Source organism: Pseudazoarcus sp. NS34 (genome assembly GCF_059703725.1).
This window is the reverse complement of record NZ_BAAKIZ010000003.1, coordinates 55,647-511,287: the sequence shown is the minus strand read 5'-3', so window position 1 is coordinate 511,287 and position 455,641 is coordinate 55,647. Positions and strand designations below refer to the sequence as shown.

Genomic DNA, 455,641 nt, shown 5'->3' with positions numbered 1-455,641 from the left:
AGCGTCGCAGCCCCTTCCGCTCCCAGTGCCGGGATCAGACGGGTCTTGACGCGGCCTGGCACGGGCGCCTTGGCGAACACGATGATGCGCGTGTTCACCGGTATCGCTCCGCCAGGCGCTCAGCGGATACGCCGCGCCAGTAGTCCCAGCGCAGCCGCCACATCAGCACGATGGTGCGCCATACGCCACGCTGCTCCCAGCGTCGGCCGGAGGTGCGTACCTGCGCCCGCAGGCAGGCCGGGCGTGATTGGCGCAGCAGGCGCCGCGACAGTTCGATGTCTTCCATCAGCGGCTGGTCGGGGAAGCCGCCTGCTGCATCGAAGGCGGCACGCGATATGAAGATGGCCTGGTCGCCGGTGGCGATGCCGCTCAGGCGCGAACGCAGGTTCATCAGCGCGGCGACCACGCGCAGCATGGCGGGACGGCCTTCGATGACGACGTCGAAGCGGCCCCACACGTGCTTGCCGGACAGCGCATCGAGAACCAGCCGCCCGGCCTGCGGTGGCGGTTGCGTGTCGGCGTGCAGGAACAGCAGCACCTCGCCGGTGGCCGCCGCTGCGCCGGCGTTCATCTGGCGGGCACGGCCTGGCGCGGATGTGAGCACGGTGACGCCGCACTGGCGGGCCACGTCGGCCGAACCGTCCGTGCTGCCGCCGTCGACGACGATGATCTGTGCGTCCATATCGCGCAGCGCGTCGAGCAGGGCGGGCAGACGTTCCGCCTCGTTCAGCACCGGGATGACGATAGACAGGCGCATCGTTCAGCTACGCGGTTCGATGCGCTGCTCCACATGCGGCGCGGCTTCGGCCGGGCCGAGGCGCCAGTGGTGGTAGCGCGCCAGCCAGCCCAGCACCCGCTGCGGGGCGTTGGCCCGCTTCCATTCGCCGGCCACATACTTGTTGGCTTCGGCCATGGTCGGGTAGGAGTGGATGGTGCCGAGGATCTTGTTCAGGCCGAGGCGGTGTTTCATCGCCAGCACGTACTCGGCGAGCAGTTCGCCGGCGTGCTCGCCGACGATGGTGACACCGAGGATGCGGTCCGAGCCCGGCGGGGTCAGCACCTTGATGAAGCCGTGGTCGGCGCCGTCGGTAATGGCGCGGTCGAGGTTATCGAGACCGAAGCGCGTGACTTCGAAGGCGAGGCCGCGCTCCTGCGCTTCCGCTTCGTTGAGGCCGACGCGTGCCACCTCGGGGTCGACAAAGGTCACGTGCGGCACTACCGACCAGTCCACCGCAAAGCGTTTGAACTGCCCGAAGAGGCCGTTGACCGCGGCATACCAGGCCATGTGCGCGGCAGTGTGCGTGAACTGGTAGGGGCCGGCCACGTCGCCGACGGCGTAGATGTTGGGGTACAGCGTTTCCAGATACTCGTTGGTGTGGATCGTGCGCTCTGCCGGAATGCCCAGCGCTTCCAGCCCGTAGCCCGACAGCCTGGCCTTGCGGCCGACGGCGATCAGCAGCGCGTCGAAGGCAATGTGCCGCACGCCGGCCTCGCCCTGCACGACGAGCACCCGTCGGCCGGCTTCGCGCTCGATGCGCAGCGTCTCGCGGCCGGTCAGCACCTCGACGCCGTCGGCTTCAAGCGAGGCACGCACGGCGGCGGCCACGTCTTCGTCCTCGCGCGGCAGCAGGCGCGGCCCGTGCTGAACCTGAACCACTTGCGAACCGAGCCGCGCGAAGGCTTGCGCCAGCTCGCAGCCGATCGGCCCGCCGCCGAGCACCACCAGCCGCTCGGGCACTTCGTCGAGCTGCGCGAAGCGCTCCCACAGCGTATCGCTGGTGACATAGCCCGAATCCTCGATGCCGGGGATGTCCGGCACGACCGGTGAGGCGCCGGTGGCGAGCACGATGGAGCGCGCGGTCAGGCGCTGACGCGTGCCGTCGTTGAGTCTGATTTCGACCGTCCACGGGTCGACCAGCTTCGCGTAGCCCTGCAACACCTCGACGCCCAGGGCGGTATAGCGCTCGATGCTGTCGTGCGGTTCAATGGCGCGGATCTTGTCGTGTACGCGCGCCATCACCGCGCGGAAGCTGAACCTTGGCTCGGCCGCCTGCAGCCCGTAGTGCTCGGCCTGACGCATCTGGTGGGCCGCCTTGGCGCTGCGGATCAGTGCCTTGCTTGGCACGCAGCCGGTGTTGAGGCAATCGCCACCCATGCGGTGGGCTTCGATCAGCGTGACCTTGGCTTTCACGGCGGCAGCAATGTAGGCCGACACCAGCCCGCCGGCACCGGCGCCGATCACGATCAGGTTGCGGTCAAAACGCGCAGGTTGCGTCCATTTTGCATACACGCGCTTGCGGCGAATCCGCTCGATCACGAAACGCGCGATCAGCGGGAACACGCCGAGCAGCGCGAACGATGCGAGCAGGCCGGGCGAGACGATGTCGCTCAGGCGCTCGATCTGGCCGATCTGCGTGCCGGCGTTCACATACACGGCCGTGCCGGCCAGCATGCCGAGCTGGCTGACCCAGTAGAAGGTGCGCGCCTTGAGCGGCGTGAGCCCCATCAGCAGGTTGATCAGGAAGAACGGAAACACCGGCACCAGTCGCAGCGTGAACAGGTAGAAGGCGCCGTCGCGCTCGACGCCACGGTTGATCGCACCGAGCCGGTCGCCGAAACGGTTCTGCACCGTATCGCGCAGCAGAAAGCGCGACACCAGAAAGGCCAGCGTCGCGCCGATGCTCGATGCGAAGGACACCAGCACCAGGCCCGTGAGCAGGCCGAACAGCGTGCCGGCAGCGATGGTCATGATCGCTGCGCCGGGCAGCGACAGCGCGGCCATCACCACGTAGGCCGCGAAATAGGCGCCCAGCACTTCCCACGGGTGGGCAGCGTACAGTTCGGCGAAGCCGGCCTGCCCCTGCTTGAGTGCGTCGAGCGTGAGGTGGCGGTCGAGGTCGAGCGCGAAGAAGGCGATGACGACGGCCAGGATCACGCCGACGAGGACAAGTTTTTTCATGATCGCGCGCTCACAGTGCGCCGCCGCAACTACTGCCCTGACCGGCTGTACAGCCGTAGCAATGGTCGGCAACGCGGATGGGGTGGCCTTCCAGCTCGGTGCGCAGCAGGTCGCGCAGATGCGGCCGGCCGGTACCGGGCAGCGCCAGGCCAAGCTGCTGGTTGAAGTCGCAGTCGTACAGATAGCCCTGCCAGTCGACGCTGACCAGATCGCGGCACATCACGTCGTCGAGGTTCTCGGCCGCGTAGTTGTCCTTGAGCAGACGCATGTAGTCGTTGAACTGGCCCCTGGAAATCAGCGTGCTGCCAAAGCGCTGGATCGGCATGTTGGTGATCGCGTAGAGCAGGTCGAACTCGATGCCGAAGTGGTCGAAGAGTTCGCGCTTGTAGTCGGCCTGCAGCTTCACCTGGTTTGGCGGCAGGCTGGCGCCCTGCGGGTTGTACACCAGGTTCAGTACGCGTTTTCCGTCGCGCCCGTAACCCAGTGCGTTGAGCCGCTGCAGGCCGGCGATGCTGCGCTCGAACACGCCGTCGCCGCGCTGTTTATCGACGTTCGCGGCGGAGTAACAGGGCAGCGAGGCAGTGACTTCCACCTCGTGCTCGGCGAGAAATTCCGCCAGATCCTCGTGGCCGGGTTCGGACAGGATGGTCAGGTTGCAGCGGTCGATCACGCGTACGCCGAGACTGCGCGCGGCGACCACCAGATCGCGGAAGCCTTCGTTCAGCTCCGGCGCGCCGCCGGTCAGGTCCAGCGTGGTCAGCCCGCGCGCGGCCAGCACTTCGGGAATCAGCGCCAGCGTCTCCGCATCCATCATCTCGCGCCGGTTGGGGCCGGCGTTGACGTGGCAGTGCAGGCAGGTCTGGTTGCACTTGTAGCCGAGGTTCACCTGCAGTGTGGTCAGCGTGCGCCGCCGGATGGCCGGGAATTCGGTGGCCTGGAGCAGGGGAAGGGTGGCGTGCATGCGGGACTCCGTGTGGTCTTGTGCGGCTTGGTCGTGCGGACGTGTGCAATCCTTACACATCGCGCCGCGAATGAATCATCCCGATTGAGAGTGCGTAAGGACTGCGACGTTCGTGCGACCAAGGCTTATTCCCCGACGGAGTTCGATCATGTCTGCAGTGTGTTGCCGCGTCACCATGTTGTTGCTTGCGCTGTTGGGCACGCAGACCTTCGCGGCGGGCATCACGCCGTTCTCCGGGGCGGTCGCTGGTCTGGAGCCGCCTGCGCCGTGGGCGCACCAGACGCTGCCCAAGGTTGAGCGCAGCAACCACTTTGCACTGGTCGAGGACGCGGGCGCGACGGTGCTGCGCATCGAATCCGACGCCGCAGCTTCGACCTGGCTGCATGCTTTTGCAGCGCCCGTGGAAGCCACGCGTTTGAGTTGGCGCTGGAAAGTGTCCAACGCCGTGCCCGGCTCCGACTTCACGCGCAAGGCCGGCGACGACTACGCCGCCAGGGTTTATGTGCTGTTCGATTATCCGGTCGACAAGCTCGGATTCGGTGACCGCTTCAAGATTTCGCTGGCCCGCACCCTGCACGACGTCGAACTGCCGGCCGCTGCGATTGCCTATGTGTGGGGCACGGCGCAAGGTGTAGATGACATCGGGCCCAACCCCTACACCGACCGTGTGCGCATGATCGTGGTGGATAGTGGCGACGTGCGCGCCGGGCAGTGGCAGAGTGTGGAACGCGATGTCGCCGCTGATTTCGAGCGCGTTTTCGGCGAACCCGCGCCGCGTATCGCCGGCGTCGTGGTCGGCGCCGATACCGACAACACCGGCGGGCGCGTCACCACGTGGTTCGGCGATCTGTCACTAGGCCGCTGAGGGTGTAAGGACGCAGCCGCAGCGGCGACAAAGCCCGACAATTTCATCTTCTACGGAACAACGAACATGGCTGGTGTGGATATTGCGGCGTTGAGCGCCGCCTTGCTGGTGCTGGCGGTGATCAGCGTGCTGATCTCGCCGCGCGTCACGGCGGCCGACGGCTTCTATCGCGGCGCCAGCGCCAGCGGGGCGGCGCCCGGCGTGTGGACGCTGACGCTGTCGCAGGTCACGACCTGGATCTTTGCGCGTTCGCTGCTCAACGCCGCCATCCTCGGCTTCTTTTTCGGCATCGCCGGTGTGCTGGCCTATGCGATGTACTACGGCTCATTCCTCACCGGCTGGCTGATCGTCGATCGTCTGCGCTTTCGCCACGGCGTGGGCAACATGCAGTCTTTCCTGGTCGCGCGCTACGGGCGGCTCGGCAACGCCTGCTTCAATTTCCTGCTGGCCATGCGCCTGCTCACCGAGGTCTTCGCCAATTTGCTGGTGGTCGGCATCGTCTTCGGCGTGGCCGGCACCTCGGCCTACACCTGGGCCATCCTGGCGGTGGCTGGCGTGACGCTGTTCTATTCGATGAACGGAGGTCTGCGCGCCTCGCTGCGCACCGACGTGTTGCAGATGGCCATCCTCGCCGTGCTGTTGGTGCTGCTGTTCGCGATGATGCTGCTGCATCCTGCTTTTGACGCTACGGCCGCGCTGGCCAGCAGCCCGGACTTCACCTCGCCCGGCTGGGTGCTGCTGGTGGTCGCTGCGCTGCAGGTGCTGAGCTATCCGATGCACGACCCGGTGATGATGGACCGCGGTTTCATCGCCGACCGCGACACCACGCGGCGCAGCTTTTTGCACGCGTTCTGGATTTCGGTGCTGTGCATCCTGGCCTTCGGCGCGCTGGGCGTGTTCGCGGGGCTCAACCGCGTCGGTGACGAAGTGCTGCTGGTCACGCTGGCGCGCCTGATGGGCGACACCGCCATGCTGGTGCTGGCCGCAGCGCTGGTGATCTCGGCCGCTTCGACGATGGATTCGACCTTCTCCAGCGCCGCCAAGCTGGCGGTGGTGGACATGGGCTTCGGCGGCGGGCGTACCAACGCCGGCCGCGTCGCCATGTTGTTGTTCGCGCTGGGCGGTCTGGCACTGGTGTTCGTCGGCAGCAACGATCTGTTCGCGGCGGTGGCGGTGAGCGGCACGGCCTCCTTGTTCCTCACGCCGGTCATCGTGCATTCAGTGCTGCTCGACCGCGAGGTCAAACCGTGGGCCTTCCAGCTCGCCTTTGTTGCGGCGATTGCCGGCGCCATCGTGTATTTCCTCGAAAACTCCAAGCGCATCACGCTGATCGGCGATCTGACGGGCGTCGAGCACAGCTACAGCAAGCTGCTGGTGGTCACCGTGGTCATTCTGGTCATCGGCTTCGTCGCCTTCGCGCTGGCGAGCCGGCCGACGCAGCGCGCATGAACGAAGCCGGGCGGGTCTGTCCGCTGCGCTACCGCTATGGCGCAGCAGCCCTGGCGACGGCGCCCGAGCAGGTGGCCGAAACGCTGTATGTAGTCGGTGGCGTTTACGGCAACGTCCAGGCGCTGGATGCGCTCGACGCGCTGATTGCCGCCGAGGCGGGGCCGGTGCAGGTAGTGTTCAACGGCGACTTCCACTGGTTTGACGTCGATGACGCGGCCTTTCTCGAAGTCGATCGACGCGTTGCCAAACACCACGCCATTCTCGGCAACGTTGAGGCCGAGTTGGGTGAGGACAGCGACGCCGCCGGTTGCGGCTGCGCCTATCCGGAGTCGGTGGATGCGGACACGGTCGAGCGCTCGAACCGCATTCACGCCCGCCTGAAGACCACGGCCAATCGTCATCCCGAAGTGCTGGCGAGGCTCGCGCACTTGCCGATGTTCGCGCGCTGGCGCGTCGGGTCGCTGGCGGTCGGCGTGGTGCATGGCGACGCCGATTCGCTGGCCGGCTGGCGTTTCGACCCGGCCGAGCTCGATGACCCGGCAAACCAGCCGTGGCTCGACCGCTGCTTTGCGCAGGCGCGGGTCGATGTGTTCGCGGGCAGTCATACCTGCGCGGCCGGGCTGCACGAGTTCGCTGGCGGCATTGTCATCAACAACGGCGCCGCCGGCATGGCCAACCCGCCTGTTGCCAGCGGGCTGGTGACGCGCATCTCGATCCGGCCCGCGCCGCATCCGGCGGTAGCCAGCGCACTTCGCGACGGCGTGTTCGTCGAGGCGCTGCCGCTGGTGTTTGACGCTTCGGCCTGGCAACAGGCCTTTGTCGCGCAGTGGCCGCCCGGATCGGACGCGCATTGCTCCTACTGGCCGCGCATCGCGGCTAGGTGATGCTACGGACTGTCGGCGATAGCCCGGCTTCCTATACTGCGGAGCGTCGCAGACCCCGCAAGGATTCCCGTATGAGCCAGCTCGCCCCCTTTCATCTTGCCTTCCCGGTCACCGATCTTGCCGCCGCGCGCGCCTTCTACGGCGACGTGATGGGCTGCCCCGAAGGGCGCAGCAGCGACGAGTGGATCGACTTCGATTTCTTCGGCCACCAGATCGTCGCGCATCTCTCGCCAACGCATGGCGAAGAGCACCACAACCCGGTCGACGGCCACCACGTGCCGGTACCCCACTTCGGCATCGTGCTCGACTGGGAGGATTTCGAGAAGCTGGCCGAACGCGTGCGGCAGGCCGGCGTGACGTTCGAGATCGAGCCCTATCTGCGCTTCGAGGGCAAACCCGGTGAGCAGAAGACCATGTTCTTCAAGGACCCGAGCGGCAACGCGCTCGAATTCAAGGCCTTCCGCAACCGCGCGACGCAGCTGTTCGCGAAGTGACGGCGCTGCATCAATGATGTAGCGCCGCCCCTGCGGGTCAGGGCAGGGTAAAGCGCACGGCCATCGTGCGTTCGCCCAACGTCACACGCGCTACCACGCGCGCGCCGGCCGGCAGCGTGCTCGCGCCGGCGGAGGCAAAGTGATTGCCGGCCGGCTTCAATGCGATGTCCAGCTTGCCGTCTTTCGACACCACGGTCAGCTTCACTTCCCCGCCATCCGTCTTGACCGGCTCGCCGTGATCGCGCACGTAAAGGCGCACGCCACCGTCCGCTGAAACCAGTTCGAAATCCAGATCGTTTGCTTCGCTGACGACGCCTCCGTGCATCGGCGTGTGGTCGTGAGCGCCTTCCTGGGCATGGTTGTGTCCATGGTCATCAGCATGCGCATGGTCGTGCTTGTCTGCGGCCAATACGTTGCCGGCGGCCAGCAGGCTGAACAGCACAGTGAGGGTGATGCGTTTCATGAGTGACTCCTTGTGGATGGGTTGGGGGTGATCAGAAAGCTTCTTTCTCGTTCTGGTTCATCAGACGCTCGGTGTCGCGTCGGCCGAACAGCCAGAACAGGGCGGGTGTGAGGAAGGTGTCGAGCAGCGTCGAGCTGATCAGGCCGGAGAAGATCACCACGGCCACCGGATGCAGGATCTCGGTGCCGGGGCGTTCGGCCTCGAACAGCAAGGGCGCGAGCGCGAAGGCGGTGACCAGTGCGGTCATCAGCACCGGGCTGAGGCGTTCGAGCGAGCCGCGCAGGATCATCGCGTGGTCGAAATTCTCGTTCTCCGAGCGCATCAGGTTGATGTAGTGGCTGACCTTGAGGATGCCGTTGCGCACCGAGATGCCGGCCAGCGTGATGAAGCCGATCAGCGCCGCGATGGACAGCGGCTGCCCCGACAGCCACAGCCCGATCACCGCGCCGACCAGCGCCAGCGGGATGTTGGCCATGATCAGGGCAGCCAGGCGGTAGGAGCGGTAACGGCTGAACAGGACCACGAACATCAGCGCGGCCGACACCAGTGCGAGCAGGCCGACCAGCCTTGCGGCCTGTTCCTGCGCCTCGAACTGGCCGCCCAGCGTGATGAAGTAGCCCTCCGGCAGCGGGTGTTCGGCCACGCGAGCACGGATGTCCTCGACCACTTCGGACAGGGCGCGCTCCTGCACGTTGGCCGACAGCACGATGCGGCGGCGGCCGTCGTCGCGGCTGATCTGGTTCGGCCCGTCGCCGTCCTCAATGGTGGCCAGACGCGACAGCGGCACAAAGCCATTGGGCGTGTCGACCAGCATCTTCGCGAGGCCTTCGACGGTGCGCGCGGTATCGGGCAGGCGCACGACCAGATCGAAACGTCGCGAGCCCTCGACGATCTGCGCGAGCTCTTCGCCTTCGACCATGGCCTGCAGCATGGACAGCACCCGTGAGGCGGGCACGCCGTAACTCGCCGCGGCGGCATAGTCGAGACGCACCTTGATCTGCGGCGCCAGTACCTGCTTTTCGACCTCCAGGTCGGCCAGCCCGGGAATGTCGGCCAGCCGCCCACGCAGCGCGTCGGCCTGGCTGCGCAGCACGTCCAGATCCTCGCCGAAGATCTTGATCGCGATCTGCGAGCGCACGCCCGAGAGCATGTGGTCGATGCGGTGCGAGATCGGCTGGCCGATGGCCACCGCAGCCGGCAGGTTGGTCAGCCGGGCGCGGATGTCGGCGCGGATCTCGTCCATGCTGCGGGTGAGTTCGCCCGCGGGGATCAGGCCGATGTCGAGTTCGCTCACGTGCACGCCCTCGGCGTGTTCGTCGAGTTCGGCCCGCCCGCTGCGCCGGCCCACATGCGTGACCTCGGGTACGTCACGCACCAGGCGCTCCGCTTCGCTCGCCAGTGCCGACGATTCGGCCAGCGTCACGCCCGGGTTGAGGCGCAGGCCGACGAGCAGCGTGCCTTCGTTGAATGGCGGCAGGAAGGTCGTCGGAAAGGTCGGCACGGCCGCCGCGGCCAGCAGCACGGCGACGGCGCCCGCCGCGACGGCCGGGCGCGGGCGTTCGAGCACGCGCGCCAGCGATCTGGCGTAGCCGCGCTTGATCCAGGCCAGCAGCCGGGTGTCGCCGTGTTCGAGCGACTTCATGCCCGGCAACAGGTAGAAGGCGAGTACTGGTGTGAGCGTGACGGACACGATCAACGAGGCCAGCGTCGAGACGATGAAGGCGATGCCCAGCGGCACGAACAGCCGACCCTCGATGCCCGGCAGCGCAAACAGCGGCAGGAACACCAGCACGATGATCATCGTCGCGTAGACGATGCCCGAGCGTACTTCCAGCGAGGCGTTGCGCACGATCGACAGCAACGGCAGGCGAATGCCCGGATGCGCCGCCCGTGCAGTCTTGAGGCGACGGATGATGTTTTCGACATCGACCACCGCGTCATCGACCAGGCCGCCGATGGCAATCGCCAGCCCGCCCAGCGTCATGGTGTTGATGGACATGCCGAAGTAGTCGAACACCAGCACCGTGAGCAGGATAGAGATCGGGATGGCGGTGAGCGCGATCAACGTCGGGCGCAGGGTGCCCAGGAACAGCGCGAGGATCGCCGCGACGAAGGCCGAGGCGGCGATGAGCTTGCCGGTCAGCGTGTCGATCGAGGCCTCGATGAAGCTGGCCTGTCGGAAGGTGACGCGCGGCTCGGCCATGCCTTCAGGCAGCGAGGCCTTCATCTCGTCGAGCGCGGTTTCGATGGCGCGGGTCACCGCGATGGTGTCGGCCGTGGGCTGTTTCTGCACGCCCAGGATGACCGCCGGCTGTCCTTCGAAACCGGCATCACCGCGTTTGACCTTGGGCGCGAAACTGACGTCCGCAATCTGCTTGAGCAGCACCGGCTGGCCTGCGCGTGCGGTCAGCGCCAGCATGCGCAGGTCTTCGAGTCGCGAGGTGCGTCCGAGGTGGCGGATCAGGTACTCGCGTCCGTTCAGTTCCAGGAAGCCGCCCGAGGTGTTGGCCGCGAAGCCCTCCAGCGCGCCCGCCAGATCCTCATGTGTGATGCCCAGATCGCGCATGCGGGCGGTGTCGGGCTGGACCTGGAACTGGCGCACTTCGCCGCCAATCGGGATGACCTGCGCAACGCCTGGAACGGACATCAGGCGCAGGCGCAGCACCCAGTCGGCGTACTCACGCACGTCCATCGGCGAGATGCGCGCCGGATCGATCGGGATCGCGATCTGCATGATCTCGCCCATGATCGAGCTGACCGGCCCCATGTGCGCGACGATGCCCGGCGGCAGCGCCTGCTCCATCGCCCCGAGACGCTCCGACACCATCTGCCGCGCGCGGTAGATGTCGGTGCTCCAGTCGAAGGTGACGTAGATGAACGACAGGCCGGAGCTGGACACCGAGCGCACCGATTCGACGCCGGGCAGCCCGTTCATGGCCGTCTCCAGCGGGAAGGTGATGAGCTGCTCGACCTCTTCGGAGGCCATGCCGCCGGCTTCGGTCATCAGCGTCACCGTTGGCTTGTTCAGATCCGGGAAGACGTCGACCGGCGTCTGCGACAGCGTCAGCGCGCCCCATGCCATCGCCGCGAGGCTCGCAACGATGACCACCAGTCGGTTGGCGAGACTGGCATCGAGTAACCACTTGAACATGTGCCGTCTCCCGTCAGCGGATCTGGTTCAGGAGCGAGGCGGCGCGCGTGACGACGCGTTCTCCGTCGCTCAGACCCGAGGTGACGGCAACGTGCGCGCCATCCAGCGGTTCGACCACGATCACGCGCGGCTCGAAGCGCTCGGGCGCGCTCTTGACCCACGCGATGGTCTGGTTCGACGGGCTCTTCATCAGCGACGCTGCCGGCACGCGAAAGCCCTCGACGGTGTCAGCCAGCTGCACCTGCACACGCACGGTCTGGCCGAGTGCGAGGCTGTCCAGCCCCTCACCGGCAGCGGCAAAGCGGATCGGCAGCGCCTGTTCGCGCAGCGCGCTGGCCGTGCCGATGTGGCGCAAGGGCACGGCGCGCTCGCCGATGGCGAGGCTGCCGCCAGCGATGCGCGTGAGCCGCTCGGGCTCATAGGCCAGGGCCTCGATGCGCAGGCGCGTCGGGTCGACGATTGCGAACAGCGTCTCGCGCGCATCGACTACCTGGCCGGTCACCGCGTGCGCCTCGGCAATGACGCCGTCTACCGGCGCCACCAGCGGCTCACGGCCCTGCAGTCCTTCGCTTGTAGCGCGGATGCGCGCATCCAGGCTCGCCAGCGTGGTGGTGGCCTCCTCGATATCCTTGCGCGGCACGCTGTCGGCCAGTTCGCGCAGGCGTGCAACGCGGCGCTGCGCGTTGCTGCGCTCGGCGCGCAGTTCGGCCAGTTGTGCCTGTTGGCCGGCGCGTTCGATTGAGCCGGCAGCCGGCACCACCCACGCCAGCACCTGACCGCGTTTTACGGCGCGACCGAGCTCCGGCAGGCCCTCGGGGCCGGCCTCGATGCGACCGCCCTGCATTGGCTGGACCAGACCGCCGGCGTTCGGGTCCATCACCACGCGGCCGCTCAGTTCAAGCGTGCGCGGCAGCGAGGCGTGCTCAATCGCTTGCGTGCGTACGCCGATCTGGCGCTGTGCCGGCTTGGGCAGGAACACGCTGCCGTCGGGCAGGCGGCGCGGCGCATCGCCTGCCACGGCGATGCCGCCTTCGTCGCCATGGTCGTGACCGGGGCCAGCCCAGGCGGGCGATGTAGCCGCGATCATCACGGCCAGCAGGCAAAGCTTCAGTTGTGGGCTCGTCATGCCTGCACCTCCCGCGTTTTGCCACGGCGCAGCCCAACGACGAGCAGCGCCAGCACGGCCGCGCCGGCGATGCTCCACGGCAGCCACACGCTTGCGTGGGCATGTTCTTCTGCGACTGCCTCGTCCGCGTGATGTACGTCCAGCGTGCCGGCCAGGACGTCGGCCGCATCGGCCGTGATCACCGTGGCGACCACGGCGTATTCGCCTTCTTCCGGCTCGGCTGGCAGGTGAACGCTGAACGTGCCGGGCCCGGCTGCCTCCACGGGCAGGGTCTCGGTGCCCAGTTCAAACTCCAGCTCGGCGCCTTCGACCGGCGCATTGCTGTCGGTGTGGTCGAGGTACAGCGTCAGGACATCGCCCTCGAGCACGCCGACCAGCTCGAACAGATCGCTGGTCGCGGCAAAGCGCGGATGTGCCGGGCCGCCGGTTTGTGCCGGGGATTCTTCGCCGTGATCGTGGCCGGGGCCAGCCAGTGATGCAGGGGTGTGCAGGCACAACGCCAGCGCAAGCGCGGCGAGTCGTGTCAGGTGGATTCGCATGGGGTTTCCTCGTGTGCGGCGGTTCATTGCGGCAGCAGGCCCAGGGCCTGGCGCAACGTGGAGATGGCGGCTGCCTCATTGATGCGCGCATGCACCAGTGCCCGACGTGCTTCGGAAGCTTCGAGTTCGACGAGCAGGCGGTCGGGCAGGGCCGTCTCGCCCAGCCGGAAGGATTTGCCGATGGCCTGTTGGGTGGCGTCAGCCAGCGTGAAGCGCGTCTCGGCGGCACGGTGACTTGCCTGCGCGGCGCGCAGGTCGTCGCGGGCTGCCAGCAGTTCCGCGTCGAGCCGGTAGCGCTCCAGCCGGGCGCGCTCCTCCTGCTCGATGGCATCGGCCATCGCCATGCCGGCCTCGGAGCGATGTTGTGCGCCCGCGCCGAACGGGATTCGTATGCCGACATTGAGCGTCTGCTCGAAGCGTTCCCCCGCCTCGCCGCGTTCGCGTGTCACACCCAGCGTCAATTCAGGGTTGGCGCGCGAGCGTTTGCTTGCCAACGCGGCGGCGTTGCGCGCTGATGCACTTTCGTCGAGCAGCGCAGCCAGCAGGGGATGAGAGTCGTCGATGCTTGAAGTGTCGTCCGGCTGCGGTTCGGCACGAACGCGCGTGGGGTCCGGCGTCGCCACCTTGTGGCCGGTCAGGGCCTGCAGATTCAGGCGTGCGCGCGCCACCGTGGCATGCGCAGCCGCCAGTTCGCTTTCGGCATCGGCCACTACGCCTTCGGCGCGGTTGGCGTCGGTACGGGCAAGCTGGCCGGCACGCATGCGGCGCGCCACGTCTTCGCCCAAGGCTTGGGCAGCGTTGAGTCGGATCGTCGCCAGATCGAGGTCGGCGGCGGCTCGGTGCAAGGCCCACCAGGCCTCACGCAGCGCTTCGGCAGTTTCCAGTTGTGCCAGCCGCGCGCGGCTGCTGACGGCGCCGACCTGGGCGTCGGCGCTGCGCTGTACGAGTGCGCGTTCTCCCGGCAGCCACAGCGGGAAGGCCAGCCCGGCTTCGTATTCGCGGGCTCCGTCGTTGCGGTTCAGGCGATCGGTGCGCAGCGCGATCTCGGCCGATGGCGGTTCGGCGAACCAGCGCTCGGCCGCTTCACGGCCGGCCTCGGCGGCGTTGGTTCGAGTGCCCAGCGACAGGGCTTCGGGGCGCCGTTGCCAGGCGGCGGCGAACAGGGAGGCGAGATCTGCGTGATGCGTTTCGCTCGTCTGCCCTTGGGTGGTGGTTGTGTCCTGCGCGGTGGCGTGCTGCGTTGGCAGCGCGATGATCAAGGCGCACAGCAATAGCGGCACGGGCCGCAGTCGGTTGATGGGGTACATCCGATTCTCCGTACTTGAGTCGTGGGGAATCGGCGAAGCATGCGGACGTTCGTTTGCCGTTGGCCGGGTGCCGGCGTGGGCGATCTACGAGGGGGGAAGCGTCTCAGGCCTCGCCGTCAGGCGGCAAGGCCGGCCCACTTGGGCCTTTCGATACGGACGTAGGGTGTTTGCCCGACGGCCTGATGCGGCGCGGCGGCAGGCTGGGACGTGGTGGGCGCAGCGAGGAGGTCGAGCGTGATTGCTGCCAGCGTCTTTACATGCAGCTTGCATGCCGCGCAATCGGGGTGAGCTTTTGACGAAGGCGTTTTCGGCTCTTCATGATCGTTGGCCTTGTGGGCGTGGGCGTGGTGCCCGAAGTGCCCGGCGTCAGACCCCTGTTCGTGTTCGCAATAGCTGCCGACGGCAGTCCACGCGCTTTGGAGCGGAAGCAGTGCGAGCAGGAGGATTGCGATCCAGCGGAACATGGTGCAGATAGTAGAACCGTTCAACGGCGCGGACAACCGCGCCGCCGGAGGGGTTTCGGCGTGCGCCTTACTCGGCGTTGCCTTCGCGCACGGCCTTCGCCGCGCGGCGGATGAAGCTGATTTGCGCACCGTAGCGCCGGCAGCCGCGACACACCAGCGTGTGCAGGCGCAGTTCCATGCGTTCGCGTGGGGTCAATTCGCGCTCGTTGCGTTCGGAAAGCAGTCGGGTCGTGTCGCGGCAGGTCAGCATTTGGGCGCTTCTTCGTCGAACCAGTTGTGTTCCATGCAGCCGCGCAGGCGGGTGCGGGCGCGGTGCAGGATGACCCAGCAATTGTTGGTGGAAATGCCCAGTTCGGTGCAGATCTCGGGGGTGTCGAGGTCCAGCAGCTCGCGCATCATGAAAATGCGCGAGAGGTTCTCGGGCAGGCGGTGCACGCAGGCATCGAAGACGTCCCAGAACTGCTTCTGCTCCAGTGCGGCTTCAGGCTGCGGCCATTCCGAAGGGCGGTCTTCGTCGGTCCAGTGGGCGTCGCTCCACGGCGTCTTCTTGCCGAACATGGCGTCGAGGTTGGCGTCGGATTCGTGTTCGTCGGCGACGAATTCGCTCATCGGGCGTTCGCGGCTGCTCTTGCGGATGTGATCGATGATCTTGTGCCGCAGGATCGAGAACATCCAGGTCTTGAGCGAGGAGCGCCCATCAAAACCTTCGATGGCCTGAATCGCAGCGAGCAGCGCTTCCTGCACCATGTCTTCGGCGGCGCCTGAATCGCGCAGGCTGATGCGTGCAAAGCGCAGCATGGCCGCGCGCAGGGAAACGACCTCCGGGCCGTTCCAGTCGATGCTGGCGCTCATTCGGCGTCAGGCCGCGTCATGGCCAGCGCGTCGACCCAGCGCTCGAACTCCTCTGCGGATACGTGGCTCAGTGCCAGCGCTGCTTCCTTGAGTGTCATGCCTTCCTTGTGGGCCTTCTTGGCAATCTCGGCGGCGCGATCGTAGCCGATGTGGCGGTTGAGTGCGGTGACCAGCATCAGGTTGCGGGCCAGCAGTTCGGCAATGCGCGTGCGGTCCGGCTCTATCCCTTGCGCGCAGTGTGCGTCAAAACTCGCTGCGGCGTCGCCCAGCAGCTGCAGGCTTTCGATCACGCCGTGAGCCATGACCGGCTTGTACACGTTGAGCTGGAAGTTGCCCTGGGTGCCGGCGAAGGCCACCGTGGCGTCATTGCCGAAGACCCTTGCGCACACCATGGTCAGCGCCTCGGCCTGGGTCGGATTGACCTTGCCCGGCATGATCGAGCTGCCCGGTTCGTTCTCCGGAATGACGAGCTCGCCGATGCCGGTGCGCGGCCCGCTGGCGAGCCAGCGCACGTCGTTGGCCATCTTGAACAGCGCGCCGGCCAGGGTACGCAGCGCGGCGCTGACATTGACCAGCGCGTCGTGCGCGGCAAGCTGGGCGAAGCGGTTGTCGGCCGAACGGAAAGCGTGGCCGGTGAGGGCGCCCAGTTCTTCGGCGCAGCGCTCGCCGAAGCGCGGATGGGCGTTGAGTCCGGTGCCGACGGCCGTACCGCCGATGGCCAGATCAAGCAGGCCTTGTTCGGCGTGCCGCAGGTTCTCCAGAGCCGCGTCGATCTGCGCCACCCAGGCGTTGATTTCCTGCCCCAGGGTGATCGGAGTGGCGTCCATGAGGTGCGTGCGGCCGGTCTTGACGACGTCGTCGAATGCCTGGGCCTTGGCGGCCAGCGTGTCGCGCAAGCCGCGCATGGGCGGGTACAGGCGGGCGTGCAGTTGCAGCACGACGGCTACATGCATGGCCGTGGGGAAGGTGTCGTTCGACGACTGGCCGCGATTGACGTGGTCGTTCGGATGCACCGGGTGCTTGCCGCCGCGCGGTGCGCCGGCCAGCTCATTGGCGCGGTTGGCGATCACCTCGTTGGCGTTCATGTTGCTCTGCGTGCCGCTGCCGGTCTGGAATACGACCAGCGGGAAGTGGTCGTCGAGCCGGCCGTCGGCCACTTCGCGTGCGGCGGTTTCGATCAGGACGGCGAGCTCGCCGTCGAGTTCGCCAAGCTTGGCATTGGTACGTGCAGCGGCCAGCTTGAGCAGCCCGAAGGCGCGCACGATGGCGCGCGGCATGCGGTGGCGCTCGCGGCCAATCTCGAAGTGCGTGAGCGAGCGTTGTGTCTGGGCGCCCCAATAGCGGTCAGCGGGGACGGCGACCTCGCCCATGGAATCGGTTTCGGTGCGTGTATGCATGATGGCCAAATGGAGGGGGCGGGGAGGGAAAGGTTCAGTCGATGCTGACGACGACGCGATTGCGGCCGCTGCGCTTGGCCTCGTACAGGGCCGCATCGGCCGCCTTGAACAGGCTCTCGAAAGTGGCGCCAGTGGCCTCGCCGGTGGTCGAGATCATGCCGATGCTGACCGTGACGGGCACGCCGGCCGGATGCGAATCCTCGATGCGCTGGCGCATGCGCTCGGCAAAGCCGCAGGCGGTGTCGGCCGACATGTTGAGCAGCAGCATGACGAATTCTTCGCCGCCGGTGCGGGCGATCACGTCGCCCTGGCGGCAGCAGCTGCGGATGACCGCCGCGGTTTCGGCCAGCACCACATCGCCGGTTTCGTGGCCGTGCTCGTCATTGACCTGTTTGAAGTGGTCGATGTCCAGCGTCAACATGGTCAGCGGGATGCCGTGTCGCTCGGCCTCGCTGATGCGGCGCACGGCAATCTCGGTGAGGTAGTGGCGGTTATAGACGCCGGTGAGCTGGTCGGTCATTGCCAGGCGGCGCAGGTGGTCGCGCTGGCCGGCGGTCTGGTCGAGCAGGTGCTTGATGTGCACGATGTTCTGCACGCGCACTGCCAGCTCTTCCTCGAGCATGGGTTTGGCGAGAAAGTCGTTGGCACCTTCGCGCAGTAGTTCGATGCGCCGTGCGGAATCTTCCAGCCCCGACATGGCGAGGATCGGCACATCCGCGTTGGCCGAGTTGCCGCAGCGAATCTCGCGTACCAGGCCCAGCCCGGTCATCTTGCCTTCGAGCAGCACGTCGATCAGGGCGACTTCGTATTCGTGTTCTTCGAGGGCGGCCAACGCGGCTTCGCCCCTGGTGATGGTGTCGACGGTCAGCCCCTGCTCTTCGAGCACGCGCTTGATGAAGTTGGCGACTGGCACGCTGTCCTCGACCAGCAGGGCGCGCCCGCTCAGCTTCACCACCGCCGATTCGCGCCGCATGCGCTTCTCGACGTACTGCGCGAGCAGGTCGAGATGGACCTTGCTGAAGACTTCGGTGATGCCGGCCGACAGGCTGTCGGACATGACTCCCGGGTCGTCGGATGAGGTCAGCAGCACGACCGGGGTATTGCGGCTGGCCGGCTCGGCGCGCACCGCGCGGGCCAGATCGAGCGCCGTGCCGTCGGGCAGGTGGCGCTCGGTGCAGATCAGCGCGGGCGCCATCCCCAGTGCGCGTCGCGCATCGGCGATGGACTCTGCGAAGTGTAGCGGCTCGGGCAGAAAGCCCAGATGCCGCTCCAGCAGATGGCGAAAGAAGCTTGAGCCGGTTACTGCAAGTACCTTCATGTGCAAGCTGCCTGGTTTGAGGGGCGGGAGGGGAGGCCGGTTGGCTCAGTTCTCCTTGCCCGGTATGGCGTCGATCACTCGCAGGTTGGCGGGAGGCGCCTTGCCCTGCTTGTCCTCGCCAAAATACACCGTCATGTGCGGGAAGGGAATCTCGATGCCCGCGGCGTCAAAGTGGCGTTTGACCAGCCGGTTGTACGCGCGTCCGGTTGCGAACTGCGCGCCGGGCAGGGTCTTGATGCGCACGCGCACATTGACCGAGCTGTCGGCCAGCGCCGTGACGCCGTGCACTTCCAGTTCGCCGAGGATGTTCGGGCCGTGATCGGGGGAGCTGCGCAGCTCCTCGAAGGCGGCCTGAAGGTGGTCGATGACCTCGTCGGTGTCCTCACGGTAGGCCACGCCGTACTCGCCGACGTGATAGCCGAACTCGCGGTTGAAGTTCGACACCATGTCGACCGACGAGAACGGAATCAGGTGATACACGCCGGCCAGATCGCGGATGCCGAGCGAGCGGATGGTCAGCTTCTCCACCACGCCCGTGGTGCCGCCGGCGGTGACCACGTCGCCGACGTCGATGGCGTGTTCGAGCTGGATGAACAAACCGGTGATGACGTCCTGCACCAGTTTCTGCGAGCCGAAGCCGATGGCCAGGCCGAGCACGCCGGCGCCGGCGATCAGCGGGCCGATATTCACCCCCAGTTCGGCCAGCACCACCATCGTGGTCAGCACCACCAAGGCAATGGCAACGACGTTGCGGAAGATCGTCAGCAAGGTCTTGATGCGTGCCGACGGCACACGGCCCGCGTCGGGGTTCAGGCGATATTCGATCCAGCTTGCTGACATTAGCCAGGCCAGCAAGGCCAGGCCGAGGATGAAGAGCACGGTGACAACGCGCCCGAGAACCGTCATGCCGCCTTCGGAGGCAGCCCAGTCGCCGAGGTCGAAGGTCGTCCAGGCGTCGAGCACCACCGCCAGCACCACAACGAGGATGACGAAGCGTGCGACCTTCAACATGCCGGGAATGTAGGCGTTGAGCCGGTCTTCGAGCAGCGGGAAGCGCGCGCGCGTGTCGTCCGGCAGGTGGATGCGCCGCATGATCACCGTCGTCAGCACGTGTGCAATGACGACGCCGGCCAGCACCGCCAGCCCGCTTTGCAGCGTCGCGCCGAGCATGAAGCCCAGTGCCTGCTCGGGATAAAACAGCGCGACCACCAGCAGCGCGCCCAGATAGGCCAGCGCCGCCACATGCCACACGCGCGCCAGCATGTTGAGCGCTACGCGTGCGAAGCCGGTCTGCATGCGCTCACCCAGCGCTTCAAGCGCGGCGCGGCTGCGCGCTCGGTTCTGCAACACGATCACGGCGGCGTAGAGGAAGGCCATCAGCACGATCAGCAGGGTCAGCACGCGGCCGACTTCGGGCGCGATCAGCTGCCCCGCTGCGGGCGCTACCAGCAGCAGGCCATAGCCGACGAACAGGCTCATGCGCGAAGCCCAGGCCAGCCAGTAGGCGGTCTCCTCGCCGGAATCGACTGCGTGCCTACCGGCAAAGCGCGTCGATAGCAGGGTGGCGAGCGTGGCGCGCACCGCCTCGACCATCACGAAGGCGTTCAGGAACAGCGCTTCGAGCACCCGCAGGCTGCCCTCGGCGCCTGCGCCCGGCATCACCAAAGCAAGGCCATAGCCGGCAAGCCAGGCGACCATCACGGCCACAAGCTGCAGGCCGACAGCGGCGACCACGGCCAGTATGCGGCGCAGCACGGTGGTGTCGCCGCCAGCCTGCGTCCAGGCATCCAGGCGCTGGCCGGGGGACGCGGCCGCGCGGCGGAACACCTGGTACAGCACCAGCACCGCAAATGCGAACAACGCGAACAAGCCGGCGTCACGAGCCAGTGCCGCGGTGTCACTGCGCTCCAGCAGCACGCGCGCCGAGTTCAGCGCGGCTGCAGCCGCGCCGGCTTCGGCTACGGTGCGTTCAGCCACCGCGCGTGTCGTTGCGGCGACACGCTGCGGCAGCGATGGCGCGCTTGGCGCACTGACCTGCGGGATGGCCGCGCTTTCTTCAGCGCTGCGGCGCAACTGCTCGATCAGCGCCTTGCGGGATTCTTCGTTCTCGAGCAACTCGGCCAGTTGTGCGGCACTGGCGGATGCCTGGGGTTCGGCCGGCGGGTCTGCTGGCGCTGCGGCTGTGGCCGGACCGGCGAGCAACAGGACAAAGAGGGTGAGGGCTGTGATCAGGCCTGACCAGAGGCGGGGAAAGTACAAGGGGCGCTCCTTCTGGAAGTCGTCCGGATGCCACGCGCCGCGAGGCGGAGGCGGCTGCCGATTCTATCATCTGGTGAGCATGTGCCGCCCCGACGGGCGAGCTTCAGTCGGCCTCGAAGCCCGCGTAGCGCTTGCGAAAGCGGTCGTGTCCGGCGGCGAGGAAAGCGTCGAAATTCCACTCGCCGTCTTGTAGCAGGCCCGCGAAGGCGGGCTTGAAAACGTAGGTCCAGGCCGTCTGTGTGCGGCCGTCTTCGAGCGCGACGCGGACTTCTTCGCGTGCGTACTGCACGCCTTCAAACAGGTCCAGTCGCGCCAGTTGCTGTGGCGGTACGTCGAAATAGAGCAGGCCGGGCACAGAGTGGCCGGCGTTGCGCCGTATGCCGGGATAGTCTTCGCCGGCAACCGGATGGCGGCTGAAACCAGTCAGGCGGGCGGAGACCGAAACGGGCAGGCCGCCACTGGCGGCCTGCATGATGTCGGCACACATCAGCGTGCCGTAGGTGAATACGTGCGCCGACATCCGGCCCTGATCGATTACTTGACCAGTTGCGTGAGCTCGCCGGCCTTGTAGCGCGCGGCCATCTTGTCGAGCGTGACGGGTTTGATGCGGCTGGCCATGCCGGCGCTGCCAAAGGCCTCGAAGCGCGCTTTGACCACGAACTTGGCGGCTTCGCGGGCGGGCTTGTTGAACTCGCGCGGGTCAAACTTGGACGGGTTCTCGAACAGGAACTTGCGCACGGCAGCGGTCATTGCCAGGCGGATGTCGGTGTCGATGTTGATCTTGCGCACGCCGTGCTTGATGGCGGTCTGGATTTCCTCGACCGGCACGCCGTAGGTCTCCTTCATGTCGCCGCCGTACTGGCGGATGATCTCGAGCAGTTCCTGCGGCACGCTCGAAGAGCCGTGCATGACCAGGTGGGTGTTCGGGATGCGCGTGTGGATCTGCTTGATGCGCTCGATCGACAGGATGTCGCCGGTGGGCTTGCGCGTGAATTTGTAGGCGCCGTGGCTGGTGCCGATGGCAATCGCCAGCGCGTCGCAGTCAGTCTGCTTGACGAAGTCGGCGGCCTGCTCGGGGTCGGTCAGCAGGGCGCTGTGGTCGAGCTTGCCTTCGGCGCCGATGCCGTCTTCCTCGCCGGCCATGCCGGTTTCGAGCGAGCCGAGGCAGCCCAGTTCGGCTTCCACGGTGACCCCGATGGAGTGCGCGAACTTCACGACTTCACGCGAAACGGCAACGTTGTAGTCGTAGTCCGACGGCGTCTTGCCGTCTTCGAGCAGTGAGCCGTCCATCATCACGCTGGTGAAGCCGGAGCGGATCGCCGCCATGCACACCGCCGGGCTCTGGCCGTGGTCCTGGTGCATGACGACCGGGATGCCGGGGTAGGACTCGACCGCGGCGTCGATGAGGTGACGCAGAAAGGCTTCGCCGGCGTATTTGCGGGCGCCGGCCGAGGCTTGCATGATCACCGGGCTGTCGCATTCAGCCGCGGCCTCCATGATGGCCTGGACCTGTTCGAGGTTATTGACGTTGAAAGCGGGCAGGCCGTAGCCATGCTCTGCGGCATGGTCAAGGAGCTGTCGCATCGAAACGAGTGCCATGGTGCTTCTCCGTTGGGCGGCGCGTCGGGCGCGCACGCAAGATATTCAGGGAATTCTAGTCGTGCGGTCGCGGCGACGGCCAGCGAGCGCACAACTTGTTTCATTGCGGCTGGTAGCGTTCTTCCAGCGCGGCGATGGCCGGAAGCGTCTTGCCTTCGAGGAATTCCAGGAAGGCACCGCCGCCGGTCGAGATATAGCCGACGTCCTTGGCAATGCCGAACTTGGCAATTGCGGCCAGAGTGTCGCCGCCGCCGGCAATCGTGAAGGCTTCGGAGTGCGCAATGGCCGAAGCCATCATCTTGGTGCCGCCGGCGAACTGGTCGTACTCGAACACGCCGACCGGCCCGTTCCACACGATGGTGCCGGCGTGCGCAATGATATCGGCGAGGCGGGCCGAGCTCTTCGGGCCGACGTCGAGGATGCGGTCGTGCTTGCCGACGTCGCATACCGGAATGCGGTTGGCGCGTGCCAGCATCGACACTTCGTCCGCCACCACGACGTCTACCGGCAACGGCACTTCGGCGCCGCGGGCTTTCATCATGTCCATGATGGTCTGGGCTTCCTTGACCAGTTCCGGTTCGGCCAGAGATTCACCGATGCGCTTGCCCGATGCGAGCAAGAAGGTGTTGGCAATGCCGCCGCCGACGATGAGCTGATCGACCTTGCCGGCGAGCTTTTTCAGGATGGTCAGCTTGCTCGACACCTTGGCGCCGCCGACGATGGCCACCAGCGGGCGCTTGGGGTTGTCGGTGGCACGCGTCAGCGCCTCGATTTCGGCGCCCATCAGCAAGCCGGCGCAGGCCACCGGCGCGAAGCGTGCGATGCCGTGCGTGGTGGCTTCGGCGCGGTGAGCGGTGCCGAAGGCGTCATTCACATAGACCTCGCACAGCGCCGCCATCTTCTTGGCCAGCGTGCCGTCGTTCTGCTTTTCACCGACGTTGCAGCGGCAGTTTTCGAGCAGCACGATTTCGCCCGGGGCGACTTCGAAACCACCATCGATCCAGTCCGTGATGAGCTTGACCGGCTTGCCCAGAAGCTGGCCCAGGCGCACCGCAACCGGCATCAGCGTGTCTTCGCCGCGCACCACGCCTTCGCTCGGGCGGCCCAGGTGCGAGGTCACCATCACGGCAGCACCCGCGTCGAGGCAGTGCTGGATGGACGGGATGGAGGCGCGGATGCGCGTGTCTTCGACGATGTTGCCGGCTTCGTCCTGCGGAACGTTGAGGTCGGCGCGGATGAATACGCGCTTGCCGGAGAGTTCGATGTCGTTGAGCTGGTTGACCTTCATGTGCGGGCGTCCGTGTGCTGGATGAAAGCGCGCCCGCTCACGGCGGGCGCGTCGGGTCTGCTTACTTCGCCTGCGCGACTACACGCGCGGCGTCGAGCATGCGGCAGGAATAACCCCACTCGTTGTCGTACCACGCCAGCACCTTGACCAGGTTGCCGTCCATCACGCGCGTCTGCGTGGCATCGAACACCGAGGAATGAGTGTCGTGGTTGAAGTCCGACGACACCAGCAGGTCTTCGTTGTAGGCCAGGATGCCTTTGAGGGCGCCGCGCGAGGCGTCCTTCATCAGCGTGTTGATTTCCTCGGCCGAGGTCTCGCGGCTGGCGGTGAAGGTCAGGTCGACCAGCGACACGTTCATGGTCGGCACGCGCAGCGAGAAGCCGTCGAACTTGCCCTTCAGCGAGGGCAGCACGAGGCCGACGGCCTTGGCCGCGCCGGTCTTGGTCGGAATGATGTTGTGCGCGGCAGCGCGCGCGCGGCGCAGGTCCTTGTGACGCACGTCCACCAGCACCTGATCGTTGGTGAAGGAGTGGATGGTGGTCATCAGGCCCTTTTCGATGCCGATGTTGTCCTGCAGCACCTTGGCCACCGGGGCGAGGCAGTTGGTGGTGCACGAGGCGTTCGAGACCACGGTCATGGCGGCGGTGACGATGTCGTCGTTCACGCCGCACACGATGGTGGCGTCGACGTCGTCGCCGCCCGGCGCCGAGATCAGCACCTTCTTCGCGCCCTGTTCGAGCAGCACCTGCGCCTTGGCCTTGCTGGTATAGGCGCCGGTGCATTCGAGCAGCACGTCCACGCCCAGTGCGCCCCAGTTCACGCCCTTCGGATCCTTGGTGGAGAAGAAGGGGATGCGGTCGCCGTCGACGATCAGCATGTTGTCGCCCTCGGTCTCGACGGAGAAACCGAAGCGGCCATGGGTGGTGTCGAACTTGGTCAGATGCGCGTTGGTGGCGATGTCGCCCGAGGCATTGATGGCGACGATCTCGAACTCATGACGCAGACCGAGTTCGTATAGCGCGCGCAGGGTGCAGCGGCCGATGCGGCCATAGCCATTGATCGCGATCTTGATGCTCATGCGGTTACTCCATGTGGGTTGGTGCCCGGGCCGGCTTGTGGCCGACCCGGTCGTGCAATCAGGCGAGGCAGGCTTGCACTGCTTCGACCACGGCATCCGAGGTGATGCCGAAATACTTGAACAGTTCGCCGGCCGGGGCGGATTCGCCGAAGCGGTCCAGCCCGATCACCGCGCCTTCGAGGCCGACATACTTGCGCCAGCCGTCGGTGACACCGGCTTCCACGGCGACGCGCGGCAGGCCGGCCGGCAGCACGGCGGTTTTCCAGGCGGCGTCCTGGCGGTCGAAGACGTTGGTCGAGGGCATCGACACCACGCGCACCGCGATGCCGACGTCGGCCAGTTTCTTCTGCGCCTCTACTGCCAGACCGACTTCCGAGCCGGTGGCGATGATGACGGCCTGCGGCTTGCCGCCGGTTGCTTCCGACAACACGTAGCCACCGCGGCGGATGTCGGCGGTCTGCTGCGCGTTGCGCGTCTGGAAGGGCAGGTTCTGGCGCGAGAACAGCAGCGAGGACGGGCCGTCGGCGCGCTCGATGGCATGCGCCCAGGCCACGGCGGATTCGGTGGTGTCGCACGGGCGCCAGACGTCCATGTGCGGAATCAGGCGCAGCGTGGCGGTCTGCTCGACCGGCTGGTGGGTCGGGCCGTCTTCGCCCAGACCGATGGAATCGTGCGTGAACACGAAGATCTGGCGCAGCTTCATCAGCGATGCCATACGCAGCGCGTTGCGTGCGTATTCGCTGAACATCAGGAAGGTGGCGGTGTAGGGAGTCAGGCCACCGTGCAGGCTGATGCCGTTGGCCATCGCCGCCATGCCGAACTCGCGCACGCCGTAGTAGATGTAGTTGCCGCCGGTGTCCTTGCTGACACCCTTGGCGCCGGACCACAGCGTGAGGTTGGAGCCGGCCAGGTCGGCTGAGCCGCCGATCAGCTCGGGCAGTTTCGGCGCGAAAGCTTCGATGGCGTTCTGGCTGGCCTTGCGCGTGGCGATGGTCTCGGCCTTGTCGGCGAGCTGTTGCAGCACGCTTTCGACGTGGCTGTTCCAGTCGGCCGGCAGCTCGCCTGCCATGCGGCGCTCGAATTCGGCGGCCAGCTCGGGATGGGCGGCACGGTAGGCCTCGAACTGCGAATTCCACTGAGCTTCGCGTGCACTGCCTGCGGCGCGCGCATCCCAGGCGGCGTAGACCTCGGAGGGAATCTCGAACGGCGGGTAGTCCCAGCCGATGTGCGCGCGGACGGCGGCAATTTCGGCGTCACCCAGCGGGGCGCCGTGTACGTCGTGGCCGCCTTGCTTGTTGGGCGCGCCGGCGCCAATGATGGTCTTGCAGCAGATCAGCGTGGGTTGCGTGGTGTTGGCCAGCGCCGCGCGCATGGCTGCATCGACGGCGTCGCCGTCGTGGCCCTGCACGTCGCGGATGACTTGCCAGCCGTAGGCTTCGAAGCGCTTGGGGGTGTCGTCGGTGAACCAGCCTTCGACGTCACCGTCGATGGAAATGGCGTTGTCGTCGTAGAAGGCGATCAGCTTGCCCAGGCCCAGCGTGCCGGCCAGCGAGCAGGCTTCGTGCGAGATGCCTTCCATCAGGCAACCATCGCCGAGGAAGACGAAGCTGCGGTGATCGACGACGTCATGACCGGGGCGGTTGAACTCGGCGGCCAGCACTTTTTCGGCGATCGCCATGCCGACTGCGTTGGTGAGGCCCTGGCCGAGCGGGCCGGTGGTGGTCTCGACGCCCGGCGCGTAGCCGTATTCGGGGTGGCCGGGGGTTTTGCTGTGGAGCTGACGGAAGTTCTTCAGCTCTTCAATCGGCAGGTCGTAGCCGGTCAGGTGCAGCAGCGCGTACAGCAGCATCGAACCGTGACCGTTGGACAGCACGAAACGGTCGCGGTCGGCCCACTTGGGGTTGGCCGGGTTGTGACGCAGGTGGCGACGCCACACGACTTCGGCGATTTCGGCCATGCCCATGGGTGCGCCGGGGTGGCCGGACTTCGCCTTCTGCACCGCATCCATCGCGAGCGCACGCACCGCGCCGGTCACAGGGTTGAAGGAGGGCGGGGTGACATTGCGGGTCTGGGTCATGGCGCTGGGGGCAGGGCTCTGAAGGAAAAGGCGAAATTATCCCCGAATTTGCTGCCCTGCGGTAGGGCGACGGAGCGGAGTCAACAGTACAGGGCGCGAACCCGCTGGTACGGCGGCATTACAATGCTTTGCGTTTTTTCTCCATCAGTTTCCAGATCAGCGGCGTGAGGATCAGCTGCATCGCCAGATCAAGCTTGCCGCCCTCGATGACGATGGTGTTGGCGCGCGACATGAACGCACCCGTGATCATGTTGAGCAGGTAGGGGAAGTCGATGCCGCGCGGGTTGGAGAAGCGGATCACCACCATGGATTCGGCCAGCGACGGGACGTCGCGCGCGATGAACGGGTTGGAGGTGTCGACCACCGGCACGCGCTGGAAATTGATGTGGGTGCGGGCGAACTGCGGAACGATGTAATGCACGTAGTCGTGCATGCGGCGCAGGATGGTGTCCTGCACGGCTTCGGCCGAATAGCCGCGCACGTGGGTGTCGCGGTGCAGCTTCTGCAGCCATTCGAGGTTGATCGTCGGCGCCACGCCGATCAGCAGGTCGGCGTGCTTGGCGATGTTGATGCTGTCCGACATGAAGCCGCCGTGCAGGCCTTCGTAGAACAGGCAGTCGGTGCCGACCGGCAGGTCGTCCCAGTCGGTGAAGGTGCCCATCGGCAGGTTCCAGCGGACCGATTGCTCCTCGTTGTGGATATAGACGCGTTTGCGCCCTACGCCTGATTCGCCGTAACCGCGGAATAGCGCCTCGAGGTCTTCGAGCAGGTTGGCGTCCGGGCCGAAGTGGCTGATGCCACGTTCCCCGCGCGCTTCAGCTTGCTCGATCTGCTGCTTCATCTCGGCCCGCGTGAAGCGGTGAAAACTGTCGCCCTCGACGATGGCGGCGTTCACGTTCTCGCGATGAAAGATGCGCTCGAAGGTGTCCTTGACGGTGGTCGTGCCGGCGCCGGACGAGCCGGTGACGGCGATGATCGGGTGTTTCGCGGACATGTGGGCTTCCGTAGGTCAGGGGGTATGCGCGGCCACCCAGCCGCGCCATTGCGAGAACAGGCCGGGGCTGGCGGCAGCGATGACGCCGCGCTTGACGCCGGGGGGCGCCATCAATGGCTGACCATCGAGTGCCATGCCGACGCCGCCCGATTCGGACAGGATCAGGCTGCCGGCCGCGTAGTCCCACAGCATCTGGCCGCCGTGCAGGTACACGTCCAGCCGGCCGGCCGCAGTGAAACACCACTCCAGCGCGCTGGAGCCGAAATTGCGTTGCGAATAGAACGGCGGGTGGCGCGAGAGCTCGTTGCCGAGTTGGGGCTGCACGCGTTTGAAATCCACTCCGGCGACCGCCTCGCCCAGCCCTTCGGCCGTGCGGCGCAAGGGCAGACGGGTGCCGTTGAGCCACGCGCCCGAGCCCTTGGCGGCGTAGAAGGACTCGTCGGTGACCGGGTTGTACACCACGCCGAAGCGCGGCTCATGATCAACCAGATACGCGATCGACACCGCAAAGAACGGGATGCCGTTGAGGAAGTTGGTCGTGCCGTCGATCGGATCAATGCACCACAACCCCTTGCGCCCTTCTTCCCACAGCGCCTGCTGCTGGTCGAGTGTCATTTCTTCACCGAGCACGGGGCCTGAGAGCAGCCCGGGCAGTTCGCGTTCGAAGTGATGCTGGGATTCGAGATCGGCCTCGCTGAACAGCGTGCCGTCGGACTTGCAATTGCGTGCCGTGCGCAGATAGCGCGGCAGGATGACTTCGCGTGCGACGTCGCGCACGAGCGATTCGAGTGCCCGCGCGCGGGCCAGGCGATGCGAGGGGGTGGGCATGGGCTCCCCGCGGGGTGGCTGTCGAGCCCATATACTAGCAGGGCAATGCGCATCTACTGTGGCGGGCCTGTGCTCCGCCCGCCGCGCGCCTCGTATCCGGCGTGCGAAGCGCGGCTTCGTCAACGCCCGTGTGGGCTCTCGCAACGCTTTTTCATTACCCTGCTGAACTATGGTTTCCAGATTCTTCTCTCCTGAGCCGCTGCCACCGGGCGACTGCTTCGAACTGCCCGATGCGCTTGCGCATCACGCCGTGCGCGTGCTGCGCCTGTCCGCCGGTGAGCGCATCGTGTTGTTCGATGGTCGTGGCGGCGAAGTCGAGGCGGTGCTGGAAGGGCAGGGCAAACGCTGGTCGGCACGGCTGGGAGAACGCCGCAGCGCCGAGCGCGAATCTCCGCTTGAGCTCGTGTTGGTGCAGGCGCTGGCGAGCGCCGACAAGATGGACTGGGTGGTGCAGAAAGCCGTCGAGCTGGGCGTGGCAGGCGTAGTGCCGGTGCGCGCCTCGCGCAGTGTGCTGAAGCTTGCCGGCGAACGTGCCGACAAGCGTGTCGCGCACTGGCGTGAAGTGGCGGTTTCGGCCTGCGAGCAGAGCGGGCGCAACCGCGTGCCACAGGTGGCCGATATCGCTGATTTGCGCGACTACCTCGTGCAGCACCGCAACGGCCCGCAACGCCTGATTCTCGACCCGGTGGGTGGCTGCCGGCTGGCCGAGCTGGGCCGGCCGGCCGGCGCCTGTCACGTCTTGATCGGCCCCGAAGGCGGTTGGAGCGAGGACGAGTTGGCCGCCTGCCGCGCGGCCGGTTGCGTAGGTGTCACGCTGGGGCCGCGCGTGTTGCGCACCGAAACCGCGGGCTTGGCTGTCGTCGCCGCGCTGCAAGCCCTGTGGGGCGATTTCTGAACGGGGAAAGCCGAATGTTTGAATCTGCCGAAATCGGTCACAAGGTCAGCAAGAGCGACTTCCGCAAGGCCGAGGACAAGCTGCGCACCGCGCTGCTCGACGCGCAATACGAACTGCTCGAAACGCGCGCGTTCTCGGTGGTGGTGCTGATCAATGGTGTCGAAGGCGCCGGCAAGGGCGACACCGTCAACTTGCTCACCAAATGGATGGACCCGCGCCACATCGAGGTGCGCGGCTTCGACGAACCCTCCAGCGAGGAGGCCGAGCGGCCGTACATGTGGCGCTTCTGGCGGGTGCTGCCGCCGCGCGGCAAGCTCAGCGTGATGTTCGGCGACTGGTACGCCGACGCGCTGCGCGAGCGCGATGGTCCGGACGGCGGCAAGGCCGGTTTCGCCCATCGGCTCGACGAGATCAAACGCTTTGAGACCATGCTCACGCACGAGAACGTGCTGCTGGTAAAGCTGTGGTTCCATCTCTCGAAAGATGCGCAAAAGCGCCGTTTCGACATGCTTTCTGCCGACGACAAGACGAGCTGGCGCGTGACTGACGAGGACTGGACCGCACACAAGTGCTACGACCGGAATCGTGAGTTGGCCGAGTCCATGTTGCGCGCCACCGACAGCGCAGAAGCGCCGTGGGTCGTGATCGACAGCGAGAATGCCAATCATCGCGCACTGGCTGTCGGGCGCACTCTGCTCGATACGATCACGCGGAATCTGGCCCGTTTCCGCGGGGCTCCCGAACAGGTTGCACCGCGCCCCGAACTGCCTGCGTTACCGGATCGCCGCAGCTTTCTCGATACCCTTGCTTTGGCACAGAAGATGCCGCGCAAGGAGTACGACGAGCAGCTTGAATTGCTGCAGGGGCGCCTTGCCCTGCTGACGCGCGACAAGGCCTTTCGCAAGCATTCGCTGGTGCTGGTGTTCGAGGGGATGGATGCCGCCGGCAAGGGCGGCGCAATCCGCCGTGTCACCAGCGCGCTCGATGCGCGCCATTGCCGGGTGTTGCCGATTGCCGCACCCACCGACGAGGAAGCCGCGAGGCCCTACCTGTGGCGCTTCTGGCGCAATGTGCCGCGGCTCGGCAAAACCGTGATCTTCGACCGTTCCTGGTATGGCCGTGTGCTGGTCGAGCGCGTCGAGGGCTTCGCCGCAGAGAGCGACTGGATGCGTGCCTACGGCGAGATCAACGATTTCGAGCAGACACTGGAAGAGGCCGGCGCCGTGGTCATCAAGTTCTGGCTGGCGATCAGCAGCGACGAGCAGTTGAAGCGCTTCCGGGAGCGCGAGGCCGAGCCGCACAAGCGCTTCAAGATCACGCCGGACGACTGGCGCAACCGCCACAGTTGGGCCGCGTACGAGGAGGCGGTGTCGGAAATGATCGAGCGCACAGGCGGTGAGCGCCCGTGGATCGTCGTCGAGGCCGACAACAAGCACTACGCACGCATCAAGGTGCTACGCACGATTTGCGAGCGGCTGGAGCAGGCGCTTTCCGCTTAGTTCCTGCGCAGCTTCGTCATGGCGCGCCCAAAGCAGGCGCCGGGCGCTGTGGCGGCGCGCAGCTGCAGCATTCCGATAGAATCATCGCATTCCGATATAAAGGTGATGCCCGTGAGCCGTGATTCCCAGACCTCCGAAGCCCGCATCGTGGCTGCCGACGAGACGGCCGCGCAGTTTGTCGCCTGGGTGCGTGGGGCTGCGCCCTATGTGCATGCCTTCCGCAACAAGACCTTCGTCATCGCCTTTGGCGGCGAGGTCATGGCCGATCACGACCGCGCCCAGCGCTTCGCCTACGACTGCAACCTGCTCTCCGCGCTGGGGGTGCGGCTGGTGCTGGTGCATGGCGCACGCCCGCAGATCGATACCGAGATGGCGCGTCGCGGGCTGGAGCCGCAGTTCCACAACGGCCTGCGCGTGACCGACGCGCCGGCGCTCGAATGCGTCAAGGTGGCGATGGCGGTGACGCGTTTCGAGGTCGAGGCGCTGCTCTCGCAAGGCCTGCCGAACACGCCGATGGCCGGCAGCTACATTCGCGTGACCGGTGGCAACTTCATCACTGCCCGCCCGGTCGGCGTGGTTGATGGGGTCGATTACCAGTACACCGGCGCGGTGCGCAAGATTCTCGACGAAGAGATCCAGGCCGACCTCGACCAGCAGAACGTGGTGCTGATCACGCCGTTGGGCGTGTCGCCGGCCGGCGAGATATTCAACCTCAGCATGGAAGATGTAGCCGAAGCCGTGGCGGTCACGCTGAAAGCCGAAAAGCTGGTCTATCTGTGCGACGCGCCGGGGCTGCTCGACGAGGACGGCCAACTGATTGAATCGGTTACCGCCGACGAGGCGCAGCGCGCCTTCGACGCCAACCAGGGACTCACCGAAGATCTGCACTACTACTTGCCGGGCTCGATTCGCGCTGTGCGCAAAGGCGTCGGCCGGGTGCACCTGATTGACCATGACAAGGACGGTGGCCTGCTGCTGGAGTTCTTCACCCACGCCGGCGTCGGCACCGTCGTCACCCGCGACCCCTTGTTCCGCATGCGTGAGGCAACGGTCGAGGATATCGGTGCGCTGGTGTCGTTGATCCAGCCGCTCGAAGCCGACGGCTCGCTGGTGCGGCGCGGACGCGAACTGCTGGAGCAGGAGATTGAACGCTTCACGCTGGTCGAACACGACGGCGTGCTGGTCGGCTGCGCGGCGCTGTATCCGTTTGGTGACGAGGGCTCGGCCGAATTGGCCTGTCTGGCGGTGGCGCACGAATATCGTCGTGCCGGGCTGGGTGAGCAGATGCTCAAGCGGCTCGAAAAGCGCGCCCGTGCGATGGGGCTGGAGCGCTTGTTCATTCTCACCACGCGCACCGCGCATTGGTTCCGCGAGCGCGGCTTTGTCGAAACCGGGCCGGATGCCCTGCCCAAGAAGAAGCTTGAGCTGTACAACTACCAGCGCCGATCCAAGGTTTTCGTCAAACCGCTGTGACCGCCAGGGCGCGGGTGCATGCGGTCGGACAGCGCGCCCTAGCTAGCGCCTGCGGCTGGTAAAATCTTCGACACTATCGATTCGCAAGAGGTAAGCCATGACCCGTATGGTCAATTGCATCAAGCTCGGCCGTGAGGCTGAAGGGCTGGAGCGCCCGCCCGTGCCGGGCCCGCTCGGGCAGCGCATTTACGAGAACGTTTCGAAGGAAGCCTGGCAGCAGTGGGTGAAGTACCAGACCATGCTGATCAACGAGAACCGCCTGAATCTGATGGACGCCAAGGCGCGCAAGTACCTGTCCGAGCAGCTCGAACGCCATTTCTTCGGCGACGGGGCTGATCAGGTTGAAGGCTTCGTTCCGCCGTCGGCCTGATCGGGCCGGTGGTTTAACGCAAAAAGGCAGCGGCCAAAGCCGCTGCCTTTTTTTGTGCGCTTACCGCCGCTTCAGTCGGCCGGGCGCATGGCCTGTTCCATGGCCTCGGGAGTGGTGTGACGCACATCGCGTCCGCGCTCCATGAACACCACGTATTCGGCGACGTTGGTAGCGTGGTCGCCGACACGTTCGATGGCCTTGGCGATGGTCAGCAGGTCCAGCGAGCGGATGACGTGATCGGGCGTCTTCATCATCAGCGTGGCCAGGTCGCCCATGACGCCCTTGATGACGGCATCCACGTCCTTGTCTTCACGCGCGAGTTCCGGCGCCAGCGTTACGTCGCCGCGCACATAGGCGTCTAGCGCCCGCTCAAGCATGCCCACGGCGTGCTCGGAGACGGTCAGCAGGTTTACCTGCGGCACGCTGTCGGGGTTGGCGCCCACGATCTGGCGTGCGGCCTTGGCAATCTTCTTGGCCTCGTCACCGACGCGTTCGAGGTCGGTGATCATCTGCATGGTGGTCGTCAGCATGCGCAGGTCGGCCGCGGCCGGCGCGTGCTTGACGATGATCTGAACGCAGCGCTCGTCGAGGTCGACTTCCTCGCGGTTGATGCGCTTGTCGCGCAGGATGACCTGTTCGATCAGGGCCTTGTCGGACTCGCCCAGGCCGCGGATGGCGTCGCGTACCTGCTGGCAGACCTCCTGGCCCATCAGGACGACGCGCTGGCGCAACTCGTCGAGGTCGCGGTCGAATTGGGCGAAGGTGTGCTTGTTCATCTGTTCATGGACTCCAATATGAGTCCGCGCAGACTAGCATCGCCATGTGACGGTTTTGTTGCAGTTCACGCAGGTTTGCGGCTGAAGCTGCGCACGCCCGATGCAGTGGCCAGCAACAGTTCGTCGGCACCCCTGCGCGCAAACAGGCCGTTGGTGACGACACCGGCGATGTGGTCGATCTCGCTCTCCAGCGCACTCGGCTCCGAAATGGTCAGCCCATGCACGTCGAGAATGAGGTTGCCGTTGTCGGTGATGAAGCCGGTGCGCTCGACGACGTTGCCGCCCAGCTGAGCCAGCTGGCGGGCGACATGGGCGCGGGCCATGGGTACGACCTCGATCGGCAGCGGAAAGCGCCCCAGGCATTCGACTCGCTTGGTTTCGTCGCAGATGCAGATGAAGCGTTGCGCGACCGCGGAGACAATTTTCTCGCGCGTCAGTGCGCCCCCACCACCCTTGATCATCGCGAAGCCGTGGTCGATTTCGTCCGCGCCATCCACATATACCGGGATGGTGTCGACATCGTTCAGGTCGAACACGCGGATGCCGGCGGCGGACAGCCGGCGCGTGCTTGCGTCGGAGCTCGATACCGCGCCGATGATCTTCGAGCGCATCTCGGCCAGGCCGTCGATGAAGTGATTCACCGTGGAACCCGTGCCGACCCCGACGATGCTGCCGTGCGGAATGCGATCGAGCGCGGCCAGCGCGGCGGCCTTCTTGAGTGCGTCCTGATTCATTCAGTGGTTTCCGTAGAGGTCAGACAAGGCCATCGAAAGGCTGGACGATGACGCGGCCACCGGTCGGCACGTCGCCGCATTCTTCCGGCAGCACGATGAAGCAGTTCGCTTCGGACATGGATTTGAGCACGCCCGAGCCCTGGCTGCCGGCCACCCGCACCTGCGGTCCGTTGTTGCTCCAGTGGAAGCGCCCGCGCACGAATTCGCGGCGCCCCGGGCGCTTGCCGATGGCGTTGGCGCAGGTCGCCTCGAACAGCGCCGGTTCCGGTAGTGGCGAAACGCCGGAGAGCGTGAGCAGCGCATCACGCACGAATTGGTAGAAAGTCACCAGTACGGCCACCGGGTTGCCGGGCAGGCCGAACATCCAGGCGCCGTCGACGCGGCCAAAGGCCATGGGGCGACCGGGCTTGATGGCGAGTTGCCAGAACGAGACCTGGCCGAGCCGGCCGAGCATCTCGCGCGTGTAGTCGGCTTCGCCGACCGAGACTCCGCCGCTGGTCAGGATCACATCGGCGCTGGCGGCTGCACTGCGAAAGGCCTCTTCGATGGCCGACGGATCATCGGGGATCACACCCATGTCGATCAGCTCGCAGCCCAGCCGCGTGAGCGCGCCGAACAGGGTGTAGCGGTTGCTGTCGTAAATCTCGCCGGGCGAGAGCGGCTTGCCAATCGAGGCCAGCTCGTCGCCGGTGGAAAAGAAGGCTACGCGCAGACGGCGACGCACCGTTACTTCGGCAATGCCGAGCGAGGCAATCAGCCCGATTTCGGCCGGGCCGCACAAGGTGCCGGCGGGCAGGGCGACACTGCCCAGTTTCAGGTCCTCTCCCGCGCGGCGCAGGTTCTGGCCCTTGCGCACCCTGGACGGAATGAACACCGCCTTGTCTTCCGTGCGCGTGGCCTCCTGCGGCACGATGGTGTCGGCGCCTTCGGGGATGGGTGCGCCGGTCATGATGCGCACTGCCTGGCCAGCGCCGATCAGACCGCTGAAGGGGCGGCCGGCAAAGGCGCTGCCGACCACGGTAAGCCGCGTATCGGCGTCCGGCGCGAGATCGCCAAAGCGGAGCGCGTAACCGTCCATCGCAGAGTTGTCGTGCGCCGGGACGTTGCATGGCGCGATGACGTTCTCGGCCAGCACGCGATCGAGTGCGGCGCGCACGGCCACGCGTTCCCAGCCATCGACCGGCGTGAGCGGGCCGAGAATGGCCTCGCGGGCGTCGGCGACGGAAAGCATGTTCTTCGGTTGGGGGTTCATTGCGTTGCCTTGGGTGCGGACTGACCCGGCGCATTATCCCCTATCCGTCCCAACGCTGCAGTACGTGGGGCGCTAGAATCCGCCCATGCCGAATTCCCTGCATCAGGCCGCAGCTGACGCCTTGGCCGTTTGCGATCCGACCGACAAGTGCGCTGCTACCCAAGCCTTGCGCGCAGCACGGGCAGCCGGTCAGCTAATCGTGGTGGCCGGGCCGGACGACCCACTGCCACTCACCGTACCTGGTCGCCCCGCGCGGCCGGAGCTGGTCGCGCCGGATCGCCTGAAGCCGCGCAAGCCGGTTACGCCGGAAGGCCACGCCGCGCTGATCCACGCCATCGCCCACATCGAGTTCAACGCCATCAACCTGGCGCTCGACTGCATCGCGCGCTACCGCAGTTTCCCGGATGAATTTCACGACGGCTGGCTCACAGTGGCCGCCGAAGAGGCCGAGCATTTCTCGCTGCTGCGCGCCCGTCTGCGTGATCTGGGGCACGACTACGGGGACTTTCCCGCGCACAACGGGCTGTGGGACATGGCGTGCCGCACCGCACACGATCCGCTGGCCCGTATGGCACTGGTGCCACGCGTGCTCGAAGCGCGCGGGCTGGACGCGACACCGGTGATCATGAACAAGCTGCGCGGCATCGGCGACGAAGCAACGATGGCGATTCTGGACATCATCCTGCGCGACGAAATCGGGCACGTTGCCTTGGGAGACCGCTGGTTCCGGGCGCTGTGCGCCGAGCGCGGCGTAGAGCCGGAAGCCACCTATCTGGCCTTGATGGACGACTTCGAGGCGCCGTACCCGCAACCGCCGCTGCACGAAGCGGCACGGCTGCAGGCCGGCTTTTCGGCCGAAGAGATCGAGCGCCTGCGTGCAGGCCGACGGCGGTAAACGAAAAATGGCGGCCGAAGCCGCCATTCTTGTCGAAGCAGTGTGCGCTCAGCGCAGGCCGGCTGCGTAGTCGGCGACTGCCTGCATTTCCTTGTCGGTCATCTTCAGTGCGATGTCACGCATCATCTCGGCCGGGTCATTGGCGCGATCGCCATCACGGAAGGCCTTGAGCTGCGTGAAGGTGTACTTGGCGAACTGGCCGGACAGGCGCGGGTACTGCGCCGGCATGCCGGCGCCGCTCGGGCCGTGACAGGCAGCACAGGCCGGAACGCCCTTGGAGGCGATGCCAGCACGCCAGATTTCGCGACCCTGTTCGATGGTGTCGGCGTTCTGGGCCACTTCCGGTTGGAGCGTTTGCTGAGCGTAGTAGTGAGCCAGGGCACGCATGTCGTCTTCCGACAGCGCAGCGACCATCGAGCTCATGATCGGGTTGGGGCGGGCCGGCGGGGCACCGTTCACCGAAGAGAAGTTGCGCAGCTGCTTGAAGAGGTATTCGGGGACCTGACCCGCAAGCTTCGGGTTGTCCGCGATCGTGCTGTTGCCGTCAATCGCGTGACAGCCGACACAGATGGATTCGGCAAGCTGCTTGGCGCGGTCAAGATCCGGAGCCTGGGCATGCAGCCCGCCGGTAGCCAGAAGCAGCGAAAGCAGAAGGGAACGCTTGATCATGGGTGTCCTCTGAAAGCTGTGAGCAGATACACAAACGCGGTATTCTATATTAACTCTTCGCCTCTGCGCGAAGCCCCGAATTTTTCCCGATACCGGGCCTCGCGCGGTGTCTACCCAAGATGCCCATATTCCGTAACGCCCAGTTTGAAATCTCGATTGCCAAGACCTCAGGTCTGCCACCTCCGGTGGGGGCAGAGGTCGCCTTTGCCGGGCGGTCGAACGCCGGAAAATCCAGCGCAATCAATACCCTGGCCGGGCATGTTCGCCTGGCCTATGTCTCCAAGACGCCGGGCCGAACCCAGCTCATCAACTTCTTCCGCCTCAACTGCGGCGCAGCGTTGGTCGACCTGCCGGGCTATGGCTACGCCAAAGTCCCGCCCGAGATTCGCAAGCAATGGCAGGGGCTGCTCGAACGCTACCTGAGCAAGCGCGAGAACTTGGTCGGGATGGTGCTGATCATGGATTCGCGGCACCCGCTCACGCCGCTCGATCTGCAGATGATCGGCTGGTTCGCCCCGAGCCGCCGGCCCATCCACATTCTGCTCACCAAGTCCGACAAGCTGTCGAAAAACCAAGCTGCCGCCTCGCTTGCGCTGGTGCGCCGCGAGTTGGGTCATCTGGCCGGGCAGGTGAGCGTGCAGCTGTTCTCGAGCCTCAAGAAGACCGGCATCGAAGAAGTCGAACACGTCGTCGCGGGCTGGCTTGGCTTGCCTCAGGATGAGGCCGCCACAAAAGAAAAACCCCGGGCCGAAGAGACGTAAGCCCGGGGAAAACGCCTTAGCTCAAGGCTCCCGCTCAGGGAGGGAAGCGGGGGATGCCAGTTGCGCATCCGTGTGTTCTGAGTGCCCCAGCGCGGATCGGTTCCCTCGTGTCGTGAGATTTTCACATCACGTTGTTTCAAAAGGAGTTCCAGATGAGATCCGGTCCAGCATTCCCCGCCATCCGCATGCGCCGCATGCGTCGCGACGACTTCTCGCGACGCCTGATGTGTGAGCATCGTCTGACGGCGGACGACCTGATCTATCCGGTGTTCGTGCTCGACGGTGAGGACCGGGTCGAGGCCGTCCCGTCCATGCCCGGCGTCGAGCGTGTGAGCATCGACCGCCTGCTCAAGGTGGCCGGCGAAGCGGTGGAGCTGGGCGTGCCAGCGATCGCACTGTTCCCGGTCATCGACGCCTCTGGCAAAACGCCCGAAGCCGAAGAAGCGTGGAACCCCGACGGCCTCGTGCCGCGCACCGTGCGTGCCCTGAAGGCCGCGTACCCGGAACTCGGCGTCATCACCGACGTCGCGCTCGACCCCTACACCAGCCACGGCCAAGACGGCCTCATCGACCCGGCCGACCCGCGCGGTTACGTCATGAACGACGAGACGCTCGAAGCCTTGGCCAAACAGGCCTTGTGTCACGCCCGTGCCGGTGCCGATGTGGTCGCCCCGTCCGACATGATGGACGGCCGCGTTGCCCGCATCCGCTCCGCGCTCGATGCCGAACGCTTCATCCACACCCGCATCCTCGCCTATTCGGCCAAGTACGCGTCGAGCTTCTACGGCCCCTTCCGCGACGCCGTCGGCTCCGCCGGCAACCTCGGAAAAGGCGACAAACACACCTATCAGATGGACCCGGCCAACTCGGACGAAGCCGTGCGCGAAGTCGCGCTTGACATTAGCGAGGGCGCCGACATGTTCATGGTCAAACCCGGCATGCCGTATCTCGACATCGTGCGCCGCGTGAAGCACGAGCTGCAGGTGCCGACCTATGTCTATCAGGTCAGTGGCGAGTACGCCATGCTCAAGGCCGCTGCCGCCAACGGCTGGCTCAACGAGCGCGCTTGTGCCCTCGAAGCCCTGTTGGCTTTCAAGCGCGCGGGTGCCGACGGCATCCTCACCTATTTCGCGCTGGATGCCGCGCGGTGGCTGCGCGGCGAGGAATAGTCCGCGGGGCAGTGCAGTAGTACGGCAGAGCTGCGGAAGCCGAACGTGGAATGCAGAAGTGCGCGCCGAGTCCGGCCGAATGACCGACCCCCATGGGTTTCGCCGGTCGGGTAGAGCAGTAAGCAGAACCGGACATGGACTTCGGGTCAGCGCTCCCGCGCAGCCTCATGCCAGGCGTTAGAAACGGGCGACAACAGATACTCGGCGACGCTGCGATCACCCAGATGGATTTCGGCCACGGCGAGCATGCCGACCGATGCGACGAATTGCTTGCCGTGCATCTCCAGGTGCTGCGCGTCCAGATTGACCAATACTTTGTAGGCGGGCGGCGGGGCGTTCGCGACCGGTTGCGCGGTGTTGGCTGAGAGCCCGCTCGCGTTGCGCTCCGAGGTGTCTGCACCTACGCGCTCGACCTGCCCGGTGAGCATGCCGTATTTCTGGAACGGGAACGCGGCGAGCTTGATTTTGACGACCTGCCCCTCGCGTACGAAGCCGATATCATCGTTGTTGACCCAGACTTCGGCTTTCAGCAACTCATCCAGCGGAACGACCGTCGCCAGCACGGTGCCGGGTTGCACCACCGTGCCGGCAGTGTGCGTGGCCAGCTCCTTGACGATGCCGTCCTGCGGCGCTTTGAGTTCAAGGAGTGCGCGGCGGTGTGCGAGCTTCGCGCGTTCTTCGGTGAGCCTGTCCAGGTGCGTGAATACTTCCTGGCGCTCGGCGTGAAGTTGTCGGCGGTAGTCGGCTTCGATCTGTGTCATTCGACTCTGTGATTGCGCCACGCCGGCGCGGGCGGATTCGATGATGTGGGCCTGGGTCGCGATCTCCTGTTCCTTCTCGATGCGTTCTCGGCGCTTGTCGCTCGCCATCAACTCTCCCGAAAATCCTTGCTTGGTCAGGCGAATGAACGCCTCTTCCTGCAACTTGTAGTGGGGTAGCGTGGCTTCGAGTTTGCGAAGGGTCTGCTCGGCGGCGGCCTGTTCCTGCTTCGCCCTCGCCAACCGACTGTGCTCTTCGGCGAGCGCGGCAGCGAGCGCAGCCCGATTGGCCAGATGCTGCGCCATGGTCTCTTCCACCACCGGCGAGAGTGGCTCTGCGGAAAGATCGAGCACCTGTCCCGACAGCTCGGCTTCGATGCGGTGCAACGACAGCCGTTTGCGGCGGATTTCAGCTTCGAGGGCATTTCCGTCCGCTTCGCTCAGTACGGTGTCCATGCGCATCAATACCTGTCCGGCCTGTACGCGGTCGCCTTCGTGCACGTGCAGTTCCCGAACGATTCCCGCTTCGGCTGGCTGCAGAATTTTCAGATTGCTTTCCGGGATAAGCCGCCCTTCGGCCACGGAAACGATGTCCAGCCTCCCGAACAGGGACCAGATCAGTACAAAGGCCAGCAGCGCCGACAGCACCCAGACAATGCTGCGACCGAGGGGATTGGGCGCGGCCTGTTGAAGCCTCATCAGTGGGGGGTGGAAGTCGAGATAGTCGCGATCAGATGTGTTCATGGTGTGTGGTCGATGTCTGCGATCGGGTGAGGCCAGCGGGCGCAATACCTGTGAGGCGTTGCCGGATGTGGCGAACAGCATGGTCAATGCTCTGCTCACTTTGGTAGCCGGCATGTTCCCGGGCAAAGCGCTTGGCGTTCAGACGCAACGACGCGTCTTTCAGGCCGCGATCCAGCGAGGAAGCGATGGCCTTCCGACTGCGATCCCGCCCGATGACGTGCGCGGCGCCGTATTGCTGCAGGCAGCGCGAGGCCAGTACCTGTTCAACATGCTGCGGCATCAGCAGCAACGGAACGCCGGCCAGCAGTACCTCGCACATCGTGCCGCCGCCGCCATAGCCGATCATCAGGTCCATGTCCTGAACGAGATGGTCGAGCCTGACAGGCTCGGGGGACAGGCGCAGGCGAGGCCATCGCTGCGCCATTTCCGGCGCCAGGTCAGGGACCACGCACAGCACCTCGGCGTCGCTGGCCGCAAGAGCGTCGAGCAGAGTTGTGAAGCCCGGTATGCCCACACGCAGATAGGCGGCAATCCGTCTGGTCCCGCAGCCTTGCCACGCCAGCGGCGCTGCTTCACTGCCGAGGCCGAAGATCGGTCCGATGTAGTTTGCGTCCGGGCGTATGCCGTAGTGGTCCATCTCCGGAAAGGTGTCGAGCAGGTCGTGTTCCGGCCTGAACAGCGCCCGAATCTGCACGTCTTCGGGGTTGCGGTTGCCGCCTAGTGCAGCGCCCACGGCGTGATCAAGCTTGGCTTCGGCGTTGCGCAGACGCTCTGCCGAGCAACTCTCCCACGGGCGGATGCTTGGCCACGGAATGATGGCCGGTGGAATCGCAAAACCGTTGCCAATCGCCAGATGGGGCACGTTCATCAGCGCTGCCGCAAGCATCGCTGTGGGGGCGTGGTCCGCCAGCACCAGGTCGGCGCCACATAGGGCGATGGTGTCACTCCAACCGCGAATGCCGCCGCGCAGGGCCTCGCGGTCTGCATAGCCTACCGCCAGAAGGAGTTCGGCGTAGTTCGCCGGCGGCGTCTGGGGATCATGTTTCGCTGGGTTCAGGCGGGGGGCCTGAAGCATGCGGAAGGGGGCGGTGTCGGGCTCGCCGCGCAGGTCGCGCAGCGTCAGCACGGTTTCGATTCCGTGGGCTTGCAAGGCACGGGCAAGAGCGAGGCAGCGTGCGCGATGCCCCAGGTTGCTGCCCAGTTCCCAGGCGATCAGGACTCGGCTGGGCATGGCGCTTCCGCAGCACCGGGAACCCGTACCGTTACGACGGGCGTGCAGGCTTGCTGGTGTTTGCGATCAATCTCCAGCACGGATTCAACGATCTCGGCGACGATCTGACAGCGTGCTTCCGCGCAAGTGGGCTTGCCAATGTGCAGGGCGCGACCGTCGCAGGCAGGCAGCAGCGCGTCCATCACCCGATCCAATCCGGGGGCGGCAGCTGCTGTACCGGATATCTCTGCCCTGATGAGCAGATCCACTCGTGCGACCGGCAGCCCCGTCTGCAGCACTCCGTCGTCACTGATGGTCAGCACCATTGCGTCTGCCGTGCTCTCCAGCGACAGGATCTGGCCAGCATCGAACGGCGTGCGCCGACCTGGAGCAAGCGTTTGCCCGTCGATATGAACTCCGTGGGCATCGTGGTGGCCCGCGCGCATTCCGCGTGCGCGGAGGGCGTTAGCTACCGTTGCTGCCAACGTCGAGTCTTCGTCTGGAGTGACCAAGGCGACCACCGGGATGCGCCCGTTACCCTCGATCAGCCCGCGCAGGATCGGGGCGTAAAGATGCAGGGCGGTGACCTGTCCGATGTTCGGCTGGCCGTTGACCTCGCAAATTGCCGCACCGCTGGTTCTCCACGAAACGGCAATGTCGGGAATGATCAAGTCGATGCCGGCGACGTCGAGCTTGAGCGCTCGCGCAGCACGTACCGCAAGCAAGGCATTGTCAGGATGAACGTTGTCAAAAACCGCTACGGGCGAGCCTCCTGAGGCGATGTTGGCCGCGCGGCAAAGGCGCACGAACTGTCCCGCCGGCACGACCGAGGCCAAGCCCAGATTCTGGCTGCGCAATACATTCAGCGCAGCCACATCTGTTTTCAGGGGCTTTAGTGGCGCGCTTGTTCGCCCACTGCGCAGCGGGTTGGCATTTTCCTGTTCAATGAGTTCCTGCACTGAAGAGCGGCCGTTCCCCGTGACGCCCGCCGGGATGCGCTCAACGGCCCAGATCAACTGATCCTGAAACACGGTGAGCCGGTAGTCCCTGCCTTCGAAGTGCTTCTCGACGAGAACATTGCGAGACCTGCGGTGTGCCGCTGCAAAGGCTTCGGTCACCTCTTCGGCCGATGTCAGGCCGGCAGCCACGCCCACGCCGCCGTCCAGGTCGGCGGGCTTGACCACCACCGGGTAGCCAATCTTCTGCGCCAGTGCGGTGGCTGCTTGCGCAGAACGCGCCATGACGTGGGGCGGGACGGGCAGCCCCGCCATCCTGAGCACCGAGCCGGCTTCGTGTTTGTTGCGTGCCAGCCGCGCAGCAAGATTTGGCGTAGCGTCGGTGAATGAACCTTCCAGCCAGCGCCCTCGACTGCCCACGCCGAACAAGTGAATGCGTGCGGGCATTTCTCGCACGGGAATGCCCAACTGATGAGCCGTCTGCGCGAAGCAGAGCATGGTTGAGCTGACCGGGCCGTTCTCCTTCAACGCGCACTCCGGGGACAACAAGATTGTTTCAAACCCAGGAGAAGTACTCTCGCTGTCCGTGCAGGCGTTGAACAGAGCAAGAGCGCGTTCGAGCACGGCGGGCAGAGCTTGCAGGCCCAGGCGGGTGGTGGGAATGAGGCAATGCGCTGTCTCGTCCATCATCGAAAGCACCCTGCCATGTTCGAAAACGGGCAGGCCGGAGTTCAATTGCACCCTTTGCAGCGCGATGAAGAACAACTCCAGGGCGCTTTCGAAGCCATCTTCATGGAGCATCCCTGCGTTGCCGGAGGTGGGAAAGCGGCAATCTGCGTTCCATTGCTCCAGCCGGTCTCCCAAGGCTTGGTGATGCCGGGGCGCGAGTTTCCGGCCCGCAATGCTGAGGATGAGCGAAGGGTAACGACTACCGTACAGGTGCCCAGGAATTGCCTGAATGTGTCCTGCGATTCGCCAGGCGTGACGACTTTCCGGCATGGGGCTCGCCGGCTTCATGGCCGTGACCTTCGCGCGTCGGTGTGCGCCGCTAACGCGGGGTGGCGCGGCAGGATAGCGTTTCGCGCAGAGGGCGGCGGTGCCGCCCTCTGCGATTGGGTCTGGCCGTTGCCTGCATGAGGCCTTTTCCGGGGCATTACAGTCTGCCCATCTGACTGAAGCCTTCGTTGATGCCCGAGAAGCCCTGCAGCTTGGCGGCGGCTGAAGAGGCGGCGGCTATCGGGTCGTACCCGCTGGCGGAGTTTGAGTTCGCATTGGACGGCACGCCCCACAGGCCTGGCGGGCGGGCGCCTTTGAGTACGTCGTCCCACAATGCGCGGTTACCGTCCGAGGCGGCCAGTCGTTGCAGGGCTGCAGCGACTTCTGCCCACCCGGATTCGGCGCTCGCGCTTGCGGCCTCCGGCACGTCGGAGGATTTGTCTGAACTCCGGTGGCGGCGCCGGCGATCGTGATTTTCGCCACTCTCGTGATCTTCGTGGCTCTCATCACCCTCATCGCTGCTTGCGTTGGAAGAGGCTTGTACGCTGAACTCACTCAGGTTGGACGAAGGGCCCGACGGCATGAAACCTGCGCTGGCGAGATAGTAGGGGCCGTCATCATTATTGCTATTGGACATCGCGCCTGAAGCGTTGGGCTCATCCCCGTCCGTCAGCGAGATCACGAGTTGGGCGGTGCTGCTGTCGCCGTCCGGTTGGGTCAGCGTATAGCCGAAGATGTCCTGCGCGCCGACGTTGGCGACATCGGCCAATGGCGTGTAGGTCCATTCGCCGTTGGCGGAAATCTGGAGCGTGCCGAAGTCGCCGGCGATCAAGGTTCCGGCGGTCACCGCCTGGCCGTTGACGCCGCTTACAACCGCTCCTTCGTAGCCTTGGTCGTCGTTGGCGAGCACGTTGCCGCTGGCCGGCGTGACCTGTACTTCAGTGATTTCCGGCGCGTTGATGCTCGTGACCACACGGATGTTGTCGATGGCAACCGCGAAATCGTCTTCGTAATCGTCGCTGGACGAGCGATCGTTGACGTTGAACGCTACGCGATAGGTGCCGGGGCCGAGACCGCTGATGGCGATACCGGTGTGTCGACCGCGATCGTCTCTGCCCAGCAACTCTCCACCTGCGCCTTCGACCAGCGACCATTGACTCGTGCCGGCCTCATATCGGTAAAGGCTGTAAGTGAAGCGGTCGTTGTTGGTAGAGTCCCCACGATCGGGAATCTCGAACTCGTCGAGGTCGTCCCCTTCCTCAATCAGGCCGACGATCACGTCGAATACGAAGCTGGTAGTCTGGTTCGCAGCGACGGTGAATTGCGGCGTGGCGACCGAAACGCTGCTGTTGCTTGACGCGTTCGGGTCGCGGATCACCAGCCGCTTGCCGCTGAAGGCATCCTCGTCGTTGTCGCTGACATTTGCGTTGCTGTTTCCGCTGCTGCGCCCCCACACGTTGCCGGCGACCTGTACCGGGTTGGTGTTGGTAACGACAGTGGCGGTGGAGCCGGGCGTGCCCGAGGTGTCGAAAATCCAAGGGGTGTAATTCGACGAGCTGACCGAGCTTGACTCGAAAGTGGCCAGGATCGCGGTGGTGGTGCTTGTTTCGCCCGGTGTCGTCACACCCTTGATATGGGCTTGGGCGACGTCATCGTGAGCCACGGGCTTACTGTCCGTGGTTGTCAGGTGCAGCAACGCGCTGGCCGAATCGCCGTCGGCGTCCTCGATGATGTAGCGGATCGAATCGCTGACGTCGTCGGCAACACTGCCCAGCGGGGTAAAGGCGTACTCGCCGTTGGCATGGATTTCAATCACACCGGCCGCGGTCTCGACGGTGAAGAGCGTATTGCCCGCGTCGAAAACGTAGGTCCCACCGCCATACTCAACCGCGACAAGTCGTGGCCCGTTCGGCCCCCAGCCATCGCCGCCGATGTCGTCGTTGTCCAGCACATTGCCGGTAGCGGGTAGCTGGGTGTTTTCGATGGCGCTGGATTCGTCGGACTGTGCGAGTGGGGCGGCGTTAACCATGAGGGTGAAGATTTGCTCGGCGGTCAGACCAAAGTGGTCCGTAGCCTTAACGATCACGTTCCACTGTCCGGCGTCGCTATGGTTAGGCGTGCCGGAAAACCCCCCCGTCGCCCCATCAAAGCTTAACCACGCGGGGAGTGGTGCTCCATTGGCAAGCCGGGCGCTGAATCGCAGGTGGTCTGCCGCATCCGGATCGATGAATGCCCCTTCCGGGATGGCAAACGTAAAGAACTGCGAGCTGCGGGCTTCGGGCGCAATGATTTGCTGCGCGGCGTAAGGCGCCCGGTTGGTCTGCTCGGTCAACGACAGCACCGATCCGTCCTCGAAGACGATGGCGAGGATGACCGGGTTGGCGCCGTCCGTGCCGCGGTAGTTCTCGATGCGCACCGCGTCCCCTGCGCCGTAGTGCAGCACGAGGGTGGTTCCATCCCATTCCTGGCTCACGTCGTCAGCGGTGATGTCCGGCCCGAAGCGGATGTAGTTGAAGTCCTCGGCGCCGCTGTCGATGATGGTGTCGATGCCGTCGCCGCGGTTGAAGACATAGCCGTCGTCGCCTGCGCCGCCGATCAGCACGTCGTTGCCGAGGCCGCCGTACAACAGATCGCTGCCGGCGCCACCGTACAGGGTGTCGTCGCCGTCGTGCCCATGAATGCGGTCTTCCAGATCCGTGCCGGTGAGGACGTTGTCCGCGCCGTCGCCTTCGATGGTGAAGCCCCAGGAGGCGAGCGTGGCGTAGTCGACGGCCGTGCCGTCGTCGAAGACGAAGGTCTGCACCGCATGTCCGCCGCCGAGCACGTCCTGGGGATCGAAGCCGGACAGGCGCAGCACGTCGCCCTCGTTGCCATAGTGGATCAGCAGGAAGTGGCCGCCCTCGCCGTCGGGCGCGAAGGAGAGCTTGTCGTGTAGCGCCTCCATGACGATGCCGGGGCCGAAGCGCACGACGTTGCCGGCATCGGGTGTGGAGGAGTCGACAATGGTGACCACCCCGTCGCCGAGGTTCACCGCGTAGGCGTCATCGGTGTGCTCGCCGTAGCGGATGCCGCGTGTAAGGAGGTCGGTGAAGCTCAGAACGACTTCCTCGTCGTTGAACCAGAGCCATACCTCATCGACCGGCGCCGGCATGTGTGGATCACGTGGATCGAAACCGGCGAAGCGCACGCTGCCGCCATCCTCGGCCAGCCGCAGCGTGAGATCGCGGCCGTCGAACTCCAGGTACAGAGCCGCGGGGTCGATGTCGCCAGAGAGCTCCAGGCGGTTCGTGTCCTGAGGGCGCCAGGCTTCGACGATGGTCGTCTCCACCCGTGCCTGCGGGTCTTCGCGGTGGATGTAATAGGTGTCCGACCCGGCGCCGCCGACCAGCAGGTCTGAGCCGTCATCGCCGTTGAAGTAGTCGTTGCCCGTGCCGCCAACGAGGGTGTCAGCGTAGGGAGTTCCGTACAGCCAGGCATCGTGATCGCCGCCGTGCTGGACGACGCCACTGACCTCGATTCCGTCCGCAGCGATTTCGGTACCGTCCGCGAAGCGGAAAACATCGATCGAGCGGGTAAGGGTTGCGCGGTGCGCTGCATAGCCACGCAGGATCAGGCGGTCTTCCGGGTGGCCGGCGATCTCGATGACGAGGTCGCCATTGCGTTCAGAGAAACGCAGGTCTGCGACGTGAATGCCATCTCCGAAGACGATAATGTTCGGAGCATCGTCGAACAACGAAACCGAGCCTTCGTATCCGTCCCCGCCATACTCCCAGTCGTACGCTCTCCATTCTTCGCCGTAGCCGTTTTGATTGAAGGGACGGTGGTCGTCGTCGATGATCACCTGCTGGTCGCCGAGGTGATAGATGTAGGTATCGCCGTCCCATTGGCCATACAGTTGGTCGTGGCCCGCTCCCCCTCGCAGAGTGTCCGCGCCCCAGCCGCCGAACAACAGGTCGTCGCCCGCTCCGCCGTACAGCTCGTCGTCGCCGTCCAGACCCAGCAGGATGTCGTTGCCGTCCCCGCCATGGATGACGTCGTCCGAGCGTGTTCCGTACAACACGTCGTCTCCATTCGTGGGTGCCTCGGAGGGCAAAGCAGGCCTTGCGAATAGGTTGCCGGTTTGCGCGTAGGCAATGGCGTATTGCTCCCCTGCGGGGGCAACGGTGCTGGTAATTTCGAACGTGCCGCCGTCAAAGGCCAGCGGCTGTTCCGGCGTTGCCATGAGGATGGCAGCTTCGTTGGACGCAAGCCATGCGGTGAAGTCGAAAATGCGTGTATGACCTGCTGTATCGATGAATTGAATGCGTTCCAGGTCGCCGAGCATGTTTTCGGCATGGATGTCTTCCAGCGTGATCGAGCCGCCGGTTCCGCCATCTACCAGAATCACCAATTGGTTGTCCGCAAACGCTACGGACAGCATTGACGGCAGAATGTCGATGCCGAAGGACAGCGCATCGACCCCGTCGCCTGCCTCCACCCAATCATGGCCGTCGCCGTAGTTGAAGCAGAAAACGTCGTCCCCGTAGCCGCCCACCAGATGGTCATTGCCGGTTTCCCCGGCAATGATGTCGTCCCCGCCGCCACCATGCACATCGTCATTCCCACTGCCAGCGGAGACGATGTCGTGACCATTGCTGAGCTGAACATAGTCATTGTTGGCTCCGGCGCTGACTGCGAAGGAGCCTTTTGCATTCCAGCTGTAGGCGTAAATGTCGTCGTCGGCAGCGCTGCCGAACAGATGGATTGGAATGGTGCTTTGATTCTCGATGGAGATGGGCTGGTATCCCATGACGCCCTCGTCGGCAAGCGCAACCATGTCCGCCAGCGTCAGTTCCGTGCCGTCGTCGAAGACGAAGCGCCGGATCGAACTGCGGCCGAGATCGCCACTGGTCCATTGATCTAGCCGGATGACCAGCGCATCGTCACCGCCGATGCCGATGACCATCTCCTGGTGGCCGACATCGCCATCCTGAGGGGCGTAGTAGTTCGGGTCACCCATCTGCACGGTAACGTCGTCAAGGGTGATGCCGGGCGCGAACCGCACGGTGTCGTTCGCCGTCTCCGCGGATTTCAGATACACCGTATCCAGCCCGGTGCCGGGGGCGACGATGTAGGTGTTGTTGCCCGCGCCGCCGTATAGGCCGTCCCGGCCTGCGCCGCCGTCGAGCACGTCGTCACCGTCGCCACCGGATAAGTAGTCTTCGTCGGGGCCACCGATCAATGTGTCGTTTCCGGCCTCGCCATACAGCTCGTTGTACCCGCTTCCGCCGACCAGAATGTCATCACCCTCCCGGCCATGGATGGTGCTGTAGCTGGCCGAGCCCGTGAGGTGATCGTCGCCGGGCGAGCCGAACAGGACCTCCGAGTCGGGAGCGGTATTGAGCAATGTGTGTACGTCGCTGGCGTTCAGCACGGCACCATTGGCGAACTCGAAACTCCCGATCTGGGCTCCGCCCCAGCCGCCCCAGTCGTCCCAGTTCTTGAGCCGGATCGAATCTCCGCTGACCGTGATTGTGACGATCAGATCGTTTCCATCACGGAAAAACGTGACGCTGTTTTGATCGATGTTTTCCTTGAAGAGGATACGCCCCATGCCGCTAACGATGGTGTCGTTGCCATCGCCGATGCCGAAGAGCCAGGTGTTGTTGCCATAGTGAATGAAGCTGCTGAAACGGTCGTCGCCTGTGCCGCCATCGAGCGTCTCATCGTCATGGCCGGTGATGATTTTGTCGTCCCCGCCCGTTCCCATGACGGCGCGCGCCGCCATCGTCGCGGCATCCCAGATCGTGCCATCGGCAAACCGGATTTCCTCCAGACCAGAACTGCTATATCTCCAGTCCGTCTGATCAAGAACAAGCAGAGCGGTGCCATCATCCAAGGTCAATGCCATATGCCCTTGCATGGTCCAGCGGAGCGCGACATCGTCCGGTGCAATGCCTTCGCCAAGTTCAAGGGCATCAGTGCTGCCCGGATCGTAGTTCTCGATGATCACGTTCTGCTCATCACCCAGGCCCAGCCGATAGATATCCGAACCACGGCCGCCGATCAGCAGATCATTGCCTGCGCCGCCGATCAGCGTGTCGTTGCCGGTATTACCCTCCAGGGTGTCGTCCCCGGACCCACCGACAAGAAGATTGTCTTGCCCGGAAAAGCCACGCAGATGGCCGCCTTCGCCACTGGCAAGTACTTTGAAGCGAATGGTTTCGGCATCCCATACGGTGCCGTCGGCAAAAACGATTTCCTCGATGGCGCTGCCACTGCCCACATAGAAATGGAGCTTGACCGTGAGCGTCTCCCCGGTATCACGGATGCTCAGCACCAGATCGTCGGTACTCCACCAGTCTTGCGGGTTGCGTACACGTGACAGTTTCACGTCTTCGGGGAGAACTCCTGCCCGAAGCTCGATGCGGTCGATTTCTCCCGGGCCCCGGGAGTTCTCGATGATCGTGTCGTGACCGTATCCGCGCCCGAACACGTAGGTGTCGCTGCCGGTGCCGCCGATCACGATGTCATTGCCTGCGCCGCCGTCGAGCCGGTCGTTTCCTGCACCGCCGCGGAGTTCATCGTCGCCGTTGCGGCCGGCGATCGTATCGTGGCCTCCGAGGCCGTGGATGAAATCGTCGGCATCGGTGCCGTGAAGACGGTCCGCACCCGATGTCGGGCGGTTTGTCGTCCAGTCAGACAGTGCTGCATCGAAAACCGGGCCAACGTCTTCATCGGCTGGCAGCAGTGCGGCTTCGAACCCAGCCACGTCGACATGGCTGAGCCAGCCAAGGCCCTTGAGGGCTTGAACGAACTCTTCCAGTTCCGTCAGGCCCGCGTCGCGGTCTTCCTGAATCTTCAGGGTCAGGGTGGTTGCCACGTCAGACAAATCGCCGAGAAACTGCTCGGTTTCGTCGTCCCAGCTCAGCGTTACTTGCGAGAAGAGCCCCTGAAGGTGGCTTCCGGCCATCAATTCGCCGTGCACCATTGCCTTTAGCTTGTCCCAAGCGGCGAGCAGTACGGGTGCTGATCGTCCGTGCGGATTGGGGTCCGGCTCCCCCCAGCACCAGATGCCAACCCACTCCTCGCCGAGGAATTCCTCAAGGGCTTCGAGCTTGCGCGCGTCGCCGATGGGATTGTCGTAGAGCATTTTTGCGGCGCGGCTGAACGGGTCGACATCCTGAACGCCGGTCCAGTGGTAGATGATCAACGTCAGCAGCGCATCGCGTTCGGCGGCGCTTTCTGCGTGAGTAAAGGCGGTAACGAGTTCTGTCAGCTTGCCCGTCTCGTCCAGTGCCATGGCCTGATGCAGATCTGGCACTTTTCCGAAGCCGCGTACGTAGGGCAGCGAGGACACATTCGTGGGGACATCCATCCAATCGGTCGGGATGCTGTGCGTGGAGTCAGATCGGAACCAAGCGTCCGCCGCCACGCGCGTCTGGCCGTCCAGCGTGGTGAAGTTGCCGATCTGCCGGTGTGCGTTGCCGTGGGCATCGACGTGGTTGGAGTCGGAGTAGGCAACGTTGATGCTCTGCACCCCGGCCTGGTACAGCGTCAGCAGTTCTCCTTCGTCGGTGATGCCGTTGGCGTTGGTGTCGCGCCAGATGCGCAACTGGTTGAACGCCGCATCGCGTGCGTCGATCCGACCGTCGCCGTTGGCGTCCAGCTCGGCCAGGGCCTCAAAGCCATGACCTGCTTTCTGCCCGTTGGTGAGCAGGGTTTCGGAGCCGAACAACTCGCGCCCGGATTCGATCGTGCCGTTGCCGTCGAGGTCGCGAACGAGCAGGCCATCACCGTTGCCGACCCAGCCGCTGCGCTCGGCAAAGCCGTCGGCGGCGTGGTCGAAATGTACTCCGGCGGATAGCCCGACTGTCTGGATACCATTGCCGTCAAGGTCGAGGATGACGGGCGACGGAGTGGTCGAAGCGACGCCTGCCTGATCACGGATTTCGTTGATGACGGCTCCGCTGTAGTTGCCGTTACCGGAACCATTGCCTCCGCCGCCGGAGTTTCCGCCGCCACCACCGGAACTCCCGCTTCCGCCGCTGTCCGTTCCAAAAAGGTCGCCCAGGCGGATGCCCAGATCGCCGTTCTTGAAGTTGACGATGGCGATGCCGAAGTTGGTCTGCAAGGTGGTGCCGTCGAGCCGATAGCTGATCCCGTGCGGGCCGAAGAATTCGTTGGTGGTGCCGGGCAGGGCAATGCCACCTGTCAGTCGGAAGTTGCCGAGACCGGGTAGGTTAAGAATCACCTGCCCCTGTCCATCCTCATCATTGATAACGGCGTATCCCGACGCGCCCACGCGGTAGGTGTCGAACCCTTTGCCTCCATGCAGTCGGGCAATGTCTGGCTCGGGTATGTAATAGCTGCCGTCGTAGTAGGGGTCGCCGCTGACCAGAAGGTCGTCTCCGTCACCCCCGATCAGTGTGTCGTTGCCGCCGTTGCCGATCAGTGTGTCGTTGCCGCTACCCCCAACGAGAACGTTGCCGCTTTCATCGCCGGTCAGCGCCAATCCACCGCCAGCGCTGCCATTGTCGCCGCCATTGCCGCCTTCAGACGGCGGAGGCAGGGGGGGCGTTTCCATGGTGCCCTGCAGGAAGGTGTGCAGACCGAACTCTTCGCCCGTTGCCAGTCGGAAGGTCGAGACGGCGCCGCTTGCGCCGTTGGTGATATAGATACCTTCGGAACCGTATTGCAGCACCAGGTTGCTGCCCACGAGTTGCGTCCGGATCTGGCTCAGGCTGCTGACGGAGGCAAGTAGCAGCGTGTTGCTTCCACTGGCGTCGACAATGTTGTTGAACACTAGGCCACCGCCCTGCGCCGCGGGTATGCCGTCGCCGGCATTGAACACGTAGGTGTCGTCGCCTGCGCCGCCGTTCAGATGGTCCAGTCCGCCGCCGCCGATGAGCGTGTCGTTCCCCGCGCCGCCAAGCAAGGTGTCGTTGCCTGCACCACCCATGAGCAGGTCGTCGTCGTCACCGCCATCAAGGTAGTCGTCGCCGCTGCCGCCGTAGAGGGTGTCGTTGCCCTCACCGCCGAACAGGTTGTCGTGGTCCGCCGCGCCGTCGAGCCGGTCGTCGCCTTTGCCGCCGCCCAACTGATCGTCTCCGCTGTCGCCGATGAGTGTGTCGTCGCCGTCGCCACCGAGCAAGGTGTCATTGCCTGCTCCACCCTCAAGGGAGTCGTTGTCGTCCACGCCTTCGGCCGACGCGCCGTTTACGCCGCCGTCAAGGTAATCGTCGTCTTTGCCGCCGATCAGGGTGTCATTGCCGAAACCGCCGATCAGCGCATTGTTGCCGTCACCTCCGTGAAGGTAGTCGTTGCCATGCAGGTGTGCCTCGGTGTCGCTGTCGACGTCGCCGTACAAGGTGTCGTTGCCGTCCGCGCCGTACAGCGTGTCGTGCCCCATGCCGCCAATGAGTTGGTCGTTGCCGTCGCCGGCGTCCAGAAAGTCATTGCCATGGGTTTCGAGCGGTATCCAGGTCGCTGTCTCGGGGTCGATGGTTGCATCCCCCCAAAGACGGTCGTCATTGTCGCCACCAAACAGGAAGTCATCTCCCGCTTGGCCGATCAAGGTGTCGTTGCCAGCGCCGCCGATCAGGGTGTCATTGCCGTGGTGTTGTACAGGCGTGTACCCGTACTGGCTGGGCGCACGATGGCCGTCGCCGACCAGATAGTCGTGTCCGTCGTCGCCGAAGAGCAGATCGTGCGCCTGCATGCCATAGAGGGCATCATTGTCTGCGCCGCCATACAACGTGTCGTTGCCCGTGCCGCCGGTGATGAAGTCATTACCTCCGTCGCCATAGACACGTACGCCGGGGTTGTCGGCGGGCAGCGCAGACGAGATCGGATAGATGACCGGGGGAGCTTCTCCCGGGGGCTGCCCCACCCCCCAGGAGAAACCGCTGGTTACTACCGCATGGCTGGCATTTGGTCGCCAGACATAGCTGGTTTCTGTCGGCCGCTGGAACGAGGCTCCGTAGCCGCCAAGAAGGTAATCGTTGCCCATGCCTCCTTGCAGGGTATCGGTTCCGCCGCCGCCGTAAATCAGGTCATCCCCGTCTCCGCCTTCGATCAGGTCGTTGCCCGCGCCACCATTGATGCCATCGTTGCCGCCCAGGCCGAGGATGTGGTCGTTGCCCGAGGTGCCGAGCAGGATGTCGGCGGCGTTTCCTTCAGTGGGGTTTTCCTCGTCGGCCGCATAGCCGGTGGAGGAACGGACGTATTCGTCTTCACCATCAGAGTTGAGGACGATCTTCTTGTTGATGTCGCCGACAATCTGGTTGGAAGGTGGTGTTTCCTCTTCTTCCTCCAGCCCCAACGAGATGCCGAGCCGGCCCTCGGTCCAGTTGGAGATGATGATCGTGCCGGTATGACCGGGCATCAGGGAGGTGATGAACAGCCTCGTGCTGCCGGCGTCGTGGAAGGCGCGCACCTTGCCATCTGCGTCTTCATACAGCCCCGGCTGGCCCTCTTTGGCGCTCAGTTCGCGGACCGTGAACTCGCTGATCACCACCGAGCCGTTGCCGTCGGCGTCGTCGATGATGTTGGTGCCGAAGTCGCCGGAGAATACGTAGGTGTCGTGGTCCGTGCCGCCTATCAGCAGATCGTTGCCGTTGCCGCCGATGAGCACGTCGTCGCCCGCGCCGCCAAAGAGCGTGTCATTGCCTTCGCCGCCATCCAGGCGGTCGTTGCCTGCGCCGCCTTCGAGGTAGTCGTGGCCGGCATTGCCGGTCAGGGTGTCGTTGGCGGAGGCGCCATAGAGGCGATCATTCTTCTCACCGCCGGAAATTTCGTCGCTCTGCGATTTGGAGCCGAACCTAACGTGAGCCACCTTCGCTAGATCGATGCCGGATTCCTCCGGGTTGACCGCTGCTGAAAGCACGTCAATTTCGGAGTCGGCATCCACAAAGTAGGTGTCCCCCCCGGTTCGAGGCGACCAGGTTGGCCAGCCAAGCAATCCTGGTTGCAGATTCTCCTGTCGCGTCATGAGCGCAGCAGACATCAGACGAGTGCGATCCTGAAGCCACTCCTTGGTCAGCGAGCCGTTGCCTGTTTCGGCGTCATACAGGTCGAGTTCCTGATTTGCGAATCGTGCCCGATAGTCCACCCCCAATATTGCGAAAGGCATAAGCGCATGCAGGGCGTAGCGATAGGCCAGCGCCTCCGTGCCGGCTTCGTCGGCCTTCGCTGCAGCATCAACCGAAGAATCCAGAAGGCTGATGAGACGAAGGCTCGGATGGTCTGCGATGTGCTTCCGAAGTTGATCGAGTCGTGCGTGCAGTTGTTCGCGGTGGCTGACGTCGTGCCAGGTGTTGCTTTGGAGCAGGTCGGAGGTCTCGCGCAGTTTCGGATCGTTTCCGGTCAGCGCCGTGCTCAGCCAGTCGACCATCGTTTCCAGCGTGCGGCCCTCCGCCTGACCTTGGGTACCGACATTCTGTGCGGCGCGGTCGGCGGTCGTGGCCGAAAGCAGTGCCTCGAATTGCGCCATGGTCGCTGTCGGCGCCAGTCTGTGCAGCACATCGAGGACCGAAAGGGAATCTACGAGCAGCACGAGGCTGTGCGTGTCGGCGAAGTCGTTGTTTTCCGGATCGGGCACCAGCAGGCGGAAATCCAGGGTGGCGAGGTCACGCAGTGCGGTCTCGTCCCAGACCCCTCCGGTGACGTTGCCCCGATAAAGCGGCTGCCCTTCGATGAACACGGGCACATCCATGCCGTAATGAATCTGCGAATTGGCCACGGCCGAAGGATTTCCAAGCGGATTGGAAGTTTCACGCCCGTAAAGGTTGTACACCGGGCCTGCAAAAGGGCTTCCCTTGGTGTCGCGTTGGGTTTCGAATGGCGCGGCAGCGTTGGTGCTGGATGTGATCTGCTCGGCATAAAAAACACCGAGCCAGTAGTCGAGCCCCACTCCCTCGATCTGATCAAGGGTCTTGCGCCACTCTGGGTCAATGAAGCTGTTTACCCGCGCATTCTCATTCTGCAATTCGATTACGTTTGCGATCGCGCGGTGCAGCCCCACCGCTTGCTCGCGTCGGGTAGGGTCTGAGATCCAGCCGATGAGGTTGTGCGCGCGGGACTGGTCACTCGTGGTCAATAGGCCCGACTCGCCTCCGACGGTGTGTCGGGCAACGAGCTCTTCATACAGTGCTTTCACCTCCGGATGGTCGAACAGCGCGGCATTGCCCCCGACGTTGCGCCCCACACTCTCGAAACGGGCAATTGCGTCATGCAGTGATCCTTGTACGAGCCCTGTGCCTGCGCCGTTGAAGGTGTAGGTGGCCACCGCGCGTGCCGGATATAGCAGGTTGAACGCATTGGCCAGATGTCCGCCCAGGCTGTAGCCGGTCACCGCGATTGGGCTGACGCCCAAAGCCACCTGTACAGCATCGCTTTCGAACCATTCGCGCATGTCCGCGATCTGCGCGAATGCCCAGCCGTGCTCGAAAACTCCCCGGTTGGTCATGAAGCTGTCGCGCATCGCATCGCCGATGAATTCGGTGGAGCGGAAGGAGAGGACGAGTTCGCCGGAGTTGTCGTCGCCAATGCCGCGAAAAAGCGTCCCGGAGAACCCGGAAGTAGTGTTCGGCTGATGGGCGACGACTTCCCAATTGGCGATGAACTCCGCAGCGAGGGGCGGAGTGAATTTGCTGTTGAATCCATTGCCGAGCAGGAGGGCGCGCTCGTAGTCGTTTCCGGCGATCCCAGCTTGCAAGAATGCTTCCGCCGCCATTTGTACATGGGAGTACTTCAAGTACGTTTCGATGGGGTTGCTCATTGCCTGTGCTCCATGGGTTTAAGTACTTTCACCGTGAAACTGCGAGTCGGCGAGAATCCGGGCTTAATCCAGTCGCACATCCGTCCATAGGCCCGGATCGTCGTCCAGTTGCGTCTGCCCTCGCCAATCTCTGAGTCCATCAGGTAGGTAATGCGCTCGGCCATGACCTCACTGGTTTCGAGGTCGATGACGCGCAGCGAACTGCCGGCAATCCACCAGCGCGCGCGGTCTTCGTGTTCGTTGATGTCGTCGAAGGTCACGCCGTAGCGTGGCAAGGGCATGTCAGCGGTGACAGGCTCACGCTTGAGCTCGAACTTCCTATAGCTGCCGGTGTATTTCGGGTTGTTTATGAGGTGCTCCGGGACATAGGAGTAGCCGGTGTAGCGATATCGCACCCCGTCGGTCGGATCGATCAGGTCGACATAGACGTACCGCGGAGTGGGGTACTGCCTGGGGTCCTGCACGAACGCGCCGGATTCGTCACGCGGGTGAAGAAACGAGGAGACGTAGGAATTGGGCACCCGGTGGCGCGGTTTGCCAGTTATTTCGCCTAATTTTTCCGACCAAATCTCGTCTCCGTCGTATCCATACGGGTCCACCGCCCATTGATCTCTTTCGCTGTAATCCGTGGGCCGAAGCTTGATCAGGAACAGTCCTTCCACGCCTTCGGCGGTGCGGTGGATGAACTCACCGGCGTTCTTGCACAGCTCGTCCATGCGTGCGACCGCTTCTGCGCGGCGTTCGGTGAAGGCGCGGGCCTCAATCGTTCGGTGCACGGGCGGCCACAGGAACAGCGAGAGGATTGAGATTGGGACAAGAATCTTCAGCGGCCAGCCACGTAGCTTCCATGCCGCCAAGGCAGCCAGCGCGAAGCCGACGATGAGGTAGGCGTTGCCGACCCACCGGAAGATGTTGTCCAGGCCGATCAGTTCGAGCATTGCGGGCCCTCGGTGGCGTGTTTGGAGCGCGGCGTAGCGAGGTGGAATGGGGCGGGGGCAGCAGTCATCTGGGCAAGGTAGCTGCGCAAACCGGCCTCGACCCGATAGTTCTGCGTGACGTTTTGCTGCGCCCGGTGGCGTATTGCCCCCTGTTCACCACGGGCTTGTAGCGCTGCGCCAATGCGTGCCGTCAGCGCATCGCTATCAAAAAAGTCCGTCAGATACCCATTCACCCCGTGCTGAATGATTTCCCGCACCGGCGGCGTATCCGATCCCACCACCACGCAGCCGCAGGCCATGGCTTCGAGCACCGACCAAGACAGCACGAATGGGTAGGTGAGGTAGACGTGCGCGCTGGAGACCTGCAGCGCGCTGACGTAGCGGGCGTAGGGCAGCTTTCCGGTGAAGTGGGTGCGGGCGGGGTCGAGCGGCACCTCGCGCATCATCTTTTCGCGCCAGTTGGGGGCGTCCTTGGGGCGGCTGCCGTAGCTGACGTCGTCGCCGCCGACAATCAGTGCGTGGGTGTGCGGACGCTGTTGCTGCAGCTGCGACAGGGCGCGCATGAATTGGGGGAAGCCGCGATAGGGTTCGAGGTTGCGGGCGACGTAGGTGACGACCTCGTCGGCGCGGGTGAGGCGGCGGCCGTCGGGGAGTTCGAAGATTGCGTCGGAGTCGGGGAGCAGGCGCTCGGTGTCGATACCTTCGTGAATGACGTGCAGCTTGTGCTGGTATTCGGCCGGTTGCAGTGAGTGCTGCCAGCGGGTGGGGCAGATGCCGACGTCGCAGGCGTCCAGCGCGAGCAGATGCAGGGAGTTGCGGCTGCGGATGCGGGCGCGGTCTTCGAGGGTGACTTCGTCATTCGGGTCGAAGCCGGTGTCGGCGCCGTCGGCGCGGTAGAAGTATTCGCAGAAGTGGATCAGGCGCGTGTTGGGGAACACGTCCTTAACGAAGAGCGATTCTCCCCAGCCGGGGTGGGCAACGACTGCATCCGGCTGCCAGCCTTGTTCGCGCAGCCGGACCAGCAGGCGGGCGACGGCCTGGCCATGCAGTACGCCGGCTTCGAGGGGGCGGGCGTAAGGATGAACGCCCGCGGAATGTCCGCGGTGGGGCTGGTAACGAATGAGGGGAATGCCCGGTAGGCCGGGCGCGGCGCGCAGGCCGATGGCCTTGACATCGAACCCGGGCTGCGCCGCCAGGTGGCGGGCGATGTGGCGAAACTGGCCGGGGAAGTTCTGGTGGATGAACAGTACGCGCATGGGCTTCACGGTTGGCTCTCCCCGGCGGGAGGGCGTTTGGCCGATATGGCCGCCTGGCCCACGGGCACGATGGCATCCACCGCCAGCCCTTTGGGGATCTGGTGGGTGATGAAGATCATGGTGACCTTGCCCTTGAGGCGGTTGATGGTCTGGGCAAAGTGCTCGGCGGTGGCGTGGTCGAGGTTGGATACGGCTTCGTCAAAGAGCAGCACCTTGGGCTGCTTGAGCAACGCGCGGGCGATGGCGATGCGCTGGCGTTGACCGCCCGAGAGGCCCACGCCGTGCTCGCCCAGTTCGGTCTGGTAGCCCTTGGGCAGGGCCTCGATGACCTCGTGGATTTCGGCGGCGCGGCAGGCGGCAACCACTTCGTCGAAACCCGCGTGCGGGTGGGCCATGATGAGGTTGTCGTAGACGGTGCCCGAGAACAGCACGGTCTCCTGCGGCACCACGCCGAAGGCGGCGCGCAGCTCGTTGGCGGCAAGGGTGCGTACGTCCTTGCCGTCTAGCGATACGCGGCCTTCCTGGGCGAGGCGGAAGCCGAGCATGAGCTTGGCGAGCGTGCTCTTGCCGGCGCCCGAAGGGCCGGTGACGATGGTCAGCCGGCCGGGCTCGAAGGCAATGTTGAGACCGCGGTAGAGCCACGGTGCCTCGTCGGCATAGCGGAAGCCGACATCCTCGAAAGCAATGCGGCCGGCTGCGGTGGCGGTGCGTTGCGGCACCAGCGAGTGCGGTTCTTGCGGCATGTCGAGGATGTCGCCGAGGCGTTTGACGGCGATGCTGGCCTGCTGAAATTCCTGCCACAGGCCCACGAGGCGCATCAGCGGCTGCGACAGCCGCGAGGCGAACATCTGGAAGGCCACCAGCATGCCGACCGTGAAACCTTCGTTCTGCATGACGATGAGTGCGCCGAAGATGAGGATCGACAGCGTCATCATCTGTTCAAGCGTGTTGGACGCCACCCCATAGGTGTTGCCCAACTGACGGGTGCGAAAGCCCGCCGCCAGATATTGCGCAAGGTATTCGCCGAAGCGCTTGTCGACCACCGGCTCCATCTGCAGGCTTTTGACCGTGCTCATGCCCGAGATGTATTCGGTGAGAAAGGACTGGTTGCGTGCGCCGAGCAGGAACTGCAGGTTGAGGCGCTGGCGGAACACGGGCACGACGAGCAGACTGATGACGCAGATGGCGAGCAGGATGCCGACCGCGATCAGCGACAGCTGCCAGCTGTAGAAGAACATCACCGCAAGGAAGATGAACAGAAAGGGGATGTCGAGCAGCAGCGTGACGGCAGCGCCGGAGACGAACTCGCGCAGGGTTTCGACGCCTTGCATGCGGGCGACCAGCGTGCCGGTAGGGCGCTGCTCGAACCAGGCTTGCGGCAGGTGCAGCAGGTGGCGGAATACCTGACTGCCCAGAACACCGTCGATGCGGTTGCCGGTGTGCAGCACGAGGTATTGGCGCAGCCAGGTCATGCCGGCCGAGAACATCATGAAAGCAAACAGCGCCACGCCGAGCACGATCAGCGTGCTGTGGGTCTGGTGGGCGATGACCTTGTCGATGATGACCTGGGTGAACAGCGGCGTGGCCAAGCCGACCACCTGGATGGTCAGGCTGGCGATCAGTACGTCGCGCCAGATCGACTTGTGCTTGAGCAACTCAGGGATGAACCACTTGAAGCCGAAGGCGGCCGGCTGGCGGCTGGCCTTGTCGGGTTCGAGGGCGGCCTCCGTCTCAGGAGCATCGGCTGCCGCCACCAGCAGCAGCCAGGGCGTGCAGCGTGCGCGAAGCTGCTCAACCGAGAGGGTGACGGGAGCTTTCTGACCGGGCTCGACAACGGCCAGCGTGTGGCCGTCGCTCTTCACTACGAGCGCGGGGGCGGGGGCGGCAGGTTCGTTGCCCCCGCCCGCCGGCTGCATGAACACCACCGCGGGCATTGGCAGGCCGTGCCACTCGCCATCGGGCCAGGCCACGGCCCGCGCCTTGAGGTCGTGATCTTCGAGGGCTTCGATGAGGGTCGGGAGGTCGAACGGCGGGGCGCAGCGCTTGCGGATCAGCGTGGCATCGAACGGGCGCCGGAACAGCCCCGCAAGGCTGCCGACCACCCATACCAGCGCATCCGCTTCGATGGAGTGTTCAGGTGCGTGAGGCTGGGCCGGCTGGGCGCTGCGCATGCTTTATGCACCTCAGATTTTAAGAGAGGTGCTGAGTATGCGTATGAATTAGTTTAATGTCATTTAAATACTGTGCACTATTCATCGGCGGACAGAACATCAGCCGATTCTGAAGTGATGTCTGCTACTGCAGCGTCAAAAGGTCAGAGGCGAGATCAGCCGGCCGTAGGCGCGGCGCAGTTCCAGTACGGAAGCGATTTTGACGTCGGCGTAGGCCGGCTGCTTCAACCCGCGGCTTACCAGAACCGTCTTCATTCCCAGCCGCTTGGCGGTACGCAGGTTGGCTGGGGAATCCTCAACCAGAATGCAGCGTTCGGCCCGCAAGCGGTGCTCGCGCAGCACATGGCGGAAGGCGCGCACGCCGGGTTTGGGCTCGAAGCGCATGTGTTCGACGGCGAAGACGTCGTCGAAATGGCGGCGGATGCCCATGGCGCGGACGATGGCCTCGACGTATTCGACGGGGCCGTTGGAGAACACGATCTTGCGGCCGGGCAGGCGGCGCAGCATGGCCGAGAGCGCGCGATCGAACACCATCATCTCGTGCAGGCGCTCGAAGCGGTGGGTTTCGCGCAGGAAGTGGCGCGGGTCGGTGCCGTGGTGGCGCATCAGGCCGGTGAGCGTGGCGCCGTAGCGCTGCCAGTAGGCCAGGCGCAAGGCGTTGGCTTCGTCTTCGGGCACGCCGAGATGTTCGGCCAGATAGGCCGTCATGCTGCGGTTGATGTGCGGGAAGATGTGGGCGCTGGCGTTGTGCAGCGTGTTGTCGAGGTCGAACAGCCAGACGGGGTGCATGCGGGTGAGCGCGGGCCGTGTGGCCCGCGCGAGACCGGTCAGATGGCCTGCAGGCCGAGTCGCTGGAACAGTTGCTCGTCGTGGTTGGCTTCGGGGTTGTCGGTGGTGAGCAGACGGTCGCCGTAGAAGATGGAGTTGGCGCCGGCCATGAAGCTCAGGGCCTGCATCTCGTCGCTCATCTGCTGGCGGCCGGCCGACAGGCGCACGACGCTGCCGGGCATGGTGATGCGGGCCACGGCGATGGTGCGCACAAACTCGAAGGGGTCGATGTATTCATTGCCGGCCATCGGCGTGCCGGGAATCGGCACGAGGTTGTTGATGGGCACGGAATCGGGCGCCGGGTTCATGTTGGCGAGCTGGGCGATCATGCTGGCGCGCCCGCGGCGACCTTCGCCCATGCCGACGATGCCGCCGCAGCACACGTTGATGCCGGCATCGCGCACCTTGTCGAGGGTGTCGAGACGGTCGGACATCTTGTGCGTGGTGATCACGTTGCCGTAGAACTCGGGCGCGGTGTCGATGTTGTGGTTGTAGTAATCGAGTCCGGCGTCGGCGAGCTTCTCGGCCTGGCCGTCGCGCAGCATGCCCAGCGTGACGCAGGTTTCAAGCCCGAGCTTCTTGACCTCGCGCACCATGTCGAGCACCGGCTCCAGGTCACGGTCTTTCGGGCCGCGCCAGGCTGCACCCATGCAGAAGCGCGAGGCACCCTTGGCCTTGGCGGCGCGGGCGTGTTCGAGCACTTCGTCCAGCGGCATGAGGCTCTCTTTTTCGAGGCCGGTGTCGTAGCGCGAGGACTGTGAGCAATAGCCGCAATCCTCGGAGCAACCACCGGTCTTGATCGACAGCAGGGTTGAGCGCTGCACGGCATTGGCCGGGAAGTGCTGGCGGTGCACGCTCTGTGCTTCGAAGACGAGATCGAGGAAGGGGCGCTCGAACAGCGCGGCGACGTCAGCGGTGCTCCAGCGGCGGGCCGGTGCCATCTGAGCTGCGGAGGCGCTTGCCTCGGTCTGTTCTGCCAATCCCGTTGTCATTTCAGTATCCTTTGCCAATTCTGCGCGAGTGGCGCATGTTCCGGTCAGGGGGTTCGCTTGTCAAACAGGTCGCGATTCCTGCAGTCCCTTTCCGCACTTGTCTTGCCACAAGCCTGCGAGGTGTGTGGCGTGCGTGGTGCTCACGAGCCGGTTTGCGCTGATTGTGTGAGCGATCTGCCGGGCGCCGCCCAACCGGCCTGTGTGGTGTGCGCCTTGCCCTTGCCGACCGCCGGTGTGTGCGGGCGCTGCCTGCGGCGCCCGCCGAGCTTCGACGCCAGTCGTGCGGTGCTTGCCTACGACTTCCCGGTGGATCGCCTGGTGCAGGCGCTGAAGTATCGTCACCGGCTGGGGCTCGCAGCGTATTTTAGCGGGCTTCTGCTGAACGCAGGCCGGCCGGACGCAGTGGATTGTGTCGTGCCGTTGCCGATGCATCGGCGCGGGCTTTGCGAGCGCGGCTTCAATCAGGCCGTTGAACTGGCGCGGCCGCTGGCGCGAGCCTGGCGGTTGCCGCTGTGGCTGGATGCGGTGCAGCGCACACGGGACGGCCCACCGCAGGCTTCACTGAACGGGCTGGCGCGGCGGCGCAATGTACGCGGTGCCTTCGCCGCCGACCCGCAACGCTTCGGAGGGATGTCCGTGCTGGTGGTCGACGATGTGATGACGACCGGCGCAACGCTGGAGGCGCTGGCGCGTGAACTCAAGCGCGCGGGGGCTGTTCGCGTGGAAAATATCGTCGTCGCGCGCACCTTTGCAGCGCGCTGAGTTACGAGAGAGCCAGATGTTTGATGTTGTTCTGTACCAGCCTGAAATTCCCCCCAACACCGGCAACCTGATCCGCCTCGCGGCGAATACGGGCATCCGCCTGCATCTGGTCGAGCCTTTGGGCTTTGATCTTTCCGACAAGCAGTTGCAGCGCGCAGGGTTGGACTATCACGATCTGGCGCGTGTGACCGTGCATCGCGACTGGGCGGCCTGCTGCGCAGCGTTGGCCGGGCGGCGCATGTTTGCCCTGAGTGTGCGTGGAACACGCAGCTACGCCGAGGTGGCGTTCGCGCCGGACGACGTGTTCGTGTTCGGGCCGGAAACGCGCGGACTGCCGCAGGAACTGCTGGACGAGCTGGGGCCGGATGCGGTGTTGCGCGTTCCGATGATGCCGTCGAACCGCAGCATGAATCTGGCCAATACGGCGGCGGTGCTGGTGTTCGAGGCGTGGCGTCAGCAGGGGTTTGCCGGCGCAGGCTAGGGCGCTTGGCTCAGTCGTGCTCGTGCTTGGGTTCGCGTCCGAGCAGGCGTTCGACGGCTTCGCGCGGGCCGATGTGATCGGTGTGAAGCAGTGCGTCGATAGCCTCGGTGATCGGCAATTCGATGTCCATGCGCTTGGCCAGGCTGGCGGCCGAGCGGGCCGTGGGCACGCCTTCGGCGACGTGCCCCAGATTTTTCAGGATGTCGGGCAGGCTTTCGCCGCGCGCCAGCGCAAGCCCTACGCGGCGGTTGCGCGACAGGTCGCCGGTGCAGGTCAGGATCAGGTCACCCATGCCGGCCAGGCCGGTGAGGGTTTCGGGGCGGGCGCCCAGCGCGACGCCGAGGCGGGTGATCTCGGCCAGGCCGCGTGTGATCAGCGCGGCGCGTGCGTTCAGCCCGAAGCCCATGCCGTCGGAGACTCCGGCGGCGATGGCGATGACGTTCTTCAGCCCGCCGCCGATTTCGGCGCCGATCAGGTCGGAGCCGGCGTAGATGCGGAAGCGCGGCTGGTGCAGCGCACGCACCCAGAAGTCAGCGAAGTCGCGGTTGGCGGAGGCCAGCGTCACAGCGGTGGGCAGGCCGGCGCCGACTTCGGCGGCGAAGCTGGGGCCGGTGAGCACGCCGCACGGGGCGTCCGCGCCGATTTCCTCGAAGACGATTTCATGCGGCATGCGGCCGCTGTCGGCCTCCAGGCCTTTGCAGGCCCAGATCATCGGGATGTCAGGGTGGCCGGCACGCAAAGCCCGCGCGGTGCTGCGCAGGCCGGCCAGCGGCGTGGCGATGAGGTGCAGATCGGCGTGACGAGCGGCGACGTCGAAATCCGGCGTGACCTGCAGGCGCTCGGGGAAGTCGACGCCGGGCAGGTAGGCTTCGTTGCGGCGCGCCCGGCCCATCTCCTCGATCTGGTCGGCTTCACGCGACCACATGATGACGTCGTGGGCGCGGGCAAAGGCCACGGCCAGCGCCGTGCCCCACGAGCCGGCGCCAAATACGCCGATACGCATCAGATCAAAGCCCCCAGACTTCGGTGACTCTGAGATAGCCGACGGTGCCGGATTTGTGTCGAACCTGAATCCAGCCGTCGCTCGGCTCGCCGACCAGATCGAGGACCACATTGCGGACAGCCTCGAAGCTGATGCCCGCGCTGGTTTCCGGCGACTGTCGGGCTACGGCCTTTTCGGTATTGACCATCACCGTGCGCTCGTTGCGCAGTGCGCTGCGCTGAATCCAGTTGATCGAGCCGCTCGGGTCGCGCACCTTGACCCATTGTTCGAGCTCGACGACGACTTCCACCGGCGTGCCCGGGGAGACGATGAACAGCTTGCGGCCCTGTGCCGAGGGCGTTTCGTAGAGCACCGCCGACTCGGCGACGGAGCTGAACTTGAGGGCCGCCTGCGCGCCCGCTGCAGACAGAGCCAGCACGGAGGCGAGGACCAGACTGCGGAGGGTGCGATTGTTCATGATCACTGATCCTGTTCGTCGTTGGAGGCGGCGCCTTGCTGCTTTTGCGACTGGTACAGCGCCTCGAAGTTCACCGGCTGCAGCAGCACCGGCTGGAAGCCGGCGCGGGTCAGGGTGTCGGACACGGTTTCACGCGCATACGGGAAGAGCACGTTGGCGCAGCCGATCATCATCACCGGCTCGAGTTCGGCTTCGGGGATGTTGCGCAGCTGGAAGATGCCGGCCTGGGCGACTTCGACGAGGAACACCGTGCGACCGTCGGGCACGCTGGCAGAGACATTGACCACCAGAACGACCTCGTAGATGCCGTCCTCGACGTTCTTGCCGGTGGTGCTGAACTCGATGTTGAGCTTGGTGTTGTCGAGTTGCAGGTAGATCTGCGGCGCGTGCGGGATCTCCAGCGAGAGATCCTTGACGTAGATTTTTTCGATCGAGAAGACGGGTTGGGCTTGTTCGGTCATTGTCCTGGTCTTGAAGGGTGAGGGTGTCAGTCGGCCGCGCGGGCCAGCAGGGTGTCGAGGCGTCCGGAGCGATCAAGATCGATCAGGTCATCACAGCCGCCCACATGGTAATCGCCAATGAAGATCTGCGGAACCGTGCGCCGGCCGGTGATTTTCATCATCTCGTCGCGCAGCGAAGGATCGAGGTCGACGCGGATCTTCTCCAGCGCGGTAACACCACGGCTGTTGAGCAGTTGTTCGGCGCGGACACAGTAGGGGCACACCGCGCTGGTGTACATGCGAATGTGCGCCGTCATGCCTTCTTGCCTTTGCTGGGTTTGCGTCCGGTGGTCAGCGGGTTGCCGGCCTTTTCCCATTCCATCAGGCCGCCCTTGAGGTTGAAGACCTGGTCGAAGCCGGCCTTCTGCAGCTTGGTGGTGGCGCTGCGCGAACGCGAGCCGCTGGCGCAGCACAGGATGATCGGCGCGGGCTTGAGCTTCTCGATCTCGGGCAAGCGGCGATCAAGTTCGCCGACCGGAATGTGACGTGCGTTCGGGATGTGGCCCTGGGCGTATTCGCCCTGCTCGCGGATGTCGATCACGATGGCGTCATCGCGGTTGATCTTCAGCGTCGCTTCCAGCGGAGAGATGATCGACTTGTTGCCCAGCGTACGAACGGTGTCGACGATGATGAAGGTGAAGGCGGCCAAGGCCAGCGCTACCCACGGGAAATTGCTTTGCAGAAATTCGGCTTCCAATTGGAGAGACTCCGTTGCGGGTGTGAGATGTCAGTCGTCGCGACTGCAGAAGACTTCGCGCATCAGCCCGATCAGCTGTAGCGTGCGCTGGTCGACGACGCGGTAATAGACGCGGTTTGCATCCTTGCGGGTCTGCAGCACGCCCTTGTCTCGCAAGATGGCAAGATGTTGGGAAATGTTGCTTTGCGATGTACCGACCGCGTCAACGATATCCTGTACGCAGACTTCTCCCTCGCCGAGCACGCAAAGGATTTTCAGGCGCAAGGGATGTGCGATGGCCTTTAGGGCGCGCGCAGCAGTCTCGATGTGCTCGTGCTTGTCGATCAACTCGAATATGGATGGGTTGTTCACGGTTGGCATGGCATGTCAGCGTCGAGACAGGGAGACTAGTATAAAATACCGCACCGGACTCAGGCAGCTTGTTCTCGCCGGAGCGCCCGGGATTTTTGCAATTCACTGTCCCGAGACTTCATGTACAAGATCGTTCTGCTGCGCCACGGCGAATCCCTCTGGAACAAGGAAAACCGGTTTACCGGTTGGACCGACGTGGATCTCAGCGAAAAGGGGCTGGCCGAGGCCCATTCAGCCGGCCAGCTGCTCCGCAGGGAAGGCTACTCCTTCGACCGTGCCTATACGTCGGTGCTCAAGCGCGCCATCAAGACCCTCAACGTGGTGCTCGAGGAGCTTGATCAGTTGTGGCTGCCGGTCAAGCATTCCTGGCGCCTCAACGAACGTCACTACGGTGCGCTGCAAGGCCTCAACAAGGCCGAGACGGCTGCGCGTTTCGGCGATGACCAGGTATTGGTGTGGCGCCGTTCCTATGGAACTTCGCCGCCGCCGCTCGAAGACGGTGATGAGCGTCTGAACTGCGACGACCAGCGTTACGCCTCGATGCCGCGCGCCCGCTTCCCGCGGGCGGAGTGTCTGAAAGACACCGTTGCGCGCTTCGTGCCGTACTGGGAAACCACCATCATTCCCGAGATCCTGTCCGGCCAGCGGGTGCTGATCGTGGCCCACGGCAACAGCCTGCGCGCGCTGATCAAGCATCTCGACAGCATTTCCGACAGTGACATCGTCAAGCTCAACATCCCTACCGGTCAGCCGCTGGTGTATGAGCTCGACGCCGATCTGCGTCCGATCCGCAGCTATTACCTTGCCGACGAGGAAACCATCCGCAAGGCCGAGGCTGAGGTGGCGCGTCACGGCGGCCCGCAGGGCTGACCGACGGCCGTGATGGCCCGTCGCCGGTCGCTGTTGCGGTGTGTTGCCCTGGCAGTCGGCCTGATGCTGATGGGCGGCTCGCTTGCGGCTGAACCTTCGATCGATCAGCGGCGCGCCGAGCTGGAAGAGGTGCAGTCGCGCATCCGCAGCCTGGAAGCTGAGATTGTCCGCACCCGTGCATCCCACGGCAAGGAAGCTGAGGCCATGGCCGAGGCCGAGCGGGCGGTATCGGCTTCACGCCGCAAGCTGCGGAGCCTCAGACAGCAACGCAGTACCGCCGAGCGCGAGTTGAGCGCTGCCGAGTCCGAGCGTGAGAAGGTCACGCAGCGGATTGAGGCGCGGCGCGAGGAGCTGGCCTCGCTGCTGCGTCGTCACTACATGCATGGCGGCAGCGACGTTGCTCCATTCCTTTCTGGCGGCGACCCCAATCAAATCGCGCGTGACGCGCACTATCTGGAGCACCTTGGCCGCGCGCGCCTGGAGCTGCTGGATGGTTTGCGAGCCGATCTGCGCGAGCAGGAGCGGCTCGCTACCGAAGCTTCGCTGCGCCGCGACCGGATGGTTGAACTGGAAGGTGCGCAGCGGCAGGAACAGGCACAACTGGAAAAAGTACTGGCGCGCCGGGCGGCGGTCGTGGCCGAGCTTTCCGGTGAATTGCGTGGACAAGAAGGGCAGATCGGCGCCTTGCGCGAAGACCGCCTTCAGCTCGGTCGCGTCATCGATCTGCTGAAGATGCAGGCTGAACGGCGCGCGGCCCCACGGCCGGAGTCTGCGCCGGTCACCAACGTCGACACCGGCCCGCTGGCCGAGGCTGCGCCTGCCGCGCCCTTCGGCAAACTGCGCGGGCGGCTGGGTTTTCCCGTACAGGGCGAACTGGCCGGCCGCTTCGGTGCTCAAAGAGGCGATGGAGGTACCCGCTGGCGGGGCCTGTTCATTCGCGCCAACGACGGCGACGAAGTGCGCGCGGTGGCCGGGGGCGAAGTGGTGTTCTCGGACTGGCTGCGTGGTTATGGCAACCTCATCATTGTCGATCATGGCGATGACTACCTGACGATCTATGGCTACAACGATGCCGTGCTGCGTGTCGTCGGAGAACGCGTCGCGGGCGGTGATGCCATTGCTTACGTTGGTGCAAGCGGAGGGGTGCCGGATTCGGGCTTATACTTCGAGCTCAGGCACAAGGGAGAACCGATCGATCCGCTGGGCTGGATGCGGCGTCGCTGATCCGGGTGCAATCTGAATTCATGGAGTTTTCATGCGTAGCAAGCTACAGAAACTGGGGCTGATCTTTACCGGTCTGGTGGCCGGTGTGTTGATCAGTCTGAACTTTTCGGCAGTGGCCGACCGTACCTCGCCGGCGCCCTTGCCGGTCGAGGAATTACGCGCTTTTGCAGACGTCTTCAATGCCATCAAGCAGGGCTATGTGGAGCCTGTGGAAGACAAGACGCTGATCAATCACGCGATCAGCGGCATGCTCAGCAACCTTGATCCGCATTCCGCCTATCTCGATGCGGAGGCCTTCAAGGAGTTGCGCGAGGGCACGCAAGGCGAATTCGGTGGCCTCGGTATCGAGGTCGGCATGGAAGACGGCTTCGTCAAGGTCGTTTCCCCGATCGAAGATACGCCGGCCTTCCGCGCCGGGGTGCAGGCGGGCGATCTGATCGTCAAGCTTGATGAAACGCCGGTGAAAGGCATGACGCTGAGCGATGCGGTCAAGCGCATGCGCGGCAAGCCCAATACCAGCATTACCCTGACCATCATGCGCAAGGGCGACACGGCTCCGCTCGTCGTGAAGATCACGCGTGAAGTCATCCGCGTGCAGAGCGTGCGTTCCAAGGTGCTTGAGCCGGGCTTCGGTTACCTGCGTGTCGCTCAGTTCCAGGAGAACACGGCTGAATCGGTGGTGGAGCACCTCAATCGCATCGCCAAGGAAGGCCCGCTTACGGGCCTGGTGCTCGACCTGCGCAATGACCCGGGCGGCCTTTTGCATGGCGCGATCGGTGTGTCGGCGGCTTTCCTGCCGCGTGACACTCTGGTGGTGTCGACCGACGGCCGCGCGCCGGACGCGCGTCGTGAGTACCTCGCTACGCCGGAAGACTATCTGCGCGGACGTCGCGATGATTTCCTGCGCCAGCTGCCCGATTACGCCCGCAACGTGCCGATGGTCGTGCTGGTCAACGCCGGTTCGGCTTCGGCGAGCGAGATCGTGGCCGGTGCTCTGCAGGATCACGGTCGGGCCCGCGTGGTCGGTACCCAGACGTTCGGCAAGGGCTCGGTGCAGACCATTCTTCCGCTCAACAGCCAGTCGGCCATCAAACTGACGACTGCGCGCTACTACACGCCCAACGGCCGTTCGATTCAGGCCAAGGGTATCGAGCCGGACATCGTGATCGAGGAAACCGAAAACGGTTCTGCGCGCCGCGTGCGTGAGGCTGATCTGCTCGGTCACTTGATTGGCGCCGACGAGAAGCCGATGGTTGAGGGTGAGGCCGACGGGGTCGTCGCACAGCCCGAGGAGGAGACGCCTTCGCCGCGCTTTGAACTGGGCGGGGCCGACGACTATCAGCTGGGCCAGGCCGTCAAGCTTCTCAAGGGTGAGCAGATCGTCCAGAATAAAAACTGATCGGGCGCACGGGGGCAGGAGCGATGCGGCGGGAAACGGCATACAAGCTGGCGGGCAGGAAGCACGACCATCCGTCGCCCGGGGCAGGGCTGGTCAAAGAGCGCGAGCTGCGCTTTGCCGCATCGCCAGCTGGCCAGCTTGAGCGCGCGCGCGAAGCCCTGCTCACGCTCAAAGGGGTGTATGTCCTGGACGGCCCTGCAGCCTGTTCCTTGTGTGTCCAGTATTCGATCCTCGATTACTCGTTGGAGATGCTTGAGGATGCGCTGCGCGACGCCGGCTACCATCTCGACAACAGCCTGTACGCCAAGCTCGTGCGCGCCATCGTGTATTTCTGCGAGGAAACCCAGCGTCACAACCTGCTCTCGCCCGAGCGTCTGATCAAGAAATCCAACGAGGTCTACATCAAGGTCTACGACCAGCATCCACACGGCGATCATGACGATACGCCGGTGGAGCTGCGCGACTACAAGTAGGCTTTTGCCGTCGCTCCGGCGCGTCCTCTGCATTGCTCCTCAGCCCATGAACGACGATCAACTCCTGCGTTACAGCCGCCACATCCTGCTGCCTGAAATTGGTGTGGAGGGGCAGGAAGCGCTGCTCGCCGCACGCGTGCTGGTGCTTGGCGCCGGTGGGCTGGGCTCGCCGGCGTCGATGTATCTGGTCAGCGCGGGGGTCGGTACGCTGGTGTTGGCCGACGATGACACGGTCGATCTGACCAACCTGCAGCGCCAGATTCTGCATACCGCCGAGAGTGTGGGTGACTTCAAGGTTGCCTCGGGCGAGCGTACGCTGCACCGCATGAACCCCGAGGCGCGCGTTGAGACCTTGGCGATGCGGCTTGAGGGCAGCGCGCTCGACGAGCAGGTGGCGATGGCCGATGTGGTGCTCGACTGCAGCGACAATTTTGCCACCCGCCACGCCGTCAATCGTGCCTGTGTGCGCCACCGCGTGCCACTGGTGTCGGGCGCGGCAATCCGTTTCGATGGGCAGATTTCGGTTTTCGATCTGCGCAATGACGGGCCGTGCTACCACTGCCTGTTCCCGGAAGGGGAGGACGTCGAGGAAGTGCGTTGCGCGGTAATGGGTGTGTTCGCGCCGCTCACCGGCATCGTCGGGGCGACGCAGGCGGCTGAGGCGCTCAAGCTCATCATCGGCTGTGGCACATCGCTCGCTGGGCGGCTGCTGCTGCTCGACGGGCTGCGCATGGAGTGGCGCAGCATCGGTGTGGTGCGCGACCCCGATTGCGCAGTGTGCGCGGCCGCGCACGCGGCCGTTTGACTTGATCTAGACCAGAATCTCGCGCGGAGCCGGATGCCCGAGGAAGGCCTGCGGGCTGGCCGTGGCACCGTAGGCGCCGGACTGGAATACCACCACGAAGTCGCCCGGCATGGCCTCTGGCAGCAGCATGCGGTCGGCCAGCAGGTCCAGCGGCGTGCACAGCGGCCCGACCACATTTACCGGATCGCCAGCGGCCTCGTTCATGCGGGTGCCGATGGCTACCGGGAAGTTCTTGCGCAGTACCTGACCGAAATTGCCCGATGCGGCGAGGTGATGGTTCAACCCGCCGTCGCAGATCAGGAAAGTCTGGCCACGGGACACCTTGCGATCGACCACCCGACACACGTAGATGCCGGCCTCGCCAACCAGATAGCGGCCGAGTTCCAGCGCGAGCCGCGCGCCTGGCATGCGATGGGCAGCTTCAGCCGAGAGTGTGGCGAGGTTGTCGCCGACCGGCGCGAGGTCAAGTCGCGTGTCGCCCGGGAAGTAGGGGATGCCGAAACCGCCGCCGAGGTTGATGATGCGAGGCGATGCCGGAGCCTCGTCACTCAGGCGCAGCGCGAGCTCGAAGGACAGGCGCTGGGCTTCGATGATGGCTTCGGCGCGCAGGTTCTGCGAACCAGCGAAGATGTGGAAGCCCTCAAAAGCCAGCCCCAGCGTGGCGATTTCTCCGAGCAGAGCGGGTACGTCTTCGGCGTCCACGCCGAACTGCTTGGCGCCACCGCCCATGCGCATGCCGGAGCTTTTCAGCTCGAAATCCGGATTGACGCGCACTGCCACGCGCGCTGGCCAACCCGTGCTTGCCGAGATGTCCGACAGTTCATGCGCCTCGCGTAGCGACTCGATATTCAGCAACACGCCCGCAGCAACTGCCTGCTGCAGCTCCTCGCGCGATTTCCCCGGCCCTGCAAAACTGATGTTGTGGGGGGCGCAGCCGGCGTTCAACGCCACGTCGAGCTCGCCTGCCGAGGCCACGTCCAACCCGTCGACCTGCGTAGCCAGGTGTTGCACCAGTGCAGGCATCGGGTTGGATTTGATGGCGTAGTGCAGTTCTACGGTGCCGGGCAGGGCCGTGCGCAACTCTGCTACGCGAACGTCGAGGAGGGCTCGGTCGTAGGCGAAGAAGGGCGTGCCGCCGGCCCGCGCAGCCAGCCGTGAAAGCGCAATGCCGCCGACCAGCAGTTCGTTGCCAGAGCAGGCAAACTGATTCATCGGTGCGTGTACGGGCACCGGGCGTGGTTCGTTCATCAGGATTCCTCTCCGGCCGCGGCGGTCAAGGCCTTGCGGTCGATCTTGCCATTGGGGTTGCGCGGCAGTGGGCCTTTGCGCACTTCGACGCGGCTCGGCACCATGTAGGCCGGCATGCGCGTGCGGCATTCGGCAAGCAAAGCATCGCAGTCTACCGGCTCATCGCCGGCGGGCGTAACAACCGCCTGGATGACCTGACCCAGCGTCGGGTCAGGGATGCCGAAGGCCACGCATTCGCCCACCATGCGCGTGGCGTACAGCACTTCTTCGATTTCAGTGGGGCTGACGCGGTAGCCGGACGTCTTGATCATCTCGTCTCGGCGCCCGATGAAGTAGAAGTAGCCATCGTCGTCGCGCCGCACGGTGTCGCCCGAGAACACGGCAATTTCCGGCAGCACCAGGCCATCGCAACGACACGACAGATGCGTGGGCAGCGGGCGGAAGCGTTCGGCTGTCTTCTCGGTATCGTTCCAGTACCCCATGGCGACCAGCGGCCCGCGTTGTACGAGTTCGCCAGGCTCGTGCGGCGCGCACTCCGAGCCGTCCTCGCGCAGCACCAGTACCTCGGCATTGGGGATGGCCTTGCCGATGGAGTGTGGGCGCAGGTCGGCTTGCTCGGGAGGCAGATAGGTGGCGCGAAACGCCTCGGTCAGGCCGTACATCAGAAACGGGCGCGTGCGCGGCAGCTTGCTGCGCAACGCGCGCAAGGCATCAAGCGGCATGCGCCCGCCGGTGGTGGCGAAGTAGCGCAGGTGTTCGTCCGTGCCGTCCGGCCAGTCCAGCCGCGCGAGCTGGATCCACAGTGGGGGAACGGCCGTCAGGCCGGTGACGCGCTCGCGTGTCACCGTCTTGAGCACGTCGCGCGGCAGCAGGTAGTTGAGCAGCACTACGCGCGCGCCGACATGGAATGCCGTGGTGAGCTGCGAAAAACCGGCGTCAAAGGACAGCGGCAATGCCGCCAGCAGTACGTCGTCCGGCTGGTTGTCGAGGTATTGGGCAACGCTCTGCGCCCCCGCAATCAGGTTGCGATGCGATAGCACTACGCCCTTGGGCCGTCCGGTGCTGCCGGACGTGTACAGAATGGCCGCCATGTCGCTGTCGATGATGCGGCTGGCCGGTCGGCGGGGCGGGGCGTCGAGCAGTTCCTGCCAGCGGTGCGTACTCACGCCCTCGAAGCGGGGCAGCTGCTCGATCGAGCCGGTGACCACCACCTGCCGCAAGTCATGACAGCCGGCGAGCGTCGCTTCGAGTAGCGGCAGCCGTTCGGCGCTGGTGATGAGCACACGCACGTTGCAGTCGCGCAGGATGTAGCCGACCTGCTCGGGCTTGAGCAGTGGGTTGAGTGGTACGAAGGTGCCGCTTGCTGCGGTGGCGCCGAAGGCCGCTGCGACGAACTCCGGCCGCTTGTCGAGATAGATCGCAATACGCTCTCCGCGCGCCAGCCCGAACGCGGTCAAGCCGCTGGCAACGCTCTCGCACAATGTGGCAAGTTCGGCGTATTGCAGCGTGTGCGCGCTAGTCGTGAGGGCGGCATCGTCGCCCGCGCGCATGGCTGCGGTAAGCAGGAGTTCGTGCAGCAGGGTCGTGCTGTTCATGCGGTTCCGTCGGGCTGGTCTGGGCGCGGAGCCGGCCGCGCACGAACTTGCAAGTATAATGCGCGATTTGCCGTCGCCTGGGCGCCGCGTCCGGCAGCCCGCGAATGAGTAATGAGGTCCAAGACTTGAACACCCTGCAGAACGTGTTGCAATTGCTTGATGAAGTGCTGGCGCTCGATGGGCGCGGCTTGCGCTTCACGTCCGACACGCCGTTGCTGGGCAGCGTGCCGGAGCTCGATTCGATGGCTGTGCTGGCCGTGATTCAGGAAATCGAAATCCGCTTCGGCATCGAAGTCCCCGATGACGAGGTCGACGGCAGCTCCTTTGAAACGGTCGGCACCGTAGTCGAATTCGTCGACCGCCTCTCCCCCGTCTGAATCACGCTCAGCCCGCGAACGGAAACACCTGCGGCACCAGCAGCAGTACGCCGGCCGAATACAGCACGCTGATCGGCAGGCCGGCCCGTAAAAAATCCGTCAGTCGATAGCGCCCCGGCGAATACACCATCAGATGTGTCTGATAGCCAGACGGCATCAGGAAGCACGCGCTTGCGCCGTAAGCCACGACCATCACGAAGGGCAAAGCGTCCGCTCCGAAGGCCTGTGCTGTCGACAGCGCTACGGGAAAGGCCAGCGCAGCCGCGGCATTGTTGGTGACCAGCTCGGTCAGGATCAACGTGATCAGGTACACGCCGACCAGTGCCCCCCACACGCCAAAACCATCGAAGCCGGCACGCATGGCCTGGGCGATCAACGCGCCCGCGCCGCTGCCTTCGATGACCTGCGCAATCGCCAGGGCCGAGCCGATCACCATCAGCAGCTCGAACGGAAAGCGGCGGCGCAATTCGGCCAGCGTCGTGAGCTTGCGAGCCAGCAGCATGGCGAGCAACACCAGCAAACCGTCAAACAGGGGCAACCAGCCGAGGGCTGATCCAGTCAGCACGGCGGCAAAGCCACCCAACGCGAGGCGGCCCTGTGCGTTTGTGAGAGGGGGGCGCAATGGCGGGCCAGCGACGACGCGAAAGTTGCGGTCGAGGTTGCGGTGTTGCGTGAAGTCGTTCCCGACGGCCAGCAGCAGCGAGTCACCGGCCCGCAGCGGGATGCGCCCGAGCTGGCCTTCCAGCCGCTTCTCGCCGCGACGGATGCCGACTACGCCAGCGTCGAACATGCTGCGGAAGTCCACGTCGCGCAAAGTCTTGCCGCCGAGTTCGGATTCGTGTGACACGACGACCTCGACCAGATTCGAACCAAGCACGTCATCAGCATGGTGGCCGAACAGTTCAAGCCCCGGAAAGCCCTGCAATGTCTGAATGTTGGAGATGGCGCCGGTAAATACCAGCACATCGCCGTCGCGCAGGATTTCGTTCGGGCCGACCGGTGAGATGAGCCGTTCGTCGCGTGCGATCTCGAGCAGGAACAAGCCGTCGAGGTTGCGCAGTCGGTTGCCTTCGATGGTGCCGCCGGACAGGGGGGAGCCGGGTGTTACGCGGGCTTCCAGAAAATACGACTGGCGGTTTTCGTCGGCCTGCGGATGGCGTTCCGGCAACAGCCGGGCGGACAGCGGCAGGGCGAGCAGGCAAAGCAGGGCGACCGGGACGCCGACCGCTGCGAACGAGAACATGCCCAGTGCGGGCATGCCGGCCCCGATGACGAAGGAATTGATCACCAGGTTGGTCGAGGTTCCGACCAACGTCGTGATGCCGCCCAGAATCGACGCGTAGGACAGCGGCAGCAGCAGCCGGGAGGCGGGAATCCGCCGCTGTTTCGAGACCGCACCGAGCAGGGCGCTGACGACCGCGGTGTTGTTGAGAAAGGCCGAGCACAGCGCGGCAAAGCCACCCAGGCGCCAGGTCGCAACGCTTGGACGACCGGTGAGCAGCGCGTCGGACAGGCGCTGAACCCAGGGTGAGCGCTCCAGCACCTGAGAGACGGACAGCAGCAGAATCAGCGTCGCCAGCGCGGGATTGGTGTAGCTCGCAAGCAGTGTTCGTTGGTCTACCAGACCTGCCAGGTAGTACGCCCCGGCAAAGCCTGTGAACAGCACCGCCGGAGCAATGCGGCCACTGGCCAGCAGGGCGATGAGCAGACCGATTGATGCGAGGACGAGATGGGCAGCGTCCACGACCGGTCGCGCGGGTCAGGCCGTCAGGCCGCTGGCGACAAAGTGCGGATTTTCAAAGCCGGGCTTGCCGTAGGTCAGCGGCGGGCCATCAACGCAGTTCACGCTGCCGCCTGCGGCAGCGAGGACGGCGTGGCCTGCAGCGATATCCCATTCCATGGTGCGACCAAGACGGGGGTAAAGATCAGCTTCCCCCGCCGCAACCAGACATAGCTTCAGTGACGAACCGGCATTTTTTAGCTCGGCGATGGGGCGCCCTTGCAGGAAGTCGGACAGCGCTGCAGGGTCGCCGTGCGAGCGGCTGGCGACCACCGTGAGGCCGTCTTGTGGCGGTTGGCGCGCGCAGATGCTGCGTCGTTGGCTCGCTTCCTCGATGAAGGCGCCAACGCCTGCTGCGCCTGCGAACAGGCGATCGAGGGCGGGCGCCAGCACGACGCCAAGCGTGGGTATGCCGTTTTCGACGAGCGCGATATTGACGGTGAATTCGCCATTGCGCGAAATGAACTCTTTCGTGCCGTCGAGTGGGTCGACCAGCCAGAATCGGGCGCTGACCGTCGGGATGTTGCCTGCTGAGGCGGCTTCCTCCGCAACCACCGGGAAGTCCGGAGCGATCCGTGCGAGTGCTCGCAGGATGACCTGTTCGGCACGTTCGTCCGCTTCCGTTACGGGTGAGGCATCGTCCTTGCCGCGGACTTCGAAATCAGTGTCGTAAATGTCGAGAATGACCTGGCCAGCTTCGCGTGCGACCGGGATCAGGTGTTCAAGCAGCGCTGCGCGTTCGTTGGGAAGCAGTGTCATCGGTATCCTTTGCTCACAAGAGGCAGTCCAGAAGTCGCATATTATAGGTGCTCGCCGGTGACCGTCCGCCGGCGCCTTTGCAACCGGAATTGCTGATGACGCTGACCCATCTTCAACGCCTCGAAGCCGAGAGCATCCATATCCTCCGCGAGGTTGTGGCCGAGGCTGACAACCCCGTAATGCTGTACTCCATCGGCAAGGACAGCGCAGTAATGCTGCACCTGGCGATGAAGGCCTTCTACCCCGCTGTACCGCCGTTTCCCTTGTTGCATGTTGATACGCGCTGGAAATTTCGTGACATGTACGCGTTTCGGGAACGTATGGCGCGTGAGACGGGGATGGAGTTGATCGTGCACATCAACCCCGAGGGCGTCGCGAAGGACATCAACCCCTTCACGCACGGTTCGGCCATCCACACCGACATCATGAAGACCGAGGGCCTCAAGCAGGCGCTTGATAAATACGGCTTCGATGCCGCCTTCGGTGGTGCCCGTCGCGACGAGGAAAAGAGCCGTGCCAAGGAGCGCATCTTTTCTTTCCGTAGCGCCCAGCACCGATGGGACCCGAAAGCGCAGCGCCCCGAGCTGTGGAAGCTCTACAACGCCCGTAAGCACAAGGGCGAGTCGATGCGTGTATTCCCGATCTCGAACTGGACCGAACTCGATATCTGGCAATACATCCACCTGGAGAACATTCCCATCGTGCCGCTGTACTACGCGGCCGAGCGGCCGGTCGTCGAGCGCGACGGCACGTTGATCATGGTCGATGACGATCGTATGCCTCTGCGCGCCGGCGAGAAGCCGATGATGAAGAAGGTGCGTTTCCGCACGCTGGGCTGCTATCCCCTGACGGGAGCGGTGGAGTCCGAGGCCGATACGCTGCCGGCAATCATCCAGGAAATGCTGCTGACGCGAACTTCCGAGCGGCAGGGGCGAGCCATCGACCACGATTCGGCCGGCTCGATGGAGAAGAAGAAGCAAGAGGGGTACTTCTGATGGCCCACGTATCCGACCTCATCGCCACCGACATCGAGCAATATCTCGAGACGCATCAGCACAAGAGCCTGCTGCGCTTCATCACCTGCGGCAGCGTGGACGACGGTAAGAGCACGCTGATCGGACGGTTGTTGTTCGAGTCCAAGATGTTGTTCGAGGACCAGCTCGCGGCGGTCGAAGCTGACTCGAAGAAGTGGGGAACGCAGGGCGACTCCATCGATTTCGCACTGCTCGTGGACGGGCTGGCCGCTGAGCGCGAACAGGGCATCACCATCGATGTCGCCTATCGCTTCTTCTCTACGGACAAACGCAAATTCATCGTCGCCGACACGCCGGGCCACGAGCAGTACACCCGCAACATGGTCACTGGCGCGTCGACGGCCGATGCCGCGGTGCTGATGGTCGATGCGCGCAAGGGCATTCTGACGCAGACGCGGCGCCACAGCTTTCTGGTGAATTTGCTCGGCATTCGCCACATCGTCGTGGCGATCAACAAGATGGACCTCGTGGATTATTCCGAGAAGACCTTCCGCGCCATCGTGGATGACTACCGCGCCTTTGCCGCCCAGCTTGGCCTGAATGAGGTCACCTTCATTCCGTTGTCCGCCTACAAGGGCGACAACATTCTCGAGCCCTCGCAGGCGATGTCCTGGTATCACGGCACGACGCTGATGGGCTATCTCGAAACCGTCGAGGTCGACGACGAGCGCGCGCAGCGCAGCCCGTTCCGCATGCCGGTGCAGTGGGTGAACCGGCCTGATCTGGATTTCCGCGGCTTTGCCGGCACCATCGCCGGCGGCGTGCTGCGCCCTGGCGATCGCATCCGCGTACAACCATCGGGCAAGGAGAGCACGGTGGCGCGCATCGTCACGCGCGACGGCGACTTGCAGCAGGCCGTGGCCGGCCAATCAGTGACGCTGACGCTGACTGAAGAAATCGACATCTCGCGTGGTGACATGCTGTCGGGCGCGGACGCTCCTGCCGAGGTTGCCGATCAGTTTGAATGCACGCTGGTGTGGATGTCCGACGAGCCGATGCTGCCCGGACGTCCCTATCTGATGAAGATCGGCGCGCGTACGGTGACGGCGACCGTGACCGCGATCAAGCATCAGGTCAACGTCAACACGCTTGAGCGCATCGCTGCGCGCAAGCTCGAACTCAACGGCATTGCGGAATGCAATCTGGGTCTCGATCGCGCAATTGCCTTCGATGCCTATGCGAGCAACCGTGACAGCGGTGGTTTCATCCTGATTGACCGGCTCAGCAACGCGACGGTTGGCGCTGGCATGCTCAATTTCGCGCTGCGACGTGCGCACAACATCCACCTGCAACACGTCGATGTCGACAAGTCAGCCCGTGCCGCGAGCAAGGGCCAGAAGCCTTGCGTGCTGTGGCTCACCGGGCTTTCAGGAGCAGGCAAGTCCACGATTGCCAATCTGGTCGAGAAACGCCTGCACGCGCAGGGCCACCACACCTATCTGCTCGACGGCGACAACGTGCGCCACGGCTTGAACAAGGATCTGGGCTTCACCGACGCAGATCGCGTCGAGAACATCCGCCGTGTCGCGGAAGTGGCACGGCTCATGGCTGACGCGGGCCTGATCGTGATCACCGCCTTCATCTCGCCGTTCCGCTCGGAGCGGCGCATGGCGCGCGGGCTGCTGCCCGATGGTGAGTTTCTTGAAGTGTTTGTCGATACGCCGCTGGAGGTCGCCGAGGCTCGCGATGTGAAAGGGCTGTATCGCAAAGCTCGGAGGGGCGAACTGAAGAACTTCACTGGCATCGATTCACCCTACGAAGTGCCTGAAACACCCGAGATACGGCTAGATGCGGCCAACATGACGCCGGAAGAGGCTGCCGACCAGGTGATCGAAGTGATGCGCAGGATGGAACTGCTGCGGGCCTGAGGCCCGCAGCCTTACTTGCTCTTGATCATCGTGCCGACGCCGTGGTCGGTCAGGATCTCGAGCAGCAGGCAGTGTTCGACGCGGCCGTCGATGACGTGTACCGACTTGACGCCGCTGCGGGCGGCATCAAGTGCTGAGCCGATCTTCGGCAGCATGCCGCCGGAGAGCGTGCCGTTGTCGACCAGTTCGTCGATTTCACGCGGCGTCAGACCAGTGAGCAGCTTGCCGTTTTCGTCGAGCACGCCCGGCGTGTTGGTCAGCAGCACCAGCTTCTCCGCATGCAGGATTTCGGCGAGCTTGCCGGCGACCACGTCGGCATTGATGTTGTAGGTTTCACCGTCTGCGCCAACGCCGATCGGCGCGATCACCGGAATGAAATCGCCCTTGTCGAGAAACGAGATCAGGCTGGGATCAATGCCAGTGATCTCGCCGACCTGGCCGACGTCGATGACGTCGCCCGGCGGGGCGTCCTTCTTCTGCATCAGCAGCTTCTTGGCGCGAATGAAGCCGGCGTCCTTGCCAGTCAGCCCGACGGCCTTGCCGCCGTGCTGGTTGATCAGATTGACGATTTCCTTGTTGACCTGACCGCCCAGCACCATTTCAACAAGATCCATGGTCTCGGAATCGGTTACCCGCATTCCCTGGATGAACTCGCCCTTCTTGCCGACGCGGTTGAGCAGACTTTCGATCTGTGGCCCGCCGCCATGCACGACCACCGGGTTCATGCCGACCAGCTTGAGCAGCACGACGTCGCGTGCGAAGCAATCCTTCAGCTTGGGATCGGTCATGGCGTTGCCGCCATATTTGATGACGATGGTCTTGTCGAAGAAGCGCTGGATGTAGGGCAGCGCTTCGGCCAGGATCTCGGCCTTGAGCGCGGGTGCGACGCGGGGAGGAGTGGTTTCGTTCATCATCGGTTCGCCGGAAAGTTGGCCGATTGTAGGGGATCGGAGTGCGCTGCGTCGAATGGGCAACGTGAGCGGTCGCAAAATCGGCCAAAATATGCGCCGAGCGAGGTGGCCGGTATGCAGGGCCTGCCGCATCTGCGCAGCGATTCATTGATGAGAGGACTTTACCCATGCGGATTGCGGTTTTCGGGACGGGTTACGTCGGGCTGGTGAGTGGTGCTTGTCTGGCCGATGTCGGCCACGAAGTGGTCTGCGTCGATGTGGACGAAGCCAAGATTCGTGGTCTCCATGAAGGACGCATTCCGATCTACGAGCCGGGCCTCGAATCCATCGTGCGCAGCAATTACGCCGAGGGGCGGCTGGATTTCACGACCGATGCGGCTCGTGCGGTCGAGTTCGGACAGCTGATCTTCATCGCGGTCGGCACGCCGCCCGACGAAGATGGCTCTGCGGACCTGCAGTATGTGCTTTCCGTGGCGAGCACCGTCGGGCAATACATGACGGATTACAAGGTCGTCATCGACAAATCCACGGTTCCGGTCGGTACCGCGGACAAGGTGCGTGCAGCGATTGCGGCGGAGCTGTCAGCGCGTGCGGCGGACATCGCTTTCGACGTCTGTTCGAACCCCGAATTCCTCAAGGAAGGCGCGGCCATTGATGACTTCACCAAGAGTGCGCGCATCGTTGTCGGGACCGATTCCGAGCGGGTGCGCGGCCTGATGCGCGAGTGCTACGCGCCGTACAGCCGCAACCACGACAAGATCATGTTCATGGACGTGCGCGCGGCCGAGCTGACCAAGTACGCCGCCAATGCCATGCTGGCGACCAAGATCAGTTTCATGAACGAAATCGCCAACCTTGCCGAGCGGCTCGGGGCGGACGTGGAACAGGTGCGCCTCGGGATCGGATCTGACCCACGCATCGGCTACCACTTCATCTACCCGGGCTGCGGATACGGCGGCTCGTGTTTTCCGAAGGACGTGCAGGCGCTGGCACGCACGGCGCGCGACGTCGGCTACGAGGCGGAGTTGCTCGACGCCGTTGAAGCCGTCAACCTGCGCCAGAAGCGGGTGTTGTTCGACAAGCTGATGCAGGCCTTCGACGGCGACCTGAAGGGCCGCACGATCGCGCTGTGGGGCCTGTCCTTCAAGCCGGATACCGACGACATGCGCGAGGCGCCCAGCCGCGTGCTGATGGAAGCGCTATGGGAAGTCGGCGCCCGGGTGCGCGCCTATGATCCGCAGGCCATGGAAGAGACTGCGCGCATTTACGGCGAGCGGGACGACCTGGTGTTCGTGAGGCATCAGGACGAAGCCATAGCCGGTGCCGATGCGCTGGTGATCTGCACCGAGTGGAAGCAGTTCCGTACCGTCGATTTCCGCCGCCTGAAATCGCAGCTGGTCACGCCGGTGCTGGTCGATGGCCGCAACCTGTTCGATCCGCGACAGGTCAAGAATGCTGGCTTGATGTACTTCGCCGTCGGGCGTGCGGACTCGCTGCGTCCGGCGTGAGGACGATCAACCTGCGCTGGCGATCTGCAGGCTGATTTCCGGCAGACGCAAGATCGCATCGCGGTTGGACCATGAGAAGGCCGTTTCGGCCGCGTCGCGCCAGGGCAGCCATTGCTGGGCCGTATGTTCGCCCGGTGCGAGCCTTACCGCGACGGCTGCCGGCAAGCACAGGCTGAACACGTGCTCGACGTTGTGTGTGACCTCCGGCGCATACATTGGACGCCACGGCCCGCGAATGCGGAAGCGATTGGTGTGGTTCCAGTCGTGGAAGCCTGCAGCGTCATGACGCAGGCCGGTTTCTTCCTCGACTTCGCGTATGGCCGCAAGCAGCGGGGTTTCGCCGTGCTCCAAACTGCCGGTGACGGACTGCCATTGGCCGGGCGGGCGCACGCGCTCGATCAGCAACACCTGCAGGTCGGGCGTGTGAATGACCACCAGTACTGAAGTCGGCAGCTTGAAGGTGCCGCTGCTCATGTGTCTGTCCTCATGAGCTTGAAAACACAGATGGTCACCGCCCCTCGTTCGCGCCAGTCACTGCAGGCCTGTTGCAGTATTTCGATCAGCACGGGCAGCGCGTCTTCGCGCCCGCTACAACCTTCAAACAGCAAGAGGCGCGTGGATTTCGGCGGCAACCAGTTGAGGTCTGACAGGCAGTCCGCAAGTGCGTCCCAGTTGTGCCCGAACCAGTCCGGGAATTCCAGTGCCTGGGCGATGCGCGTGAGTATGTCGGCCTTGTCGCGACATGCGTGCAGATCGATGCGACGAACATCGAGGCCGGCCTGACCGGCCGCAGCGGCGATCTCCGCTGCGTCGGAAGGCAGAACGCCGAACACGCCTGGCACAAGCACGTCCGGGAAGGTGCCGGGCAGAGCGGGTAGCCTTGGGGTCATTGCCGTGGTTCCATGCGACGAAAGCTGCGGTAATGGTCGGCCGTGTAGAAAAACACCTCCGGCGGAGCGCCGCCGCTGACGATACGCCGTGCACCTCGATCGTGCGCACCGGGTGTCGGCACCGTGTATTCCCGATAGTAGCCGCGCGTTTTCTGAGGCAACAGCCCCTCCCGATTGAAGAAGGTCGAGCCGTCCTTGCGGTAGGGGAAGGGGCCGCCGCGCTGGATGGCTTCCAGTGTGTGCCAGGCCTCCGGGGGAAAACCGTCTGCACCACTGTCTGGCACGCAGGCCGCAAGCAGTGGCAGCGCCAGCGCTGCAAGCAGCGCAAAGCGGTTGACCAGACGGCGCATCACTTGGCGCGCGGCGCCGCAGCGCCTCCCGCGGCCTTCGGCGCTGTAGCGGGCATGTGAGGCTGCATGCCGTACTTGCGCTCGAGGCCCGCCATGAAGGTGCCCAGGGCTTCGAGTTTGGGGTTGGCGGGGTCGACCTTGCGGGTGCGGGCGATCAGCGCGCGAGCCTGCTCGGCCATCGCGTCATTCCAGCCGGTGTGTTCAATGTGGCGCAGTACTGCGAGGGCGGCATTGAACAGCGCGAGCGGGTTGCCGGGCATTTTTCGCACCGCGCCCATCATTGCGCTTACGGCGCCTTCGTGGTCGCCCGCCTGTGCCTTCTGTGCGCCGTCGGCGATGTAGCTGCGAACCTCGACCTGCAGCTTTTCGTCGACCTGCTGGGACAGATCGCTGCGTCCCTGCTCGGCAAGCAGTCCGCGCGTCTCCAGAATCGTCTGTTCGTCGGGGGCATGACGCAGAATCTCGCTGACAATCTGGCCGCCTTCGACATCGAGACCATTGGCGAGGCAGGCGCGAACGATCTCGTGCTTGATGGACAGCGGTAGTTCATCGGCCTCGGACAGGGCAGAGGCCGCGCTGGCGGCCGAGGCGCGTGCAGCCGCTTCGTTACCAGTCTGACGGAACAGCAGGGCCTTGCCCAATGCTGCACACGCTTTGCCGGCGGGCAAGGTGCCCATGCTGCGTTCCAGATCCTGCACGGTGGCAGCGGCATCCTCGACGTGCTGTTGCAGGATCTGCACCCGCGCGAGCTCGACATGATCGGCCGGATCACGGAACTCCGAGCGCTTGCCCAAGTGCACAACCTGACGCAAGGCCTGCTCGGCTTGCGGGTAGTCGCCATTGCGGGTAGCCAGCGTGCTGAGCTGGCGCAGCCGGCCCAAACGGCGTGGAGAGCGGCGCACGGCCTCGTTCAGCGTCTCACAGGCTTCCTGCGCGTCTCCGGCGCGCTCGCGGCACTGCGCCAACAGATCGTAGGCTTCCAGATAGTGTTCGCTCTCGCTGATGAGCTGGGCAAGCAGCGGCTCGGCCTGGTCGTGCAGACCGGTGGCAATCAGCACGCGAGCGTGGCCGAGGCGGGCCCAGGGCGCGTCGCCGGCTTCAAGCACCTGGCGAAAGATCGCGTCGGCGATATTCAGCTCGCCGCGCTCCATTGCGGTGTCGGCACGCAGCCGCCGGAAGTCGTTACGCCAGACGGGATGGCGGGCCTCAGCCTGCTCGCAGGTCTTCATCGCTTCGTCGATACGCCCTTCTTCGAGCAGCCGGAAAACCGGCTGGAAGGCGTCGCGACGGTTGATTGCGCGCTCGATACGCGCCTGCAAGATGCCCGGAGTGAATGGCTTGAGTACGTAGTCGTCGGGCGCCAGTTCAGCCGTGCCGACAACGCGTTCGTAACTGCGCTCGCCCGAGATCATGATGAACACGGTGGCGCGCGGGATGATGCCGCGCGTGCGCAGGTCTTCGAGCAGGTGCTGGCCGTCCTGGGCGTCGTCTCCGAGATCGTGCTCGCTCAGGATGAGGTCGTAACGCGCCTCACGCAGCTTGCGGAGGGCCGTCGCTGCGGAAGGGGCGAACTGCACGTCGTGCATGCCGAAATTGTCGAGCATGGTGCGCAGATGTGCCCGCATGCTCTGATTGGCCGCGACGACCATGACGGCGAGTTGTTCGAGCTTTGCCATGAGTCTCGGCGGGGCGGACCCCGCAGGAAGAATGTCGGCCGGATAAAGGCAGCTTACGACACGCGGGCCCCGAACTTGAACCGCGTGTCGTGTAACAGAGCGTTAGCTCTTGGCGACCTCGACCTGGGTTTCGACCTTCTGGCGCAGGCGGATGTGGAGTTCGCGCAGCTGCTTTTCATCGACATCGCTTGGGGCGTCGGTGAGCAGGCACTGGGCGCGCTGGGTCTTCGGGAAGGCGATGACGTCGCGGATGGATTCGGCGCCGCTCATCAACGTCACGATGCGATCGAGGCCGAAGGCCAGGCCACCGTGCGGCGGCGCACCGTAGCGCAGCGCATCGAGCAGGAAGCCGAACTTCAGGCGCGCTTCCTCGTCGTCGATGTTGAGTGCGCGGAAGACCTTGCTCTGCATGTCTGCGCGGTGGATACGCACCGAACCCCCGCCGATTTCCCAGCCATTCAGCGCCAGGTCATAGGCTTTGGCGAGGCATGCGCCCGGATCCGTTTCGAGCAGATCGACGTGCTCGTCCTTCGGCGCCGTGAATGGGTGGTGGCAGGCGGTCCAGCGCTTGTCTTCGTCGTCGTACTCGAACATCGGGAAATCGACGACCCACACCGGCGTCCAAGCCTGGCCATTGAGGTAGCCCTTCTCGTGGCCCAGCTTGACGCGCAGGGCGCCGAGCGCGTCATTGACCACCTTGGACTTGTCGGCGCCGAAGAAGATCAGATCGCCCGACTCGGCACCGGTGCGCTCGATGATGGTCCTGAGTGCCTGTTCGTGCAGGTTCTTGACGATCGGCGACTGCAGGCCCTGCTCATTGGGCTGTGCAGCGTCGTTGACCTTGATGTAGGCAAGGCCGCGGGCGCCATAGATGCCGACAAATTTGGTGTATTCGTCAATCTCGCCGCGGGTGAGCTGGCCGCCGCCGGGTACCCGCAGCGCGGCAACGCGACCACCGCTGGTGGCCGGGCCGGAGAACACCTTGAACGCAACGTCGGAAACGGCGTCGGTGACATCCACGAGTTCCAGCGTCACGCGCAGGTCGGGCTTGTCGGAGCCGTAGCGGTGCATCGCCTCGGCGTAACTCATGCGCGGGAACGGCGAGGGCAACTCGACATCCATCGCATCCTTGAATACGTAGCGGATGAGTTGCTCGATCAGGCCGGTGATCGCAGTCTCGTCCATGAACGAGGTCTCGATATCGACCTGAGTGAATTCGGGCTGACGGTCGGCACGCAGGTCTTCGTCGCGAAAGCACTTGGTGATCTGGTAGTAGCGGTCGAAACCGGCCACCATCAGCATCTGCTTGAACAGCTGCGGGGACTGCGGCAGCGCGAAGAACTGGCCCGGATGCACGCGCGAGGGCACGAGGTAGTCGCGTGCGCCCTCCGGCGTGCTCTTGGTCAGCATCGGCGTTTCGATGTCGACGAAACCGCTGTCGTCGAGGAAGCGGCGGAAGGCGCGCGCGACGCGATAGCGCAGCATCAGGTTGTTCTGCATCTGCGGGCGGCGTAGGTCGACCACGCGGTGGGTCAGGCGCACGTTCTCCGAGAGGTTGTCCTCGTCGAGCTGGAACGGCGGGGTGACGGCGCTGTTGAGCACTTCGATGTCATGGCTCAGCACTTCGATCTCGCCCGAGGTCAGGGCGCTGTTCTCGGTGCCGGCCGGACGGCGGCGCACCTTGCCAGTGATCTTCAGCACGAACTCGCTGCGTACCGACTCGGCAATGCCAAAGGTCTCCGCACGATCCGGATCGCACACGACCTGAACCAGGCCTTCGCGATCGCGCAGGTCGATGAAGATGACCCCGCCATGGTCGCGGCGGCGATGCACCCAGCCGCACAGCGTGACATTCTGGTCAAGATCGGCAGCCGTAACCTGGCCGCAGTAGTGAGTACGCATGATGTGTTCCGAGGGTTGAAAGCCGCCGTCGGCCCCTCAGCGAGCCGGTGGCGGGTGCTGTATCAGGTGGGTTAGTGGCAGCCGCAGCCGCCCGTGCTGCAGGCCGATGCCGCTGGCGCCGCCGACGCCGACGACTCGGTAGCTGGTTTAGACGGTGCGCTGCCGCTGTTCTTGAAGTCGGTCGCGTACCAGCCATTGCCTTTCAGCTGGAAGCCCGCTGCAGAAATCTGCTTGGCGTAACCATCGGCCCCGCAGGCGGGGCAGGTTGTGAGCGGCGCGTCGCTCATTTTCTGGATGTGTTCCTTGAGCGCGCCGCAGGCAGTGCAACGATATTCGTAGATCGGCATGGCAACCTCCGCAATCAAGCCGCGAATTTTAACAGATAGCCGTGCCGGGAATGAGGGCGTTTCCCCGGATTTCAAGCCGTCAGAGCGTGCCGAGCCAGACGTCGATGATGCTGGTTCCCCAGAACAGCGCAATCACGCCGGCCGCTGCAAGATAGGGGCCAAATGGGATCGGGGTGTTGCGGCCGTGCTGGCGCAGCACGATGAGCGCGATTCCGACCACTGCTCCGACTAACGACGACAGGAGAATGACGATGGGCAAGATCTGCCAGCCAAGCCACGCCCCGATTGCGGCGAGCAGCTTGAAATCGCCGTACCCCATGCCTTCCTTGCCGGTCGCCAGCTTGAACAGCCAGAACACAGACCAAAGCGCCAGGTAGCCTGCGACTGCGCCGATAACGGCGTCGTTCAGCGTGACATAGGTGCCATTGAGATTGATCAGCAGCCCGAGCCACAGCAGCGGCAGGGTGATCTGGTCTGGCAGGAGTTGGGTGTCCAGGTCAATGCCAACGAGCGCGATCATGGCCCAGAGAAAAATCAGAGCTCCGATCAGCTGCATTCCGAAGCCGAAATGCACGGCCGCATAGGTGGCGGCGACGGCGGACAGCGCTTCGATGAGTGGATAGCGTTTGCTGATCGGCGCAGAGCAGTGAGCACAGCGCCCGCGCAGGGCGATGTAACTGACCAGCGGGATGTTCTCGAGTGCAGTGATGCGGTGGCCGCAGTGCGGGCAGCCCGATGGGGGGGTGGCGAGGTTGTAGCGCTCGCCTTCGATAGCCTCCTCGCCACGCAACTCCGCCGCCTGGGCGTGCCAGTCGCGTTCCATCATGCGAGGCAGGCGATGGATGACCACGTTGAGGAAACTGCCAACGAACAGCCCGAGCAGAGCGAAGACTGCAGCGGCAAAGAAAGGGTCTTGCAACAGGGAGATCATGGCGGTGAGGGCTCCGCGATACGGTGCATCGCGGAGCGAAAGGGAATCAGACCACGCCGCCGAGCTTGAATATGGGCAGATACATCGCAATGATCATCCCGCCGATGACGACGCCCAAGAACACCATGATGATAGGCTCGAGAAGCTGGGATAGGCCGTGAACCGCGTCGTCTACTTCCTGTTCGTAGAAGCTCGCAACTTTGCTGAGCATTGAGTCAAGTTCGCCGGACTCCTCCCCGATGGAAACCATCTGTACCACCATTACAGGGAATACGTCGGTGTTTTGCATTGCGACCGTAAGGCTGGTACCCGTAGAAACTTCCGTTTGAATTTCCTTGGTGGCGGTCAAGAACACGTGATTGCCGGCCGCGCCGCCAACCGAATCAAGGGATTCAACTAACGGAACACCTGCGGCAAACATCGTGGACAGTGTTCTAGTCCAACGGGCGACGGTGGCTTTGAGAATGATGTCACCAATGACCGGGAGCTTCAAAATTACGCGGTCAAGCATATTCTGCATTTTTGATGAGCGCTTGTAGAGATACGCTATGCCCACGACGGTGCCTATCGCTGCGGCGAAAATCAGATACCACCATTCTGTGAAGAAGTCCGACATCGCGATGACCACTAGCGTCGGAGCGGGAAGGTCTGCACCGAATCCTTCAAACACGTTTTTGAACTCGGGAATGACGAAGGCCATCATGACCGAGATCACTAACGTTGCGACGACGATCACGGCCGTGGGATAGAACAACGCCGACTTTATCTTGCTCTTGATGGCAAGAATCTTTTCTTGGTAGAGGGCTAGGCGCTCCAACAGGTCATCGAGAATGCCGGCCTGTTCTCCGGCGGCGACCAGGTTGCAATAGAGCTTGTCGAAATGCATCGGGTGCTTGGAGAACGCAACCGATAGGTTTGAGCCGCTGGCTACTTCAGAGCGGATGTCGTTGACCATACGACCGAAACTAGGGTTGGTTGCTCCCTTGATGCTGATGTCGAAGGCCTGTAGCAATGGCACGCCCGAGCGCATCATGGTCGCGAGCTGGCGTGTGAACAGTGCGACGTCCTTGGGCGAAATTCGCCGTCCTCTTGAGAGCTTGTGCTTGCGTACTTTGGTAACCACGACACCTTGCCTGCGCATCGTGACGTAGACAACGTTTTCACCACTGGCGCGAATTTCTCCCCGGACGACCTTGCCGCCTTTGTCTTTGCCTTCCCAGTGGAATAGATCGTCCTTGGGACGGGCAATTGCAGCGCGCCGTTTAGAGGTCGTGGTGGCCATTGAGAGGTGTCCGTTCAGTCGTTGGTGTTGGCGAGGATTTCCTCGAGCGACGTCATACCCTGCTTGACCTTCAGCAGGCCGGAGCCCCGCAGGTCACGCACGCCCTCGGCGCGGGCTTGTTCGGCGATGTCGATCGAGTTGCCGTTGGTCATGATGATGCGCGCCATTTCGTCGGAAATCGGCATCACCTGATAGATGCCGACGCGCCCCTTGTAGCCGGAGCCGCCGCATTTTTCGCATCCGACCGGGCCATACGGTTGCCAGCTGCCGTCAATCTCTTCGGCAGAGAAGCCTGCCTGGAGCAGCGCTTCCACCGGGATGTCCATCGGCTTCTTGCATGAGCACAGGCGGCGGGCGAGGCGCTGGGCGGTGATCATGATCACCGACGACGCGATGTTGAACGGTGCGACGCCCATGTTGCGCAGACGCTCCAGCGTCGTCGGGGCGTCATTGGTATGCAATGTCGACAGCATCAGGTGGCCGGTTTGGGCGGCCTTGATGGAAATTTCGGCGGTTTCCAGGTCGCGGATCTCGCCCACCATGATGATGTCCGGATCCTGGCGCAGGAACGCGCGCAGGGCACCGGCAAAGGTCAATCCGGCCTTCTCGTTGATGTTGACCTGGTTAATGCCGGCAAGGTTGATTTCGGCGGGGTCTTCTGCGGTCGAGATATTGGTGCCGGCCGTGTTCAGGATATTCAGACAGGTGTACAGCGACACCGTCTTGCCTGAGCCGGTAGGGCCGGTGACGAGAATCATGCCGTAGGGGCGCTGAATGGCTTCCATTAGCGCTGCCTTCTGGTCCGGCTCGTAGCCTAGGGCTTCGATGCCGAGCATCGCCGACGACGAGTCAAGGATACGCATGACGATTTTCTCGCCATGAATTGTCGGCAACGACGAGACGCGGAAATCGATGGACTTGTTCTTCGACAGCACAAGCTTCATGCGGCCGTCCTGCGGGACACGCTTCTCTGAGATGTCGAGCCGGGAAATGACCTTGATGCGTGCGGCGATCTTGTCTTTCAGTACCAGTGGAGGCTGCGCGACTTCGCGCAGCATGCCGTCGGTACGCACCCGGATGCGGTACGTTTTTTCGTAGGGTTCGAAGTGGATGTCCGACGCGCCTTCGTTGATGGCGTCGATCAGGATCTTCTGGATATAGCGGACGACCGGAGCGTCATCGATTTCCTGATTGGCGTCGTCGCCTTCGAGTTCTGCAGGGGCTCCGACGCCTTCGAGCAGGTCTACATCAAGGCCGTCGCCAGTCAGGTCGCGCAGGGTCTGTTCGGTGGACTCGGCCAGCTTCTCTACGACTTTGGCCAGCTTTGCCGCCTCGGTGACCACCAGGTCGACCTGCATGCCACTCTGGAAGCGGATCTCGTCCAGGGCGCGCATGTTTGATGGATCTGCGGTGGCAATGATCAGGCGGTTCTGACGCTTGGCCAGCGGAATGACCTGGTGCTTGGCCAGCAGCTTGCGGTCGACCCCTTCACGCTGGATCGACGTGGTGTCGAGCGCAGAGATATCCAGCAGTGGGTAACCAAAGGTTTCGGCAGCGAAGCGGGCGGTGTCGAGGCCGCTTAAAAGGCCGCGCTTGTCGAGTTCGAGGATGAATCCGTTGGGCGCGCCTTTCCCGGCTTCCGCACAGGAAACTGCGTCTGTCTCGGAGACCCGTCCCTGCTGGATCAGTGCTCGTGCGAGACCACTGAGAGGAGTCTGGGGATTCGCTGCCATGGGTGCTCGATTCATGCTGACGTCCGATCTTGCCCGCCGTCATTGGTGTTGTAAAGCCTGCTCCTGCTATTCCATCCGAATGTGTGGCGTCCTAGCCATCACCGTCCGCCTCGCTCGGGGGCGTTGGACGGAAAATGCGGGCCATGCGCACCATGCGGTCTTCGGCTTGCACGACCTCGATCGCTACGCCGTTGATGCGCAGCGAGAGGTCAGATTCGGGAATGTCCTGAAGGTGCTCGATGATGAGTCCGTTGAGTGTCTTCGGGCCGTCCAGCGGGAGTTCGATTCCCAGTCTGCGGTTGAGCTCGCGCAAGTTCTGGCTGCCGTCTACGAGCGCGCTTCCGGCGTCGTCCCATTCGATCCGGGCGTGGGTTTCGGGTTGACCGGTGGTGAACTTGCCGATGATTTCTTCAATGATGTCGTCAACCGTCACCAAGCCGAGCAGTTCTCCGTATTCGTCCACAACGAGCGCCATGCGTTGGCGGTTTTCCTGGAAGAACTGCAGCTGTGTGTAGACGTGGGTGTCGGCGGGAATGAAATAGGGCTTTGCCACCAGATCCCGGATTTCGGCTGCATCAAAGCCGGATTCGAGTGCGCGCGAGGCAACGCGGCGCATGTGCAGAACGCCGACAACGCGCTCGTTGTCGCCTTCGAGCACTGGCAGGCGCGTGTGATAACTGGTGGCAATCTGTCCGCGCAACACATCGGCTGCTTGTCGCAAGTCGAGGCATTCAATCATCCCGCGTGGCGTCATCACGTCTTCGACTGTGATGTGCTCGAGGTCGAAGAGGTTGATCAGCATGTCGCGGTTCTTCTGCGGGATGTACTGACCGGATTCGAGCACCATCGAGCGCAATTCCTCGACCGACAGCTTGCTGCCGGCTGCCTCGCCTGCCGGTTGGAGTCGCAGCAGCTTGAGCAGCCCGGCGACGAACAGGTTCACGAACCACACAGCCGGGTAGGAGAATTTCAGCAGGAACGTCAGCGGATAGCTCACGACCAACGCCAGTCGGTCGGCATGGTGGGCGCCGATGACCTTTGGCGTTATTTCCGCAAAGACCAGGATGAAGAAGGTCAGCAACAGCGTGCCGGTTGCCAGCGCCCAGCTCTCCTCGCCGAACAAATGAATGGTGATCACGCTGGAGAGCGTTGCTGCCGCGACGTTGACCAGGTTGTTGAACAGCAGGATCACACCCAGCAGGCGGTCTGTCTTATTCAGCAGGTCAATCGCGAGGTTGGCGCCGCGGTGTCCGGCACTGGCAAGTGAGCGCAGGCGGTAGCGGTTCGACGCCATCATGACGGTTTCGGTCATCGAACACATTGCGGACAGGACGAGCAGGAATGCGAGCGCCGAGAACTGCACGCCGATGGGAAAGTTTTGCACGTGGCAGGAGTCGTGGAGAGGTCGCCTGAGTATTCAGGCAGCGCTTGAGGGTGTCAAGTTCGTGGGGCTTCAGGCCGACCGATTGAGCAAGACCTCGATCACGAAGCGGCTCCCCACGTAGGCCAGCACCAGCGCGACGAAACCGGCCAGCGTCCAACGCAGGGCCACCCGGCCGCGCCAGCCGCGCACTCGGCGGCCAATCAGCAGGATGCCGAACAGCCCCCAGGAGATGAAGGCGAACACGGTCTTGTGGTCAAGCCTCACGGCCTGGCCGAACAGCGACTCAGAGAACAGCACGCCTGAACCGAGAGTCAGCGTAAGCAGGATGAAGGCAATCCCGATCAGCCGGAATAGCAGGGCTTCCATCGTCATTAGCGGCGGCAGGCTTGCAATGCTGCGGCTGATACGTCCGCTGTGCAGCTGTCGCTCGGCCACAGCCATGAGAATGGCGTGGAGCGCGGCCAGCGTGAACAGGCTGTAGGCCAGCATGGCCACGATGAAGTGCGCCCGGAAAGCGGGCGAGTCGGCGTTGGTCAGGATCAGCTGCCCCGGCAGCACCAGCGGCATCAGGCAGGCAACCAGAGCAACAGGCAGCGCTAATGCCTGCAGGCCGTGCAGCGAGGCATAAAAGGTCTCGATCCAGTAGAAGCAGATGGCCAGCCATACCATCATCGACACCGCCGGCCCGAAGCCGAAACGCATGCTGCCATCGGCGAACATCGCGGCGTGAAGGGCCAAGCCATGGACGATGATTGCCAATAGCAGAAGGGCGCGCGCGAGCGGCGTCATCGGACGCTGCGCTGCGCCGCCGTCCGGTGCCTGGCGTAGCCACATCGCGAGGGCACCGTAAAGCGAGGCTGCGAACAGATGAAGTAGAATGATGGCCATTTCGGGCCGAGTTTACTCCATGGCGCAAGCCGCCGGATGACTTTGGCGGCCGCTTGCGCCGTGAGTCTTTCGTTCGCTCCTTTTTTGTCACTTCGTTCGGCCTTCTGCGGAGTTCTGTATTCATGCTGGATAACCTTACCCAACGCCTTTCCCGCGTCGTCAAGACGCTGCGCGGACAGGCCCGTCTGACCGAAGAGAACATCCAGGAGGCGATGCGCGAGGTGCGCATGGCCTTGCTCGAGGCAGATGTGGCCTTGCCGGTCGTGAAGGATTTCATCGCGCGGGTGCGCGAGAAAGCGGTCGGGCAGGAAGTTGTCGGCTCGCTGACGCCGGGGCAGGCGCTGGTCGGTGTCGTGCACGACGAGTTGACGGCGTTGATGGGCGGGGCTCACGTGGGCCTCAACCTGGCAACGCAGCCGCCAGCAGTCGTTCTGATGGCCGGCCTGCAGGGCGCCGGTAAGACCACCACCACCGGCAAGCTCGGCAAGCTGCTTGTCGAGCGCATGAAGAAGAAGGTGCTGGCGGTTTCAGCCGACGTGTATCGCCCGGCGGCTATCGAGCAGCTCAAGACTGTTTCGGCGCAGGCCGGGATCGATTTCTTCCCGTCCTCGGCCGACCAGAAGCCTGTCGATATCGCGCTTGCCGCGCTGGATTACGCGCGTCGCCATTACTACGACGTGGTGCTGCTCGACACGGCCGGTCGTCTCGCCGTCGATGAAGCCATGATGGCCGAGATCCGCGCGCTACACGCTGCCGCAAAGCCGATCGAAACACTGTTCGTCGTTGATGCGATGCTCGGTCAGGACGCCGTGAACACCGCGCGCGCCTTCAACGACGCGCTGCCGCTGACCGGTGTCGTGCTGACCAAACTTGATGGTGACTCGCGCGGCGGTGCAGCGCTGTCTGTGCGTCACGTCACGGGCAAGCCGCTGAAGTTTGCCGGTGTCGGGGAAAAGCTCAGCGGTCTGGAGGAGTTCCATCCGCAGCGTATGGCCAGCCGCATCCTCGGTATGGGCGACATCCTCGGTCTGGTCGAAGACGCGCGCCGTGGCGTAGACGAAGATGAAGCGCGAGCCCTGGCGCAGAAGCTCAAGACCGGCAAGGGTTTTGACCTCGAGGATTTCAAGGCGCAGATCGGTCAGATGCGCAAGATGGGCGGCCTGAGTTCAATGATGGACAAGCTTCCCGCTCAGTTTGCCGCCGCTGCCGGCAAGATGCAGGGTGGGGCGGAAGAGAAGTCGATCGGCCGTATCGAGGGCATCATCAATTCCATGACCCCGCAGGAGCGCGCCAAACCCGAGCTCCTCAAGGCCAGCCGCAAGCGCCGTATTGCGGCGGGTGCCGGGGTGCCGGTGCAGGAGGTTAACCGCCTCCTCAAGCAGTTCGAGCAGACGCAGAAGATGATGAAGCAGTTCTCCAAAGGCGGCATGGCCAAGATGATGCGCAACATGAAAGGCATGCTGCCCGGTATGCGATGAGGCGATTCTGATGGGTGAAGTTTTGACTGCTTTCGGACGCGCTGTGCGCAGCCTGCGAGCCCCCGGCATGGTGTGGCACATGATCTGGCCAGCGCTGGTGGCGTTGGTGCTGTGGATCGTCGGTGCGATCTTCTCGTGGTCGGTGCTCGTTAGCGCTGCGATTGAATGGGTTGAGGGCTGGCCCCTCGCCGGCGAGTGGGTGCAGACTTCCGAGATTGCCGCCGCGACCGCGCTGGTGTTGGTCAAGATTGCGCTGATACTGGCCATGGTGCCCTTGATCTATCTGACGGCAGCGTTTCTGGTTGCGGTGTTTGCGTTGCCGATGATGATCGAGCGAGTGTCGCGTGACGAGTATGCGGGACTTGAATCGCGCCACGGGGGCAGCAACCTCGGCAGTCTTGCGAACACCGTGTGGGTGAGTGCGCTGTTTCTGCTTTGGCTGGTGCTGAGTTTGCCGTTGTGGTTGATCCCGGGGGCTGGCCTGTTGGTGTCGATCGGCCTCACTGCGTGGCTCAATGCGCGCTCCTTTGGTTACGACGCGCTGATGCAGCACGCAGATCGAGAAGAACTCAAGACGCTGCCGCGCGCGCGCCGCGAGCGCATGTTGCTGCTCGGCGGGGCTTGCGCGCTGTTGGCGCATGTGCCTTTCGTAAACCTCATCGCGCCGGCCTTCAGTGCGCTGGCTTTCGTGCATTTCATGCTGGGCGCGCTCTCGCGCGAACGTGAGGCAAACGGTGTCGTCGTTCTTGATGCGCCGCCGCCTGCGGCAGGTAGCTGAGGGCGGACATGGGGTTCGGCGCGCTCATCATTGGCGATGAAATCCTGTCCGGCCGACGTGCCGACAAGCATCTCGCCAAGCTCATCGAGTTGCTTGATGCGCGCGGCCTGCAGCTCTCTTGGGCTCGCTATGCGGGCGATGATGCCGGCCGGCTGGTGAGCACGCTGCGCGAGACATTTGCCACTGGAGACGTCGTCTTCAGCTTCGGCGGCATCGGCGCAACGCCCGACGACCGCACGCGGCAGTCCGCTGCTGCCGCGCTGGGCATTGATATCGGCTTGCATCCGCAGGCAGAGGCCGCCATCCGCGAACGTTTCGGTGACCAGATCACGCCCCACCGGCTGCAAATGGGGGTGTTCCCGGTTGGTGCCGAGATCATTCCGAATCCATTCAACAACATCCCCGGATTTTCGATCGCCGGCCACTTCTTCGTGCCGGGCTTTCCGGTCATGGCCTGGCCGATGATCGAATGGGTGCTCGATCACCGCTTCGCCCACCTGCACCATGTGGTGGATTACATCGAGCGGGCCATTTTGGTGCTCGACGCCCACGAGGGCGGGCTGATTGATCTGATGGAGCGCATCACCGCTGCTTATCCGCAGGCAAGCCTGTTCAGCCTGCCGACGGTGGCGCTGGCCGGCGAGCGCCGTTCGGTCGAGCTCGGCATGAAAGGGCCGGCGGCCGATGTGGTGGCAGCCATGCGCGAGATCGAGGCCGAGGTCAGCGCGCGCGGCTTTGAGTGGCAGGCCAAGGCGTGATCGGATTGCTGCGGCGTCTGCGCGCGCGTCTCCCGTTGTCAGAGCGTCGCGTCATCGAGCTGGATGGACGAGTGTTGCCCTACGAACTGCGCCGCTCTGCGCGGCGCACCTTGGGCATGCGTCTGGACGTCTCCGGCCTGCAGGTGTCGGTGCCGCTGTCCGCGTCAGTTGCGGAGACCGAGCGTTTTGTCGCGCAGCATCGCGAATGGCTGTCGAAACGGCTCGCAGAGCGAGAAGAGGCTCGCGTAGCGCAATCGTTCAACGTGGTTGACGGTGCGCGCTTCCCGCTATTTGGTAATGACTGCGTGCTTCGCATAGAGGGCGCTGCTGCTCGCAGCCGCTGGGTGGTGGAGGGCATAAGCGAGGTGTTGCACGTCGGGACGCGTGATCCGGCAGGCGCCGTGGTCCGCGCCGTGCGCAAACGGGCCTTGCCGCACTACACATCGCTGGTCGCGGAACACTGTCGTCGGCTGGGGGTCGCAGTACCTTCGGTGCGCCTGACTTCTGCGCGCACCCGTTGGGGAAGCTGCAGCGCCCGTAGCGGCATCCGCCTGCACTGGCGGCTGCTGCATCTACCGCATGAGCTGATCGACTACGTGGTGGCGCACGAAGTGGCGCATCTCTTGGAAATGAACCATTCGCCGCGGTTCTGGAGCGTGGTGGAAACACTGCATCCGGACTGGCGGGCATCGCGCCGCCAACTGCATGCGCTGGCCCGCACGCTGCCGATCATTCAACCCGGCTCGGGGGCTGCCCCGCAGGCCGAAGACTGACAGGAGCATCATTCATGCGACTTCTTCACACCATGTTGCGCGTCGGCGATCTGGATCGTTCCGTCGGCTTCTACACCAATGTGCTCGGCATGAAGTTGCTGCGTACTTCCGAGAACCCCGAGTACAAGTATTCGCTGGCCTTCGTCGGTTTCGGTGAGGGCAATCCGGAGCAGGCTGAAATCGAGCTGACCTACAACTGGGGTCAGAGCGAGTACGACCTGGGGACGGCCTATGGCCATATCGCGCTCGGCGTGGATGACATCCAAGCCACCTGTGAGCGCATTCGCACGGCCGGCGGCAACATCACGCGTGAGCCTGGCCCGGTGAAGGGCGGCACCACGGTGATTGCCTTCATCACCGATCCTGACGGCTACAAGATCGAGCTGATCGAGCGCAAGGACGACCGGCAGAGCGGGAAAGGGCTGCGCTGAGCGTTGGCTCAGGCGCTGGGGCGCGCGTTGGCTTCGGATGTTTGCTGTGTGGCGCTGGTGGCGGGTGTGGCGTTACGCCCCTCGGCCTTGCCCCATTTGATCCAGTGCAACGTTGCCATGCGGCAGTTGCCTTCATACGCGCTGGCGACGTCGGGGTAGCGTTCCAGATAAGTTTTGACGTCGAAGTCCGGCGCGCTCTGCCGGCATTCGTCCTGGTGCGTCAGCCAGTACTGCTCGATCAGCGCGGGATCTCCGCGCATCGCATCGAGCACATCCGGATTGCGGGCAACGAAAAACTCGGGGTCGAACACGCCGGACGTGAGCAGTTGCTGCTCGTCGAGCCCGTGGCGTGCCTCGACGTCCATCGCCAGTTGCGGAAACTGTTCGACGAACAGTTTGGGCTTGTTCATTGCCAGCCAGACCAGTTCTGCCCGCGCGATACGATTGGTCAGTGGCTTGCCCCACATGTCGGGCTTTTCGTCGATCAGGGTGTGATGGATGGTGACGGCGCCGACCAGCGCGGGCAGCAGCAGGATTCCGATCAGAAAGTTCTTCATGCAGGCATCAACCCCGGTTTGTGGATTGCGGCGATTGTAAGTGCGTCGGGCGGCGCAGTGCGGCCGAGTGGGGCAGAAATTCCGGGGGATGGTGGGCCGTGCAGGACTTGAACCTGCGACCAAGCGATTATGAGTCGCCTGCTCTGACCAACTGAGCTAACGGCCCCGGGTGAAAAAACGCCGCCCGGTCGGGCGGCGTCTGGATCAGCTGTCGCTGTCGAGGAAGCTACGCAGCCGCTCGGAACGGCTCGGATGACGCAGCTTGCGCAGGGCCTTGGCTTCGATCTGGCGGATGCGCTCGCGCGTGACGTCGAATTGCTTGCCAACCTCTTCCAGTGTGTGGTCGGTATTCATTTCGATGCCGAAGCGCATGCGCAGCACCTTGGCTTCGCGCACGGTGAGCGAGTCCAGGATGTCGGCCGTTGCTTCGCGCAGGCTCGACACCATGGCCGCGTCGGCCGGGGCCAGCGTGGCGGTGTCCTCGATGAAGTCGCCCAGATGCGAATCGTCGTCGTCACCGATCGGCGTTTCCATCGAGATCGGCTCCTTGGAGATCTTCATGATCTTGCGGATCTTCTCCTCGGGCATCTCCATCTTCTCGGCCAGCGTTGCCGGATCGGGCTCAAGGCCGGTTTCCTGCAGGATCTGGCGGCTGATGCGATTCATCTTGTTGATGGTCTCGATCATGTGCACCGGGATACGGATGGTCCGCGCCTGGTCGGCGATCGAGCGCGTGATGGCCTGACGGATCCACCACGTCGCATAGGTCGAGAATTTGTAGCCACGGCGGTATTCGAACTTGTCCACCGCCTTCATCAGGCCGATGTTGCCTTCCTGGATCAGGTCGAGGAACTGCAGGCCGCGGTTGGTGTATTTCTTGGCGATGGAGATCACCAGACGCAGGTTGGCCTCGGTCATTTCACGCTTGGCGCGACGCATCTTGGCTTCACCGGTAGACATCTGGCGGTTGATGTCCTTGATGTCCTTCAGCGTGATGCCGGTGTTGTCCTGCATGTCGATGAGCTTTTGCTGCTCTTCGAGCACGGCCGGGTGTACGCGCATGAGGCCGTCGGCATAAGCCTTGGCAATGCCGATCTCGCCCTTCAGCCAGTCCAGGTCGGTTTCGTGGCCGGGGAAGGACTTGATGAAGTGCTGGCGCGGCATGCCGGCACGATCGACGCACAGGCGCAGGATCTGACGTTCGTGCGTACGCACCTGGTCGACCATGCGACGCACCGAGTCGCACAGGCGCTCAATGGTCTTGGCTGTGAAGCGAATGGTCAGCAGGACGTCCGAAATCTGCTGCTGCAGTTCTTCGTACTCTTTGGTCTTGCCCTTGCCGGCAGCCAGGATCTTCTGCTGGCGCTCGTGAATTCCGCGAATGACCTCGAAGCGGACCAGCGAGTCGAGTTTGAGCTTGAGCAGATTTGCCGCATTGACGCTGGCTTCCTTCTCGGCGGCGGTTTCCTCGTCGTCCTCTTCGTCGGAGTCGCTGTCGTCGGAGTCGTTGTCGTCCGAGTCGTCGCTGTCGCTGTCGTCGGAGTCGTCGAGATCGCTGTCTTCCTCTTCGTCTGCGGAAGACTCGTCTTCGCCGGAGTGCGGTTCGATCAGCCCGTCGATGAGCTCTTCGATGCGCATCTCTTCCTTCTCGATGCGCGTGGCGGCGTCGAGCATTTCGACGATCGTGCTGGGGCTGGCGGAGATCGCCAGCACCATGTGCTTGAGGCCTTCCTCGATGCGCTTGGCGATTTCGATTTCGCCTTCACGCGTGAGCAGCTCGACCGTGCCCATCTCGCGCATGTACATGCGCACGGGATCGGTCGTGCGGCCGAACTCGGAGTCCACCGAGGACAGCGCCTGCTCGGCTTCTTCTTCAGCAGTGTCTTCGTCGACCGAGGTCGGCACGTTGTCGGACATCAGCAGGTCTTCGGCGGCCGGAGCCTCGTCGAACACCTGGATACCCATGTTGTTGAACGTGCCGATGATGCCTTCGATCTGCTCGGCGTCGGCGACGTCATCAGGAAGATGGTCGCTGATCTCCGCGTAGGTCAGATAGCCGCGCTCCTTGCCCAGGGCAATCAGCGCCTTGAGCTGCGTGCGGCGAACTTCCGGGTCGAGCGCGGCTACGGCCGCTGCATTGCTTTCGACCGTTGCCTCGACTTTCTTCCTGGCTCGGGGGGTGCGTCCCTTGGGGCTGTCCTTGCGAGAACCCTTGGAATTTTCGCGGGCCATGGCACTCCTTGAATCGCGGTTGGATGGTTTGAAGGAAACCGTTAATTATAGAACAAAAGTCGTCACTTGCCCGGACTGCGGCTTCGGTGTTTCTCTGCGATCAGTTCGGCGAGGCGTCTTCGCTCGCTTGCGTCGAGCTTGTGCTCCCGCTCGCGGGCCGTGAGCGAGAGAATTTCGTGCTCGATATTGCGGGTGGCCAGGCTGTCGAGGGTGTCCTCGAACATCTTCTCGATCACCGTTTCATCGTAGTCCGCGCCGACCAGTTCCGCGGCGCTCGCGGCCAGTACTTCGTAGTGCGGCATGTCGCGGAAATGTTCGACAACCTGGGCCAGGCCTCCACCGGTTTCCAGTTCGCCGATGCTCACCGCGTCGCACAGGGCGGCCAGAGCCTGCCCTTGCGGTTCGTCATGAGGCACCAGGTCCACCGGAATGCGGGCAATCCAGGCCGGGTGTTGCAGCACCAGCCGCAGCAGCGTCGCTGCCGGGGTGGTGGGTGCCCGCCGATTTCCGCGCGACGGGCGGGGATTGCGCGAGGGGCGCCGGTCCTGCCCGCTCCGTCCTGAACTGCTTCGCGCGGCCGGAATGCCCCAAGCCTGTTCGACTTCGTTCTGGTTCAGCCCTCCAGCCTCTGCTACGGCCTTAATCAGCTGCAACTTGAGGAGCGGGGCGGCGACTCGATTCACCAGCGGACCTGCCTCATGCACCAGGCGGGCTCGACCCTCTGCGGTTTCGAGGTCGCAGTCCGCAGTTAGTTCGTTCATCAGGAACGTCGCCAGCGGCATGGCGTTGCGGGCGGCGGTGCGCAGCGCATCCGGGCCGTGAGCGCGCACGAAAGAATCGGGGTCGTGCTCTTCGGGCAGGAACAGGAATGCCAGAGTCGCGTCGTCGCGCAAGGTCTCAAGCGAATTCTCCAGCGCGCGCCACGCTGCCTTGCGGCCGGCCTTGTCACCATCAAAACAGAACACGAGGCGATCTGCGTATCGCAGCAGCGACTGGATGTGATGCGGCGTGGTGGCCGTGCCGAGCGTGGCCACGGCGTTGCAGATGCCGAATTGCGCCAGCGCGACGACGTCCATGTAGCCCTCAACGGCCAGTGCGAAGCCGTCGTCGCGAATCGATTGCATGGCCTGGCGGATGCCATAGAGTTCGCGGCCTTTCTCGAAGAGCGGTGTTTCGGGCGAGTTCAGGTACTTCGGTTCGCCCGAATCCAGTACCCGGCCGCCGAATGCAATGACACGTCCGCGTCGATCCTGGATCGGAAACATGATGCGCTCGCGAAAGCGGTCGTAGCGGCGCCCCTGTTCATTGACGATGACCAGTCCGGCGTCAAGCAGCGTCTTGTCCTGGTAGTTCGGGAAGACCGCTTCGAGCGCTTGCCAGCCAGCGGGCGCGAAGCCGATGCCAAAGCGGGCGGCGACTTCGCCGGTCAGGCCGCGGCGCTTGAGATACTCGATTGCCTGCGGGCTGGCCTTGAGCTGGTCGCGGTAGAACTGGGTGGCTTTGTCCATCGCGGCCAGCAAGGCCTCGTGTTCGCCAGTGCGCTGCGGCTGCGTCGGGTCGGCTTGTTCCTGCGGCACTTCCATGCCGACCTGTTGCGCCAGATCGCGCACGGCCTCAACGAATGACAGACCGCTGTACTCCATCAGGAAGCCGATCGCGTTGCCATGAACACCGCAGCCAAAGCAGTGATAGAACTGCTTGCTGGGGCTGATCGAGAACGAGGGCGTCTTTTCGCCGTGGAAAGGGCAGCAGGCGAAGTAGTTGATGCCGCCTTTCTTGAGCGGAAGATAGCGCTCGATGACGTCGACGATGTCGACCCTGGCGAGCAGATCCTGGATGAAGGATCGCGGAATCATGCTGCGCGCGGGCGCCGGACGGCGTTAGCCGGCCAGTTGCGCGCGCACGCGGCGCGAGACTTCGGACATGTCGGCGCGGCCGGCCAGCTGTGTTTTCAGCAGGGCCATGACCTTGCCCATGTCGGCTGCACCGCTTGCGCCGGTTTCGGCGATCGCAGTCTGGATGGCGGCGCTGAGCTCGCTCTCGTCGAGCGCGGCAGGGAGGTAGGTCGACAGCACTTCGATCTCGAAGCGCTCTGCAGCGGCCAGTTCGGCGCGCGCAGCCTTGTCGTACTGTTCGGCGGCGTCGCGGCGCTGCTTCACCAGCTTTTCGACGACGCCCATCACGGCTGCGTCGTCGAGCTCGATGCGCTCGTCTACCTCGCGCTGCTTGATGGCTGCGAGCAGCAAACGAACAGCCGACAGGCGTGCCGCGTCGCGCGCGCGCATGGCGGCTTTCATGTCATCCTGGACTTGTGTCTTGAGCGACATGCTTGAAACTCCGTTGTCTTGAACGAAAAAAACCACGCCGGCGCGACCTGAGGGCCGCCCCGGCGTGGGTGTCTGTTCGAGAGGAAGCTTCGATCAGTACAGTTTCGGCGGCAGCATCTGGCTGCGCAGGCGCTTGTGATTGCGCTTCACCGCGGCGGCAAGCTTGCGCTTGCGCTCGGCAGTCGGCTTCTCGTAGAACTCGCGCGAACGCAGCTCGGTCAGCAAACCGGTCTTTTCGATGGTGCGCTTGAAGCGGCGAATGGCAACTTCAAACGGCTCGTTTTCCTTGACGCGAATACCCGGCATGAACGGACGTCCTTGTTTGTCTGGTGCAGAAAGGCGCGAATTATAACGGGGCAAATGACCAGAGCGCAAGGGCGTCGACACCTGTCGTGTGGAGCGAGTGCGCCATCCGCGCTAGACTGCGCACCTTTTCGCCAACGGCTTGATTCATGAACGTTCTCGGCATCGAAAGCTCCTGCGACGAAACCGGTGTGGCTGTGTACGACACGGCTGCCGGACTGCGTTCGCACCTGGTGCATAGCCAGGTTGATCTGCACGCAGCCTATGGCGGCGTGGTGCCAGAACTGGCCTCGCGTGATCACATCCGTCTGCTGCCCGTGCTGGTACGACAGGCTCTTGAGGCGGCCGGGTGTGCTGCGGGCGAACTGGATGCCGTGGCCTATACGGCCGGGCCCGGTCTGGCCGGGGCTCTGCTGGTCGGAGCTGGCTTTGCGCAATCGTATGCGATGACCCTCGGCATTCCGGCTTTGCCCATTCATCACCTGGAAGGGCATTTGCTGTCGCCGTTGCTGTCGGCAGACCCGCCCGAGTTTCCGTTCATCGCCTTGCTGGTGTCGGGTGGCCATACCCAATTGATGCATGTTGCCGGGGTGGGTGAGTACACCCTGCTGGGCGAAACGCTGGACGACGCGGCGGGGGAAGCCTTCGACAAAACGGCCAAGCTTATGGGGCTGGGATATCCAGGCGGCCCGCAGCTTGCGGCCCTGGCCGAGCGAGGTGCCCCCGGCCGGTTTGCGCTGCCGCGTCCGATGTTGCGCTCGGGTGATCTGGACTTCAGCTTCTCGGGCCTGAAGACGGCGGTGCTGAACGTGGTGTCGGCCCCGGCTTGGGATGTCGCCCATGCGGCCGATCTGGCGGCCGATTTTCAGGATGCAGTGACGGATGTGCTGTGCGCCAAGGCATTGCGTGCGTTGCAGCAGAGCGGCGTCGGCCGTCTGGTGGTCGCCGGCGGCGTCGGCGCAAACCGCAAACTGCGCGAAGTGCTCACGCAATCAGCGGCAAAGCGGGGCTGGCGGGTGTATTACCCGGAGCAGGCTTTGTGTACGGATAACGGCGCGATGATTGCGTTTGCCGGCGCGCTCCGTCTGGCGGGTGGTCAGCGTCCGCAGTCCGGCGTAGCGGTGGGGGTGCGTCCGCGCTGGCCGTTGTGGGAGCTGGGCCGGCCGGCGGCCTGAATTATTTCTTCGCGCCGATTCTCGACTCGGTGCCGTTCTTCAGGCGGCGGATGTTTTCGGCGTGTCGCCACACCAAAGTGGCCGTCATCGCCATCAGCACGCCGACCACCAGCGCATCTTCGATCAGCAAGAAGCCCATGAGCGGAGCCGAAGCCGCTGCAGCCAGCGCGGCTGCCGACGAATAGCGGCTGCCGCCTGCGACTGCGATCCACACCAACATGGCCACCCCGGCGATCGGCAGGCTGATGCCGGCCAGAACGCCCAGCGCGGTTGCCACGCCTTTGCCGCCCTTGAAGCGCAGGAATACGCTGAACACGTGGCCGATGAAGGCCGCGAGCCCGGCCAATGCTGCTGCGCCGGGGTCGAAGCCGAGTGCGCTTGCGCCCCATACGACGACCCAGCCCTTCAGGCAGTCGCCCAGCAGGGTGACGATCGCCGCAGCCTTGTTGCCGCTGCGCAATACATTGGTGGCGCCGGGGTTGCCCGATCCGTAACTGCGCGGGTCGGCAAGACCGAACAGTCGCGAGGCGACGACGGCGAACGGAATCGATCCGATCAGGTAGGCTGCGATGAGGAGGATGGGCAGGTTCATGTCTGGGCTGAGTCGGGCGGGCGGTGAAGCGCGGCATTCCGGGCTAGAATCGGCGCGATTCTAATCGGAAAAGAGCATGGACTTCATTTTCATCGAGGCGTTGCGGGTACAGGCGTGGGTCGGCATCTACCCGCGCGAGAAGGCTGCGCCGCAGATGCTCGAACTCAATCTGACTTTTGGCGTGCCCGATGCAGCGGCCGAACATGACGACATCAGCGACACCATCGATTACGCTGAAGTGGTCGCCCGCATACGCAGCGAATTGCAGCAGCGCCATTTCAACCTGATCGAAACGCTCGGGGAATTCGTCGTGAAGATGTTGTTTGACGAATTCGGCGCGCCTTGGGTCAAGCTGCGCATCGCCAAAATTGGCGTGATGAAGGACGTACGTCGAGTCGGCGTATTCATCCAGCGCGGCCGAAGCGGAAACCCGCTCCCGGAATAAGTCAGCGCCCCATGAACAAGAGGCCATTTTCGCATCTGCGGAAATGGCCTCTTTGGCTTGAGGGCAGCGCTCAGCCCTTTGCGAGGGTGTCGAGCGACTTGCCCGCGGCCAGCCAGTCCAGCACCCATTGCGGGCGGCGACCGTGACCGCTCCAGCCCTGATCCGGGTTGGCCGGATTGCGATACTTCACCGGCAGCTTGCCGCCAGTCTTCTTGGCCGCCCCGGTCTTCTTGTTGGGCCCGCGCTTGCGCGTCGGCGTGGCGCCGGCCTCTTTCATGATGTCGCCCAGAGAAACGCCTTTCTGGTCGGCGAGCTTCTTGATCTCTTTCAGCAGCTCACGTTTGGCAGAATCGTTGCGTTTGGCGATTTCCTTTGCAACCTGAGTCTGGAGTTTGTTCAATTCCGGCAGGGTCATCGACGACAGATTCATGGTTCATCCTTTTTAGGTGAATGCGAAAAACGTGGAAACCCGCCATTGCGGATTGTTGCATTGCGATTCTGCCACCAGTTAATTGAAATTCAAAGCCTATTCATTTTTTTGGCCGGCCTCCACGAGCTGCGGATTCAATGCCAGCAACACATCGTGTGGGTGAATGCCGACGAGAAATCCGCGCCGTCCTCCATTGATATAGATGAGTGGCAGATCAAGAATGCTCCTTTCCATGAATATCGGCATCGAGCGTTTCGTCGCAAACGGTGAGGTGCCGCCAACCAGGTAGCCGGAGTGCCGATTTGCGACGGCGGCGGGGCATATCTCTATGCGTTTGTGGCCGCTCTGGCGTGCCAGTTCCTTGGTGGACACCTGCATGTCGCCATGCATCAGCACAATCAGCGGATGGGCGTTTTCATCCTGCATGATCAGCGTCTTCACTACGGCGTGCTCGGCCACATTCAGTTCGCGTGCGGATACGGCTGTTCCTCCATGTTCCTCATATTCGTATACATGGGTGGAATGGGCGATGCGGTGCTGACGCAAATAGCGGGTGGCCGGAGTCTCGGGGGCGTTTCGGTCGTTTCTACTCATGAGGAATGGAATTGCGATCCGGTGTCATGCACGCGGATGGTGCACGGCGTGCAGTGATTTGAGGCGCTCCCGCGCGACATGGGTATAGATCTGGGTTGTCGAAATATCAGCATGTCCGAGCAGCATCTGCACTACCCGCAAATCCGCACCGTGATTGATCAGATGGGTGGCGAAAGCGTGGCGCAAGGTATGCGGAGAAAGCCGCTGAGCGGCGATTCCAGCGCTTTGCGCGTGCTGTTTTATGATGCGCCAGAACATCTGGCGTGTCATTCCTGCGCCAAGTCGTGTTACGAATATGTGGTCGCTGTGGCGTCCGTTGAGAATGGCCGGGCGGCCCTCTCGGATATAGCGTTCCAGCCAGTCAATGGCCGTTTCCCCAAGCGGCACCAGGCGTTCCTTGTCGCCTTTGCCGATTACTTTCACCAGCCCTTCGCGCAGTGCCACCGAAAATGGCTTGAGGTCGACCAACTCTGAAACCCGCAAGCCAGTCGCATACAGCACTTCGAGCATGCAGCGATCGCGCAGGCCCTGCGGTGTATCGCTGTCGGGGGCGTCGAGCAGGCGTTCGACCTCCGCTTCCGTGAGCGATTTCGGAAAGCGGGTCGAAGGCATCGGCGGGTCGATCAGCGTGGTCGGATCGCGCGTGATCTGCCCGCGCTCTGCGAGATGTCGATAGAAGCGTCGCCAACTCGATAGCAGCCGGCGCTGGCTGGCCGGGCGTGCGCGCTTGCTGAACTCGGCCAGATAGGCGGCCAGGTCGGCGTCGGTGGCCTCGATCGGCGTGCGATTGCGCTGCGCCAGCCAGCGCGCGAAGTGATCAAGATCGCTGCGATAGCCTGAAATGGTGTTGCGGGCGAGGCCGTGCTCCAGCCACAGAAAGTCGCCGAAGGCGTCGAGCGTGGCAATGGTATCTGCCGGAAGTGGCGGTACTTCGTTCACCTTGTCAGCCGGGCTTCGTGCGTGAGCAGCCATTGTTTGACGCGAATCAGGTGACCATCGGTGTCGCCGGCGAAGCCACCCAGCCCCTGACTGCTGACGACGCGGTGGCAGGGCACGATCAACGGAAAGGGGTTTGCCCCGCAGGCACCGCCGACAGGGCGCGCTGCGCTGTCTAGTTCGCGGGCGAGATCGCCGTAACGACGTGTTTGGCCGCAAGGAATGGCGGCGATGGCGGCCCATACGCGGCGCTGAAAGGGCGAGCCCTGTGCCAGCAAGGGCAGGCCGTGCGGCTGGTCCGGCGCGGAAAGCCAAGTGTGCAGGGATGTTACGGCCTGCTCGGCAAGCGCATTGTGCGGAGGGGTTTCGGGTGTGTCGGGTGGCAGGAAGACCAGCTCGTGCACCGCATGGGCGTCACACCGCACACCCATCGGGCCAAAAGGCAGATGGGTGATGGCGCTGTAACGATCAGTACCGGAGGCGACCATTCAGTCCTCCCGCGTGCGATGGTGGATCAGCGGCGGATTTCGCCGTTGCCGAACACGATCCATTTCTGACTGGTGAGCCCTTCGAGACCCACCGGGCCGCGAGCATGGATCTTGTCGGTCGAAATGCCGATCTCGGCGCCCAAGCCGTACTCAAAGCCATCGGCAAAGCGCGTCGAGGCGTTGATCATTACCGACGCCGAATCGACCTCGCGCAGGAAGCGCATGGCGCTGGTGTAGTTCTCGCTGACGATGGCTTCAGTGTGGCCGGAGCTGTAGCGGTTGATGTGCGCGATGGCTTCATCGAGCCCGACCACCACCTTCACGGCGATGATCGGCGCGAGGTATTCCTCGCCCCAATCGGATTCCTGTGCCGGCGTGAGCAGGGACGTGTCGATGCCGGCCTCCGTGAGGATCGCCAGCGATTCGGCGCAGCAGCGCATCTCGACGCGATGCGTCGCCAGCATGCGGCCGGTGTCGGGCAGAAAACGCTGCGCCACGCCGCGCGCGACCAGCAGCGATTCGGCCGTGTTGCAGGTGCCGTAGCGCTGGGTCTTGGCATTCTCGACGATGGGGACGACTTTGGCCGGATCCGCCGCGTCGTCTACGTACACGTGGCAATTGCCGTCCAGATGCTTGATGACCGGCACGCGCGCCTCGCGCGAAATGCGCTCGATCAGCCCCTTGCCGCCGCGCGGCACGATGACGTCTACGAACTCCGGCATGGTGATGAGCTGGCCCACGGCCTCGCGGTCGGTGGTTTCGACTACCTGCACGGCGGTTTCTGGCAGGCCGGCGGCGGCCAGTCCGGCACGCACGCAGGCGGCAATGGCCTGATTGCAGTGCAGGGCTTCCTTGCCGCCGCGTAGGATGGCGGCGTTGCCGGATTTGAGGCACAGCGCAGCCGCGTCTGCGGTGACGTTGGGGCGCGCTTCGTAGATGATGCCGACCACGCCCAGCGGCACGCGCATCTTGCCGACCTCGATACCGCTCGGGCGGCGGCGTACGTCGGCTATTTCGCCGACGGGGTCGGGCAGGGCGGCGACCTGTTCGATGCCGGCGGCCATGGCTTCTACACCTTTGGCGGTCAGCGTCAGGCGGTCGATCATGGCGGCTTCAAGGCCGGATGCGCGTGCGGCTTCAAGGTCGCGTGCGTTGGCGGCGAGCAGGGCGTCGCGCTGGGTGCGAATGGCTTCGGCCATGGCGGTCAGGGCAGCGTTCTTGGTGCCGGTCGAGGCGGCCGCGACGATGCGGGAAGCCGCGCGGGCCTGGCGGCCGAGGTCTTGCATGTATTGGGCGGTGTTCATGATTCGGTTCGAGCGTTCAATTCGAGGACATTAGCAGATCGGCAGGTGTTTGACGCGCTGCATCATCGCCGTGCCAGCCGCAGCACCAGTTGCAGGAATTCATCCCACACCGCGCCGTCGGCGATGCCTTTGACCATGCGGTCGATGCGCGCTGCCGCCAGCAGCGAGGTACGCAGCGTGGCCAGGCGCAGACGTGGCAGCGCGCGTTGCAGTGCGCCGCGACGGCGGTCGTCGAACACGCGTTCGGCCTTCATCGCCGCCGCCAGAGGCTGGCCGGCGTCCTGCGCAGCGCGCAGTGCGGCGAGCGTGCGGATCTCGGTGGTGATGGCCCACAGCACCAGCGGCGGTGCTGCACCTTCTGCGCGCAGGCCTTCGAGCAGGCGCACGCAGCGCGTGGGGTCACCTTCGAGCAAGGCTTCGCGCAGCGCGTCGAGGTCGTAGCGGGCAACCGACAGCACGGCGGCGCGCACGTCTTCCAGCGTCAGTTCGCCCGGCGGATGCAGCAGGCCGAGCTTGAGGATTTCCTGGTGGGCGGCGAGCAGGTTGCCTTCGACGTGCTCGGCGATGAAGTCGAGCGCGTCGCGGGTGGCCTTTTGCTGCTGGCGATCGAGCCGTGCGGCGATCCAGGCGGGCAGGCGTTCGCGTTCCGGTGCGTTGAGTTCGAGCACCACGCCCGGCGCTTCAAGCGCCTTGAACCAGGCCGTCTTGCGCGTGGCCCAATCGAGTTCGGGCAGGGTGACGAGGGTAACGGTGCCGCCGTCGAGTCCGGCAACATAACGCTGCAGCGCGTCACCGCCGTCGCGGCCCGGCTTGCCGGTGGGGATGCGCAGATCGATCAGCTTGCGACCGCCGAACAGCGACAGATTGCCGGCCGCCAGCGTGAGCTGATCCCACTTGAAGCCCTGGCCGACGACCAGCGTCTCGCGTTCATCGAAGCCCTGGGTGCGGGCTGCGGCGCGTATTGCGTCAGCCGCCTCGAGCACGAGCAGGGGCTCGTCGCCGTGCAGGACGTAGAGCGAGGCGAGTGGGCGTTCGAGGTGAGCGGGAAGCTGGTCCGGACGCAGGATCACGGACGGACGACGGCGAGCCGGCGCACGAGCTGGTTGATGATGTCGCGCTCCATGTCTTCGAACAGCAGCGTTTCCTCGCGGTTGGCCGACAACACGAGGGAGTCGTCGAAGCTGTATTCGCGGCGGGCGCGGATGATGCTGGGTGGCAGACGCTCGTTTCCGGCCGTGTCGAGTACGCGAAAGACCAGCGAGCGTTCGAGCTCGTATTCGCGCACGGCGCCGTCGGCATTCAGCGAGAGAATCTCGCGGTTGCGCTCGTTACGCAGAACGTCGAGGCGCACTTCGGCTTCCGCCGGGTTCTGTACCACCGTGGTCGTGCCGCTGTACTCGATCTGACGACGCAACTCGCCGCCCAGTACGTTGTTGAGCTCGCCCAGGTGGATGGTCTTGAACGGCAGCGGCTGCGGGCCACGCAACTTGAAGCCGCAGGCCGACAGCGTGAGCGCCGACAGGCCGGCCAGGATCAGACTGCGACGGGTGTTCGTTGCGGGCATGGACACGATCCTCACACGACGATATTGACCAGACGGCCTTTGACCACCACAACCTTGCGCGGTGGTTTGCCATCCATGAATTTCTGCGCAGCCTCTGAAGCCAGTGCCATCTGCTCGATGCTGGCTTGATCGGTTTCGGCGGCCACCTTGATGCTGCCACGCAGTTTGCCATTGACCTGCACCATCAGCTCGATTTCATCCTGAAGCAGCGCATTTTCGTCCGCTTCCGGCCACGCGGCATCCTGCAGCTTGCCCTCGAAGCCACATTCCGTCCACAGCGCATGAGCGAGGTGGGGGGTGATCGGCGCCAGTACGCGCAGCAGAACGGAGAAGCCTTCGGCCGCCACGGCCGCGTGCGCGGCGGCGTCGTTCTGCGGCGCCTTCTCCAGCGCGTTGAGCATCTTCATGGTGGCCGAGGCCACGGTGTTGAACTGATGCTTGCCGAAGTCGAAGTTGGCCTGCTTCAGGTTCAGGTGAATCTCGCGACGCGTATCAGCCAGCGGGCCGGAGGCCTCAGCCGCCTTGGCAGAGCGGTGCGCGCGATATTGCGTGGCGTAGGCATGGCCGAAATTCCACACCCTGCGAAGGAAGCGGAAAGCGCCTTCAACGCCGGAATCCGACCATTCAAGCTGTTGATCGGGCGGGGCGGCGAAGATGATGAAGAAGCGCGCGGTGTCGGCGCCGTAGCGGTCGATCAGCGCCTGCGGATCGACGCCGTTGTTCTTCGACTTCGACATCTTCTCGGTGCCGCCAACCACCACCGCTGCGCCGTCGGCTGCGCGGGCGGCGGTGACGCGGCCCTTTTCATCGCGCTCGACAGCGACGTCTGCAGGGTTGAACCACTGCTTGCGGCCCGCAGCGTCTTCCCGGTAATAGGTATCAGCCACCACCATGCCCTGCGTGAGCAGGCGCGTGAAGGGTTCGGACACGTTCACCAGGCCGCAGTCGCGCATCGCGCGCGTGAAGAAGCGCGAATACAGCAGGTGCAGGATGGCGTGCTCGATGCCGCCGATGTATTGGTCGACCGGCGCCCAGTAGTTCGCGCGCTCGTCGACCATGGCGTTGGCGTCCGGGCAGGCGTAGCGCAGGAAGTACCACGACGATTCGACAAAAGTGTCCATCGTGTCCGTTTCGCGGCGCGCAGGCTTGCCGCAGGACGGGCAGGCGCAGTCGTAGAACTCGGGCATCTTGGCCAGCGGCGAGCCGCGGCCGGTGATCTCGACGTTCTCCGGCAGCACCACCGGCAGGTCTTCGTCCGGCACCGGCACGTCGCCGCAGGATTCGCAGCGGATCATCGGAATCGGGCAACCCCAGTAGCGCTGGCGCGAGATGCCCCAGTCGCGCAGGCGGTACTGCACGCGCTTGTTGCCGAGGGCCTTGGCTTCGAGGTCCGTGGCGATGGCGTCGACCGCGCCCTGGAAATCCAGGCCGTCGTACTTGCCGGAATTCACGAGCGTGCCGTGTTCGTCATACCAAGGGCGCCATTCGGATGCGTCGAACTCGTACTTGGACTTGATGGCTTTGAGTGCGTCGGCACCCTCTTGCGTGTCAGTCCGCCCCTTCGCTTCGCTTTCTACGACGACGTAATCAACGACTTTTTTGATCGGCAGGGCGTATTTGCTTGCGAACGCGAAATCGCGCTCGTCGTGCGCCGGCACGGCCATCACCGCGCCTTCGCCGTAGCCCATCAGCACATAGTTGGCGACCCACACCGGCAGCAATTCGTCAGTCAGCGGATGGCGCACACGCAGCGGCGTGGCCATGCCCTTCTTCTCCATCGTCGCCATGTCGGCTTCGGACACGCCGCCGCGCTTGCATTCCTCGATGAAGGCGGCGAGTGCCGGGTCGTTGGCGGCGGCCTGCTCCGCCAGCGGGTGTTCGGCGGCCACGGCCACGTAGGTCGCGCCCATAAGCGTGTCGGCGCGGGTGGTGAAGACTTTCAGTGCGCCGGTTTTGCCGATGCTCGCTTGGTCGTACGGGAAGGAAATCTCCACGCCCTCGGAGCGGCCGATCCAGTTCTTCTGCATCGTGCGCACCTGCTCGGGCCATTCGCGCAGATCGCCGAGTCCATCCAGAAGCTCATCGGCGTAAGCCGTGATCTTCATGTAGTACATCGGGATCTCGCGCTTCTCCACCAGCGCGCCCGAGCGCCAGCCGCGCCCGTCGATGACCTGCTCGTTGGCCAGCACGGTGTCGTCCACCGGATCCCAGTTCACGGTGCCAAGGCGCTTGTAGATCAGGCCCTTCTCAAACAGGCGCTTGAACAGCCACTGCTCCCAGCGGTAGTACTCGGGCGTGCAGGTGGCGATCTCGCGCGACCAGTCGATGGCAAAGCCCAGGCGCTTCAACTGCGCCTTCATGTATTCGATGTTGGCGTAGGTCCACTTCGCCGGCGGCACGTTGTTCTGGATGGCCGCGTTCTCGGCCGGCATGCCGAAGGCGTCCCAGCCCATCGGCTGCAGCACGTTGAAGCCCTTCATGCGGTGCTGCCGCGCCAACACGTCGCCGATGGTGTAGTTGCGCACATGGCCCATGTGCAGCTTGCCCGACGGGTACGGAAACATGCTAAGGCAGTAGTACTTGGGCTTGTTCGCGTCTTCCGCGACGCGGAACGCATCGCTGGCCTCCCATTCGCTCTGGGCGGCGGTTTCGATCTCGGCGGGCGTGTATTTTTCCTGCATGGAATGCGTGGCCTGATGGGCTGAATCAAGCGGCGGATTATAGCCCGAAGGTGGGGGCTTCCGGCGTCAGCGGGGCGCCTCTCGGCGCTTGTTTCACCGGTGGCGGTTGTGTTGGCCTCGACCGGCCGGGACTCGCCCCGGCGGGCGACCTACTTTCTTGTCGCGCGACAAGAAAGTAGGCAAAGAAGCGCGCCCCGCCGTCTCGGCCCTTCGGGCTTCCCTCGCTTCGGGCGGTTTCGCCGGCCGGTCCTGAACTCGCTTCGCTCAGACAGCAGGACCGGACATCCCCGGCGAAACCACCCTGCGCTCGGCGAGCCAGAGGGGAGGCCCTCCAGAACGGTAGTGCGATTCTCGTACAGCGGGATAGGGCAGCGTAATCCGCCGGATGCCTGATCAATTCGGCGCAACGCCCTTCGGTTATTGCGGGCTACGACCTCTGTGAGCATTGGGGGTCAACATCCCAATAGGCCGAACTCTTAACCTAAAACGGAACATCATTTTCTAGAGTTCCACCGTGTCCGACAGGAAGCTCGCCCCCAGACTCCGCCCGCGCCAATTTTTCAAGCTCATCAATGGAACGACCCTTCATATTCGCTATTTGCGGGGCGATTTCCATCATCGAAATACTGATGAGAGGGGAGTTCAAACGGCCAAGCAACTCCCAATCTTCTTCAGTAATAGTTTGTGTTGTTACCAGAACGTGGAAGCATGAATATGCGATCTCCTGCCGATCGGGCCAAGCAGTCGAATTCTCTTCTATCGCATACAAGTATTGGTCGATCGTAGTTTCAGCATCAACAAACTGCTCTGCGGCTTCGTCCCCGTCTGAGTTCTTCAACTCTTCTTTAAGCCGGTTATAGAGGGAAATTTTTCCTTCGCTAATTAGTGCCTTTTCATTACTTTTTCTCATATCTACTCCGGACTACCCGAGCGAGCACAAAAGTAAAGTTCGAGGGGGGAGACCCGTTCCCCAGCGCATCTGCGACCACCGCTTGTACGCAGCGTAACCAGCCCATCACCTAATGACAAACGCCTCGCAGCTCGTGTACGGCGCAATCCGCGAAGCGGATTGCGCCGTATTTGGCCCCAAAGTGTATGCCACGGCGCTAATCGTAGCCACCCAAGTCCCCTCTGGCTCGCCGAGTGGAGGGTGGTTTCGCCGGGGAAGTCCGGCCCTGCTGTCTGAGCGAAGCGAGTTCAGGGCCGGCCGGTGAAATCGCCCGGAGCGAGGGAACCGGCGTAGCCGGCGAGACGGCGGGGCGCGTTTCTTTGCCTCCTTTCTTGTCGCGCGACAAGAAAGGAGGTCGCCCGCCGGGGCGAAATCCCGGCCGGTCGAGGCCAGCAAGACCGCAAACCGCAGAGCGGGCGCCGAGCGCCGGAGGGGTGGCCCTCCGCAGGTACAATACCGACAACCCACAGGTGCCCTGCATGTCCGATCTCCTCGCCAATCTCAATACCGAACAACTCCAGGCAGTTACGCTGCCGCCGCAGCACTCGCTGATCCTGGCCGGCGCCGGATCGGGCAAGACGCGCGTGCTGACCACCCGCATCGCGTGGTTGGTGCAGACCGGCCAAGTCGAGCCGGCTGGTTTGCTGGCGGTGACCTTCACCAACAAGGCGGCGCGCGAGATGCTGGCGCGGCTGGGCGGCATGCTGCCGATCAACACGCGCGGCATGTGGATCGGCACCTTCCACGGGCTCGCCAACCGGTTGCTGCGCGCGCACTGGCGCGACGCGAACCTGCCGCAGCTGTTCCAGATCCTCGATTCGGCCGACCAGCTGGCGGCGATCAAGCGCATGCTCAAGGTGCTCAACGTCGACGACGAGAAATTTCCGCCGCGCGAGTTGCAGCACTTCATCAACGGCCAGAAAGAGGCCGGTCTGCGTCCGCAGGCGGTCGAGGCGTGGGACGACTACACGCGCCGCCGGGTGGCGCTGTATCAGGAATACGAAACGCAGTGCCAGCGCGAAGGCGTGGTGGATTTTGCCGAGTTGCTGCTGCGCAGCTATGAGTTGCTGGAACGCAACGAGCCGCTGCGCAAGCATTATCAGCGGCGCTTCCGTCACATCCTCGTGGACGAGTTCCAGGACACCAACAGCCTGCAGTACCGCTGGCTCAAGCAGTTTGCGGATGAGGGGCGCGAGGGCGGAGGTGCGATGTTCTGCGTGGGGGATGATGATCAGTCGATCTACCGCTTTCGCGGGGCCGACGTCGGCAACATGCGCGACTTCGAGCGCGAGTTCCGCGTGGCCAACGTGATCCGGCTGGAGCAGAACTACCGCTCGCACGGCAACATTCTCGATGCGGCTAACGCCATCATCCGCAACAACTCCAATCGTCTGGGCAAAAACCTGTGGACCGAGCAGGGCGAGGGCGAGCCGATTCGCGTGTATGAGGGCTTTGCCGATCTGGACGAAGCGCGTTGGTTGGTGGAGGAAATCCAGCAACTGGTGCGCGAGGGCATGAGCCGTTCGGACATCGCGCTGCTGTACCGCTCGAATGCGCAGTCGCGCGTGCTGGAGCACCAGCTGTTCTCCAGCGGCATTGCCTACCGCGTGTATGGCGGCCTGCGCTTCTTCGAGCGGCAGGAGATCAAGCACGCGCTGGCCTATCTGCGTCTGATCGCCAATCCGGACGACGACACTTCGTTTTCGCGTGTGGTGAACTTCCCCACGCGCGGCATTGGCGCGCGCTCGATCGAGACGCTGACGGACGCCGCACGCACCTACAACGGCAGCCTCTACGCCACCGTGCCGCACCTGTCGGGCAAGCCCGGCACGGTGCTGGCGGGGTTCGTACGCATGATCGAAGACATGCGGCGCGACACCGCCAAGCTGACCTTGCCCGAGCTGGTCGACCACGTGCTTGACGCCTCCGGCCTGCGCAACCACTACCGCAACGAGAAGGAGGGGCAGGACCGGCTCGAGAACCTCGACGAGCTGATCAGCGCGGCTACCAACTTCCTGGCCGAATTCGGTGCGCCCGAAGAGCCGACCGACCACGCTTTGCTGGCGGATTTCCTGGCTCACGCCTCGCTTGAAGCGGGCGACCATCAGGCCGAGGCCGGCGCTGATGCGGTGCAGTTGATGACCGTGCATTCGGCCAAGGGTCTGGAGTTCGATGTGGTGTTCGTGACCGGACTTGAAGAAGGGCTCTTCCCGCACGAGAACAGCATTCTCGAAGCCGACGGGCTCGAAGAGGAGCGCCGACTGATGTACGTTGCCGTCACGCGCGCGCGCCAGCGGCTGTACCTGTCCTTCGCCCAGAGCCGCATGCTGCACGGTCAGTCACGTTACAACCTCAAATCGCGTTTCCTGGAGGAAATCCCCGAAACTCTGCTCAAGTGGCTCACGCCCAAGCGCATTCCACAGATGCCCGGGAACGCCTATTTCAAGCCATCGTCCACACCTGTGCGGGCGCCGGTGCCGCCGCGGCGCAGTGACGACGGCGGGCTGCGTGTGGGGCAGGTCGTCGAGCATGCCAAGTTCGGCCAAGGGGTGATCGTGGCCGCCGAGGGGTCTGGCTCGGATGCGCGCGTTCAGGTCAATTTCGGGGCGGCCGGGCTGAAGTGGTTGCTGCTGTCGGTAGCAAAGCTAGAGGCGTGCTGAGAACCGTCGCATTGACGGTTACGGGCGCGCGGAGGCGGTAATGGACGACGATCTCGGGCAACGACGGAGCTGGTTTTCCGGACACAGTCTGCGCTGGCGCTTTCATGCGCTGGTGGTGCTGTTTGTGGTGTTGTTCGGCGCCGTGGCCGTGGTCGAGGTGGTGCGTGAGCGCGTCGTGCTTGATCGCGAGTTGCGCGAGGTCACCCAGGCGCTGCGCGTTGGTCTGGTAACCACCCTGGATGCGACCGAGCGCGAGATGCAGCACATCGCCTCGTTGATGGCTGCCGACCCCGAGGTGCGCTATTTCATGCGGCGCGCTTCCGAGGTGGTCACGCTCGAAGGCGGCGGTGAGGGTGGCCCGATCTCCGAGAAGGTGCGCGAGAGCTTTGCCTTGCGCATGGATCAACGCCGCGAGACGCGCTGGTCGGACGAGCTTGCGTCGCGGCAGATCGAGTTTCATATCCAGCCTGGCTTCGTTAATTTTCTGCGTGTGCGCGACCCGCGTCGTTTTGGCGACCGCCTCGATGGCATGCGTCCCATGGTTGCGACCGTTCATGCGCTTGGCATTCCGGCTTCGGGTTTCGAGGTTGGCCGCATGTACGCAGGACTGCGCGCCGTTCACCCGGTGACCTCCCACGGCGAAGACGACCTGCCCGAACTGGTCGGCAGCGCCGAAGTCGGCGTTGCGATGCACGACCTTCTGGCGCAGGCGTCCAGCCGTCTGGGCGCGGAGCTTGCGTTGACCCTTCCCAAGGTGCTGGTGGATGGCGTGATGTGGGCCGACGATATTCGCGCCGGGCTCACCTGGGGAGCAGAGTGCGGGTGCTACATCGATTCGGCCTACGGCCTGCCGGGGGCTCGGCTGCTGGCCGCCTTGAGTGCGCCGGCGCAAACCCCGTTTGACGGCCATCGGCTGGAGAACATCGAAGGGCGTTGGTACGCGGTGACGCGCGTACCCCTGCGCGGCTACACCGATCTGTCCGCTGTCGGCGTGCCCAGAAAGCCTGATGCGGCGATTTTCATCTTTGCCGATCGCAGTGATCTGGTCGCCGATTACGCCGAGCAGCGGGTGCGCACGCTCGGCTCGCTGGCGGCACTCTTCCTGCTGGCGGTGTTTGCGTCGTGGGTAGTGCTGCGCCGCATCGGCGCGACCGAAGAAGCGCTGGAAGCAGCGCGGCGTTTTCGCAGTGCGCTGTTCATGCTGTCCCCCGATTCGGTGCTGGTTGCCGACAGCAAGGGCACCATCGTCGAGGTCAATCCGCATTTCTGTGCGGTGACTGGCTATCGGCCCGAGGAGGTCATCGGCAACAACGCGCGCATGCTGCAATCAGGCAATACGCCGGTCGAGGTGTATCGCGAGATGTGGGCTGCGCTGCAATCCGGCGAGGAATGGCGCGGCGACCTGCAGAACCGTCGCAAGGACGGCACGCTGTACTGGGAGGCGCATGCGGTTGTGCCAGTGAGGGGCCGTGACGGTGACATCACGCATTTCGTGTCCTTCCAGCGCGATATCACCGAGCGTCACGACATGGAGCGTGCCCTCAGTGCCAGTGAGCGGCTGTACCGCAGCATTCACGACAACGTTCAGGAGGCCATTTTCCTTTTGCGGGTCGAGGGTGACGACTTCATTTTCGTCGGCAACAACCCGCGTCACGAGCAAACGACCGGCCTTACCGCCGAGCGTCTGAAAGGCTCGCGGCCGCAGGAGATTCTGCCGCCCGACATGGCCGAGCAGGTGCTCGCCAACTACCGCCGTTGCGTGGCAGAGGGCCGCACCATCCGCTACGAGGAAGAGCTGGATCTGCCCATCGGCACGCGGAACCTGATGACTTCCCTCGCGCCGGTATTCGACGATCACGGGCAGGTCGAGATGATCGTCGGTCTGGCCGTTGACGTCACCGAGCAGAAGCGTGCCGAGGCCGAGTTGCGACGTCTCGCCACCACGGATGCACTGACTGCCCTGGCCAACCGCCGCCATTTCCTCGAGCGGGCGGAGCAGGAGCTCGGCCGCGTGCAGCGCTATGACACGCCGTCGGCCTTCATCATGCTCGACATCGACCACTTCAAGCGCATCAACGACACCTGGGGGCATGCCACCGGCGACGCCGTGCTGCGTCGCATGGCGCTGGTGCTCGGGGAGGCTGTTCGCTCCACCGATCTGGTCGGGCGCCTGGGCGGAGAGGAATTCGGCGTGTTGCTGCCCGAAACGGATCTGGAGGCGGCGCTCAACCTGGCCGAGCGTCTGCGCATTGCGGTCTCTGACGTCAGCATTCCGACCGACGGGGAGTCGTTGCGCTTCTCCGCGAGCTTTGGCGTGACGCTGCTGCATGCCGACGATGAAAATGTCGACATGCCGATGGCGCGGGCCGATGCAGCGCTCTACGCGTCCAAGTTTGCCGGCCGGAACCGGGTCAAGTGGCGGGTGCGCTGACGCCGGTTGTGAGGGTTTCGTAGAGGGCCTCGAATTCGCCGGTGAGTTTGTGCCGCGCATCGAGGTGGATCATCGGGCGCGCTTGTTCATGTGACTCACGGATCTTCACCGACGCTGACAGATACGGCGTCAGCAAAGGCAGGCCTTCGCCCAACAGCTCTGTCACGAGCTTGCGCGGCAGTGCCGCACGCGCCTGGAACTGATTGACGACGATGCCTTCGATTTGCAGCCCGGCGTTGTGGTCGGCACGAATCTCGCCGACGTTGTCGAGCAGCGCATACAGCGCGCGGCGCGAGAACTCGTCGCAATCGAACGGAATCAGGCACCCGTCGGCAGCGATCAGCGCTGAGCGCGTATAAAAATTCAGGGCGGGCGGCGTGTCGATCCAGATATCGTCGAATTGCTCGGACAGTTCATCCAGGGCTTCGCGCAGCTTGTAGATCTTGTAGCGCGATTCGAGTTTGCCGTGCAGGTCTTCCAGGGCAGGGTGTGACGGCATGACCGACAGCCGCGGAAACGGAGTTGGCAGCACGAAGGCCGCCGTGGGCCGCGCTTCGAGTTGGAAGCTGAGCGTCTGCTCGAAGAAATCCGCCACCGAGCCCTCGGTGCGTGAGTTGCCGCCGCCGAGCAGGTAATGCGTCGAATTGCCTTGGGCGTCGAGGTCGATCAGCAGCGTTTTCTTGCCGCGATGCGCGCCGATGGCCGCAAGATTGCAGGCAATCGTTGATTTTCCGACGCCACCTTTCTGGTTGAACACGACTCTGCGCATGGCCTGACGAAATACGAGTGGATATTGCGGTGCAGCATAGCACTCCGTTGCGTGCATTGCAGCCCGCTTGCGGACATTCCGCATTGGCACGAGCGAGCAGGCGTTCTAGCGTTGCCGCCATTCATTCGCGCTAACCGATCAGGAGAGCCTCATGTCGCACGCCATCCGCTTCCACCAAACCGGCGGCCCCGAAGTCCTGCGTTGGGACGAAGTCGAAGTGGCTTCGCCCGCAGCCGGCGAATTGCGTTTGCGCCAGCGCGCCGTGGGGCTCAACTACATTGACACCTATCACCGCGGCGGCCTGTATCCCGTGCCGAACCTGCCGTCGGGCATTGGCCTGGAGGGCGCCGGCGAGGTTGAGGCCATTGGCGAGGGCGTGACCGGATTCAGCGCCGGCGATCGCGTGGCCTACGCGCATGGTCCGCTCGGCGCCTATGCCGAGGTGCGCAATCTGCCCGCCGATCGTGCCGTCAAGCTGCCCGATGCACTGTCCTTCGAGCAGGGCGCGGCGATGATGCTGCAGGGGCTTACCGCACAGTATTTGTTGCGTCGCACCCACCGCGTTCAGGCCGGCGAGACCATTCTTGTGCACGCCGCAGCCGGCGGGGTGGGTTCCATCCTCGTGCAGTGGGGCAAGGCGCTCGGCGCCACCGTGATCGGCACCGTGGGTTCGGATGAAAAGGCCGAGCGCGTGAAGTCACTGGGCTGTGACCACGTCATCGTCTATTCGCGCGAGGATTTCGTCGCCCGCGTGAAGGAGATCACCGACGGGCGCGGCGTGCGCGTGGCCTACGATTCGGTCGGCAAGGACACTTTCCTGCGTACGCTTGACTGCGTGCAGCGCCTCGGCCTGGTGGCGCTGTTCGGCAACGCGTCAGGTGCGGTTGCGCCCTTTGATCCGTTGTTGCTGGCGCAGAAGGGCGGGCTGTTCCTGACCCGACCGATTCTTGCGCAGTACATCGCTACCCGCGCCGAGCTCGACGAGATGGCGGCCGATCTGTTCGATGCCGTGCTGTCGGGCAAGGTGCGCATCGACGTGAATCAGCGTTTTGCGCTGCGCGATGCGGCTGAGGCCCATCGGGCGCTGGAGGGACGGCGTACGACGGGGGCCAGCGTGCTGTTGCCGTAACCTGGCTGCCGCTGCCGCTGCCGTGATTGTGGTTGTGGTTGTCTGGCGGGAGTCGGGGATTCACGCCTTGACCGGCCGGGATTTCGCCCCGGCGGGCGACTTCCTTTCTTGTTGCACGACAAGAAAGGAAGCAAAGAAACGTGCCCCGCCGTCTCGGCCCTTCGGGCTTCCCTCGCTCCGGGCGGTTTCACCGGCCGGTCCTGAACTCGCTTCGCTCAGACAGCAGGACCGGACATCCCCGGCGAAACCGCCCTCCACTCGGCGAGCCAGAGGGGAAATTGGCACCAAGTGAACCGCCAAGGCTGTAACGGGTTCCTTGCGCCTGACGTGTTGGAGTTGGGCGTTTGCGATTGCGTCGAGGCCGATGTCAGGTGCGCGCCTGCGGCGCTTGCCTGACCTACAAGGGCAGGGCGCTGCGGATGGTTTTCAATCCCTTCTGAGCCGCTGAGCGAAGAGTGCTCACGGCGGGGCCTTCCGGCCTTGCTGTTTGAGCGAAGCGAGTTCGCAAGGCCGGCCGCCGGGAGTGCTCGCAGCGAAGGGAGCCCGAAGGGCCGGCGAGGAGGGTGCACTTCTTTGCCTTCTTTCTTGTTGCACTACAAGAAAGAAGGTCGCCCGCCGGGGCGAAATCCCGGCCGGTCGAGGCATGCGGCCCCTCATGCCGCAGAGCTTGCGCCCATACAGATTGGACGAACGCGGCGGTCCATCGAAGCGCTACAAATCCGTTTCGTGACACCGTCCGTCACCCGCTCCCGGATCGGGTAAACTCCTTCGCCATGGACGCCCGCACCCCCCGCTTCGTACACCTTCGCCTGCACTCCGAATACTCGATCCAGGACGGCATTGTCCAGACCGACAAGGCCATTGAGCGCGCCGCCGAAGAAGGCATGCCCGCGCTGGGCATTTCCGATCTGGCCAACCTCTTCGGCATGGTCAAGTTCTACAAGGGCGCGCGGGCGAAGGGCATCAAGCCGGTCATCGGCTGCGACGTGTGGATCACCAACGAGGCCGAGCGCGACAAGCCGCATCGCGTGCTGCTGATCTGCCGCGACCGCAGCGGCTACGGCCAGCTCTCCGAACTGCTGACCCGCGCCTATCTCGAGAACAAGCACCGCGGCCGCCCGGAGTTGCGCCGCGAGTGGTTCGACGAGCAGGCGGTGTCGGGCCTGCTGTGCCTGTCCGGCGCAATGTCGGGCGACATCGCCCAGGCGTTGATGAACGGCAACCGCGATACGGCCGACGTGCTCGCCAAGTGGTGGGCGGCGCGTTTTCCCGATGCGTTCTACATCGAGCTGCAGCGCGCTGGTCATGCCGGCACCGAAACCTACATCGCCGAGGCGGTGCTGCTCGCTGGCCGGCTCGATCTGCCGGTGGTGGCGACGCACCCGATCCAGTTCATTGCGCCGGATGACTACATGGCGCACGAGGCGCGCGTGTGCATCGCGCAGGGCTATGTGCTGGCCGACAAGCGCCGGCCGCGTGACTTCACACCCGAGCAGTACTTCAAGAGCCAGGACGAGATGTGCGCGCTGTTCGCGGATCTGCCCGAGGCGCTGGAGAACGCCGTCGAGATCGCGCGGCGCTGCTCGCTCAGCGTCGAACTGGGCAAGAACTATCTGCCGCAGTTCCCGACGCCCGCGGGCATGACGCTGGATGACTTCCTGGTGGCCGAGGCCAAGTCCGGGCTCGAAGTGCGGCTCAAGGAACTTTATCCCGACGAGGCGGAACGCGAGGCGCAGCGTGCGCGCTACGAGGCGCGACTGCAGATCGAGACCGACACCATCATCCAGATGGGCTTCCCCGGTTACTTCCTGATCGTGGCCGACTTCATCAACTGGGCCAAGGAAAACGGCGTACCGGTGGGCCCCGGGCGAGGTTCGGGCGCCGGCTCGCTGGTCGCTTACAGCTTGCGCATCACCGACCTCGATCCGCTCGCCTATGCGCTGCTGTTCGAGCGTTTCCTGAACCCGGAACGTGTGTCGATGCCCGACTTCGACATCGACTTCTGCCAGGACAACCGCTACCGCGTCATCGAATACGTGCGCGAGCGCTACGGCAAGGAGGCGGTCAGCCAGATCGCCACCTTCGGCACCATGGCCTCTAAGGCCGTGGTGCGCGACGTCGGCCGTGTGCTGGATCTGCCCTACGGCTTGTGCGACCGCCTCTCGAAGCTGATTCCGGTCGAGGCCAACAAGCCGGTTTCGCTGAACCGCGCTTACGAGATGGAGCCACAGATCGGCGAGATGATGGCCGACGGCAACGATGGCGAATCGGTCAAGGAGTTGTGGGAACTCGCGCTGCCGCTCGAAGGCCTGTCGCGCAACGTCGGCATGCACGCCGGCGGCGTGCTGATCGCGCCGGGCAAACTCACCGACTTTTGCCCGCTGTACATCGCCGACGGTGAAGACGCCACGCCGGTTTCGCAGTTCGACAAGGACGACGTCGAGGCCGTGGGCCTGGTGAAGTTCGACTTCCTCGGCCTGCGCAACCTCACCATCATCGATCTGGCAGTGAAGTACGTCGAGCGCCTCACCGGCGAGAAGCCCGACCTCAATTCGCTGCCCTTTACCGACCCGGCCGCCTACAAGATACTGAAAGACGCCAACACCACGGCGATCTTCCAGGTCGAATCGGACGGCATGAAGAAGCTCCTCAAGAAGCTCGGCCCCGACCGCTTCGAGGACATCATCGCCGTGCTGGCGCTGTACCGACCGGGCCCGCTGGGCTCGGGCATGGTGGATGACTTCATCCTGCGCAAGAAGGGCCAGCAGGCCATCGACTACTTCCACCCCGATCTGAAACCCTGCCTGGAGCCGACCTACGGCGTCATCGTGTACCAGGAACAGGTCATGCAGATCTCCCAGATCATCGGGGGCTACACGCTGGGCGGCGCCGACATGCTGCGCCGCGCGATGGGCAAGAAGAAGGCCGAGGAGATGGCCAAGCACCGCGAGACCATCGCGGATGGTGCCGCCACAAAGGGCTACGACCCGGCGCTGGCGGTTCAGCTCTTCGAGCTGATGACCAAATTCGCCGAATACGGCTTCAACAAGTCGCACACCGCTGCCTACGCGGTGGTCACCTACCACACGGCGTGGCTCAAGGCGCACCACTGCGCGGCCTTCATGGCGGCGACCATGTCGGCGGATCTGGACAACACCGACACCATCCGCATCTTCTTCGAAGACACGGTGGCCAACGGGGTGAAGGTGCTGCCGCCGGACGTGAACGAATCCGACTACCGCTTCGTGCCGACGGATTCCAAGACCATCCGCTACGGCCTCGGCGCCGTGAAAGGCTGCGGCGAACCGGCCGTGCGCTCCATCGTCGCGGCGCGCGAAGCGGCTGGGCCGTTCCGCGACCTGTTCGACTTCTGCGAACGTGTGGATCGTCGCATGGTGAACAAGCGCGTAGTCGAAGCGCTGATTCGCGCTGGCGCCATGGACACGCTGCCGGGCCACGCCGGCCGTGACCGCGCCGAACTCGTCGCCACGGTCAGTCTGGCCATGGATGCGGCTGACCAAGCCGCCGCCAACGCCATGCAGGGCGGCCTGTTCGACATGATGCCGGAGGCCGCGGGGGCTGCGCCGGCGTTCGTTTCGGTGCGCCCGTGGAGTGATCGCGAGCGCCTCAAGGAAGAGAAGACCGCCATCGGCTTCTTTCTGTCGGGCCATCCGTTCAACTGCTTCAAGCCGGAAGTGCGGCGCTTCATTCGCCGCACGCTGGCCGACATCGAGCCCTCACGCGATCTGGCACTGATGGTCGGGGTGGTGATGGAGGTGCGCACCAAGGTCGGCAACCGCGGCAAGATGGCCTTCGTTCAACTCGACGACGGCACCACGCCGCGTGAAGTGGCCGTGTATTCCGAAGTGCTCGACGCCAACCGCGGCAAAATCGTTACCGATGAAATCCTGATCGTCGAAGGCAAGGTCAGCCGCGATGATTTCAACGGCGAGGGTGGCCTGCGCATCATCGCCGACAAGCTGATGACACTGGGCGAGGCGCGCAGCCGCTTCGCCACGGCGTTACAGCTCAAGCTCAACGGCGAAGTGGGTGAAGCCGGCGGCGCCATTGCCGCCGTCGAACGCCTGCAATCGCTGCTCGGGCCTTTCCGTGATGGTGGTTGCCCGGTGCGGCTGCGTTATCGCAACGCGGTGGCCGAGGTCGACCTGCCGTTCGGCGAATCCTGGCGCATCCGCCCGGAGGACGCGCTGCTCGAGAACCTGCGGGAGTGGTTGCCGGGGGACGCGGTAGAACTGCTGTACCGGAGCTGAGGCGCCGGCATTCGCTGCCGGCGCAAAGCCGTTTCGACCGATGGCGTTACTGCGTCGGCAAGACCCTGAAGCCCTCGTCCGGCGGTTCCGTCGCCGTAATCTCGATGCGCGTCACTTCGGCTGAGGGCGGACCTTCGTGGGCCCAGTCGATAAAAGCTTCGACCTTCTCCTCGGGGCCGAATATCACGGCTTCCACTTCACCCGAAGACCGGTTGCGCACCCAGCCCGAAAGCCCCAGCAGCAGGGCTTCCTGCTCGGCGCTGGCACGGTAGTACACACCCTGCACCCTGCCGTGGATGAGCAGATGGCGGGCGACGGCTTGGCGCTGCGTGTCGGTCATGGTGAGGTTCCCCGGCGGGCATTCTGATAAAGATTTTTGCGCACCGCCGAGCTAAGTGGCGGTGGCGTCCGCTACCAGTGTGGCATCGAAATCTGTGCCTTGCAGCACGGCAACTATCCCTTGGCCGGGCTACGCGCTCAGGCAGCTTCCCGCCACAATTCGAACGGGAATGCGTTGAGCAGGGGGGCTGGGTCGTATCGCGGAGGAGGCATGCCCCCCATTTCCAGTCCTTCTTCGATCGAGTTGGCGAAGACGAACTCTGCTTCGGTTCTGCCACTGCCGAAGTAGTAGTCCTTGTACTTGAACAGATCCTCGGTTTGCGACAGGCGCACGTATCGGGCCGGTATGCCGAAGGCCTCAGCGATGATCAGCCCGTGCAACGAGCTCGCCAGCACCAGGCGCGCGTTGAGGATGGCCTTGATGACGACATTCCAGCCCCACAGTGGTGACACCACGTGAGGGTGAGCCTCCACCAGACGGATGTCGTGCAGATTGGGCACGAAAAGATAATCCTCGACAGGCTGGCGCTCGAATCGACCCTCGAAGAGTTGCGGGACCAGCAGCGCAGGGTCGCCGAACACGTCCGGTGCCGAAATGCCCCGTTTGCGCAGAAACTCGGCGGTGAGCGGGCCTCTGACTGCATGCACGGTGAGCTGCCGGGCTGTGAAGTGTTCTTCTCCGACCTTGCCGTTCCAGCCGGATCCCCAGACGTGGTTGTTGTCCTCGGCGAAATGCAGCACCGAGCCGATGGCCAGCAATCTGGAGCGGCGCTCCACCTGGTCGTCGAGGCTCAAATGACGTTCGGCCAGGATCTGTCGGCAGACAACTTCGGAGAGTCGGTCGCCGAAATTGATGCTTCCGTCACTTGGTGACCAATGGAACAGCTCCACATGTGGATACGGCAGCCGTGGAGCAACGGCTGGAGGGCTTTTCTGTTGTTTGAAGATTTTGCTCAGCACACTTCGAGATCCTATGCGGGGGGACGCCACCTTGACGCAGTTGCAGCCAAAAACCCGTAACAACCGGTGAGGCCGTCATGCATTCACCCTAGCCAGACAGCGTGAACGTGAGGTTACGGAGCGGCCGGATGGGCCTGCGTCAGATGCGTGGGGTAATCGGGAATGTCTTGCGCTGCGAGACCATTGGGGCCGACGGCCTGCGCCCCGGGATGTGCGCAGCGGGGCGAGATGAGCCTTGCGCGCGAGCGCAGGGATTTCAGTAGGCGTTGCGGTCCTTCACGACCAGCAGCGCAGTCTTGATGGTGATCCACAAGTCCAGACCGAGAGACCAGTTGCGCAGATACTCGAGGTCGTACTCGATGCGCTTTTCCATCTTGTCGATGGTTTCGGTTTCGCCCCGGTAGCCATTCACCTGCGCCCAGCCGGTGATGCCCGGCTTGACCTTGTGGCGGACCATGTAGCCCTTGATCAGCTTGCGATAAGTCTCGTTGTGGGCGACGGCATGCGGGCGTGGGCCAACGATGCTCATGCGCCCCTGGATGACGTTGAAGAACTGGGGGAGCTCGTCGAGAGAGGTGCGCCGGATGAAGGCGCCGAACTTCGTGATGCGCTGGTCGCCCTTGGTGGCCTGTTTGACTTCCGGGCCGTTGTCGGTGGTGGTCATCGAGCGGAACTTGTAGACGAGAATTTCTTTGCCATCAAGGCCATAGCGCTTCTGCTTGAACACGATCGGGCCGGGCGAAGAGAGCTTCACGCCGACGGCCACGGCGACCATGATCGGCGTCAGCATGATCAGGATCAGGATCGAAAGCACGATGTCAGACAGTCGCTTGATGACGCCGTTGAAGCCGGTGAACGGGGACTCGCAAACACCCACCACCGGCATGCCGCCAACCCCGCGCATGCGGCCCTGTATCAGGTCGGTTACGAAGATGTCGGGCACGAAGTAAATCGAGGCAGTGGTGTCCTTCAGGTCGTCGAGCAGCGTGAGGATGCGCGGCTGGCTCGCCATGGGCAGCGCGAGATAGATGGCGTCGATGTTCTTGGCCTTGACGTAGCGCGCCAGGTCCTGCATCTGCCCCAGTACGGGAAGCTTGTCGGTCTTGTCCAGGCGCTCGCTGCTGCGGTCGTCGAAGTAGCCCATGACCTGGGTGGCCAGATAGGGGTTGTCCTGGAACTGTTCGGCGAGCCGCAAGCCGATGTCGTTCACGCCCACCACCACTGCCGTCTTGCAATGCGCGCCGACGGCGATCAAGCGCGGCAAGGTGTATCGCGCCAAGGCATGTCCTGCCACCAGGGCGAAAGGCGTAAGCACACCCCATGCAATCAGGATGTTGGGAAGGAAGTGGCCCGTGTACCCGGTGGCATAGCCGAAGGCGCCGAGTGCCAGCGCGAACAGCAGCCAGTTGGTGAAGATCTTGCGCAGCATCCGGTTCGGCGGTTCGTGGAAGCCGATGTTGCCCGGAAAGGTCAGTGCGAAGGCCAGCAGCGCCAGGATCAGATACTGGGGTGCGAGTTGGCCGTTGATAGCAATGGTGCTGGCGAGCAGCACGGAGACCACAACAAGAGGGTCGAGAAATGCCTCGATCGCACCCGGCAGCGTGAAGCCGTTGCGCAGCAGATGGGTCGGTTTCTCCATGGCGAAAAGCATTTGCTCTTGCGGCTCCAATGAGTCGAACACGGGCGTCAGGCGGGAAGCGTGTGCTCGGAAGAGCGGGAGGCTTCCCGCCGGGTAGAGCGCCTGACAGGCGCGCCGGAGGGCCGGCAACGCGACGGGTCCGGCAAAAACTAACCTACGGGCTCGGGCAGGCGCTTCGCTTTGTGTAACGAATCACTTCTCACAATCTGCTACACCAGCGGCGGCAAAGCCTCGGTTATAGTTCTGCCGATGCCCCCCGCATGCAGAGTCATCCGGCATGTTCATCCGCGTTGGGCAGGCGCATCTCATGACTTTGGGCCAGGCTTTGAACGAATGAACTCACCGCCCGACACCTTCCGCCCCGTTCTCGGCCACGCCCTTGCTGTCGGCGTTCTGCTTGCCGGACAGGGGTTTGCTCAACCTGCCAGCGCCGAGCGCCTTGAGTCGCTCAGCGCAGACGTTGGTTATCGCCACTATTACGACAGCAACCTCTATCGTGTCGGCGAGGGGCGAACCGGTCCGAATGGCAAGCGTCACGACAACGTCACCAGCACCTTTGCGAAAGTGGGCTTCGACCAGACCTACAGCCGGCAGCGACTGAGTGCTGCTCTCGGAATGTCGCGCAACGAATATTCGGTCAACAAGAATCTCGACCATACGGCCCACGACATGCGTGCCGCATGGGATTGGGAGCTCGGCAAGCGCTGGAGCGGCCGTTTCAGCTACGACGAGATCGATCAGCTGGCCAGTTTCGACGACTTCGTCGATACCGAGCGCAGCATGAACACTTACCGACGCGCGGCCGGCGAGGCGCGTTTCACGTGGCATCCGAGCTGGTCGGCCGCGGTGGGCATGGATAGCGCGGGCAACCGCTTTACCGGAGAGACCCGCAGCGGGGCGGAGTTCGATGCCCGTACCGCGATCCTCAAGATGGACTGGCATCCGAGGAGTGGCAACAAGCTGGGTGTGTCGTACCACGACACCGATGGCACCTATATCAATCGCCCGAGCGCGCCCGGCTCCACGCGCGATTACCAGCAACGCGAACTGCGCCTGAACACCCGTTGGCAGATGACGGGCAAGTTTCGCATGAGCGGTTACGTCGGGCAGACCCGGCGCACCTACGATACGGCCCCGAACCGGGATTTCAGCGGCGCGACCGGACGGCTTGAGTTCGACTGGATGGCGACAGGGAAGCTGTCGGTCAACCTCGCCCTGCGTCGTGAAATCGGCTCGGAAGAAGACCTCCTCACGACCTTCGCCGTCACCCGTGCAGTGAAGATCAGCCCGTCCTGGGCGATTACCGACAAGATCACGCTGGGTGCCGAGTATCAGCGTTTGCGCCGGGATTTCCGTGGAGATACCGGGCTGGACGTGGCGCCAGAAGACCTCCCGTCGCGCGATGACGTCACGCATCGCTATGGGCTCAATCTGCGCTACAAGCCGATTGATGCGCTTACCTTGACCTTCATGCTCCGCCACCAGGAGCGTCAGGCCAACACCGCGTCGCGAGACTACGACTCCGATTCAGCCAGCCTGTCGGTGCGCTTTACCTTCTGAAATTTTCCCCTGTTTGGTGCCTGCCTGCTCCGTTCTGGTGCGGGTTAGCGCCGTTTCACTCTTCTGTCTGATACCCGCCGACGCACTTGCCCGGCGTCGTGCTGCTTCGCGCTCGTCCCGGAGTTGAGGTAACGCGCCCACGTGCGGCGCCCAACCTAATCCGGACACCTCTCCTGCGTCCGTTCAAATGTATAGAAATGCGACGCTAATGATGCGGCGCAGCATTCAGTCTGAAGCCTGCAATATTCCCGCACGAGCGTGGTTTGCTGACATCCGCCCGAGCCCGAAAAGCTAGGCGAGAAACATATCCGGATACATCTTCGGCAATCCACTCACTCACTTTGCTCACATTGAACGAGTGAAATGCAGCGCTGTGCTCGTATTGATATTTCAATGCGGCAATCTGAACTTCCTGCACAAAAAACATATTTATTTTCTGGCCTGAATGATGCTTGGCTTTATTCCGGGATATCTCGAAAACGACTTCAAGGAGTGATCCGTGAAACGGGCGATTTCAGATTTTTCTATAGCGCTTGCAGTTGCGTGTGCGATCGGGAGCGTCAGCGCTCCAGCGGTGGCGTCGCTCGATCAAGAGCGCTCCCAAAGCGGCGCGGCGCAGGCCCCCAGTGCCTTGCCCGCCGGCGTGCACCTGCTGCGTTCCTCGACCGTCGACGGTCTCGGCGAGCCTGCCTCTTTCCGCTCTGCATCAAGCGCTGGTCGCTGGTTCAGCGAGTTCTCGGGCGAGCCGTGGGACGGGCATGTCAACCTTTTCTTCGGCCTCAAATCGTCGGATTTCGTCTCCATGGCGCGCTACGCCTCGTCGGCTCCATTTGCGCTGGCGGGAGCGGAGCCAGCGGGTGCGGGAGAGGTAATTGCCTTGCGCCCTGCCGGACAGGCTTTCGCCGATGCGATGGCGTTGCCCGAGCGTTCTGCGGCACATCATCAGCCTGATCCGTATGCAATGCTTCTCGCCGGCCTTGTGCTGATCGGTCTCATGGCGCGCCAGAGAATGAACCTTGATTGATGGGGAGTCTGGATCATTTATTTTAGTCATTCATTCAAATTCGTAGCCTCTTCCTAATTCACGTTCCATTGCCTTCTGCTTTGCGTTTTCTTTCAATCAGCAACACGAATCAGGTTTAACCAGGTCCGTACGACTGATACCGTGCATTCGTCATTATTTGTGCGGTTGCACAACGCCATATTGCATTCAAGAGGTCGCCCCATGTTTTCGCTTCTCTGCCTGAAGCGTGCCCGAGTTTTCGCTGTGCTGTTTCTGCTCGCCGGGTGCAGTGGGGACGACGCAGGCCGGAATCCGGATGTCGCGGCAAAGGTCAATAACGCCGAAATCAGCGTTCACCAGGTGAGCCGCATGCTCGGTTCCGAAGGCTGGCCCGGCGAGTGGCGAGGCGTGCAGGAGGGAAGTGAGGCGCTTGAGTGGCTGATTGACCAGGAGCTGATCGTTCAGAAGGCCCGCCAGCGTCATCTGGAGCGCGATCCCGAGGTGGCGCGGGAGTTGGAGGCGTCAAGGCGCGAGATTCTGGTGCGTGCCTATCTGGATCGCGTCGTCGGGCCGGCGTCGCCGCCTTCGGAAGACGAGGTCCAGGCCTTCTACGAGGCCAACCCCGCGTTGTTCGAGAAGCGCCGGGTGTACGAGTTGCAGGAGATCGTCGTGCAGCTGGAGCAAGGGCAATTCGAGGCGCTGGAGGCAGTTCTCTCGGAGTCGCGCAGCCTTGAGGAAGTCCTGGTGTGGCTCGGTGCCAAGGGCATCGAGTTCCAGGCAGCAAAAGTCGTGCGCGCGGCCGAGCAGTTGCCGTTCGAGCGTCTCGGCGACTTTGCCGGGATGCGCAGTGGACAGATCGCCCTGGCCCGGACGGCCTCGGGCGCCCAGATGATCCATCTGGTGGGCGCTCGCAGCGAGCCGCTGAGCCTTGCGCAGGCGCAGCCACGCATCGAGGAATACCTGATGAACGACGAAATGATCAAGGTTGCGCGTGACGAGCTCGCCCGCCTGCGCGGCGCGGCGCGCATTCAGTACGGCAGGGATTTCATGCAGAAGGCGAGTGCGCAGGGCGCCGAAGCTGCTGCCGAAACCCCGACCGCAGCAGCCGACCGTGTCGCGAATGAGCCGATTCAGGCTGCGTTCGAGCGCGGTGTTGCGGGCTTGCGGTGAGTTGCGGTGCCGGCCTGTGGCCGGCTCTGTTCCGGTGGCGCGAGTCGCCGGATGGATCGATCAAACCTTATTTGAGGCTGGATAGCATGAATGCAAACATTTTCCGCCGGCCAGTGATGGCCCTGGTCTGGCTGCTGTTCGCGGCGTGCCTGTCGTCAACGGCTCTGGCGCAGAAGCAGGAATACGTCCTGAGCCCTGGCGACATCGTGCGCATCACCGTCTTCCAGAACCCGGATCTGACGACCGAGGCGCGGGTCTCCGAGGCCGGGACGCTGACCTTCCCGTTGCTCGGTTCGGTGCGGGTCGGCGGGCAGTCCATCTCGAACGCAGAGGCCACGATCGCCGGCCGGTTGCGCGAAGGCGGCTTCGTGATCAAGCCCCACGTCAACATCCTGCCGATGGAAATGCGCGGCAATCAGGTGGTGGTGCTCGGTGAGGTCGATCGGCCGGGGCGCTATCCGCTTGAGATCTTCAACCAGCGTCTGGCCGACATGGTGGCGACCGCCGGGGGGATTTCCGAGGAAGGCTCGGAGCAGGTCGTCCTCATCGGGGAGCGTAACGGCAAGCCCATGCGCATCGAGGTCGACATGGCCTCGCTGTTCAGTGATGACGGGCACGACCGCAACGTGCCGCTGGTCGGCGGCGACATGATTTACGTACAGCGTGCCCCGGTCTTCTACATCTACGGCGAAGTGCAAAGTCCCGGCGCCTTTCGTCTGGAACGCGACATGAGTGTCATCCAGGCCCTGGCGACCGGCGGCGGCCTGACGGCGCGCGGAACGATGCGGGGGCTGCGCGTCCATCGTCGTGACGAAGGCGGCAAGTTGCAGATCATCGAGCCGGGGCTCGACGACCTGCTGCTGCCGAACGACGTCGTGCATATCCGCGAAAGCCTGTTCTGATCGAGGAGGCGACCATGCCCATTTCTCAGCTGCTATTGATACTCCATGCCCGTATGTGGCTCATCGCGACGATCGTTGTTGTCGTGGTTGCAAGCGCACTCGTGGCCAGTCTGTTGCTGCCGCCCAAGTACTCGGCCGAAACGGCGGTGATCGTCGACATCAAGTCGGCCGACCCGGTGGGCGGCGCGTTCATGCCGACGCAGATGGCCCCTGGCTATCTGGCCACCCAGGTCGACATCATCCGTTCCGACCGGGTTGCCCGGCGCGTGGTCGAAATGACCGGCATGCACGAGCTGCCGGCCGTGCAGGATCAGTGGCTTGAGGCCACCAATGGCGAAGGCGCGATCGAGGTCTGGCTGGCGGCCGCCTTGAAGAGCAAGGTCGAGGTCCGGCCGTCGCGCGACAGCAGCGTGATCACCATTGCCTACTCGGGTCGGGATCCGGCGTTCGCCGCCCGCATCGCCAACGCTTTTGCCCAGGCCTACATTGCGACGACGCTTGAGCTCAAGGTCGAGCCGGCGCGGGAGTACGCCGCGTGGTTCGATGAGCGCACGCGCAGCTTGCGCAACGATCTCGAACAGGCGCAAAGACGCTTGTCGGAATATGAGCAGGAGCACGGCATCGTGGCGACGGCCGGGCGTCTGGACCTCGAGACGGCGCGGCTCGTCGAGTTGTCCACACAGCTCATCGCGGCACAGGGGCAGGGCGCCGACAGCCGTTCGCGGCAGAGCCAGGCGGCAGCCGGCGAGGCTTTGCCCGAAGTGATGCAGAACCCGCTGATTTCCAATCTCAAGGGTGAGCTCGCCAAGAAGGAAGCCGAGCGACGTCAGCTGGCCGGACGGGTCGGCCCGAATCACCCTGAACTGGGGCGCATCAATGCCGAAATCGCTTCCATGCGCGAGCGGCTGTCCGAAGAAATCCAGCGCATCGCGCGTTCCATCAACACCTCCAGCCTGATCAGCACCGCGAATGAAGCTGAGATTTCGGCTGCAGTGAAGGAGCAGCACGCCCGCGTCCTCGAACTGAAATCCCACCGCGATCAGATCGCCGTGCTGCAGCGCGACGTCGAGAGTGCGCAGCGCACCCACGATCTGGTTTCCCAGCGCCTTGCCCAGACCAGCCTCGAGAGCCAGAGCCAGCAGACCAATGTCTCGGTGCTCACCGAGGCATCGCCCCCGCTGTATGCCGCCGGGCCGCGCAAGCTTCTGATCCTGGCGCTCGCCGGCATCGTTGGCGGTCTGCTTGGCGTTGCCGCTGCATTGCTGCTCGAGTTTCGTGATCCGCGCCTGCGCCGTCCGGCCGAACTGGCCACGCTGTCCGGCGCACCTCTTCTTGGCGTAATCCCCGATTCCGACCGCCCCGGCGGTTCAGGTTCGCGGACTTCCTATCCGGTTCCAGCGTGAGGTCAACACCATGAATGCTCCCAATAACCCTCCTCTGGCCCGGCGTTCGATCGGGGCGATCCTGATCGATTCCGGCCGATTGCAGCCGGCGGATGCCGAACGCATCCTGCGGGTGCAGCGTCAGCAGAGCATGCGCTTTGGCGATGCCGCGATTCAGTTGGGCCTGCTGGCCGATACCGACATCAAGTTTGCCTTGTCGCGGCAGTTTGACTACCCCTATCTGCAGCCGGGCGAGAACCGCGTATCGCAGTCGGTGGTTGCCGCCTATGAACCCTTCTCGCCGAAAGTGGAGGCCCTGCGGGCGCTGCGCTGCCAGCTCATGCTGCGCTGGTTTCGCGAAGCGGCCACGCCCAACACCCTGGCGATCATCAGCCCCGAGGCGGGCGAGGGGCGGTCATGGCTGGCGGCCAACCTGGCAGTCGTCTTCTCGCAACTGGGCGAGCGCACCTTGCTGATCGACGCTGATCTGCGCAATCCCAGTCAGCACCTGCGCTTTGGGCTCGACGAACAATTCGGTTTGTCCTCCATCCTCGCCGGACGCGTCGAACGGGCCACCGTGCAGCGCATTCCGGAGTTCGTCGATCTGTCCGTGCTGCCCGCAGGAGCGGTCCCGCCCAACCCGCAGGAACTGCTGTCGCGACCGCTGTTGCAGCGTCTGCTCACCGAGCTCGCCGGCGCCTACGACGTGATCATCATCGACACCTCTCCGGCCTCCCAGTACGCCGACATGCAGGCGGTCGCCGCCGTGGCGCGCGGGGGCTTGATGGTTGCGCGGCAGAACGTCAGCCGGTCGAGCGCCTTGCGCGACTGCGCCGACGCGCTGCGTTGCGCCAACGCGAGCCTGGTCGGAACGGTGATGAATGCCCATTGACCGTGCCCCGCGCGCCGCTTCGGCTGCGCAGGGGTTCAACGAAATTCAGACGAGTGCAACATGCTGATCACTGTTTACATGCCTACCAAGAACCGGGCGGACATGGTGCAGGACGCCATCGAATCGGTGCTGCGGCAGACCTACGTCAATTTCGAGCTGATCGTGGTCGACGACGGTTCGGAAGACCACACGGCCAGTGTGCTGCGCAATGCCAGCGCGCGGGATGCACGCATCCGGGTCATCACCAATCGCACTTCGGTGGGCGGCGCAGCCGCGCGGAACCTGGCGATCCAGGATGCGCAGGGCGATTTCATCACCGGGCTCGACGACGACGATGTGTTCACCCCGAATCGCCTCGAGGCCTTTGTTGACGCCTGGCAGGCCCATGTCCTGATGTCCAGCGAACTGCCTTCCTGCCTGTACTCGCAGCTCAATGTTGTCGAGTACGGAAAGATCACCCATCGCACGCAGAAGCCGGACATGGCGAGCTTCGAAGACATGTTTGCCGGGAATGTCGTGGGCAATCAGATCTTTGCGCCGAGACGGCATTTCATCGAAGCAGGGCTGTTCAACCCGGCGCTGCCGGCGTGGCAGGACCTGGAGTTCTTCATGCGCGTCTTGAAGACTTTCGGCCCGGGTCGGCTGGTGGACAAGGCGACCTACAACTTCGAGAACTCGCCGCGGCAGGACCGCATCTCGCAGAAGAGCGAAGAGAAGATGCGCACGGCGTTCGAGATCGTGCGGGAGGCCCACGCCAGCGGCGATAGCCGTCTGACGCAGCAGCTCTACCTGCAGCTATTCGCCCGGCTGTATGGCATCCGCCCGACCGCCCGCGACTACGTGGACTTTGTCCGGCTCGGGGTGTGGCTGCCCGGTCTGCTGCGCATGACGCGCGCGAGTGTCGGTTGAGCGATGGCGGCGCGGCGCGCGGGAAAAGTCCCGCAGCCGCGCGTTCGCTCGATGACATGAAAGTTTGGGGCTTGCCCGTTCACGGCCTGCGTGGTCGTTTCGGGTTCCTGCGTATTTCAGCAAGTTCGTTAATGCAATCAGCGCGTCTGGTTCCAATCGGAGATGAAGCATGACCTCAGCGGTAGGTATCCGGCCGGATGTGCAGCCCCAGATCGTGGTGCTGCAATCGTTGCGGCCGCATACCCGCAACGACAATCCGTATCTCAAGCAACTGGTACGTGCCATCGAACCGCATGCCGAGGTCGAGTTCTTCTCGTGGAAAAAGGCGATCTTCGGTCGCTACGACGTGTTCCACGTGCATTGGCCGGAGTTTCTGCTGCGCGAGCAGGGCCGCAACCGGCTGCTTCAGTACCTGTTGTTTGCCGCGTTCATGCTGCGTTTGACGATCTCGGGCATCCCGGTGGCCCGAACCCTGCACAACCTGGAGCCGCATGAGGGTGCCAGTGCCATGGAGCGGCGTCTGCTGCGCATGCTGGACCGTCGCACCAAGATGTGGATCCGCATCAACGAGACAACGCCGGCGCTTCCGCCGCAAGCCACCACCATCCTGCACGGCCACTACCGTGACTGGTTTTCCGGTTTTGCCGTCCCCCCGAGCGTGCCGGGCCGATTGCTGTATTTCGGCCTGATCCGGCCCTACAAGGGCATTGAGGGGCTGCTTGAAGGATTCCGCTCGGTCGAAGCGTGGCGCTCGGCGGGCATGACGCTGCGCATCGTCGGCCACCCCTCCACGCCGAAGATGCGCGAGAAGATCGAGGCGGCCACGCAAGCCGACAAACGCATCGACGCCTTGCTCGACTACGTCGACGACGAAACCCTGGCTGAGGAAATCGGCAAGGCCGAAATCGTCGTTCTGCCCTTCCTCAAGATGCACAACTCCGGTTCCTTGTTGCTGGCGCTGTCGCTCAACCGACCCGTGCTGGTGCCGCGTAACGAGGCCAACGAGGCGCTGGCCGATGAAGTCGGGCCGGGCTGGATCTACATGTACGAGGGTGAGCTGTGCGAAAACTCGCTGCTGTCCACCCTCCAGCGGGTTGGCTGCGATCAGCGTGCGCCCACGCCGGATCTGTCGCGTCGCAACTGGGCCGAGGCCGGGGCGAATCATTGCCGCGCCTATCTCTCGGTGCTGCGCGGCTACGCGACGGAGGAAGCATGAGCAACCCTGCCGCCACCGACAAGGATGTCGTCATGCCGCCGAGCAGGCCCCTGGGCAAGCTGGCGGCGCGCGGCGCCCTGGTCACAATGGGCGGGCAGGGGCTCAAGATCCTGCTGCAGTTCGGCGGCATCATCATCCTGGCCCGACTGCTCTCTCCCGGCGACTACGGTCTGCTGGCCATGGTCGTTGCCGTGGTCGGTATCGGTGAGGTGCTGCGTGATTTCGGGCTCTCGTCGGCGGCCATTCAGGCCAGCAGCGTATCGCCCGCCCAGCGCAGCAACCTGTTCTGGATCAACAGCGGCATCGGTCTGGCGCTTTCGGCCACGGTCGTTGCCGGCGCGCCGTGGATCGCGCTCTTCTACGACCAGCCCTTGCTTGAGCCGATCGCCCAGGCGCTGGCGGTGACCTTTCTGCTCAACGGTCTGGCCACCCAGTTTCGCGCGCAGCTCAACCGCGACATGCGCTTCGGGCGCCTGGCCATCGTGGAGATCGCTGCGCAGGCCGTTGGTCTGGTGGCGGGCGTGGTGCTGGCGCTGGAGGGTTACGGCTACTGGGCGCTGGTTGCGCAGCAGGTCAGCCATGCGCTGGCGATGCTCATCCTGTTCGCAGTGCTCTCTGGCTGGTGGCCGGGTCTGCCGCGCCGCTGCGCCGGCATGGGCGCGTTCCTGCGCTATGGCTGGAACCTGATGCTGACGCAGCTCATCGGCTATGCGAGCCGCAACGTCGATGCGCTGGTCATCGGCCAGCGTTTCGGTGCGGAATCGCTCGGCCTGTACAACCGTGCGTATCAGGTCCTGATGCTGCCGCTGAATCAGATCAACGCCCCGGCAACCACCATTGCACTGCCGGTGCTGTCGCGTCTGCACGCCGAGCCGGCGCGCTACAACGCCTTTCTGCTGCACGGCCAGACGGCCCTGCTGCACGTCGTCATCGGCGTGTTTGCGTTCGCCTGCGCGCTGGCTGAGCCGCTGATTCTGCTTGTGCTTGGTCCGCAGTGGGCGGGGGCCGTGCCGATCTTCCAGATCCTTGCCGTGGGCGGCGCCTTTCAGGCCGCCAGCTACGCGACGTACTGGGTCTTTCTGTCGAAGGGGCTGACCGGTTCGCAGCTGCGCTACGTGATGGTGACGCGCGTGGTGATCATCGCGGCGATCCTGTTCGGTGCGCTGTGGGGCGTCTTCGGCGTGGCAGTGGCCTACGCCGCCGGCCTCGGCTTCAAATGGCTGCTGGGGCTGTACTGGATACGCGAATCGGGCGCGCCGGCCGGCGGCATGTTGCGCAACGGCCTGCTGCTGCTGGCTGCCTACACGCTGTGTGGCGCGGCCTCGGCGCTGGCGGTCGCGCAGTTCGAGGTGTCGATGCTGGCGAGCATTGCGCTCGGCGCGGTCACCATGCTCGCCACCTTTGGCCTGCTGTGTGTCGTCTGGCCAGCGTTTCGCGCAAGTGTGGCGGCGGTGATCCGCAGCCGCGCGCTGCTGCGCTAGGTGGGTGCATGCGGTGGAGACGCGAATCCAATGAGCGGAGAGTTTTGCATGAGCCAGCAGGTGGCTGGAGCCGACGTGACGAGCATTGCCTGTTCGGTGTTGCGCGGACGGGGGGCGGCGACGTGCGTGCGCGCTGCGGAAATCGAGCATGTCAGCGCACTCAAGGGCGTCACGCTGGTCAGCGGTTCGCTGAATCTCGTGTCGCTCCAGCCCACCTGGCTGAGGCTGGAGAGTGCCTTCTTCGCTGCCGGCGAGCATCACTACTGGGACGCCGAGATCAACGGCGTGCCGGTGATCCTCAACCGCTGGCGCGGCTGTCCGGCCCATGTGTACGAAGTGTTCTCGGCGGTACATCTGCGCAGCACGCTGGCGCTGGGCGACGACAGCCCCGTCACGCTGTCGCTGCCGCGCGAGCATGTGGACGCCACACGCAGCGGAGCGCTCGGCAACCTGCTGGTCTGGTACGCGCTGTGGCGCTGGCGGGAACGGCTGTATTACGCCGGCGAGCGGTACCTGGGGCTGCTGCGCCATCGCTACGTGCGCCGCTGCACATCGCGGGCGTTCCAATGAACGCCGCCCGATGCCTGCGCGCCAAAGCGCCGCGCCCAGAGGCCAGCCTTGTGGAGGCAGGCCGATGATCAACGCCTTGTCCGGATATGGCGAACGCCTCCGCGCCGGTGAGTGGCTGCCCCTGCTGACCTGCCTGGCCGTGGCGGTTCTGGTGGGCGCGGCGATTCCCGTGTACAGCCTGGCGATGGGCGAGAGCATCGCCAAGCTGCTGGTACTGCCCGCCGCGCTGGCGCTGCTGTTCCTGCTGATCTTCAACCGCTTCCTGCTGCTGACGCTGATCCTGCTGTTTCGCGCGTCGGGCGACGTGGTGTTTGAAACCACGCGCTTTGCGATCGGCGGCTACGCCATCGGGGTTGGCGGGCTGATCAATGCCTGCGTGTGCCTCATCGCGGTGTTGATCGTCATGCAGCACAAGGACCGCATCAACTGGCCGGGCGCCAAGATCTGGCTACCGTTCCTGTGCGTGTTCTACGCCGGCGTGCTGTATTCGCCGGTGCCGGGCGACGCGATCCGGCTGGCGCTGGCGATTTCTTCGTATTTCGCGGTGTTCATGTCGGCGTACTTCTACGTGCATTCGGTGGACGACCTGGGCAAGTGCTTCCGCATCGTGCTGTGGTCGTCGGTGATCCCGGTGCTGTATGCCTTTGTCGACTTCGCGATGAACCAGGGCGCGCTGGGCCTGCATGGCTTCCGCCTGCAGAGCACCTTCACGCACCCCAATATTCTGGCCTTCTACCTGACCCTGGTCATCGCGGTGGTGCTGTACGCGGTGAAGTCCGAGCGTTTCCAGCTCACGCCGGCCAGGCGCAACGCGCTGTGGGCCTACATGGTCCTGCTCGTCGGGCTGCTGCTGATGACCAAGACGCGCAGTGCCTGGGTGGCCTGCTTCGCGATGTTCGTGATGTACGCGCTGCTGTTCGAGCGGCGCTATCTGATCTACCTGACGCTGGCGGGGGTTGCCGCGCTGTTCGTGCCGGCGGTGCAGGAGCGCTTGCTCGACCTCGGCGCAAGCAACCCATTCGACCCCTATGCGCGACTCAACTCCTTCGCCTGGCGGCAGCTCATCTGGGAAGACGGGCTGAGCTGGATGGAACCGCTGCGATACGTCTTCGGCTACGGCGTGAGCGGCTTCCTGCACCACTCCACGAGCTTCTTCTCGATGTCGGGTGGCACCCGCTTCGGCGCACACAACGTGTACGTGCAGCTGTTCTTCGACCTGGGCGCCATCGGGCTGGGCGCCTACCTGGCGCTGTTGCTGGGGCTGTTTCGATCGATCTGCCGTGTGGCCGTGGAAGACCGCCTGGCGGCGTTTGTCGCGGCGGCGCTGATCGTGCAGTACGCCATCATTTCGGGCTCGGACAACATGCTCAGCTATCTCGCATACAACTGGTACGTGTGGTTCATCACCGGTGCGGCTGTCGCCGTGGTGGCCAAGCGAGCGCAGACCGCGCAAACAGACGCCGTGGGCGTCTCCAAGGAATCCATCGTCCAACAACCCTGAAGGAGATCGGAGGTCATATGTCTGTTTCAAAGGTGCAGCATTCCGGAGTCTTTCCCGGAGCCGTTTTCATGCGAGTTGCGGGGGCCCGCCTTGGGCTGACCCTCGCACTGGTCGTCGGCGCAGCGTCTGCCGCACAGGCGGTGGACGGCGAGTTCGGTAGCGTCGAGCGGCCGTTCTCGCCGAAATCTCCGTGGAACAGCAAGCCGGTCAATCCGCGTTTCGGGAGTTTCGTCATCCCGACCTCCGATTACGTCCCCGCCATTGCCCAGGGCAAATGGTCCACCGGGGTGTTCGAGGCCATGCCGGATGATCCGCCGGTAACCGTGCAGGGGCTGCCCAACTCCAAGGGGCTGTGGCAGCCGGACGCGGAGGTCTACGGCAATGTGCCCGTTCCGCGCTGGCCGGATGACGTCACGCCGGCTAGCGGCGCCGACGGCCATGCGGACATCGTTGATCCGCAGACGGGGATCATTCACTCGTTCTGGAAGCTCAGGCAGGTCGACGGTGCCTGGGTGGCCGCGCAGTACGCCTGGGCCGAGCTCGGCGGGCGCGGCTGGGGCGACCCCGCCCACTATTTCAAGGGTGCGCGGGCAGCGGCGGTGCCGACGATGGCCGGCCTGATCCGCAAGAACGAAATCAACGACGGCGAGAGCATGTATCACCACGCGCTCGCGATGTCGCTCACCTTCAACGGCCTTGCCGCCGATCCCGCCTACATCTTCCCGGCTACCTCGGCAGACAGCGACGCCGTGAAGAACACCGGCGCCATACCCGAGGGCGCGCTGTTGATGCTGCCGCCGTCGTTCGATACCCAGACCATCCGCAACCCGGCGGTGCGCAAGGTCGCCGAGACGCTGAAGACCTACGGCGCCTATGTGGTTGATCGCAATCACGGCACGCCCTACGTCATCTACGTGGAGAACGGATCGGACTTCAATCTGCATCGCGGTGGCTGGAACTCCGTTGCTGCGGCTGACCTCGAGCGCATCCGTGCAGGCCTGCGTCAGGTGGTCGAGACCGACGGCTGGATTGACGGCGAGGGCAACCAGTTCCAGCGGGACGAGCGTCTCAACCTGCTGTCGATGCGTGGCCCGTGGACGGTGCCCAAGGGAAGTCGCGCCGGCGTATTCAACAGCTGGCGGCAAGAAGTGGTGTTTCCGCCCGGCGCCAGCCGCGTGGCGCAGACCAATGCCAGCGGCCGCAGCATGCAACCCGTCAAGTGGGCCGTGCCCGTGCCCGGAGCCTCGTACCAGGTGCGTTCCCGCACCACCGGCGGCGGGCTCTTCCGCCTGCGTCTGGTGAATGTGAGCGGCGGCGCCACGGTGTTTGACAGCGGCCAGCTGGCCGACGGCCAAACGGCGAATTTCGTCTGGCCCCAAGGCACGGTCCGCCCGGTACTGCATGCCATCAGCGGCGACTCGGGCGTGTCGTCAGTGGCCGGGGAGCTGGTGCGTGTGGATTGAGGCGCCAGCCGGCGACATGGCAGCCGCGCAGCCCGATTGCGCGGCCAGCGAGCCCGCGCCGATCGGGCCGGAGCCGCGCAAGCGCGCTCGTCCGGCGGTCGGTCGGGCGCTGGCCTGGGCAGCATTGTCATGCGGGTGAACGCTATCTGGGGCTGCTGCGCCGTCGCAGTGTCCGGCGCTACACATGGAGGGCTTTTGTATGAGCTTCGTGCGCGTCCGATTCTTCCAGCCGAGAGCTCGGGGCGCCTGCGCTTCTGGCGGGGCCTGGTCAGACTGGGCCCAGCACAGCCGCTCGAGCGGCCTGCTGGCGGTGCTCAGCTGCCTCGCCGTGGCTGTGCTGGTGGGCGCTGCGATCCCTGCCTACAGCATTGCCATGGGGGACAGCGTGTCCCGGCTGCTGGTGCTGCCCGCCGCGCTGGCGCTGCTGTTCCTGCTGATCTTCAACCGCTTCCTGTTGCTGACACTGATCCTGCTGCTTCGCGCATCGGGCGACGTGGCATTCGAGACCACGCGTTTTGCCCTCGGTGGCTACGCCATCGGGGTCGGCGGGCTGGTCAATGCCTGCGTGTGCCTCATCGCGCTGCTCACCGTCGTCGAGAACAGGGACAGGATCAACTGGCCGGGAGTGAAGATCTGGCTGCCGTTTCTCTGCGTCTTCCTGGCGGGCGTCGCGTATGCGCCGGCGCCGGGCGAGGCCATCCGCGCGGCGCTGGCAATCTGCTCGTATTTCGCGGTGTTCATGGCGGCGTATTTCTACGTGCACTCGGTGGACGATCTGGGCAAGTGCTTCCGGCTCGTGCTGTGGTCGTCGGTCATTCCGGTGCTGTATGGCGTTGTCGAGTTCGCGCTGAATCAAGGCGCAACGGGCCTGCATGGCCTGCGCCTGCGCAGCACCTTCACGCACCCCAACATCTTCGCGTTCTATCTGATTCTGGTCATTGCGGTGGTGCTCTACGCGGTGAAGTCCGAGCGCTTCCGGGTGAGTCCGGCCACGCGCAGCGTGCTGTGGGCCTACATGATCACGCTCGCCGGCCTGCTGCTGATGACCAAGACGCGCAGTGCCTGGGTGGCCTGCTTTGCGATGTTCGTGCTGTACGGGCTGCTGTTCGAACGGCGCTACCTCGTCTATCTGACGCTGGCAGGGGTCGCCGCGCTGTTCGTGCCGGCAGTGCAGGAGCGCTTGCTCGATCTGGGTGGCGGCAACCCCTTCGACCCGTACGCGCGGCTCAATTCATTCGCCTGGCGGCAGCTCATCTGGGAAGACGGGCTGCACTGGATGGAGCCGCTGCGCTATGCCTTCGGCTACGGCGTGAGCGCCTTCCGGCACTACTCGCCGAGCTTCTTCTCGATGTCGGGCGGCAACCACTTCGATGCCCACAACGTGTACGTGCAGTTGTTCTTCGACCTGGGAATCGTCGGGCTGCTCGCGTATCTCGCGCTGCTGTTGGGGCTGTATCGCGCCATCCGTCGCATGGCTTCGGAAGACCGGCTGGGCGCGTTTGTCGCGGCGGCGCTGATCGTGCAGTACGCCATCATTTCGGGCGCCGACAACATGCTCAGTTACCTCGCATACAACTGGTACGTGTGGTTCATCACGGGCGCCGCGGTGGCGGTAGTGGCGCGGCGAGCAGCCGCGCAAGCGGATGCCGTGCCCGCTCCCGGCTACCCCGTTGTTCAACCTTGAAGGAGATCGAGACTTCCATGTTTGTTGCTGCAACAAAGCTTGCCGGATCCGTTGAAGCCGCTTACTCGCGCGGCCCGTTTGAGGGGGAAGCGCTGCGTGTCGACTAAGGCGCAGGCAAACGAGGCGCAAGCCGCCATGCCCGATCGTCCGGACGGCGAGTCCGACTGGCAGGCCGATCTGCGTCGCTACGGATTGCGCAGGCCCTTCCTCAAGGAGCAGTCGGTGTGGGCCGTCGCGGTGTACCGCTACGGACGTCACGTCGAGCGCCTGCCGCAGGGCTTGCGCCGCAGGCTGCAGACGCCGCTCTACTGGTTGGCCCAGCGCGTGGTGGAAACGGCCACCGGCATCGGCCTGCCCAAGTCGGCGGTGATCGGCCCGGGGCTGCGCATCTGGCACTTCGGCGGCATCTTTCTGCACCCGGATGTGGTGATCGGCGCGAACTGCACGCTCAGGCAAGGCGTGACCATCGGCAACCGCTACGAAGACGGCCCGGTGCCGGTAATTGGTGACAACGTCGAATTCGGCGCCTACGCGCAGGTGCTGGGCGGGGTGCGCATCGGCAACAACTGCCGGATCGGGGCAATGTCGGTGGTGTTGCGCGACGTGCCCGACGGCGCGACCGCAGTCGGCTCGCCGGCGCGAATCATTCAGGGTGAGCAGACATGAAGAACGAAAGAATCGAGCTTGCGCAGGCGCTGCCGGTGCGCGTTGCGTACCTGGTGAATCAGTATCCCAAGGTCAGCCACAGCTTCATCCGCCGCGAAATTCTTGCGGTGGAGGAGCAGGGCGTCGAGGTGCTGCGCTTTTCCGTGCGCGGATGGGACGCGGACGTGGTCGACCCTGAGGACGAGCGTGAGCAGGCCAAAACGCGATACGTGCTGAAAGACGGCATGCGCGGTCTCGCGTCGGCGGTGTTGGCGCGGCTGGTGCGCAGCCCGCGGCGCTTCGGGCAGGCCCTGAAGCAGGCCTTCGTCATGAGCCGGGGCGGCGACCGACCCTTGCCGTACCACATGATTTATCTGGCCGAAGCCTGCCGCATAGCGACCTGGCTGGAAGACGGCGAAGTGCAGCACCTGCACGCGCACTTCGGCACCAACTCGGCCGAGGTGGCGCAGCTGGCCAGCCTGCTGTCGGGCGTGCCGTTCAGTTTCACCGTGCACGGGTCGGAGGAGTTTGATCGGCCGCTGGCCTTGCACCTGGGCGACAAGGTGGCGCACGCGAGCTTCGTCGTTGCGATTACGTCGTATTGCAGAAGCCAGCTTTTCCGCTGGGCCGACATCTCGCACTGGCACAAGGTGACGGTGGTGCATTGCGGCCTTGAGCGCTCGTTTCATGAAGTGCCGGCAGTGCCGATGCCGACAGCGCCACGCCTGGTCTGCGTCGGCCGGTTGTGCGAGCAGAAGGGCCAGTTGATGTTGCTCGACGCGGCCGCAACGCTGGCGCGCGACGGGGTGGATTTCGAGCTGGTGCTGGCCGGCGACGGTGAAATGCGCCCGCAGCTCGAAGAGCGGATCGCGGCATTCGGCTTGCGTGACAGGGTCCGGATCACCGGCTGGATCAGCAGCGCTCAGGTGCGCGAGGAGCTGCTGGCGGCGCGGGCCCTGGTGCTTCCGAGCTTCGCCGAAGGCCTGCCGATCGTGATCATGGAAGCCATGGCGCTGCGCCGGCCGGTGATCACCACCTGGATTGCAGGCATCCCCGAACTGGTGCTCGACGGTGAGCATGGTTGGCTGCTTCCGGCTGGCAGTGAGGGCGATCTGGTGCGCGCCATGCGGGCGTGCCTTGAAGCGCCGGTCGCGCAGCTTGAAGAGATGGGCGAGCGCGGTCGTGAGCGGGTGCTCGCGCGTCATGACATCGAGCGCGAAGCCGTCAAGCTGGCGGCGCTGTTCCGCTCCCGCACGGCCGTCCCCGTTGCGGAGACCTACGCGTGATGCTGCTGCTCGAAGCCTTGCTGTATGTGGCGGCGACCGTGCTGCTGATCCCGGTGGCTGTGCTGCTGCTGCAGGTGGTTTGCGCGGTGCCGCGCCGGCCCTTGGGCGAGCCCGTGATGAGCCCGCGTCCGAGCCTGGCGGTGCTCATTCCGGCCCACGATGAAGCCGTGGGTCTGCCGCTCACCTTGCGCGCCCTCGCGCCGCAGCTGCAGGCCGGCGACCGCATCCTGGTGGTTGCCGACAACTGCACCGACGACACCGCTGCAGTGGCCCGCAGCGCTGGCGCCGAGGTGGTCGAGCGCCGCGACGCGGTGCTGCGCGGCAAGGGCTATGCGCTGGATTTCGGCGTGCGTCATCTTGCTGCAGATCCGCCCGACATCGTGGTGATCGTCGACGCCGACTGCATCGTGCTGCCCGGCGCGCTGGATCGCATTGCGCGCCTGAGCGGCGCCACCGGCCGGCCGGTACAGGCGCTGTATCTGATGAAGACTCCGCCGGGGGCCGGCCGCTTTGCGCGCATTGCCGAGTTCGCCTGGGTGGTGAGAAACCTCGCGCGGCCGCTCGGCTTTCTGCGCCTGGGGTTTCCGTGCCAGCTGACGGGCAGCGGCATGGCGTTTCCGTGGCAGCGCATCGCCAGCGCCCAGCTCGCCAGCGGCCACATCGTCGAAGACATGCAGATGGGCGTCGATCTGGCGCGCGCCGGCGCGGCTCCGCTGTTTTGCCCCGAAGCGGTGGTGGAGAGCTCTTTCCCTGTCAATCGCGCCGGCACCGACAGCCAGCGCAAGCGCTGGGAACACGGGCACCTCGGCATGATCACGGGCGCCGTGCCGCGCATGCTCGTCGAGGGCGTGAGCAAACGCCGGCCCGACGTGCTGGCGCTGGCGCTCGACCTGTGCGTGCCGCCGCTGGCGCTGCTGGTGATGCTGGTCGCAGCCACCTTTGTGGCGTCGGCGCTGGCGCTGCTGGCCGGAGCGGCTGCGGGGCCGTGGCTGCTGTCGAGCCTGATTCTGGCCATGCTGGTGCTGGCGGTCGGCATGGCCTGGGCGCGCTTCGGACGCGAGATCGTCGGTTTTTCAACGTTGCTGCTGGCCGTGGGCTATGCCCTACGCAAGGTGCCGCTGTATGTGGCGTTCATGGTGCGCCGTCAGGTCACCTGGGTCAGATCGAAAAGGGATGCCGAACATGCTGATTGAAACTCTTCCGGAACGTCCGCCGATGTCCCGCCAACTCGATCGGCCGGCGCAGTGGTTGCTCGGTCTGCCCTTCGACGCCGTGACGCTGGATGAGGCGGTGAAACGCATCGCCGTCGCGGTGAGGGAGCGCACGCCGCTTTTCCTGTCGACGCCCAACCTCAACTTCCTGATCGCCAGCCAGCGCGATCCGGCCTTCCAACGCTCGGTGCTCAACAGCGATCTGTCGGTGGCCGATGGCATGCCGATCCTGTGGATTGCGCGGCTGCTGGGCATTGCGCTGCCCGAGCGGGTGGCCGGCTCGGACATCTTCGAGGCGCTGATGCGCGGTGAGGCCGGCCCGATCAAGGTCTTTCTGTTCGGCGGTGAGGAGGGCGTGGCCGAGCAGGCCGCCGCCAACATCAACGAGGCCGGCGGGGCAGTGCACTGCGTGGGCCACCATTGCCCGGGTTTCGGCAGCCTCGACGACATGAGCGCGCCGGAGATCATCGAGCAGATCAACGCCTGCGAGCCGGACTTCGTGCTGGTCGCGCTCGGCGCCGCCAAGGGCCAGGCCTGGATCGAGCGCAACCGCGCGCAGCTGTCTGCGCCGGTCATCAGCCACCTCGGCGCGGTCATCAATTTCGCCGCCGGAACGGTCAGCCGGGCGCCGCGCTGGATGCAGAAGAGCGGTCTGGAATGGCTGTGGCGCATCAAGGAAGAGCCGAAGCTGGCACAGCGCTACCTGAAGGACGGCATTGCGCTGCTGCGGCTGGTTTTCGGCAATGTGTTGCCGCTGATGCTGCTGAACCGCCGCGCACGACGCGCTGCGCTGCATTCATGCTCGACCCTGGTCGAAGCCTCGGCCGGGCAGGTGACGGTGGATATCAGCGGGCACTGGGGCAGCTCTGCCCGGGCCGGCCTGATTCGCGCGCTGGGCGGCGTCGGTCGGCCCGACACCACGTGCCAGATCCGCATCGAGAAGCTGGATGGCGTGGATCCGTCCCTGCTCGGCCTGATCTATCTGATGACGCATGGAACGCCGGCGCCACGGGTGAAGGTCTGCGACACGGTGCGCAGATGGAACTGGTACCGGCTGAACAAGGCGGAAGCGCTGGTTGACGTGATCTAAGCCATGGCATTGCAGAGGAATACCGGTGCAGGGCAGGCACCGGATGGAAACGCACTGCGCTGCGTGGCAAAGGTCGTACTGCTCACGGTGCTGCTGCTCCTGACCATGGAGTTCGCACTCCAGGTCCGGTCGCACATTCGCCACGGCCAGAGCGTGTTCAATCTGTTCAACGATCAGACGCGCTATGTGTTCAACCCGACCATCGGCGTAAAGACCTTGCGACCCAGCAGCAATATGGCCGGCTCGAGCATCACCATCGACACCAACAGTGTGGGCCTGCGCAGCCCCGAGATCCCGTTCGAGCGGGCGCCGCACAGTTTCAGGATGGCGGTGGTCGGCGCGTCTTCGGTGATGGGCGAGATGGCGGCTTCGAACGATGCGACCTTTGCGTACATCCTCGAGCGCAAGCTGCGTTCGGACTATCCCGAGGCCCGCATCGACGTGATCAATGCCGGCATTGCGGGCCACCGGCTGGCCGACCAGCGGCGCATGATCGAATTCGCCGTGCTTGATTACGACCCGGACCTGATCGTCATGTACTCGGGCTTCAACGATTTCGCTGATTACTGCAGCCGCGATCCCGGCAGCACGAGGCAAGGCTTGCCGGCGCTGAAGATGCCCGACTGGGTGCTCAGCCTGGATGCCATCAAGCGTCACACGCGATTTCTCCGGCCCGCCGTGCAGAGCGTGGAAATCCTGCCGCCCGAGCAGGTGGATCTCGATCGATACCGCAACGAACTCGAACAGATTGCGGATCTGGCGCAAGCCCGGGGCGTGTCGCTGGTGCTGGTCACCAACGCCAAGGCCTATGGCCGTTCGCATACGCCCGAGGAGCAGCAACGCCTGGCCGGCGAACAGCTGCGCTTCACCCCGTGTTTCGATCTGGCCGGGATGCTGGAGCTGTACGACATCCACAACGAGGTGATCCGCGAGGCGGGCGAGCAGCACGGTTTCAGGGTGTTCGACCTCACCGAGGTGCTGCCGGCAGACCCGCGGTACTTCGTTGACGCTACGCATTTCAATCGCAAGGGCGAGGAGCAAGTGGCCCAGTACCTGCGCGACTTCCTGATCGCAAACGAGCTCGTGGTGTTCCGGGAGTAGCCGATGTCCTTTCAGTCCCTGCATTTCTTCGCGTTCCTGACCGTGGTGATTCTGCTCAATCATCGCCTGGCGGGGCATGCCGAAGCCCGCAAGAACATGCTGCTGCTGGCCAGTTACTACTTCTACATGTGCTGGGACTGGCGCTTTGCGCTGCTGGTGATGTTCGTCACGCTGGTGAATTTTGTCGCCGGGGCGGGCATCGGCGCGGCGCGCCACCAGGGCGAGCGCCGGGTGTGGCTGGGCGTCGCCCTGGTGGGTTCGCTGGGCGTGCTGGCGTATTTCAAGTACGCCAACTTCTTCATCGAGAGCGTGGCGGGCTTCGCACGATCACTCGGCTTCGAGGCCGACGTGCAGCTGCTGCAGATCGTGCTGCCGATCGGCATTTCGTTCTTCACCTTCCAGAGCCTGACCTACCCGCTCGACATCTACCGCGACAAGCAGCAGCCGACGCGCAGCCTGCGCGACTTCGCGCTGTTCGTGGCGTTTTTCCCGACGCTGCTGTCGGGGCCGATCACCCGCGCCAACCAGTTCCTGCCGCAGCTGACGCGCCCCTTCGTGCCGCGCGACGAGTCCTACCGCGAGGGCTTTCTGCTGATGATTCGCGGCTTCGTGAAGAAAATCGTGTTCGCCGATGTGCTGGCGGTGCAGTTGGTGAATCCGGCGTTTGGCGCTCCGGCCGAGCATTCGACGCTGTTTCTGATGATTGCCGTGTACGCCTACAGCTTTCAGATCTACATGGATCTGTCCGCCTACACGGATATCGCGCGCGGCGCCGCCAAGATGCTCGGCTTCGATCTCATCGAGAACTTCAATCGGCCGTATCTTGCAACCAGCGTGTCGAACTTCTGGCAACGCTGGCACATCTCGATGTCGAGCTTCTTTCGTGACTATCTGTATTTCGGGGTGGGGGGCTCGCGCCACGGCAATGTCTACCTGAACCTCTACATCACCTTCGTCGCCATCGGCTTCTGGCACGGCGCAGGCTGGAACTTCCTGCTCTACGGTTTCCTGCACGGTTCACTGGTGGCCTTCGAGCGCTGGCAGCGCACGCGAAAGGCGGCGGACGCCAGCGCGCCTGCGTCCACCCACGCGGTGTGGATGCACGTGTTGTTGATCGTGGCGGTGTTCCACTTCGTGGCTTTCTCGCGCGTGCTGTTCCGGGCGCCGGATCTGGAGCAGGCCGGTCAGTACATGCTGCAGATACTGACGTCGCCTCTGGCTGTGGAGGCGTTGCCGGTTCTCGGGCTGGCGGTGCTGGCCGCGGCAGTTGTCCTGCATTTGCTGCCACGAGGGCTTTATCTCGTGTGGGGACAGCGCTTCATGCAGTTGCCGGCGACGCTTCAGGCGGGTGCTCTGGCGGCCACTTTCTATGGGCTGGTTGCGGTGTCGCCGGGCGTTTCGGGTTTCATCTATTTTCAATTCTGAGGGCTCAGGTCATTCTGGCGTTGCACTCATTTCGTATGGTGTGTCGGGCGATGTCATTGATGCTTCATCGGGCGGCGTGCATTTGATTCCTGAATTACTTTTGGTGATGTGAAGCTATGAAAATTTCGGTCATTGGTACCGGTTATGTCGGCCTGGTTTCTGGAGCATGTCTGGCCGACATGGGCAATGATGTGCTGTGTGTGGACGTCGACCCGGAGAAGATCCGCATTCTCGAAGAAGGCGGCATTCCCATTCACGAGCCCGGGCTGCTCGAATTGGTGCGCAAGAATGTCGAGGCCGGGCGCTTGTCATTCACCACCGATGTGGCACAGGGCGCGCTTCACGGCACCATCCAGTTCATTGCAGTGGGTACGCCGCCCGACGAGGACGGCTCGGCCGATCTGCAGTACGTCGTGGCCGCCGCGCGCAATATCGGCAAGCACATGGACGGCTACCGGGTGATCGTCGACAAGTCGACGGTGCCGGTTGGTACGGCCGATCGCGTCAGGGCCGCGGTGACCGAGGAGCTCATGGCGCGCGGCCGCGAGCAGGTCTTCAGCGTGGTGTCGAACCCGGAGTTCCTGAAGGAAGGCGCGGCTGTCGAGGATTTCATGCGGCCGGACCGCATCGTCGTCGGCGCCGAGGAAGAGCGCGCCATCGAGCTGATGCGCCAGCTCTACGCACCGTTCCAGCGCAGCCACGAACGCGTGGTGTTCATGGACGTGCGCTCGGCCGAACTGACCAAATACGCGGCCAACGCGATGCTGGCCACGCGGATCAGTTTCATGAACGAACTGGCCAATCTTGCCGAGGTGCTGGGCGCCGACATCGAGCTGGTGCGTCAGGGCATCGGCAGCGATCCGCGCATCGGCCGGCATTTTCTGTATGCGGGCTGCGGCTATGGCGGCTCGTGCTTTCCGAAGGACGTGAAAGCCCTGATCAAGACCGCCGGCGAACACGGGCAGGATCTGCAGGTGCTGCAGGCGGTGGAGCGCGCCAATGAGCGGCAGAAATGCGTGCTCATCGACAAGATTGTGGCGCGCTTCGGCGAGGATCTTTCGGGCAAGCGCTTCGCGCTGTGGGGCCTGGCCTTCAAACCCGATACCGACGACATGCGTGACGCCCCGAGCCGCGTGCTCATTACCGAACTGTTCAAGCGCGGCGCCACGGTGGCTGCCTACGATCCCGTCGCCATGCAGGAGAGCGAGCGCATCTTCGGCGATGAGCCGGGCCTGAGCTACGGCGGACGGCCGAAAAGCGTGCTCGACGACGCCGACGCGCTGGTGATTGCCACAGAATGGAAGGAATTCCGCAGCCCTGATTTCGAAGCCATCCGGACGCGCCTGAAGCAAGCCGTGATCTTCGACGGCAGAAACATGTACGACCCGGCGCAACTGCGCGCGCTGGGCATCGAATATCACGCAATCGGCAGGGGCAAATCATGATCACCGTTCGCAGCGTCATTCTCTCGGGAGGATCGGGTACCCGGCTGTGGCCGGCCTCGCGGGAAGCCTACCCAAAGCAGTTGCTGCCTTTGACCGGCGAACGTTCGTTGCTGCAGGAGACGGCCTTGCGCCTGGTCGGCCTGCAAGGCGCGGTGGTCGATCCGCGCCCGCTGCTGGTGAGCAATGAGGAATGCCGTTTTCTCGTTGCCGAGCAACTGCGCGAAATCGGCATCCGTGCGCCGCAGATCGTGCTCGAACCCGAGGGCCGCAATACCGCGCCTGCGCTGACCCTGGCGGCGCTGGCGGCCATGGAGGACGGCGATGATCCGGTGTTGCTGGTGATGCCGGCCGACCACGTCGTCGGCGACCTGCCGGCGTTTCGCCAGGCGATCGAAGTCGGTGCGGGCCAGGCCAACGCGGGCCGGCTGGTGACCTTCGGCATCGTTCCCGATCGCCCCGAGACGGGCTACGGCTACATCCGGGCTGGCCAGGACGACACCGCAGAGGGCGCCAAGGATCTCGAAGAGTTCGTCGAGAAGCCCGACGCCGAGACGGCCGCACGCTATGTCGAGAGCGGCGCGTATTTCTGGAACAGCGGCATCTTCATGATGCGCGCCTCGGTGTGGCTCCAGGCGCTCACGCACTTCCGCCCGGATATCGCCAGCGCTTGCCGTGAAGCCTTCGAGCAGCGTCAGGTGGATGCCGATTTCCTGCGTGTGGGCGCGGCGGCATTTGCTGCCTGCCCGTCCGATTCGATCGACTACGCGGTGATGGAAAAGCTCAAGTCCGTGCCCGAGCTGGGGCAGGGCGTGGTCGTGCCGCTGGCGGCCGGCTGGTCCGATGTCGGCGCGTGGGATTCGCTGTGGGCAGTGTCCGACAAGGACGCCGACGGCAACGCCACGCAGGGCGAAGTCATGCTCGAAGCGAGCCGTAACACGCTGGTGCACGCCGGCCATCGGCTGGTGGCTGCGCTGGGTTGCGAAGACATGGTGATCGTCGAGACCGCCGACGCCGTGATGGTGGCGCGCAAGGACTGCACGCAGGACGTGAAGAAGCTCGTCGCGCGCCTCAAGGCGGAAGGCCGGCAACTCACGCAGACCCACCGCAAGGTCTATCGCCCCTGGGGTTCGTACGATTCCATCGACTACGGCGAGCGCTTCCAGGTCAAACGCATCGTCGTGAACCCCTGCGCTTCGCTGAGCCTGCAGATGCACCACCACCGCGCCGAACACTGGATCGTGGTGCGCGGCACCGCCGAGGTGACTTGCGGCGACAAGACCTTCCTGCTCGGCGAGAACGAGTCGACCTACATCCCGCTCGGGCAAACCCACCGCCTGGCCAACCCCGGCAAGGTTCCGCTGGAACTCATCGAGGTGCAGTCGGGCGCGTATCTGGGCGAGGACGACATTGTCCGTTTCGAGGATACCTACGGACGGGTCGCCGGCTGAATAGCTTGGGCAGGCGCCGCCGTGCGGTGAGCCGGCGGCGGCCGTCCAGCATGCGGGGCCGGTCGGGCTCCGCATGAGAATTCTGTTTTGAAACTGATGGCGCGCGAGCGCGAGGGAGATTGAATATGGCGAAGGCAATGATTCTGGCAGCGGGGCAGGGGACGCGCGTCAGACCGCTCACAAAGAACATGCCCAAGCCGATGGCGCCCATTCTCGGCAAGCCGGTGCTGGAGTATCTGATCGAGCACCTGGAGCGCTACGGCATCCGCGAGATCATGATCAACGTGGCCTACAACCACTACAAGATCGAGAACTACTTCGGCGACGGCCACCGCTGGGGCGTGGACATCGGCTACTCCTACGAAGGGGTGCGCGAGCACGGCGAAATCGTGCCGAAGCCCTTGGGGTCGGCCGGTGGCATGCGCAAGATCCAGGATTTTGGCGGCTTCTTCGACGAGACCACGCTGGTGATCTGCGGCGACGCCATCATCGATCTCGATATCCGCGCCGCGCTCGACGAACATCACATGAAGAAGGCCATGGCCAGCGTCGTGACGCTGGAGGTGCCGCGCGATCAGGTCAGCAACTACGGCATCGTCGTGACCGACGACAAGGGGCAGGTCCGCTCCTTCCAGGAAAAGCCCAAGCCCGAGGATGCCAAGTCCACGCTGGCGAGCACCGGCATCTACATTCTGGAGCCGGAAGTGATCGATCTGGTGCCGCCGGGCCAGCAGTTCGACATCGGCAGTGAGCTGTTTCCGCTGCTGGTCGAGAAGGAGCTGCCGTTCTACGCCCAGACGCGTTTCTTCAACTGGATCGACATCGGTCGCCTGTCGGACTACTGGGCGGTGCTGCAGCGCGTGTTGCGGGGTGAAGTGGCGCAGATGGACATGCCCGGAAAAGAGGTCAAGCCGGGCGTGCGGTTGGGGCTCAACACCTCAATCGACTGGGAGAGCGTGCAGGTGGTGGGGCCGGTGTATATCGGCTCCAACGTGCGCATCGAACCCGGCGTGTCGGTGATCGGCCCGACCTGGATCGGCCACGGCAGCCACCTGCGTGCGGGGGCCCGGGTGGAGCAGAGCATCCTGTTCGAACACACCCGCGTCGGCGAGGGGCAGGTCTTCAAGGAGAAGATCCTGTCGCCGCAGTATTGCGTCGACCGCTCCGGCAAGACGCTGTACGTAGGCGACGACAACACCGCCCTGCGCTGGGGCGACGCGCGCGGCTGAGTTCTCCGCGGATCGCGTGATAAGCATTCGGGCCGCTGGCGACAGCGGCCCGTTTTCGTGGGCGGTGCGGGCGCCGCCCGGTGGTCACACCTGCGCAGGGCGTGTTGTCGCTTGACGGATGCGTGACAGTGCTTCGTCAAGGTCGCGCGCAATGGCGTCGGCGCCGAGCGCGGTGTCGAAGCCCGCACGCCGGCACAATGCGGCCGGCTGGGCCTGCAGGCCGGCCAGCATCAGCCGGATGCCTCGGCCGGCCAGATCCCGCTGCAGGCTCTGCAGGATGTCGAGGCCGGTGGCATCGATGTGCACCATGTGATCGACGTCGAGCACGACGAACTGCGGCCGCCCGATGTCGGACAGCAAGGCGTCGAGCTTGTTGGTGGCGCCGAAGAACAGGCTGCCGGTGAGGCGGAACACGAGCACCCGTGGCGCGCCGTCGGCATGCAGACCAGGATCGTCCGGGACGTTCACCGGCTCCAGTCGCGTCAGGTCGGACATGCGGAAGATGAACACCAGCGCCGACATGACCAGGCCGACCTCGACCGCCAGGGTCAGGTCGAACAGCACGGTGACGACGAAGGTCGTCAGCAGCGTCGCAGCGTAAGGCCGGCTGTGGCGCCGCAGTTCGGCCGGGCGGAAGGCATGCCATTCGCCCATGTTGATCGCCACCATCACGACGATGGCCGACAAGGCGGCGAGCGGAATGTGGCTGGCCAGCGGGGCGAGGGCCAGCACCATCAACAGCAACACGCCGGCATGCGCGATGCCGGCCACCGGCGTGCGCCCGCCACTGCGGACGTTGGTGGCCGTGCGGGCAATCGCCCCGGTGGCCGCGAAGCCGCCGAACAGCGGGGCGGCGATGTTGGCCACGCCTTGCGCCATCAATTCCTGATTGGGGTCGTGACGATCATTGATGTGCTTGTCGGCCACCCGCGCGGAGAGCAGTGATTCGATGGCGCCGAGCAGGGCAATGGTCAGCGCCGGGGCGATGAGTTTGCCCAGCGTGCCCAGTTCGATCGCCGGCAGGCCGAACGCCGGCAGGCCTTGCGGGATGCCGCCAAAGCGGCTGCCGATGGTCTCGACCGGCAGCACCAGCCATGCGTTGGCCAGTGTCGCGAGCACCAGCACGGCCAGCGGCCCCGGTGCGCGGCGCATCCAGCGCACATGACGTGCGGCGCGGTTCCACGCCACCAGCACGGCGATCGAAGCCACGGACAACGCGATGGTGGGGAGGTGTGCGGTGTGCAGCGCGCTGGTCAGCGCCTCCATCTTGCCGAAGAACTCGCCCGGCATCTGCTCGATCTGCAGGCCGAGGAAGTCCTTGATCTGCGAGAGGAAAATGACCACGGCGATGCCGTTGGTGAAGCCGATCACGACCGAAATCGGGATGAAGCGGATCATCGTGCCGAGCTTGAACGCACCCATCGCGAACAGCATCACGCCCGACATCATCGTGGCGATGAGCAGGTTGGCCACGCCATGGTCGATGACGATGACGTAGACGATGGGGATGAAGGCGCCGGTCGGCCCGCCGATCTGCACGCGCGAGCCGCCCAGCAGGGATACGAGCAGGCCTGCGACGATGGCAGTCCAGATGCCCGCTGCCGGGCTCATGCCCGAGGCGATGGCAAAGGCCATGGCCAGCGGCAGCGCGAGCACGCCTACGGTGATGCCGGCGGCCAGGTCGCCGGTCAGCGTCTCCCGGCTATAGCCCGGAAGGGTGTCGAGCAGCTTGGGGTGGAAGTGGAACATGGTGCCTTCTCCAGCGGGGGTTCGAGGGCGCGACAAGGACGGCGGCCGGGCAGGCCGTTCGTCGTTGTCTGCGCTGTCGAACCATCCAGCGCTTGGAAGGCGTCAGCGGCATCTACTTGATGCGCATGCCGGGCTTGGCGCCGCTGTCCGGCGACAGGATGTACAGGCCGGAAGCCTTGTCGTTCTCGTCCGAGGCGGCCAGCACCATGCCCTCGCTCATGCCGAACTTCATCTTGCGCGGCGCGAGGTTGGCGACCATCACGGTCAGGCGCCCGATCAGCGTGGCCGGGTCGTAGGCCGACTTGATGCCGGCGAAGACCTGACGCGGCTTGGGGTTGCCTTCGGCGTCCACCTCCCCGATGTCGAGCGACAGGCGGATCAGCTTGTCCGCGCCTTCAACGTGTTCGGCTGAGGCGATGCGCGCGACGCGCAGGTCGACCTTGACGAAGTCGTCGATGGAGATGAAGGGCTCGGTCGTCTCGGCGGCCTGCGCCTGAGCTTGCTGGCGCTCGGCGTGGCGTTGCTCGGAGCTGGGCGCGCCGGTCGGGGCGGCGGCAGGCGCGAGGCTTTCGCGGTTGGCGTCGATCAGGGCGTCAATCTGTTTGCGTTCCACTCGGGTCATCATGTGTTGGTAGGGCGTGATGGAATGGCCGGCGGGCAGCGGCTGCCAGGCGGCGGCCCACGTGAGCGGCGCGATGGCGAGGAAGGTTTCGACCTTGTCGGCCATGGTCGGCAGCACTGGCTTGAGGTACAGCGACAGGTCGCGGAACATGGTCAGCGCGGTCGAGCACACTTCGTGCAGGCGCGCGTCCTGGCCTTCCTGCTTGGCCAGTTCCCACGGCTTGTGGTCGTTCACGTACTGGTTGGCGACGTCGGCCAGACGCATGATTTCGCGCATGGCGCGGCTGTAGTCGCGCTCTTCATAGGCGCGGGCGATGGCGCCGGTGTCGCAGGCGGCGCGGAACTCGGCGCAGGCGGCGTCCTCGGCGGCGGCGAGCTTGCCTTCAAAGCGCTTGGCGATGAAGCCGGCGCAGCGGCTGGCGATGTTCACGTACTTGCCGACCAGATCCGAATTGACCTTGGCGATCATGTCGTCGAGGCTCAGGTCGACGTCTTCCATGGTGCTGTTGGACTTGGTCGCGAAGTAGTAACGCAGCCACTCCGGGTTCAGACCCTGCGCCAGATACGACTGCGCGGTGATGAAGGTGCCGCGGCTCTTGCTCATCTTGGCGCCATCGACGGTCAGGAAGCCGTTCACCGCCAGTTGCGTGGGCGCGCGGTAGCCGGCGAAGTGCAGCATGGCCGGCCAGAACAGCGCGTGGAAGTAGAGGATGTCCTTGCCGATGAAGTGCACCATCTCGGTGCCCGCGGCTTCGGCTCTTGCGACGTCGGTGTAGTCCTCGACCGCGATGCCGTCGGTTTTCTCCGCGAAGTTGCGGAAGCTCGCCAGATAGCCGATTGGCGCATCCAGCCAGACGTAGAAATACTTGCCCGGCGCGTCGGGAATCTCGAAGCCGAAGTAGGGCGCGTCGCGTGAAATGTCCCAGTCGGAGAGCTTGTTCTCGCCTTCGTCGCCGAGCCATTCCTTCATCTTGTTAGCGGCCTCTTGCTGCAGGCGGCGCGTGCCGGCGGTGTTGCTGCCGCGCGTCCAGTCGCGCAGGAAGGCCACCGCGCGCGGGTCCGACAGACGGAAGAAGAAGTGCTCGGAACTGCGCAGTTCGGGCGTGGCGCCGGACACGGCCGAGCGCGGGTTCTTCAGTTCGGTCGGCGCATAGGCCGCGCCACAGGCTTCGCAGTTGTCGCCGTACTGGTCGGCGGCGCCGCACTTCGGGCACTCGCCCTTGATGAAGCGGTCGGGCAGGAACATCTCGCGCTTCGGGTCGTAGTACTGCTCGATCGAGCGCGTCTCGATGAAGCCGGCGGCCTTGAGCTTGCCGTAGATGTCTTCGGCGTAGGCGCGGTTCTCGGGCGAATGGGTGGTGTGGTAATTGTCGAAGGCGACGTTGAATCCGGTGAAGTCACGCAAGTGCTCGCCATGCACGCGGTCGATCAGCGCTTCCGGCGTAACGCCTTCCTTCTCGGCGCGCAGCATCACCGGCGTGCCGTGCGTGTCGTCGGCGCAGACGAAATGCACCGTGTTGCCGCGCATGCGCTGGTAACGCACCCAGACGTCAGCCTGGATGTAGCCCACGAGGTGGCCGAGGTGAATGTCGCCGTTGGCGTAGGGCAGGGCGTTGGTGACGAGAATGTTGCGCGGCATGTGGACTGGAATCCGGGATAAAGGCGTGATTCTAGCAAAGCGCAGGTAGGCGCCGAGTGCCGACTGGCGATTCCCGTACTCACGCCATGGGTGAGTCGCGTCAAGCGCTTGGGTATCATGCACACATTGCGCCCGCACGGGCGCCGATCCAGATACAAGGATGCAAACCATGAGCGTTACCCGCGAATCCGTCTCCGAAGCCCTCAAGTCTGTCATCGACCCGAACACCGGCAAGGATCTGGTCGCCGAACGCGCGGTGCGCGACGTGCAGGTGGCCGACGGCCGCGTGCGTGTAGTCGTCGAATTGGGCTATCCGGCCAACAGTCAGAAGGAAGTCATCGCAGCCCTGGTGCGCGAGGCCGTCGGCAAGCTCGACGGCGCGGCCAGCGTCGATGTTGAAGTGGGCTGGAAGATCGTTGCGCACGCAGTGCAGCAGGGCGTGCAGCTGCTGCCCAACGTCAAAAACATCATCGCCGTGGCCTCCGGCAAGGGTGGTGTCGGCAAGAGCACCACCGCCGCCAACCTGGCACTGGCGCTGGCCGCCGAAGGTGCGCGAGTCGGCGTGCTGGATGCCGATATCTACGGCCCGTCGCAGCCGCAGATGCTGGGTGTGGCCGGTCAGCGGCCGCAGTCGCAGGACGGCAAGCGCATGGAGCCGCTCGAGGCGCATGGCCTGCAGGTGATGTCCATCGGTTGCCTGATCGACACCGAAACGCCGATGGTGTGGCGCGGCCCGATGGCCACTCAGGCGCTGACCCAGCTGCTCAACGAGACCAACTGGCACGATCTGGACTACCTCATCGTAGACATGCCGCCGGGCACTGGCGACATCCAGCTCACGCTGTCGCAGAAAGTGCCGGTCACCGGCGCCGTGATCGTCACCACGCCGCAGGACATCGCGCTGATCGACGCGCGAAAGGGCCTCAAGATGTTCGAGAAGGTCGGCGTGCCCATCATCGGCATCGTCGAGAACATGAGCGTGCACATCTGCTCGAACTGCGGCCACGAAGAGCGCATTTTCGGCAGCGGCGGTGGCGAGAAGATGTGCGCCGACTACAACGTGGACTTCCTGGGTGCGCTGCCGCTCGACATGCAGATCTGCACCGAAGCCGATTCCGGCACGCCGACCGTTGCCGCTGAGCCGGACGGCCGCATCGCCACGATGTATGGCGAAATCGCGCGCAAGGTCGCGGTCAGCGTGGCCGAGAAGGCCAAGGACATGACGCACAAGTTTCCCAAGATCGTCATCCAGAACACCTGAGCCAGCAGATTTCGCGGAAACAGATTTGACGAACGACTGAACACCGTCTATAGTCTCGTTCTTCCAGACGCGGGGTGGAGCAGTCTGGCAGCTCGTCGGGCTCATAACCCGAAGGTCGCAGGTTCAAATCCTGCCCCCGCAACCAAGACGTAGAAACAGGCCGCTCGGCATTGCCGAGCGGCCTGTTTCGTTTTGTGCGCCTGTCGGGTGTCAAAGCCGCGCTTAGCTGCCGCATCATTCGGGCGGCTGCCCGTGGGCGAAAACAAATATGCCTGTCACTCCTCCACTTTCGGCGGGCGCAGTGCCCCCACCTCTTCGGGCGTGATCGACTTGCCGTGGGCATGGCTAAAGCGCTTGCGCACGTAGTTGGTGAGCTCCGCTACCTGCTTGTCCGACATCACGTTGCTGAAGCCCGGCATGCCGTGATATCCGGTCAGGATCACGCCGGCCAGGAAGTGTCTGGAGTTCAGTTTCGGGTTGTCGGCCAATGGCGGATACGCGCCCGCGCCCGTTGCACCCTGGCCGTCGTGCATGTGGCAGGCCTGACAGGTGGTGCGATACAGGGCTTCGCCGTCTGTCTGGGTGAATTGCTCAGGGTCGTCGGAAAAGCGTTCCAGCAAGCCGCCGCCAGCGTCGGCGCCGTGGCCTGTTTCTTCCGGGGCGCTTGCGCTCTCATTTTGGGCGCTGATGCTCAGCGGGACCAGCGCGACGAACGCCAGGATCAGTAGCTTGCTCATCTCATGCATTTTCGCGTTCATCCAGGCGCTTGATGGCGTCCAGGGCCGACAGCAACGAGCCCTCCTGCCACGCGGGAATGTGCGAGCAGTGTTCGCCGGCCAGCACCAGACGGTGGTCGATTTCGCACAGCGTGTCGTAGTGCGCGTCGCGCAGCTCTTCGGTCCATTGGCCGTAGCAGCCCAGCGACCAGTCCTGGCGATGCCATACCCACGAGGTGCCGGACATGAACTCGGCGTCGTACTGCGGGTGTATCCGGCGGCCCAGCGCAAATGCTGCGTCGACGCGTTCCTGCGGAGTCATGGTCGACCACGAATAGGTGAAATTGCGGCCGGCTGTCGAAGTGTCATAGGCGGCCTGCAGCACCGCCGGGCCGTCCGACAGGAAGCCGTGACTCGGGTAGGCGATCTGCACCAGCGGCAGATCGGTATAGGTGATTCCGCCCATGATCCATTCGTCCTGCTCCCAGAAGCGGCGTTTGAATTCCAGCGCCACCTTGAAGGCGGATGCGTAGGGCACGGCACCGATGGCCTTTCTCATGGCATCCGAGCAATCGACCTCGAGCTGCACCAGCACCGACAGGGGCAGCGTGCATATGCACCAGTCGGCGTGCTCCTGACGCACGGCGCCGTCGTTGCCGCCGTCCGCGTAGGTTACTGTGACGCCGTTTTCGCTCTGGGCGATGGAGGTCACGCGGGCGTTCAGCTGGATCAGGTCGGAGACTTCGCGCGCGAAGGCGTCGGCGATCTTGTCCATGCCGCCCACCGGCTCGAACATGGCCGGCTCATGCCGGTACTCGTGGAAGCTGAATGCCTGCTCCCACAAGCCTGACTGCAACAGCGGAGACATGCCGATCGGCTGCGTCGGTTCGGCGTCGGGCATCAAGCCGCCGCCGGGGCGGGGTTCCCACCCGCGGACGTCGCCGAGCTCCTCGCTGACCTTGAAGCGGTAGTTCTTGTCCAGCACACCCCACTCCTTGAGTCCCTCGAGCAGCTTCTCGCGGTCTTCAGGCGTGACCGACTCGTTCAAGGCGCCCTGGCGCAGGGATTTGGCGAGCAATTCGGAGACATGACCACGCATGTCCTTCTCGACATTGCCGATTCGCTGGGGCTTGCCGCCGAAGGCGTTTGCCGAATGCAGATACGCCTTTGAGTTCTTGTTGATGAAGGGTTCCACCCGGACGCCGAGCTTGCGGCAATAGTCGAACACGGCGCGGTGGTGCACCGGCAAGCGCCACGGGCCGGGGTTCAGATAGCCATCCCCCTCGAAGTCGCAGCGAACTTCGTGTCCGCCCATTTCGGGATAGCGGTCGCCGCCGCGCAGCGTCAGGCAGCGCCCGCCGGCGCGGTCTTGATATTCGAGGATCTTCACCTCGTAGCCGGCCTGGCGCAGTTCGTAGGCGGCCGCCATGCCGGCCAGACCAGCACCGAGGATGACGATACGCCGCCCATTGCGCGGGCCGCGCAATGCCATTTCGGGCGTGTAGCCGGATTCGCTCGCGAAGCCCAGGCTGGTCATGGCCTGATACATGGCACTGGCACCGGCGGTCTGGCCGATCATCATCAGCAGTTGGCGGCGGCTGGCGTTGAAGGGTTTGCTGCTCATGACTTGATCTCCCGCCGCTGGCGCTGCCGTCGCACTATCCACCAACCAAGCACGCCGCCGGCCACCAGTACTGCGATGAGGCCAGCCCACGCCAGAACCTGCAGCGCGCGCAAGGGCGTGGGCATTTCATCCTTGGTTGTAAGGACGCGCGCCACGTCGACTGCGGTAATGGCGCTGTCTGGCCGGCCGCCGAACGTGCTGCGGGTGTAGTTGGCGAGCTGGGCGATCTGCTCGTGGCTCAACTCGGCGGAAAAGCCAGGCATGGCCGGTGCGCGATGGATCTTCCCCGCCGGCACTCCGTGCAACAGCACTTTCAGCAGATTGCCTTCGTCGGCGCGACGCAAGGCGGCGTTCTGAATCAGCGACGGATACAGCGCCTGCGGCTGTCCCTGTCCGTCTGCGCCGTGACAGGCGGCGCAATGCTCCAGGTAAAGGCGCTCCGGCGCAGTGAGGTCGTCGCGGGCGAGTGCCGCGGACATTTGCTCGCGAATCTGTCCGTAGTCGTGCCGCGGCTCGGGGCGCTGTCCAGGAGGCAGCACGGCTGCCATGTCCTGCGCTTCGACGCCCGGTGAGGGAAGGGCTTTGAGGTAGGCCGCGATGGCCTGCAGATCATCTTCCTTGAGATGCCGCGTACCGTGCGAGACGAACTCCGCCATGGGCCCGGCGGCCTGCACCACGTTGTCGGCCTCGCCCAGGCGCAGGTAATCGACGATGTCCTGCTCGCTCCACGTGCCGAGGCCGTCAACCGGGTCGGGCGTCAGATTGGGTGCGAGCCACCCATCCATTTCCTCGCCGGTCAGATAGCGCGAGTCGTCCATGGCGAAAAAGTCGTTGCGGGGGGTGTGGCATTCGCCGCAGTGGCCGACATGATTGACGAGGTAAGCACCGCGCTGCGCCACGGCATCGTCGCCCGCCGGGGGTAGCTCGCGATCGCCGAGGAACAACCAGTTCCAAGCCAACACCCCGGTGCGGATGTTGAACGGGAAGGGCAGGTCCGTTTCGTGCTCGGGCGAATTGTCGACCGGCGGCTGATCCTGCAGCCATGCGAACAAGGCCTTGATGTCTGCGTCGCTCATGCCCCGGTATGAGGCATACGGCATGGCCGGGTACAGGCGGTGATCAGGGCTCACCCCGTGACGCATGGCATCGGCGAAATCCTCCAGTGAATATTCGCCGATGCCATATTCCGAGGAGGGGCTGATGTTGGTGGCCACGATCGTGCCCATCGGCGTTTTGACCTGGTAGCCACCCGCCAGGTCCTCCCCGTGGCATGACATACAGCCAGCGGCGCGGGCAATATATTTGCCCTGCTCGACCGGGCTTTTGGCGGCTTGCGCGGGCACGCCTTCGGACAGCATCAGCCCCGCAGCCATCACGGCTATAACGAGCCGGAGTCGATCATTTTGCAGGGGACGATTTGCAGCGAGCACAGCGAAATATTCCTCTTCTCCGTCGGTTTGGAGATTCGGGTCTGAACGCTTTTGATGCTAGCAGGATGAGCAATACGGTCTATCCGAAGGGGTAACTTGATTTTTCAGCAGGTCGCCCTGAATTCCATGAGCATTGGCGGTGTTCGTGCCCGCCAAACCGGTAAGCTTGCGCCCGCCAGCCTGGCGTCGCCCAAGGTAGGGGGGGGGCGGCTCTGCAGACTTGCTTACGGGTCCGTGGCCCTCGGCCCTGGACGGCACTTCCGGCATTCGCGCTCACAGTAGAATGACGGCTCTTACACATTCCTTCGGGCCTTCTTGCCTTGAACACAGATCTCCGGCCGGACGGCAAGCCAGCGGTGTTCCGTTTTTCCCTGGTCATTGCGACCTTGCATGACGACGGGGAGCTGGAAGACTGCCTGGCGAGTCTGGTGGCGCTCGATGCAGCGCCTTTGTTTGAGGTGATCATCGTCGATCAGAACGGTGATGACCGCCTGATTGATCTCGTCGGCCGTTACTCGGACAGGCTCGCCATCGTGCATCAGCAGGTGCCGTTCCGCGGGGCTTGCCGGGCGCGCAATCTCGGCGCCTCGGTGGCGCGTGGGGAGTGGCTCGGCTTTCCGGACGATGACTGCCAGTTGTTGCCGGATACGCTGTTTGAGGTTGAACGCCTGACTCGAGATCCGCGCGTCTGCGTGGTGACGGGCCAGACGGTGGATGCCGCAGGCGCGCCAAACCTGCTGCGCTGGAAACACAAGCCGGCCGAATTCACGCGCTGGACAATGTTTGGTCGGCTGACCGAGGCAACACTGTTTGTGCGGCGCGATGTCTTCCTCAAGGTCGGGGGCTTCGATGAGCAGTTCGGGCCGGGTGCGCTCTTTCCGGCCGCAGAGGGCTTTGACGTGATGACCCGGCTGTTTGCCTGCATTGGAGATGGCAAGGCCTGCTACAGCCCGCGGGTACGCATGCGGCACCCCACCAAAGTTCCGCCCTGGAATCGCTGGGTGGCGGCGCGTTTTCACAGCTACGCACGAGGTGCCGGCGCGCTGGTTGCGAAGAGCCCGTCGCCGCACCTGCTGTATTGGGGCGGGCGCATCATCATCGGCTCTGCGGTCCAGGCGCTGATTTTCCGGGGCTGGCGCGGTGCGGCGTTCGCGGCACGTTTCAGAGGCTTCTTCAACGGACTGGTGGAGGGGTTGCGGGTGTTCTGGCTGCGGCCGCGGCGGAGTTGAGATGCGCGGTCTGAAGTACGTCTCGTGGGGCGATACGACCGGCTACGCCATTGCCGGCAAGGCCTATGTCCGCGCGCTGATCGATGCAGGGGTGCCAATGACCTGGGCGCCGATGCTGGCCGGTCCGCGTGCTTATGAGCACTTCACCGCTTCGGACTGGCCCTGCCCGAAGCTGGCAACCGTGTGCAATCGACCCATCGATTACGACACCGTGGTGATCCACACCGTGCCGCGGTATTTCCCGGAGTGGATAGCGCGCGAGCGCAAGCCCGGTCGGCGCATTCTGGGTTGTACGGTGTGGGAACTCGAACACCTGCCCGAAGAATGGCCAGGCATCCTCAATCAGCTCGATGGCGTGATCGTGCCGTGCCGCTGGAATGCCGAGGTGTTCCGCAATTCCGGGGTGCGCGTTCCGATCTACGTGGTGCCGCATTTGTCGCAGTTCGAAGAGATCGCGCGGGCCAGCGACGCTGACCGCGATGCCGTCCGGCAGCGGCTGCGGCCGGAGTCTGAGGCGGCGGATTGCTTCACCTTCTACACCATCGGCTTCTGGTCGAATCGCAAGGCGCCGCATCTGGTGCTGGAGGCGTATTTGCGCGCCTTCACTGCGGATGATCCGGTGCATCTGGTGGTAAAGACCAGCGGCAAGGACATCACCCGCACCCATCGCCATTGGCGCAACTATTTCCGACGACATCACCCGCCGACCCGGCCGGCGGTGGAGCGCATGCTGTCGCGCCATCCGGCGCCGCCGTCCGTCAGTCTCATCGACGACGAATCCTTGTCAGACGGCCAGATGCTGGCCCTGCACGAAATGGGCGATTGCTTTGTTTCGCTGGCGCGCACGGAGGGCTGGGGTCTGGGTGCGTTCGAGGCGGCGCGGCTGGGTAAGCCGGTGGTGATGACCGGCTATGGCGGCCAGCTCGATTTTCTCGACCCCCAGCACGCCTATCTGGTCGACTACCACCTGATCCGGGCCCGGGAGCTGGGCTGGTCGGCCGTCTATCGACCGTCGGACAAATGGGCGGAGCCCTCGGTGGAGCATGCGGCGAAATTGATGCGCGAGGTGTTCGAGCGCCGCGACGAAGCCCAGGCCCGTGCCACCGGCCTCGCGCAGCGCATCGCCACCGATTTTTCGCGCGAGGCGGTCACCGCCGCGCTGTTGCGCGCCCTGCAAGCGGAGGCCTCGGCATGATCCCGCGGGTATTCCATTTCGTCTTCGGCCTGCGTGAGCAGACCGAGCCGTTCCACCTGATGTACTACCTGTGCCTGGCTTCGTGCATCAACGTGAACCGGCCCGACGCCGTGCATTTTCACTATCACAATGAACCGTGGGGCGAGTGGTGGGAGCGCATCAAGCCGCAGCTCACCCTGCGCCGCATCGAGCCGGAGCAGGCGATTGCCGACTACCGCTACGCCGACCCGACGCTGAATCAGTACCGCTACGCTCACCTCGCCGATTTCGCGCGCCTGCAGATCCTGCTGGAGGAGGGCGGCATTTATGCCGACATCGATACCCTCTTCCTGCGGCCGTTTCCGGACGAATGGCTGACGCGCGACTTCATTCTCGGACAGGAAAAGGCGCCGCCGGCCGCGGGCGGCGGCGGTTCCCTGTGCAATGCGTGGATTGCTTCTGCGCCCGGCGCGGAGTTCTGCCGGCGCTGGCTCGATGGCCTGCACGAGGCCTTCGATGGCACCTGGAGCAACCATTCCACGTTGCTGCCCTACCGCCTGTGGCAGCAGCATCCCGAGCTCATCGAGGTCGAGCCGGAGAGCGCCTTTTATGCGCTGGACTGGACGTCGCGTGGCATCAACGACCTGTTCCTGCGCAAGGTCCAGTTGCCGCAGCAGGCCTGCAGCCTGCATCTGTGGAACCACCTGTGGTTTGCGCCAGACCGGCTCGATTTCAGCCATTTTCATGCCGGGCTGCTGAACGTCGACTACGTGCGCCACGCCGACACCACCTACGCACACCACGCACGCTTGCATCTGCCCGACGATGCGGTCGGCAGCCGGGAAGCCTATCTGCGACAACGTGCGGCCAATGTGTTGCGCCATCCGCTGCGCAGTGCCCGCAGCTGGCTGAGGGTGTGATGGGCGGCGGATGGCGCGCACGGGTGTTGCTGCGTGAGCTACGCGATCTGGCCGCCGTGCTGGGTCGTTTTCTGTCGGCTGGCCAGAAGCGCCGGCTGGTCTTCGTGTCGGTCTGGGCGTGCGCGCTGTCGCTGCTGGAAATGGCGGTGGCCGGGGCGGTCATTCCATACGTGCAGTGCGTGGGCGGGCAATGTCCGGAGGCCGTGAGCGGGTTAGTGGGCGAATGGCCGGTTGTGCCAGTGCTGAGCGCCGGGCTGCTGCTGCTGATCACCGTGAAGCTGGCGGTGCAGGCCTCTTTCGCGTGGAGCTCGGCGGGGTTTCATCAGCAGGTTCAGCGCGACACCGTCAGCCGTCTGCTGGCGGGCTACCTGCATCTGGACTGGGGCAGCTTCCAGTCCGAGCACCGCGCGCACTATCTGCGGCGCTGCTTTACGACCACTGTGGACGCCGCCTTTGCCGTGCAGCAGTGCATCACCCTGATTTCGTCGACGCTGATGCTGGTGTTCCTGAGCGCGCTGATGCTGTGGCAGGACTGGCGCACCGCGCTCGCGCTGGGTGCCTGCTTTGCGCTGCTGGGCGTACTGACGCAGAGGCTGATCGGGCGCACTCAGCACCGTTTCGCCCACGAGCGCGAGGCCGCCATGCAGCGCTGGAATATCGGCATGGCCGAAGCGCTCGCGTCGTTTCGCGAAATCCGGGTGTATGGCCTGGAGCGCTTCTTTCTCGATCACCTCGACCGGTCCATCGACGGCGTGGCGCATGCCAACAAGCGTCTGAGCTTTCTGCCCGCCCTGCCACGCATGGTGCTCGACTTCGCCATCCTGACGATTCTGCTGGTGGTGGTTTCCCTGTGGGTGCTCATGGAGCGCCCGATTGCCGATCTGCTGCCGCAGCTGGTTTTCTACGCCGTGGTGGCGCGTGCACTGATGCCCGCCATGATCAACGTGTTGTCGACGCGAGCCATGCTGTCCGGTTCGATCCTCAATATCGATCTCGTGCTGCAGGAGCTTGCCTGGACGCAGTCGCGGCATGTCGAGCAGATCGGCATCCGTCCGCAGCCGGCCGACCAAGCCTGCTTTGCCTTGGAAGAGGTGAGCTTTCGGCACGCCGCGTCGCAGGCGCCGGTCATTGAGCAGGCCAGCGCGCGCATCGCCCACCCGTCGTGGGTTGCGCTGACGGGCGCCTCCGGCGCAGGCAAGAGCACCCTGATGGAGTTGTTGTGCGGCATCCACCTGCCGGAGGCGGGCCGGGTCGTGCACGCATGGCCCGGCCAGACGCTGCCGCGTCTGGCCTATCTGCCACAGCATGTTGCGCTGCTCGACGGTACGGTGGCCGAAAACGTGGTCTTCGGTTTTGACGCTGGCGATCCGGCGCGCATCGATGCGGCCCTGCAGCTGGCCTGCGTCGACGACGTGGTGGGCCGCTTGCCCGACGGGCATCGGGCGCGCATCGGAGCCGATGGCGTGCGCCTGTCGGGAGGCGAGCGTCAGCGTCTGGCGCTGGCGCGCGCACTGTATCGAAACCCCGACCTGCTGCTGCTCGACGAGGCCACATCCGGTCTCGACGAGGCAACCGAAACACGCTTGCTGTCGAACATCCGGCGCGAGCGGCCGGACATGAGCGTGGTGTTCATCACGCATCGCAGCGGCAGCCTGCGCTTTGCCGACCGGGTGCTGCATATCGGCACAGGCGGTCTCCTCGAGGAACGCCCCGCGCAGGGCGAGCGATGATGCCGCCGCGGCCGGTGGCCGTGCTCCTGACGCCCGTTCTGCCGATGGCTGGCGGATCCGGCCCGGCCATGCGGGCGTGGGACTGGCTGACCGAACTGGCGAGCACCCATCGCGTGCACGTGCTGGTGGCGGGGTGGGCGACGACGGCCGAGTTGCCGGCGGATTACCCGGCCGAGGCTGTCTGGCCGTTGCCGCGCACTGCCCGCCGGCCGTCACGTTGGCTGCGTGCGCTGGGCTGGCTGATGCCGCCGGTGTGTCTGTTGCAGCGTCGCACGGTGGAGGACTGGCGCCGCACGCGCGGCGGCGAGGTGCTTGCGCAGGCGCTGGAAGGCCTGGCGGCAGCGCCGGTCGAGCGCATCGTGGTGTTTCGTCTGTACCTGCACGATCTGGCCGAAGTCGTGGCGCGACGCTGCCCGCAGGCCCGGCTGGAACTCGATATGGATGATCTGGAGTCCCACACCCGCTGGAGCGTGGCGGGTGCGTTGTGGCGCATGGGCCGTCGCGGCGCGGCCATGCGCTGGGCTGCTGCGGCGCTGCAGTACGCCTTGCTCGAACGCACTCTGCAAGTGCGCTACCACACGCTCTGGCTGGCGGCTGCCGAGGACATGGAACGGCTACGTACCCGCCTCGCACCGCAACGTGGGCTGCGCCCCAACCGGGTGGCACTGCCGGATGAGGATGTACCGCCTCCGACCGGCGGCACCCTGCGCCTGCTCTTCGTCGGCACGCTCGGCTACGCACCCAACGAAGAGGCGGTACGCGATCTGGTGAGCAAGGTGCTGCCCGAACTCGAGCGGTGTCTGCGGCAGCCGTGGGTGCTGTGTGTGGTGGGGCGTCGTGCCGGGCCGGAACTGTCGGCCCTGTTGCACTCCACGCCGCGGGTCGAGTTTCTGTCCGACGTCGCGGCATTGTCACCGTGTTATGCCGCCGCGCAGGTCGTGCTGGTGCCGCTGCGCGCCGGCGGCGGTACCAAGCTGAAAACCCTTGAAGCCTTTGCCTTCCGGCGGCCGGTAGTGTCCACGGCGGAGGGTGTGCGCGGGCTCGAGGTGACGGCGGGAGAGCACTATCTGCCGGCCGAGACGCCTGCCGAGTTCGCGCGCGCCATCGCCCGCCTGGCCGATGATCCGGCGCTTGCCCGTCGCATTGCCGATGCCGGACATGCGCTGTGCGCGCGGCGCTACGCCCGCCGATGAAGAAACTGATCGTCCTCTCGATGGCCACGGGCTACGGCGGCGCCGAGCGCAGCATGGAGCTGATCCTGCGGCATCTCCCGGCGGGTGCCGTGCTGCGGGTGTATGCCGAAAGTGCCTACCATCTCGCTCAACTTGCCCGGCCTGAGGCCTTGCCGATTGGTGCGCGGCTGAGGCGTGTCGCGAGTACGCGCAGCGCATGGGGCCGGCGCCTGGCTGCGCTGCGCCTGGCCTTCGACTGCCTGCGACACCCCGATTCGGTGGTGCTGATCAATACCCACGCATCGGCGCTGGTGGCAGCGATGGCCGCGCGGCTGGTGCCTGGTCTGGGCGCGCGCTGCCACCTCTATGTGCGTGATTTTGAGTGGCACGACCTTGATTTCATTCTGGGTCGGCTGGCTGGGGCCCGGGTGCTGGTGCCGTCGTCGTCGGTGCTTGAGCGTAAGGGATATCTTGCCCCCTTCCATGTGCAGCCGAGCGGACCGGCTGCATGCAGCGTCGTCCCCGACATGGCCGAAATTCCTGGCGGACCGCTACGTTACGACGGACCCGTGCTGCATCTGGCCACGGTCAACCGTTTCAAGGGCCATGTCGAGTTGATGCTCGCGCTGCAGACGCTGCAGCGACAAGGGCGCGCTGTCTCCGCGTGTTCCCACGGCGTCGTCGGAAATGCTTCGCTGAACGCTCATTTGCACCGCTTCATCGACACGCTGGGTATCGCCGGCTGCTACAGCCTCAACGCGTATATGGCCGACCCGCATGCGCTGCTGCGCGACTGCCGGGCGGTGGTGGTGCCGTCGGTGTCGCATTCCGGAGGGCCCGAGACCTTTGGCCGTACGGTCATCGAGGCCTGGGCCTATCGCAAGCCGGTAGTGGCCTATGCCTGTGGCGCCGTTGCCGAGCTCATCGAAGACGGTGTGGATGGCCTGCTGGTGCCGGAGGGCGACGTGGATGCGCTGGCAGAGGCGTTGCATCGCCTGGACGGCTCACCGTATTTGGCTCGCCGGCTTGGCGAGGCAGGTCATCTCAAAGTGCTCAAGCACTATGAAGTGGGCGCCGTGACGCGGCGCTTGATGGACACGCTCGCTGTTCGCTGAACTTTCTCAGGGGTTAGCGATGCGGCAGCGGGCTGGCGCAAAAAAGCCCGGCCACTCTCGTGCCGGGCATGGCTTCTTGCGCAATGCCGTTCAGACGCGCAAGTACGTTCAGTTCTTGCGTTGCGCGAAGCGGATACGCTGCTCGGCGCCGGCTTCCGTTTCCATCAGTTCGGTTTCGATGAACTGGCCGGTGCGCTTGTGGATTTCCGACAGGGTCGGGTTCAGCACCTCGATTTCGAACAGCACGAACTCGTCGTGTTCCATGAACGAAAGCTCGCCGAACATCGCGTCGCGCAGGCGCGTCCATTCGAAGGTCTCGGTGACGCCGTCCTCCGCATTCTGCGTGAAGTAGTCGTAAATCATTGCCGAGTTGCGGCTCTTGAACAGGCCGACGCCTTCGACGTAGGCGTAATCGTTTTTCTGTTTTGCCATGATTTTTCCGTTCGCTGTTTCGGAGCCGGATTGCCCGGCCTTGATGCGCCGATGCTATCACGCAGGCGGGGCGGTGGCTGGCTTTGCGGCTAGAATGGAGGCGCAATCCGATTCACGTTTCGCTGGTTCTGCAGTGCACCGTACTTCGTTCTATACCTACCTGTTGTTGGCCCTGTGTGGCGTCATTCCGCTGATCGTGGCGTTCTCGCTGATGGTCGTGCATGACCTGTTCCAGAGCCCGGCGCTGACCGCGCTGGTGTGCGGCGCGGGGGTCGCCGGGGTGCTGGTGCAGATCGCGATTCGTTGGGGCGCCTATCAGCACATGCAGCAGCACGATCTGCGCTGGTACCGCACGCACTATCCCGGCTTCGTGCACGGGCGGCGGGTGCGCTGTATTTACTGCCGCAAGGAAGACGTCCGCCCGCGCGCCTTGCCGCACCCGACCCACATGCGCGAGCACTTCTGCGGGGAGTGCGGGCAGGTGCTGTACTACTCGCCGAGTCAGCAATTCTAGGGCGCGCCATGCCACGTACACCTTTGTCCATTCTCGATCTGGTCCGCATCACCGCAGGCGCGGACGCGCGCACGGCGCTGGACAACGCGCGCGATCTGGCCGGCCATGCAGAGGGCTGGGGCTATCGGCGCTTCTGGGTGGCCGAGCATCACAACTTTCCGAGCATCGCCAGTGCCGCAACCTCGCTGGTGGTCCAGCACATTGCGGCCGGCACGCGCACGATCCGCGTCGGCGCGGGCGGCATCATGCTGCCCAACCACTCGCCGCTCTTGATCGCCGAGCAGTTCGGCACACTCGATGCGCTGTTCCCCGGGCGCATCGATCTGGGCCTGGGGCGGGCGCCCGGTACCGATCAGGAAACGCTGCGGGCACTGCGGCGCACGCCCTCGGCGTCCGACCACTTTCCTCAGGATGTGCTGGACCTGCAGCATCTGTTGTCGCGCGAGGGCGCCAGCCGCAGCGTGCAGGCGGTGCCCGGCACCGGCAGCGAAGTGCCGCTGTGGATTCTCGGTTCCAGTCTGTTCGGCGCCATGCTGGCGGCCGAACTTGGCCTGCCGTATGCCTTTGCCTCGCACTTCGCGCCGCAGCAGTTGCTGCCGGCGCTGGACACCTATCGCGCGCGCTTCAAGCCCTCGCGTCAGCTTGAGCGACCGCACGCGATGATCGGCGTGAACATCATCGCCGCCGATACCGACGAGCAGGCGCGCCGGCTTGCCACCACACAGCAGATGTCCTTCACCGATCTGGTGCGCGGCACACGCGGGCTGAGCCGGCCGCCGATTGACGAAATCGATACCTACTGGAACGGGGCCGAGAAAATGCACGCCCAGCGCATGCTCGAACGCTCCATCGTCGGTTCGCCCGACACCGTGCGCGCCGGCATCGACGCCTTGCTGGCGGAGACCGGCGCCGATGAGCTGATCGTGGTGTCGGACATCTTCGAGCACGCCGCTCGCTTGCGCTCGTACGAACTCATCGCCACCGCCTGAGCCTCAGTCGTGCGCCGCGCGGACCACGCGATGCACGAAGCCGAGCTTGCTGATGGCTTCGGGCGACAGCACGAAAGGGTAGGCGTGCGGGTGGCCCATGCTGTTGTTGAGGCTGTTGAGCGCGAAGCTCAGCGGAAACCACAGGTGCAGCAGTACCTCGATATCCGCTTCGCGGAAGGGGTCGAAATCATGCGCGACGGCCTCATGCTCGCCCTGACCGGCGCGCGGGCGCGTCTGCAAGCCGAACTGCCAGGCGGTTTCCAGCGTTTCGGTGATGTGCAGGTAATGCGCCCAGGTCTCCGCCCAGTCTTCCCATGGGTGCACACTGGCGTACGCACTGACGAAGTGCGCTTGCCAATCCGGCGGCGGGCCGGCGCTGTAATGCCGTTCCAGCGCTTCGGCGTAATCGATTCGCTCGTCTCCGAACACGTTCCTGAAACCGTCTAGCCACGTCGTGTCGCGCACCAGCCGGTCCCAGTAGTAGTGGCCGGATTCGTGGCGGAAGTGGCCGAGTAGCGTGCGGTAGGGCTCGTCCATCTGATCGCGGATGCGCTCGCGCTCAGCGGCATCGGCCTCGGCGATGTTGATCGTGATGACGCCGTCCATGTGACCGGTGAGCACGCTTTCATGTGCGCCTGCCGGAGAAGCCGTGTCAGCCAGAAAGTCGAAGCCCAGCCCGCCGGGCTCGCTGTCATGTGACGACACCGGCAGACCCAGGCGCAGCAGTGAATACACCAGCCGCCGTTTTTCGCCCTCCAGCGTGCGCCACCGTTCCACGTTGCCGTCAACGCTCAGGTCGGGAATGACGCGGTTCAGGCGGCAAGACAGGCAGAAGCGCTCGTCGCTTTCGGCCGGCACCGCCCAGTTGCAGGCCATGTGGTCGGTGTAGTTGCCGCACAGACGGTAGCGGGAGGATTCCCCCACCGGCTGCCACGAGTCTTCGCGGTCGAATTCGAGCGCCAGCAACTGCGTGCGCTCGGGCAGAAAGGCCAGCGTGGCGCCGCAACGCGTGCAGGAAGTGTTGTCGAAATACAGGCGGTTGCCGCACTTGCCGCAGGCGAACAGTTTCATTGAAGTCTTCTCCGTTTCCGGTCGGGCGCGAGCCATCCGGCTGCCTCACGCTCGTCCTGTCAGGCCACTATGCCTGACCCGAGAGAGTGCAGGCGCGGAACTGTCCGCTTGTTTCAGTTCACTCCCGGGTGACTCCGAATACATAGGCCGACTGCGCGCTGCCGAGCACGTGGTCCGACAGCGCCTGCCTTCCGGCATCTTCACCGGCCGCCCCGGCCACCACATGCAGCGGTAGCAGATGTTCCTCTTCGGGGTGCGATGCCCGTGCCGAAGGAGCTTGCTCCCAATCCGTCAGTGCCTTTGAGCGCGCCGCAGCGGGCAGGGCGACGACCTGTGTCAGCCAGTCGTCGAAGGCCACCGAATCCTCATCCAGCCCGGTGTTGTCGCGGCGGAAGCGACGCATGTTGTGGAAGCTCATGCCGGTGCCGACGATCAGCACGCCCTCGTCGCGCAGTGGCGCGAGCGCGCGGCCGAGGGCCAGATGTTCGGCCGGGTCCAGCCCCGCGCGAAGTGACAACTGCACCACCGGAATCTCGGCTTGAGGGTTGATCAGCTTGAACGGGACGAACACGCCGTGATCCAGCCCGCGCGAGTCGTCGCGTGCCACGGGCAGATCGGCCTCCGTCAGCAGTGCTGTGACGCGTTCGGCCAGCGCAGCATCGCCGCGTGCCGGCCACTGCAGACGATAGGTGTGCTCGGGGAAGCCGTAGTAGTCGAACAGCAGCTCGTGCTGTTCGCGCGCATTGACGGTGAAGGCGTCGGCCTCCCAGTGCGCCGAAATCACCAGCACCGCACGTGGCTTCTGCCCGATCAGATCCGGCACGGCGCGCAGCCAGTCGCCCATGTGATCCCACGCGTCGGGTGGGTTCCAGTCCATGAAGAAGCAGGGCCCGCCGCCGTGCGGGATGAACAGGGTCGGCAGACGTTCGGTATTGCTCATGTTGTACTCCTTGAATGAAAAAGGCCCGGACTCGCCGGGCCTTTTGAGTGCTTGCAGGCGACTGTCAGAAGGGCAGGCCCAGCTTGCGATCGAGCGAGGCCTCACCGCCGCCGCGCAGGAAGATCGCCACGGCCAGCAGCAGCCACATCAGCGGGTACTCGTAACCGCCTGCGCTCCAGAAGAAGCCGTTGGGAATGTGCACCGTCAGCGCCACACCCAGCAGCACGGCCACGCCGAGGGCGGCGGGGCGGGTCAGCAGGCCCAGTACCAGCGCCAGACCACCGAAGAATTCGACAAAGCCGGCGAGGAAGGCGAACACGATGCCCGGCTCCAGGCCGAGGTTGCCGGCGAAGAACTGGCCGGTCGCTTCCAGCCCGTGGCCACCGAACCAGCCGAACAGCTTCTGTGCGCCGTGCGGCATCAACAGCAGGCCGGTGGTGATGCGGACAATCGGCCAGGCCAGCGGTGCCAGCCCATCGAGACTGCGGCCGATGCCGGCCAGTGCGGAATTGTTCGTGTTCATGTTGGTTGCTCCCGTGGGTTTGAAGTTTCTTGTGTGTTGCTGGAGTGCATGATGCAGTGGTTCTGAATCGGCGTGAAGACGGCTAATATGCAACTCATGGTTGATGAAACGGAAACCTTTGGCGGCGCACTCGACGACGTCCGCGCGTATTGCGCGGTAGTCGAGTTCGGGACGGTGTCGGCGGCTGCGCGGCTGCTCGGTGAAACCAAGGGCTCGATCAGCCGACGCGTGTCGCGGCTGGAGCGACGTCTTGGCGTCGGCTTGCTGGCGCGCACGCCGCGTGCGGTGTCGCCCACCGAAGAGGGCGAGGCCTTTTTTGCCAGTGCGCGTGAATCACTGCGGATGCTCGACGATGCGGTCGAAGCGGCGCACGCCTCGCGCGCCGAGCCGCGCGGCCATCTGCGTGTGACGGCGCCCATCGATTTCGGCATGGATGTGCTGCCCCCGTTGCTGGTGCGTTTTCGCGAACTGCATCCGCGCATCACGATCGAGATGTTGCTCAACGATGCCTCGCTGGATCTGGCTGCCAACCGCATCGACCTTGCGCTGCGCGCCACCGGCGGAGAGTTGCCGGACATGGGTTATCGCGCATCACCGCTGGTTGCGTTCAGCATAAACCTGTACGCCGCGCCGGGGTATCTGGCCGCACATGGCGAGGTGGCCGCGCCGGCCGATCTGGCGCGGCATGTGCTGGTCGCTTCGCGTGAATCCGGTACGGCCGTGAGCCTGCGTCTGCTCGATCGGCGAGACAAGGTCGAGGCAGTCACCCTGCCGGCGGCGGTGCGCAGCTCGGACTTTGCAAGCGCCCTGCGGCTGGCCGTGGCCGGTGCTGGCATTGCCTCGATTCCGGCACCGGTGGCGGCAGCCTGGGTGGCGGCCGGGGCCTTGCAGCGTGTGCTGCCGGAGTGGCGAGTGGCCGACGCCCGCCTGTTCGCGATCAGCCTTGGCGGGCGTGATGCGCCAGCACGGGTGCGGGTATTCCGTGATTTCCTGCGGGCAGAGCTCGAAGCGCAGCTTTCATCCGCGTGACATCGTTGCGCGGCACAATTGAGCGCACACGCTTCAGCGGCGCAGCGGGTCGAGCAGGGGGCTGAGGCCGTTGTGATCGAGTTCCTGCATCAGCGCCAGCAGACGGCCGATTTCGCCCTTGGGGAAGCCTTCGCGGGCGAACCAGTTCAGGTAGTTGCCCGGCAGGTCGGCGATGACCCGACCCTTGTACTTTCCGTAGGGCATCTGGCGGGTCAGCAGCAATTCAAGGTCTTCGGGATTCATCAGTTTCGGAAAATTGCGTAAAAGCTGTCGATTTCGGTCGCGGCTCTTCGACAAGCTTACGGGAACAGCCCCGATTCAGCGGAGAACAACATGAAATACCTGTGTCTGGTCTATGGCGAAGAAGCGCCGATGCGCGAACAGCGCGATCGCCATTGTATGGATTACGTCGAAAAACTCATCGCCAGCGGCCACTTTGTTGCCGGGCAGGCGCTGCAGCCGGTCGAGACGGCGACCACCGTGCGCGTGCGCAACGGCAAGGTGTCGGTCACCGACGGGCCGTTTGCCGAAACGCGTGAGCAACTGGCCGGCTTCTATCTGATCGAGGCGGCCGACCTGAATGCGGCGATCCAGGTCGCCGCCGGCATTCCGCCGGCGCAGATCGGCAGCATCGAAGTGCGTCCCATCCGCGAACTGCAGCCCGACTGACAAGGAGAGCATCTTATGAGCAGCAACGTACATTCCCTGATCGCCCACCTTTCGTGCCGCAAGGCTGCGGATGCGATCGATTTCTACGGCAAGGCCTTCGGCGCCGAGGCGCTGGCGGTGCACAAGCTGCCCGACGGCATGCTCATGCATGCCGCGCTGCGCCTGGGTGACGCGGTGTTCTACCTTGGCGAAGCCATGGCCGAGTGCGGCTGCCCCTCGCCGGCCGACCTGGGCGGCAGCGGCGTCACGCTGAATCTTCCGGTGGATGACTGCGACGCCTCGTTCAAGCGCGCACTCGATGCCGGATGCACGGCGCAGATGCCGCCCGAGGACATGTTCTGGGGTGATCGCTACGCGGTGGTGGTGGATCCCTTCGGTCATCGTTGGTCGCTGGCGCAGCATGTGCGCGACGTGTCGCACGAAGAGGTCGAGCGCGCCGGTGCCGAGTTCTGCTGCAAGCCGCAATGAGCGACGCCGTACGCGACGCGATCGAGTCTGCCTGGCGGGCTGACTCGCGTCGCGTGCTGGCCACGCTGATTCGCCTCCTCGGCGATTTCGATACCGCCGAGGAGGCCTTGCACGAGGCATTCCGCGCCGCGCTCGAACAATGGCCGCGCGACGGCGTGCCGGGCAATCCGGCGGCCTGGCTGGTGTCCACAGGGCGATTCCGCGCCATTGACGGCATCCGGCGCCAGCGCCGTTTCGAGCCGCTGGAAGAGCCCGACGCCGAGGTCGATCCGGCCAGTCTTGACCCCGCCGAACCGGAGCTGCTCGAAGACGACCAGTTGCGTCTGATCTTCACCTGTTGCCACCCCGCGATCGCGCCCGACGCGCAGATCGCGCTGACCCTGCGCGAAGTCTGCGGGCTTGCCACCGAGGAGGTCGCGCGCGCCTTTCTCGTTCCGGCGCCCACGCTGGCGCAGCGCATCGTGCGCGCCAAAGCCAAGATCCGCGACGCGCGCATTCCGTATGAGGTGCCGGGCGCGGCAGAGCTGGCCGAGCGCCTGGCGAGTGTGCTGCGCGTGATCTATCTGGTGTTCAACGAAGGCTATGCCGCGTCCGATGGCGAGGCGCTCACGCGGGCCGATCTGTGCGCCGAGGCCATCCGTCTGGCGCGTCTGTTGCTGCGTCTGTTGCCCGAACCGGAGGTGGCCGGGCTGCTGGCGCTGATGCTGCTGCACGAGTCGCGCCGCGCCGCGCGCACCGATGATGCCGGCGAGCTGGTGCTGCTCGACGCGCAGGACCGCAGTCTGTGGAATGCCGAGCTGATCGCCGAAGGATGTCTGCTGGTCGAAACCGCGCTGAGCTCGCGCCGCTTCGGCCCGTACTGCCTGCAGGCCGCCATTGCCGCCGTGCATGCTGAGGCGGCGCGTGCCCAAGACACCGACTGGCCGCAGATTGTCGGCCTGTACGACGTATTGCTGCGTGTTGAGCCGTCGCCGGTGGTGGAGTTGAACCGCGCCGTGGCGGTGGCCATGCGCGACGGGCCACAAGCCGGTCTGGCGCTGATTGAGGTCTTGCTCGAACGCGGCGAACTGGCGGACTACGCATTGGCGCACGCGGCCCGCGGCGAACTGTGCGGACGCCTCGGGCGGCGCGATGATGCGCTTGCCGCCTGGGGCAGGGCGCTGGCGCTGACGCGCCAGGGCGCAGAGCGACGACATATCGAACGGCGCATTGCAGAACTTGGCGGCTGAATGTCGATTTGCGCGTGAGCCGTTCGACTACTCATCGAAGGCGCTGCATGGGCCGCGCCACATCCCGCAGGAGACTCGCATGAACACCAACAACGACGAAGCCAGCATCCGTGCCCTGATCGATACCTGGATGGACGCCACGCTGCACCGCGATGTGCCGCGCGTGACAGCGTTGTATGTAGCCGACGTGGTGTCCTTCGACGCCATCGGCCCGCTGCAGGTGCGTGGCATCGACGCCTGGCGCGCGCATTGGCAGAGCTGCATGGAGCAGTGTCCGGGCGACATGCACTTTCGCATCGACGACATTCACATCGAGGTGGGCGGAGACGTGGCCTTCTCGCGCTTTCTGCTGCATTGCGGTGCCACTTTGCCCGATGGCACCACGCACTCCGGCTGGATGCGCGGCACGGCGTGCTACCGGCGCGTAAATGGCGAATGGAAGATTGCACACGACCACTGCTCGGTGCCGTTTGATCCCGAGTCCGGCAAGGCGCTGGTCGAGCTGCAGCCCTGAGAGCGTCAGCTGAAGCGGCCGTGGATGAACACCACCCCGCCGACATCGCTCGACAGCTCCTGCAACTCGGTTCCGGCCGGCAGCAGGTGGAAGTCCTGACGGCACAGCAGGATGTCGCCGCAGAACACTTCACCCGATACGAGCTGGATTTCGGTGTCGCGCGTGCAGGTCACGGCCGGCAGGCTCGCGCCGGGGGCGAGACGCAGAAAGCGTGAGACCAGCTCGTCGTCGTGCCACAGGGGCTTTTCCTCGACGCCCTCGGCGAGCGGCCGCCAGATGCCGTTCTCGATGGTGACGGTGACGGGCGCCGCGCCCTCGCCCGGCAACAGCCCGCCGAGCAGTTCGATCACTAGGCCGACCGTGCTGCCCAGCGAACTGCCGCGCAGATAGGTCAGGCAGCCATCGCGCGAGGTGATGGTGGCGTGGCGGCTGCCTGGCGCGGAGACGTGGTAATCGCCGGGGCCGAGATCCAGCTCGCCCATCTGCATCGAACCGCACAGCACGATGCCCTCTTCGAGGTGGCGGTGGCGGTGCGGCGGCAGGCTGGCCCCGGGCGCCAGTTCGATCAGCACCGAGCTGCCGTGTGCGCCGTCGTACAGGGTTTTGGTGCGTACGCCGGCCTTCAGGCTGCGCCACGCGCCAGCGTTGGTGCGCACGGTACGCTGGCCAGCGTGGGCCGCCGCGCTGGCCGCCACTCGGGCGAGCAGGCGGCTGCGTGTGGCCTCGTGTGCGGCGGCGGTGCGCGGCGTTTCGCCGAGCGCCGGGGCGAACAGGTCGAACAGTTCCTGTTGGTCGTCTTGGTCGTTCATGGTGCTTCCCTTGCGCCCGGCGCCGCGGGCTCCAGTTCCTTGCGCAGTTGCAGCAGCGTGCGTCGGATCAGCGACTTCACCGTGCCCAGCGGCAGGCCGGTGTGCTCGGCCATCTCGTCGTGCGTCATGCCGCGGAAAAACGCCAGCGCCAGCAACTGACGCGGCAGCGGCTCGACCGTTTGCAGCTGCGCGTGCAGGCGTGCGTGTTCGGTGACGGCGAGCAGCAGGTCGAGCGGGTCGCTGCCGCCGGCTTCGTCTGCCGCACGGTCGAGCGCCGCCTCGTCGCTGACCTCGGGTCGGGCGTTGCGGCGCAGCGTATCGAGGGCGCGTGAGCGGGTCATGGTCATGACCCAGGCCACCGCCAGGCCGCGCTCGGCATCGAAACGCGGCGCCTGACGCCAGACCTGCCAGAACACGTCTTCGGTGATTTCCTCGGCCAGTTCGCGCGAGCGCGCGATGCGCAGCGCCAGCCCATACACCTTGCCGTGCAGCGCCTCGTAAAGCTCACCGAGCGCGGCTTCGTCACGTTCGACGATGCGCTCGATCCAGCTGCGCAAGCGGGCGTCGTCGTCGCCAGACGTGACGGCACAGCCCGGCGCAGCGGCTGCGGGCCGTTGGGTGTCGTCGTTTCCGTCAGTGAGCAATCGGCGTGCCTCGTCATGCGCAAGTCCCGTCATTCTATGGCGGTCGCCGGGGTCTGGCGCCGCTCACTCACTGATACGCAGCAAATCCGCGGCCGGATGCAGCGATTTGCGAAAGATTTCCTTACATCTGTTGATGCATCCAGCCCGGCCTTGCTTGCGTAAAGCCAGCAGGTACCCCAAGCGGGACCGCCTGTTTTCAAACGACGTGTCCAGACTTCAAAGGAGAATCACATGTCCACACTTCGCTCTATCGTCGCAGCTTCGCTGATCGTCTCGGCCTCTTCGGCCATGGCCATGGTCGACAACGCCAAGCTGCCCGAACCCGTGCGCGTGCCGGCCGGCCAGGAAATGTCGCTGTGGTCCACCGGCATCGGCGACATCACCTACGCCTGCCGTGAAAAGGCTGACAAACCGGGCAGCTACGCATGGGCTTTCGTCGCGCCGGTCGCGACCTTGTTTGACAACGATCGCAAGGCCATCGGCAAGTATTACGGTGGCCCAACCTGGGAAGCGGCTGACGGCTCCAAGGTCACCGGCAAGCAAGTGGGTACGGCCTCCGGTGGCGACGGCAACATCGGGCTGCAATTGGTGCAGGCCGCTCCGGCCGAAGGCATGGGCGCCATGAAGGGCGTGACCTACATCCAGCGCCTCAACACCAAGGGCGGCGTGGCGCCGGCCGCGGGTTGCGACAAGTCCAGCGTGGGCAGCGAGCAGACCGTGCGCTATCAGGCCGATTACGTGTTCTACCGCGCGAAGTAATCGCGCGCTCCTCCTCGCTGCCCGCTCCGGGGCGGCGTTCGGGCCCGGCGGATTCGTCCGTCGGGCCTTTTTCATTTGCGCTCCGCGCGACTTAAGGTTTCCCTAAGAATCGGCTTCGACAATGGCTTCCGTGTTCAACGGAGTAAAGCCAATGAGTCCGTCCCGCGCTGTGCCTGATATCCGCCAGACAGATCCGGGTTGCTGGATCGTGTCGCGTCCAGGGTCGATGTTGCGCAAGCCGTTCGAGCGATTCGTCGCGCGCCAGTTTGCCGACCGCTTTGGCGCCCGCATTTCACGCTTCATGCCGGAACTGCACGGGGTCGTCGACGCTGATGCGAATCTGCGCGCGGTGGTCGGGCTGTGTCCGGCGGCATCCGGCGCACTGTTCCTCGAGCGCTACCTCGACCAGCCGGTCGAGCAGCTGTTGTCGGCCAGGCTGGGCCGCGAGGTCGCGCGCGGTCGCATTGTCGAAGTGGGCAACCTCGCGGTGGCCGGGCCGTCGGGCGTGCGTCTGCTGCTTGCGCCGCTGACGGCGCGGCTTGCCGAGGCCGGTTACGAATGGGTGGTGTTCACCGGCACCGAGTTGCTGCGCAATGCCTTTCATCGCAACGGCCTCGCTCCCATCTATCTGACCGATGCCGACCCGCATCGGCTCGGATCCGAGAGGGAAGATTGGGGCAGCTACTACGCGCACAAGCCGTGCGTGATGGCGGGCCGCATCGAGGAGGGCTGTGCTGCGCTCCTCGGCGAGGAGCATTCTCCGGGGCGACCCGGGCGGGAGGGAAATCATGTCCTCACGGCCTGATGACCTCTTTGCCGCGATTGCCGCCCGACGCAACCAGACGGTGCTGATCGAAGCCGACATGCGGCTTGATGGTGCCGAGGTGAGCGAGCTTGTGGCGGCGCGTTCGGCCCGCCTGCGCCGTCTGGGTTGCCGTCGCGTCGCGCTGTCACTCGACAACGGTCTGGACTGGGCCTTGTGGGATCTGGCGCTGCTGCACGCCGGGATCGTGGCGGTTCCGTTGCCGACGTTCTTCTCTCCGCAACAACGGCGTCATGTGCTGGATGCAGCCGGTGTCGATTGCGTGATCGGGCCTGAAACGCCTGCGCTGGAGCAGATCGGTTTCCGGCCGGAAGATGACCGCATCGCCCTGCGTGAGCCGCTCGACGCGCGGCGTCTGCACGCCGGCACCGCCAAGATCACCTTCACCTCGGGCACGACCGGACGCCCCAAGGGCGTGTGTCTGGACGCGGCAACACAGCTTGCCGTCGCCGACAGCCTGCGGCTGGCCACGGCGGATGCGGGGGTGGCCCGCCATCTGTCGGTACTGCCGCTGCCTTTGCTGCTCGAAAACATCGCCGGCCTGTATGCGCCGCTGCTGGCGGGAGTCGAGGTGGACCTCGCGCCGCTTGCCGAGGTGGGGCTGTGCGGTTCGAGCCGTCTTGACGCCGTGCGGCTATTGGCGCTGCTGCGCAGCCGTAGCCCCAACAGCATCATCCTCACCCCGCAAATGCTGCTGGAGGTCGTCGTCGCGCTCGAACGCGGCGCACGCGGCCCGGATTCCCTGCGCTTTGTTGCCCTGGGCGGCGCGTGCGCTGCGCCGGGTCTGTTGCAGCGCGCGGCGGACGTGGGGTTGCCGGTGTTCGAAGGCTACGGTCTGTCCGAGTGCGGCTCGGTCGTGTGCCTGGCTACGCCGGCGCAGCGACGGATCAGCTCGGTCGGCCGCCCCTTGCCGCACTGCGAGCTGCGCGTTGCCGCCGACGGCGAACTGCTGGTGCGCGGGCCACGCATGCTGGGCTATCTCGGCGAAGCGCCACCGTCCGGCGAATGGCTGCCCACGGGCGATCTGGGCGTCATCGACGCCGACGGCATGGTGAGCTTGAGCGGCCGCAAGAAGCACCTGTTCGTGACCGCCTGGGGGCGCAACGTGTCGCCCGAGTGGGTCGAGGCCGAGCTGGTCGGCCAGGCGCCGATTGCGCAGGCCTGGCTGTACGGCGAAGCCATGCCCGAGAACCTGGCGCTGCTCGTTCCGCGTCGCGCCGATGTGAGCGACGAGGTGCTGGCCGCCGCCGTGGCCGCCGTCAATCGCGAGCTACCCGATTACCTGCGCGTGCATCGCTGGCTGCGCGCGGATGAAGCCTTCACGCCAGCCAATGGCCTGGCGACCGATAACGGCCGCCTGCGTCGTGACGCCCTCGCAGAGCGCTATCGCGAAGTGATCGCGTCATTTCACTCCCCCGTACTGCAAGGAGAACCGACATGAATTTCCATGACAGCCTGATCGAGCGCACCGCCGCCGACCGCGAGTACCTGCTGGCGGCCCCGATCCTCGCGGATCTGGCCGAAGGCCGTGTTACGCGCGAGAGCTACATCGCCTTTCTCGCCAATGCCTACCACCACGTGCGCCACACCGTGCCGCTGCTGATGGCCTGCGGCGCACGCCTGTCCGAGCGCCTCGACTGGCTGGGCATGGCAGTGGTCGAGTATGTGCAGGAAGAGGCCGGCCACGAGCAGTGGATTCTGGACGACCTGCGCGCCTGCGGCGCCGACGTGCGCAAAGTGCGGGAAGGCCAGCCCTCGCTGCCCATTGAGCTGCTGGTGAGCTATGTGCATGACCGCATCGCCCGCATCAACCCGGTCAGCGTCTTTGGCATGGTGCTGGTGCTCGAAGGCACGAGCGTGCAGCTCGCGAGCTGCGCCGCAGACACGCTGCAGCAGCGCCTGGGGCTGCCGGACGAGGCGTTTACGTATCTGCGCTCGCACGGCGCGCTTGATGTCGGGCATCTGGAAGTGTTCCGCGGGCTGATGGAAAAGCTCTATCACCCCGAAGACCGTGAAGCCGTCGTGCACACCGCAAGCGTCGTGTATCGCCTGTACGGCGACATGCTGCGCGAGCTGCCGCGCGCCAAGATGGCGCTGGCGGCCTGAGAGGCGATGATGAACATCCACGACAAACGCATTGTCGTTACCGGCGCGAGCGGTGGCATCGGGCGTGAGCTGGTGCGGCGCCTGAGTGCAGATGGCGCAAGGCTGTTGCTGGTCGGGCGCCAGCAGGCTCCACTCGATGCACTGGCAGCGCAGGCGCCTGAGCGGGTGCGCACGGTATGTGCCGACCTCAATACGCCAGAGGGGCGCGATGCGGTGCTGGCGGCGGCGCGTGCATGGGGCGGTCTGGATGGTCTGGTGCAGTGTGCCGGGGCCGGCGGCTTCGGGCTGCTCGATGAGCAGGACGACGCCACGCTGACATCGCTGATCGACACCAATGTCACCACCGTACTGCAACTCACGCGGCGTCTGCTGCCACTGCTGCGCGAGGCAGACGAGGCCGTGATCCTCAACGTCGGCTCCACGCTGGGCTCCATCGGTCACCCGGGTTTTGTCGCGTATTGCGCCAGCAAGTTTGCCTTGCGCGGCATGTCCGAAGCGCTGCGCCGTGAGTTGGCCGATACGCGCATTCGCGTGCTGTACGTTGCGCCGCGCGCTACACAGACGGCCATGAATCCCGCCCGTCTGGTGGCCATGAACCGTGATCTCGATGTCGCCATGGATCCGCCGGAGCGTGTGGGTGCTGCGGTGTACGCAGCGCTGCGCAGCGGCCGTGACGAGACCTACATCGGTTGGCCGGAACGCCTGTTCGTGTGGCTCAACGGCTTGCTGCCGCGCTGCGTTGACCAGGCGTTGCGCCGCCGTCTGCCGACCATCCTGCGTTTTGCCCGTGACCCGTCAACCGAGAGAACCCCGCTATGAACAAGACCGTGCGCAACATCCTGCTCCTCACCGCCTGCCTGTGGAATCTGTCGGCTTTCGCGCTCGACGAACGCAGCACTCAGCGGCTGGAGTATCTGCAGCACAGTTGGGCTGCCATCAACTACCGCCTGCCGCCGGACGAGCGTGAAGCCGCCTTTGAGCGTCTCGACGCGGAAGCCCGCGCAGCATTGAGCGAGGCGCCGGCTGCGGCCGAACTGCTGATCTGGCATGCCATCATCCAGGCCAGTTGGGCACGTGAGAAGGGTGGCCTCGGGGCACTCGATCTGGTCAAGAAAGCGCGTGCCAACCTTGAAGCGGCTCTCACGCTCGACCCCACCGCGCTCGACGGTTCGGCCTATACCAGCCTGGGTTCGCTGTACTACCAGGTGCCGGGCTGGCCGGTGGGCTTCGGTGACGATACGCGCGCCGAGGAGCTGCTGAGGAAGGCGCTTGAGCTCAACCCTGAAGGCATCGACCCGAACTACTTCTATGGCGATTATCTGTTCCGCGAGAAACGCTATGATGAATCGCGCGTCGCCCTGCTCAAGGCGCATGCCGCCGCTGCGCGGCCAGGCCGTGAGGTGGCGGATGACGGGCGCCGTGCGGAAGTCAGCGCGTTGCTGGCGAAAGTGGACAAGAAGCTGAACTGACTCGACAGCCAGAGGAAGGGGAATGCGGGTACTGCTGGTCGAGGATGACGCGGATCTGGGCGAGGGAATTCGGGTGGCGCTCAAGCCCGAGCGCTACACCGTCGATTGGTTGCAGGATGGCCGCAGTGCGCTGCATGCCCTGTCCAACGAGAGCTTCGACATCGCCATCCTTGATCTCGGCCTGCCGCGCATGGACGGGCTTGAGGTGCTGCGCGCCTTGCGCGCGGCCGGCAATCCGCTGCCGGTGCTGGTGCTGACCGCCCGTGACGCCACGTCCGACCGCATTGCCGGGCTGGATGCCGGCGCTGACGACTACCTGATCAAGCCGTTTGACGTTGCCGAACTGAAAGCACGGCTGCGGGCCCTGTTGCGGCGCAGTTTCAACCGACCGCAACCGGAGCTGGCGTATCGCAACATCTCGCTCGATCCGGCCACGCAGACCGTCACACTCGACGACAAGCCGGTGTCGCTGACGCGCAAGGAATTCCTGCTGCTGCACGAGCTGCTAAGCCAGCCGGGGCGGGTGTTCACGCGCGACAAGCTGCAGCAGGTGCTGTACGGCTGGGACGAGGATGTCGAGAGCAATGCCCTCGAAGTGCATGTGCACCACCTGCGGCGAAAGTTCTTCCCGGAACTGATTCGCACCGTTCGCGGTGTGGGCTATCTGGCGGACAAGGCATGAGGCGTTCCATCCGGTCGAGGGTGATGTTCTCGGTGCTCGGCTTGCTCGCCGTGGCCATGACATTGCTGTCGGCCAAGGGTTACATCGACGCCCTGCATGAAACCGAAGAGTTGTTCGACGCCCAATTGGCGCGCAGCGCCCGCCTGATCCTCGGTATGGTCGACGCCGGACTCGATCCGCAGCGCCGCCAGGCCGTGCAGGGCGCACTCGACGCGGCGATCGCGCGCAGCGGCAGCGCCGAAGATGGACACCGCTACGAGACCAAACTTGCATTCCTGCTGCTCGACGGTACAGGTCAGGTGTTGCTCGAATCGGCCAGTACGCCTGCCGGCTTGGCCGGGCTGCTTCCGCCTGCAGATGGCGCGCAGCGGCTGCCCGGTTACCACAACGTGCGCGCGGCTGGCCATGGCTGGCGCGTATTCGTGCTCGGCGGAGACAGTGATGGCGCTGTGCGCTGGGTGGTCGTCGCCGAACGGGACGATGTGCGCGGCGAACTGATCGGCAGCATTACCTTGCGCAGCCTGTTGCCGGATGCGGTCGGCCTGCCGCTGATTGCCTTGCTGGTGTGGCTCGCGATCAGTTGGGGGCTTGCGCCGCTGCAGCGCATGGTTGCCACCATTCGCTCGCGCGACGCAGACAATCTGGCGCCGATGTCGATGGCGCCTCTGCCCGCCGAACTGGAACCCGTGATTGCCGCGCTCAACCGCTTGCTGGCGCAGGTCGATGCCGTGCTCGAGCGCGAGAAGCGCTTTCTCGCCGATGCCGCGCACGAGCTGCGTACGCCACTGGCCGTGCTGCGCATCCAGGCGCAGAACGCCGTCGAGGCGGCGGACCCGGCGGATCGTGAGCAGTCCCTGCGCGCGCTCGGCGGAGGCGTCGAGCGCGCTACGCGGGTGGTCGAACAGTTGCTGACCTTGGCCCGGCTGGAGCCAGGGGCGGTTGGCCTGGAGCGGGGATGGCACGATGTTGGCGCGCTGGTGCGCGAAGAGTTGGCAGAGCTGACGCCGCTGGCTCTGGCGCGCGGACAGGACATTGCCTATTCCGGCGGTGAAGTGCTCGATCTGCGCATGGAGTGCGATGCAGCCGGTATCGGCACGCTGCTGCGCAACCTCGTCGGCAACGCCATTCGCCATGCGCCTCAGGGCGGGCGGGTGCGTGTCGGTCTGGAGCGGGTGGATGGGGCATTGCGTTTGTGCGTTGAAGACGATGGTCCCGGTGTGCCGGAAGCGGACAGGGCGCGTCTTGCCGAGCGTTTCTGCCGACTGGATGACGATGGCGGCGCCGGCCTGGGGTTGTCGATCGCCCGGCGGGTCGTCGAATTGCACGGCGGCCGCCTTGCATTCGGTGCTTCGCCGCTGGGCGGACTATGCGTGACTGTGGAATTTCCGGTGCGCACCGTCGCGGACTGAGCGGCCGCGCTTCTCAGGCCTCCACCCGCCCGCTGCCATTGCAGGCGGGGCACACATCTCCCGTGTCGCTGAGCAGGCCGGAGCCGTCGCAGTTCGGGCAGGTCCGGCCTCTGGGCGCGGGCTTTCGTCCCAGATGCAGACGAAAGCGGCGCTCAAACGAGTTGAAGAACCAGTTCAGCAGTTTGACGACGACATTAATCATGCAGGTCGGAGGCGCATCGCTCCGTCCGGGTTCCGCGGCGTAGGAAGTGCTTACACCCAGTAGCGCGGATAACTGCCGCGCTTGCGTAGGTTGTTCACCACCAGAGCCACCGCAATGATCGCGAGCGAGCCGAGCAGCACCGGCGTGAGCAGGAAATCCGGCGTTGCGTGGCTGGCAATGACCACCATCGGGTTGGCGCCCGCCGGCGGGTGGACCACGCGCAGCGCCTGCATCGCGCCCAGCGAGAGCCCGGTGGCAAGCGCCATGCTGAGCCAGCCGTCACCGATCAGCCACAGGGCGAGCAGACCAAAGGCCGTGGCGACCAGATGACCGCCGAGGATGTGGCGCGGCTGTGCCAGCGGGCTGTCCGGCAGGCCGAAGGCGAGTACGCAGGTCGCGCCGAACGGCGCCATTTGCCACACGTAGCCGGAGGCCTCGGTAAGCCAGCCGGTGATGGCGATGGCGAGAATGGCGCCAAGGGTCGAGATGATGAGGAAGCGCACCGGTGGGGCGGGTGGCAGCGTGACGGTTGTGGAGGGCGTCGGGGCTGAGGTACGGGAGGCGTCGGACATGATGATCTCCAGAGGCGATGTGCCGGATAAGGGCCGAAGGTGGCCACGAGCGGAAGGTAGACTGATCGGTATACAAAGTAAACCGATCGGTGTACTTTTTTTGGTGCGCGCGCCATACTCGGCCCATGAAAAAACGCGAAGATCTCGTCCAGAGCGCCTTTGACTTGTTCTATCGACAGGGCTTTCACGCTACCGGCGTCGACCAGCTCAGTCGCGAGGGCAACGTCACCAAACGCACCCTGTACCGTTATTTCCCGACCAAGGAAGAGCTGGTGCAGGCCGCGCTGCGTCATCGCGACGAGCAGTTCCTGTTGAAGATGCGCACGCGCGTGGAGGCCGAGCCGGTGCCGGCCCGGCCGGCGGCGTACGTGGAGTTCGTCATCGAATGGACTCGCGAGCCCGGCTTTCACGGCTGCGCCTTCATCAATGCTGCCGCCGAGTTTCCGGCTGCATCGGATGCCGCGCATGGCATCGCCGCCGAGCACAAGCGCCTGCTGCGTGACTACCTCGTGGGTGTGTGCCGCGAGGCGGGGCTGGCCGCGCCGGAATCAACCGCCATGCAGATATTCCTGCTGGGGGAGGGGCTGACGGTGGCGGCGCAGGTGTCCGGCCCCGATGAAGCGCTGGAGCGTGAAGCCCGCGCACTGGCAGCGGCGCTCACTCAGTCGGGCAAATGAAAAGGGCGACGGTTTGCACCGTCGCCCTTTTCCATTTTCAGCCGTTCAGTTTCAAGCCGCCTTGGCTTCGCCCACGCTGTGGCCGCTGACGCGGTTCACGCCGCTGATCAGTGCCTTGATCGAGGCCGTGACGATGTTGGGGTCGATGCCCACACCGTAGCGGTCGCCGGCCACGCCGGGCGCCGTCACTTCGATGAAGGCGCAGGCCTGGGCGTGGCTGCCTTCGCCCACCGACGGCATCGAGCGCTCCTCGAAGCTGCGCACGTCAATCGCGAAGCCTTGCGCACGCAGCGCATGCACGGCGGCGTCGATGGGGCCGTTGCCCTCGCCGGTGAGCATGTGCGTGACGCCGTCCTTCTCCACCGTGATGCGAATGCCCTGCACCTTGCCCTGCTCGAACAGGTGGTGCTCGACGTAGCGCACGGGGCTGGCAGTGTCGATGTAGGTCTGGTTGAACAGCTTCCAGATCGACCCGGCCGTCATCTCGCCGCCTTCGGTGTCGGTCACGCGCTGCACTTCCGCCGAGAATTCCACCTGCAGACGGCGCGGCATGACCATGCCGTACTCGGCTTCGAGCAGGAAGGCGATGCCGCCCTTGCCGGACTGGCTGTTCACGCGGATCACCGAGTCGTAGCTGCGGCCCACGTCGGCCGGGTCCATCGGCATGTAGGGCACGTTCCACTTGGCGTCCGGCTTCTGCTTGGCGAAGCCCTTCTTGATGGCGTCCTGGTGCGAGCCGGAGAAAGCCGTGTAGACCAGATCACCCACCCACGGATGGCGCGGATGCACCGGCAACTGCGTGCAGTGCTCGGCCGTGCGCGCGATGGTGTTGATGTCGGAGAAATCCAGCCCCGGCCAGATGCCCTGGGTGTAGAGGTTCATCGACAAGGTGACGAGGTCGACGTTGCCGGTGCGCTCGCCGTTGCCGAAGAGGCAGCCTTCCACGCGGTCGGCGCCGGCCATGATGCCCAGCTCGGCCGCGGCCACGGCCGTGCCGCGGTCGTTGTGCGGGTGCAGGCTGAGGATCACGCTGTCGCGACGGGCGAGGTTGCGGTGCATCCACTCGACCTTGTCGGCGTAGATGTTGGGCGTGGCCACTTCCACCGAGGCGGGCAGGTTGATGATGACCTTGTTGTCCGGCGTGGCGCCCCAGGCCGCGGTAACCGCATCGACCACTTCCTTGGCGAACTCGAGTTCGGTGTCGCTGAAGGTCTCGGGGCTGTACTGCAACACCCACTCGGTTTCCGGGTGCTGCGCGGTGAGCTCCTTGATGAGCTTGACCGCGTCCACCGCCATGGCCTTGACCTCTTCGCGGCTGAAGCCGAACACGACTTCGCGGAACTGGTCCGACGTGGCGTTGTAGACGTGCACGATGGCGCGGCGCGCGCCGGCAAGCGAGTCGATGGTGCGGCGGATGAGCGGCTCGCGCGCCTGCGTGAGGCCTTCGATGGTCACGTCCTCGGGGATGTGGCCTTCGTCGATGAGCTTGCGCACGAAGTCGAACTCGGTCTGCGAGGCCGACGGGAAAGCGACCTCGATTTCCTTGAGGCCGATCTCGCACAGCATCTTGAACATGCGCAGCTTCTTCTCGCCGTTCATCGGCTCGAAGAGGGCCTGGTTGCCGTCGCGCAGATCGGTACTCATCCAGATCGGCGGATGGGTGATCGTCTTGGTCGGCCAGGTACGGTCGGGGAGATTGACCGGCGGGTAGGCGTGGTACTTGGTGGACGGGTCTCTCAACATGTTCGCGCTCGCTTTAGCTATGTAAGGAGAGTGCCGGGCAGCCGGGCAGGGGACGAAAACGCGTGTGGCGCTTCGCTCTGCCTGTCGCCCCTGGCTTGTGGCCGGGTGGCGGTGCGCGGTATGTCGGGTCTCGATCCGCCGCGGGCATGGCCGTCACTTCGATGGGAGAAGTCTACGCCTGCGCTGCCGGCATGAGCTTGCGAACTCGGTGGTGATTCGGGGGTTGATTGGCAGAATGTTGCGCGAAAGTAAAATGATGTCGTATAACGTGCTCATACAGCCCATTCAGGCCGCACAAACATGAATCTCGACCGCTACGACCGCGCCATTCTCGAAACCCTTCAGCAGGACGGCCGCATCAGCAACCAGGATCTGGCCGACCGCATCGGCCTGTCGCCCTCACCCTGCCTGCGCCGCGTGCGCGCGCTGGAAGAATCAGGCCTGATCACAGGCTACCGTGCCGTGCTCGACCCCAAGGCGCTGGGTCTGTCACTGATGGCGCTGATCCACATCAGCATGGACAAGCACACGCCCGAGCGCTTCGCCAATTTTGAAGCGCGCATCGCCGAAATCCCCAACATCGTTGAATGCCTGCTCATCACCGGGCAACAGGCCGATTACCAGTTGAAGGCGGTCGTCACCGACATGGACGACTACCAGAACCTGCTGCTCAACCGCGTCACCCGCATCGAGGGCGTGACGGGGGTGCATTCGAGCTTCGTGATGCGCAGGGTGGTGGATCGGGGGGCGTTGCCAGTGGGGTGAGGTTGGAGATACGTGCCCCGAGCATGCGACGTGATGAGCACTGCCCACGAGCGCCTTAGGGATTGGGGCCTGCGTGAGTTGCATCGTCCGGCAACTGTTCGTCCTCCGAATCGTGACAAATTCTGGTCAACTTTCCGATGACGTATGCAATAACAAGCTTGAGGGTTTTCTGGGGGTCGTATTTTGCATTTCTGTGATGTCGTGTGAAGTCACTCCCCAACGGACTGCCAATTCGGACGACATCGGCTTCAGAGATCGCACGACCGAGTTGATGCGCGCACTGATTTCTAACCTTGTTTAAGCCGCGAAGGCTTGACGCAATTGAATCTGGAAGTTGATCCAAAGCTTCAACCAATAGGAGCTTCTGAGCGTACGAAAGAGAACTTCCTTCAATAATCTTGTCGCCTCGTGGCAAGTTCAGTCGAATAAGGCGTTCCAACAGATTCTCGCTAAATAGATGAGCTCGCAGAATAAGCATCACAGGATCAGTTTCGGTGCCTACCGCTTCAACAAATTTTGCGAACTCCAATTCCCGAAGCTCTTCGTGGGCACTATTGTTTGCTTGTGTCGTCATATTGAAATCTGCGAATCCAAGAAATAGTCACGGAAACAAACTTTGCCAACGAGAGCTAATTTAAGGAGTTTCGGGAGGTCACTACTTCTGCTTCCTGCTTTCACTAATCCAGTCCGACACCGCAAACAACAACCCCGACACCACAAACGTCAGGTGAATCAGCACCTTCCACATCAGTTGGTCGCTGGTCAGCGTGGTGCTCACCAGGAAGGCTTTCAGCAATTCGACGGCCGAGATGGCGACGATGGCGCTGATGAGTTTCATCTTGAGGTCGGCGAAGCCGACCTTGCCCATCCAGGCCGGGCGGTCTTCGTGGTTGCCGATGGCCAGCTTCGACACGAAGTTCTCGTAACCGCTGAATACGATGATGAGCAACAAGACCGCGATGAGGGCGGTGTCGACCAGGGTGAGGATGGAAATCACCGTGTCGTGCTCGATGATGCCGAGTGCCCCGCCGAACAGCGCGATCAGTTCCTTGGCGAACTTGATCAGCAGCACGCCGATGGCCAGGATCAGGCCGATGAAAAACGGTGCGAGCAGCCAGCGGCTGGCGAAGATGGTGGATTCGAGGATACGTTCGAACTTGCCGGCGTTTGGCTGCATGGTCGCCTCCGAGGCTGGGAGCGCAAAGGATAGCGCCGTGATGTCCTCGCCGCTCCGGAAAGTGCGTTTTCGGAAACACGCGCGCGCTATGGTGTGAGTTGCTGTCTGCGTTGCCCACCGCGGGTCGGTGTTGTGCGCGCTTGGTCAAGGAGAAGTTTTCTGCTGCAGGTGAATCTGGTCCGGATGGGGCCCATCACGAGGTGACGACATGAAATCGCTGAAACTCGAATTCCCCGGCCACGACGGAAGCCTGTTGGCGGCGCGGCTGGACTTGCCGGCCGGGGTGCCGCGTGGGTGGGTGCTGTTTGCGCATTGCTTTACCTGCGGAAAGGACATCTTCGCGGCTTCGCGTATCAGCGCCGGTCTGGTGGAGAGCGGGCTGGCGGTGCTGCGCTTCGACTTCACCGGGTTGGGGGCGAGTGAAGGCGAGTTTGCCAACACCAGCTTCAGCTCGAACGTGGCCGATCTGGTTTGTGCCGCAGAGCATCTGCGCGAGCACTATCAGGCGCCGACGGTATTGGTGGGGCACAGCCTGGGCGGGGCGGCGGTGCTGGCGGCAGCTGAGCACATTGCTGAAGCGAAGGCGGTGGTGACCGTTGGTGCGCCGGCCGAGCCGGTGCATGTGAAGCATCTGTTCGACGGGCACGAAGAGGCGATCCGCGCGCAGGGTGCGCTGGAGGTCGATCTGGGCGGGCGGCCGTTTACGATTACCAGCGACTTCCTGGACGACCTGGAAGCCACGCGCATCCGCGACCGGGTGTCGCACCTGGGGCGGGCGCTACTGGTGATGCATTCCCCGCGCGACGAGATCGTGAACGTCGATCAGGCTCGCCGTATCTACGAGGCGGCGCTGCATCCGAAGAGTTTCGTATCGCTCGATACGGCCGATCACCTGCTGCGCAAGCATGCGGACGCGAGTTATGTGGCACGCGTGATTGCGGTGTGGGCCGAGCGCTATCTGCCTGCGGTGGCGGAGCAGGAGGCGCTGGAGGCGGGCGTGGTGTTGGTTTCGCAAGTCGATCCGGATGGCTTTACTTGCACGGTACGGGCAGGCAGCCACACGCAGACTGCCGATGAGCCGAAGGCCATGGGTGGGGCGGATCTGGGGCCGTCGCCCTATGACTACCTGTTGGCGGGGCTGGGTGCGTGCACGGCGATGACGCTGCGCATGTACGCACGCCGCAAGAAGTTGGCGCTGGATGACGTGACGGTGAATCTGCGCCAGCGCCGCGTACATGCGGCGGACTGCGAGGCGTGTGAAGACAAGAGCGGGCAGATCACCGAGATCACGCGCGAGATTCGTATCACGGGTGATCTTGACGATGAGCAGCGTCAGCGCCTGATGGAAATTGCCGACAAGTGCCCGGTGCATCGCACGCTGATTGAGCCGATTCGCATCGTGACCACGTCGACCGACGACTGGTCCGAAAAGTAGCAAGGGCGGCCGGGCGATGGCCGCGTTTCGGCGATTGGTTTCTTCCGCGGCGCGGGAGAGTTTCATTCCATGAAGTCGAATGCTATTTTGCAATGCAAAATAGTTCGAGCAACATCATGAAAATAAAAGAAAAGATAAATCTTATGTCTTATATAAGAGTTATTGTTGCGGCGCGGCATGATGCCTATACTGTTTCACACGCGCTGCCGGTTTGGATGCCGACGGCGGGGGCAGGAGGCAAGACCGTGCGAGCGTGACCAGGTCAGCGGCGCGGCGGCCTTCGTGATCCACAACCGGCCTGATGGAGTACGCCATGACCACGACCCGAGAGCAGCAGATCGCCGCCCTGAAGCATGACTGGGCAACCAACCCCCGCTGGAAGGGCATCAAGCGCCCGTATTCGGCCGAAGACGTCGTGCGCCTGCGCGGCTCGATCCAGCCTGAAAGCACCCTCGCGCGCGTTGGCGCCGAGAAGCTGTGGAAGCTCGTCACCGAGACGCCGTATGTGAACTGCCTCGGCTCGCTCACCGGCGGACAGGCCATGCAGCAGGTGAAGGCCGGTGTGAAGGCCATCTATCTGTCCGGCTGGCAGGTGGCGGCCGACAACAACACCTATGGCGCGATGTATCCGGATCAGTCGCTGTATCCGGTCAATTCCGTGCCGCAGGTGGTCGAGGCCATCAACAACACCTTCCAGCGGGCCGATCAGATCCAGTGGAGCAAGGGCTTGAATCCGGGCGATGCGGGCCATGTTGATTACTTCGCACCGATCGTGGCCGATGCTGAAGCCGGTTTCGGCGGTGTGCTCAACGCCTTCGAGCTGATGAAGGCCATGATCCGCGCCGGTGCGGCCGGGGTGCACTGGGAAGACCAGCTTTCATCCGTGAAGAAATGCGGCCACCTGGGCGGCAAGGTGCTGCTGCCGACCAATGAATCCAATCAGAAGCTGATTGCCGCGCGCCTGGCCGCCGACGTGATGGGTGTTCCGACTTTGGTGATTGCCCGCACCGACGCCGAAGCGGCGGATCTGGTGACGAGCGACCACGACGAGAACGACAAGCCCTTCATCACCGGTGAGCGCACGCCGGAAGGCTTCTACCGCACCTACAAGGGCTTTGATCAGGCCGTGTCGCGCGCCGTGGCCTACGCCGAGTACGCCGACATGGTGTGGTGCGAGACCGGTACGCCGGATCTCGACTTCGCCAAGCGCTTCGCCGAAGCCGTGCAGCGCGTGCATCCGGGCAAGATGCTGGCCTACAACTGCTCGCCGTCGTTCAACTGGAAGAAGAACCTCGACGACGCGACCATCGCCAAGTTCCAACGCGAACTGGGCGCGATGGGCTACAAGTACCAGTTCATCACGCTGGCCGGAATCCACTCGATGTGGTTCAACGCGTTCGACCTGGCACACGACTACGCCCGTCGTGGCATGACGGCCTACGTCGAGAAAGTGCAGGAGCCGGAATTCGCCGCGCGCGAACACGGCTACACTTTCGCGTCACACCAGCAGGAAGTCGGCACCGGGTACTTTGACGATGTGACGACGGTGATTCAGGGGGGCAAGTCCAGCGTGACGGCGCTGACGGGCTCGACTGAGGAGGAGCAGTTCCACTGAGTCTTGCTGAATGTTTGTGTTGCGGATACGGCCACCTGCGGGTGGCCGTATCCGTTCCATCTCAGAGGGGCGCTTCGCCTTCGGCGCCCTCGCGCCGGAACAACGTGGCGTAGGCACCGTCGGTCTGCAGCAATGCGTCGTGCGTGCCGCGTTCCACGATGCGGCCATCTTCGAGAACGAGGATCTGCTGCGCATCCATGACCGATGACAGTCGGTGCGAGATGATCATGGTCGTGCGTCCTTCACGCAGTTCATTCAGCGCTTGCTGGATGGCGCGTTCGGTAGTGTTGTCGAGCGCCGAAGTGGCTTCGTCGAGGATCAGGATGGGGGCATCCTTTAGGAAGGCGCGGGCGATGGCGATGCGTTGGCGCTGGCCGCCCGAGAGTTGCGTGCCGTGCGCGCCGATGACCGTCTGGTAGCCGTGCTCTAGGCTTTCGATGAACTCCGCGATATGTGCTGCCTGTGCTGCGGCTGCGACAGCCTCCGGCGTGGCGTCAGCCAGTTCGCCATACGCGATGTTGTTGTGGATGGTGTCGTTGAAGAGCTGGACCTCCTGGGACACCACTGCAATCTGGCGGCGCAGGTCTTTCAGGTTGTACTGGTTGATGTCGATGCCGTCGACGAAGATCTGGCTATCGGCGCAGCTGTAATAGCGCGGGAGCAGGGTCGCCAGAGTTGATTTGCCGCTACCGGAGCGACCTACCAGGGCGCACGTCTGGCCGGGAGGGATTTCAAACGATACGCCCTGTAGCACCGGCGACGTCGAGGTGGCGTAGGAGAAGTCGAGGTTGTCGACGCGGATCGATCCCGCGACCCGCTCGACGCGATGCGGTCCCCCTTCGCCCTCGGTGGCAACGTTGAAGAAGCCGAAAACATTCTCGGCCGCCGCCAGTCCGCGCTGCAGGTTCACGCTCAGTTCGGAGAGGTGGCGCATTGGTTTGGGCAGCAGCGCCGCGGCGGTGATGTAAGCGATCAGGTCGCCGGCGGTGGCGTCAGTGCGGAAATAGAGCACCAGAAACATCACGCCAGCGAGGGCGACTGCAGTGATGAGCTGAACGATGGGGGTGAACACCGCGCCGATCTTCACCAGCCGCAGCTGGCGCGCCATGTTTTCCTTGAGTGTCCGGCGGAAGCGTTGGTACTCCTGCTCCGAGGCGTCAAAGCTGCGCACCGTGCGATGCGCGCCCACCACTTCGGTCAGCACCTGGGTGACGTTGCCCATAGCCTTCTGGATGTCGCGGCTGATTGCGCGGAAGCGCTTTGCGCCGTGTCGTGACAGCACCAGCAGGAATGGGGCGGCGAGGAACAATGTCAGGGTCAGACGCCAGTCCTGCCACATCAGGAAGGCGAGCAGCGCGACGACGGTCAGACCGTCCCGGAACAAGATCTGCAGGGATTCGGTGACCGAACTGACGACTGTGCCGACGTTGGCAGTCACGCGCGTATGGATGTGCCCCTTCTTGTGCGAGTCGAAGTATTCCTCGGGCAGCGCCAACAGGTGCTGGAAAAGCTGTTTGCGCAAGCGGTGCCCGATCATCTGCGACACCCGCGTGAGCGTGTAGCTGCCGATGAACGAGCCGACCCCCTGGTAGACGGTGACCAGGATGAGGATCAGTGGGAAGCCGTAAAGCATCGGCATGCCGAGCACGAAGGCCTGCTCGGGGTTGTTGATGCCGTCCACGAAGCCCTTGAGGATCCACGCCATCGCCGGCTGGCCCGAGGCATACAGGCTGAAGCCGGCAATGCTGAGCACGAACAGCGGCCAGTAGGGCACCAGCAGCGAAGCTGAGCGCCGGAACAGGGCCATGTCCGAGGGGAGAGGTTTTGCTTCGCGTTGTCGTGTCATCAGGAGGTGAAGCAGTCCAGGTTGGGGCTCACTTTACCCGAGGGCTGGATGGGCGGCGGGCCCGAGCGAGCCTGCGTCCTGGTTGATGTGCTCGATCATGGCGCGGATGCTCTGCAGGCGAAGGTCATGAATCTTGCGCATGTCTTGTCGGCGAGGATGCTCGGCGCTGGGGATTGACGCGCCGCTGGCGAGTCGTGCGACCCATCCGGCGAACGCGAACTGTCCTTCTTCGGGCGACATCCGCCGGCGCGGCAAATCCCAGGGGTCATCGGTAAGTTGGAGCCAAGGTCCTGGTACGCGCAGGCGGGCAAACAGCTCGATCTTATTGCGGTTCCCGTACGGCAGTTCGGGGTCGAAGATTTCCCGGCTGTCGCGGCGGAAGATCATCTGAGGTTCGTCCCGGGGCGTCCGGTAGAAGTCCGTCTTGAGAAGCTGGCGGTTGTCTTCGACGCGCGTCAGCGGCACAAGAAAGTAGCGGAAATGTGGCCGCCCTTCGATCGTCTTCCGAATGTCATGCCACGCGTTGGGGGTGACAAAGGTCGCACCGTCCCACGGGAGTATCCACTTGAACGTGCGTTTGCCGTCGTCCAATGCGAGATTGCGCGCCGCATTGATGTTCATCGCATAGAGAACTCGAGGGCGCAGCAGGGCGAGTTCGAGCCGCAGGCGAGCACGTTCGTCGAGCCTGCGGTACTCCCAGCTGTCGAGGTAGTCCGCGTACGGAAGGCATGCAGTATCCGCTTCGGTTTTGCGGTACTCGTCGAGATCAAAAGGGATTAGCTCATAGCGCTGTCCGAAGCGTTCGAGTAACGCCACGACGGCTTCCTGCCGCCGCGGGTCGTAGATGCGGTTGATTATCCAGCGCTTCTCGCAACGCTCCAGCACGGGCTCGTGCTCAAGGATGAAGCGCAGGTTTTCCAGCGTCTGCCCGTCGTGGTGTCGCGGTGGCAGATCGTTGCCGAGGATGCGGTAGAGCCCGTAGGTGTCGGCTTGGTTGCTGATGTCCAGACTCCGGTATTCCTCGCGCAGTGAGGAATCCTGGCGGTGGCGGTGGCGGTACAGCGCCCGGAAGGGGGCGCCGGTGATATCTGACAGCCGCTTTCTGAAGTTGTAGGCCCAGGGCGCGCTCATCAACGGAACAGCCCGAGCAGTGAGCGCCGTTTGCGCTTGTACTTTTCCAGCCGGTGCGCAAGCTTGTCATGGATGCGTTTGATTGCGTGGGCGTGCAGCACGTCCTTCTTGTGCGGATCAAGGGGGCAGATGTCCGAAACGCGAGGGCTTTCGGGAAGTTTCGGCGCAGGTCGATCCGCGATGCGTGCGTAGTCCAGGTTGGGGAACGTCAGGCCGTAACGCTCACGTAGCCATAGCAACTCGGTACTCGAGTAGTCGATGTACTCCGCTATCTCGGGATGCAGCTCGGGCTTACCTGCCCGCACGACCGAAGTCTCCACTTCTGTCAGCGCGCGTCGCAGTGCGATACCGTCCTCGAAGCGCTCGTCGTCATCGTCGGGGTAAAGGGCGCGCCGATAGTCCTGAATGATCTCCATCGATTCCGCGCTGAGCGTCTCGTTGGCCGAGATGTGTGGAATATCGATACCTGCGTACTCCTCCGGCTCAAGGCATCTGGAGAGAAAGTCGGTCGTTATGTCGCCGTCGCGCAATGCGGCCCGATCGTAGCGCAGTGCGATGACGGAGTTGCCCATGCTGCGCTCCCAGTCCTCAATGCAGTGTCTGACACGCAGCGGGGCTGGGGGGCTGAAATTGGCTGCATCCTTGAGGTGTTGCTGGGTCACCGACAGATAGTGGCGGGATGGTTGGCGGAAGTAGGCAAACGTTACGACATCGTCGGACAGGCTGCGTAGCTTGTCACGCAGCAGGCCGCGGTCATCGAGCGAGAGCGCGTAGAAGAGCATCTCGCTGGACAGGATCAGCTTGCGGGGCTTGTATCGCTGCACGTCTGACAATATTGAAGCCCATGCTGCCGGGATCGTCTGCGTCAAATAGCCGGAATTCTGGCGCGCTTTGTAGCGGAACATCCCCGTCAGGTGTTCCGCGTTTTCGGTCAGCAGCCACAGGAAATTGTGATTGTTGAAGCCCGTCTTCGGCGTCGGAAACAGCACGCCGCGTTCGCGCAGGGCTGGACTCATCGCCGTCAGGGCGTTCTGCAGGGCGGTGGAGCCGGTCTTGGGCATCCCGATGTGGAGAATCAGTTGCATGGGTTCAGCCCTTGGCGAGATCGGCGTCGGCGAGTTCAATCATCGCGAGGATGGCCCGCTGACGGATGCGGAAGCGCTCGCTTTGCGCACGGGACGCGCTTTCGGGAGGGCGCTGTCCACTGACGAGTCGACACGTCCAGCCAGCTACTGAAAACGCTCCTTGGTCCGGTGAGATCCGGTTGCGACGCAGATCCCACGGGTCGTCGCGCAGATCCTGCCAGGTTCCGGGCACGCCCAAGCGCCAGAAAAGTTCGAGCTTATCGCGGCGGCCATAGGTGAACGCCGGATCGAACGTTTCCGAGCTGTCGCAGCGGAACGCTACTTGTGGCTCGTCGATGGGCAGCGAGTAGAAGCTGGCATCGAGCAATTGGCCGTTGCGCCCGACGCGACACATTGGCACCAGAAAATATGGATACCACGGGCGCTGCACAATGGCCTCGACCAACTCCGACCAGGCGGTGCGCGTGAAGAAGCATCCGCCATCGAGAGGCAGCACCCACTTGAAGTCCTTCTTGCCGAGGCGCAGCGCCAGATTTCGCGCCTCGTTCACGTTCATGATGTAGTTGGTCTTGAGGCGGTTGAGTGCAAGGGTCAGGCGTATGCGCTGATCCTCGGTCAAGCGGCGACAGGCTGGGCTTTCAAGATAGTTGGGGTAGGGCAAGCACGTCTGGTCCAAGCCGATCTGTTGATACTCCCCAGCGATGAACGGGACGTGCTCGTAGGCTTGGTCGAATTCCTCGAGCAGTCGCAGGATAGCTTCCTCGCGGGCCGGGTCGTGAATGCGGTTGACGATCCAGCGTTTCTCGCACCGATCCAGCGGAGGCTCGTTCTCGAGAATGAAACGGAGATTGGTCTCGCTTTGACCCGTCGTGTGCCGCGGTGGAAGATCGTTGCCGATGATGCGATACAGGCCAAAGGTGTCCGGCTCTTTGCTCGTCGGCAGCGCGTGATAGCCGGCACGCAGCTCGTCCTCGCGACGGAGCCGATGTCGCCGCAACTTGCGGAACGGGTCGGTGCGCAAGGCGGCCGCGTACTTTCGGAGTGCGTATCGGTTCAGCATCAATGGTGTGGTCGGGCCCGAAGGTAAAGGAGGCTGGACTGCCGGGACGCCGTGTCTTGTATGGGGTGAGTGGCAACGCCGGGCCACGCGCATTCTGCGTGAGCACACGTCGTATCGCCAGCCCGACGTGGTTTGGCCAACATTCGGGGCGCAAGCCCGAACAGGCAAGGCGCAAAGCAAGACGCCGCCCGGAGGCGGCGTCTTGCTTATTTTTGGCTCCTCGACCTGGGCTCGAACCAGGGACACACGGATTAACAGTCCGTTGCTCTACCAACTGAGCTATCGAGGAAAAAAGAGGTACTTCCGGGTGCTACGAGTGTCGCGCCAAGCGGCGTGACACGGTGTTTGGCTCCCCGACCTGGGCTCGAACCAGGGACACACGGATTAACAGTCCGTTGCTCTACCAACTGAGCTATCGGGGAACAGAGGCGCGCATTCTAGGCAACGCGCGCCTTGGGGTCAAGAAACGATGTCGCTTACTGAACTACTGCGGCGATCGCCTTGGCGACGTAGTCGATGTTGCGGCTGTTCAGCGCGGCCAGGCAGATGCGGCCGGTGCCGACGGCGTAGATGCCGAACTCTTCACGCAGACGCTCCACCTGGTCTTTGGTGAGGCCGGTGTAGGAGAACATGCCGCGCTGGGCGATGACGAAGGAGAAGTCCTGCTCGACGCCGGCGGCCTTGAGCTTCTCGACCAGGCTGGTGCGCATGTCGCGGATGCGATCACGCATGCCGGCGAGTTCTTCTTCCCACTGCTTGCGCAGTTCGGGGGAGTTGAGCACGGCGGCAGCGACGATGCCGCCGTGGGTCGGCGGGTTGGAGTAGTTGGTGCGGATCACGCGCTTGACCTGCGACAGCACGCGGCTGGCTTCTTCCTTGCTCTCGGTGACGATGGACAGCGCGCCGACGCGCTCGCCGTACAGCGAGAAGTTCTTCGAGAAGGAGCTGGCAACGACGAACTGCATGCCGCTGTCGGCAAACATGCGCACGGCAGCAGTGTCGGCCTCGGGGCCGTCACCGAAGCCTTGGTAGGCGATGTCGAGGAAGGGCACGAGTTGCTGCGCGCGGCAGGCCTCGACCACTTCGCCCCATTGGGCTTCGGTGATGTCGGCGCCGGTCGGGTTGTGGCAGCAGGCGTGCAGCAGCACGATGGAGCCGGCCGGCAGGCTGGCCAGCTTGGCCTTCATGGCGGGGAAGTTCGCGCCGCGGGTGGCGGCGTCGTAGTACGGATAGGTTTCGACCTTGAAGCCGATGGATTCAAACACCTGGCGGTGGTTTTCCCAGCTCGGATCGGAGATGTACATCGTGGCGTTCGGCAGCAGCTGCTTGAGGTAGTCACCGCCGACCTTCAGGGCGCCGGTGCCGCCCAGGGTCTCGAAGGTGGCCACACGGCCGGATTTGACCACTTCGGAGTCGGTGCCGAACAGCAGGCCCTGCACTGCGCCGTTGTAGGCGGCTGCGCCTTCGATGGGCTGGTAACCGCGCGGCAGGCCGGCTTCGACGCGGGCCTTCTCGGCGGCCTTGACGCAAGCGAGCAGCGGAATCTTGCCGTTGTCGTCCTGGTACACGCCAACACCGAGGTTAACTTTCTCGGTACGCGTATCGGCGTTGAAGGCCTCGGTCAGCCCCAGAATGGGGTCGCGCGGAGCCATTTCGACGTTGGCGAAGATCGATGCTGACATGTCCGTTCCCTTTGAGTTTTGTGCCGCAAGACGGGAACCCGTTGATGGTGCCGGGGTCGATGGAACCGTGCTTTGAACGGCAAATTGCGAAATAATCGGCGGTCTGGGCCGCTTGGCGATTCCTCCCGGAATTGCCGTTTTACGGCCTGCGCACAGGAGCAAGAGTCTACCATGACAAGCCCAACGGGCACGGACAGCGTCATCACCTTCGAGGGTAGCCCCTTCCGTCTGCACCAGCCGTTTGCGCCTGCTGGCGACCAGCCTGCGGCCATCGAAAAGCTGCTTGAAGGCATCGGGGACGGGCTGATGTTTCAGACCCTGCTCGGCGTCACCGGCTCGGGCAAGACCTACACCATGGCCAACGTGATCGCGCGCAGCGGCCGGCCGGCCTTGGTACTGGCGCCGAACAAGACGCTGGCGGCGCAGCTTTACGCGGAATTTCGCGAGTTCTTTCCCGAGAATGCCGTCGAGTATTTCGTCAGCTACTACGACTACTACCAGCCCGAGGCCTATGTGCCGTCGCGCGATCTGTTCATCGAGAAGGACTCGTCGATCAACGAGCACATCGAGCAGATGCGCTTGTCGGCTACCAAGAGTCTGCTTGAGCGGCGCGACGTGGTGATCGTGGCGACCGTGTCATGCATTTACGGTATCGGTGATCCGTCCGACTACCACGCCATGGTGCTGCACCTGCGCGAGGGCGAGCGCATGGCGCATCGCGACCTGATCGAGCGTCTGGTGGCCATGCAGTACACGCGCAATGACGTGGATTTTCAGCGCGGCTGCTTTCGCGTGCGCGGCGACGTGATCGACGTCTTTCCGGCCGAGAACGCCGAGCTGGCCGTGCGCATCGAGATGTTCGATGACGAGATCGAGCATCTGACGCTGTTTGACCCGCTGACCGGGCATCTCAAGCACAAGCTCGCGCGCTTCACGGTGTATCCGTCGAGCCACTATGTGACGCCGCGTGCGACGGTGCTCAAGGCGGTTGAGGGCATCAAGCAGGAGTTGAAGGAACGGCGTGAGCAGTTCCACCGCTCCGGCAAGCTGGTTGAGGCGCAGCGCATCGAGCAGCGCACGCTGTTCGATCTCGAGATGCTGGCTGAGATGGGTTTCTGCAAGGGCATCGAGAACTACTCCCGCCATCTCTCCGGCCGCGCCTCCGGAGACCCGCCGCCGACGCTGATCGACTACCTGGCCTCGGACGCACTGTTGTTCGTGGACGAATCGCACGTGGCCATTCCGCAGATCGGCGGCATGTACAAGGGCGACCGTTCGCGCAAGGAAAACCTGGTCGAGTACGGCTTTCGCCTGCCATCGGCAGTGGACAACCGGCCGCTCAAGTTCGACGAGTTTGAGCGACTGATGCCGCAGACAGTGTTCGTGTCCGCGACTCCGTCGGACTACGAGGCACAGCATCAGGGGCAGGTGGTCGAGCAGGTCGTGCGCCCGACCGGCTTGGTCGACCCGCTCATTGAGGTGCGCCCGGCGACTACCCAGGTCGACGACCTGCTCTCCGAGATCAAGCGCCGTGTGGCGGTGTCGGAGCGGGTGCTGGTCACCGTGCTGACCAAGCGCATCGCCGAGGATCTGACCGAGTACTTCCGCGAGAACGGCGTCCGCGTGCGCTACCTGCACTCGGACATCGACACCGTCGAGCGCGTCGAGATCATCCGCGACCTGCGTCTGGGCGAATTCGACGTGCTGGTCGGCATCAACCTGCTGCGCGAGGGCCTGGACATTCCCGAGGTGTCGCTGGTGGCGATTCTGGATGCCGACAAGGAAGGCTTTCTGCGGTCCGAGCGCTCGCTGATCCAGACCATCGGCCGCGCCGCGCGCCACCTGCACGGCACGGCCATCCTGTACGGCGACCGTGTCACGCGCTCAATGAAGGCCGCGATGGACGAGACCGAGCGGCGCCGCAACAAGCAGATTGCCTTCAATGAGGCCAATGGGGTGACGCCGCGCAGCGTCTCCAAGCGCATCAAGGACATCATCGACGGCGTGTATGCCGGCGAGGGTGATGACTTGAAGGCCAGCCGCGTCGCCGACAGCGCACGCATCGACTACGCGCTGCTCGACGAGAAGGCGCTGGCGAAAGAGATCAAGAAGCTCGAGAAGGCCATGCAGGTGCATGCGCGCAATCTCGAGTTCGAGCAGGCTGCAGCCATGCGCGACGAGCTGTTCCGCCTGCGTCAGCGCGCCTTCGGTGCCGACGTGCATGACGGAGGAGGGGACGCATGAGTGCCCCACGTCCCCTCCATGTGCTCTTTGTATGTACCGGCAACATCTGTCGGTCGCCGACGGCTGAGGGGATTGCGCGACGCATGCTCGACGACGCCGGATTGGCCGCTGAAGTGGTGCTCGATTCCGCGGGCACGCATGGCTACCACGTTGGCGAGGCGCCTGATGCGCGCACCCGGCAGGCGGCGCTGATGCGGGGCTACGATCTCTCAAGCCTGCGTGCCCGACGCCTGGAACTGGCGGATTTCGAGCGCTTTGACCTCCTGCTGGCGATGGACCACGGGCATCTTCAGCAGATGCACAGCATGTGCCCGCCTCATTTGCGGGAGCGTGTAGGGATGTTCATGGCATTCGCGCCGCAGGCTGTGACCGAAGAGGTCCCCGATCCCTACTATGGCGACGGCAATGGCTTCGAGCACGTGCTGGATCTGTGCGAAGCCGCTGTCAGTGGGCTGATCGAGCGAATCGCGACGGCCGGCCCGCCAGGTCCCATCGCGCGTTGACCGGCCTCTCGCCGCCGCGTATTTTCTCAGTCTCATTCCCTTGTCCTGCCGGCGCCCTGACCACCCTCATGTCCCGATCCAACCGTAACGATGTCGGAGCGCCTGTTCCCCGCGATTCCGAAACCCAGGCGCAGTATGCGTATCGTCAGATCGAGGAGATGATCGTCAAACTGTCGCTGCCTCCGGGTAGCCGCATCTCCGAGAAGTCGATCAGCGCGCAGCTCGGCATCGGCCGTACGCCGGTGCGAGAAGCCCTGCAGCGCCTGGCTTACGAACGGACGATCAAGGTCTTGCCGCGTTCGGGCGCAGTGGTGTCGGAGATCGATATCGCGGAACACTTCAAGCTCATTGAAGTGCGGCGTGAGCTGGAGCGGATTCTGGTGGGACGTGCCGCGCGTCTGGCCGAGCCGGCCACCTGCAAACGCTTTGCCGAGCTGGCCGAGCGTTTCTCCGAGGCCGCCGAGCATGATGATGAAGCCATCTTCCTGCCGGCCGACGCCGAGTTCAACGCATTGGTTGCCGAGACCGCACGCAACGATTACGCCGCCGCAGCCATGCGGCCCCTGCAGGCGCAGACGCGACGCTTCTGGTATCTCTACTTCCGTCAGGTCGGCGATCTGGCTCAGGTGTCGGGTCGGCATGCCGAGATCGCCGAGGCGATCGGGCATAAGGATGAAAAGCGCGCGCGCGAGGCTTCCGACCGCCTCGTCGACTATGTCGAGCAGTACACCTACCGCACCATGCGGGCGCTACTCTGACGCTCCGCGCGATTTCTGACATGGCAGTTTTGGCGCGGTAGATCGCTTCTCTGCGACCATTTCCAACTCGCTATTCCTGACGTGGCGTATTCACGCCACTTTTCTTGCAGTCTCTCGGCGCCCCAATCGAGTGCGTGCCTAGGCACTTTCGCACGCATTCAGTGCATTGATTGGCAACGAGTATTCATGCGAACAGCAAGCGTCGCAAACGTGCTGCCGCCTCATTCAGGGCGACACGCAGGCAGGTAAGCGGGGTGGCAGTGTGAGCGCGCCGGTTTGAGACCGGCTGCCACTGGCACAACAATTTGCTTGACTCAGTCCGCACGAATCCTAAACTTGCATGGCAATTGTCGTTCTGACATGTCAGTTGCGACGGGTTGTTATTTGGGCAAATTTCAAAATGAGCGTGGGCATCTGATGTGTCAGGATGCAGCGGGGCTGGAGAGGTACGCAAGCCGACATCGGTGCCCCGGGAATGTTTTTTGTCTGACTCAGAAAAGCTGGTACGGAGTTTGCAGTAGTCGCGAGCGGGGCGGTCGTGTTGTCCGCAGTGGTGCAGGCCAGCAAGGGTGCGCCGGACGTGGGCGGTCGATCCCGGATTTTCCTTTTCGGTAATGGAGAGTGATATGAATCGACGTGGCATGCTTAAAGGTACCCTTCTCGCGAGCGGCGCAGCCGCTACGGCGGGTTTTCCGCTCATCGCGAGTGCGCAGAAAAACTTCAACTGGAAGATGACCACCACCTGGCCGGCAGGTACGCCGTACTACCAGTCGGGTCCGGGCAGTGCAGAAGCCTTCGCCAAGCGGGTTGAGGCCATGTCCGGTGGGCGTATCAAGATCAAGGTGTACGCCGCTGGCGAACTGGTGCCGGCCTTCGAGGGCTTCGATGCCTGCTCGGCCGGCATCGTGGAAATGAACCACGGTGTGTCGTACTACTGGGCGGGCAAGACCTTTGCCGCGCAGTACTTCGCGACCGTGCCGTTCGGCATGAGCTTTGTCGGTCACCATTCGTGGCTCTATCACGGCGGCGGCATGGAGCTGTGGCGCGAGGTCTACAAGCCCTTCAACGTGGTTCCGATGGCGGCCGGTTGTACCGGTGTGCAGATGACCGGCTGGTTCAAGAAGCCGGTCGAGAGCGTGGCCGACTTCAAGGGTCTGAAGATGCGCATTCCGGGTCTGGCCGGCCGCATGTACGCCTCGCTGGGTGTGGACGTCAAACTGCTGCCCGGTGGCGAGATCTTCCCGGCGCTGGAGCGTGGCGTGATCGACGCCGCCGAGTGGGTTGGTCCCTTCCTCGACAAGCGTCTGGGTTTGCAGAACGCCGCCAAGTACTACTACACGACCGGCTGGCATGAGCCCGCAACGACCTCCGAAATCGTCATCAACGACAAGGCTTGGGCGAGCTTGCCGGACGACCTGAAGGCCATCGTGCAGGCCGCCGCCGACGCGACCAACCAGGAAGGCATGCTGTGGATCGAGGCGCAGAACGGCCCCGCCCTTGCCGACCTGGTCGACAACTCCGGCGTCAAGGTGGCCCGCCTGCCGGAAGACGTCATCAAGGCGCTGCGCGAATCGAGCCGCAGCATCCTGAGTGACGCCGCTGCCAAGGATCCGATGGTCAAGAAGGTGCACGACTCGTTCTTCGCGTTCAAGGCGAAGCACGACAAGTGGAACCAGATCAGCGAAACGACCTTCGCCACGACGGTTCGCTAAGCTGTTCCCCCGCCGTGGCGGCCGGTACGCGCAAGCGGTCGGCCGCCACGGTTTTTACGAATACCGAGAGAGTCCTCCCATGACAAAACTCGAAAGGACGGCCGACAAAATCGAGTCGTTCATCGACTGGAGCGGCCGGCTGACTTCCTGGCTGATCCTCGCTCTGGTGGTGCTGATTGCGGCCGAAGTACTGCTTCGCTACACCATCAGTTTCGGCGCCGTATGGGCGCAGGAGCTGGAATGGCACCTGCTCGCGGTCATCTCGCTGTGGGGCATCGCCTACACGCAGAAGCATGATGCGCATGTGCGTGTCGACATCGTCTATCAGACCTTCAGTCAGCGCACCAAGGACTGGATGGAGTTGTTCAGCGCCGCCTTTCTGATGGCGCCGATGTCTTTCTACTTCGCCTGGCTGGCCATACGTTTCGTCACCCAGTCCCACGACATGGGTGAGATTTCCCCCGATCCCGGCGGGCTGACGCACCGCTGGATCCTCAAATCCTTCGTGATTTCCGGCTTCACTCTGCTCGGCATACAGAGCATCGCCATGGCGCTGCGCAAGCTCGCGGCCGTGATGGGTCACCGCACTGGAGCGCGCAATGCCGACCAATGAAATCCTCGCCATTCTGATGTTGGTCAGCTTTGTCGTCATGCTCACGCTCGGCGTGAGGGTGGCGTACGCGATCGCGGTGTCCGGCATCGTCTTCGGCCTGATCGGCTTCGGGCCACTGCTGTTCAATCTGCTGCCCTCTCGTCTGTACGGCGCGGCCACCAACTACACGCTGCTGGCGGTGCCGCTGTTCGTGTTCATGGGGGTGATGCTGGAGAAGTCGCGCATCGCCGAGGACATGATCGACGTCATGGGACATCTGGCGGGGCGTCTGCGCGGCGGCATGGGCATGGCCATTGTGTTGGTCGGCGTGATGATGGGCGCGGCCACCGGCATTGTTGGTGCGACCATCGTCACCTTGGGGTTGATCGCGCTGCCGACGCTGCTCAAGCGCGGCTACGACCACGGCCTGGCCAGCGGGGCGATCTGCGCGTCCGGTACCTTGGGCCAGATCATTCCGCCAAGCCTGGTGCTGATCCTCCTGTCCGACCTGATGGGCGAGTCGGTCGGCACGCTGTTCGCGGCCGCGTTGATGCCAGGCCTGATGCTGGCGGCCCTTTACGTGCTCTACATTCTGTTCATTGCCTGGCTCAAGCCCGAACTCGCGCCGGCGCTGACCGAGGAAGAGCTCGGCACGATGTCGCGCATGGACTTGTTCAAGGCCTTCCTGCGCGGCGTGCTGCCGCCGATGGCGTTGGTCGGTGCGGTTCTCGGCTCGATCATCGGCGGCATTGCAGCGCCGACCGAGGCCGCGGCCATGGGCGCTTTCGGCGCCATCGTGCTGGTCATCGGCCTGGGCAAGATGAACATGGACGTGCTGCGCGATACCTTGCGCCAGACGCTGATCACGACGTCCATGATCATGTTCATCATCCTCGCCTCGCAGGCCTTCAGCCTGTCCTTCCGCGGACTGGGTGGCGAAGACCTGATTGCGGAGTTCATGGAGCTGGTGCCGGGCGGGTTGTGGGGCACGATCATCTTCATGATGGTGCTGCTGTTCATCCTCGGCTTCTTCCTGGAATGGATCGAAATCTCCTACATCGTCCTGCCGCTGCTGCTGCCGTTCTTCGTGGCGGCCGGGGTGGACATGGTGTGGCTGGGCATCCTGATCTGCATCAACCTGCAGACCTCGTTCCTGACGCCACCCTTCGGCTGGGCGCTGTTCTTCCTCAAGGGCTGCGCGCCACCCGAGGTGAAGGTGATGGAGATCTACAAGGGCGTCATTCCGTTCATCGGCTTGCAGATTCTCGGGTTGGGGCTGGTCATGGCCTTCCCCGACATCGCCACCTGGCTGCCCAAGGCCATCGGCTGGATGAAGTAGCACCACGCATTCACAAATAACAACGAGCAAGGAGAAGACGAGATGATCAATCCGGTCCGCGCAACGCGCGGGATCGCGGTGGCATCACACGCCATGGCCGCGCAGTCCGCCTCGGCGGTACTGCGCGACGGAGGCAATGCGCTGGAGGCAATGATTGCTGCAGCTGCAACGATCGCGGTGGTCTATCCGCACATGAACGGTATCGGCGGCGACAGCTTCTGGCTGTTCTCCGAGCCGGGCAAGGCGCCGCGTGCGATTGATTCCTGTGGCGCCGCGGCGGCCGGTGCGACGCGCGAGTTCTATGCGGGCAAAGGCATGGCGTCGATTCCGATGCGTGGCCCGTTGGCCGCAAATACGGTGGCCGGCACGATTTCGGGTTGGGATCTGGCTTTCCAGGTGAGCCGGGAGTGGGGCGGCACTTTGACGCTGCAGCGTCTGCTTGCCGACGCCATCGGCTACGCACGGGACGGGATCCCGGTAACCCGCAGCCAGGCGGCCAGCACCAGTGCCAAGTTTGGCGAGTTGCACAGGCAGCCGGGCTTTGCCGATACCTTTCTGGTGGATGGTTCGGCGCCGGCCGAAGGCAGTGTGTTCCGTCAGCCACGCATGGCGGCGACGCTGCAGCGTCTTGCTGACGCCGGTTTGCGCGACTTCTACGAGGGTGAGCTGGCGCGGCGCATCGCCGCCGATCTGCACAAGCTCGGCAGTCCGGTGCGCGCCGAGGATCTCGCGCGGCACCGCGCCGAGTTGCGCACCCCGGTTGAGCTGAAGCACTCGTGCGGCAAGGTCTACAACATGACGCCGCCGACGCAGGGCGTCATCTCGCTAGCCATTCTCGGCACGCTGGATCGCCTGGGCGTGGGCAAGGTCGATCCGATGTCGGCCGACTACATTCACCTCACCGTCGAGGCCACCAAGCAGGCCTTCCGGGTGCGCGACGAGCACGTCACCGACCCGGCCTACATGGCGATCGACGCGCAGTCGCTGCTCGATCCCGACAAGCTCGATGTCCTGGCCGGAAACGTCGACCGCAACCGCGCGCTGGCCTGGGGTGGAGCGACCGATCCGGGCGACACGATCTGGATGGGCGTGATCGACGGAGAAGGGCGTGCGGTGTCTTTCATTCAGAGCATCTATCACGAGTTCGGCAGCGGCGTTGTGCTGCCCGACACCGGCATCAACTGGCAGAACCGCGGCTGCAGCTTCTCGCTCGACCCCACGGCACTCAACACGCTGGAGCCCGGCCGCAAGCCTTTCCACACCCTCAACCCTGCGCTGGCCGTGCTCGACGATGGCCGAAGCATGGTCTACGGAACCATGGGGGGCGATGGCCAGCCGCAGACGCAGGCGGCGGTGTTCACGCGCTACGTGCAGATGGGCATGGGCCTGCAGCAAGCGGTCACGGCGCCACGTTGGCTGCTCGGGCGCACCTGGGGCAGCATGTCCGAGTCCCTCAAGATCGAGTCACGCTTTGCGCCGCGCGTCGCCGAAGAGTTGCGCCGCCGTCGTCACACCGTCGATGTCATCGATGCTTTCGACGAAACCGTGGGCCATGCCGGGGCGCTGGTGCGCCACCCCAGCGGGATGATGGAAGGCGCTTTTGATCCGCGCAGCGACGGGGCCGTGGCGGGTTTCTGAGGTTCGCTGCTGAACAGAGACGGGCGACCCGCGGGTCGCCCGTTTTCATTTCGCCACCTGATTTACCTCTGGTGCCGTCAAGCCCTTTGACACCGCGTGGCAAAAGAAAGGGCCACCCGCAGGTGGCCCTTTGTACGTATCCCGAAAGATCCGGCTTACTTGTCGCGCGTCTCGACCTGTTGGAGCGGCTCTTCCGCTACAGCCTTCTGGCGTCGCGGGGTACGGCCGAGCGGCATTGTCTGCTGCGGTTCAACCGCCGGGGCTGCGCCCGGCTTGGTTTCGACCAGCTCCAGCCCAGCCTGTGCCAGCGGCGCGGTCATCGAGATCGGATCGCTCGGACGGGACTTCGCGGCCGCAACAGGCTCTACCGGTTCGGCCGGCTCGGTCTGCACTTGTTCGACTTCCTCGGCGACAGTGACAGGCTCAGCGGCAACGACTGCTGCCTCGGGAGCCGTCGGTGCTGCGGCAACTTCAGTGGCCTCGGCAACCTCAGCAACTTCAGTCGTCGGTGCAGCCTCTTCAAATGCGGGAATGCGCTCTTCGATCGGAGCTTCCACCGGTTCGACCGGAGCGACTTCCAGTGCCGGAACCTCTGCCGCCGGGGTCGGTGCTGCCGGCTGCTGTTCCGCGACGGTAGTTACTTCAGCTGCGCTTTCCGCTGCGGGTGCCGCGACCACGGGCTGCTCCGCTTCGGCGGCTTCCGGGGTGCTTGCACTCACGGACTCTTCGGCGACGAAGGCGGCCTCGCCGTCGGAGGTGCCATCGTTCTCACCTGCATTGGCGGAATCCTGACGGTCCGCGCCACCACGGCCGCGACGGCCGCGACGACGACGACGACGTGCCGGAGCGGCTTCGTCACCGTTCTCGCCGGCGTCCGTGGCCTGTGCCTCGGTTGCGGCTTCGGCTACGACCACCGCGGCGGCAACTTCCGCCAGTTCGACAGCCTCGGCGACTTCCGTTTCCTTGCGCGGTTCGGCCCGCTGACCGCGACCACGGCGGTTGCGACCACCTTGCGATTCAGCACTCTCGCGAGCGGGAGCCTCGCGTTCGGCGGCTTCCGGCTTGCGTGCCTGACGGCCACGCGGATTCGCGTTTTCTTCCTGGCGCTCGGCGCGGTCGCTCTGACCCTCACCGCGGCGACCACTACGTCCGTTGCGACGGTTGTCGCCCCGTTCGCCTCGTTCGGCACGATCACCGCGTTCGCTGCGATCACCGCGCGACGGGGATTTCTCCTGGCGGCGCGGCTTCTCGGCGGCCTTGGCGGCGGGCTCGGCCGGAGCCGGTACCGGGGCGTTGCTACGACTCAGCCAGCCGAAGAAGCGGGAGATCAGTCCTTTGCCTTCGGCCTCGGCGGCCGCTGCAGGCGCGGGCGCCGCGGCGGCGGAGGTCGGTGCCGGCTGTCCGGGGGCAATGCCCTTGACGGCCGCTTCCGGGCGGGCCGGTTTGCCGCTGCCTTCAGCGTCCGGCAGGCGCATGTCGACGGCCGGCGGCTGGCTGGCCATCTGGTAGCTCGCCAGCGCGATGTCTTCGGCGTCGAGCTGGTCGTGACGCAGCCGCACGATTTCGTGGTGCGGCGTTTCCATGTGCCGGTTCGGCACGATGATGATCTGGATGCGGTGACGCAGTTCGATGCGCGCGATGTCCGAGCGCTTCTCGTTGAGCAGGAAGGTCGCAACGTCGACCGGCACCTGGATGTGCACGGCGCCGGTGTTCTCCTTCATGGCTTCTTCTTCGAGGATGCGCAGGATGTGCAAAGCGGAGGATTCGGTGCCGCGAATGTGGCCGGTGCCGTGGCAGCGCGGGCAGGGCACGTAGCTGGTCTCGGACAGGGCCGGGCGCAGGCGCTGGCGCGACAGTTCGAGCAGGCCGAAGCGACTGATCTTGCCGGTCTGCACGCGGGCGCGGTCGTGATGCAGGGCGTCGCGCAGGCGGTTCTCGACTTCGCGCTGAGCCTTCTGCGACTCCATGTCGATGAAGTCGATCACGATCAGACCGCCCAGGTCGCGCAGGCGCAACTGGCGGGCGATTTCGTCGGCGGCTTCGCAGTTGGTGCGCAGCGCCGTCTCTTCGATGTCGGCACCCTTGGTGGCGCGACCGGAGTTGACGTCGACCGACACCAGCGCTTCGGTGTGGTCGATGACCAGCGCGCCGCCCGAGGGCAGCGTGACCTGGCGTGCGTAGGCCGATTCGATCTGGTGCTCGATCTGGAAGCGCGAGAACAGCGGCACATCGTCGCTGTAGCGCTTCACCTTGTCGACGTTGTCGGGCATGACGTGGGCCATGAACTGGCGCGCCTGCTCGTAGACGTCGTCGGTGTCGATCAGCAGTTCGCCGATCTCGGGCTGGAAGTAGTCGCGGATCGCGCGGATCACGAGGCTGCCTTCCTGATAGATCAGGAAAGCGCCGTTCTGCGAGGTCGCCGCGCCGTCGATGGCCTGCCACAGTTGCAGCAGGTAGTTCAGATCCCACTGCAGCTCTTCGGCGGAGCGGCCGATTGCGGCGGTGCGCGCGATCAGGCTCATGCCAGCGGGAGCTTCGAGCTGGTCCATGACTTCGCGCAGTTCGGCGCGCTCATCACCCTCGACACGGCGCGATACGCCGCCGCCGCGCGGGTTGTTGGGCATCAGGACCAGATAGCGGCCGGCCAGAGAAATGTACGTGGTGAGCGCTGCGCCCTTGTTGCCGCGCTCGTCCTTCTCGACCTGAACGATGAGTTCCTGGCCAACGGACAGCACATCCTGGATGCGCGCCTTGCCGGCATCACCACCGCCGGAGAAATAGCTGCGCGAGATTTCCTTGAAGGGCAGGAAGCCATGACGCTCCGAGCCATAGTCGACGAAAGCTGCTTCGAGACTCGGTTCGATGCGGGTAATGACCGCCTTGTAGATGTTGCTCTTACGCTCTTCCTTCGATGCCGATTCGATGTCGAGGTCAATCAATTTCTGACCATCGACGATCGCGACGCGGAGTTCCTCGGCTTGCGTCGCATTGAAAAGCATGCGCTTCATGTATTTCGTACTCCCGCGTTGTCACACGGGCAGGACGAACGGCGCGCACCATCGCGCTTACGGGTTCAGGAGCCGATTGTTGAGACTGCTTTCATCCGGGATTCTGTGGCGTTGATGGGTCGGGCTGGTCGCTTTCCGGAGTTCCCGCGCCTTGGCCGGAACTCTTGATCCTGCATGTGCTTAACGCTTGTGGGTCCAAGGTCTCGATCCTGTGGATCGAGGTTCGTCGTCTGGGTTACCATCGCCGCTTTTGCCGCGCGCGAGGCAAGCCTTGTGAGGTTTGTCGGGAGCACGCTTGTGGGCTCATTTCCGGACCGGCTCCGGCACCTTCGGGTGCCAAAGAATCCGGTCATCACCGGCAAAACCAGCGCAGAGTATATTTCATCAGTGTGCTGCAACGCAAAGTTCTTATAAATAGCCGGCCGGTTTGGTGGATGCGATGCTGCGGTGCGAAATAAAATGACAGGGGGAAGTGTGGCTCAAGGCGCAGCGCCTGCGGTAGTGCGGGTGCGCATCGATGAAGGGGATGCGGGGCAGCGCATCGACAACTACTTGTTGCGGATGTGCAAGGGCGTGCCCAAGAGTCACGTCTATCGCATTCTGCGCAGTGGTGAAGTCCGGGTGAACGGCGGGCGTATCGGGCCGACCTACCGCCTGATGGATGGTGACGAGATTCGCATTCCGCCGGTACGTATCGCCCAGCGTGAAAGTACTGCGCCGGTGCCGGTCGGTACGCCGCTGCCCGTGGTGTTCGAGGATGACGCGCTGGTGGTGGTCAACAAGCCCGCCGGTACGGCCGTGCACGGTGGCAGTGGTGTCAGCTATGGCGTGATCGAGCAGTTGCGTGCGCAGCGCCCCGATGCCCGCATGCTGGAGCTGGCGCACCGCCTTGACCGCGAGACCTCGGGCTTGCTGATCATCGCCAAGAAGCGTTCCGCTCTGAAGGTGCTGCATGACATGCAGCGCAACGGCAGCATCGAGAAGCACTATTTCAGCTTGGTGGTCGGGCATTGGAAGAACCGCCTGCAGCACGTGAAGTTGCCGTTGTTCAAGTATCTGCAGGCCGACGGTGAGCGCCGGGTGCGGGTGTCCGACGAGGGCAAGCCCTCGCACTCCATCGTGCGGCTGGTCAAGAATTACAAGCGTTTCAGTCTGGTCGAGGTTGAGCTCAAGACAGGCCGTACACATCAGATCCGCGTGCACCTGACGCATCTGGGCTTTCCGCTGGCGGGCGACGACAAGTACGGCGATTTCCCGCTCAACAAGTCGCTGGAGCGCGAAGGGCTCAAGCGCATGTTTCTGCACGCGGCGCGATTGCGCCTTGCGCATCCGGTAAGTGGGGAGGTGCTTGATCTCGAGGCGCCGCTGCCGCCGGAGCTGCAGCAGTTCCTTGCGCGGCTGGATGCGGAGCAGGCATGAGCCAGCGATTCGGTTTGATCGTGTTTGACTGGGACGGGACGCTGCTGGACTCGGCCGGAGCCATTGCGCGCGCGATCCAGGCTTCTGCGCGCGACCTGGGTTTGCCGGAGCCGTGCGAAGAGCGTGCGCGGCACGTCATCGGGCTGGGTCTGCAGGAGGCGCTTGCGTATGCGGTGCCGGAGCTGGATCCGGTGGCCTACCCCAGCATGGTCGAGCGGTACCGTCACCATTATTTGTCGACCGATCATCAGCTGGAGTTGTTTGCTGGGTCCTTCGAGCTGGTTCAGGCGCTGGCCGGTTCCGGGCGCTTCCTTGGCGTTGCCACCGGCAAGAGCCGCAAAGGCCTGGACCGAGCCCTGAATCACAGCCGGCTTGGAGCGTTCTTCCATGCCACGCGCTGCGCGGACGAGTGCTTTTCGAAGCCGCATCCGCAGATGCTGGAGGAGGTCATGGCTGAATGCGGCGTATTGCCCGAGCGCACCCTGATGATCGGCGATACCACGCACGACTTGCTGATGGCGCGCAATGCCGGGGTTAGCGCAGTAGCCGTGGAGTTCGGAGCGCATCCGCGCCAGGCCTTGGTTGATGCTGCGCCGCTGGCGGTGATGGCGTCGACGGCGGCGCTTGCGGACTGGCTGGACGCGAACGCCTGAGCTCGTGGTTCAGGGTAGCTCGATGCCCTGGCTGCGCAAAATGCGCGACAGTGCGATGAGCGGCAGGCCGATGAGCGCGGTCGGGTCGTCACCGGAGAGCGCGTCGAGCAGCGTGATGCCGAGGCCTTCGGATTTGGCGCTGCCGGCGCAGTCGAGCGGCATCTCCTTGTCTACGTAGCGAACAATCTCGGCTTCGGTCAGTGCGCGAAAGCGCACCTGGGTCGGCACGCTGTCGATCAGTTGTTCTCCGCTGCGCGTGTTCACCAATGCCAGTGCTGTGTGAAAGATCACGGTCTGGCCGCTCATGCGGCGCAGTTGCGCGTGGGCGCGCTCGACGGTGCCCGGCTTGCCGAAGACTTCGCTGCCGATGTGGGCGACCTGATCGCTGCCGATGACCAGCGCGTCGTCGAAGCGTGCCGCGACGGCCAGCGCCTTTTCGAGCGCGAGGCGGTTGGCAGTGGCTTCGGGCGTTTCGCCGCTCAGCGGGGTTTCGTCGACCTCGGGTCGGGCGGTTTCGAACGGGATGTGCAGGCGTTCGAGCAGCATGCGGCGGTAGGCGGAAGTCGAGGCGAGGACGAGTCTCATCGGGCTGCGGAAATGCTCTTTGACAGGAAAGTCCGAAATGGTATCATCCCGCCCTTATGTCGCGACGCTGCGTCCTTTCCGATCCGATCCGCTTTGCTCTCGACGAGCGCAATCTGCAAGGGCGGGTGGCGCTGGCCGACATGGCGCGACTTTCCGACGTGCTGGTTGAGGCGGTCGGGGAAGCGGTCTGGACATTGACCGGAGAGCGCGATGTCGGTGGCAAGCCGTTTCTGCGGCTGGAAGTTCGGGCGCAACCGGTAGTTCGCTGCCAGCGTTGTCTGAACGGGCTGGAATGGGACTTCGATCACGTGTCGGTGCTGCGGCTGGTAAGGCCGGGGACGCCGATCGGTGATGAAGATCTTGAGAACGACGAATACGACACCATCGAGGCGCAGCCCGATCTGGACGTGATCGCGCTGCTCGAGGAAGAAATGCTGCTCGCGCTTCCGCTTGCCCCGGTGCATGAAAGTTGCGAGCCGCCGCGCCCGCATGGCGGGAATGACAAAAAATCGCCGTTTGATGTACTCGCTTCGCTGCGAGGCTCGAACAAGCTGCAATAAACGTATAGCCAGTTATCAGGAGCATTTCCATGGCCGTTCAACAGAACAAGAAGTCCCCGTCCAAGCGTGGCATGCACCGTGCGCACGATGCGCTGACCGCGCCCCCGCTGGCCGTTGAGTCGACCACGGGCGAGGTGCATCTGCGTCACCACATCAGCCCGAACGGTTTTTACCGCGGCCGCAAGGTCGTCAAGACCAAGGGCGAGTAAGCTGGCCCGACTCGAACGGCGCAGCGCATCGCGCGACTGCGCCGTTTTCTTGTCCACCTTCGGAAGGTCCAAGACACACGCATGGATGTCACCGTTGCAATAGATTGCATGGGTGGCGATCACGGGCCGGTTGTGACCGTGCCTGCCACCCGCGCGTTTCTTCGTAGTCATCCGGGCGCCAAGGCCATTCTGGTCGGCCGTCCAGAGGCGCTAGACGCGGCTGCTGCCGAGCTTGGCAATGAGTTTGCCGAGCGCTTTTCCACGCAAGTGGCGACCGAGGTCGTCGGCATGGATGAGTCTCCGGTCAGCGCGATGAAGAACAAGAAAGACTCGTCGATGCGGGTCGCGATCGAGCTCGTCAAGTCCGGTCGTGCCGACGCGGCTGTCTCCGCCGGCAACACCGGTGCGCTGATGGCGATTTCGCGCTTCGTCCTGAAAACCCTCCCCAATATTGATCGCCCCGCCATCGCCACGGCTTTGCCGACCATGAAAGGCAAGTGCTACGTGCTGGACCTGGGCGCCAACGTCGATTGCTCGGCTGCGCATCTGCTGCAGTTCGGTGTGATGGGCGCTTCGCTGGTGGCCGCCATCGAGCACATCGAGCGTCCGCGCGTTGGTCTGCTCAACATCGGCGAAGAAGTCATCAAGGGCAACGAAGTGGTCAAGCAGGCCGGCGAGTTGCTGCGCAACAGCGGCCTGAACTTCATCGGCAACGTTGAAGGGGACGACATCTACAAGGGCAAGAGCGACGTGGTTGTTTGCGACGGCTTCGTCGGCAACGTCGCGCTGAAGGCTTCCGAGGGTATCGCGCAGATGATGGCGAGCTTCCTGCGTGAAGAATTCGGGCGGGGTTTGCTCTCCAAACTTTCGGCGCTTGCGGCCATGCCGGTGTTGAAGCGCTTCAAGCGCCGCGTCGATCACCGCGTCTACAATGGCGCGGTGCTGCTCGGTTTGCGTGGCGTGGTAGTCAAGAGTCACGGTTCGGCAGATGTGTTCGCATACGAGCAGGCCATTTACCGTGCAGCGGAGGCGGCAGCGAATCGCCTCATCGAACGAATCAGCGACCGCATGGCCGCAGTGGAAGGGGTGAGTGAGGCATGACATTCGCGCGCATTGCGGGAACCGGCAGTTTTGTACCGGGCGAACCGGTCACCAATCAGAACCTGGTTGAGCAGGGCATCGAGACCTCGGACGAGTGGATCGTCGAGCGCACCGGTATCCGCGCACGCCATCTGGCCGCCAAGGGCGTGGTCACCAGTGATCTGGCCGCCGAGGCAAGTCGTCAGGCGCTGGAGGCAGCCGGCCTGCAGCCGAATGACATCGATCTGGTGATCGTGGCGACGTCCACCCCTGATTGCATCTTCCCGAGTACGGCTGCTCTGTTGCAGGCCAAGCTCGGCATCGACAACGGCTGTGCCGCCTTCGACGTGCAGGCGGTGTGCAGCGGTTTCGTCTACGGCATGACGATTGCCGAGAAATTCATCCGTTCCGGCAGCAACCGCCGTGCGCTGGTTGTCGGTGCCGAGGTGTTCTCGCGCATCATCGACTGGAAGGATCGCGGTACCTGCGTGCTGTTCGGCGATGGTGCCGGCGCTGTGGTGCTGGAGGCAGCCGACGAGCCGGGTATTCTGGCCTCGGCGCTGCATGCCGACGGCAGCCACTCTCCGATCCTGTGTGCGCCGGGTACGGTTGCAGCGGGTGGCGTGATCGGCGACCCTTTCCTGCGCATGGATGGTCAGGCCGTGTTCAAGCTGGCGGTCAAGGTGCTTGGCGAGGTTGCCCAGGAAGTCATCGACGCGGCGGACATGCAGCTCGAAGACATCGACTGGCTGATCCCGCACCAAGCCAACATCCGCATCATGCAGGCCACCGCCAAGCGTTTGAAGCTGACCATGGACAACGTGGTGGTGACCGTAGACCGTCATGGCAACACTTCGGCCGCTTCCATCCCGCTGGCGCTCGACGCCGCCGTGCGTGACGGCCGCATCCGTCGCGGTCAGCACGTGCTGCTCGAAGGCGTCGGTGGTGGTTTCACCTGGGGCGCGGTGCTGTTCCGCTTCTGAAGGGAGTTTCAAGAATGTCCGTAGCACTCGTTTTCCCGGGGCAGGGTTCGCAGTCGGTCGGCATGATGGCCGCCTATGGCGACTTGGCCGTGATCCGCGACACCTTTGCAGAGGCCTCCGATGCGCTCGGAGAAGATCTGTGGGCGATGGTCGAAGAAGGTCCGGCCGAGCGTCTGTCGCTGACCGTGAACACCCAGCCGCTGATGCTGACCGCCGGCGTGGCGGTGTATCGCGCCTGGTTGGCCGCCGGTGGTCCGGCGCCGTCGGTGGTTGCTGGCCACAGTCTTGGCGAGTACTCCGCCTTGGTGGCGGCGGGCGCGCTGTCGTTTGCTGACGCTGTGCCGCTCGTGCGCTTTCGCGCGCAGGCCATGCAGGAAGCCGTGCCGGCCGGTGAGGGCGCAATGGCTGCGCTGCTCGGCCTTGATCCGGCGATCATCAACGAAGTCTGTGCCGAAGTGGCGCAAGGTCAGGTGGTGTCTGCCGCCAACCTCAACGCGCCGGGTCAGGTTGTGATCGCCGGTGCGACCGCCGCGGTCGAGCGCGCCATGGCGCTGGCCAAGGAGCGCGGTGTCAAACGGGCTGTGCCGCTGCCGGTGAGCGCGCCGTTCCATTGCGCGATGATGCGTCCGGCTGCGGAACGTCTGGCTGAACGTCTGGCGTCCGTGACGATTTCCGCGCCTTCTATCGCCGTCGTGAACAACGTTGATGTCGGCATCGAGACCGATCCGGCGCGCATCCGCGACGCGCTGATCCGCCAGGCCTACTCGCCGGTGCGCTGGATCGAGACGATCGAGACGATCGCGGCGCGTGGCGTCTCCCATATCTTTGAATGCGGGCCGGGCAAGGTGCTGGCCGGCATGAGCAAGCGCAGCGCCGGCGATGTGCCGTGCGCGTCCATCCACGATGCGGCGAGCCTCGGCGAGGCCGTTGCAGCGGCGAGGTAAGGTCATGAGCAAATCACTGGAAGGGCGAGTCGCCCTCGTCACCGGCGCATCGCGCGGCATCGGCCGTGCGATCGCCCTTGAACTCGGTGCCATGGGCGCCACCGTGATCGGTACCGCCACCTCCGAAGCTGGCGCGGCCGATATTTCGGCCGGCCTGTCCGAAGCGGGCGTGACGGGCGCGGGGCGTATGCTCAACGTCACCGATGCGGCCGCCTGTGAGGCGCTGCTTGGGGCGATCGAAAAGGAATTCGGTACGGTTGCCATCCTCGTCAACAACGCCGGCATCACGCGCGACAACCTCGCGATGCGCATGAAGGACGACGAGTGGTCCGACGTCATCAGCACCAACCTCGACGCCGTCTACCGCATGTCGAAGCTGGTCATGCGCGGCATGATGAAAGCGCGCAGCGGGCGCATTGTAAACATCACTTCGGTGGTGGGTAGCGCAGGCAATCCGGGACAGGCCAACTATGCTGCGGCCAAGGCCGGTGTTGCGGGCATGAGTCGTGCCCTGGCGCGCGAGCTGGGCAGCCGCGGCATTACCGTCAACTGCGTTGCGCCCGGCTTCATCGACACCGATATGACCAAGGCACTGCCTGAGTCGGCGCGTGAAGGCCTGCTGGGCCAGATTGCTTTGGGTCGCCTCGGCGATCCGCAAGAGATTGCTGCGGCGGTCGGGTTCCTCGCGTCGCCGGCAGCAAGTTACGTCACGGGTACCACCTTGCACGTCAATGGTGGCATGTACATGGCCTGATCAGCGGTCACGATAGCGACAGCCAGTGTTTTTGGTAGAATGTCGCGGCTTTGGTTTCACTCATATTTCTACATATCAGGGAAGGAGTCTCTCCATGGAGAACATCGAACAGCGCGTCAAGAAGATCGTTGCCGAGCAGCTTGGCGTCAACGAGTCGGAGATCAAGAACGATTCGTCGTTTGTTGACGATCTCGGCGCAGATTCGCTCGACACGGTCGAGTTGGTGATGGCGCTGGAGGAGGAGTTCGAGTGCGAAATTCCCGACGAAGAAGCCGAGAAGATCACCAGCGTTCAGCAGGCGATTGACTACGTCAACGCCCATCTGAAGAAGTAATTTTTCACCCGGAGCGAACATTGACCCGTCGTAGAGTTGTCGTGACCGGCCTAGGGGCGATCTCCCCGGTCGGCAATACGGTTCCTGAAGCCTGGGAGAATCTCGTCAATGGTCGCTCCGGTATTGGCGCGATCACGCGCTTCGATGCCTCCGCCTTTCCGGTGCAGATCGCTGGTGAGGTCAAGGGCTTCGATGTGGCAGCCTATCTTTCTCCGAAAGAGGCCCGCCGCATGGATTCCTTTATCCATTACGGGCTTGCCGCCGGCGTCCAGGCTTTCCGCGATTCCGGCCTGGAAGTGACCGAGGCGAATACCCATCGGATCGGTGTCAACATCGGTTCCGGCATCGGCGGTCTGCCGATGATCGAGGATACGCACAGCGACTTCCTCAACGCCGGTCACCGCAAGATTTCCCCCTTCTTCATTCCCGGCACGATCATCAACATGATCTCCGGCAATCTGTCGATCATGCTCGGCCTGCGTGGCCCGAACATTGCTGTGGTCACGGCTTGCACCACCGGCCTGCACGCCATCGGGCTGTCCGCCCGCATGATCGAGTACGGCGACGCCGACGTGATGGTCTGCGGCGGCGCCGAATCCACTGTCACGCCGTTGGCGATTGGCGGCTTCGCATCGGCCAAGGCGCTGTCCACGCGCAATGACGACCCGGCCACCGCCAGCCGTCCGTGGGACAAGGATCGTGACGGCTTCGTGCTCGGCGAGGGTGCCGGTGTGCTGGTGCTCGAGGAGTACGAGCACGCCAAGGCACGCGGCGCCAGGATTTACGCTGAACTTTCAGGCTTCGGCATGAGCGGTGATGCGTATCACATGACCGCGCCGGACACGGACGGCCCGCGTCGCAGCATGGTCAACGCCATGAAGAACGCCGGCGTGAACCCGGATCAGGTGCATTACCTGAACGCTCACGGCACTTCCACGCCGCTGGGCGACAAGAACGAGACCGAGGCGGTCAAGCTGGCGGTGGGTGCCGATGTGGCCAAGGGCCTGGTGGTCAATTCCACCAAGTCCATGACCGGTCACCTGCTCGGTGGCGCTGGCGGCCTGGAATCGGTGTTCACGGTGCTGGCCGTGCATAACCAGGTGTCGCCGCCGACCATCAACATCTTCGAGCAGGACCCGGAGTGTGATCTGGACTACTGCGCAAATACTGCGCGGGACATGAAGATCGATGTCGCGCTGAAGAACAACTTCGGTTTCGGTGGCACCAACGGAACCCTGGTGTTCCGCAAGATGTAAGTGCCCGCGCCGGAGATGCGCTATCCGCGATTGATTGCCGTTCGCGCTTCTCCACGCAGCTTCATTCTGATCGCCGCGATCCATCTGGTCGCGGCGATTTCTTTTGCGTATGTGGTTTTTGATTCGATATTGGCGCTTTTTGGGCTGTCGCTGGTGTTCGTCTGCTTCGTGCTGTCTTGGCGGGCTCAGCGCCGCAAGGCGGTGTCCTGCATCGAACTGGGAGACGACGGTTTGTTGCGCTTCCCGGAGCATGACGGGGAAGGGCAGCCCTGCGGGAGGCGGGCCGATTTCGGTCTGGTTCGTTGGCTGGAGTGGCGTGACGGGCCACGCCGTCACGCCTTGATGCTATGGCGCGCGGAGTGTTCGCCGGAAGACTGGCGGGTGCTGGGCGTGTGGTTGCGCCACAAGGCAGCCCACGCCTTGCCGCTCAGCGACGCGGCGTAAGCACCGTCGGCCGGGCGCGCGCGCTGGTGGCGGGGAAGTCGCGTGAGAAGTGCAGGCCGCGGCTTTCCTTGCGGCGCAGCGCACAGCGCACGATGAGGTCGGCAGTGACTACCAGGTTGCGCAACTCGATGAGATCGTTGCTGACGCGAAAATTCGAGTAGTAGTCGTGAATTTCGCGTGAGAGCAGGCGGATGCGGTGTTGTGCGCGCTGCAGGCGCTTGGTGGTGCGCACGATGCCGACGTAGTCCCACATGAAGCGGCGCAGCTCGTCCCAGTTATGCGAGATCACCACCTCCTCGTCGGCGTCGGTAACGCGCGATTCGTCCCACACCGGCAGGCTGCCCGGCTCGGGGCGCGGATTGGCGAGGATGTCGCGCGCAGCCGCTTCGCCGAACACCACGCATTCGAGCAGCGAATTGCTGGCGAGTCGATTGGCGCCGTGCAAGCCGGTGTAGGCGCTTTCGCCGACGCAATACAGGCCGGGCAGGTCAGTGCGTGCGGCCAGATCGGTTACGACGCCGCCGCAGGTGTAGTGCGCCGCGGGCACCACCGGTATCGATTCCTTGGAGATGTCGATCCCCAGTTCGAGGCAGCGCGCAAAGATATTCGGGAAGTGTTCGCGCAGCCACTCGGCCGGTTTGTGCGAGATGTCGAGATAGACGCAGTCCAGACCACGCTTCTTCATCTCGAAGTCGATGGCACGCGCAACCACGTCGCGCGGCGCAAGCTCTGCGCGCTCGTCGTGCTCAGGCATGAAGCGCGTACCGTCGGGCAGGCGCAGGATGCCGCCTTCGCCGCGTACAGCTTCGGTGACCAGGAAGGATTTGGCCCGCGGGTGGTACAGGCAGGTCGGGTGAAACTGAATGAATTCCATGTTCGCCACGCGGCAGCCCGCGCGCCAGGCCATGGCAATGCCGTCACCGGTGGCTACGTCCGGATTGGTGGTGTACAGATACACCTTGCCCGCGCCGCCGGTGGCCAGCACGGTGTGGCGTGCGCCGATGGTGGCGACGCGGCCCGTGCGGATGTCGAGCACATACGCGCCGAGGCAACCGGCGGCGGGCCGGCCGACTTTGGCGCCGGTCACCAGATCAAGCCCGATATGATGTTCGAGCACGTCGATGCCCGGATGCTGGCGTACCTGCTCGGTCAGCGTCTGTTGCACGGCTGCGCCAGTTGCGTCGGCAGCATGGATGATGCGCCGCGCCGAGTGCCCGCCCTCACGCGTCAGGTGGTAGCCCAGTGCGGAGCCTTCTTCACGGGTGAAGGGCACGCCCCGTTCGATCAGCCATTCGATGGCGCTGCGGCCGTGCTCGACGACGAAGCGTGTTGCCGCGTCATCGCACAGGCCGGCACCGGCCACGAAGGTGTCCTCGACATGTGCCTCGGTGCTGTCGGTGGCGTCGAGCACGGCAGCGATGCCGCCCTGAGCCCAACCGCTGGCGCTGTCGGACAGCGCGCGTTTGGTGACCAGCGCAACGCGCATGCGGTCGGCAAGGCGCAGAGCCAGGGACTGGCCGGCGGTGCCGCTGCCAAGGATGAGTACGTCGTAGTTCTTGAGCACGTGGGAGCTTTCGCGAGTGGGCGAGAATGCGCGGCTAGCGTATCACGACGTGAGGTTGATGGGCGGGACGCAGCTTTTTTGCGAAACAAAACCACGCGCACGTATGAACTATTCGTGAGCCCCCCGGTCTGTTTGCCAAGCTTCGGTTTTGCCGTCCCCATGGCGCGTCGTTATACTGCCGGGGTTTTTTGCCCCGATTCCCGGATAACGACCCGCGCATGAGTGATCGCGAAATTGATCAGGTGCTTGTTGAACGCGTACAGCGCGGCGACAAGCAGGCATTCGGCCTACTGGTATCCAAATACCAGCGCAAGCTGCATAGGCTTTTGTCGCGCCTGATTCGCGATCCAGCCGAAGTGGAGGATGTCGCGCAGGAAACCTTCATCAAGGCTTACCGCGCGCTTGGGTCGTTTCGTGGCGAGAGTGCTTTTTACACGTGGCTGTACCGCATCGGAATCAATACCGCGAAGAACTTCCTGGTCTCTCAGGGGCGGCGTGCTCCGACTTCGACCAGCTTCGACTCGGCCGAAGCCGAGACTTTCGACGACGCCGACCAGTTGCGCGACGTCAACACGCCAGAGCGCTTGTTGATGACCAAGCAGATTGGCGAGACGGTCGAAGACGCCATGGCGGCCCTGCCCGAAGAACTCCGCACAGCGATCATGCTGCGCGAGCTCGAAGGGCTGAGCTACGAAGAAATCGCGGGCATGATGGATTGCCCGATCGGTACGGTGCGTTCGCGCATCTTCCGTGCGCGCGAGGCAATTGCCGAAAGGCTGCGGCCCCTGCTCGATACGGCTCCCGACAAACGTTGGTAGGTGGTGGTACTCATGAAGGAAAGACTCTCCTCACTGCTCGATGGTGACATCGACACCGCCCGTTCCGCGCAGCTCTTCGAGGCACTGCGCAAGGATCGGGATTTGCGCGGCCAGTGGGACGCGTATTGCGTGATCGGGGACGCCCTGCGCGGCGAAGCCGATCATCAGCCGGATTTCGTTTCGCGCGTGATGGCCGGTCTGGACGCTGAGCCGACGGTGCTTGCGCCACCGGCGCGAAGTTCACTGATGTCGTGGACCGGGCGCCCGGCGATGGCCATTGCCGCTTCGGTGATGGGCGTGGCCGCTGTCGGCCTGGTGGCGTTCTCGATGTTTCCGGCCACGCAGCCGGACAGCATTCCCGTGGCTGGCGTCGTGGCTTCGGCACCAGCCGAGCAGGGCGTGTTGAATGCGAGCGGCAATGTTCAGCTCGTCACGACGCTCGGTGAGGGCTCGCACCGCGAATACATGTTCGTGCATCAGGCCATGAGCGGTGGCGGTCCGATTCCAGGGGCTGCGCATTACGTTCGCACTGTCTCCGACGCTCGCGGAGAGCAGCGTTGATGAAGCTGTTTGCCGCTGCGCTGAGTATTGCGCTGACGGTCGCCCAGCCTGCGCTGGCCGGCAACGCCGGTGACCCGCTGGCGTGGCTGGGGCGCATCGCCTCGGCGGCCAGCGAACTGAATTATTCCGGCACCTTCATCTATCAGTCGGGGCCGATTGCCGAAACCTCACGAATCACCCATGTGGTCAACGCCAGCGGTGAGCACGAGCGCCTTGAGGTGCTCGATGGCAGCCCGCGTCAGGTAATCCGCAGCAACGACGAGGTGTGGTGCGTCTTTCCCGACAAGAAGACCGTTATTTCCGATAGCTCCCGCAGCCAGCGCTCGTTCCCGGCGCGTCTGCCAACCGCGTTGAACCGCGTGACGGAGAGCTATGAGGTCAGCAAGGGACGGGTCTCGCGGGTCGCAGGTGTCGACGCCCAGCTGGTAATTCTCAAGCCGCGTGACGATCTGCGTTACGGCCACATGTTGTGGGCAGACGTGAAATCCGGCCTGTTGCTCAAGGCACGCATGGTCGACGAGTCAGGTGCGACGATCGAGCAATTCATGTTCAGTGACGTGCGTATCGGTGAAGGCGTCACCGCCGACACCTCGCGCCCCTCGTTTGCCGGGGATGCTGGCTGGAACATCGTGTCGGCACACGGTTCGACCATCGAAGTGGGAGACAGCGGCTGGCGCCTGACGCGTCCGCTGCCGGGCTATGCGCTTGAATCGGTGATGCGCCGCCCGCTCGGGCGTGAGCAGCGTGACGTGCTGCACATGGTGTTCAGCGATGGCCTGGCCTCCATTTCCGTGTTCATCGAGCCGCTGGGCGAATCAGCCGCCGGCGCTACAGGGCCGATGGCCAGTGGCGCCATCAACATCTATCGGCGGGAAGTGTCGGGACATCTGCTGACCGCGCTCGGCGAGGTGCCGATGCGCGCCCTGCAGGGGCTGGGCGAGGCCATGGAGATGTCTTCCCGATGATCGAGGCGCGTGCGGTCGTGGTCGACGTGGCCAATGGCGTGGCGCGCGTTCGGGTGATCGACCGTCAGGAAGGTTGCGGGCGCTGTGACGAGCCGGGCGGATGCCGTTCGGTCAAGCTCGCGTACTCCATCCGTCCGCCGACCTCGGAGTTTTCCCTTCCCGACACGCTGGGCGTGGCCGTTGGCGACGAAGTGGCCTTGACCTTGCCGGACGGGGCTTCCTTGCGTGGTGCATTGATCAGCTACGGCCTCGGTGCCGTGGCCTTGATTGCCGGCGCAGGGCTGGGGCAGGCGCTTGGCGGTACGGACGGCTGGGCTTTGGGTGGTGCGCTGGTCGGACTGCTGTCTGCCTTCGTGCTCAATCGTGTGTTGCACCGCAGTCGTCGCTGGCGTGGCGGGCTGCGGGTGGAAATGTCCCGCCCGGGCGCCGTGTGCGCGCACGATTTCGGTAAAGCTTGATGAGCGTTCTGCGGATCTGCCTGCGTTCCTTTCTGGTCCTGTTGTGTTCTGCCTGTGTCGCCACCGCGACCGCTGCTGCGAATCTTCCTGATTTCTCTGCCATCGTCGACTCCCAGGGGGCGGCGGTGGTCAATATCAGCACCACCCAGGCGCCTGCCTCGGCGCTGTCGGCGCTGCCTGCCCCGCCGGCCCCGCCCGGATTGGAGGGCAGCGAGGAGTGGATGGAGCTGCTGCGCCGCTTCCTGCCGCAGCTTCCCGAGGTGCCTGAAGACGAAAGCCGCTCTCTTGGCTCCGGCTTCATCATCAGCCATGACGGCTACATCCTCACCAACGCCCACGTGGTGGCGGGTGCAGACGAGATCGTCGTGCGTCTGATCGACAAGCGTGAGTTCAGCGCCAGCGTGGTCGGCACCGATCCGCGCAGCGATGTGGCCGTGATCCGCATCGAGGCGCAGCAGCTTCCGGTGGTGCGCCTCGGTAATCCGGGGCGCCTCAAAGTTGGCGAATGGGTGCTGGCTATCGGTTCCCCGTTCGGCTTTGACCATACCGTTACGGCCGGCATCGTCAGCGCCAAGGGGCGTGCGCTGCCGGACGAGAATTTCGTGCCTTTCATCCAGACCGATGTGGCCATCAACCCGGGCAATTCGGGCGGGCCGCTGTTCAACCTGCGTGGTGAGGTCGTCGGCATCAACGCGCAGATCTACAGCGAGACGGGTGGTTTCATGGGCCTGTCCTTTGCCATTCCGATCGACGTGGCAATGAACGTCTATCAGCAGCTGCGCAAGGATGGCCGCGTGCGACGCGGCCGCATCGGCGTGGCAGTGCAGGAAGTCACCCGCGCATTGGCCGAGAGCTTCGGTCTGACTTCGGTGGATGGCGCGCTGGTCAGCGCGGTCGAGCCGGGGGGGCCGGCCGACCGGGCCGGCGTGAAGGTCGGCGATGTCATCACGCGTTTCGACGGGCGTTCCGTGCCCGGTTCTACCGCCTTGCCGTTGCTCGTTGCAGAGCGCCGTCCCGGCGTGCAAGCGATGCTGAGCCTGGTGCGAGAAGGCAAGCCGATGGAATTGCGCGTGAGCGTGGGTGAATGGAGTGATGCCGCATCTCCCGTTGTTCGCAAGCCTGTCGCGCCGGCGCCCGATCGTCTCGGACTTGCGTTGTCCGAACCCACCGCTGAACAGCGCCGCGAACGCGGGATTGCGCAGGGACTGCTGGTCGAAGGGGTGCAGGGGCCGGCGGCAAGGTCGGAGTTGCAGCCTGGCGATGTCGTCGTCGCCGCAGTGGCCGCAGGGCGCCAGACGTCGCTGGAGTCGGTGGCGCAGTTCGAGCAGATCGTCGCCAAGCTGGCCGATGGTCAGGCACTGACGCTGCTGGTCGAGCGCGGTTCGGGTACTTCCTTTGTCAGCCTGCGGATTGGCAGATGAGTGGCCGTGAGTTCACGGTGCTGAGCCGCGAGTGGTGTCATCTGTGTCACGAGCTGATCGATGCGCTTGCGCCGCTGGCGGCTGAACTGGGCTGGACGGTACGCGTGCTTGATGTCGATGAGGATCCCGTGCTCGAGGCGCGCTGGGACGAGCTGGTGCCGGTGGTGCTGGCTGGCGAGCGCGACCTCTGCCATTACCACCTCGATGAAGCGGCGATCCGTGCTCACGTGCGCGATTTCGGCTAGAATCCGGCGTCCGGTCGTCCAACCGCAACGGGTGTCGTTAGGCACCCTTTTTTATTGACCCATGCAGCATATTCGCAACTTTTCGATCATTGCCCACATCGATCACGGCAAGTCCACGCTGGCCGATCGCCTGATCCAGTTCTGCGGCGGCCTGTCCGACCGCGAAATGGAAGAGCAGGTGCTCGACTCCATGGATCTGGAACGTGAGCGTGGCATCACCATCAAGGCCCAGACCGCGGCGCTGCATTACAAGGCGCGCGACGGCAAGGTCTACAACCTGAACCTCATCGACACGCCGGGCCACGTCGACTTCTCCTACGAAGTCAGCCGTTCGCTCTCGGCCTGCGAGGGCGCGCTGCTGGTGGTCGACGCCTCGCAGGGTGTCGAGGCGCAGACCGTGGCGAACTGCTACACCGCCATCGATCTCGGCGTCGAAGTCGTGCCGGTCCTGAACAAGATCGACCTGCCTGCGGCCGACCCCGAGAACGCGCGCGGCGAGATCGAGGACGTCATCGGCGTCGATGCCTCCGAGGCCATCCTGTGCTCGGCCAAGACCGGCGTCGGCATCGAGGAAGTGCTGGAGGCGGTCATCGCGCGGGTGCCGACTCCAGTGGGCGATCCGGCCGCGCCGCTGAAAGCACTGATCATCGACTCGTGGTTCGACAACTACGTCGGCGTGGTCATGCTGGTGCGTGTCATCGACGGCGTGTTGCGTCCGAAAGACCGCATCCTGCTGATGTCCAACGGAGCGCAGTATCCGTGTGACCAGGTCGGCGTGTTCACGCCGCGTTCGGTCGCGCGCGAGCAGCTCTCGGCGGGCGAGGTGGGTTTCGTCATCGCCGGCATCAAGGAACTGGCGGTAGCCAAGGTCGGCGATACCATCACGCTGGCCAACCGCCCGGCACCGCAGCCCTTGCCCGGCTTCAAGGAAATCAAGCCGCAGGTGTTCGCCGGACTGTATCCGGTGGAATCCTCCGAGTACGACCAGCTGCGCGATTCGCTTGAGAAGCTGCGCCTGAACGACGCCGCGCTGCAGTACGAACCGGAAGTGTCACAGGCGCTGGGCTTCGGCTTCCGCTGCGGCTTCCTGGGCCTGCTGCACATGGACATCGTGCAGGAGCGCCTGGAGCGCGAGTTCGACATGGATCTCATCACCACGGCGCCGACCGTGGTGTACGAAGTGGTGCTCAACAGCGACGAGCTCATTTACGTCGAGAACCCCTCCAAGCTGCCGGAAGTCGGTAAATTTGCCGAGATTCGCGAGCCCCTGATCACGGCCACCATCTTCCTGCCGCAGGACTATGTCGGCCCGGTGATCACGCTGTGCAACCAGAAGCGCGGCGTGCAGATCGACATGCGCTACCACGGCCGTCAGGTGCAGCTGGTCTACGACATGCCGATGAACGAAGTGGTCATGGATTTCTTCGACCGGCTCAAGTCCGTGTCGCGGGGCTATGCCTCGCTGGACTACGAATTCAAGGAATACCGGCCGGCCGATCTGGTCAAGCTCGACCTGATGGTGGGTGGCGAGAAGGTCGATGCGCTGTCGGTCATCGTGCACCGTGCCAGCGCGCAGTATCGCGGTCGCGAACTGGCGACCAAGTTGCGCGGCCTGATCCCTCGCCAGATGTTCGATGTGGCGGTGCAGGCGGCGATCGGCTCCAACATCATCGCCCGCGAGACCATCAAGGCGTTGCGCAAGAACGTGCTGGCCAAGTGCTACGGCGGCGACATCACGCGCAAGAAGAAGCTTCTGGAGAAGCAGAAGGAAGGCAAGAAGCGCATGAAGCAGGTCGGCAACGTCGAGATTCCTCAGGAAGCCTTCCTTGCCGTGCTGCGTACCGACGAGGGCAAGTGAGGGTGCCGCGCGCACCCGCCCGTTTCACCTGCTGATGGAGTCGCCGTGAATTTCGCACTGATCCTGTTCGTGTTGCTCGTGGTGTCGGGCGCGTTGTGGGCTTTTGATCGTTTTCATGCGCGCAAGCAGCGCGCCCAGGGTGAGCCGAACCCCTGGTGGGTCGAATATGGGGCGAGCTTCTTTCCCGTCATTCTGATCGTCTTCTCGCTGCGCTCGTTCGTTGTCGAGCCATTCAAGATTCCGTCCGGGTCGATGATTCCGACCTTGCTGGTCGGCGATTTCATCCTGGTGAACAAATTCACCTATGGCATTCGTCTCCCGGTCATCAACAAGAAGATCGTGTCGCTGGGTGAGCCCAAGCGCGGCGACGTGATGGTGTTCCGTTATCCGCGCAACCCCTCGCTCGACTACATCAAGCGTGTGGTCGGCCTGCCGGGGGATCGCGTTGAGTACATCGACAAGCGCTTGACCATCAACGGCGAGGAAGTTCCGATGGCGCCGGCCGACGATTATCTGCATCCCGAGCGTATGTACTATTCCCCGATGTTTGAGGAGGCGCTGGGTGAGGAGCCGCACGCCGTTCTGATAGAGCGTGACGTGCCGCCGTATGTCAGCAGGGTGGCCGACTTCCCGTATCGCGACCACTGTACCTATACTACGGCCGGGGTGCGTTGCACGGTGCCCGAGGGGCACTACTTCATGATGGGCGACAACCGCGACGGAAGCAGCGACAGTCGCGAGTGGGGCTTCGTACCCGAGGAGAACATCGTCGGCCGTGCCTTCTTCATCTGGTTCAACTTCGGCGACATGAAGCGCATAGGAGGATTTCACTGATGGCGACGAACAGATCCGCTTCGCGACGCGCCCAGGGCGGTCTCTCCTTGATCGGCACGCTGATCGTCGGTTGTTTGCTGGCGTTTCTCCTGTTCATCGGGTTCCGCAGCATTCCTGTGTTCAATGAGTACTTCGCGCTCAAGCGCGTCGTGAACGTGCTTGCTACGCAGGGGACAGGCGGGGCGACACCGGCTGATCTGCGCCGCAGTTTCGAACGCTTCGCCTACACCGACGATATCTCCAGCGTGCGTGGTACCGATTTGCGCATCACCCGTGCCGGCGGGGCTACGGTGGTCGAGACCGCATATGAACGCACGGTGCCGATCGCCGGCAATGTCAGCCTGCTGTTCGAATTCTCTGTGTCATCGAGCCGCTGAGTGCGCCCGCAGCTTGGCCTGCTCCAGCGTAAGCTGGGGCACGATTTTTCCGACGTCGCGTTGCTCGAAGAAGCGTTGACCCATCGTAGCTTTGGCCTGCCCAACAACGAGCGGCTGGAATTTCTCGGTGACAGCGTCCTGAACTGCGTCATCTCGATTGCGCTGTGCGCGCGGTTTGGTGATCTGCGCGAGGGCGAACTGTCGCGTCTGCGTGCTTCGTTAGTGCGGCAGGAAGGCCTGCACCGCGTGGCCCTGGAACTGGACCTCGGCGAGGCGTTGCGGCTCGGCGAAGGCGAGATGAAGAGCGGCGGCTTCCGTCGCCCGTCAATTCTGGCTGATGCCCTCGAGGCCATCTTCGCTGCGGTCTATCTTGACGCCGGTTTTGAGGCTGCGCGCGCGGTGATCGACCGGCTGTATGCGTCAGCAATTGCCGAAATTGATCCGGCCATTGCGCTGAAAGACCCCAAGACCGCGTTGCAGGAATACCTGCAGGCGCGCAAGCTGGCATTGCCGGCGTATGAAACCGTGCGTGTACTGGGCGAAGCCCACTCGCAGGAATTCGAGGTGCGCTGCGCGGTTGATACGCTCGGCGTGTCTGCTACCGGGCGCGGCGCAAGCCGACGTGCGGCCGAACAACAGGCTGCAGAGCGTACTCTGGTGGCCCTGAGGGAACGATGAGCGAAGTACACGAAGATTCCACCCCCTTCCGCACTGGCTTTGTCGCCATTGTCGGTCGGCCCAACGTCGGCAAGTCCACGCTGTTGAATCAGCTGATCGGCCAGAAGATCAGCATTGTCTCGCGCAAGGCGCAGACCACCCGGCATCGCGTCACCGGCATCCGCAGTGACGAGCACGCGCAGTTCATTTTCGTCGACACGCCGGGCTTCCAGACGCGCCACCGCAACGCGCTCAACCGCACGATGAACCGCAGCGTTACGCAGGCGCTGGGCGATGTCGACGCGGTGTTCTTCGTGATCGAAGCCGGCCGCTTCGGTGATGACGATCGCAAAGTGCTCGGCCTGCTGCCGGACGACGCGAAGGTGCTGCTCGTCATCAACAAGATCGACCGCCTCAAGGACAAGAAGGCGTTGCTGCCCTTCATCCAGCAGATGAGCGAGTTGCGCGATTTTGCCGCCATCGTGCCGCTTTCGGCTGAGCGCGGAAACAACGTCGACAGTCTGGTGTCCGCCACCTTGCCCTTGCTGCCCGAAGGTGCGCCGGTGTTCGAGCAAGACGACATCACCGACCGCAGCGAGCGCTTTCTCGCATCGGAATTCCTGCGCGAAAAGCTCTTCCGCCTGCTGGGCGACGAATTGCCGTATGGCATCGCCGTCGAGATCGAGAAGTTCGAGACCGAAGGCAACCTGCGCCGCATCTTTGCCGCCGTCGTCGTCGATCGCGACAGCCACAAGGGCATGGTCATCGGCAAGAACGGTGAGCAGCTCAAGCGCATCTCCTCCGAGGCGCGCGTCGAACTGGAAAAACTCTTCGACGCCCGCGTCTATCTTGAAGTGTGGGTCAAGGTGAAGAGCGGCTGGGCCGATGACGAGCGCGCGCTCAAGAGCCTCGGCTACGAATAGCCTCCGGGTGTTCCCGTGAACCCCAAGCAACGCATCGATCAGCAACCCGCTTTCGTCCTGCATACGCGTCCGTGGCGCGAGACGAGCTTGGTCGTCGAGCTGCTCACGCGCGACTACGGCCGCGTGGCGGTCGTTGCGAAGGGCGCGAGGCGCCCGCATTCGGCTCTGCGCAGCGTGTTGATGGGCTTCCAGTCGCTGGCGGCGGACTGGTCCGGCGGCGGCGAGGTCAAGACCCTCATTCGCGCGGAGCGGGCCGGCTTCCAGCCCTTGCTCGGCGGTGAGGCTTTGCTGTGTGGTTATTACCTCAATGAACTCGTGGTGCACCTCTCGGCGCGCGAAGACCCGCATCCCGGACTGTTTGAAGCCTATGTCGCGGCCGTCACTGCGCTGGCCGACAAGGCCACTGCTGCGCCGGTGCTGCGCCGCTTCGAGTTGGCGCTGCTTCGCGAGCTGGGCTATGGCGTTGAGCTGGAGGGCGAAGCCGACGGCGGCCCGCCTATCGCGGCCGACCAGCGCTACGCCTATATAATCGAACGCGGTCCGGTGCGCGGCACGGCGCGTGGCGAGGGAGTGTCGGTGAGCGGGCAGACCCTGCTCGCGCTGGCGCAGGACGACTTCTCCGCGGCGCAGACCCTGAGCGAGAGCAAAGCGCTGCTGCGCATGCTGATCAACCACCATCTGGGCGGACGCGACCTGCAGTCGCGCCGCGTATTCAAGGAGTTGCAGGAGCTGTGATCGAACTCGGCGTCAACATTGACCACGTCGCGACCTTGCGTCAGGCGCGCCGTACCTGGGAGCCGGACCCGCAATGGGCCGCCGTCGACGCCCATCTGGGCGGGGCCGACGGCATCACCGTGCATCTGCGCGAAGACCGTCGCCACATCCAGGATGCCGACGTGCGGCGTCTGGCTGAACTCACGCAGATCAAGCTCAACCTCGAGATGGCTGCCACCGATGCGATGGTCGGCTTCGCCTGCGAACTCAAGCCGCAGATGGCGATGCTGGTGCCGGAAGGGCGGCAGGAAGTCACCACCGAAGGCGGGCTGGACGTGCTCGCCGACGAATCCCGCTTGCGTGATGTGGTGGCGCGGCTGACCGAAGCCGGCATCGTCACCAGCGTGTTCATCGACGCCATTCCCGAACAAATCGAGGCCGCTGCGCGTATAGGCGCGAAGGTGTGCGAGGTGCACACCGGCCCCTATGCCCATACCTTTCACGACGCTGGGCGCGATGCCGACTCGCCGGGTGTGCTGGCCGAACTCGCCAAGCTGCGGGTGGCGGGTGAAACCATCTGCGCGCTGGGCATGCGCTTCAACGCCGGTCACGCGCTGAACTACTACAACGTGCAGCCGGTGGCGCGCCTGGCTGGCGTGCGCGAACTGCACATCGGTCACGCCATCGTCAGCCGCTCGGTGTTCGTCGGCCTGCGCGAGGCGGTGCGTGAGATGAAGCGCCTCATGCGCGAGGCCGCCGCCCAGCCGAAAGGAGGCGCGCAATGATCCACGGAATCGGCGCCGATATCGTCCGCATCCCGCGCATGGGTACGGTGCTCACCAAATACGGCGAGCGCTTCGCCAATCGCATTCTTGCGCCCGACGAGCGCGCGGCGTTTGCTGCGCGCAACGATCCGGACCGCTTCCTCGCCAAGCGCTTCGCCGCCAAGGAGGCTTTCGGCAAGGCGCTCGGCACCGGCGTCGCGGCCCCGGCCACGCTGCATGCGGTGATCGTCGATCATGATCCGCTCGGCAAGCCGATCTTCCGCTTCGGTTCGGAACTGGCTGCGCACATGGCGCAGCAAGGCCTGCACGCCCACCTCACCCTGACCGACGAGACCGACTACGTCGTGGCCTTCGTCGTACTTGAGCGGCAGGGCTGAAGCATGGACGTCACGCATTTGCCGCGCGGCCCGGTGTTCGTCGATGTCGCCGGCTGTGAGCTGACGGACGCCGAGCGCGAGCGCCTGCGCCATCCGCTGGTGGGCGGCGTGATCCTGTTCGCGCGAAATTTTCGCGACGCTGAAACCCTCTCCGCACTGAACGCCGAAATTCACGCGCTGCGCGAGCCGGCGCTGATCATCGCGGTTGATCACGAGGGCGGGCGCGTGCAGCGTTTCCGCACCGATGGCTTCACGCATCTGCCGGCGATGCGGGTGCTTGGCAGGCTGTGGGACGAAGATCACGTCGCGGCGCTGGACGCCGCGCGCGCCGCCGGTTTCGTGCTGGCCGCCGAATTGCTTGCGCACGGCGTGGATCTTTCCTTCACGCCGGTGCTGGATCTGGATTACGGCGGCAGCCGGGTGATCGGTGAGCGCGCTTTCCACCGCGATCCGCAGGCCGTCGCCTCGCTCGCTTCGGCCTTGATCGCCGGCCTGCGCGAAGCCGGCATGGGTTGCGTGGGCAAGCATTTTCCTGGGCATGGCTTTGTCGAGGCCGATTCGCACGTCGAGATTCCGGTCGATGAGCGTGACTTCGAGGCAGTGTGGGCCGAGGATATTGCGCCGTATCGCCACCGTTTGGCGAAACAGCTGTCCGGCGTGATGCCGGCGCACGTGATCTTCGAACACATCGACCCCCAGCCGGCGGGCTTTTCGCCCTTCTGGCTGCAGGACGTACTGCGCGGCCGGCTGGGCTTTCAGGGCGTGATCTTCAGCGACGACCTGACCATGGAGGGGGCCACCGTGGTCGGCGACATCGTTGCGCGCGCCTCGGCCGCGTTCGAGGCCGGCTGCGACATGGTGTTGGTATGCAACCGCCCCGATCTGGCTGACGATCTGCTCGCGCGCTGGAGCCCGGCGGTCTCGGCCGAAACCATGGCGCGTATCGCTGCGCTGGCGGCTGAGCCGCGCTTTGCCGACCCGTTGGCGCTACAGCTGGCCGCGCCGTATCACGCTGCGCGGGAGCAGGTCACCGCGCTGCAGGCCTGATCGCGATGAGCGAAGTCACCCTGTTTGATGCGCGTGCATTCCTGAAGACGGTTCCCGAGGAGCCGGGCGTCTACCGCATGATTGGTGCCGACGACAAGGTGCTCTACGTCGGCAAAGCCAAGAATCTGAAGAAGCGCGTCGCCAACTATTTTCAGCGCACGCAGCCGAGCCCGCGCATCGCGATGATGGTGGCGCAGATCGTGCGCGTTGACATCACGCCCACGCGCTCCGAGGCCGAGGCGCTGATCCTCGAAAACAACCTCATCAAGAAGCTGGCGCCGCGCTACAACATCCTGTTCCGCGACGACAAGAGTTACCCCTACATCTGTCTCACCGGCGACGCGATTCCGCGCCTGGCCTATCACCGTGGCGGCTTTGCCAAGGGGGCACGCTACTTCGGCCCGTTCCCGAACGGCAGCGCGGCTCGCGAGAGTATCCACCTGCTGCAGAAGATCTTTCGGCTGCGCACCTGCGAAAACGCGGTGTTCCACAACCGCTCGCGCCCCTGCCTGCTGCACCAGATCAAGCGTTGCACGGCGCCGTGTGTCGGGCTGATCTCGGAAGCCGATTACGCCAAGGATGTGAAGCTCGCAGCACGCTTTCTTGATGGACGCACCAACGAAGTCATCGATGACCTCGGTGCGCGCATGAACGCTGCCGCCGAGCAGCTGGCCTTCGAGGAGGCGGCTGCCTGCCGCGACCAGATCCGCTCGCTGCAATCGGTGCTGCACCGTCAGTTCGTCGACAGTGGCCGCGACGAGGATGTTGATATTGTTGCGGCGGCCGAGGAGGGCGGGGTGGTGTGCGTCAATCTGGCGATGGTGCGCGGCGGGCGGCATCTCGGCGACCGACCGCTGTTCCCGAGCAATGCCGCGGGTTGCAGCCCCGACGATGTGCTGCTGGCGTTTGTCGAGCAGCACTACCGCGAGCATCCGATGCCGACGCGCATCGTTGTCGCGCAAGGCGTGGACGCCGTGCGCGCGACACTCGCCGAAGTCAGCGAAAGCCCCTCCGGAGTGGTCGCGCCGCGTTCGCCAGCCGAGAAGGCGTGGATGGAGATGGCGCGCGGCAACGCGCACACCGCAATTCGCGCGCGACTGCAGGACGCCGGGCGCATCGGCTCGCGGCTTGAAGCGTTGCGCGAGGCGCTTGATCTGCCCGAAGCACCGGCGCGCATCGAGTGCTTCGACATCAGTCACACCATGGGCGAGGCCACAGTGGCCTCGTGCGTGGTGTGTGTGGACGGCGCGATGAAGAATTCCGAGTACCGCCGCTACAACATCGCCGGCATCACCGGTGGCGACGACTTCGCGGCCATGCGCCAGGTGCTCGAACGCCGCTACGGCAAGCTGGTCGAGGGCGACGGTGTGCTGCCCGACCTGATCCTGATCGACGGCGGCAAGGGCCAGGTCAGTGCGGCCTTCGGGGTGTTGTCCGACATCGGGCTGGAGTCGGTCGCGATGCTCGGCGTGGCCAAGGGCGAGGGCCGCAAGCCTGGCCTTGAAACGTTGATCTTCGCCGATGGACGCGAGCCGCTCAATCTGGCGTCCGACGCCCAGGCCTTGCACCTGATCCAGGAGATTCGCGATGAAGCGCACCGCTTTGCCATTACCGGCCATCGTGCGCGGCGCGGCAAGGCGCGTATCGGCTCGAAGCTCGACGACATTCCGGGCGTCGGCCCAACGCGTCGGCGCAAGCTGATCGAGGCTTTCGGCGGGCTGGACGGGGTGCGTGCAGCCGGTGTCGAGGATCTGTGCCGTGTGGACGGCGTCAGTCGCAAGCTGGCTGAGCAGATATACTCGTCGCTGCGCTGAAGCCCCTCCGGAACTTACGTCAATGCACTTCAATATCCCGAACACGCTGACACTGATGCGGATCGCCGTGATCCCGCTGTTTGTCGGCGTGTTCTACCTGCCTTCGCACTGGCTTTCCGATGTGCAGATGAACCTCATCGCCACGGTGCTGTTCGTGCTGGCGGCGATCACCGACTGGCTGGATGGCTATCTCGCCCGCACGCTGGGCCAGACCTCGGCCTTCGGGGCCTTTCTCGACCCGGTGGCGGACAAGCTGATGGTGGCCGCCGCGCTGATCCTGCTGGTGCAGCTGGGGCGCGCCGACGCAGTGGTGGCGGTGATCATCATCGGCCGCGAGATCACCATCTCGGCACTGCGTGAGTGGATGGCGCGGATCGGCCAGTCGGCCAGCGTGGCGGTGGCCACGGTCGGAAAGTTCAAGACGGCCGCACAGATGACGGCGATCCCGCTGTTGCTCTATCACGAGAACCTGTTCGGATTGCCGGTGGCACTGCTCGGCGAGGTGTTGATCTACGTCGCGGCGGCGCTGACCTTGTGGTCGATGGGCTATTACCTGCACCGCGCCTTGCCGTTGCTCGCGCGGCATGACCGCGCCGGGCGAGACTGACGGCGCTGCTTGCGGTTATCACGGTTGTATTGAACTGTGCCGGGTCTTATAAACGACCACAGTAGGGTAATTGCGGCGGGCCCGTCCGGTGAATCTGAAAACCAAATCCTCGCTTGCCGTTGTAGGCCTGTTGCTGGTCGTATTCGGCGTCGGCATGGTGATCCAGGATTACCTCGTCCGCAATTCGCTGCAGAAGACCATTGCCGACCAGCAGTACGCGCTGGTGTCGCGTTTTGCAGCCGAGGTCTCGGGGCGGGTTGAAGTCAGTCTCGGCACGCTCAAGCGCGTGGCCTCCGGGATGGACTTCCGTCACACCAGCGATGCCGACCGCTTGCGCAACTACCTGCATGACAACCAGGGTGCGCTGGCGCTGTTTGAAGCGCTGATCATCGTCAGTCCGAACCTGACCGTGCTGGCTGACAATCCGACCCGGCAAGGGCGTGTCGGCGCGGACGTCTCTTCGCTGGCGCACCTGCGTCGCGTCATCGACACCGGCCTGCCGGTGGTGTCGCGTCCCTTTGTCGGGGTGGTCACGGGTCAGCCGCTGCTGGCCATGTCGGTGCCGGTGTATGACTCGGTCGGCAATCTCATCGCCATCGTTTCCGGCACGCTCGATATTCTCAGCCCCGCCTTCCTCGGTGGCATCAACCGCGGGCATTCCGAACAGCACGGCGAGTTCGTGCTGACCACCCGCGACCGCACCACCATCGTTGGCGACACGTCCCGTCTGATGCTGTCGAGCTATGCGGAGCCGGGTGTAATGCCTGTGTATGACCGCGCCGTGGACGGCTGGGAAGGCACCGATCAGGGGGTCGATCCGGCCGGGCGTCGCATGCTCATGAGTTTCCGTACGGTCGAGCAACTGGACTGGGTCGCCGGCGTGGTGTTGCCGGTCGAGGAGGCCTTTGCGCCGATCGTGCGCTCGCAGCGTGTCGCGATGCTGCTCCTGCTGGTGGCTTCGGTGCTGGTCGGCTTCCTGGTGTGGTTTGCGATGCGCGGCTTTCTGCGACCGCTGTTCGCCTTGCGTGACAACGTCGTGGCCTTGCGCAGCGACCCCAGTCGCGTGCATGAGCTGCCAGTCGGTGAGGGCGAGGTTGGCGAAGTGGCGGGAGATTTCTACCGCCTGTTCGAGGATCTGTCGCGCTCACGCGAAGAAAGCGTGGCGCGTGCCGAGGAACTGCAGTCGGTACTCGACGCGAGTCCGATCGCCATCGTGATGCTGCGCGAGCATCGCGTTCAATTGGCCAACCCGGCCTTCGAGCGCATGTTTGCCTGCGCCGCCGCAGACGCCATGGATCGAACGCTGGAGGCGTATTTCGAAGACCACCCGGCCTTCATCGAAATGAGCCGCCGCATCGAGAACGGGCTTGAGGAGGCGCGTGTACTGCGTTTCGAGCAGCGCTTCGTCGACAGCCGTGGCCAGTGGTTCTGGGCCAACGTCTATGTGCGCGCGCTGGATCCGACGCGGCCCGAGAAAGGCCCGGTGATGCTGATCGAGGATATCAGCGAGCAAAAGCTCAGCGAGGAGCGCATCCGCCATCTCGCCGAGCACGACCCGCTGACCGATCTCCCCAACCGCATGCTGTTCAACGACCGCGCCAACCAGGCTTTGACCCGTTGCCGTCGCGAGGGCCGCCGGTTCGCGCTGCTGTTCGTCGATCTGGATCGTTTCAAGAACATCAATGACACCCTAGGGCATCACATTGGCGATCAGTTGTTGCGGGTGGTGGCGGGGCGCATCGTCGCCTGCGTGCGTGAAAGCGATACGGTCAGCCGCCCCGGCGGGGACGAGTTCACGCTGCTGCTGTCGGAGATCGGTGATCCTGAAGACGCTGCGCGCGTCGCCGATAAGCTCATCAGCTCCTTGGCCGAGCCCTGCCACATCTCGGGGCGACAGCTGCTGGTGACAGCCAGTATCGGCATCAGTCTGTACCCCGAGGATGGCGACGACATTGCAACGCTGATGCGTAACGCAGATTCGGCGATGTACCACAGCAAGGATTCGGGCCGGAACACCTATCACTACTTCCACGTCGAGATGAACGAGCGGGTGTTCGAACGCATGCTGCTCGAAAGCGCCTTGCGCAATGCGCTCGATGCCGACGCCTTCGAGTTGTATTACCAGCCGCAGTTCGACGGCGTGACGCGGCGCATGATCGGCGCCGAAGCGCTGCTGCGCTGGCGTGATCAGGACGGCACGCTGGTGCCGCCGGCACGTTTCATTCCGGTCGCAGAAGAGGCGGGCTTGATTCTGCCGATCGGCCAGTGGGTGCTTGAACAGGTGTGTCGCCAGTTGCGTGAGTGGAGCGATGCCGGCCTGCCGGCACTGACCGTGGCCGTAAATATTTCCGCCCAGCAATTTCGTCAGCCGCGCTTTGTCGAGTCTCTGCGGCAAGCCATCGCCAGCAGCGGCGTGTCGGCCGAATGCCTGGAGCTTGAACTGACCGAACGCGTGATGCTGGAGGCGGCCGAGCGCAACATTGCAGTGCTCGACGAGGTTCGGCGCATGGGCGTGCGGGTGTCGATCGACGACTTCGGTACGGGCTATTCGTCGCTGTCCTACCTCAAGCGGTTGCCGATCGACGCCTTGAAGATCGACCAGACTTTTGTGCGTGATGTGGTTACCGACCCTGACGACGCGGCCATCGTCGATGCCATCATCGGGTTGGCGCGCAACCTGCGCTTGCAGGTCATCGCAGAAGGGGTCGAGAACGAAGAGCAACTCGATTTCCTGCAACGCGCGGGTTGTCGGCACATGCAGGGCTTTCTTTTTGCGCCGGCGCTGCCGGTGGGCGATTTCGAGCGTCTGTGGCGCGACAGCTTCGTCACGCCTTGAGTCGGTCAGCCGCCGGCCGGCCGAAGGTCGCAACAATGCAGCTCGAAGCGTCCCGCGCGCCGGTTTGCAAAGTAATGACGCAGGGTGACTTCGATGGTGCGAAAGGCCAGTGAATCCCAAGGGATCTCGTGTTCGGCGAACAGGCCGACCTCAAGTGACTCTTCGCCCGCCGCGAACTCCGGTACGGGTAGGCTGGCGCGATACATGAGGTGCACCTGGTCGATGTGCGGAATGCTGATGAGGGTGAGCAGATCGCCCACTTCGACCTTCGCACAGGCTTCCTCCAGGGTTTCGCGGGCAGCGCCCTCGGCGGTGCTTTCACCGTTTTCCATGAAGCCGGCGGGCAGCGTCCAGAAACCGTGGCGAGGTTCGATCGCCCGGCGACACAGCAGGATGCGTTCGTCGTATTCTGTGACGGTGCCAACGACCAGCTTGGGGTTCGAGTAATGGATGCTGCCGCAGTCACCGCAGATATGGCGCGGCAGACTGTCACCGGTCGGAATGCGCAGGCTCACGCCGGCGCCGCAATGTGAGCAGAAATTCATTTTGAATCTATAGGATACGGGCGTTCCCGATTTTAGCCCCTGACTGCGCCGATTTGAGCGTAGTGGGTGCAAGCTCAGGATAATCGGCTAGAGTCACTGCCAGAGTGTCCCGCGCAATACTCCGGAAATGGAAGGTATGGAGCCAGTAGATAAACTCATCGAAACCGGACGCGGAAAATCTGCGTTCGAGCTGCTGCATGCCTCCGGACGCCTGCCGTCACCACGCGGCGCAGCGACGCGGGTGATCCAGCTGACGCGCCAGGACGAGGTGTCCATTCCTGAACTGGCGCGCGCCATTGGTGGAGACCCCGCATTCGTCGGGCGTGTGCTCAAGGCGGCCAATGGCTTGCTGAACGGCACACGTCGGCCGGTCTTGTCGGTGGCGGAGGCCCTGATGGTGCTTGGCGTGCCGGCTGTGCGCGCGCTGGCGACGGGGTTTGCGCTGTTGTCGGATCATCGCAAGGGGCGTTGCCCGGCGTTCGATTACGAGCGCTACTGGGGTTCTTCGATTGCGTTGGCGCTGGGCATGCAGGCGGTTGTCGGGCATACGCGTGCTGCCGCCAGTGACGAGGCATTCAGTCTCGGCTTGTTGATGCGGGTCGGCGAGCTGGCTCTGGCGACCGTTTATCCGGACGAGTACGCGGGCTTGCTCGATCAGCCTTACGCGGACCGTGAGGTGCTGCTCGCAGCGGAGAAGGACGCTTTCGCCATTCATCACGGCGAACTCGGCGCCGAAATGGTCGAGCACTGGGGCGTGCCCTCAATCTTTAGCCAGGTTGTGCGTCATGCCGATTGCCCGGAACAGGCGGGTTTCGAGCCCGGCAGTCGGCGCGGTCGCCTGCTTGAGTCCGTTGCGCTGGCACGCATCTTTTCTGATTTCTGTCTTGCCGAGGACGTTCGCCGTCTCCAGCTGCTCGAAACCATGCAGGTTCGGGGTGAGGCGCTCGGCATCCTGCAAGACGAGATGCTCGCGGACGTTTCGCGCATGTTCGGCCTGTGGGTCGAATGGATGGATCTGCTGCAGCTTGATCCGCGTGTTTCGCGCAGCTTCCCCGAGATTTCCGTGCCGGACCCTGCTTCCGCATCCGGATCGCAAGTGCACGCGCTGTCGCAATCCGATCGAGGCCGCGAACGTCTGGCGGTTCCGGTGGCACCGGACAAGCCGCTGGTGCTGGTCGTCGATCGCGAGAGCGGGCGACGTCGCCAGGTTGTCGAGCTCTTGAGGGCAGAGGATTGTTCGGTGGTCGAGAGCGGCGACGTAAGTGACGCACTGGAATTCGCACTCGAGTTGCAGCCGCACATGATGGTGCTGGGGTGCGCCGACGCAAGCGCCGAGGTCAACGACCTTGTCGCGGCATTGCGCCGCACCAGCGCCGGGCGGGTGATGCACCTGCTGCTGAGGGTTGTCGAGCGCAGTGATGACGCACTGGTCATGTTGCTGGAGGCCGGGGGCGACGATGCCGTGCCGATGGATGCCGTGCCCCGGTTGCTGCAGGCACGCCTGCGCGCAGGGCTTCGTGAGGTGCGTCTGCAGCGTGAGTTGGAGCACGATCGGCAGGAGTTGCATGGTTTTGCCGCGCAACTGGCCATCACCAACCGGCGTTTGCAGGATATGGCGCTGACCGATCCGCTGACCGGATTTCGCAACCGTCGCTACGCGATGGACCGACTTGAGCAGGAGTGGGCGGTGGCCGAGCGCAGCGGTCGGCCGCTGTCATGTCTGGCGATCGACGTCGATTATCTTAAGGAAATCAACGACCGCTTTGGCCATGACGCCGGAGACGCTGCGTTGAGTCACGTGGCGAACACGCTGCGCAAGGCGTTGCGCGTACATGACGTGATCTGTCGCATCGGCGGGGATGAGTTTCTGGTCATCTGTCCGGGGGCTGACCTCGATGCGGTGCTGGCCGGCGCGGAGCGCGCGCGGCGTGCGGTACGCGAGGCGCCACTCGATTTTGCCGGGGTCGTGGCGCCTTTGAGCGTGAGTATCGGTGCCGCCGAGCTGCGTCCGGAGGTGGAGAACGCAGCCGCCTTGATCAAGCTCGCAGACCAGGGGGCCTACGTATCGAAGCAGGGCGGGCGCAATGCCATCCATGCGGTTCAGCGAGTCTGATCGGCGGCGCTCAACCCTGCAGTGCCTGTGGTTTTTTTGCCATCAGAAGATGTGTCTGGTTGTGTTCGGTGAGAAATCACTTTAAGTTCGAGGCGTACGCATTTCAAAGCGCCGACATAGTTGAAGCGAAGCGATTACCAAGACGATATCCGGGAACTCAATCTTGCGTATCTGATGCTTGCGCAAAAGATGCTGCGTGAGGATCGGGAAACCGCAATGTTCCGGCTTGGCATCGGTGATGCAGTAGCCGATCTGCTCATCACGATGTCGGCGGCACGCCTGGTGCGCATGGCCAGCAGCCAGATGGTGTTGCCGGCATTCCGCTTTGATGATGCATTGCTTGCGGGGCTGCTCGCAGGGGAAGGACGGGATGCCGCCAGTTCGAGCATCCATGCTGCCATCGTGGCGGCCAGCAAACCGACGGATGAATCGTCGTGAGGAATTGGAAATGAAGAACAAGAGCGTGATCGCGGATGCCGAAGACGTCCGTCGTGCCGTCGAGATGGTGAGCCTGGGAGCCCGCATGCAGATGCTCGAGGCCGAAACCGGTCTCAGCCGCGAGCGGCTGCTCAAGATCTACAAGGAAGTGCGCGGCATGTCGCCGCCCAAGGGCATGCTGCCGTTCTCCACTGACTGGTTCATGGCGTGGCAGCCGAATGTGCACGGTTCGCTGTTCATGGCTTTTCACGCTTATTTCCGCCAGCGTTCCAGCCTGAGTTCGCTCGATGCCGTGATCAAGGCCTATCACCTGTATCTCGATCATATTGATGCGGCTGCTCTGGAGCCGGTGTTGAGCATCACGCGGGCCTGGACGCTGGTGCGTTTCTTCGACGCCGACATGATGCAGCTCGCGCCATGCACCAGCTGCGGCGGCAAGTACGTCGCGCATGCTTACGATCCGGTGCACGATTACACCTGCGGTCTGTGCAACATGCCGTCGCGTGCCGGCAAGGGCAAAAAGCAGGGCAAGGTCAGTATCAATGCCCGCGCAGTGCGCGGCCGGGCCGCCGTAGTGGAGTGACCGGTCCATCGGTCCGTTAAAAAAGGCCGCCTGCGGGCGGCTTTTTTTCGGTCAAGTTTCCCTGGGTCGAACCGTTACTTTAAGATACCGTTCCCGGCTAGGCGTGCGCTCCGGGGTTTGTTTGTGCATGTAGCGGTCGAGGTGTCTGGGTGCTTCTACTCGTCGGATATGTAATCGTTCTGCTAGCCTCGATCGGCACCTACGCCGTGCACGGCAGCCTGATGGCGCTGTGGGTGCCGCTGGAGTACATCGCGATCTTCGGCCTCATGGTCGGCGGATTCATTGCCGGGAACTCCCCGCGCATCATGAAGGCGACATTGGGTGCATTGCCCAGCGTGCTCAAGGGGCAGCGCTACAACAAGGCGCTGTACATGAACCTGCTGGCGCTGATGTACGAAGTGCTGGCAAAGGTGCGCAAGGAAGGCCTCATGGCAATTGAGGCCGACATCGAGAACCCCGAAGCCAGCACGCTCTTCTCCAAGTATCCCGACGTCGTGGCCGACCACCACGCTGTCGAGTTCCTGACCGATTACCTGCGCATGATGGTTGGCGGCAACCTCAACGCCTTCGAGATCGAGGCCTTGATGGATGTCGAGATCGAGACCCACCACCACGAGGCACAAGGGCCGTCGGATGTCATGGCCAAGGTCGGTGATGCCCTGCCGGCGTTCGGTATCGTCGTGGCGGTGATGGGGGTGGTCAACGTCATGGGCTCGGTGGGTGAGCCGCCGGCAGTGCTGGGCAAGATGCTCGGTGGCGCGCTGGTGGGTACCTTCCTCGGCATTTTGCTGTCCTACGGATTCGTGCAGCCGATTTCGAGTCAGCTTGCGCAACGCGTCGAAGCCGAGGGCAAGATCTATCAATGCATCAAGGTCGTGCTGCTGGCCAGCATGAATGGCTATGCGCCGCAGGTGGCCGTGGAGTTTGGCCGCAAGGTGCTGTTTGCCTCCGACCGCCCGACCTTCCTCGAGCTTGAGGAAGACATCAAGAGCCGCAAGAAGTGAGCATGAGCGACGAGCGCCGGATTTCCAGTGCGACGTCGGCCTGAGCGATGAGCGACGATACCCAGCAGCCAATCGTTGTCCGCCGTGTGAACAAGGGCGGGCATGGGGGCCACCACGGCGGGGCGTGGAAGATCGCCTATGCCGACTTCGTGACCGCGATGATGGCCTTCTTCCTGCTGCTGTGGCTGCTCGGTTCGACGGCCGACGGCGACCTCAAGGGGATCGCCGACTTCTTTCAGAGCCCCTTGAAGGTAAGCCAGAGTGGTGGCAGCGGCGCGGGCGACAGCTCCAGCATCATTCCCGGTGGCGGCGAGGATCTTTCGCGGTCGGTCGGTCAGGTCAAGCGCGGAGACGTCGAGCCGCAACGTCGCATGATCAACCTGGAGGCAGCGCGTGCGCGCGAAGCCGTGCCGGTGGATGTCGAGGGACAGGATTCGCGCGAGCGCGCCCGTCTGGTGAGCATGAAGGGGCGCATCGAGGCTTTGATTGAGGCCAACCCCAATCTGCGTGCCTTCCGCGACCAGATCCTGATCGACATCACGCCTGAGGGACTGCGGGTACAGATCGTCGACGAGCAGAACCGGCCGATGTTCGACCTGTCGAGCGCCGAGCTGCGTCCCCATACGCGCGAGTTGCTGCGGGCCGTCGGCAGGGCGCTCAACGATCTGCCCAACCGCCTGAGCCTTTCCGGGCACACCGACGCCAAGCCGTTTGCGGGGGGCGATCGCGGCTTTTCCAACTGGGAATTGTCGGCCAACCGGGCCAACGCCTCGCGCCGCGAGTTGATCGCCGGCGGGCTGGATCCGGCCAAGGTCCTGCGCGTGGTCGGGCTCGCCGAAACGATCCCGTTCAACGTCGAGGACCCTCTCGACCCATCCAATCGACGTATCACCATCATCGTCATGAACAAGCGCACCGAGGATGCCGTGCTCGGTATTACGCCCGAGGCCACGGCCGAGCCCGCTGCGGCAGTGCAGGAACCCGACCCGGAGAGTCTGCTCGACTCGATTGAACGGGCCCAGTAGCCCCCGCCAGAACATCAAGGAAGCAAGCGCATGAGCATTCAGGATCGCAGGACCGGAGCGCCACAGGCCGGTACGCGGCCGCCATCGCCCGCGACAGGTTCGGCGCATGCCGCGGGGGGGCGCGAGTTCGCGTTCTCTTCGGAGGATTTCGAGCGCATTCGAAAACTGATCCACGATCACGTCGGCATCGCGTTGTCGCCGGCCAAGCAGGACATGGTCTACAGCCGGCTGACACGGCGCTTGCGCCAATGCGGCGAGACCACCTTTGCGGGCTATCTGGCGCGGTTGGAGCGGGATCGTCCGGAGTGGGAAGCCTTCGTGAACTCGCTCACGACCAACCTCACCTCGTTCTTTCGCGAGGCGCATCACTTCGACATCCTCATCGAACAGCTACGAACCATCGGTTCGGGTCGGCGCAGCACGATCTGGTGCTGTGCCGCGTCCACCGGAGAAGAGCCGTATTCGCTGGCGATCGCGGCCTGTGAGGCCTTCAAGACGCTCAATCCGCCGGTCACCATTCTGGCCAGCGACGTCAATACCGAAGTGCTCGTGACGGCGCGACGTGGCATCTACGAGCAGGATCGCGTGGCGCGCATGTCGCCGACACGACTGCAGCAGTACTTCACGCGCGAGGCCGACGGCTGCGTCAAGGTCAAACCGGAGTTGCAGCGCTTGATCACCTTTCGTCCAATCAACCTGCTGGAGTCCAACTGGGGGGTGCGCGGCCCGCTGGACGCGATCTTCTGCCGCAACGTCATGATCTATTTTGACAAGCCGACCCAGTACGCCATCCTGAAGCGTTTTGCGCCGCTGCTCGGTCGCGATGGTTCGCTGTACGCCGGGCACTCCGAAAGTTTCCAGCACGCAGCCGACCTGTTCCGTCTGGTGGGGCGCACCGTATATACCCCGGTGGCGTGAGATGAGTACCTCGCGTGCCAAAGTTCGTACCCACGTCTGCATCGGCGCGTCGACCGGTGGAACGGAGGCCGTCAAGGTGGTGCTGCAGGGCTTTTCTGCCGACATGCCGCCGGTGCTGATCGTGCAGCACATGCCCGAGATGTTCACCGGTACCTTCGCCAAGCGCCTGGACACGGTCTGCGCCATTCGCGTCAAGGAAGCGGAAGACGGCGAGCGTGTGCAGCGCGGCACCGCCTATATCGCGCCGGGCCACTCGCACCTGTCGGTGCGCAAAACGGGCGGTAATCTGGTGTGCAGGCTTGAGCGCAGCGACCCGGTCAACCGGCACCGTCCTTCGGTGGATGTCCTGTTCCGTTCGGCCGCGCGCGAGTTGGGTGATGCGGCAGTCGGCGTGCTGCTTACCGGCATGGGCAAGGATGGCGCCGACGGCTTGCTGCAGATGCACCGCGCGGGCGCCTGGACGATTGCCCAGGACGAGGGATCAAGCGTGGTCTACGGTATGCCTCGAGAGGCCGTGGCGCTGGGGGCCGCGCACGAGGTCTTGCCGCTCGACCAGATTGCTTCGCACGTCTTGCGGCACACCGGATTCATGTGGGGTGCACAATCGACTAAAGAAATCGGATCGATCGACCGATAAGTAGTCAGACACGGTGGTCGAAGCATGTCGCAGCGCGGCCTGTGAGGCATCCGACCCCTTGAAACAGACCGCTCAGTGCGGAGAGTGAAATGTCAAACCTGTTCAGCAACATCGAGGCGCGTACGCGTCTGGCCGGCACGAACAAACTGGAAATCCTGTTGTTCACGCTCGGACATGACTCGCGCACGGGGCGCAAGGAAACCTTTGGCATCAACGTGTTCAAGGTGCGCGAAGTGATGCGTACCCCGGAGATCACGTCTGCGCCCGAGATGCCCGACTGCGTCGAAGGCATGGTCAGCCTGCGTGGCACGCTGGTGCCGGTGGTTGATCTGGCCAAGTACGTCGGGATCAACGCCGACACCCCGCGCGGCATCATGATCGTCACCGAGTACAACGGCCACACCCAGGGCTTTCTGGTCGAGGCGGTCGATACCATCCTGCGACTGGACTGGGCCCAGATGCGTGTGCCGCCGGAAATGCTGACGGCCAAGATGGGCGGGCTGGTCACCGCGATCACCGAGCTCCCGGATAACCGTCTGGTGATGATGCTCGACGTCGAAAAGGTGCTGGCGGAAACGGCCAAGTACGACGAGGCCATGTTGTTCAGCGGCATCGAGCCGGTGGAGGACGAGCGCATGGTGGTCTTCGCCGATGACTCAGCGGTTGCACGCGGACAGATCGAGAAGACCCTCAACGTGCTCGAGATCAAGTACGTCAGCGCCATCAATGGTCGTCGTGCGGTCGAGGAGCTGCAGAAGATTGCTGCGCATGCGGTGGCCACTGGCCGCACTGTGCGTGAGCTGGTCAGCGTGATCCTGACCGACGTCGAGATGCCCGAGATGGACGGCTACATCCTGACCAAGACGATCAAGTCCGATTCCCGCTTTGCCGGCATCCCGATCGTCATGCATTCATCCTTGTCAGGCATGTCAAACCAGACGCTGGGGAAATCGGTCGGGGTGGACGAATACGTGTCCAAATTTGAACCTCAGCGGCTTGCCGCGACCCTGCGACGCATGATTGCCGAAAGCCGTCCGGATCGGAAATGAGGAGTGATCATGTCTGAAACCAAATCCACGCCCAGCGCGCTGTTTGATGCCGTCGATGCACGCGCCAGTCTCGCCGGTTCCAACCGGATGGAGATCCTGCTGTTCACGCTCGGCACGGGCGAGACCTTCGGCATCAACGTGTTCAAGGTGCGCGAGGTGTCGGCGACGCCCTTCATCACGCGCTCGCCCAACATGCCAACCGGTGTCGAAGGGCTGATCTCGCTGCGCGGCAACGTCATTCCGGTGTTGTCTCTGGCCAAGATCATGGGGCTCGCCGGGCCCGACAGCGACCTTGGCAGCTCGATGATGGTGACCGAATACAGCAAGCGCACCCTGGGCTTTCTGGTCAGCGAGGTGGATCGCATCGTGCGCGTCGAATGGGATCGTGTGCGGGCGCCGGACAACATGGGCGGTTCGGGCAACAGCTACATCACGGCCATCACGGAACTGCAAGACGGCACGCTGGTGTCCATCGTGGACGTCGAGACGGTGTTGGCCAACACGTTTGGCGAAGCCGTTGTCGGCGCCATTGCACCGATTCATGGCGGTCACGATCGCAACGTCTTCTTTGTCGACGACTCTGCCGTGGCGCGCCGCAAGATCACCGAGGTGCTCGACAAGCTCGGCGTCAAGCACAAGCATGCGGTCAATGGCCTCGAAGCCTGGAACCGCCTCGACAACATGGCGGCGCACGCGCAACAGGTCGGGCGTCATGTCGGCGACGAAGTCGACGTGATCCTGGTTGATGCGGAGATGCCCGAAATGGACGGCTATGTGCTTACCCGGCGCGTCAAGACCGACCACCGATTTGAAGGAATTCCCGTAGTCATGCACTCCTCGCTGTCGTCGCAGGCCAACCGCGCGATGGGCAAGCAGGTCGGGGTGGACAGCTACGTGGCAAAATTCGACGCTGACGCGCTGGCCGATACCTTGCGCCCCTTGTTGGTCAGGGGCCATTGAGCACTTGTGGCCGGCACGAGATAACGGAGAACTGAATGTCTGACCCCAAGATGAAATTCCTCGTCGTCGACGATTTTTCGACCATGCGCCGCATCGTGCGCAATCTGTTGAAGGAACTCGGCTACACCAACGTGGACGAGGCCGAAGACGGTCTGGTGGCCCTGCAGAAGCTTGAATCCGGCGGTTTCGACTTTGTCGTGACCGACTGGAACATGCCGAACATGGACGGCCTCACCCTGCTGCAGAACATCCGCAAGACCAATACCTTGAAGCATCTGCCGGTGTTGATGATCACGGCCGAAGCCAAGAAGGAAAACATCATCGCGGCCGCCCAGGCGGGTGCGAGCGGCTACATCGTCAAGCCCTTCACGGCCGCCACGATGGCCGAAAAACTGCAGAAGATCTTCGAGAAGATGGGCCAGTAAGCGCGCCCCGCGACGGGTGGTGAGCAAGGTAGGGGAGCCTCAGAATGACCAGAAAACAGAAAACAGACGAGATCGGTGACAACGACGACCTGCAGGCGCTGTTTGACAGCATCGCCTCGGACGTCTCGGAGCCCGAGCCCGAAGCCAAGGCCGCGCCTGTTGCGCCGGCGGCATCCGCCGGAAGTGACGACGACAGTCTGCAAGCGTTGTTCGACGAAGTTTCGGCGACCTTCGAAACCGTCGCTGTAGCCGAAACTGCTACGCCCGCCGCAGCCGCCGGGGACGAAGCCACCGAAGAAGGCGGTGAAGTCTTCAACCGCATCGGGCAGATGACCCGTCAGGTCCACGACACCTTGCGTGCCCTGGGGCTGGACAGCGAATCCCTGACCGATGCCGTGCAAGGCATTCCGGACGCGCGCCAGCGCCTGAGCTATATCGCCCACATGACCGAGCAGGCCGCCTCGCGCGTGCTCAACGCCACCGATCTGGTGCAGCCGCTGCAAGACAAGATGCTCAGCGATGCCGAGATGCTCGAGACGCGCTGGAACCGCCTGTTCAACAATGATCTGTCGGTCGAGGATTTCAAGCTGCTGGCAGGTGAGACGCGTGATTTCCTGGGTCAGGTGCGCTCGACCGGCGAGGCCACCAACGCGCAGTTGATGGAAATCATGATGGCGCAGGATTTCCAGGATCTGACCGGCCAGGTCATCAAGAAGGTGGTGGATCTGGCCCAGGCTCTGGAAACCGAACTGCTGCAACTGCTTATCGAGACCATGCCGGAAGAGAAGCGTCCGGCCACCAAGAATGACGGGCTGATGAACGGGCCGGTGATGGATTCCAGCCGCTCGGACGTCGTCAATACCCAGGAGCAGGTCGACGACCTGCTCGACAGCCTCGGATTCTGATCCGGACCGAGGCGACGCGTCCGCACCCGCAAGGGCCGGACGCCCAGATGAAGCGAGACGATCATGAGTGATTTCGCGGGAATGGAAGATCTGCTGCAGGACTTCCTGATCGAGGCGGGAGACCTGCTGTCGGGTGTCGACAACAAGCTGGTCGATCTCGAGCGCACGCCCGATGACAAGGGGCTGCTGAACGACATCTTCCGGGGCTTCCACACCATCAAGGGTGGGGCGGGCTTTCTCAACGCCACGCATCTGGTGGCGCTGTGTCACCTTACCGAGAACCTGTTCGACAAGCTGCGCACCGGCGAAATCACGCTCGATCCCGAGATCATGGACGGGATTCTCGAGGCCACCGGTACCATCCGCGACATGTTCGGTCAGCTCTCGCAGGGCGTGCAGCCGTCGGCAGCAGACCCCGGCCTGATGGAGCGCCTGGGCATGGCCATTGACGGCAAGCTCAGCTCCGGTGCTGCGCCTGCCGCTGCGCCCAAGAAAGCCGCCAAGGCCAAACCGGCCGAGGGGGAGGGCAGCGATCCCGATTGGGAATTGCTGCACTCTGCCGCCACCGGTGGTGAGCTTGCCGTTACGGTGTCCGAGGAGCAGCGGCCGCCCGAAGATGTCATCCAGCAGGCGCTGGGTCGTCGCGCCACTGACCGCCCCGGTGGCGGCGGCCCCGTCGGCCGACGCGAAACCGAGCGCCAGCGCGACACCTCCATTCGCGTCGATACCGCGCGGCTGGATCAAGTGCTGAACCTGTCGGGCGAAATCGGCCTGACCAAGAACCGCCTGAACGCACTGCGCAGCGACATCCTGTCCGGACGCACCGACAACGAGACCCTGCATGCGCTCGATCTGGCCGTGAGTCAGCTTGACCTACTGGTGTCCGACCTGCAGAACGCGGTCATGAAAACCCGCATGCAGCCGATCGGTCGTCTGTTCCAGAAGTACCCGCGCATTGCCCGCGATCTGGCGCGCAACCTCGGCAAGGATGTCGAGCTGGAGCTGGTCGGCGAGGAAACCGAGATCGACAAGACCATGATCGAGGATCTTGGCGACCCGATCATCCACCTCATCCGCAACGCGGTTGACCACGGTGTCGAAGACCCGGCCGAGCGCCGCGCCAACGGCAAGCCGGTCAAGTCGGTCGTGCGCCTCGAAGCACGTCAGGAAGGCGATCACATCGTCATCGTCGTGGCCGACGATGGCCGCGGCATGAGCGCCGAGCGTCTGCGTGCCAAAGCGCTGGAGAAGGGTCTCATCAACGATGAGGAAGCCAACTCCATGGATGAGCGCCAGAGCTACAACCTGGTGTTCCTGCCCGGCTTCTCGACCGCTTCGGCGCTGACCGACGTGTCCGGCCGCGGTGTCGGCATGGACGTCGTGCGCACCAACATCCAGAAGCTCAACGGCAGCATTGATATCACCTCGCAGCCGGCCAAGGGCACGACCTTCATCATCAGCCTGCCGCTGACCCTGGCCATCCTGCCGGTGCTGCTGGTGCGTCTGGGCGAGCAGCCCTTCGCGGTGCCGCTGTCGATGGTGCGCGAGATCCTGCCGATCAGCGGCGACGACATCCGTGAAGTCGGTGGCCGCGCCACCATGGTCATCCGCGGCGAAGTGCTGCCGGTGCTGACGCTGGCCGGCCTGCTCGGCTGGCCGCTGTCGAACCGCCCGCAGTACGGCGTGCTGATGCACACCGCCGAGCTGTCCTTCATCCTCGCCGTGGATACCTTTGCCGGTCGCGAGGATGCGGTGATCAAGTCGCTCGACGACTTCCGCCCGAAGGGCGTGGCCGGTGTCACCACCCTGGCCAACGGCCAGATCGTGCTGATTCTCGACATGAAGGAGCTGCTCGGCAGCGCCGGCGACCAGCGCGGCATCTCGCGCAAGTTGCTGGTGGCGCCGTCGGCCCCGGCCGCGCCCAAGCAGTTGCCGTCGCCGACAGCGAACTGAAGCTGCGCCAAGGCGTAAAAAAACGGGGCCCCGCGGGGCCCCGTTTTCATTGCAGCCGGAATGCTCAGGCAGTCAGCTTGAGCAGCTCGGCAAAGGCCACGTCGAACTGCCGCAGCCCTTCTTCCTGCAGTTCCTGGCCGACTTCGGTCAGATCGATGCCCAGCGCGGACTGCGCCCGCAGGCAGGCTTCGGCTTCATCCACGCCTTGTTCGAGCGTGTTGGCGGCGTGACCATGGTCGCGCATTGCCGCCAGCGTTGCATCGGGCAGGGTGTTGACCGTTTCGGGGCCGATCAAGGGTTCGACGTACAGCAGGTCGCTGTATTCCGGGTTCTTGGTGCTGGTGCTGGCCCACAGCATGTACTGCGGCCGCGCTCCGTGCGCTGTGCAGTCTGCAAAGCCGGCTCCGTAAAAACGTTCGCGATAGCGCTGGTAGGCCAGCTTGGCGAGCGAGACGGCGGTGCGCCCGCGTAGCTTCAAAGCTTCGCCACCGAGAATCTCAAGCCGTTTGTCTACCCGCGCGTCAATGCGCGACAGAAACAGGCTGGCTACCGACGTGACCAGACGCGGGTCGCCGCCGATGGCAATCCAGCGACGGATTCCGCGCTCGTAGGCGGCCGCGACTTCGTCGACATGCTCCAGCGAGAACATCAGCGTCACGTTGACGCTGATGCCGAGCGCGACGAGGTTCTCGATGGCTTCGAGGCCGGCTGAGGTGGCCGGAACCTTGATCAGCAGGTTGGGACGTGCCACGGCAGCGTGCAGGCGCTCACCGGCGGCTTGAGTGCCTTCGGCGTCATGCGCCAGCGTCGGCGATACTTCCAGGCTGACGTAGCCGGCATCCGCGTGGCTTTCACGCCAGGTCGGCAGCAGCAGGTCGCAGGCGTGCTGTACGTCCGAAATCACCAGCTGTTCGTAGCGCTCTTCGGCGGACAGGGGTTGCTCGCGCAAGCGCGCGAGGTCGTCTTCGTAGTAGCGCCCGTCGGCAATGGCCTTGTGGAAGATGGCCGGATTGGTGGTGATGCCGGAAAGGCCGTCCTCTTTCACCAGGCGGGCCAGGTGGCCGTCATTGAGCAGGGTGCGCGAGAGGTTGTCGAGCCAGGCTTGCTGGCCGTGTTGCTTCATCTGGAGCAGCGGATTCATGAATCGTCGGGTCTGCAGTGGAGCGGGAGTTCATTGTGCCGTGATTCTGTTACAGCCGAAAGCGGGTTTTCTGCAAGAAAACCGTTCAGAACCTGCATGAAATCAGACGACGGCGGGCAGTCGATGGCGACCTCGTGGCCGTCCGCGGGGTGCGCAAAGCGCAGGCCGGTACACGCCAGCAGCTGGCGGGCCACGCCGTAGCGTTCGGCCAGCATGCGGTTGTGGCGCCCCTTGCCCCAGGTGGTGTCGCCGATGATGGGGTGCGAGATGTGTTTGAGGTGGCGCCGGATCTGGTGGCGACGGCCGGTTTCGGGCTCGAGTTCGAGCAGCGCGTAGCGACTCGTCGGGTAGCGGTCCACGCATACCGGCAGTTCGAAACTCGCCAGCCTCCGGTAATGCGTGATGGCATCCTGCAGCGGCCCGTCGGAACGTGCTGCGCCGGCTTCCTCGTCGCGGCGGATGAGCGCGTGGTCGATGGTGCCCGATTCGGGCGGATGGCCACGCACGATGGCGCGATAACGTTTGCCGACTTCACGCCGCTCGAAGGCGCCCGCCAGCGTAGCCGCGATTTCGCGCTCGAAGGCGAACAGCAGCACCCCGGAGGTGCCCTTGTCGAGACGGTGCGCCGCATACACGTGGCGCCCGGTCTGGTCGCGCACCATCTGCAGCGCAAAGCGTGTCTCGTGCCGGTCGAGCATCGAGCGATGCACGAGCAGGCCGGAGGGCTTATGTACGGCGACGAGCAGATCGTCCTGGTACAGAACTTTGAGCATGGGCAAATAAAAATGGCCCCTTGCGGGGCCATTCGTCCTGATCGCTTTGAAAATCAGCTGGCGAAGTTCTGCGCAGCGAAGTCCCAGTTGGCGAGGTGGTTCAGGAAGGTCGCGACGAAGTCCGGGCGACGGTTGCGGTAGTCGATGTAGTAGGCGTGTTCCCACACGTCGATACAGAGCAGGGCCTTGTCGCCGGTGGTCAGCGGGGTGCCGGCGGCGCCCATGTTGCTGATGTCGACCGAACCGTCAGCCTTCTTCACCAGCCAGGTCCAGCCCGAGCCGAAGTTGCCGACGGCGGAGGCAGAGAAGGCCTTCTTGAAGTCTTCGAAGGAGCCCCACTTGGCCTTGATGACGTCAGCCAGCGCACCGGTCGGCTCGCCGCCGCCGTTGGGCTTCATGCTGTGCCAGAAGAAGGTGTGGTTCCAGATCTGCGCGGAGTTGTTGTAGACGCCGCCGGCGGGAGCCTTCTTGATGATGGCTTCGAGCTCGAGGTCGGCGTATTCCGTGCCCTCGATGAGTTTGTTCAGGTTGGTCACATAGGCTTGATGGTGCTTGCCGTAGTGAAACTCCAGCGTTTCTTCGGAGATGTGCGGAGCCAGAGCGTTCTTGGCGTACGGAAGGGGCGGAAGCGTGTGTTCCATGAGTCTCTCCTTGGTGGTTTGTGAAGGATTTCGTCAGCGCGAAAACCCGACCATTCTAGTGGGGAAAACCGCGTCAAGACAAATTCGTGGCTGGTGTGTCGTCGTTGCCGGTGGTGCGCACCTCGGCCTCGATGCGTCCGTGTGCGACTTCGATCGACAGCGCTGCGCCCGGCGACACTGCGCCCGCGTTGCGCACGATGGCGCCGCCGGCGTCGCGAGTGATGCTGAAGCCTCGTGCCAGCGTCGCGGCCGGGGAAAGGGCTTCGAGCCGCGCGGCCAGCGCCTCCAGCCGATCCTGGCGGGGCGGCGCAATGCGGCTTGCAGCCAGCTGCAGCCGCTCGGCGAGGCGTCGGTGCAGCAGCGCAGCGTCTGCTAGGCGCGGGCGGGCAGCGCGCAGACGCTGGTCGAGCGTGGCGGCGCGGCCGCGCTCGCGATCGATGAGTCGGCTTAAGCCCTGTGTCAGCGCTTGCCCGAGCCGTTCGGTGCGCTCTGCTGCATGTGCCAGCCGCTCGCGCGGATGCACCAGGCGCAACGCCGCGCGGTCGAGTCGCTGCGTCGCGGTGTTGAGGTGTTGTTCAAGGCTGCGCTGCAAGCTGCGCTGAAGCGTGTCCAGCTCGGCTGCGGCAGCGTGGTAGCCGGCGCTGGCCAGCTCGGCAGCCGCGGTCGGCGTCGGGGCGCGCAGGTCGGCAGCGAAATCGGCAATGGTGAAGTCCGTCTCGTGTCCGACGCCGCTGATCACCGGCACTTTGCAGCGGCGGATGGCGCGCGCCAAAGCTTCGTCGTTGAAGGCCCAAAGGTCTTCCAGACTGCCGCCGCCGCGCACGACCAGCAGCGTCTCGATGCCGTCGCGGGCGACACGCCGCGATGCGCTGTCGACGGCCTGTGCCAGCAGCGCGGGCGCGCTGTCACCTTGCACCGGGGCCGGATAAAGCACGATCTCGATGCCCGGTGCGCGGCGTGCAAGCGCCGCCAGCACGTCTTGCCAGGCGGCTGCGGCGGGCGAGGTGACGACGCCGATGCGACGCGGATAGCGTGGCAGCGCGCGCTTGTGCGCAGCGTCGAACAGGCCCTCCGTTTCGAGCTTGAGCTTGAGCTTGAGGAAGGCTTCAAACAGGTTGCCGGTGCCGTCCGCGCGCAGGCCGTCGATGGCCAGCTGGAAGTCACCGCGCGGTTCGTACAGTGTGACGCTGGCGCGCGCCTCGACGCGCATTCCGTTGTCCAGCCGGAAGGGCAGCGCCTGCGCGCGGTTGCGCCACATGGTGCAGCGGACCTGGGCGTTTTCGTCTTTCAGCGTGAAGTACAAATGGCCTGATGCCGGACGAGCGAGGTTGGATACCTCACCGACGACCCGCAGCAGCGGGAAGCCGCGTTCGAGCAGTTTGCGCGCCTGCTGGTTCAGGTCGCTGACGCTGAGCGCGGTGTCGGCGACGGGCGAATCGGGGATGTCATGCATCCGCGCATTCTAACGGGCTGCAAGCGCCGCATTTGTCGCCGGAAGTCCTTGGTAAACAACGGGGTTTTGCAAGCAATTGATTTTGCTGTGAATTCCAGTTTTGCGCAAAGATGAGGCGAGTCGGGCAAGGGCTTGATCGAACCGGGATTTTTGTCCTTGTGCCCGAATCTTCCACAAACTTGTCCACAGCTTTTGTGGATATCCCTGGCGTCGGCCGAAATGATCTGCGGATATCACGGATTTGATGCCTGCCTCCGTATGTTACGGTTGCCGCGTGCTCGCCAGCCCGCAAGGCGGTCCGGCGGGGCACGGGGGGATAAAAAAAACGCACCGGGCGCCTCCGCGTCCGCCGCAGACAGGAGAACCAAAATGAAGATCGGTCGCATTCTGTGCGCTTCGGCGCTGGCGCTGATGGCGCCGCTCGCCGTAGCGCAAAGTCAGCTGTCCATTGCCACGGGCGGCACGGGGGGTACTTATTACCCGCTCGGCGGCGGTATTGCTGAGCTGATCAACAAGCACATGCCGGGCTACAAGGCTGTGGCGGAAGTTACCGGTGCCTCGGTCGAGAACATGGGGCTGATCGCGCGCCGTGACTCTGACGTTGCTTTTGCGCTGGCCGATACGGTCTATCAGGCCTACAACGGCACGGGTCGTTTCGATGGGCGCAAGCTGCCGGTGCGTGCCATCGCGGCGGTGTATCCGAATGCCGTGCAGATCGTCACGCTGGGTGACTCGGACATCAAGTCGCTGCAGGACCTCAAAGGCAAGCGCGTGTCGGTTGGCGCGCCGGGTAGTGGCACCGAGGTCAACGCCAAGGCGCTGCTCGAAGCCAACGGCCTCAAGTACGAAGACATGACGGTGCAGCGTCTGAACTTCAACGAGACCGCCGACGCACTGCGTGACGGGCAGATCGATGCCGGGTTCTGGAGCGTTGGTCCCCCGACCAGCTCCATCCTCAACCTTGCCGCCACGCGCGACATCAAACTGCTGTCGCTGACGGCCGAAGAAGTCGCCAATGCGCGCAAGGCCGAGCCGGTGTTTGCCGCCTACACGCTGCGCAAGGGTACCTACGACAAGGTCGGCGACGTGGCTACCATCGGCATTCCCAACGTGCTGGTGGTCAGTGCCGAGATGTCCGACGAGGTGGCGCACGCCATCACCAAGCTGATCTTCGAGAGGACCGCGGATCTCGTCGCCATCCACCCGGCAGCCAATGACACCACGGTGGAATTCAGTCTCGGTTCTTCGCCGATTCCGCTGCACCCGGGCGCCATCCGCTACTACGAGGGCGCCGGCCACAAGGTGCCGGACAACCTCAAGCCCTGAGCCTGAAGGGGCGCCGCTCATGCTCAAGCGGTGCTGCGCCCTGTGGCTGCTGTGTTGGACGGGCTTCGCTCAGGCGGAGCCCGTCTTGCTTGAAGTGGCGGATTCATCGGGTATCGTGTCGCAGCGTTTTGCCTTGCAGGCGGAGCAGCGCTGGTGTCTGTTGTGGAACCATTCGGTGGCCGGCTTCACCGTGCGCGACTGTTTTGTCTGGCGACCGCCGCAGCTGCTGCTGACCGACAGTCACCAGCCCGATTTCGCTGCCGGCTTGGGCCATATCGAGGGACGCGGGGTACAGCGCAGTGACGGGGCGGGAGGCTATGTCATTGACGGCATCGACCAGCCGCTGGTCGGTAACCGCTTGCCCTTGCGCGTGGGCTCGCAGGCCGTGAATCACCGTATTGAAATCGACGGGCGCGTGCATTCGCTGAGTGCCGCGCACGCCGGTGAGCGAATTGAATTGAGGGTGGCCAGGCCGGCCGCCGCTGTGGAGTCAGCCCAATGAATGAAGAGCGAGCGTCGCCCGTCACGGAGTTCGCCGCAGGTCCGCCGCAGCCGCGTCCGATCCTGTGGCTGATCACGCTGGTGGCGGTCGCGCTGTCCTTGTTCCAGCTCTATACCGCCGGCTTCCAGACGCTGGGGCTGTTCTATCAGCGCAGCATCCATATCGCCGCGATCATGATGCTGGCCTTTCTGATGTTTCCGCTGTTCGGGCAGCGCGAATGGTCGGTCAAGGGCGTGGCCGGTGCGCTGATCGACGTGGTGTTCTTCGGCTGTGCCGTGCTGACCGGCGCCTATCTGAGCATCAACCTCGACGACATCATCAACCGCGCCGGTTTCTGGAACACCACCGATATCGTGGTTGGCAGTATCGCCATCGTCACGGTGCTGGAGGCCAGTCGCCGTGCCGTCGGTCTGGGGCTGACCGTGATCGGCATTGTTGCCGTGCTGTATGCCTTTGCCGGCCCGCGGGGCGAGCTGCCGTGGCTGGGCGAGTGGTTGCCGGGCATCCTGGCGCATCGTGGCTACACCTTCGACCGCGTGGTCGGACAGCTCTACCTCGGGCAGGAAGGCCTGTTCGGCTTGCCGCTGGGCGTCGCGGCGACCTTCATTTTCGTCTTCGTGCTATTCGGCGCCTTTCTGGAAGTGACCGGCGCCGGGCGTTTCTTCATCGATCTGGCCTATGCCGCCACCGGGCGCCAGCGCGGCGGGCCTGCCAAAGCGGCGGTCATCGCCTCGGCCGGCATGGGCTCGATCTCGGGCAGTTCGATCGCCAACGTCGTCACCACCGGCGCCTTCACCATTCCGCTGATGAAGCGGCTGGGCTACAGCCGTGAGCAGGCGGGTGGGGTGGAGGCCGCGGCCAGCACCGGCGGCCAGATCATGCCGCCGCTGATGGGTGCCGGCGCCTTCCTGATGGCCGAATACACGCGCGTGCCCTACATCGACATCGTCAAGGTCAGCATCCTGCCGGCGATCATGTACTTCGCCACGGTCTATCTGTTCGTGCATCTGATTGCGGTCAAGCAGGGCATGAAGGGCCTGCCGGCATCCGAGCTCCCGACGGTGCGTGAGGTGATGCGTTCGGGCTGGTACTACCTGATTCCGCTTGCCGTGCTGATCTATCTGTTGGCCTTGCACACCTCGCCGATGCGGGTGGGCTTTTACGCCGTGACCTCGGTTGCGGTGGTGGCCGCCATACGCCATCTGACGTGGGCCTTCTGGCAGGGGCCAAAAGAAGGCAAGCCGGTCAGCGGCGCGATGCTTGGCGGCTTGATGGTCAAGGCCGGGCAGGGCCTGATCCACGCATTGTCGCTGGGCGCGCGCAACGCCGTGGCGGTGAGCATGGCGTGCGCAGTGGCCGGCCTCATCGTCGGCGTAGTGGGGCTGACCGGGCTGGGTTTGAAGTTCTCGTCGATGATGATGGCCTTTTCGGGCGGCAACATCGTGCTGGCGCTGCTGATGGTCATTATTGCCAGTCTGATTCTGGGCATGGGGCTGCCGGTGACGGCGGCCTACATCGTGCTGATCGTGCTCGTCGGGCCCGCGCTGACCACCGAATTCGGCATTCCGCTGCTGATCGCCCACCTCGTGGTGTTCTGGTATTCGCAGGATTCCAACGTCACCCCGCCGGTGGCGCTGGCGGCCTTTGCCGGGGCGGCAATCGCCGGCGGCAAACCGATGGCCACCAGCGTGCAGGCCTGGAAGTTTGCCAAGGGGCTGTACCTCATCCCGTGTTTCATGGTGTTCAACCCCGAACTCATCATGGGCGGGCCGTGGCCGATCGTCTTGTGGACCGTGATCATCGCCTTTACCGCGCTGGCTGCTTTTGCCGCAGCGCTGGAGGGCTATCTGTTCGGGCCGATGGATGTCGTCTCGCGCCTGCTCATCGTGCCGGCCGTGATCGCCATCTTCTGGCCCAGCTTCACCGTTGAAGTCGCCGGTTTCGTCGGCATGGTGCTGGTGCTGGGCTTCAACTGGTGGCAGTCGCGTCGCCATCCGGTTGCGACATGACGCCGGCACCCTTGCCGTTCGGGGGTGCGGGCGCTAGAGTGGCCGCTTTCCGATTGGGGAGCATGCGCGCGTGATCGCGATCATCGAGGCATCCGGTTGGCCGATCTGGCCGCTGTTGTTCACGTCCATCATCGCTGTGGCGTTGATCATTGAGCGCTCCATCACCTTGCGCCGCGTCAAGGTGGTGCCGCCCGACCTGCTCGAAAAGGTGCTCGACGACCTTTCCCGCAACGGCGCCAGCCCCGGCATGGCCGACCGGGTGGCGGCGCATTCGCCGCTCGGCCGCGTGCTTGCCGCCGGCCTGCGCAACGTCAACAGCTCGCGCGAGATCATGAAGGAAGCCATTGAGGAAACGGGTCGCGCCGTGGCCCATGATCTGGGCCGCTACATGACCACGCTGGGCACCATCGCCGCGGTCAGTCCGCTGCTGGGCCTGTTCGGCACCATCATCGGCATGATCGACATCTTCGCCTCGCAGGGTGCTGGCGGCGCCAACCCGCAGCAGCTCGCGCAGGGCATCTCGATCGCACTCAATACCACCGGCTTCGGCCTCATCATCGCCATTCCCGCAACCATTTTCTGGCGCCACTTCCGCGCGCTGGTCGATACCTTCGTGATCGACATGGAGCAGCAGGCCATCCGTCTCGTGGAGGTAGTGCACGGCGAGCGGGCGCGATGAATTTCCAGCGCGGCGTTCAGCATGAGCAGCCCGAGGTCAGCCTGATTCCGCTGATCGACGTGGTGCTCGTGATCATCATTTTCCTGATGCTGACCACCACCTTCACGCGCATTTCCGGCCTGCAGATCAACCTGCCGACCGGCGATGGCGAACCCACCGAGATTCAGCCCAAGGAAATCTCCGTGGCGGTCACGCCCGACGGTGACATCCTCGTCAATGGCAGGGCCGTTGGCGGCCGCGACGTGGTATCGATTGCCAAGGCGCTGGGCCAGGCCGTGCCGACTGATGACGCCAACCCCATTGTCGTCATCAGCGCCGACGCCCGCGCCACGCACCAGAGCGTGATCGACGTCATGCAGGCTGCGCAGCGCGCCGGTCTGCCGCAGATCACCTTCGCGATCCAGACGCCGGAGCAGTGAGGCCGCGCGTGTCTCCGCATTTGGCATGAGCGCCCAACGCCCGCGTTACTGGAGTCGTAGCGGTGGCGTTGCGCTGCTGCTTGTGCCGTTCTCCCTGATCTTCATGCTGCTTGCTGCCGTGCGTCGCGCCCTGTATCGCGCCGGCGTGCTGCGCGTCGAGCGTTTGCCGGTGCCGGTCATCGTCGTCGGCAACATCGCCGTCGGCGGCAGTGGCAAGACGCCGGTCGTGGCGTGGCTGGTCGAGGCGCTGCGGGCAGCCGGCTTTCACCCGGGCATTATCAGTCGCGGCTACGGCGGCACGGTCGAATCGGTCGCGGTTGTGCCGGCCGATGGTGACGCTGCGCGTTTTGGTGATGAACCGGTGTTGCTGGCGCGGCTCACCGGCTGCCCGCTGGCGGTCGGCCGTGACCGTCCGGCGGCCGGGCGCGTCTTGCTGGCGGCCCATCCGCTGGTCGATGTACTCGTTTCGGACGACGGTCTGCAGCATTACGCGTTGGCGCGCGATGTCGAAATCATCGTGGTCGACGAGCAGGTCATGGGCAATGGCTGGCGCCTGCCGGCCGGGCCGCTGCGCGAAGGCCTGAGCCGTCTGGCGCAGGCGGATCTGGTAATTGCCCACGGCGAACTGTCCTCTGCTCTGCAGCAGGCAGCCGGCAAGGTGGCCGTTGCCCAGATGCAGCTCAGCGGCGAAACGTTGCAGCGCATCGACGGTTCGGAGCAGCGTCCGCTGACCGCATTTTCCGGCCGGCGCGTGCATGCTGTGGCCGGCATCGGACGCCCGCAGCGCTTCTTCGATCAGCTGGCGGCGGCCGGGCTGGAGGTCGTGCCGCACGCGTTTCCCGATCACCACGCCTATACCGCGGACGACCTGGTGTTCGACGAGGCGGCGCCGAAAGTCCTGACCGCCAAGGATGCGGTAAAATGCGCCGCATTCGCGCCATCGGACACGTGGGTCTTGCCGGTGGTCGCAAGCATCGACGCGACCGCGTCGCAACGCATCGTGGAGAAGCTGACGCATGGAATCCCGCCTGCTTGATATCCTCGTCTGCCCGCTGTGCAAGGGGCCGCTCGAAACCCTGCGCGAGGAGCAGGAACTTGTGTGCAAGGCCGACCGCCTGGCCTTTCCGATCCGTGATGGCATCCCCGTGATGCTCGAGGACGAAGCTCGCGCCATGACCGCCGAAGAAGTCGAGGCGGTGCGGAAACGCGGCGCATGACCGTGTTTCGCGTTGTCATCCCGGCGCGTTTCGCTTCCACGCGACTGCCCGGCAAGCCGCTTGCTGACATCTGCGGCAAGCCGATGATCGTGCGTGTAATGGAGCGTGGCATCGCCTCCGGCGCGGCCGAGGTGTTGGTCGCAACCGACAACGAGCAGGTACTGGCCAGCGTGCAGGCGGCGGGGGGCGCGGCAGTCATGACGCGCGCCGATCACGTCAGCGGCACCGACCGGCTGGCCGAGGTGGTCGAAGCGCGCGGCTGGAGTGACGACGACATCGTGGTGAACGTGCAGGGCGACGAGCCTTTGATCGACGTCGCGTTGATCCAACTGGTTGCCGAGACGCTGGCGGCCGACGCAGACGCCTCGATCTCGACCGCTGCGCACCCGATTCACGACGCCGAGAGCTTCTTCAACCCGAACGTGGTCAAGGTGGTATGCGACGCGCGCGGTCATGCGATGTATTTCTCGCGCGCGCCCATTCCCTGGGCGCGCGACGATCTGGCGCAGACGCGGGCCGAGTTGCCGGCCGGCTTGCCGGTGCTGCGCCATGTCGGCATCTATGCCTATCGCGCGGGCTTTCTGAAGCGCTACACCCGGCTCGCGCCGTCGCCGCTGGAGCAATGGGAAGCGCTGGAGCAGTTGCGGGCGATGTGGCACGGTCACCGCATTGCGGTGCGTGTGGTCGACGAGGCCCCGGCCGCCGGGGTGGATACCCCGGAAGATCTGGCGCGTGTACGCGCCGTTTTCGCACAGGAATAAGAACCGGTGGCCGCCTTGAGCGGCCGGCGGAAATACAACGTGGCCGCAAGAGGCGGACCGCGCAACAGGGAGGTTGTATGCGACTGATTCTTCTCGGACCGCCGGGCGCCGGCAAAGGCACGCAGGCCGGTTTCATCAAGGAGCGCTTCGGCATTCCGCAGATTTCCACCGGTGACATGCTGCGCGCCGCCGTGCGCGAAGGCACACCCTTGGGCCTCGAAGCCAAGAAAGTGATGGATTCCGGCGGTCTGGTGTCCGACGACATCATCATCGGGCTGGTCAAGGACCGTCTGACGCAGGACGACTGTGCCAACGGCTACATGTTCGACGGCTTCCCGCGCACGATCCCGCAGGCTGACGCGATGAAGGACGCCAAGGTTGCGCTCGACGTCGTGCTGGTCATCGAGGTGGATGATTCCGAGATCGTCGAGCGCATGAGCGGCCGCCGCGTGCACCCGGCCTCGGGCCGCACCTACCACGTCAAGTACAACCCGCCGAAAGTGGCCGGCAAGGACGATGTCACCGGCGAGGACCTGATCCAGCGCGACGACGACCGCGAAGATACGGTCAAGAAGCGCCTTGAGGTCTATCACGCCCAGACCAAACCGCTGGTCGAGTACTACACGCGCTGGTCCGAGTCGGGCGACGCCGCGGCGCCGAAGGTGCGCAAGATCGCTGGCGTCGGTGCCGTCGACGAGATCACCAAGCGTGCTTTCGATGCACTGAAGTAAAGGCGCGTTCCGCGGGCGTAGTCAGACCCGTGGGCAGCGTATGTGCCATTCGGCAGGGCGTTTCAGCCCTGCCGTTTTCTTGATGCGATGCGATGAAGAATCTGCTGTACGCCCAGTCCGGCGGCGTCACCGCCGTCATCAACGCCAGTGCCGCCGGGGTCATCGAGGCCGCCCGCGCCAGCGGGCAGATCGGCCGCGTGCTGGCCGGGCGGCATGGCCTGGTCGGCGTGCTGGACGAGGCCTTGTACGACACGACGAGCCTGAGCGCCGATGACGTCGCGCGGCTTGGTCGCACACCCGGCGGCGCCTTCGGCTCAAGCCGACTGGACCTGCCGGAGGCGCAGGACGATCCGGCCTCGTACGACCGGCTGTTCGCGGTGCTGACCGCGCACGACATAGGCTGGCTGCTCTATAACGGCGGCAACGGTTCGATGCATACCGTTGCGCAGATTGCGCGTGAGGCGCAGCGGCGCGGCTTCCCGCTGGTCACCGTGGGTGTGCCGAAAACCGTCGACAACGACATCGAAGGCACGGACTGCTGCCCCGGCTTTGGCTCGGCTGCGAAGTACGCCGCCACCTCGATGCTTGAAGCGGGAATGGACTTGCGTGCGATGGCGAGCCGGGTGGGGCGCGTGTTCGTGATGGAGGTCATGGGCCGCAACGCTGGCTGGCTGGCCGCTGCCACCGGGCTGGCACGGCGCAGCGAGGACGACCCGCCGCACATCATTCTGCTGCCCGAGGTGCCGGTGGATCGCTCGCGGCTGCTGGCCGAAGTCGAGCGGACGGTGGCGCGCATCGGCTATTGCGCCATCACGGTGTCCGAAGGCGTTTCGTGGGCAGACGGCATGCGCGTGATGGAACAGAGCATTGACGCCAAGGGCTATGTGCAGCTTGGCGGGGCAGGGCAGACCATCGCCCGGCTGATCAATGCCGAGCTGGGCTACAAGCACCACTGGGCGATTCCCGATTATCTGCAGCGCGCGGCCGGCCATCTGGTGTCCGCCACCGATGCGGCGCAGGCGCGCGCGCTGGGCGCGGCGGCGGTGGAGTATGCGCTGGCGGGGCGCGACGGCATGATGCCGGCCATCCGCCGACTTGCTGATATGCCGTACCGCTGGGACATCGTGCCGGTTTCTGCCGACCAGGTCGGTAACCGCGAGCGTCTGGTGCCCGCGCACTTCATTCGCGACGACGGCTTGCACATCACGCCGGCCGCGTTGGCGTACCTGCGTCCCTTGATTGAAGGCGAAGTGGCGGTGGCGTTCGACGGCGGCGTGCCGGATTGGCGCGGCTTCGATCTGCCGCAGCTTGCCCCGAAGCTTCAGAAGCCGTAACGCAGGCTCACGCCTGCATACCAGCTGCGTGTGGGGCCCGGCTCGTAATAGCGGCCCTGCGCCTGACCTACGATCACCGACGAGACGTACTCGCGGTCGAATACGTTGTCGAGCCGCAGCATCTGTTCGAACACCCACGGTCCGCGCTGGTGCTCCGCGACCACAGCCAGATTGAGCAGGGTGTACGCGGGTGCCTTGTGAGCGCTGTCGCGGTCATTCACCGTCATGTTGCCGCGACGCAGCGCCTCGGCTGAGAGCGTTACGCCGTGCGCGGCTTGCCAGGCCAGCTCCAGCGAGGCGTTGAGTCGTGGCACGCCGGGCAGGCGATTACCCGCCGGCACGGTCGTGCCGCCGCTGCTGAAGCTCGCCGCATATTCCGCTTCCATCCAGGTCAGGGTGCCGCGCAGGTTTAGCGTCGGTGTCAGGTCGGACTCCAAAGCCAGTTCCAGTCCGTGACGGCGTGTGCGCGCCGCGTTGGCGTAACTCGTGCGCCCGCCGGACGACTGAGCAACGACCAACTCGTTTTTGGTACGCACCGCGAAAAGCGCCGCATTGAAGCGTGTTGCGGTGCCAAGGAAGGCCTTCGCCCCGACTTCCAGCTGACGACTGGTGGCGGGCTGCAGATCGAAGTTGAAGCCGCCGCCCGCGCCGGAGTACGACAACTCGCCGAGCGTCGGGGTCTCGAAGCCGGTGCCGGCGCTGACATACAGATTCAGTGCCGGATGTGCCTTCCACAGCACGGCCAGCGCTGGCGTGGCACGGCGAAATGTGACGCCGCCAGAATCGTCGCCATTGCTGCCCGTGATGTAGTCGTCCTCCACCCGGAACTTCACCGTGCTGTGCCGCAGGCCGGCGGACCACTGCCAGTTGCCGCGCTCCCACACGGCCTGCACATACGGGTCGCTGCGAGTCACGGTATTGCGCTCGTCGCGGCGCAGCGCGCCACGCACGCCGAGCGTGGCGCCGACAAAGTTCTCGTAGCCGCGCCGGTCGTCCACCGAGCGCTCTAGATCCAGCCCGCTCGATATGGTCAGTTCGCCGCCGGCCAGCGCGGCGACGCGACTCCAGCGCAGGCCCGCACCGTGGAAGTTGCGATCGAAGTCGATCACGCCGCCGGCGCTGCGTTGGTCTGTCTGGGCCGCCGCCGGAATCGACAGAAACTGCACCACCGAGCGCTGCCCGGCCCAGGCTTGCAGGTTCACGGTATTGGCGCCGATGCGTTCTTCCAGGCGCAGGCTGGTCTGGCGGTGGGTGATGGATTTGCGGGTGCGAAAGTCGCGCGCCGGCGCCTCGACCGCGCGCGGATCACGCCGGAAGGTTTGCCAGCTGAGGCCCTGAGGGTCTTCGGTGAAGGGCTGGCGCAAGCCGCTGGCGAGCAAGGTAATGCGGCGCCCCGGCGTGCCGGTGAAATCGAGGCGGGCGAAAGCCTGATCGCGCTGCACCGCGCTGTGGCGACGAAAGCCGTCGGACTCGAAGCGCGAGGCGTTGGCGCGCCAGGCAAAGCCGTCGCGCACGCCGTCGGCGCCAATGCGCGTGCGGGTCGTGCCCCAACTGCCGGCCGTGAAGCCGCCGCCCAGAGTGGGCGGCCCGTCGCCCGGGGCGGAGAACAACTGCACGACGCCACCCGAGTGGTTGCCGTACAGCGTCGCGAACGGGCCGCGCAACACTTCAATGCGCTCGGCGCTGTCCAGGTCAAAGGTGGCCAGCTGTCCCTGGCCGTCAGGTGTGCCGGCCGGGACCCCGTCGGCGAGCAGCCGCAGGCCGCGCACGCCAAAGGCCGAACGCGCACCGAAACCGCGGATCGACAATTGCAGGTCCTGCGCGTAGTTGTGGCGATTGGCGACGTTCAGGCCGGGCACGCCCGAGAGCAGTTCGGAGGTGTCGATGCCGGCTCGGCTGCGTAGCTGCTGCGGCACGTCGATCCGGTCGATGGCTAGCGGAGTGTCGAAACTGTCCTGCGCCTCGGGCGTGCCGGTGACGACGACTTCGGGCAGGCGAGCCTCGTCGGCCAGCGCGAGGTGGCAGAAGAGCAGGGCCGGCGAGAGGATGTTGCGGCGAACGGGCATGGGCGGCGATTCATCAGCTTCGCCGATGGACCGTCGCCGCGTCTGTCAGTTCTCGTCCGGCAGACGATAGCGCTGTTCGCGATACAGCCACGAGGGCAGCAGCGCGTGTGCCAGAGCGCGCAAAGCGCGCGGGTCGTCTGCGCTGAGCGGGCGATCTGCGCCAAGCTGTTTGGTCACGGGGTCGTAGCGCGCCGCCACCGGCGACTGTTCGGCGCGCAGCACGGTCAGTTCATGACCTTCCATGAAGCCGTAGTTCTGCTCGTACTGCATCATCGCGCGGCCCGGGTGTCCGGCCGGTTCGGCAGACAGATCGCGGCCGATCATCGGCGTGTCGGTCGCCACCCCCATCAGCGACAGCACGGTCGGGCCAAGATCGATCTGGCTGGCCACCGTCTTGAGTCGGCGCGGCTGGATGTCGGCACCCAGAATCAGCCCCGGAATGTGAAAGCGCTCGACCGGGATCAGTGTGTCGCCGCGTACGCGGATGTCGTGGTCGGCGACGACCAGGAACAGGGTGTCCTTCCAGTAGGCGCTGGCCTTGGCCTGTGCGAAGAAGCGCCCCATCGCCCAGTCGGCGTATTTGACTGCGTTGTTGTCCGTGGCCTTGGTGGCGTCATGCAGATCGATGCGTCCGTCGGGGAACTCGAAGGGCGAATGGTTGGACGAGGTGAACACCAGCCCGAAGAAGGGCTTGCCGGATGCTTGGTGCTGGCTGAAGCGTTCGTGTGCCTTGTTGAACAGGTCTTCGTCCGAGACGCCCCAACTGCCCGTGAACACGGGGTTGTCATAATCCTTCTCGTCCACCACGGACTGGAAGCCGTTGCCGGTAAAGAAGCTGCGCATGTTGTCGAAGTGCGATTCGCCACCGTAGATGAACTCGGTATGGAAGCCGCGACGCTGGAGCGTTTCGGCCAGCGAATAGAAGTTCTGCTGGGCCAGCGACAACTTCACCGCGGCCTGCGCCGGGGTGGGCAGAAAGCCGCTGGTGACGGCTTCGATGCCGCGCACCGAACGCGTACCGGTGGCATACAGCTGCTCGAACCACCAGCCCTCGTGCTTGAGCTTCTCCAGCTCGGGCGTGACCGGCGCGCCGCCGAGCGATTCGACGAAGGTCGCTCCCAGGCTCTCCTGCAACACGATGACCAGATTCAGCGGCTTTTCGCGCTGGCGCGTCGGCGTCAGGGTGTTGAGTGTGGGAATGTCGTCGGACAGCCACTGGTGTGGCGCACCGCCAAAACGTCCGGCCATGTCGCGCACGTTGCGCGTGATCTCGTCGCTCGTCATCAAACCGTAGATTTCGCTTGAGCGCGCCTCGTCCCGCATGCGATAGGCCTCGTAGGTCACCGACCACGCGGAGTTCAGGATCAGGCTGTTGACCATGGTGTCCGGCGTAAGCGCGAACAGTGCCGGGTTGGCCGGGCGGTGGTCGAGCGTAGAACGCACGCCAAAGGCCACCAGCAGTACCGCCAGCGGCCAGCTCAGCAGTACGGCCCAGGACGGCCAGCTGGAGGCCTGCCGGCGCCACGGGCGGAGCAGATGGCTGGTGAGCCATGTCAGCGCTACGGTGGCCAGCAAGCCGCCGGCCACTTCCAGCTTGTAGCCGCCCCACAACATAGACATGACCTCGCGCGGGTACTTGAGGTACTCAAGCAGGAAGCGGTTGGGGCGCACGCCGTATTCCTGGATGAATGGCGGCGAGGCGACTTCGAGGAACACCAGCAGGGCCACGGCTGCGATGACCCACACGCGGGTGAACGCCTGCCAGAGCGGCCACACGCGGTGCACCGAGAATAGCGGCAGCACCACGACCGGCAGGAAGGCAAGCAGGCTCAGCTGGATGATGTCTACACGCGCGCCCTGGACCAGCATGGTCTCCCAGATGCCGGTCGCCGCAACGCGCTCGGACTGCCACAACATCAGCGCGATGCGCGAGGCGGACAGCAACACCAGCCCGATTGCGTAGAACGCCAGCAGCGGCGCGTAAGGCCCGGCCCACGCAAAGAACCGCCACGGGCCGGTGGTGGCCGGGCTGCCGGCTGCTCCGTGGAAGGTGCCGCTGAGGCTCATGACGCCTTCTTGCGCAGCACGTAGCTGCGCCACATCGCATAGCGCGGCAGGAAGTCGATGCGCGAGACGATGTCGAAGCCCGCGGCGGAGAACTCGGCTTCGGCGACTTCGGCCGGGATGATGAAGCGGTTCTGATAGCTACGTGCGCGGCGCCGCTGTTCGAGCAGCCGACGGCGCCACGCTTTGAGGTTGCCGTCTACCCACATCGACAGGATCAGGGTGTCGCGCGAGACGCGGTGCATTTCCCGCAGCATCCGCTGGCGGTGTTCGGCTTCTCCGACGTGGTGGATCAGGCGCATGCAGAACACGCTGTCGACCGAGGCGTCGGGCAGGTCGATGGCGAAGGCCGAGGTCTGCATGGTCTGTACCCGCTCGACCACTTCCGGCGCCTGCACGCTGCGCGCGACGGCGAGCATGTCGTGCGAATTGTCGGCGCCGATGATGACCCGCTCGGGGTGCTCGGCCAGCACCGGCCAGAAGCGGCCGGCGCCACAGGGGAGGTCGAGCACAAGTTGCGGCTCACCGGCCACGCGCAGCGCCTTGCGGGCGATCTGCATGTCACGCCAGTTCGACAAGCGGCGGAATGCGCCGGCCTGGTGCTTGCGAAAGTATTGGAGCGCATGCTCGCGGCTGTACTTGCCGGAGAACGGCAGATTGACGCTTGAAGTGCTGTCCGACATCAGGCTCTCGCTACATTTTTCAATGCGCCCAGCCTAGGCGGGGGTGCGTCAAACGCCTGTCGTACGAAGGTCAAGAATTCATGAAGTGTGGGTTGTTCACGAGGCCATCGCGTTTGGCCATGCGGGCTCCAGCGCTTACCATGGGTCGGGTTGCCAAGGGGGAAGGCCCCCGGAGAGGAGCATGGACACTCGGGAATCAGGTCGCACGGCGCTGGCGAAGTCGACTTTACTGGCGCCGGTTTTCGTACCGGCAGTGGTGGTCGCAGCGCTGTTGGTGATCGGCACCATGAGCAATCCGGAACTGGCCGGAGAAGCCTTCAGCGCCACGCTGTCGTGGATCACGCGCACCTTTGGCTGGTTCTACATGCTGGCGGTTGCACTGTTCCTGATCTTCATCGTCGGTGTGGCCATCTCGAAATGGGGCAGTACCCGTCTGGGACCGGACCACGGCGAACCGCAATACAGTTTCCCGGCCTGGTTTGCGATGCTGTTTTCGGCCGGCTACGGCATTGCGTTGCTGTTCTTCGGCGTCGCCGAGCCCGTGCTCCACTACGCCTCGCCGCCGGTGGGCGCCGCACAGACCGTGGATGCGGCAAAGCAGGCGATGCAGATTGCCTTCTTCCACTGGGGCTTCCACATCTGGGCCATCTACGGCTTGACTGGTCTGGTGCTGGCCTACTTTGCCTTCCGTCACGGCCTGCCGCTGTCGATGCGCTCAGCGCTGTATCCGCTGATCGGCGAGCGCATTCACGGTCCCATCGGCCACACGGTGGACGTCTTCGCAATACTCGGCACGCTGTTCGGCATCGCCACCACGCTGGGCTTGTCGGTGGCACAGATCAACGCCGGCATGAATTATCTGTGGCCGTCCATACCGGTCGACACGAGCGTGCAGGTGATCACCATCGCGGTCATTACCGGCCTGACCGTACTGTCGGTGGCGGCCGGGCTGGACAAGGGCGTCAAGCGCCTGTCCATCCTCAACATGGCGCTGGCCGGGCTGTTGATGCTGTTCGTGTTTCTGGTCGGGCCCAGCATCTTCATCCTCGAGACCTTTCTGCAGAACACCGGCAGCTACCTGTCCAACATCGTCGAGCGCACCTTCAACCTGCAGGCCTATTCGCGTAGCGACTGGATCGGCAACTGGACGCTGTTCATCTTCGGCTGGACGATTGCCTGGGCGCCCTTCGTGGGGTTGTTCATCGCCAAGATCAGCCGCGGCCGCACGATCCGCGAATTTGTCGTGGGCGTGATGCTGGTGCCGACGCTGTTTACCTTCCTGTGGTTCTCGATCTTCGGTGATACCGCGCTGCACCTGATCATGGTCGAGGGCTACACCACGCTGATCGACGATGTGCAGGCGGACACCGCCATTGCGCTGTTCAAGCTGTTCGAGTTGCTGCCGTGGACGGAGCTTGTGTCATTCGTGACGGTGCTGCTGATCGTCACCTTCTTCGTGACTTCGGCGGACTCGGGCTCGTTGGTGATCGATTCGCTGGCCTCTGGTGGCGCCGCGCGCACGCCGGTTTGGCAGCGCGTGTTCTGGGCCACGCTGCAGGGTGCCGTGGCGTCGGCGTTGTTGGTGGCCGGTGGCCTGTCCGCGTTGCAGACCATGAGCATCGCCAGTGCCTTGCCCTTTGCGGTGATCCTGTTGATCGCCGCGCTGGGCATGTGGCGTGCGCTGTCCATCGAGAGTCATCGCGAGTTCAGCCTGCAGGCTCACATGCAGGGCATTCGCCACGCCGAGCCAGGCGGCTGGAAGAAGCGCCTGTCCGAAATGATCGACTTCCCGTCGCGCGTCGACGTCGAGCGCTTCATCAACACCCGCGCCTTCGATGCGATGCAAACGGTGGGTGCTGCGCTGCGCGAGAAGGGCTGGCCGGCCGAGGTGTGCTTCGATGTTGCCAATCAGCGCAGTTACATCGAAATCGTGCGTGACGGCGACATCGACTTCATCTACGAGATCCGTCTGCGCGGCTATTCCCGCCCGAGCTTTGCCTACCCGCAGATGGCGCGCGACGAGGACGGCGACGAGCTGTACTACCGCGCCGAGGTGTTCCTGCGCAATGGCGGCCTGGCCTATGACATGTACGGCAGTTCGACGCAGGAGATCATTGACGACATCCTGGGGCAGTTCGGCAACTACCTGCACTTCCTGCACATTTCGCCAGGCGTGCTGCCGTGGAAAATGAACGAGCACGACGACATGATCGACACCGCGGGGGAGCCGGGCAATCTGGCGGGGGAGTTGCCTAAGGCCTGACGGCCGAGCGCTGGCTCAGAAGTCGTAGCGCAGCCCGGTCATGATGCCGCGACCGCTGCGGAGTCCGGATTCGGTGACCGTGCGCCGGCTGAGGTCCGTCAGTGCCACGCCACTGTCTTCATGGTGGAAGGCAGCGAAGAAGGTCAGGGCACGGCTGTAACGGTGATCCAGACCGAACTGCAGCATCGGTTCGTCTTCGCCCTCGAAGCGGCTCAGCGTCAAGCGCCAGGTGTTGCGACCTTCGGTGTAGCTGCCGAGCAGGTTCCAGTCGCGTGCACCGTTGCTGGCCCCGGACAAGGTCAGGCCGCCGCGGCGATAACTCACGGCTCCGTACATCCGGCCTTCTCTTGGCGTGTCGTACAGCCACGGGCGGTCGCCGTAGGCGTATGCCGCAGCGACGCTCCAGCCGGCATGGCTCGGACTGGTCCATGACAGGGTGTGGGCCGGCCGTGCCTGATGGAAGCGATTGTTCAGCGGGGCGTGGAGCGGCGCTGGCGTGGCCGCGTCGGGGCGGGACAACCACTGCTGTTCGACTGCCAAGGTGCCGAAACTGCCGCGCAAGCCGATGCGTGCGAGTCGCAGCTCATGTGCGTTGTTTGCGGCGACCCAGTGCCGACCAGCTTGCTCAATCTGCACGAAGGCGGCAACGCCGTTGCGTCTGCCCCCGCCCAGGTCCATGTCGCTGTGCCCGGGAATCCGCAGGCCCGACTGCAGGCCGCTGCGTGGCGCGGCGGCAACGCTATACACCGGACTTTGGGAAGTCGCGCCGAGCCCGTTTTCGGCATATCCCGACGGGATGAAGAGCGCGTAACTGCCCGCCGCCAGCAGGGCATGGCCGAACATGCTTGTGGCGCGGGAGGGGCGGACCGTCATTCTCATGGCTCGGCTGCGCATCAGCGGCTCGACAATGAAATCAATATGGATACGTGGAGTGTAGAACTGCCGGTCGGGTTCCGCGGCGTTCGTTGTCGGCCGTTACACCTCGTTTCAAGAGGCGCCGTCAGCGCCTTGTCAGAAGTCGTAGCGCAGGCCCACCGCAATCGCCCGACCGCCGCTGGTGGCCGCGTCGAAACGGCTCAGCCCCGCGCGACGCGCGGTAATGCCCGAGGTCGCGCCCTCACTATAAAACTCGGCAAACAGCGTCAGCTGATCGTTGTAGTGATGGTCTACCCCGGCGTGTACCGTTTGCTCGCCGTAGCCCTCGACGCGCGCGAGCATCAGCTTCCAGGTGTTGCGTCCGGCCGTGTACGCGCCGAGCAGGTTGAAGGCCTGCTGATCGTCTCCGTAGAAAGCGCCAGGGGCGTTGGTGTCGGTGCGCTCGTACTTGAAGGCGGCGTACCACGCGCCTTGCGTCCAGGTGGCGGTGGCACCGTACAGGCGGTCGCGGTAGCCATCGGGGTTGCCGCGGTCGTCCATGCCCAGCGCCAGCACCCAGGGGCCGCCGGCCCAGCTTGCCGTGGCCTGGATGCGACGGTCCTCGATGCGGGCAGTGGATTGCTTGTTGCCGTGTGCAGCCGACCATGAGGCGGCCACGCCAAAGCCGGCGACGCGCGGGCTGGCCCACGCCACGGTGTTGCGCACGCGTGGCGTGGTGTAGGTGGCAAAGCCGCTGTAGTAGCTGCTGAACCAGTCCACCGGCGCGGCAATCGCGTTGTAGTAGGGCATCCATTGCTGGCCCAGCGATAGCGTACCGAAACCGCCCTCGACGCCAATGCGCGCGATGCGCAGCGGCTCGGCCTCGTCGCGGCCGAAGCCGCCCTGATCGTAGGGGTCGCGCACGCGGAAGTTGGCCGAGTCGAATGGCGCTTCAAGCTGTGCGAAGACCCGTGCGCCACCGTCAAAGCGGTACGCCAGGTTTGCATCGAAGCGCGAATAGGCGTCGCGCAGGCCGGTGTAGCGGTCGATTACGTCGCGGTTGTCGGGCGCAACGTACTCGGCCTGGGTGCGCAGCGAGGCGTAAAAATCCCAGGACCAGCCCGGCTCCTCGGCCAGAGCGGGCAGGGCGGGCAGGGCGGTGACGCAGGCGGCGGCGAGCGCGGTTTGGGTGAGCTTGGTCATGGTGTCTCCTCCCGATTCAGCGCACGGCGTTGAGGAAGTGCATGTGGCGTTCGTACTGGTCGAGCACGTCGCCGATGATGTCCTCGCGGCTCCAGCCCATGATGTCGTAGTCCTGACCGCCCTCGCGCAGGTGCACCTCGGCGCGGAAGTAGCGCAGGCGGTCCTGCCGCTCGCGGCGGGTGTCGCGCATGACGAAGCTCGGCGGCTCGTAGGCCATGACGTGTACCGAGTAGAAGAAGTCGATCTCCTCACCGTGACGCACTTCGACCCAGGTGCGCGTGATGGGAGACTCTTCCTCGGCGAGGTGTGCGTCGATGCCGTGTTCGCGCAGTTCCTCGGCGACTTCGGCCAGCGCCGGGCGCACCACTTCGAGCATGAAGCGGCGCACCTCGTTGCGGCGCGGCTGGTGCACCAGGGTTTGCAGCCGGCGTTTCCAGTCAAGCGCAGCTTCACCGCCGACCGCGCGCACGCGCGCATCGCGCAGACTTAGGCGTTTGACGTTGTCGATGCGCAATGCGCGCAACAGCCCGACGCACATCAGCACCATGATGATGGCGAAGGGCAGGGCCGCGGCGATGGTTGCCGTCTGCAGTGCGCCCAGCCCGCCGGCCACCAGCAGCGCGGCGGCGACGATGCCCTCGACGACGGCCCAGAACACACGCTGCCACACCGGAGAGTCGTCGTGGCCGCCGTTGGTCAGCATGTCGACGACGAGCGAGCCAGAGTCCGACGAGGTCACGAAAAAGGTGATCACCAGCAACGTGGCGAGCAGCGACATGATCGACGAAAACGGCAGGTGCTCGAAGAACTGGAACAGCGCCACCGACGTGTCGGCTGCGACGGCGTCGGCGAGTGACTGGAGGCCCTGGATCATCACCATATGGATGGCGGTGTCGCCGAACACCGTCATCCACATGAAGGTGAAGCCGACCGGCACGAACAGCACGCCGACGACGAACTCGCGGATCGTGCGCCCGCGTGACACGCGTGCGATGAACATGCCGACAAAGGGCGACCAGGCAATCCACCACGCCCAATAGAACAGCGTCCAACCGCCGATCCAGCCGGTGGGCTCGTAGGCGTAGAGGTTGAAAGTCATGGAGAACAGGTTCGACAGATACATGCCGGTGTTCTGCACGAAGGTTTGCAGCAGGAACACCGTCGGCCCGGCGATCAGGACGAACAGCACCAGCACCGCGGCCAGCACCATGTTCAGCTCAGAGACGCGACGGATGCCGCCGTCCAGGCCCAGCGCCACCGACAGCGTGGCGATGGCCGTGATGACCGCGATCAGCACGATCTGGATCGTGGTGTTGACCGGTACGCCGAACAGGTAATCGAGGCCGGCGTTGACCTGCATGACCCCGAAGCCGAGAGAGGTGGCCACGCCGAAGATGGTGCCGAGCACGGCGAAGATGTCGACCGCGTGGCCGATCGGCCCATATATGCGCTCACCGATGAGCGGATACAGCGATGAGCGGATGGTCAGCGGCAGGTCGTGGCGGAAGGCGAAATAGGCCAGCGACAGCGCCACCACGGCGTAGATCGCCCAGGCATGCACGCCCCAGTGGAAAAAGGTGATGCGCAGCGCCTGGCGGGCGGCTGCAACCGTCTCCGCGTCGCCGACCGGCGGGCTGACGTAGTGCATGATCGGCTCGGCCACACCGAAGAACATCAGGCCGATGCCCATGCCGGCGGAGAACAGCATCGCGAACCACGAGGTGTAGCTGTAGTCCGGCGAGGTGTGGTCGCGGCCGAGTTTGATGGTGCCGAAGGATGACGCCGCCAACGCGACGACGAAGACCAGAAAGCCGGCAACCGCCAGCACATAGAACCAGCCGGCCGAGTGCATGGTCCAGTCGCGGATCGTGCCGAACAGCACGTCAGCCGTCTCGGGCATCGCGACTGCGAAACCGACGAACAGCAGGGTGAGGACGCCGGAAATGATGAAAACCGGCGGATTGATCAGGATGCGGGGCCGTGGGGCCGCGTCGCTGCTTCCGTTGTCGTCGTTCGGGTCCATGCTACCTCTCCCTCTGTCGTCATTGGTCCAGCAAGCCTGGACAGCCTAGACGCCAAGGGAGGGGATGTCACGCCCGCAAACTATGCAGCAGAGCCGCTGGCCGTCCAGTGACCGGACTTTCCGCCGAGCTTTTCGAGCAGGCGGATGCCGCTCATGGTCATGCCGCGATCGACGGCCTTGCACATGTCGTAGATGGTCAGCAGCGCGACGCTGGCGGCGGTCAGGGCTTCCATTTCGACGCCGGTGCGGCCGACGGTTTCGGCGGTGACACTGACGACGATGCGGCTGTCGGCATCTTCGAGACTGAAGTCGACGGCGACGCGCGTCAGCGGAATCGGATGGCACAGCGGGATCAGTTCGCTGGTGCGTTTGGAGGCCTGGATGGCGGCAATGCGCGCAATGCCGAGCACATCGCCCTTTTTGGCCGTGCCGTCGCGCACCATCGCAAAGGTTGCGGGTAGCATCGAGATGGCGCCGGTGGCGACCGCGACGCGGCGCGTCTCGTCCTTGGCGCCGACATCGACCATGTGGGCCTGGCCGTCGGCATCAAAATGGGTAAGTTGCTGGCTCATGCGCGTGACTTGCCGGAACGATCAATAGGGGGCGCTATCATAGCATCCGTGATGAAACGACTTTCCGCCCTGGCGCTGGCCACGACGCTGGCCGCAACGCCGCTGCACGCCTTCAATCTGCCCGATCTGGGCGATGTGGGCACCTCCGATCTGTCCTCGCTCGAAGAGCAGCGCATCGGTGAATCCATCATGCGCGACATTCGCTGGCAGGACCCGGCCTATCTGGACGATGTCGAGGTCGAGGACTACGTCAGCTCCATCGGTCGGCGCATGGTCGCAGTCGGTCCGCAGCCCGACCGCGAGTTCGAGTTTTTCGTCATCAACAACCCGCAGATCAACGCCTTCGCGTTGCCGGGCGGCTATATCGGCATTCACAGCGGGCTGCTGCTGACGGCCGAGACCGAGTCGGAGTTCGCGTCGGTCATGGGCCACGAAATCGCCCACGTCACGCAACGCCACATTGCCCAGTTGTTCGGCAAACAGGGTCAGTCGATGGCGATGCTGCTGGGCTCGCTGCTGGTCGGCGCGCTGGCGGCCAACAGCAATCCGCAGCTGGCAGAGGCGGCGATTGTGGCCGGTCAGGCCGGAGCCATCCAGCAGCAGTTGGGCTACTCCCGCGCGTTCGAGCGCGAGGCTGATCGCATTGGCCTGCAACTTCTTGAGCGCGCAGGTTTTGATCCGCGCGGCATGCCGGGCTTCTTCGCCCGCCTGCAGCGCGAAACGCGCATTTACGAGAGCGACCTTCCGGGCTATCTGCGCACCCACCCGATGACGCAGGAGCGCTTTGCCGACATGCAGAACCGCGTCGAGCAGATGCGCTATCGGCAGGTGCTCGATTCGTCCGACTTTGCCTTTGTGCGCGCCAAGTTGCGCGTGATTGCGCAGTCGCCGGTCGAGGCCGTGCGCGACTTCGAGGCGCGCGTTGCCGAGCAGCGTGATGATGTTTCCCGCTATGGTCTGGCGCGCGCGCAGATGCGTGCCAACCGTCTGGATGATGCGCGCGCCACACTGGCCACATTGAGTGAGGAAGCACGCAGTTCGGCCTTCGGCGCATTGCTTGAAGTCGAGTTGTTGCTTGCCGCAAGGAATGCCAAGGGCGCGCAGGACGTCGTCGAGCGCGCACAGCGCCGACATCCCGACAGTCGGGCGCTGCGCTATGCCCGAATCGATGTCGAATACGCGGCCGGAAACCCGCAGCGCGCGGCCGAACTGGCCGAAGCGGCGATACAGCGTGACCGCAACGATCCGCGGCTGTGGGAGCGGCTGGCGCGCGCCGAGGAACGGCGGGGCCGGCTCACCGCCTATCACCGTGCGCTGGCCGAGGTCTATGCGCTGCGCGGTGCGCTACCCGCGGCGATCGAACAACTCGAACTGGCACAGCGCGGGGGTAGCAAGGATTTCTACGAGTTGTCGGCGATCGACGCGCGCATGCGCGAGATCAAGCAGGAGTACGATGCCCGTAAGGCAGAGCAGCGCTGATGTTGCAGCGGGTTTTCGTAGCAAGGGCCTGCGTTTATACTGCGCCGTCCCGCACACAGGAGTACTAGCGAATGGAGTTTGACAAGGAGGTCGATGCGCGCGGCTTGAACTGCCCGCTGCCGATTCTGCGCGCGAAGAAGGCGCTTGCCGAAGTGACAAGCGGTCAGACCGTCAAGGTACTCGCCACGGATCCGGGTTCGGTCAAGGATTTTCAGGCGTTTGCGCGCCAGACCGGCAACGATCTGCTGGGGCAGAACGAAACTGCCGAGCGTGTGTTCGAGTTCTACCTGCGGCGCAAGTAAGACGCGACGCGACAAACAAAAAGGCCATCCCGCGGGATGGCCTTTTTTGTCGCCGGGCCGCCCCAAGACAAAACCGGCCCCCTCGGGGGGCAGCGAGCCGGCGAAGCCGACGAGCGTGGGGGGCATTTTGTGTGCTCTGCCGCACTTACACGGCAAAGCGGGCGACAGTGTGCTGCATGCTGCGCGCCATGTTCTCCAGCGTAACAACCGCCGATGATGTTTCGGTCAGGGCAGCCGCGTTTTCGTCGCTGGAGCGCGCGATGGCCTCGATCTGGCTGGCCAGCGTGTCGCTCGCCTGAGCCTGTTCGCGCAGCGCGTTGGCGATTTCCTGCGCCACACCCACGACCTGACGCGAGCCGCCCTGGATGCGTTCGATGGCTTCGCCTGCCGCACGCGCCAGTTCGGAGTCGCCGCCGACCTTGGTGACCACGCGATCCATGTCATCCACCGCCTCGACGGCTGAGTGCTGCATGGCGCCGATGTTGTCGGTGATCTCGCGCGCCGATTGGGCGGAACGCTCGGCAAGCTTGCGCACCTCGTCGGCCACGACCGCGAAGCCGCGGCCCTGCTCGCCGGCCCGCGCCGCCTCGATGGCGGCATTGAGTGCGAGCAGATTGGTCTGCTCGGCGACTTCCTGGATGACCTTCACAATGCTGCCGATGGAGGTCGATTGCTGGCCCAGGCGACGCACGGCTTCGGCCGCCGCGCGTACCGAGTCGGCTGTTTCCAGCATGCCGTCGGCGGTGCGCCGTACCACCTCGCCGCCTTCAGTGGCAGCGCGCGACGAATCTTCCGAAATGCGCAGCGTTTGATCGGCGTTGTCCCGCACCTGGTTGATGCTCACCGTCAGTTCCTCGACCGATGCCGCCGAAGTGGCGGTGGAGTCGTTCAGCGTGCCGACATGCTCGTTGATATGCGCGACTGCCGAGGCAACTTCGGCACTGGTCTGCTGCACTTGCGTGGCGTGATTGTTGATTTCGCGCACCAGGCTCTGGAACTGTTCGAGCATGGCGTTGAGGCCTTGCGCGATGGCGGCGATTTCATCGCCACCGCGCGCGTCGGCACGCAAGCGCAGATCCCAGTCGCGGCACACGGCGGCCATGGTGCCGGCGAAGTTGCTCAGCGCATGATCGATACGTCGGATGATCACCCACGCCAACAGGCCGACGATCAGCGCACCGGCCAGCAACGTCGCCAGAATGCCGTTGCGCGACGACAGGTAGGCGCTTGCCGACGAGACGACTTGAGCTTCCATGCGGGTCGCTTCGGCTTGCTGAATGGCGGCAACCAGTTCGTCCAGGCCCTTGCTGAAATCGCGGTCCATGCCGCGCACTGCGGTGTCGACCTTCTTGCCGGCTTCCGGGTCGGCGACGTCGAAATCGCGCAGCGCGTTGCGGTAACGCTCGCCCAGCAGCGCGTGGTCGTCGAGCAGCTTGGCGACGGTGGCCGATGCCGGGTCGTTGGCGCGCAGATAGGGCTCGACCTGCTGGAGGTTGTTGCGGACCACGCCTTCCTGCTTCTCGAAACCCTTCACGTAGCGCTCGAACAGGGCTGCATCATTGCCGCGGATGAGGATGTTCTTCCATTCCTGCACCTGGGTCTTGAAGGCCGAATCGGCACGGCCGACCGCGACCAGTGCCGCGACGCCGCTGCGTACCTGGCCCAGTCCGCTTTCCATGGTGTTGTTGAAGTTGCGCAATTGCATGACGCCCAACAGGCCGACCACGATCAGGCCGATACAGGCGACCACGGCCAGCGCGACGAGTCGCGTTCGCACGGACAGGGACATGACATTTCTCCACGTTGGGGTTGCATCCGGCCGTGATGCCCGGCCTTCATGGTGTTGACGGATCAATTCCGTGCAACTTCAGTAAAAGACAGGCTTTTTTGTCTAAGGCGATATGAAAGCCGATGAAGAACGCAAGAAAACGGCCCGGACGCACCGTAGCGGTGCAGCCGGGCCGCTTCTTTGGCCTGGATTCAGCGTGCGGCGAGTCGCTCGAGCTGGGGGCGCAGCTGCTCCAGCGTTGCCTCGAAGCCGGCAAGGCGCTCGCGTTCCTGCGCCACCACTGCGGCCGGAGCGCGTTCGACGAAGCTGGCGTTGCCGAGCTTGCCATGAGCCTTGGTGACCTCGCCTTCGATACGGGCAATTTCCTTGGCAAGGCGCTCGCGTTCCGCGGCAATGTCGATCTCGACCTTGAGCATCAGGCGGTGTTCGCCGACCACGGCCACAGGCGCCAGCGCGTCGGCCGGGATGTCGGTCACGAGTTCGACTTCAGCCAGGCGGGCGAGCGCCGACAGGTAGGGCACGAAGGGCTCGACCAAGTCGGCCTTGCCGGCAACCAGCAGCGGCAGGCGCAGGGCGGGTGAGACGTTCATCTCGCCGCGCAGGTTGCGGCAGGCGTTGATCATGGCCTTGAGCGCCGTCATGCGGGCCTCGGCCTGTTCGTCAATGCGCGCCGGGTCGGCGACCGGGTAGGCCGCCTGCATGATGCTGTCGGTGTTCTTGCGACCGGTCATCGGTGCGACGGTCTGCCACAGCTCTTCGGTGATGAACGGAATCAGCGGGTGAGCCAGGCGCAGCACGGTTTCGAGCACGCGCAGCAGGGTGCGGCGCGTGGCGCGCTGCTGGGCGGCATCGCCTTGCTGGATCTGCGCCTTGGCCAGCTCCACATACCAGTCGCAGTATTCGTCCCACACGAACTCGTAGATGGCCTTGGCGGCGAGGTCGAAGCGGTACTCGCCGAAATGCTTTTCGACTTCGGCCTCGGTGCGCTGCAGTCGCGACACGATCCAGCGGTCGACGAAGGAGAAGTCGAGATACCCGCCCGGCACGCACTGCTCGGCGGTGTGCGGATCAAAGCCGCAGTCCTGCCCCTCGCAGTTCATCAGCACGAAGCGTGTGGCGTTCCATAGCTTGTTGCAGAAGTTGCGGTAGCCCTCGCAGCGCGACAGGTCGAACTTGATGTCGCGTCCCGGGCTGGCGAGGCTGGCGTAGGTGAAGCGCAGCGCGTCGGTGCCGAAGGCAGGAATGCCTTCCGGGAATTCCTTGCGCGTCTTCTTCTCGATGCTCGCGGCCTGCTTGGGGTTCATCAGGCCGGTGGTGCGTTTGGCGACCAGCTCATCGACCGAGATGCCGTCGATGAGGTCGATCGGGTCGAGCACATTGCCCTTGGATTTCGACATCTTCTGGCCTTCGCCGTCGCGGATCAGGCCGTGCACATAGACGTGCTTGAACGGAATCTTGCCGGTGATGTGCGTGGTCATCATGACCATGCGTGCAACCCAGAAGAAGATGATGTCGAAGCCGGTGACCAGCACCGTGGAGGGCAGATAGAGATCCAGCGCGTCGTTGGACTTGGCCGGCCATTCGGGCGTCCAGTCCAGCGTGGAGAACGGCCACAGCGCGGACGAATACCAGGTGTCGAGTACGTCTTCGTCGCGCGCCAGCTCGCCTTGGTAGCCGTCTTTGGCGGCCAGTGCGGCGGCTTCATCCAGATCGTGCGCGACCCACACGCGGCGCGTGTCGCCTTCCAGCGCATACCAGGCCGGAATCTGGTGGCCCCACCACAGCTGACGCGAAATGCACCAGTCCTGGATGTTGTTGAGCCACTGGTTGTAGGTGTTGACCCAGTTCTCGGGGTAGAACTTGATCTCGCCCGAGGCAACGACGTCGAGCGCCTTTTGCGTGATGCTCTTGCCGTCCGCTGCCGGTTTGGTCATGGCGACGAACCACTGGTCGGTCAGCATCGGCTCGATGACCACGTTGGTGCGGTCACCGCGCGGCACCATCAGCTTGTGGGGCTTGACTTCGACCAGCACGCCGGCTGCTTCCAGATCAGCGACGACCTTGACGCGCGCAGGCACGCGATCCAGCCCGGCAATGCCTTCGGGCATGGCGAGCGTGCCCTTGCGCTGGCCCTGGGTATCGAACACATCGGCCTGCGCGGGAATCGCGGCGCCGAGGTTGAGGATCACGATCATGTCGAGCTTGTGACGCTGGCCCACTGCGTAGTCGTTGAAGTCATGCGCCGGGGTGACTTTGACGCAGCCGGTGCCGAATTCACGATCGACGTAGTCGTCGCCGATGATCGGGATGTCGCGATCGGCGATCGGCAGACGGACGGTCTTGCCGATGAGGTGGGCGTAGCGCTCGTCCTCCGGGTGCACCATCACGGCGACGTCACCCAGCATGGTTTCGGGACGCGTGGTGGCCACCGTCAGGCCCGCGAGGCCGTCGATGGGGCCATCCGTGAAGGGGTAGAGAATGTGGTACAGCTTGCCGTCCTCTTCCTCGGAGACCACTTCGAGGTCGGAGACGGCGGTGCCCAGCACCGGGTCCCAGTTGACGAGGCGCTTGCCGCGATAGATCAGGCCTTCGTTGTACAGACGCACGAAGGTTTCGGTGACGGTCTTCGACAGGCCTTCGTCCATCGTGAAGCGCTCGCGCGTCCAGTCCGGGCTGGTGCCCATGCGGCGCATCTGACGCGTGATGGTGTCACCCGAGTATTCCTTCCACTCCCACACCTTTTCGAGAAACTTCTCGCGGCCCAGGTCGTGACGCGAGATGCCCTGGGCGTCGAGCTGGCGCTCGACCACGATCTGCGTGGCGATGCCGGCGTGGTCGGTGCCCGGTTGCCACAGCGTGTTGTCGCCGCGCATGCGGTGGTAGCGCGTGAGGCTGTCCATCAGCGTCTGGTTGAAGCCGTGGCCCATGTGCAGCGTGCCGGTGACGTTGGGCGGCGGCAGCAGGATGCAGAAGGCCTCGGACTTCGATGTGTCGAGCCCGGCGTCGAAGTAGCCGCGCGACTCCCACTCGGGATACCAGCGGGATTCAATGGCGGCGGGTTCGAAGCTTTTGGCGAGTTCCATGGCGGCTTTTGTGTACGCGGGCAAAGACGCCAATTATAGCGGAACGATTACCGCTTTCCGGCCACATGGCGCCAGCATTGCGCTTGGAACTGCTAGCATCACGGCCTGTTTCGAAGGGGACGCGATGCCTGAACAGGATTTCGACTACTGGTGGAACGTGCCCGGCGAGTGGGTGGAAGAACCCAATCACCGGCGCAGTGGCTGGAGCGGCATGATGCGGGTCGTCATCGACGGGCGCACGTACTACGTCAAGCGCCAGCTCAATCACCGCTGCTACACCTTCGCTCATCCCTTCGGCTGGCCGACGGCGAGTCGCGAGTGGCAATACCTGAATCAGCTGAAGCAGTTAGGTATCGGTGTCCCCGTGGGGTTGTTTCACGGCGTGCACAAGACGGCCGAAGGCGTCCGGGCCGTGCTGGTGACCGAGGAGCTGGACGGTTTCGCCGATCTGGACGCACTGGTCGCGTTGGATGCCGAGCGCAAGGGCCAGCTCGCGCAGGCCGTGGGAGACCTGCTTGGGCGACTGCATCGCCAACGGCTGCAGCACACCAGCCTCTACAGCAAGCATGTAATGGCCAAGGCCGTGAGTGAGGGTTTCGAGGTCGCATTGATCGACCTGGAGAAAATGCGTCCGCGACCCACTGCGAGTATGGCCGCCCGCCGGGATATGGAGCAATTGCAGCGTCACCAGTGGACGTTCGACGAGGCGCAGTGGGCCGCCTTGCTGAGGGCCCATTCGCGCAGTCTCAGCGCCGTTTGACCGTACGGTCCGCGTTGGGCAGGCGCGAGGCGATTTCGTCCGAAAGGCGCGGCAGCAACGTAACCCGCATGTTGGCCATGACTTCTGCACGGATGCGACCGTGCAGCAGCTCCAGTTCGCGCTCGACGATCTCCGGCATTTCGCGCGTCAGCCAGGTCTCGATTTCGCGCTTGATCGCGGTGTCGAGATCAATGAGCTGTTCCATGACCTGCGTGTCGGGTTCGGCTTCTGCCTCGGGCGGCAGCCCAACCAGCGGAATGATTTCGGTGACCAGTGGTAAATCGTCGTCTTCAGCGCCCATCGCGCTGGCGGGTCTGCCGCGTGAAAGCAAGGCATCGGCCTTGCGCAGCAGCTCGTCGGCTTCACGCAGGTCGCTGTCTTCGTCGAAATTGTCCTTGCGCATCACATCGCCTTGCGCTGTTCGGAATCGAAGGCCTGTAATTCGTGGCCCAGCTGTTTGTAGTTCATCCAGCGACTGCGTGCCGGTGCGCGCTCGGCTTCGTCACGACCAATGATCTCGACCAGCATACGGAATCCGGCAAGATCCGGCGGTACGTCAGGCGCCAGGTTGAACAGCACGTCGGTATGAGGCCAGGGCGCAGCGCTCCCGGCCTCGGCCAGAACGATCGGCGTTTCGGCGGCCAGCGCATGGTCAGCCCGCACATGCGGCACGAACGAGTGCGGGTCGGTGGTCCACAGTAGTTGGTCGGCGCGACGTAGCGCCGCGCCGTCGGGCAGGCGCAGAGCGACCTTGCGGCCGCCTGCGTGTGCGCGTGAGATCAGTTCGCAGGCCAGCGCGAGCGGGTCTTCGGTGTTGTGATAGAACTGGACCCGCACGCTGGTTCAGCCTTGACTGCGGGAAATCAGGAACTCGGACAGCAACGGCACCGGCCGCCCCGTCGAGCCCTTGGCTTCACCCGACACCCAGGCGGTGCCGGCGATGTCCAGGTGAGCCCACTTGTAGCTCTTGGTGTACCGCGCCAGGAAGCAAGCAGCCGTAATGGAGCCTGCGCCGCGGCCGCCGATGTTGCCCATGTCGGCGAAATTGCTCTTCAACAGATCCTGGTAGTCGTCCCAGATCGGCAGGCGCCAGGCGCGGTCGCCGGAGCGTTGTCCGCAGGCAAGCAGTTCGTCTGCGAGATCGTCGTCGTTGGCCATCAGGCCGCTCGGAATCTTGCCCAGCGCGATGATGACGGCACCGGTCAGCGTGGCGATGTCGATCACGGCGGCCGGCTTGAAGCGCTCGGCATAGGTCAGCGCGTCGCACAGCACCAGACGGCCTTCGGCGTCGGTGTTGAGGATTTCGATGGTCTGGCCGCTCATCGAGGTGACCACGTCACCCGGCTTGGTGGCGCCGCCGCCCGGCATGTTCTCGGTGGTCGGGATGATGCCGACGACGTTGATCGGCAAAGCCATGCGAGCGAGTGCCTTGAAGGTGCCAAGCACGCTGGCGGCGCCGCACATGTCGTACTTCATCTCGTCCATTTCGGCCGCCGGCTTGAGCGAGATGCCGCCGGTGTCGAAGGTGATGCCCTTGCCGACCAGCACCACCGGCTTGTCCTTGGGCTTGCCGCCCTTGTAGTGCATGACGATGAACTTGGGCGGCTGGTGGGAGCCGCGCGCAACCGACAGCAGCGAGTTCATGCCGAGCTTTTCCATGTCCTTGCGCTCGAGCACATCGACCTTGAACTTGAAGTCGCGGCCCAGCGCTTGGGCCGTTTCGGCCAGGTGCGTCGGCGTGCAGATGTTGGCGGGCAGGTTGCCCAGTTCCTTGCTCAGCGCCATGCCTTCGGCGATAGCCGCACCACGTGCAGCAGCGCTCTTGAGTGCCGCGCTGACCTTGCCTGCGGTGAGCAGCGTGACGCTGCTGGCGCCACGAGGCTTGTCCGTGCCGCTCTTGCTGCGCGTGGTGTCATAGCGGTAGGTGGCGTCAGCGAGCAGCCGCGCGGCGTTGAGGAAGGTCCAGCTTGCATCGCGGCCTGCCGGCGGTTGGTCGGCAAGACACACCATTGCCGCGCGGGCAGGGCCGTTGGCCAGCCATTTCGCTGCGGCGGAAACAGCGTCCCGCCAGGGCTTGTCGCCAAAGTCCTCGTGTTTGCCGAGGCTGACCACCACGATGCGCTCGGCGGCGCATCCGTCCAGCCCGGGGATGACGAGCAGTGAGCCGGCGCGGTCCTCGAGGTCGCCGCGGGCGGCAATCGCTTCGAGCTTTCCGCCGGAAGCCTCGTCCAGAGCCACATAAGCCGAATCAGACGATTTCCGGTCGGCATACCGTCCAACCACGATCGCCGGTGTGGCGAGCTTGGCCGGGTTGCCGGTCTTTATGGTAAATTCCACCGCTGTTCTCCCAGAGCATTCCTCGTTGATGATGCGGTCGATTATCACCGTGCGTCGCGAGGCCGTCAAAACCGGTTTTTCCGCGCAGATCTCCGAAGGTTGGTGATGCCCTCACGCTCCGTCGCAACTTTCTGCACCCGCGGCACTACTTCAGCGAGCGTCCGGGCAAGATGATCTTCCGCAACGCCCTTCTGAAAGAGTTTCGCAACACCGCATTGGCGCTGTTCGTGGCTCTCTTCGCGATCCTCATCAGCGTCGTGCTGATCCGTATGCTCGGGCAGGCTGCTGGCGGCCGCGTGCCCGCGGACGCCGTCATGGCGCTGATCGGCTTCGGCGCGCTCGCCCAGTTGCCTGTCGTGCTGTCGCTGACCCTGTTCGTGGCCGTACTCGTGACGCTGAGCCGCTATTACCGCGACAGCGAGATGGTGGTGTGGTTCTCCTCCGGTTTGCCGCTCACGGCATTCATTTCCCCGGTCATGCGCTTTGCGGTCCCGATTGCGATTGTCATCGGCGCCCTGACACTCTTCATCACGCCGTGGGCCAACAATCAGAGCGAGGTGTTTCGCGCCGAGCTCGACAACCGGGACGACACCACGCGCGTCACGCCCGGCGTATTTCGCGAGTCGCCAGGTGGGCAGCGTGTGTTCTTCGTCGAGAGCGGTTCGGATGAGGACGGCAAGTTGCGCAATGTCTTTGTCAGCTCGATGCAGGGCGGCAGCGTCAGCGTGATTGCTTCCGAGGAAGGCACAATCGAGTCGGATGATCGGGGCGACCGGTTTCTTGTGCTGACCAATGGGCGCCGCTACGACGGAGAGCCCGGATCAGCCGACTATCGGGTGATGGAGTTTGACGCTTACCGCGTGCTCATCGACCAGCGACGTACCGCGAGTCCTTCTGTGCGCACGCGCACAACGTCCACGCCCGATCTCCTCCGTGAGCGCACGCCGCGCGGGCTTGGCGAACTGTCCTCACGTATAAACATGCCGCTGGCCGCCGTGCTGCTGGCGTTTCTGGCGATACCGCTGTCCTTCGTCAACCCGCGCGCAGGCCGCGGTACCAACCTGATCGTGGCGGTGCTGGCCTATTTGGTTTATAGCAACGCGATCAATATCGGTGATGCCTGGGTTGCGCAGCGCAAGATCGACTTCTGGCTGGCGACGATCCTGCCGCACCTGATCGTGCTTGGTTTGCTGGCCGGGCTGTTCTATCGCCGGCTCGCATTGTCACCGTTCTGGCGAGCACGTTCATGAAGCTGAGTATCGTTACGCGGCACCTGGCGCGCGAGATCCTCGCCGGCACCGGCATCCTGTTGGTGGCATTCCTGGGCTTGTTTGCCTTCTTCGATTTCGTCAACGAGCTTGAGGACATCGGGCGCGGCGGTTACGGCGTCGTCGACGCGGTCGTGTACGTCGCCTTGTTGCTGCCGGGGCGAATCTACGAACTGCTTCCGGTGGTGGTGCTGATCGGCTCGCTGTACGCCTTGACGACGCTGGCACGGCATTCCGAAATCACCGTCATGCGGGCTTCCGGCATGTCCACCCGGCGCATGCTGCAGACCCTCGCAGGTATCGGCTCGGTGTTTGTCGTAGCGACCTTTCTGGTGGGGGAGGTCGTGGCCCCTCCGGCTGAGCGGGCTGCGCAGCAATGGCGCCTGGCGGCGACGGGCGCAGCCATGTCGAATCAGCTCGAGTCGGGGCTGTGGGTCAAGGACGGCGATGATTTCGTAAACGTCGCCACAGTGTTCCCCGACGGGTCGATCTTCGGCGTGCGCATCTACGACTTCAATGACCGGCGCGTGCTGGAATCGGTGAGCGCGGCCCGCAGCGGCAGCTATGACGAATCCGCCGGCGTCTGGCGCTTGTCCGACGTGACCGAAACGCGTTTGCTGGAAGGGTCGGTGAGGCTTATTAAGCGTGAGGCTTATGACTGGGCTTCGCAGCTGACGCCGGAGGTGCTCAGTGTGCTGATGGTTTCGCCTGATCGCATGTCGGTGACCACGCTATTTACGTACATTGCCCACCTGCGTGACAACCGACAGGATACGCAGCGCTTCGAGATCGCCCTGTGGAAGAAGCTGACCTATCCGCTGGCAGTGCTGGTGATGATGGCGTTGGCCTTGCCGTTTGCGCTGGGGCATGACCGCATGGGCGCGGTCAGCGTGAAGGTCTTCCTCGGCGTGATGTTGGGTGTCGGCTTCCACATGCTCAACGGACTGTTCGGCAATCTCGGCGTGATCAACGCCTGGCCGCCGGCGCTCGCAGCAATTACCCCTTCAGCGCTGTTCCTGCTTGCAGCCACCGCCATGCTGTATCGCGTCGAGCGGCGTTAAGGCTGTCGCTGATGCGGCACCATGTAAAAAGGGCTTCCCCGCAGGGAAGCCCTTTTTTTCTGAACTGCGACTGCCGTGAGGCAGTTCGCAGGGGCGATCAGGCGCCCTTGTAGTTCAGCTTTTCCTTGATGCGTGCCGACTTGCCCGAACGCTGACGCAGGTAGTACAGCTTGGCGCGACGCACGTCGCCACGACGCTTGACCTCGATGCTGGCGACCAGCGGCGAGTACAGCTGGAAAGTACGCTCAACGCCTTCGCCGGACGAGATCTTGCGCACGATGAAGTTCGAGTTCAGACCACGGTTGCGCTTGGAAATGACGACGCCTTCGTAAGCCTGCAGACGCTCACGCGTGCCTTCGACGACCTTGACCTGCACGATCAAGGTGTCACCAGGACCGAAAGCGGGGATGGTCTTGCCTTCGGAAAGACGCGCGATTTCTTCCTGCTCGAGTTTCTGGATCAGATCCATTTGTTCAACTCCGTTTGTTGTATGGCCCATCGGGCTCTTACCTGCAGAGCAGCATGCTCCCTGATGCAGGCGCTTTGTACCGGGCCGTTTCAGGCCCTTCTCGGCGGGTGTCCGGGCTAGTGGCCCTCGCTCCCCAGTTCCTGCCTGAATTCCTCAAGCAGTTTCGATTCTTCCTTGCTCAGCTTGCGCGACTCCAGCAGATCGGGGCGCACAAGCCAGGTCCTGCCCAGCGACTGCTTCAGTCGCCAGCGGCGAATCGCCGCATGGTTGCCGGACAGCAATACGTCCGGCGTGGGCCGGCCGCGATGCACCTCCGGCCGGGTGTAGTGGGGGCAATCCAGCAGCCCGTCTACGAATGAATCCTGTTGCGCCGAGTCGCCGTCGTTCAACGCGCCCGGCAACTGTCGGATAATCGCGTCGAGCAACACCATTGCCGGTAACTCGCCACCCGAGAGCACGAAGTCTCCGAGCGAAATCTCTTCGTCGACACAGTCGTCGATGACGCGCTGGTCGATGCCTTCATAGCGGCCGCACAGCAAGATCAGGCCGCTCAGCCCGGACAGCTCCAAGACCTTCGCGTGGTCCAGTCTGCGGCCCTGAGGTGACAGATAGATCACCCGTCCGGCCGTGCCGTTGCTTTCAGCCTGTGCTGCCTGTGCTGCCGCAATGGCCTGTTCCAGCGGTTCGGCCATCATCACCATGCCAGGACCGCCCCCGAAGGGCCGGTCGTCGACCGTGCGATGCGCGCCTTGCCCGAAGTCACGCGGGCTGTGAAAGCCGACCGCGTACAAACCACGATCCAGCGCACGTCGCGTGATGCCGCTGGCGGTGAGTGCGGCGAACATCTCCGGAAACAGCGTTACGACGTCAAAACGTCGGGGCAGGGTGCCTTCTGCCACGCTGTTACCAGTCCTTCTGCCAATCGACCGTGATGCGGCGGGCTTCCAGATCCACCTTCAGCGCGTACGCCGCGACGAAGGGAATCAGGCGCTCGGTATCGCCTTCAATGACGCGCAGTACATCGTGCGCACCGGTACTCATCAACCCGGCAACTTCGCCGAGCAGTTCGCCGTCCTTGTTCTCGACGGCCAGGCCGACCAGATCGGCCCAGTAATATTCTTCGTCGCCGGGCTCCGGCAGGGCTTCACGTGGTGCGCCGACAAACCAGCCCTTCGCCGCTTCTGCGGCGTTGCGGTCGGCAACTTCCTTCAGTGTTACGACGAGGCCTGTGCCGTGCACGCGGCAGTCGGTCACTTCGACCGTCTGCCAGGCGTGATCCGGCGCCTTGTCATCGCGACTGATCCACCACTGCGGCATTTGACCCCAGCTTTCGGGGTCGTCACCGAAGGGTGCGACGCGCACCGAGCCCTTGATGCCGAAAGGGGCGACGATGCGCCCCAGGACAATCATGCGGGCGTGCTGCTTCAGGCAGCCTTCGCGGACTGCTTGACCAGGCGGGCGACCGTGTCGGAGACCTTGGCGCCGTTCTTCACCCAGTGCTCAAGGCGCTCGGCGTTGATCACGATGGCCTTTTCCTTGTCGGAAGCAACCGGGTTGAAGTAACCGACGCGCTCGATGAAGCGACCGTCACGACGGTCGCGCTTGTCGGCTGCGACGATGTTGAAAAAGGGGCGCTTCTTGGCGCCACCACGGGCAAGACGAATGACGACCATGGGTAGTTCCTGCAGGTGAATTCGGAAAACGCGTGAATATAGCTGAAACCCGCCGCACAAGCAAGGACGCGGCGCTGATTGGCCGAGGTGCCTCGCGTATAATCGGCGCCTCACGACGCACGGTGGAAGCATGAAAGAAATTCTGGTCCTGTACTACAGTCACCGCGGTTCGGTGCGCGCTCTGGCGGAGGAAGTCGCGCGCGGCGTGCACTCGGTGCCCGGCGCTGCGGCGCGCGTGCGCACGGTGCCCAGGGTCTCGACGGTCTGCGAAGCGGTCGAAGATGAGGTGCCGGCTGATGGGCCGCCCTATGTCGAACTGTGCGATCTGGAAGAGTGTGTCGGGCTGGTGCTGGGCAGTCCGACGCGCTTCGGCAACATGGCTGCGCCGATGAAATATTTCATCGATGGCCTGGCCGGTGCCTGGATCAACGGCACGCTGGCTGGCAAGCCGGCCGGAGTGTTCACTTCGTCCGGGAGTCTGCACGGCGGGCAGGAATCTACCTTGTTGACGATGATGTTGCCGTTGCTGCACCACGGCGCGCTGATCGTCGGCATTCCGTTTCTCGAGGCCGATCTCAATACCACCAGAAGCGGTGGCACGCCCTACGGGGCCAGCCACGTCGCGGGGGCCGACGGTAGCCCGCGCCTGACCGACGAGGAGCGCCGCCTGGCTGTGGCGCTCGGGCGTCGCGTTGCCGAACTTGCCATCAAACTGTCGACAGAGTTATGACCATTCGAAGCCTCAACCTTATTTCCAGCGCACTGCTGATTGCGCTGATCGTGCTGTGCATTGTCTGGGAGGCATGGCTGGCGCCGTTGCGGCCGGGCGGTTCGTGGATGATGCTGAAGGTTCTGCCGCTGCTGGCAGCAGTGTTCGGCGTGCTGAAAGGCCGCCGATACACGTATCAGTGGCTGTCGATGTTGATCCTGCTGTATTTCACCGAAGGCGTGATGCGGGCCTGGGATGCCGGAATCGGCGGCACGCTGGCGATCATTGAAGCGGTACTGTCGGCCGCCCTGTTCACCAGCGTGGTGCTGTTTGCGCGCAATACTGCGCCGTCGCGTCCGCGGGACTGATCAGTCCGCGTCGGGCGGCGAGGCTTCTTGCGCGGCCGCCTGGCGGCGCCGGCGCAGCCAACGCCAGCCAAGGATCGCGTAGCCCGATACGGCATAGGCCAGGAACAGTGCGAACAGCACGCCGGCCGGATAGGTCGATATCAGCGCAAAGCCCAGCACCACCGCGATCACGACGATGAACGGCACGCTTTTGCGCAGGTTGATGTCCTTGCCGCTCCAGAACAGCACGTTGCTGACCATCGACAGGCCGGCAAAGACGGTCAGCAGGGCGGCGAGCCACACCACGTCCGAGCCTGCAATGCCGTTGTCGTTGACCACCCAGACCAGGCCGGCAACCAGGGCAGCTGCGGCCGGACTCGGCAGGCCCTGAAAGAAGCGTTTGTCGACGGAGTCGATGGTGGTGTTGAAGCGGGCCAGCCGCAGAGCGGCGCCGGCGCAATAGATGAAGGCGGCGATCCAGCCAAAATTGCCGATATCCTGCAGTGCCCACACGTAGACGATGAGCGCCGGTGCCGCACCGAAGGACACCATGTCGGCGAGTGAGTCGTACTCGGCGCCAAACGCACTCTGAGTATTGGTCAGTCGCGCAACGCGACCATCCAGTCCGTCCAGCACCATCGCGATGAACACGGCGATGGCTGCATGGTCGAAGCGTCCCTGCATGGCCTGCACGATGGCGTAGAAGCCGGCAAACAGCGCCGCTGTCGTGAACAGGTTGGGCAGAATGTAGATGCCCCGGCGGCGGCTGGGCGGCGGCGGGGGCGGGCTGTAGTGGTCCTGCACGTTGTCGAGGTCTTCATTCATGACGGCAATTGTAGCGCAGGCGATTCGCCGAGCACGTGCCGGCGCGTAAACGGAAGCGGGGCGGGGTGCGCGGAAAACCGCGTCACGCCCGCCCCGACAGTCAGCTGGTGCCGATCAGTTCTTGGACTGGTCGACCAGCTTGTTCTTGCTGATCCACGGCATCATCGCGCGCAGTTGGCCGCCGACGATCTCGATCGGGTGGGCAGCGTTGAGGCGACGATAGGCCGTCATCGACGGGTAGTTGCTGCCGCCTTCGGCGATGAACTGCTTGGCGTACTCGCCGGTCTGGATGCGCTTGAGAGCCTTGCGCATGGCTGCACGGGACTCGTCGTTGATGACTTCCGGGCCGGTCACGTACTCGCCGTACTCGGCGTTGTTCGAGATCGAGTAGTTCATGTTGGCGATGCCGCCCTCGTACATCAGGTCGACGATCAGCTTGAGTTCGTGCAGGCACTCGAAGTAGGCCATTTCCGGCGCATAGCCAGCTTCGACCAGGGTCTCGAAACCAGCTTTCACCAGCTCGACAGCACCGCCGCACAGCACGGCCTGTTCGCCGAACAGGTCGGTTTCGGTCTCTTCGCGGAAGTTGGTCTCGATCACGCCGCCCTTGGTGCCGCCGTTGGCAGCAGCGTAGGACAGGGCGATGTCGTGGGCCTTGCCCGACTTGTCCTGGTGGATCGCGATCAGCGTCGGTACGCCGCCGCCCTTCAGGTACTCGGAGCGCACGGTGTGGCCCGGGCCCTTCGGCGCGATCATGATGACGTCGAGGTCAGCGCGCGGCACGACCTGGTTGTAATGCACGTTGAAGCCGTGGGCGAAAGCCAGCACGCCGCCGTTCTTGATGTTCGGCTCGACTTCGTTCTTGTAGACCTGCGGGATGTTCTCGTCGGGCAGCAGCATCATGACCAGGTCGGCGCCTTTAACGGCCTTGCCGATTTCTTCGACCTTCAGGCCGGCCGCTTTGGCCTTTTCCCACGAAGCGCCGTCCTTGCGCAGGGCCACAGTGACCTTGACGCCGGACTCGGACAGGTTCTGGGCATGCGCGTGGCCCTGGGAGCCGTAGCCGACGATGGTGACCTTCATCTTCTTGATGAGGGAGAGGTCAGCGTCCTTGTCGTAATAAACTTTCATCGTTTCCTCGCAATGGTTCGGTGCTTCAGCAGAAAGGGTGCGTTCCGCCACGCGCAAGGCGGGCGGACTGCGGTTCAAATCAGATCTTCAGGATGCGGTCGCCGCGGCCGACGCCGCACACGCCCGATCGCACGGTTTCCAGGATCAGGTCGGTATCAATGGCGGCTACGAAGGCGTCGAGCTTGCCCTGGTCGCCGGTCAGCTCGATGACGTAGGACGCTTCGGTTACGTCGATGACGCGCGCACGGAAGATGTCGGCAAGGCGCTTCATCTCTTCGCGGTCCTTGCCGGTGGCGCGCACCTTGACGAGCATCAGTTCGCGCTCGACGTGGGCCGACTCGGAAATGTCGACGACCTTGATGACCTCGACCAGCTTGTTCAGCTGCTTCGTGATCTGCTCGATGATGTCGTCCGAGCCGGTCGTGACGATGGTCATGCGCGACATCGACGGGTCTTCGGTCGGTGCCACGGTAAGCGATTCGATGTTGTAGCCGCGGGCCGAGAACAGGCCCGAGACGCGCGACAGGGCGCCGGCTTCGTTCTCGATCAGCAGGGAGATGACGTGTCTCATGTTCAATTCCCGGGGAGGGTCGGTTGGAGCCTTGCCGCCCGTCGCATCGGAACACCGCTGAGGGTGATCCGCGCCGGCGAAGCCTGGTGGGGCTTCGCCGGAAACCGCGGCAGGGGTGAGCCGCGGTTCGCCGGCGTGTTGGCGCTTAGAGGTCTTCGGCCGACAGGATCATCTCGGTGAGACCCTTGCCGCCCTGAACCATCGGATAGACGTTTTCGGTCGGATCCACGAGGAAGTCGAGGAAGACCAGTTCATCCTTGTGCTCAGTGAAAGCCTTGCGCAGCGCGCCCTCGACATCGGCCGGGTTCTTCACCTGGATGCCGACGTGGCCGTAGGACTCGGCCAGCTTGGCGAAGTCGGGCAGCGAATCCATGTACGACTCGGAGTAGCGGCCGCCGTGGAACAGCTGCTGCCACTGACGCACCATGCCGAGGTAACCGTTGTTCAGGTTCACGATCTTCAGCGGCAGGCGGAACTGCTTGCAGGTCGACAGTTCCTGAATGCACATCTGGATCGAGGCTTCACCGGTGACGCAGGCCACTTGCGCCTCGGGGTGCGCGAGCTGCGCGCCCATGGCGTAGGGCAGGCCGACACCCATGGTGCCGAGGCCGCCGGAGTTGAGCCAGCGACGCGGCTTGTCGAAGCGGTAGTACTGCGCCGCCCACATCTGATGCTGGCCGACGTCGGAGGTCACGAAGGCTTCGCCGTTGGTGACTTCCCACAGCTTCTGCACGACGAACTGCGGCTTGATGATCTCGTCCGAGTTCTTGTACTGCATGCAGTTGCGGCTCTGCCATTCGGCAACCTGCTTCCACCACGCAGCCAGCGCTTCCTTGTCGGGGTGGGCCTCGCCGGATTCGATCTGGCGAATCATCTCGTCGAGCACGTCGCGCACGTCGCCGACGATGGGCACGTCGACCTTCACGCGCTTGGAGATCGAAGACGGATCGACGTCGATGTGAATGATCTTGCGTGGCTCTTCGGCGAAGTGCGCCGGGTTGCCGATAACGCGGTCGTCAAAGCGCGAGCCCACGGCCAGCAGCACGTCCGAGAAATGCATGGACATGTTGGCTTCGTAGGTACCGTGCATGCCCGGCATGCCCAGATACTGCTTGTCGCTGGCCGGGTAGGCGCCAAGACCCATCAGGGTGTTGGTGATCGGCGCGCCGAGCAGGCGGGTCAGCTTGATGAGCTGTTCCGAGGCATTCGACAGGATCACGCCGCCGCCCGAGTAGATCATCGGGCGCTTGGCTTCGAGCAGCAGCTGCACAGCCTTGCGGATCTGGCCCTGATGGCCTTTCACCACGGGGTTGTACGAACGCATGGTGACTTCGGCCGGGTATTCGTATTCGCACTTGTGGGTCGACACATCCTTGGGGATGTCGACCAGCACCGGGCCGGGGCGGCCGGTGCGCGCCAGCATGAAAGCCTTCTTCATGGTGGTGGCGATGTCTTTCACGTCCTTGACCAGGAAGTTGTGCTTCACACAGGGGCGGGTGATGCCCACGGTGTCGACTTCCTGGAAGGCGTCCTGGCCAATCGCGGCGGTCGGCACCTGGCCGGTGACGATGACCATCGGGATTGAATCGCAGAAAGCGGTGGCAATGCCGGTCACGGCATTGGTTGCGCCCGGGCCGGAGGTTACCAGCGCAACGCCAACGGATTCGGTGCAACGGGCATAGCCGTCGGCAGCGTGTACCGCGGCCTGTTCATGCCGGGTCAATACGTGACGAACCTGCTCCTGGCGGAAAAGAGCATCGTAGATATAGAGAACAGCGCCGCCCGGATAGCCGAAGACATACTCGACCTTTTCTTCCTGCAGGCACCTGATTACAATTTCCGCACCGGTGAGTTCCATTTACACGACTCGCTTCGCACAAACCAGAAACGGCGAAGAGTAGCTTCAGAGCGCATTTCGGTCAAGGCTTGTTGCGGCGCGTCAGTGTGTTTCACGAATCCGGTTTTCCCTGAATCTCAAGGGCTTATAGCCCTTCCCCCAGCAAGGTCAGAATGAACAAGAAGCCCGTTGCCGAGGCGCTTCCGGCGACCGGCCGTCCCATTGCCGAATTGGCTGGTCTGCGTCGCCGCTTAGCCAGCATGCTCTACGAAGTGTTGTTGCTGCTCGGCGTACTGGGCTTGCTCTACATGCTGCCCAACGTCCTGATGGGCATGGCCCTCAACGTCATTCCAGGCCCCTTGCTCCAGTTGGCGTGGGTGTTTCTGGTATGCGGCGGGTATTTCGTCTGGTACTGGCAGCACCACGGCGCAACGCTGGCAATGCAGACCTGGCGACTGAAAGTCGTCGATGCCCGCGACGGACGTCCGCTCACCCTCGGGCGTGCTGCACTGCGCTATGCGGTGGCCTGGCCGTCGTTGTGGCTGTTCGGCGTCGGCATTCTGTGGATCATTTTCGACCGCGATCGTCAGTTCCTGCACGACCGTCTAGCCGGCACCTGCATCGTTCTGATGCCTCTCTCCCCGAAGGTCTGAGCAGGGCTGCCGCGGGGGCGTTGAGGCGCTGCGGTATGATCGGGCTCAAGGATTGCCTTGTCCGCTTCGGGCGCTTTCACCCCGGCGCAGCACGCCAGATCGGGCTGAATACTGGCTTCGAGCGGCCCGAGCACGCGTCGTCAAGTGCCCATCACGCGCAGCCAGTTGCCCCCTTGTCGTTCGGCTGCGCGTCGTAGGCGGGGCGGAAAGGCACTGCTGCGGCGTCGTGAAACCCGAAACTGAAACGGAAAACCATGGATAACTCGATGAGCACCCCCGTCACCATCCAACGCGCAGACTACCGTCCGCTGCCCTGGCGTATCGATTCGGTGGAGCTGCATTTCGATCTCGATGCCGAGGCCACGCTGGTCAGAAGCCGGCTCGCCTGCGTGCGCAAGCGCGGCGAAGACGGCCCGCTGGTGCTCAACGGTGAGGATCTCGAGCTGGTCTCGCTGCGCATCGATGGGCAGGACGCCGGCGACTTCATGTCGCGCACCGACGCCGGCATCGAACTCGACATCCCCGGCAGCGTGGCCATGGTCGAAGTGGTCACGCGTGTGAACCCCACCGCCAACACCACGCTGTCCGGCCTGTATGCGTCGAAGAGCGGCCTGTTCACGCAGTGCGAAGCCGAAGGCTTTCGCCGCATCACCTATTTCCCCGACCGTCCCGATGTGATGTCGCGCTTCTCCGTGCGCCTGGAGGCCGATCGCCAGCGCTTTCCGGTGCTGCTGTCCAACGGCAACCTCGTCGCCTCCGGCGAACTGCCGGGCGATCGCCATTACGCGGAGTGGGTCGATCCGTTTCCCAAGCCGTCCTACCTGTTCGCGCTGGTCGCCGCCGACCTCGAAGTGTGTGAGCGCACCGAGAAAACCGCCAGCGGCCGCGAGGTGCTGCTGCAGGTGTGGGTCGAACACGGCAACGTCGACCGCGCCGGTCACGCCATGGATTCGCTCGTGCATTCCATGCGCTGGGACGAAGAGACCTTCGGCCTGGAGCTGGATCTCGACCGCTTCATGATCGTTGCCGTGGGCGACTTCAACATGGGCGCGATGGAGAACAAGGGGCTCAACATCTTCAACGCCAAGTACGTGCTGGCGCGCCCCGATACGGCCACCGACGCCGACTACGAAGGCATCGAGAGCGTCGTCGCGCACGAGTACTTCCACAACTGGACCGGCAACCGCGTCACCTGCCGCGACTGGTTCCAGCTCACGCTCAAGGAAGGCCTCACCGTCTTCCGCGACCAGCAATTCTCCGCCGACATGCTCGGCCGCGCCGCCGGCCCCGAGAGCGAGGCCTCGGCCCGCGCGGTAAAACGTATCGACGACGTGCGCGTGCTGCGCGCCGCCCAGTTCACCGAAGATTCCGGCCCGATGGCCCACCCCATTCGCCCGGACAGCTATCAGGAAATCAACAACTTCTACACTGCTACGGTGTACGAGAAGGGCTCCGAGGTCATCCGCATGCAGCACACGCTGCTCGGCGCCGAGGGCTTCCGCAAGGGCATGGATCTGTACTTCAAGCGGCATGACGGCCAGGCCGTGACCTGCGACGATTTCGTCGCCGCCATGGCGGACGCCAACGGCCGCGACATGACGCAGTTCATGCGCTGGTATTCGCAGGCCGGCACGCCGCTGCTCAGCGCCTCCGGGCAGTGGGACGCGGCGAACAGCCGCTACACGCTGACGCTGGCCCAGCGCACGCCGCCCACGCCCGGCGAGCCCGACAAGCTGCCGTTGGTGATTCCGGTGGCGGTCGGCCTCATCGGCCCCGAAGGCGCCGACTTGCCGCTGCGTCTGGCAGGCGAATCTGCCGCTGGTGCCACCACCCGCGTGCTCGAACTTACCGAAGCCGAACAGAGCTTCGTCTTTGAGGACGTCGCCGTCGAACCCGTGCCGTCGCTGCTGCGCGGTTTCTCCGCGCCGGTGATGCTCGAAGTCGACGAGGACGACGAACGTCTGGCCTTCCGCATGGCGCACGACGCCGACCCCTGCAACCGCTGGGACGCCGCGCAGCGCTTCGGTGAGCGCGTCGTACTCGCGCTCGCGGCCGATCCGTCCGCGCCGGTGCCCGAGGTTTTCCTCGACGCCTGGGGCAAGCTCATCACCGACGAGCGGCTTGATCCGGCCTTCCTCGCTGTCACGGCCACCTTGCCGGGCGACGGCTGGTTGCTCGAACGCATGGGCGAGGCCGATCCGGCCCTGCTGCGCGCCGCGCTGATGCGCGTCATGCGCAGCATTGGCGAGCGGTTCGCCGACGACTGGCTGGCGCTCTACAAGCGCCTGGAAGTGAACGGCGCCTATCGCTATCACCCGGGTGACGCGGGCTGCCGCGCGCTGCGCAATCTGTCCCTGCGTTACCTCGCCGCCGCCGGCAACGAGGAAGGCGCCTCCCGCGCCGAGACCCAGTTCGATCACGCCGAGAACATGACCGAGCAGTTCGGCGCGCTGGTCGCCCTGGTGCACAGTGCCAGCCCCGCCGCGCAGGACGCGCTGCAGAATTTCCGCACCCGCTTCGATGGCGACGCGCTGGTGATGGACAAGTGGTTCGCGCTGCAGGCCGGCGCGTGGCGTTGGGACGCCGCTGGCACGCCGGTGTTGGAACGCGTGCGCGGCTTGATGGACGACCCGGCCTTCACCATCACTAATCCGAACAAGGTGTATTCGCTGCTCGGCACTTTCTTCCGCGGCAACCCGGCGGAATTTCACACGCCGGAGGGGCACGCCTTCTGGGCGGATCAGGTCATTGCGCTGGATCGGCGCAATCCGCAGGTGGCCTCGCGCATGGCGCGCTCGCTGGAGAACTGGCGGCGGTATACGCCGGCGCTGCAGGCGTCCATTCGTGCGCAGCTGGAGCGCGTGCGGGGTGCGAAGGGCTTGTCGCCCGATGTGGCGGAAATCGTCGGCAAGGCGCTGGCCGGCTGACGGCCACACGCCGTCGTAGGGCAGGTAAGCGCAGCGCACCTGCCGATCTGCCGTTGATGTGAAAGGGGGGAGCGGCTGCTCCCCCTTTCTGTTTGCGCTCAAACAGCAGGGCCGGACTGCCCCGGCGAAACCGGCCTCCACTCGGCGAGACAGAGGGGACTTGGGTGGCTACGGTCGGCTCTGTGGCATAAACTTTGGACCTATATCCGGCGCAATGCCCTTCGGTTATTGCGCCCTACATGAGCTGGACGATGCGATGAAGAAGGGCTTTGGAGAAATCCGCTGCAAGTTCTGCCAGACCTGGCAGCGGTCCGAGGTGCAGCACTACGACGAGGAAAGCTTCCTGGCGATCGCGCCGGGAACCGAGGGGCAGGAATGCATCAACCTCTGGTGCCAGCAGTGGATTCCGGCGGACAACGACAACTTTCGTTGGCGCACGGTAGAGGTGGTCGAGCCGAAGAAGCCCTGAGGCTCACCGCCTCAAGGTTTCGTGACGGCTTGGTATTTCGTGACGGTTTGGTAGGGCAGCTAAGCGCAGCGCACCTGCCAATCTGCCGTTGACGTGAAAGAGGGAGCAAACGCTCCCTCTTTCCATTCCGTATTTGGTTTATTAGTTGTTCCGCCGGTAGTCGATTTTGCTGGCCTCGACCGGCCGGGAGTTCGCCCCGGCGGGCGACCTACTTTCTTGTAGTGCAACAAGAAAGTAGGCAAAGAAGTGCACCCCGCCGCCTCGGCCCTTCGGGCTTCCCTCGCTCCAGTCGCTTTCACCGGCCGGTCCTGAACTCGCTTCGCTCGGACAGCAGGACCGGACTTCCCCGGCGAAACCGGCCTCCACTCGGCGAGACAGAGGGGACTTGGGTGGCTAAGATAGGCACCATGCCATAAGCTGCAGAACCGCGTGGGGCATACAGAGTTCTTTACTAACTAGGTGGTATGGGGCTTTGCGCTTAGCCAAAATTTCTATAGAAGGCTTTTCAATGAGAGAAACCCTGTTCTCCATCTTGAAGTTCAATGCAGTGATGGTTGCATTGTTGGTTGTCACTATCGCCGTGTGTGACGCATTGAGTATGCGAAGCCCTAACCGTGCTGTTGCTGTTCTTCTTTTTGGAGGGGTGGTATTTGCAGTATTCAAGAACTTGCAGATTATTTGGCTAGGGCGCCGAAAGATGCTTGCGTCGATGCATACCGGGGCAGTCGAGGTGGCGGCAGTCGCCATAGAATTCAAAGAGAAGGCTAATTCTCGAGCAAGAGAGCGTGCCAAAGAGAGGCTGCTGGATGCTGCGTTCAAGACGCCGGTTGCCTATGAAGTCGATGAAAAGCCCCATGCGTATGAGAACGAACGTTCTGATGCTATGTGTGAGAGAGCGCTTGATGTGGAAGATTCGAGGTTGCGCGATAAGCGCAGGCACCTTGAATTGTTCCTGCTTGCGCAGGAGGCACCATTGAAAGTTAATGGGGATAAACTTAATTTTGAAACCGAACGGGAGAAGCTGCTGTACTTGTATTTTGTAATGGGTGCGATTGACAAGCTTGGAGGGACTATACGTGACTCCTCGCTATCTGAGCAATGGTGGTCAACCGTTCCAATTGCATACGCTGTTCGATATTGGAACGTAGATACGGCATTGAGCTACCTCGAAAGTTATGGGTGCACGGGTGATGCAGAACTGGACGAGGCAGGTGTTAGGGGGGCTCAAGCAATGGGTCTTTCGATTATGGCAGCCCGCGGAAAAATCTCTGCGCAGTCATTTAACAGTTCATGCTTTGACCTTTATTCGATCGTGCAGTGCGAGAAATGGCCCGCGTAGGGTGCAATGGCTGAAAGGCATTACGCCGCATGCCGGCTTGAAATCGGCCGCGACACCCCGTCACCCACCACGCCCCTTCATCGGACAAACTCCCCTCAAACACTCCACCGCCCTTTGCGCCCGTGCCGTCAGCGGCCATTCCGCTCGATGTATCAACCACAAGGTATCGATCACCGGCGTGCCACACGGCACGATGTGGATGGCGTCTTGTCGCGGGAAGGCTTCGCAGGCGTGGCGGGGGAGGACGGTGAAGCCGAGGCCGCGGGCGACGGGTTCGAGCATGAGGCTGATCTGGTTGCTGAAGCCGCGCGACGGGATGCGACTGACGCCGGGGTTGCCGGGGTACCAGCGGGCGAGCAGGCGGGCGAGCATGGCGCGGCCGTCGGCGTGGTCGATGAAGCCGATGCGTTCCAGATCGTCCCAGCCGCGCACTTCCTCACCGGCGGGCACGACGAGTTCCAGTGGTTCTTCCGCAAAGTGGCTGGCGGTGAGGCGGGGGTCGTCGGGCTTGAGGGTGACGATGCCGAGTTCGAAGCGGTTGTCGAGCACGGCGTCGAGCACTTCGCGGTCGGGGGCGAAGCGGTAGCGGACGGACAGGCCGGGTACGGCCTGTTGCAGGTCGAGCAGGGCGGGGTAGAGCGACAGGCCGATGCTGCCGGGGGTGATGATGCTGATCTCGCCGGTGTCGGCTTCCGCCGAGGTGAGGCGTGTGTCGAGGCGGCGGGTGGCCTGTTCGAGTTCGGCGCAGTATTCGAGCAGCGCGCTGCCGGCGGGGGTCAGCTCGATCTGGCGCGGGCGGCGGATGAGCAGCGGGCCGAGCTGCTGTTCGAGGTGGCGCACATGCTGGCTGACGGCGGCCTGCGTGAGGTCCAGGCGTTCGGCGGCGCGGGTGAAGCTGCCGGCCTCGACGAGGGTGGTGAAGCTCTGCAGCCACTGCGGGTTTAGCATAACGATCTCTTATTCAAGTCATAAGGTAGGGTCGGTTTTCATTATATGCACGACTCCCTAGACTCCGCGGTGTTCGCTGTCACGGCGTGAGACCTGAGGAGTTGCATATGTCTGCCCTGTTTTCCCCGTTCCGTCTGAAAGACGTCACCCTGAAGAACCGTATCGTGGTGCCGCCGATGTGCCAGTACAGCGCCGTCGACGGCTTCACCAACGACTGGCATCTGGCCCATTACGCGGGGCTGGCGCGCGGTGGTGCGGGACTGGTCATCGTCGAGGCCACGGCGGTGTCGCCGGAAGGCCGCATCACGCCGGGCTGCACCGGGCTGTGGAATGACGCGCAGGCCGAGGGCATGGCGCGCATTGCGGCGGCCATCAAGACGCGCGGCGCGGTGCCGGGCATACAGATCGCGCACGCCGGCCGCAAGGCCAGTGCCAACCGGCCGTGGGAGGGCGATGACCACATTCCTGATGGCGATCCGCGCGGCTGCCAGACCGTTGCGCCGTCGGCGGTGGCATTCGGTGCCGACCTGCCCAAGGTGCCGGCGGCGATGACGCTGGACGACATCGAGCGGGTCAAGGCCGACTTCGTTGCCGCCGCCCGTCGTGCCCGCGACGCCGGCTTCGAGTGGCTGGAACTGCACTTCGCGCATGGCTACCTCGCGCAGAGCTTCTTCAACGTGGATTCCAACCAGCGCACCGACCAGTACGGCGGCGACCTCGCCGGCCGCAGCCGCTTCCTGCTCGAAACGCTGGCTGCCGTTCGCGAGGTGTGGCCCGCAAACCTGCCGCTGACCGCGCGCTTCGGCGTCATCGAGTACGACGGCCGCGACGAGCAGACGCTGGCCGAGTCCATCGAGCTCGTGCAGCAGATGAAGGCGGGCGGGCTGGACCTGCTCAACGTCAGCGTGGGCTTTTCGACGCCGACTGCAGCGATCCCCTGGGGGCCGGCCTTCCTCGCGCCGATCGCCGAACGCGTGCGCCGCGAAGCCGGTCTTCCGGTGGCTTCGTCGTGGGGTATCGACGTGGTTGCAGATGCCGAGCGCGTTGTCGCCAACGATCAGATGGACCTCGTCATGATCGGCCGCGCCCTGCTTGCCAACCCGCACTGGCCGATGCAGGCCGCGCGTGAGCTCAAGATCGACAAACCCACCTGGGTGTTGCCGGCACCGTACGCGCACTGGCTGGAGAAGTATTACCGCGCGGCCTGAGGCGGGAGAACGGACAGAAGACTGGTGGGCCGGGCTTGTCAGCCGCGTTATTGCAGCTGAGCCGGAACGCAATCCGGGCTGAGCGTGGCAAGGGGGCAGCTTGGGTGGAGGCTGCCATGGGACCCATCCCCACCCCAGCCCTCCCCTTGAAGGGGAGGGAGCAGGGGCGTGGCACTTGGCCACGGTCGGCGTTCAGGTCAGCTCCAGGTGCTCCCAGCAGGGGCAGGCGTGATGTGGACTCCTCCCCCTTCAAGGGGGGAGGCCGGGAGGGGGATGGGTCCTGGAGGGCGGCATGAGCCGGGCCTTCAACCAGGAGCGGATGTCCGCTCAGATCTCGAGGTCGTCGATGAGCCGCGCGGTGTCCAAGTTGGCCGCGGCGACGATGACCAGCGGATCACTGCAGCCCGCCGCCTCCCGTCAAATCAAAAGATCCCGACACGCGCTCGGTGCATCTGCACGAGGGCGAGGCGCTCGATGAGGAGCAGATCGCAGGCAGGATGCGTCGGGCGGCGAAGCGGCCGGACGCAAAATTATTTTGAGTGCGCGGCGCCTCTCCGACTGCCTGAAAAGAAAAGCCCGGCTCTGGCCGGGCTTTTTTTTGGCAATTGCGACGCACGATGGGTCGCTGGGCGCGTAGGTCTGAGACTGGCTCTTGAAGCTTGAACAGCGTGTGATTGAGCGGACTACATGCCTCGCAGGTGCTTGAGGGATGCGCTCAGGCGGTCGATGCGGCCCGAACTTTCGCTGATGAGCTGGGTAATCTGCTGCGCCGACACGGAAGATTGCTGCGCGAGCTTGCGCACCTCGTCGGCCACCACGGCGAAGCCGCGGCCGCTCTCGCCGGCGCGGGCGGCTTCGATGGCGGCGTTCAGTGCGAGCAGGTTGGTCTTCTCGGTGATCTCGTTGATGCTGCCGATGATGTCGGCCACTTTGCGGCTCGATTCCTGCACGCGGCTCATCTCACTGTCGGTTACCTGCGCGGCTTCGTGCTTGGCCTGTTCGTCGGTGCAATACACCACGATGAGCCGGATCTGGCCTTCGGAATCGGCGATGGGGCAGAACGTGCCCTTGAACTGATGGGGCTGGCCTTGTGCGTTGTTCATGCAGAACTCAGAAATGAGCTGATTGCCGGACAGCAGTGTCTGGAGCTTCTTGTCGCCGACGATGGTGGTGAGTTGGCTGGTCTGCTTGAGCAGCTGCTGTTCGTTCGCCATGCCAAGACGTTCGAGCATGTAGCTGTTGGCCTTGACGAGCTGACCGGTCGTTTCGAATTCGGCGATGCCGTTGCTGACGCTGATGGCGGCAAAGCGTCGCTCGGCTTCGAGCGACATTTCCTTGGTGCTGGTGATGTTGGCCTGGATCGAAATGAAGCGCTCAAGCTTGCCGCTCTTGCCGAACACCGGATTGATCGCCATGGAGATCCAGTACGGCGTGCCGTCCTTGTCGTAGTTGAGAATTTCGTCATAGAACGGCTGGCCGGACCGGATGCACTTGCTGATACGCGCGACCGTATCCGGATCGGTCGCCGGACCCTGCAGGATCGGGCCGGGTTTCTTGCCGCGAACTTCGTCGAGGGTGTAGCCGGTGAGCTTGATGAAGCCGTTGTTCACGTAGTCGATAAGGCCGTCGGCATCGGTGATGATGATAGCGTTGTCGGTCTCGTTGGCGACCAGCGAGAGCACTTCGAATTCCTTCTTGCTCTCGACCTGTGCCGTGATGTCGCTGGCGAACTTGACGACCTTCATGACCCGGCCTTCGGGATCGAGGATGGGGTTGTAGGTCGCGTGAATCCATACCGGGCGGCCGCCCTTGGCGAGCCGGCGGTATTCGGCGGTCTGGTACTCGCCGGCACGCAGGCGTTCCCAGAACTGGCTGTAGCCGGGCGAGCGCGCTTCCTGTTCCGACACGAACAGGCTGTGCTTGCGGCCCTGCACTTCCGCCAGCGTGTAGCCCATCAGGCCGAGGAAGTTGTCGTTGGCGCGCAGGATGGTGGCGTCCGGCGAGAACTCGATGACAGCCTGCGCCCGGTTGATGGCGGCAATCTGCGATTCGATGTTGGCACGCGCGACGACCTGCGCCGTGATGTCGGTGGCGAACTTGATGATGCGCGTGACTTTTCGGCCCTTGCGGATCGGCGTGTAGGTGGCCTGGATCCATACCGGTTCGCGGTTGCGGTTCAGCCGCCGGAATTCCGCGGTCTGCGATTTGCCCTCGCGCAGATCATTCCAGAAGTTCCGGTATTCGGCGCTGTTGGCTTCGCTGTCCGGCACGAACATGCGGTGGTGCTGGCCGCGGACTTCGTCCAGCGAGTAGCCCATCAGGGCGAGGAAATTGTCGTTTGCCCGGAGGATGGTTCCGTCGAGCTCGAATTCGATGACGCCTTGGGTTTGCTCGATGGCAGCGACGACATCCGCCGAAGCACTGCGATTGAAAAGACTGAACATGCATGTTCCCGCGGGGAAGGGGTTTGAGGCTGGCTGACATGTCTTACTACGGCACGCAGCGGCGTTTATTGAGGGCGAGATGCGAATCGGGGACAGGTCGCGACTGAAGTCCGTGTCGCGAACTGCCCCCGCTCGCTGAGCGTTTAGGAAAGCTGCGTTAGATCTCGAGATTGTCGATCAGTCGCGTCGAGCCCAGCTTGGCCGCGGCCAGCACCACCAGCGGGTCGGCCTCGCTGACCGGCGGCTGCAGGTCGGCCTGGCGGCGTACGGCGATGTAGTCGGGCTGCCAGCCGCGTTCGCGCAGGCAATCCATGGCCACGGTTTCGAGGTGCAGGAAGTCGTGATTGCCGGCGCGCACGGCGTCGCGGATGGCGGTGAGCTCGCGATACAGCGTGGGTGCTTCGGCGCGTTCGGCGTCAGAGAGATAGCCATTGCGCGACGACAGCGCGAGGCCGTCGGCGGCACGTACGGTGTCGCCGCGCACGATCTCGATGGGCAGGGCGAACTCGCGCACCATGTTCGAGATGACCATGAGCTGCTGGAAATCCTTCTTGCCGAACAGCGCGACGTCGGGCTGGACGATGGAGAAGAGCTTGAGCACAACGGTGGCGACGCCGCCGAAGTGACCTGCGCGGAATTCCCCTTCGAGGATGCTGACCTGCGCCGGCGCGGGCGCGACGAAGTAGTGCTGCGGCTCGGGGTACATCACCGATTCATCCGGCGCGAAGAGCAGGTCGACGCCGGCGGCTTCGAGCTTTTCGCAGTCGGCGGCGAAAGTGCGCGGGTAGCGGCCGAAGTCCTCGCCCTGACCAAACTGCAGGCGGTTCACGAAGATGCTGGCGACCACCGTGTCGGCGTGCTGGCGTGCTTCGCGCATCAGCGCGATGTGGCCTTCGTGCAGGTTGCCCATGGTCGGTACGAAGGCGATGCGTTCTGTCTTGCGGCGCGCGGCGCGGCAGGCTTCGATGCTCTCCAGAATCTGCATGTCAGTAGCCGTGCGCCGCGGTGGGGAAAGCGCCTTCGCGCACTTCGCGCACGTAGTTGGCGATGGCTTCCTCGATGCTGGCTGCGCCCGTCATGTAGTTCTTGACGAAGCGCGCCGGCTTACCGGGGAAGATGCCGAGCATGTCGTACAGCACCAGCACCTGACCGTCGCAATCCGGGCCGGCGCCGATGCCGATGGTGGCCATGGTGCTGAGGCTGGCGGTGATCTCTGCGGCGAGCGTGGAGGGCACCAACTCCAGCACGATCATGGCCGCGCCGGCTTGTTCGAGCGCCAGCGCGTCGGCCTTCATCTTCGCCGCGCCGGTTTCGTCCCGGCCCTGCACGCGGTAGCCGCCAAGCTGGTTGACCGACTGCGGCGTGAGGCCAACGTGGGCGCACACCGGGATGCCGCGCTCGACCAGGAAGTGCACGGTCTCGGCCATGTATTCGCCGCCTTCGAGCTTGACCATCTGCGCGCCGGCTTCCATCAGCTTGGCGGCGTTGCGCATGGCCTGCACCGGGCCTTCCTGAAAGCTGCCGAAGGGCATGTCTGCAATGATGAAGGCGCGCTTGGAGCCGCGTGCGACGCATTCGGTGTGGTAGGCCATCTGCTCGAGCGTGACGGGCAGCGTCGACTTGTGGCCCTGGATGACGTTGCCGAGCGAATCGCCGATGAGCACGGTGTCGACGCCGGTGCGATCCATCATCGCGGCGAAGCTCGCGTCGTAGGCGGTGAGCATGGTGATCTTGCGGCCTTCGGCGCGCATCTTGCCGAGCTCATGCAGCGTGATCGGCTTGTCGTTCTGCAGATAGGTCATGGCGTGCTATTCCTCCGAGGGCGCGAGTGTTTCGCAATTCGCCTCAGCAGACAAGGGAAATGGCGTTGCGGCTCAGGCAGCGTAATTGAAGAATTCGCGGAAGCTGCGCATGCCGCGCAGGCGTTCGATGAGCAGGTCGAAGTCGTCGTCGTGATCGACCGGGTTGAGCACTTCGGCGTCGACGATGAATACCGGGGCGGCATCGTACTGGTAGAAGAAGCGCGCATAGCGCTCGGCGACGCGTTCGAGGTAGCTCTCGGTGATGCGGCGCTCGGCATCGACACCACGCTGAAAAACGCGGCCGATCAGGGTTTCCGGTTTGGCCTGCAGGTAGATCACGAGATCGGGCTTGAGCCGCGACACCGGCGCCATTGAGTCGTGGATGCGCTGGTACAGCGCGTACTGGTCATCCGGCAGCGTCAGCTCGGCGAACAGCGGATCCTTGTCGAAGAGGAAGTCCGAGACGATGCGCTCGCTGGTGGCGCAGGCGCTCTCCAGCTCGTTGAGTTGTTCTACGCGTTGCAGCAGGAACGACAGCTGGGTCTGCAGCGCCCAGCGTTCCATGTTCTGGTAGAAGCGGCCGAGGAAGGGGTTGAGCTCGGGCTGCTCAAGCAGTGTCTGCGCCGACAGCCGCTCTGACAGGCGGCGCGCCAGCGAGGTTTTACCGGCCCCGATGGGGCCTTCGACGACGATGTAGCGGGCCTTGTCGAGCATGGCTTACTCCTGGATTCGGGCGATTTCCTGGTCGGCCACGCCGGGTAGCAGCGCGGCAACCGGGCCGTGGCCGGGTATGTGCGTGTCGGGCGCGATCTCGGCCAGCGGCAGCAGCACGAAGGCGCGTTGGTGCATGCGCGGGTGCGGCACTTCGAGGCCCGGTGCGTGGATCACGTGCTCATCATAAAGCAGCAGGTCGAGGTCGAGCGTGCGCGGTGCGCAGTGGCCCTCGCGCGTGCGGCCGGCTTCGTGTTCGATGTCGAGCAATTGTGCGAGCAGCGTCGGCGCATCGATGTGCGTGCGCAACTCGATGACGCCGTTGATGTAGTCGGGCTGGCCTTCGACGCCGACGGGTGCGCTGCGGTACAGCGACGAGCGGCGCTCGACGCTTGTGTCGGGCAGGGCGTCGAGCGCTGCGCAGGCATGTTCGAAACTCGCGGCCGGGTCGCCGAGGTTGGCCCCGAACGCGATGAAGGCTCGCGCTGGGGCGGGCACTACGCTCATGTTGCGTCGGCCGCCTCGGACGGCTTGGCGTTGGGCTTGCGACGGCGGCGGCGCTTGCGCGGGGCGGCTTCGCTGGAGGCGGGGGCCTCGCGGATCAGCGTTTCGCGCTTTTCATGGCTGCCACCGGCGAAGTCGTCCCACCAGTCGACCAGTTCCATGTCGATCTCGCCGGCCTGCGCGCGCAGGCGCAGGAAATCCCAGCCGGCGCGGTAGCGCGGTTGTTCGATGAGGCGGTAGGGAGCATGGCCGGCGCGCTTCTCGAAGCGCGGCTGGATGGACCAGATGTCCTTGATGTCGCCGGCGATCTTGCGCGTGATGGCGAGCTTGCGGGCCTGCACGTCGAGCACGTAGTCCATGGCGTCGAACAGCGCGGGCTGGGCCGGCGCACCGTCGGCCTTGCGCTTTTCCCAGGCGGCCAGCACCTCGTGCCACAGCAGGGTGGCGAACAGGAAACCGGGGGAGACGGATTTGCCGTCGCGCACGCGCTCGTCGGTGCTCTCCAGCGCGAGCCACACGAAGCGCTCGCCCATGGGCTGTTCGAGGATCACGTCGAGCAGCGGCAGCACGCCGTGGTGCAGGCCCTCTTCGCGCAACTGGCGCACGCACTTGACGGCGTAACCCGACAGCAAGAGCTTGAGGATTTCGTCGAACAGGCGGGCGGCCGGCACGTTCTCGAGCAAGGACGCCATCTCGCGAATCGGCGTGCGCGCGGCCGGGTCGATGATCAGCCCGAGCTTGGCGCCCAGACGTACCGCACGCAGCATGCGCACCGGGTCTTCGCGGTAGCGCGCACGCGGTTCGCCGATCATGCGCAGGGTTTTCTGCTGCAGGTCGGCCACGCCGTGGTGGTAATCGACGATGACGCCGGAAACCGGGTCGTAGTACAGCGCATTGACGGTGAAGTCGCGCCGTGTGGCGTCTTCGGCCTGGTTGCCGAACACGTTGTCGGCCAGCACGCGGCCATGTTCGTCGGTGGGGGTGGCGCCTTCTTCGTGCAATGCGCGGAAGGTGGACACCTCGGTGGTCTCGCGACCGTTCATCACGTGCACGATGCGAAAGCGCCGGCCGATGATGCGCGAGCGACGGAACAGCGCACGAACCTGCTCGGGCGTGGCGCTGGTGGCAACGTCGAAGTCTTTGGGCGGCAGGCCGGCCAGTGCGTCACGCACGGCGCCGCCGACGACGAAGGCCTTGTGGCCATTCTCCTGCAGCACGGAGCACACCTTGGCCGCCGCGGGCGAGATGTCGCTGCGGCGCATGCCGTGCTTTTCGGGCGCGATCAGGGCGGGTTCGTTGAGGGCGGGCTGGCCGGATCCGGCGCCACGAAATACCTTGCGCAGCAGCTTGCGGATCATCGGAGTCTGAATGTGGTTCGTGTCATAAGCGGTGAATCATAACCGAAGCAGGCTGCCGCGCATCGGCTGCTCATGCTGCACAGTTCAGGGCCAGCACCGGCCAGCCGGCCTTTTCGGCGTGCGCGCGCAGCGTGTCGTCGGGGTCTACGGCGACCGGATTGGTCACGATCTTGAGCAGCGGCAGGTCGTTGAGGGAGTCGCTGTAGAACCACGTCTTGTCGAAGCTTCCCCAGTGCATGCCGATGCTTTCCAGCCATTCTTCGACGCGGGTGATCTTGCCGGCCTTGAACGAGGGCATGCCGCGCGGCTTGCCGGTGAACTGGCCCTGTTCCTGCGCGGCGATGGTGCCGATCAGGTGCGCAATGCCGAACTCGCGCGCAATCGGGCCGGTGACGAAGCTGTTGGTGGCGGTGACGATGGCGACGACCGTGTTCGGAGTCAGGTGCTTTTTCGCCAGTGCACGGGCCTGCGGAGTGATCATCGGCAGGATGCGCTCGCGCATGTATTCGGCGTGCCAGGCGTCGAGTTGCTTGCGGTCGTGACGGGCGAGCGGGGCGAGCTGGAAGTCGAGGAACTCGAAGATGTCGAGCATGCCGGCCTTGTACTGCTCGTAGAAGACCTTGTTGCGTGCTTCATGCACCTCGGGGTCGAGCACGCCCTTGCTGATCAGGAACTGCGCCCACTCGAAGTCCGAGTCGCCGGCAAGCAGGGTGTTGTCGAGGTCGAAAAGCACCAGATCCACGAAATGTCCTTTGTTCGTTTCAGTTGTTCAGGTCCGGCTGCATCACCTCGCGCAGCAGGGCGAGGGTGACCGGACGTTTGCGTTCGAGCGAGGCCGCATCCAGGGCTTCGACGGTGCTGACCAGGCTGGGCAGGTCGCGTCGACCATGGCGCAGCAGAAAGGCCACGATTTCGTCGGGCAGCTTCATGCCGCGGCGCTCGGCCAGCGTGGCGAGAATGGCCGCGCGGGTTGCGTCGTCGAGCGGGCGCAGTTCGTACACCAGTGTCTGGCCGATGCGCGTGCGCAGGTCTTCACGTACTGACAGATTGCGCGGCGGCTGCGGGCCGGCCAGCAACAGGGTCTGATTGTACGTTGCCGAACGGTTGAAGGCGTTGAACAGTGCGATCTGGGCGTCGTCGTCGAGCTGTGTGACGTCGTCGATAGCGAGCAGCAGGCCGGGCGTGTCAGGCAGATGCGGGCCGACCGTTTTGGCGGCCAGATGCAGCGCCGGACGACCGACTTGGGTGGCGGCTTCAACGGTGGCGGCGAGCAGGTGACTGCGCCCGCTTCCGGCCGGGCCCCACAGATACAGATGGCCGGCGCCGAGCACGGTTTCATGCAGCGCACGCAGCAGTTCGTCGTTTTCGCCCGCAATGAAGTTGTCCAGCGTCGGCGGGGCGTCGGCGCGCAAGTCCAGCAACAGCTGTTTCATTCAGTACGATCCGCCTCGTCCTTGTCGCTCACGTACAGCGGAGGTGCTGCCGCGCCTTCGGCGCCGAGGTAGAGCGGGCTTTCCAGCCACGCGCCCCGCACTTCGCGCAGGCCGACCAGAATGGCGGCGCTGACCGGCAGCGCGACCAGCATGCCGACGAAGCCGAAGAGCTGGCCGAAAGCCATCAGCGCGAAGATGACGGCCAGCGGGTGCAGGCCGATGCGCTCGCCGACCAGATACGGCGTAAGTGCATAGCTTTCGATCAGTTGCCCGAGGCCGTACACCACGCCGACCCCGATCAACAGGGATACCCCGTCGCCCTGCAGCAGTGCAGTCAGGATGGCGAGGATCAGCCCGCCGCCGAAGCCGACGAACGGAATGAAGGACAGCAGCCCGGTAATGATGCCGACCGGCAGCGCAAAGCTCAGCCCCGCAATCCACAGGCCGATGCTGTAGAACGTGGCGAGGATCAGCATCACCGACAGTTGTCCGCGCAGGAATTCCGACAACACCTTGTCGATGTCGCGCGCAATGCGCGTCGTGCGATCCACTGCTGGGCGCGGAATGGCGTTGCGCAGGGACGGAATGATGCGCGGCCATTCCTGCAGCAGATAGAACATCACGACCGGGATCAGGATCAGGTTGGTTGCCAGGCCGACCAGAGCCATGCCGCCTTGCTTGACGTGGCCGAGCAGCGAGGGCATCAATTCGCCGGCCTGTTCCTTGTTCTCGCTGAACACCCTGCGCAGGGATTCGAGGTCCAGACTGAGATTGGTGCCGAGCTTGTCATTCAGGATCGGCAGCAGACGCGCATCGATGATGTCGAAAAACTCCGGCAGTCGCGCGATGAGCGCTGCCGCTTCGCGCCAGAACAGCGGCACGAGGATCAGGAACAGCAGTGTGATGGTCGAGCCGGCTGCGAGGATCACCAGCAGTACCGCGAGCGGGCGCGGCCAGCGCCGTGCCACCAGCCAGTTGACCGCCGGGTCGCACAGGTAGGCGAACACCGCGCCAACGACGAATGGCGTCAGGATCGGGCCGAGCAGCCACAGCAGCACCAGCAGCGCGATGCCGGCCGTGGCCCACAGGGCGGTGTGCAAGAGTTGGGGGCGGGGAATGGGCATTTCGAGTAAAATCTCGGGTTGAAGCGGCGGCCTGTCCAGGCCGCCGGGCCCCGTAATGTAGCCCCTGGTCGTTGCGCTCTCAAGCGCGACGCAGTCCGGGAGCATTTTCCGAAGCAAGAGGAACGATCGTGACCTCCCTGACCTATCGTGATGCCGGCGTAGACATTGATGCCGGCGACGCCCTTGTCGACCGAATCAAGCCCCTGGCCAAGGCCACCATGAGGCCCGAGGTGATGGGTGGGCTTGGTGGTTTCGGCGCGCTGTTCGAACTCTCCAAGAAGTATCGCGAACCGGTGCTGGTGTCGGGTACCGACGGCGTCGGAACCAAGCTGCGCCTTGCTTTCGACCTGAACCGTCATGACACCGTGGGCCAGGATCTTGTGGCGATGAGCGTCAATGACATTCTCGTGCAGGGCGCCGAGCCGCTGTTTTTCCTGGACTATTTCGCCTGCGGCAAGCTGCATGTGGATACCGCCGCCGAAGTCGTGGCGGGCGTCGCGAAAGGCTGCGAACTGGCCGGCTGCGCGCTGATCGGCGGAGAGACCGCCGAGATGCCCGGCATGTACCCGGAAGGCGAGTACGATCTGGCCGGTTTTGCGGTCGGTGCCGTCGAGAAGGCCGACATCATCGACGGCTCAAAAATTGTCGCTGGCGACGTGTTGCTCGGGCTGGCTTCCAGCGGCGCGCACTCCAACGGCTACTCGTTGATCCGCAAGGTGATCGAAGTGAGCAAGGCCGATCTGTCGGCCGATTTCCACGGTCAGCCGCTGGCCGACGCCGTGCTGGCGCCGACGCGCATCTACGTCAAGCCGCTGCTGGCGCTGATGCAGGCACATGCCGGCATCGTGCACGGCATGGCGCATATCACCGGCGGCGGCATTCTCGAGAATGTGCCGCGCGTCATCCCCGACGGGCTCACCGCACGCATCGACTCAACGAGCTGGACCCTGCCGCCGCTGTTCCAGTGGCTCAAGCAGGCCGGCAACATCGCCGCCGCCGAGATGTACCGCGTGTTCAATTGCGGCATTGGCATGGTCGTGCTGGTGTCGGCCGAAAATGCCGATACGGCCGAGGCCTTCCTGCGCGAACAGGGCGAGACGGTGTATCGCATCGGTCGCGTCGAGGGGCTTGAGGGCAACCAGCCGAAGACCATCGTCGAGTAAGCGCGTGTCCGCCGGCGCCTCGCGCAGCATTCTGATTACCGGCTGTTCCAGCGGTATCGGCGAGGCCGCCGCCCGGCGCCTGAAAGATCGCGGTTGGCGGATGTTTGCCACCGCGCGCAAGCAAGACGACGTGGCGCGCCTGGCCGCCGAAGGCTTCGAGGCGCTGCAGCTTGATCTGGCCGACAGCGCTTCAATCCGGAGCGCGGTCGATACGGTGTTCGAGCGCACCGGCGGCACGCTCGACGCGCTGTTCAATAATGGCGCTTATGGCCAGCCGGGTGCGGTCGAAGACCTCACGCGCGAAGTGTTGCGCGAACAGCTCGAAACCAATCTGCTGGGCACGCACGAACTGACCTGTCTGGTCTTGCCGGCCATGCGCGAGCAGGGCCATGGCCGCATCGTGCTTAACAGCTCCATCCTCGGCTTTGCCGCCTTGCCGTATCGCGGCGCCTACAACTGCTCGAAGTTCGCGCTCGAAGGGCTTGCCGACACGCTGCGGCTGGAACTCTCCGGCAGCGGCATTCACATCAGCCTGATCGAACCCGGCCCGATCGCCACGCGCTTTCGCGACAACGCTTACGCCGCTTACGAGCGTCGCATCGATCGCCACAACAGCGCTCACGCGGCAACCTATCGCGCGCTCGAACGCCGCCTGCGCGGTGAAGCCGGCAAGACGCCCTTTACGTTGCCGTCCGATGCGGTGGTCGACAAGCTCATTCACGCCATCGAGTCACCACGTCCGCGCGCCCGCTATTACGTGACCTTTCCGACGCATCTGTTTGGTTTTCTCAAGCGCATCCTGCCGACGCGCTGGATGGATTGGGTGCTGTTGCGTTCGACGGCTAGCGAACGGCAGGAGTGAGCTCAGGCGCCGACGCAGCGCCGCGCTCGTTCCACGACTTTCTCCACCAGTTCCGCATCCAGACAATCCAGCTCCTCCAGATCCGCCCAGTTCTCGCGGAACTGGCGCTGCCACGTGAGTTGCCGTTTGGCGAGCTGACGCGTGGCGGCAATGCCCTTGAAGCGCATCGTGGCCAGGTTGTCGTCGCCATCCAGGTGCGTCCAGGCCTGGCGGTAGCCGACGCAGCGCATGGAGGGCAGAGCGGGGTCGAGGCGGTATTTCGTGCGCAGGGCGCGCACTTCGTCGAGCAGGCCGGCTGCCAGCATGGCGTCGAAGCGCTGTTCGATGCGACGGTGTAATACCGAGCGATCGGATGGCGTCAGCGCGAGCGTCAGCGTGCGGTGGCGGATGGTGCCTTCTTCGCGTCGTGCGTAGCTTTCGGCCAGCGGTCGGCCGGTGAGCTCGACGATTTCCAGCGCGCGCTGGATACGTTGCGCGTCGTTCGGCTCCAGCGTCGCGGCGGCCTGCGGGTCGAGTGTTGCGAGACGGGCGTGCAGCGCCGGCCAGCCGAGGCGTTCGGCGTCGCGGTCGATTGCGGCGCGCAGTTCAGGGTCGGCCTGTGGCAGGTCCGAGATGCCGTCGCGCAGTGCCTTGAAATACAGCGAGGTGCCACCGGCCAGCAGCGGGATGTTGCCGCGTGCGCTGATCTCGTCCATCAGCCGCAGCGCGTCGCTGCGAAACTGGGCCGCCGAATAGCGTTCTTCGGGTGTGACGATGTCGATCAGGTGGTGCGGGCAGACGGCGCGCTCGGCGCTGGTGGGCTTGGCCGTGCCGATGTCCATGTCGCGATAGACCAGCGCGGAGTCGACGCTGATGATCTCCACAGGCAGCTGCTGCGCCAGCGCGAGCGCACACGCGGTCTTGCCGCTGGCCGTAGGGCCGAGAAGGAGGATTGCGGGAGGTGCGTCGGACATCAGGCTGGTTTTTCCAGAAGCGGCTTCAGCCGGGAATCCCGCGAAGTCACGGGCTGAAACCGACTGCGCAGGAGAATGTGAGCAGATTATAGCGACCCCGCCGCTCGCCTCCGCGGTTGGTATGATGCCGCGTCGCCCATCGTGCCGAGACCGCCTTGAAACTGTTTGCCCCGCTCTATATCCGCACCATGCAGTGGTCGCGCCATCCGCGTGCGCCCTGGTATCTGGGCGGGCTGAGTTTTGCCGAGTCTTCGTTCTTCCCGATTCCGCCGGATGTGATGCTGGCGCCGATGAGCCTGGCAAACCCGTCGAAGGCGTGGATGTTCGCGCTGATCACGACGCTGGCATCGGTGGCTGGCGGTGTGCTGGGTTACTTCATCGGTGTGTTCGCCTTCGATCTGATCGAGCCGTGGCTGGCCACGACCAAGTACTGGGCCAAGTATCTGGAGGCGGAAGCGTGGTTCGAGCGCTGGGGTTTCTGGGCGGTCTTTGTGGCGGGTTTCTCGCCAATTCCCTACAAGGTGTTCACGATTGCCGCAGGTGTGGCCTCGATGGCTTTGCTGCCGTTCATGGCGGCGTCCCTGATCGGGCGCGGCGCGCGCTTCTTCCTGGTGGCCGGGCTGATGAAGCTGGGCGGCGTGCGCATGGAGGCGGCGCTGCACCGCTACGTCGAATGGCTGGGCTGGCTGATGGTCGGTGTCGTGGTGGTGGCGATCATCGTCATGAATGGCCGGGCGGGCTAAGCGCCCCGACACTCACTGTCCGCGCATGAAGAAGCGGTCCATTTCGGCCAGCGAGAACTGAGTCCAGGTCGGTCGGCCGTGGTTGCACTGGTCGGCGCGCTCGGTGGCTTCCATATCGCGCAGCAGCGCGTTCATTTCCGGAATCGACAGTTGTCGGTTGGCGCGCACCGCGCCGTGGCAGGCCATGGTGCCGAGCAGTTCGTTGCGTCGCGCGGTGACGACTTCGGTGGCCGGGTATTCGCGCAATTCCGCGAGCAGATTGCGCACCAACTCGCCGACGTTGGCCTGCGCCAGCAGCGCCGGCACGCTGCGGATGGCGAGTTCTTCCGGCCCCGCCGGCGCCACTTCAAATCCCATTCCAGCGAGCACCTCGACATGCTCTTCGGCGGCCGCCATGTCGCGTACGCCGAGCGAGATCACGGCCGGCATGAGCAGGCGCTGGATGGCCGGGCGGCCGTCGAGCACCGTCTTGAGTTTTTCGTACAGGATGCGTTCGTGCGCGGCGTGCATGTCGACGATGACCATGCCCTTGGCGTTCTGCGCCAGCACATAGATGCCGTGCAATTGGGCGATGGCGTAGCCCAGCGGGGCTTCGTCACCGGGCGTTTGCTGCGCACCCGGAGGAGGGGCGGAGAAGGCTTCGCGGGTCGACGCCTCGCTGGTGGACCACGGCGCAGCCTCTGGTCGGGCTGCTGCAGCGAAGTCGAGGTAGCTGCGCGAGGCCGATTCCATCGCAAGCTGGCTCTGCACCGGCGGCGCCCAGCGCGCTTGCTGTGTATAGGGCGTGGATTCGACTGTCGGTGCTTCGCGCCCGGCCGCCAGCGCCGCGCCGGACTCGGCCAGGGCGCGGCTGATGGCGTGGAAGACGAACTGGTGCACGGCGCGCGATTCTCGGAAGCGCACCTCGATCTTGGCGGGGTGTACGTTCACGTCCACTCCGGCCGGATCAAGCTCTAGAAACAGCACGTAGGCCGGATGACGTTGGCCGTGCAACACGTCGGCGTAGGCCTGACGGGCGGCGTGCGAGAGGATCTTGTCGCGCACGAAACGGCCGTTCACGAAGAAGTACTGTGCGTCGCGGTTGGCGCGCGAGTAGGCCGGCACGCAGGCAAAACCGGTCAGACGCAGCGCGCCGGCGTCGGCCTCGACCGCGCGGGCGTGCTCAAGAAAATCGTCGCCCATGAGGGCCGCGATGCGGCGGGCCGGGTCGGTCGGTTGCAGGCGGTGCGAGACGCGGCCGTTGTGCGCGAACTGGAAGGCCACGTCTGGCCGGGCTAGCGCGGCGCGACGGAACATCTCGTCGCAGTGGGCGAATTCGGTGGCTTCGGTCTTGAGGAATTTCCGGCGCGCTGGCGTGTTGTAGTAGAGGTCTGCCACTTCGACTACGGTGCCGGCATTGAGCGCCGCCGGCACCACGCTGCGATCGACACCATCCACGCGCCAGGCATGCGGTGCGCCGGTGGCTCGGCTGGTGATGGTGGTGCGCGATACCGACGAAATGGCGGCCAGGGCTTCGCCACGGAAGCCCATGGTGGCGACGCGTTCGAGGTCGTCGAGGCTGGCGATCTTGCTGGTGGCGTGACGATCGAGCGCCAGTGCGAGCTCTTCCTTGGCAATGCCGCAGCCGTCATCCGTGATGCGGATGCGACGCACGCCGCCCTGTTCGAGCTGGATCTCGATGGCGCGCGAGCCGGCGTCGAGCGCGTTCTCCAGCACTTCCTTGACGACCGAGGCGGGGCGTTCGACGACCTCGCCGGCGGCGATCTGGTTGATCAGGATGTCCGGCAGTGGGCGAATCGTCGGCATTGCGGCTCCAGCCAAAACGCCGATTATACGTGCGCCGCCGCAGGCCCCGCAGGGGGCTCATTCCGGTATCATGCGTGGCGTTCGAACGAGCCCGAGTGCGCATGAAAACGACCTCCTCGCCGGCCCTGTCGCGGCGCGCCTTTCTCGCGATGCTCGCGGGTCTTGCGACTGCCGGAGCCGGCTGCAGCATTCCGGGCACCTCGCCGGGTGCGCCGTCGCGCAAGCCTTACTTCCACGAGCAGCTGTTCAAGACTGACGTCGATCATTACATCGAGGCCTGTCAGAGCCGCATCTTCGTGAGCCTGCGGCGGCTGGCCGAGAAGCTGTATCGCCGCAATCCTCGGGAATGGCGCAAGAGTGCGGATAGCCTGGAAGATGCGCTGACGCAGATTTTCGACGTCAACCACTCATGGCAGATCGAGGCGCTCAACGGGCGCCGCAACATCGACGTTCTGCAGCTGGCCTTCGACCCGGATTTCCGCGGAGATCGGGTGCAGGCGCTGATGGTCGGCATGGCCAGCATGATCCAGGCGGCGTTTGGCGACATGGTCGGCTTCTACGTGCTCAATGATCTGTCTCCGCAGGGTTTCTATAATGCGGCCCGCAACGTCGAGATCGCAGCCTGGAAGCTTGGCACCGCGCGGGACGAGGCTGGCGCTTTGTTGCTGCTGTCGAACGAGATGGGCGAGGTTGCCAATCTGAGCTTCGAACGCGAGATGGGGCGCATGATCGGCATTCTCGAAACCCTGACCGACCTGCTGGAGATCAAGACCGAACGCATGGTCATCCGCGTTGTCCAGGGCATTGCGACGGCGGTCTTCCTGCCAATTCCCTGAGGTGCGTGGATGACGTCCATCGTGGTACTGATTTCCGGTCGCGGGAGCAATCTCGAGGCCATTCTGCACGCGGGTATTCGGGGAGCGGATGTTTGCGCCGTGGTGTCCAGCCGGCCCGACGTGGCTGGCCTGGAGATCGCTCGTGTCCATGGCATCCCGACCGTAGTGGTGGATGCGGCGGGTTTTTCGTCGCGGGCCGCGTTTGACGCGGCGTTGGCTGCTGCGGTGGATGACTTCGAGCCTGATCTGGTGGTGCTGGCCGGTTTCATGCGTTTGCTGGCGGCAGATTTCGTGAGCCGCTACGCGGGGCGAATGCTCAATGTCCATCCGTCGCTGTTGCCGGCCTTGCCGGGTCTGCATACGCATCGGCGGGTGATTGAGGCCGGTGCGCGGGTGCATGGTGCGACGGTACATTTCGTCACGCCAGAGTTGGATGTCGGCCCCATCGTCATCCAGGCGGCCGTGCCGGTGCTGGACGATGACGACGAGCACAGCCTGGCCGAGCGGGTGCTGCGCGAGGAGCACCGCATCTACCCGCAAGCCATACGCTGGTTCATTGAGGGAAGATTGAAGATCAACGGGGAGCGTGTGATTGTGTCCGAAGCACACGTTTCCGCGGCGGCACTGGTGTCGCCTGCACTGGAGGAAAGCAAGTGGTGAAGCAGTTCTTGAGCGTACTGGCGATGTGCTGCGCGGTGGTCTCCATGCCGCTGTCGGCCGCCGGAGTGAAATGGCCCGCAGGCGGCGAAGTGGTGTTCGACGTCACCCAGGGGGAGGGCGGCATGGTAATCGGCAAGGGCATACACCGCTGGGATCACGACGGCCGCGGCTACCGCATGAGCACCTTCCTGGAGACCGTCGGCTTGGCGGCTTTGCTCAAGGATTTCGAGTACGCGCAGCGCAGTGAGGGGGATGTCACCTCGCAGGGCTTGGTGCCACGCCGCTTTGTCGTCGAACAGAAAGGGCGTGAAACCGAGACGGCGACCTTTGATTGGCGCACCAGCAGCGTGCTGGTCGAGCGAAGCAAGGGGCGCCGGGACACCGAGACGCTGGCCCGCGGCGATCAGGATGTGCTGAGCGTGTGGCACATGGTGGCTGTGCGCGGCGGACGCGACCTCCCGAACGAGATCACGCTGGTGAGCAATCGTGGCGCCGACCCTGCTTCGGTGCAGGTGGTGGGTATGCAGGACATCGATCTGCCGGTCGGCAAGTTGCGAACCATGCACGTGCTCATCAAGGCGCATTCGGGCAAGCTCGAGATCGGACTGTGGCTGTCGGAGAAGCACGCCTGGGCGCCGGTACGTGTGCGCCTGCAGGACCGTAAGGGCAAGGTGCTCGATCATCAGGCGGTCAGCGTCAAACTGACACCGGCTGCCGACCAACGTTGAATATTCGGCGCATTGCCGCGCCCTGAGTACATGCAGAATTCATCCCGTAGCAAGAAGCCATCACGACACTCTTCCAGCGGCAAGCCCGCGGCCTCCAACGTGCGTGGGCCGCTCACGCATGCTGCTGTAGTGCTGGGCGAGGTGCTGACATTCGCCCATCCGGCGGATGCCGTGCTGTCGCGCTATTTCCGCGAGAACCGGCAGCTCGGACATCGTGATCGCGGTGTTGTGGCCGAGAGCGTGTACGGCATCCTGCGTCGTCTGCGCTGGCTGCGTGGACTGTGCGGGGAGGGTGCGACGCCGCGCCAGTTGCTGCTGGCATGGCTGGCGCGTGGTGAGGGGTGGTCGGCCCGACAGTTCGAAGGAGTGGTTTCGCCCCACGAGGCAGACTGGATTGCGTCGATCAAGGCGAGTGAGCCCGGTCCGGGGTCTCTCGCCGAGCGGACCGATCTGCCCGACTGGCTGGCGGAACGCCTGGTGGCGGCGCATGGCGAGGACGGTGTGCTGGCGCTGGCTGCGGGGCTGAACCGGCCCGCGCCGCTGGATTTGCGCGTGAACATCGCCCGCATCTCGCGCGACGAGGTGCTTGCCGACCTGCGTTCGGACGGAATTCCTGCGACGGCCTGCCCGTTCTCGCCGCACGGTATCCGGCTTGAGGGCAAGCCGGCCTTGCAGTCGCATCGGCGTTTCCTCGATGGCAGCTTCGAGGTTCAGGACGAAGGCAGCCAGCTACTTGGCTTTCTGGTCCAGCCGCGGCGTGGCGAACTGGTTGTGGATTTCTGCGCCGGCGCCGGCGGCAAGACCCTTCACCTGGGGGCGATGATGCGCTCGACCGGGCGGCTGTACGCGTTCGATGTATCCGAGCGCAGGCTCGCCAACCTCAGGCCGCGCGCGGCGCGAGCCGGTTTGTCCAACGTACATCCTGCGCTGATCGCGCATGAGCGTGATGCGCGCGTGAAGCGCCTTGCTGGCAAGGCCGACCGCGTGCTGGTCGACGTGCCGTGCAGCGGGCTCGGTACGCTGCGTCGCAACCCCGACCTGAAGTGGCGTCAGAGCCCCGAATCCATCGAAGAGATGCGCACGCTGCAGGCCAATATCCTGACCTCGGCGGCCGCACTGGTGCGGCCCGGCGGGCGGCTTGTGTATGCCACCTGCAGTCTTCTGGCCGAGGAGAACGATGCCGTGGTCGATGCCTTTGTTGCAGCTAATCCTCAGTTTCGCGCGCTCGATGTCGGCGAACTGCTGCGCAAGCAGGGCATCAATATCGACATGGCCGAGCGGCTGCAGTTGCTGCCGCATGTCCACGACACCGATGGCTTCTTTGCTGCCGTGTTCGAGCGTGCGGATGGTGCGCAGGGCTGAAGCCTGGCTGCTCGTACTGGCGCTGGTCGTCACTCCGGTGGTGGCCAGTGAGGTGTTTGAGGCGCAAGGCTCGGTCGAGGTGGCCTTCCCGCCGGCCGACGACGGCGAGAAGCTGCTCATCGGCGTGATCGACGGCGCCCGCTCGAGCCTGCACGTGCAGGCGTATGTCTTCACCAGCAAGACGATTGCCGGTGCGCTGGTCGCGGCACATCGTCGAGGGGTGCGGGTGGAGGTGCTGGCCGACGCGAAGATGAATGCGCGCCCGACCGGCAATGCGATTCCGCTCTTGCTCGCAGCCGGTGTGCCGGTGGCCTTCGAGACTGCCTATGCGGCCGCACACAACAAGGTGATCGTGGCGGACGCTGACGGGCCCGGTTGCGCTGTCCTTACCGGCTCGTACAACTTCACTTGGTCTGCGGCGAACCGCAATGCCGAGAACCTGATCGTGCTGAGGAACAACTGCGCGGTCGCGCGGGTCTACCGAAGCAATTGGGAACGGCATCGCGCAGCAGCCACGCCCGTTCGCCAACTGCCCTTTGAATTCCCGTAAGCGTCCCCATTGTTGTCATGGCCGCCCTACATTTCCCGGCAATTTCCGGGTGATGGCGTAGAATTCCCTTATCGCAACCGCAGGAAATTTTCATCGCATGTTCAATGGTTTGATCGATCTTCCCTGGTGGGGCTACGTGCTTGTTGCACTCGCGCTGACCCATGTCACCATCGTCGCGGTAACGGTGTTTCTGCACCGTCACCAAGCCCATCGCGCGCTTGAACTGCACGCCATCCCGAGCCATTTCTTCCGCTTCTGGTTGTGGCTGACCACCGGCATGGTGACCAAGGAGTGGGCGGCCATCCACCGCAAGCACCACGCCAAGTGCGAGACCGCCGAAGACCCGCACAGTCCGCAGGTCAAGGGCATCCGCAAGGTGCTGTGGGAAGGTGCGGAGCTGTACCGCGAAGAGTCGAAGAATGCCGAGACGCTGGAACGCTATGGTCACGGCACGCCGGACGACTGGCTGGAGCGCAATATCTACAAGCACTCGGTGCTCGGTGTCAGCCTCATGTTGATCATCGACGTGCTGCTGTTCGGCGCCATAGGTCTTACGATCTGGGCCGTGCAGATGATCTGGATTCCGTTCTGGGCTGCCGGTGTCATCAACGGTCTTGGGCACTTCTGGGGCTACCGCAATTTCGATTGCGCGGACGCAGCGACCAACCTTGTGCCGTGGGGCATCATCGTCGGCGGGGAAGAGTTGCACAACAACCACCACAGCTTTGCCACCTCGGCCAAGCTTTCGGCCAAGTGGTACGAGTTCGACATCGGCTGGATGTATATCCGCCTGCTTGAGATCGTTGGGCTGGCCAAGGCGCGCAGGGTGATTCCGACGCCGCGTTTCACCGAAGCCAAGAGCGAGGCCGATCTGGAAACCCTGCAGGCCGTGATCACTCACCGCTACGACGTGATGACGCGCTACGTGCGTTCCCTGCGCCATACCTGCGCCGAAGAGCTGGAGCGAATCGCTGCGGCTGGTGGTCGGAGCTTCAACCCCAAGACGCTGCGTCGCCTGATCCTGTCCGACAGCGCCCGCAAGGTCTGCGACACGGAGCGTGCGCAACTTGAAGACGTGCTGCGTGACAGTCATGCGCTGGCCACGATCAAATCGATGCGCGAGGAACTGGCGGCCATCTGGGGGCGATCTACAGCGTCCAGCGAGCAGTTGCTCCATCAGCTTCAAGACTGGATCTCGCGTGCTGAACAGAGCGGAATCCAGCAGTTGCAGGACTTCTCCATGCGCTTGCGTCGCTACGCGCTTTAGTCGCGCTGCTTCAATAAAAAAGCCCGCGTTTGCGGGCTTTTTTATATGTGCTGCTCCGGCCTCTAGGGCGCGATTTCGTCGCGCAAGGCATCCGCCCAGCAGTTCGGTGTTTCGTAGAGCCGGACGCGCTCCAGGCGCAAATGATTTCCGTACACGTCGCGATACTGCGGGTCGAGTATGCGGAAGGCTTCCTCTGCGAGGTTTTCCGCGGTGGGCACCACGTCGAGCAGCACCGTCTTGTGGTCCGGCATCGAGGCAAGAAAGTCCGTGACGATGGTGTCGCCCCGCCAGGCCAGGAAGGCGTGGTCCCAGACCTCGACAACGTGGCGCATGGCAACGCGTTTGACGTCGGCAAAGTCCATCACCATGCCGTTTACCGCTTCGCCCTTGGCGCGGATGATCTCACCGCACAGCGTGATTTCGAGCACGTAGCGATGACCGTGCAGATGTCTGCACAGGCTGGCGTGGTCGGGAATGCGATGGCCAGCGTCGAATTCGAGTTTGCGGGTGATGCGCATGCGGCGCGAGTCCGGGCAAGGGGAGCCGAGTATAGCATTCGGCCGGCGGAGCGTTTGAGGCGGTGGTCAACGACAAACGGCCAGTTCCGACCGGGGTCGGAACTGGCCGTCGGGGCTGCCGCGGGTCAGCGGGCGCTCTTGTCCTTGCGGGCGGCGCGCGCTTCTTTCTTCAGCGACTTGTAGCCTTCCGGATCGTTGGACTTGAGGTACTCGGCGACTTCGACGTCTTCCTTGCGGATCTTGCTGATGTCGATCTGTTCGATGTGCACGAGGCGCAGCAGGGCCTGAACCGGGCGCGGAATGTTGCGACCGCTCTCGTAGCGCGAACCGCCGCTTTGCGTTACGCCGATCTTCGACCAGAACTGCGACTGGTTCATGCCGAGCTTGCGACGGATTTCCCGCACGTCGATCTTGTCGGTGGCTTTCATTTGAATATCCTTTGAAGGTCTCTGTGGTTGCGCTCATCCGCTTACGCGGACCTTACGTTGACGTATTACTAAGGTCGTAGTGACATGGCAGTATAGGGCGCATTCGTTTCACATACAAGCACTAACTGATATGGGTGCCCGGAATCAATATCGCGCTTCCCGACTTCCGGGTTCTGAGAGTCCCGGCGGCTCGAAATTGTTCCGAAAAGCCGCTAGAATTACGAACTTTTGCAACCCCGCAGGTTGATTCCGAATGGCACTGATAGTTCAGAAATACGGCGGCACTTCCGTTGGAACGCCCGAGCGGATCCGCAATGTGGCCAAGCGCGTGGCGAAGTTTCGCGCCCGTGGTGATCAGGTCGTGGTGGTGGTCTCGGCAATGAGCGGCGAGACCAATCGCCTCATCGCTCTGACCAAGGAAGTTTCTTCCAATCCGCTTCCGCGTGAGCTCGACGTGGTGGTGTCTACCGGTGAGCAGGTCACCATCGGCTTGCTGTGCATGGCGCTCGGCGAAGAAGGCGTGCCGGCGAAAAGCTACACCGGCGGACAGGTCCGCATCCTGACCGACTCGGCACATACCAAGGCGCGCATTCTCGAGATCAGCGACGCACCGATCCGCAAGGATCTGGATGACGGCAAGGTCGTGGTCGTGGCCGGTTTCCAGGGTGTGGACGAGTCGGGCAACATCACCACTTTGGGCCGCGGTGGGTCGGACACTACCGGTGTCGCGTTGGCAGCCGCGCTCAAGGCGGACGAATGCCAGATCTACACGGACGTGGACGGGGTTTACACCACCGATCCGCGAGTCGTGCCGAAAGCCCGCAAGCTCGACACCATCACCTTCGAGGAAATGCTTGAGCTGGCCAGTCAGGGTTCGAAGGTGCTGCAGATTCGTTCGGTCGAGTTCGCCGGCAAGTACAAGGTCAAGCTGCGTGTCCTCTCGAGCTTCGAGGAAGAGGGCGAGGGCACGCTCATCACCGTTGAGGAAGACAGCAAAATGGAACAACCCGTCATCACCGGTATCGCGTTCAGCCGCGACGAAGCCAAGATCACCCTGGTCGGCGCTCCCGATGTGCCGGGCATTGCGTACAAGATTCTGGGGCCGATTGCCGACGCCAATATCGACGTCGACATGATCGTGCAAAACGTCGGTCACGCTGGCGCTACCGACTTCTCGTTCACTGTTGCGCGAGGTGATCTGGATAAGGCCAGGAAGACGCTCGACGCCAACATGTCGCAGTTCAATGCGAAGGAAGTCGAGATCGACGACACCATGGCCAAGATCTCGGTGGTGGGTGTCGGTATGCGCTCGCACCCGGGCGTTGCGTCGAAGGTTTTCGAGACGCTGGCCAATGAGCGCATCAACATTCAGATGATCTCAACGTCCGAGATCAAGATCACGGTCGTGATCGAAGAGAAGTATCTCGAGCTGGCAGCCCGCGTCTTGCACAAGGCTTTTGGTCTCGATCAAGCCTGAAGCGCAATCCCGGTTTGACCGGGTGGCGCGGAGTCGCTATGATCGCGCCTCTTGTTTGAGGAGACGTGGCCGAGAGGTCGAAGGCACTCCCCTGCTAAGGGAGCAGACGGGCAAAACCTGTCTCAAGGGTTCGAATCCCTTCGTCTCCGCCAAGAATGCAAAAAGCCCGTGCATCTGCACGGGCTTTTTCATTTGTTTTTCAGCACAGGTAGTTGGCCGAGGTGGCGAGAGAATGATCGAGGCTTGTGTGGCGGGCGGCGAGACCGCCCGGCGCAGTAGGCCTTGGCGCCGCCTCGGCGAATATAGTTCTGGCGGATGGGCTATTGTTTGCATCTGTCGTCCGCCTCTCGCTCACGCTGGCGGGTTAGTGGCCAGAATTGTGATCCGCCAACACGCGGCGTGAATGTGATGGGGGCCGGAGGTTGTCCTCCGTGTCGTCGATTTGTTGCTTCATTCGAGCGAGGTCAGCAGTGTCAGAGCCGGATTGTTTTGAGGTTGCCGCACCAGAAGTGGTGGATGAAGATTTCGGTACCGAGATCGTGGTGCTCAACCTCGCAGATGGCCGATATTTCAGCCTGCGCGGAGTGGCTGCAACGCTTTGGCGGGATATGCGCACAGGCCACGGGCCGGCAGCGTTGACGGAGGCGGTTGCCCGAGTCGACGGAACCTTGTCAGACGCCGTGGCAACGTTTTTTGCGTCCCTGCTGGAAGCGCGACTGATTCGTCCGTGCGATGTTCGCGAGTCGTTATCGGCTGCCGAAGCTGCTTCCGCAATTGAACTTTCACGCGAAAAGCGGGCGCCGGTAATCGAGGCGTTCGATGACATGGCCGAGCTGATCCTGTCTGACCCGATTCACGACGTTGAAGAGGACATTGGCTGGCCGGTTCGCCGTGACGCGAGCTGAGCCTTCGGGCTTGCCCACCGCAGGTCTCTCGGCTGCGGATTACGGACACGCGCTGCTGCAGGCTGCGCGCCAACTCGATCGCGGGCGTCTGTTTGTTCGTCGCTTTGAATGCATGCGCATACGCGTGGACGCCTGGTTCAGTGATCCGGGCTATGCGGAACTCTGCGCCCGCAACCTTGCGCTCAGATCGCCAGCGAGTGACGGCCCAGCCGACGTAACGATATTCCTGCTCGACGCAGAGAGCCTTGGGTGGCCTCAGCCGCAGCCATGGCCAACATCCGTGTTTGATCGTCAGGCGATGATCCGCGCGCTTTCCGCTATTGGCTTGCGCGGCGCCTACTTGCATGATCCGCGTGTCTGGCAGTTCTTTGACGCCAGTGCCGGTCTTGGTGTGCAGTTGATCCGGCGACCCGGTGCTATGGCTGACTGGGAGAGCGGCGGGCCGTTGCGCGCCTTCTTGCATTGGGCGCATGCGGCTCGCGGCATGCAGCTTTGCCACGCGGGTACCGTTGGCCGAGGCGGTCGTGGCGTGCTGCTGGTCGGCGCCGGCGGGTCGGGCAAGTCGGGCACGACCCTGGCCGGAATCGCGGCCGGCCTGGATACCGTAGGGGATGACTATTGCGTTGTGGCGCGGTCCGGGGCCGAGGCCCGCGCATATCCGTTGTTCCGCATTCTCAAACAGGACCCGGGCGGGGTGCGCCGTGCAATGGGGGAAGCCGCTTTGGATGCGTTCGGGCCGTTGAACTGGCAGGGCAAATATGAGATTCACGCGGACATGCTGGAGCGCAGTCCGTTTGTTGATGTGCTGCGCATCAGTGCCATCGTCATCCCGCGCATCGCGGGGGCCGCTCAAAGCAGCTTTCAGCCCGTCTCGGCAGGGCAGGCCATGAGGGCTCTGGCGCCTTCGTCGTCGTTTCAGTTGCCGGATGGCGAGCGTGAAGGCATCGCCTTTGCAGCGTCGCTGTGTCGCAGCTTGCCTTGCGTGGAAATGGCCTTGTCGAGGGATGCCGCGGAGATCGCTGCGGCGCTGAATCGTTTTTTGATGGAGTCGGCTTGTGACGAGTGATGCGCAGCTCGGCGTGATCATGCCGGTGTTCAACGGAGAGCGCTATGTGGCGAATGGTCTGCGTTCGCTGTTGCGCGAGAGCGAGGTGGGGCTGGAGATCGTCGTTGTGGACGATGGCTCGGCCGATGCGTCGCGCGAGATCGTGCGTGCTATTGCGCGTGAGCACCCCTGCGTTCGGCTGCTGGAGGTGGACCACGGTGGCGTATCCAGGGCGCGCAATGCCGGCCTGGATGCACTGAGAGAGAGTGTCTCTCTGGTGAGCTACCTTGATTGTGATGACCTGAATCCCGCTGGACGACTCCAACGTCAGGTGGGGCTGTTGAATGCGCGCGCGGAGATCGATTGTGTCGTGGGGCTGTTGCAGATCTTCGAGGATGAGGATGCCGAACAGCTGCTTCCCCGCGCAGGGAGCCGGACGGTAACGGTAAGGGGGGTATCCCTGAGTGCCGGGGTGTTCAGGCGCACGCTGCTGACGAAACTGGGGTGTCTTGCCGAAGACATGCGTTACGGCGAGGACACTGATTTTTACCTACGCATGCTGGAGGCAGGTACGCCATACCTTGCAGAAGACGAAGTGGCGGTGTTCTATCGCCGGCATGGGGCCAACGCCACCAATGACGTGGCACGGACGAGATCCGGGTTCATCGACGCCATTCGACGTTCGTTGGCCCGGCGCAGATCAAGTGGCGTTGCGGTGGAGCTGGGGAATCTGTTCAAAGCGCGATCGGAAGCGGAGAGGTTGTTCTCGAATGAATGAGTACGCGGTTGTAATCCCAGCGTGGAATGCGCAGGACACGATCGGTGAGGCGCTCGACTCCTTGCTGGCGCAGACCGTTGCCCCCGCCGAGATCATCGTCGTAGACGACGGATCGAGTGATGGTACGGCGGGGGTCGTGCGTGGCTACGGTGCTCCTGTGCGCCTCCTGCAGCAGCCCAATCAGGGCTGCGGAACCGCGACGAATGCTGGTCTGGCAAGCGTAACAGCGCCGCTGACCGCCTTTCTGGATTCGGACGACGTCTGGTTGCCCGGCAAGGCAGCGGCGCAACTCGCGCGTCTGGCCGATTGCGCTGATCTTGCCGGAGTGTTCGGGCGGGTCCGGACTTTCCGTGGGCCTCTTGCTCAGCCCGAATACGGCTCGGAAGCGGACATGTGGGGACGGACCACGATGATGGTGCGCACCGCGGCTGCTCGCAGCGTTGGCCCGATGGTGGACCCGGTCGGAGGGCGGGGTGACACGGTGGACTGGCTGGCGCGTGCACGCGAGCTGGGCCTGCGCTTCGAAATGATGCCGGAGGTGTTGGCCCTGCGTCGCATCCGGCCTGGCAGCCTCTCCTACGGGCGCGATGCAGCCAAGGATCGGGGTTATATCGACGTAGTGAGGCGCGCGCTTGAGCGGCGACGTGCACTGGCTGCCGGTGAGGCCGGTGAGGCCGGTGAGGCCGGTGAGGCCGGCAATGAATGATCTGCAGGCGCGGCTCTGCGACCGCTTGATTCCCCGCGCCGAGGCGGCGTTGCTAATAGGCGCCGCGCTGCGGGACGACCTTGCGGCGGCCGCGTGCTGGCGCGAATGGACGCAGCGGCGAGATCTCGACGATGTGACCTGGGACGAGCACAAGATCCTTGCCTACGTTGCCCGACGACTGACAACGATTGCTCCGCAGTGTGCCTACCGGCCGCGCGTCGAAGGGCTCGCGCGGGCGGACTGGACGCGCTCGCAGATGGTGTTGCGCGGCTCCGCTTCGGCCGTGCAGGTGCTTGCCGATAGCGGTATCGAGGTGATGTTGCTGAAGGGCGGCGCGCTGCAGGCTGTGCTGGCCAAAGGGAGTGGCGCGCGTCTCAGCGGCGACCTGGACGTCATGATGCGCAGACGCGACTTTGCGGCTGCCGTGCGCGCGCTGCATGCCGCGGGCTGGCGCTCGAAGGACTCGATGGAGTACTCGTGCGTGCGCTGGCGCTTTGCCTCGGGCACGAATCTGCGCAAGCTGCCGTTCGGCGATATCGATGTGCACCATCAGCCGATTCACGGTCCGGCGTTGCCGGATGTGGTGCTGGATGAGCTTTGGAACCGTTCGGATGCTGCGGTGTTTCACGGTTCTCCGGTGCGGGTGCCTGCGTTGACCGACCTGGTGGCAATTGCCGCGGCACATGGCGTGCGGGCCCGGTCCGAAAGTGACTATGGTTTTTCCTGGCTGTTCGATCTGGATACCTTGCTGCGGGACGCCCGCTTTGATGCGCAGGCGCTGGTGAGTGCAGCACGCTCACTCAACGTTCTGCCCGCCACGCTTGCGGCCTTGCGTTCGCTGGATCGTATGGGCGACAACCCGCATGCCGCGGAGGGCGTCCGCGCACTCGCAGCCGAACGAGCCGTGCGTGGCGACTGGTTTCGCTTCTGGCTGGAAGCGTTGCCGGTGGCCCGGGCCAAGCCGTTGCAGAGCGTTGTCGGCTTCTTTTACCCGGCCATCCGGGCAGGGCGTGAACGTGACGTCGTCCCGCGTATCCGCCCGCTGCTGCTCGGCGGGCACGGTGTGCGGCGAATCGACCTGTCGCAGGAGTGCAGCGAGTTCGGCGTACGGCATGAAGTCGCGTTGCCGCAGTGCGCGGGCAAGGCGCTGATTGTCGAGCTGATGTGTCCGGTGGAGGGCGCTTCGCGTCGGCGCCTGGATGTCGCCCTTGATGGTCAGATCGTGGGTCGGATTTCCTTGCGGGTGCGGCGAGGGGCGACCGAGAAGGTGCAGGCTTTTCGATGTCGCGTGCCGCTGAGTGAAAGCCTGACAAGCTGCATTTCGATTGAATCGCTCGGGCAGTTCAGCGTGCTGGCCGGTGCGACGTCTGAAACGCTCGAGCGTGCTCGGCCGGCGCCGTTTGCGATTGCGGCTGTGTCTGTGGTGTAGGCACAGCGTCTTCAGTCAATCTGGTTTGCCGGGAGGCAGTGTCAGGACTGAGCTTGCGTTCGCGAGGAGCGCAGCAGATCTGCAAACGCAGCTGCCGGCAGCGCCGGACTGAAGTGATAGCCCTGGATTTCGTCGCATGATTCGCGGCGCAGGAATTCCAGCTGAGCCGCGTTCTCGACACCCTCAGCGACAACCCGCAGACCCATGCGGTGGGCCAGCGCGATCACCGAGCTGGCGATGGTGGCGGCACTCGGGTCGGATTCCAGGCGGCTGATGAAGCTGCGATCAATCTTGAGCAGATCCACCGGGAAACGGTTCAGGTAAGCCAGACTCGAGTAGCCGGTGCCGAAGTCGTCGATGGCGATGCGCAAGCCGATGGCTTTGAGCAGATGCAGCGCGATGGCGGCTTCTTCCGGGTTGTCCATGACCGCGCTCTCGGTCAACTCGACTTCCAGGTAATCGGCTTCAAGGCCGGTGCGTTTCAGCGCCGCCGCGATCTGCTCGGGCAGGTTGCGTTGCTGCAGTTGCAGCGCGGAGATGTTGACCGCCACAGGGATTTTCGGAAGCCCGTTGTCCTGCCATTGGCGGTTCTGCCGACAGGCTTCCTGCAGAGCCCATTCGCCGAGCGCGTGGATCAGACCGCTTTCTTCGGAGATCGGAATGAAGCGATCTGGCGGCACGTACTCCATGGTGTCCGGATGACGCCAGCGGGCCAAGGCTTCGGCGCCGATGATCTCGCCGCTGATCAGGTCGAGCTTGGGCTGGTAGTGCAGTTCGAGCTTGTTGCTGGCAAGCGCCAGCCGCAGTGCGGATTCGAGCGACAGGCGCGCCTGTGCTTCGGCGTTGAGCGCCTCGGTGTAGAACATGAAGGGCTCGCTGCCGTCGCGTTCGGCCTGGTGCAACGCCATGCTGGAACTGGTGAGCAATTGGTCGAGGGTTTCGCCGTCGTCGGGCAGCGTGGCAATGCCGGCGTGCAGGTTGGGTTGCAGCACGTGGTCTTCGATGTAGAGGGGCTTGCGCAAGGCTTCGAGTAGTGTGCGCGTGAGCACGATGACGTCGTCGGAGTCGGCAATGCCCGTAAGCAGGATCGCGAATTCGCTGCCGGACAGGCGAGAAACGGTGTCTTCCTCGCGCGTGGCATGCGTCAGACGCGTGGCGATCTCGCACAGGAAGTGATCGCCGATGTCGTGCCCGAGGCTGTCGTTGATGCGCTTGAAGTGCTGAATGCCGACGGTGAGCAGAGCCACCCGCGTGCCGTCGCGACGAGCATTGGCGCGTGCATCGGAGAAGCGCAGGTTGAGCAGAGCGCGGTTGGGCAGACGGGTAAGCGGGTCGTAGGACGACATGAAGTCGAGCCGCGCTTCGATGCGTTTGCGGTCCGAGATGTCGTGCTGGATGCTGATGAAGTGGATGACGTCTCCGCTGTCGTTGCAGATCGGGCTGATCGATACCGATTCCCAGTACAGCTCGCCATCCTTGCGGCGGTTCAGCAGGTCGCCTTTCCAGGCCTTGCCGTCCTGCAGCGTTTCCCACATGCCTTGATAGTGCGTGGGCGGCGTATAGCCTGATTTCAGAATGCTCACATGCCGCCCGACCACGTCTTCCGGGGCATAGCGGCTGGTGAGCGTGAACTGGGGATTGACGTACTCGATCACGCCGCGCTCGTCAGTGATGATGACGGAACTGACGCTGTGCTCGATGGCGGTATTGAGCTTGTGCATCTCCTGCATGGTCACTTCACGTTCCTGCTCGGCGGCAAGCAGAGACAGGCGCATGTGTTCGAAAGCGCCGGCCAGCCGCCCCAGCTCGTCCGCAGCGCTCACCGGCGTGACATGCATCAGATTGCCCGAAGAGATGGCGTTGGCGGATTGTTCCAGCGCCAGCAAGGGCTTGAGTACGCGTCGCTGCACGACCAGCCCGGCAATTGCGAAGGCCGCCAGGGCGAGCAGCAGGCTGACGACCGTCAGCATGAACTCGGCATTGGCCTCGGAGCGCAGGCGCGAAGCGCGCTGGTCGATCTCCGCGCCCAGTACTTCTGACAAGGCCAGCACGGCGTCGATGCCGCGTGTGGCGTTGTCGAACCACTCGCGGGCGCTCACGGGGTAGGGAAGGCCGTCGGCGTCGGCGCTGATGACGGCGCTGCGCATGTCTTCGTAGTGCACAAAGAGGTCGGTCCAGAACCGGTCAACCGCCTGTTCGATGGGCGCGCGATCGGCGAAGTGTTCAAGCAGGCTGTCAGCGCGCTTCCAGGTATGGAGGATGTTCGAGCGGAAGTGCTCGAGCTCGCGCTTGCGGATCGGCCCGATGGGCTCGTTGCGAGCCAGCGCCGAGGCGATGATGGAGCGCTCCTGGCCGAGCAGTTCGCTCAGGGTGAACAGCGCGTCCTTGATCAGCGGTTGCGCGGTGGTGCGCGGGCTGTTGTCGCCGACCGGGGCGATGCTGGTGCTGACCAGGTGATGCAGGAATTCGATGTGCCGCGTCACCAGATCCACCCAGCGCTGTGGGTCGATCTCCAGATCCATTGGCACGCCGTGCAAGGTGGCATCGACGGCGCCGCGATAGCTCTGCAGTTCGGAGTGCAGCGCGCGAACTTCGAGGAGGCCACTCACCAACGCGTGATCGGGTGCCAGCGCAGCGGTGGGTGCAGCCTGGGCCGACAGCGAGCCGAGCTGGGCGTCGGCGGCCTGACGGATGCGCGCAAGTTCTTGCAGCAGTTCCGGGTCGGCCTGGTTGGCCGACAGCATCATGGCCGTCAAGCCGCGTTCGCGGGCCAGCGCACCGCTGGCTTGCTGGGCCAGTCCGGAAATCCGGTTGCTGTTCTGCAACCAGTCGATGGCCTCGCTGCGGACGCGCATGTCCACGACCTCGCGGGCCGCAATGGCAACGGCCAACGTGGTGAGCAAGGCGATCAGGGACAGGAGCAGGTGGCGGATCGACATCCAGGAGCTAAGGCCTTACAGATTGCTGACACAGTCTGAGTTTAGACGCAAAGCCCAAAGCTAGAGGGGAAGGGAAAACCCTTTGTTGACCGGGGTCAAGGGAGGGCTGAATCAAGCCGCCGCCGCGCTTCTGGCGGCGGCTTTTCAGTCAGCTACGCAGGGCCGCTGCGTGATGCAGCAGATGTTCGCCGATGAAGCTGGCGATGAAGTAATAGCTGTGGTCGTAGCCGTCCTGCAGGCGCAGGGTCAGCGGGTGGCCGGCACGTTCGCAGGCCTGTTGCAGCAATTCCGGCTTGAGCTGGTCATGCAGGAACGGGTCGGCCGCGCCCTGATCCACGAGCAAGGGCAGACGCTCGGTGGCATCAGCGATGAGTTCGCAGGTATCCCAGGCTTTCCAGGCCTCGCGGTCCGGGCCAAGGTAACCGTTGAGGGCCTTCTCGCCCCATGGCACCCCAGCGGGATGAACGATGGGCGCGAAGGCCGACACCGCGAGGTAACGCCCCGGATTTTTCAGCGCGCACACCAGCGCCCCGTGGCCGCCCATCGAATGCCCGGCAATCGAGCGGCGGTCGTTCACCGGGAAGCTGGCCTCAACCAGCGCCGGCAGTTCGCTCACCACATAGTCGTACATGCGGTAGTGGCGATCGAACGGGGCTTGCGTGGCGTTGACGTAGAAGCCCGCGCCAAGACCGAAATCCCAGCCACCGGCCGGGTCGTCCGGCACGCCATCGCCGCGCGGGCTGGTGTCGGGGCAGACAATGGCAATGCCCAGTTCTGAGGCGACGCGCTGTGCGCCGGCCTTCTGCATGAAGTTCTCGTCGGTGCAGGTCAGGCCGGACAGCCAATACATCACCGGCACCGGCCCGGCTTCGGCCTGTGGCGGCAGATAGATCGCGAACACCATGTCGCAACCCAGTGTCGTGGAATGGTGGCGGATGCGCTTATGCCAGCCACCAAAGCTCTTGTTGGTGCCGACGGTTTCGAGTTGTGCGCTCATTGTCGTTATCAGAAGTGGATCACCGTGCGGATGCTCTTGCCCTCGTGCATCAGCTCAAAGGCGTGGTTGATGTCATCCAGCCCCATGGTGTGCGTGATGAAGGTGTCGAGCGGGATTTCGCCCTTCTGGGCCTGTTCGACGTAGCGCGGCAGTTCGGTGCGTCCGCGCACGCCGCCAAAGGCCGAGCCGCGCCACACGCGCCCGGTGACCAGCTGGAAGGGGCGGGTGGAGATTTCCTGCCCGGCGCCGGCCACGCCGATGATTACCGATTCGCCCCAGCCCTTGTGCGCGCATTCCAGCGCAGCGCGCATGAGTTGCACGTTGCCGACGCACTCGAAGGAGTAGTCCACGCCGCCGTCGGTGAGGTCGACGATGACCTGCTGGATCGGCTTGTCGTAGTCCTTGGGGTTCACGCAGTCGGTCGCGCCGAGCTGGCGGGCAATCTCGAATTTTTCGGGGTTGATGTCGATGGCGATGATGCGCGAGGCTTTGGCCATGGCCGCGCCGATGATTGCGGCCAGCCCGATACCGCCCAGTCCGAACACCGCTACGGTGGCCCCGGCTTCGACCTTGGCGGTGTTGAGCACCGCGCCGATGCCGGTGGTGACGCCGCAGCCGAGCAGGCACACCTTCTCCAGCGGCGCTTCCTTATTGATCTTGGCCAGCGCGATCTCGGGCAGCACGGTGTATTCCGAGAAGGTCGAGGTGCCCATGTAGTGGTAGATGGGCTTGCCGTCCTTCGAGAAGCGCGTCGTGCCGTCCGGCATCAGGCCCTTGCCCTGCGTCGAGCGGATGGCCTGACACAGGTTGGTCTTGCCCGAGGTGCAGAACTTGCAGCTGCGGCATTCCGGCGTGTACAGCGGAATGACGTGGTCGCCGACCTCCACCGAAGTCACGCCGGCGCCGACGGCCTCGACAATGCCGCCGCCTTCATGGCCCAGCACGGCTGGGAAGATGCCCTCGGGGTCATCGCCCGACAGCGTGAAAGCGTCGGTGTGGCACACGCCACTGGCGACGATGCGCACCAATACCTCGCCGGCTTGCGGCGGGGCGACGTCGATTTCGGTAATTTCCAGCGGTTGGCCGGGGCCCCAGGCGACTGCGGCACGGGATTTGATCATTGTTTGTTCTCCTGAAAGCGAAACGGGCGGCGCGGACGCCGCCCACCGTCTGAAACCTTACCGCGTCAGCCGTTGCTGGGGAAGGCGAACTGCGCCTTCTCGACGCCTCGCACCGCCCAGCGCTGGGTCATGGTCTTGCGGCGGGTGTAGAAGCGTACCGAGTCGGGGCCGTAAGCGTACAGGTCGCCGAACAGCGAGCGCTTCCAGCCGCCAAAGCTCTGGCACGCCACCGGCACCGGTAGCGGCACGTTGACGCCGACCATGCCGACCTGCACGGCATCGGTGAAATGGCGCGCGACGGCGCCGTCGCGCGTGAACACGCAGGTGCCGTTGCCGAATTCGTGCGCGTCGATCAGCGCAATGGCTTCGGCCAGGTTCTGCACGCGCACGATGGCCAGCACCGGGCCGAAGATCTCCTCCTGATAGACGCGCATGTGCGGCTTGACCTGATCGAACAGCGTGCCGCCGAGGAAGAAGCCGTCTGCATGGCCAGCCACCTTCAGCTTGCGCCCGTCGACGACCATGCTGACACCTTCCTCCGCGCCGAGGTCGATGTAGGCGCGCACCTTGTCGCGGTGCGCGCCGGTGACCAACGGGCCCATATCCAGCCCGCGTTCGACCCCGTTTCCGATGCGCAGTCCTTCGACCTTGGGCTTGAGGCGCTTGACCAGTTCGTCGCCCACCGCGTCGCCCACCGCGACGACCACCGAGATGGCCATGCAACGCTCGCCGCAGGAGCCGTAGGCTGCGCCCATGATGGCGTTCACGGCGTTGTCCAGATCGGCGTCGGGCATCACGACGGCGTGGTTCTTGGCGCCGCCGAGCGCCTGCACGCGCTTTCCGTGGGCGGTGCCGGTGCTGTAGATGTATTCGGCGACCGGCGTGGAGCCGACAAAGCTCACGGCCTTCACGCGCACATCGGTGAGCAGGATGTCGACCGCTTCCTTGTCGCCATTGACGACGTTGAACACGCCCGGCGGCAGCCCTGCCTCGGTCAGCAGTTCGGCGAGGATGCGCGCAGTGCTGGGCACCTTCTCGGACGGCTTGAGGATGAAGGTGTTGCCGCAGGCCAGCGCCATCGGGAACATCCACATCGGCACCATGGCCGGGAAGTTGAACGGCGTGATGCCAGCCACCACGCCCAACGGCGGGAACTCGGACCACGAGTCGATATCCGGACCGACGTCGCGCGAATGTTCGCCCTTGAGGAATTCCGGCGCGCCGCAGGCGTATTCCACCACCTCGATGCCGCGCGACAGCTCGCCGTGGGCATCCTCCCATACCTTGCCGTGCTCATTGACGATGGCCGCAACCACGCGGTCGGCGTTCTTCTCGAGCAGTTCCTTGTACTTGAACAGGATGCGCGCGCGCTTGAGTGGCTGCGTGGCACGCCAGGCAGGGAAGGCGTCGTGCGCCGCGGCAATAGCGCGTTCCACGGTGCCGCGCGAGGCCAGCTCGACGTTACGGGCGACCTGGCCAGAGGCCGGATTGTGCACGGCCGCTTGCCGGTCTGGGGCGCTGAAGGGCTTGCCGTTAATGTAGTGGTCGAGCGTTTCCATCCTCAGTCCTTGCGTCAGGGTTGCGGGGATGACCGGCTGTCCGCGTCATGTGCCGGGCGTTGCTTGCCCCGGCTCCGGCGGTGTCGGCCATGCCCTCAATACTGCCGCGATCAGGGTGGCCAGCGGTATTGCGAAAAATACGCCCCATAGCCCCCAGATGCCGCCGAAGACAAGTACCGCAGCGATGATCGCCACCGGATGCAGATTGACCACCTCCGAGAACAGCAGCGGCACCAGCACGTTGCCGTCGAGGAACTGGATGACGCCGTATGCACCGAGCACGTACCAGAAATGCGGCGCCAGCCCGAATTCAAAGTAAGCCACGACGGCTACCGGGGCCGTGACGACGGCCGCACCGACGTAGGGCACGATCACGGACAGGCCCACCAGCAGGGAGAGCAGCATGGCGTAGGGCAGGTCGAGCAGGGCGAAGACCACGTAGGTGACGCCCCACACGATCAGGATCTCGATGAACTTGCCGCGCACATAGCTGCCGATGCCGGTCTCGACGTCGGCCCACACGTGGTTGACCAGACTGCGCTCGCTCGGCAGGAACAGCAGGAACCACGCGACGATGCGCTCCTTGTCCTTGAGCATGAAGAACACCAGCAGCGGCACCAGGACGAGATAGACCAGGAACGTGATGAAGTGCACCGCAGAGGTCAGTGACAGCACGACGATGCGCTGGCCGAAGGCGGTGATGTTGTTGCGGATCGAGGCCAGCAGATCGAATACCTGCTGGTCGGAGAAAATCTGCGGATAACGCTCGGGCAGGTGCAGCGCGACATCCTGCAGCTGCGAAGCAATGGCCGGGAGCTCGCGTGCCAACTGGCCGACCTGGCCAGCCAGCAGCGGAATCAGCAGCAGCATGGTGGCGACGAACAGGCTCAAAAACAGGCAGAAAACCAGCACGACGGCGATCGAGCGTCGTGCGCCGTGACGCACCAGCACGCGCACTACGCCTTCAAGCAGGTAAGCGAGGATGACACTGGCAATGAGCGGTGCCAGCAGGTGCCCGGCGAACAGCGCAATGCCCACGCCAATGAGCAACACCAGCGCGAGGACGACAACCTGCGGGTCCGAGAAGTGGCGGTTGAACCAGGTCTGGAGATACTGAAACACAAGCGGGCCTCCGTTCGGCGGGCGTTGTGGCTGCCCTGTCGATCAGCCGCGCCGGCTCACCAGAGCTGCCACCACGGGCGATTCTCTTCAGGCCCGCCGTGGAAATACGTGCTGTCGGGGAAGCTTGCCTTGATGACGCGCGCCGTGTCGTCGCGCAGGTCGGTCAAGCCCATCGAGTCGTAGCTCTGCATCATGATGAACAGGGCTTCTTCGATGGCCGGTGCGTCGGGATAGCCCCTGACTGCGGCCTGAGCGCGGTTCACAGCGGCGACATAGGCGCCTCGACGCTGGTAATAGCGGGCGACGTGCACCTCGTGCTGCGCCAGTGCGTTGACCAGATAGCGCATGCGCTGAATGGCGTCCGGCGTGTAGCGGCTTTCGGGGAAGCGTGTGATCAGCTCGTTGAAAGTATCGAAGGCTTCCTGGGCGCCCTTGGGGTCGCGCTCGGACAGATCCTGGTTCGAGATGAAGCCGAGCAGCCCCAGGTTTTCGTTGAAGTTCACCAAACCCTTCAGGTAGAAGGCGTAATCAACGTTCGGGTGGTTCGGGTGCAGGCGAATGAAGCGGTCGGCTGCGGCCAGCGCCATCTCGCGTTCGTTGGTCTTGTAGTAGGCGTAGGCGACCTCGATCTGGGCCTGTTGCGCAAAGCGCCCGAAGGGATAGCGGGCCTCGAGCTTCTCGAGCAGCTCGATGGCGCGATCGTAGCCACCTTCGGTCATCGCGGAGCGCGCCTCGGCGTGAATGCGCTGAGCACTCCAGCCAACCGTCTCGTCAACCTGTTCGGGCAGCATGCCGCAGCCGGCTGCCAGCACTACCGAGATAACGGCTAAACTGCGCAACACCTTCATAAGTCCCGCCATTGTTGATTGCACCCGCGTGAAAAGGTCCGTCGATTATAGCTCAGAGGTTGCGGCGGATTCGTGCCGCGAACTGGAGATTCCTGCCTCCTGTGCAGGATTGCGGCTGGACCGCGCACTTGCGCAACTCTACCCCGAGCATTCCCGCACCCGCCTGCAAGCCTGGCTGAGGGACGGGCACGTGCTGCTTGATGGTGGCGCGCGTGATGCCAAGCACAAGGTCTGGGGTGGTGAACGCCTGTCCATTGCCGAGCCCGAGCCGCAGGCTGTGCTGGCCGAGCAGCCCGAGGACATCGCGCTGGACGTGGTGTTCGAAGACGATCAACTCATCGTGCTGAACAAGTCGGCCGGACTGGTTGTGCATCCGGGCAGCGGCAACTGGAGCGGCACTTTGCTCAACGCGCTGCTGCATCACGCGCCCTCGCTCGAGAACGTGCCGCGCGCCGGCATCGTGCATCGGCTCGACAAGGAAACCAGCGGTCTGATGGTGGTGGCGAAAACGCTCACCGCGCAGACCGATCTTGTGCGTCAGCTGCAGGCCCGCAGTGTCAGTCGGCACTATCTCGCATTGGTGCACGGGACGGTGTTGCGCGCGGGCAGCATCGACGCGCCGATCGGCCGGCATCCGCAGCAACGCACCAAGATGGCAGTGGTCGACGGCGGGCGCGAGGCGCGTACGCACTACACCATCCGTCAGCGCTTTTCCGCCGCGACGCTCGTCGAGTGCCGACTCGAGACCGGGCGTACGCATCAGATCCGTGTCCATATGGCGAGCATCGGCCACACCTTGGTGGGTGATCCCGTCTATGGCCGCCGCAAGTGCGGTCAGGCGCTGCTCGACGCATTTTCGCGGCAGGCCTTGCACGCCTATCGTCTTGGCTTGCTGCACCCGCACAGTCACGAGCCGATGCAGTGGGAAGCGCCGCTGCCGCAGGATTTCGCTCAGCTGCTGGAGCAGTTGTCGATGCAGGAGTCGCTCGCATGAGCATGCCGGCCGAATGGATCGTTCCTGATTGGCCGGCTCCTCGGGGCGTGCAGGCGCTCGTCACCACACGCTGCGGCGGCGTCAGCAGTGCTCCCTACGCCGGCCTCAATCTGGCTACTCATGTTGATGACGCAAGCGCGTCGGTGGAGTGCAATCGACGCCTGCTTGCCGCGCATTTGCCAGGTAATCCGGTGTGGCTCGAGCAGGTGCATGGCACGGATGTCGTGCGTGCCGACGCAGCGGAGCCCGGCGCAACGGCCGATGCGGCCTTTACGCGCCGGCCCGGTGTGGTGTGCGCGGTGCTGACGGCCGATTGCCTGCCGGTGTTGTTTTGCGACCGCGAAGCTCAGGTTGTCGCGGCTGCGCATGCCGGCTGGCGCGGCTTGCTGGGCGGAGTGCTCGAACGTACGGTGACTGCAATGGATATGCCGCCCGATCGGCTGATGGCCTGGCTCGGGCCGGCCATCGGACCGTCTGCCTTTGAGGTCGGCAGTGAAGTGCGTGATGCTTTCGTGGAACACGATGCGGCCGCGACCGCGGCATTCGTGCCGGGGCAGGGTGCGGGTAAGTGGATGGCGGATATCTATGCGCTGGCGCGCCTGCGGCTGGCGGCTGCCGGAGTCGGGCAGGTGTTCGGCGGGGAGCTGTGCACGGTGTCCGATCGCGCGCGCTTCTATTCCTATCGGCGCGACGGCGTCACCGGCCGTTTTGCGTCGATGGTGTGGCTTGATCCGGCGACCGGGCGTTATTGATCGCTGTCGGTTTCGACGCCGTCGCGCGAGTGGGTGGCTTCTTCGGCTTCATGGCGCGCCTTGGCGCGGCGTCGCGCCGGCGTGCCGAAGATCCACAGAAACAGGGCAAGGGGGCCGAGGCCGCCGAAGATGAAGGTCAGCACGCCGCCGACCGGATTCGGGTGGACGACCGAGACCATCAGGACGACGTACATCCAGCCGATGGCGATGAGGTACATGGGGCGACATTGTAGTCCCGAAGCCGCAGCCTTGCGGATCGGACGGAGAGCGAAATGAGTGATCGCGACAACACGCAGCTGGCAGCCCTGTTCGGTGAAATGAGCCGGGCTGCGCTGGCGATGATGCAGGGCCTGCGCGATTCGCCGGAGGGCGCTGCGTCCGCCGCCGCGGAGATGACAGCGCTGCAGAGCGAGCATGCCGGCCGTCACGCCGCCTTGTGGCAAAGCATGCTCGGGCGCAAACCGGGTGACACGAGCGAGCCCGTGATTCGCCCGCCGGCGGGCGACCGCCGGTTCGCGGCGGCGCAGTGGTCGGAGAGCCCGTTCCACGACTATCTTCGACAGGCCTACCTGCTCAACGCCGAGTACGCCATGCGTGCGGCCGATGCGCTGCCGATGGCCGATGCCCGCAGCAAGGGGCGCTTGCTCTACATGACGCGGCAGGTGGTGGAGGCGATGGCGCCGTCGAACTTCGCGGCGACCAATCCCGAGTTCATTCAGACCGCGCTCGACACCAACGGCGAGAGCATCACACGCGGCATCGCCAACCTGCTGGGCGACCTGCACAAAGGCCGCATCTCGATGACCGACGAGAGTGCCTTCGCGGTCGGGCGCAATCTGGCCGTCACGCCAGGCACGGTGATCCACGAGAACGGCCTGATGCAGCTGATCCAGTACGTGCCGGCCACCGCCAAAGTGGCCTCGCGCCCCTTGCTGATCGTGCCGCCGTGCATCAACAAGTACTACATCCTCGACCTGTCGCCCGAGAGCTCGTTCGTGCGTTTTGTCGTGGAGCAGGGCTTCACCGTGTTCATGATCTCGTGGAAGAGCGCCGGCCCGGAGCAGGCCCAGTTGGGCTGGGACGACTACGTGGAGTCCGGGGTGCTTGAAGCGCTGGATGTCGTGCGCGACGTTGCCCGCGTGGAGGACCCCAACGTGCTGGGCTTTTGCATCGGTGGCACCCTGCTGGCGAGCGCGCTTGCAGTCGCTGCGCAGCACGGGCGCGGTGCGGTAGCTTCAGTCACGCTGATGACGACGCTGCTTGATTTCGCCGAAGCCGGTGAGCTGGGCTGCCTGGTTGACGAAGCCTCGCTCACTCAGCGCGAACAGGCCATCGGGGCAGGCGGGGTGATGCGCGGTGGCGAACTGGCGGGCGTGTTCGCGTCGCTGCGCGCCAACGACCTGATCTGGTCCTATGTGGTCGGTAATTACCTCAAGGGCGCAACGCCGCCGGCCTTCGATCTGCTGTACTGGAACGCCGACAGCACCAACCTGCCGGGTCCGTTCGCGACGTGGTATCTGCGCAACATGTACCTCGACAACGCACTGCGCGAGCCGGGACGCCTGCGTATCCTCAGTACAAGTGTGGACCTGGGTCTGATCAAGTCGCCGGCTTACTTGCTGGCAACCGCCGAGGATCACATCGTGCCGTGGCGCGGGGCTTACGCTTCGCGCAGCGTGCTCGGTGGCGACACGACTTTCGTGCTGGGCGCCAGCGGCCATATTGCCGGCGCCATCAATCCGGCCGCGCGCAACCGGCGCAGTTATCGCGTTGGCGCCCACGTCGGCGATGACGCGCAGGCCTGGCTGGACGCCAGCGTCGAGCAGCCCGGCAGTTGGTGGCTACACTGGATCGAGTGGTTGCGTGATTTCGGCGGGCCGTCTGTGACGGCGCGGAAAAAGCCCGGAAACGCCCGATTCCGGCCCGTTGAGGCGGCGCCGGGACGTTATGTGAAAGAGCGGGCCTGAAGAGCGGTTCGCGCAAGTGCCGGCCGTGTCCGACGTCCGGCTCTAAAGGAGGAGCAAAATGACACGAGTAGCTCTTGTAACCGGCGGTATGGGTGGTCTGGGCGAGGCGATCTGCATCAAGCTCGCGGCGCTTGGCTATCGCGTGGTGACGACGTATTCGCCGGCCAACACCAAGGCTGAGGAATGGCTCAAAAGCATGCAGAACATGGGCTACGGCTTTCGCGGCTTCGAGTGCGACGTGTCCGACTACGATTCGTGTCAGACCTGCGTGGAAGAAGTCACCAAGGGCGTCGGTCCGGTAGACGTGCTGATCAACAATGCCGGCATCACCCGCGACATGACCTTCCGCAAGATGGGGCGGGCGGATTGGGATGCGGTGATCCGCACCAACCTCGACAGCGTGTTCAACATGACCAAGCATGTCATCGAGGGCATGGTCGAGCGACGCTGGGGCCGCATCATCAACGTCTCCTCGGTCAATGGTCAGAAGGGCGCCTTCGGCCAGACCAACTATTCAGCCGCGAAGGCCGGCGTGCATGGCTTCACCAAGGCGCTGGCGCTGGAAGTGGCGCGCTCGAGCGTGACCGTGAATACCATTTCTCCGGGCTACATCGGCACCAAGATGGTGACCTCCATCCCGCAGGAAATCCTCGATTCGAAAATCCTCCCGCAGATTCCGCTGGGCCGTCTCGGCAAGCCCGAGGAAATCGCCGGTCTGGTGGCCTATCTGGCGTCGGAAGAGGCTGCGTTCGTGACCGGGGCCAACATTTCGATCAACGGCGGTCAGCACATGTTCTGAGCCGTGATGGCGGGCGCTGCGGCTGCGTTCGTAGGCCCGCCAAAAGTTTTTGCAGTGCAGCGCAGAAACTTTCTGTGGTTATAATCCTCTGCATGTTGTGGATGATGCGACGCCGCATTTTTGGCTGACGGTCATCTTTCGAACGTGTTTATCACTACGCAGGGGGTTCGTCATGGCAACGAGAATTGCGCTGGTTACCGGCGCCATGGGTGGTCTCGGTACGGCAATCTGTCAGGCGCTGGCGCATGACGGCTTTACGGTGGTTGCCAACTGCCTGCCCGGTTATGAGCAGAAGGACGCCTGGTTGGCCGAGCAGGCTGCGCTGGGCTTCAAGTTCGCCGCGGCCGAGGGCGACGTTTCGGACTACGACTCGTGCGCTGCGATGGTTGCCAACATCGAATCCGAAGTCGGGGCCATCGACGTGCTCGTGAATAACGCCGGCATCACCCGCGACAAGTTTTTCCCGAAGATGGAAAAGCCGATGTGGGACGCGGTGATCAATACCAACCTGAACAGCCTCTTCAATGTCACCCATCACATTTCGGCCAAAATGGCCGAGCGTGGCTGGGGGCGCATCATCAACATCTCGTCGGTGAACGGCGTCAAGGGGCAGGCCGGGCAGACCAACTATTCGACTGCCAAGGCCGGCGTGCTGGGCTTCACCAAGGCGCTGGCCTCGGAGCTGGCCACCAAGGGTGTCACCGTAAATGCGATTGCGCCGGGCTACGTCGCCACCGAAATGGTGATGGCGATCCGCGACGACATCCGTCAGGCCATCACCGATTCCGTGCCGATGAAGCGTCTCGGCAAGCCCGAGGAGATCGGTGCCCTGTGTGCCTATCTGGCGTCCGATCTGGCCGGATACATGACAGGCGCCACGCTGAATATAAACGGTGGTTTGCACATGTCCTGAGCGCCCGTTCAGGCGTTGGCACGCACACCAAACCCCGCGGCAACGCGGGGTTTTTCGTTCGGCGCGCTATAATCGCCGGCAATCGTCAGAAATTCCGCCAACGCCGAGGAGAGCAGCGAGCATGGCCGACAAGATGCGACTCATCAAGAAGTACCCCAACCGCCGTCTGTATGACACTCGCACGAGTTCCTACATCACATTGGCCGACGTAAAGCAGCTGGTGCTGGAGCGCGAGGAGTTCCAGGTGGTCGATGCCAAGTCGGCCGAAGATCTGACGCGCGCGATCCTGCTGCAGATCATTCTCGAAGAAGAGGCCGGTGGTTCGCCGATGTTCACCAGCGATCTGCTGTCGCAGATGATCCGCTTCTATGGCAATGCCACCCAGGGCGTGATGGGCAAGTACCTCGAGAACAACATCAAGGCCTTCACCGACATGCAGGCCAAGTTGCAGGATCAGGCGCGCTCGATGTACGGCGACAACAGCGCGATCAGCCAGGACATGTGGGCGCAGTTCATGAACTTTCAGGGGCCGGCGCTCAACAGCGTGATGGGCGCCTACCTCGATCAGAGCAAGAAGATGTTCGAGCAGATGCAACAGCAGATCGAGAGCCAGACCCGCAACATGTTTACTGGCTTCCCGTTCCCCAACTACACCCAGCCTGCGTCCGGTGACGACGACAAGTCTGGCGACAAGAAATGATGCCGGCTGCATCGAGCAGCCGATAAGAGTAGCGATCAAATGACCCGAATCATTCAACGGGACGTGCCGCGTGTCGGTTTCGTCTCCCTCGGCTGTCCGAAAGCGACCGTCGATTCCGAAAACATCCTGACGCGGCTGCGCGCCGAGGGCTATGAGCTTTCGGCTAGCTACGAAGACGCCGATGTCGTCGTGGTGAATACCTGCGGTTTCATCGATGCCGCGGTCGAGGAATCGCTCGACGCGATCGGCGAGGCGCTTGCCGAGAACGGCAAGGTCATCGTCACCGGTTGTCTCGGTGCCAAGGAAGGCGTGGTGCAGACGGCGCATCCGCAGGTGCTTGCAGTCACCGGCCCGCACGCCACGGAAGAGGTGATGCAGGCTATCCACACGCATCTGCCCAAGCCGCACGATCCGTTCATTGATCTGGTGCCGCCGCAAGGCGTGCGTCTGACGCCGAACCATTACGCCTATCTGAAGATTTCCGAAGGCTGTAACCATCGTTGCAGCTTCTGCATCATTCCGTCGATGCGCGGTGATCTGGTCAGCCGTCCGATCCACGATGTCATGAAGGAAGCCGAGGCGCTGGTCGATGCCGGCGTGAAGGAAATCCTCGTGGTGTCCCAAGACACCAGCGCCTATGGCGTGGACGTGCGCTACCGCACCGGTTTCTGGAACGGCCGCCCGCTCAAGACGCGGCTGCTGGAACTGGCCAACGCGTTGGGCGATCTGGGCGTGTGGATACGCATGCACTACGTGTATCCGTATCCCAGCGTCGACGACCTGATTCCGCTGATGGCCGAGGGCAAGATCCTGCCGTATCTGGATATCCCGTTCCAGCACGCCAGCCCGCGCATCCTCAAGGCCATGCGTCGCCCAGCCAGTTCCGAAAACGTGCTCAACCGCATCCGCAAGTGGCGCGAGATCTGTCCGGATCTGACGATCCGTTCGACCTTCATCACCGGCTTCCCCGGCGAGACCGAAGCGGATTTCCAGGAGCTGCTGCAGTTTCTCGCCGAAGCCGAACTGGATCGCGTTGGCGCCTTCTCGTATTCGCCGGTCGAAGGTGCTACGGCCAACGAGCTGGCCGACCCGGTGCCGGAAGAGCTGCGCGACGAGCGCCGCATGCGTCTGATGGCCTTCCAGGAAGACATCTCGACGCAGCGTCTGGAGCGCTGGATCGACCGTGAAATCGATGTGCTGGTGGACGACATCGACGAGGAGGGCGCCATCGCACGCTCCTGTGCGGATGCGCCGGAGATTGACGGCACCGTCATCATTCCTGACGGCGAGCACCTCGAAATCGGCGAATTTGCCCGCGTGCGCATCACCGACTGCGATGTGCACGACCTCTACGCCAAGCCTGTCTGACGGAGTCTTCTGCCGCCCATGTATGAGTCCTCGCTGACCGCCCGCCAGGATGGACGCCCGATCATCGGGCTGGCGCTCGGCAGCGGCGCGGCGCGGGGGTGGGCACACATCGGTGTGCTTGCTGAGCTGGAGAAAGAAGGCATCCGCCCGGACGTGGTGTGTGGCTGCTCAATCGGCGCGCTGGTAGGCGCCGCCTATGTTTCCGGCAAGCTGTCGGAGCTTGGCGAATGGGTGTCCGCGCTCAACTGGCACGACGTGGTCGGCATGCTCGATCTGAGCTTCCGCGGCGGCCTGATTCGCGGCGAGAAGGTGCTGCAGCATTGCGCACAGCACTTCTTCGTGGACGACTTCGCTGCCGTCGATCGTCCTTTTGCATGTGTCGCCACCGAGCTTGCCTCGGGGCGTGAGGTGTGGCTGCGCGACGGCAAATTGGCCGACGCGGTACGCGCCTCCATCGCCCTGCCGGGGCTGTTCTCACCCGTCGAACGCAACCATCGCGTGTTGGTCGATGGCGGGCTGGTCAATCCAGTGCCCGTATCGCTGTGTCGTGCGCTGGGCGCGGAAATCGTGATTGCGGTCGAGCTCGGCTCCGGCCTGGTCGGGCGAGCCCATGGCAAGGCGCTGGCCAAGGTCATTGCGCCTGCAGAGGAAAGTCTCGCCGGCAAGCTGCTGGGTAGACTGCGTCGCGGCACCGCCAACGTGGACGATGTGCTTGAGGGCATGCCGTCTCTTGCCGACGTCGTGGCTTCGAGCATCAACATCATGCAGATGCGCATTGCACGCAGTCGCCTGGCAGGCGAGCCGGCCGATGTGCTGATTTCCCCGCGCGTGGCCCAACTCGACATGATGGAATTTCACCGTGCAAGCGAAGCCATTGCCGAAGGGCGTGAAGCTGTCGTGCGCGTGCGCGAGCCGCTGATGCATGCACTGGGAAGGAGCTGATCGCGTGAGTCACGACAAACTGATCCTGCGCCTTGCCGACATCGTCGGCGTCGAGCATGTGCTGACTGAAACTTTGGCCAAGCAGCCCTGGCTCAGCGACTGGCGCGGGCGTTACACCGGTGAAGCGTTGGCGGTCGCGTTTCCGCAAGCTACGAGTGAGGTCGCTGAGGTTGTGCGCGCCTGTGTTGAGGCCGGGGTGGCCATCGTTCCGCAGGGGGGCAACACCGGCTTGTGCGGTGGGGCTACGCCGCTGCGCAACGGACACTCGGTGGTCGTCAATCTGTCGCGCATGAAGCGGGTGAGAGCAGTGGACGCTGCCAACAATGCTCTGATTGTCGAGGCCGGCTGCACGCTTGCCAGCGTGCAGTCGATCGCCGAGCAGCATGACCGTCTGTTTCCGCTGTCGCTCGCCTCTGAGGGCAGCTGCGAAATTGGTGGCAATCTGTCGACCAATGCCGGCGGTGTGCAGGTGCTGCGCTACGGCAACACGCGCGAACTCGTGCTTGGCGTCGAGGTGGTGCTGCCGGACGGGCGTGTGTGGGACGGTTTGCGCGCACTGCGCAAGGACAACACCGGCTATGACCTGAAGCAGCTGTTCATCGGCGCTGAAGGTACCTTGGGGATTGTCACGGCGGTGGCGCTGAAGCTGTTCCCGCGACCGCGTGCGCGCGCCACGGCCTGGGTCGATGTGCCCGACCCCGCGGCGGCGGTCGCCTTGCTGCGGGCGGTGCAGTCGCGTTGCGGTGACCGCGTGACCGCCTTCGAGATCGTCGGCCGTGAGGCGCTGCAGCTCGTTCTCAAGCACATTCCCGACGTGCGTTCGCCCTTTCCCGAAGTGGGCGAGTGGGCCGTGCTGATCGAACTGTCGGACATGATCTCGTCCGACGGCTTGAACGAGTTGCTCGAAGGCGCATTGGCCGAGGCCTTTGAGGCTGGCCTGGTGCGCGACGCCGTGATCGCGCATAGCAGCCCTCAAGCTCAGGCGCTATGGGCTTTGCGCGAGAACATTTCCGAGGCGCAGCGCATCGAGGGCGTCAGCATCAAGCACGACATCGCCGTGCCGGTAAGCCGCGTTGCGGAGTTTCTGGAGCGGGCGGGGCAGTCACTGATCGCACGTTGGCCGGATGCACGCATTGTTGCTTTCGGCCATATCGGCGACGGTAATCTGCACTACAACCTGTCCAAGGCGGATGTGCTGGAGAACCCCGATTTCATTGCGCGTACGCCTGAAATCAACCGCGTTGTTCATGACCTAGTCGATGCGCTGGGCGGGTCGATTTCGGCCGAGCACGGCCTGGGGCAGCTCAAGCGCGATGAGATCACGCTGTATCGCAGTGAAGTCGAGCTGGAAATGATGCGCGCCATCAAGCGCACTTTCGACCCTCAGGGGCTGATGAATCCAGGCAAGGTGGTGTGATCGCAATTCGTCAGAAACAAGCTTTACACCCTGCAGGTCGGCCCCTATAATGCGCGCTCTTTCGCCGTCGGGGGTATAGCTCAGCTGGGAGAGCGCTTGCATGGCATGCAAGAGGTCAGCGGTTCGATCCCGCTTACCTCCACCATAGAAAGACTAGGTCCCCATCGTCTAGAGGCCTAGGACACTACCCTTTCACGGTAGGTACCGGGGTTCGAATCCCCGTGGGGACGCCAGACAAGGCGACACGCAATGCGCGGGTCGCACAAGCCGGCAAAGCGCTTGCCGGTGAGCAGTTCAAAAGCGCGGAGTGGTAGTTCAGTTGGTTAGAATACCGGCCTGTCACGCCGGGGGTCGCGGGTTCGAGTCCCGTCCACTCCGCCAACGTTTTGCCTGTATCGCGTGATTGCCTTTAGCGCGCGGTGCTTGCGGGAGGTAGCCTCTCTCGCTATAATCGCGGGCTTCGGTTCGGGGGTATAGCTCAGCTGGGAGAGCGCTTGCATGGCATGCAAGAGGTCAGCGGTTCGATCCCGCTTACCTCCACCAACCGAAATGCTGTCCCCATCGTCTAGAGGCCTAGGACACTACCCTTTCACGGTAGGTACCGGGGTTCGAATCCCCGTGGGGACGCCAACACAGCGATGCGCATTGGCGGGTCGCACAAGTCGGCAAAGCGCTTGCCGGCAACTAGTTCGAAAGCGCGGAGTGGTAGTTCAGTTGGTTAGAATACCGGCCTGTCACGCCGGGGGTCGCGGGTTCGAGTCCCGTCCACTCCGCCAACCGTTTCAAGGAGCCGATCGGCTCCTTTTTTCGTTTACCGGCCTGCTGCCCGGTTTGGTATTACGTCGCCCGACCGCTAGAATGCCCGCCTCTCCCCGTGGTTCAATGGATAGAACGAGCGCCTCCTAAGCGCTAGATCTGGGTTCGATTCCCGGCGGGGAGACCACCTCGGTGCTCATGCACCCCATCTCTTTAGAAGTCCCCCATTCATGCCGCTGCTGACTCTCGAAAACGCCTGCCTTGCCTTCGGTCACGTCGATCTGCTTGACCGCGCTACGTTCCAGCTCGACATGGGCGAACGCGTGGCGCTGATTGGCCGCAACGGCACCGGAAAGTCGAGTTTGCTACGGGCGGTTGCCGGGCAGGCCACGCTGGACGACGGCTTGCTGTGGCGTGAGCCTGGCTTACGGGTGGCCTATGTTCCGCAGGAGCCCGAATTCAGCCTCGATCAGGACGTCTTCGCCGCCGTGGCTGAGGGCCTGGGCGAGATCGCCCGCACGCTGGTGGCCTATCACGATCTGATGCAGAACCTGGGCAATGCGCCAGACGATGCGGCCATGGAGCGTCTTGAGGTCCTGCAGCATGAGATCGAGGCCGCGAACGGCTGGCGGCTCAATCAGCGTGTTGAAGAGGTGCTGCTGCGTGTCGGTCTCGATGGCGCGGCCCGGGCAGATGCGCTCTCCGGTGGCGGCATCAAGCGCGTGGCGCTGGCGCGTGCGCTGGTGTCCGAGCCAGAACTGCTGTTGCTGGATGAGCCGACCAACCACCTGGATCTGGACGGCATTCTCTGGCTCGAAAATCTGATCCGCGATTTTCGCGGGGCAGTCGTCGTGATTACCCACGATCGGGTCTTCCTGGACAGCGTCGCGACGCGCATCGTCGAACTCGACCGCGGACGGCTGACGAGTTACCCCGGCCGCTTCGCCGAGTACCTGCTGCGCAAGGAAGAAGAGCTCGAAACCGAAGCCAAGGCCAACGCCCGTTTCGACAAGATGCTGGCGCAGGAAGAGGTCTGGATTCGCAAGGGCGTCGAGGCGCGGCGTACCCGCAACGAGGGGCGTGTGCGCCGCCTCGAAGCGCTGCGCGGTGAGCGTTCGGCGCGGCGGGACCGGCTCGGCAACGTCAAGCTGGCGGTCGATCAGGGCGAGCGCAGCGGCCAGATGGTGGCCGAACTGCACGACGTGACCAAGGCCTTCGGCGACAAGGTGGTGGTGCGCGATTTCTCGACGCGTATCCTGCGCGGCGACCGCATCGGCCTGATCGGCCCGAACGGCGCGGGCAAGACGACTCTGCTCAAGCTGATTCTCGGAGGCCTGGAGCCGGATGCCGGCGAAGTGCGCCGTGGCACGCGGCAGACCGTGGCTTACTTTGACCAGATGCGTGAGCAGCTAGACCCCGATCTGCCGCTGACCGAGGTGATCAGCCCGGGCTCGGACTTCATCGAGATCGGCAACGAGAAGAAGCACGTCATCGGCTATCTGGGCGACTTCCTGTTCGCGCCGCAGCGGGCGCGCTCACCGGTCAAGTCGCTGTCCGGTGGCGAGCGCAATCGCCTGCTGTTGGCGCGCTTGTTTGCGCGGCCGGCCAACGTGCTGGTGCTTGACGAGCCGACCAACGACCTCGACATCGAAACCCTGGATCTGCTGGAAGATCTGCTGGCCAACTATGACGGAACGCTGTTCCTGGTCAGCCACGACCGGGCCTTTCTCGACAACGTGGTTACCCAGGTCATTGCCTACGAGGGCGATGGACGCTGGGGCGAGTATGCAGGCGGCTATGCAGACTGGATGCGGGTGAAGTCGGCAGGTAGAGCTGATGCCGCTCCGGCCAAAACGGGGCGCGGTGAGCCGGCCGTCGAAGCGGCCAAGCCGCAAGAGCCCAAGCGTGCAGTCAAATTGTCGTTCAACGACAAGCGTGAGCTTGAGACATTGCCGCAGCGCATTTCCGCTCTGGAGTCCGAGCAGGCCGCGCTGCATGCCCGGCTGGCCGACCCTGCCTTGTACCAGGGCGCGCCGGAAGAGGTGACAAGTGTGAAAGCTCGCCTGGATGTACTGGAAGTCGAGCTGGAGGAGGCGATGAGCCGCTGGGTGGATCTCGAGTCGCGCGCGGGCGGCTGACCCGTTTCAGCTCTCGTCGGCCGCGTTCCACTGTTCGATCACTTCGATCGGCACTTCCAGCCTTTCGAGCAATTGATTGCGCCCGACCGGCAGCAGATGCAGCAGGTCGTTGAAGATCTCGTGCAGCACCGGGCTCTGCCAGCCTTCCTGCGCGAAGTGTCGGGCGAAATCGATGGCCAGCGCGACATTGCGCACCCGCGGGTTGCTGCCGTTGGCTTCATCCATCAGCGTGACGAGCAGCGCGGGCAGATGCCAGGCGTGTGCCAGCCCGATCTGGATGTCGCGCTCGGTGCACCCTAATACCGCGTGCTCGGCAACGATGGTGCGCGTGCCGGGATGTTGCTTGTGATAGTCGCGGATCTGTTCGGCCAGCACTGGCGCAAATACCCAAAGCAATACTTCGCAGGCCGGCCGGAGCAAGGTGGCCAGTGCGACTTCGTCTACGTCGATGTCGTGACGCAGGATCGCCCAGTCGCGGGCCAGATGCGCGGCCCGGCGCACCCAGCCGAATACGTGTAGCGCTTCGATCAGGGCTGCGGGGCGCTCGGCGAGCCGTTCCTCAACGGTCGGCAGCTCGCCGAAGGCCTCAAAGAACGGCCCGATTCCCATCATCATGATGGCGCGATCGAGCGTCGTGATGTCGTGGTTGCGCAGGCGGCCGCGATGGCGTTCCAGCCAGATGATGAGACGGATGGCGAACAGCGGGTCGCCGAGCACCACCCCGGCGAGATGGCGTGCGTTCACGGCGTCCTGATTCTCGCGCATGGCGTCTAACTGACGGGCAGTCTGCCGCAGTACGGGAAGCTCCTGTACGGCGAGGAAGTCCACGTAGGCCTGGGCGGAGCTCAGGGGTTTTTCGAGTATGCTCATTCGGACATGCCGCCTCGCTGGTATGCGGACGATTATGGACAGTCCGGCGACAAAACTGAAGCGGCGGATGCTCCGGGGCTTGTGGCTATAATCGTTTCCAGCCGTCGCTTTGGGCGGGAAGAAGGAGAACTTGCGGATGAGCGCAACATTCAGGGCTTATGTGATTTCCCAGGATGAAGATCGCAAAGTTTCGGGAAAGCTGACTTCACTTGGGCCGGAAGCGCTCGACCCGGGTGAGGTGACCATCCGCGTTAGCTATTCCGGAATCAATTACAAGGATGCCCTGGCCGCGACCGGTACCGGAAAGATCATCCGTCGCTTCCCCTGTGTGGGCGGCATCGACATGGCTGGCATCGTCGAGCACAGCAGCGATGATCGTTTCAAGGCGGGCGACCAAGTCATCGCGACGAGTTTCGATATCGGCGTGGCACATCATGGCGGTTTCGCAGAGCTGGCCCGCGTGCCGGCCGACTGGGTGGTCAAGCTGCCGGTCGGACTGGATCTGTTCGAATCGATGGCGCTGGGCACCGCCGGCTTTACAGCGGCATTGGCCGTAGTGCGCATGGAGGCCTCTGGTCTCGCGCCCGCCAATGGCCCGGTCCTGGTTACCGGCGCGACCGGAGGCGTTGGCGGGCTGGCCATCGACATGCTCGCTGGTCGCGGATACGAGGTGGCTGCGCTCACCGGCAAGGCCGACGAGGCGGAATATCTGAATGGCCTCGGCGCAAGCACCATCCGCCTGCGCGACGAGATCGACTTCGACAAGACGCGCCCGCTCGAAGCGGGTGAATGGGCCGGGGCAGTCGATAACGTAGGCGGCCAGGTCCTGCACTGGGTGCTGGCCACCATGAAGCTTGGCGGCCCGGTTGCCAGCATCGGCAATGCGGCGGACTTTCGCATCAACACGACGGTATTTCCCTTCATTCTGCGGGGCGTAAGTCTGCTCGGGATCGATTCGGCCAACGCCGGCTTCCCACTGCGTCAGCAGGTTTGGGATCGGCTCGCGGCGGATCTGAAGCCGCGGCATCTGCGCCGCGTGACGCGTGAGATCGGCCTCGACGAGTTGCCTGAAGCGTTTGACGATTTCATTGCCGGCAAGGTCAAGGGGCGCACCGTCGTGCGCATCGGTGCCTGACGGGGGGCGGATGAGCGAAACACTGGAAAACCTGCCCCGACTGTTGATCGTTGATGATTCGCGCATGGTGCGCGCGAGCATCATCAAACAGATCCGTGGCCGCTTCGAATGCCGCGAGGAATCCGACGGCGAATCAGCCTGGGAAACTTTGCTGATCGATTCGGGCATCGAGGTCGTGATCACCGACATCGGCATGCCGCGGCTCGACGGCTTCGGACTGATCGAACGCTTGCGTTCGTCCCGCATTCCGCGTCTTCAGAAGCTCCCGGTCATCGTCATTTCCGGCGATGAGGACGACCAGCCGCGCGAACGTGCTCGTCAGCTGGGCGCCAACGACTTCATCACCAAGGGCATCGGCACGGCGGAGCTGGTGGCTCGACTGGAATCGCTGAGCAAGCTCGGGCAGACCAGCCGGGAGCTTGAGGCGAGCCGAGAAGCGCTGGCCAATCAAAGCCCGGTTGACCCGACTTCGGGCCTCGCGACGCGTTCCTATCTGAACTGGCGCGGGAGTCAGGATCTGGCGCTGGCACGGCGCAACCATGGCGGCATCAGCGTGATGGTGGTCGAGATCGACGAGTTTGCCGCCCTGGAGGTGTCGCGCGGCGCCGAGATGGCGAACCTCATCGCACGCCGTCTGCGCGGCATCCTGGCGAACAAGGTGCGTCACGAGGACACCGTCAGCGAACTCGCGGCGGGCCGTTTTGCTGTGCTTGCGCCCTTGTCCGACATGGTGGCCAGTTGCGCCTTCGCGCTGCGCTTGCAGACGGCGATCGACAAGCTCGTGATGACCTATCGCGACGAGAAGATCCGCATCGGCGTGTCGGTCGGTGTGGCCAGCTCATACGTCGATGGCCTGATGTCGCTCGAAGAGATCATCGAGCTTGCCATCGAGCGTGTCGCACAGGCCCAGACGGCCGGTGGGCGTCGTGTCGTCGGCCGGAACGGGGAGGTTACTCGCGAGGTCGTCGAGGGCCTGTTGCGTAACGTGGTCAGCATCGATCAGGTACTCGGTCGGCTGCGCCTGGGCGACGAAGAAGGTCTGGCCGAGCGCGTGCCGGAGATCATCGCCACCCTCATGCCGCTGCTGGCGCGCATCGAGGCTCAGACAGGGGTGGGCATTCCGATCGGGCCGCTCGAGGCCTTGATGCACGGCCAGGAAGGCAAGAACAACAGCAGGGAGTGAATCCGGAGAGCGCCCAGTCCCCGCAGAGGGACGGGCGTTCGCGTCGAACTGTATGCGGGGGAGGAGACATGTCGGCATACAAGACATTCCATCGGCGATCCATCGAGGATCGGGATGCATTCTGGCGCGAGCAGTCGGAACTGATCGACTGGCAGACGCCCGCGCAGTCGGTCTGCGAGTATTCACGACCGCCGTTCGTGAGGTGGTTTGTGGGTGGCCACACCAACCTCTGTCACAACGCGGTTGATCGCCATGCCTTGGGGCGGCCGCGAGATGCCGCGCTGATCTTTGTTTCGACTGAAACCGGTTTCGAACGCACCTACAGCTACGCCGAGTTGCTGCGCGAGGTCGAGCGCATGGCGGCTATCTACCTTGATCTGGGTGTGAAGAAGGGCGATCGCGTGCTGCTCTACATGCCGATGATCCCCGAGGCCTGCTTTGCGATGCTGGCCTGCGCGCGCATTGGGGCGGTCCATTCGGTGGTGTTCGGCGGTTTCGCCCCGGCGTCGCTGGCCACGCGCATCGACGACGCAAAGCCGATGCTGCTGGTCAGCGCCGACGCCGGCATGCGCAACGGCAAGGCCGTGCCGTACAAGCACCTGCTCGACGAGGCCTGCAGGCTCGCTGAACACCCCCCAGCGCATGTGTTGATCGTCGATCGCGGCATCGACAAGGGCTTTCCGCTTACATCCGGACGCGACGTGGATTACGCCGAGATGCGGCGCAAGCATGTCGACGCGACGGTGCCGGTCACCTGGCTGGAGTCGAGCGAGCCGAGCTACATCCTGTACACCTCCGGGACCACGGGCAAGCCCAAGGGCGTGCAGCGCGACACGGGTGGCTATTGCGTGGCGCTGGCTGCGTCGATGAAGCACATCTTCACCGGTGGCGTCGGCGAGACCATGTTCGTGACCTCCGACATCGGCTGGGTGGTGGGACACAGCTACATCATCTACGCGCCACTGATCGCCGGCATGGCCACGCTGATGTACGAAGGCACGCCGCTGCGCCCCGATCCGGGGGTGTGGTGGCGGCTGGTCGAGAAGTACCGGGTCAACGTCATGTTCTCGGCGCCCACCGCGGTGCGCGTACTCAAGAAACAGGATCCGGCCTGGCTCAAGAAGTCTGACCTGTCGTCGCTCAAGCACCTGTTCCTCGCCGGCGAGCCCTTGGACGAGACCACCCACCGCTGGATCGCTGAAGAACTCGGGGTTCCGGTCATCGACAACTACTGGCAGACCGAGACGGGCTGGCCCATTCTGTCGGCGCTGCCGGGCGTCGAGAGGACGCCGATAAAGTACGGCTCGCCGAGCTTCCCGGTGTATGGCTACGACTTGCGACTGTTCCGCGAGGACGGCTCGGAATGCGGGCCGGACGAGAAGGGCGTTGTCGGCATCGTGCCACCGTTGCCGCCAGGTTGTTTGACGACCGTTTGGGGGCAGGACGAGCGCTTCGTGTCCACCTACTTCAGTCTGTTCCGCAAACCGCTGGTGTATTCGTCTTCGGACTGGGGTATTCGCGATCAGAACGGCTACTACACCATCCTGGGCCGCATGGACGACGTCATCAACGTCGCCGGCCATCGTCTTGGTACGCGCGAGATCGAGGAGGCGGTGCAGACCCACTCTGCCGTGGCCGAAGTGGCCGTTGTCGGCGTTGCGGACGAGATAAAGGGTCAGATGCCGATGGCCTTCGCCGTGCTCAAGGATTCGGCGGCCGCAGCTGACCCGGCAGTGGCCGAACGGCTGGAGAAGGAGGTGATGCGCAAGGTCGATGAGCACCTTGGCGCAATCGCTCGACCCGTACGCGTGTTCTTTGTTACGGGACTGCCCAAGACACGCTCCGGCAAGATGCTGCGACGAGCCATCCAGGCGCTGGCCGAAGGTCGAGATCCAGGCGATCTGACGACCATTGAGGACCCGTCCACGCTGCAACAGATCCGGGATCTACTCACGGGTCGCTGAGCCGGATCTGCAGTGCTTTGTATCGCAGCGTATCGACGGGCCCTGGCGATACACGGCAATTCAAAACGGCTCCCCGCCGACAAACCGGGCTTACATCGGCTTGCTCAAATGTCTCCTGTCGAAGGTCGGTATTTCACTGACCTCTGTTCAGGAGAAGCACAAATGAACATCCGCATGAAAAGCCCTTGGTTGGTCGCCGCACTGGTCGCGGCAGGTGTGGCGGTGGCCGGGACCGCCATGGCGCGTGGTGACTGCGAGCACGCCTCGAGCGGTGATCGTGCCGAGAAGATGAGCATGATGAAGGAGCGCCACGCCGCACGCGTGTCTGAGCACTTTGATGCTCTTGCTGGGCGCCTTGCGTTACGCGACGAGCAGCAGCCGGTCTGGCAGGCGTTTCGTGCTGGCCTGAGTGAGCGCCCGAGCATCGGGCCGCAGCAGGAGCGCAGTGCGGCGGTATCTGCCCCGGAGCGCATGCAAAAAATGGAGCAGGCCGCTGAGGCCCGTCTGGAGCATGTGCGACGGATGCGCGAGCTGACTGACGGCCTGTATGCAGTGCTCGATGAAGAGCAGCGCAAGGTCTTCGACGAGCAGCGCCAGTTTGCCCGCCGCTCCGCGCAGGAGCGTGGTCCTCATAAGCACGGCGGCCACGGCTGATCGTGAGCGCATAAAAAAAGCGGCCCTCGGGCCGCTTTTTTTGTTGATGCCGGGCATCGCTCAGTTGGAATGCGCAGTTTCGACTTCGTCGAACACCAGCTGAACCTTGCCTTCGTCGTCCAGATCGATCGTGACATCTCCGCCATTGGCGAGGCGTCCGAACAGCAACTCGTCGGCCAGGGCCGAACGGATGGTGTCCTGGATCAGACGCGCCATCGGGCGGGCGCCCATCAGCGGGTCGAAACCTTCGGAAGCCAGCCAGGCCTTGAGTTCGTCCGAGAAATGCGCCTCGACCTTCTTCTCGTGCAGCTGCGCTTCGAGCTGCATCAGGAACTTGTCGACCACTTTCAGGATGATCTCGTTGGTCAGCGCCCCGAAGGAGATCGTTGCGTCCAGACGGTTGCGGAACTCCGGCGAGAACATGCGCTTGATCTCGGCCATCTCGTCACCCGTCTCACGCCTTGCCGAAAAGCCCATCACGCTCTTCTGCATGGCTTCGGCGCCGGCGTTGGTGGTCATGATCATGATCACGTTGCGGAAGTCCGCCTGACGGCCGTTGTTGTCCGTCAGTGCGCCATGGTCCATGACCTGCAGCAGGATGTTGTAGATGTCCGGGTGAGCCTTCTCGATCTCGTCGAGCAGCAGCACGCAATGCGGCTTCTTGGTAACTGCCTCGGTCAGCAAGCCGCCGTTGTCGAACCCGACGTAGCCCGGAGGGGCGCCGATCAGACGTGATACCGCGTGGCGCTCCATGTACTCCGACATATCGAAGCGCACCAGTTCGATGCCCAGCGTGTAGGCCAACTGGCGCGCAACCTCGGTTTTGCCGACGCCGGTCGGGCCGCTGAACAGGAAGCTGCCGATCGGTTTCTGCGGATTGCCCAGGCCGGAACGCGACATCTTGATGGCTTTGGCCAGCGCGTCGATGGCGGCGTCCTGACCGAACACCACGTTCTTCAGATCGCGCTCCAGCGTACGCAGCGACTGGCGATCGTCGTTCGATACCGAGCGCGGCGGGATGCGGGCGATCTTGGCCACGATCTCTTCGATCTCGCCCCGACCGATCAGCTTGCGCTGACGCGACTTGGGCAGGATGCGCTGGGCCGCACCGGCTTCGTCGATGACGTCAATGGCCTTGTCGGGCAGGTGACGGTCATTGATGTAGCGCGCGGACAGCTCGGCAGCAGAGGAAAGGGCAGCCGACGAGTATTTGACGTTGTGGTGCTCCTCGAAACGGCTCTTGAGGCCCTTGAGGATTTCGACGGTTTCGGCAACGCTCGGCTCAATCACGTCGATCTTCTGGAAACGACGTGACAGCGCATGGTCCTTCTCGAAGATCTGACGGAATTCGGTATAGGTGGTTGCGCCAATGCACTTGAGCTGGCCCGAGGACAGCGCCGGCTTGAGCAGGTTGGACGCATCCAGCGTGCCGCCCGAAGCAGCGCCCGCGCCGATCAGCGTGTGGATCTCGTCAATGAACAGGATCGCGTTGTCGGCTTCGCGCAATTGCTTCAGCACAGCCTTCAGGCGCTGCTCAAAGTCGCCGCGGTACTTGGTGCCGGCCAGCAGCGAACCCATGTCTAGGGCGTAGACCTGAGCGCCCTTGAGGATGTCCGGCACGCGATCTTCGACAATACGTCGCGCCAGCCCTTCGGCAATGGCAGTCTTGCCCACGCCGGCTTCGCCGACCAGTAGCGGATTGTTCTTGCGGCGACGGCACAGCGTCTGGATGACGCGTTCGACTTCCTTCTCGCGCCCGATCAGCGGGTCGATCTTGCCGATCAGGGCCTGCTGGTTGAGGTTCTGCGTGAAGTTCTCGAGCGCACCGCCGGATTGGGCCGGTTCCTGTTCCTGTTCCTGGTCGGTTTCGCTGCGCGACTGAGGCGCGGGGCCTTGCTGCGGCGTCTTGGCGATACCGTGGGAGATGAAATTCACCACGTCCAGGCGCGAGATTTTCTGGCGCTGGAGGAAATAAACAGCGTGCGAATCCTTCTCGCCAAAGATCGCAACCAGCACGTTCGCGCCGGTGACTTCCTTCTTGCCGGAGGACTGCACGTGCAGGATGGCGCGCTGGATTACGCGCTGAAAGCCCAGCGTGGGCTGGGTGTCGACTTCCTCGACGTTGTCGACCTTGGGCGTGTGCTCGTTGATGAAGTTGGTCAGCTCGCGACGCAACTCCTCAATGTTGGCCGCGCAGGCCTTCAACACCTCAGCGGCCGAGGGATTGTCGAGCAGCGCCAGCAGCAGATGCTCGACGGTAATGAACTCATGCCGCTTCTGCCGTGCCTCGACAAACGCCATGTGAAGACTAACTTCAAGCTCTTGCGCGATCATTTCAATTCTCCTCCATGACGCACGCCAACGGGTGCTGGTGCTGCCGGGCAAAAGATCCGACCTGCTCGACTTTGGTTGCAGCGACATCCTTGGGAAAGACGCCGCACACGCCTGATCCTTCGGTATGTACTTGGAGCATGACTCGCATTGCCCGTTCGCGATCCATGCCAAAAAATTGTTGCAGGACGATCACGACGAATTCCATCGGGGTGAAGTCGTCGTTCAGCAGCAGTACCTTGTACAGCGGAGGAGGCTTGGTGCTTGTCCGTTCCGCTTCTACTACGGAGTCGCTCTGTTTATCGGTGGCCATGCGGCTCATTCTAATCCAGTCCGCGGAGAGTGCAACATGTGTCGCAGGGTTGGAAAATCACGGCTTCTGGCGCATTTGCAACAGCTGAATTGCTGCGTCGCAGCATCGGTGGCGGTCCGTATAAGTTCATGAAATGAAAGGGCGAGCGATGCCGGCGAGCGTGAATCAGTGTGGCATCGTGGCGACGCGCAAATGCCATGCGGGCGAAACCGGCAATAAATTGTTGACGCTCAGATTGCAAGTGCGTAAAAGCAGAAATCGTGTTAGGAGCAAAGTGCAACCAAAGCCGCGTCAGTCTTGATTCTCCGGGCTGTAGCTGGTGGCGGGAAACTCACTCGGCATCCCGGCACCCGTGGGCTCGGCTCGCGCACCTTTGTTCATTTGAAGGATCTAGGCAATATGGCAACTGGCACCGTTAAGTGGTTCAACGACTCCAAGGGTTTCGGTTTCATCACCCCGGACGACGGCAGCGAAGATCTTTTCGCGCACTTCTCCGCCATCAACATGGCGGGCTTCAAGTCATTGAAGGAAGGCGAGAAAGTGTCTTTTGAAGTGACGCAGGGTCCGAAGGGCAAGCAGGCCTCCAACATCCAGCGAGCCTGAACCGCGCTTCAAGCCGGGTGTCCGAAGGGGCACCGAGAAACGAAAAAGCCGCTGAATCAGCGGCTTTTTTTTGTCCAGAGCTCAGAATTACTTGAGCTTCGTTTCCTTGTACATCACGTGCTTACGTACGACCGGGTCGTACTTCATGAACTCGAGCTTCTCCGGCTTCGTGCGCTTGTTCTTGGAGCAGGTGTAGAAGTGACCCGTACCGGCGGTCGACTCAAGTTTGATTTTTTCGCGGGCGCCTTTGGCCATTCTGTTCTCCGTTCAGTCTCGTTTTTGCGCGTCAGATCTTGTCGCCGCGGGCACGAAGATCGGCGACAACGGCGTCGATGCCGTTCTTGTCGATCGTGCGCAGGGCGGCGTTGGTCACGCGCAGGCGGATCCAGCGGTTCTCGGCTTCACTCCAGAACTTGCGGTTCTGCAGGTTGGGCAGGAAGCGACGCTTGGTCTTGTTGTTGGCGTGGGAAACATTGTTACCCACCATCGGTGCTTTACCGGTCACTTGGCAGACGCGAGCCATTTGATGCTCCAGGGTCGGAATTCTCGAAACGCGCAATCATACAGGAGCGACCCTGACGCATGCAAGGTATTCAACACTATCCTTTTCTGCCGAACAGGATATCGCGCAGCACGTAAGGAAGAATGCCACCGTGCTCGTAATACTCGACTTCGATCGGCGTGTCGATGCGGCACAGGACTTCGACCTCTTGCGTGCGCCCGTTCGCATGGTGAATCACGAGCGTCAGATCCTGCTGCGGAGACAATCCTTTATCGATGCCAAGGACGTCGAAGTGCTCGGTGCCGTCAAGGCCCAGCTTCTGCCACGACTGGTCGCCGGTGAATTGCAGTGGCAAGACGCCCATGCCGACAAGGTTCGAGCGGTGAATGCGCTCAAAGCTGCGGGCGACGACGGCCCGTATGCCGAGCAGGCTCGTGCCCTTCGCGGCCCAGTCGCGGCTCGAGCCGGTGCCGTACTCCTCGCCGGCGAAAACGATCCCCGGTGTATTGCTGGCGAGCAGGGCGTTGGCGGCATCGAATACTGGCACTTCGCGGCCATCGAACAGCGTGAAGCCGCCTTCGACCCGAGTGCCGTTCTCACGCGGCGGCAGCATGAGGTTCTTCAGCCGCACGTTGGCGAAGGTGCCGCGCATCATCACCTCGTGATTGCCCCGGCGCGAACCATAGGAGTTGAAGTCGCGCCGTTCCACGCCCTGTTCCATCAGCCAGGCGCCGGCGGGCGAAGTGTCCTTGAACGACCCGGCTGGCGAGATGTGGTCGGTGGTTACCGAGTCGCCCAGCATCAGCAGCGGGCGGGCGCCGTGGATGTTGCTGATCGGCGCCGGAGTGCGGCTGAAGTCCTTGAAGAAGGGCGGAAGGGCGATATAGGTCGATGGCGGCCAGTCATACACCTGTCCGGCCGGGGCGGAAATCTCGTTCCACAGGTCATGCCCGGTGGTGAAGTCGGCGTACAGCCGACGGAAGGTGACGGGATCCAGCGCGTAGGGCATGACGGCGTTGATCTCGTCGGAGCTCGGCCAGATGTCCTTCAGATAGACGTGATGGCCGTCTGTTCCGGTGCCAAGCGGATCCGAGGTCAGATCGATGTTGACGGTTCCGGCGATCGCAAAGGCAACGACCAGCGGCGGTGAGGCGAGGAAGTTCGCGCGGATGTTGGGGTGGATGCGGGCCTCGAAGTTGCGGTTGCCGGAAAGTACTGCGGCGGCAATCACGCCATGTTCCTGGATGGCTTCGTTCAGCTCCGGCGCAAGGTCGCCGGAGTTGCCGATGCAGGTCGTGCAGCCGTAGCCGGCCAGTGCGAATCCGAGCTTGGCCAAGGGCTCCATCAAGCCCGCACGCTCCAGGTAGTCGGTGACGACGCGCGAGCCGGGGGCGAGCGAGGTCTTGACGTGGGGGGAGACCGTGAGCCCCTTCTCGGCGGCCTTTCTTGCCAGCAGGCCGGCTGCGATGAGCACGGCGGGGTTGCTGGTGTTGGTACACGAGGTGATGGCGGCGATCAGGATGTCGCCGTGTCCCAGCGTGACGTCGGGCAGATCAGTCGGAAAACGTGTGCCGAGCGAGGCTTCCGGTGCGCCGAAGCCATCATCGTCGGGCGGCATGCTGAGCAGGTGGGTGAAGCGATTTTCGAGGTCCTGCAGACAGATGCGGTCCTGCGGGCGTTTCGGCCCGGCCAGCGAGGGGACGATGGAAGACAGGTCGAGCTTGAGCTCGCGCGAATAGGCGATGTCGCCAGCGCGCGGGATGCCGAACATGTTCTGGGCGCGAAAATAGGCCTCGAAGGCCGCGCATTCGTCGTCACTGCGGCCCGTTGAGCGCATGTATTCGACGGTCTTTTCGTCCACCGGGAAGAAGCCCATCGTCGCGCCATACTCCGGAGCCATGTTCGCAATCGTGGCGCGATCCGTGACGCTCAGCGTGCTGGTGCCTTCGCCGAAAAACTCGACAAAGGTGCCGACGACTTTCTCGCGACGCAGCATCTCGGTCACCGTCAGCACCAGGTCAGTCGCTGTGACCCCTTCGGGCAGAGCGCCTGACATTTCTACGCCAACCACGTCGGGGGTAAGCATGTACACCGGCTGGCCGAGCATGGCCGCCTCTGCCTCAATGCCGCCGACGCCCCAGCCCACGACGCCCACGCCGTTGATCATGGTGGTATGCGAGTCCGTGCCGACCAGCGTATCGGGATACACCAGATCCGCCCCTTCGCTTTGCTGCCGGCGAACGCCGCGGAACAGGTACTCCAGGTTGACCTGGTGCACGATGCCGATGCCGGGCGGAATGACGCGGAAGGTATCGAAGGCCTGCATGCCCCACTTCATGAACTGGTAGCGCTCGCGGTTGCGTTCGAACTCCAGTTCCATGTTCCGGCGCAGCGCGATCGGCGAGCCGTACTCATCTACCTGCACGGAGTGGTCGACCACCAGGTCCACCGGCACCAGTGGTTCGATCTGCTTGGGGTCCCCGCCGTTGGCCGCGGTGACGTCACGCATGGCTGCGAGGTCGACCAACAGCGGCACGCCGGTGAAGTCCTGCAGTACGACGCGGGCCACGACAAAGGGGATTTCGCTCATGCGGCCGTCATCCGGCTTCCAAGAGGCCAGCTCACGCACATGCTTCTCGGTGATTCGCTTGCCGTCGCAGTTGCGCAGCACCGCTTCAAGTACGATACGCAGCGAAACTGGCAGGCGTGAAATGCGGCCGAGTCCGGCGGCTTCGAGGGCGGGCAGCGAGTAGAACAGAGCTTCGCCACCAGCCTGGGGCAAAGGTTTGAGCGTGTCGAAGAGGTTATGAGGCTTCATCGTTCGGCTCCTAGAGGGCGGCAAGGGGTTGTCACGTGTGACTGTAGCCTTCTGCGTCGGTTCTCGACAGTCTTGCGCATCCCGGAGCATGCCCGGTCGGTGCGCAAGTCTTATAAAAGACATATAATTCGCCCCGCTGCTCGCGAGGGCCGTTTCATCATTACCAAGGATTCCAGATGCTGCAAGCTTACCGTGACCACGTTGCCGAACGCGCTGCGCTCGGCATACCGCCGCTTCCGCTGTCCCGTCAGCAAACCGTTGAACTGCTCGAGCTGCTCGTCAATCCGCCTGCGGGCGAAGAGGCGTTTCTGCTCGACCTGCTGACTCAGCGCGTGCCGGCGGGGGTGGACGATGCAGCCAAGGTCAAGGCTGCGTTTCTGGCGCGCGTCGCGGAAGGCGAGACCTCATGTGCGTTGATTTCCCGCGCCAAAGCCGCCGAACTGCTCGGAACGATGCTGGGCGGTTTCAACATCAAGCCGCTGATCGATCTGCTCGCTGACGCCGAAGTCGGCGCCATCGCGGCCGAGGGGCTGAAGAAGACCCTGTTGATGTTCGACTACTTTCACGACGTCAAGGAGCTGGCGGACAAGGGTAATGCCAACGCTCGCGCCGTGCTGCAGTCGTGGGCCGACGCCGAATGGTTCACCAGCCGCCCTGAAGTGCCGACGTCGATGAAGATCACGGTGTTCAAGGTGACCGGCGAAACCAACACCGACGATCTGTCGCCGGCGCCGGACGCCTGGTCGCGTCCTGACATTCCGTTGCATGCGCTGGCCATGCTGAAGAACCCGCGTGCGGGCATTGAGCCGGAAGAGGCGGGCGTGCGCGGGCCGATCAAGTTCCTGCAGGACCTGCGCGCCCGCGGCAACGTCGTCGCTTATGTGGGCGACGTGGTCGGCACCGGTTCGTCGCGCAAGTCGGCCACCAACTCCGTGCTGTGGTTCACCGGCGAAGACATTCCCCACGTTCCGAACAAGCGTTTCGGTGGCGTGTGTCTGGGCAGCAAGATCGCGCCGATTTTCTTCAATACCATGGAAGACGCCGGTGCTCTGCCGATCGAGATCGATGTTGATTCGATGGAAATGGGCGACGAGATCGAACTGCGCATCGACCACGCCAAGGCTCAGGTTGCCGCGTTCAAGGGCGGTGAGCAGATCGCACAGAGCGAGCTCAAGACGCCCGTGATCCTCGACGAAGTGCGTGCTGGTGGCCGCATTCCGCTGATCATCGGGCGTGGCCTCACGACCCGTGCGCGCGAGGCGCTGGGCCTGCCGCCGTCCACTCTGTTCCGTCTGCCGCAGGCGCCGGTTGATTCGGGCAAAGGCTTCACGCTGGCGCAGAAGATGGTCGGCCGTGCCTGCGGTCTGCCGGAAGGCCAAGGCGTCCGGCCGGGCACTTACTGCGAACCGCGCATGACCACGGTCGGCTCGCAGGACACGACCGGCCCCATGACGCGCGACGAACTCAAGGATCTGGCCTGCCTGGGCTTCTCGGCTGATCTGGTCATGCAGTCGTTCTGTCACACCGCCGCCTACCCGAAGCTGGTCGACGTGCGCATGCACCGCGAACTGCCGGGCTTCATCACCAACCGTGGCGGCGTGTCGCTCAAGCCGGGTGACGGCGTCATCCACTCTTGGCTCAACCGTCTGCTGATGCCTGACACGGTGGGTACCGGCGGTGATTCGCACACGCGCTTCCCGATCGGCATTTCTTTCCCGGCTGGTTCCGGGCTTGTGGCTTTCGCAGCTGCTACCGGCGTGATGCCGCTGGACATGCCCGAATCGGTGCTGGTGCGCTTCAAGGGCAAGATGGAGCCGGGGGTGACCTTGCGCGATCTCGTCAATGCGATCCCGTATTACGCGATTCAGCAGGGCCTCCTGACGGTCGAGAAGAAGGGCAAGAAGAACATTTTCTCGGGCCGCATCCTTGAGATCGAAGGCTTGCCGGATCTGAAGGTCGAGCAGGCCTTCGAGCTGTCCGACGCCTCCGCTGAGCGCTCGTCAGCCGGCTGCACAGTGCATCTGGACAAGGCGCCGATCATCGAATACATGCGCTCGAACATCACGCTGATGAAGTGGATGATCGCCAGTGGCTACGAGGATCGTCGCACGCTCACGCGTCGCATCAAGGCCATGGAGGCGTGGATCGCCAATCCGCAGTTGCTGGCCGGTGACGCAGATGCCGAGTACGCCGCGGTAATCGAGATCGATCTCGCGGACATCAAGGAGCCGCTGGTCGCCTGCCCGAACGATCCGGACGACGTCAAGACGCTGTCGGCCGTGGCTGGCGACAAGATCGACGAGGTCTTCATCGGCTCGTGCATGACCAACATCGGTCACTTCCGCGCTGCCGGCAAGGTGCTGGACGGCAAGAGCGACATCCCGACCCGCCTGTGGATCGCGCCGCCGACCAAGATGGACGCGATGATCCTAAACGAGGAGGGCTATTACTCCATCCTCGGCAAGTCAGGCGCGCGCATGGAGATGCCGGGCTGCTCGCTGTGCATGGGCAACCAGGCGCAGATCCGCAAGGGCAGCACCGCGATGTCGACCTCGACGCGCAATTTCCCGAACCGCCTCGGCATCGACACACGCGTGTATTTGGGATCGGCCGAGCTGGCAGCGGTGTGTGCGCTGATGGGGCGGATCCCGACTGCGGATGAGTATCTGCAGCAGGTCAGCAGCCTGGATGCACGGGCCGCCGATATCTATCGCTACATGAACTTCGATCAGATTGCGGAATTCCGCGAAGTGGCGGATACGGTCGAAGTCTGACCGTAGCCGGGCATGGCGAATCGGGGCGCTTCGGCGTCCCGATTGCATTCAGGTGCTGAAAAATTCGATGGCCAGCGGATTGCCGACGCGGCTGCGCCCCAGCGAGATCCATCCAGTGCCGTGAAGCACCGCGTCTTCACGGGTCAGCACGAACTCGGGCGCATTGCCGATGGTCACGTAGGTGCCGTTGCTGCTCTGGTCGGCGAGGACGAACTTGTCGCCGCGCAGCTCGACTGCTGCGTGGTGGCGCGAGGCGCGTTGATCGTCCACGCGCATGTCCTCGGTCGGGCCGCGTCCCATGCTCAGCGCGGGTTTCCAGTGGTTGATCACCACCCAGCGCTGGTTGTAACGCAGGCGCAGTTCGGCGTCTTCCTGCAGTGCGGTGTCAATGTTCAGCAGGCTGGTGGTTTCCCCGCCGGGCTCGCAGCGCAGTTCGAACAGTTCGACTGGCTGGTTGGTGCCGCGAATCACACGTGTGGGGATGGCGGCGAGCCGCTCGCGCAAGGCCGAGGCCATCGTGTTGACGCTTGCGGCAGTGGTCAGGACGCGCCCGGCAGAAGCCAGCGAGGCAATGCGCGAGGCCAGATTCACGGTCTCGCCGAAGACATCGGTGCCGCTCTTGAGCAGGGGGCCGGTGTGAAAGCCGATACGCACCCCGATTGATTGGTCGGCGACAGAAGGGCAGTCGCGCAGCGCAATGTGAATGCCCAGTGCTGAATCTGCTGCGGCGTCAGGGCTGCTGAAAACCGCCATCAGTCCGTCGCCAGTGTATTTGACGACGCGACCACCCCGATCGAGCACAACTTCGCTGGCGTGGCCGAGGCAGGTCGTGACCAGCGAGAAGGCCTTGCGGTCTCCACTCTGCTCGTACAGGCGTGTGCTGTTCACCACGTCGAGGAACATTACGGTGTTCTCGGCGGAGTGGCTCGTCTGGCGGCTCATGGGCGCATTGTAATGCAAGGAGAATGACAGCAGGGGTGTGCGCTATTCCCGATCATTGCGCAAAAAAGCGCTGCTTCGCCTCCTGGTCGACATGCATGCCGGTAGCATGTGCGCGGGCCAGCAGTTCCCAGTAGTAACGGTATGACGCGCGGTCGTGCAGCTTGCCGGCGTGCTGGATCGGCCCCCAGGCCGCGTCCTGCGCGGCCACCAGAATTTCCGTGGCGGCCTGGGTCTCGGAAAAGTCCGGGCGCATGGCGTCCACGATCGGCAGGATCTGGTTGGGGTGGATGCTCCACATGCGCAGGAAGCCGAACTCGTTGCGGGCGCGCAGCGCATCGTTGCGGATGATCTCGGCGTCGCGCAGCTCCGTCGTCACGTTGTGCGCCGGCACTACGCCATGCGCCAGTGACGCGGCAACGATCTCGCATTTGGCGCGTACCACCACCGGATGGGTGAACTGCCCGGGGCTGACCATGGCCGAGCCGGGCAGGGCCCCGTGGTGGGCCGATACGAAGTCCATGATGCCGAAGTCCACCGACTCGACGCCGTCCATGGCCACGATCTGCCAGATCTCACGCAGCGCGCCGTGGGTTTCGATCAGCACGTGTACCGGAATCGGCCGCTCGATGCCGTATTCCCCTTCGGTGCGGCGCAGGGTTTCGATCTGGATGCGCACGTCCGAAGCCGAGCGTGCCTTGGGCAGCGTCAGGAAGGCCAGCTTGCGTCCCGCGTCGCGCACCAAGATGTCCAGGTCCTGCTGCCATAGCGGATGCGTGATGTCGTGGATGCGCGCGCCAACGCGGCCGAAGCGGTTGTCGCTGCTGGCGGCCAGTTGGGCGGCCATGGTCGCGTGTTCGGCTTCGGCGCCTGCATGCGCGCCGTCCTCGCAATCGAAAGTCACGTCAAAGACCGGGCCGAGGTCTGCCTGCAGCGCAAGCGCCTTGCGCATGAGCTTTTCGGAGCCTGCGTAATGATCGACGGCGGGCAGGATAGGGAAGGGCTTCTCGGCGTCGAACAGCACGTCGGCAGGGTGGTGAGGCTTGGTCATGGCGGAGTCCCAGTCGAACAAGACGTGCATTTTCGCCTGAATCGCGGCGCAAGTACGTTTGGCAGTGCGCCGCTTTCGGGGGTCGGTTAATTCGATGGCAAAAAAAAACGCACGGCGTACCGTGCGTTTTGATTGCGTGGGCTGCGTTCAGCCCAGCAGGTCTTTCACGCCTTCGCGTTCTTCGAGCAGCTCGTCCAGTGTGCGCTTGACGCGCTCCTGCGAGAACTCGTCAAATTCCAGGCCCTTGACCACTTCGTACTCGCCACCCTTGGTGATGCACGGTACGCCGAAGATGATGCCTTCCGGAATGCCGTAGCTGCCGTCGGAAGGCACGCCCATCGTGACCCACTCACCGTTCGATCCCAGCCACCAGTCGCGGATGTGGTCGATGGCGGCATTGGCTGCCGAGGCGGCAGACGACAGGCCGCGTGCCTCGATGATGGCTGCGCCGCGCTTGCCCACCGTCGGCAGGAAGGTGTCGCGGTTCCAGGCCTCGTCATTGATCAGGTCCTTGACCTTGTCGTTGCCCGAGGTGACCAGACGGTAGTCGGCATACATCGTCGGCGAGTGGTTGCCCCACACGACGAGCTTCTTCAGGCTTGAGACGTCGCGGCCGCTCTTGCCGGCCAGTTGCGAGAGCGCGCGGTTGTGGTCCAGGCGCAGCATGGCAGTGAAGTTCTTCGCCGGTACGCGGCCGAACTTCTCCGCCGTTTTCATGGCGATGTAGGCGTTGGTGTTGCACGGGTTGCCGACCACCAGCACCTTGCAGTCCGGGTTGGCGTGCTGGCCGATGGCCGCGCCCTGCACCGTGAAGATCTTGGCGTTCTCGGCCAGCAGGTCCTTGCGCTCCATGCCGGGGCCGCGCGGGCGGGCGCCAACCAGCAGGGCCACCTGGGCGTCTTTGAAGGCCACATTGGGGTCGTCGGACGCGGTCATGCCGGCGAGCAGCGGGAAGGCGCAGTCCTCAAGCTCCATCATCACGCCGGCCAGCGCCTTCTGGGCTTGCGGCAGATCGAGCAGTTGCAGGATGACGGGTTGATCCTTGCCGAGCATTTCGCCGCTGGCGATGCGGAAAAGCAGGCTGTAGCCGATCTGGCCGGCTGCGCCGGTAACGGCGACGCGAACGGGGGATTTGCTCATTGGAATGCTCCCTCAATACTCAGGTTTATATAATCCGGTAAGGCTCCGCGGCCGCGCATGTTGCGACGCGCTTGGCGATACTTTGACGGGCGCGGGAATGGTAGAGGCGGATGCGGTGGAAGTCAAAAGCCTATTAATCATATCTTATGTCTTGTATAAGACAAGAGATGATGAATAGACGTCACAAAAGTTTTGTGATTGAATGCGCCGATGGTTCAGGAATCGCCCACATTCAGCCCGCTGTACCGCCAGATCAAGGACCTGATGATTCAGGCACTTGTAGTCGGCGAATGGCAGCCCGGACAGCTTATCCCGAGTGAGCAGGAGCTTGCCGGCCGTTTTGGCGTCTCCCAGGGCACGGTTCGCAAGGCAGTCGACGAGCTGGCCGCCGAGAATCTGCTGACCCGTCGGCAAGGCAAGGGAACCTTCGTAGCCACTCACCAGGACCCGCGCGCGCTGTTCCGTTTTCTGCGGCTGGTGCCGCTGGATGGGCCGTTGGCCACGCCGGAGAGCCTGCCGCTGGAGTGCTGGCGCGCCAAGGCCGGCAACGAGGCCTCGCGCATGCTCGAACTCAAGCAGGGCGATCCGATCATCATCGTGCGGCGCCTGCTGCGTTTCGGCGGCAAGCCGGTGGTGATCGATGAAATCTATCTGCCTGGCGAACAGTTTCAGGGCCTGACCCTCGAATTGCTGCAATCCTGGAAGAGCTCACTGTACAGCCTGTTCGAGAACCGCTTCGGTGTGCGCATGATCCGCGCGCAGGAGAGCATTCGGGCCGTGGCAGCTGACCGCTCCGCCGCCGAGGCGCTGAAAGTGCCCGAAGGCAAGCCGCTGTTGTCGGTTGAGCGTGTGACCTATACCTATGGCGACAAGCCGGTGGAGTGGCGGCGGGGGCTGTATCTGACCGATGACCATTTCTATCTGAACGAATTGAGTTGAAACATCGGGCCGCTGCAGGCGGTCCATGCATAGCGCGGCCGACAGGTCGCACATCTGGAGGTTGGATTACATGTCGGATGCACCCGTGCGCAAGCGCCCCAAGCACCTGGCCCTGCACCAGATACGCCTGCCCCTGCCGGGCATCGTGTCGATCCTGCACCGTGTCAGTGGTGCGGGGCTGTTCCTGATGCTGCCTTTGCTGTTATGGCTGTTCGATCGCAGTCTGGGCTCGCCGGTGGCGTATGACGACTACCGCGACGTCGTGTCCAATCCGTTGATCAAGCTGGTGCTGTTCGGTCTGCTGTGGGCCTATCTGCATCACTTCTGTGCCGGCATCCGCTTCCTGCTGCTCGATCTGCACATCGGGGGCGACCTCGGCCCCGCACGTCGCAGCTCCGTGGCTGTTCTGGTTGTCAGCATCGCGCTGACCCTGGTGATCGGGGTGGCGCTATGGTGAAACGTATCGTCGTCGGGGCGCATTACGGCCTGAAAGACTGGATCGCCCAACGCGCAACGGCCGTTTATATGGCGCTGTACACCGTACTGTTCGGCGTACGTGTGCTGATGCTGCCGGACTTCAGCCATGCCTCGTGGCAGGCGCTGTTTTCGGGCGGTTTCATGGCCTTCACCACCTTCCTGTTCTTCCTCGCGCTGTTCTATCACGCGTGGGTCGGTGTGCGGGACATCTTCATGGACTACATCAAGTCCACCGGGCTGCGGCTGACGCTGCACCTCATCGTGGCATTCCTGCTCGTCGGCTACGCCGGCTGGGCGGCTCAGATTCTCTGGAGGCTGTCGGCGTGAATATCGCGAAGTACACTTTCGACGCGGTCATTGTTGGCGCCGGCGGCGCAGGTCTGCGTGCGGCCTTGCAACTGGCGGAGTCCGGCCTGAAAACAGCGGTGCTGACCAAGGTCTTCCCGACGCGTTCGCACACCGTCGCGGCGCAGGGCGGGGTGGCTGCCTCGCTCGGCAACTCCACCGAAGACAACTGGCACTGGCACATGTACGACACCGTCAAGGGGTCGGACTGGCTGGGCGATCAGGACGCCATCGAGTTCATGTGCAAGCGCGCCAACGAGGTCGTGGTCGAGCTCGAACACTACGGAATGCCGTTTGACCGCCTCGACAACGGCAAGATCTATCAGCGCCCGTTCGGCGGCCACTCGCAGAACTACGGCCAGACGCCGGTCTCGCGTTCCTGTGCGGCGGCCGACCGCACCGGCCACGCCATGTTGCACGCGCTGTATCAGCGCAACGTGCGTGCCAACACGCATTTCTTCGTCGAATGGATGGCGCTGGACCTGATCCGCGACCCGTTCGGCAACGTGCTGGGCGTGACCGCGCTGGAAATGGAAACCGGCGAAGTCGCCATCTTCCACAGCCGCGCGACGATCTTCGCCACCGGCGGTGCCGGGCGCATCTATCACAGCTCCACCAATGCCTTCATCAACACCGGTGACGGTTGCGGCATGGCGGCGCGTGCCGGCATTCCGCTCGAAGACATGGAGTTCTGGCAGTTCCACCCGACCGGCGTGGCTGGCGCGGGCGTGCTGATCACCGAAGGCGTGCGCGGCGAGGGCGGCATTCTGCGCAACAGCAGCGGCGAGCGCTTCATGGAGCGCTACGCGCCCAACCTCAAGGATCTGGCCTCGCGTGACATCGTTTCGCGTGCCATGACCACCGAAATCAACGAAGGCCGCGGTTGCGGGCCGGACAAGGATTTCGTGCTGCTCGACATCACCCACCTGGCGCCCGAAACCATCATGAAGCGCCTGCCCGGCATCCGCGAGATCGCGATCCGCTTTGCAGGCGTCGATCCGATCCGCGAGCCGATTCCGGTCGTGCCGACCTGTCACTATCAGATGGGCGGCATTCCGACCAACTACAAGGGTCAGGTGGTCGTGCCCAAGAACGACAATCCATCCGCCCCGGTCGTCGGTTTCTACGCGGCTGGCGAATGCTCGTGTGCCTCGGTGCATGGTGCCAACCGTCTCGGCACCAACTCGCTGCTCGATCTGCTGGTGTTCGGCAAGTCGGCTGGCGAGACGGTGGTCGAAGACATCGAGGCCGGCAACCTGCCGCTGCGGCCGCTGCCGGTCGACGCCTCCGAGCGTTCCATGTCGCGTCTCGCGCGGCTCGAGAACCAGAAGGATGGCGAGAGCGTGTTCGAGGTCGGCGCCGACATGCGGCGGGCGATGCAGAAGCACGCCGGCGTGTTCCGCTTTGCGGATCTGCTGTCCGAAGGCGTGACCCGCATCGGCGAGATCGCCGAGCGCGCCCGCCACACCGAGATCAAGGACAAATCCAAGGTCTGGAACACCGCGCGCATGGAAGCGCTGGAACTCGACAACCTGATCGAAGTGGCGCGTTCAACCATCGTCTCGGCCAGTGCACGAACCGAATCCCGCGGCGCCCACGTGCGTGACGATGCGCCGGACACGCCGGAATTCCCGAACGGCCGCAACGACCACGAATGGCTCAAGCACACGCTGTGGTTCAGCGAGGGTGACCGTCTTGAATACAAGCCGGTCAATCTCAAGCCGCTGAACGACGAAACCAAGGCGATTGCGCTCGCCAAGCGCATCTACTGAGCGCCCGGAGATGGACATGAGTACTCGCGAACTCCACTTCAAGATCTACCGCTACGATCCCGACCGCGACGAAAAGCCGTGGATGCAGGACATCTCGGTCGAACTCGAGCCCTCCGACAAGAAGCTGCTCGACGCCTTGGTGCGTCTGCGCGCCAAGGACGATTCGCTGTCCTTCCGCCGCTCCTGTCGCGAAGGCGTGTGCGGTTCCGACGCCATGAACATCAACGGAAAGAACGGCCTGGCCTGCATGACCGACATCGCCGAGCTCAAGCAGCCGGTGGTGCTGCGTCCGCTGCCGGGCCTGCCGGTGATCCGCGACCTGATCGTGGACATGACCCAGTTCTTCAAGCAGTACCACTCGATCAAGCCGTATCTGATCAACGAGGAGCCGGCGCCCGAGCGTGAGCGCCTGCAGTCGCCCGAAGACCGCGATGAGCTCAACGGCCTGTACGAATGCATCCTGTGCGCCTGCTGTTCGACGGCCTGCCCGTCGTTCTGGTGGAACCCGGACAAGTTCGTCGGCCCGGCCGGCCTGCTGGCGGCCTACCGTTTCATCGCCGACACGCGCGATCAGGCCACCAGCGAGCGTCTGGACAACCTCGAAGACCCTTACCGGCTGTTCCGTTGCCACTCGATCATGAACTGCGTGGACGTCTGTCCCAAGAACCTGAATCCGACGAGAGCGATAGGCAAGATCAAGGATTTGATGGTGCAGCGCGCTGTATGACGGGCCAGAAAGGCCGTATCCGATGGGCATGCCGACGTGCGCTGCTGGAACTCGACCTTGTTCTGGAACGCTTTCTTGAGCGACACTTCGACGGTCTTGAAGAGGCACAACTGGCGGATCTGGAGGATTTGTTGCGCTGCGAAGACCATGACCTGTGGGCCATGGTCAACGGCAGCGCCGAATGTCCGAACGAGCGCTGGCAAGAGATTATCGCGCTGCTGCAGCGGTCCTGAGACCGTCTGGAGCTGGTGCTGACAACAAGAAATATCTGGCAAGCATAAGGGAAAGACAATGAGCAATGAACGCACTGCAACGCTGACCCTGGACGGGAAAACCTACGATTTCCCGATCCTGAGCGGCACTCACGGCAACGATGTCATCGACATCCGCAGCCTGGGTGGTCAAACCGGGCTGTTTACCTACGACTCGGGTTTCCTCTCGACGGGTAGCTGCAAGTCGTCGATCACCTTCATTGATGGTGACAAGGGTGAGTTGCTCTATCGCGGCTATCCCATTGAACAGCTGGCCGGCAAGTGCAGCTTCCTCGAAGTGGCGTATCTGCTGCGTAACGGCGAGCTGCCGAACGAAACGCAGAAGGGCGAATTCGAGCGTTCGATCAAGAACCACTCGATGCTGCACGACCAGCTCATGCGCTTCTACAACGGCTTCCGCCGTGACGCGCACCCGATGGCCATCATGGTCGGCATCGTCGGCGCTCTGTCGGCCTTCTATCACGAGGCCATGGACTTCTCGGACGAAGAGCATCGCACGATGTCCTTCTACCGCCTGATCGCCAAGCTGCCGACCATCGTCGCGATGGCCTACAAGTACAACACCGGTCAGCAGTTCATGTTCCCGCGCAACGATCTGGGCTACTCCGAGAACTTCATGCACATGATGTTCGCGACGCCGTGCGAGGAATACAAGCCGAACCCGGTGGTGGCGCGTGCGCTCGACGTGATCTTCACGCTGCACGCCGACCACGAGCAGAACGCCTCGACCTCGACCGTGCGTCTGGCCGGTTCGTCGGGTGCCAACCCGTTTGCCTGCATCTCGGCCGGTATCGCCTGCCTGTGGGGCCCGGCACACGGTGGCGCCAACGAGGCCTGCCTCAACATGCTCGAAGAAATCGGCGACGTGTCGCGCGTCGGCGAGTACATCAAGCGCGCCAAGGACAAGGACGATCCGTTCCGCCTGATGGGCTTCGGTCACCGCGTCTACAAGAACTACGACCCGCGCGCCAAGCTCATGCGCAAGGTTTGTTACGACGTGCTCGGCGAACTCGGTCTGGAGAACGACCGTCTCTTCAAACTTGCGATGGAACTCGAGCGCATCGCGCTGGAAGACGAGTTCTTCGTCGAGCGCAAGCTTTACCCGAACGTGGATTTCTATTCCGGCATCGTCCAGAAGGCGATCGGCATCCCCACCTCGATGTTCACCTGCGTGTTCGCGCTGGCGCGTACCGTGGGCTGGGTCACGCAGTGGGAAGAGATGATCACCGACCCGGAATACAAGATCGGCCGTCCGCGTCAGCTGTACACCGGTGCAGCGCGTCGCGACGTCCCCGACATGGCAACGCGATGAACGCCATGTTGCAGGAGCAGGATGCCGCCTGCCGTTCCTGAATCACACACGGGATGGCCGGGTTGTCCGGCTGTCCCGTTTTTAATTCGGGGCCAGGCGCAGGTCTGCAATTCGTGAAGTACACAGCGAGCAGGTGATCAACATGATGCAAGAGCGCAAATCGACGTCCTACCTATTCGGGAGCAATGCTCCGTTCGTCGAGGAGCTGTACGAGTCCTACCTGGCCGATCCGGCCTCGGTCTCGGAGAGCTGGCGCGAGTATTTCGACAAACTGCAGGCCCAGGCCGGCGCAGCCGTGCGCGATGTGGCCCACGGCCCGGTCGTCGAGGCCTTTGCGCAACTGGCCAAGCAGCCGCGCATGCGCACGGTGTCGGCCGGCGACGACGACAAGCTGCAGGTCAAGGCGCTGCAGTTGATCAATGCCTATCGCTTTCTCGGCAACCGCTGGGCCAATCTCGATCCGCTCAAGCGCACCGAGCGGCCCGATGTGCCGGAGCTTGAACCGTCGTACTACGGCTTCACCGAAGCCGATCTGAATCGCAGCTTCAACGTCGGTTCCTTCCACGGATTCGACAGCGAGCACGCCACGCTGCGCGAAATTCTCGAAGCCATCCGCCAGACCTACTGCGGCTCGATCGGCATCGAGTACATGTACATCTCCGACATCCAGCAGAAGCGCTGGATACAGGCCCGGCTCGAAAGCCTGCGTGGCACGCCGCGCTTCGATGTCGACACCAAGCGTCGCATTCTCAACCGCGTCACCGCGGCCGAGACGCTGGAACGCTATCTCCACACCAAATACGTTGGCCAGAAGCGCTTCTCGCTCGAAGGCGGCGAATCCATGATCGTCGCGATGGACGAGATCGTGCGCGTGGCCGGAACGCATGGCGCGCAGGAAATCGTCATCGGCATGGCCCACCGCGGCCGTCTGAACCTGCTGGTGAACGTGCTCGGCAAGTCGCCGTCCATGCTGTTCTCGGAGTTCGAAGGCAAGGCCGCGGCGGAGCTTGCCTCGGGCGACGTGAAGTACCACATGGGCTTTTCCAGCGACGTGATGAGCCCGGGTGGCCCGGTGCACCTGTCGTTGGCCTTCAACCCCTCGCACCTCGAAATCATCAACCCGGTGGTGGCCGGTTCGGTGTTCGCGCGTCAGTTCCGGCGTGAAGATGCCGACAAGAAGCAGGTCGTCGGTGTGCTCATCCACGGCGATGCGGCCGTGGCCGGGCAAGGCGTCAACCAGGAGATGCTCAACTTCTCCCAGACGCGTGGTTACGGCACCGGCGGCACGGTGCACATCGTCATCAACAACCAGATCGGCTTCACCACGTCCGACCCGCGCGACACGCGCTCGTCGCTGTATTGCACCGACATCTTCAAGATGGTCGAGGCGCCGATCTTCCACGTGAACGGCGATGATCCGGAAGCGGTGGCGCTGGTCACCCGCCTGGCGGCTGAATTCCGCAACGAATTCAAGAAGGATGTCGTCATCGACATCGTGTGTTTCCGCAAACTCGGCCACAACGAGCAGGACGAGCCGATGGTCACGCAGCCGCTGATGTATCGCCGCATCGCGTCGCACCCCGGCACGCGTCAGATCTACGCCGACCGGCTGGTGGCCGAAGGCTCCATCCCGTCGGACGAGCCCGAAACCGTGATCCGCGACTACCGCGAGCATCTCGACCGCGGCGAACTGCTGTCCAACCCGGTGCTGTCCGGCCACAGCAGCAAATACGCCGTCGATTGGACGCCGTTCCTGGGTCACCCCTACACCGACGAAGCCGACACGGCCATTCCGCTCTCCGAAGCACAGCGTCTTGCCGAGCGTCTGGCAGCCGTGCCCGAAGGCTTCATCCTGCATTCGCGGGTCGAAAAGATCATCAACGACCGCGCCGCCATGGGCCGCGGCGAACTCCCGCTGGACTGGGGCATGGGCGAGAACCTGGCCTACGCCAGCTTGGTTGCGCAGGGCTACGGCATCCGCATCTCGGGTGAAGACGTCGGTCGCGGCACCTTCTTCCATCGCCACGCCGTGCTGCACGACCAGCGCCGTGAGCGCTGGAACGACGGCGCCTGGATTCCGCTGGAGGACATCCGCGAGGGCCAGGGCCCGGTGCAGATCTTCGACTCGGTGCTGTCCGAAGAGGCTGTGCTGGCCTTCGAATACGGCTACGCCACGGCCGAGCCCAATCAGCTCGTGGTGTGGGAAGCGCAGTTTGGCGACTTCGTGAATGGTGCGCAGGTCGTGCTCGACCAGTTCATCAGCTCCGGCGAAGCCAAGTGGGGTCGGGTCTGCGGCCTTACGCTGATGCTGCCGCACGGCTACGAAGGGCAGGGCCCCGAGCACTCCTCGGCGCGTATCGAGCGCTTCATGAACATGGCGGCCGAAACCAACTGGCAGGTGTGCGTGCCGACCACGCCGGCGCAGGTCTTCCACCTGCTGCGCCGCCAGATGCTGCGCAAGGTGCGCAAGCCGCTGATCATCATCACGCCCAAATCCTTGCTGCGTCACAAGGAAGCGGTTTCATCGCTCGAGGACCTGGCGAAGGGCGGGTTCCAGACCGTCATCGGCGAGGTCGATACGCTCGACGCCAAGAAGGTCAAGCGCGTGGTCCTGTGCCAGGGCAAGGTCTATTACGAACTGCTCGCCTATCGTCGCGAACAGGGCATCACCGACACCGCGCTGGTGCGCATCGAGCAGCTCTACCCGTTCCCGGCCGAGGCGCTGGGCGAGGTGCTCGCGCAGTTCCCGAAAGCCAAGGAATTCGTGTGGTGTCAGGAAGAGCCGCGCAACCAGGGCGCCTGGTACTGGCTGGCTTCGCGTCAGCATCTGGCCAACGTGCTGGGTGCCGACCGCAAGCTGCTGCTGGTCAGCCGGCCGGGTTCGGCATCGCCCGCGGTGGGCTACTACGCCAAACACAACCTGCAGCAGAAGACCATCATCGAAAACGCATTTGGTCCCATCCAGGACTGATCCAGCCCCATCGCACAACAGAACAGGCAACAGGGAGAAGACTCCATGCTGATCGAAGTGAAAGTGCCGCAACTGTCTGAATCGGTGTCCGAAGCGACGCTGGTGAAGTGGCACAAGAAAGAAGGCGACGCCGTGTCGCGCGACGAGAACCTGATCGACATCGAGACCGACAAGGTCGTGCTCGAAACGCCGGCTCCGGCCGACGGCGTCATCGTCAAGATCGTCAAGGGCGATGGTGACACCGTCGCCTCCGGCGAGCTGATCGCGCAGATCGACACCGAAGCCAAGGGCGCCGCCAAAGCCGCTCCGGCCAAGTCCGAGGCCAAGGCCGAAGCCAAGTCCGCTCCGGCGGCTTCGTCGGCCTCATCCTCGTCCTCGTCGGCCGCCGCCAGCCCCGCCGCGCGCAAGATCCTGAACGAGAAGGGCGTGTCCGCTGATGACGTGTCCGGCTCCGGCCGTGGTGGCCGCGTCACCAAGGAAGACGCCGTCGCCGCAGGCAGCAGCCCGGCGCCCGCGCCGTCCGCCCGCTCGATCGAGCGCGACGCCGCCGACCGCCCCGAAGAGCGCGTGCCGATGACGCGCCTGCGCGCCCGCATCGCCGAGCGCCTGATCCAGTCCAAGAACGAAAACGCCATCCTCACGACCTTCAACGAGGTCAACATGGCGCCCGTCATGGAGCTGCGCAAGAAATACGGCGAGCGCTTCGAGAAGACCCACGGCGTGCGTCTGGGCTTCATGGGCTTCTTCGTCAAGGCCGTGGTCGCCGCGCTGAAGAAATTCCCGATCATCAACGCCTCGGTCGATGGCGGCGACATCATCTATCACGGCTACATCGACATCGGCATCGCCGTCGGCAGCCCGCGCGGTCTGGTCGTGCCGATCATCCGTGACGTCGATCAGATGAGCATCGCCGACATCGAGAAGAAGATCGCCGAATACGGCAAGAAGGCGCAGGAAGGCAAGCTCAGCATGGAAGAGCTCACCGGCGGCACCTTCTCGATCTCCAACGGTGGCGTGTTCGGATCGATGCTGTCGACGCCGATCATCAACCCGCCGCAGTCGGCCATCCTCGGCATTCATGCCACCAAGGACCGCCCGGTGGTCGAAAACGGCCAGATCGTCATCCGCCCGATCAACTACCTCGCGCTGTCCTACGACCACCGCATCATCGACGGCCGTGAAGCCGTGCTGGGCCTGGTCACCATCAAGGAAGCGCTGGAAGATCCGGCACGCCTGATCATCGATATCTGATCCACCTCTCGCCGCACCGGCCGCCATTCGGCCGGTGCGCGCATTGCCTCACCCGATCCGGAGACAACACCGATGTCCACCCGTGAATTCGACGTACTCGTGATCGGCGGTGGGCCGGGCGGCTACGTCGCGGCCATCCGCGCCGGCCAGCTTGGCTACAAGACCGCCTGCTGCGAATCCAACCCCTATGCCGACCCCAAGGGCGAACCCCGTCTGGGCGGCACCTGCCTCAACGTCGGCTGCATTCCGTCCAAGGCGCTGCTGCACACCTCGCATCTGTTCGAAGAGGCTGGTCATACCTTTGCCGATCAGGGCATCGTTGTCGGCAAGCCCAAGATCGACGTCGCGCAGATGCTCAAGCGCAAGAACGGCATCGTCGACCAGCTCACCGGCGGCATCAAGGGCCTGTTCAAGAAGAACAAGGTCACCTTCGTCGCAGGCCACGGCCGCTTCGTCGCGCGCGAAGGCGAGCGCTGGCGCGTCGCCGTGGGTGACGAGGAAGTGCTGGCCACCCACGTCATCGTCGCCACCGGCTCGCGCCCGCGCCACCTGAAAGACGTGGAAGTGGATAACAAGGTCGTCTGCGACAACGTCGGCGCGCTCGACCTCGAAACCGTGCCCAAGAAGCTCGCCGTCATCGGCGCCGGCGTCATCGGCCTGGAAATGGGCTCGGTGTGGCGTCGCCTCGGTGCCGAAGTCACCGTGCTCGAAGCGCTGCCGGACTTTCTCGGCGCAGCCGATGTGGACGTGGCCAAGGAAGCGTTGAAGATCTTCACCAAGCAGGGCCTGAACATCCAGCTCGGCTGCAAGATCGGCGAGGTCAAGAAGACCCGCAGTGGCGTGTCCATCGACTACACCGACAAAGACGGCAAGGCGCAGAAGCTCGCCGCCGACCGCCTCATCGTTTCGGTGGGCCGTGTGCCCAACACCGACGGCCTGGACGCCGACCGCGTCGGCCTGGAGCTGGATGATCGCGGTTTCATCAAGGTCGATGACCACTGCGCCACTGGCCTGCCCGGCGTGTGGGCCGTGGGCGACGTCGTGCGCGGCCCCATGCTCGCGCACAAGGCCATGGAAGAGGGCGTGATGGTCGCCGAGGTCATCAACGGCCAGGCCGGCCACTGCGACTTCAACACCGTGCCGTGGGTGATCTACACCGCCCCCGAGATCGCCTGGGTCGGCAAAACCGAGCAACAGCTCAAGGCCGATGGTGTCCAGTACCGCGCCGGCAAGATCCCGTTCGCCTTCAACGGCCGCGCCATGGGCATGGCCGCCCCCGAAGGCTTCGCCAAGATCCTGGCGGACGCCGAGACCGACCGCATCCTCGGCGTACACATCGTCGGTGCCGGCGCCTCGGAGCTCATCGCCGAAGCCGTCGTCACGATGGAGTTCGCCGGCGCCGCCGAAGACCTCGCCCGCATCTGCCACGCCCACCCGACGATGTCGGAAGCGGTGCATGAAGCCGCGCTGGCAGTAGATAAGCGGCCGCTCCACTTCTGACAACAGGGTGGCGTAAGACTACTGCGGTGGCCATCTGCGGCGTTGCGCGGTGCTCGCTTCCTCGCCTACCTTCAGGTATGTCGCGGTTGCTGTGCGCCGCGCGCCTTGCATCTGGCCATCCTCGCTACGTCTTTCACCACCCTTTGGAAGGCCCGCCACGAGGGGCGGGCCTTATCATTTCCCCATGACCGAATCCACCTCCGGCGTCATCCTCGCCGCGTATGAAGACGCGCTCGCCGAGCGCGGCTTCACTGCCGACCCGTCGCAGCAGGTCGCCATCACGCGCCTGCAGCGTTTGGCGGACGAACTCGCCGCGCCCGCCGCAGGCTTCTTGAGCCGTCTGTTCAGCAAGCCCGTCGCACCGCGCAGCGTCTATCTGTGGGGCGGAGTAGGGCGCGGTAAAAGCTTCGTCATGGATCGCTTTTTCGAAGCCGTGCCGGAGCCCAAAAAGCGCCGCGTGCATTTCCACGCCTTCATGCAGGAAGTGCAGAACGACCTGCGCCGCCTCAACCACGCGCCAGATCCCTTGGCGAAAGTGGTCGAGCGCATCGCCGCCGAGACGCGCCTCTTCTGCTTCGACGAATTCCACGTCTCCGACATCGCCGACGCGATGATCCTCGGGCGGCTCCTCGAATCCCTGCTCGCCGCCGGCGTGGTCTTCGTCATGACCTCCAACTACCCGCCCGACGGCCTGTACCCCAGCGGCCTGCAGCGTCAGCGGTTCATCCCCACCATCGAGCTGATGAAGCGCGCCTTCGACGTGCTCGAAGTCGACGCCGGCACCGACTACCGCCTGCGCGCGCTCGTCGACATACAGACCTGGGTCGTTCCCGCCGACGCTGCCGCCGAAGCGCGTCTGGCAGCCGACTTCGAGCGCCTCGCGCAACAGCCGCCAGAGCCCGGCGAAATCGAAGTGCTGGAGCGCATCTTCCCTCTCCGCGGCCGCGCCTGCGGCGTCATCTGGTTCGACTTCGCCACCCTGTGCGACGGCCCGCGCTCACAGAACGACTACCTCGAAATCGCCCGCGAGCATCACACGCTGCTGCTCTCCAACGTCCCGCTCATGACGCCGGCCGAGGCTTCGGCCGCGCGGCGCTTCACTTGGCTGATCGACGTGCTGTACGACTGCCGGGTGAATCTGGTGGTCAGCGCCGAGGTCGAGGCGCATGAGGTGTATGTCGAGGGGCAGAACGCGCATGAATTTGTGCGGACAGTGAGTCGCCTCATTGAGATGAGGGGGAGGGAGTATCTGGCGGAGGCGCACCGGGCGTAGCCTCCACTTTGTAGGAGCGGCGTCAGCCGCGAACATCTGCGCCTTAGCCGTCGTAGGGCGGATAAGCGCAGCGCATCCGCCACTGTGCTTCTATTCACCGAGGTCCGTTTAACAAGCCTCGACCGGCCGGGACTCGCCCCGGCGGGCGACTTCCTTTCTTGTTGCACGACAAGAAAGGAAGCAAAGAAACGTGCCCCGCCGTCTCGGCCCTTCGGGCTTCCCTCGCTCCAGCCGCTTTCACCGGCCGGTCCTGAACTCGCTTCGCTCGAACAGCAGGACCGGACTTCTCCGGCGAAACCGACCTGCACTTGGCGAGCCAGAGGGGACTTATGTCACCGCGTTAGGCGATTCGACTAACCTCAACGGCATTTTGCCGGGCACAATGCGAACGGAAATTCCAGCTCTAGTTACCGTTTTGATGAGTCGGTCTTAACGCAACGTAGAGCGTCCAAGTGTTGAATTCTTCGCGTAGCGACCCTGTCAGGCGGGCTTGTCACGGAAAATTGTCGCGGTGGACATCCAGATTATTCAGCAATTCTGCCGCCTACATCAAAGTTAGATGGTATCGATATGATCGACGCGCTGGACTTTCTCCTTCGTCCTTTCGCAACAGTTGCATTGGCCGTGGCGCGCGTATTGTTATTTGTCGGATGGGATCTATTAGTTCAGACCATTGGATGGTCTATCGGTTGGTGCATTTGTCGACTACTGACGCTTGCTCGCTTTCCCACAGAGGGTATTGGTCAGCTCCATAGCTCGCCGTGGGGACGGGCGTTGTTTGTGGAGATCGTCGGTCTTGCCGCTTTGGCGACCCTGGTGTGGTATCTGCAGCAGTATTTGCGTGCATAGGAAGAGATGCGTACTCCGTCGGCAATCGGGGTCAAGTCTATGTTTTGAGCGGTCTAATTGAGCGGTCTAAAATATAGACCTGACCATCGAGAGTGGGCCCCAGTGCGCTCTCACAGACCTAAGCCTCCGTTCGCGGTCGCTTTTCGACGCGGCTTAACGTAGGTGTTGGGCATCACATGACAGGAGCAGCAACCATGAGTAAGGTCTTGACTACTGAGCAGCAGCTTATCGATGCAATTAATCTGGCGCTGCGCCGTGATTGGCCGCATAAGGACTGTCATTGCGAAGTCTTTGTGTTAAGACAGGTTGATCACCCCGAGCGAAACTGGGAAGTTGAAGGTACTACGAGAGGCGGCGATACGCTTCTTCATGAGGATGAGTGTCAGCATCTTCTCGATAGAGTGTTAAACGAACTTGTCAAAAAATATGACGTTCATTGGGTACGGTGATTCCTAACCAGCGGGTACGGCAGTTGAATTTTGGTGTTGAGTCAGCCTGTCAGCTCTGAATAGAATGTCGCCAATAACTAGATTTTATGTTTCGAGGTTCTCCCCATTTACTTCAACTTAATGTAAGGCTTTCTATGCCCGGCATCGATCTAGGATCAGCACTAATTGAGATGTGGGAGTGTGCCAGAGGACTTCTAAACTCAGCCTTTGTTAGCGCATTTCTTTCGGCATTGGCGGGGGCCGGTTTTGGTGTTTGGGGTGCTCAGCAGGTCACTGAGAGATCAGCTAAGCGCAACGAATTGCGCGATGCGCTGAGGCAAGCGAATGCTCTCATCGTCCTTGCGGCGACCATCGCTAATCAAGCACTCACTCTGAAGAAGCAGTTCATCTTGCAACTTTCAAAGACATTTTTCGAAGAAAGGAAGATCGCTGAGACTAAAAATAGAGTTCTGCTAGATGGGGGTGATCTTAAGGAGGTTGTTCATTTCCGAGCGGACATGCTTCACATCTCGCCGCTCACGGTGCCGATCGACGCGCTTAAAAATCTAGCTTACTCATCGCAGCGAATTCCAGGGAAGTCGCTTGCGCTCGTGGCGATGGTTGAGCAGTCGCTGAACGAACTGTCTCATGCGCTGCGGTTGCGTTCAGAGCAAATTGAGCTATTGCATGGGAGTGAAATGGAACCAGAGATGTTTATGCAAAGATACTTTGGTCTGGAACGTCGCGATGGGCACACTGACGCCATGTACCACGATGCCATGGTGGCAATTGAGCAATACACTGATGATGTGGCGTTTTTTGCGGCAGAACTGGCTGATGAGCTTCAAGCGCACGCGGGCCGAGTCTACGACAGGTTGGTTGCCATTGCAAAGGACGCGGGAAAGGCTAATGCAGTTGATTTCTCAGAGTCTCGAAAATCGGGGCTCATGCCGTCTCGGGATAATTATGAGATATGGCTGGCTGGGTTTAAGAGTGGAGAGACATAGGGGCCATTAATCGGGGCCCACCCTATATTTATACCGATATAAATGTCCCCGGCTCTGGAGAGTAAATCGGAGTTCGCGTAGGGCGCAATAGCCGCAGGGTATTGCGTCGCATGTTCTGAGTCGGCTTTAGACCTCGAATATTTATGGCCGCCCGGCCGCTATACAAACCCTCTGATGTAGCGCCGGTTATATTCATCATTAAGCAGATCAAGTGCATACCTCCCTCATTTCAAAAGCCTACGACCATATCGCGGAACGCTGGCTCGACGACGCTTTCAGCACTAGCGACGGCGTTCGACAACACAAAGCGGCACTGGCGTTTCTCGGCGCCCAGGGCGATGGATGGGCCTTGAATATTGGGTGTGGCTGCAATACAAGATTCAATTTTTTGTTTCGCGAGCGTGGCCTATCCATTGAAGCGGTAGATCTATCGGAAAAGATGGTGGACTTGGCGAGAGCTGCCGATCCTTCCGTGGTGGTGCACCACGCGGACGTTTGCGAATGGCAGCCGCCTCGGAAGTATCAGTTCATCACGGCTTGGGACAGCATCTGGCACGTGGACCTGCACCAGCAGCGCCCATTGATGCTGAAGATGATGGCCGCGCTGGAAGTGGGAGGCGTGCTCCTTTTCACTGCGGGCGGCCTGGATGCGCCGGGTGAGCACGTCGACTCGGCGATGGGCCCCGAGGTGTACTACTCGACGCTTGGGATACCTGGGCTTCTGAACGCATTGGAAGCGGGCGGGTGCGTTTGTCGGCACCTTGAGTTTGATCAGTATCCGCAAAAGCATTTGGTGGTTGTCGCTCAGAGAACTGCCTGACCCCGATTGCAATAATTGCGAGAATTTCGTTACGCGCAGTCCCACAAATTACCGATTTGACTGGCCCCTTGGGGCCCTGCCTTAGATTTCAGCAAGGCACGTTTCTGGCTTGTTCGATTGCGGGGCTTGTCCCCGCTTTTTCTTTTTGAAGACTTTTTCATCGCTGCAACGATGGGGGAGAGAACATGAGCGAGAACGACGGAGTTTCGGGCTATACGGTAGTGATCACCGGCGCGTCGAGCGGCTTTGGCCGGGGCGGGGCGATCAAGCTCGCGGAGCAGGGTGCGCACGTGGTGCTGGCTGCGCGGCGGATTGGCGTGCTTGAAGACCTGGCCATGACGATTCGTGCGGCCGGGGGCAGTGCCACCGTGGTCGAGGCGGACGTGAGTGAGCCGGGCGACATTGCTGCCTTGGCGGCGAAGGCGCTGGAGCCGAGTGGCAGGATTGATGTGTGGATCAACAATGTCGGCGTGGGGGTGCTGGGGATGTTTTGGGACATTCCCATTGAGGACCACGCGCGCATTATTGATGTGAATTTCAAAGGCGTGGTTTATGGGGCCCATGCCGCTATTCGGCAATTCCGCGCGCAGGGCGACGGCGTGTTGCTGAATATCGGCTCGATCGACAGCGAGGTGCCGCTCGCGTTTCAGTGCTCTTATGCGGCGACGAAGGCGGCGGTGCTCAGCCTGGGGCGCTCGCTGGGTGAGGAGCTTCGCCTGGCGGGCCACGACCAAATCAAGGTCGGCACCATCATGCCCTGGGCAGTGGATACGCCGTGGTGGACGCATGCGGCGAACTACAGCGGGCACACGCCGCGCATGGCCGGCATGGATGATCCCGAGATTGTTGTGGACGCCATCGTTGCGGCCTGCACCAATCCGGAGCTGGAGCAGGCGGTGGGTGTGAGAGCCACTTCGGCGCACGTCTCGCACAACATCTTCCCCGACCTGACCGAGCGGCTTTCCGCCAACGTCGCGGCGTCGGAGTCGGCAAAGGGCGATCGCGTGCCCGATACCACCGGGGCGATCTATCAGCCGATGGTGGAGGGGACCACCGTGGAGGGCGGCATACGCGAGCGGATGAAGCGCGAAGACGAGCGGCGTTGAGAAAGGCGCATCCGCTGCGACTCTTCAATGAAGAAGGACTCTCACGCGGCCGAGCGCACGTTCTCCGGCACTTTGTGTATCGCATTTTTTCGTTGCGGAAATCGCCGGCGAATGTGCACTTAAGATAAAAACCCCGACGGGGTGCGGGACTCAGCAAGGCTGCGTTCAGTGTTGACCGCCGGCGTCGCAAACTGGCGGGCCGGCGCCACACCGTGCAACATTGAACGCGTAGCGTTGCAGTCATCGCAACCCGCCAGTCGACACAGAACGGCACGGCCAGGAGGATTTGCCACATGAACGCGCCCATCAAGTTCCACATCGGATCCGACTTGCTCGAGCAGTTCGACCGCAATCGCCGTCGGATGCATGCGCTTTATGCCACCTTGTCCGACGACGCCTATTTCGGGCGGCCGATTCCGTTGCGCAATCCGCTGGTCTTCTACGAAGGGCATGTGCCTGCCTTCAGTCATGCGCATCTGGTGCGCAAGGCGCTGGGTGGGCCGGCCATTGATGAAACGCTGGAACGCCTGTTCGAGCGAGGCATTGATCCGCATGAGGCCACGAGCGATGTGAAGGCGCGCGGCAACCAGGCCGACGAATGGCCGGAGCGGGCGGCGGTTGTCGCCTTCCGTGACGAGGCGGACCGCCGTGTGCGTGCGGCGATTGAAAGCGTGCTGAGCGACCCCGATGGGCCGATTGACGTCGTGCATCGCATCCTCGAACACGAAACCATGCACCACGAGACGCTGATGTACCTGTGGCACGCGCTGCCGCATGCGGACAAGCGCGCGCCGGACGGCTATACGCCGAACGTCGGCGGCGCGGCGCCCGAGCAGGAGATGGTTGAGGTGGCGGCGGGGCGAGCGGTGCTCGGGGTGGCGCCGGGCGACCTGCCTTTTGCGTGGGATAACGAGGTGCCGGCGCACAGCGCGGACGTGCCGGCCTTTCGCATTCAGCGTCACAAGGTGACCAATGCGGAGTACATGGCCTTTGTCGAGGCCGGTGGCTACCAGGACGACCAGTGGTGGCGCCCCGAAGACTGGGCGTGGCTGCGCGAACACGCGATGGCTCACCCGCACTTCTGGCAGCGCGACGGCGAGTCGTGGGTGTGGCGCGGCATGTTTTGTGATGTGCCTTTGCCGCCGGCCTGGCCGGTGTGGGTGACGCATGCGGAGGCCTGTGCTTATGCGCGCTGGCGCGGCATGGCCTTGCCCACCGAGGCGCAGTACCAGCGCGCGGCGCTGGGCGACCCCGCCGGGCCGCAGCGGCGTTTCCCCTGGGGAGATGAGGCGCCGCAGGCACGCCACGGGGCTTTCGGCTTCGACGGCTACGACCCGGAGCCGGCCGGCAGTCACCCGGACGGCGCGAGCGCGTGGGGTGTTGAAGATCTGGTCGGCAACGGCTGGGAATGGACCTCGACGCCGTTCGAGCCTTTCCCCGGGTTCGCGCCGATGGCCGAGTACCCGGAATATTCGGCAGACTTCTTCGACGGCCAGCATTACGTGATGAAGGGCGCTTCGCCGGCGACCGTGCGTGAGCTGATTCGGCCTTCGTTCCGCAACTGGTTCCGCCCGCGCTATCCGTATGTGTTCGCGAGCTTCCGCTGCGTCGAAGGAGCCGGCCGATGAATGCGCGTACTCCGCCCGATTCCGAAGTTGCCGCCTTCGCGCGCGATGTGCGCAAGAGCCTGAGCGGATCGCCACGGCGTCTGTCCTCGCGCTACCTTTACGACACGCTGGGTTCCGCGCTCTTCGAGGCCATCTGTGCGCTGCCGTGGTACCGGCTTACGCGTGCCGAAAGCACGCTGCTGGAGCGGCACGGTGCGGACATTCTGGCGGCCTGCACGCCCTTGCGTTCGGTGGTGGAGCTGGGGCCGGGCAACGGCGCCAAGCTGGCCTGTTTGCTCAGCGCGCGAGGTGCGAAGGCTGGCCAGCTTGATGTGCATCTGATTGACGTCTCGGCCTCGGCGCTGGAGGCGGCCGATATCCGGCTCGCAGCGCTGCCCGGTCTCGCGGTGTTCCGACACGAAGCAAGCTACGAAGCCGGCCTGGCGCAGCTGGACGCAGGAACCGGGCCCAAGCTGGTGCTGATGCTCGGCTCAAACATCGGCAACTTCGACCGCCCCGGCGCGCTGGCCATGCTGCGCACCGTGCGTGCCGCGATGCGACCGGGCGACCGGGTGCTGCTGGGCGCCGACTTGGTCAAGCCCGAGCGCGAGATGTTGCTTGCCTATGACGACCCGCTCGGCGTCACGGCGGCCTTCGACCGCAATCTGTTGCTGCGCATCAACCGAGAACTCGGTGGTGACTTTGACCTCTCCGCTTTCGACTACCGCGTGCACTGGAACGCCGAGGCCTCGCGCGTCGAAGCCTGGCTGGTCAGCTGCAAGGCGCAGACCGCACGCATCCCCGCGGCCGAGCTTGAGCTGACGCTGGCCGAAGGCGAGCCGATCTGGATCGAGAGCGCACACAAGTACACCCGCGAAGGCATCTTCGCGCTGCTCGGCGAGGCGGGCTTTGTCGAGCAGGATTGCTGGGTGAACACCGAGGATGGCTTCGCGCTGGCGCTGGCCGGCTGCAGGGAAGAATAGGGCGGCTACGCAAGGGTGCTGAGCCCAGCGGATTGCGCCGAATGTCCGCCCCATTCGGCGCAATGCCTGAAGCTTATTGCGCCCCACGCTACTGTCGCTTGCTACCATTGCGCCTTTCCCGCGACACATCACCCTCATGACCGACCTCACCCACGCTTTCTCGCCCGAAGGGCCGCTCGCCAGCGCGATTCCGGGCTTCCGGGCGCGGCCGCAGCAGATCGAGATGGCGGGGCGCATTGAAGAGGCACTGAAGAACTACGGCGTGCTCGTGGCCGAGGCCGGCACCGGCACCGGCAAGACCTTCGCGTATCTCGTGCCGGCGCTGCTGGCGGGCGGCAAGGTGATCGTGTCGACCGGCACCAAGACGCTGCAGGACCAGCTCTTCAAGCGCGATCTGCCAACGGTGCGCGATGCGCTGAAAGTGCCGGTGCGCATGGCTTTGCTGAAAGGGCGGGCCAACTACGTGTGCCCATATCACCTGGAGCGCAACGCCAGGGAAGGGCGCTTTCAGAGCCCGCAGGATGCGGCGGACCTGCGCAAGATCGTGCGCTTCGCGCAGATCACCCAAACCGGCGACAGGGCCGAATGCACCGATGTGCGCGAGGACTCGCCGGCGTGGATGGCGGCGACCTCGACGCGCGACAACTGCCTGGGGCAGGACTGCCCCAACGTGAAGGACTGCTTCGTGATGGCGGCGCGCCGCGAGGCCATGGATGCCGACGTGGTGGTGGTGAATCATCACCTGTTCTTTGCCGATGTAATGCTGCGCGACGTGGGCATGGGCGAACTGCTGCCGGCCTGCAACGCGGTGATCTTCGACGAGGCGCATCAGTTGCCGGAGACGGCCAGCCTGTTCTTTGGCGAGAGCGTGTCGACGGCGCAGATTCTGGAGCTGGCGCGCGACACGCGTTCGGAAACCATCGCCTCGGCGCCGGATTGCCGTGACCTGATCGACGCCACGCGCCTGCTGGAAAAGGGCGCGCGCGACCTGCGGCTGGCTTTTGGTGCGGAATCCGCGCGCATGGCCTACAGCGCGGCGGCTGCGCGCGAGGGCTTCGAGGAGGCGGTGGATGCTGCGGAGAACGCACTGATCGCCTTCGAGACGGTGCTGGAAACGCAGGGCGAACGTTCCGAAGGGCTGGCCAACTGCCTGCGCCGCACGCAGGAGATGCGCGAGCGCCTGGTGCGTTGGCGCGGCCCGGAAGACTCAGAGATGGTGCGCTGGGTCGAGGTGTTCAGCCAGTCGGTGGCGCTCAACGCCACGCCGCTGCACGTGGCGAGCGTGTTCAAACGCCAGCTCGAAGGCCAGTTGCGGGCATGGATATTCACTTCCGCCACACTGGCGGTGGGCAACGACTTTTCGCACTACTGCAACGAAATGGGCCTGTCGTGGCTGGAAAAGCCGCCGGTCACCGCCGTGTGGGGCAGCCCCTTCGAGTACGCCGAGCAGGCCGTGCTGTACGCGCCGAGCGACATGCCCGACCCGAACAACCCTGACTACGCCGACGCCGTGGCACGCACCGCGTTGCCGCTGATCCGCGCCGCGCGTGGCCGCGCCTTCGTGCTGTGCACCTCGCTGCGCGCCATGCGCCGCGTGCATGGGCTGATTGCCGAAGGTCTCGCAGGAGCAGGAGACAACCTCCCGCTGCTGCTGCAGGGCGAGGGTTCGCGCACCGAGTTGCTGGCGCGTTTCCGCATGCTCGGCAACGCGGTACTGGTTGCCAGCCAGAGCTTCTGGGAAGGCGTGGATGTGCCGGGCGACGCGCTGAGCCTCGTCATCATCGACCGTTTGCCGTTCGCGCCGCCGGACGATCCGGTGCTGTCCGCGCGCATCGAACACATGCAGAAGGCCGGCTACAACCCGTTCATGAGCTACCAGTTGCCGCGCGCGGTGATCAGCATGAAGCAGGGCGCCGGGCGGCTGATTCGCAGCGAGACCGACCGCGGCCTGCTGTGCGTGTGCGACCCGCGCATGATCGGCAAGCCCTACGGCAAGATGGTGTGGCGCAGCCTGCCGCCGATGCGCCGCACGCGCGTCGAGGCCGAGGCCGTGGAGTGGCTCGAAGCCCTGCCGCCGCCGGTGGTGCCCGACGCCGAGGCTGCGCCCGCAGCCTGATTCCCGCGCGTTGCCTTCCTGATCCACTGCAGGGCCTTTTGCGCACGCGCAGGCGTGCCGTCGCTGGACTTCATCCTCCGAGCCGGTTCATGCTGACCTCACGGGTGCGGACGATGCTCATAGAAGCCGTCGCCGCCCCGAACGAGGAGGAGAAGGCCATGAATCAGTCCATTCTGCGGCGGGGGCGTGTGTGGCTGTGCTGCGCGCTGCTGGCCGTCTGGTTGCCGGCTGCCGCCGGCGAGCGCGACAAGGCGCGGCAATTCCCCGAACTGTCGATGCAAATCGCCTACGAGGTGCGCGAGATCCTGATGCGCCACGGCATGCCGCTGAGCCACGACGGCGAAGACCCGTGGTTCAGCGTGCAGCCCATGCTTAACTTCATTGGCGTGGGCGAGGTGTCGTACCTCCTATACCTCGACCGCATGAACGAAGTGCCGCTGGCCGCGCGCATGGAGATCGTCGAGTACTGCATGCGCTTGCACGAGACCGTCGGCGGTCGCGAGTACATGCGGCTGCAGATGCGAGCGACGCCACGTCAGCGCGCGCTGATAAGGCCGAAGCCGGATTTCGAACTGGTGCTCAATGACCTGCGCTAGAGAGGCTGGACGGTGAAGCGGCGAGGCGGAACCGAGACTACCGGTTAGGAGGGGCGCGCTGACGGTAGGCGGGCCTGTCCCTCCCCCTTCAAGGGGGGCGGAGCAGGGGTTTCAGCGAGCATGCTCGCTGCCTGCGGAGCGGCGAGGCGCAGCCGAGACTACCGGTTAGGAGGGGGATGGGTCGCAGCCCAGTGACCCATCCCCACCCCGACCCTCCCCTTGAAGGGGAGGGAGAATTGCTCGCCCCCTTGAAGGGGAGGGAGCTCTGCCATCCTCACTCCAGCCCGCTCACACGGCGCGAAACGACGCTTCCCGAAACCCCGTCCAGGCGGGGCTCCGGGAAAGAATGTCGGGGAGGGGTGCCGAAGTACGTTATCATTCGCCCCGTTCGTGTCTCCAATCGGCGCGGACGCAACTTTCCTATCCGGACGATCCGCAACGGATCCCCGACTTCCCGCCAGCCTCAGATTGGTGTCGTCGCAGACGCGCGACAGGCCCGGCACGAGTATTCCGCTACATGACGATTCAAAACGATTTCACCAGTCTCGGACTGGCCGCTCCCCTTTTGCGTGCGATTTCCGAGGCGGGTTACACCACGCCTACGCCGATTCAGGCACAAGCCATTCCGCTGGTGCTGGCAGGGGGCGATTTGCTTGCCGCCGCTCAGACCGGCACCGGCAAGACCGCCGGCTTCACGCTGCCGGTGCTGCACCGTCTGCTCGAAAACCCGGCTGCCAACAGCAAGCCGGGCCGTCCGCGCTGCCTGATCCTGACCCCGACGCGCGAACTCGCCGCGCAGGTTGAGGAATCCGTGCAGACCTACGGCAAGCACGTTGATCTGACTTCGATGGTGATGTTCGGCGGCGTTGGCATCAACCCGCAGATCAATGCCCTGCGCAAGCGCGTCGACATCCTGGTTGCCACGCCGGGCCGTCTGCTCGACCACATCGGCCAGAAGACGCTGGATCTGTCCGGCGTCGAGATTCTGGTGCTGGACGAAGCCGACCGCATGCTCGACATGGGCTTCATCCGCGATATCCGCAAGGTGCTCGCGCTGTTGCCCAAGCAGCGTCAGAACCTGCTGTTCTCGGCCACCTTCTCCGACGAAATCCGTTCGCTCGCCAACGGCCTGCTGACCAACCCGGGTTGCGTCGAGGTTGCACGCCGCAACACGGCTTCCGAGCTGGTGGACCAGTCGGTCTACATGGTCGGCCAGAAGCAGAAGCGCGAACTGCTGGCGTGGCTGATCCGCCAGAACAGCTGGGCACAGGTGCTGGTGTTTACGCGCACCAAGCACGGCGCCAACAAGCTGTCGGAGTACCTGGAAAAGAACGGCATCCCGTCCGCCGCGATCCACGGCAACAAGAGCCAGACGGCGCGCACGCGTGCGCTGGGTGACTTCAAGGAAGGCAAGCTGCCGGTGCTGGTTGCGACCGACATCGCTGCACGTGGCCTGGACATCGACCAGCTGCCGCAGGTCGTGAACTTCGAACTGCCGAACGTCGCCGAAGACTACGTGCACCGCATCGGCCGTACCGGCCGTGCCGGTGCCTCGGGCGCTGCGATCTCGCTGGTCGACGGCGAGGAAACCAAGCTGCTGGCCGGCATCGAGCGTCTGATCAAGCGCCGCATCGAGCGCGCCGAGGCAACCGGCTTTGTGCCGGCTGCACCGGGTACGCACGTGGAAGTGTCGGACGCCCGTCCGCCGCGTCCCGGCCCGCGCACCCACGGCCGTCCGGGCCAGGGTCAGCCGCGCAATGGTCAGGGCGCAGGTCGTGCTGCCGGTAACGGCAACGGCCAGTCCCGTGGCAATGGGAATGGCGGCGGCAATGGCGGCAACGCTGGTCGCAGCGACGGTGCCCGTCGCCCGCGCAGCAACTTCGGTCCGCGCGGCTGAGTTGTTCGCGCCGCATGAATGAAGCAGGGCGTCCCACGGGGCGCCCTGTTTTTTTGTGTGGTGCGCGAATCTGCGTGCGATCGGTTGGACCGAAAACAGTGACGTCACGGTCCGGTAACCGGCGTGTCATGGCAGCGTCATGCGGACTGCGCAAACTCGCCTCCGGCTTTCAACCGGAGGACTGCCATGAACAAAATGAAACTCGCGATTGCCGTGCTGGCTGCCAGCTTGGCGCTGGGTGCCTGTGCGACGTCGGGCGGCAAGGATGCCTACGCCAAGAAGGGTTTCTACACGCACGTGCACGACAACCGTCTGTGGGTGCTGAAAGAGGGCGACAAGGACATCGCGCAGGTGTCGCAGAACAAGGAACCGAAGGTCGTCGTGACGCGTATCGCGGCTGGCCCGAACAAGATGACCGTGAAGTCGAATGACCCGGCGGTGATCGACGCCTACCTCGCCAAGTAAGCGCGGACAGGCAAGACGCAAAAAGGGCGCCTCACGAGGGCGCCCTTTTTGCTGCTGCCAGTGAACAGGCTTACACGGCCTGCTTGAGGCTGGCGGCGATGAAGTCGTCCAGGTCGCCGTCGAGCACGGCCTGGGTGTTGCCCACCTCAAAGTTGGTGCGCAGATCCTTGATGCGCGACTGGTCGAGCACGTAGCTGCGGATCTGGTGGCCCCAGCCGATATCGCTCTTGGAGTCTTCCAGCGCCTGCTGCTCGCTCTGGCGCTTGCGCAGTTCCAGCTCGTACAGGCGTGCCTTGAGCATCGAGTTGGCTTCGGCGCGGTTCTTGTGCTGCGAGCGATCGCTCTGGCACTGCACGACGATGCCGGTCGGCTCGTGCGTCAGACGCACCGCGGAATCGGTCTTGTTGATGTGCTGACCGCCCGCACCGGAGGCACGGTAGGTGTCGACGCGAACGTCGGCCGGGTTGATTTTGATCTCGATCGAGTCATCCACTTCCGGGTACACGAATATCGAGCAGAAGCTGGTGTGGCGGCGCGCGTTTGAGTCGAACGGGCTCTTGCGCACGAGGCGGTGGATGCCGGTTTCAGTGCGCAGGAAGCCGTAGGCGTATTCGCCGCTGACCTTGATGGTGGCGCCCTTGATGCCGGCGACTTCACCCTCGGACTCTTCCATGATCTCGACGTCGAAGCCCTTGCGCTCGCAATAGCGCAGGTACATGCGCTCGAGCATGCCGGCCCAGTCCTGCGCTTCGGTGCCGCCGGCGCCCGACTGGATTTCGATGAAGCACGAACTCGGGTCCATCGGGTTCGAGAACATGCGGCGGAATTCCAGGCCATGCACCTTGGATTCCAGCACCACGATGTCGGCTTCGACCGCCTCGACGGTTTCCTCGTCGCTTTCGGCCTCGGCCAGCTCGAACAGATCCTTCAGGTCACGCGACATCTGCGCGATGTCGTCGAGCATCACCACGACGTTTTCGAGCTGACGCTTCTGCTTGCCGAGCTCCTGGGCGCGCTCGGCGTTGTTCCAGACGTCCGGGTCTTCGAGCGCGAGGTTCAGTTCGCGCAGGTCGGTTGCTTTCTCGTCGTAGTCAAAGATACCTCCGCAGTTCCGCCCCGCGAGCCGCGAGGTCGGTGAGTTTCTCGGCGAGGGCGTTGATGCGTTCGGCTTCCATGATCTCTTTTCGCTGGTTTTTTCAGACCGTGAAGTATACCGGGAGCGAGTGCTCGCAGCGAACCGGCGCTGAAATGAAAAACGGCCGGGAGCGCCGGCCGTTTCCTGCGTGCTGCGTGGCGCTCAGAACTTGTAGCCGAGCCCGACCATGAACACCCACGGGTCGATGTCGACATCAACTTTGGTCTTGTCCAGCGCGTTGTGGCGCAGCGTGGCCTTGGTGTCGATGTCGATGTACCAAGCGGCGACGTTGAGCATCAGACGCTCGGTAAGCATGTAGTCCATGCCGACCTGGCCGGCCAGACCCCAGGAGTCCTTCAGGCTCAGGCTGGAGAAACCATTGGCCTTCTGCGTGCTGGTGAGCTTTTCCTGGAAGAAGGTCGTGTAGTTGATGCCGGCGCCGACATACGGCTGCCAGCGCGATTCCTTGGCCATCGGGTAGTACTGCAGCGTCAAGGTCGGGGGCAGGTGCTTGACGTCGGCCAGCTTGCCGTCGATGCCGCCGCCAACGCCCTTGACGTTGACCTGGTGGCTGAACGGGGTGGCGGCGAGCAACTCGATGCCGATGTGGTCGGTGAGCTTGTAGGCGAAGGTCAGGCCGAGCTGGGTGTCGCTATCGACGGTTGCTTTGGTGCCGGCGATCGGGCCGGTGACGGTGGTCGAGATGCGCGAGCTGCTGTCGTTCGGTGCGACGAGCGCGGCACCGGCACGAACGATGAAACTACCGGCTTCGTGAGCCAGGGCGGGGGTGGCGGCGGCGAGTGCCGCGGCGACAAACAGGGCCTTCTTCATGGTGGCTTTCCACTTTGTGTTGATCATGGGCGCCACGTTAGTGGAGCGTACCGCTGTGGGTACTGATCCAGATCAAAGGGAAGCGCGGAATCAGACGGGCTCGAAGTGCTCGAACATCAACTGCAGGCTGGTCACGCCGTTGTACTCGTTGGTGGCCAGCCGGTAGGCGGCGTGAATCTCGCCCGGAGCGCTGTCGGCGAAGTTGAACTGGATGGCGTCGAAACGCTGGCCGTTCTTCGAGACCTGCAGCTTCAGGTGCTTGTCCTTGAGCAGGCGCTGGTTCTCGACACGGAAGACGTCGCTGAATACCGGCGCCGGGAAGCCGTGGCCCCATACGTCCTGATCGAGCATGCGTGCCGCGTCGAGGCTCATCCAGGCTGATTCCAGCCCGCCGTCGGTATCGATGCGCCGGGTGATGTCGGTATCGCCGAGCAGCTCCTGCACGACGTCTTCGAACACCGAGGTGAATTCGGCGTGGTCGGTGTCGCGGATGGTCACGCCGGCCGCTGCGGCGTGGCCGCCGAAGCGCAACAACAGTTCGGGGCGGCGCTTGCTGACGAGATCAAGCGCGTCGCGCAGGTGCAGGTTGGCAATCGAGCGGCCCGAGCCCTTCAGCTCGCCGTCGTTGCCGCGTGCAAAGGCGAAGGTCGGGCGATTGAGCTTTTCCTTGATGCGCCCGGCGACGATGCCGATCACACCCTGGTGCCAGTCGGGCTCATACAGGCACACCGACAGCGTGTTGCCGGGGTCGAAATCCATCAACCGCAGCAGCGCGTCTTCCTGCATGCCTTGCTCAATGCTGCGCCGCTCGCGGTTGAGCTTGTCGAGCTCCTGCGCGATGTTGAGCGCGCGGGCGGTGTCATCGGTGATCAGGCATTCGATGCCCAGACTCATGTCGGACAGGCGTCCGGCCGCATTCAGGCGCGGCCCCAGGCCAAAGCCCATGTCGAAGCTCGACGCGCGCGCCGGGTCTCGCGACGCGGCAGCAAACAGCGCACGCACGCCCGGCTGCATGCGCCCGGCGCGCATGCGGGCGAGGCCCTGCGAGACGAGGATGCGGTTGTTGCGGTCGAGCTTGACCACGTCGGCTACGGTGCCCAGCGCCACGAGGTCGAGCAGGTCGCCGAGGTTGGGCTCGGGGCGCTCGCCAAAGGCGCCGCGCTCACGCATTTCGGCGCGCAGCGCGAGCAGCACATAGAACATCACGCCGACACCGGCGATGCACTTGCTCGGGAAGTCGCAGCCGGGCTGGTTGGGGTTCACGATCACGTCGGCCTCGGGCAACGTGTCGCCCGGCAGGTGGTGATCGGTGATCAGGGTGGCGATGCCCAGCGCGCGCGCTGCAGCCACCCCATCGACGCTGGCAATGCCGTTGTCGACGGTGATGATCAGCTCCGGCTCCATGCGCGCAGCCAGTTCGACGATGGCCGGCGTGAGGCCGTAGCCGTATTCGAAGCGGTTGGGCACCAGGTAATGCACATCGGCGCCCATGGCGCGCAGGCCGCGCATGCCGACGGCACAGGCGGTGGCGCCGTCGCAGTCGTAGTCGGCGATGATGACCATGCGCGCGCCGGCTTCGATGGCGTCGGCCAGCAGCTGTGCGGCTTCGTGCGTGCCGGTCAGCGCCGCCGGCGGCAGCAGGTCGGAGAGCTTGTAATCGAGCTCGTCGCGACGCTTCACACCGCGGGCCGCGTAGATGCGTGCGAGCAGCGGATGCACGCCGGAATCCACGAGGGCCTGGACGATGGGGAAGTGCGCCTGACGGGGCTGGATGACGGGCATGAGTGCTCGGCTGGGGCTGAAGAATGGGTGTTGCGGGAATCGCCGGAGTCTAGCATGTGGCCCGACCCGCTCCGGGCCCGCAGAGGCGCTTGCAGATCCTTGCCGGGCGCAGGCCGCAGGCTTGCGGCACAATGGCGGCTTTCCACGAATGCGAGTACCGATGCGCTACGAAACTCTGGTCGGTCTGCGCTACACGCGCTCCCGCAAGCGCGCGCAGGGCGGCAACCGCTTCATCTCCTTCATTTCGCTGGTGTCGATGTTGTGCACGGGGCTGGGCGTGATGGCCCTGATCGTCGTGCTGTCGGTCATGAACGGCTTTCAGGAGGAGCTGCGCACACGCATCCTCGGCGTGGCCTCGCATGTGCAGATCTCCAGCCACGGTGACGGCCTTGAGGCCTGGCAGCAGGTGGCGGACGAATCCATGCGCCATTCTTCGGTGCTGGCTTCGGCGCCGTATGTGCAGGAGCAGGGCATGCTGTCGCACAACCAGACGGTGCGCGGCGTCCAGGTGCGCGGCGTGCTGCCGGCCGACGAAGAGGGTGTTGCCGATTTTTCGGAATACATGCGGCAGGGCAAGCTCGACGACCTGCAACCGGGCCAGTACGGCATCGTGCTGGGGCGCGACCTGGCCTTCGCTCTGAGCGTGCGCATGGGCGACAAGGTCACGCTGATCGCGCCGCAGGGCATGGTTACGCCGGCGGCGGTGATGCCGCGCGTGCGCCAGTTCGAGGTGGTCGGCATCTTCGAGGCCGGCATGCATGAATACGACTCCACGCTGGCCCTGATCCACATGCGCGATGCGCAGGTGCTGTACCGCATGGGTGACGCCGTGACCGGCGTGCGTCTGAAACTCGACGATCTGTTCGCGTCGCCGCGCGTGGTGCGCGAACTGGCAGCGCAGATCACCGTGCCGGCACTGGTGTCGGACTGGACGCGCAGCCACGCCAATTTCTTCCGAGCGGTGCAGCTCGAGAAGACGATGATGACCATCATCCTGTTCCTGATCGTGGCGGTAGCGGCCTTCAACATCGTGTCGATGCTGGTCATGGCGGTGCAGGAGAAAAACGCCGATATCGCCATCCTGCGCACGCTGGGCGCAAGCCCCGGCTCGATCATGGCGATCTTCGTGCTGCAGGGCGCGGTGATCGGATTTGTCGGCCTGATCGGTGGCGTGATCGGCGGCCTGCTGCTGGCCAACAACCTCGACGTGGTCATCCCGTGGCTCGAAACCGTGACCGGTGCGACGCTGTGGAACAAGGAAATCTATTACATCCAGGATCTCCCCTCGAAGGTGCTGGCGAGCGACGTGATCACCATCGTGTCGGTGTCCTTCGTGCTGATTCTGGTCGCCACGCTGTATCCGAGCTGGCGCGCTTCGCGCGTCAATCCGGCGGAGGCGCTGCGCTATGAGTGAAGCCATGAACAACGCCGTGCTGTCCTGCGAAGGGCTGAACAAGGTTTTCCGCGAAGGCCCGGGCGCGCTGGCGGTGCTGCGCGACGTCAATATGTCGGTGGCGCGTGGTGAGCGCGTGGCCATCGTCGGCGCCTCCGGTTCGGGCAAGAGCACATTGCTGCATCTGCTCGGCGGGCTGGACGTGCCGACCTCCGGTCGCGTCACCATCAACGGGCGTGATTTTTCGAGCATGAGTGATGCCGAGCGCGGCCAGCAGCGCAACAAGGTGCTGGGCTTCGTGTACCAGTTCCACCATCTGCTGCCGGAGTTCTCGGCGCTCGAGAACGTGGCCATGCCGCTCTACATCCGCCGCATGGCGCGTGACGAGGCCAACGCACAGGCGGCGGCAATGCTCAAGGAAGTGGGGCTGGGTGCGCGGCTGGACCACGCGCCGGGTGAGCTGTCCGGGGGGGAGCGTCAGCGTGCCGCGATTGCGCGTGCGCTGGTGACTTCCCCGGCCTGCGTGCTGGCGGACGAGCCCACCGGCAACCTCGACCGCAAGACGGCCGAGTCGGTGTTCGACCTGATGCTGGGGCTGAACGAACGTCTCGGCACCAGCTTTGTCATCGTCACCCACGATGAAGCACTGGCCAGCCGGGCCGAGCGCACCATGCGTCTGGTGGATGGGCAGTTTCAGGCCTGATTGCGGCGTTTTTTGCTGCGTCGGCGCCAGGCCCGGATCAGCCACCAGCGGTAGATACCGCGCGTGACGAAATAGCCTGTCACCGCGAGTCCGCTGGCGAGCACGACCAGACCTATGGCCAGCGGCTTGCCCAGTCCGACCGTCCAGCTCAGAAAGGCCGAGGCCCATTCCATGAAGCCCAGATCGCCCATGGCAGGAGGCTCGATGAAGCCGTCCATGCTGCCGCCGGTTGCAAACACCCCGATGAAGTAGGCCGCGAAGTAGATCGGCACGATGGTCAGCGGGTTGGTGTACAGCGTGGTGACCAGCGCCAGCGGCAGATTCGCGCGCAGCACCATGCATGCCAGCGCGGCGCAGAACATCTGCAGAGGGCCGGGGATCAGCCCGCAGAACAGGCCGACCGCAACGGCGCCGGCCACTGAATGGCGGTTCAGGTGCCACAGCCGCGGGTGCAGCAACGAATTGGAGAACGGCCGCAGCAAGCGGTTGCCATTCACCGTCTCGTGGTTGGGTAGCAGGCGGCGGAAAATCTTTCGCATGGTGTCTCGTCCGGCCGGGTGCTGCCGGCACTTGTCCCCGTCGGGTGTCTGAATGATGATGGCATCATGCGTGTGGCCATCATCCTGTTCCTGTTTGGAGTGCTCGCCCTGCAGTGGTCGCCGACCCTGCCGGCGCGCGGCGTGCTGTTCGCGACCTCGATTCTATGCGCTGCAGCCGCGACTGGTTGTGTGTTCCTGTTGCGGCGCTGGCAGATGGCGCTGGCGTTGTGCGCGGCCTTCGCTGCCGGATTCTCGTGGGCCGGGTGGCGGGCCGAGTGGCGGCTCGCCGACAATTTACCGATGACGGCCGAAGCGCGCGATCTGCGCGTGACTGGCGTCATCGACGGCCTGCCACAACGCCTCGAAGGCGGGGCCTGGCGTTTCGTGTTGGCGGTGGAGTCTGCCGATGGACCGGTGCCGGCTCGCATCCAGCTTGGCTGGTATGCCTTTCGCGGTCAGGGCGATGTGCCTGAGTCCCTGCGGCCAGGCGAGCGTCACGAGCTGGTCGTGCGTCTGAAGCGGCCTCACGGTTTCAGCAACCCGGGCGGTTTCGACTACGAGGCCTGGCTGCTCGAACGCGGCATCCGCGCGACCGGCTATGTGCGCGAGGATCCCCGCAACCGTCGCGTCGACGACTTTGTTCCCGGCTTCATGAACACCGTGCACCGAGCCCGCGACGGCCTGCGCCAGCGCTTTGGCGCGGCGCTCGGCGAGCGCCCCTACGCCGGCATCCTGACGGCGCTGGCGATTGGCGATCAGCGAGCCATCACGCAGGCGCAGTGGGAGGTGTTCCGGCGCACGGCGGTCGGGCACCTCGTGGCGATCTCGGGCCTGCATGTTTCGCTTGTGGCGCTGGCCGTCGGTGGTCTAGTCGGGTGGATCTGGCGTCGGGTGCCACGCCTGGTCGTGCGCGTGCCGGCGCGGCGTGTTGCCGTGCTGTGCGGGCTGGCCGCCGCGGCGGCCTATGCCTTGCTCGCCGGTCTCGGGCTGCCGACGCAACGTGCGCTGATCATGCTCGCGGTAGCGGCCTTGGCGATCGCGTCGGGACGTCAGTCAGAAGCGACGCGGGTGCTCGCGCTGGCGCTGCTGTGCGTGGTGCTGATTGATCCGTGGGCGGTGCTGTCGGCGGGTTTTTGGCTGTCTTTTGGTGCCGTGGCGGTGATCGTGCTGGTCGCTTGCGGGCGTCTCGCGACGGATGGCGTGGTGCGCGGCGCCGTACGCATCCAGCTCGCCATCACGCTGGTGCTGGCGCCGGTGCTGTTCATGTTGTTCGGCGCGTTCTCGCTGGCCGGGCCGCTGGCCAACGCTTTCGCCATTCCGTTGGTGAGTTTTGTGATTGCGCCGCTCGTGCTGCTGGCCATCGTGCTGCCGTGGCCCTGGCTGCTGGAAGCGGCGCATGCGGTGACCAGCGTGATGATGACTGCGCTGATTTGGTTGGCGGAACAGCCGTGGGCACTGTGGCACGGCCCGCAGGTGCCGCTGCTGCTGATCCTGTGTGCGTTGATTGGCGCTGCGTGGGTGTTGATGCCGCGTGGCACACCGGCGCGGGCGGCTGGCGTGCTGGCCATCGTTCCGCTGTTGCTGTGGGCTCCACCGCGCCCGGCTCCGCAGGCCTTCCGCGCGACCGTGCTGGATGTGGGGCAGGGGCTGGCGGTGCATGTGCAGACGGCCACGCATGACGTGTTGTACGACGCTGGGCCGGGATACGGGCCAGAGGCCGATGCCGGCGGGCGCGTCGTTGCGCCGTATCTGCGTGCCCACGGCGTGGAGCGGCTGGACGCGGTGGTGTTGTCGCATGGTGATGGCGACCACATCGGTGGAGCTCAAACGGTGCTGGCGGCGATGCCGGTGACGCAACTCTGGTCAGGGTTGGGGGGCGACAACGCAAAACTCGACCCCTTGCCGGTCGAGCCTGCAGCTTGCCTGGCTGGAAGCTCGTGGGCGTTTGACGGGGTGCGTTTCGACTTCATTCATCCGGCGGACGGTGACGTTGTGAGCCGCAAGCGCAATGAGCAATCCTGCGTGCTGCGCGTGAGCTCACCTTATGGCAGCCTGCTCCTGCCCGGCGATATCGGGGCGCCGAGCGAACACGCTCTGCTTGCGCGCGGGCTCGCAGACTTGCGGGCGGATGTGATCGTCGCGCCGCACCACGGCAGTCGCGGCTCATCCACGCCCAGACTGGTGGAGGCCGTCGGCGCCGCGCACGTCATCTACCCGGTCGGCAACCTGAATACTCACCGGCATCCTCACCCGGACGTGTGGTCGCGCTGGGAGCGCGCCGGCACGCGCAACTGGCGCACCGACGGGCAGGGCGCCGTCATTGCGTCGTTCGATGAAGAGGGGCTGCAGGTGGAGGCGTGGCGCGAGCAGGCGCCACGCTACTGGCACGGCAGATGATCAGTCTTTGCTGCCGATGGGCTTGAAGTCGATCGACGCCGAGTTGATGCAGTAGCGCAGACCGGTCGGGCGCGGGCCGTCCTCGAAGACGTGGCCCAGATGCGCGCCGCACTGCTCGCACAGCACTTCGGTACGGATCATGCCGTGCGAGATGTCGCGGTCTTCCTCTACGTTCTGCGGCGCCGACGGAATCCAGAAGCTCGGCCAGCCGCAGCCGGCGTCGAACTTGTGTTCGGAGTGGAACAGCGGCGCGTCGCAGCACACGCAGCGGTATTCACCCTTTTCCCAGTGGTTCCAGTATTTGCCCGAGAACGAGAATTCCGTGCCCTTGTGGCGCGTGACACGGAACTGCTCGGGGTCCAGTTGCTCTGCCCATTCGGCATCGCTCTTTTCGATCTTGCGGCTCATGAATCGCTCCGTTCAGTGCAGGTGGCGAGGGGTCTGCTCACCGTGCCCGTCGGGCATCTCGGCATGCACGACTTCGCCTTCGGCCGACGGGTACATCGGCGCGCCGCAGTCGTCGCAGAATTCCAGCGGGAAACGGTGGTCGAGGAAAATGACATCGCCGACGCCGCAATCACGCAACACGGCTTCGATCTGTGACGGGATTTCGGACTGGTCATCCTCCGCGCCGAGCAGCGGCCACACCACGCCGTGCACGACGGTGTCGTCGTCACGGCGCGCGAAGCCGATGCGGTATTCCTCGAGGTCGCGGTCGTGGAAGGGCGCGATGACGGCGCGCAGGTTGGTGGCTGGCGTTTCCAGTTCGGCACCGAGAAAGGCCACCGAGGCGCGAATCGCATAGGGCCGGCTTTCGCGGTCGGCCTCGCGGCTGGCGGCGAAGTAGGCCTCCGGCAGCACGACTTCGGTGGCGCAACCGGGCAGCAGCGGGGCCAGGCTGGCGCCGCCCTGGCTGCGCCAGCGGTCGAGCGCGTCGTCGCGGCTGGTGCCGGGTTCCTGCCAGCTGAAAATGGGCTTGCCCTTCGGCACCGAAATGGCGGCCAGCAGGTAGCGTGTGTCGGACAGGAAATGCGCCGTCTCCGGCATGCCTTCGGTTTCGATGTGCAGGTTCTGCTCGGCAAGCGCGGCCTTGCCGATGGCGTCCGCGAACTCACTGGTCGCGCAATAACCACGCGGCAGCTGGTCGGGGCTGAACAGGTAGTCGGCAAGCGCGAGCTTTGCGTGCGAGCTCAGGATGTGGGCTTGCAGATGTACGCGCAGATTGGCGAGTGCGGCCGGAGGAATGGTGCTCGACGGGATGCGGAAGCGCGACCAGGCAAGAATCGGAGCGCCGATCAGCAGCACGTCGTGGGCGTCGTCGAGGGCCGAAGAGGTTTCCGTGCGCGACTCGATGAAGTCGGCGAGCTCTTCGTAGCCGCGCGCATCCTTGGCATAGAGCTGGTCGAGGGCGGCGTTGAGCGCATCTTCATCGTGGTCGGCGAGCAGCCGGTCGACATTCTCGACGAGTTGGCTTTCCCAGTAGCGGTCTTCGGCGAGGCTGCCGGACTCTGCGAGACCGGTGGCGAGCCAGATCAGGTGTTCGGTGTCGCGGCTGAGGCCGCCACGGCGTTTGGGTCGGGTTCGTGTCATGGTGTCCTTCGTGTTGCCCGCTGCGCGGGCGCAATGCGCTACTGCCGGAGTGCGGAACTACCAGGCGTGGCGTTCCAGTCCGATGGCTTGCAGGATGGTAGCGGAGATTTCCTCAATGGATTTCGTGGTCGAGTCGATCCATGGGATGTTCTCGCGACGCATCAGTTTCTGCGCTGCAGCAATTTCGTGAATACAGTTGTTGAGGGAAGCATAGTTGCTGCCCGGACGGCGTTCTTCGCGGATCAGCGACAGGCGTTCGGGGGCGATATCCAGGCCGAACAGCTTGCCGCGCTGAGCCTCGATTGCGCGCGGCAGGCGGTTGCGCTCGAAGTCCTCGGGGATCAGCGGATAGTTGGCGGCTTTGACGCCGAACTGCATCGCGAGGTAGAGACTCGTCGGCGTCTTGCCTGAGCGCGATACGCCGACCAGAATGACATCGGCAGCGTCGAGTTCGCCGTCGGACGAGACACCGTCGTCGTGAGCCATTGCGTAGTTGATGGCTTCGATGCGTGCCTGGTAGTTGCCGCTGGCGGTGATGGCATGGGAAAGCCCGGCAATATGCGAGGCGCGCATGTTGAGTTCGGTTTCGAGCGGGCCGATGAAACGGTCGAAGAGGTCGATGTAGAGGGCATCCGCAACACGCAGCGCGTCGACTATTTTCGGATCGACCAGCGTGCTGAACACGATCGGCCGCACGCCGTCGCGTTCGGCTGCAGCGCGAATGTGCGCGACGCAGGCTTCGGCGCGATCTCGGTCGGTCACGAACGGAATACGCACGCTGTGCACCTTGGCATCCGGAAACTGCGTGAGGAGACTGTGGCCCAGCGTCTCGGCCGTGATGCCGGTGCTGCCCGAGATGAAGAAGGCGGTACGCGCGATGGGGTTTGCCATTGATCGGCTCAAAAAAATTGACCTAGGTCAATAAGGGAGACTACCGTACTGCACCGCAGCAAATCTGAATAGAATCCGCGCCAACTGGCACTTTGTCCAACCGCATGCGAGGAAGTCTACATGACCCGCTACGTCATCCCCTTCAACGAGCTGCGCATGACCGACGTCGAACAGGTCGGCGGCAAGAACGCGTCCCTCGGGGAAATGATCAGTCAGCTGCCCGACAGTGTACGCGTCCCGGGTGGTTTTGCGACCACGGCGCAGGCCTATCGCGACTTTCTTGCCCATCAGGGGCTGGCCGAGCGTATCAGCGCCAGGCTGGCAACGCTGGATGTAGATGATGTCGTGGAACTGGCGAAGGTCGGTGCCGAGATTCGCGGCTGGATCGTCGATACGCCGTTCCCGGAACGCCTGGAGCAGGAAATCCACGCCGCCTACGATGCGCTTACCGCCGATGGCGAGGGCAGCTTCGCGGTGCGTTCGTCGGCTACGGCTGAAGATCTGCCGGATGCGTCGTTCGCCGGTCAGCAGGAGACCTTCCTCAATATCCACGGCTTTGAAGCGATCCTGCACGCCATGAAGGAAGTGTTCGCGTCGTTGTACAACGACCGCGCCATTGCCTACCGCGTGCACAAGGATTTTGCGCACGACATCGTCGCGCTGTCGGCCGGCGTGCAGCGCATGGTGCGCTCGGATACCGGCGCTTCCGGCGTGATGTTCACCATCGACACCGAGTCCGGCTTCAAGGACGTGGTGTTCGTCACCGCCTCCTATGGACTGGGCGAGACGGTGGTGCAGGGCGCCGTGAACCCCGACGAGTTCTATGTGCACAAGCCCATGTTGGCCGCGGGCAAGCCGGCCGTTGTGCGCCGCAGCCTGGGTTCCAAGCTGATCAAGATGGAGTTCACCGACGCGCGTCAGGCCGGCAAATCGGTGCGCACCGTCGACGTGCCGGACGCCGACCGCAACCGCTTCTCGCTGTCCGACGAAGACGTTCTCGAACTGGCGCGCTACGCCGTGATCATCGAGCAGCACTATGGCCGTCCGATGGACATCGAGTGGGGCAAGGACGGCCAGGACGGCAAGCTGTACATCCTGCAGGCGCGCCCCGAGACGGTGAAGTCGCAGGCTTCGGCTCACGTCATGGAGAAATACCGCCTCAAGCAGTACGGCAAGGCGCTGACGCACGGTCGTGCGATCGGCCAGAAGATCGGCGCGGGCACCGTGCGTGTGGTGGCCAACGCTTCCGAAATGAGCCGCGTGCAGGCGGGTGACGTGCTGGTCACCGACATGACTGACCCGAACTGGGAGCCGGTGATGAAGCGCGCCGCGGCCATCGTCACCAACCGTGGCGGGCGAACCTGCCACGCCGCGATCATTGCGCGTGAGCTCGGCATCCCGGCCATCGTCGGTTGCGGCAACGCCACCGAAGTGCTGGAGGAGGGCGCGGAGGTCACGATTTCCTGCGCCGAGGGCGATACCGGCTACGTTTACCGCGGCAAGCTCGACTACGAGGTCATCACCACCGACACCGGCAATCTGCCGGACATCCCGCTCAAGATCACGATGAACGTCGGCAACCCGGAGCTGGCCTTCGAGTTCGCGCAGATTCCGAACCACGGTGTTGGCCTGGCGCGGCTGGAGTTCGTCATCAACAACATGATCGGCATCCACCCCAAGGCCATTCTCGACATCGATCGCGTGCCGGCCAGCCTGCGCGAGGAGATCCAGCGCCGTTCGCGTGGTTACGCCAGCCCGCGTCAGTTTTACATCGACAAGCTGACCGAAGGCATCGCTACCATCGCCGCCGCGTTCTGGCCCAAGGCCGTGATCGTGCGCACCTCGGACTTCAAGTCGAACGAGTATCGCAAGCTGCTCGGCGGTGACATCTACGAGCCGGAAGAAGAGAACGCCATGCTCGGCTTCCGTGGCGCGTCGCGCTACATCGCGCAGAGCTTCCGCGACTGCTTCGAGATGGAATGCGCCGCGCTGAAAAAGGTGCGCAACGAGATGGGGCTTGCCAACGTCGAGATCATGATTCCGTTCGTCCGCACTCTGGGTGAGGCCGACGCCGTCATCGAACTGCTCGCCGAGCACGGTATCGAGCGCGGCAAGGACGGACTCAGGCTGGTGATGATGTGCGAGATCCCGTCCAACGCCTTGCAGGCCGATGCCTTCCTCGAGCGTTTCGATGGTTTCTCGATCGGCTCGAACGATCTTACCCAGCTCACGTTGGGTCTGGACCGCGATTCGGGTCTGGTTGCTCATGCCTTCGACGAGCGCGACCCTGCGGTCAAAATGATGCTGTCGATGGCCATTCGGGCCTGCAACAAGGCCGATAAATATGTGGGTATTTGCGGGCAGGGGCCATCCGATCATCCCGACTTCGCCGAATGGCTGATGGATGAGGGGATTCGCAGTCTTTCGCTGAATCCGGATACCGTCGTCGATACGTGGCTCGCACTGGCTTCGCACCGCAAGCACTGAGTGGGTGAATCGCCCGGAAACAAGGCGCTGTAGCGCCTTGTTTCGTTTCAGGCACGCCGGTTGCAAATGTCATTTGATACCTTCAGCAATAATTCCTCTTGCGGACCCTCCGAGTGCTGGTGTTAGACTGCCATTCGTTAAAAGTTGTGACGAATATTGATTCCTGCGAATCTACCGTATCGTCGCGCTGACCGAACAGATTGAGCTGAAGAGCTCTGCAGTTATCGATGGAGGGCGTGGGTGGCCTTTGTAATCCACTCTGAAGGTTCGCTGGCCACTTCGCGTGCGCGATCGATGAGCATGCGATCCGCTGTTGCGATCCTGTCGCTTGGCACCTTGATGTTGCTGGCCGCGGGAATTGCGATTGGCTATGGCGTCAGCCGCTTGGCGCCTGCGGCTGCCCAGTACTCGCTGGATCAGCCGATTCCGGTGTCCGATCTGGCGCACGAGTCCCCTTCCGAAAGCCGCATCCTGATTGATCGCATCGGCGAGTTGACCGGCCGCATGGCGCAGCTCGAGACGGAAGCACGCGATCTGGCCTTCCGTGTCGGCATCCTGAAGGAAATGGAAGAGCGCACCAGCACCGCAGACGTCGCCCGTGAAGGACGCCTTGCCAAAACGCAGCCCGGCAAGCCCTCCGGTGGTCCGTTGCTGGATCCCGAAGTGCGCGGTGATGACGGCGCATCGGCCATCGGTCCCGGAGCGGCGGGCAGCCATCTGAGTAACGTCGAGGGTGGTATCGAGCGTCTCTCGGTTCTGATGCAAGAGCTTGATCAAGCCGTCGTGACGCTGAACCTCGCGCACATGGCCCGTCCGGGGCGCGAGCCGGTGCGTGGTCGCGCGGTTGTTTCCTCGTTCGGTAACCGCCTCGATCCATTCACGCGCAAGCGCGCCTTTCACAGTGGCATCGACTATCCCGCTCCCACCGGTACGCCGATTTACGCCAGCGCTGGCGGCCGGGTGATTTTCGCAGGCTATCGTGCCCAGTACGGCCGCACCGTCGAGATCGATCATGGCGGTGGTCTGGTGACGCGTTATGCGCATGCTTCGGCCGTTCTGGTGAAGGTCGGTCAGGTCGTCATGCCGGAAGAGCAGATCGCGCGCGTCGGTACCACCGGTCGCTCAACTGGCCCGCATCTGCATTTCGAGATTCTCCGCGGCGGCCGCTTTGTTGACCCCAAGGCCTACCTCGCGCAGTTCAGCGCCGTCTGATTGGTAATGCATTCCCGCTCCAATACCGCCAACCGCCACCTCACTACCGGCAAGGTCGTTCTGGCGTCGCCAGGTGAAGGCAAGCTTGGTTTCTTCCGTTTCCTCAAGATTTTCGTGTTCTCTGCGCTGATCGGCGCAGCCTCCCTGTATTACGTTGCTCAGAACACGTCCATACTGCAGTTCGACTCGCGCATCTCCGAGGTTGAGGAAGAGCTGGCGCGTACGCGTGCAGAGTTGCAGTCTGCGCGCATGGACCTTGAGATTTCCATAGTGACGCGTAGCGAGCTGGAGCGTCAGCTCGCGGTGCTCAACGAACAGCACAAGCAGATGCGCGAAGAACTCGAATTTGTACGATCAGCGACCGGCCAGGGGCAGGGGCGCTGATTTCGCGGCAACGGGGGTAAGGCATGTTCGGCAAGAAGAAGAAGGGCGGTATCGAGGTCAGCAAGCTGTCCAGTTTGATTGCTGACAACCTGCATATCGTTGGTGACGTGCATTTCTCGGGTGGACTGCGCATTGATGGTCATGTCGAGGGCAATGTGTTCGGCAAACCCGGCACCAAAGGGTTGCTGGTGCTCAGCGAGAAGGGTGTCATCACCGGCAAGGTTCATACCTACGACGCGGTGATCAACGGAAACATCACCGGTGATCTCGAGGTCGAGCATTTCGCCGAATTGCAGATCAGCGCCAATGTGGTCGGCAACGTGCGTTACCGGCAGTTGCAGATGGACTGCGGGTCCACCGTTGAAGGCAAACTGGTGCGCATTCACGAAGACGCAGCGGAACGCGCCACTGCGCGGGTCGAGGTAGCTCCGCCGGCACGCCCGGCAGCGGCAGCGCCGATGCGCAGTGAACCGGTCAACCCCGCAGCAGCGGGCGCCGAAACGCGAGTTCCGCTCGCGCCGCGGCCGGCCCCGGTCGCTCCGCGTCCGGACGCGACGGCCGCTTCGGTCACGCTCGACAAGGACAAGTTCACCGCGTCGCGCTGACGCGATCTGCTCTCGGCTCCGGTCGGGCGGCGGATGGAAGGGGGTGGGGTCGGTTATAATGCGACCCTTTCCCGAGCAGGTGCGTATGCCTGCTCCAACCCCTTTCCGATAGCGTGTCCATGGCCGAAATCCTCAAGCTGCGCGGTGGCGCGGCGCTGTCTCCCGCCCGCCTTGCCAGACTTCTGCCGGAACTCTCCGCGCGGTTCCCGTCGGCCCGCTCGGTCGCACCCCTCCACTGGTATTTCGTCGAACTGACCGCGCCGCTGTCGGACGCCGAGCGCGCGCGTCTGATCGACCTGCTCGGAGCCGACGGCGTAGCCGACAGCGTGTCTGATCCGATGCTGCTGGTCGTGCCACGTCTGGGCACCATCTCGCCCTGGTCTTCCAAGGCCACGGATATCGCGCGCCAGTGCGGCTTCGACAAGATCGTGCGCATCGAGCGTGGTACGGCCTGGTTGTTTGCAGGCGTGAAGTCGCTGTCGAATCCGGAGCGCGATGCGCTTGCGCCGCTGCTGCACGATCGCATGACCGAATCGGTGCTGACGGCTTTCGGTGAAGCCGACGCGCTGTTCCATCACTATGCACCGCAGCCGCTGACCACCGTTGGTGTGCTGGCCGGCGGGCGTGACGCGTTGGTCGCGGCCAACACGGAACTGGGTCTGGCACTGTCGGATGACGAGATCGATTACCTCGTCGACAACTTCACGCGTATCCAGCGCGACCCGACCGACGTCGAGCTGATGATGTTTGCGCAGGCCAACTCCGAGCACTGCCGTCACAAGATCTTCAACGCCGACTGGGTGATCGACGGTCAGGAGATGGGCAAGACGCTGTTCGGCATGATTCGCGAGACGCACAAGGCGCATCCGCAGGGCACGGTGGTGGCGTACTCGGACAACGCGTCGATCATCGAGGGCGCCGAAGGCGATCGTCTGTATCCGGACGCCGATGGTCGCTGGACCTACCATCGCGAACTGACGCACATCCTGACCAAGGTCGAGACGCACAACCACCCGACGGCGATCTCGCCGTTTCCGGGTGCGTCCACCGGCGCCGGCGGCGAGATCCGCGACGAGGGCGCGACCGGTCGTGGTTCGCGTCCCAAGGCAGGTCTCACCGGCTTCTCGGTGTCGAACCTGAACATTCCCGACTTTGCCCAACCGTGGGAAGCGGCCTACGGCAAGCCGGAACGCATAGCCTCGGCGCTGGACATCATGATCGAGGGGCCGCTCGGCGGCGCTGCGTTCAACAACGAATTCGGCCGTCCGAACCTCGCCGGCTATTTCCGCACTTTCGAGCAGCAGGTGGAAGGCGAGGTGCGCGGCTACCACAAGCCGATCATGATCGCCGGCGGTCTGGGCAACATCCAGGCCGAGCAATCCTTCAAGATCGAGTTCGCGCCCGGCACCCTGCTGATCCAGCTCGGCGGCCCCGGCATGCTGATCGGTCTGGGCGGCGGTGCGGCTTCCAGCATGGCTACCGGCACCAATACCGCGGATCTAGACTTCGCCTCGGTGCAGCGTGGCAACCCGGAAATCGAGCGCCGCTGTCAGGAAGTCATCGACGCGTGCTGGCAGCAGGGCGAGGACAACCCCATTCTCGCGATTCATGACGTCGGTGCAGGTGGTCTGTCGAACGCCATGCCGGAGCTTGCCGATTCGGCCAAGCTCGGCGCGCATTTCGAGCTGCGCGAAGTGCACATCGAAGAGCCGGGCATGAGCCCGCGCGAGATCTGGAGCAACGAGTCGCAAGAGCGCTACGTGCTGGCCATCGCGCCCGAGCGTCTGGCCGATTTTCGTGCCATTTGCGAGCGCGAACGCTGCCCCTTCGCGGTTCTCGGCGCGGCCACCGATGATGGTCAACTGACTGTCTCTGACCGCCATTTCGGCAACAAGCCGGTCGACATGGAAATGCAGGTGCTGCTCGGCAAGCCGCCGAAAATGACGCGTGAGGTCTCGCGCCGCGCCGCGCATCTGCCGCCGTTCGACCTGACCGACATTGAGCTGCGTGAGGCCGCATTCCGCGTCCTGCGTTTGCCGTCGGTGGCGAGCAAGAACTTCCTGATCACCATCGGCGATCGCTCGGTCGGCGGTCTCACGGCGCGCGACCAGATGGTCGGCCCGTGGCAGATTCCGGTGGCGGATGTGGCCGTTACCGCGCTCGATTTCCACGGCTACAAGGGCGAGGCCTTCGCCATGGGGGAACGCACGCCGCTGGCCTGCCTGGATGCGCCGGCTTCCGGTCGCATGGCGGTGGGCGAGGCCATCACCAATATCGCGGCGGCCGACATCGCCAATCTGGGCAAGGTCAAGCTGTCCGCCAACTGGATGGCTGCTGCCGGCCACAAGGGCGAGGACGCACGTCTGTTTGACACCGTTGCCACCGTGTCGCGTTTCTGCCAGGACGCCGGCTTGTCGATTCCGGTTGGCAAGGATTCGCTGTCGATGCGCACGGCGTGGAACGACAAGGGGGCGGACAAGCAGGTCGTTTCGCCGCTGTCGCTGATCGTCACGTCGTTTGCGGCGGTCGAGGATGTGCGCCGTACGCTGACGCCGCAACTCAAGCTCGAAGACGGCGTCGACACCGAACTGCTGTTGATCGATCTTGGCGACGGCGCCAACCGCCTGGGCGGTTCCGCGCTTGCGCAGGTGTACGGCTCGGTTGGTGAACATGCGCCCGACGTCAGCGCAGATCGCCTCAAGGCGTTCTTTGATGCCATTCAGTCGCTGCGCCAGGACGATCTGCTGCTGGCCTATCACGACCGCAGCGACGGGGGCCTGTTTGCCACGCTGTGCGAAATGGCGTTTGCGTCGAAGTGCGGCCTGTCGATCGTGCTCGACACCATCTGCTACGACGCCGGCGCAAACGACGTCGACGGCCTCGACAAGCACCCCGACACGCTCAAGGGCCGCTTCAACGATCGCGTTTTCGCCAGCCTGTTTGCCGAAGAGCTCGGCGCGGTCGTGCAGATCCGCCACGCCGACCGTTCGCGCGTCGCCAGTGTTCTGCGCGATGCCGGACTGGCCTGCCATTTCATTGGCGAACCCAATGATCTGGATGCCATCCGCCTTCGTCGCAACGCCAGGCTGGTGTTCGAGGCTTCGCGCGTCGAGCTGCTGCAGGCTTGGTCCGAAACCAGCTATCGCATTGCATCCCTGCGCGATGACGCCGAGTGCGTAGGCGAAGAGTTCGAGGCACTTGCCGATGCGGCCGATCCCGGTCTGTCGGTGGCCTTGACCTACGACCCCGCGCAGGACGTCGCCGCGCCGATGATTGCCACCGGCAGCAGGCCCAAGATTGCCGTGCTGCGTGAGCAGGGCGTGAACTCCCAGATCGAGATGGCGGCGGCCTTCGAGCGTGCCGGTTTCGCACCGTTTGACGTGCACATGTCCGATCTGCAGTCAGGGCGTTACAAGCTCGATGATTTCCACGGTCTGGCCGCCTGCGGCGGCTTCTCGTACGGTGACGTGCTCGGTGCCGGCCAGGGATGGGCCAAGTCCATCCTGTTCAACCCGGCGCTGCGGGCGGCGTTCGAGGCCTTCTTTGAGCGCGACAACACTTTTGCGCTGGGGGTGTGCAACGGCTGCCAGATGATGGCGAACCTCGCCGAGATCATTCCGGGTGCCGCGCAGTGGCCGACTTTCCAGCGCAACCGCAGCGAGCAGTTCGAAGCGCGTTTCGTGATGACCGAAATTCTGCCTAACCCGTCAATCCTGTTTGCCGACATGGCCGGCAGCCGCATGCCGATTGTTGTCAGCCACGGTGAGGGCCGGGCGGTTTTCGCGTCGGACGCCGATCAGGCGGCGGTGCTGGCAGCCGTGCGCTACGTCGACAATCGCGGCGCAGTGGCATTGCGCTACCCGGCCAACCCCAACGGTTCGCCGGACGGTCTGGCGGGCTGCACGACGCCGGATGGGCGCTTCACGATCATGATGCCGCACCCCGAACGCAGCTTCCGCACGGTGCAGATGAGCTGGGCGCCGGACTCGCTTGGCGAGGATTCGCCGTGGGCTCGCATGTTCCGCAACGCCCGCGTATGGCTGGGGTGACTTATGCAAAATGTAAGCAAGACGATCGCTTTGTAAGCCTTGCCTATAAAGGGTTTGGGGGTTGCTAGACTGCGTGCTCGCAAACAACAAGGAGCGAGTAATGCGAAACCAAACCCGCGTTCTGCCGATGCTGCTGGCCATCCCGTTTTTCGTTTTGGTTGGCTGCTCGGAGCCCGGCCCGGCGGAGAAGACCGGTGAGGCCATCGACAAGGCGGTCGAGGACGTTCGTGACAAGCTCGATCCCCAAGGGCCCGCCGAAAGTGCTGGCGAGAAGATCGACAATGCCGCCGAAAGCGTCCAGGAATCGCTGGACAACGACGGTCCCGTCGAGGATGCCGGCGAAGAGATCGACGACGCTGCTGAAGAGGCAACGGGCAAAAACTAAGCGGAGGGCTCCACAATGCTGGGATGGACTCTGATCTTCCTGGGAGTTGCGCTCGTTGCTGGTCTGCTTGGTTTTACCGGCATTTCGGGAACCGCCGCAGGGATCGCCAAGGTGTTGTTCTTCATCTTCCTGGTCCTGTTCGTGGTGTCCTTGCTCACTGGTCAAGGCGCGCCTTGATTCTGATCCATTGAAGCAGCCCGCCTCCGGCTTGTCCGGATGCGGGCTTTTTTGTGCTTGCTGGCGGACACCTGCGTTCGGCTAGAATGCCCCGTCCAGTGACCCGTTCATGTCCATGCGTCGTTTCGTCCATTTGAAAGCTTCGCTCTCTCGGCTGCTCATCGTCGTGATGCTGGCTGCGGCCCTCGTTCCGGCGTTGGCGCAGGCATTTGCGTCGCGCAGTTCGTTGGGTCCTGGCTGGATGGACGTATGCACCGTCAATGGCGTGGAGGCCCGCCAGATCGCAGACGGCGGCTCTGATCCCTCTGCACCGGCCTTGTTGGTCCAGCACTGCCCGTATTGCCTGGTGTCGTCCTTCGACGACGTATTGCCTGCGGCATCAGCGGCGCTCTTTGTTTCGCATCGTGGCGCCGATGCCGTGCCGCTTCCTGCGGTTTCCTCAGCCGCTTCCGTTCCGACCTGGCCGGATGCGCATCCGCGCGCACCTCCAGCGCCGCGCTGAAGCTGTCGGGCCCGGCGTATTCGGGCCGCGTTTTCCCCTGACTCGTGAATCATTGCCGCGCGTGCGATGCGCTTGCGGCGGCGATTTCATTCGTTTCATTTGTCGTGAGGTCACCATGAAGAAACTGCTCGTTCTGGCTGCAATTTCCTTCCTTCAACCGCTTGGCGTTCAGGCGCATGACCATGCACATGCGGCCGTGCAGGTCAGCGACCCGTGGGTTCGCGCCACCGTTCCGCATCAGCGTGCAACCGGGGCGTTCATGACGCTGACGGCCAAGGACGGCGCGCGGCTGGTATCGGTTGCTTCGCCGGCGGCCAAGCTTGCGGAGGTGCACGAGATGACGCTCGGCGCTGACAACGTGATGCGCATGCGTGCGGTAGACGGGGTCGATCTGCCGGCCGGCCAAGCCGTCGAGCTCAAGTCGGGTGGCTACCACGTGATGCTGATCGACCTCGAAGCGCAGGTGAAGGAGGGCGATCGCGTGCCGCTCACGCTGACGGTCGAAACCTCGGATGGCAAGCGCGAGAGCATCCAGATCGAAGCGCCCGTGCGTTCGCTGACACGGCATCACGGCGCCGCGTCATCTGGTGATCACGGCCACAAGCATCACTGAAAGGCTGGGCTTCAGGCATGCGTTGAAGTGCTGCCATAAAACAAACGGGGCGCCGTAGCGCCCCGTTTGTCGTTCACATGCCCGGTGTCAGCGCTTGCGCGGCGCTGGCAGGTCGGTGCAGCTGCCGTGAGCGACTTCGGCCGCCAGGCCGATGGATTCACCCAGGGTCGGGTGCGGGTGAATGGTCTTGCCGATATCCACCGCGTCGGCGCCCATTTCAACCGCCAGGCAGACTTCGCCGATCAGGTCGCCGGCATGTGTGCCGACAACCGCGCCACCGATGATGCGGTGCGTGTTCTTGTCGAACAGCAGCTTGGTGAAGCCCTCGTCGCGGCCGTTGGCAATGGCACGGCCGGAGGCCGCCCACGGGAACACCGCCTTCTCGTACTCGATGCCCTTGGCCTTGGCTTCGAGTTCGGTCAGGCCGGCCCACGCCACTTCCGGGTCGGTGTAGGCCACCGACGGGATCTGCAGCACGTCGAAGCTGGACTTCTGGCCGGCGGCGACTTCGGCCGCAACGTGGCCTTCATGCACGGCCTTGTGCGCCAACATCGGCTGGCCGACGATATCGCCGATGGCGAAGATGTGCGGCACATTGGTGCGCATCTGGTTGCAGACTTCGATGAAGCCGCGGTCGGTCACCGCCACGCCGGCCTTGTCGGCGGCAATCTTTTTGCCGTTCGGGCTGCGTCCCACTGCGACCAGCACGAGATCGTAGCACTGCGCGTCGGCGGGGGCTTTCTCGCCCTCGAACTTGACCCAGATGCCGTCCTTCTTGGCCTCGGCCGAAACCGTCTTGGTCTTGAGCATGACGTTGTCGAAGCGCGGGGCATTGACCTTCTCCCACACCTTCACGAGGTCACGGTCGGCGCCCTGCATCAGGCCGTCGAGCATTTCGACCACGTCGATGCGCGCACCCAGCGTGGAATACACCGTGGCCATTTCCAGACCGATGATGCCGCCGCCGATGACCAACATGCGCTTCGGCACAGATTTGAGTTCCAGCGCACCGGTGGAGTCCACCACGCGCGGGTCTTCCGGCATGAAGGGCAGGCGCACCGCCTGGCTACCCGCCGCGATGATGGCGTGTTTGAACTTGATGACCTTCTTGTCGCCGGTCTTGTCTTGCGCGTCGCCGCTGGTCAGCTCGACTTCGACGTGATTCGGGTCGAGGAAGGCGCCGTATCCGCGCACGACTTCCACCTTGCGGCCTTTGGCCATGCCGGCCAGGCCGGTGGTGAGCTTGCCGACGACTTTCTCTTTGTGTCCGCGCAGCTTGTCGATGTCGAGCTTGGGCTTGGCGTAGGTGACGCCCAGGTCGGCAAAGTGGCTGACTTCATCCATCACGCCAGCCACATGCAGCAGGGCCTTGGACGGAATGCAGCCGACGTTCAGGCACACGCCGCCCAGCGTCGGGTAGCGCTCGATGATGACGGTCTTCAAGCCAAGGTCGGCGGCACGGAAAGCCGCCGAATAGCCGCCGGGGCCAGCGCCGAGCACCAGCACGTCGCATTCGATGTCGGCGGCGCCGGAGTGGCTGGCAGCGGCGGGAGCGGGAGCGTTTTCTCCTCCCCCTTCAAGGGGGAGGTTGGGAGGGGGATGGGTTTTGCCGGATTCAGCGGCAGCCTTAACCCCATCCCCACCCTGGCCCTCCCCTTGAAGGGGAGGGGAAGCTTCGCCGGCCGCTTCGAGTTCCAGCAGCACGCTGCCTTCGGCAACCTTGTCGCCGACCTTGATCAGCACCTTCTTGACCGTTCCGGCTTCCGGCGAGGGCACGTCCATCGTGGCCTTGTCGGATTCCAGCGTGCAGATGGCGTCTTCTTTCTTGAGCGTGTCGCCGGCTTTCACGAACAGTTCGATGACCGGTACGGAGTCGAAGTCGCCGATGTCCGGGACCTTCACTTCAATCGTTGCCATGAGGGTCTCCCGGTCAGATCAGCGTGCGGCGCATGTCGGCCAGCGCCTTGCTGATGTAGTCGATGAAGCGGGTGCCCTCGGCGCCGTCGATGACGCGATGGTCATACGACAGCGACAGCGGCAGTACCTGACGCGGCACGAACTTCTCGCCGTCCCACAGTGGCTTGATGCTGAGTTTCGACAGCCCCAGGATGGCAACTTCCGGCGCGTTGATCAGCGGCGTGAAGTAGGTGCCGCCGATACCGCCGAGGCTGGAGATCGAGAAGGTGCCGCCCTGCATGTCGGCCGAGCCGAGCTTGCCGTCGCGGGCCTTCTTGGACAGTTCGGCCATTTCCAGCGCGATGTCGGTGACGCTCTTCTGGTCGGCGTTCTTGATGACCGGCACGACCAGGCCGTTTTCGGTGTCGGCCGCAAAGCCCACGTTGAAATACTTCTTGAACACCAGGTTGTCGCCGTCGAGCGAGGTGTTGAACTGCGGGTATTTCTTGAGCCCGGCAACCACCGCCTTGATGACGAAGGCGAGCATCGTGTAGCGCACGCCCGAAGCCTTGGCTTCGCGGGTTTCGTTGAGCTCCTTGCGCAGCGTCTCGAGGTCGGTGACGTCCGTCTCGTCGTACTGCGTGACGTGCGGAATCATGACCCAGTTGCGGTGCAGGTTGGCGCCCGAGATCTTCTTGATGCGCTTCATCGGCTGAACATCGACTTCGCCGAACTTGGCAAAGTCGACCTTCGGCCACGGCAGCAGATCAAGCCCGCCACCACCGCCACCTGCAGCCGCTGCGGCCGGAGTCTTGCCTGGTACGACACCGGAAGTCATCGCACCCTTGATGTAGGCGGTGACGTCTTCACGCAGGATGCGGTCCTTCGGGCCGCTGGCCTTGACCTGCGAAAGGTCCACACCCAGATCGCGCGCATAGGAGCGCACCGACGGGCTGGCATGCACCGCGCCGCCGATCTTGACCGGCGTCGGGGTGTTGGCGGCAGCCGGTGGCGGGGCGGCATCAGCAGAAGCAGCTTGCGGAGCGGCTGATGCTTGAGCGGGTGCGGGCTCCGGCGCCTTCTCAGGAACCGGTGCGGGGGAGGCGGCCGCTGTGTCCGGCACGCTGGTGGACGCAACCGCTTCGACCTTGATCAGCACCGAGCCTTCGGCGACCTTGCTGCCGACCTTGACCAGCACTTCCTTGATGACGCCGGAAGCCGAGGAGGGCACGTCCATCGTCGCCTTGTCGGATTCGAGCGTGCAGATTGCGTCTTCTTCCTTGATGGTGTCGCCGACTTTCACGAACAGCTCGATGACCGGGACCTCATCAAAGTCGCCGATGTCGGGCACCTTGACTTCAACCACGTCGCCAGCCGACGGCGCGGCGGCCTTCTGAGCGGGCGCCGGGGCAGCAGCGGGGGCGGGCGGGGCGGCCGCCGGTGCTTCGGCCTTGGCCGGCTCCGGTTTGCTCGCGGCGGCGTCCGAGGCTTCGAGCTTGATCAGCACAGCACCTTCGGCCACTTTCGAGCCGACCTTGATCAAGACTTCCTTGACCACGCCGGCGGCGGACGAGGGTACGTCCATCGTGGCTTTGTCCGATTCCAGGGTGCAGATCGAGTCTTCTTTCTCGATGGTGTCACCGACTTTCACGAACAGCTCGATGACCGGGACTTCGTCGAAGTCGCCGATGTCCGGAACCTTTACTTCAATCAACTGGCTCATCGCGGCGTTCTCCTCAAACCGTCATCGGGTTGGGTTTGTTCGGGTCGAGCTCGTATTTCTTGATGGCTTCGGCAACCTTGGCGGCTTCGATGGTGCCGTCGTCGGCCAGTGCTTTCAGCGCAGCCACAGTCACCCAGTAGCGGTTGACCTCGAAGAAATGACGCAGCTTCTCGCGCGTGTCCGAGCGACCGAAGCCGTCGGTGCCCAGCACCGTGTAGCGGCCCGGAACCCAGGGGCGGATCTGCTCGGCGAACAGCTTGATGTAGTCGGTGGCGGCAATGACCGGGCCCTTGACCCCATCAAGGCAGCTCTCGACGTGTGCCTTTTTCTGCTTGTCGGTCGGATGCAGCAGGTTCCAGCGAGCCGTGGCCTGGCCGTCCCGCGCCAGCTCATTGAAGCTCGGGCAGCCCCAGATGTCGGATTCGACACCCCAGTCCTTCTTGAGCAGTTCGGCGGCGGCGATGACCTCGTTGAAGATCGTGCCGGAGCCCAGCAGCTGCACGCGCGGCCCCTTGCCCTTGCCACCCTTGCGGAAGGCGTACATGCCCTTGAGGATGTCCTGCTCGGCGCCTTTCGGCATCTCGGGATGTTCGTAGTTCTCGTTCATCACCGTGAGGTAGTAGAAGACGTCTTCCTGCTCGGCGAACATGCGGCGCATGCCGTCCTGCACGATGACTGCCAGCTCGTACTGGAAAGTCGGGTCGTAGGTGACGCAGTTGGGGATGGCGCCGGCCAGAATCTGGCTGTGGCCGTCTTCGTGCTGCAGGCCTTCGCCATTGAGCGTGGTGCGCCCGGCCGTGCCGCCAATCAGGAAGCCGCGGGTGCGCTGGTCACCGGCGGCCCAGCACAGGTCCATGGTGCGCTGCAGGCCGAACATCGAATAGAAGATGTAGAACGGCACCATCTGCACGCCGTGCACGCTGTAAGCGGTGCCGGCGGCGATCCAGTCGGACATGGCGCCGGCTTCGTTGATGCCTTCCTGCAGCACCTGGCCGTCGACGCTCTCCTTGTAGAACATCAGCTGGTCGTGGTCTTCCGGCAGATACTTCTGACCTTCCTGGCTCCAGATGCCGTACTGGCGGAACATGCCTTCCATGCCGAAGGTGCGCGATTCGTCCGGCACGATCGGCACGATGTGCTTGCCGATCTTCTTGTCGCGCAGCAGCGTGTTCATGATGCGCACGATGGCCATCGTGGTGGACAGCTCACGGCCGTCGCCCGAGGCCTTCAGCAGCGCGTCGAAGGCGGAGAGTTCGGGCACCGGCAGTGCGTCGGCGCTGCGACGGCGCTGCGGCAGGAAGCCGCCGAGGTTTTGCCGGCGCTCGAGCATGTACTTGTACTCGGGCGAGTCTTCGGCGAACTTCAGGTACGGAATTTTCTCGAGCTGGTCGTCCGGCACCGGCAGGTCGAAGCGGTCGCGGAAGCGGCGGATGGCGTCGACGTCCATCTTCTTCTGCTGGTGCGAGATGTTCATCGCCTCGCCGGCAGAGCCCATGCCGAAACCCTTGATGGTCTTGGCCAGGATCACGGTCGGCTGGCCGACGTTGTTCACGGCGGCGTTGTAGCCGGCAAAGATCTTGAACAGGTCGTGGCCGCCGCGGTTCAGGCGCCAGATTTCCTCGTCGGTCCAGTCATCCACCAGCGCCTTGAGTTCGGGCGTGTTGAAGAAGTGTTCGCGAACGTAGGCGCCATCCTTGGACTTGTAGGTCTGGTACTCGCCGTCGACCACTTCCAGCATGCGACGCTTGAGCGCGCCGGATTTGTCCTGAGCAAACAGCGTGTCCCACTGCGTGCCCCAGATGACCTTGATAACGTTCCAGCCGGCACCACGGAATTCGCCTTCGAGTTCCTGGATGATCTTGCCGTTGCCGCGTACCGGGCCGTCGAGGCGCTGCAGGTTGCAGTTGATGACGAAAATCAGGTTGTCGAGCTTCTCGCGCGCGGCCATGCCGATGGCGCCCAGCGATTCGACCTCGTCGGTCTCGCCGTCGCCGAGGAAGGCCCAGACCTTGCGCTGCGCAGCCTTGTCGGCGTCGATCAGGCCGCGGCTGGCCATGTACTTCATGAAGCGTGCCTGGTAGATCGCCTGGATCGGGCCGAGGCCCATCGACACGGTCGGGAACTGCCAGAAATCGGGCATCAGCCAGGGGTGCGGGTAGGACGAGATGCCCGTACCGTCGGTCTCCTGGCGGAAGTTGTCCATCTGCTCTTCGTTGAAGCGGCCCAGCATGTAGGCGCGGGCATACACACCCGGTACGGCGTGGCCCTGGAAGAAGATCAGGTCGCCGTCGTGCTTGCCGTTCGGCGCGTGCCAGAAGTGCGAAAAGCCGACGTCGTACAGCGCGGCGGCAGAGGCGAAGCTGGCGATATGGCCACCGACGTTGGTGTGCTTGTTCGCGCGCACCACCATCGCCATGGAGTTCCAGCGGATGTAGGAGTGGATCTTCAGTTCCATGTCCGCATCACCCGGATACGGCGGCTGGAGATCGACCGGAATGGTGTTGATGTACTGGGTGTTGGCCGAGTAGGGGATGTCGGCGCCTTGCTGCTGCGCGTTGTCGATCAGGCGTTCGATCAGGTAGTGGGCGCGCTGCGGGCCTTCATTGGCGATGACGCCGTCGAGCGCATCGAGCCATTCGGCGGTTTCCTGCGTATCGGGGTCGTTTTGCAGGAAAACGTTCTTGTTGGCGGTCATGGATTGTCTCCTCATGCCGTTCTGTTTTGCGGACTCGGCCCTGATCGGGCCAAGCGTTGTTCTGCGAAGGGCCGGTCGGGTAGGTCGGCCCTTCTTGTATTTCGTAATATAAAACGATGTTTCGTAAGGCGCAATCGTGCGCCGCAGCATTGCGCGCGAGGCCTTGCAAGCGTAGGGGAAAAACCCGATTCCGTCCAAGCCGCGCAACTGCCACACTGAGGCTCCGACAATGCTTCTGGCCGATTGATGCCCAACTTGCCGAACCTCGGCTCCAGTTCCTCCCAGCGCTGGTACTGGACTGCGCCCTACGTCGCCATCGCCCTGCTGGTGGTGACGGCCAGCGCCATCGTCTGGTCGCTGCAGCAGCGCGAAGCCGATGCGCTGCGTGGCATGGTCGTGCGCGATGTGCAGTGGGCCGAGAAGACCATCCGGCTGCACAAGCAAAGCGCCGAGACCTTTCTGCTGCAGTTGGCCAATGATCTGGCAACTGGCGAGCTCGACGGCGAGGCTTTCGATCAGCGTGTGACCCGGCATATCGCGGTGCACGGCCAGCTTGTCGAAGTCGCCTGGGTCGGTGAGGACGGCCGGGTGCGTTGGGCCGCGCCGGTATCGACGGCCAGTCTGCGCTTGTCCGAACTGCTTGAGTCCGATCAGATGACGCCGTTCCGGCGCGCCGAGGATCTGGGCGTGATCAGCTACGGCGTGCCGCGCACCACCAGCTCGGGCAGCACCATCGTTCAGGTGCACGTGCCGGCGCGCGCGGGCGAGGTCTTTGTCGGCACCATCGTCGGCGTGTTTTCGGCCGAACGCATGGTGGCTGAGCTGGTGCCGGACTGGTTCGCCGAGCGCTACCAGATCAGTCTGGTCGATGCGCGCGGGCAGTCGGTGGCGGTCAACAGCGGCTCCTTGCCGCTTGATGAGCGCATTGCCTTCGAGGTGCCGCTCGACCTGCCGGGCGCCGGCCTGGTGCTGCGCGCGGTGGCCTTCAAGGTGGCCGACGCTGCGCCTTACGCGATCTTCCTGATCGTCATCGCCGGCCTGTCGCTGATCATCCTTTGGAGTTTCTGGCTGCTGCGCGAGCACATGGCGCGCCGTCGTGCCACCGAAGACGCTTTGCGTGAGGAATCGGCCTTCCGCAAGGCCATGGAAGAGTCGGTGATCACCGGCCTGCGCGCCATCGATCTGTCGGGCCGCATCATTTACGTGAACCCTGCGTTTTGCCGCCTGGTCGGTTTCGACGAGGAAATCCTGCTCGGCGCGATGCCGCCGTTCCCGTACTGGCCGGATGATGCCCACGACGACTGCCGGCGCGAGCTGGAAATGTCTTCGGCCGGGCGCGCCACGACCAGCGGTTTCGAGATGTCGATCCAGCGGCGCAGCGGTGAGCGGCTGGATGTGCGCTTCTATCTGTCGCCGCTGATTGACGTACACGGCCACCAGACCGGCTGGATGGCCTCGGTGGCCGACATCACCGAGCCCAAGCGCGTGCGCGCTGCGCTCGAAGCCTCGCAGAAGCGCTTCGAGGCGGTGCTCGACGGTCTCGACGCCGCCGTGTTTGTGGCCGACGCCCGCGACGACACCATTCTGTATGCCAACCGTGTGTTCAAGACCATGCACGGTTACGACGTGGTCGGCCGGACGATCGCTGGCGTTTCGGCGCCGCAGCCCGACAGTGAGGCCTACAAGGCCGACGCCAGCCGGCTCGACCCGGCGACCTTGCCGCGCGAGCTGTTCGACGGCGAGGTGCAGCACCGCTTGTCCGGGCGTTGGTATCACCTACGCGAGCACGCTTCGCGCTGGGTGGACGGGCGCGTCGTGCGCATGGGCATCGCCACCGACATCACCGATCGTCGCGCCGCCGAGGACATGGCGCGTACGCAGGAAGAGCGCCTGCAGCACACCGCCCGCCTGATCACCATGGGCGAGATGGCCTCGACGCTGGCGCACGAACTCAACCAGCCGCTGGCCGCCATCGCCAACTACTGCATGGGCTGCGTGACGCGGCTCGAAGCCGACAACTACCGCCGCGAGGAATTGCTGGCGGCCATGACCAAGGCCAGCATGCAGGCCGAGCGTGCGGCCAAGATCATCGGCCGCGTGCGCGATTTCGTGCGCAAGAGCGAGCCGCGGCGCGCCGCCATCAGCGTCGCCGACACGCTCGAAGACGCCATCGGCTTTGCCGAGATCGACGCACGGCGCAGCGGCGGGCGCATCGTGCTGCAGATCGAGCCGGATCTGCGCCCGGTGTTTGCCGACAGCATCATGATCGAGCAGGTCGTCATCAACCTCGTGCGCAATGCGCTCGAAGCGGCCGCCGGCATGCCGGCCGGCCGGCGCGTGGTGGTCGTGCGTGCGCGGTCAGTGAGCAGCGAAGCCGTCGAGATTTCCGTTTCCGATCGCGGCCCGGGCATCGCCGTGGCCGAGCGCGAGCAGCTCTTCATGCCGTTCCACACCACCAAGCCCGAGGGCATGGGCATGGGGCTGAACATCTGCCGCTCCATCGTCGAATTCCACGACGGCCATCTCGAGGTTGCCGACAATCCGGGAGGTGGTACCGTATTCAGCTTCGTACTGCCCACCGGAGCTGCGCGTGAACAAGTCGCCTGAGTCGCCCGAACAGGTCATCCACATCGTCGATGACGATGAGGCCCTGCGCGATTCCCTTGCGTGGCTGCTCGAATCAAACGGCTATCACACGCGCAGCTTTGCCTCGGGCGAAGATTTTCTGGCCATGCTCAGTGACGACATGGCCGGCTGCGTGCTGCTCGACGTGCGCATGCCCGGCATCAGCGGGCTGGAACTGTTCGGCTTGCTGCGGGCGCGCGACACCGGCCTGCCGGTGATCTTCATCACCGGCCACGGTGACGTGCCGATGGCCGTCGAAGCCCTCAAGCGCGGCGCCTACGACTTCATCGAAAAGCCCTTCGGCGACCGTGAAGTGCTGGCAGTCATCGAGTCGGCGCTGGCGCGCGAGCGCGACGAACGTCAGCAACGCGTGCTCAAGGCCGATGTGTCGCGCCGTCTGGCCGACCTCACACAGCGCGAGTACGAAGTGCTGCAGCAGATCCTCGCCGGCAAGCTCAACAAGCAGATCGCCGATGTGCTCGGCATCAGCATCAAGACCGTCGAGGTGCACCGCGCCCGCGTCATGGAGAAGATGGGCGTGCGCTCGCTGGCCGAACTCGTCCAGCACGTGCTCACGGTCGATCCTGCTGTCGGGCGCGTCTGAGCCGCGCCGCCAGGCGCCGCCTCTGGAGGGCTTTTCTGCTATCTTCGGCGGGTAGCCACGCCTCTTCTCCCCGCCCGAATGGAATACATCAACACCATCCTGCTGCTGCTCGCGCTGCTGCTGTTTGTCAGCGTGCTGGCCAGCACACTCTCGGCGCGGCTTGGTCTGCCACTGCTGCTGCTGTTCCTCGTCGTCGGCATGCTGGCGGGCGAGGAGGGCGTTGGCGGCATCCAGTTCAACGACTTCGGCACGGCCATGCTCATCGGTCAGCTCGCGCTGGCCATCATCCTGCTCGACGGTGGCCTGCGCACGCGTCTGGCCTCGTTCCGCGTGGCTTTCGCGCCGGCTGCGGTGTTGGCCACCTGGGGTGTGGTGGCCACGGTGTTGTTGCTGGGTGCGTTCGCCATCTGGCTGTTCGAGGTGGATTGGCGGGTCGGCCTGCTGTTGGCGGCCATCGTCGGCTCCACCGACGCCGCCGCGGTGTTCTCTTTGCTGCGCAACAGCGGCGTGCGGTTGAACGACCGCGTCAAGGCCACGCTGGAAATCGAATCCGGCGCCAACGATCCGATGGCCATCCTGCTTGTCGCGGTGCTGGTGCAGGCCGTGATGATGCCCGGCGACACCGGCCCGGTAACCATCATCACCATGCTGCTGCAGCAGTTCGTGCTGGGGCTGGTGGCGGGCGGCATCGGCGGCTGGTTCCTGTCGCGTCTGCTGGCAAAGCTGCGGCTTGCAGAGGGCCTGTATGCACTGCTCATCCTGTCGGGCGGCCTGATGGTGTTCGGCGCGACCAACAGCATTGGCGGCAGCGGCTTCCTGGCCATCTATCTGGCCGGGCTGATCGTCGGCAACCGGCGCTCGCACGCCACCGAACACGTGCTGCGCGTGATGGACGGCCTGGCCTGGCTGGCACAAGCCGGCATGTTCCTGACACTGGGTTTGCTGGTGACGCCATCGCATCTGGTCGAGCATGCGCCGCTGGCGATGGCGATGGCCGCTTTCCTGATGTTCGTCGCGCGGCCGCTGGCGGTGTTCACGTGTCTGTTTCCGTTCCGCTTTTCCTCGCGCGAGCTGACGTACATCTCGTGGGTGGGTTTGCGTGGCGCCGTGCCCATCGTGCTGGCCATCTACCCGCTGATCATGGAAGTGCCGCATTCCGGCCTCCTCTTTGACGTGGCCTTTGCCGTTGTGCTGGTGTCGCTGCTGGTGCAGGGCGCAACCGTGCCCGGCGCGGCGAAGGTGCTGGGCGTGGTGGTGCCGCCGCGCGACGAGCCGGTTGACCGCATCGAGGTGTGGGTCGGTGAGCGTGCCGCTTTGGAGCTGACCGAGTACGAGGTTGGCCGCAAATCGCGCGCCTTTGGCATGCAGCCCGATGATCTGGTGCGCGCCGAAGCCGGCGAGGAGGTGCGCTGCGCCGCCGTGCTGCGCGACGGCAAGCTGATAGCGCTCGACGCTGACACGCGCCTGAGCGAAGGAGATTCGGTCTGGCTGATCGCGCCCGAGGCCATGGCCGAGCGTCTGGCCAAGGCCTTCAAGGCCGGTCGCGACGACGAACTCGCCGTCAACGCCGCCTTCTTCGGCGAGTTCACGGTCGCCGCCGATTGCCTGGCCGGCGATCTGGCCATGGCCTATGGCTTGCAGCTGGCGTCGGGCGAGGAGGGCATTTCGCTGCGTCTGCTGATCACCCGCCGACTGGGCCGTCATCCGGTCGAAGGCGACCGCGTGCGCATCGGCGCCTTCGAGCTGACCGTGCGCCACACCGATGAGCGTGGCGACGTCGATCAGGTCGGCCTCAAGTGCCCGCGTCTGTGAGGCCGGCGGCGGCCTGCCGACGCGTTCGCACAAGCCGCTGATGCTCCTGTAAAATCACGCCCTTTTTCGGAGCCCCGAGACCATGACGGCTCGCACTCTCGACGGCAAGGCGCTGGCCGACCGTGTACGTGGCGAAATCGCCGCCCGTGCCACGGCACTCAAGGCACACGGCGTTGAACCTTGTCTGGCGGTAATCCTGGTCGGCGGCAACCCCGCGTCGGCCGTGTACGTGCGCAACAAGGTCGCAGCCTGCGCCTCGGCCGGCATCCGTTCGCTCAAGTTCGACTACGCCGCCGATGTGGCGCCGGCTGAGGTTTTCGCGCGCATTGCCGAACTCAACGCCGACCCGTCGGTGCACGGCATCCTCGTGCAGCTGCCGCTGCCGCCGCACTTCGACGACCAGGCGGTGCTCGAAGCCATTGCGCTGGAGAAGGACGTCGACGGCTTCCACGCCGAGAACGTCGGCCTGCTCTCGCAGGGCCGCGAAGCCTTCATCCCGTGCACGCCGCATGGCGTCATGAAGATGTTCGAGGCTGAAGGCGTGAACCTGCAGGGCGCCGAAGCCGTGGTCATCGGCCGCTCCAACATCGTCGGCAAGCCCATGGCCATGCTGCTCACCAATGCCGGCGCCACCGTCACGGTGTGCCACTCGAAGACGCGTGATCTGGCCTTCCACACGCGCCGCGCCGACATCGTCGTGGCCGCCATCGGCAAGCCGCGTTTTGTCACCGGCGACATGCTCAAGCCGGGCGCGGTCGTCATCGACGTGGGCATCAACCGTATCGAATCCGGCCCCGAGGCCGGCAAGCTGTGCGGCGACGTCGATTTCGCATCGGTTTCCGAAGTGGCCGCGCTGGTCACGCCGGTGCCCGGCGGCGTCGGCCCGATGACCATCACCATGCTGCTCGAGAACACCCTCGAGTCAGCCGAGCGCGCGGTGCGCGCAAAAGGATGAACATGAGCGAAAGCAAGCCCGTCATCGGCATCATCATGGGCTCGAATTCCGACTGGCCCACCATGCAGGCCGCCGCGAAGATGCTCGATGACTTCGGCGTGCCGTATGAGGCCCGCGTGGTCTCGGCCCACCGCACCCCCGATCTGATGTTCGAATACGCCGAGTCCGCCCGCGAGCGTGGCCTCAAGGCCATCATCGCCGGCGCCGGCGGTGCGGCCCACCTGCCGGGCATGGTGGCCGCCAAGACCACGCTGCCGGTGCTGGGCGTGCCGGTGCAGAGCAAGGCGCTGTCGGGTCAGGATTCGCTGCTGTCCATCGTGCAGATGCCCAAGGGCATTCCGGTCGCGACCTTTGCCATCGGTGAAGCCGGCGCGGCCAATGCCGGGCTGTTTGCGGTGTCGCTGCTGGCCAATGAAGACGCCACGCTGGCGCAAAAGCTCGCCGATTTTCGCGAGCGCCAGACGCAGAGCGTGCTGGCCATGAAGCTGGAGCCGCAATGATCCTGCCGCCCGCCACCCTCGGCATGCTCGGAGGCGGCCAGCTCGGCCGCTTCTTCGTTACCGCCGCGCACGAAATGGGTTTCAAAGTGTGGGTGCTCGACCCCGATCCGCACAGCCCGGCCGGCCGCATCGCCGATCAGCATCTGGTCGCCGCGTATGAAGATTTCGCCGCGCTCGACCGCCTCGCCGGCGAATGCGCCGCCGTCACCACCGAATTCGAGAACGTGCCGGCCACCACGCTGGAGTACCTCGCGCGCAGCGTGCCGGTGCACCCCAAGGCCTCCGCCGTGGCGGTGTGCCAGAACCGCATCCGCGAAAAGACCTTCCTCGCCGACAACGGCATTGCGCACGGCCCCTTCGCGGTGATCCGCAGCGACGACGACGTGCGCAACGCGCCCGCCGAGCTGTTCCCGGCCATCCTCAAGATTGCCCGCTTCGGCTACGACGGCAAGGGCCAGGCCCGCGTCACCAGCCACGCCGAGGCGCTGCACGCCTACCAGCAGTTCGGTGACGACTGCGTGCTCGAGAAGATGTTGCCGCTCGACTGCGAAGTGTCCGTCGTGCTCGCGCGCGACGAGGCCGGCAACGTCGCCTGCTTCCCGACCTCCGAGAACCGCCACCGCAACGGCATCCTCGACGTCACCATCGCCCCCGCGCGCGTCGATGCCGCGCTTACCGCGCAGGCGCAGCAGGCCGCCGCGACCATTGCCGAAAAGCTCGGCTACATCGGCACGCTGGGCGTCGAGTTCTTCGTCACCGGCGGCAAGCTGGTAGTGAATGAAATGGCGCCGCGCCCGCACAACAGCGGCCACCACACCATCGACGTCTGCGTCACCAGCCAGTATCAGCAGCAGGTGAGGGCTCTCACCGGCCTGCCGCTGGGCGAGCCGCGTCAGCACTCCGCGGCGGTCATGGTCAATCTGCTTGGTGACCTGTGGTTTGACGGCGAGCATTACCGTGAGCCCGATTGGGCCGTATTGCACCGTGAGCCGGGCCTGAGCGTGCATCTGTACGGCAAGCACCAGGCGCGTCAAGGCCGCAAGATGGGCCACTTCACCGTGGTCGGCACCGACCTCGCCGAGGTGCTCGAACGCGCCATGCGCGCCCGCGCCGCCATCGGCATCTCCGACGAATGACCGTTTTCGCGGCTACGCCCGAGAACATCGCCCGCGCAGCCAATGTGCTGCGCGCCGGCGGCCTCGTCGGCATGCCCACCGAAACCGTCTACGGCCTGGCCGCCGACGCGCTCAATCCGGACGCCGTGCGCGGCATCTTCGTCGCCAAGGGCCGTCCGGCCGATCACCCGCTGATCGTGCATCTGCCCTCGGCCGAGCACTTGCCGCAGTGGGCCAGCGCCATCCCGAAAGACGCCATCGCCTTGGCCGCCGCCTTCTGGCCCGGCCCGCTCACGCTGATCCTGCGTCGCGCCGCCGACGTGCCCGATGAAGTCACCGGCGGGCAAGACACCGTCGGCCTGCGCGTGCCCGGCCACCCGGTTGCGCTGGCACTGCTCAAGGCTTTCGATTCCGGCATCGCTGCCCCCAGCGCCAACCGCTTCGGCCGCATCAGCCCCACGACTGCGCAGCACGTGGTCGAAGAGCTGGGCGACAAGGTGCCGGTTGTGCTCGACGGTGGCGCCTGCGAAGTCGGCATCGAATCCACCATCCTGGATCTCTCGCGCGACGCGCCCGTGCTGCTGCGCCCTGGCGCTATCTCGGCAGATGCCATCGCCGCCGTCATCGGCCGCCGCCCGCGTATGCGCGAGGAAGAGCAGGGCGACACCCCGCGAGTTTCCGGCGCGCTGGCCGCGCATTACGCGCCGCGCACGCCCTTGTTGCTGGTGCCCGGCGATCAGCTGGCCGCCACGCTGCAGGCGCACGCCGGCCAGCGCGTAGCGGTGCTGGCAAGGCAACCGAAGTGCGGATCAAGCGCGCACTGGCAAGCAGCGCCGGCTGATCCGGCGGCTTACGCTCATGATCTCTACGCCAGCCTGCGCCAGCTCGACGCACTCGGGATGGATCTGATGCTGGTCGAGGCGCTGCCGGCCACGCCGGAATGGCAAGCCGTGGCCGATCGTCTCGGGCGTGCCCAAACGGGTTCGGGCGAAGGCTGAGAGTAGCAACACCACACAACGCAAAACAGGCCGGTCACCTCAAGGTGGCCGGCCTGTTTGCTTGTGGCTTCAGCATCGTGAGGGCCGCGCCCTCCGCCCTTGGTCGGGCGAAGGTGCCCACGCCTCCTTTTGCTGCGTTCAGCGGTCGCGAGCGCGGCCGCCAATGGTTGCGGAAAAGCTCGCGATGAACGCCCCCAGCAGCAGCGCGATGAAGCCCCACAGCGAGAACGCCGCAGCGGCCTTGCGGGCCTCGTCTGCTGCTGCCCGGGCTTCACGCTCGGCCTCCTGGGCGCGCGTCCACAGTTGCTCCAGACGCTGACGGGCGGTGGCCTCATCCACGTCTGCCTGGTCGGCCACCAGCCGGATCAGATACGTCTCGTCGGCCGGCGCCATCTCGCCCTGCATCAGGCTGCGTAGCAGAATCGTGCTGACTTCCTGGCGCGTATCGGCATTGCGTTCCGTGCCGGACGGCTGTTCCGCGCGCAGCAGCGTGTCGGTGAAATAGTCCATCGACAGATCTTCCGGCGCCCCTCCCGAGGCGACGGCACTCACCGCGCCGCCCGCGAGGGCCGCGCCGGTCTTGGCGGTGCCCGAGACGAGCGCGGTAAGGGCCGAGCCCATTACGGCAAGCGTGATGACCACGCTCACCGCCCACACGAGAAAGCCGTGAGCCGTGTCGCGGAAGTAGATCTCGTCCACCGCGCTGTCGGTCCAGCGCGTGCGCAGCCGGCCAGTAACGTAACCGGCAATGCCATAGGCAATGACGTGCGTCAGCAACAGCCAGACAATGGTGCCGACCGTCAGCGTGGTGGCGGAGACGCCTTCGTTCTGCCACGGCGATATGGACATGAAGCCGAGCCCGGCGGCCCCGGCAATGAGCATCGCCGACAGTGCGGCTGCAATTACGGCGCCGGCGAGAACGGCACCCCATGAAACAACAGAGCGTTCGCTGGGCGTGCCCGTCATTGGGCCCGCGTGAACGGGAGCGGATTGGGTAGTCTGCATGTCGGGTTCCTCGTGTTTGTGGTGAGCCACTTTTCAGCCCGAAGGCCGGCTTCAGAGCAGGATGGCAAGCAGGATGAGGATCGGAATGGGAATCCCCAGCAGCCAGAGCAGGATGTATTGCATGACGTTTCCTCTTCGGTGTTTGGGCCTACGGCACATGCCGCAGAGCCGTTGTTGCCGTAAACGAAGGCCGCGAGGGCCTGCGTGGAAAGTGCGCTTCAGTGAATGGTTGGGGCGCGCCAGAAGTGCGCAGATCTGGCCGAACGCCTTAGCTGACCTTGTGCAGCGCGTCGCGCATGCTGTCCTTGGTCTTGCCGACATTGCGCTGGGCCCTGCCCACCGCTTTTTCCAGCGCGCCCTTCAGCTCGGCGTCGCGGTCGCCCGTGAGCTTGCCGACGGCTTGCTTGATGGCGCCTGTGGTTTCCTTGGTAGCGCCCTTGATGCGGTCCTTGTCCATGCTCGTCTCCTTGTGCGATCAATTCACGAGTGAGGTGCCTGGAGGGCGATGGCAGCGTGCGTGGCATCGACAGCCATGCTCCTGGAGGCCCAGACACAATCCAAAATACGGCAAGCGCATGAGCCTTTGGCTACATCTAACGCGCCGTTACGTTCTAGTTAGGCAGAGCAATCCACGTTCCCGCCTTGCCCGCGTTGCCGTCGTGCTGACTGCGTCAAACCCCCGGCCCAGCCTTCCCAAAGGCCCAAGCCGTGTCTATAATCCGCGCTTCGTGGGCCGATAGCTCAGCTGGGAGAGCGCCGCGTTCGCAATGCGGAGGTCGTGAGTTCGATCCTCATTCGGTCCACCAAAAATAAGCAAAAAGCCCGACCTGAAGAGGTCGGGCTTTTTGCGTAAACACGCTTTGGAAGTCGTAAAGCGTACGTTTGCTCAGAGCAAGCTTTCGGTGCCATTCAAGCGGCTAGATTCAGTCAGCGTTTTTCATTTAATTTCAGATGCTTCTTGCTATTGCCCGCTCATCCCCGGATACTGCGTCCAGCGGGTGTATGAAGAACGTCAGTAGCAGCAGCACAGCAGCCCTTAAAACGGTAACTTGTTAGTCAGCTTCTCGCCTTGATCCTCGTCAGCGGGCATTTCGCCCATCACCAATCATTGCAAGGAAGCAATCATGGCAACAGGTACCGTAAAGTGGTTTAACGACGCAAAAGGTTTCGGCTTCATTACCCCGTCTGACGGCGGTGACGACCTTTTCGCTCACTTCTCCGCGATCCAGGGCGGCGGCTTCAAGAGCCTTGCAGAAAATCAAGCTGTGTCTTTCGACATCGTGAATGGCCCGAAAGGCAAGCAAGCAGCAAACATCCAGCCCGCCTGAGCCTAGCTCGTAGCAGGTTGCAGAAAAAGCCCGGGTAACCGGGCTTTTTTACGTTCACCCGCCGCAAGATTGAATGTGCGGGCGGTTGCACGGTGGCGTATGGCGGATTGGCGCAGCGTCACCGCCAGATGTTGCGCCACTGTGGGGCGCAGAAGGGAGAGCCCCGCGTTCGCAACGCGGAGGGCGTGAGTTCGATCCTCATTCGGTCCACCGCAGATTCCAAATAAAAAGCCCGGCCTGAAGAGGTCGGGCTTTTTGCTTTGTGTCGCTTTAGTCGGCCTCGGCTGGCGGCCTGGACGCCAACCGAGGCACGCTTCTGAGTTCGGTGCCTTGTCGCTCCAACGCGCGGGCTCGCTGCTGATCGACGTCATAGATGGCGACATGCGTGTTCGAACTCTCGATCAAAAAGCCGTGGGCGATGATCTGGTCGTCACGCAATAACGATACGCAGGGTAGGGTGGTGGCTTGCCCTGCTGGGCAACCGTGATGCGCGGCGCTGTATTGCTTCTCCGCGAGGTTCTTCCCGTACTCCTGGCCAAGTAAGCTGGGAAAAGCGCCTAGCACGATGGCGAGAGACAGGGCGAGAAAGAGGGTCAAGAATCCTATTAGCGTCAGCAGAACCCATTCAATCAGCTCCCGCGACCACCCCGGAATTTTGTCCCGCAGTACATGGTTGGACGGTTGCCATACATACATGCGCTTCAAGATGCCCAATAACGCTCCGAGCGGCAATATCAGGGCGACGATGATCCAGACCTCGGTGGTGATCACATTGAACAGACTGGCCATTCGGTCAATCAGCACGTGATAACCGGTGTACAGCAGCCAGTCCGAAGACTTGTCGAAGAGCCCGTGATCAACGCCCCAGCTACGCAGATACATCCGGTGAGCCGAGATTCCCAGCAGATAGAGGAGCACTCCGCCGACAGTGGTCAGGGCGGCAAGGTACTTCGCCCAATCCCACAACTGCCTCGTCACGTCCGTTGAAGTTGTGGCTTGGGCTGCGGTCGGAGTCTTGCTGTTGCTGGCGTCCGTCATGTGATCAAGTATCCGTCATAAATCAGGCTGCACATTAGCATGCGGCGTATGCGTGAATCGAATGTACATCCATGTATTTACTTCTCCGTTGCGGGCCGGTATGGTGCATCCATCAGGCACCCGTATCGGAGGTCCCCGTGCAAACTACTCGCGTATTCAAGAACGGCAACTCGCAGGCCGTTCGTATCCCGGCTGATCTGGCCTTTGAGCGCACTGATCTTGAGCTGGAGATCGAGCGCGTTGGCGACGAGATTCGCATCCGCCCGGCACGCCGCTCGCTGGGGGGGGTGCTGCGCAAATTCGCGCGTTTTTCGCCGGAGTTCATGAGCGAGGGGCGTGACGACCATGAGCAGGAAGAGCGGGAGGCCCTTTGATGGCGCGCTACATGCTCGACACCAACATGTGCATCTACCTGATGAAGAACCAGCCCGAGTCGGTCGCGCGCAGGTTTGCCCAGTGCTATGTGGGCGATGTGGTCATGTCGGCCATCACCCACGCTGAACTGAGCTACGGCGTGATGGCTGCTGCCAATCCCGAACGTGAGGGCAAGAACCTCGCCGCGCTCGTCGAGGATATCCCGGCTATGCCGTTCGACGCCTCGGCCGCCCAAGCCTATGGCCCCATCCGCTTTGCTACCCGTGAGAGCAAGAAGGATCACCTCGACAAGCTGATTGCGGCTCACGCCGTTGCGCTGGGTGTGACGCTGGTCACCAACAATCTGCGGGACTTTGCCCGGTATCCCGGTTTGAAGGCCGAGAATTGGCTGGACTGAGTCAACTGGAAGCGGTGTTGCCTCCGTTTGTCCATGGTTCATCTGCTGAGCCGCACGTGGCGAATCATGCGCCGCTAGACACTGGTCCGAGGCCTCACGGCGCTATACGATTGCGCGGTTCGCAACAACGCAGCACTCATACGGAATAAGGCATGCCCACGCTCAACTGGATCGGCAAGGAAGCCGTCGTCCGTCATCACAAGCAAGTCCCGTTTCGCCTCCTTGAGCCCGTGCCAGAGTTGTCATGCGACGCGGCCGACAGCGCCAATCTGATCGTGCAGGGCGACAACCTGCACGCCCTCAAGGCCTTGCTGCCGCGCTACGCCGGGCAGGTCAAATGCATCTACATTGATCCCCCGTACAACACCGGCAACGAAGGCTGGGCCTACAACGACAACGTCAACAGCCCCGAAATCCGCAAATGGCTGGGCGAGACAGTCGGCAAGGAAGGCGAGACGCTGGACCGGCACGACCGCTGGTTGTGCATGATGTATCCGCGACTGGTGCTGCTGAAGCAGTTCTTGCGCGAGGACGGAGCGATCTTCGTATCGATTGATGACAACGAAGTGGCGACATTGCGGTTGCTAATGGATGAGGTATTTGGGGCAAGCAGCTTTGTTGCGTGCAACGTTTGGCAGAAGCGCTATTCACGCGAGAACCGTGGCGCTATTGGGGACGTACATGAATATCTAATGGTGTACGCCCGTAGTCCAGAGCGTTTCCAGGAAGTGCGAAACCGTATCCCGATCGATGAGAAGCAAGCTGCCGTTTATAAGAATCCGAATAATGATCCTAAAGGTCGATGGCAGTCGATCTCGATGACTGCTCAAGGATATCGGCCCAATCAGATGTATGAGGTTGTAGCCCCAAATGGGAAGGTGCATCGTCCGCCTGAAGGGCGTTGCTGGTCGACGATTGAAAGTGAGTATTTAAAGCTCAAGAACGATGGGCGGATTTATTTCGGCAAGGACGGCAGTGGGGTTCCTCGAATTATTCGGTATTTGTCTGAAGTCGAGGGTTTTATCCCATGGACTTGGTGGCCTCACGAGGAGGTTGGACATACGGATGAAGCGCGCAAAGAGGTGCAAGGGCTGTTCGGTACCCAAACAGCCTTTGATACTCCGAAGCCGACGCGGCTGATTCAGCGGGTCATCCAGATCGCAACGAAGCCGGGCGAATTGATTCTTGATAGTTTCTCTGGCTCCGGCACCACCGCCCACGCCGTGTTAAAGCAAAACGCCGAAGACGGCGGCAACCGCCGTTTCATCCTGGTCGAGATGGACGACGGGATTGCCCGCAAGGTTACTGCCGAACGCGTGCGCCGCGTGGCCGGGGGCTACACCAACGCCAAGGGCGACGCCGTGCCGGGTCTCGGCGGCGGCTTTCAGTTCTGCCGCCTGTCCGCCGAGCCGCTGTTTTCACCCGACGGGCAGATTCGCCCGGACGTGGGCTATGCGCAGTTGGCCGAATTCGTATGGTTTGCGGAGACCGGCACCGGCTATACGGGCGCGATGGACGGGCCGCTTCTGGGCGTGCATGAAGGGCGGGCGATCTATCTGCTGTACAACGGCATCCTGAAAGACCGCTCCATCGGCGGCGGCAACGTGCTGACCGGGCCGGTGTTCGACGTGCTGCCGAAGTTTGCTGGCCCAAAGGTGATTTATGCCGCGGCCAACCGCATGGGCGGGCGTGCAGCGCGCGAGGGTGTGACGTTCAAGCAGACGCCGTATGCGCTGGATGTTTGATACGCATCGGACTCGGTTCGCCATTCGGCGGTGACCCGTTGCAGCGCTACACTCGGCCTCGCAACAGTGAGGTTTGACTGGAGGTAACTATGAGTACGCACGATTTGCTGAAGTCGGTGCTGAAGCTGGACCCCACGCAGCGCTTTGCGCTGGCGGATGAAATCCTGCACAGCCTGGACAAGCCCGACCCGACCATTGATGCGCAGTGGATCGAGGAGGCCGAGCGCCGCTTGGCCGCCTTCCGTCGCGGCGAGGTGCGAGGCATTCCCGCAGAAGACGTGCTCGGCAAGGATTGATGCGCGTCGTTTTCTCGCCCGAGGCACGCGATGAGTTTGTCGATGCCCGGAGTTACTACGAGCGGCAAGTGCCGGGGCTGGGTGCGCGCTTTCGCGACGAGGTGAGAGCGGCCCTGCAGCGCATGCAGACCTGGCCGCTGGCGCCACCTGTGGAGCGCGGTGCAATCCGCCGCATGGTGTTGAGTCGCTTCCCTTACAAGCTGCTGTATTCGGTGGAAGCCGAATGCATCTACGTGATTGCCGTAGCCCATCAGCACCGGGCGCCGGAATACTGGATCGAACGCAAGAGCAAATGAGCGCATTCACTCCCAAGAATTACCAGCAACAGGTACTCGAAAGCGTCGAGGCCTATTTCAAGGCCTGCCACGAACATCCGAGTGCTTCGGTGGCATTTGCTGTGACGACCGAGAGTCTGTGGGGGCGGCTGTTGGCGTACACCCCGCTGACGGGATTCCCGTCCGAAATGCCGTATTTCTGCCTGCGTGTACCCACCGGTGGCGGGAAGACCTGGCTGGCGGCCAAGAGCGTGCAGTCGGTGAATACGCACCTGTTGCGGGTCGAGCATTCGGTGATTCTGTGGCTGGTGCCGAGCAAGTCGATCCGTGAACAAACGCTGCGTGCCCTGCGCGATTTGCGCCATCCCTACCACACGGCCTTGCGCGAGGCCGGGCCGGTGACGGTGCTGGACCTGGATGAGGCCAAGAGCCTGACGCGCGCTACGCTGGATACCTCGACCACGGTGATTGTGGCCACCCGCCAGGCATTTCAGGTGGAAGAGGAGGAGTGCCGCAAGGTGTATCAGTCCAGCGGTGCGCTGCAGCATCACTTCGACAATCTGACGCCGGAGCAGCGTGACACCTTGCTGAGCGAGGGTGAGGGTGCCGAGCGCACGACGCCGTATTCGCTGGTCAACGTGCTGCGGCTGCGCCGGCCCTTCGTGATTGTGGACGAGGCACACAACAGTCGCACCGAACTGGCGTTTGGCATGCTGGAGCGTTTCCGTCCCAGCGGCATCATGGAACTGACCGCCACGCCGGATCTGGAGCGTACGCCCAGCAACGTGCTGCACAGCGTGTCCGCCTCCGAATTGAAGGCGGAGGAAATGATCAAGCTGCCGGTGGTGCTGGAAACCGAGCCGAATTGGCAGCAATGTCTGGCCGACGCCATTGCGCGACGCAACGAATTGCAGCAGCTTGCTGCGACCGAGGAGCGCGCTGGTGCGCCGTATCTGAGGCCGGTTGTGCTGATCCAGTCCGAGCCGCGCAGGGCCGGGGTGGAGACGCTGGATTTCGAGCGGGTGCGTGCGGAACTGCTGGCCAATCACGGTGTGCAGCCCGACGAGGTGGTGATTGCCACCGGCGACGAGCGCGGCCTGGAGCAGATCGAGGCCGACTACCGCCTTGGGATTGCCGATCCGGCCTGCCCGGTGAAATTCGTCATCACCCAGCGTGCGCTGGCCGAGGGCTGGGACTGCCCGTTTGCCTACATTCTCGTGAGCATGGCGTCACTGCAGTCGGCTACGGCGGTGGAACAGTTGCTGGGGCGGGTACTGCGTCAGCCCGGCGCCAGTCAGCGTGTTGCGCGGGAGTTGAACCAGTCTTATGCCTTTGTGGTGTCGCGCGATTTTGCGCAGACGGCCGCCGCGTTGCGCGACCGCTTGGTCGCAGGCGCCGGCTTTGAGCGCCGCGAGGTCTCCGAATTTGTGAAGGCAGCCCTGCCGCAGCAAGCGCGCTTTGATCTGGAAGGATATGCGGGCCGTGTTGTGGTGCATCCGGTGGCGATTACGCTGAGTGAAAAGCCGATGCTCAAGGGCGTACCCAAGCCGGTGCGCGACAAAGTGGAGTGGGACAGCAAGCTGAATACGCTGACCATCCGCGCGCCGCTGACCGAGGACGAAACCGAGGCGCTGAAGGCGTCCGTGAGCGAGGCGTCGGCGGTAGCCGCCATCGAGGAAGCGGCCGAGGTGAGTCGCACCCGCGCAGTCGAGTTCTTCCAGACCCCAGCTGAGCTTGGGGAGCGTTTTTGCGTGCCCCAGCTGGCCTTGCGCATGCAGGGCGAATTGCAGTTGTTCGACGACCCCGAGGTGCTTGAATACCCGTGGGATTTGTCGCCCTACGATGCGGTGCCAACGTTGGAGCAGCTTGCCGCGCTGAACGAGGGAATGAAGGTCTCCGAAGGCGGGGAAATCGACATCGACGACGCGGGGCGGGTAGTTACTCGCTTCCTGCCGGAACTGCAGCGTGACCTGGGGTTGGCCTATCGCCCCGAACATTGGGATGACATTCGGCTGGCAGCCTGGCTGTGCCGCAATCTGCCGGAACCGTCGCTGACGCATGCGGCCAAGCAAGCCTTCGTGGCGGAATGGCTGCGCAAATTGCTCGGCACAGACGGTTTTTCGCTGGCACGCTTGAATCAGCAGAAGTTCATGCTGCGTGGTGTTGTGGAGCGTCGCATCCGCGAATTGCGCAAAGCGGCCGTGAGTAAGGCTTGGCAGCAAACCTTGTTTGGTGATGGGGCGACCGAGCGCGTCACGGTGACGGATGCATGGCCATTCGAGTTTCACTCTCAAGCCTATGCGCCCGCGCGCGACTACGACGGGCGTTTCGGCCATTTCGACTTCCGCAGTCACTTCTATGGCCGTATCGGCGACTTCGACAGCAAGGAAGAGTTTGAATGCGCTTGCCAGCTCGACATGCTTGCCCAGAAGGGCCGCATTCGCTTCTGGGTGCGCAACCTCGTCCGCCGCGAAGGCTGCTCCTTCTTTCTGCAGAAGGCCGACGGGCGCTTTTACCCTGACTTCCTGTGCCAGCTGCCTGAGCGCGACGGCCGGCCCGGCGCGGCGCTCGCCGTCGAATACAAGGGCGCGGACCGCTGGACTGCGGCTGAGGACGATCGTCTGATCGGTGGTTTGTGGGCGGAGCTTTCGGGCGGGCGTTGCCGTTTCGTCATGCTCAAGGACCGTAACTGGAGCGCGATTGAGCCCTTGCTAAGTTGACGTGCCTGACGCTTTAAGCGAACTGTTGAGGGCAATTGCTGCTTCAGTAAGCGCTCTGGCCCAAACCGGGGTGCTCGATAGTTGTCTCGAATCATGCGGGGCCGGCCATAAGAGCCGGCCCTTTGCCATTTCCAGCACCAACACCGGATCAGCCACCGCCTTCCCCTGCGGGGCATCGGCGCTGTTATCCCACACCTGCAGGTGTGCCAGGTGCGGCATCAGGGCGATGAGGTTGAGTTGGGCGCGGGGGTAGCGTTCGCGGACTTTGGCTTCGGGGATGTCGTGGCCGCCGGAGGTGACGCGGGCGCGTACGCGGGCGATGTGGTGTTCGGGGGAGTCGAGGCCGCAGAACCACATCAGCACGTCGTGGCTGCGGGCGGCGTCGAGAATTTTCTGCGCGACGGTGTCGCCGCCAAGCGTGGTTTCGAAAGCGTAGTTCTGACCGTTGGAGAGAGCGGCGTCGAGGCGGCGCATGCCTTCGTGCCAGGCCTGGCTGTTGGCGGTGGTCTGGCCGCAGCCGGTGGTGGCGATGAGTTCGCGGGCGAAGGTGTCGGGGTTGAACCAGCTGAGGCCGGCTTCGCGCAGCAGGTGGCCGCCGATGGAGCTTTTGCCGGCGCCGTTCACGCCGGCCAGCACGTAGAGGATGGGGCGGGGCATGAGTGGTGAAGTGTCAGGCGGGGGATGTCATTGCGAGGAGTGCAGCGACGCGGCAATCCAGCAGCGGGATTGATTCGCTGCGCTCGCAATGACAGGTGTACGCGCATCAGTGGCCGGTGCCGGCCTTGACCTTGCCTTCAAGCTTGGCGCCGCGGCGCATGACCTTGCGCAGGTGGTCGGCGGCGTCAGGGGCGTTGAGTGTGGCGAGGCGACGGTCGAAGTCGGCACGCAGGGCCGTCAGCGCGTCTTCGGCGCGCGGGGCGGCTTGCTCGGCGAGTTGCACGAGGCGGGTGTATTCCTCGGTCGAGAGGATGACGGCCTCGGGCTCGCTGTGGTTGGTGACGACCACGCTGCCGCTGCTGCGCACGGTTTTCATGACGCCGCGCCAGCCGAGCTTCTTGACGTCGGATGCGGCAGCGTGGGGCAGGGCGGTGAGCGGGTCGAGCAGAGCAGCGTTGGACATGCGGGTCTCCGGTCGTGGGGTGATAGAGCGGATTTTAGTCCTAAATGGGTAAAAAGGGAAAATTGGGCTTAATGGACCTCCGCTGGCGTAGCACTTAACTCCGGCGCCAGTTCCTGGATTGCCTGGTAGTGCGTGAGGAAGACCTTGCCCGAGAGCTGTTCGAGGAAGTCGCTGCGCTGCAGGTGGTCCATGACCGGGCCCTTGATCTCGGAGAGGTGCAGGCGGATGCCGGCGTCGCGCAGGCGGCGGTTGATGGCTTCGAGGCTTTCCAGGGCGCTGGCGTCGATGTCGTTGATGGCCGAGCACTGCAGCACGACATGGTGCAGCCTGGGGTTGGCGGCGACGGCGGCGTTGATGCGGTCTTCCAGGGCCCGGGCGTTGGCGAAGTAGAGGCTTTCATCCACGCGCAGGCTGAGCACTTCGGGCGTGGTTAGCACCTTGTGGCGGTGGATGTTGCGGAAGTGTTCGGTGCCGGGGACGAGGCCGACTTCGGCGATGTGCGGGCGGCTGGTGCGGAACAGGAACAGCGCGAGAGACACGGCCACGCCGACGATGAGGCCGGTCTCTACGCCCAGCGTCAGCGTGGTGAGCAAGGTGGCGAGCGCGGCGATGAAGTCTGGCTTGGAGTAGGCCCAGGTGCGTCGCAGCACTCCGAAATCCACCAGCGCCAGCACGGCAACGATGATGGTGGCGGCCAGCGTGGCCTGCGGCAGGTAGTACAGCGCGGGGGTGAGCAGCAGCGCGGCGAGCAGGATGCCGACAGCGGTGAACATGCCGGCGGCGGGCGTTTGCGCGCCGGCGTCGAAATTGACTACCGAGCGTGCGAAGCCACCGGTGACGGGATAGCCGCCGGTGAGCGCCGCCGACAGGTTGCCGGCGCCGAGCGCGACCAGTTCCTGATCGGGCTCGATGCGCTGGCGGCGTTTGGCGGCCAATGTTTGCCCGACCGATACGGACTCGACGAAGCCGACCACGCTGATCAACAGCGCCGGCACGGCAAGCTGCTGCCACAGCGCGAAGTCCCATAGCGGCAGCGTGAGCGGCGGCAGACCTTGCGGCACGTTGCCGACAATTCTCACGCCGGCTTCATTCCAGCCGAGTTGCCAGGTGAGCAGGGTGGTAGCGGCAATGGCGAACACGGGTGCGGCGCGGGCGACGAGGTCGGCCAGCCGCGGCGGCAGCTTGATGCGCAGTAAAAGCGGCTTGAGCCGGCTGCGCGCCCAGAACAGAAAGGCCAGCGTGGTGAGGCCGACTGCGGCGGTCAGCCAGTGGGTGTGGCCGAGCTGCACGAGCAGGGCGGGCACAAGCTCGATGAAGGTGTGGCCGTTTGCCGGGATGCCGAGCACGACCTTGAGCTGGCCGGCAGCGATCAGCAGGCCGGAGGCCGAAATGAAGCCGGCGATTACCGGATGGCTCAGAAAGCTGGCGAGAAAGCCCAGCCGCAGCAGGCCCATGGCGAGCAGCATCAGGCCGGAAAGAAAGGCCAGCGTGATGGCGGCCGCCCAGTAGGCTTCCGAGCCGGCGGCGGCGAAGCTGCCGATGGTGGTGGCCGTCATCAGCGACACCACGGCCACCGGGCCGACGGCCAGTACGCGGCTGGTGCCGAACAGCGCATAGGCCACCAGCGGTGCGACGCTGGCATACAGGCCGACTTCGGGCGGCAGGCCCGCGAGCATGGCGTAGGCCAGGCTCTGCGGGATCAGCATGATGGTGACGATGACGGCCGCCATGCCGTCGCCGAGTAGGGTCTGGCGGCTGTAGCCGCGCCCCCAGTCGAGTATGGTGAGGCGCGGCAGCCAGCGCATGTCAGGCGCGCTTTTCGAGCAGGGTGTAAATGCCCATGCCGGCGAGCATGGCGGCGACGAAGGCCAGCGCCTTCACTTCGCCTGAAGCCATGGTGACCAGCGCCGGGCCGGGGCAGAAGCCGGCCAGACCCCAGCCCGCCCCGAAGATCAGCGCGCCGACGACCAGACGCTTGTCGATCTGCGTGGCCTTGGGCAATTGCATGGCGTTGCCGAGGAAGCTCTTCGTGCGCTTCTTGGCGATCGCGAAGGCGAACAGCCCGACCGCAATGGCACCGCCCATGACCAGGGCCAGCGACGGGTCCCACGTGCCGAACAGGTCGAGGAAGCCCAGCACCTTGGCGGGGTCGGTCATGCCCGACAGGATCAGGCCGAGGCCGAAGATCAGGCCGACGAGGAATTCGGTGAATCTGTGCATGGTCGGCCCCTCAGGCGAAGATGTGGCGAACGACGAACACGACCGCGAAGCCCGCGCCCATGAAGCCCAGCGTGGCGACCACCGAGCGCGGCGACAGCCGCGACAGCCCGCACACACCGTGGCCGCTGGTGCAGCCCGAGCCGTAGCGCGTGCCGATGCCGACCAGCAAGCCGGCGAGCACGAGCAGGCCCCAGCCGGCGTCGATGGTGGGAGCATGGATAAAGTCGGCCGGCGCGAGCAGGGCGTAGGCGAAGGGCGCGGCAAACAGGCCGAGCAGGAAGGCGACGCGCCAGCTGGCGTCACCCGTTCGTGGCTGAAACAGCCCTCCGAGGATGCCGCTGATGCCCAGGATGCGGCCGTTGAGCAGTACGAACAGCGCCGCGGCCACGCCGATCAGCACACCGCCGGCAAGGGAAGACCACGGGGTGAAACTGGCCCAGTCGATAGTCATGATTACGCCTCCTTGCTGCAGAACTGTTCGTACAACACGCGGATGACGGCCATCGCCTCGTCGCTGGCGACGCTGTAATAGATGTTCTTGCCTTCGCGGCGGGTGGCAACCAGCCCCTGTTCGCGCAGCACGGTGAGCTGTTGCGACAGCGTGGGCTGGCGGATGCCGAGCACGGCTTCGATCTCGCCGACACTGAGTTCGCCCTGCGACAGCCGACACAACACCATCAGGCGGTCGGGGTTGGAGAGCGCCTTCATCAGCGCGCAGGCACGCTCGGCGGAGCTGTGCATGCTTTCGAGGGTCAGGGCTTCGTGCATGGCGGGTGCCTGTGGAACGGGTCGGGAACAATATATTGACTTGTAGATTGTGCGTCAATATATTCGCAAGTACTGATACAGAGGAGCCGCAGATGAACGCCGACAGCCCCCGCCCACAAGTCCATGGTCTGTTCGATCCGGGTACCTGGACCGTGACCTACGTCGTGCATGCTGGCCGCGGCAGCCAGTGCGCCATTATCGACTCGGTGCTCGACTACGACCCGAAATCCGGGCGCACCGGTTTCGGCTCGGCCGATAAGGTGATCGCCTACGTGCGCGAAAATGACTTGTGCGTGCAGTGGATTCTCGAAACCCACGCGCATGCTGACCACCTTTCCGCCGCACCCTATCTGCGCAAGCATCTCGGCGGTGAGATCGGCATCGGCAGCAACATCACGCGGGTGCAGCGGGTGTTCCGCGACGTCTTCAATCTCGAGCCCGGGTTTCGCATGGATGGTTCGCAGTTCGACCACCTGTTTGTCGAGGGAGAGCGCTTCCGTATCGGTGAGCTGGAGGCGGAGATCCTTTACGTGCCCGGCCACACGCCGGCCTGCGTGGCCTATCACGTGGGGGACGCGGTGTTTGTCGGCGACACGCTGTTCATGCCGGACGTAGGCACGGCACGTTGCGATTTCCCCGGCGGTGACGCCCGCGCGCTGTACGCCTCCACCCGCTGCATCCTGAGCCTGCCGCCGGAGACGCGGCTGTTCATGTGCCACGACTACCCGCCGGATGAGCGCGCGGTGAAGTGGGAGAGCACGGTGGCCGAGCAGCGCGCAGAGAACATCCATGTGCACGACGGCATCAGCGAAGACGAGTTCGTCGCCATGCGCACCAAGCGCGACGCCACGCTGGATATGCCGGTGCTGATCCTGCCCTCGGTGCAGGTGAACATTCGTGCCGGCGAACTGCCGCCGGCGGAAGGGAACGGCGTGTCTTACCTGAAGATTCCGCTCAACGCGCTTTGAGGCGTAGGGTCACGGCAGCGGCGAAAGCCGCCCGATGATGCGGATGTCGTCGCCGATGCGGCGCACGTCGTGCAGGCGGGGGCGCAGGGCCTGATCAAGGCTGGTGAAGGGGGCGAGATTGAACAGCCCCATGGCGGCGTCGCCGACCAGCATCGGGGCCATGTAGAGCAGCAGTTCGTCCACGCAACCTTCACGCAGCAGCGAGCCGTTGAGCTTGAAGCCGGCTTCGGCGTGGACTTCGTTGATGCCGCGCGCGGCCAGCTCCACCAGCAAGCCGGGCAAATCGACCTTGCCGGCCTCGTTGGGCAACACCACGATCTCGACGCCGAGTTGTTCGAGCACGGCGGCGCGCGCTTCGTCGCGGGCGGCGCAGGCGATGAGCACGTTGCCGCCCTGCAGCACGCGCGCGGTCGGTGGGGTTTCGAGGCGGGCGTCGACGACCACGCGCAGCGGCTGGCGGCTGCAGGGTACGTCGCGCACGGTGAGCTGTGGGTCGTCGGCCTTGACGGTGCCGAAGCCGGTCAGCACGGCGCAGGCGCGGGCGCGCCATTGGTGGCCATCGCGCCGGGCTGCGGGGCCGGTGATCCACTGGCTTACGCCGTTTTCCAGCGCGGTCTTGCCGTCAAGTGTGCTGGCGGCTTTCAGGCGTAGCCAGGGACGGCCGCGCGTCATGCGTGAGATGAAGCCGATGTTGAGTTCGCGCGCTTCGGCCTCCAGCAGGCCCACCTGCCACGGGATGCCGGCATCTTCGAGCAGCGCGAAGCCGCGGCCGGAAACCTTGGGGTTGGGGTCGGACATGGCGGCCACGACGCGGCCGACACCGGCGCGCACCAGCGCTTCGGCGCAGGGCGGGGTGCGGCCGTGGTGGGCGCAGGGTTCGAGCGTGATGTAGATGGTGGCGCCGCGTGCGGCCTCACCGGCGATGGCGAGCGCAGCGGCTTCGGCGTGAGGCTGGCCGGCGCGTTCGTGCCAGCCTTCGGCGATGAGCTGGCCGTCGCGCACGATGACGCAGCCCACGCGCGGATTGGGCGTGGTGGTCTCCAGGCCGCGCGCCGCGAGCTGCAGCGCACGCGCCATCATGGCGTGATCAGTCGCGGAAAAGGTCATCTTCGGCCGGAGTCTCGGCGCCGGCCTTGCCGGGCGGACGGCCGCGGCGCGGACGCGTCTTGACCTCGCGGATGAGGTCGGCGAAGGCGTCGACGTCGGTGAAGTTGCGATACACCGAGGCGAAGCGCACGTAGGCCACCTGGTCGAGCGTGCGCAGTTCGTCCATGACCAGTTCGCCGAGCTTGGCGCTGGCGATTTCGCGTTCGCCCATCGACAGCAGACGGCTCTCGATGCGGTCGATGGAAGCCTCGATGGCCTCCAGCGCGACCGGGCGCTTGCGCAGTGCGAGCTTGAGGCTGGCGGCGAGCTTGTCGTGGTCGAATTCGGTGCGCACGCCGTTGCGTTTGACGATCTGCGGCATCTTCAGGTCGATGCGTTCGTAGGTCGTGAAGCGCTTGTCGCAGGCCACGCAACGACGACGGCGACGTACAACGTCGCCCTCGTCATTTTCGCGAGTGTCGGTGACCTGCGTGTTCGGGTCGTCGCAGAACGGGCACTTCATGCGCGCAGTTCCGGGAGGTTGAGCTTACGCACCATACACCGGGAAGCGCTTGCACAGCACCGCCGCTGCCGCACGCACGCGGGCCAGCACGGCCTCGTCGGCGGGGGCTTCGAGCACGTCGGCGATGAGATTGGCCACCTCGACCGATTCGGCCTCACCGAAACCGCGCGTGGTCATGGCCGGCGAGCCGATACGCACGCCTGAGGTGACCATCGGGCGTTCCGGATCGTTCGGGATGGCGTTCTTGTTCACCGTGATGTGGGCCAGGCCCAGCGCAGCTTCAGCGTCCTTCCCGGTGATCTTCTTGGCGCGCAGATCGAGCAGGAAGACGTGGCTCTCGGTGCGGTTCGAGACGATGCGCAGACCGCGCTCGGTGAGCGTGCGCGCCATGGCCTGGGCGTTGGTGATGACCTGCTGCTGGTAAGCCTTGAAGCCCGGCTCCAGCGCTTCCTTGAAGGCAACAGCCTTGGCAGCGATGACGTGCATCAGCGGGCCACCTTGCAGGCCGGGGAAGATCGCGGAGTTCAGCGCCTTCTCGTGTTCGGCCTTCATCAGGATGATGCCGCCGCGCGGGCCGCGCAGCGTCTTGTGGGTGGTCGAGGTGACGACGTCGGCGTGCGGTACCGGATTGGGGTACACCCCGGCGGCGATCAGGCCGGCGTAGTGCGCCATGTCGACCCAGAAGATCGCGCCGACGTCTTTGGCGACCTTGGCGAAACGCTCGAAATCGATGCGCAGCGAATAGGCCGAGGCGCCGGCGACGATGATGCGCGGCTTGTGCTCGTGGGCCAGGCGCTCCATCGCGTCGTAGTCGATCTCTTCCTTGTCGTTCAGGCCGTAGGAAATGGCGTTGAACCACTTGCCCGACATGTTGAGTTTCATGCCGTGGGTGAGGTGGCCGCCTTCAGCCAGGCTCATGCCGAGGATGGTGTCGCCTGGTTTGGCGAAGGCCATCAGCACGGCCTGGTTGGCCTGCGAGCCGGAGTTGGGCTGCACGTTGGCGGCTTCGGCGCCGAAGACCTGCTTGATGCGATCGATGGCGAGCTGCTCGGCCACGTCGACGAATTCGCAACCGCCGTAGTAGCGCTTGCCGGGGTAGCCCTCGGCGTACTTGTTGGTGAGCTGCGAACCCTGTGCCTCCATCACAGCGTGGGAGACGTAGTTCTCCGACGCGATGAGTTCGATGTGTTCTTCCTGACGGTGGTTTTCGGCGGCAACGGCCTTCCACAGTTCGGGGTCGGTCAGGGCCAGGGTGTCTTTCGCAGAGAACATTCGGGGGCGCTCGCTTGCGTGATGAAAACAGGCCGCAAGTTTAGCATGCGCACTCTGTACGGGCCCTTACGGGCCGGGCGCCGGACTACAGCACGCGGCCGGCCATGTACTGGTTGTAGCTGTCTTCGGCGACGCCGTGCCACTGCACCTGATCGCGGTGAAAGCGGCGGTAGTCGCTGAAGATGCGGCGCCAGTTCGGATTGCGCTGATCGAGTTCGGCGTACAGCGCCTCGGTCTCGCGCCAGGCGGCGTCGATGATGTCGCGCGGCGTGCGCACGAGTTTCGCGCCTTCGGCGATGAGCTGCTTCATGGCTGGCGGATTACGTGCGTCGTAGGCGGCCTGCACCCACACATGGGCATCGGACGCGGCGAGCTGCACAAGGTGCTTGTAGTCGTCCGGCAGGGCGGCCCAGGCGCGGGCGTTGATGTAGAGCGCGAGCTGTCCGCCGCCTTCCCACCAGGCCGGGTAGTAGTAATAAGGCGCGACTTTGTGCAGGCCCAGACGCAGGTCGTCGTAGGGCGAGACGAATTCCACTGCGTCGAGCGCGCCGCGCTCCATCGCCGAATGCACGTCGGCCAGCGGAATGGTCTGCGGTACGGCGCCGAGCCGCGCAAAAATCTGGCTGCCGAAACCGCCGATGCGAAAACGCATGCCGCGCAGGTCGGCGACCGACTGGATCTCCTTGCGGTACCAGCCGCCCATTTGTGCGCCCGAGTTGCCCATCACGAAATTGACGATGTCGTACTGCGCGTAGAACTCGCGCATCAGCTTCATGCCGTTGCCTTCGAACATCCAGGCCGTGATCTGGCGCGAGTTCATGCCGAAGGGAATGGCGCAGTCGAAGGCAAAGGCTTCGTCCTTGCCGGTGAAGTAGTACGGCGCGGTGTGCGCGCAATCGACAGTGTGGTCGTGCACCGCGTCGACCACGCTGAAGGCCGGCACCAATTCGCCGGCGGCGTAGGTGGTGACGGTGAAGCGGCCGTCGGTGGCATCAAAGAGATTGCGCGCGAAACGCTCACCGGCGCCGAACAGCGCGTCCATCGAGCGCGGAAAACTCGAGGCCAGTCGCCAGCGGATGTTGCGCCGGGCCATGGCAATGGCCGGTGCCGTGCCGCTGGCGAGAATGCCGGCCAGGCCGGTGCTCTTGAGCAGTGTGCGACGCGTGTTCATGCCGGCCTCAGAGCTTGAGCGAGCCCATGTACTGGTTGTAGCTGCCTTCGGCGACGGGCTCCCACTGGATCTGGGTGGAGTGGAAACGCGCGTAGTCGCCGTAGATCTTGCGCCAGTTGGGGTTGGTGTCGTTGAGCTCGGCATACACCTCGCGCGAGGCCTTGAAGGCTGCGTCCATGACGTCGCGCGGCATGCGCGAGAGCTTGGCGCCTTCGGCGATGAGCTGCTTGAGTGCGGCCGGGTTGCGCGCGTCGTAGCGCGCCTGCATCGAGATGTGGGATTCACTCGCGGCCAGTCGCACGATGGCTTTGTACTCGGGCGATAGCGCGGCCCAGGCCTTGTCGTTGATGTACAGGCAGACTTGCGCGCCGCCTTCCCACCAGGCCGGGAAGTAGTAGTAGGGCGCGACGCGGAACAGGCCCAGGCGAAGATCGTCGTAGGGGCCGACGAATTCGGTGGCGTCGATGGTGCCTTTCTCCAGCGCGGCATAGACCTCG

The 455,641-nt window shown here is 64.2% G+C and carries 413 protein-coding genes and 14 tRNA genes (2 of these 427 only partly in view); 244 read left to right on the top strand and 183 right to left on the bottom strand.

The genetic code is table 11. From position 1 onward, the window contains the following. The 4 genes in view from AC6H0N_RS12510 to arsS are tightly spaced (at most 10 nt apart) and all read right to left on the bottom strand, a layout consistent with a single transcriptional unit that may run on beyond the window. A protein-coding gene (locus AC6H0N_RS12510; protein WP_497574442.1) for a TIGR04282 family arsenosugar biosynthesis glycosyltransferase crosses the window boundary here: on the bottom strand, positions 1–98 show its start. 505 nt of this gene lie to the left of the window's left edge; only the first 98 of its 603 coding nucleotides appear in the window; it begins with the start codon at positions 96–98; its stop codon lies beyond the left edge, outside the window. Next, a complete protein-coding gene (locus AC6H0N_RS12505) occupies positions 95–757 on the bottom strand; it encodes a TIGR04283 family arsenosugar biosynthesis glycosyltransferase (protein ID WP_497574441.1) in 663 nt (220 codons plus the stop codon). Before AC6H0N_RS12505 ends, AC6H0N_RS12510 begins: the two co-directional genes overlap by 4 nt. A 3-nt stretch (positions 758–760) precedes the next feature. Beyond that, entirely contained in the window at positions 761–2,959 is a 2,199-nt protein-coding gene (locus tag AC6H0N_RS12500) for a dihydrolipoyl dehydrogenase family protein (RefSeq protein ID WP_497574440.1), read from the bottom strand. Positions 2,960–2,969: 10 nt separating this feature from the next. Further along, complete coding sequence (gene arsS, locus AC6H0N_RS12495; RefSeq protein ID WP_497574439.1) at positions 2,970–3,920, bottom strand: arsenosugar biosynthesis radical SAM (seleno)protein ArsS; 951 nt, start codon at positions 3,918–3,920, stop codon at positions 2,970–2,972. A 148-nt stretch (positions 3,921–4,068) separates the two neighbouring features. Between arsS and AC6H0N_RS12490 the strand changes: the two genes are divergently transcribed. The 4 genes from AC6H0N_RS12490 to AC6H0N_RS12475 all read left to right on the top strand — a co-directional run bounded on the left by AC6H0N_RS12490 (position 4,069) and on the right by AC6H0N_RS12475 (position 7,612). After that, entirely contained in the window at positions 4,069–4,785 is a 717-nt protein-coding gene (locus AC6H0N_RS12490) for a DUF3047 domain-containing protein (protein ID WP_497574438.1), read from the top strand. 66 nt (positions 4,786–4,851) lie between these two features. Then, complete coding sequence (locus AC6H0N_RS12485; RefSeq protein ID WP_497574437.1) at positions 4,852–6,234, top strand: hypothetical protein; 1,383 nt, start codon at positions 4,852–4,854, stop codon at positions 6,232–6,234. Beyond that, a complete protein-coding gene (locus tag AC6H0N_RS12480; RefSeq protein WP_497574436.1) occupies positions 6,231–7,118 on the top strand; it encodes a hypothetical protein in 888 nt (295 codons plus the stop codon). Before AC6H0N_RS12485 ends, AC6H0N_RS12480 begins: the two co-directional genes overlap by 4 nt. Positions 7,119–7,189: 71 nt before the next feature. Next, the gene (locus tag AC6H0N_RS12475; RefSeq protein ID WP_497574435.1) at positions 7,190–7,612 is read left to right on the top strand and encodes a VOC family protein; all 423 of its coding nucleotides are present in this window, start codon (positions 7,190–7,192) and stop codon (positions 7,610–7,612) included. Between the two features lie 37 nt (positions 7,613–7,649). On the opposite strand, the gene AC6H0N_RS12470 is transcribed toward AC6H0N_RS12475, so the two are convergent. The 18 genes from AC6H0N_RS12470 to AC6H0N_RS12385 form a co-directional block, all read right to left on the bottom strand. After that, entirely contained in the window at positions 7,650–8,075 is a 426-nt protein-coding gene (locus AC6H0N_RS12470; protein ID WP_497574434.1) for a hypothetical protein, read from the bottom strand. Positions 8,076–8,106: 31 nt separating this feature from the next. Further along, entirely contained in the window at positions 8,107–11,226 is a 3,120-nt protein-coding gene (locus AC6H0N_RS12465; protein ID WP_497574433.1) for an efflux RND transporter permease subunit, read from the bottom strand. Between the two features lie 13 nt (positions 11,227–11,239). Then, positions 11,240–12,352, bottom strand: a complete 1,113-nt coding sequence (locus AC6H0N_RS12460; protein ID WP_497574432.1) for an efflux RND transporter periplasmic adaptor subunit — start codon at positions 12,350–12,352, stop codon at positions 11,240–11,242. Continuing rightward, complete coding sequence (locus tag AC6H0N_RS12455) at positions 12,349–12,891, bottom strand: hypothetical protein (protein ID WP_497574431.1); 543 nt, start codon at positions 12,889–12,891, stop codon at positions 12,349–12,351. Before AC6H0N_RS12455 ends, AC6H0N_RS12460 begins: the two co-directional genes overlap by 4 nt. A 23-nt stretch (positions 12,892–12,914) precedes the next feature. After that, positions 12,915–14,198, bottom strand: a complete 1,284-nt coding sequence (locus tag AC6H0N_RS12450; protein ID WP_497574430.1) for a TolC family protein — start codon at positions 14,196–14,198, stop codon at positions 12,915–12,917. A 116-nt stretch (positions 14,199–14,314) separates the two neighbouring features. Then, a complete protein-coding gene (locus AC6H0N_RS12445) occupies positions 14,315–14,698 on the bottom strand; it encodes a DUF2946 family protein (RefSeq protein ID WP_497574429.1) in 384 nt (127 codons plus the stop codon). A 31-nt stretch (positions 14,699–14,729) separates the two neighbouring features. Then, positions 14,730–14,912: a zf-HC2 domain-containing protein gene (locus AC6H0N_RS12440; protein WP_497574428.1), complete on the bottom strand. Its 183-nt coding sequence runs from the start codon at positions 14,910–14,912 to the stop codon at positions 14,730–14,732. Further along, positions 14,906–15,514 (bottom strand): sigma-70 family RNA polymerase sigma factor, encoded by a 609-nt coding sequence (locus AC6H0N_RS12435; RefSeq protein ID WP_497574427.1) that lies wholly within the window; start codon positions 15,512–15,514, stop codon positions 14,906–14,908. The genes AC6H0N_RS12440 and AC6H0N_RS12435 overlap by 7 nt, the downstream gene beginning before the upstream one ends. Beyond that, positions 15,511–16,911, bottom strand: coding sequence for a class II fumarate hydratase (gene fumC / locus AC6H0N_RS12430; RefSeq protein ID WP_497574426.1), 1,401 nt, complete (start codon positions 16,909–16,911; stop codon positions 15,511–15,513). The genes AC6H0N_RS12435 and fumC overlap by 4 nt, the downstream gene beginning before the upstream one ends. A gap of 34 nt (positions 16,912–16,945) precedes the next feature. Further along, complete coding sequence (locus AC6H0N_RS12425; RefSeq protein WP_497574425.1) at positions 16,946–18,229, bottom strand: GGDEF domain-containing response regulator; 1,284 nt, start codon at positions 18,227–18,229, stop codon at positions 16,946–16,948. Between the two features lie 45 nt (positions 18,230–18,274). After that, complete coding sequence (locus AC6H0N_RS12420; RefSeq protein ID WP_497574424.1) at positions 18,275–20,488, bottom strand: mechanosensitive ion channel domain-containing protein; 2,214 nt, start codon at positions 20,486–20,488, stop codon at positions 18,275–18,277. A gap of 103 nt (positions 20,489–20,591) precedes the next feature. Next, the gene (locus AC6H0N_RS12415; RefSeq protein WP_497574423.1) at positions 20,592–21,008 is read right to left on the bottom strand and encodes a gamma-glutamylcyclotransferase family protein; all 417 of its coding nucleotides are present in this window, start codon (positions 21,006–21,008) and stop codon (positions 20,592–20,594) included. Positions 21,009–21,022: 14 nt separating this feature from the next. Beyond that, a complete protein-coding gene (gene fba / locus AC6H0N_RS12410; RefSeq protein ID WP_497574422.1) occupies positions 21,023–22,087 on the bottom strand; it encodes a class II fructose-bisphosphate aldolase in 1,065 nt (354 codons plus the stop codon). 100 nt (positions 22,088–22,187) lie between these two features. Beyond that, on the bottom strand, positions 22,188–23,375 hold the full coding sequence (locus AC6H0N_RS12405; protein WP_497574421.1) for a phosphoglycerate kinase: 1,188 nt from the start codon (positions 23,373–23,375) through the stop codon (positions 22,188–22,190). A 61-nt stretch (positions 23,376–23,436) separates the two neighbouring features. Next, positions 23,437–24,453, bottom strand: coding sequence for a type I glyceraldehyde-3-phosphate dehydrogenase (gene gap / locus AC6H0N_RS12400; protein ID WP_497574420.1), 1,017 nt, complete (start codon positions 24,451–24,453; stop codon positions 23,437–23,439). A 58-nt stretch (positions 24,454–24,511) separates the two neighbouring features. Beyond that, positions 24,512–26,530 (bottom strand): transketolase, encoded by a 2,019-nt coding sequence (tkt, locus tag AC6H0N_RS12395; protein ID WP_497574419.1) that lies wholly within the window; start codon positions 26,528–26,530, stop codon positions 24,512–24,514. A gap of 118 nt (positions 26,531–26,648) precedes the next feature. After that, a complete protein-coding gene (locus tag AC6H0N_RS12390; protein ID WP_497574418.1) occupies positions 26,649–27,524 on the bottom strand; it encodes a phosphoribulokinase in 876 nt (291 codons plus the stop codon). Positions 27,525–27,539: 15 nt separating this feature from the next. Further along, a complete protein-coding gene (locus AC6H0N_RS12385) occupies positions 27,540–28,352 on the bottom strand; it encodes an inositol monophosphatase family protein (RefSeq protein WP_497574417.1) in 813 nt (270 codons plus the stop codon). Between the two features lie 169 nt (positions 28,353–28,521). On the opposite strand from AC6H0N_RS12385, the gene AC6H0N_RS12380 reads away from it, so the two are divergent. The 4 genes from AC6H0N_RS12380 (at position 28,522) to AC6H0N_RS12365 (ending at position 32,589) form a co-directional block, all read left to right on the top strand. Next, positions 28,522–29,247 carry a 16S rRNA (uracil(1498)-N(3))-methyltransferase gene (locus AC6H0N_RS12380; protein WP_497574416.1) on the top strand — a complete coding sequence of 242 codons (726 nt, stop codon included), beginning with the start codon at positions 28,522–28,524 and terminating at the stop codon, positions 29,245–29,247. Positions 29,248–29,261: 14 nt separating this feature from the next. Continuing rightward, positions 29,262–30,746 carry a polyphosphate:AMP phosphotransferase gene (pap, locus tag AC6H0N_RS12375; RefSeq protein ID WP_497574415.1) on the top strand — a complete coding sequence of 495 codons (1,485 nt, stop codon included), beginning with the start codon at positions 29,262–29,264 and terminating at the stop codon, positions 30,744–30,746. Positions 30,747–30,857: 111 nt separating this feature from the next. Further along, positions 30,858–32,219 (top strand): amino-acid N-acetyltransferase, encoded by a 1,362-nt coding sequence (gene argA / locus AC6H0N_RS12370; protein WP_497574414.1) that lies wholly within the window; start codon positions 30,858–30,860, stop codon positions 32,217–32,219. 97 nt (positions 32,220–32,316) lie between these two features. Then, complete coding sequence (locus AC6H0N_RS12365) at positions 32,317–32,589, top strand: oxidative damage protection protein (RefSeq protein ID WP_497574413.1); 273 nt, start codon at positions 32,317–32,319, stop codon at positions 32,587–32,589. A 71-nt stretch (positions 32,590–32,660) separates the two neighbouring features. Here AC6H0N_RS12365 and phoU read toward each other — a convergent pair whose 3' ends face one another. The 3 genes from phoU to moeA all read right to left on the bottom strand — a co-directional run bounded on the left by phoU (position 32,661) and on the right by moeA (position 35,351). Continuing rightward, entirely contained in the window at positions 32,661–33,365 is a 705-nt protein-coding gene (phoU, locus tag AC6H0N_RS12360; protein ID WP_497574412.1) for a phosphate signaling complex protein PhoU, read from the bottom strand. Between the two features lie 65 nt (positions 33,366–33,430). After that, positions 33,431–34,099, bottom strand: coding sequence for a ribose-5-phosphate isomerase RpiA (gene rpiA, locus AC6H0N_RS12355; protein WP_497574411.1), 669 nt, complete (start codon positions 34,097–34,099; stop codon positions 33,431–33,433). Positions 34,100–34,118: 19 nt separating this feature from the next. Then, entirely contained in the window at positions 34,119–35,351 is a 1,233-nt protein-coding gene (gene moeA, locus AC6H0N_RS12350; RefSeq protein ID WP_497574410.1) for a molybdopterin molybdotransferase MoeA, read from the bottom strand. An 85-nt stretch (positions 35,352–35,436) separates the two neighbouring features. Between moeA and AC6H0N_RS12345 the strand changes: the two genes are divergently transcribed. Next, positions 35,437–36,246, top strand: a complete 810-nt coding sequence (locus AC6H0N_RS12345; RefSeq protein ID WP_497574409.1) for a ferritin-like domain-containing protein — start codon at positions 35,437–35,439, stop codon at positions 36,244–36,246. A gap of 48 nt (positions 36,247–36,294) precedes the next feature. Here AC6H0N_RS12345 and AC6H0N_RS12340 read toward each other — a convergent pair whose 3' ends face one another. Further along, positions 36,295–36,915, bottom strand: coding sequence for a c-type cytochrome (locus AC6H0N_RS12340; RefSeq protein WP_497574408.1), 621 nt, complete (start codon positions 36,913–36,915; stop codon positions 36,295–36,297). A 119-nt stretch (positions 36,916–37,034) separates the two neighbouring features. Between AC6H0N_RS12340 and yihA the strand changes: the two genes are divergently transcribed. Both yihA and hemB read left to right on the top strand, forming a co-directional pair. Further along, on the top strand, positions 37,035–37,676 hold the full coding sequence (gene yihA, locus AC6H0N_RS12335) for a ribosome biogenesis GTP-binding protein YihA/YsxC (protein WP_497574407.1): 642 nt from the start codon (positions 37,035–37,037) through the stop codon (positions 37,674–37,676). Between the two features lie 152 nt (positions 37,677–37,828). Further along, entirely contained in the window at positions 37,829–38,845 is a 1,017-nt protein-coding gene (hemB, locus tag AC6H0N_RS12330; RefSeq protein ID WP_497574406.1) for a porphobilinogen synthase, read from the top strand. Positions 38,846–38,991: 146 nt separating this feature from the next. Here the strand turns inward: hemB and AC6H0N_RS12325 are convergent, their stop codons facing one another. The 9 genes from AC6H0N_RS12325 to bioB all read right to left on the bottom strand — a co-directional run bounded on the left by AC6H0N_RS12325 (position 38,992) and on the right by bioB (position 62,403). Beyond that, positions 38,992–40,347 carry an HlyD family type I secretion periplasmic adaptor subunit gene (locus AC6H0N_RS12325; protein WP_497574405.1) on the bottom strand — a complete coding sequence of 452 codons (1,356 nt, stop codon included), beginning with the start codon at positions 40,345–40,347 and terminating at the stop codon, positions 38,992–38,994. Beyond that, positions 40,334–41,578: a glycosyltransferase gene (locus tag AC6H0N_RS12320; protein ID WP_497574404.1), complete on the bottom strand. Its 1,245-nt coding sequence runs from the start codon at positions 41,576–41,578 to the stop codon at positions 40,334–40,336. The genes AC6H0N_RS12325 and AC6H0N_RS12320 overlap by 14 nt, the downstream gene beginning before the upstream one ends. Then, a complete protein-coding gene (locus tag AC6H0N_RS12315; protein ID WP_497574403.1) occupies positions 41,560–43,512 on the bottom strand; it encodes an acetate--CoA ligase family protein in 1,953 nt (650 codons plus the stop codon). Before AC6H0N_RS12315 ends, AC6H0N_RS12320 begins: the two co-directional genes overlap by 19 nt. A 154-nt stretch (positions 43,513–43,666) precedes the next feature. Continuing rightward, positions 43,667–56,269: an SPM autocatalytic domain-containing protein gene (locus AC6H0N_RS12310; protein ID WP_497574402.1), complete on the bottom strand. Its 12,603-nt coding sequence runs from the start codon at positions 56,267–56,269 to the stop codon at positions 43,667–43,669. After that, entirely contained in the window at positions 56,266–57,207 is a 942-nt protein-coding gene (locus tag AC6H0N_RS12305; RefSeq protein ID WP_497574401.1) for a hypothetical protein, read from the bottom strand. Before AC6H0N_RS12305 ends, AC6H0N_RS12310 begins: the two co-directional genes overlap by 4 nt. Continuing rightward, the gene (locus AC6H0N_RS12300) at positions 57,195–58,463 is read right to left on the bottom strand and encodes a glycosyltransferase family 4 protein (protein ID WP_497574600.1); all 1,269 of its coding nucleotides are present in this window, start codon (positions 58,461–58,463) and stop codon (positions 57,195–57,197) included. Before AC6H0N_RS12300 ends, AC6H0N_RS12305 begins: the two co-directional genes overlap by 13 nt. 5 nt (positions 58,464–58,468) lie before the next feature. Further along, positions 58,469–60,634, bottom strand: coding sequence for a peptidase domain-containing ABC transporter (locus tag AC6H0N_RS12295; RefSeq protein ID WP_497574400.1), 2,166 nt, complete (start codon positions 60,632–60,634; stop codon positions 58,469–58,471). A gap of 135 nt (positions 60,635–60,769) precedes the next feature. Further along, the gene (locus tag AC6H0N_RS12290; protein WP_497574399.1) at positions 60,770–61,423 is read right to left on the bottom strand and encodes a pyrimidine 5'-nucleotidase; all 654 of its coding nucleotides are present in this window, start codon (positions 61,421–61,423) and stop codon (positions 60,770–60,772) included. A 38-nt stretch (positions 61,424–61,461) separates the two neighbouring features. Next, positions 61,462–62,403 (bottom strand): biotin synthase BioB, encoded by a 942-nt coding sequence (bioB, locus tag AC6H0N_RS12285; RefSeq protein WP_497574599.1) that lies wholly within the window; start codon positions 62,401–62,403, stop codon positions 61,462–61,464. Positions 62,404–62,511: 108 nt separating this feature from the next. On the opposite strand from bioB, the gene AC6H0N_RS12280 reads away from it, so the two are divergent. Both AC6H0N_RS12280 and AC6H0N_RS12275 read left to right on the top strand, forming a co-directional pair. After that, positions 62,512–63,216: a double zinc ribbon domain-containing protein gene (locus AC6H0N_RS12280; protein ID WP_497574398.1), complete on the top strand. Its 705-nt coding sequence runs from the start codon at positions 62,512–62,514 to the stop codon at positions 63,214–63,216. A gap of 16 nt (positions 63,217–63,232) precedes the next feature. Further along, positions 63,233–63,697 (top strand): tRNA (cytidine(34)-2'-O)-methyltransferase, encoded by a 465-nt coding sequence (locus AC6H0N_RS12275; RefSeq protein WP_497574397.1) that lies wholly within the window; start codon positions 63,233–63,235, stop codon positions 63,695–63,697. A 10-nt stretch (positions 63,698–63,707) separates the two neighbouring features. Here the strand turns inward: AC6H0N_RS12275 and AC6H0N_RS12270 are convergent, their stop codons facing one another. From AC6H0N_RS12270 to AC6H0N_RS12245, 6 genes are read right to left on the bottom strand one after another with little or no spacing between them, the layout of a single operon-like run. Then, the gene (locus tag AC6H0N_RS12270) at positions 63,708–64,700 is read right to left on the bottom strand and encodes an NAD(P)H-dependent glycerol-3-phosphate dehydrogenase (protein WP_497574396.1); all 993 of its coding nucleotides are present in this window, start codon (positions 64,698–64,700) and stop codon (positions 63,708–63,710) included. Between the two features lie 4 nt (positions 64,701–64,704). Next, positions 64,705–65,157 (bottom strand): SH3 domain-containing protein, encoded by a 453-nt coding sequence (locus tag AC6H0N_RS12265; RefSeq protein ID WP_497574395.1) that lies wholly within the window; start codon positions 65,155–65,157, stop codon positions 64,705–64,707. 2 nt (positions 65,158–65,159) lie between these two features. Then, complete coding sequence (gene secB, locus AC6H0N_RS12260) at positions 65,160–65,618, bottom strand: protein-export chaperone SecB (protein ID WP_497574394.1); 459 nt, start codon at positions 65,616–65,618, stop codon at positions 65,160–65,162. A gap of 26 nt (positions 65,619–65,644) precedes the next feature. Further along, positions 65,645–65,914, bottom strand: coding sequence for a glutaredoxin 3 (grxC, locus tag AC6H0N_RS12255; protein WP_497574393.1), 270 nt, complete (start codon positions 65,912–65,914; stop codon positions 65,645–65,647). Continuing rightward, positions 65,911–66,354, bottom strand: a complete 444-nt coding sequence (locus AC6H0N_RS12250) for a rhodanese-like domain-containing protein (RefSeq protein WP_497574392.1) — start codon at positions 66,352–66,354, stop codon at positions 65,911–65,913. Before AC6H0N_RS12250 ends, grxC begins: the two co-directional genes overlap by 4 nt. Before the next feature lie 30 nt (positions 66,355–66,384). After that, positions 66,385–66,714 carry an ArsR/SmtB family transcription factor gene (locus AC6H0N_RS12245; RefSeq protein ID WP_497574391.1) on the bottom strand — a complete coding sequence of 110 codons (330 nt, stop codon included), beginning with the start codon at positions 66,712–66,714 and terminating at the stop codon, positions 66,385–66,387. A 111-nt stretch (positions 66,715–66,825) separates the two neighbouring features. Between AC6H0N_RS12245 and gpmA the strand changes: the two genes are divergently transcribed. Genes gpmA through AC6H0N_RS12220 form a run of 5 tightly spaced genes read left to right on the top strand, consistent with a single transcriptional unit; the run spans position 66,826 to position 71,476 of the window. Next, entirely contained in the window at positions 66,826–67,575 is a 750-nt protein-coding gene (gene gpmA / locus AC6H0N_RS12240; RefSeq protein ID WP_497574390.1) for a 2,3-diphosphoglycerate-dependent phosphoglycerate mutase, read from the top strand. A gap of 12 nt (positions 67,576–67,587) precedes the next feature. Continuing rightward, a complete protein-coding gene (locus tag AC6H0N_RS12235; protein ID WP_497574389.1) occupies positions 67,588–68,799 on the top strand; it encodes a murein hydrolase activator EnvC family protein in 1,212 nt (403 codons plus the stop codon). A gap of 31 nt (positions 68,800–68,830) precedes the next feature. Beyond that, entirely contained in the window at positions 68,831–70,198 is a 1,368-nt protein-coding gene (locus tag AC6H0N_RS12230; RefSeq protein WP_497574388.1) for a S41 family peptidase, read from the top strand. A 23-nt stretch (positions 70,199–70,221) separates the two neighbouring features. After that, positions 70,222–70,671: a hypothetical protein gene (locus AC6H0N_RS12225; RefSeq protein ID WP_497574387.1), complete on the top strand. Its 450-nt coding sequence runs from the start codon at positions 70,222–70,224 to the stop codon at positions 70,669–70,671. 46 nt (positions 70,672–70,717) lie between these two features. Further along, entirely contained in the window at positions 70,718–71,476 is a 759-nt protein-coding gene (locus AC6H0N_RS12220; RefSeq protein WP_497574386.1) for a HesA/MoeB/ThiF family protein, read from the top strand. 6 nt (positions 71,477–71,482) lie between these two features. Here AC6H0N_RS12220 and AC6H0N_RS12215 read toward each other — a convergent pair whose 3' ends face one another. After that, positions 71,483–72,724, bottom strand: a complete 1,242-nt coding sequence (locus AC6H0N_RS12215) for a pyridoxal-dependent decarboxylase, exosortase A system-associated (RefSeq protein ID WP_497574385.1) — start codon at positions 72,722–72,724, stop codon at positions 71,483–71,485. After that, positions 72,724–74,319 (bottom strand): acyl-CoA ligase (AMP-forming), exosortase A system-associated, encoded by a 1,596-nt coding sequence (locus AC6H0N_RS12210; RefSeq protein ID WP_497574384.1) that lies wholly within the window; start codon positions 74,317–74,319, stop codon positions 72,724–72,726. The genes AC6H0N_RS12215 and AC6H0N_RS12210 overlap by 1 nt, the downstream gene beginning before the upstream one ends. 104 nt (positions 74,320–74,423) lie before the next feature. Between AC6H0N_RS12210 and AC6H0N_RS12205 the strand changes: the two genes are divergently transcribed. Then, positions 74,424–74,696 carry a phosphopantetheine-binding protein gene (locus tag AC6H0N_RS12205; protein ID WP_497574383.1) on the top strand — a complete coding sequence of 91 codons (273 nt, stop codon included), beginning with the start codon at positions 74,424–74,426 and terminating at the stop codon, positions 74,694–74,696. A 7-nt stretch (positions 74,697–74,703) separates the two neighbouring features. Here the strand turns inward: AC6H0N_RS12205 and AC6H0N_RS12200 are convergent, their stop codons facing one another. Continuing rightward, positions 74,704–76,440: an SLC13 family permease gene (locus AC6H0N_RS12200; protein ID WP_497574382.1), complete on the bottom strand. Its 1,737-nt coding sequence runs from the start codon at positions 76,438–76,440 to the stop codon at positions 74,704–74,706. Between the two features lie 15 nt (positions 76,441–76,455). Continuing rightward, on the bottom strand, positions 76,456–77,235 hold the full coding sequence (gene cysQ, locus AC6H0N_RS12195; RefSeq protein WP_497574381.1) for a 3'(2'),5'-bisphosphate nucleotidase CysQ: 780 nt from the start codon (positions 77,233–77,235) through the stop codon (positions 76,456–76,458). Between the two features lie 95 nt (positions 77,236–77,330). Here cysQ and cysD point away from each other — a divergent pair, with 95 nt between their 5' ends. Beyond that, positions 77,331–78,230, top strand: a complete 900-nt coding sequence (gene cysD / locus AC6H0N_RS12190) for a sulfate adenylyltransferase subunit CysD (protein ID WP_497574380.1) — start codon at positions 77,331–77,333, stop codon at positions 78,228–78,230. Next, positions 78,230–80,137 carry a sulfate adenylyltransferase subunit CysN gene (gene cysN, locus AC6H0N_RS12185; RefSeq protein ID WP_497574379.1) on the top strand — a complete coding sequence of 636 codons (1,908 nt, stop codon included), beginning with the start codon at positions 78,230–78,232 and terminating at the stop codon, positions 80,135–80,137. The genes cysD and cysN overlap by 1 nt, the downstream gene beginning before the upstream one ends. An 11-nt stretch (positions 80,138–80,148) precedes the next feature. Here the strand turns inward: cysN and argB are convergent, their stop codons facing one another. Next, positions 80,149–81,051, bottom strand: coding sequence for an acetylglutamate kinase (gene argB / locus AC6H0N_RS12180; RefSeq protein ID WP_497574378.1), 903 nt, complete (start codon positions 81,049–81,051; stop codon positions 80,149–80,151). 164 nt (positions 81,052–81,215) lie between these two features. Here argB and AC6H0N_RS12175 point away from each other — a divergent pair, with 164 nt between their 5' ends. Then, on the top strand, positions 81,216–82,556 hold the full coding sequence (locus AC6H0N_RS12175; protein WP_497574377.1) for a UDP-glucose dehydrogenase family protein: 1,341 nt from the start codon (positions 81,216–81,218) through the stop codon (positions 82,554–82,556). A 6-nt stretch (positions 82,557–82,562) separates the two neighbouring features. On the opposite strand, the gene nudB is transcribed toward AC6H0N_RS12175, so the two are convergent. The 11 genes from nudB to AC6H0N_RS12120 form a co-directional block, all read right to left on the bottom strand. Beyond that, a complete protein-coding gene (gene nudB / locus AC6H0N_RS12170) occupies positions 82,563–83,030 on the bottom strand; it encodes a dihydroneopterin triphosphate diphosphatase (protein ID WP_497574376.1) in 468 nt (155 codons plus the stop codon). Next, entirely contained in the window at positions 83,027–83,446 is a 420-nt protein-coding gene (locus tag AC6H0N_RS12165) for a barstar family protein (protein ID WP_497574375.1), read from the bottom strand. Before AC6H0N_RS12165 ends, nudB begins: the two co-directional genes overlap by 4 nt. Next, entirely contained in the window at positions 83,443–83,796 is a 354-nt protein-coding gene (locus AC6H0N_RS12160; RefSeq protein ID WP_497574374.1) for a guanyl-specific ribonuclease, read from the bottom strand. Before AC6H0N_RS12160 ends, AC6H0N_RS12165 begins: the two co-directional genes overlap by 4 nt. Further along, positions 83,796–85,472: a response regulator gene (locus AC6H0N_RS12155; RefSeq protein WP_497574373.1), complete on the bottom strand. Its 1,677-nt coding sequence runs from the start codon at positions 85,470–85,472 to the stop codon at positions 83,796–83,798. Before AC6H0N_RS12155 ends, AC6H0N_RS12160 begins: the two co-directional genes overlap by 1 nt. 102 nt (positions 85,473–85,574) lie before the next feature. Further along, positions 85,575–87,374, bottom strand: a complete 1,800-nt coding sequence (gene aspS, locus AC6H0N_RS12150; RefSeq protein WP_497574372.1) for an aspartate--tRNA ligase — start codon at positions 87,372–87,374, stop codon at positions 85,575–85,577. Between the two features lie 71 nt (positions 87,375–87,445). Next, positions 87,446–87,721, bottom strand: a complete 276-nt coding sequence (locus tag AC6H0N_RS12145) for an FmdB family zinc ribbon protein (RefSeq protein ID WP_497574371.1) — start codon at positions 87,719–87,721, stop codon at positions 87,446–87,448. Between the two features lie 79 nt (positions 87,722–87,800). Next, positions 87,801–88,652 (bottom strand): prepilin peptidase, encoded by an 852-nt coding sequence (locus AC6H0N_RS12140; RefSeq protein WP_497574370.1) that lies wholly within the window; start codon positions 88,650–88,652, stop codon positions 87,801–87,803. A gap of 46 nt (positions 88,653–88,698) precedes the next feature. Beyond that, positions 88,699–89,934: a type II secretion system F family protein gene (locus tag AC6H0N_RS12135; RefSeq protein WP_497574369.1), complete on the bottom strand. Its 1,236-nt coding sequence runs from the start codon at positions 89,932–89,934 to the stop codon at positions 88,699–88,701. 14 nt (positions 89,935–89,948) lie between these two features. Further along, positions 89,949–91,667, bottom strand: a complete 1,719-nt coding sequence (gene pilB / locus AC6H0N_RS12130) for a type IV-A pilus assembly ATPase PilB (protein WP_497574368.1) — start codon at positions 91,665–91,667, stop codon at positions 89,949–89,951. Positions 91,668–91,758: 91 nt separating this feature from the next. Further along, complete coding sequence (locus AC6H0N_RS12125; RefSeq protein ID WP_497574367.1) at positions 91,759–93,051, bottom strand: HlyC/CorC family transporter; 1,293 nt, start codon at positions 93,049–93,051, stop codon at positions 91,759–91,761. 69 nt (positions 93,052–93,120) lie between these two features. Continuing rightward, positions 93,121–93,939 (bottom strand): cytochrome C assembly family protein, encoded by an 819-nt coding sequence (locus AC6H0N_RS12120; RefSeq protein WP_497574366.1) that lies wholly within the window; start codon positions 93,937–93,939, stop codon positions 93,121–93,123. A 122-nt stretch (positions 93,940–94,061) separates the two neighbouring features. On the opposite strand from AC6H0N_RS12120, the gene ffh reads away from it, so the two are divergent. Genes ffh through gloA form a run of 5 tightly spaced genes read left to right on the top strand, consistent with a single transcriptional unit; the run spans position 94,062 to position 98,157 of the window. Further along, positions 94,062–95,417, top strand: coding sequence for a signal recognition particle protein (ffh, locus tag AC6H0N_RS12115; RefSeq protein ID WP_497574365.1), 1,356 nt, complete (start codon positions 94,062–94,064; stop codon positions 95,415–95,417). A 10-nt stretch (positions 95,418–95,427) separates the two neighbouring features. Next, a complete protein-coding gene (locus tag AC6H0N_RS12110; RefSeq protein WP_497574364.1) occupies positions 95,428–96,195 on the top strand; it encodes an EI24 domain-containing protein in 768 nt (255 codons plus the stop codon). 8 nt (positions 96,196–96,203) lie between these two features. Next, positions 96,204–96,953 (top strand): competence/damage-inducible protein A, encoded by a 750-nt coding sequence (locus AC6H0N_RS12105; RefSeq protein ID WP_497574363.1) that lies wholly within the window; start codon positions 96,204–96,206, stop codon positions 96,951–96,953. After that, entirely contained in the window at positions 96,950–97,726 is a 777-nt protein-coding gene (locus AC6H0N_RS12100) for a M48 family metallopeptidase (protein WP_497574362.1), read from the top strand. Before AC6H0N_RS12105 ends, AC6H0N_RS12100 begins: the two co-directional genes overlap by 4 nt. 14 nt (positions 97,727–97,740) lie before the next feature. Further along, positions 97,741–98,157 carry a lactoylglutathione lyase gene (gene gloA / locus AC6H0N_RS12095; protein WP_497574361.1) on the top strand — a complete coding sequence of 139 codons (417 nt, stop codon included), beginning with the start codon at positions 97,741–97,743 and terminating at the stop codon, positions 98,155–98,157. 8 nt (positions 98,158–98,165) lie between these two features. Here gloA and AC6H0N_RS12090 read toward each other — a convergent pair whose 3' ends face one another. The 6 genes from AC6H0N_RS12090 to rpsU form a co-directional block, all read right to left on the bottom strand. Next, the gene (locus AC6H0N_RS12090; RefSeq protein WP_497574360.1) at positions 98,166–98,714 is read right to left on the bottom strand and encodes a hypothetical protein; all 549 of its coding nucleotides are present in this window, start codon (positions 98,712–98,714) and stop codon (positions 98,166–98,168) included. 89 nt (positions 98,715–98,803) lie between these two features. Next, positions 98,804–98,880, bottom strand: a tRNA-Ile gene (locus tag AC6H0N_RS12085). 38 nt (positions 98,881–98,918) lie between these two features. Further along, on the bottom strand, positions 98,919–100,946 hold the full coding sequence (gene rpoD / locus AC6H0N_RS12080; RefSeq protein WP_497574359.1) for an RNA polymerase sigma factor RpoD: 2,028 nt from the start codon (positions 100,944–100,946) through the stop codon (positions 98,919–98,921). Between the two features lie 62 nt (positions 100,947–101,008). After that, on the bottom strand, positions 101,009–102,802 hold the full coding sequence (dnaG, locus tag AC6H0N_RS12075; RefSeq protein ID WP_497574358.1) for a DNA primase: 1,794 nt from the start codon (positions 102,800–102,802) through the stop codon (positions 101,009–101,011). 24 nt (positions 102,803–102,826) lie between these two features. Beyond that, positions 102,827–103,273: a GatB/YqeY domain-containing protein gene (locus AC6H0N_RS12070; RefSeq protein ID WP_497574357.1), complete on the bottom strand. Its 447-nt coding sequence runs from the start codon at positions 103,271–103,273 to the stop codon at positions 102,827–102,829. A gap of 93 nt (positions 103,274–103,366) precedes the next feature. Next, entirely contained in the window at positions 103,367–103,579 is a 213-nt protein-coding gene (rpsU, locus tag AC6H0N_RS12065) for a 30S ribosomal protein S21 (protein WP_473216645.1), read from the bottom strand. A 146-nt stretch (positions 103,580–103,725) separates the two neighbouring features. Here rpsU and tsaD point away from each other — a divergent pair, with 146 nt between their 5' ends. Beyond that, entirely contained in the window at positions 103,726–104,751 is a 1,026-nt protein-coding gene (gene tsaD / locus AC6H0N_RS12060; protein ID WP_497574356.1) for a tRNA (adenosine(37)-N6)-threonylcarbamoyltransferase complex transferase subunit TsaD, read from the top strand. 1 nt (position 104,752) lies between these two features. On the opposite strand, the gene plsY is transcribed toward tsaD, so the two are convergent. Beyond that, entirely contained in the window at positions 104,753–105,343 is a 591-nt protein-coding gene (gene plsY / locus AC6H0N_RS12055; protein ID WP_497574355.1) for a glycerol-3-phosphate 1-O-acyltransferase PlsY, read from the bottom strand. A gap of 76 nt (positions 105,344–105,419) precedes the next feature. Between plsY and AC6H0N_RS12050 the strand changes: the two genes are divergently transcribed. Then, entirely contained in the window at positions 105,420–105,788 is a 369-nt protein-coding gene (locus AC6H0N_RS12050; protein WP_497574354.1) for a dihydroneopterin aldolase, read from the top strand. A 70-nt stretch (positions 105,789–105,858) separates the two neighbouring features. Here the strand turns inward: AC6H0N_RS12050 and AC6H0N_RS12045 are convergent, their stop codons facing one another. The 9 genes from AC6H0N_RS12045 to AC6H0N_RS12005 all read right to left on the bottom strand — a co-directional run bounded on the left by AC6H0N_RS12045 (position 105,859) and on the right by AC6H0N_RS12005 (position 114,695). After that, positions 105,859–106,203 carry an H-NS histone family protein gene (locus tag AC6H0N_RS12045; protein WP_497574353.1) on the bottom strand — a complete coding sequence of 115 codons (345 nt, stop codon included), beginning with the start codon at positions 106,201–106,203 and terminating at the stop codon, positions 105,859–105,861. Positions 106,204–106,314: 111 nt separating this feature from the next. Next, a complete protein-coding gene (ybaK, locus tag AC6H0N_RS12040) occupies positions 106,315–106,812 on the bottom strand; it encodes a Cys-tRNA(Pro) deacylase (RefSeq protein ID WP_497574352.1) in 498 nt (165 codons plus the stop codon). Between the two features lie 24 nt (positions 106,813–106,836). Beyond that, positions 106,837–107,784 carry a site-specific tyrosine recombinase XerD gene (gene xerD, locus AC6H0N_RS12035; RefSeq protein ID WP_497574351.1) on the bottom strand — a complete coding sequence of 316 codons (948 nt, stop codon included), beginning with the start codon at positions 107,782–107,784 and terminating at the stop codon, positions 106,837–106,839. Further along, the gene (locus AC6H0N_RS12030; protein ID WP_497574350.1) at positions 107,748–108,236 is read right to left on the bottom strand and encodes a methylated-DNA--[protein]-cysteine S-methyltransferase; all 489 of its coding nucleotides are present in this window, start codon (positions 108,234–108,236) and stop codon (positions 107,748–107,750) included. Before AC6H0N_RS12030 ends, xerD begins: the two co-directional genes overlap by 37 nt. A gap of 26 nt (positions 108,237–108,262) precedes the next feature. Continuing rightward, a complete protein-coding gene (locus AC6H0N_RS12025; RefSeq protein WP_497574349.1) occupies positions 108,263–109,540 on the bottom strand; it encodes a glutamate-5-semialdehyde dehydrogenase in 1,278 nt (425 codons plus the stop codon). Positions 109,541–109,602: 62 nt separating this feature from the next. Then, entirely contained in the window at positions 109,603–110,610 is a 1,008-nt protein-coding gene (gene holA / locus AC6H0N_RS12020; RefSeq protein WP_497574348.1) for a DNA polymerase III subunit delta, read from the bottom strand. Then, on the bottom strand, positions 110,607–111,104 hold the full coding sequence (locus tag AC6H0N_RS12015; protein WP_497574347.1) for an LPS-assembly lipoprotein LptE: 498 nt from the start codon (positions 111,102–111,104) through the stop codon (positions 110,607–110,609). Before AC6H0N_RS12015 ends, holA begins: the two co-directional genes overlap by 4 nt. A gap of 11 nt (positions 111,105–111,115) precedes the next feature. Then, positions 111,116–113,785, bottom strand: a complete 2,670-nt coding sequence (leuS, locus tag AC6H0N_RS12010; protein WP_497574346.1) for a leucine--tRNA ligase — start codon at positions 113,783–113,785, stop codon at positions 111,116–111,118. A gap of 481 nt (positions 113,786–114,266) precedes the next feature. After that, a complete protein-coding gene (locus AC6H0N_RS12005) occupies positions 114,267–114,695 on the bottom strand; it encodes a hypothetical protein (RefSeq protein WP_497574345.1) in 429 nt (142 codons plus the stop codon). Positions 114,696–115,213: 518 nt separating this feature from the next. Between AC6H0N_RS12005 and AC6H0N_RS12000 the strand changes: the two genes are divergently transcribed. Both AC6H0N_RS12000 and AC6H0N_RS11995 read left to right on the top strand, forming a co-directional pair. After that, a complete protein-coding gene (locus tag AC6H0N_RS12000) occupies positions 115,214–117,394 on the top strand; it encodes a UvrD-helicase domain-containing protein (protein WP_497574344.1) in 2,181 nt (726 codons plus the stop codon). Positions 117,395–117,434: 40 nt separating this feature from the next. Then, positions 117,435–119,825 carry a sensor domain-containing diguanylate cyclase gene (locus AC6H0N_RS11995; protein WP_497574343.1) on the top strand — a complete coding sequence of 797 codons (2,391 nt, stop codon included), beginning with the start codon at positions 117,435–117,437 and terminating at the stop codon, positions 119,823–119,825. Here the strand turns inward: AC6H0N_RS11995 and AC6H0N_RS11990 are convergent. Next, positions 119,806–120,594, bottom strand: a complete 789-nt coding sequence (locus tag AC6H0N_RS11990; RefSeq protein ID WP_497574342.1) for a ParA family protein — start codon at positions 120,592–120,594, stop codon at positions 119,806–119,808. The genes AC6H0N_RS11995 and AC6H0N_RS11990 overlap by 20 nt on opposite strands. A gap of 151 nt (positions 120,595–120,745) precedes the next feature. Between AC6H0N_RS11990 and AC6H0N_RS11985 the strand changes: the two genes are divergently transcribed. Together AC6H0N_RS11985 and dnaE are read left to right on the top strand one after the other, a co-directional pair. After that, complete coding sequence (locus tag AC6H0N_RS11985) at positions 120,746–121,723, top strand: quinone oxidoreductase family protein (protein WP_497574341.1); 978 nt, start codon at positions 120,746–120,748, stop codon at positions 121,721–121,723. Positions 121,724–122,496: 773 nt separating this feature from the next. Next, positions 122,497–125,994 carry a DNA polymerase III subunit alpha gene (gene dnaE, locus AC6H0N_RS11980; protein WP_497574340.1) on the top strand — a complete coding sequence of 1,166 codons (3,498 nt, stop codon included), beginning with the start codon at positions 122,497–122,499 and terminating at the stop codon, positions 125,992–125,994. A gap of 46 nt (positions 125,995–126,040) precedes the next feature. On the opposite strand, the gene AC6H0N_RS11975 is transcribed toward dnaE, so the two are convergent. The 3 genes from AC6H0N_RS11975 to AC6H0N_RS11965 form a co-directional block, all read right to left on the bottom strand. Then, on the bottom strand, positions 126,041–126,334 hold the full coding sequence (locus tag AC6H0N_RS11975) for an acylphosphatase (protein ID WP_497574339.1): 294 nt from the start codon (positions 126,332–126,334) through the stop codon (positions 126,041–126,043). 137 nt (positions 126,335–126,471) lie between these two features. Then, a complete protein-coding gene (locus AC6H0N_RS11970; RefSeq protein ID WP_497574338.1) occupies positions 126,472–127,293 on the bottom strand; it encodes a polysaccharide pyruvyl transferase family protein in 822 nt (273 codons plus the stop codon). Positions 127,294–127,549: 256 nt separating this feature from the next. After that, on the bottom strand, positions 127,550–128,944 hold the full coding sequence (locus tag AC6H0N_RS11965; RefSeq protein WP_497574337.1) for an undecaprenyl-phosphate glucose phosphotransferase: 1,395 nt from the start codon (positions 128,942–128,944) through the stop codon (positions 127,550–127,552). Positions 128,945–129,265: 321 nt separating this feature from the next. Between AC6H0N_RS11965 and epsL the strand changes: the two genes are divergently transcribed. From epsL to AC6H0N_RS11855, 22 genes are all read left to right on the top strand, one after another. Further along, entirely contained in the window at positions 129,266–130,492 is a 1,227-nt protein-coding gene (gene epsL, locus AC6H0N_RS11960; protein ID WP_497574336.1) for an XrtB/PEP-CTERM-associated polysaccharide biosynthesis outer membrane protein EpsL, read from the top strand. Positions 130,493–130,991: 499 nt separating this feature from the next. After that, the gene (locus AC6H0N_RS11955; protein ID WP_497574335.1) at positions 130,992–131,516 is read left to right on the top strand and encodes a hypothetical protein; all 525 of its coding nucleotides are present in this window, start codon (positions 130,992–130,994) and stop codon (positions 131,514–131,516) included. A gap of 201 nt (positions 131,517–131,717) precedes the next feature. After that, positions 131,718–132,665, top strand: a complete 948-nt coding sequence (locus AC6H0N_RS11950) for an EpsD family peptidyl-prolyl cis-trans isomerase (protein ID WP_497574334.1) — start codon at positions 131,718–131,720, stop codon at positions 132,663–132,665. An 86-nt stretch (positions 132,666–132,751) separates the two neighbouring features. Continuing rightward, the gene (epsE, locus tag AC6H0N_RS11945; RefSeq protein WP_497574333.1) at positions 132,752–133,567 is read left to right on the top strand and encodes a polysaccharide export protein EpsE; all 816 of its coding nucleotides are present in this window, start codon (positions 132,752–132,754) and stop codon (positions 133,565–133,567) included. Between the two features lie 14 nt (positions 133,568–133,581). Beyond that, positions 133,582–134,970 carry a chain length determinant protein EpsF gene (gene epsF / locus AC6H0N_RS11940; protein WP_497574332.1) on the top strand — a complete coding sequence of 463 codons (1,389 nt, stop codon included), beginning with the start codon at positions 133,582–133,584 and terminating at the stop codon, positions 134,968–134,970. Positions 134,971–134,980: 10 nt separating this feature from the next. Then, positions 134,981–135,841 carry a chain length determinant protein tyrosine kinase EpsG gene (epsG, locus tag AC6H0N_RS11935; protein WP_497574331.1) on the top strand — a complete coding sequence of 287 codons (861 nt, stop codon included), beginning with the start codon at positions 134,981–134,983 and terminating at the stop codon, positions 135,839–135,841. Positions 135,842–135,901: 60 nt separating this feature from the next. Continuing rightward, positions 135,902–136,750: a glycosyltransferase family 2 protein gene (locus AC6H0N_RS11930; RefSeq protein WP_497574330.1), complete on the top strand. Its 849-nt coding sequence runs from the start codon at positions 135,902–135,904 to the stop codon at positions 136,748–136,750. Between the two features lie 169 nt (positions 136,751–136,919). Next, positions 136,920–137,966, top strand: coding sequence for a glycosyltransferase (locus AC6H0N_RS11925; RefSeq protein WP_497574329.1), 1,047 nt, complete (start codon positions 136,920–136,922; stop codon positions 137,964–137,966). Beyond that, positions 137,963–139,447 carry a lipopolysaccharide biosynthesis protein gene (locus AC6H0N_RS11920; protein ID WP_497574328.1) on the top strand — a complete coding sequence of 495 codons (1,485 nt, stop codon included), beginning with the start codon at positions 137,963–137,965 and terminating at the stop codon, positions 139,445–139,447. Before AC6H0N_RS11925 ends, AC6H0N_RS11920 begins: the two co-directional genes overlap by 4 nt. Before the next feature lie 48 nt (positions 139,448–139,495). Beyond that, on the top strand, positions 139,496–140,017 hold the full coding sequence (locus tag AC6H0N_RS11915) for a hypothetical protein (RefSeq protein WP_497574327.1): 522 nt from the start codon (positions 139,496–139,498) through the stop codon (positions 140,015–140,017). Between the two features lie 64 nt (positions 140,018–140,081). Next, positions 140,082–141,518, top strand: a complete 1,437-nt coding sequence (locus AC6H0N_RS11910; protein ID WP_497574326.1) for an O-antigen ligase family protein — start codon at positions 140,082–140,084, stop codon at positions 141,516–141,518. 68 nt (positions 141,519–141,586) lie between these two features. Next, positions 141,587–142,981, top strand: a complete 1,395-nt coding sequence (locus AC6H0N_RS11905) for an Atrophin-1 multi-domain protein (RefSeq protein ID WP_497574325.1) — start codon at positions 141,587–141,589, stop codon at positions 142,979–142,981. Positions 142,982–143,180: 199 nt separating this feature from the next. Beyond that, positions 143,181–144,665, top strand: a complete 1,485-nt coding sequence (locus tag AC6H0N_RS11900; RefSeq protein WP_497574324.1) for an O-antigen ligase family protein — start codon at positions 143,181–143,183, stop codon at positions 144,663–144,665. Between the two features lie 135 nt (positions 144,666–144,800). After that, the gene (locus AC6H0N_RS11895; protein ID WP_497574323.1) at positions 144,801–145,331 is read left to right on the top strand and encodes a serine acetyltransferase; all 531 of its coding nucleotides are present in this window, start codon (positions 144,801–144,803) and stop codon (positions 145,329–145,331) included. Continuing rightward, complete coding sequence (locus tag AC6H0N_RS11890; protein ID WP_497574322.1) at positions 145,328–146,596, top strand: glycosyltransferase family 4 protein; 1,269 nt, start codon at positions 145,328–145,330, stop codon at positions 146,594–146,596. Before AC6H0N_RS11895 ends, AC6H0N_RS11890 begins: the two co-directional genes overlap by 4 nt. Then, positions 146,596–147,789 (top strand): glycosyltransferase family 2 protein, encoded by a 1,194-nt coding sequence (locus tag AC6H0N_RS11885; protein ID WP_497574598.1) that lies wholly within the window; start codon positions 146,596–146,598, stop codon positions 147,787–147,789. Before AC6H0N_RS11890 ends, AC6H0N_RS11885 begins: the two co-directional genes overlap by 1 nt. A 22-nt stretch (positions 147,790–147,811) precedes the next feature. Continuing rightward, entirely contained in the window at positions 147,812–148,897 is a 1,086-nt protein-coding gene (locus AC6H0N_RS11880; RefSeq protein ID WP_497574321.1) for a WecB/TagA/CpsF family glycosyltransferase, read from the top strand. Between the two features lie 63 nt (positions 148,898–148,960). Further along, positions 148,961–149,998 (top strand): SGNH/GDSL hydrolase family protein, encoded by a 1,038-nt coding sequence (locus AC6H0N_RS11875; protein WP_497574320.1) that lies wholly within the window; start codon positions 148,961–148,963, stop codon positions 149,996–149,998. Positions 149,999–150,001: 3 nt separating this feature from the next. Further along, positions 150,002–151,423, top strand: a complete 1,422-nt coding sequence (locus AC6H0N_RS11870) for an MBOAT family O-acyltransferase (RefSeq protein ID WP_497574319.1) — start codon at positions 150,002–150,004, stop codon at positions 151,421–151,423. Positions 151,424–151,539: 116 nt separating this feature from the next. Next, positions 151,540–152,868, top strand: a complete 1,329-nt coding sequence (locus tag AC6H0N_RS11865; protein WP_497574318.1) for a UDP-glucose dehydrogenase family protein — start codon at positions 151,540–151,542, stop codon at positions 152,866–152,868. Next, on the top strand, positions 152,868–154,316 hold the full coding sequence (locus AC6H0N_RS11860; protein ID WP_497574597.1) for a mannose-1-phosphate guanylyltransferase/mannose-6-phosphate isomerase: 1,449 nt from the start codon (positions 152,868–152,870) through the stop codon (positions 154,314–154,316). The genes AC6H0N_RS11865 and AC6H0N_RS11860 overlap by 1 nt, the downstream gene beginning before the upstream one ends. Before the next feature lie 125 nt (positions 154,317–154,441). Further along, a complete protein-coding gene (locus AC6H0N_RS11855) occupies positions 154,442–155,545 on the top strand; it encodes a nucleotidyltransferase family protein (protein ID WP_497574317.1) in 1,104 nt (367 codons plus the stop codon). Between the two features lie 84 nt (positions 155,546–155,629). On the opposite strand, the gene AC6H0N_RS11850 is transcribed toward AC6H0N_RS11855, so the two are convergent. Continuing rightward, complete coding sequence (locus AC6H0N_RS11850; RefSeq protein WP_497574316.1) at positions 155,630–157,294, bottom strand: SulP family inorganic anion transporter; 1,665 nt, start codon at positions 157,292–157,294, stop codon at positions 155,630–155,632. A 112-nt stretch (positions 157,295–157,406) separates the two neighbouring features. Next, a complete protein-coding gene (gene metG / locus AC6H0N_RS11845) occupies positions 157,407–159,554 on the bottom strand; it encodes a methionine--tRNA ligase (protein WP_497574315.1) in 2,148 nt (715 codons plus the stop codon). A 169-nt stretch (positions 159,555–159,723) separates the two neighbouring features. Between metG and apbC the strand changes: the two genes are divergently transcribed. Both apbC and AC6H0N_RS11835 read left to right on the top strand, forming a co-directional pair. Further along, positions 159,724–160,815, top strand: a complete 1,092-nt coding sequence (gene apbC / locus AC6H0N_RS11840) for an iron-sulfur cluster carrier protein ApbC (RefSeq protein WP_497574314.1) — start codon at positions 159,724–159,726, stop codon at positions 160,813–160,815. Between the two features lie 68 nt (positions 160,816–160,883). Then, positions 160,884–160,960, top strand: a tRNA-Met gene (locus AC6H0N_RS11835). 130 nt (positions 160,961–161,090) lie between these two features. On the opposite strand, the gene AC6H0N_RS11830 is transcribed toward AC6H0N_RS11835, so the two are convergent. From AC6H0N_RS11830 to AC6H0N_RS11820, 3 genes are read right to left on the bottom strand one after another with little or no spacing between them, the layout of a single operon-like run. Continuing rightward, entirely contained in the window at positions 161,091–161,552 is a 462-nt protein-coding gene (locus AC6H0N_RS11830; RefSeq protein WP_497574313.1) for a c-type cytochrome, read from the bottom strand. A gap of 1 nt (position 161,553) precedes the next feature. Further along, the gene (locus tag AC6H0N_RS11825; protein WP_497574312.1) at positions 161,554–163,155 is read right to left on the bottom strand and encodes a flavin monoamine oxidase family protein; all 1,602 of its coding nucleotides are present in this window, start codon (positions 163,153–163,155) and stop codon (positions 161,554–161,556) included. Continuing rightward, positions 163,152–164,513: a cytochrome c gene (locus tag AC6H0N_RS11820; RefSeq protein WP_497574311.1), complete on the bottom strand. Its 1,362-nt coding sequence runs from the start codon at positions 164,511–164,513 to the stop codon at positions 163,152–163,154. Before AC6H0N_RS11820 ends, AC6H0N_RS11825 begins: the two co-directional genes overlap by 4 nt. Before the next feature lie 428 nt (positions 164,514–164,941). Here AC6H0N_RS11820 and AC6H0N_RS11815 point away from each other — a divergent pair, with 428 nt between their 5' ends. From AC6H0N_RS11815 to AC6H0N_RS11790, 6 genes are read left to right on the top strand one after another with little or no spacing between them, the layout of a single operon-like run. Continuing rightward, entirely contained in the window at positions 164,942–165,814 is an 873-nt protein-coding gene (locus tag AC6H0N_RS11815; RefSeq protein WP_497574310.1) for a glycosyltransferase family 2 protein, read from the top strand. Position 165,815: 1 nt separating this feature from the next. Continuing rightward, positions 165,816–167,009 (top strand): glycosyltransferase, encoded by a 1,194-nt coding sequence (locus tag AC6H0N_RS11810; RefSeq protein WP_497574309.1) that lies wholly within the window; start codon positions 165,816–165,818, stop codon positions 167,007–167,009. Then, positions 167,006–167,908, top strand: a complete 903-nt coding sequence (locus tag AC6H0N_RS11805; protein ID WP_497574308.1) for a glycosyltransferase — start codon at positions 167,006–167,008, stop codon at positions 167,906–167,908. Before AC6H0N_RS11810 ends, AC6H0N_RS11805 begins: the two co-directional genes overlap by 4 nt. Continuing rightward, complete coding sequence (locus AC6H0N_RS11800) at positions 167,908–169,638, top strand: ATP-binding cassette domain-containing protein (RefSeq protein ID WP_497574307.1); 1,731 nt, start codon at positions 167,908–167,910, stop codon at positions 169,636–169,638. Before AC6H0N_RS11805 ends, AC6H0N_RS11800 begins: the two co-directional genes overlap by 1 nt. Next, complete coding sequence (locus tag AC6H0N_RS11795) at positions 169,635–170,831, top strand: glycosyltransferase family 4 protein (protein WP_497574306.1); 1,197 nt, start codon at positions 169,635–169,637, stop codon at positions 170,829–170,831. Before AC6H0N_RS11800 ends, AC6H0N_RS11795 begins: the two co-directional genes overlap by 4 nt. Beyond that, positions 170,828–171,925, top strand: coding sequence for a glycosyltransferase family 4 protein (locus tag AC6H0N_RS11790; RefSeq protein WP_497574305.1), 1,098 nt, complete (start codon positions 170,828–170,830; stop codon positions 171,923–171,925). The genes AC6H0N_RS11795 and AC6H0N_RS11790 overlap by 4 nt, the downstream gene beginning before the upstream one ends. A gap of 108 nt (positions 171,926–172,033) precedes the next feature. Here the strand turns inward: AC6H0N_RS11790 and AC6H0N_RS11785 are convergent, their stop codons facing one another. Then, complete coding sequence (locus tag AC6H0N_RS11785) at positions 172,034–172,357, bottom strand: hypothetical protein (RefSeq protein WP_497574304.1); 324 nt, start codon at positions 172,355–172,357, stop codon at positions 172,034–172,036. Positions 172,358–172,490: 133 nt separating this feature from the next. On the opposite strand from AC6H0N_RS11785, the gene AC6H0N_RS11780 reads away from it, so the two are divergent. Together AC6H0N_RS11780 and AC6H0N_RS11775 are read left to right on the top strand one after the other, a co-directional pair. Continuing rightward, positions 172,491–172,871 (top strand): hypothetical protein, encoded by a 381-nt coding sequence (locus AC6H0N_RS11780; protein ID WP_497574303.1) that lies wholly within the window; start codon positions 172,491–172,493, stop codon positions 172,869–172,871. A gap of 8 nt (positions 172,872–172,879) precedes the next feature. After that, the gene (locus tag AC6H0N_RS11775) at positions 172,880–173,860 is read left to right on the top strand and encodes an LLM class flavin-dependent oxidoreductase (protein ID WP_497574302.1); all 981 of its coding nucleotides are present in this window, start codon (positions 172,880–172,882) and stop codon (positions 173,858–173,860) included. 3 nt (positions 173,861–173,863) lie between these two features. Here the strand turns inward: AC6H0N_RS11775 and AC6H0N_RS11770 are convergent, their stop codons facing one another. From AC6H0N_RS11770 to AC6H0N_RS11760, 3 genes are all read right to left on the bottom strand, one after another. Beyond that, positions 173,864–174,931 carry a zinc-binding metallopeptidase family protein gene (locus tag AC6H0N_RS11770; RefSeq protein ID WP_497574301.1) on the bottom strand — a complete coding sequence of 356 codons (1,068 nt, stop codon included), beginning with the start codon at positions 174,929–174,931 and terminating at the stop codon, positions 173,864–173,866. Positions 174,932–175,049: 118 nt separating this feature from the next. Continuing rightward, positions 175,050–175,871 carry a DODA-type extradiol aromatic ring-opening family dioxygenase gene (locus AC6H0N_RS11765; RefSeq protein WP_497574300.1) on the bottom strand — a complete coding sequence of 274 codons (822 nt, stop codon included), beginning with the start codon at positions 175,869–175,871 and terminating at the stop codon, positions 175,050–175,052. A 64-nt stretch (positions 175,872–175,935) separates the two neighbouring features. Beyond that, a complete protein-coding gene (locus AC6H0N_RS11760; RefSeq protein WP_497574299.1) occupies positions 175,936–176,394 on the bottom strand; it encodes a DoxX family protein in 459 nt (152 codons plus the stop codon). Between the two features lie 87 nt (positions 176,395–176,481). Between AC6H0N_RS11760 and AC6H0N_RS11755 the strand changes: the two genes are divergently transcribed. Next, positions 176,482–177,423: a LysR family transcriptional regulator gene (locus AC6H0N_RS11755; protein WP_497574298.1), complete on the top strand. Its 942-nt coding sequence runs from the start codon at positions 176,482–176,484 to the stop codon at positions 177,421–177,423. Between the two features lie 33 nt (positions 177,424–177,456). Here the strand turns inward: AC6H0N_RS11755 and AC6H0N_RS11750 are convergent, their stop codons facing one another. Then, a complete protein-coding gene (locus AC6H0N_RS11750) occupies positions 177,457–177,666 on the bottom strand; it encodes a DUF3820 family protein (RefSeq protein WP_497574297.1) in 210 nt (69 codons plus the stop codon). Positions 177,667–177,756: 90 nt separating this feature from the next. Here AC6H0N_RS11750 and AC6H0N_RS11745 point away from each other — a divergent pair, with 90 nt between their 5' ends. The 4 genes from AC6H0N_RS11745 (at position 177,757) to AC6H0N_RS11730 (ending at position 180,303) form a co-directional block, all read left to right on the top strand. After that, positions 177,757–178,092, top strand: a complete 336-nt coding sequence (locus AC6H0N_RS11745) for a YciI family protein (protein ID WP_497574296.1) — start codon at positions 177,757–177,759, stop codon at positions 178,090–178,092. A 15-nt stretch (positions 178,093–178,107) separates the two neighbouring features. Then, positions 178,108–178,560: a VOC family protein gene (locus AC6H0N_RS11740; RefSeq protein ID WP_497574295.1), complete on the top strand. Its 453-nt coding sequence runs from the start codon at positions 178,108–178,110 to the stop codon at positions 178,558–178,560. Next, positions 178,557–179,789 (top strand): RNA polymerase sigma factor, encoded by a 1,233-nt coding sequence (locus tag AC6H0N_RS11735; RefSeq protein WP_497574294.1) that lies wholly within the window; start codon positions 178,557–178,559, stop codon positions 179,787–179,789. Before AC6H0N_RS11740 ends, AC6H0N_RS11735 begins: the two co-directional genes overlap by 4 nt. Positions 179,790–179,868: 79 nt before the next feature. Beyond that, on the top strand, positions 179,869–180,303 hold the full coding sequence (locus AC6H0N_RS11730; RefSeq protein WP_497574293.1) for a YybH family protein: 435 nt from the start codon (positions 179,869–179,871) through the stop codon (positions 180,301–180,303). A 5-nt stretch (positions 180,304–180,308) separates the two neighbouring features. Here AC6H0N_RS11730 and AC6H0N_RS11725 read toward each other — a convergent pair whose 3' ends face one another. Continuing rightward, a complete protein-coding gene (locus AC6H0N_RS11725; RefSeq protein ID WP_497574292.1) occupies positions 180,309–181,112 on the bottom strand; it encodes a cupin domain-containing protein in 804 nt (267 codons plus the stop codon). Next, complete coding sequence (locus AC6H0N_RS11720; RefSeq protein WP_497574291.1) at positions 181,109–181,789, bottom strand: sigma-70 family RNA polymerase sigma factor; 681 nt, start codon at positions 181,787–181,789, stop codon at positions 181,109–181,111. Before AC6H0N_RS11720 ends, AC6H0N_RS11725 begins: the two co-directional genes overlap by 4 nt. Positions 181,790–181,987: 198 nt before the next feature. Between AC6H0N_RS11720 and AC6H0N_RS11715 the strand changes: the two genes are divergently transcribed. The 8 genes from AC6H0N_RS11715 to AC6H0N_RS11680 all read left to right on the top strand — a co-directional run bounded on the left by AC6H0N_RS11715 (position 181,988) and on the right by AC6H0N_RS11680 (position 189,004). Next, positions 181,988–182,515: a DUF3455 domain-containing protein gene (locus AC6H0N_RS11715; protein WP_497574290.1), complete on the top strand. Its 528-nt coding sequence runs from the start codon at positions 181,988–181,990 to the stop codon at positions 182,513–182,515. Positions 182,516–182,666: 151 nt separating this feature from the next. Then, on the top strand, positions 182,667–183,320 hold the full coding sequence (locus AC6H0N_RS11710; RefSeq protein ID WP_497574289.1) for a thermostable hemolysin: 654 nt from the start codon (positions 182,667–182,669) through the stop codon (positions 183,318–183,320). Beyond that, positions 183,304–184,779: an AMP-binding protein gene (locus AC6H0N_RS11705; RefSeq protein ID WP_497574288.1), complete on the top strand. Its 1,476-nt coding sequence runs from the start codon at positions 183,304–183,306 to the stop codon at positions 184,777–184,779. The genes AC6H0N_RS11710 and AC6H0N_RS11705 overlap by 17 nt, the downstream gene beginning before the upstream one ends. Then, positions 184,776–185,444, top strand: a complete 669-nt coding sequence (locus AC6H0N_RS11700; RefSeq protein WP_497574287.1) for an iron-containing redox enzyme family protein — start codon at positions 184,776–184,778, stop codon at positions 185,442–185,444. Before AC6H0N_RS11705 ends, AC6H0N_RS11700 begins: the two co-directional genes overlap by 4 nt. Positions 185,445–185,450: 6 nt before the next feature. Beyond that, positions 185,451–186,263: an SDR family oxidoreductase gene (locus AC6H0N_RS11695; protein WP_497574286.1), complete on the top strand. Its 813-nt coding sequence runs from the start codon at positions 185,451–185,453 to the stop codon at positions 186,261–186,263. Beyond that, entirely contained in the window at positions 186,260–186,913 is a 654-nt protein-coding gene (locus AC6H0N_RS11690) for a hypothetical protein (protein WP_497574285.1), read from the top strand. Before AC6H0N_RS11695 ends, AC6H0N_RS11690 begins: the two co-directional genes overlap by 4 nt. Positions 186,914–186,935: 22 nt before the next feature. Further along, complete coding sequence (locus AC6H0N_RS11685; protein WP_497574284.1) at positions 186,936–187,595, top strand: response regulator; 660 nt, start codon at positions 186,936–186,938, stop codon at positions 187,593–187,595. Then, entirely contained in the window at positions 187,592–189,004 is a 1,413-nt protein-coding gene (locus tag AC6H0N_RS11680; RefSeq protein WP_497574283.1) for an ATP-binding protein, read from the top strand. The genes AC6H0N_RS11685 and AC6H0N_RS11680 overlap by 4 nt, the downstream gene beginning before the upstream one ends. A 13-nt stretch (positions 189,005–189,017) precedes the next feature. Here AC6H0N_RS11680 and AC6H0N_RS11675 read toward each other — a convergent pair whose 3' ends face one another. Further along, positions 189,018–189,206, bottom strand: a complete 189-nt coding sequence (locus AC6H0N_RS11675; protein ID WP_497574282.1) for a hypothetical protein — start codon at positions 189,204–189,206, stop codon at positions 189,018–189,020. 50 nt (positions 189,207–189,256) lie between these two features. Continuing rightward, on the bottom strand, positions 189,257–189,778 hold the full coding sequence (locus AC6H0N_RS11670; protein ID WP_497574281.1) for an HPP family protein: 522 nt from the start codon (positions 189,776–189,778) through the stop codon (positions 189,257–189,259). Positions 189,779–189,903: 125 nt separating this feature from the next. Between AC6H0N_RS11670 and AC6H0N_RS11665 the strand changes: the two genes are divergently transcribed. After that, positions 189,904–190,455, top strand: coding sequence for a TetR/AcrR family transcriptional regulator (locus AC6H0N_RS11665; protein ID WP_497574280.1), 552 nt, complete (start codon positions 189,904–189,906; stop codon positions 190,453–190,455). 51 nt (positions 190,456–190,506) lie between these two features. Here the strand turns inward: AC6H0N_RS11665 and leuA are convergent, their stop codons facing one another. Next, positions 190,507–192,198, bottom strand: coding sequence for a 2-isopropylmalate synthase (gene leuA / locus AC6H0N_RS11660; protein WP_497574279.1), 1,692 nt, complete (start codon positions 192,196–192,198; stop codon positions 190,507–190,509). Between the two features lie 300 nt (positions 192,199–192,498). Between leuA and AC6H0N_RS11655 the strand changes: the two genes are divergently transcribed. Further along, positions 192,499–192,963, top strand: a complete 465-nt coding sequence (locus tag AC6H0N_RS11655) for an Lrp/AsnC family transcriptional regulator (RefSeq protein WP_497574278.1) — start codon at positions 192,499–192,501, stop codon at positions 192,961–192,963. Positions 192,964–193,018: 55 nt separating this feature from the next. Here the strand turns inward: AC6H0N_RS11655 and AC6H0N_RS11650 are convergent, their stop codons facing one another. Then, positions 193,019–193,537, bottom strand: coding sequence for a hypothetical protein (locus tag AC6H0N_RS11650; RefSeq protein WP_497574277.1), 519 nt, complete (start codon positions 193,535–193,537; stop codon positions 193,019–193,021). Between the two features lie 81 nt (positions 193,538–193,618). Beyond that, positions 193,619–194,140, bottom strand: a complete 522-nt coding sequence (locus AC6H0N_RS11645) for a TIGR00645 family protein (RefSeq protein ID WP_497574276.1) — start codon at positions 194,138–194,140, stop codon at positions 193,619–193,621. Positions 194,141–194,348: 208 nt separating this feature from the next. On the opposite strand from AC6H0N_RS11645, the gene AC6H0N_RS11640 reads away from it, so the two are divergent. The 3 genes from AC6H0N_RS11640 (at position 194,349) to aceA (ending at position 197,190) form a co-directional block, all read left to right on the top strand. Further along, entirely contained in the window at positions 194,349–195,575 is a 1,227-nt protein-coding gene (locus AC6H0N_RS11640; protein WP_497574275.1) for a bifunctional alpha/beta hydrolase/OsmC family protein, read from the top strand. 116 nt (positions 195,576–195,691) lie between these two features. Further along, positions 195,692–195,832: a hypothetical protein gene (locus AC6H0N_RS11635; RefSeq protein ID WP_497574274.1), complete on the top strand. Its 141-nt coding sequence runs from the start codon at positions 195,692–195,694 to the stop codon at positions 195,830–195,832. Between the two features lie 56 nt (positions 195,833–195,888). Further along, positions 195,889–197,190, top strand: coding sequence for an isocitrate lyase (gene aceA, locus AC6H0N_RS11630; protein ID WP_497574273.1), 1,302 nt, complete (start codon positions 195,889–195,891; stop codon positions 197,188–197,190). A gap of 61 nt (positions 197,191–197,251) precedes the next feature. Here the strand turns inward: aceA and msbA are convergent, their stop codons facing one another. The 7 genes from msbA to AC6H0N_RS11595 all read right to left on the bottom strand — a co-directional run bounded on the left by msbA (position 197,252) and on the right by AC6H0N_RS11595 (position 203,994). After that, positions 197,252–199,036 carry a lipid A export permease/ATP-binding protein MsbA gene (gene msbA / locus AC6H0N_RS11625; protein ID WP_497574272.1) on the bottom strand — a complete coding sequence of 595 codons (1,785 nt, stop codon included), beginning with the start codon at positions 199,034–199,036 and terminating at the stop codon, positions 197,252–197,254. 33 nt (positions 199,037–199,069) lie between these two features. Next, entirely contained in the window at positions 199,070–200,167 is a 1,098-nt protein-coding gene (locus AC6H0N_RS11620) for a hypothetical protein (RefSeq protein WP_497574271.1), read from the bottom strand. After that, a complete protein-coding gene (locus AC6H0N_RS11615) occupies positions 200,167–201,252 on the bottom strand; it encodes a hypothetical protein (RefSeq protein WP_497574270.1) in 1,086 nt (361 codons plus the stop codon). The genes AC6H0N_RS11620 and AC6H0N_RS11615 overlap by 1 nt, the downstream gene beginning before the upstream one ends. 4 nt (positions 201,253–201,256) lie before the next feature. Beyond that, entirely contained in the window at positions 201,257–202,312 is a 1,056-nt protein-coding gene (locus AC6H0N_RS11610) for a hypothetical protein (protein ID WP_497574269.1), read from the bottom strand. A 213-nt stretch (positions 202,313–202,525) separates the two neighbouring features. Continuing rightward, a tRNA-Asn gene (locus tag AC6H0N_RS11605) sits at positions 202,526–202,601 on the bottom strand. A gap of 57 nt (positions 202,602–202,658) precedes the next feature. Next, positions 202,659–202,734, bottom strand: a tRNA-Asn gene (locus AC6H0N_RS11600). Between the two features lie 54 nt (positions 202,735–202,788). Then, positions 202,789–203,994 carry an amino acid aminotransferase gene (locus AC6H0N_RS11595; RefSeq protein ID WP_497574268.1) on the bottom strand — a complete coding sequence of 402 codons (1,206 nt, stop codon included), beginning with the start codon at positions 203,992–203,994 and terminating at the stop codon, positions 202,789–202,791. A gap of 171 nt (positions 203,995–204,165) precedes the next feature. On the opposite strand from AC6H0N_RS11595, the gene uvrB reads away from it, so the two are divergent. From uvrB to AC6H0N_RS11560, 7 genes are all read left to right on the top strand, one after another. Then, positions 204,166–206,238 carry an excinuclease ABC subunit UvrB gene (gene uvrB, locus AC6H0N_RS11590; RefSeq protein ID WP_497574267.1) on the top strand — a complete coding sequence of 691 codons (2,073 nt, stop codon included), beginning with the start codon at positions 204,166–204,168 and terminating at the stop codon, positions 206,236–206,238. Next, the gene (locus AC6H0N_RS11585) at positions 206,235–206,741 is read left to right on the top strand and encodes a low molecular weight protein-tyrosine-phosphatase (protein ID WP_497574266.1); all 507 of its coding nucleotides are present in this window, start codon (positions 206,235–206,237) and stop codon (positions 206,739–206,741) included. The genes uvrB and AC6H0N_RS11585 overlap by 4 nt, the downstream gene beginning before the upstream one ends. A gap of 68 nt (positions 206,742–206,809) precedes the next feature. Beyond that, positions 206,810–207,499: a GntR family transcriptional regulator gene (locus AC6H0N_RS11580; protein ID WP_497574265.1), complete on the top strand. Its 690-nt coding sequence runs from the start codon at positions 206,810–206,812 to the stop codon at positions 207,497–207,499. A 641-nt stretch (positions 207,500–208,140) separates the two neighbouring features. Continuing rightward, the gene (locus tag AC6H0N_RS11575; RefSeq protein ID WP_497574264.1) at positions 208,141–209,211 is read left to right on the top strand and encodes a TRAP transporter substrate-binding protein; all 1,071 of its coding nucleotides are present in this window, start codon (positions 208,141–208,143) and stop codon (positions 209,209–209,211) included. A 79-nt stretch (positions 209,212–209,290) separates the two neighbouring features. Then, on the top strand, positions 209,291–209,824 hold the full coding sequence (locus tag AC6H0N_RS11570) for a TRAP transporter small permease subunit (protein ID WP_497574263.1): 534 nt from the start codon (positions 209,291–209,293) through the stop codon (positions 209,822–209,824). Beyond that, positions 209,811–211,142: a TRAP transporter large permease gene (locus AC6H0N_RS11565; protein ID WP_497574262.1), complete on the top strand. Its 1,332-nt coding sequence runs from the start codon at positions 209,811–209,813 to the stop codon at positions 211,140–211,142. The genes AC6H0N_RS11570 and AC6H0N_RS11565 overlap by 14 nt, the downstream gene beginning before the upstream one ends. Before the next feature lie 42 nt (positions 211,143–211,184). Beyond that, positions 211,185–212,780 carry a gamma-glutamyltransferase family protein gene (locus AC6H0N_RS11560; protein ID WP_497574261.1) on the top strand — a complete coding sequence of 532 codons (1,596 nt, stop codon included), beginning with the start codon at positions 211,185–211,187 and terminating at the stop codon, positions 212,778–212,780. A 155-nt stretch (positions 212,781–212,935) separates the two neighbouring features. Here AC6H0N_RS11560 and AC6H0N_RS11555 read toward each other — a convergent pair whose 3' ends face one another. After that, positions 212,936–215,788 carry an Rne/Rng family ribonuclease gene (locus AC6H0N_RS11555; protein ID WP_497574260.1) on the bottom strand — a complete coding sequence of 951 codons (2,853 nt, stop codon included), beginning with the start codon at positions 215,786–215,788 and terminating at the stop codon, positions 212,936–212,938. A gap of 459 nt (positions 215,789–216,247) precedes the next feature. Between AC6H0N_RS11555 and AC6H0N_RS11550 the strand changes: the two genes are divergently transcribed. Together AC6H0N_RS11550 and AC6H0N_RS11545 are read left to right on the top strand one after the other, a co-directional pair. Further along, positions 216,248–217,207, top strand: a complete 960-nt coding sequence (locus AC6H0N_RS11550; RefSeq protein ID WP_497574259.1) for an RluA family pseudouridine synthase — start codon at positions 216,248–216,250, stop codon at positions 217,205–217,207. Next, complete coding sequence (locus AC6H0N_RS11545) at positions 217,204–217,860, top strand: HAD-IA family hydrolase (RefSeq protein WP_497574258.1); 657 nt, start codon at positions 217,204–217,206, stop codon at positions 217,858–217,860. The genes AC6H0N_RS11550 and AC6H0N_RS11545 overlap by 4 nt, the downstream gene beginning before the upstream one ends. Positions 217,861–217,869: 9 nt before the next feature. Here AC6H0N_RS11545 and AC6H0N_RS11540 read toward each other — a convergent pair whose 3' ends face one another. Beyond that, positions 217,870–218,445 (bottom strand): Maf family protein, encoded by a 576-nt coding sequence (locus AC6H0N_RS11540; protein ID WP_497574257.1) that lies wholly within the window; start codon positions 218,443–218,445, stop codon positions 217,870–217,872. Positions 218,446–218,570: 125 nt separating this feature from the next. Here AC6H0N_RS11540 and AC6H0N_RS11535 point away from each other — a divergent pair, with 125 nt between their 5' ends. The 9 genes from AC6H0N_RS11535 (at position 218,571) to AC6H0N_RS11495 (ending at position 225,009) form a co-directional block, all read left to right on the top strand. Then, on the top strand, positions 218,571–219,005 hold the full coding sequence (locus AC6H0N_RS11535; RefSeq protein WP_497574256.1) for a YceD family protein: 435 nt from the start codon (positions 218,571–218,573) through the stop codon (positions 219,003–219,005). Between the two features lie 29 nt (positions 219,006–219,034). Next, positions 219,035–219,214, top strand: coding sequence for a 50S ribosomal protein L32 (rpmF, locus tag AC6H0N_RS11530; protein WP_497574255.1), 180 nt, complete (start codon positions 219,035–219,037; stop codon positions 219,212–219,214). 81 nt (positions 219,215–219,295) lie between these two features. Then, positions 219,296–220,315, top strand: coding sequence for a phosphate acyltransferase PlsX (gene plsX / locus AC6H0N_RS11525; protein ID WP_497574254.1), 1,020 nt, complete (start codon positions 219,296–219,298; stop codon positions 220,313–220,315). Further along, positions 220,312–221,277 (top strand): beta-ketoacyl-ACP synthase III, encoded by a 966-nt coding sequence (locus AC6H0N_RS11520; protein ID WP_497574253.1) that lies wholly within the window; start codon positions 220,312–220,314, stop codon positions 221,275–221,277. Before plsX ends, AC6H0N_RS11520 begins: the two co-directional genes overlap by 4 nt. Before the next feature lie 14 nt (positions 221,278–221,291). Beyond that, positions 221,292–222,221 carry an ACP S-malonyltransferase gene (gene fabD / locus AC6H0N_RS11515; RefSeq protein WP_497574252.1) on the top strand — a complete coding sequence of 310 codons (930 nt, stop codon included), beginning with the start codon at positions 221,292–221,294 and terminating at the stop codon, positions 222,219–222,221. Between the two features lie 4 nt (positions 222,222–222,225). Continuing rightward, a complete protein-coding gene (gene fabG, locus AC6H0N_RS11510; protein ID WP_497574251.1) occupies positions 222,226–222,975 on the top strand; it encodes a 3-oxoacyl-ACP reductase FabG in 750 nt (249 codons plus the stop codon). Positions 222,976–223,069: 94 nt separating this feature from the next. After that, entirely contained in the window at positions 223,070–223,309 is a 240-nt protein-coding gene (gene acpP, locus AC6H0N_RS11505; RefSeq protein WP_497574250.1) for an acyl carrier protein, read from the top strand. Between the two features lie 20 nt (positions 223,310–223,329). Further along, positions 223,330–224,565, top strand: coding sequence for a beta-ketoacyl-ACP synthase II (fabF, locus tag AC6H0N_RS11500; protein ID WP_497574249.1), 1,236 nt, complete (start codon positions 223,330–223,332; stop codon positions 224,563–224,565). Then, on the top strand, positions 224,566–225,009 hold the full coding sequence (locus AC6H0N_RS11495) for a protein YgfX (RefSeq protein WP_497574248.1): 444 nt from the start codon (positions 224,566–224,568) through the stop codon (positions 225,007–225,009). On the opposite strand, the gene nadB is transcribed toward AC6H0N_RS11495, so the two are convergent. Further along, complete coding sequence (gene nadB / locus AC6H0N_RS11490; RefSeq protein WP_497574247.1) at positions 224,993–226,573, bottom strand: L-aspartate oxidase; 1,581 nt, start codon at positions 226,571–226,573, stop codon at positions 224,993–224,995. The two genes, AC6H0N_RS11495 and nadB, sit on opposite strands and share 17 nt — an antisense overlap. Positions 226,574–226,791: 218 nt before the next feature. On the opposite strand from nadB, the gene rpoE reads away from it, so the two are divergent. From rpoE to AC6H0N_RS11400, 18 genes are all read left to right on the top strand, one after another. Next, on the top strand, positions 226,792–227,391 hold the full coding sequence (gene rpoE, locus AC6H0N_RS11485) for an RNA polymerase sigma factor RpoE (protein ID WP_497574246.1): 600 nt from the start codon (positions 226,792–226,794) through the stop codon (positions 227,389–227,391). A gap of 12 nt (positions 227,392–227,403) precedes the next feature. Further along, positions 227,404–227,952: a sigma-E factor negative regulatory protein gene (locus AC6H0N_RS11480; RefSeq protein ID WP_497574245.1), complete on the top strand. Its 549-nt coding sequence runs from the start codon at positions 227,404–227,406 to the stop codon at positions 227,950–227,952. Then, complete coding sequence (locus AC6H0N_RS11475; protein WP_497574244.1) at positions 227,952–228,917, top strand: MucB/RseB C-terminal domain-containing protein; 966 nt, start codon at positions 227,952–227,954, stop codon at positions 228,915–228,917. The genes AC6H0N_RS11480 and AC6H0N_RS11475 overlap by 1 nt, the downstream gene beginning before the upstream one ends. After that, positions 228,914–229,375, top strand: a complete 462-nt coding sequence (locus AC6H0N_RS11470; protein WP_497574243.1) for a SoxR reducing system RseC family protein — start codon at positions 228,914–228,916, stop codon at positions 229,373–229,375. The genes AC6H0N_RS11475 and AC6H0N_RS11470 overlap by 4 nt, the downstream gene beginning before the upstream one ends. Next, positions 229,375–230,796 (top strand): Do family serine endopeptidase, encoded by a 1,422-nt coding sequence (locus AC6H0N_RS11465; RefSeq protein WP_497574242.1) that lies wholly within the window; start codon positions 229,375–229,377, stop codon positions 230,794–230,796. The genes AC6H0N_RS11470 and AC6H0N_RS11465 overlap by 1 nt, the downstream gene beginning before the upstream one ends. Then, on the top strand, positions 230,793–231,041 hold the full coding sequence (locus tag AC6H0N_RS11460) for a glutaredoxin family protein (protein ID WP_497574241.1): 249 nt from the start codon (positions 230,793–230,795) through the stop codon (positions 231,039–231,041). The genes AC6H0N_RS11465 and AC6H0N_RS11460 overlap by 4 nt, the downstream gene beginning before the upstream one ends. Before the next feature lie 61 nt (positions 231,042–231,102). Further along, on the top strand, positions 231,103–232,899 hold the full coding sequence (gene lepA / locus AC6H0N_RS11455; protein WP_497574240.1) for a translation elongation factor 4: 1,797 nt from the start codon (positions 231,103–231,105) through the stop codon (positions 232,897–232,899). Positions 232,900–232,944: 45 nt separating this feature from the next. Beyond that, positions 232,945–233,733, top strand: a complete 789-nt coding sequence (gene lepB, locus AC6H0N_RS11450) for a signal peptidase I (RefSeq protein WP_497574239.1) — start codon at positions 232,945–232,947, stop codon at positions 233,731–233,733. 47 nt (positions 233,734–233,780) lie between these two features. Further along, complete coding sequence (locus AC6H0N_RS11445) at positions 233,781–234,110, top strand: DUF4845 domain-containing protein (RefSeq protein ID WP_497574238.1); 330 nt, start codon at positions 233,781–233,783, stop codon at positions 234,108–234,110. After that, the gene (rnc, locus tag AC6H0N_RS11440; RefSeq protein ID WP_497574237.1) at positions 234,111–234,788 is read left to right on the top strand and encodes a ribonuclease III; all 678 of its coding nucleotides are present in this window, start codon (positions 234,111–234,113) and stop codon (positions 234,786–234,788) included. Continuing rightward, the gene (gene era, locus AC6H0N_RS11435) at positions 234,785–235,690 is read left to right on the top strand and encodes a GTPase Era (protein ID WP_497574236.1); all 906 of its coding nucleotides are present in this window, start codon (positions 234,785–234,787) and stop codon (positions 235,688–235,690) included. Before rnc ends, era begins: the two co-directional genes overlap by 4 nt. A gap of 15 nt (positions 235,691–235,705) precedes the next feature. Continuing rightward, a complete protein-coding gene (recO, locus tag AC6H0N_RS11430; RefSeq protein ID WP_497574235.1) occupies positions 235,706–236,425 on the top strand; it encodes a DNA repair protein RecO in 720 nt (239 codons plus the stop codon). Next, a complete protein-coding gene (locus AC6H0N_RS11425) occupies positions 236,422–237,189 on the top strand; it encodes a pyridoxine 5'-phosphate synthase (RefSeq protein ID WP_497574234.1) in 768 nt (255 codons plus the stop codon). Before recO ends, AC6H0N_RS11425 begins: the two co-directional genes overlap by 4 nt. Next, on the top strand, positions 237,186–237,566 hold the full coding sequence (gene acpS / locus AC6H0N_RS11420) for a holo-ACP synthase (RefSeq protein WP_497574233.1): 381 nt from the start codon (positions 237,186–237,188) through the stop codon (positions 237,564–237,566). The genes AC6H0N_RS11425 and acpS overlap by 4 nt, the downstream gene beginning before the upstream one ends. A 3-nt stretch (positions 237,567–237,569) precedes the next feature. After that, a complete protein-coding gene (gene nagZ, locus AC6H0N_RS11415) occupies positions 237,570–238,613 on the top strand; it encodes a beta-N-acetylhexosaminidase (RefSeq protein WP_497574232.1) in 1,044 nt (347 codons plus the stop codon). Positions 238,614–238,618: 5 nt separating this feature from the next. Next, complete coding sequence (gene uvrC / locus AC6H0N_RS11410) at positions 238,619–240,427, top strand: excinuclease ABC subunit UvrC (protein ID WP_497574231.1); 1,809 nt, start codon at positions 238,619–238,621, stop codon at positions 240,425–240,427. A gap of 22 nt (positions 240,428–240,449) precedes the next feature. Then, on the top strand, positions 240,450–241,034 hold the full coding sequence (pgsA, locus tag AC6H0N_RS11405) for a CDP-diacylglycerol--glycerol-3-phosphate 3-phosphatidyltransferase (RefSeq protein ID WP_497574230.1): 585 nt from the start codon (positions 240,450–240,452) through the stop codon (positions 241,032–241,034). Positions 241,035–241,122: 88 nt separating this feature from the next. Further along, on the top strand, positions 241,123–243,870 hold the full coding sequence (locus AC6H0N_RS11400; RefSeq protein WP_497574229.1) for a bifunctional diguanylate cyclase/phosphodiesterase: 2,748 nt from the start codon (positions 241,123–241,125) through the stop codon (positions 243,868–243,870). 5 nt (positions 243,871–243,875) lie between these two features. On the opposite strand, the gene AC6H0N_RS11395 is transcribed toward AC6H0N_RS11400, so the two are convergent. Beyond that, on the bottom strand, positions 243,876–244,415 hold the full coding sequence (locus AC6H0N_RS11395) for an NUDIX hydrolase (RefSeq protein ID WP_497574228.1): 540 nt from the start codon (positions 244,413–244,415) through the stop codon (positions 243,876–243,878). A 136-nt stretch (positions 244,416–244,551) separates the two neighbouring features. Between AC6H0N_RS11395 and AC6H0N_RS11390 the strand changes: the two genes are divergently transcribed. The 12 genes from AC6H0N_RS11390 (at position 244,552) to AC6H0N_RS11335 (ending at position 256,425) form a co-directional block, all read left to right on the top strand. Then, on the top strand, positions 244,552–246,528 hold the full coding sequence (locus AC6H0N_RS11390; protein WP_497574227.1) for a sensor domain-containing diguanylate cyclase: 1,977 nt from the start codon (positions 244,552–244,554) through the stop codon (positions 246,526–246,528). 120 nt (positions 246,529–246,648) lie between these two features. After that, complete coding sequence (flhD, locus tag AC6H0N_RS11385; protein WP_497574226.1) at positions 246,649–246,966, top strand: flagellar transcriptional regulator FlhD; 318 nt, start codon at positions 246,649–246,651, stop codon at positions 246,964–246,966. 10 nt (positions 246,967–246,976) lie between these two features. Beyond that, positions 246,977–247,549: a flagellar transcriptional regulator FlhC gene (gene flhC / locus AC6H0N_RS11380; RefSeq protein WP_497574225.1), complete on the top strand. Its 573-nt coding sequence runs from the start codon at positions 246,977–246,979 to the stop codon at positions 247,547–247,549. A gap of 149 nt (positions 247,550–247,698) precedes the next feature. Further along, a complete protein-coding gene (gene motA, locus AC6H0N_RS11375; RefSeq protein ID WP_497574224.1) occupies positions 247,699–248,553 on the top strand; it encodes a flagellar motor stator protein MotA in 855 nt (284 codons plus the stop codon). Between the two features lie 47 nt (positions 248,554–248,600). Next, complete coding sequence (gene motB / locus AC6H0N_RS11370) at positions 248,601–249,578, top strand: flagellar motor protein MotB (protein ID WP_497574223.1); 978 nt, start codon at positions 248,601–248,603, stop codon at positions 249,576–249,578. 30 nt (positions 249,579–249,608) lie between these two features. Next, positions 249,609–250,496: a CheR family methyltransferase gene (locus tag AC6H0N_RS11365; RefSeq protein ID WP_497574222.1), complete on the top strand. Its 888-nt coding sequence runs from the start codon at positions 249,609–249,611 to the stop codon at positions 250,494–250,496. Position 250,497: 1 nt separating this feature from the next. Then, positions 250,498–251,133 (top strand): CheB methylesterase domain-containing protein, encoded by a 636-nt coding sequence (locus AC6H0N_RS11360; protein ID WP_497574221.1) that lies wholly within the window; start codon positions 250,498–250,500, stop codon positions 251,131–251,133. An 89-nt stretch (positions 251,134–251,222) separates the two neighbouring features. Further along, positions 251,223–252,182 (top strand): chemotaxis protein, encoded by a 960-nt coding sequence (locus AC6H0N_RS11355; RefSeq protein WP_497574220.1) that lies wholly within the window; start codon positions 251,223–251,225, stop codon positions 252,180–252,182. 9 nt (positions 252,183–252,191) lie between these two features. Beyond that, positions 252,192–253,142 (top strand): chemotaxis protein, encoded by a 951-nt coding sequence (locus AC6H0N_RS11350; protein ID WP_497574219.1) that lies wholly within the window; start codon positions 252,192–252,194, stop codon positions 253,140–253,142. A gap of 35 nt (positions 253,143–253,177) precedes the next feature. Further along, a complete protein-coding gene (gene cheY, locus AC6H0N_RS11345) occupies positions 253,178–253,567 on the top strand; it encodes a chemotaxis response regulator CheY (protein ID WP_497574218.1) in 390 nt (129 codons plus the stop codon). A gap of 44 nt (positions 253,568–253,611) precedes the next feature. Beyond that, positions 253,612–254,472: a protein phosphatase CheZ gene (gene cheZ, locus AC6H0N_RS11340; RefSeq protein WP_497574217.1), complete on the top strand. Its 861-nt coding sequence runs from the start codon at positions 253,612–253,614 to the stop codon at positions 254,470–254,472. Between the two features lie 63 nt (positions 254,473–254,535). Further along, positions 254,536–256,425 (top strand): chemotaxis protein CheA, encoded by a 1,890-nt coding sequence (locus tag AC6H0N_RS11335; protein ID WP_497574216.1) that lies wholly within the window; start codon positions 254,536–254,538, stop codon positions 256,423–256,425. A gap of 64 nt (positions 256,426–256,489) precedes the next feature. Here the strand turns inward: AC6H0N_RS11335 and tal are convergent, their stop codons facing one another. From tal to xseA, 4 genes are all read right to left on the bottom strand, one after another. After that, the gene (gene tal / locus AC6H0N_RS11330; protein WP_497574215.1) at positions 256,490–257,566 is read right to left on the bottom strand and encodes a transaldolase; all 1,077 of its coding nucleotides are present in this window, start codon (positions 257,564–257,566) and stop codon (positions 256,490–256,492) included. Continuing rightward, positions 257,563–258,339 (bottom strand): pseudouridine synthase, encoded by a 777-nt coding sequence (locus AC6H0N_RS11325; RefSeq protein WP_497574214.1) that lies wholly within the window; start codon positions 258,337–258,339, stop codon positions 257,563–257,565. The genes tal and AC6H0N_RS11325 overlap by 4 nt, the downstream gene beginning before the upstream one ends. 53 nt (positions 258,340–258,392) lie before the next feature. Beyond that, complete coding sequence (locus AC6H0N_RS11320; protein ID WP_497574213.1) at positions 258,393–258,980, bottom strand: superoxide dismutase; 588 nt, start codon at positions 258,978–258,980, stop codon at positions 258,393–258,395. A 73-nt stretch (positions 258,981–259,053) separates the two neighbouring features. Beyond that, positions 259,054–260,433: an exodeoxyribonuclease VII large subunit gene (gene xseA, locus AC6H0N_RS11315; protein WP_497574212.1), complete on the bottom strand. Its 1,380-nt coding sequence runs from the start codon at positions 260,431–260,433 to the stop codon at positions 259,054–259,056. 369 nt (positions 260,434–260,802) lie between these two features. Between xseA and AC6H0N_RS11310 the strand changes: the two genes are divergently transcribed. The 10 genes from AC6H0N_RS11310 to AC6H0N_RS11265 all read left to right on the top strand — a co-directional run bounded on the left by AC6H0N_RS11310 (position 260,803) and on the right by AC6H0N_RS11265 (position 269,411). Next, positions 260,803–261,759: a TAXI family TRAP transporter solute-binding subunit gene (locus AC6H0N_RS11310; protein WP_497574211.1), complete on the top strand. Its 957-nt coding sequence runs from the start codon at positions 260,803–260,805 to the stop codon at positions 261,757–261,759. A 94-nt stretch (positions 261,760–261,853) separates the two neighbouring features. Continuing rightward, positions 261,854–262,261: a DUF1850 domain-containing protein gene (locus tag AC6H0N_RS11305; protein ID WP_497574596.1), complete on the top strand. Its 408-nt coding sequence runs from the start codon at positions 261,854–261,856 to the stop codon at positions 262,259–262,261. Then, complete coding sequence (locus tag AC6H0N_RS11300; protein WP_497574210.1) at positions 262,258–264,270, top strand: TRAP transporter permease; 2,013 nt, start codon at positions 262,258–262,260, stop codon at positions 264,268–264,270. The genes AC6H0N_RS11305 and AC6H0N_RS11300 overlap by 4 nt, the downstream gene beginning before the upstream one ends. A 70-nt stretch (positions 264,271–264,340) precedes the next feature. Further along, complete coding sequence (locus AC6H0N_RS11295) at positions 264,341–264,949, top strand: MotA/TolQ/ExbB proton channel family protein (protein ID WP_497574209.1); 609 nt, start codon at positions 264,341–264,343, stop codon at positions 264,947–264,949. Beyond that, positions 264,946–265,368 (top strand): ExbD/TolR family protein, encoded by a 423-nt coding sequence (locus AC6H0N_RS11290; protein ID WP_497574208.1) that lies wholly within the window; start codon positions 264,946–264,948, stop codon positions 265,366–265,368. The genes AC6H0N_RS11295 and AC6H0N_RS11290 overlap by 4 nt, the downstream gene beginning before the upstream one ends. A 25-nt stretch (positions 265,369–265,393) precedes the next feature. Beyond that, a complete protein-coding gene (gene lpxK / locus AC6H0N_RS11285; RefSeq protein WP_497574207.1) occupies positions 265,394–266,404 on the top strand; it encodes a tetraacyldisaccharide 4'-kinase in 1,011 nt (336 codons plus the stop codon). Next, positions 266,385–266,585 carry a Trm112 family protein gene (locus AC6H0N_RS11280; protein ID WP_497574206.1) on the top strand — a complete coding sequence of 67 codons (201 nt, stop codon included), beginning with the start codon at positions 266,385–266,387 and terminating at the stop codon, positions 266,583–266,585. Before lpxK ends, AC6H0N_RS11280 begins: the two co-directional genes overlap by 20 nt. Next, on the top strand, positions 266,582–267,346 hold the full coding sequence (gene kdsB / locus AC6H0N_RS11275; protein WP_497574205.1) for a 3-deoxy-manno-octulosonate cytidylyltransferase: 765 nt from the start codon (positions 266,582–266,584) through the stop codon (positions 267,344–267,346). The genes AC6H0N_RS11280 and kdsB overlap by 4 nt, the downstream gene beginning before the upstream one ends. Positions 267,347–267,423: 77 nt before the next feature. Further along, complete coding sequence (gene adk, locus AC6H0N_RS11270) at positions 267,424–268,077, top strand: adenylate kinase (RefSeq protein ID WP_497574204.1); 654 nt, start codon at positions 267,424–267,426, stop codon at positions 268,075–268,077. A 92-nt stretch (positions 268,078–268,169) separates the two neighbouring features. Then, on the top strand, positions 268,170–269,411 hold the full coding sequence (locus AC6H0N_RS11265) for a 6-phosphofructokinase (RefSeq protein WP_497574203.1): 1,242 nt from the start codon (positions 268,170–268,172) through the stop codon (positions 269,409–269,411). On the opposite strand, the gene AC6H0N_RS11260 is transcribed toward AC6H0N_RS11265, so the two are convergent. Genes AC6H0N_RS11260 through AC6H0N_RS11250 form a run of 3 tightly spaced genes read right to left on the bottom strand, consistent with a single transcriptional unit; the run spans position 269,399 to position 274,224 of the window. Further along, positions 269,399–271,477 (bottom strand): TonB-dependent receptor family protein, encoded by a 2,079-nt coding sequence (locus AC6H0N_RS11260; protein ID WP_497574202.1) that lies wholly within the window; start codon positions 271,475–271,477, stop codon positions 269,399–269,401. The two genes, AC6H0N_RS11265 and AC6H0N_RS11260, sit on opposite strands and share 13 nt — an antisense overlap. Before the next feature lie 45 nt (positions 271,478–271,522). Beyond that, on the bottom strand, positions 271,523–273,544 hold the full coding sequence (locus AC6H0N_RS11255) for an LTA synthase family protein (RefSeq protein ID WP_497574201.1): 2,022 nt from the start codon (positions 273,542–273,544) through the stop codon (positions 271,523–271,525). Further along, positions 273,541–274,224 carry a class I SAM-dependent methyltransferase gene (locus AC6H0N_RS11250; protein WP_497574200.1) on the bottom strand — a complete coding sequence of 228 codons (684 nt, stop codon included), beginning with the start codon at positions 274,222–274,224 and terminating at the stop codon, positions 273,541–273,543. Before AC6H0N_RS11250 ends, AC6H0N_RS11255 begins: the two co-directional genes overlap by 4 nt. Before the next feature lie 181 nt (positions 274,225–274,405). On the opposite strand from AC6H0N_RS11250, the gene AC6H0N_RS11245 reads away from it, so the two are divergent. After that, on the top strand, positions 274,406–276,487 hold the full coding sequence (locus AC6H0N_RS11245; RefSeq protein WP_497574199.1) for a BCCT family transporter: 2,082 nt from the start codon (positions 274,406–274,408) through the stop codon (positions 276,485–276,487). 15 nt (positions 276,488–276,502) lie between these two features. Here the strand turns inward: AC6H0N_RS11245 and AC6H0N_RS11240 are convergent, their stop codons facing one another. The 4 genes from AC6H0N_RS11240 to moaC form a co-directional block, all read right to left on the bottom strand. After that, a complete protein-coding gene (locus AC6H0N_RS11240; protein ID WP_497574198.1) occupies positions 276,503–277,360 on the bottom strand; it encodes a hypothetical protein in 858 nt (285 codons plus the stop codon). 138 nt (positions 277,361–277,498) lie between these two features. Beyond that, entirely contained in the window at positions 277,499–278,545 is a 1,047-nt protein-coding gene (locus tag AC6H0N_RS11235) for a porin (RefSeq protein WP_497574197.1), read from the bottom strand. Positions 278,546–278,561: 16 nt separating this feature from the next. Then, positions 278,562–280,568, bottom strand: coding sequence for a BCCT family transporter (locus AC6H0N_RS11230; protein ID WP_497574196.1), 2,007 nt, complete (start codon positions 280,566–280,568; stop codon positions 278,562–278,564). 80 nt (positions 280,569–280,648) lie between these two features. After that, positions 280,649–281,140, bottom strand: a complete 492-nt coding sequence (moaC, locus tag AC6H0N_RS11225) for a cyclic pyranopterin monophosphate synthase MoaC (RefSeq protein ID WP_497574195.1) — start codon at positions 281,138–281,140, stop codon at positions 280,649–280,651. A gap of 51 nt (positions 281,141–281,191) precedes the next feature. Here moaC and AC6H0N_RS11220 point away from each other — a divergent pair, with 51 nt between their 5' ends. Next, positions 281,192–282,619 (top strand): M48 family metalloprotease, encoded by a 1,428-nt coding sequence (locus tag AC6H0N_RS11220; RefSeq protein WP_497574194.1) that lies wholly within the window; start codon positions 281,192–281,194, stop codon positions 282,617–282,619. A 71-nt stretch (positions 282,620–282,690) separates the two neighbouring features. Further along, a complete protein-coding gene (locus AC6H0N_RS11215) occupies positions 282,691–282,921 on the top strand; it encodes a sulfurtransferase TusA family protein (protein ID WP_497574193.1) in 231 nt (76 codons plus the stop codon). A gap of 145 nt (positions 282,922–283,066) precedes the next feature. On the opposite strand, the gene AC6H0N_RS11210 is transcribed toward AC6H0N_RS11215, so the two are convergent. Together AC6H0N_RS11210 and AC6H0N_RS11205 are read right to left on the bottom strand one after the other, a co-directional pair. Next, positions 283,067–284,710: a methyl-accepting chemotaxis protein gene (locus AC6H0N_RS11210; protein WP_497574192.1), complete on the bottom strand. Its 1,644-nt coding sequence runs from the start codon at positions 284,708–284,710 to the stop codon at positions 283,067–283,069. 191 nt (positions 284,711–284,901) lie between these two features. Then, a complete protein-coding gene (locus AC6H0N_RS11205; protein WP_497574191.1) occupies positions 284,902–287,793 on the bottom strand; it encodes a valine--tRNA ligase in 2,892 nt (963 codons plus the stop codon). Between the two features lie 124 nt (positions 287,794–287,917). On the opposite strand from AC6H0N_RS11205, the gene AC6H0N_RS11200 reads away from it, so the two are divergent. Continuing rightward, positions 287,918–288,553 (top strand): lipopolysaccharide kinase InaA family protein, encoded by a 636-nt coding sequence (locus AC6H0N_RS11200; protein WP_497574190.1) that lies wholly within the window; start codon positions 287,918–287,920, stop codon positions 288,551–288,553. On the opposite strand, the gene AC6H0N_RS11195 is transcribed toward AC6H0N_RS11200, so the two are convergent. The 3 genes from AC6H0N_RS11195 to AC6H0N_RS11185 are packed head-to-tail and all read right to left on the bottom strand — an operon-like array spanning position 288,540 to position 290,890. Next, a complete protein-coding gene (locus tag AC6H0N_RS11195) occupies positions 288,540–288,956 on the bottom strand; it encodes a hypothetical protein (protein WP_497574189.1) in 417 nt (138 codons plus the stop codon). The genes AC6H0N_RS11200 and AC6H0N_RS11195 overlap by 14 nt on opposite strands. After that, positions 288,956–289,390 (bottom strand): DNA polymerase III subunit chi, encoded by a 435-nt coding sequence (locus AC6H0N_RS11190; RefSeq protein WP_497574188.1) that lies wholly within the window; start codon positions 289,388–289,390, stop codon positions 288,956–288,958. Before AC6H0N_RS11190 ends, AC6H0N_RS11195 begins: the two co-directional genes overlap by 1 nt. A 6-nt stretch (positions 289,391–289,396) precedes the next feature. Further along, complete coding sequence (locus AC6H0N_RS11185; RefSeq protein WP_497574187.1) at positions 289,397–290,890, bottom strand: leucyl aminopeptidase; 1,494 nt, start codon at positions 290,888–290,890, stop codon at positions 289,397–289,399. A 170-nt stretch (positions 290,891–291,060) separates the two neighbouring features. Here AC6H0N_RS11185 and lptF point away from each other — a divergent pair, with 170 nt between their 5' ends. Both lptF and lptG read left to right on the top strand, forming a co-directional pair. Further along, entirely contained in the window at positions 291,061–292,140 is a 1,080-nt protein-coding gene (gene lptF, locus AC6H0N_RS11180; RefSeq protein WP_497574186.1) for an LPS export ABC transporter permease LptF, read from the top strand. Further along, complete coding sequence (gene lptG, locus AC6H0N_RS11175) at positions 292,137–293,219, top strand: LPS export ABC transporter permease LptG (protein ID WP_497574185.1); 1,083 nt, start codon at positions 292,137–292,139, stop codon at positions 293,217–293,219. The genes lptF and lptG overlap by 4 nt, the downstream gene beginning before the upstream one ends. A 97-nt stretch (positions 293,220–293,316) precedes the next feature. On the opposite strand, the gene rplS is transcribed toward lptG, so the two are convergent. From rplS to rpsP, 4 genes are all read right to left on the bottom strand, one after another. Next, positions 293,317–293,688 (bottom strand): 50S ribosomal protein L19, encoded by a 372-nt coding sequence (gene rplS, locus AC6H0N_RS11170; protein ID WP_497574184.1) that lies wholly within the window; start codon positions 293,686–293,688, stop codon positions 293,317–293,319. A gap of 116 nt (positions 293,689–293,804) precedes the next feature. After that, positions 293,805–294,587: a tRNA (guanosine(37)-N1)-methyltransferase TrmD gene (gene trmD, locus AC6H0N_RS11165; protein ID WP_497574183.1), complete on the bottom strand. Its 783-nt coding sequence runs from the start codon at positions 294,585–294,587 to the stop codon at positions 293,805–293,807. A gap of 4 nt (positions 294,588–294,591) precedes the next feature. Continuing rightward, on the bottom strand, positions 294,592–295,098 hold the full coding sequence (rimM, locus tag AC6H0N_RS11160) for a ribosome maturation factor RimM (protein ID WP_497574182.1): 507 nt from the start codon (positions 295,096–295,098) through the stop codon (positions 294,592–294,594). A 14-nt stretch (positions 295,099–295,112) separates the two neighbouring features. Next, positions 295,113–295,361 carry a 30S ribosomal protein S16 gene (gene rpsP, locus AC6H0N_RS11155; protein ID WP_497574181.1) on the bottom strand — a complete coding sequence of 83 codons (249 nt, stop codon included), beginning with the start codon at positions 295,359–295,361 and terminating at the stop codon, positions 295,113–295,115. Positions 295,362–295,491: 130 nt separating this feature from the next. Between rpsP and wrbA the strand changes: the two genes are divergently transcribed. Together wrbA and AC6H0N_RS11145 are read left to right on the top strand one after the other, a co-directional pair. Next, positions 295,492–296,091: an NAD(P)H:quinone oxidoreductase gene (gene wrbA, locus AC6H0N_RS11150; protein WP_497574180.1), complete on the top strand. Its 600-nt coding sequence runs from the start codon at positions 295,492–295,494 to the stop codon at positions 296,089–296,091. Continuing rightward, positions 296,088–296,438: a DUF2069 domain-containing protein gene (locus AC6H0N_RS11145; RefSeq protein WP_497574179.1), complete on the top strand. Its 351-nt coding sequence runs from the start codon at positions 296,088–296,090 to the stop codon at positions 296,436–296,438. The genes wrbA and AC6H0N_RS11145 overlap by 4 nt, the downstream gene beginning before the upstream one ends. On the opposite strand, the gene pssA is transcribed toward AC6H0N_RS11145, so the two are convergent. From pssA to AC6H0N_RS11125, 4 genes are all read right to left on the bottom strand, one after another. Continuing rightward, on the bottom strand, positions 296,439–297,242 hold the full coding sequence (pssA, locus tag AC6H0N_RS11140) for a CDP-diacylglycerol--serine O-phosphatidyltransferase (RefSeq protein WP_497574178.1): 804 nt from the start codon (positions 297,240–297,242) through the stop codon (positions 296,439–296,441). Positions 297,243–297,356: 114 nt separating this feature from the next. After that, positions 297,357–298,373, bottom strand: a complete 1,017-nt coding sequence (gene ilvC, locus AC6H0N_RS11135; protein ID WP_497574177.1) for a ketol-acid reductoisomerase — start codon at positions 298,371–298,373, stop codon at positions 297,357–297,359. A 79-nt stretch (positions 298,374–298,452) separates the two neighbouring features. Then, positions 298,453–298,944 carry an acetolactate synthase small subunit gene (gene ilvN / locus AC6H0N_RS11130; protein WP_497574176.1) on the bottom strand — a complete coding sequence of 164 codons (492 nt, stop codon included), beginning with the start codon at positions 298,942–298,944 and terminating at the stop codon, positions 298,453–298,455. 145 nt (positions 298,945–299,089) lie between these two features. Continuing rightward, positions 299,090–300,802: an acetolactate synthase 3 catalytic subunit gene (locus AC6H0N_RS11125; RefSeq protein WP_497574175.1), complete on the bottom strand. Its 1,713-nt coding sequence runs from the start codon at positions 300,800–300,802 to the stop codon at positions 299,090–299,092. Positions 300,803–300,954: 152 nt separating this feature from the next. Between AC6H0N_RS11125 and AC6H0N_RS11120 the strand changes: the two genes are divergently transcribed. The 4 genes from AC6H0N_RS11120 (at position 300,955) to AC6H0N_RS11105 (ending at position 306,169) form a co-directional block, all read left to right on the top strand. Then, complete coding sequence (locus tag AC6H0N_RS11120; RefSeq protein WP_497574174.1) at positions 300,955–301,434, top strand: RDD family protein; 480 nt, start codon at positions 300,955–300,957, stop codon at positions 301,432–301,434. 266 nt (positions 301,435–301,700) lie between these two features. After that, a complete protein-coding gene (gene pepN / locus AC6H0N_RS11115; RefSeq protein WP_497574173.1) occupies positions 301,701–304,361 on the top strand; it encodes an aminopeptidase N in 2,661 nt (886 codons plus the stop codon). A 256-nt stretch (positions 304,362–304,617) separates the two neighbouring features. Next, on the top strand, positions 304,618–304,830 hold the full coding sequence (locus AC6H0N_RS11110; RefSeq protein WP_497574172.1) for a hypothetical protein: 213 nt from the start codon (positions 304,618–304,620) through the stop codon (positions 304,828–304,830). 508 nt (positions 304,831–305,338) lie between these two features. Further along, positions 305,339–306,169 (top strand): hypothetical protein, encoded by an 831-nt coding sequence (locus AC6H0N_RS11105; RefSeq protein ID WP_497574171.1) that lies wholly within the window; start codon positions 305,339–305,341, stop codon positions 306,167–306,169. Between the two features lie 60 nt (positions 306,170–306,229). Here AC6H0N_RS11105 and AC6H0N_RS11100 read toward each other — a convergent pair whose 3' ends face one another. Beyond that, positions 306,230–307,117, bottom strand: coding sequence for a LysR family transcriptional regulator (locus AC6H0N_RS11100; RefSeq protein ID WP_497574170.1), 888 nt, complete (start codon positions 307,115–307,117; stop codon positions 306,230–306,232). Between the two features lie 107 nt (positions 307,118–307,224). Here AC6H0N_RS11100 and AC6H0N_RS11095 point away from each other — a divergent pair, with 107 nt between their 5' ends. Further along, positions 307,225–308,325 (top strand): NADH:flavin oxidoreductase/NADH oxidase, encoded by a 1,101-nt coding sequence (locus AC6H0N_RS11095; RefSeq protein ID WP_497574169.1) that lies wholly within the window; start codon positions 307,225–307,227, stop codon positions 308,323–308,325. Between the two features lie 683 nt (positions 308,326–309,008). Here the strand turns inward: AC6H0N_RS11095 and AC6H0N_RS11090 are convergent. The 9 genes from AC6H0N_RS11090 to AC6H0N_RS11050 all read right to left on the bottom strand — a co-directional run bounded on the left by AC6H0N_RS11090 (position 309,009) and on the right by AC6H0N_RS11050 (position 317,701). After that, positions 309,009–310,769: a methyl-accepting chemotaxis protein gene (locus AC6H0N_RS11090; RefSeq protein WP_497574168.1), complete on the bottom strand. Its 1,761-nt coding sequence runs from the start codon at positions 310,767–310,769 to the stop codon at positions 309,009–309,011. 157 nt (positions 310,770–310,926) lie between these two features. Further along, complete coding sequence (panC, locus tag AC6H0N_RS11085; RefSeq protein ID WP_497574167.1) at positions 310,927–311,754, bottom strand: pantoate--beta-alanine ligase; 828 nt, start codon at positions 311,752–311,754, stop codon at positions 310,927–310,929. A gap of 1 nt (position 311,755) precedes the next feature. Further along, positions 311,756–312,571 (bottom strand): 3-methyl-2-oxobutanoate hydroxymethyltransferase, encoded by an 816-nt coding sequence (panB, locus tag AC6H0N_RS11080; protein WP_497574166.1) that lies wholly within the window; start codon positions 312,569–312,571, stop codon positions 311,756–311,758. A gap of 72 nt (positions 312,572–312,643) precedes the next feature. After that, positions 312,644–313,285, bottom strand: a complete 642-nt coding sequence (locus tag AC6H0N_RS11075; protein WP_497574165.1) for a deoxynucleoside kinase — start codon at positions 313,283–313,285, stop codon at positions 312,644–312,646. 3 nt (positions 313,286–313,288) lie between these two features. Next, positions 313,289–313,789, bottom strand: coding sequence for a 2-amino-4-hydroxy-6-hydroxymethyldihydropteridine diphosphokinase (gene folK / locus AC6H0N_RS11070; protein WP_497574164.1), 501 nt, complete (start codon positions 313,787–313,789; stop codon positions 313,289–313,291). Then, positions 313,786–315,144, bottom strand: coding sequence for a polynucleotide adenylyltransferase PcnB (pcnB, locus tag AC6H0N_RS11065; protein ID WP_497574163.1), 1,359 nt, complete (start codon positions 315,142–315,144; stop codon positions 313,786–313,788). The genes folK and pcnB overlap by 4 nt, the downstream gene beginning before the upstream one ends. Before the next feature lie 70 nt (positions 315,145–315,214). After that, positions 315,215–315,886: a histidinol-phosphatase gene (locus AC6H0N_RS11060; protein ID WP_497574162.1), complete on the bottom strand. Its 672-nt coding sequence runs from the start codon at positions 315,884–315,886 to the stop codon at positions 315,215–315,217. A gap of 19 nt (positions 315,887–315,905) precedes the next feature. After that, positions 315,906–316,577, bottom strand: coding sequence for a DnaA regulatory inactivator Hda (gene hda / locus AC6H0N_RS11055; RefSeq protein WP_497574161.1), 672 nt, complete (start codon positions 316,575–316,577; stop codon positions 315,906–315,908). Beyond that, positions 316,574–317,701, bottom strand: a complete 1,128-nt coding sequence (locus AC6H0N_RS11050) for an AI-2E family transporter (RefSeq protein WP_497574160.1) — start codon at positions 317,699–317,701, stop codon at positions 316,574–316,576. Before AC6H0N_RS11050 ends, hda begins: the two co-directional genes overlap by 4 nt. 128 nt (positions 317,702–317,829) lie before the next feature. Between AC6H0N_RS11050 and purM the strand changes: the two genes are divergently transcribed. Together purM and AC6H0N_RS11040 are read left to right on the top strand one after the other, a co-directional pair. Then, positions 317,830–318,864, top strand: coding sequence for a phosphoribosylformylglycinamidine cyclo-ligase (gene purM / locus AC6H0N_RS11045; RefSeq protein WP_497574159.1), 1,035 nt, complete (start codon positions 317,830–317,832; stop codon positions 318,862–318,864). A gap of 4 nt (positions 318,865–318,868) precedes the next feature. Then, on the top strand, positions 318,869–319,726 hold the full coding sequence (locus tag AC6H0N_RS11040) for an SDR family oxidoreductase (RefSeq protein WP_497574158.1): 858 nt from the start codon (positions 318,869–318,871) through the stop codon (positions 319,724–319,726). A 2-nt stretch (positions 319,727–319,728) separates the two neighbouring features. Here the strand turns inward: AC6H0N_RS11040 and miaA are convergent, their stop codons facing one another. Further along, complete coding sequence (gene miaA / locus AC6H0N_RS11035; RefSeq protein WP_497574157.1) at positions 319,729–320,679, bottom strand: tRNA (adenosine(37)-N6)-dimethylallyltransferase MiaA; 951 nt, start codon at positions 320,677–320,679, stop codon at positions 319,729–319,731. A gap of 155 nt (positions 320,680–320,834) precedes the next feature. Here miaA and AC6H0N_RS11030 point away from each other — a divergent pair, with 155 nt between their 5' ends. Next, a complete protein-coding gene (locus tag AC6H0N_RS11030; RefSeq protein ID WP_497574156.1) occupies positions 320,835–321,422 on the top strand; it encodes a YqaA family protein in 588 nt (195 codons plus the stop codon). A 12-nt stretch (positions 321,423–321,434) separates the two neighbouring features. Here AC6H0N_RS11030 and mutL read toward each other — a convergent pair whose 3' ends face one another. Beyond that, positions 321,435–323,228, bottom strand: a complete 1,794-nt coding sequence (gene mutL, locus AC6H0N_RS11025; RefSeq protein ID WP_497574155.1) for a DNA mismatch repair endonuclease MutL — start codon at positions 323,226–323,228, stop codon at positions 321,435–321,437. A 101-nt stretch (positions 323,229–323,329) separates the two neighbouring features. On the opposite strand from mutL, the gene AC6H0N_RS11020 reads away from it, so the two are divergent. The 6 genes from AC6H0N_RS11020 (at position 323,330) to AC6H0N_RS10995 (ending at position 328,631) form a co-directional block, all read left to right on the top strand. Beyond that, complete coding sequence (locus AC6H0N_RS11020; RefSeq protein WP_497574154.1) at positions 323,330–324,064, top strand: hypothetical protein; 735 nt, start codon at positions 323,330–323,332, stop codon at positions 324,062–324,064. A gap of 9 nt (positions 324,065–324,073) precedes the next feature. Further along, positions 324,074–324,724, top strand: coding sequence for a phosphoribosylglycinamide formyltransferase (purN, locus tag AC6H0N_RS11015; RefSeq protein ID WP_497574153.1), 651 nt, complete (start codon positions 324,074–324,076; stop codon positions 324,722–324,724). Continuing rightward, positions 324,721–325,452 carry a DUF3108 domain-containing protein gene (locus tag AC6H0N_RS11010; RefSeq protein WP_497574152.1) on the top strand — a complete coding sequence of 244 codons (732 nt, stop codon included), beginning with the start codon at positions 324,721–324,723 and terminating at the stop codon, positions 325,450–325,452. Before purN ends, AC6H0N_RS11010 begins: the two co-directional genes overlap by 4 nt. A gap of 30 nt (positions 325,453–325,482) precedes the next feature. Continuing rightward, a complete protein-coding gene (locus AC6H0N_RS11005) occupies positions 325,483–326,814 on the top strand; it encodes an RsmB/NOP family class I SAM-dependent RNA methyltransferase (protein ID WP_497574151.1) in 1,332 nt (443 codons plus the stop codon). Further along, positions 326,798–327,364 carry a phospholipase D family nuclease gene (locus AC6H0N_RS11000; protein ID WP_497574150.1) on the top strand — a complete coding sequence of 189 codons (567 nt, stop codon included), beginning with the start codon at positions 326,798–326,800 and terminating at the stop codon, positions 327,362–327,364. The genes AC6H0N_RS11005 and AC6H0N_RS11000 overlap by 17 nt, the downstream gene beginning before the upstream one ends. Before the next feature lie 97 nt (positions 327,365–327,461). Continuing rightward, positions 327,462–328,631: a DesA family fatty acid desaturase gene (locus AC6H0N_RS10995; protein WP_497574149.1), complete on the top strand. Its 1,170-nt coding sequence runs from the start codon at positions 327,462–327,464 to the stop codon at positions 328,629–328,631. A gap of 62 nt (positions 328,632–328,693) precedes the next feature. Here AC6H0N_RS10995 and AC6H0N_RS10990 read toward each other — a convergent pair whose 3' ends face one another. Together AC6H0N_RS10990 and AC6H0N_RS10985 are read right to left on the bottom strand one after the other, a co-directional pair. Further along, a complete protein-coding gene (locus AC6H0N_RS10990) occupies positions 328,694–329,149 on the bottom strand; it encodes a 6-pyruvoyl trahydropterin synthase family protein (RefSeq protein WP_497574148.1) in 456 nt (151 codons plus the stop codon). A 125-nt stretch (positions 329,150–329,274) separates the two neighbouring features. Next, positions 329,275–329,577 (bottom strand): helix-turn-helix domain-containing protein, encoded by a 303-nt coding sequence (locus AC6H0N_RS10985; RefSeq protein WP_497574147.1) that lies wholly within the window; start codon positions 329,575–329,577, stop codon positions 329,275–329,277. Between the two features lie 253 nt (positions 329,578–329,830). Here AC6H0N_RS10985 and AC6H0N_RS10980 point away from each other — a divergent pair, with 253 nt between their 5' ends. From AC6H0N_RS10980 to AC6H0N_RS10950, 7 genes are all read left to right on the top strand, one after another. Next, entirely contained in the window at positions 329,831–331,054 is a 1,224-nt protein-coding gene (locus tag AC6H0N_RS10980; protein WP_497574146.1) for an aspartate kinase, read from the top strand. A gap of 59 nt (positions 331,055–331,113) precedes the next feature. Next, a tRNA-Ser gene (locus AC6H0N_RS10975) sits at positions 331,114–331,206 on the top strand. A gap of 360 nt (positions 331,207–331,566) precedes the next feature. Beyond that, positions 331,567–331,959 carry a PqqD family protein gene (locus AC6H0N_RS10970; RefSeq protein WP_497574145.1) on the top strand — a complete coding sequence of 131 codons (393 nt, stop codon included), beginning with the start codon at positions 331,567–331,569 and terminating at the stop codon, positions 331,957–331,959. A gap of 10 nt (positions 331,960–331,969) precedes the next feature. After that, a complete protein-coding gene (locus AC6H0N_RS10965) occupies positions 331,970–333,025 on the top strand; it encodes a hypothetical protein (RefSeq protein ID WP_497574144.1) in 1,056 nt (351 codons plus the stop codon). After that, complete coding sequence (locus AC6H0N_RS10960; RefSeq protein WP_497574143.1) at positions 333,015–333,782, top strand: glycosyltransferase family 2 protein; 768 nt, start codon at positions 333,015–333,017, stop codon at positions 333,780–333,782. Before AC6H0N_RS10965 ends, AC6H0N_RS10960 begins: the two co-directional genes overlap by 11 nt. Then, positions 333,775–334,488 (top strand): glycosyltransferase family 2 protein, encoded by a 714-nt coding sequence (locus AC6H0N_RS10955; protein ID WP_497574142.1) that lies wholly within the window; start codon positions 333,775–333,777, stop codon positions 334,486–334,488. Before AC6H0N_RS10960 ends, AC6H0N_RS10955 begins: the two co-directional genes overlap by 8 nt. Then, positions 334,481–335,917: a nucleotidyltransferase family protein gene (locus tag AC6H0N_RS10950; protein ID WP_497574141.1), complete on the top strand. Its 1,437-nt coding sequence runs from the start codon at positions 334,481–334,483 to the stop codon at positions 335,915–335,917. Before AC6H0N_RS10955 ends, AC6H0N_RS10950 begins: the two co-directional genes overlap by 8 nt. Before the next feature lie 41 nt (positions 335,918–335,958). On the opposite strand, the gene AC6H0N_RS10945 is transcribed toward AC6H0N_RS10950, so the two are convergent. The 6 genes from AC6H0N_RS10945 to AC6H0N_RS10920 all read right to left on the bottom strand — a co-directional run bounded on the left by AC6H0N_RS10945 (position 335,959) and on the right by AC6H0N_RS10920 (position 344,515). Next, the gene (locus tag AC6H0N_RS10945; RefSeq protein WP_497574140.1) at positions 335,959–338,856 is read right to left on the bottom strand and encodes an EAL domain-containing protein; all 2,898 of its coding nucleotides are present in this window, start codon (positions 338,854–338,856) and stop codon (positions 335,959–335,961) included. A gap of 148 nt (positions 338,857–339,004) precedes the next feature. Beyond that, the gene (gene fghA, locus AC6H0N_RS10940) at positions 339,005–339,853 is read right to left on the bottom strand and encodes an S-formylglutathione hydrolase (protein WP_497574139.1); all 849 of its coding nucleotides are present in this window, start codon (positions 339,851–339,853) and stop codon (positions 339,005–339,007) included. A gap of 8 nt (positions 339,854–339,861) precedes the next feature. Beyond that, on the bottom strand, positions 339,862–340,974 hold the full coding sequence (locus AC6H0N_RS10935) for an S-(hydroxymethyl)glutathione dehydrogenase/class III alcohol dehydrogenase (protein ID WP_497574138.1): 1,113 nt from the start codon (positions 340,972–340,974) through the stop codon (positions 339,862–339,864). A 65-nt stretch (positions 340,975–341,039) separates the two neighbouring features. Further along, complete coding sequence (locus tag AC6H0N_RS10930; protein ID WP_497574137.1) at positions 341,040–342,533, bottom strand: CoA-acylating methylmalonate-semialdehyde dehydrogenase; 1,494 nt, start codon at positions 342,531–342,533, stop codon at positions 341,040–341,042. 45 nt (positions 342,534–342,578) lie between these two features. After that, complete coding sequence (locus tag AC6H0N_RS10925; RefSeq protein WP_497574136.1) at positions 342,579–343,655, bottom strand: AI-2E family transporter; 1,077 nt, start codon at positions 343,653–343,655, stop codon at positions 342,579–342,581. Positions 343,656–343,711: 56 nt separating this feature from the next. After that, positions 343,712–344,515, bottom strand: coding sequence for an outer membrane protein assembly factor BamD (locus AC6H0N_RS10920; RefSeq protein ID WP_497574135.1), 804 nt, complete (start codon positions 344,513–344,515; stop codon positions 343,712–343,714). Between AC6H0N_RS10920 and rluD the strand changes: the two genes are divergently transcribed. Both rluD and pgeF read left to right on the top strand, forming a co-directional pair. Beyond that, on the top strand, positions 344,502–345,497 hold the full coding sequence (gene rluD, locus AC6H0N_RS10915) for a 23S rRNA pseudouridine(1911/1915/1917) synthase RluD (protein ID WP_497574595.1): 996 nt from the start codon (positions 344,502–344,504) through the stop codon (positions 345,495–345,497). The two genes, AC6H0N_RS10920 and rluD, sit on opposite strands and share 14 nt — an antisense overlap. Positions 345,498–345,499: 2 nt before the next feature. After that, positions 345,500–346,249, top strand: coding sequence for a peptidoglycan editing factor PgeF (gene pgeF / locus AC6H0N_RS10910; protein ID WP_497574594.1), 750 nt, complete (start codon positions 345,500–345,502; stop codon positions 346,247–346,249). On the opposite strand, the gene AC6H0N_RS10905 is transcribed toward pgeF, so the two are convergent. Next, positions 346,243–346,467: a hypothetical protein gene (locus tag AC6H0N_RS10905; RefSeq protein WP_497574134.1), complete on the bottom strand. Its 225-nt coding sequence runs from the start codon at positions 346,465–346,467 to the stop codon at positions 346,243–346,245. The genes pgeF and AC6H0N_RS10905 overlap by 7 nt on opposite strands. Positions 346,468–346,521: 54 nt before the next feature. Here AC6H0N_RS10905 and AC6H0N_RS10900 point away from each other — a divergent pair, with 54 nt between their 5' ends. The 15 genes from AC6H0N_RS10900 to AC6H0N_RS10830 all read left to right on the top strand — a co-directional run bounded on the left by AC6H0N_RS10900 (position 346,522) and on the right by AC6H0N_RS10830 (position 357,249). After that, positions 346,522–348,216, top strand: a complete 1,695-nt coding sequence (locus AC6H0N_RS10900) for a PHA/PHB synthase family protein (RefSeq protein ID WP_497574133.1) — start codon at positions 346,522–346,524, stop codon at positions 348,214–348,216. 58 nt (positions 348,217–348,274) lie between these two features. Further along, a complete protein-coding gene (phbB, locus tag AC6H0N_RS10895; RefSeq protein ID WP_497574132.1) occupies positions 348,275–349,015 on the top strand; it encodes an acetoacetyl-CoA reductase in 741 nt (246 codons plus the stop codon). Positions 349,016–349,187: 172 nt separating this feature from the next. After that, positions 349,188–349,928, top strand: coding sequence for a beta-ketoacyl-ACP reductase (locus AC6H0N_RS10890; protein WP_497574131.1), 741 nt, complete (start codon positions 349,188–349,190; stop codon positions 349,926–349,928). Positions 349,929–350,049: 121 nt separating this feature from the next. Next, positions 350,050–350,628: a polyhydroxyalkanoate synthesis repressor PhaR gene (phaR, locus tag AC6H0N_RS10885; protein WP_497574130.1), complete on the top strand. Its 579-nt coding sequence runs from the start codon at positions 350,050–350,052 to the stop codon at positions 350,626–350,628. Positions 350,629–350,667: 39 nt separating this feature from the next. Beyond that, complete coding sequence (rimO, locus tag AC6H0N_RS10880; protein WP_497574129.1) at positions 350,668–351,996, top strand: 30S ribosomal protein S12 methylthiotransferase RimO; 1,329 nt, start codon at positions 350,668–350,670, stop codon at positions 351,994–351,996. Between the two features lie 18 nt (positions 351,997–352,014). Next, positions 352,015–352,938 carry a patatin-like phospholipase RssA gene (gene rssA / locus AC6H0N_RS10875; protein WP_497574128.1) on the top strand — a complete coding sequence of 308 codons (924 nt, stop codon included), beginning with the start codon at positions 352,015–352,017 and terminating at the stop codon, positions 352,936–352,938. 4 nt (positions 352,939–352,942) lie between these two features. Further along, complete coding sequence (locus tag AC6H0N_RS10870) at positions 352,943–354,355, top strand: FAD-binding oxidoreductase (RefSeq protein WP_497574127.1); 1,413 nt, start codon at positions 352,943–352,945, stop codon at positions 354,353–354,355. 69 nt (positions 354,356–354,424) lie between these two features. Next, positions 354,425–354,500, top strand: a tRNA-Ala gene (locus tag AC6H0N_RS10865). A 12-nt stretch (positions 354,501–354,512) separates the two neighbouring features. Further along, a tRNA-Glu gene (locus AC6H0N_RS10860) sits at positions 354,513–354,588 on the top strand. A gap of 71 nt (positions 354,589–354,659) precedes the next feature. Beyond that, positions 354,660–354,736, top strand: a tRNA-Asp gene (locus AC6H0N_RS10855). Positions 354,737–354,822: 86 nt separating this feature from the next. Continuing rightward, a tRNA-Ala gene (locus AC6H0N_RS10850) sits at positions 354,823–354,898 on the top strand. An 11-nt stretch (positions 354,899–354,909) separates the two neighbouring features. After that, positions 354,910–354,985, top strand: a tRNA-Glu gene (locus tag AC6H0N_RS10845). Positions 354,986–355,054: 69 nt separating this feature from the next. Further along, positions 355,055–355,131, top strand: a tRNA-Asp gene (locus tag AC6H0N_RS10840). Positions 355,132–355,223: 92 nt separating this feature from the next. Continuing rightward, positions 355,224–355,298, top strand: a tRNA-Arg gene (locus AC6H0N_RS10835). A 43-nt stretch (positions 355,299–355,341) separates the two neighbouring features. Then, the gene (locus AC6H0N_RS10830; protein ID WP_497574126.1) at positions 355,342–357,249 is read left to right on the top strand and encodes an ATP-binding cassette domain-containing protein; all 1,908 of its coding nucleotides are present in this window, start codon (positions 355,342–355,344) and stop codon (positions 357,247–357,249) included. A 6-nt stretch (positions 357,250–357,255) separates the two neighbouring features. On the opposite strand, the gene AC6H0N_RS10825 is transcribed toward AC6H0N_RS10830, so the two are convergent. After that, positions 357,256–358,119, bottom strand: coding sequence for an HDOD domain-containing protein (locus AC6H0N_RS10825; protein ID WP_497574125.1), 864 nt, complete (start codon positions 358,117–358,119; stop codon positions 357,256–357,258). 136 nt (positions 358,120–358,255) lie between these two features. Between AC6H0N_RS10825 and AC6H0N_RS10820 the strand changes: the two genes are divergently transcribed. The 4 genes from AC6H0N_RS10820 (at position 358,256) to AC6H0N_RS10805 (ending at position 363,055) form a co-directional block, all read left to right on the top strand. Then, the gene (locus AC6H0N_RS10820) at positions 358,256–359,254 is read left to right on the top strand and encodes an acrylyl-CoA reductase family protein (RefSeq protein ID WP_497574593.1); all 999 of its coding nucleotides are present in this window, start codon (positions 358,256–358,258) and stop codon (positions 359,252–359,254) included. A 10-nt stretch (positions 359,255–359,264) separates the two neighbouring features. Further along, positions 359,265–360,437 (top strand): GGDEF domain-containing response regulator, encoded by a 1,173-nt coding sequence (locus AC6H0N_RS10815; RefSeq protein WP_497574124.1) that lies wholly within the window; start codon positions 359,265–359,267, stop codon positions 360,435–360,437. Next, positions 360,434–362,401, top strand: a complete 1,968-nt coding sequence (locus AC6H0N_RS10810; protein ID WP_497574123.1) for a propionate--CoA ligase — start codon at positions 360,434–360,436, stop codon at positions 362,399–362,401. The genes AC6H0N_RS10815 and AC6H0N_RS10810 overlap by 4 nt, the downstream gene beginning before the upstream one ends. A gap of 162 nt (positions 362,402–362,563) precedes the next feature. Then, the gene (locus tag AC6H0N_RS10805; protein WP_497574122.1) at positions 362,564–363,055 is read left to right on the top strand and encodes a Spy/CpxP family protein refolding chaperone; all 492 of its coding nucleotides are present in this window, start codon (positions 362,564–362,566) and stop codon (positions 363,053–363,055) included. Between the two features lie 60 nt (positions 363,056–363,115). Here the strand turns inward: AC6H0N_RS10805 and clpA are convergent, their stop codons facing one another. Both clpA and clpS read right to left on the bottom strand, forming a co-directional pair. Further along, a complete protein-coding gene (gene clpA / locus AC6H0N_RS10800; protein WP_497574121.1) occupies positions 363,116–365,389 on the bottom strand; it encodes an ATP-dependent Clp protease ATP-binding subunit ClpA in 2,274 nt (757 codons plus the stop codon). A 1-nt stretch (position 365,390) separates the two neighbouring features. Continuing rightward, positions 365,391–365,699, bottom strand: coding sequence for an ATP-dependent Clp protease adapter ClpS (clpS, locus tag AC6H0N_RS10795; protein ID WP_497574592.1), 309 nt, complete (start codon positions 365,697–365,699; stop codon positions 365,391–365,393). Between the two features lie 399 nt (positions 365,700–366,098). On the opposite strand from clpS, the gene AC6H0N_RS10790 reads away from it, so the two are divergent. Next, positions 366,099–366,302 carry a cold-shock protein gene (locus AC6H0N_RS10790; protein WP_497574120.1) on the top strand — a complete coding sequence of 68 codons (204 nt, stop codon included), beginning with the start codon at positions 366,099–366,101 and terminating at the stop codon, positions 366,300–366,302. Between the two features lie 87 nt (positions 366,303–366,389). Here AC6H0N_RS10790 and rpmG read toward each other — a convergent pair whose 3' ends face one another. The 3 genes from rpmG to acnA all read right to left on the bottom strand — a co-directional run bounded on the left by rpmG (position 366,390) and on the right by acnA (position 369,622). After that, the gene (gene rpmG / locus AC6H0N_RS10785) at positions 366,390–366,557 is read right to left on the bottom strand and encodes a 50S ribosomal protein L33 (RefSeq protein WP_497574119.1); all 168 of its coding nucleotides are present in this window, start codon (positions 366,555–366,557) and stop codon (positions 366,390–366,392) included. Positions 366,558–366,588: 31 nt separating this feature from the next. Continuing rightward, entirely contained in the window at positions 366,589–366,825 is a 237-nt protein-coding gene (rpmB, locus tag AC6H0N_RS10780) for a 50S ribosomal protein L28 (RefSeq protein WP_497574118.1), read from the bottom strand. Between the two features lie 76 nt (positions 366,826–366,901). Continuing rightward, positions 366,902–369,622 carry an aconitate hydratase AcnA gene (gene acnA, locus AC6H0N_RS10775; RefSeq protein WP_497574117.1) on the bottom strand — a complete coding sequence of 907 codons (2,721 nt, stop codon included), beginning with the start codon at positions 369,620–369,622 and terminating at the stop codon, positions 366,902–366,904. Positions 369,623–369,798: 176 nt separating this feature from the next. Here acnA and acnB point away from each other — a divergent pair, with 176 nt between their 5' ends. After that, entirely contained in the window at positions 369,799–372,396 is a 2,598-nt protein-coding gene (gene acnB / locus AC6H0N_RS10770) for a bifunctional aconitate hydratase 2/2-methylisocitrate dehydratase (protein WP_497574116.1), read from the top strand. Between the two features lie 48 nt (positions 372,397–372,444). Here the strand turns inward: acnB and AC6H0N_RS10765 are convergent, their stop codons facing one another. The 3 genes from AC6H0N_RS10765 to AC6H0N_RS10755 all read right to left on the bottom strand — a co-directional run bounded on the left by AC6H0N_RS10765 (position 372,445) and on the right by AC6H0N_RS10755 (position 375,526). Next, complete coding sequence (locus tag AC6H0N_RS10765) at positions 372,445–373,338, bottom strand: adenylate/guanylate cyclase domain-containing protein (protein WP_497574115.1); 894 nt, start codon at positions 373,336–373,338, stop codon at positions 372,445–372,447. Positions 373,339–373,390: 52 nt separating this feature from the next. Further along, complete coding sequence (locus AC6H0N_RS10760) at positions 373,391–374,386, bottom strand: HpcH/HpaI aldolase/citrate lyase family protein (protein WP_497574114.1); 996 nt, start codon at positions 374,384–374,386, stop codon at positions 373,391–373,393. A gap of 147 nt (positions 374,387–374,533) precedes the next feature. Further along, the gene (locus tag AC6H0N_RS10755; RefSeq protein WP_497574113.1) at positions 374,534–375,526 is read right to left on the bottom strand and encodes a malate dehydrogenase; all 993 of its coding nucleotides are present in this window, start codon (positions 375,524–375,526) and stop codon (positions 374,534–374,536) included. Between the two features lie 210 nt (positions 375,527–375,736). On the opposite strand from AC6H0N_RS10755, the gene AC6H0N_RS10750 reads away from it, so the two are divergent. The 22 genes from AC6H0N_RS10750 (at position 375,737) to AC6H0N_RS10645 (ending at position 400,239) form a co-directional block, all read left to right on the top strand. Further along, complete coding sequence (locus AC6H0N_RS10750) at positions 375,737–376,465, top strand: GntR family transcriptional regulator (protein WP_497574112.1); 729 nt, start codon at positions 375,737–375,739, stop codon at positions 376,463–376,465. A 70-nt stretch (positions 376,466–376,535) separates the two neighbouring features. Beyond that, positions 376,536–376,922, top strand: coding sequence for a succinate dehydrogenase, cytochrome b556 subunit (gene sdhC / locus AC6H0N_RS10745; protein WP_497574111.1), 387 nt, complete (start codon positions 376,536–376,538; stop codon positions 376,920–376,922). Then, on the top strand, positions 376,916–377,269 hold the full coding sequence (gene sdhD / locus AC6H0N_RS10740) for a succinate dehydrogenase, hydrophobic membrane anchor protein (RefSeq protein ID WP_497574110.1): 354 nt from the start codon (positions 376,916–376,918) through the stop codon (positions 377,267–377,269). The genes sdhC and sdhD overlap by 7 nt, the downstream gene beginning before the upstream one ends. After that, complete coding sequence (sdhA, locus tag AC6H0N_RS10735) at positions 377,266–379,059, top strand: succinate dehydrogenase flavoprotein subunit (protein ID WP_497574109.1); 1,794 nt, start codon at positions 377,266–377,268, stop codon at positions 379,057–379,059. Before sdhD ends, sdhA begins: the two co-directional genes overlap by 4 nt. A 16-nt stretch (positions 379,060–379,075) precedes the next feature. Next, positions 379,076–379,786 carry a succinate dehydrogenase iron-sulfur subunit gene (locus tag AC6H0N_RS10730; protein ID WP_497574108.1) on the top strand — a complete coding sequence of 237 codons (711 nt, stop codon included), beginning with the start codon at positions 379,076–379,078 and terminating at the stop codon, positions 379,784–379,786. Beyond that, the gene (locus AC6H0N_RS10725; protein WP_497574107.1) at positions 379,783–380,019 is read left to right on the top strand and encodes an FAD assembly factor SdhE; all 237 of its coding nucleotides are present in this window, start codon (positions 379,783–379,785) and stop codon (positions 380,017–380,019) included. The genes AC6H0N_RS10730 and AC6H0N_RS10725 overlap by 4 nt, the downstream gene beginning before the upstream one ends. 58 nt (positions 380,020–380,077) lie before the next feature. Next, positions 380,078–381,370 carry a citrate synthase gene (gene gltA / locus AC6H0N_RS10720; protein ID WP_497574106.1) on the top strand — a complete coding sequence of 431 codons (1,293 nt, stop codon included), beginning with the start codon at positions 380,078–380,080 and terminating at the stop codon, positions 381,368–381,370. Between the two features lie 142 nt (positions 381,371–381,512). Continuing rightward, positions 381,513–384,341: a 2-oxoglutarate dehydrogenase E1 component gene (locus AC6H0N_RS10715; RefSeq protein WP_497574105.1), complete on the top strand. Its 2,829-nt coding sequence runs from the start codon at positions 381,513–381,515 to the stop codon at positions 384,339–384,341. Between the two features lie 45 nt (positions 384,342–384,386). Beyond that, a complete protein-coding gene (gene odhB / locus AC6H0N_RS10710) occupies positions 384,387–385,592 on the top strand; it encodes a 2-oxoglutarate dehydrogenase complex dihydrolipoyllysine-residue succinyltransferase (RefSeq protein WP_497574104.1) in 1,206 nt (401 codons plus the stop codon). Between the two features lie 72 nt (positions 385,593–385,664). After that, on the top strand, positions 385,665–387,092 hold the full coding sequence (lpdA, locus tag AC6H0N_RS10705) for a dihydrolipoyl dehydrogenase (protein WP_497574103.1): 1,428 nt from the start codon (positions 385,665–385,667) through the stop codon (positions 387,090–387,092). 184 nt (positions 387,093–387,276) lie between these two features. Continuing rightward, entirely contained in the window at positions 387,277–388,365 is a 1,089-nt protein-coding gene (gene zapE, locus AC6H0N_RS10700) for a cell division protein ZapE (protein WP_497574102.1), read from the top strand. Positions 388,366–388,935: 570 nt separating this feature from the next. Further along, positions 388,936–389,214 carry a hypothetical protein gene (locus AC6H0N_RS10695; protein WP_497574101.1) on the top strand — a complete coding sequence of 93 codons (279 nt, stop codon included), beginning with the start codon at positions 388,936–388,938 and terminating at the stop codon, positions 389,212–389,214. Between the two features lie 194 nt (positions 389,215–389,408). Then, positions 389,409–389,663 carry a hypothetical protein gene (locus tag AC6H0N_RS10690; protein ID WP_497574100.1) on the top strand — a complete coding sequence of 85 codons (255 nt, stop codon included), beginning with the start codon at positions 389,409–389,411 and terminating at the stop codon, positions 389,661–389,663. 134 nt (positions 389,664–389,797) lie between these two features. Next, on the top strand, positions 389,798–390,649 hold the full coding sequence (locus tag AC6H0N_RS10685) for a hypothetical protein (protein ID WP_497574099.1): 852 nt from the start codon (positions 389,798–389,800) through the stop codon (positions 390,647–390,649). Between the two features lie 211 nt (positions 390,650–390,860). Further along, the gene (locus tag AC6H0N_RS10680) at positions 390,861–391,469 is read left to right on the top strand and encodes a class I SAM-dependent DNA methyltransferase (RefSeq protein ID WP_497574098.1); all 609 of its coding nucleotides are present in this window, start codon (positions 390,861–390,863) and stop codon (positions 391,467–391,469) included. A gap of 185 nt (positions 391,470–391,654) precedes the next feature. Beyond that, a complete protein-coding gene (locus AC6H0N_RS10675) occupies positions 391,655–392,575 on the top strand; it encodes an SDR family NAD(P)-dependent oxidoreductase (RefSeq protein ID WP_497574097.1) in 921 nt (306 codons plus the stop codon). A 293-nt stretch (positions 392,576–392,868) separates the two neighbouring features. Next, on the top strand, positions 392,869–394,203 hold the full coding sequence (locus AC6H0N_RS10670; RefSeq protein ID WP_497574096.1) for an SUMF1/EgtB/PvdO family nonheme iron enzyme: 1,335 nt from the start codon (positions 392,869–392,871) through the stop codon (positions 394,201–394,203). Continuing rightward, on the top strand, positions 394,200–395,165 hold the full coding sequence (locus tag AC6H0N_RS10665) for an L-histidine N(alpha)-methyltransferase (protein ID WP_497574095.1): 966 nt from the start codon (positions 394,200–394,202) through the stop codon (positions 395,163–395,165). The genes AC6H0N_RS10670 and AC6H0N_RS10665 overlap by 4 nt, the downstream gene beginning before the upstream one ends. Before the next feature lie 136 nt (positions 395,166–395,301). Continuing rightward, on the top strand, positions 395,302–397,281 hold the full coding sequence (yoaA, locus tag AC6H0N_RS10660; RefSeq protein WP_497574094.1) for a DNA repair helicase YoaA: 1,980 nt from the start codon (positions 395,302–395,304) through the stop codon (positions 397,279–397,281). Positions 397,282–397,439: 158 nt separating this feature from the next. Beyond that, positions 397,440–397,877: a hypothetical protein gene (locus tag AC6H0N_RS10655; protein WP_497574093.1), complete on the top strand. Its 438-nt coding sequence runs from the start codon at positions 397,440–397,442 to the stop codon at positions 397,875–397,877. Between the two features lie 517 nt (positions 397,878–398,394). After that, positions 398,395–399,774: a DEAD/DEAH box helicase gene (locus AC6H0N_RS10650; RefSeq protein WP_497574092.1), complete on the top strand. Its 1,380-nt coding sequence runs from the start codon at positions 398,395–398,397 to the stop codon at positions 399,772–399,774. 186 nt (positions 399,775–399,960) lie between these two features. After that, positions 399,961–400,239, top strand: a complete 279-nt coding sequence (locus AC6H0N_RS10645; RefSeq protein WP_497574091.1) for a hypothetical protein — start codon at positions 399,961–399,963, stop codon at positions 400,237–400,239. A 70-nt stretch (positions 400,240–400,309) separates the two neighbouring features. On the opposite strand, the gene prfB is transcribed toward AC6H0N_RS10645, so the two are convergent. The 3 genes from prfB to recJ form a co-directional block, all read right to left on the bottom strand. Beyond that, a protein-coding gene (gene prfB, locus AC6H0N_RS10640) for a peptide chain release factor 2 (protein ID WP_497574090.1) occupies positions 400,310–401,414 on the bottom strand; the annotation gives its coding sequence in 2 pieces (ribosomal slippage) (positions 400,310–401,332 and positions 401,334–401,414; 1,104 coding nt in all). A gap of 122 nt (positions 401,415–401,536) precedes the next feature. Next, positions 401,537–402,205 carry an OmpW/AlkL family protein gene (locus tag AC6H0N_RS10635; RefSeq protein WP_497574089.1) on the bottom strand — a complete coding sequence of 223 codons (669 nt, stop codon included), beginning with the start codon at positions 402,203–402,205 and terminating at the stop codon, positions 401,537–401,539. A 90-nt stretch (positions 402,206–402,295) separates the two neighbouring features. Further along, a complete protein-coding gene (gene recJ, locus AC6H0N_RS10630) occupies positions 402,296–403,987 on the bottom strand; it encodes a single-stranded-DNA-specific exonuclease RecJ (RefSeq protein WP_497574088.1) in 1,692 nt (563 codons plus the stop codon). A 160-nt stretch (positions 403,988–404,147) separates the two neighbouring features. Here recJ and AC6H0N_RS10625 point away from each other — a divergent pair, with 160 nt between their 5' ends. Together AC6H0N_RS10625 and lolD are read left to right on the top strand one after the other, a co-directional pair. Then, the gene (locus AC6H0N_RS10625; protein WP_497574087.1) at positions 404,148–405,401 is read left to right on the top strand and encodes a lipoprotein-releasing ABC transporter permease subunit; all 1,254 of its coding nucleotides are present in this window, start codon (positions 404,148–404,150) and stop codon (positions 405,399–405,401) included. Beyond that, on the top strand, positions 405,394–406,083 hold the full coding sequence (lolD, locus tag AC6H0N_RS10620) for a lipoprotein-releasing ABC transporter ATP-binding protein LolD (RefSeq protein ID WP_497574086.1): 690 nt from the start codon (positions 405,394–405,396) through the stop codon (positions 406,081–406,083). The genes AC6H0N_RS10625 and lolD overlap by 8 nt, the downstream gene beginning before the upstream one ends. On the opposite strand, the gene AC6H0N_RS10615 is transcribed toward lolD, so the two are convergent. After that, a complete protein-coding gene (locus AC6H0N_RS10615; protein ID WP_497574085.1) occupies positions 406,074–406,622 on the bottom strand; it encodes a DUF2062 domain-containing protein in 549 nt (182 codons plus the stop codon). The genes lolD and AC6H0N_RS10615 overlap by 10 nt on opposite strands. A gap of 66 nt (positions 406,623–406,688) precedes the next feature. On the opposite strand from AC6H0N_RS10615, the gene AC6H0N_RS10610 reads away from it, so the two are divergent. Further along, complete coding sequence (locus tag AC6H0N_RS10610) at positions 406,689–409,019, top strand: DNA internalization-related competence protein ComEC/Rec2 (RefSeq protein WP_497574084.1); 2,331 nt, start codon at positions 406,689–406,691, stop codon at positions 409,017–409,019. On the opposite strand, the gene msrB is transcribed toward AC6H0N_RS10610, so the two are convergent. The 3 genes from msrB to ppsR are packed head-to-tail and all read right to left on the bottom strand — an operon-like array spanning position 409,020 to position 411,500. Next, on the bottom strand, positions 409,020–409,427 hold the full coding sequence (gene msrB, locus AC6H0N_RS10605) for a peptide-methionine (R)-S-oxide reductase MsrB (RefSeq protein ID WP_497574083.1): 408 nt from the start codon (positions 409,425–409,427) through the stop codon (positions 409,020–409,022). Positions 409,428–409,439: 12 nt separating this feature from the next. Next, a complete protein-coding gene (locus tag AC6H0N_RS10600; RefSeq protein ID WP_497574082.1) occupies positions 409,440–410,609 on the bottom strand; it encodes a DUF2863 family protein in 1,170 nt (389 codons plus the stop codon). Between the two features lie 57 nt (positions 410,610–410,666). Continuing rightward, entirely contained in the window at positions 410,667–411,500 is an 834-nt protein-coding gene (gene ppsR / locus AC6H0N_RS10595; RefSeq protein WP_497574081.1) for a posphoenolpyruvate synthetase regulatory kinase/phosphorylase PpsR, read from the bottom strand. 120 nt (positions 411,501–411,620) lie between these two features. On the opposite strand from ppsR, the gene ppsA reads away from it, so the two are divergent. The 9 genes from ppsA to AC6H0N_RS10550 all read left to right on the top strand — a co-directional run bounded on the left by ppsA (position 411,621) and on the right by AC6H0N_RS10550 (position 421,914). Next, the gene (gene ppsA / locus AC6H0N_RS10590; protein ID WP_497574080.1) at positions 411,621–413,987 is read left to right on the top strand and encodes a phosphoenolpyruvate synthase; all 2,367 of its coding nucleotides are present in this window, start codon (positions 411,621–411,623) and stop codon (positions 413,985–413,987) included. A gap of 294 nt (positions 413,988–414,281) precedes the next feature. Then, the gene (locus AC6H0N_RS10585; RefSeq protein ID WP_497574079.1) at positions 414,282–415,199 is read left to right on the top strand and encodes a M23 family metallopeptidase; all 918 of its coding nucleotides are present in this window, start codon (positions 414,282–414,284) and stop codon (positions 415,197–415,199) included. Positions 415,200–415,205: 6 nt separating this feature from the next. Beyond that, positions 415,206–415,583: a hypothetical protein gene (locus tag AC6H0N_RS10580; protein ID WP_497574078.1), complete on the top strand. Its 378-nt coding sequence runs from the start codon at positions 415,206–415,208 to the stop codon at positions 415,581–415,583. Between the two features lie 23 nt (positions 415,584–415,606). Continuing rightward, the gene (locus AC6H0N_RS10575) at positions 415,607–416,188 is read left to right on the top strand and encodes a bactofilin family protein (protein WP_497574077.1); all 582 of its coding nucleotides are present in this window, start codon (positions 415,607–415,609) and stop codon (positions 416,186–416,188) included. Positions 416,189–416,307: 119 nt separating this feature from the next. Further along, positions 416,308–420,237 carry a phosphoribosylformylglycinamidine synthase gene (gene purL, locus AC6H0N_RS10570; RefSeq protein ID WP_497574076.1) on the top strand — a complete coding sequence of 1,310 codons (3,930 nt, stop codon included), beginning with the start codon at positions 416,308–416,310 and terminating at the stop codon, positions 420,235–420,237. 127 nt (positions 420,238–420,364) lie between these two features. Then, entirely contained in the window at positions 420,365–420,622 is a 258-nt protein-coding gene (locus AC6H0N_RS10565; RefSeq protein WP_497574075.1) for a hypothetical protein, read from the top strand. 15 nt (positions 420,623–420,637) lie between these two features. After that, positions 420,638–420,799: a DUF1328 domain-containing protein gene (locus AC6H0N_RS10560; protein WP_497574074.1), complete on the top strand. Its 162-nt coding sequence runs from the start codon at positions 420,638–420,640 to the stop codon at positions 420,797–420,799. A 109-nt stretch (positions 420,800–420,908) separates the two neighbouring features. Next, positions 420,909–421,301 (top strand): DUF2946 family protein, encoded by a 393-nt coding sequence (locus tag AC6H0N_RS10555; RefSeq protein WP_497574073.1) that lies wholly within the window; start codon positions 420,909–420,911, stop codon positions 421,299–421,301. Positions 421,302–421,416: 115 nt separating this feature from the next. Then, the gene (locus tag AC6H0N_RS10550; RefSeq protein WP_497574072.1) at positions 421,417–421,914 is read left to right on the top strand and encodes a copper chaperone PCu(A)C; all 498 of its coding nucleotides are present in this window, start codon (positions 421,417–421,419) and stop codon (positions 421,912–421,914) included. An 87-nt stretch (positions 421,915–422,001) separates the two neighbouring features. Here AC6H0N_RS10550 and lpdA (AC6H0N_RS10545) read toward each other — a convergent pair whose 3' ends face one another. The 3 genes from lpdA (AC6H0N_RS10545) to aceE are packed head-to-tail and all read right to left on the bottom strand — an operon-like array spanning position 422,002 to position 428,228. Then, positions 422,002–423,831, bottom strand: coding sequence for a dihydrolipoyl dehydrogenase (gene lpdA, locus AC6H0N_RS10545; protein ID WP_497574071.1), 1,830 nt, complete (start codon positions 423,829–423,831; stop codon positions 422,002–422,004). Between the two features lie 13 nt (positions 423,832–423,844). Then, positions 423,845–425,533: a dihydrolipoyllysine-residue acetyltransferase gene (gene aceF, locus AC6H0N_RS10540; protein ID WP_497574070.1), complete on the bottom strand. Its 1,689-nt coding sequence runs from the start codon at positions 425,531–425,533 to the stop codon at positions 423,845–423,847. A gap of 13 nt (positions 425,534–425,546) precedes the next feature. Next, positions 425,547–428,228, bottom strand: coding sequence for a pyruvate dehydrogenase (acetyl-transferring), homodimeric type (gene aceE / locus AC6H0N_RS10535; RefSeq protein ID WP_497574069.1), 2,682 nt, complete (start codon positions 428,226–428,228; stop codon positions 425,547–425,549). 246 nt (positions 428,229–428,474) lie between these two features. On the opposite strand from aceE, the gene AC6H0N_RS10530 reads away from it, so the two are divergent. The 7 genes from AC6H0N_RS10530 (at position 428,475) to AC6H0N_RS10500 (ending at position 436,837) form a co-directional block, all read left to right on the top strand. Next, the gene (locus AC6H0N_RS10530) at positions 428,475–430,835 is read left to right on the top strand and encodes a PAS domain-containing sensor histidine kinase (protein ID WP_497574068.1); all 2,361 of its coding nucleotides are present in this window, start codon (positions 428,475–428,477) and stop codon (positions 430,833–430,835) included. Continuing rightward, positions 430,819–431,457 (top strand): response regulator transcription factor, encoded by a 639-nt coding sequence (locus AC6H0N_RS10525; protein ID WP_497574067.1) that lies wholly within the window; start codon positions 430,819–430,821, stop codon positions 431,455–431,457. Before AC6H0N_RS10530 ends, AC6H0N_RS10525 begins: the two co-directional genes overlap by 17 nt. Positions 431,458–431,535: 78 nt before the next feature. Further along, positions 431,536–433,269 carry a potassium/proton antiporter gene (locus AC6H0N_RS10520; RefSeq protein WP_497574066.1) on the top strand — a complete coding sequence of 578 codons (1,734 nt, stop codon included), beginning with the start codon at positions 431,536–431,538 and terminating at the stop codon, positions 433,267–433,269. An 82-nt stretch (positions 433,270–433,351) separates the two neighbouring features. Continuing rightward, a complete protein-coding gene (gene folD / locus AC6H0N_RS10515) occupies positions 433,352–434,224 on the top strand; it encodes a bifunctional methylenetetrahydrofolate dehydrogenase/methenyltetrahydrofolate cyclohydrolase FolD (RefSeq protein ID WP_497574065.1) in 873 nt (290 codons plus the stop codon). Between the two features lie 2 nt (positions 434,225–434,226). Beyond that, positions 434,227–434,724: a 5-(carboxyamino)imidazole ribonucleotide mutase gene (purE, locus tag AC6H0N_RS10510; protein ID WP_497574064.1), complete on the top strand. Its 498-nt coding sequence runs from the start codon at positions 434,227–434,229 to the stop codon at positions 434,722–434,724. Beyond that, positions 434,721–435,860, top strand: coding sequence for a 5-(carboxyamino)imidazole ribonucleotide synthase (locus AC6H0N_RS10505; protein ID WP_497574063.1), 1,140 nt, complete (start codon positions 434,721–434,723; stop codon positions 435,858–435,860). The genes purE and AC6H0N_RS10505 overlap by 4 nt, the downstream gene beginning before the upstream one ends. Further along, positions 435,857–436,837 carry an L-threonylcarbamoyladenylate synthase gene (locus tag AC6H0N_RS10500; RefSeq protein WP_497574062.1) on the top strand — a complete coding sequence of 327 codons (981 nt, stop codon included), beginning with the start codon at positions 435,857–435,859 and terminating at the stop codon, positions 436,835–436,837. Before AC6H0N_RS10505 ends, AC6H0N_RS10500 begins: the two co-directional genes overlap by 4 nt. Positions 436,838–436,975: 138 nt before the next feature. On the opposite strand, the gene AC6H0N_RS10495 is transcribed toward AC6H0N_RS10500, so the two are convergent. Next, positions 436,976–437,803 (bottom strand): hypothetical protein, encoded by an 828-nt coding sequence (locus AC6H0N_RS10495; RefSeq protein ID WP_497574061.1) that lies wholly within the window; start codon positions 437,801–437,803, stop codon positions 436,976–436,978. A 307-nt stretch (positions 437,804–438,110) separates the two neighbouring features. Further along, the gene (locus tag AC6H0N_RS10490) at positions 438,111–438,299 is read right to left on the bottom strand and encodes a CsbD family protein (RefSeq protein ID WP_497574060.1); all 189 of its coding nucleotides are present in this window, start codon (positions 438,297–438,299) and stop codon (positions 438,111–438,113) included. Between the two features lie 273 nt (positions 438,300–438,572). Here AC6H0N_RS10490 and AC6H0N_RS10485 point away from each other — a divergent pair. The 3 genes from AC6H0N_RS10485 (at position 438,573) to AC6H0N_RS10475 (ending at position 439,380) form a co-directional block, all read left to right on the top strand. Then, positions 438,573–438,648: transfer RNA gene (locus AC6H0N_RS10485), tRNA-Ala, on the top strand. A 318-nt stretch (positions 438,649–438,966) separates the two neighbouring features. After that, complete coding sequence (locus tag AC6H0N_RS10480; protein ID WP_497574059.1) at positions 438,967–439,170, top strand: cold-shock protein; 204 nt, start codon at positions 438,967–438,969, stop codon at positions 439,168–439,170. Between the two features lie 143 nt (positions 439,171–439,313). Continuing rightward, positions 439,314–439,380, top strand: a tRNA-Ala gene (locus AC6H0N_RS10475). Between the two features lie 60 nt (positions 439,381–439,440). Here AC6H0N_RS10475 and AC6H0N_RS10470 read toward each other — a convergent pair. Beyond that, on the bottom strand, positions 439,441–440,208 hold the full coding sequence (locus AC6H0N_RS10470) for a hypothetical protein (protein WP_497574058.1): 768 nt from the start codon (positions 440,206–440,208) through the stop codon (positions 439,441–439,443). 137 nt (positions 440,209–440,345) lie between these two features. Here AC6H0N_RS10470 and vapB point away from each other — a divergent pair, with 137 nt between their 5' ends. The 6 genes from vapB (at position 440,346) to AC6H0N_RS10440 (ending at position 446,016) form a co-directional block, all read left to right on the top strand. Continuing rightward, positions 440,346–440,582, top strand: coding sequence for a type II toxin-antitoxin system VapB family antitoxin (gene vapB / locus AC6H0N_RS10465; protein WP_497574057.1), 237 nt, complete (start codon positions 440,346–440,348; stop codon positions 440,580–440,582). Continuing rightward, positions 440,582–440,980, top strand: a complete 399-nt coding sequence (locus AC6H0N_RS10460; protein ID WP_497574056.1) for a type II toxin-antitoxin system VapC family toxin — start codon at positions 440,582–440,584, stop codon at positions 440,978–440,980. Before vapB ends, AC6H0N_RS10460 begins: the two co-directional genes overlap by 1 nt. A 152-nt stretch (positions 440,981–441,132) precedes the next feature. Beyond that, positions 441,133–442,725: a site-specific DNA-methyltransferase gene (locus tag AC6H0N_RS10455; protein ID WP_497574055.1), complete on the top strand. Its 1,593-nt coding sequence runs from the start codon at positions 441,133–441,135 to the stop codon at positions 442,723–442,725. Between the two features lie 89 nt (positions 442,726–442,814). Beyond that, complete coding sequence (locus AC6H0N_RS10450) at positions 442,815–443,021, top strand: addiction module protein (RefSeq protein WP_497574054.1); 207 nt, start codon at positions 442,815–442,817, stop codon at positions 443,019–443,021. Beyond that, positions 443,021–443,317, top strand: a complete 297-nt coding sequence (locus tag AC6H0N_RS10445) for a type II toxin-antitoxin system RelE/ParE family toxin (RefSeq protein WP_497574053.1) — start codon at positions 443,021–443,023, stop codon at positions 443,315–443,317. Before AC6H0N_RS10450 ends, AC6H0N_RS10445 begins: the two co-directional genes overlap by 1 nt. Beyond that, complete coding sequence (locus AC6H0N_RS10440) at positions 443,314–446,016, top strand: DEAD/DEAH box helicase (protein ID WP_497574052.1); 2,703 nt, start codon at positions 443,314–443,316, stop codon at positions 446,014–446,016. The genes AC6H0N_RS10445 and AC6H0N_RS10440 overlap by 4 nt, the downstream gene beginning before the upstream one ends. On the opposite strand, the gene AC6H0N_RS10435 is transcribed toward AC6H0N_RS10440, so the two are convergent. The 6 genes from AC6H0N_RS10435 to AC6H0N_RS10410 form a co-directional block, all read right to left on the bottom strand. Then, positions 446,008–446,673 (bottom strand): ATPase, encoded by a 666-nt coding sequence (locus tag AC6H0N_RS10435; protein WP_497574051.1) that lies wholly within the window; start codon positions 446,671–446,673, stop codon positions 446,008–446,010. The two genes, AC6H0N_RS10440 and AC6H0N_RS10435, sit on opposite strands and share 9 nt — an antisense overlap. A gap of 106 nt (positions 446,674–446,779) precedes the next feature. Continuing rightward, positions 446,780–447,136 carry a type II toxin-antitoxin system prevent-host-death family antitoxin gene (locus AC6H0N_RS10430; RefSeq protein WP_497574050.1) on the bottom strand — a complete coding sequence of 119 codons (357 nt, stop codon included), beginning with the start codon at positions 447,134–447,136 and terminating at the stop codon, positions 446,780–446,782. Positions 447,137–447,204: 68 nt separating this feature from the next. Then, positions 447,205–448,941, bottom strand: coding sequence for a SulP family inorganic anion transporter (locus AC6H0N_RS10425; protein WP_497574049.1), 1,737 nt, complete (start codon positions 448,939–448,941; stop codon positions 447,205–447,207). A 1-nt stretch (position 448,942) separates the two neighbouring features. Next, on the bottom strand, positions 448,943–449,356 hold the full coding sequence (locus AC6H0N_RS10420; RefSeq protein WP_497574048.1) for a DUF6691 family protein: 414 nt from the start codon (positions 449,354–449,356) through the stop codon (positions 448,943–448,945). Between the two features lie 10 nt (positions 449,357–449,366). Then, entirely contained in the window at positions 449,367–449,807 is a 441-nt protein-coding gene (locus AC6H0N_RS10415; RefSeq protein ID WP_497574047.1) for a YeeE/YedE family protein, read from the bottom strand. Positions 449,808–449,809: 2 nt separating this feature from the next. Next, positions 449,810–450,124: an ArsR/SmtB family transcription factor gene (locus tag AC6H0N_RS10410; RefSeq protein WP_497574046.1), complete on the bottom strand. Its 315-nt coding sequence runs from the start codon at positions 450,122–450,124 to the stop codon at positions 449,810–449,812. 92 nt (positions 450,125–450,216) lie between these two features. On the opposite strand from AC6H0N_RS10410, the gene AC6H0N_RS10405 reads away from it, so the two are divergent. Further along, complete coding sequence (locus tag AC6H0N_RS10405; RefSeq protein ID WP_497574045.1) at positions 450,217–451,092, top strand: MBL fold metallo-hydrolase; 876 nt, start codon at positions 450,217–450,219, stop codon at positions 451,090–451,092. A gap of 9 nt (positions 451,093–451,101) precedes the next feature. On the opposite strand, the gene ribD is transcribed toward AC6H0N_RS10405, so the two are convergent. The 5 genes from ribD to AC6H0N_RS10380 all read right to left on the bottom strand — a co-directional run. Beyond that, a complete protein-coding gene (gene ribD, locus AC6H0N_RS10400) occupies positions 451,102–452,199 on the bottom strand; it encodes a bifunctional diaminohydroxyphosphoribosylaminopyrimidine deaminase/5-amino-6-(5-phosphoribosylamino)uracil reductase RibD (RefSeq protein ID WP_497574044.1) in 1,098 nt (365 codons plus the stop codon). Beyond that, on the bottom strand, positions 452,180–452,701 hold the full coding sequence (nrdR, locus tag AC6H0N_RS10395) for a transcriptional regulator NrdR (protein WP_497574043.1): 522 nt from the start codon (positions 452,699–452,701) through the stop codon (positions 452,180–452,182). The genes ribD and nrdR overlap by 20 nt, the downstream gene beginning before the upstream one ends. A gap of 24 nt (positions 452,702–452,725) precedes the next feature. Then, positions 452,726–453,973: a serine hydroxymethyltransferase gene (gene glyA / locus AC6H0N_RS10390; RefSeq protein WP_497574042.1), complete on the bottom strand. Its 1,248-nt coding sequence runs from the start codon at positions 453,971–453,973 to the stop codon at positions 452,726–452,728. Between the two features lie 85 nt (positions 453,974–454,058). Further along, positions 454,059–455,144 carry a TRAP transporter substrate-binding protein gene (locus AC6H0N_RS10385; protein WP_497574041.1) on the bottom strand — a complete coding sequence of 362 codons (1,086 nt, stop codon included), beginning with the start codon at positions 455,142–455,144 and terminating at the stop codon, positions 454,059–454,061. Between the two features lie 7 nt (positions 455,145–455,151). After that, positions 455,152–455,641, bottom strand: the 3' portion of a protein-coding gene (locus AC6H0N_RS10380; RefSeq protein ID WP_497574040.1) for a TRAP transporter substrate-binding protein. 596 nt of this gene lie beyond the right edge of the window; only the last 490 of its 1,086 coding nucleotides appear in the window; the start codon falls outside the window, past its right edge — the gene reads right to left on this strand; the stop codon is at positions 455,152–455,154.

Coding starts and splice junctions, on each gene's coding strand:
- AC6H0N_RS12505 (WP_497574441.1), bottom strand. CDS start 757: ATGCGCCTGTCTATCGTCATCCCGGTGCTGAACGAGGCGGAACGTCTG.
- AC6H0N_RS12500 (WP_497574440.1), bottom strand. CDS start 2,959: ATGAAAAAACTTGTCCTCGTCGGCGTGATCCTGGCCGTCGTCATCGCC.
- arsS (WP_497574439.1), bottom strand. CDS start 3,920: ATGCACGCCACCCTTCCCCTGCTCCAGGCCACCGAATTCCCGGCCATC.
- AC6H0N_RS12490 (WP_497574438.1), top strand. CDS start 4,069: ATGTCTGCAGTGTGTTGCCGCGTCACCATGTTGTTGCTTGCGCTGTTG.
- AC6H0N_RS12485 (WP_497574437.1), top strand. CDS start 4,852: ATGGCTGGTGTGGATATTGCGGCGTTGAGCGCCGCCTTGCTGGTGCTG.
- AC6H0N_RS12480 (WP_497574436.1), top strand. CDS start 6,231: ATGAACGAAGCCGGGCGGGTCTGTCCGCTGCGCTACCGCTATGGCGCA.
- AC6H0N_RS12475 (WP_497574435.1), top strand. CDS start 7,190: ATGAGCCAGCTCGCCCCCTTTCATCTTGCCTTCCCGGTCACCGATCTT.
- AC6H0N_RS12470 (WP_497574434.1), bottom strand. CDS start 8,075: ATGAAACGCATCACCCTCACTGTGCTGTTCAGCCTGCTGGCCGCCGGC.
- AC6H0N_RS12465 (WP_497574433.1), bottom strand. CDS start 11,226: ATGTTCAAGTGGTTACTCGATGCCAGTCTCGCCAACCGACTGGTGGTC.
- AC6H0N_RS12460 (WP_497574432.1), bottom strand. CDS start 12,352: ATGACGAGCCCACAACTGAAGCTTTGCCTGCTGGCCGTGATGATCGCG.
- AC6H0N_RS12455 (WP_497574431.1), bottom strand. CDS start 12,891: ATGCGAATCCACCTGACACGACTCGCCGCGCTTGCGCTGGCGTTGTGC.
- AC6H0N_RS12450 (WP_497574430.1), bottom strand. CDS start 14,198: ATGTACCCCATCAACCGACTGCGGCCCGTGCCGCTATTGCTGTGCGCC.
- AC6H0N_RS12440 (WP_497574428.1), bottom strand. CDS start 14,912: ATGCTGACCTGCCGCGACACGACCCGACTGCTTTCCGAACGCAACGAG.
- AC6H0N_RS12435 (WP_497574427.1), bottom strand. CDS start 15,514: ATGAGCGCCAGCATCGACTGGAACGGCCCGGAGGTCGTTTCCCTGCGC.
- fumC (WP_497574426.1), bottom strand. CDS start 16,911: ATGCATACACGCACCGAAACCGATTCCATGGGCGAGGTCGCCGTCCCC.
- AC6H0N_RS12425 (WP_497574425.1), bottom strand. CDS start 18,229: ATGAAGGTACTTGCAGTAACCGGCTCAAGCTTCTTTCGCCATCTGCTG.
- AC6H0N_RS12415 (WP_497574423.1), bottom strand. CDS start 21,008: ATGTCGGCGCACGTATTCACCTACGGCACGCTGATGTGTGCCGACATC.
- fba (WP_497574422.1), bottom strand. CDS start 22,087: ATGGCACTCGTTTCGATGCGACAGCTCCTTGACCATGCCGCAGAGCAT.
- AC6H0N_RS12405 (WP_497574421.1), bottom strand. CDS start 23,375: ATGAAGGTCAACCAGCTCAACGACATCGAACTCTCCGGCAAGCGCGTA.
- gap (WP_497574420.1), bottom strand. CDS start 24,453: ATGAGCATCAAGATCGCGATCAATGGCTATGGCCGCATCGGCCGCTGC.
- tkt (WP_497574419.1), bottom strand. CDS start 26,530: ATGACCCAGACCCGCAATGTCACCCCGCCCTCCTTCAACCCTGTGACC.
- AC6H0N_RS12390 (WP_497574418.1), bottom strand. CDS start 27,524: ATGTCCGCGAAACACCCGATCATCGCCGTCACCGGCTCGTCCGGCGCC.
- AC6H0N_RS12385 (WP_497574417.1), bottom strand. CDS start 28,352: ATGCCCACCCCCTCGCATCGCCTGGCCCGCGCGCGGGCACTCGAATCG.
- AC6H0N_RS12380 (WP_497574416.1), top strand. CDS start 28,522: ATGGTTTCCAGATTCTTCTCTCCTGAGCCGCTGCCACCGGGCGACTGC.
- pap (WP_497574415.1), top strand. CDS start 29,262: ATGTTTGAATCTGCCGAAATCGGTCACAAGGTCAGCAAGAGCGACTTC.
- AC6H0N_RS12365 (WP_497574413.1), top strand. CDS start 32,317: ATGACCCGTATGGTCAATTGCATCAAGCTCGGCCGTGAGGCTGAAGGG.
- phoU (WP_497574412.1), bottom strand. CDS start 33,365: ATGAACAAGCACACCTTCGCCCAATTCGACCGCGACCTCGACGAGTTG.
- rpiA (WP_497574411.1), bottom strand. CDS start 34,099: ATGAATCAGGACGCACTCAAGAAGGCCGCCGCGCTGGCCGCGCTCGAT.
- moeA (WP_497574410.1), bottom strand. CDS start 35,351: ATGAACCCCCAACCGAAGAACATGCTTTCCGTCGCCGACGCCCGCGAG.
- AC6H0N_RS12345 (WP_497574409.1), top strand. CDS start 35,437: ATGCCGAATTCCCTGCATCAGGCCGCAGCTGACGCCTTGGCCGTTTGC.
- AC6H0N_RS12340 (WP_497574408.1), bottom strand. CDS start 36,915: ATGATCAAGCGTTCCCTTCTGCTTTCGCTGCTTCTGGCTACCGGCGGG.
- yihA (WP_497574407.1), top strand. CDS start 37,035: ATGCCCATATTCCGTAACGCCCAGTTTGAAATCTCGATTGCCAAGACC.
- hemB (WP_497574406.1), top strand. CDS start 37,829: ATGAGATCCGGTCCAGCATTCCCCGCCATCCGCATGCGCCGCATGCGT.
- AC6H0N_RS12325 (WP_497574405.1), bottom strand. CDS start 40,347: ATGAACACATCTGATCGCGACTATCTCGACTTCCACCCCCCACTGATG.
- AC6H0N_RS12320 (WP_497574404.1), bottom strand. CDS start 41,578: ATGCCCAGCCGAGTCCTGATCGCCTGGGAACTGGGCAGCAACCTGGGG.
- AC6H0N_RS12315 (WP_497574403.1), bottom strand. CDS start 43,512: ATGCCGGAAAGTCGTCACGCCTGGCGAATCGCAGGACACATTCAGGCA.
- AC6H0N_RS12310 (WP_497574402.1), bottom strand. CDS start 56,269: ATGAGCAACCCCATCGAAACGTACTTGAAGTACTCCCATGTACAAATG.
- AC6H0N_RS12305 (WP_497574401.1), bottom strand. CDS start 57,207: ATGCTCGAACTGATCGGCCTGGACAACATCTTCCGGTGGGTCGGCAAC.
- AC6H0N_RS12300 (WP_497574600.1), bottom strand. CDS start 58,463: ATGCGCGTACTGTTCATCCACCAGAACTTCCCCGGCCAGTTTCGCCAC.
- AC6H0N_RS12295 (WP_497574400.1), bottom strand. CDS start 60,634: ATGCGCAGCGCCCAGCCGGCCCAGCCTCACGCACCTGAACACTCCATC.
- AC6H0N_RS12290 (WP_497574399.1), bottom strand. CDS start 61,423: ATGCACCCCGTCTGGCTGTTCGACCTCGACAACACGCTGCACAACGCC.
- bioB (WP_497574599.1), bottom strand. CDS start 62,403: ATGGCACCGGCCCGCCGCTGGAGCACCGCTGACGTCGCCGCGCTGTTC.
- AC6H0N_RS12275 (WP_497574397.1), top strand. CDS start 63,233: ATGTTTGATGTTGTTCTGTACCAGCCTGAAATTCCCCCCAACACCGGC.
- AC6H0N_RS12270 (WP_497574396.1), bottom strand. CDS start 64,700: ATGCGTATCGGCGTATTTGGCGCCGGCTCGTGGGGCACGGCGCTGGCC.
- AC6H0N_RS12265 (WP_497574395.1), bottom strand. CDS start 65,157: ATGAACAATCGCACCCTCCGCAGTCTGGTCCTCGCCTCCGTGCTGGCT.
- secB (WP_497574394.1), bottom strand. CDS start 65,618: ATGACCGAACAAGCCCAACCCGTCTTCTCGATCGAAAAAATCTACGTC.
- grxC (WP_497574393.1), bottom strand. CDS start 65,914: ATGACGGCGCACATTCGCATGTACACCAGCGCGGTGTGCCCCTACTGT.
- AC6H0N_RS12245 (WP_497574391.1), bottom strand. CDS start 66,714: ATGCCAACCGTGAACAACCCATCCATATTCGAGTTGATCGACAAGCAC.
- gpmA (WP_497574390.1), top strand. CDS start 66,826: ATGTACAAGATCGTTCTGCTGCGCCACGGCGAATCCCTCTGGAACAAG.
- AC6H0N_RS12235 (WP_497574389.1), top strand. CDS start 67,588: ATGGCCCGTCGCCGGTCGCTGTTGCGGTGTGTTGCCCTGGCAGTCGGC.
- AC6H0N_RS12230 (WP_497574388.1), top strand. CDS start 68,831: ATGCGTAGCAAGCTACAGAAACTGGGGCTGATCTTTACCGGTCTGGTG.
- AC6H0N_RS12225 (WP_497574387.1), top strand. CDS start 70,222: ATGCGGCGGGAAACGGCATACAAGCTGGCGGGCAGGAAGCACGACCAT.
- AC6H0N_RS12220 (WP_497574386.1), top strand. CDS start 70,718: ATGAACGACGATCAACTCCTGCGTTACAGCCGCCACATCCTGCTGCCT.
- AC6H0N_RS12215 (WP_497574385.1), bottom strand. CDS start 72,724: ATGAACGAACCACGCCCGGTGCCCGTACACGCACCGATGAATCAGTTT.
- AC6H0N_RS12210 (WP_497574384.1), bottom strand. CDS start 74,319: ATGAACAGCACGACCCTGCTGCACGAACTCCTGCTTACCGCAGCCATG.
- AC6H0N_RS12205 (WP_497574383.1), top strand. CDS start 74,424: ATGAGTAATGAGGTCCAAGACTTGAACACCCTGCAGAACGTGTTGCAA.
- cysQ (WP_497574381.1), bottom strand. CDS start 77,235: ATGACACTGCTTCCCAACGAACGCGCAGCGCTGCTTGAACACCTGATC.
- cysD (WP_497574380.1), top strand. CDS start 77,331: ATGACGCTGACCCATCTTCAACGCCTCGAAGCCGAGAGCATCCATATC.
- cysN (WP_497574379.1), top strand. CDS start 78,230: ATGGCCCACGTATCCGACCTCATCGCCACCGACATCGAGCAATATCTC.
- argB (WP_497574378.1), bottom strand. CDS start 81,051: ATGATGAACGAAACCACTCCTCCCCGCGTCGCACCCGCGCTCAAGGCC.
- AC6H0N_RS12175 (WP_497574377.1), top strand. CDS start 81,216: ATGCGGATTGCGGTTTTCGGGACGGGTTACGTCGGGCTGGTGAGTGGT.
- nudB (WP_497574376.1), bottom strand. CDS start 83,030: ATGAGCAGCGGCACCTTCAAGCTGCCGACTTCAGTACTGGTGGTCATT.
- AC6H0N_RS12165 (WP_497574375.1), bottom strand. CDS start 83,446: ATGACCCCAAGGCTACCCGCTCTGCCCGGCACCTTCCCGGACGTGCTT.
- AC6H0N_RS12160 (WP_497574374.1), bottom strand. CDS start 83,796: ATGCGCCGTCTGGTCAACCGCTTTGCGCTGCTTGCAGCGCTGGCGCTG.
- AC6H0N_RS12155 (WP_497574373.1), bottom strand. CDS start 85,472: ATGGCAAAGCTCGAACAACTCGCCGTCATGGTCGTCGCGGCCAATCAG.
- aspS (WP_497574372.1), bottom strand. CDS start 87,374: ATGCGTACTCACTACTGCGGCCAGGTTACGGCTGCCGATCTTGACCAG.
- AC6H0N_RS12145 (WP_497574371.1), bottom strand. CDS start 87,721: ATGCCGATCTACGAATATCGTTGCACTGCCTGCGGCGCGCTCAAGGAA.
- AC6H0N_RS12140 (WP_497574370.1), bottom strand. CDS start 88,652: ATGATCTCCCTGTTGCAAGACCCTTTCTTTGCCGCTGCAGTCTTCGCT.
- AC6H0N_RS12135 (WP_497574369.1), bottom strand. CDS start 89,934: ATGGCCACCACGACCTCTAAACGGCGCGCTGCAATTGCCCGTCCCAAG.
- pilB (WP_497574368.1), bottom strand. CDS start 91,667: ATGGCAGCGAATCCCCAGACTCCTCTCAGTGGTCTCGCACGAGCACTG.
- AC6H0N_RS12120 (WP_497574366.1), bottom strand. CDS start 93,939: ATGGCCATCATTCTACTTCATCTGTTCGCAGCCTCGCTTTACGGTGCC.
- ffh (WP_497574365.1), top strand. CDS start 94,062: ATGCTGGATAACCTTACCCAACGCCTTTCCCGCGTCGTCAAGACGCTG.
- AC6H0N_RS12110 (WP_497574364.1), top strand. CDS start 95,428: ATGGGTGAAGTTTTGACTGCTTTCGGACGCGCTGTGCGCAGCCTGCGA.
- AC6H0N_RS12105 (WP_497574363.1), top strand. CDS start 96,204: ATGGGGTTCGGCGCGCTCATCATTGGCGATGAAATCCTGTCCGGCCGA.
- gloA (WP_497574361.1), top strand. CDS start 97,741: ATGCGACTTCTTCACACCATGTTGCGCGTCGGCGATCTGGATCGTTCC.
- AC6H0N_RS12090 (WP_497574360.1), bottom strand. CDS start 98,714: ATGAAGAACTTTCTGATCGGAATCCTGCTGCTGCCCGCGCTGGTCGGC.
- rpoD (WP_497574359.1), bottom strand. CDS start 100,946: ATGGCCCGCGAAAATTCCAAGGGTTCTCGCAAGGACAGCCCCAAGGGA.
- dnaG (WP_497574358.1), bottom strand. CDS start 102,802: ATGATTCCGCGATCCTTCATCCAGGATCTGCTCGCCAGGGTCGACATC.
- AC6H0N_RS12070 (WP_497574357.1), bottom strand. CDS start 103,273: ATGTCGCTCAAGACACAAGTCCAGGATGACATGAAAGCCGCCATGCGC.
- rpsU (WP_473216645.1), bottom strand. CDS start 103,579: ATGCCGGGTATTCGCGTCAAGGAAAACGAGCCGTTTGAAGTTGCCATT.
- tsaD (WP_497574356.1), top strand. CDS start 103,726: ATGAACGTTCTCGGCATCGAAAGCTCCTGCGACGAAACCGGTGTGGCT.
- plsY (WP_497574355.1), bottom strand. CDS start 105,343: ATGAACCTGCCCATCCTCCTCATCGCAGCCTACCTGATCGGATCGATT.
- AC6H0N_RS12050 (WP_497574354.1), top strand. CDS start 105,420: ATGGACTTCATTTTCATCGAGGCGTTGCGGGTACAGGCGTGGGTCGGC.
- AC6H0N_RS12045 (WP_497574353.1), bottom strand. CDS start 106,203: ATGACCCTGCCGGAATTGAACAAACTCCAGACTCAGGTTGCAAAGGAA.
- ybaK (WP_497574352.1), bottom strand. CDS start 106,812: ATGAGTAGAAACGACCGAAACGCCCCCGAGACTCCGGCCACCCGCTAT.
- xerD (WP_497574351.1), bottom strand. CDS start 107,784: ATGGCTGCTCACGCACGAAGCCCGGCTGACAAGGTGAACGAAGTACCG.
- AC6H0N_RS12030 (WP_497574350.1), bottom strand. CDS start 108,236: ATGGTCGCCTCCGGTACTGATCGTTACAGCGCCATCACCCATCTGCCT.
- AC6H0N_RS12025 (WP_497574349.1), bottom strand. CDS start 109,540: ATGAACACCGCCCAATACATGCAAGACCTCGGCCGCCAGGCCCGCGCG.
- AC6H0N_RS12015 (WP_497574347.1), bottom strand. CDS start 111,104: ATGCCCGCAACGAACACCCGTCGCAGTCTGATCCTGGCCGGCCTGTCG.
- leuS (WP_497574346.1), bottom strand. CDS start 113,785: ATGCAGGAAAAATACACGCCCGCCGAGATCGAAACCGCCGCCCAGAGC.
- AC6H0N_RS12005 (WP_497574345.1), bottom strand. CDS start 114,695: ATGAGAAAAAGTAATGAAAAGGCACTAATTAGCGAAGGAAAAATTTCC.
- AC6H0N_RS12000 (WP_497574344.1), top strand. CDS start 115,214: ATGTCCGATCTCCTCGCCAATCTCAATACCGAACAACTCCAGGCAGTT.
- AC6H0N_RS11995 (WP_497574343.1), top strand. CDS start 117,435: ATGGACGACGATCTCGGGCAACGACGGAGCTGGTTTTCCGGACACAGT.
- AC6H0N_RS11990 (WP_497574342.1), bottom strand. CDS start 120,594: ATGCGCAGAGTCGTGTTCAACCAGAAAGGTGGCGTCGGAAAATCAACG.
- AC6H0N_RS11985 (WP_497574341.1), top strand. CDS start 120,746: ATGTCGCACGCCATCCGCTTCCACCAAACCGGCGGCCCCGAAGTCCTG.
- dnaE (WP_497574340.1), top strand. CDS start 122,497: ATGGACGCCCGCACCCCCCGCTTCGTACACCTTCGCCTGCACTCCGAA.
- AC6H0N_RS11975 (WP_497574339.1), bottom strand. CDS start 126,334: ATGACCGACACGCAGCGCCAAGCCGTCGCCCGCCATCTGCTCATCCAC.
- AC6H0N_RS11965 (WP_497574337.1), bottom strand. CDS start 128,944: ATGCTTTTCGCCATGGAGAAACCGACCCATCTGCTGCGCAACGGCTTC.
- epsL (WP_497574336.1), top strand. CDS start 129,266: ATGAACTCACCGCCCGACACCTTCCGCCCCGTTCTCGGCCACGCCCTT.
- AC6H0N_RS11950 (WP_497574334.1), top strand. CDS start 131,718: ATGTTTTCGCTTCTCTGCCTGAAGCGTGCCCGAGTTTTCGCTGTGCTG.
- epsE (WP_497574333.1), top strand. CDS start 132,752: ATGAATGCAAACATTTTCCGCCGGCCAGTGATGGCCCTGGTCTGGCTG.
- epsF (WP_497574332.1), top strand. CDS start 133,582: ATGCCCATTTCTCAGCTGCTATTGATACTCCATGCCCGTATGTGGCTC.
- epsG (WP_497574331.1), top strand. CDS start 134,981: ATGAATGCTCCCAATAACCCTCCTCTGGCCCGGCGTTCGATCGGGGCG.
- AC6H0N_RS11930 (WP_497574330.1), top strand. CDS start 135,902: ATGCTGATCACTGTTTACATGCCTACCAAGAACCGGGCGGACATGGTG.
- AC6H0N_RS11925 (WP_497574329.1), top strand. CDS start 136,920: ATGACCTCAGCGGTAGGTATCCGGCCGGATGTGCAGCCCCAGATCGTG.
- AC6H0N_RS11920 (WP_497574328.1), top strand. CDS start 137,963: ATGAGCAACCCTGCCGCCACCGACAAGGATGTCGTCATGCCGCCGAGC.
- AC6H0N_RS11915 (WP_497574327.1), top strand. CDS start 139,496: ATGAGCCAGCAGGTGGCTGGAGCCGACGTGACGAGCATTGCCTGTTCG.
- AC6H0N_RS11910 (WP_497574326.1), top strand. CDS start 140,082: ATGATCAACGCCTTGTCCGGATATGGCGAACGCCTCCGCGCCGGTGAG.
- AC6H0N_RS11905 (WP_497574325.1), top strand. CDS start 141,587: ATGCGAGTTGCGGGGGCCCGCCTTGGGCTGACCCTCGCACTGGTCGTC.
- AC6H0N_RS11900 (WP_497574324.1), top strand. CDS start 143,181: ATGAGCTTCGTGCGCGTCCGATTCTTCCAGCCGAGAGCTCGGGGCGCC.
- AC6H0N_RS11895 (WP_497574323.1), top strand. CDS start 144,801: ATGCCCGATCGTCCGGACGGCGAGTCCGACTGGCAGGCCGATCTGCGT.
- AC6H0N_RS11890 (WP_497574322.1), top strand. CDS start 145,328: ATGAAGAACGAAAGAATCGAGCTTGCGCAGGCGCTGCCGGTGCGCGTT.
- AC6H0N_RS11885 (WP_497574598.1), top strand. CDS start 146,596: ATGCTGCTGCTCGAAGCCTTGCTGTATGTGGCGGCGACCGTGCTGCTG.
- AC6H0N_RS11880 (WP_497574321.1), top strand. CDS start 147,812: ATGTCCCGCCAACTCGATCGGCCGGCGCAGTGGTTGCTCGGTCTGCCC.
- AC6H0N_RS11870 (WP_497574319.1), top strand. CDS start 150,002: ATGTCCTTTCAGTCCCTGCATTTCTTCGCGTTCCTGACCGTGGTGATT.
- AC6H0N_RS11865 (WP_497574318.1), top strand. CDS start 151,540: ATGAAAATTTCGGTCATTGGTACCGGTTATGTCGGCCTGGTTTCTGGA.
- AC6H0N_RS11855 (WP_497574317.1), top strand. CDS start 154,442: ATGGCGAAGGCAATGATTCTGGCAGCGGGGCAGGGGACGCGCGTCAGA.
- AC6H0N_RS11850 (WP_497574316.1), bottom strand. CDS start 157,294: ATGTTCCACTTCCACCCCAAGCTGCTCGACACCCTTCCGGGCTATAGC.
- metG (WP_497574315.1), bottom strand. CDS start 159,554: ATGCCGCGCAACATTCTCGTCACCAACGCCCTGCCCTACGCCAACGGC.
- apbC (WP_497574314.1), top strand. CDS start 159,724: ATGAGCGTTACCCGCGAATCCGTCTCCGAAGCCCTCAAGTCTGTCATC.
- AC6H0N_RS11830 (WP_497574313.1), bottom strand. CDS start 161,552: ATGAGCAAGCTACTGATCCTGGCGTTCGTCGCGCTGGTCCCGCTGAGC.
- AC6H0N_RS11825 (WP_497574312.1), bottom strand. CDS start 163,155: ATGAGCAGCAAACCCTTCAACGCCAGCCGCCGCCAACTGCTGATGATG.
- AC6H0N_RS11820 (WP_497574311.1), bottom strand. CDS start 164,513: ATGCTGTCCGAAGGCGTGCCCGCGCAAGCCGCCAAAAGCCCGGTCGAG.
- AC6H0N_RS11810 (WP_497574309.1), top strand. CDS start 165,816: ATGCGCGGTCTGAAGTACGTCTCGTGGGGCGATACGACCGGCTACGCC.
- AC6H0N_RS11805 (WP_497574308.1), top strand. CDS start 167,006: ATGATCCCGCGGGTATTCCATTTCGTCTTCGGCCTGCGTGAGCAGACC.
- AC6H0N_RS11800 (WP_497574307.1), top strand. CDS start 167,908: ATGGGCGGCGGATGGCGCGCACGGGTGTTGCTGCGTGAGCTACGCGAT.
- AC6H0N_RS11795 (WP_497574306.1), top strand. CDS start 169,635: ATGATGCCGCCGCGGCCGGTGGCCGTGCTCCTGACGCCCGTTCTGCCG.
- AC6H0N_RS11790 (WP_497574305.1), top strand. CDS start 170,828: ATGAAGAAACTGATCGTCCTCTCGATGGCCACGGGCTACGGCGGCGCC.
- AC6H0N_RS11785 (WP_497574304.1), bottom strand. CDS start 172,357: ATGGCAAAACAGAAAAACGATTACGCCTACGTCGAAGGCGTCGGCCTG.
- AC6H0N_RS11775 (WP_497574302.1), top strand. CDS start 172,880: ATGCCACGTACACCTTTGTCCATTCTCGATCTGGTCCGCATCACCGCA.
- AC6H0N_RS11770 (WP_497574301.1), bottom strand. CDS start 174,931: ATGAAACTGTTCGCCTGCGGCAAGTGCGGCAACCGCCTGTATTTCGAC.
- AC6H0N_RS11765 (WP_497574300.1), bottom strand. CDS start 175,871: ATGAGCAATACCGAACGTCTGCCGACCCTGTTCATCCCGCACGGCGGC.
- AC6H0N_RS11760 (WP_497574299.1), bottom strand. CDS start 176,394: ATGAACACGAACAATTCCGCACTGGCCGGCATCGGCCGCAGTCTCGAT.
- AC6H0N_RS11755 (WP_497574298.1), top strand. CDS start 176,482: ATGCAACTCATGGTTGATGAAACGGAAACCTTTGGCGGCGCACTCGAC.
- AC6H0N_RS11750 (WP_497574297.1), bottom strand. CDS start 177,666: ATGAATCCCGAAGACCTTGAATTGCTGCTGACCCGCCAGATGCCCTAC.
- AC6H0N_RS11745 (WP_497574296.1), top strand. CDS start 177,757: ATGAAATACCTGTGTCTGGTCTATGGCGAAGAAGCGCCGATGCGCGAA.
- AC6H0N_RS11740 (WP_497574295.1), top strand. CDS start 178,108: ATGAGCAGCAACGTACATTCCCTGATCGCCCACCTTTCGTGCCGCAAG.
- AC6H0N_RS11735 (WP_497574294.1), top strand. CDS start 178,557: ATGAGCGACGCCGTACGCGACGCGATCGAGTCTGCCTGGCGGGCTGAC.
- AC6H0N_RS11730 (WP_497574293.1), top strand. CDS start 179,869: ATGAACACCAACAACGACGAAGCCAGCATCCGTGCCCTGATCGATACC.
- AC6H0N_RS11725 (WP_497574292.1), bottom strand. CDS start 181,112: ATGAACGACCAAGACGACCAACAGGAACTGTTCGACCTGTTCGCCCCG.
- AC6H0N_RS11720 (WP_497574291.1), bottom strand. CDS start 181,789: ATGACGGGACTTGCGCATGACGAGGCACGCCGATTGCTCACTGACGGA.
- AC6H0N_RS11715 (WP_497574290.1), top strand. CDS start 181,988: ATGTCCACACTTCGCTCTATCGTCGCAGCTTCGCTGATCGTCTCGGCC.
- AC6H0N_RS11710 (WP_497574289.1), top strand. CDS start 182,667: ATGAGTCCGTCCCGCGCTGTGCCTGATATCCGCCAGACAGATCCGGGT.
- AC6H0N_RS11705 (WP_497574288.1), top strand. CDS start 183,304: ATGTCCTCACGGCCTGATGACCTCTTTGCCGCGATTGCCGCCCGACGC.
- AC6H0N_RS11700 (WP_497574287.1), top strand. CDS start 184,776: ATGAATTTCCATGACAGCCTGATCGAGCGCACCGCCGCCGACCGCGAG.
- AC6H0N_RS11695 (WP_497574286.1), top strand. CDS start 185,451: ATGATGAACATCCACGACAAACGCATTGTCGTTACCGGCGCGAGCGGT.
- AC6H0N_RS11690 (WP_497574285.1), top strand. CDS start 186,260: ATGAACAAGACCGTGCGCAACATCCTGCTCCTCACCGCCTGCCTGTGG.
- AC6H0N_RS11685 (WP_497574284.1), top strand. CDS start 186,936: ATGCGGGTACTGCTGGTCGAGGATGACGCGGATCTGGGCGAGGGAATT.
- AC6H0N_RS11680 (WP_497574283.1), top strand. CDS start 187,592: ATGAGGCGTTCCATCCGGTCGAGGGTGATGTTCTCGGTGCTCGGCTTG.
- AC6H0N_RS11675 (WP_497574282.1), bottom strand. CDS start 189,206: ATGATTAATGTCGTCGTCAAACTGCTGAACTGGTTCTTCAACTCGTTT.
- AC6H0N_RS11670 (WP_497574281.1), bottom strand. CDS start 189,778: ATGTCCGACGCCTCCCGTACCTCAGCCCCGACGCCCTCCACAACCGTC.
- AC6H0N_RS11665 (WP_497574280.1), top strand. CDS start 189,904: ATGAAAAAACGCGAAGATCTCGTCCAGAGCGCCTTTGACTTGTTCTAT.
- leuA (WP_497574279.1), bottom strand. CDS start 192,198: ATGTTGAGAGACCCGTCCACCAAGTACCACGCCTACCCGCCGGTCAAT.
- AC6H0N_RS11655 (WP_497574278.1), top strand. CDS start 192,499: ATGAATCTCGACCGCTACGACCGCGCCATTCTCGAAACCCTTCAGCAG.
- AC6H0N_RS11650 (WP_497574277.1), bottom strand. CDS start 193,537: ATGACGACACAAGCAAACAATAGTGCCCACGAAGAGCTTCGGGAATTG.
- AC6H0N_RS11645 (WP_497574276.1), bottom strand. CDS start 194,140: ATGCAGCCAAACGCCGGCAAGTTCGAACGTATCCTCGAATCCACCATC.
- AC6H0N_RS11640 (WP_497574275.1), top strand. CDS start 194,349: ATGAAATCGCTGAAACTCGAATTCCCCGGCCACGACGGAAGCCTGTTG.
- AC6H0N_RS11635 (WP_497574274.1), top strand. CDS start 195,692: ATGAAAATAAAAGAAAAGATAAATCTTATGTCTTATATAAGAGTTATT.
- aceA (WP_497574273.1), top strand. CDS start 195,889: ATGACCACGACCCGAGAGCAGCAGATCGCCGCCCTGAAGCATGACTGG.
- msbA (WP_497574272.1), bottom strand. CDS start 199,036: ATGACACGACAACGCGAAGCAAAACCTCTCCCCTCGGACATGGCCCTG.
- AC6H0N_RS11620 (WP_497574271.1), bottom strand. CDS start 200,167: ATGAGCGCGCCCTGGGCCTACAACTTCAGAAAGCGGCTGTCAGATATC.
- AC6H0N_RS11615 (WP_497574270.1), bottom strand. CDS start 201,252: ATGCAACTGATTCTCCACATCGGGATGCCCAAGACCGGCTCCACCGCC.
- AC6H0N_RS11610 (WP_497574269.1), bottom strand. CDS start 202,312: ATGCTGAACCGATACGCACTCCGAAAGTACGCGGCCGCCTTGCGCACC.
- AC6H0N_RS11595 (WP_497574268.1), bottom strand. CDS start 203,994: ATGTCAGCATCGATCTTCGCCAACGTCGAAATGGCTCCGCGCGACCCC.
- uvrB (WP_497574267.1), top strand. CDS start 204,166: ATGACAAGCCCAACGGGCACGGACAGCGTCATCACCTTCGAGGGTAGC.
- AC6H0N_RS11585 (WP_497574266.1), top strand. CDS start 206,235: ATGAGTGCCCCACGTCCCCTCCATGTGCTCTTTGTATGTACCGGCAAC.
- AC6H0N_RS11580 (WP_497574265.1), top strand. CDS start 206,810: ATGTCCCGATCCAACCGTAACGATGTCGGAGCGCCTGTTCCCCGCGAT.
- AC6H0N_RS11575 (WP_497574264.1), top strand. CDS start 208,141: ATGCTTAAAGGTACCCTTCTCGCGAGCGGCGCAGCCGCTACGGCGGGT.
- AC6H0N_RS11570 (WP_497574263.1), top strand. CDS start 209,291: ATGACAAAACTCGAAAGGACGGCCGACAAAATCGAGTCGTTCATCGAC.
- AC6H0N_RS11565 (WP_497574262.1), top strand. CDS start 209,811: ATGCCGACCAATGAAATCCTCGCCATTCTGATGTTGGTCAGCTTTGTC.
- AC6H0N_RS11560 (WP_497574261.1), top strand. CDS start 211,185: ATGATCAATCCGGTCCGCGCAACGCGCGGGATCGCGGTGGCATCACAC.
- AC6H0N_RS11555 (WP_497574260.1), bottom strand. CDS start 215,788: ATGAAGCGCATGCTTTTCAATGCGACGCAAGCCGAGGAACTCCGCGTC.
- AC6H0N_RS11550 (WP_497574259.1), top strand. CDS start 216,248: ATGACAGGGGGAAGTGTGGCTCAAGGCGCAGCGCCTGCGGTAGTGCGG.
- AC6H0N_RS11545 (WP_497574258.1), top strand. CDS start 217,204: ATGAGCCAGCGATTCGGTTTGATCGTGTTTGACTGGGACGGGACGCTG.
- AC6H0N_RS11540 (WP_497574257.1), bottom strand. CDS start 218,445: ATGAGACTCGTCCTCGCCTCGACTTCCGCCTACCGCCGCATGCTGCTC.
- rpmF (WP_497574255.1), top strand. CDS start 219,035: ATGGCCGTTCAACAGAACAAGAAGTCCCCGTCCAAGCGTGGCATGCAC.
- plsX (WP_497574254.1), top strand. CDS start 219,296: ATGGATGTCACCGTTGCAATAGATTGCATGGGTGGCGATCACGGGCCG.
- AC6H0N_RS11520 (WP_497574253.1), top strand. CDS start 220,312: ATGACATTCGCGCGCATTGCGGGAACCGGCAGTTTTGTACCGGGCGAA.
- fabD (WP_497574252.1), top strand. CDS start 221,292: ATGTCCGTAGCACTCGTTTTCCCGGGGCAGGGTTCGCAGTCGGTCGGC.
- fabG (WP_497574251.1), top strand. CDS start 222,226: ATGAGCAAATCACTGGAAGGGCGAGTCGCCCTCGTCACCGGCGCATCG.
- acpP (WP_497574250.1), top strand. CDS start 223,070: ATGGAGAACATCGAACAGCGCGTCAAGAAGATCGTTGCCGAGCAGCTT.
- rpoE (WP_497574246.1), top strand. CDS start 226,792: ATGAGTGATCGCGAAATTGATCAGGTGCTTGTTGAACGCGTACAGCGC.
- AC6H0N_RS11480 (WP_497574245.1), top strand. CDS start 227,404: ATGAAGGAAAGACTCTCCTCACTGCTCGATGGTGACATCGACACCGCC.
- AC6H0N_RS11475 (WP_497574244.1), top strand. CDS start 227,952: ATGAAGCTGTTTGCCGCTGCGCTGAGTATTGCGCTGACGGTCGCCCAG.
- AC6H0N_RS11470 (WP_497574243.1), top strand. CDS start 228,914: ATGATCGAGGCGCGTGCGGTCGTGGTCGACGTGGCCAATGGCGTGGCG.
- AC6H0N_RS11465 (WP_497574242.1), top strand. CDS start 229,375: ATGAGCGTTCTGCGGATCTGCCTGCGTTCCTTTCTGGTCCTGTTGTGT.
- AC6H0N_RS11460 (WP_497574241.1), top strand. CDS start 230,793: ATGAGTGGCCGTGAGTTCACGGTGCTGAGCCGCGAGTGGTGTCATCTG.
- lepA (WP_497574240.1), top strand. CDS start 231,103: ATGCAGCATATTCGCAACTTTTCGATCATTGCCCACATCGATCACGGC.
- era (WP_497574236.1), top strand. CDS start 234,785: ATGAGCGAAGTACACGAAGATTCCACCCCCTTCCGCACTGGCTTTGTC.
- acpS (WP_497574233.1), top strand. CDS start 237,186: ATGATCCACGGAATCGGCGCCGATATCGTCCGCATCCCGCGCATGGGT.
- nagZ (WP_497574232.1), top strand. CDS start 237,570: ATGGACGTCACGCATTTGCCGCGCGGCCCGGTGTTCGTCGATGTCGCC.
- uvrC (WP_497574231.1), top strand. CDS start 238,619: ATGAGCGAAGTCACCCTGTTTGATGCGCGTGCATTCCTGAAGACGGTT.
- pgsA (WP_497574230.1), top strand. CDS start 240,450: ATGCACTTCAATATCCCGAACACGCTGACACTGATGCGGATCGCCGTG.
- AC6H0N_RS11395 (WP_497574228.1), bottom strand. CDS start 244,415: ATGAATTTCTGCTCACATTGCGGCGCCGGCGTGAGCCTGCGCATTCCG.
- AC6H0N_RS11390 (WP_497574227.1), top strand. CDS start 244,552: ATGGAGCCAGTAGATAAACTCATCGAAACCGGACGCGGAAAATCTGCG.
- flhC (WP_497574225.1), top strand. CDS start 246,977: ATGAAGAACAAGAGCGTGATCGCGGATGCCGAAGACGTCCGTCGTGCC.
- motB (WP_497574223.1), top strand. CDS start 248,601: ATGAGCGACGATACCCAGCAGCCAATCGTTGTCCGCCGTGTGAACAAG.
- AC6H0N_RS11365 (WP_497574222.1), top strand. CDS start 249,609: ATGAGCATTCAGGATCGCAGGACCGGAGCGCCACAGGCCGGTACGCGG.
- AC6H0N_RS11360 (WP_497574221.1), top strand. CDS start 250,498: ATGAGTACCTCGCGTGCCAAAGTTCGTACCCACGTCTGCATCGGCGCG.
- AC6H0N_RS11355 (WP_497574220.1), top strand. CDS start 251,223: ATGTCAAACCTGTTCAGCAACATCGAGGCGCGTACGCGTCTGGCCGGC.
- AC6H0N_RS11350 (WP_497574219.1), top strand. CDS start 252,192: ATGTCTGAAACCAAATCCACGCCCAGCGCGCTGTTTGATGCCGTCGAT.
- cheY (WP_497574218.1), top strand. CDS start 253,178: ATGTCTGACCCCAAGATGAAATTCCTCGTCGTCGACGATTTTTCGACC.
- cheZ (WP_497574217.1), top strand. CDS start 253,612: ATGACCAGAAAACAGAAAACAGACGAGATCGGTGACAACGACGACCTG.
- AC6H0N_RS11335 (WP_497574216.1), top strand. CDS start 254,536: ATGAGTGATTTCGCGGGAATGGAAGATCTGCTGCAGGACTTCCTGATC.
- tal (WP_497574215.1), bottom strand. CDS start 257,566: ATGAATCCGCTGCTCCAGATGAAGCAACACGGCCAGCAAGCCTGGCTC.
- AC6H0N_RS11325 (WP_497574214.1), bottom strand. CDS start 258,339: ATGCTCAAAGTTCTGTACCAGGACGATCTGCTCGTCGCCGTACATAAG.
- AC6H0N_RS11320 (WP_497574213.1), bottom strand. CDS start 258,980: ATGGAACACACGCTTCCGCCCCTTCCGTACGCCAAGAACGCTCTGGCT.
- xseA (WP_497574212.1), bottom strand. CDS start 260,433: ATGCATGACATCCCCGATTCGCCCGTCGCCGACACCGCGCTCAGCGTC.
- AC6H0N_RS11310 (WP_497574211.1), top strand. CDS start 260,803: ATGAAGATCGGTCGCATTCTGTGCGCTTCGGCGCTGGCGCTGATGGCG.
- AC6H0N_RS11300 (WP_497574210.1), top strand. CDS start 262,258: ATGAATGAAGAGCGAGCGTCGCCCGTCACGGAGTTCGCCGCAGGTCCG.
- AC6H0N_RS11290 (WP_497574208.1), top strand. CDS start 264,946: ATGAATTTCCAGCGCGGCGTTCAGCATGAGCAGCCCGAGGTCAGCCTG.
- lpxK (WP_497574207.1), top strand. CDS start 265,394: ATGAGCGCCCAACGCCCGCGTTACTGGAGTCGTAGCGGTGGCGTTGCG.
- AC6H0N_RS11280 (WP_497574206.1), top strand. CDS start 266,385: ATGGAATCCCGCCTGCTTGATATCCTCGTCTGCCCGCTGTGCAAGGGG.
- kdsB (WP_497574205.1), top strand. CDS start 266,582: ATGACCGTGTTTCGCGTTGTCATCCCGGCGCGTTTCGCTTCCACGCGA.
- adk (WP_497574204.1), top strand. CDS start 267,424: ATGCGACTGATTCTTCTCGGACCGCCGGGCGCCGGCAAAGGCACGCAG.
- AC6H0N_RS11265 (WP_497574203.1), top strand. CDS start 268,170: ATGAAGAATCTGCTGTACGCCCAGTCCGGCGGCGTCACCGCCGTCATC.
- AC6H0N_RS11260 (WP_497574202.1), bottom strand. CDS start 271,477: ATGCCCGTTCGCCGCAACATCCTCTCGCCGGCCCTGCTCTTCTGCCAC.
- AC6H0N_RS11255 (WP_497574201.1), bottom strand. CDS start 273,544: ATGAGCCTCAGCGGCACCTTCCACGGAGCAGCCGGCAGCCCGGCCACC.
- AC6H0N_RS11250 (WP_497574200.1), bottom strand. CDS start 274,224: ATGTCGGACAGCACTTCAAGCGTCAATCTGCCGTTCTCCGGCAAGTAC.
- AC6H0N_RS11245 (WP_497574199.1), top strand. CDS start 274,406: ATGGACACTCGGGAATCAGGTCGCACGGCGCTGGCGAAGTCGACTTTA.
- AC6H0N_RS11240 (WP_497574198.1), bottom strand. CDS start 277,360: ATGACGGTCCGCCCCTCCCGCGCCACAAGCATGTTCGGCCATGCCCTG.
- AC6H0N_RS11235 (WP_497574197.1), bottom strand. CDS start 278,545: ATGACCAAGCTCACCCAAACCGCGCTCGCCGCCGCCTGCGTCACCGCC.
- AC6H0N_RS11230 (WP_497574196.1), bottom strand. CDS start 280,568: ATGGACCCGAACGACGACAACGGAAGCAGCGACGCGGCCCCACGGCCC.
- moaC (WP_497574195.1), bottom strand. CDS start 281,140: ATGAGCCAGCAACTTACCCATTTTGATGCCGACGGCCAGGCCCACATG.
- AC6H0N_RS11220 (WP_497574194.1), top strand. CDS start 281,192: ATGAAACGACTTTCCGCCCTGGCGCTGGCCACGACGCTGGCCGCAACG.
- AC6H0N_RS11215 (WP_497574193.1), top strand. CDS start 282,691: ATGGAGTTTGACAAGGAGGTCGATGCGCGCGGCTTGAACTGCCCGCTG.
- AC6H0N_RS11210 (WP_497574192.1), bottom strand. CDS start 284,710: ATGTCCCTGTCCGTGCGAACGCGACTCGTCGCGCTGGCCGTGGTCGCC.
- AC6H0N_RS11205 (WP_497574191.1), bottom strand. CDS start 287,793: ATGGAACTCGCCAAAAGCTTCGAACCCGCCGCCATTGAATCCCGCTGG.
- AC6H0N_RS11200 (WP_497574190.1), top strand. CDS start 287,918: ATGCCTGAACAGGATTTCGACTACTGGTGGAACGTGCCCGGCGAGTGG.
- AC6H0N_RS11195 (WP_497574189.1), bottom strand. CDS start 288,956: ATGCGCAAGGACAATTTCGACGAAGACAGCGACCTGCGTGAAGCCGAC.
- lptF (WP_497574186.1), top strand. CDS start 291,061: ATGATCTTCCGCAACGCCCTTCTGAAAGAGTTTCGCAACACCGCATTG.
- lptG (WP_497574185.1), top strand. CDS start 292,137: ATGAAGCTGAGTATCGTTACGCGGCACCTGGCGCGCGAGATCCTCGCC.
- rplS (WP_497574184.1), bottom strand. CDS start 293,688: ATGGATCTGATCCAGAAACTCGAGCAGGAAGAAATCGCGCGTCTTTCC.
- rimM (WP_497574182.1), bottom strand. CDS start 295,098: ATGATTGTCCTGGGGCGCATCGTCGCCCCTTTCGGCATCAAGGGCTCG.
- rpsP (WP_497574181.1), bottom strand. CDS start 295,361: ATGGTCGTCATTCGTCTTGCCCGTGGTGGCGCCAAGAAGCGCCCCTTT.
- wrbA (WP_497574180.1), top strand. CDS start 295,492: ATGAAAGAAATTCTGGTCCTGTACTACAGTCACCGCGGTTCGGTGCGC.
- AC6H0N_RS11145 (WP_497574179.1), top strand. CDS start 296,088: ATGACCATTCGAAGCCTCAACCTTATTTCCAGCGCACTGCTGATTGCG.
- pssA (WP_497574178.1), bottom strand. CDS start 297,242: ATGAATGAAGACCTCGACAACGTGCAGGACCACTACAGCCCGCCCCCG.
- ilvC (WP_497574177.1), bottom strand. CDS start 298,373: ATGAAAGTTTATTACGACAAGGACGCTGACCTCTCCCTCATCAAGAAG.
- ilvN (WP_497574176.1), bottom strand. CDS start 298,944: ATGAGACACGTCATCTCCCTGCTGATCGAGAACGAAGCCGGCGCCCTG.
- AC6H0N_RS11125 (WP_497574175.1), bottom strand. CDS start 300,802: ATGGAACTCACCGGTGCGGAAATTGTAATCAGGTGCCTGCAGGAAGAA.
- AC6H0N_RS11120 (WP_497574174.1), top strand. CDS start 300,955: ATGAACAAGAAGCCCGTTGCCGAGGCGCTTCCGGCGACCGGCCGTCCC.
- pepN (WP_497574173.1), top strand. CDS start 301,701: ATGAGCACCCCCGTCACCATCCAACGCGCAGACTACCGTCCGCTGCCC.
- AC6H0N_RS11110 (WP_497574172.1), top strand. CDS start 304,618: ATGAAGAAGGGCTTTGGAGAAATCCGCTGCAAGTTCTGCCAGACCTGG.
- AC6H0N_RS11105 (WP_497574171.1), top strand. CDS start 305,339: ATGAGAGAAACCCTGTTCTCCATCTTGAAGTTCAATGCAGTGATGGTT.
- AC6H0N_RS11100 (WP_497574170.1), bottom strand. CDS start 307,117: ATGCTAAACCCGCAGTGGCTGCAGAGCTTCACCACCCTCGTCGAGGCC.
- AC6H0N_RS11095 (WP_497574169.1), top strand. CDS start 307,225: ATGTCTGCCCTGTTTTCCCCGTTCCGTCTGAAAGACGTCACCCTGAAG.
- AC6H0N_RS11090 (WP_497574168.1), bottom strand. CDS start 310,769: ATGTTCAGTCTTTTCAATCGCAGTGCTTCGGCGGATGTCGTCGCTGCC.
- panC (WP_497574167.1), bottom strand. CDS start 311,754: ATGCAGATTCTGGAGAGCATCGAAGCCTGCCGCGCCGCGCGCCGCAAG.
- panB (WP_497574166.1), bottom strand. CDS start 312,571: ATGACCTATCTGCAGAACGACAAGCCGATCACGCTGCATGAGCTCGGC.
- AC6H0N_RS11075 (WP_497574165.1), bottom strand. CDS start 313,285: ATGCTCGACAAGGCCCGCTACATCGTCGTCGAAGGCCCCATCGGGGCC.
- folK (WP_497574164.1), bottom strand. CDS start 313,789: ATGAGCGTAGTGCCCGCCCCAGCGCGAGCCTTCATCGCGTTCGGGGCC.
- pcnB (WP_497574163.1), bottom strand. CDS start 315,144: ATGATCCGCAAGCTGCTGCGCAAGGTATTTCGTGGCGCCGGATCCGGC.
- hda (WP_497574161.1), bottom strand. CDS start 316,577: ATGAAACAGCTGTTGCTGGACTTGCGCGCCGACGCCCCGCCGACGCTG.
- AC6H0N_RS11050 (WP_497574160.1), bottom strand. CDS start 317,701: ATGCCCATTCCCCGCCCCCAACTCTTGCACACCGCCCTGTGGGCCACG.
- miaA (WP_497574157.1), bottom strand. CDS start 320,679: ATGTCCGACGCACCTCCCGCAATCCTCCTTCTCGGCCCTACGGCCAGC.
- mutL (WP_497574155.1), bottom strand. CDS start 323,228: ATGCCGACGATTCGCCCACTGCCGGACATCCTGATCAACCAGATCGCC.
- AC6H0N_RS11020 (WP_497574154.1), top strand. CDS start 323,330: ATGAAAACGACCTCCTCGCCGGCCCTGTCGCGGCGCGCCTTTCTCGCG.
- purN (WP_497574153.1), top strand. CDS start 324,074: ATGACGTCCATCGTGGTACTGATTTCCGGTCGCGGGAGCAATCTCGAG.
- AC6H0N_RS11005 (WP_497574151.1), top strand. CDS start 325,483: ATGCAGAATTCATCCCGTAGCAAGAAGCCATCACGACACTCTTCCAGC.
- AC6H0N_RS11000 (WP_497574150.1), top strand. CDS start 326,798: ATGGTGCGCAGGGCTGAAGCCTGGCTGCTCGTACTGGCGCTGGTCGTC.
- AC6H0N_RS10995 (WP_497574149.1), top strand. CDS start 327,462: ATGTTCAATGGTTTGATCGATCTTCCCTGGTGGGGCTACGTGCTTGTT.
- AC6H0N_RS10990 (WP_497574148.1), bottom strand. CDS start 329,149: ATGCGCATCACCCGCAAACTCGAATTCGACGCTGGCCATCGCATTCCC.
- AC6H0N_RS10985 (WP_497574147.1), bottom strand. CDS start 329,577: ATGAAAGCCACCGACAAGATCGACGTGCGGGAAATCCGTCGCAAGCTC.
- AC6H0N_RS10980 (WP_497574146.1), top strand. CDS start 329,831: ATGGCACTGATAGTTCAGAAATACGGCGGCACTTCCGTTGGAACGCCC.
- AC6H0N_RS10955 (WP_497574142.1), top strand. CDS start 333,775: ATGAATGAGTACGCGGTTGTAATCCCAGCGTGGAATGCGCAGGACACG.
- AC6H0N_RS10950 (WP_497574141.1), top strand. CDS start 334,481: ATGAATGATCTGCAGGCGCGGCTCTGCGACCGCTTGATTCCCCGCGCC.
- AC6H0N_RS10945 (WP_497574140.1), bottom strand. CDS start 338,856: ATGTCGATCCGCCACCTGCTCCTGTCCCTGATCGCCTTGCTCACCACG.
- fghA (WP_497574139.1), bottom strand. CDS start 339,853: ATGAGCGCACAACTCGAAACCGTCGGCACCAACAAGAGCTTTGGTGGC.
- AC6H0N_RS10935 (WP_497574138.1), bottom strand. CDS start 340,974: ATGATCAAATCCCGTGCCGCAGTCGCCTGGGGCCCCGGCCAACCGCTG.
- AC6H0N_RS10930 (WP_497574137.1), bottom strand. CDS start 342,533: ATGGAAACGCTCGACCACTACATTAACGGCAAGCCCTTCAGCGCCCCA.
- AC6H0N_RS10920 (WP_497574135.1), bottom strand. CDS start 344,515: ATGGCGGGACTTATGAAGGTGTTGCGCAGTTTAGCCGTTATCTCGGTA.
- pgeF (WP_497574594.1), top strand. CDS start 345,500: ATGCCGGCCGAATGGATCGTTCCTGATTGGCCGGCTCCTCGGGGCGTG.
- AC6H0N_RS10905 (WP_497574134.1), bottom strand. CDS start 346,467: ATGTACCTCATCGCCATCGGCTGGATGTACGTCGTCCTGATGGTCTCG.
- AC6H0N_RS10900 (WP_497574133.1), top strand. CDS start 346,522: ATGAGTGATCGCGACAACACGCAGCTGGCAGCCCTGTTCGGTGAAATG.
- phbB (WP_497574132.1), top strand. CDS start 348,275: ATGACACGAGTAGCTCTTGTAACCGGCGGTATGGGTGGTCTGGGCGAG.
- AC6H0N_RS10890 (WP_497574131.1), top strand. CDS start 349,188: ATGGCAACGAGAATTGCGCTGGTTACCGGCGCCATGGGTGGTCTCGGT.
- phaR (WP_497574130.1), top strand. CDS start 350,050: ATGGCCGACAAGATGCGACTCATCAAGAAGTACCCCAACCGCCGTCTG.
- rimO (WP_497574129.1), top strand. CDS start 350,668: ATGACCCGAATCATTCAACGGGACGTGCCGCGTGTCGGTTTCGTCTCC.
- rssA (WP_497574128.1), top strand. CDS start 352,015: ATGTATGAGTCCTCGCTGACCGCCCGCCAGGATGGACGCCCGATCATC.
- AC6H0N_RS10830 (WP_497574126.1), top strand. CDS start 355,342: ATGCCGCTGCTGACTCTCGAAAACGCCTGCCTTGCCTTCGGTCACGTC.
- AC6H0N_RS10825 (WP_497574125.1), bottom strand. CDS start 358,119: ATGAGCATACTCGAAAAACCCCTGAGCTCCGCCCAGGCCTACGTGGAC.
- AC6H0N_RS10820 (WP_497574593.1), top strand. CDS start 358,256: ATGAGCGCAACATTCAGGGCTTATGTGATTTCCCAGGATGAAGATCGC.
- AC6H0N_RS10815 (WP_497574124.1), top strand. CDS start 359,265: ATGAGCGAAACACTGGAAAACCTGCCCCGACTGTTGATCGTTGATGAT.
- AC6H0N_RS10805 (WP_497574122.1), top strand. CDS start 362,564: ATGAACATCCGCATGAAAAGCCCTTGGTTGGTCGCCGCACTGGTCGCG.
- clpA (WP_497574121.1), bottom strand. CDS start 365,389: ATGATCGCGCAAGAGCTTGAAGTTAGTCTTCACATGGCGTTTGTCGAG.
- clpS (WP_497574592.1), bottom strand. CDS start 365,699: ATGGCCACCGATAAACAGAGCGACTCCGTAGTAGAAGCGGAACGGACA.
- AC6H0N_RS10790 (WP_497574120.1), top strand. CDS start 366,099: ATGGCAACTGGCACCGTTAAGTGGTTCAACGACTCCAAGGGTTTCGGT.
- rpmG (WP_497574119.1), bottom strand. CDS start 366,557: ATGGCCAAAGGCGCCCGCGAAAAAATCAAACTTGAGTCGACCGCCGGT.
- rpmB (WP_497574118.1), bottom strand. CDS start 366,825: ATGGCTCGCGTCTGCCAAGTGACCGGTAAAGCACCGATGGTGGGTAAC.
- acnA (WP_497574117.1), bottom strand. CDS start 369,622: ATGAAGCCTCATAACCTCTTCGACACGCTCAAACCTTTGCCCCAGGCT.
- acnB (WP_497574116.1), top strand. CDS start 369,799: ATGCTGCAAGCTTACCGTGACCACGTTGCCGAACGCGCTGCGCTCGGC.
- AC6H0N_RS10765 (WP_497574115.1), bottom strand. CDS start 373,338: ATGAGCCGCCAGACGAGCCACTCCGCCGAGAACACCGTAATGTTCCTC.
- AC6H0N_RS10760 (WP_497574114.1), bottom strand. CDS start 374,386: ATGACCAAGCCTCACCACCCTGCCGACGTGCTGTTCGACGCCGAGAAG.
- AC6H0N_RS10755 (WP_497574113.1), bottom strand. CDS start 375,526: ATGAGCAAATCCCCCGTTCGCGTCGCCGTTACCGGCGCAGCCGGCCAG.
- AC6H0N_RS10750 (WP_497574112.1), top strand. CDS start 375,737: ATGGTTCAGGAATCGCCCACATTCAGCCCGCTGTACCGCCAGATCAAG.
- sdhC (WP_497574111.1), top strand. CDS start 376,536: ATGTCGGATGCACCCGTGCGCAAGCGCCCCAAGCACCTGGCCCTGCAC.
- sdhD (WP_497574110.1), top strand. CDS start 376,916: ATGGTGAAACGTATCGTCGTCGGGGCGCATTACGGCCTGAAAGACTGG.
- AC6H0N_RS10730 (WP_497574108.1), top strand. CDS start 379,076: ATGAGTACTCGCGAACTCCACTTCAAGATCTACCGCTACGATCCCGAC.
- AC6H0N_RS10725 (WP_497574107.1), top strand. CDS start 379,783: ATGACGGGCCAGAAAGGCCGTATCCGATGGGCATGCCGACGTGCGCTG.
- gltA (WP_497574106.1), top strand. CDS start 380,078: ATGAGCAATGAACGCACTGCAACGCTGACCCTGGACGGGAAAACCTAC.
- AC6H0N_RS10715 (WP_497574105.1), top strand. CDS start 381,513: ATGATGCAAGAGCGCAAATCGACGTCCTACCTATTCGGGAGCAATGCT.
- odhB (WP_497574104.1), top strand. CDS start 384,387: ATGCTGATCGAAGTGAAAGTGCCGCAACTGTCTGAATCGGTGTCCGAA.
- lpdA (WP_497574103.1), top strand. CDS start 385,665: ATGTCCACCCGTGAATTCGACGTACTCGTGATCGGCGGTGGGCCGGGC.
- zapE (WP_497574102.1), top strand. CDS start 387,277: ATGACCGAATCCACCTCCGGCGTCATCCTCGCCGCGTATGAAGACGCG.
- AC6H0N_RS10695 (WP_497574101.1), top strand. CDS start 388,936: ATGATCGACGCGCTGGACTTTCTCCTTCGTCCTTTCGCAACAGTTGCA.
- AC6H0N_RS10690 (WP_497574100.1), top strand. CDS start 389,409: ATGAGTAAGGTCTTGACTACTGAGCAGCAGCTTATCGATGCAATTAAT.
- AC6H0N_RS10685 (WP_497574099.1), top strand. CDS start 389,798: ATGCCCGGCATCGATCTAGGATCAGCACTAATTGAGATGTGGGAGTGT.
- AC6H0N_RS10675 (WP_497574097.1), top strand. CDS start 391,655: ATGAGCGAGAACGACGGAGTTTCGGGCTATACGGTAGTGATCACCGGC.
- AC6H0N_RS10670 (WP_497574096.1), top strand. CDS start 392,869: ATGAACGCGCCCATCAAGTTCCACATCGGATCCGACTTGCTCGAGCAG.
- AC6H0N_RS10665 (WP_497574095.1), top strand. CDS start 394,200: ATGAATGCGCGTACTCCGCCCGATTCCGAAGTTGCCGCCTTCGCGCGC.
- yoaA (WP_497574094.1), top strand. CDS start 395,302: ATGACCGACCTCACCCACGCTTTCTCGCCCGAAGGGCCGCTCGCCAGC.
- AC6H0N_RS10655 (WP_497574093.1), top strand. CDS start 397,440: ATGAATCAGTCCATTCTGCGGCGGGGGCGTGTGTGGCTGTGCTGCGCG.
- AC6H0N_RS10650 (WP_497574092.1), top strand. CDS start 398,395: ATGACGATTCAAAACGATTTCACCAGTCTCGGACTGGCCGCTCCCCTT.
- AC6H0N_RS10645 (WP_497574091.1), top strand. CDS start 399,961: ATGAACAAAATGAAACTCGCGATTGCCGTGCTGGCTGCCAGCTTGGCG.
- AC6H0N_RS10635 (WP_497574089.1), bottom strand. CDS start 402,205: ATGAAGAAGGCCCTGTTTGTCGCCGCGGCACTCGCCGCCGCCACCCCC.
- recJ (WP_497574088.1), bottom strand. CDS start 403,987: ATGCCCGTCATCCAGCCCCGTCAGGCGCACTTCCCCATCGTCCAGGCC.
- AC6H0N_RS10625 (WP_497574087.1), top strand. CDS start 404,148: ATGCGCTACGAAACTCTGGTCGGTCTGCGCTACACGCGCTCCCGCAAG.
- lolD (WP_497574086.1), top strand. CDS start 405,394: ATGAGTGAAGCCATGAACAACGCCGTGCTGTCCTGCGAAGGGCTGAAC.
- AC6H0N_RS10615 (WP_497574085.1), bottom strand. CDS start 406,622: ATGCGAAAGATTTTCCGCCGCCTGCTACCCAACCACGAGACGGTGAAT.
- AC6H0N_RS10610 (WP_497574084.1), top strand. CDS start 406,689: ATGCGTGTGGCCATCATCCTGTTCCTGTTTGGAGTGCTCGCCCTGCAG.
- msrB (WP_497574083.1), bottom strand. CDS start 409,427: ATGAGCCGCAAGATCGAAAAGAGCGATGCCGAATGGGCAGAGCAACTG.
- AC6H0N_RS10600 (WP_497574082.1), bottom strand. CDS start 410,609: ATGACACGAACCCGACCCAAACGCCGTGGCGGCCTCAGCCGCGACACC.
- ppsR (WP_497574081.1), bottom strand. CDS start 411,500: ATGGCAAACCCCATCGCGCGTACCGCCTTCTTCATCTCGGGCAGCACC.
- ppsA (WP_497574080.1), top strand. CDS start 411,621: ATGACCCGCTACGTCATCCCCTTCAACGAGCTGCGCATGACCGACGTC.
- AC6H0N_RS10585 (WP_497574079.1), top strand. CDS start 414,282: ATGAGCATGCGATCCGCTGTTGCGATCCTGTCGCTTGGCACCTTGATG.
- AC6H0N_RS10580 (WP_497574078.1), top strand. CDS start 415,206: ATGCATTCCCGCTCCAATACCGCCAACCGCCACCTCACTACCGGCAAG.
- AC6H0N_RS10575 (WP_497574077.1), top strand. CDS start 415,607: ATGTTCGGCAAGAAGAAGAAGGGCGGTATCGAGGTCAGCAAGCTGTCC.
- purL (WP_497574076.1), top strand. CDS start 416,308: ATGGCCGAAATCCTCAAGCTGCGCGGTGGCGCGGCGCTGTCTCCCGCC.
- AC6H0N_RS10565 (WP_497574075.1), top strand. CDS start 420,365: ATGCTGCTGGCCATCCCGTTTTTCGTTTTGGTTGGCTGCTCGGAGCCC.
- AC6H0N_RS10560 (WP_497574074.1), top strand. CDS start 420,638: ATGCTGGGATGGACTCTGATCTTCCTGGGAGTTGCGCTCGTTGCTGGT.
- AC6H0N_RS10555 (WP_497574073.1), top strand. CDS start 420,909: ATGTCCATGCGTCGTTTCGTCCATTTGAAAGCTTCGCTCTCTCGGCTG.
- AC6H0N_RS10550 (WP_497574072.1), top strand. CDS start 421,417: ATGAAGAAACTGCTCGTTCTGGCTGCAATTTCCTTCCTTCAACCGCTT.
- lpdA (WP_497574071.1), bottom strand. CDS start 423,831: ATGGCAACGATTGAAGTGAAGGTCCCGGACATCGGCGACTTCGACTCC.
- aceF (WP_497574070.1), bottom strand. CDS start 425,533: ATGAGCCAGTTGATTGAAGTAAAGGTTCCGGACATCGGCGACTTCGAC.
- aceE (WP_497574069.1), bottom strand. CDS start 428,228: ATGACCGCCAACAAGAACGTTTTCCTGCAAAACGACCCCGATACGCAG.
- AC6H0N_RS10530 (WP_497574068.1), top strand. CDS start 428,475: ATGCCCAACTTGCCGAACCTCGGCTCCAGTTCCTCCCAGCGCTGGTAC.
- AC6H0N_RS10520 (WP_497574066.1), top strand. CDS start 431,536: ATGGAATACATCAACACCATCCTGCTGCTGCTCGCGCTGCTGCTGTTT.
- folD (WP_497574065.1), top strand. CDS start 433,352: ATGACGGCTCGCACTCTCGACGGCAAGGCGCTGGCCGACCGTGTACGT.
- purE (WP_497574064.1), top strand. CDS start 434,227: ATGAGCGAAAGCAAGCCCGTCATCGGCATCATCATGGGCTCGAATTCC.
- AC6H0N_RS10505 (WP_497574063.1), top strand. CDS start 434,721: ATGATCCTGCCGCCCGCCACCCTCGGCATGCTCGGAGGCGGCCAGCTC.
- AC6H0N_RS10500 (WP_497574062.1), top strand. CDS start 435,857: ATGACCGTTTTCGCGGCTACGCCCGAGAACATCGCCCGCGCAGCCAAT.
- AC6H0N_RS10495 (WP_497574061.1), bottom strand. CDS start 437,803: ATGACGGGCACGCCCAGCGAACGCTCTGTTGTTTCATGGGGTGCCGTT.
- AC6H0N_RS10490 (WP_497574060.1), bottom strand. CDS start 438,299: ATGGACAAGGACCGCATCAAGGGCGCTACCAAGGAAACCACAGGCGCC.
- AC6H0N_RS10480 (WP_497574059.1), top strand. CDS start 438,967: ATGGCAACAGGTACCGTAAAGTGGTTTAACGACGCAAAAGGTTTCGGC.
- AC6H0N_RS10470 (WP_497574058.1), bottom strand. CDS start 440,208: ATGACGGACGCCAGCAACAGCAAGACTCCGACCGCAGCCCAAGCCACA.
- AC6H0N_RS10460 (WP_497574056.1), top strand. CDS start 440,582: ATGGCGCGCTACATGCTCGACACCAACATGTGCATCTACCTGATGAAG.
- AC6H0N_RS10455 (WP_497574055.1), top strand. CDS start 441,133: ATGCCCACGCTCAACTGGATCGGCAAGGAAGCCGTCGTCCGTCATCAC.
- AC6H0N_RS10450 (WP_497574054.1), top strand. CDS start 442,815: ATGAGTACGCACGATTTGCTGAAGTCGGTGCTGAAGCTGGACCCCACG.
- AC6H0N_RS10445 (WP_497574053.1), top strand. CDS start 443,021: ATGCGCGTCGTTTTCTCGCCCGAGGCACGCGATGAGTTTGTCGATGCC.
- AC6H0N_RS10440 (WP_497574052.1), top strand. CDS start 443,314: ATGAGCGCATTCACTCCCAAGAATTACCAGCAACAGGTACTCGAAAGC.
- AC6H0N_RS10435 (WP_497574051.1), bottom strand. CDS start 446,673: ATGCCCCGCCCCATCCTCTACGTGCTGGCCGGCGTGAACGGCGCCGGC.
- AC6H0N_RS10430 (WP_497574050.1), bottom strand. CDS start 447,136: ATGTCCAACGCTGCTCTGCTCGACCCGCTCACCGCCCTGCCCCACGCT.
- AC6H0N_RS10425 (WP_497574049.1), bottom strand. CDS start 448,941: ATGCGCTGGCTGCCGCGCCTCACCATACTCGACTGGGGGCGCGGCTAC.
- AC6H0N_RS10420 (WP_497574048.1), bottom strand. CDS start 449,356: ATGCACAGATTCACCGAATTCCTCGTCGGCCTGATCTTCGGCCTCGGC.
- AC6H0N_RS10415 (WP_497574047.1), bottom strand. CDS start 449,807: ATGACTATCGACTGGGCCAGTTTCACCCCGTGGTCTTCCCTTGCCGGC.
- AC6H0N_RS10410 (WP_497574046.1), bottom strand. CDS start 450,124: ATGCACGAAGCCCTGACCCTCGAAAGCATGCACAGCTCCGCCGAGCGT.
- AC6H0N_RS10405 (WP_497574045.1), top strand. CDS start 450,217: ATGAACGCCGACAGCCCCCGCCCACAAGTCCATGGTCTGTTCGATCCG.
- ribD (WP_497574044.1), bottom strand. CDS start 452,199: ATGACCTTTTCCGCGACTGATCACGCCATGATGGCGCGTGCGCTGCAG.
- nrdR (WP_497574043.1), bottom strand. CDS start 452,701: ATGAAGTGCCCGTTCTGCGACGACCCGAACACGCAGGTCACCGACACT.
- glyA (WP_497574042.1), bottom strand. CDS start 453,973: ATGTTCTCTGCGAAAGACACCCTGGCCCTGACCGACCCCGAACTGTGG.
- AC6H0N_RS10385 (WP_497574041.1), bottom strand. CDS start 455,144: ATGAACACGCGTCGCACACTGCTCAAGAGCACCGGCCTGGCCGGCATT.